Here is a 360173-nt window from a genome sequence, read left to right as displayed (position 1 = left end):
TTCCTGATCCGTCTTTATTAAAATTTGGAGAAATTGGAGGACAAATCGACTTATTTTATAACTTCAAGAAAGGCACTAATTTAGGTGGAAAATACGGAACTAAAATTGCCGTAAATGCCGCATATTGGGCAGGATTAAAAGGAGATTTCAATTTTACTGATAGAGATGCTGAAATTGAATATTTCGGTTTTGGTCAAAAGTATTTTTCTGAATTTAGCTTGGAAGTACGAAAAAAATGGAGTCGTAAGTGGCAAAGTATATTTTACTATGTAAATCAATATTACAACCAACGTTTTATTACAGATCAACGTGGTGTTGTAAACTCAAATATTGCGGTAGCAGAATCAACATACAGAATCAACTCAAAAAGATCAGTACGTGTTGAATTACAACATTTATGGACGCCAGATGATGATAAGAACTGGGCTGGAGGAACGTTAGAATTCAACGTAACACCTAGACTATCTTTCTACGCAACAGACATTTATAATTACGGAAACGACGTTGAAGACGAGCAAATTCACTACTACAACTTTGGAGGTAGTTATGCAAGAGGCGCAACAAGAGTCGCGCTAAACTACGGAAGACAGCGTGGTGGATTGGTATGTGTTGGAGGAGTTTGTCGATTTGTACCACAAAGTACAGGACTTACCGTAAACATTACCACAGCATTTTAAACATATAAAGAATTCTCAATAACCAAACCAACCAACTAACTACGAAAAATCCCTTAAGTATTGTACTTAAGGGATTTTATTTTATGGTTTATATTTTAAAGGTAAATGCACTACTTTTTTGGTTTCAAAAAATGCTTCTTCAAAATAATCTGGAATTGCATACAACGTAGCTTTTGGAAAATCTTTCAATTCTTCTGTTAAATCGCCACCTTTTAAATATAAAATTCCATTTTTCAATTCGTGACGTTGTTTCTTGGCTACTTTCTTTCGAACCCATTTTACAAAATCAGGCATGTTGGTTACGGCGCGACTTACTATAAAATCAAACTCGCCTTTTACCTTTTCTGCACGCATATGATGTGCAGAAACATTCGTTAAACCAATACTTTCAGCGACAGCTTGTACAACTTTTATTTTCTTCCCAATTGCATCAACCAAAACAAATTGAACTTCAGGAAACAATATTGCCAACGGAATTCCGGGAAAACCGCCACCTGTTCCTACATCCAAAATGCGAGATCCTGCCACAAAAGGTTGCACTTTTGCAATCGCCAAACCATGCAATACATGTCGCAAGTATAACTCATCAATATCTTTTCGAGAAATCACATTAATTTGCGCATTCCATTCTTTATATAAAGCTTCTAACTGACCAAACTGTTCGAGTTGTTCGGTTGTTAATTCTGTAAAATATTTTTGTATAATTTCCATATCTTCGACAAAACTACTCTTTATTTGTGATTATGTAAATTTATTATTTTCAAATTACGATTTTTACTATATCTTGCGAAGCAGATTAAAGATTAAAAAGTTCCCTCCATGTCAAATCAAAATATTGATAAAGAGATTGTAGACTCTTTAAAAAATTGGAAGTCAATTATTGCCAAATACAAGAAGAAAAATACCAAAAAGGCAATTGGACAGATGGCTTCTTCATTTTTACCCTTTATAGCCGTATGGGTTTTAATGTATTTTGCGCTCGATTTTTCACTCATACTCACATTTTTATTAGGAATTGTAAACGCATTCTTTTTGGTTCGAATTTTTATCATTCAACATGATTGCGGACATAATTCTTTTATTAAATCGAAAAAAGCAAGTGACATTATTGGATATGCGTGCAGTGTATTCAGTTTTTTACCTTTTAAATATTGGGCAGAAACACACACATTTCATCACGGACACAACGGACAGTTGGAAACGAGACAAATTGGCGACATGCCTACGTTAACGGTTGAAGAATTCCGTGCCAAAAATTGGTGGGGACGCTTTAAATACAAAGTTTTTAGAAGTCCGATCGTAATTTTTGTAATTGCGCCAGTATATTATTTAATCATTACCACAAAATATCCGTTCTTAAAATTTAACAACTGGAAAAAAACGACTTATACTTTATTAAAAGATAATATTGTCATCATCATTCCGTATTTGGCTCTAGGATATTTAACAGGTTGGGGACGCTTTTTCGCGGTTCAGTTTATCATCTTATTCTTCTTTGGAATCATCGCTTTCTGGTTTTTCTACATTCAACATCAACATGAATTCTCATACAAAAAGTGGAAAAAAGATTGGAATTTTGTGCTTTCAGCTATCAAAGGAAGTACATATTTAAAACTTCCACGAGTGATGGAATGGTTTACAGGACATATTGGAATTCACCACATTCATCATTTAAACAGTAGAATTCCAAATTACAACTTAAAAAAGTGTTTCACGGAAAATAAAATCTTATCCAAATACGTAACTACACTTTCTTTTAAAGATGGAGTCAAAATGATGTTTCACAAATTATGGGATGAAGAACAACAACGCATGATTACCTTTAGAGAATATTACAAACTTGAAAAAATGCGTTTTTCAAACTAAACATATAATCACTTACAAAAAGTCTACAAATCGTAGACTTTTTTTTATGCCTGTAATCAACAAAGTAAAAAACGAACACTTTATCTAAAAATTAAAACTCATTCAGTAAAACCAAACAATTAGTATGCACATTGTTTCCACTTAAATGATAAAATAACTAATTTCGCATCATTCAGTTTTTCAAACAAAATAACAACACAACAATGTCACTATTATCTGAAAGAGTTTTAAACATGTCCACTTCTGCTACGCTAGCTATGGCTGCGAAAGCTAGAGAATTGAGGAATGAAGGAAAAAATATCATCGGATTGAGTTTGGGAGAACCAGATTTCAACACACCAGAATTTGTCAAAGAAGCAGCCATTCAAGCAATCAATGACAACTACAACAGTTATACACCTGTAGATGGTTATGCCGATTTGAAAGAAGCCATCATCAACAAATTTAAACGAGACAATAAACTTACGTATACACCAAGTCAAATTGTAGTTTCTACAGGAGCAAAACAATCGCTAGCAAATGTTGCAATGGTGTTATTAAATGATGGCGATGAAGTAATTCTTCCTGCACCTTTTTGGGTAAGTTACAGTGATATTGTAAAACTTGCTGAAGGTGTTCCTGTGCAAGTAGCAACTTCCATTGAAACAGATTTCAAAATGACACCAGAGCAATTGGAAGCTGCCATTACTCCAAAAACCAAAATGATTTGGTTCAGTTCGCCATGCAATCCAAGTGGTTCAGTATATAGTGAAGCTGAGTTGAAAGCATTAGCAGAAGTTTTAGAAAAACATCCAAATATTTATGTAGTTTCTGATGAAATTTACGAGCATATCAATTTTACTAGCGAACACTTTAGCATTGCACGAATTCCATCCATGTACGATCGTACTATTACGGTAAATGGTGTTTCAAAAGCATTTGCTATGACAGGTTGGCGAATTGGATACATTGGCGCTCCTGAAAAGATAGCGAGAGCTTGCAATAAAATTCAGGGACAAATTACCAGTGGTGCAAACTGTATCGCGCAACGTGCTACGATTGCTGCTTTAGAAGCCTCTAAGGATAAAATTCAGTATATGATGGACGAGTTTTTAAAGCGTAGAGACATCGTTTTAGAATTGCTTGGAGAAATTGAAGGATTCAATATCAATGTGCCAGAAGGTGCTTTTTATGTATTTCCAGATATTTCATCATTCTTTGGAAAAACCTTGCGTGGAAAAACGATCAACAATGCTACTGACTTTTCTTTGTACTTATTAGACGAAGCTTTGGTAGCAACCGTAACGGGAGATGCATTTGGAAACCCAAACTGTATTCGTATTTCGTATGCGGCTTCGGAAGAAGAATTGCGCACGGCGATCAAACAAATTAAAGAAGCATTAAAATAAAAGATTATTTTATAAATGATATAAAAGCTGTTTTCTTGGAGAAGCAGCTTTTTTTTGATACCACCGTTTTTTTAGTAGCAGTGAGTAGTGAGATTGTTTCAAACAATTTAAGAAGATCAGCGAAGCGATCCAAAAGCGAAGCGATCCAAAAAATAAGCCAAAAGACATTTGATAAAGACATCTTTTGGCTCGGTTGAGATTAACTATATAATATTAAGTATTAAAAGTGAAATGGTCAATATTGCACCACTAAACATGATAATGGCATTCGGAAATTTTCGTTTGTAACGCCAGAAAAACTCCTTAATTCCGAAGAATAAAAAGGTATTAAAGGCATAAAAGATAACTATACAGTACATGACATCTATTCCGAAAAATGTCCTAGTAGTTGGTGCTACTTGAGTTGTGATGTCTGTACTTGTAAAAATCATCACAAGCGTACTTGTTAGTAATATAATGGTAGCTAACCAACAGAATTCTAGAAAGTTAAATTTCTTAAGCATTTGAGTTTACGCTTTTATTTACTGATGTAAATATCACGAAAACATTTGAGGTTAAAAAACCCTTTCTTAGGGGATTTTTCCCCTTTTTTTCAGATTTGATGAAGATCTAAAAAATAGTTTTCTGTTTTTTTAAATGATGTTTAGTAAAGCTTTTACTCTTACAGAAAAGCTACCAAATAAGCAATGACAAATACAGCAATCTTTAAAATTGTTCCTGCTGCTGGCATAAATTGGTGATGATTCGTTTTTACCGTTTGTTTTAAAGAGTACAAAGAAGTTGATTTTAAATTACGGTAATTTTGTCTAATTTCTTGCTTATAACTTGAAGTTAATAAACCTCTGTTAAAAATGTTTGAAGTGTTTTCTACTGCTCCTATGGGAACTGAAATTGCTTTTAATTGATGTGTTGATTTCATAATGATGTTTTTTGATTGATTTACACCTGTATGACGTTTCAACACAAATAATGTTACAAAATATTTTAAAAAAAATTAATAATTACGATTTTAAACCACTGTAAACTAGCGATTTCTCCAGAAAAATGGCGTAAGTAAGATTAATACAGTAAATAATTCCAATCGTCCAAGAAGCATCAAAAAGGAACACCACCATTTTCCAAAACCTGGTAATTTATTGTAGTTTTCAAGCGGATTCAATTCACCCAACGCCGGACCCACATTTCCTAAGGAAGAAGCTGCACCACCAACGGCTGTCTCAAAATCTAAATCGCCTACAAAACCTAAAACTAATGCTCCAATGATAAACAATAACATATACAAAATGAAGAATCCAAGAATGTTATAGACAATGTGTTCGGAAACAGATTTGTTATTGTATCGCACAGGAATAATTGCACGTGGATGTAAAGTTCGTTTAAATTCCAGCAATCCGTTTTTAATCATCAATAAATGTCGTACTACTTTTACGCCACCAGAAGTAGAGCCTGCCGAGCCACCAAGAAACATTAACCCGAAGAAGAAAATCGTTAAAAATGTAGTCCACGCTGTAAAATCTGCGGTTACAAATCCTGTGGTTGTTACAACTGCAATTACCTGAAATAGTGAATGCCTAAAAGAACTTTCTAATTCTCCCCAAACCATCGGATGATACGCAGATGGAGCAACATCTGCTTGAAAAAAGACAATAAGTGTCGCTACAATTGTAAAAAAACCTACGAGAATTCCATAAATTTTGAACTCCTCATCTTTGATAATTTTCTGAATTTTCCCTTTAAAAGCAAAGTAACTTAATACAAAGTTTGTTCCTGCCAAGAACATAAATAAAATGATAATATATTGTATGATTGGCTGCCCATTCCAATACGCAACGCTAGCATCTTTGGTTGAAAATCCTCCAGTAGATAATGTACACAATGCATGATTGATTGCGTCAAAAAAGGACATTCCTGCCAATTGTAATAAGATCGTTTCTGCAATGGTATATCCTACGTAAATTAGCCACAAACGCTTTGCAGTATCTGTAATTCTTGGATGTAATTTATCCGCACTCGGTCCTGGTGCTTCTGCAGCAAAAAGCTGCATTCCTCCTATTCCTAGTAATGGTAAAATAGCAATGGCAAGCACAATGATTCCCATACCGCCAATCCAATGTGTCATACTTCTCCAAAACAGTACTCCTTCTGGTAAACCTTCAATTTTTTCTAAAATAGTTGCGCCTGTTGTAGTGTAACCAGACATGGTTTCAAAAAAAGCATTGGTAAAGCTTGGAATGGTTTTGGTAAATAAATACGGAAACGTTCCCGAAAGGGACAATAAAATCCACCCGAAAGTTACTACAATATATCCTTCGCGTTTCTTAATTTCTTTTTTGTGATCTCTCGTTGTGAGCATGAATAATGAACCTGCAATAATGGTTACTAAACCTGCTAAAAACATCTTGAACGTTACACCATCTTCATATAGAAAACTGACCAATGTTGCCAACAACATGAAGCCGCCGTTACAAATTAACAGCAGTCCCATTAAGTGAAATATGATTTTATAATTTACCCTCATCGTCAATTGTTAGAGAAACATACGTTCTACTTTGTTAATTGATCTCGGTAAGCTACAAACGACTACTCTATCGCCAGATTTTATGTGGAAATCTCCCAACGCAATTAGACCTTTACCTTCTCTAATTACGCCACCAATAATGGCTGATCGAGGAAAATCTAAGTCTTTTATTTTTTTATTGCATACGCGCGAAGTAGGTTTTACAACAAACTCCAATAATTCTGCATTCATATTGTTTAGGCGCGTCATATCGACCACATCACCTTTTCGAATGTGTCTAAAAATATTATTTGCCGCTAGAAGTTTTTTATTAATCAACGTATCAATTCCGATAGATTGAGACAATTGAAAATAATCCATATTTTCAACCAACGCGATTGTTTTTCGAATACTTTTAGACTTTGCCACCAAACACGACATGATGTTTGTTTCAGAGTTTCCAGTTACAGCAATAAATGCGTCCATTCCGTACACATCTTCTTCTTCAAGCAATTCAACATTTCGTCCGTCACCTTGTATCACCAAAGCATCTGGCAAATCATCTGCCAAATCGAAAGCTTTGTTTTTATCTTTTTCGATCAATTTTACATTGAATCTATTTTTACAAAGGTCTCTTGCAGTTTTTAATCCGATATTACTTCCACCAAGAATCATCACGTTTTTTATATCTTCTTTTACCTTTCCAATAAGTTTGTACAACACTTCCACACCTTCTTTTGATGTGATAAAATACACTTGATCGCCTTCTTTAAACAACGTATCACCACGTGGAATCAGTGTATATTGCGTTCCAAAACGTTGAATAGCGATAGGTACAAAATGTAGTTCTGGAAAGATGTTGGCGGCTTCTTTTACGCTTTTCCCTACAAACGGAGCAGTTCGCTGTAAAGTAGTACCAACCATAGTCAGTGCACCATCTTCAAACTCATAACTGTCGTTAAATGCAGATTGATCGAGCAATAACTTTATTTCAGCGGCAGCTAATTTTTCAGGAGAAATCAACTCATCAATTCCTAAATCTTTAAATTTTAGTTCTTCTTGATTGTATATGAATTCTGTATTTGAAATTCGTGCAATCGTTCGGCGACAGCCCAACTGTTTAGCCAAAACGCAAATAGTAATATTGGTCGTTTCAGAAGAAGTTACTGTAATTACTAAATCTGCTGTAGCTACACGTGCTTCTTTTAATACTTTTATAGAAGTAGCATCACCTTTAATGACACGTATATCTAGGTGTGCATCAGCGTATGCTAAATTTTCCTTGTTACAATCTATCAGCGTAATATCTTGGGATTCGTAAGAAAGGAGTTTTGCTAAATGATATCCAACCTCTCCAGCTCCAGCAATAATAATTTTCATTGAGTTACTTATTGAAAAAGTATACAAATATAAGGCAAAAAGCAATGATCTACTAATACTTTTGGTGTTGAATATCAGATTTGTATATCCTAGACAAATAATAGGCTTTGCAATACCACATTGATAATAGGATTAATTATATTTGCCAAAATTTCCTATATGTCGAAGAATGTAACACCATATAAAGAGTCTAATCTGGGCAAAAAAGAGCAGGTTACAGAGATGTTTGATACGATTTCAGAAAATTACGATGGACTGAATCGTGTGATTTCTTTTGGAATTGATATTAAATGGCGAAAAAGAGTCGTTCGTATGGTGGGTAACACCAATCCGAAAACTATTTTGGATATTGCTACAGGAACTGCCGATTTAGCCATCAATCTAGCAGAAACCAGTGCTGAACGTATTGTAGGACTTGATATTTCACCAGGAATGTTGGAAGTAGGAAAACAAAAAATTAAAAAGAAAGAATTGCATGAAAAGATTGAAATGGTATTGGGCGATGGCGAAAAACTACCATTTGAAGATAATTCTTTTGATGCGATTACGGTGGCTTTTGGAGTACGAAATTTTGAAAACCTTGAACAAGGATTGCAAGAAATTTTACGCGTGTTAAAACCAGGCGGAATTTTCGTAGTCTTAGAAACCTCTGTTCCTACCAAAACACCATTCAAACAGTTCTATCGTTTTTACACAAAAAATATTTTACCATTGATTGGAAAACTGTTTTCTAAAGACAATTCTGCCTACGGATATCTATCAGAATCGGCAGCAGCTTTTCCTTATGGTGAGAACTTCAACAATATTTTACGAAAAATTGGGTTTATAGATGTGAAAGATAAACCACAAACGTTTGGTGTAGCGAGCATTTACACCGCAACAAAATAGATTTTATGAAGAAGATTTTAATAATCATCTGTTGTATTTTTGCATTTCAATCCGCACATTCTCAACTTTTTAGCAAGAAAAAAGTATTAAATGATGCCAGTGGCGGAAATGGACAGATAGACAATAACATTTTAACTTGGGGTTATTTTTTAGGATTCAATAGTTACGATTTTAAATTTACCTACAACACAAATGCAGATGCCATTCAGTTAAAACCTTCTACAGGATTTAATGTAGGATTGGTAGGTGATGTAAAGTTGAACAACTATATGAACATTCGTTTGGAACCGGGAATTTTCTTTACTACACGTAATATTGAATATCCTGAAAGTTACGGATTGACAAGTATTGTAGAACGAAATCGAGAGATAAAATCGAGCTATGTACACATTCCTCTATTATTAAAAATAGGAACTAAGCGCATCAATAACATAAAGCCTTTTATTGTTGGCGGATTTTCTACTTCGTTAAATTTATCGAGCAATCAGGACAATCCTGATGATAACAGCAGCAATCAGTTTCGTATGAAGAAAACGACGTATTATTACGAATTAGGTTTTGGAGTTGATTTCTATTTGTACTACTTTAAATTTACGCCTTCTATTCGTGGTGTTTTTGCTTTGAATGACGAATTGGTTCGCGATGTAGATCCAAACAGTCCGTGGACAAGCAATATACAATCGATGAAATCACGCGGGATTTTTATTAATTTTACGTTTCAATAGCTTCACTGGATATTTTCAATCAAAATATATTTTTGATTTCAAGAATGCTCGATGTGACACATTGCGATAGTTTCTTTGTAAGTTAGAAAATGAACTTAATTCAAGAAAATACTGATAGTATTACTTTTTTTACCAGCTTACGAAATATAGAGCAATGGTTGGAAATTAGCTTAGACGATTTTGATTTTCATTTCACAGATGTTTCCGGAGGTTGGTCAGAAATTAAAAGTCCAATGTGGATAACTGGTGAAGACTTGAATTTGATAATTAAAGAATTTGATTATCAATTTGAATGGGCGGTAATATCTGTATACCCAAAAGGAACAACTCCAAAATTAAGTGACAAACCTTACGCAGATGGGAATCCAAATTTCTGGTCAGGAAGTCCCAAAAAGCAACTTAAAGATTCTATTTTTGAAATTATATGTTGGGATTCAACCGCTACTCTTTTTATTCAATTACCACATGAACTAGCTCAAAAATTATTAAAAAACGCTCCTGGAATATCAGATTTAGATCAACAAAATAAGAAGGTTTCGAAAAAAAGCTAGAATTATCAAAACTCACTTCGCTTAAACTCATTCAATAAAATTCCAGTTGCCATCGCTACATTTAGACTTTCAGTCTGTTGGATTTCTCCAAATCGTGGAATGGCGATTTTTTCAGTAATTAAGGTTGAAATTTTCTCAGAAACACCATTCGCTTCATTCCCCATCACCAAAATTCCATCTTTTGGCAAATTGGTTTTATAGACATTTTTTCCATCCATAAACGCACCAAAAACAGGTAATTTTGTTTCCGACAGATAGTTTTCTAGATTCGCATACACAACATTGACACGCGTCAACGAGCCCATCGTTGCTTGAATTACTTTCGGATTGTAACAATCGACAGTTGCTTCCGAACATACGAGTTGTGTTACACCAAACCAATCGCACAAACGAATGATAGTTCCTAAATTTCCAGGATCACGAACATCATCTAAGGCAACGATCAATCCTTCAGCATTTACAACAGCATTCTCAGCAATCTTAAAAAGTGCCAATGCTTTGTTAGGTGTTTTCAAGAAACTTATCTTTTTTAATTCAGCTTCCGAAATAAGCGTTACTTTTGAGTTATTGGCAAACAAATTTGCATCAACCGAGAATAATGAATCTAATTCAAATTTAGAATTTAAAAACTCTTGAATCACTTTTTTTCCCTCTGCAACAAACAGTCCTGTAGATTTTCGGTACTTTTTTTGATGTAGACTCGTTATTATTTTTATTTGTCTTTTGCTAATCATGCAAATAGTTTAATTTTGGAATTGAAAAACACTTCTTATTGAAATCCTTTTTAGCAAAAATATCATTATTTATTATAATTGGCACATTCATCAGCTCTTGTAATGCCGTTAAGCGTGTAAAAGAAAATGAATTACTGCTTGTAAAAAATGAATTGATGGTAAACGGAGAAAAGTCGAGCGATCCAGACGCGTTGAGTCAAATGTATCAAAAACCAAACAGTCGTCTTTTAAACTTTCCGTTGCGTTTGCATATTTACAATCTTGCTGGAAAAAATCCAGATTCTACCTTCGATGCTTGGTTATACAGAAAACCCAAACGCGCAAAACGTTTGAACAAACTGTATTCGGAAAAGCAAGTGAGAGAAATGAAAAACTATAAAGTTGGATTTAACAATTGGTTAAAAAAAACGGGAGAAGCGCCAGTAATTATCGATTCGAGCAAAGCTAAAAAAACAAGCAAACGCCTAAAAGTATATTACCAAAACAAAGGTTTTTTTAACGCAATTTCCAATTACAAAGTAATTCCTTCCGAAAAAGAACGCAGAGCAGGCATTGAATATACTGTAGAAACAGGAAATCCTTATTTTATTGATAGTTTGCAGATTATTATAAAATCGCCCGATTTAGATTCTATTTACAACATTCATAAAGAAAAATCAATTGTAAAAGAAGGCAAACAATACAATACCAAAGATTTTTTAAACGAACGTGAACGCTTGACCGTTTTATTTAGAAACTCAGGAATTTACAATTTTCAATTAAACTCAATCAAACCCAAAATCGGAATTGATTCTACCAATCGTGATTATGCATTAGGCGCTTTGATAAAAATCAACAATCTCCGCGAACGAAAAAATGATTCCATAATTGAAACAGAATACAAAGTACATCGCATTAAAAAAGTAAATATTTACACCGATTATACTTTTGCCAATTCGCGCTCAAAATATGTAGATTCGGTAACATATGATGATTTTACTATCTATTCAAATGACAAACTTCGTTTTCGCCCAAAAGCCATAACAGATGCTATTTTTATTCATGCAGGCGATGTATACAGAGATATTGACCGATCGCTAACCTACAAACACATTAGCAACCTGCGAACGTTTAAATATCCAACGATTCAGTACGAATATGAAAACGACAGTCTCACAGATTTGGTGACCAATATCTACTTAACGCCACGAAAGAAATTTTCTTTAGGTTTTGATATTGATATTACACACTCTAACATTCAGGATTACGGTTTTTCGTTCAGTACATCACTCATCAGTAGAAACGTTTTTCGTGGTGCGGAAACTTTAGAAATTGCTGCTAGAGGAACTTTAGGTGCTTCAAGAGATGTTGCCGATTCGGAAGATCAATTCTTTAACATTGCAGAAATTGGTGTCGATTTCCGACTCAACTTTCCACGATTCTTCTTTCCGTTTAACACGGAGAAAATCATTCCGAAATACATGTTGCCCACTACAGTTTTATCAATAGGAACTAGCAATCAGCAAAATATTGGTTTGGACAGACAAACGTTTACAGGACTCATTCGTTACAATTGGACACCGAGCAAAAAAAATAGTTTCAACCTAGAATTATTCAATCTGCAATTCATCAGAAACTTAAATACAAGCAACTATTTTAATGTATATACAAGTTCGTACGATCGTTTAAATGCTGTCGCCCAAAGCTCTAATTATATTGCTGATGACGAGTCGCTCAATATTGCTACAGGACAAACCAATCAATTCATAGAAGATGTTGTTTCTAACAATTTTGAAGTAAACCCTAGTGAACTTTCCACAATATTAAGTGTGGCACAACGACAGTTCCGACTCACGCAAGACAACTTAATTGCTTCCTCAAAAATTAACTTTTTACACAACAGCAAGGAAAACATTGCAGACAATAATTTCTTTCAGTTCCGAACAGAACTTGAATTGGCAGGAAACTTTCTATCTGCCATTGCGAGCACAGCAAACTTAGAAAAAGACGCGCGCGGTAAATACAAACTATTTGGCGTTCCCTATTCGCAATACGTAAAAACAGAATTTGACTATATAAAACACTGGGAACTCTCAGGAAAGCAAGATGTATTGGCATTTCGTACTTTCTTCGGAATTGCCATTCCATATGGAAACTCAGACAATATTCCGTTTGCACGAAGTTACTTTGGCGGTGGATCAAATGACAACAGAGCTTGGGCAGCCTATCAATTAGGTCCAGGACGTTCGGCAAGCATTCTCGATTTTAACGAAGCCAATTTAAAACTGACCACCAACCTAGAATATCGTTTTGATCTTTTCGGAAGTTTTAAAGGTGCACTTTTTGCAGACGCAGGAAACATCTGGAATGTTTTTGATGATATTGAAGACGAAAACCGAAAATTTAATGGTTTCGAATCCTTGCAAGACATTGCTTTAGGAACAGGTTTTGGATTGCGTTACGATTTTAGCTTCTTCGTATTGCGTTTTGATATTGGTTTCAAAACCTACGATCCTGCGTATGAATTAGGCAATCGTTGGTTTAGAGATTACAACTTCGGAAACGCGGTTTATAATATTGGGATTAATTATCCTTTTTAGGTGTTGATTGCTAATTTCTATTTGTTTACGCTGCTTGTGGTTTCAAAGCCTAAACTGTTAAACTTATAAACCCATAAACTGCAAACGGATTTTAAATGTTGGATTTTGAATGCTGAATTATTCTTTGAAACTAACTCATCTACAAAACAAACTCCTAAACTGATAAACACATAAACAGCAAACGGATTTTAAATTCAGGATTTACAATATAAAAACCAAAGCGTCTCATCGAGTGATTTTCGCAATAAAATGAAGAAAATTGTATCGAGATGTACTTAGATTTGATTTATATTATTCAAGTACAACCTAAAATCCTAGAAAAGCGAAAACGTTATAGCTTTCAAACTCCTAAAAATCAATACAAAAAAACCATCAACAACAAATCAATAATTCTACAAAAACACCAACATTTTCACAGGAAAAGCAGCTTTAAAACAATGAAAATTATCAAATTCGTAAAAGTAGCTTCACTTCTATCGCTAAAATTGTCAACTACGTAAAAACTCATCACAATTTTATTACTTTTGTAATCCAAACAAAAAAACCAAAGACGATGAGTCACAATATCAAAGCAGGAGTTGCTACTGGAGACGAAGTACAAGAAATATTCAAACTAGCCAAAGAAAAAGGCTTTGCGTTACCAGCAGTAAATGTAGTCGGTTCTAACTCTATCAACGGAGTTTTAGAAACTGCCGCAGAACTCAATGCTCCTGTCATCATTCAATTCTCAAACGGAGGCGCACAATTCAACGCCGGAAAAGGACTAAGCAACGAAGACCAAAAAGCAGCCATTGCAGGTTCTATAGCAGGTGCAAAACATGTACACGAAATGGCAGAAGCCTATGGAGTTCCTGTAATTTTACACACCGATCACTGTGCCAAGAAACTTTTACCTTGGATAGACGGTTTGTTAGAAGCCAGCGAAAAACACTTCGCCGAAACTGGAAAACCATTATACAGCTCACACATGATCGATCTTTCGGAAGAACCACTCGAAGAAAACATCGAAATCTGTAAAGAATACCTAGCGCGCATGAGCAAAATGGGCATGACACTCGAAATCGAATTAGGAATTACTGGTGGCGAAGAAGATGGAGTTGACAACAGCGATGTAGACGATTCCAAACTATACACACAACCAGAAGAAGTTGCCTACGCATACGAAGAATTGATGAAAGTAAGTCCGCGTTTTACTATTGCAGCCGCTTTTGGTAATGTTCACGGAGTATACAAGCCAGGAAACGTAAAGTTGACACCAAAAATCTTGAAAAACTCGCAAGAACACATCTCTCAAAAATACAATGTAGGTCACAATCACATTGACTTTGTATTTCACGGCGGATCAGGTTCTACGCTCGAAGAAATCAGAGAAGCTATCGGCTACGGAGTAATCAAAATGAACATTGATACTGACTTGCAATTTGCATTCATGTCGGGAATTCGTGATTATATGTTAGACAAAAAAGACTATCTAATGACGCAAATTGGAAATCCTGATGGAGACGACATTCCAAACAAAAAAACATACGATCCGAGAAAATGGTTGCGCGAAGGCGAATTGACATTCAAAACGCGTTTAAAGCAAGCATTTGAAGACTTAAACAACGTAAATACTTTATAAAACTTGGGCGTTTCCCTGCGGGTCGGGCTTTCGGCTATATCTTTTTTCAAAAGGATGTCGCCTCAATCCCTAACGCAGAAGTTCTCACGAAAGTAAAAAAACCTCGTTTACACTGAAAAACAATGTGTTAACGAGGTTTTTCACAGAAATAAACATACTATTTGCTAGATAGCGGAATCAAATTTTGAGTTTCATTAATAAAAACTGTAATTTTGTTCTTTAACTAAAAACAAAACTAACTAATTGATCGTACGACACAGATTGTAAAAACAATCCAACATTGTAAATCGTAATCCACAAATCATTATGGCTTGGTTTAAAAGAAAAGAAAAGGGAATTCAAACTTCCACACAAGATAAAAAAGATACGCCCAAAGGACTTTGGTACAAATCTCCAACTGGGAAAATTGTTGATTCTGAAGAATTAGCAAAAAACTTTTACGTAAGTCCCGAAGATGGCTACCATGTTCGTATTGGAAGTAAAGAATACTTCGAAATATTATTTGATGAAGGAAAATTCAAAGAATTAGATAAAAATCTAACTTCCAAAGATCCTTTAAAATTTGAAGACAGCAAAAAATACACTGATCGTTTAAAAGCTGCCAAAGAAAAAACAGGTTTAAAAGACGCCGTAAAAACTGCCGTTGGAAAATCAAAAGGAAAAGACTTAGTTATTGCCTGTATGGATTTCAAATTTATCGGAGGTTCTATGGGAAGTGTTGTTGGAGAAAAAATTGCACGTGCTGCAGATTACTCGTTAAAAAACAACATTCCATTTATGATTATCTCAAAATCTGGTGGAGCACGTATGATGGAAGCTGCATTATCACTCATGCAATTGGCAAAAACCTCAGCAAAGCTAGCACAATTAGCAGATGCTGGAATTCCATACATCTCTTTATGTACCGATCCAACAACTGGTGGAACAACAGCTTCTTTTGCCATGTTGGGAGACATTAATATCGCAGAACCTGGCGCATTAATCGGTTTTGCAGGACCAAGAGTTGTTCGTGATACAACAGGAAAAGATTTACCAGAAGGTTTCCAAACTTCAGAATTCTTACTAGAACACGGATTCTTAGATTTCATTTCACACAGAAAAGAACTTAAAAATAAAATTAACTTGTACATTGACTTGATTCAAAATCAACCAATACGTGCGTAATTTTATTTGAAAAATATATCAAAAAGGCTTCCAAATTGGAAGCCTTTTTAATTGTCTAAAAACTATTTTTAAGATCACTAATCTAAATAAATCGTCGTTGTATTTCCGTTAGGATTGGTCCAAACAGCTTCATTATCACAGCTTCCTTCTCCATAACTCAAAGTTCCTGTGTTATCATTACGAGATAATTCAATCGTTCCACTCACAATAAATGCACACACCATTTCTCTACGCAATGGTGTTGTAATAATTGCTGCGTACGTATTTCCTAAAATTCCTGTAGTTGTTACACTTCCTGTAATAGAAAACACATTATCGCTCCAAACTCCAGAACCAAACCCTTCAATCCACTCACGAATTCTTATTCCTTCACGAGTTGCCGTAGTTCCATCTTGCCAAGTGACTTGCATAGCTACTTGTGCTGTCGACTGTGGATTTCCAGCATCATTTGCCAACACACGTTCTATGCTTCGTGTTCCTTCAATCAATACATCGTTTCGAGTAAAATTGTCAAAAGTTACCGAAATATCACGTCGTGCAGGATTGCTGTCTACGGCATGACTTGTTACAATAATTCCAGCAACTATATTTCCGTTAGGCAATTCGCATCCATCACCAAAATCGAGTGTTCTTTCTATAAAACCAGTACTTATTTCTGTGGTAATCGTAACACATTCAGGCAAAAAAGAAACATACGATTCATCTTCCTGATACGCTTCTTCTACAATAATTCCGATATCATCAGAAATCAAATCAATCTCTGCACTTCGCTGTGCAAGCGCGTCGTCTATAGCTACGTCATCAGTCGTTGCAACAGTATCTTCATTTTGGCAAGCTGTCACACTCAATAGCGTTACTACTAAAAGTAACATTACATTTTTCATTTTGAATTTGGTTTTCATCTGTTTTTGCTTTTAAAGTTTCACTTAGGTCAGATAAAATTTGCCGATAATTATATTAGTTTGGCGCCAACCATCATACTATGGCTCATTTCACAATTAACGTTTTTTAACATTTGTTGCACTTAGGACTTCAAGTATTCAAAAAGGTTTAATTAAACATTTGGATTCTAAAAAATAGTAGTATATTTGCGGCTTGATACGAGAAACGTATTAATACATAAAAATTATTAAAACAATATTGGCATGTACTTAACTAAAGAAGTTAAAGAAGAAATCTTCGCAAAGCACGGAAAGTCTGCAACAGACACAGGTTCGTCAGAAGGTCAAATCGCGTTATTTACGCACAGAATTAATCACTTAACGGAGCACTTAAAGAAAAATCGTAAAGATTATAACACAGAGCGTTCTCTAGTAAAGTTAGTAGGTAAAAGAAGAAGCTTACTTGACTACCTAAAGAAAAAAGATATCAACAGATATCGTGCAATCGTAAAAGAATTAGGATTAAGAAAATAAAACTAAAGAGGCTTCGTGCCTCTTTTTTTAATATATAAAAGTATATTTCTCAGGATATTGAGAAATTATAAAAAGCTATAATTACTGGTTTTTCATTGGGTCACAACAACAACTACACACAACAACACAACGACCTTTGTTTAATTAGAATTAAAAAAAATTTATGATTCCAAAAGTTTTTAGAGAGGTCATAGACCTAGGCGACGGTAGAGAAATTTCTATCGAAACCGGAAAGTTAGCAAAGCAAGCGCATGGTAGCGTTGTGGTGCAGTCAGGAAAATGTATGTTATTATGTACTGTGGTTTCTAACTACAAACAAAGCGATGTTGACTTTTTACCTTTAACAGTTGATTACCGTGAAAAATTTGCAGCAGCAGGTCGTTATCCAGGTGGTTTCTTCAAAAGAGAAGCAAGACCAAGTGATGGTGAAGTATTAACAATGCGTTTGGTAGACCGTGTTTTACGCCCGTTATTCCCTAAAGATTATCACGCAGAAACACAAGTGATGATTCAGTTGATGTCTCACGATCCTGAAGTAATGCCTGATGCTATGGCTGGTTTAGCAGCTTCTGCAGCAATTCAATTGTCTGATTTTCCTTTTGAATGTGCCATCTCTGAAGCTAGAGTTGGACGTATTAATGGAGAATTTATCATTAATCCAACGAGAGCACAACTCGAAGAATCTGACATCGATATGATGATTGGTGCTTCTGCAGATTCTGTAATGATGGTAGAAGGTGAAATGGACGAGATTTCTGAAGAAGAAATGACAGAAGCGATCAAGTTTGCACACGAAGCTATCAAAGTACAATGTGCGGCACAACTTCGCTTGGCAGAAGCTATTGGCAAAAAAGAAACACGTGAGTATGAACCTGAAAGAGCCGATGAGGAATTAGCTCAAAAAATTCACGACATGGCGTATGATAAAGTATATGCTGTGGCAAAAGCAGGTTCTTCAAAGAAAGAACGTGGAATGGCTTTTTCTGAAATTAAAGAAGAAATCATTGCATCGTTTACAGAAGAAGAAATTGAAGATTTTGGTGGATTAATTTCTAAGTATTATAGCAAAGCCGAAAAAGCAGCTGTACGTGATTTAACTTTAAACGAAGGATTGCGTTTGGATGGTCGTAAGACAGATGAAATTAGACCAATTTGGTGTGAGGTAGATTATTTACCATCAACACATGGTTCATCAATCTTTACACGTGGAGAAACTCAGGCTTTAGCTACCGTTACTCTAGGAACGTCAAGAGAAGCAAACCAAATAGACATGCCATCTTATGAAGGCGAAGAACGTTTCTATTTACATTATAACTTCCCTCCTTTTTCAACAGGTGAAGCACGACCAATTCGTGGAACATCGCGCCGTGAAGTAGGACACGGAAACTTAGCACAACGTGCCTTAAAAGGAATGGTACCTGAAGATTGCCCGTATACAGTACGTGTCGTTTCAGAAGTATTAGAATCTAACGGTTCATCTTCTATGGCAACCGTTTGTTCTGGAACCATGGCATTAATGGATGCAGGAGTTCAATTAAAGAAACCAGTTTCTGGAATTGCCATGGGATTAATTTCTGATGCAGACTCTGGAAAGTATGCGGTTTTATCTGATATTTTAGGTGATGAAGATCATTTAGGAGATATGGACTTTAAAGTTACGGGAACTGCTGACGGAATTACTGCTTGTCAAATGGATATAAAAGTAAAAGGATTATCGTATGAAATTCTTGTAAACGCTTTAAAACAAGCACGTGACGGACGTTTACACATTTTAGAAAAATTGACTGATACAATTGCTGCGCCTAACGAAAATGTAAAAGCACATGCGCCAAAAATGATTACCAGAACTATTCCTGGAGATTATATTGGAGCGTTAATTGGACCTGGAGGAAAAGTAATTCAAGAGTTACAGAAGGAAACGAACACAACAATTGTAATTAACGAAGACCCTGTAACGGAAGAAGGAATTGTTGAAATCTTAGGAACAGATCAAGAAGGAATTGACGCTGTTTTAGCTAAGATTGATTCAATCACTTTCAAACCAGAAAAAGGAAGTATTTACGAAGTAAAAGTTGTAAAAATGCTCGATTTTGGAGCCGTAGTAGAATATACAGAAGCGCCAGGAAACGAAGTATTATTACACATTTCAGAATTGGCTTGGGAACGTACTAATAATGTTAGCGACATTGTAAAAATGGGCGACATATTAGATGTAAAGTATTTTGGAATTGACCCAAAAACACGTAAAGAAAAAGTTTCACGTAAAGCTATTTTACCAAAACCAGAAGGTTTTGCGGCAAGACCACCAAGAGATAACAATAAAGGTGGCGGACGTGACAACCGAGGTCGTGATAACCGCGGACGTGATAATCGTAAACCTAGAGAAGATAAGAAAGAAGATTAATCTTTACTATAGTACTATATACTAAAAACGTCTCGAAATTTCGAGACGTTTTTTTATACAATACTTTCAAACTTTGAAAATCTTATATACCCATTGTGTTTTGCCTGTTGGTTTAATTCTTGTAATTTTGTCTCCTACTTTTATGAAGCATCATTTATGACAAAATTGAAAATTGCTAATCTAAACGGAAAGCCTGAAATTTTTCACTCTATACAAGGAGAAGGAAAAAATTTGGGGCAACCAAGCGTGTTTATCCGTACATCGCTTTGCAATTTACATTGTATTTGGTGCGATACCGATTATACGTGGAATTGGGAGAAAACACGTTTTGCGCATGTAAAAGATTCAGATCCGTTGTATGAAAAATACAAGATGGATGAAATGATTATTTCGCTTACGCTGGAAGAAATCTACAATGAAGTTGCCAAAAGTGGTTGTAAAAACATAGTATTAACTGGCGGCGAACCGATGATGCAGTTGCAAGAACTTTCAGCCTTGATGAAATTTTTCAATACGAAAGCTACCGATTATTTTTTTGAGATTGAAACCAATGGAACACTTCTGCCTGATGCAACTTTTGATGCTTTAATAGATCAATACAATGTATCACCCAAATTAGCAAACTCCAACAATCCGAAGAAATTACGCGAAAAACCTGAAGCATATCAGTATTTTTCTAAGAATGAAAAAGCAGTTTTTAAGTTTGTGATTTCCTCTGAGAACGATCTTACGGAAGTGTTAGAAATTTGTAAAAACTACAATATTCCTAAGCAAAAAGTATATTTAATGCCAGAAGGAACCAATCCGGAAGCATTGCAAAAAAAGCAACAATGGCTGATAGAAATCTGTAAAAAGTATCAATTTAATTACACAGATCGTTTACACGTACATATTTATGGCGATAAAAGAGGCGTGTAATTCACTAATTATGAAATAATTACAAACCAATGTGAATTTTATTTTAAATAATTCATAAACTTCTGTAACATTTTAACGACTTCATACGTATAACTATCTGCGTAAGCACAACGATTAAAATCCCAAGTAGATTACATGAGACAACTTAAAATTACCAAGCAGGTTACCAACAGGGAAACTGCATCCTTAGACAAATATCTTCAAGAAATCGGTAAAGTTGACCTTATTACAGCAGACGAAGAAGTAGAATTAGCACAGAGAATCAAAGCTGGCGATCAAATAGCGCTAGAAAAATTAACAAAAGCTAATCTTCGTTTCGTAGTATCGGTTGCAAAGCAGTATCAAAATCAAGGATTAACACTTCCTGATTTGATTAATGAAGGGAATTTGGGTCTTATTAAAGCTGCACAACGTTTTGATGAAACACGTGGTTTTAAATTTATTTCGTATGCTGTATGGTGGATTAGACAATCTATCCTACAAGCATTAGCAGAGCAATCTCGTATTGTTCGATTACCTTTAAATAAAATTGGTTCTATTAACAAGATTAATAAAACCTTTGCCTATTTAGAACAAAGTCATGAACGTATTCCTTCTGCAGAAGAAATTGCGAAAGAATTAGACATGACTGTGAATGATGTAAAAGAGTCGATGAAGAATTCTGGAAGACACGTATCAATGGATGCGCCACTTGTGGAAGGAGAAGATTCGAACTTATATGACGTATTAAATTCTGGTGAATCGCCAAATCCTGATAAAGAATTATTACATGAGTCTTTAAAAACAGAAATTGAGCGCGCCTTAGAAACGTTAACACCAAGAGAAGCAGACGTAATTCGTTTGTATTTCGGATTAGGAAATCAACATCCAATGACTTTAGAAGAAATTGGTGAAACATTCGATTTAACTCGTGAGCGTGTACGTCAAATTAAAGAAAAAGCGATTCGTCGTTTAAAGCACACTTCACGTAGCAAAATATTAAAAACATACTTAGGATAATCTCCTACAAACCGTACAGCAGTTTAGTTTTTATAACATAACTGTTCGTTTTTTGATTGATGAATGACGCTCTCGCATTGCGAGAGCGTTTATTTTATAGTACTTTTGTCGGCAAAACAACACAACACTACAACTTATGTCTACAAAACGAATTGCACCTTCTATCCTGGCAGCAGATTTTGCAAACTTACAACGCGATATTGAAATGGTAAATCAAAGTGAAGCCGATTGGTTTCATATTGATATTATGGATGGCGTTTTTGTACCGAATATTTCCTTTGGAATGCCTGTTTTGAAAGCAATTAACAAACATGCTACCAAAACGATTGATGTCCATTTAATGATCGTTGATCCTGATCGTTATATTCAAACATTTGCTGATTTAGGTGCTGATGTACTAACCGTACATTACGAAGCATGCACACACTTACATAGAACGCTACAAGCTATAAAAGCTGCAGGAATGAAAGCTGGAGTTGCTTTGAATCCGCATACCAATGTAAATCTCTTAGAAGATGTTATAAACGATATAGATTTGGTGTGCATTATGAGTGTGAATCCAGGGTTTGGTGGACAATCGTTTATTGAAAACACCTATCAAAAAGTTAAAAAATTAAAAGCTTTGATTACCGAAAAAGGTGCTGCTACTGAAATTGAAATTGATGGTGGCGTAAATGATAAAAATGCAAAAGCATTGGTGGATGCTGGCGCGGATGTTTTGGTTGCAGGAAGTTTTGTATTTCGTTCTGAAAATCCGACAGCAACTATTCAAAATTTAAAGAAGATTGTTTCTTAAAAAAACGATCATTCATACATATTAAAACACAAAAAGCTATCGTAATGGATAGCTTTTTGTGTTTTGATTTGATATATTAATTTACTGCGGACATTCAATTTCTTTTCCTATCAGCATTCCTTGTTCGTTAGGTTGGTAACGGAAACATCTTCCTGAAGCTGTTTTCATAATAATTCCACGGTTGATGTTACTGATAAACACATCACCATCTTCTACGTGTAGTTTACTCATAGGTGTATTGGTGCTGATTCCTACGAAACCTACATTTGCACCAGCTTGACCTTGGCATACATCGCCAATTCCATCATTATCAGCATCCATTTGGTCGTTATTAGCTACGGAAGGACAGTTATCGCAAGCATCACCAATTCCATCGTTATCGGTATCTGTTTGATCGGGATTGCTTACATCTTGGCAGTTATCGTTGGCAATGACACCATCTTCTCCGCAACCGTCTAGGATATCACGATTGCTATCGCAGTTTGTGTCATTTCCATTAACTACTATAGAGCCGTTAATAACTCCGTTTGTATAGAAATCAGAAAGTGGACAACAATCACTTAAGTTGATATTATTAGTAATTGTTAAATTATCTTGGACTCTTATGATACTCGATAAGTGACTAATATTTGTTAAATTTTGATTTCCATCAATGACAATACCTCCCAAAATTTCGATTCGTTGCCCTAAATTATCCATCGTAGTAATATTTTGGTTATTGAGTATTAGTATATTATTTGATTTGACTAAATTTTGTAAACCATCAATATTTGCTAGTGCTGAGTTATTATCTATGGTTATATTTCCAACTTCTTGCAAATTTTGCAGCGCATCAATGCTTGTCAAGCTTGAATTTGTTTTTATCACAATAGGCTTTTGATAGTTGGTTACATTCTCAAAAAAAGCAAGTGATGTAAGTGCTGGATTATTTTCTATTAAAATACCTCCTGACGATGAAAAACTCTCTTCATTAGCCAAATTCCCGGTTATTTCCGTTAATAGAGGATTTGAAAAAATTTTAAGTGAATTTACAGAAGTTGCACCATCGGTACCTAAAGCAATTGATTGCAAACCAACAGATCCATATATTGAAAGATCGTTAGAAATAGTAGCAAGCGCAGGCATGTCAACATTTTGTAATTGAGGATTGTTATATATTTTAACTTCACCGAGATTTTGAAGCACCATAAGATTTGCATTCGCTAGGACAATATTGTTTGTTATTGACGCATCTTGCAAATTCGCAAGTGAACTGAATCCGTCTAAAGATACTAGATTAGGATTGGTACGAATGGTTAAATTATCGATTGAAGTCAAACCATTTAATCCAGATAATGAGTTCAAAAGCTCATTCCCTTCTATAGTTACATCTGAAGTTGATGAAACATTTTCCAGTCCCGCTAAAGAGGTAATCAAATCATTATTCCTTATACTAATATTCATATCAGGAGTTCCTCCCAAAATTGTCATTCCTGATAAATTTGTTAATGATTGATTACTAACTAAACTGAATGATCTCGCGACACTCGAAAGATGGACTCCATTTAAAGAAGTTATATTAGAATTTGCTAAGTAGAAACTATCTTTTAATAATAAATTATCAAAAACAGCTAAACTTTGTAATTGAGGATTCCCATTCAAGGACAAAAAACTTATAGTTCCAGAAAGATTTTGCAACTGACTTATTGAAGCTAAGTTATCGTTAAAACCTATAGAAACACCTCTAGTGTATCCAACAGAAGTTAGGTTTTGCAAACCATTCAAATCAGTTAATTGAGTATTTAAAATACTCAAAATACCAGTCGTGGTAGTTAAAAAAGATAAACCAGATATATCTGTAATATCAGATCCAGTATTTCTTCCTATATAGAGATTACTTACAGTATCACAGTTACCCGCCGAGCTTGCCACAAAACTATCTACATCAGCTTGTGTGTACAAATAAACTCCAGGAGTAAACTGAGCAGGATAATTACTACAATCTTGCCCGTAACTAACTAATAATGAGAAAGCAAAAATAATTAATAAGTAATGTTTTTTCATATGTAAAATTTTTATTTATTGCGGACAAATAATTTCTTTTCCGACAAGCTTTCCATTAGTATCAGGCTGATAACGGAAACATTTTCCATCTGCTGTTTTCATAATGATTCCCCTGTGAATATTGCTGATAAAAACGTCGCCATCTTCTACGTGTAATTTACTCATAGGCGTATTGGTGCTGATTCCTACAAAACCTACATTTGCACCAGCCAATCCTTGACATGCATTTCCAACTCCATTTCCATCATCGTCCAATTGATCGTTGTTGGCTGTTGTCGGGCAGTTATCGCAAGCATCACCAATTCCATCGTTGTCTGTATCTGTTTGATCTGGATTGCTTACGTCTTGACAGTTGTCGTTGGCAATGACACCATCTTCTCCACAACCGTTCAAAATGTCTAGATTACTATCACAATTTGTATTATTACCACTTATTACGATAGAACCATTGACAACTCCGTTTGTATAGAAATCAGCAAGTACGCAACACTCATCCAAATTTGGATTGTTCGTAATAGTCAAATCTCCTCCAAGTCTTATAATATTATCTAAATATTCGATATCTGTTAAATTTTGATTTCCATCAACAGTTAATGCATATGCATCAATACGCTGTCCTAAATTGTTTAATGAAGTGATATTTTGATTATTTATAATGCTTATAGAACTTGATTTAGTCACAGTTTCAAGACCATCTAAATTCTGTAGATTTGGATTATTTTCTATGCTAAATGTACGTACCCTTTCTAAATTTATCAATGCACTTATACTTGTTAATGATGAATTGTTTTCAATAGTCAAATTTCCCAGTTCTACTACGTTTTCGAAACCGAAAAGGTTTGTAAGTGATGAATTATTTCTAATAATAATAGGTCTTGTAAAAGAATTTATATTCGTTAAAAAATTAAGCATTGTTAGTGACGGATTATTATTAATCAACACTCCATATCCATTAGAACCCACCATTGAACCTGATATTTGTGTCAAAGCTACATTGTTTTCTATTCGAAGTACATCTCCTGAAAAAGGATTAGTAGCACCTAAAAGTACTGTTTGTAAACTATCATTACCACTAATAATAAGTGTTTCTATTGTTTCCAAATTTTGCAAACCATCAACATTGGTTAATGCTTCATTATTTGTGAGAAAGAGATAGTTTGCTTCTCGTAAATTAATAAAACTATCTAAATTCGTAAATCCGCAATTATTTATAGTAATTAATCCTATATAGTCTGTTAAATCTGAAAATAAATTAGAGGTTGTGAGCTGTGGATTATTCAAAAGAGTAACTCCAGCATTAGGACTGTTAGGATCTAATATCGAATAATTTGGAAGTTTAAAACCTGTTATAGTGGTCAAAGCTGGATTATCTTTAATATTTAAATAATCGATTCGTATTGAAGCATTATTTCCAAAATTTATAGTTTGTAAAGAATTATTTTGATAAATATCAAGAGTTTGAATATGTTCTTCTTGAAAACTAGCAAAATCAATCGATTGTAATTGATTACAATCATGAATAAAAATATCTCTTGCATCTGTTAATGCAGTTAAATTAGCTTCAATTAGATTTGGGTTGTTATGAATTCTCAAGTCTGCAAGTGTAGTCGCTGTTGCTACAGTAGTTATATTTTGGAGACCATCTAAGCTGGTCAGACTTGTATTTGTAACTGTAAGGCTTCTTCTCACTTTAGTGACAAAAGCTAATCCAGATATGTCGGTAATGTCCGATCCCGAAATAATTAAATTTTGAAATATTTCACAATCCCCTCCTGCATTAGCTACAAAATTATCTACTTGAGCTTGCGTATTCAAAACAACATTAAGAGGTGAACAAGGTTGCCCGTAAGCAAAATAAGTTAGTAAACCAAAAACAATTAATAAGTAATATTTTTTCATAATAATGTAAGTGTAATCAATGAATATTTTAAAATTGTAAAGTTGCTTACTTTACCTGTATTTTCTTTACTTCGGAAGCGTTTTTACTATATACTTTTACAAGATACATTCCTTTGGAAAGTGAACCCAAGTTGACTTTTTCTGTTTGTGTTGTGAATAGAACTTGCTTTCCAACCAAATCATACACTTCAACTTTGTCTATTTTTTGTAAAGCTCTGATGTAGATGTAATTGTTGGTTGGGTTTGGAAATACTTGTAAGGCTTCTAGCGTAACTTCTTCGGTACTTAACAAACTTTCATGTACCAAACGAATTTGTCCAGGCATGGAATAATCAACCGCAAAATCCGTGAGATTTGCTCCTAAATTCACAGTGTTGAATTGTCCTGATAAATTCCCTGTGTATGTTATAATAGTGAACGAATCGGTTTGTGAAGGCATGAAACCATCAATCGTAGCAATATCAAGTATTCCATTAATGACTAAATCACCATCAACAAACACATGATCGTGTCCGTTTTCCTGACCAATTCCAGAATTTCCTTGAATGTCAAGCATAAAACCTGCAGAAGACGTATTTTCAAGTGAGGAATTAAAGCTCAAATCGCCAATGACAACTCCCGGATTTACGACTGCTAGATTCATAGCGGAAGCAAAATCCATAGTGCCATCGCCTTTAATTTGTCCGTCGTTTCTATTTTCAAAGGATTCTTCGCTGTATACTACAGCAGCTTCTTGCAACATGATACTTGCGCCATCATTGATTAAACTCTGACCGTACATTTGTACTGTAAGCACCAACAGCACTATGGTGTGTAATGTTTTCTTCATAAGTTTTTCTCTAAAAAAAGGAATTTAAAGGTAATGTTTCTATGTCCATTCTATTATAACAGAATGTTAAGAATCTTCAATTTACAGGACTTTCGAGGCAAGACATCCTTTATAAATTTTAAGTAAAGAAAGAAAAAATATTGCACTTTCATAATTTTCATGGCCTTTTTTTTTGTCAAAAAAATCACGTCCAATGTTACTACACTCGCTTTTTTTACAAGAAATTAACACTAAAAAAAGATATTTTACTGACAAAAAATAGCTTTTTTTCTACTTCAATTCCGTGAATTCACTACGCTTTTCAATCTTTTTTACAAATCAAACATAACACACTAAAAAACAAATACTTACTTCAAAAACAAAGGTACTGTTTTCCGTGAATATAGAGTACAAATTCACGAAAACGGACAACATCAAGTTGTGTACTGCTTGTAACAATACTACATTTACATATACCGATTTAATAGTCGATCCCTAAAAAGCCAGCATAACAAATATTAACACTAAAAAACATGCATTGAATGTCATCAAATGAATTATCGTTGCGATACGATCTTTTAAATTCCCAAATGAATCCACATTTTATTAATAATGCAATTCAAAGTATCTGCAACTCCATTACCAAAGGAAATGTGAATCAATCTATAAACTGGCTAAATAGACTTTCACATTTGTATCGATTGGTTCAAAAATCGACTAAATGTAAAATGATCGATTTACAAGAAGAATTAGAAATTTCAACACTGTATATTGAATTACAACGCGATCTTTTTGACAAAGGATTTTCATATGTAATTAAAATTGATGAATCGTTGAAAGAAGATTTAGAACACACAAAAGTGCCTCCATTAATTTTACAACCATTGATTGAAAACGCAATTCTTCATGGTTTAAAAAGAATGAAACAAAACGGAAAAGGTGAATTACAAATTACGGTTACCGTAGAAAAAGAAATGTTGTATATCTGCATTACAGACAACGGAAACGGAATCACCAAAACAGAAAAAGAACTGAACGAATCTTCTGGAATTTCGTTAGAAAATATCAATGAAAGACTAAAAATTATCAATGGCGGAAAATCTGAAAAGAAGCTTCTAGAGGTGCGAACGTTAAAAAATGACACAGGAATAGCACTTGGCACACAAAGTTGTCTTAGAATTCCGCTAATCCAGATTTAAAAGTCTGCCACGTTCATATTTAACATGAGTTTGACTCTGTGATAAATAGTTGGCAGCTTTTCCCTGAATTCTTCTGGAGTTTCAAAAAAATGTTCTACCAAGACAGATAAAAATTCGTATTGATTCTCAAAAGCATATTCGCGCAAATAGTTCATTTTAATTAATCGTTTTTGCGCAGTTTTATCCGTGAGAGAAATTAAAAGTAATTTATAATGCTTTAAAAAAAGTTTTGCACTATAACTCCGTTCTGTTAAAAAGCTAAAATGTACCGCATGTGTGAGTTCGTGAATTCCTAAATTCAAATTATCATCTTCAATTTTGATACCTTCCTGAAAATCTTCCCACGAAAACACAATTGTTTTATAACTCGGATTGGCTTCTCCTTTGTGAAATTGCTGTGTTACGTTAGAAAAATAATGCTGCGGATATACCAAAATAGTTTCAAAGCGCGATAGCAAATAACGACTAAAGCCAAAGGTAATCATAATGGCAGTCGAAGCAATTAATAATTGCATGCGTTCTGTAACAATCAAATTTTCACGACCAACAAAGGTATGATAATCTATAAATCGCAACACTCTATGCTCAAAAACACGTTGCTGTTTTGGCGTCAACTTATTATAAAATGAAATCTCTTTGCTTACAACAGCGCGTTGTTGCTCAGTAAATGTATTAGCAAATAATACAAAACGTTGCAAATTAAAAGATCGATACAAAAAACCTCTGGTAAGATTGAATAACAATAGTAATTTTTTAAAGAATACGCCTAGTAACAAAATAGTCGGTAATCGGTTTACACTTCAACTTGGTTGCTAAAATAGGTATTACTTAGGTAGAAAAAGTCATTTTATATAATTAATTACACCAAACTTTTACACTGTGAATATACGATATTGAAAATTTTAAACGTTAGTAACCAAACCGATTCCATGAAAAAAATTACCAGCCTTTTATTTTTAATGACACTTGTGGGAAGTGTATACACAAGCTTTGCACAACTACCACAACGAGATTATACTTTTTACACATACACAAATTTTGAAGCTGGTTACAGTTATAGTTTTGGCGAACCAAACCAGCGAAATTTCCATCTTCTTTCTGTCGGACTCAACAAAACTTCGTATGGCGGCATGCACGGAGCTGGTTACGCTTACGGAATTGCTTCCGATGTGGCACTAAACACTCCAAATTTTACCATCGGACCAAAAATTAATGGCTTTATCTATTATCAATTTTTTGTCATTGGTTCTGAATTGGCTTTGTACACCGACTTTAAAGAAACGACTTTACGCTACATTCCCATTTTTGGTATTGGTGGCGAAAGAGGAAAACTAACTATCAATCCGCAAGTAATATTAACAAATAAAAATTTTGAACCGATTGATCGTGGAGCCGTTCAACTAACCATCAATTTCTGTCTTGACAAACGACCAAGAAATCGTAAAAAAGAATAATTTTTAACAGAAATATCCAAAAACTAATGTATTTTCTGCAAGAATTTATTCAATAATTATATATTTTTAGCATTAAAATTGACAATGATGAAGTTTACACCAATCTTAAAATATGTAGCACTCATAGTTTTATGTGCTTTTACGAGTTGTGCGGATGATGATTCGAATATCATTACTCCTTCTGGAGAAAATCCAAATCCAGATCCAACACCTGTAACACTTGCGCCAGAAGTTGAAGTGTATAATGCTGATAAAGTTCACAACAACTTAACATTAGCCGTAAATGCTGGAAAAACCTCAGCTGCTTTACTGAGCAAAACCGGTCAGGAAGTACACGAATTTACGTTTGATGAACCGCTAGGAAACGATTTTGAAATTTTACCAAACGGAAAGCTTCTAGGACTTTTCAAAGCGCCAAATGCACAAATTAATTTTGGTGGTTATGGCGGAATTGTAAAAATCATGAACCTTAACGGCGAAGTAGAATGGGAATATACACTAAGCAATGATAACTTTATATTGCATCATGATGTGGAAATGTTGCCAAATGGAAATGTATTATTACTGGTTTGGGAACGAATTTTGGAAGCAGACGCAGCCGCACAAGGATCTGCAAATCCAGGTGACATTTACCCAGAAACTTTAATGGAAATTAACACTACGACAAATTCGGTGGTTTGGCAATGGAGAAGTTACGATCACATCATTCAAGATGACGATCCTACACTTCCAAATTATGGAATTGTCGCTGATAATCCGCATAAAATCAATGTAAATTATAATCCGATTGCCAACGGCGACATCATGCACGCCAACGGTTTGGACTATGACGAAACTAAAGATATCATCTATTTGAGTGTCAACTTTTTTAGTGAAGTTTGGGTCATAGATCATAGTACGACAACAGCAGAAGCGGCTACAGGAACTGGCGGAAACTATGGAAAAGGTGGCGATTTGGTATACCGATTTGGAAATCCGCGTGCGTATGACAATATGATGGGAGAAGTTCGTGGCGATCGCAATCATTATCCAAATTTATTGGAAGATGGCGTACAAGGAGAAGGAAACATTTTATTATATGTAAATGGTTTTGCCGCAGGTTTTTCAACAGTGTACGAATTGGAAATGCCCGCAACTTTTTCATTGTTACCAAATACAGACAACGAACCAACGGTAGTTTGGAGTTATGAAAATATGGACATTTTTTCGAGTAAAATTTCTGGAGCAGAACGTTTAGATAATGGAAACACGTTGATTTGTGAAGGAGATTTTGGTTTTTGGGAAGTTACTCCAGAAAAAGAAATCGTTTGGAAATACAACGGCGGCGAAGGTTCGTTCTTTTGGAGAGCGTATGATTATGAAGTAGACGACCCTAATTTAGCTAGTTTTGGATTATAGTATTTAAAAATAAATATTCAATCATATAAAACTTCCTGTTATTACTTCTGAATTGAAGAATAGTAGGAAGTTTTTTTATCATATATTATTTAATGGAAGAAAAAACGAATTTTGATGAAATAAAAATAGTATTCAAAGGCACACCAACAACAATTGATTTAAGTGATGCTTTTTATAAGTTAAATAATACTATTCGAATAAAATCTATAAAATCTAAAGGATATGAAAATTTTGGTGTCAGTGAACTAAACTTGACAACATACAACGATTTAAAAGAACATATAAAACGTGCTATTCAAATCACTGAAGAAAAAATTGATGATTTCTATGAAGAAGATAAAGAGGAACTTGAACCTTTATATTCGGCAGAATTAGACCATTTTCGAGTTGAATTTGATTTGATGTCTTATGGACTCAACAAAGAGAATCACACGCAACCTAAAGCTACATTTGATATTCTTATTGATTGTATGGATTATGGTGACCAACCTATATTTTTATACGACAGTAGAGGTCTTTTCTATGTGAGTTTTGAATTAACTTCAAACAATGAACTGAACATTATTGAAATTTCATAAAAATCATAAAAAACCTTCCTAATTTAAAGTCAAAAAACAAATGAACAGTAAAGAAAACCGCACGGATTTAATCAATAGTTTAGGAATTGGAATCTTTGCGTATCTCTTAATTCTAAAAATTTGTACGTTAATTGAATTTATAATCCAGAACACATTAATTATTGCTGAAGCAAGCTATGAACTAATTAGTTTAATCCCAAAAACAATCAGTCTCATTACTTATACACTAATACTACTTTGGATGATAACCAAATTCAATCATTTAACAAAATTGAATACTAGAAGAACCTTAATTACATTGATTATAGGTTTCTTCGCAATTACGATACTCTATGGACTTTTAAATGATTTTGTGGAATTGCTACTAATGGATAAGTTTCCATTTGAATTTAGTTTGTATTACGAAAACTTAAGAACGAATATCTTATCAAAAAATTATACATTCTACTTTCCATTGTTAAAGTATGTAATATTAGTACTTGTATTCTTGATAAGAAAGAAATCAATAGTCAAATAACGTTTTCCGCTTAAACTTCTCTAGAAAAATTACTCCGTTACCTTTTCCCACATTCTATCAGCATTCAAGCGGAAGCTTTCTACATAATCAAAATTACAATGATCGGGCGCAATGATTGATAAAAATGGTTGCTGATTTCTGTCGCGATACAAGTGATACACTTCTCCAACTATCGGTTCAAAGTTAAATTTTGCGTTGTAAATCAAGTTGTTATATTCAAACTTTTCCATCAACGCATCATATTCCGCTTTCAACTCATCATATTTTGCTTTGACTTGCTTGTTGACTTTATCAATGTTTACATTTTTCCAAGTTACGGTATCTGGTGTCGTAATTACGGGCGCGCCAACATTGGTAGCATACGGTTTTAACGCCGCATTATAACTGTTGCTTTCTTCATCAAAAACGACATTATCTGGTCTTTTATCTTCTTCTTCTTGCATAACTTCAGTTTCTTCTATTCTTTAATATTTATCTGGATTTGCAATGACAGCTTGCGCTCTGTCTTTCAACGCTTGCAATTTATCCTTGCTCATTTTATTCAACAAACTCATCATCATATTCATTCGCTGATTGTCTTTAAAATGTTCGCGTTTTTCATCTAAAAAATTCCAATATAACGAATTAAACGGACACGCATCTTCGGTTTCTTTTTTAGATACTTTATAGACACAATCTTTGCAATAATTACTCATTTTATTGATATAGCTTCCGCTAGAAACATAGGGTTTTGTAGCAACCAATCCGCCATCAGCAAACTGACTCATGCCACGTGTGTTGGTTATTTCTACCCATTCTATTGCATCAATATAAATTCCTAAATACCAAGCGTCAACTTCATCAGGATGCATTTGTGTGAGTAATGCAAAGTTTCCTGTAATCATCAATCGTTGAATGTGATGTGCATACGCTTTTTCTAAACTCTGCGAAATGGCATGTTTCAAACAATTCATTTTCGTGTTTCCTGTCCAGAAAAAATCAGGCAACGAGTTTGTATTGTTTAGCGTATTCAAAGTGCTATAATTTGGCATTTCTTTCCAATACATTCCACGCATATATTCGCGCCAACCCAAAATTTGTCGCACAAAACCTTCTACTTGCGAAATGTCAATTGCATCTTTATGATCTCGCCAATAAGAAATTACAGTTTCAATCACTTCTTTTGGATGCAACATTTTTGAATTCATCGCAAACGACAAACGACTGTGAAACAAAAAGTGTTCGTCAGTATGCATTGCATCTTGATAATCGCCAAAATGAACTAACAATTCCTCACAAAAATAATCTAATAATTTTAAACTATCAGCACGATTTGTTGGCCAATGAAAGTTTGCTACATCAATATTTCCAATGGTTTCAATTTCGGCATTTTGAATCATTTCGTAAATATCTTCTACAGAATTCTTCAATTGTTTCTCTTGCGGAATTTCTGGCGAACCTTTCCATTTCTTACGATTGCTTTGGTCAAAATTCCACTTTCCTCCTTCCGGATTTTTATCATTTACCATCATAATATCATACTTCTTTCGCATGTCGCGATAAAAATATTCCATCACCATTTGTTTCTTTCCTTCAAAAAACGTTGTAAAATCGGTTCGGGAAGTCAAAAAATGTTCGGTATCAAACGCTTCGGTTTCAATAGATAATTCATCACAAAAATTTTTCAATTGTTCATCCAAACGGTATTCATCAGGCAACTGATATTCAAACTTTTCAATCTTTTGTTCATCCATCAATTGCTTCAAATTCTGCACTAAATCCTGCTGATTCTTCTCATCATCTAAAGAATAATACACAATTGCATGTTTTTCATTTTGCAACCAATCAGCAAACGAACGCATGCTTTTAAAAAACGCCACCACTTTCTGAATATGATGTTTTACATAATCCGTTTCCTGGCGCATTTCTGCCATAAAATACACTACATTTTCATTGGTTTCTTCATACCAAGAATGTTCATGATTTAGCTGATCGCCCAAAATAAGTCGTAGTATTTTCATCTAAAATAAGCTAGTTTGTAACCAAAGATTTTGGAATTTTTTATTCGCATCATAACGTTCTGCCTGCAACTTCACGTTAAAAGTTCTGTTTCGCGGATCGTTACCAACACCAGACACATACAGCCAATTTCCGTAATTGCTGTGCACGTCGTAATCGATCAACAACGATTCAAAATACGCGGCGCCAATACGCCAATCAAGCTCCAGAGTTTTGGCAAAGTAAGAAGCTACGTTTTGGCGACCGCGATTGCTCATCCAACCTGTGTGTTTAAGTTCGAGCATGTTTGCGTTTACAAAAGGTGCTGCCGTTTCGCCATCAATCCATTGCTGAATCAATTTTGAATCGGTATTCCATTCGTAGGCTTTATGCAAAATACCTTCCAATTTAAAAATATTGTTTCCATGTTTTAAGGAAATATATTTAAAAAAGTCGCGCCAAATCAATTCAAAAATCATCCAATACGTCGATTGATTTTTGATGATTTCCGACTCGTATTTTTTTACTTCATGGTAAATCATTCGCGGCGACAAACTCCCATTTGCCAACCAAGCCGAGAATTTAGAACTGTAAGCTGTTCCCACCAATCCGTTGCGTGTTTTTTTATAATAAGACAACTTTTTTGTGTTCCAAGCGTAGTCTTGCAAACGTTGCAACGCTGCTGTTTCTCCACCTTTAAACGGAAAAGCTGTTCGTGTATCTTGTTCAAATGCTGGTAAACCTAAATCGTGTAATGTTGGGACTTTCGTCAGATGCGTCACGCGATTTTTTTCTGGCATTTTAGAAATTGTTTCCAACTCGCGAATCTGTGCATATTTTTCACATTTCTTTCGAAAAACGGTAAACACTTGCGGAATTTTGTCGATTGTCATCGGAATATCCTCAGGATGAAACAAAAACTGATCGTAACTTTCTACCCAATTTACTTCGTTTGAAAGTGCTTTTTTTACTGCGGAAGAAACGGCAACTTCTTCCGAAGTCCATTCTTTTTGAGAATATACAGAAGTTACCTTATGAATTTTTACATATTCGGAAACTACTTTTTCAGGTTTTTCAAAATGCACAAACAACGGAATGTTCAATTCGTTTAATTGATTTTGTAAATCGGAAACCGTTTCAATCAAAAACTGTGCGCGGTATTTGCCCGTTTTTACAAATCCGAAACGATCTTTTTCAAAATGACGTGGATCAAAACAATACACAGCCATCACAAAACTATTTTCTTTCGCAGCTTTTACCAACGAAACTTGATCGTGAATACGCAAATCATTTCTGAACCAGACCAATCCTGTTTTAGTCATTCTTTCTATTTTTATTTCTACGACAACGCTCACTACAATATTGAACTTCGTCCCAAACACGTTCCCACTTTTTACGCCAAGTAAACGGTCGTTCGCAAACTTTACAGACTTTTGTAGGCAAGTGTGTTTTCTTCATATAAATTTTTGTTTAACAAATATACAAAATCATTAAACAACTAATGATAAAATAAAGAATTCTTGTCTAAATTAAATCTATAACAACCTATTTTATTCCCCAACAAAATCCTATATCTTTGAGGAAAGAAGCAATTTCTGTATGAACTTTTCTCGATTAAATTATGTTTTCACTTTCTTACTATGTTGTTATTTCGGAATCTTTTTTTCGTGTAAAAAACAATCGGAAGAAAATTCAAAAAAAGCGCCAAAATTGATTTCCGAAGCTTCGAAAAAAACAGCCGATTCATTGTATGAAGCTGGAAAACAATGGTATTACAAGCGAGAATTTGATAAATCTGTCACTACTTTTCTGATAACAGATAGCCTATACAAACAACAGGAAAACCATAAGCGTGCACTAAAATCTCGAATCAATCTTGCGACTGCTTTACAGGCAAAATATGTTGATAATGATAGCATTCTCAATGTTTTAAAAATAAACATTCCATTGATTGACAAACTTCCGAAAGAAGCCATTGAAGCTTCCGAATATTACAACAAACTATTTGAAGTCTATTATGCGTTAGGAAATTATGAAGATGCGCAAGTGTATGCTATAAAATCACATCAACAACTTGAAAAAATTCAGGAGCGCGATAACGAAAATTTCAAAACAACTTATGTGTATACTTTACGTGCTTTAATCATTAACGCACAAGAATTACACAATTTTCAATATGCAGAAGATATCGCAAAAATTGCCATCAATTTCTCAAAAAAACATCGTTATAAAGAGTTCGGTTTGCAAATGGATTTGTTTACAACCTATGTTTTTGCAGACAAACTTCAAAAAGCAGAAAAACAGTTAAACTATATTGAAAGTAAGAATTTAGTAGACACAAGCGATATTTTTAGCACGTTTGATTATTATCGTTTTAAAATTGAATTCTACACAAAAACAAAAAAGTACAAACTAGCATTTAAAGCTGCGAACGATTTACAAAAAATTATTGACGAATCTGGTTATAAAGAACACTTCTCACAATGGTATCTTACACAAGTAAAAAGTGATATTTTTTTGGAAACTGGCATGAATCAAAAAGCGATTGCTTTTATTGAAGCCTTACAGATTGATCCAACTTATGAAAAAGCAACTATAGAATATCGTTCCGGAGATTTTTTACGCTTGGCAGAAGCACATTATAATTTGATGAAATTTGAGCAAAATCGTGATGCTTTATGGAGACAAAACACACAAAAGGCACTCAATCTTCATCAGCCAAAAGAAGCGCAAACGGATGATTTTTTTAAGGAAGTTTCGTTTCAGAATGCACGAAAAAAAGATAACTTGATGTCTATTTTACTATTTAAAGCGAAAACTTGTTTTGAATATTATAAAAAAACGGACAACCGAGAGTATTTGCAGATTGCTATGCATAGCTTTCAAGAAGCGCATAAAAATTTAAAATTACTTGGCGCACGAAGTGACGAAGATGCATTTATAAAAGCAGAAGAATTCGATCAGTTTTACGACGATTTACTTTCTAGCTTTCACGATGTTTGGACACAAACACAAGACGATTCTACTTTTTATAAAGCCTTAGGAATTAGTGATGAAAGTAAAAATCTATTTATTTTAAATGAGTTGAAACGTGTTTCTGAAAAGAAATTATTCAACAATATTCCAAAAGAAATTCGCGAAAAAGAAGCGCAATTACAAAAAAAATTGACCGAAATTAATTTTCCTGAAACGACATTAAAAAATTCTAACAAAAAAGAGCAAATTCAGCAACAGCTACATACGTTAAAAGAAGAACTAAAAACGAAATACCCAAGATATTACGAATTAAAATATAATGTAGAAACGCCCATTAAAACCTTAATTTCGCGTGATTTACAAAACTATAATATCATTTCGTACACCGTCACAAATGAACATATTTACATTTTTAACGACAATTCAGGCGCACTCACATTTGACAAAATTCTTTTTGATAAAACGTTTCAATCTGAAATTGACAACTATATAAACGCTATTCAAAATTTTGATAACGAATCGTATAAAAAATTCATTCACACTATTTTTGACAAATTATTAAAACCGTATCTCAATACGGAAAAGCCAACCTTGTTAGTTTTGGATGGAATTTTAAACGCAATTCCTTTTGATGTTTTTCGCGAATGCACAAGCTACAACAAACCATTTGTGCGACTGAATAATTTACGCCAAACCATTGAAAGTCCACAGAAAAATAATATAAAAACTGTTGTTTACGCGCCATTTACCAAGAAATTTGAAGACAATCTTAAATGGCTTCCCAACAGTCTAAAAGAAGCAAACGCCGTTGAAAATGTTACACAAGCAACGTTAAAAACAGATGCAAAAGCACGAAAACAAAACTTTATTGAAACGGCGCAAAACTACGATATTATTCACTTGGCAACACATTCTAAAATTGACGAAAATGTTCCGTTACAAAGCGCGATTTACTTTTATGGCAAACCAAACCAGCTACCATCTTCGTATACCTTAAAAACAAAATCCTTGTACGATTTAAGCTTTTCAGCAGATTTAATCACGTTGAGTTCCTGCGAATCTGGTTCAGGAATGTACGTAAGCGGAAAAGGTGTGCAAAGCATTTCCAATGCATTCAACTATGCTGGCGCCAAAAGTACGGTAATGAGTTTATGGGAAGTTCCCGACAAAACGACTTCCGAAATCATGGATTTATTTTATCAAAATCTCAAAGAAGGAAACGATAAAGCAACGGCATTGCAACGTGCCAAAGAAATGTATGTTTCTCAAACACAAGATGCAAACTTTAAACATCCGTATTTTTGGGCAAGTTTTGTAATTTCTGGCGATATCACACCGATGCAACTTCCGCAAAAATCGTATACCAACTATTATATTGTCATTGTGTTACTTATGGCATTGTTCCTTTTTTGGATACTTTACAAACGAAAAAAAACTACCAAATCAACATGAATTTAAAATATACGCTTGGCGCGATTGTTTCCGTTCCGTTGTTGCCACTACTCTATTTTCAAGGAAAAAGGATTCGCAAAACAATTCCAAAACTTCCTGAAGCTACTGGAATTGAAGGAATCAGTAACGTTTCAAGCAATCAAACATTTCAATTAATTACTATTGGCGAAAGTACGATTGCAGGCGTTGGCGCTACTGAACACAAAACTGCTTTTACAGGAACATTGGCAACAGCACTTTCAGCAGAAATTTCGACGAATGTCGCATGGAAAGTGTATGCAAAAAGCGGTTATACAGCAAAACGCGTCACGCACAAAATCATCAAGCATATTAACGAAAAACCTGTAGATTTAATCGTCATTGGACTTGGCGGAAATGATAGTTTTGTATTAAACACACCCAAAAAATGGAATGCTGACATTCGGGAGTTGATTGCAACAATTCGTAAAAAGTATCCTGAAACTCCTATCGTTTTTACCAATATGCCACCAATTAAAGAATTTACAGCGTTTTCAAAAACGATTAAATTCGTGATTGGAAACTTGGTATTGCACCTTGGAAAAGAGCTCGAAAAAATTGTGAAAGATTATGAAAATGTACATTATTATGCTCGAAAAATTGAGTTTGATGACTATGTAAAACGGATGAATCTCAACAATCCAATTACAGATTTTTTTAGTGATGGCGTACATCCATCAGAATTTGCGTATCAAGTTTGGGCAAAAGATGTGGCTAATTATATTTTAGAACAGAAAATTATATAAACAGTGTTATGACAGATAAAAGATTTCAAGAAATTATCAATCATTATAAAGCTGATATCAAAATGTATCCTGATAATTGGATCTCACATTGCGCACAGCAAAACTCTATTGAAGAAGCAATATTTGTTGCGGCAACCGCAAAAAATCAAGAAGGAAAAAAGAATCCGCATCAATATCGGTTAAAGCCAATAATATTAGAAAAATTTGCAGTTCATCTCTCCGATCATGCTTCCAAGTTAAAACAAGCAACATCTTTTGACGACTTACTAAAAAAAATTACAACTTATAAAATTAAAGGAATTGGAACACTTGCACTTTACGATACTGCCGAACGTATTGGAGCTTACTTAGGCATTTTTCCTGATAAAATATATTTTGCATGCAGGTGTAAAAGTAGGCGCTGAAAAGATATTAGGGAAATTACCAAAAAGGAAATTCATTTATAAACACGAACTTCCAAAGGCTTTTCAGCAAGACGATTTGCATTGCAATGCCATTGAAGATATTTTGTGCAGATACAAAGATCGTTTTGACGATGAAAAAGAAATTGCTTTACCACAATTTTTTCCACATGCTGGTAAATCGAAAAAGCAGTATTCTTGTTAATTTTTACGCGCTTATAAAAATTGTGTCTTAGCGTTAAAAAAGTCACAAAACCTTTTGGAAAATATTATTTACAGAAAAAATGGGTAGTTTTAATTTCGAGAGCATAAGAGAAAGTACTTTTATGACTGTTATTTCAAAAAAGAACACATGCATATATTTCAAAAAATAGCGCGAAAAATCATTAAAATATCGTTTAACCTTTCAGTTTTTATAATTGAATTTTTCAGTGATATGCAACCTTATAAAACTAAAGTTGCTACATTGAGAACCTACAAAAATGGAACTTTGGGAAAAGAAATTGCAAATTGTTTAGATCATCATCAGTTAAATTTAGTCCCTAAATATGAAAGTCATGATTTAAAACATGTGCTACTAGATTATAAAATGACCGCAGAAGGTGAGATTAGAATGCAAGCTTTTATGCTTGGAAATGGCAACTACTCTATTCCTTCCTTTGCTATTTTACTTTTTGGGACTTTACTATTACCCGATCTATGGAAAAAATTTTATGCTGATTTTCAGAAAGGACGCAAAACAATTCCAATTTCTAGATGGTCAATTGAAGACTATGCGCATCGAAATTTAAACGAGCTAAGAGTAGAATTAAATACCTCAACTAGAGCTTCAACATCGTTATTCAATCTACAACACATTACTAAAATTGTCGCTTTTACGGCGATCATTGCTGGTATTTTTGGCATGCTTTTTTGCTTGCCATTTTTATTTTCTCCAAATATGACAGATTTGGTCGGTGCAGGATTTCCTTTTGTTGGTGGTGCAATTTTAACTATCGGCGGACTTTTAGCATTGACTAATCTAGCGCAAGCTGAAAAAAAGCAATTTAACAGCTTTAGTTAATGTTACAAATTAAGAAGATGAAAAAAATCATATTTATATTACTACTTTTCACAACCATTTTTTCAGTTATTGCACAAGAGAATCTTATTTTTAAAGAAACAGATTCTCTAAAAACGGATCATGAAAAAAATTCTGCAATTATCAATTACACCTTTAAAGATTTAGATGAAAATGAAATCATAGATTCTTTACGAATAAAAACAAAATTACATCTAAACTCTGCTGCACACTGCATGATACTTTATAGTATGAGTAAAAATATGCGATTATCTAGCAAGGAAAAGAAAGCACTGGAGCTTCGTGTTACAGAAATCGCTGAACGTTTTTACAACTCAAATAAATATGTCTTATTTCGTAAATTTAGACGAAACACAGGAAATGATAGTATGTTTCTTAAAGATACGATCAAAGGAAAAAAAGTTGCCATTATTCTCTTTGGTAGTAATTGTGTCATCACAAGATTTGATATGCTCAGAAGTGAAATTCGTGCTATATTCAACCCCAAAATGGAGACTTTACTAAGTAAATAATTCATCTTTAAAAAATACAATGCATATTATTTAAAAAGAAAATTGTAGGTTTACAAATAACTTAATAATACACATATGAAATTTTCATTAACATTACTTTCTTTATTTTTAATAGGAAGTATACATTTTGTAAATGCACAAAAAGCAGATCCTTCAAAAGAACCAAAAGCAGGAATGGTTGTAACAGTAAATGGAAAGGATTATAAAATTTCCGAAGGAGAAAAAGTTCAGCATGACGGAAATACAATTTCGGTAACGCTTGCCAACTCCAAAACTTTTAACAACGGAACCGTTTCATTTGACTATCCAACAAGTTTTGGATTTGAATACGAAACATCTTTCGGTTATAAAAACTGGACTTTTGACGGAAATAACTTTGTCATCATGTACTTTGAAATCGCAGAAGGAACGGTAGATGGTTTTGTAGAAGAAATTTCAGGACGCTTTGGGAAACAAAATTGTAAAATTGAGAAAACTTCTTTGAAACTTGGTAGCAGAGAGTTGTTTGGAAAAAGAATTAATGTGAATTTAATGGGCGAACGACTCACACTAGATTTGTTAGAAATAAAAATGAAAGACGGAATAACTAGAATTATTGCCTTTCAAGATTCTTGTGATGAATACGGAAACGCCACTGACGAAGGAAAGGAAACCATCAAAATGATTGACAAATCAATTATGTATAAAAAATAATTTTTAAATAAAATATTGATACAAAACGCTAACTTGATAACTTCTTGTTAGCGTTTTTTATTTCTACTTCATTTTCTGTCATACAATAATGTATAATATTTCTTAAATTGAAACACAAAATTTAATGAACCAATCATCCAAATGAAAATCTATTCCTCTCTTTCAAAATTGTGCATATTATTTACAATCGTTTTATTGACAGCTTGCGCTGGAGAAACTAAGAAAGATTCTAAAAAAACAAACAACGAAGCAATTACAGATACTTCAGAAACAACTGAAACAACAAATGAATATGACACGTATTATGTTTGGGTAGACAATATTAACGTGCGCGATATTGCGAGTACAAAAGGAAAAATAGTTGGTACGTACAAAGGAATTGACTTAGAATTCACAGGAAATAAATCTGACGTAAAAAGTGAAATTGTACTTCGCAGTGTCGTGTACAACAATCATTGGCTAGAAGTTACCACGAATGATGGCAAAAAAGGCTGGATTTTTGGTGGTGCAGTCAAAAATGAAGGCGATGATGCAGCAAATGATATTATCACGAGCGAAAAATTCGACTTTCCACATTTTGGAGCCTACGATGTAACATCATGGTCCGATTTAGGAATTACAAGAAGTGAAGGCGGCGATGCTGAAACAGTAACTTCAAGTTACATGAAAAATGGCAACATCATCGAAATCAAAAAAACAGAAGTTGGCGAATATGGTTACAATCATAGATATACGTTAAAAGATACGCAAAAAAACATCTTAAAAGAACGAATCTTCACTTTTACAGTAAACCTTGAAAATGATGATAAAAGAATTATGGAATTGACTGAAACTGTAAACGATTTCACAACCAATATACAATACACGCGAAGTCAACAAATACACAAGCATTTTATGCAGCTAAATGCACGTCCGCTAATGGTAAATGGAACTTGGAAAACCACTCCGCTTAAACAATAATACAACTCATAATTCTGTAAACACAAACGGTAACACGTTTGAAAATTGTGCTTATTAAACTGCTTTCTCAAACTAAAACATTTCAAATTCAAACTTGGGCAATTCTTCAAAACAACATGGAACATAAAAAAATAGAAGAAGCATACAACGAAACCTTTGCAGGATTAACAATGTATTACAGAGATTGCAACTTGGACGTTACACACATTTCAAAATATCAAAAAAATCAAATACTTCTAGAAAAAGGATTTACTGATGTTTCTGGTTTTGCAGAAGGTTTGGCTACAAATTTACGATATGCCATTGCTTCCAACAAAGCGGTAAACATGGCGCAAATAAACCCTGATGTTGCAAAATACCGTTTTCATCTCATTGCAGCGCCATCACATTACAAAGTTTTGGATATCTATAAAATTGGAACACAAACACAAATCTTATTACTTCATTTTGACAAAAAATTTGAAGCTATTTTTAGTGGAACAAACTCAAACATAGAAGAAAATGTCGTTAAAATGGGACGCGCTAGTTTTGACAAAAAAACGCAATTGCAACCTAACGATATTATGAACGAACCAGAATGGAGAAAACGAACGCAATTTCCTATTGGCATGTCTGACAAAGGTGATTTTTTTACTACTTCCGTAGATAAAACGCTGCAACAATCCACCAAGATGACTCCGCCACAAACTCCGCAAACTTCAAAAAACACAAATCAATCGGATAGTAAAACAGTTGAAAAGAAAAGTTTTTGGAAGAAATTATTTGGGAAATAAACAGTTTCTTCATTTCAAAATCACGTAGTTATACGCTACAGGTTTCGGAGAAATTATTATAATTTCATACAAAACAATAAACTATGAATCTCTCCGAATTACCACAACAGCCAGACATGATCTTAATCATCACCGATCAAGAACGTGCTACTCAAAACTTCCCTGAAGGTTGGGAAAGTGAAAACCTAAAAACCATGACATTTTTAAAAGACAATGGATTTACCTTCAACAAAGCATTTTGTAATTCCTGTATGTGTTCGCCAAGTAGAACAACACTTTTCACAGGAATATATCCATCGCAACACGGCGTAACACAAACACTAACTTTTGGCGGACGCTACTCAGACGCAGAAACACAACTAAATCCAGAAATTTACAACATGGCACGCATGCTTTCTAACGAAGGTTATGATGTACAATACCGCGGAAAATGGCATCTTAGTAAGGGAGAATCTGAAAATGGTTTGACAGCTTCTGAAATTGCACTCACAGGTTTCAAAGGTTGGATTGCACCTGATGCAGGAGAAGATGTAAAACCACAAAACTTTGGTGGCGGTTATGCCAATCATGACGAAATGTACATACAACAAGGAATTGAATTTCTACGAAAAGTCCGTACCGAACGCGAAAGTGGTCACAAACGCGTGCCTTTTTGTTTAGTACTTTCATTAGTAAATCCGCATGATGTATTGGCGTATCCAAACGGCGTCAACTATGGATATTCGGAATCTGATTGGTCAGGAAGAAGTGTTGGTTTGCCTTATTCTATCAACGAAGACTTACTGAAGAATAAAAAACCAATGGCACAATTTCAAATTGTTCAATCTGCTAACATATTACTTGGTGATTTGCCAACCAACGAAGAAAAACTCAACTACATCAATTTCTACGCGCATACATTGACAAAAATAGATCATCAAATTGGCGAATTCATTGACGAACTCTATCATGTAAGTGATACAGGAAATCGTATGGCAGATGAAGCATTAGTCATTCGTATTTCCGATCATGGAGAAATGGGCTTAGCTCACGGTGGCATGCGACAAAAAGCCTTCAATGTATATGAAGAAACGCTCAATGTTCCAATGGTTTTCTCCAACCCAATACTTTTTCCAAGCGAAGACGAAAATGGTAAAGCAATTCCGCAACGTTCTTCTAATGAGCTCGCTACTTTAATTGACATCATGCCAACAATGGCAGAAATTGCCAACATAAAACATCCATCGAAAGCATTACAAGGAAATAACTTATTGCCAATTATCACTGATGGAAAAGGCGTTCAAGATGAAGTTCTCTTTACATTTGATGATACCAAAGCGAGTTCTGCAGATCATGCTTCGGCAGTATTGGCAGCAAATCGTATTCGTTGTATTCGTACCAAAGAATGGAAATTTGCTTACTACTTTCATGCGTTAGGAAGTTATCCTACGATGTACGAATTGTACAAATTGACCGACAATGAAGACAATGAAATGGAAAATTTGGCGTACAATCCTGAATACAAAGACATCAGAGACGAATTAGCAGAAAAACTAAAAGAAGCAGAAAACCGCCTATTACGACGCAAAACCGTTTCCGACGGACCAATTGCCTTGAGTAGACAATAATTCACCAATACACAAACGATTCTAAAAAAAGCTATTCACACTGCTGTGGATAGCTTTTCGCTTCAAATAAAAATAATCTCTCAAAAAAATCATGCTACGTTTATTTTACATATCTTTTTGAAATTATTTTATACGCCATGAAACAACTCATTTCAGAAATTTTTCAAATCTTTATCGGAATCGTTTTAGCAAGTCTCGGCTTAAAAATGTTTCTATTACCAAATGGATTTTTAGATGGTGGCGTTACTGGAATTGCCATTTTGCTAAGCGAACTTTTTGATATAAAAATGTCAATACTTTTACTCATTGTTAGTATTCCGTTTTTGATTTTAGCATGGTTTACACTTACGAAAAGAATCTTTATCAAATCAATTCTTTCCATCATCGGATTGGCAACTTTTATCTACTTTGAAAATTTTACAGCAGTTACAGACGACAAACTCCTGATTGCTATTTTTGGCGGATTATTTCTTGGTGCAGGAATCGGAATTACCATAAAAAACGGAGCTGTTCTTGACGGTTCTGAAATTCTCGGCATCTTTATCAATGAACGTTTGGGCATCAGCATTGGAAAAGTAATTCTAGGATTTAATGCCATACTTTTTGGAGCGACAGCTTTGCTCCTTTCTGTTGAAGTTGCTATGTATTCCATTTTGACATTTCTCGTCACAGCGAAAATAATTGATTTGATGATTGAAGGTTTTGAAGATTATGTCGGATTGATGATTGTCTCAGAACATTCTGCAGAAATAGAAGAAAAACTCAATAAAATTATCGGTGCTGGAACTACGTCTTACAAAGGCGCGCGTGGTTATGGAAAACGCGGTATTCAGGAAGAAAAAGATATCATTCACACCGTTATCAACCGAATTGACATTCGCCGAACGTACAATCTCATTGATAAAATTGACAAAAAAGCATTTATCATTGAATTTGATGTCAACAGAATTCAAGGTGGAATTCTTACTAAATATCTTACCAAAGAAGGAATTAAAAAACTGTCGCCTGCTTTGATTAGATCACAAGATTCAAACAAAGAAAAAGTAGTAAAAGGTACTAAAAAAGCAACCTCAAAAAAGTAATAAAATTAGCTTTCATCACGCTAAAGCGATGAAATACACTACATTTGCGCAAAATTAACACAGTTATGTCTACTTTTCAGGATTTTGACTTATCAAAACAATTGCATTATGCGATTGAAGATTTAGGTTTTACAACACCAACACCAATTCAGGAGCAATCATTCTCGGTAATTCGCGGCGGAAAAGATGTTGTAGGAATTGCGCAAACAGGAACAGGAAAAACGTTCGCGTATATGTTGCCGTTATTGCGCGATTTAAAATTCTCAAAACAAGTCAATCCGCGAATCTTAGTCTTAGTCCCAACGCGTGAATTGGTCATTCAAGTCGTAGAACAAATTGAATTATTTGCCAAATATATCAACGTACGCATTGTGGGTGTGTATGGCGGCGTAAACATGAACACACAAGCTCAAAGTTTGCAACAAGGCGCAGACATTGTCGTAGCAACTCCTGGACGTTTATATGATTTGGTATTGAGCAGAGCATTGCAACTCAAATCGATCAAAAAATTAGTGATTGATGAGGTTGATGTCATGTTGGATTTAGGATTCCGTTTTCAGATTACCAATATCTTTGAATTATTGCCTGAACAACGACAAAACATCATGTTTTCAGCAACAATGACCGATGATGTAAATTTATTAATTGACGATTTTTTCATTGCGCCACATAAAATTTCCATTGCGGTCAGCGGAACACCTTTAGATAATATTTCACAAACCTGTTACGCAGTTCAAAACTTTTACACGAAAGTAAACTTACTTACACATCTTTTAAAAGACAAAGAAATCTACAGCAAAGTGTTAGTATTTATCTCCAACAAACGTATTGCCGATCGGTTATTTGACTGTTTACAGAAAGATTTTGGCGAAGAAGTTGCGGTAATTCATTCCAACAAAACTCAAAACTACCGAATTCGTTCTATTGAAAATTTCAACACTGGCGAAAACCGAATTTTAGTCGCAACCGATGTCATGGCGCGCGGTTTGGATCTGGACATGATTACGCATGTATTCAACTTCAATACACCAAACTATCCAGAAAATTACATGCACCGCATTGGTCGTGCAGGTCGTGCAAAAGCCAAAGGAAACGCCGTTTTATTTTACACCAAAAAAGAACTCGAGTACAAAGAAGCAATTGAAAAGTTAATGAATTATGAAATTCCACAACTCGAATTTCCAGAAGAAGTCGAAATTTCTACACAATTGGCTCCCGAAGAACAAACCCGAATTCGCGAAGTCAACAATCCGTTAAAAACGGAAGGTTTGGAAAAAGGATTTCACGAAAAAAAGGAAAAGAACAAAAAAACCAATCAAGGTGGTTCGTATCGACGTGAAATTGCAAAAAAATACAAAAAGCCAAAAACACGGGGCGATAAAAATTTTAACCGTCGTAACAAAAAGAAACGAAAGTAAATCGTATCTTTTTCTCATGAAAAAATTTGTCTGCATCATCGCTCTACTCACTGTTAACTTTTGTTTTAGTCAATCACATCCTATCGATATCAAAAACAGAAAATGTCTAGAAAACACGATGCCTACGACACTTGGCGGTGTAAAATGTGAACATGCTGCAACGGCTTCTTGGAAAAAATTGATGGACAGCACTTTGCTACAATTAAAAGCAAATCCGAAACAATTGTCTGTGACTTTATTAGAAGCTTCTCAAAAAAAATGGCTTGAGTTTCAAAAATTTGATTTGGCATTTCGTGCTTCGTTTTACCATATTCAATATCAAGGCGGCACCATGACAATGGCAGCAACAGCTGCACATGAAAAACGCCAATTTCGTGAGCGTACGTTGTATTTATTGGAGTTATTAGAGCTTTTTCAAGAGGAGTAAGTAAAACGTCACTTGCCTATCAAATCACCATATGTAGCACAAAAACCTGTAGTTTCAGCAAACAGCTTCTATTTGTAGCAATAATTACTTATATTTGTAGTAACGTAGCTAATAAACCCAAACGTTATGCGAAATATACAGAAAAACATAAAACACTTACGATCGCTCAAAAGTTTCTCACAAGAACGCTTTGCCGAAACATTAGGTTGGTCACGTTCTATGGTTGGCTCGTATGAAGAAGGTCGTTCCGAACCGCCAATTGATCGCTTAATTGATTTGTCAGACCATTTTAAATTACCCATTGATATTTTAGTCAAAAACGATCTCACGCAAGCCAAAGACACTTCATTTATGCAAGTTGGAAACCAACGTTTGTTATTTCCGATTACGGTTGATGAAGATGACAACGAACTCATCGAAATCATTCCTACAAAAGCATCTGCGGGTTATTTGGCTGGTTACGCCGATCCTGAATACATTGAACAATTGGAAAAAATAAAGTTACCATTTTTGCCTACAGGAACACATCGTGCATTTCCCATAAAAGGCGATTCCATGTTGCCTGTAAAAGACGGTTCGTACATTGTGGCAAAATTTGTAGACGACATCAATGACGTAAAAGATGGTCGCACATACGTAGTACTCACCAAAAATGATGGTTTGGTGTACAAACGTGTTTCTAAACATTTTACAGGGCAAGGTTTATTACTAAGTAGCGATAATAAAGCATACGCGCCATTTCATGTGCAATTGGAAGATGTTTTGGAACTTTGGGAATTTACTTGTTGCATCAACACGCAAGAATATGATGAAAAAGAGCTAAAACTAAGCAGTATCATGGCAATGTTTCGCGAATTGCAAGTAGAATTGGAAGCTGTAAAAAGAATGTCGTAATCATGGCAAAAAATCCAACCTACACAATTATTGATGTTGAAACGACTGGACGTAGCAACAAAATCACCGAAATTTCTATCTTTAAATTTGATGGCGAAACGATTGTGGACGAATTCACGTCTTTGGTAAATCCGAATGTGCTGATTCCGACACATATTACCGCACTCACAGGAATTGACAACGCCATGGTTGCTGATGCGCCAACGTTTGCCGAAATTGCCAAAGAAGTACTCAGTATTACAAAAGACAGCATCTTTGTCGCGCACAATGTCAACTTTGATTACAACGTGATTCGCAATGAATTTAAAGCAATTGATTTAGACTTTCGTCGGAAGAAACTCTGTACGGTTCGTTTGTCGCGTGCATTAATTCCTGGATTTAAATCGTATAGTTTGGGGAAACTGTGCAAATCGCTAAACATTCATATTTCCGATCGACATCGCGCACGTGGTGATGCTGCCGCAACCGTAATTCTTTTTCAACTTTTATTGACGAAAGACGCTGCCGCAGAAACGTTTCAGAAATTCTTAAAACGAGAATCGAAAGAAGCGACTTTGCCTCCACATTTACCAAGTAAAATTTTTGACGATTTGCCTGCAAAACCTGGAATCTATTACTTTAAAGACAAAAAAGGGAAGATCATTTATGTCGGAAAGGCTAAAAATATTCAAAAACGAGTGTTGGGTCATTTTTACAACAAATCCAAGAAAGAACTCGATTTGTGTCGTGAAACGGCAGATATCGATTACGAATTATCAGGAAGCGAACTCATTGCATTGTTGATGGAAGATGCGGCGATAAAACATCATTATCCGCGCTACAATGTGGCTTCCAAACGCACACCAAAACGCTTTGCCATTTTTGAATATGCAGATCGTCGTGGCGTACGACATTTAGCGATTAATGATGCAAAAATCATTCAAGATCCTTTGATTGTTTTCTACAACATTCGCGATTGCAGAACCTATTTAGAACGTTTGTGCATGCAATTTGATTTGTGTCCAAAATACTGTCATTTGCAGGAAAATGTGAAAGAATGCTCACACTTTATGATTCAGTCCTGTCAAGGAATTTGCAAAAGTGAAGAAGCTATAGAAACCTATAACGAACGTGTACAACAAGCGATTGCACATAGCAAAGAATCTTCTCAGAATGTAGTCATCAAACAAAAAGGACGCAATACCAACGAAGAAGCCTTTGTTATGGTCAAAAACGGATTGTATCTCGGTTACGGTTTTATCGATCACGATTTGCAAATCAGTCATTCAGACAAACTCGAACATCATCTTATCAAACAAAAAGACAATGTAGATGTACAACGAATTTTGCGAAAGGTGTTGTTAGATGTGAATGTGAAGGCTGGTTTGGTTTTTTAAATTTTCTTTCTGAGAGATCATCTCATTCAATAATTACATTTTTGTTATATTTAATTCACTATTAAAAACCCATGTGCAAATTCGAAAACAACTTCTTATTATGTTCCTGTAGCGATGATTTAGAAAAAAGTGACATTGATTGGATTCTAAAAAGACACTCAAAGAAGCAACCAGTACAATCCCATAAAATAATTGGTCAGATTAACATTCCCGAAGAATTCAAACATTTTACCAATGAAGATTATGAAAGAATTTATGAAGAAGGCTTAAAATTAGCAGCACTTCACAAAGTCCGTAAAGCTGAATTGAAAAATACGTTCATCAATATTCAATTTGAACTAAATGATAGAAACTGTTTTGACAAAGATTTTACATTCCATGAAAATGATGTGTTGTCTATCCGACTAGACGCAGAAGCCAAAGTTTGGGCAGATTTTGTCTATAAAAATTCATTTTGGAAAATTTTTGAGATAAAAAGATTCGAATATGATTCAGTCAATAAAGGTAAAATTAAATGCATCTGATAAATGACCATTGTTGGTAAACAATATGATTACATAAAAAACTCCCAAAAACACTAAGTTTTAAGGAGTTTTTCTGAAATATTGTAAAATTGAGCTTAATTCGGTTTCTCAAAAATATGTATGGTATTTTTTAGTGAGATTCTAAATCAAGTTCAGAATGACGTTTTCTACTACAACGCATTATCCATAATATCCTGAACAACTTCCGGATTCAATAGCGTACTAATATCACCTAAGTTATCCGCATCTTTTCCAGCGATTTTTCGTAAAATACGTCGCATGATTTTTCCTGAACGCGTTTTTGGCAAACCTTGTGTAAATTGTACTTTGTCTAACTTTGCAATCGGTCCAATTTGTTCCGTAATAATCTGATTGATCTCTTTGCGAAGATTATCATGATTTCTACTTTCGCCTGTTTCTTTTAACGTTACGTAACCGTACAATGCATTTCCTTTTACATCATGTGGGAAACCTACAATTGCCGATTCCGCCACCGCAGGATGTTCGTTGATCGCATCTTCAATTGGCGCAGTTCCTAAATTATGACCTGAAACGATAATCACATCATCTACTCTACCCGTAATTCGGTAATAACCAACTTCATCGCGCAACGCTCCATCGCCTGTAAAATATTTGTTTTCGTATGCTGAAAAATACGTGTCTTTGTATCGCTGGTGATTTCCCCAAATAGTTCGTGCCATACTTGGCCAAGGAAACTTGATACATAATCGTCCATCTACTTGATTTCCTTTTATTTCCTTACCATTTTCGTCCATCAACGCAGGTTGAATTCCTATAAATGGTAAGGTTGCATACGTCGGTTTTGTTGGTGTTGCAAAAGCAATTGGCGTAATCATAATGCCGCCTGTTTCGGTTTGCCACCACGTATCTACAATTGGCGCTTTTCGCTTCCCAACGTTATCATCATACCAATGCCAAGCTTCTTCGTTGATTGGTTCGCCAACGGTTCCTAATACTTTTAACGATGATAAATCGTGCTTTTCTAAATGTTCTACACCTTCTTTTGCTAAGGCACGAATGGCAGTTGGTGCGGTGTAAAATTGATTCACTTTGTGCTTTTCTACAATTTCCCAGAAACGTCCAAAATCTGGATAACTTGGCACACCTTCAAACATTACCGTAGTTGCGCCATTACATAATGGTCCGTATACGATGTAACTGTGTCCGGTAATCCAACCAATATCTGCCGTACACCAATACACATCTTTTTCACGGTATTGGAAGACATTTTTAAATGTGTACGCACTATACACCATATAACCTGCGGTAGAATGTACCATTCCTTTTGGTTTTCCTGTAGAACCCGAAGTGTAGAGAATGAATAATGGGTCTTCGGCATTCATAATTTCAGGAACACAGTCGTGATAGGCTTCATCAAGCAAAGGTTGCAACCAATGATCGCGTCCTTCTTCCATGTGAATGTCAGAGTTGATTCTTTTGGCAACTAATACATTTTCTACACAATCACAATCTTTCAAAGCTTCGTCTACAATTCCTTTTAAATCGATGGTTTTTGCACCACGATACGATCCATCACTCGTAATTACCATTTTACAAGTTGCATCGTTAATTCGAGTTGATAATGCTGTGGAAGAAAATCCTGCAAAGACTACCGAATGAATTGCTCCAATTCGCGCGCACGCCAATACGGAAATCGCTAATTCGGGAATCATGGGTAAATAAATACATACACGATCGCCTTTTTGAATGCCTTGTTCTTTCAATACATTGGCAAAGCGACATACTTTGTCATGTAAATCACGATAGGAAATATGTTGTGCTTCTTCTTCCGGATTGTTCGGTTCAAAAATAATGGCAGTTTTGTCGCCTCGTGTATATAAATGACGATCAATACAATTTTCAGTGATGTTAAGTTGTGCGCCTTCAAACCATTTGACTTCTGGCTTGGTAAAATCCCAACTCAGTACATTGTCCCACTTTTTTCGCCAAAGGAAATGTTCTTCGGCAATTTCTTCCCAGAATACTTCAGGATTTCGGACAGATTTTCGGTATACTTGGTAATATTCTTCTAAGTGTTTTATATGGTAATTACTCATGGTTGTTTATTTTTTTATTTGTAAATGCCAATACGATGATCTTTGTAAATGGCTTGTATTTCATTAATTATGGTTACATCATCAATAGTTGATGGAATTTTATATTCGTTTTTATCGGCGATATTTCGCAGTAATTTACGTAGAATTTTTCCACTACGGGTTTTTGGCAATCGATTTACAATCAATACATCTTTGAATGATGCTACGGCGCCAATTTCTTGTCGTACTTCTTGTATGATTTCTTGTTGAATGTTGTTTTTTTCAAGGCTTTCTCCAGATTTTAAAATGACCAAACCAAGTGGCTTTTGTCCTTTTATTTCGCAATGCACACCAAATACTGCGCATTCCGCCACCGATTTGTGAGACGAAACAACTTCTTCCATTTCTGCAGTAGATAGTCGATGTCCTGCTACGTTGATGATATCGTCTACACGTCCGGTTATAAATACATATCCATCTTCATCTTTGTATCCGCCATCGCCAGAAAAATAATAGTTAGGAAAACGTTCTAGATATCCTTTTTGAAAGCGTTCTGGATTTCCCCAGAGATTTTGTAATGTTCCAGGAGGCAATGGTAATTTTGCAACGACATATCCTTCGCTATTTGCGGCTACGTTTTCGCCAGCTTCATTTACAATATGAATGTCATATCCGCACACGGGAAAACTTGCCGATCCAGCTTTTATCGGTTGTAATGCTACACCAACCATATTTGCTAACATTGGCCAACCGCTTTCCGTTTGCCACCAATGATCGATGACAGGAACATTGAGTTTTTCTTTTGTCCAATTGAGTGTGGCAACATCACAACGTTCACCTGCTAGGAATTGATATTTTAGACAAGACATGTCAAATTTTGCTAATAATTTTCCTTCTGGATCTTCTTTTTTGATCGCTCTAATAGCTGTTGGTGCCGTAAACATTACTTTTACTTTGTGTTCACTAATAACTCGCCAAAACGTAGAAGCATCAGGTGTTTTGATTGGTTTTCCTTCAAAAAGAATGGTTGTATTTCTATGCAATAAAGGTCCGTATACAATATAGCTGTGTCCTACTACCCAACCAACATCGCTTGCTGCCCAATACGTATCGCCTTCTTCAACGCCATATACATATTTCATTGAAAATTTTAATGCCGTTGCATAACCGCCTGTATCACGAATGATTCCTTTTGGTGTTCCTGTTGTTCCCGAAGTGTATAGTATGTATGATGGATGTGTTGCTTTTAGCGGAATTGCTTCTATAGAAAGTGCATTTTCAACTAGAGAAGTATAATCTACATCATACTTTTTTTGCGGAATTTCTACACCTAATTTTCTATCAAAAACAATGACATTTTCTGGTTTGTGCGTTGCTTTTTCAATTGCTTCATCTACAAAAGGTTTGTACGGAATGATTCGTTTAATTTCAATTCCATTCGATGCTGTAATGACTGCTTTCGGTTTGCAGTCATCAATACGAATAGCGAGTTCATGTGGCGCAAATCCACCAAAAACCACTGAATGGATAACGCCAATTCGCACACATGCCAACATTGCATAAATTGCTTGCGGAATCATGGGCATGTAAATGATACATGTATCGCCTTTTTGAAGTCCGAGTTGTTGCAGTCCGCCAGCTAATTTAGAGACTTCTTCACGCAATTCATAGAAGGTAATGTGCTGTTTTTTTTGAGTGACAGGCGAATCGTAGATGATTGCATTTTGATCGCCAAAACCATCGTGAATATGTTTGTCTATACACAGATAACTCAGATTGAGTTTACCATCTTCAAACCATTGATAATACTTGTTTTGATCTTTGGAAAGTATTGTTTTGGGTTTTGTATGCCAATCGAGTTGATTTGCTTGTTCTTGCCAAAAAACTTCGGGTTGTTCTATACTTTTTTGATAGAATTCTTGGTAGTTCATGACTTCGATTTTTTTGGATTGAATAAACCAAACCAGTTCGGATTGAGTACTTTAAGTTTTATTAAAACCCAAATTATGACTACAAAACATATGCCCATGACCAAAGAATTCATAGTACTTACAGTGGCTTCGGTTTCAAATTTAAACCTAAAAAAGAGTGTTACAATAGCGTAGATAGTTATGATAATATCTGATGCTAATGGGTTGATACGTAATTTCATGTCTTCGAAACTTTAATTAAATATTGTTTGTTTGCACACAAAACCAATACTTTTTTAAAAGACTTAGAAGACTGTTTCTAAGTAACTAATTCCAGAATTTCTGAAATTATTTTTTTTACTGAAAAAGGTTTTGTTAAATATTTATCTGCTCCAAGTTGTAATCCTTTTTCAATATCTGAAGCTTTATTTTTTGCAGTTAAAAACACAACTTTTGTATGTTGTAAACTGTCATTTTTTTTGATGTGTGTCAACGTTTGATATCCATCTACGTTTGGCATCATAATATCTAGTAAAACTACATCTGGTGTTTGATGTTGTAATATCTCTAATGCCTCACTTCCATCTCTGGCAATAAACACCTCAAATTGTTGCTTTTTAAAAGCATATTCGAGCGACATTACGATGTTTGGTTCATCGTCGACAATTAATATTTTCTTCATTGTTTTATAACTGACACCAATTTAGTCAAAAGGTAACGTAAAAACAAGTGTTGCACCATTTTTTACCGCTTTTTTTGCCCATATTTTTCCTCCGTGTTTTTCCACAATTTGTTTGGTGATAGCGAGTCCTAATCCGCTGCCTTGTGGTTTGATGGTATTTTGATGTTTTGATTGATAAAATTTATCAAAAATATAGTTGTGATCTTCTGCTGGAATTCCTTTTCCGTTATCTTTTACTGTTACTTCAACTTCTCCATTTCCTAGTTTAAAATCGATTGTAACTTCGCCTTTTTCTGTAGGACAGAATTTGATAGCGTTTGATAATAAGTTTGTCAATACTTGCAGAATGCGATCTTCATCATATTTTATAGTAATAGCATGTGCCGTTTTGTCGTTGATGGTTATATTTTTCTTGGAAGCAATTTGCTGAATGCTTGCTACTGCTTTTTTTATGGTTTTTTGAAGATCGTTGGTTTGTAAATCTAAATGCAAACGACCTGTTTCTAGTTTTTCAAAATCCAGAATATTATTGATGAGTCGCGCCAAACGATCAGAATCTTGCAGGATATTTTTTAGAAACTGATTTTTCATGTCTTTTGGCATGTCATCTTCATCATCCATCAATAATTCGGTTGCAGCACGAATTCCTGTAATTGGTGTTTTTAATTCGTGTGCGACAGTGTCTAAAAATTCATCTTTTTGTTTGTCTTTTGTAACAAGTTCTTCGTTGACATTTTTTAATTTGGAAGATAGTTGCGAGAGTTCTTCCGATTTTTCACGAAGCATTTTATTACTAACAATATTTTCTTTTGATTCTTCAAGTATTTTCAACACTTCCACCAAACTTATTTGTTCTTCTTTTACCACACTTGCAATGAGTATTTTTGCGGAAGCTCCACCAATACTACCTGTCAATAGTTTTTCTGAAAAGTTGATTAATCGCGCATCTGCCAATTGTGTGTTTGGCGATAAGTTATATTTTGTAAAAAAGATTTTTAACGCACGTGTCGCTTTTTTTTCTCCCAAAAAACGAACTAATACATTTTTAATATCTGCTACATACGCTTCTCCTTTCCATACTAATGCATTGTCTTGTAACGTGGTAAAGTTGCTACTATCTACATACATTTCAGCATAGTTTCGTTCGCGATAGTTTCCTTTAGTGGTTAGTGAAAATGTGAGATAACAAAGGATGTTAAAAGTTATGCTCCAAAAGAACGCGTGTGCTGGCGGACTTAAAAAGTCAATTCCAAACAATGCATGTGGTTTTAACCAAGTGATTCCGTTGAGTCCATATTGAATAAAATCGTTTGTTCCCGTATACGCTTGCAATACAAATGGTAATACTAATGTATATAATGTGATAAATGTTCCAACAATGATTCCAATAATTGCTGCTTTGGAAGCACCGCGATTCCAGAATAATCCGATAAAAAATGATGGTGCCAATTGTGAAATGATGACAAATGAAATTAATCCAATCGCATACAACGATAATTCTTTAGAGAAGGAAACATAAAAGAAATAGGCTCCAATAATGATGAGAAATATAGAAATTCTACGAATGTTTTTGATGTATTTTGAGTTTCGCTCTGGCTGATTTTTGATGAATTTATCTAAGAAACCATACGGAATGATTAGGTTGTTACTTACCATCGTAGATAATGCCAAAGTCGAAACAATCACCATAGAAATTACGGCTGAAAATCCTCCTAAAAATACCAAGGTTGCCAAAAACGAATTGCCATTTTCTAGCGGAAGTAATAAAGTGTAATATTCTGCATTTTGTGTGTTGCCAAAAGTGAGTTTTCCTGCCCAAGCGATAAAAATTACAAAGAAATTAAAGAGTAAAAGGTATAATGGAAATAGCCAAATTGCTTTTTTTAGATGTTTCTCACGATTATTTTCTAAAACGGATACTTGAAATTGTCTAGGCAAGAGAAAAATTGCAATAAACGCTAGTGCAATCATAAAAAACCAATCAAAACCATTTTCTACACTTCCAAGCGTAATTAATTGCTTGAAATTTTCCATATTGCTCATTTGGTTGTAAATATCGGAGGTTCCATCAAATAAGTAGAATGTAATGTACACCCCAATTATGAGGAAGAATACTAGCTTGATGACAGATTCAAAAGCAACAGATGCGATGATTCCTTTATGTTTTTCCGAAGCATCGGTATTTTGAGTCCCAAAAAAAGTGGCAAAAATTGCTAAAAGTAATGCTACATAAAACGTAGAATCGTCAAATACTGTTGTAGATACATAACTGGTTTCATCTGCCATAATTTCAAAGGTTTCCGAAACTGCTTTTAGCTGTAATGAAATGTATGGTAATGTTCCAAAAAGGCAAACAAGTGTGACCAATGCGCCCAAAAATCGGTTGTTTCCGTAACGCAAAGAAATGAAATCGGCAATGGAAGATATTTTATGTTGTTTGGAAATTCGAATGATTTTCCGCAGTACAATTATCCACAACGGTGCCGCAATAACTGGTCCGAGATATATTGGCAAGAAATTGATTCCGGAGTTTGCTGCAATTCCAATACTTCCATAATACGTCCATGCAGAACAATATACTGCTAATGAAAATGTATACACATACGGATTGTTTACCCATTTACTCTGCCGTTTTTTTTCTGCCAAAAACGCCACATAAAAGAGTACCGAAAGGTAACTAATGATGATAAAAACGAGCGTATAATTATTCATAATGACGTTTTAACACGATATATGAAATGATAATAGAAATCAACCAAATAGAAAAAATAGAAAAGTAAAATGTAGGAATTCCTAATAACGCACCTCCTTTGTTGAATGTTAACACAAAAGGAATATTGAATAACAATAACAACGCTATAGCTAATACTACTAATTTTTGCTCGTGCCGTTTTTTCATTTGACTGAATTGTTTACTATTTAAATTTAAGAAAAATCAACACTACCAAAAAGTAATGTTGATTTTTGAACTAACATCATTTAAATTAATGACTTGAAGCTTCTCCTGCTCCAGAAGGTATTCTGATATTTTCTACCATTTCTTGTACATCTTTTGGTGGTGCAGCAGTCATTCTTGAAACGACTACAGATACAATTACATTTACAATCATCGCAATTGTTCCAAAGCCTTCAGGAGATGTTCCAAACCACCATTCGCTTTTTGGTAATGGATCTAATACGCCAATTAATCCTGTTTTGTAACGAATCATATAGAAAAGCATCAATACGATTCCGACAACCATTCCAGCAATAGCACCTTCTTTGTTCATCCGTTTGTCAAAGATTCCCAAAATAATGGCTGGAAAAAATGATGCGGCTGCCAAACCAAATGCCAAGGCGACGACGGCGGCGACAAATCCTGGTGGATAAATTCCGAACAATCCTGCAATGATAATTGCAACTAAGATTGCGATACGCGCTGCTAATAATTCTCCTTTGTCTGAAATGTTTGGTTTTAATTGTTTTTTGATTAAATCGTGAGAGATAGAAGTTGAGATTACTAATAATAATCCTGCTGCGGTTGATAAAGCAGCTGCCAATCCACCTGCGGCAACCAATGCAATGACCCAGTTTGGAAGTTTAGCAATTTCTGGATTTGCCAATACCATAATGTCTCTGTCTACATACAATTCATTTTTTGCTGTACTTGCATTGGAAACTAAACGTTCTCCATGCGCGCCTCTTTCTGCTGTATATTCTGGTTTTTTCTTTGATAATGCATCTCCAGCAACATACTGAATTTTTCCATCGCCATTTTTATCTGCCCACGCAATGAGTCCTGTATTTTCCCAATTTTTAAACCATGCAGGAATTTCTTCGTATTCTTTTTCGCTTACAGTTTCTATCAAATTTGTTCTAGAAAATACTGCAATTGCTGGTGCTGTTGTGTATAGAATGGCAATAAATAATAATGCCAATCCAGCAGATTTACGAGCGTCTTTTACTTTTGGCACTGTGAAGAAACGTACAATTACATGTGGCAATCCTGCTGTTCCAACCATTAATGCTAAGGTAATTGCAAATACGTCCCAAGTAGATTTTGTTCCACTAGTATATTCGTTAAAACCGAGTTCCGTATGCAGTTTATCAAGTTTATCCAAGAGAAAACCGCCGGATTCTACTTCACCGCCCATTCCTATTTGTGGAATGATGTTTCCTGTCATTTGCATAGAGATAAAAAATGCTGGCACCATAAAAGCGAATATCAACACACAGTATTGTGCTACTTGTGTATATGTAATTCCTTTCATTCCGCCTAAAAAAGCAAAGATTAAAACTACTGTCATTCCTATGATGACACCTAAGTTGATATCTACTTGTAAAAATTGAGAAAATACAATTCCCACACCACGCATTTGTCCTGCAACATAGGTAAATGATACAATTAGCGCGCAGATTACAGCGACTGTTCTAGCAGTATTTGAGTAATATCGATCTCCAATAAAATCGGGCACCGTAAATTTTCCAAATTTTCGCAGATACGGTGCTAAGAGCAATGCTAATAATACATATCCGCCTGTCCATCCCATCAAAAATACAGAGCCATCATATCCCATAAAGGAGATCAACCCTGCCATACTGATAAAGGATGCGGCACTCATCCAATCGGCTGCTGTTGCCATTCCGTTTGCTAAAGGAGAAACGCCTCCGCCAGCAACGTAAAATTCTTTTGTTGAGCCTGCTCTAGCCCAAATTGCTATTCCGAAATATAGGGCAAAAGTTATCCCTACTAAGATCCAAGTCCACGTTTGTACACTCATAATAATTTATATTTTTTGTTAGTTAGGGTTACTCGTCGAAACCGTATTTTTTGTCTAATTTGTTCATTAATCGTACGTAAACGAAGATGAGAATTACGAATACGTAAATAGATCCTTGTTGTGCAAACCAGAAACCTAGTTTGAATCCGCCAAGTCTAAATTGATTGAGTTCTTCTCTGAACAGAATTCCGCAACCATAGGAAACCACAAACCATATAGCTAGTAAAATGGCGAGGTATTTTATGTTTTCTTTCCAGTACGCTTTTGCGCGTTTTTGTTTGTCATCGGTCATAATTGGTTGGTTTTATAGGTAAATCATTGCTTGAAGCGTTAAGGTACTTATTGCATCGGTATTACCATATTTTGTGTTGAAATATTCAAGGCTAAGTTTTGAATGATGTCCACTAAGATATGTATTTATCCCTATACCAAAAGAAGTGGCATTGTCATCAATTGCATCTATTTGTCTGCTATCAAATTGTACATACGGTTGAAATTTCGTTGCTTTTTCTGTTGCAAATAAATATCCTAAGTGTCCGTGAAGTAACGAACCTGTTTCATAGGTTCTTCCTAAAGTAAAGTCTTTTCCGTAATCACTGAATTGTGCTAGAGCATATGCAGTAATTGCTGCTCCTTTTCCTCCAATTGGCGCATCGTAAAAAGCATCGACAGCATAAATAGATACATCTTCTCCTGCCAATTCACCTGCAGTGTTTGCGATTACTGAGCCTTTTGGATGAAAGAAGAATCCAGCACCAATATTGAATACTTTTTTACCACCTAAATAGCTTCCTACTTTGTAAGGTAAAAAGTTAGATTCTTGATCTAAAAAGTGATAGTCAAAATATCCAGCGTAGGTTCTACCAGCATCTTTTGAACCTAATAAACGTCTTCCGGCATATACGGCAGCTCCTCCAGGTGATGGTGTTGCTGCTTCTTGTAAGTTGTTTGTTACGGCATCATTGATTGCTAATCGGTATTGGAATTTGTTAAATTTCCCTTTGAGATATACACCCATGTGACGTGCAAATTGATCTGAAAGACCAATCGTAGCCCAAGCTTGACGCTGATTGTCCAGAGTCATCATGTTTAACGTGCTTTGATTATTGGCTCTAGAAATCCCGTTCCAGTAATGCAAACCGCCACCAATGGCGTGATCTTTTGTGAGTGTAAATTGTCCCCAAACATCATGAAAGAACAGTTGTGCGCTGTCTCCTTTCCCTGTTGGTGATAAATTATCTCCGTTAAGACTGTTGAGTCCAAAATGTGTAAGAATTAGGAATCGTTTGTTGATTTGTGCGTACATAAGTACACGAGCTCTACGCAAACTGAAATTTAAATCACTTTGTTCGTTTCCGTTGGCATCCAAAGGTCTGTCTGAATTATGTTGTGCCCAAATTTGCGCCCATGAAATGATTCGGAAGTATTTAGAACCATCTTCGTTGAGTTTTACTTTCATTCCGCCATTGTAATCTGGCGCACCTTGAGCGTTGGTATATTGGAAAGAGACTAGCAATAGTCCGACCAATAAAAGTGTTAGTTTTCTCATTGTTTTTAAAGGGTTAGTTAGTGTTACATTGGTTTTGTGTGCAATGCTAAACTCTAAAAAACAGCGAGATAAATAAAAATAACTATATTTTTTTGTTAATTTACTATACTAATCTTTGAAACGTTCCCACTTTATCAACATAAATTTGTCACCCAATTCTGTAACAATAACTCCTGCACCTTTGACGTTTTCGGCATTTTGGAAGTAGTTACCGAGTTCATCAGCATTGAGTATTTTATAGGTAGGATGATACGTAGAATTGTATGGACGTTTAATGTTGTATTTCTTCACCCAGTTCATAATACTTACATGCGAAATTCCCAAAATACGTTCAATTTCACGATAGGTCAATCCTTCTAAATACAATTGAAGCGACTTATTGACATAATAATCATCAATCTTTTTTCCTATTTTGTTTACCGAGAAAAAGTAGTTGCATTTTTTACATTTGTAACGTTGTCTGTTGTTAACAATTCCGCTTTTTATATAACTATCTGAACCACAATTAGGACACAGTTCTATTTTCATATATACTAATTTAGCATAAATATATCAATTTAGCAACAAAAATAAAGTTTGATGTTTTAAAGTATTTGATTTTTCACATAATTATGTCCATTCGTTTGATTGTCATAAGAACATTTCTTTTTACTAATATGATATGTCCGATTTTGTTTTACTTTTTTAAAATAGTTCGCATTCCTCTTTTTATAATGTATGCCGTTTCTTTGGTTGGAGATTCTTTTTTCCATTTTTCACAAAGGCTTTCTACCCAAATTGGTTGTGATTTGCTAGCATCGTTCAACCAATTACCAACAGCGTCACGTACATATTTAGAAGCATCAGATTTTAAAGGATTTAAAATGGGCAACGCTTTCGCAGGATTTTCTTGAAAAGCAGTTATTTTCTTTGTCCAAACGCCAATTGGCCGCAATGCTTCTACCGCAAAACGCCGAATGTTCTCGTCTTCGTTAGTTGTCCATTTCGTTAGCAATGCTACGGAAGTGTCCAAATCAGCAATCATTCGTTCTTTCGTCGCAAAAATTACGACCTCGCGAACACCAAAATGTGTGTCGGCAGCGTAGGGCTTCATAGTTTTTAGCAATTTAGAAACTGTATTTTGTTGTGTACTTTCTGCCCAACATGCCCAACAACGCACCAAATCGGAAGTATGATTTTTTAGTTTTTCATACACTTTTGCATTAGTCGTTAGCAAACCAAACGTTTCTCCAATTACTTTGGTATTGCTATTTGCCGTTGGTTTTTTCTGCGCATTTACGGCGACTTCAAAATCTGGAAACCAAGCTTGCTTATTGAGTTCTTTCAGTACTAATTTCAATAAGAACAATTGATCGGTTGCGAGCCATTCCATTAAATTTTTAGTTTCAACCAAACCTTGATTTAAATATGCTATCACTTCAGGATTTAAATCTTTCAGGCTTCTCGGTCCTTTTCGATTGGCGATATGTTCAGGAATCATTTGTATAGAATTTTAGACGTTTCTAAAGTACATAATTCTCAAAATATCTTGCCATTTCCACATGGTTTTAATTATAACCTTTTAAACTAGAAGTGGTTTTTTTAAGTGTCATTTTGATTTTGCTAGAGAAACCCGTAGTTTCATCTGATAAAAGAAACTTTATGCAAAAATTGAAACATTACGGAATTACTTGTGTATTTTTTATCACGGTAGCATTGCTCACGTTTTCCTGCAAGTCAAATCAGGCTGTTAGTAACGTAAAAAATAATGCTATTAGCATTGCAAATACAAAATGGTCGGGAACCGATTCTGATGGCGATTTTTACGAGTACCATTTTTTAGCCGACGGACAAGTTGCTTATAAAACTAATACCATGCGAAGTAGCATTGTTTCTTTTAAAGATGAGGAAGATATTTGGAGTCAGAATGGTAAGAAAGTGATGATTGCTTTAGGTAATACATCAATTCAAATTGGTGATATTGCAGGTAATAAAATGAATGGAATTGCTTGGAATAAAGATGGAAAAACTTGGACTTTTAGCCTTCAAAAAATCTCTAAATAGTGCTGAGAATTTGGTAATCATTATATAAATTAACGTCAGTTCGATATAAATCAATCAATTTATATTTATAGTAATTTTAGAGATGATTTTGTTATGTAATTCATTTTCAGTGTTTTATTTTCGTTTTCTTTGCTTACCCAAAGAAAAGAAACAAAAGAAAGGGAACTTTTCCAGAGGTATTTTTAGTTTTTCTTTTAGGGAAAAACTAAAACCGCATGAATTTTTCTAAATTTTCTCCAAGGTTTCGAAAATTTTTAACGAAAAACTCCTGCTATACTGCGGAAAAGAAAAGTTTCAAACTAAAATCCTAACGTCGAACTCACGTTAAATTATTAAAATAATTACGCAATTAAATGCACACTGAAAATAAAATTTCAAAACATAACAACGTTTTAATCGCTTTTACAACTGATAAAGAGCCTTCTGAGGAGTTAAAGTATTTATTAGATCATTTTTGTGGCACTTCCGTAGATGGTTTCGCTGCTATTAAAGATGCTTCTCAAAAAGTCTTTGTCTGTGGTAATCTTTCTTCGCTTGACAACCAGAATAGACCATTTTATATTATTAAAGAAGTTTCTGAAAATTATGAACATTTACAAGATGCTTTGGTTGTTTCGCTTGGAGAAGTTCCTGTCATTATTCATGAAGTTGGCGTGTATTTTAGGAAATTATTTCATGAACATGACGATTATTTTCATCAGATAAGATCGCAACACGAGTTTCAACAATTGACAGAGTCCAATAAACAATCTAACGCATTGCGTACGGGCATTTATTTGAGTGATGTTTCAAAGGAAACGACTAACAAAGGGAATGAGCAATTGCACTTCCACTTGTTACGCTGTTCTAGTAATTTGTCTGGACCAACAGACAATTTCCGCAAGACGGATCGCAGTATTATTAGTACGTTAAATGCCGCTGCAAAAACCGTTTTTGAGGAGGAAACCTCTTTAAATCATGTGTTGGCGCAGATTTATGAGAATCGAAAAGATACCGACGAAAGAGCTAAGGAACGCAAGGCGAAAATTAAAGCACATTCTGACAAGACAAAAGATATGGCAAAAAACGGATTGATCGCTTTTTGTACATTTTATGACAACACACAGCTTGAACATTTAAAACCTTCCAAAACAGATCGCTATGATTGGTGTCATGGAAAAACGAGTGGTTTGACACGACTGCATTTTAAGTTAAAAAAATCGGTCATTGATGATCGTCTCGAAAAAGAATTTAGTGTGACTTTGTATCCGAATTCTGCTTTTATCATTCCACTTTCTACTAATAGATTGTACACGCATGAAATTCGTCCTTCGTTGTTAAATATTGCGCGTATTCCAACAAGAATGGGTTATGTGGTGCGTTGTTCTAATTTGGAAGCTGTTTTTATGAATGATGAAACATATATTAAAGAAAATGGCGAATTGATTAAACTTGAAGAAATGACAAATGAAACCATGTCTGAATTGCGTGATACGTATTATGAAGAAAATGTGTCGGAACGTAAAGTGACGTACGGAAAAGTTCATTTTAGCATGAATGGTGGCGATTACCAAAAACCTATTTATTGATGAATGGTTTTTATCAATTTTCGCTTCCATTAGAAACCAATTTGTTTGATGAATTGGCAACTTCGGTTGCTTTTGAAGCTGTTGGAAAAGGTAGACTTGGGAATCATTTGGTAAAATTGAGTGATTTGGGAATTCCGTTGGTACGAACGACTACGAAATATACGATTCCGCCGCATGATTTTTCGGCAATTCACAATACGATTGTAGAAAGCATACAAAATACGATACAAACTACAGATGAGATTCCGATTGATGAGGTTTCTTTTAATAATGCGTTGATTGAAATTTATGATGCGTCTTATAAAAAAATGAAATATCATTCCGATCAATCTTTGGATTTAGATTCGACATCATATATTGCCTTATTTTCTTGTTATGAACATCCAAATGATGTTTCCAAACATGCATTGCGCAAACTAAAAGTGAGAGATAAAACTACGAACAAAGAATTTGAATTTGTATTGGAAAACAATTCTGTCGTATTGTTTTCATGCGCCACAAACACAAAATTTCAGCATAAAATTGTCTTGGAGCAAGTTTCAGGAAAAAAGCCTGTAGCTATAGAAAATCGTTGGTTGGGAATTACTTTCAGAACTTCAAAAACGTTCATTCAGTTTAAAAACGACAAACCATATTTTCCTAATGGAGAATTGTTGCAATTGGCAGATGAAACACAACGCAGAAGTTTCTACATGACACGCGGAGAAGAAAATAAAAGTATGGATTTTAAATATCCTGAAATTTACTATACGTTGAGTGAAGCTGATTTGATGTTTCCAAAAAGGTAACTTATTACATTGAAAATCAGACATAAAATCTACCTGAATCTTGTTACGTATTCTCGCCTCTTTTACCATTTTTATTTGGATTACAGCGCATTATACTATACATTGAAAGTCCAAACCATTCAAAACATACCGTATGCAAACCTCTAAATCTCACGAAGACGTATTGAAAAACAAAATAAAACATGTAGTTGTAGTCATGTTTGAAAATCGTTCCTTCGATCATATGCTGGGTTTTTTATACAAAGACAATCACAATAAATCACCACTTGGTCATGATTTTGAAGGATTAACGGGCAATGAAACAAATCCTGATAGTACTAAAAATCCAATCAAAGTATTTCCAATTGATCCAAACGACAAATACGCGTATTATATGCCAAAAATGGATCCAGGAGAAGGTTATATGAATACCAATTTTCAGTTATTTGGCGCTTTAAATGAACCGTTTCCTCATAAAATTGCAAACAATCAAGGTTTTGTGCGTGATTTTGAAAACAAGATTGCAAATAAATATTATGGCGATCCACCATATAAACCCCAAAAAACTACTGATAAGTCTACTACAATACCTAAAAAGAAAACATACGATAAGAATTACGATCATTCAAAAGATTATCAAAACGACGATTACAAACATTGGTATAAACATTATTCTCCACCACCATCTGGTTTAGAAATTGTCAGTAAATTTCCAGGTACAGAACCTAAAGATATCATGGGAATATACACACCTGAACTGCTTCCTATTTTATCTGGCTTGGCAAAAGGATATGCTGTTTGCGATCATTATTATTGTTCGGTTCCTTCAGAAACACTTCCCAATAGAGCTTTTATGCATATGGCAACTTCTGAAGGACATTTGTATGACGAAATTAAATCGTACAGTGCTAAAAGTATATTTAAAAACCTGTCCGATCACAAACGTAGTTGGGGGAATTTTTGCTGATAAATTACAAAAACCATACACTTACAACTTTTGTCAAGATGTAGCCGACAATCCAATACCAGAAATTCCTTTATTGGAAGTTTTAATAACTTCAAGACAGTTTTAAAAGGAGATCATTTGCCAGATTATACGTTTTTAGAACCTTCTTGGGGAAGCTATGGAAATAGTCAGCATCCAAATTACGATGTCGCAGCTGGAGAAGCATATATGCTAGAAATTTACAATGCTATACGAAAATCTAAATATTGGGAAGATACGCTGTTAGTTATCAATTATGATGAACATGGAGGTTGTTACGATCATATCACTCCGCCAGAAGGCGCAACACAACCAAGTGCAACAACTGAAAATAAAAACGGATTTAAGTTTGATCGTTTTGGCGTACGTGTTCCTTGTGTGTTAATTTCTCCTTGGATTGAAGCGGGAACAGTGTATCGTACAAAAAGTGAAACTCCACTCGATCATACTTCGTTGTTAAAAACTATTGAAGTTTTATTCGATTTGCCACCACTTACAGCACGTGATAAAGCTGCCGCAGATGTCTTAGATGTGCTTACTTTGTCAAAACCACGAAAAGACAATCCGATGGAAGGAATCAAAGCTCCAAAAACCAATTCAGCAGTTCAAATTCCGAATCATGCTTCACAAATTGTACGAGCACAAGCAGATGCGATAACTGATAAATTGAATAGAGATGCAGGGACACAAAAGAAAACTCCTGAATTTCATTGTGATGAAGCAGCAGCGACATACATTCAACAACATTAAGTATATAATGATTTAAAGAATAACTTCTGTTGCTTTTGTAACCTTTATCTGAACATGTACACTGATATAAGTAAGAACAAAAACCAACTCAAAAAATAATAAATAATATGAAAAAAGTAATAGTAATTGTGTGCGCGCTGTTGTTGATCTCTTGTGATACTTCAGAGCAATATGAAAAAATTGCAGGGGAATGGAATTGCACGACATGGATTACAGAATCAACAGGAGCCGATCTTTGTAATAACAATGTGTATTTTAATTTTAAAGCAGATAAAACGTATCAATCAAAGATTAATAATATGGAAGAAACTGGCGTGTACAAGATTGCAAACGGAATGTTGTATTCTACACCAAAAGGAAAACTAGAAATTGGTGTTGAAATCAGTAAACTCAACACAGATACGTTGCAATTTGTAATGAGTCGTTTTGGAGAAAAAGAAATTCTCACTTTAGTCAAGAAGAAATAAAAATATACTTTTATTAACTCGTTGTGCATTTAGAACTCAAATATTCAATGAAACGTCCGTTCGAGTGATTTTGAGGTACGAAAAATCGTATCGAGAACTTATTTTCGTATTAAAAATTCTATTCTCGATACTAATTTTACTCATTTTCAATCGTAAAATTCACTCGAAGTGACGAATTTTATCTAAATGCGCAACAGGTTTTTATTATGTCATATTTAAAAGTTCAACAATATACTGTTGGACTTTTTTTATGATAAAAAAACAACTACGCAAAATGAATGCGCAGTATCATTTTAGGTTTGTTGAAGATTTAAAAAACAAAAAGATGATAACCTTAAAAGAATTACACAGAACTTTACAACAACGCAAGCGTCCAGAAGATGTTGCAGAAATGATTCTTGAGTTATTGGGAGAACGTCTTTCTTTTGAAGAAAAGAGAATTTTAGAAAAAGCTGCCAAAGGTTCACTGAAAAATACTTTTTTGGGTTACACGTCCATGATGCAAGAATTTGCAACTGCTGTTGGTGCAGAAAAGCAGGTTAAAAAAACGATCGAAATCTTTAAACTTACTCCTAATGAATCTATTGATTATAATAATATTGATGCAATTAAGGAGTTTATCGCAGCAGTTTCTCCAATCATTTTTAAGGAAGTTGGTGCTAATAATTTTCTATCAGATCGATTAAATAAATTACAACGAAAAGAAAAAGGTTTAGATCTTAGCAAACGTAATTATAATAAAAAATGGCGTTTGTTGAAGCGACTCGAAAAGAAGTTGACAAAATTACATCGTGAAATAAAAAAGATTGAATTCCAAAAAATAGGAAAACACGGTTTGTCACACAAAATTGAATTTTCTGAATTTCAAAAAGATTATAATTCGGCATGTTTTATTGCCTATTACAACACAAGATGTAACTTACGAAGTGTATTTACCAATACAAGTCAAGAGCGCGCTTTTGATGAAATTTCAGAAATGTTATTAAATCGTTGTAAAGCAAATTCAGCAAATTGGTGGGCAATTGCACATATCTATTCTGGTCAAAAAGTAATTACAAAACTCTCTGATGAACAGAAAGGAAAATTACTAGGAAAATGGACAGGAACTTTGCAAGAAATTGCGGAATTCTTAGCAGAAATCTGGAACAAAAATGATTTCAATCGTGAAACTATGGTGGTACAAAGAGGAAACGATTCAACAACTTGGAACAATACGGCTGGTGCTTGGAATAAAGCAAGAGACAATTGGATGAATATTATTTATGCTTTAGGAATGGAGTATATTTTGGATGAAATTTGTTTTGGAAAAGTACTACGATTAATGGCAGGCGATGTTGTTGCTTGGCATTATTCAAGTGGTGGACAATTGGATCCGAATACCGAAGTTTGGAATAAAATTCCATTGCCTTGGGAAGTGTTTCAAGGAAAAGAAAAGTGTACTAAAAAATTAGTTGAATGGCATTGTAAACGAGCAAATATAAATCCAACAAAATCTGGATGGATTGCGCCAAGAGTTCAGCGTGTTGCAAAATTTAAACCAACTCCCGAACTTGTACATGGCGTAACTATTTCAAATCCGTATTTGGCAACAGTACTAAAAAAGCATAAATACTTTTCAGGTAAAAAATATAGGTTAGTTCAGTGGTAGAACGGTCGGCTCTCACTCCGATTGGACGCAGGTTCGAGCCCTGCACCTATATATGTCTGATATAGCTCAGTGGTAGAGCGTCCGGCTCGATTACCGGATGGACGTAGGTTCGAGCCCTACTATCAGACCAAAACGAAGCACGGTTACGAAATGTAGCTGTGTTTCTTTTTTTAAAGTCCCGATTTGTGTTTTAAAAATTCCTTCTATATCTTGAAGTTTCTTAAAATTAAGTTTATGAAAACCACTTCTGTGTCATTATTTTTGATATTTGTATTGATTTTTAATTCTTGTTGTGCTACTAAAACAACAACTTCCAATACGAATTCTACTGCTGTAGAAACTCCGATAGTTTCTGAAAATCCGACAATAGAACGTGCTGAAGATTTTGATGGTTGGAGTACTCAAATTGACAATTTAAATACAACTCAAATTAAGATAGTTTGTAAAGAATCGAAACTAGAAATTCGCCAAAAAATTCTAGCATATCTTAGATTGAATCGTATTTTCTTAAATGATATTGAACTTCGAAATGCTATTGTTGAAACGTCTGAAAGTGGTAGAATCATCATTCCACAAAATAATTATCGCCTTGATTTCATTTATAAAAATAATGAAGTAATTGTACAAGGAGATGAAAAAGATGCTATGGGAATTGATCCTGAGTGGGATTTTATAAAGCCTATTAGTTCCAATTGGGGTTTATTGAGTGGATTTTCAGACCAATTAACTGTTGAGAAAATCTTATATAAATAAAATTTCAGTTGTTTCTTAATCTATGTATCAATCTTAAATTCAGCAATAATATTTTTTCCGTTAAAACGACTCAGCAATTGTAAAATAAAAATTGTTGGTATTTTTTCCAAATCCCCAATCGAGTCTAAGATTTAAGTTTTCAGATTTATCAATCATAAATCGTGCGCCCAAACCATAATTAGGTTTTAAGGTTTTAAACTGAAAGCTTTTTACATCGTTGTAAACGTCGCCTGTTCCTACAAATCCTACCATTCCCCAACGAGAATTTTTGAAGTTTTTACGATATTCTACTTGAGTCGCGAGCAAATCACGTTCTACAAAACGGCCTTCTTGATATCCACGCATAATCTCACTACTTCCAAAAAAGGCATATTCTGAAAATGGTAGATTCCCACGTGAAAATTGTCCCACCACATGAAATGCGAGAATATCGTTATTTTTTTTAGATACGTCTAAATAGTGTCTTAAATCAAATCGTGTGAGATTAAATTTATGAGTTCCGCCCAATGCTTTAAAATATTCACCGTGTGTGAATTCAAAATACCAACCATCTTGAGCGTTTAGTATGTTGCTTCTACTGTCAAATAACATCGCAACCTCAGCACCAACTGACGTAGAACCATTGAATCCATCTGGTCTGTTTCTATCAATGAGTCCATCAGCCTCAAAATCTGTATTATAAATATGATTGAGTCTAAATCCTGCTCCAACAAACAAGTATCTATGAAACATTCGCTTTAGAAAAATAGGCTCTAAAAGAAATTGATTATAGTCATACTGTTCTTCTGCACTATCGGGCGTGTCTTTTCCAATACCGTAATATAACCTCGGATAATTTTGAAATAGTAGATTTCCTTCAATTACCCATTTTTCTTGGTTGGTAAATACCTCAAAACCTGAATACACGAAAAATTGATTGTTCAGCGTATATTGAATGGACATTGGCATATTTGAAACTCTTGTTTCTTCACCACTTCCGTTAAATTTGAAAAGGTATTTGGCTCCTGTACCAAAAGAGAAATTCGTTTCTGGAGAATATGAAAAAACGGGCGCTACAATAAACTTTTGCTTGTAAATCGTTGAATCTCTTTCTACCGCTTTTTTATTTGGATAAAACGTAAATATTTCTTTAAGTTTATCAAAAGTTTGAGCATTTACTGAAGTAGAAAATCCGAATAGTATTAATAAAAAAATGAAGGTATGCTTTATTTTTTTAAGGTTGCGTAGCGTTATCACAGTATTGAAGATATTTATATTTAAAAGAGCAAATATATATTTTTGAATTTAGTGGTTTTAACTCATTCAAAGATTTAGTTAACTTAAACTATACCTCTGTCGTTTTTTTAGATTTTTCAAAAATGACCAATTATATTTCACAACAAACTCATATTAAATAAGTTACAATCGAGAATGCAAAAACTACCGAATGGTTAATCGATTAAAAATTGCGGAAACTTCTGCAGCACTTACACGCGTTGTTACGATGTTTGAGTAATACTTACATCTCTAAAATCACTTCTTTATATTCCTTAAAAGGTTTCAATTCTTTTTCTGCCAACGCTTTATCAATCCATTCCAAAGCTTTTTGCTTGTTGCCTTTGTGTTTAAAAATTTGTGCCAAACGGTAATATGCCCACGATAACGGAACACCATCTTTTGACGTGTAATGCGTGATGTACAAATACAAACACTTCTCGCCTTTATCTAACTGTATATTATAATCGGCAGCAACCTTTCCTATTTGATAATGCATTGCATTTCGCTGATGCTTTTTGTGTGACTTTTCAATATTAGCAATCGCTTTCAATGGCTGATCTTGCTTTTCGTACAACTTTGTCAATTTGTCATAACACGTCAACGAACCGCCAACTTCAATCGCTTTTTTGTAGAACTTCTCTGCCAACTCTGGTTCATCATCATATTCATAAATATATCCTTTTGCCAAATAGCCATCAACCTTAGAAAGATTTTCAAGTTCATTGGCATATTTCATCGATTTCTTCACGCTTCCACCCAAAAGTCTAGGCAACTGCATATACAATTCTACCATTGCCCAACGCACATCAATATGATTCGGATCGAGTTCTGCGGCACGATTAAAAGAACGTTTAATATCACCAATAAGTCCTAAAGCTCTGAACTTATTTACAATCAGTGCTTTCATACCCATGGCACCACCATATTTATAATGATAATTTGCATTATGATCGTCCATTTCTACCAGACGTTCGTAGATTTCAATAGCTTCATCCCATTTTTTCTGATATCCGTACGAATCGCCCAAAAGTTCAATAAGTACAGGATCATTTGGAGAATTTTTTACAGCAGTTTTCAAAATATCTTCTGCTTTGCTATACTGTTTTTGTTCAAATAATTGTTCAATATTTTCTTTAGTTGCTTGACTAAATAACAACATCGGAAGGCACAAAAAGACCAAAAAATAATATTTCATTCGTTTTCTATTTTCAATAACATATGCAGTTATCATTCCAAAGATAGTATTTCATCTGTATTAAGCATATTACTTTGGAATACTCTTTGCTAATTCACAAATAATAATGCAGAGATAAACCGTATTTCTTATAAAATCCTTACTTTACATACGTAAAAGTTTATTTTTTAGTTTTATACTAAATGATTCGTGTGCAACGAAAAAGAAGCTGTTACACTGTGATAAAATTTTAAACCGAATGAAAAACATCCTCACTATATTTATGATCGTATTATTTAGCCAATTTTCAAATGCTCAAGATAATTATACAGATCTTTGGAAACAACTCGAAAAGCTTGAAAAACAAGGACTAACTAAGTCTGCTTTTAAAAAAGTTACCGAGATTTATAAACTTGCGAAAACCGATCAGAACAATCCGCAAATTATCAAAGCATTTTTGCACAAGGCAAAATATCAACTTGCACTAGAAGAAGATGCACAATTAACAATCATAAAAGATTTAAAAGCGGAAATAAAAGTACAAAAAGCACCTTCAAAAAACATCTTACAAAGTATTTTAGCGAATTTATATTGGCAATATTTTAAAAACAATCGCTATAAATTTTACAATCGAACAGAAACTGCTCAAAAAGTTGACACCAACGATTTTAGAACGTGGGATTTGGAAACCTTATTCAAGGAAGTTTCTTTTTATTTTGATGCTTCTCTTGAAAACAGCACACAATTACAAAAACTCGATTTAAGTAAATTTGATGCCATTCTTATTACAGAAAAAAATTCTAAAAAGTTTCGCCCAACAGTTTATGACTTTTTAGCGCATGCCGCATTAGACTTTTACAAATCGCCTGAAAATTCCATCAACAGACCTGCAGATACATTTGAAATAGACAATGATGAATATTTATGTAATGCTGAACTTTTTGTCAACTTAAAACTAACAAGCAACGATCCGTTTTCGCTTCAATTTAAAGCACTGAAACTCTATCAAGATTTGGTGCGTTTTCACCTTAAAGATCGTTCGCCAGAAGCACTAATCGACATCAACATCAAACGTTTAGAATACGTAGCACAAAAAGCCACTTTTGATGATGTCAAAAAGAAACTAATTCAGGCATATCAAAATGAGGCAACTACACATATTTCGCATCCGTACACAGCAATGTACTATGTAGAATCGGCTTCAGAGCATCGATTTTTAGGTGCAAAATATGAAGCTAATAAAGAAGAAAAATACCAATGGCATTACCAAAAAGCAATTGCATATTGCGACATGGTCATTTCAAAATATCCAAACAGTTTTGCTGCCAAACAAGCGAAAAACATTAAAATTGAAATCACAAAGAAAACCATTGAAATCACCACGGAAGAAGTCATTCCAGTTGGCAAACATTCGTTGCTTTCTATTCGCTACAGAAACGTAGAAAAACTACATTTTACGGCGTATAAACTAACATATAAACAAAAAGAACAATACGAAAAGTTGTACGATAAAGACCAACGCACAGCGATGTTGAACAAATTACCAAAAGCCAAGGTTTGGAATGCTACTTTACCTACCGAAAACGATTATCAATTTCATAGAACGGAAATTGCAGCACCGCCACTGGAAAACGGCTTTTACATCATTACCGCTTCATTAGACGATAAAATAAACAATGATTTTCTTGCTGTTGATGTGATTCAAGTGACTGATTTTGCACTCATTCACAAAAAAACACCTTCGCATTACATCTTTCAAGTAGTCAACCGAACTGACGGAACACCAATTGTGAATCAAAATGTGCATATAGATTACGACCTTGGTTACGAAAGAAAATCCAGAAGCAAAACACTTACTACAGACAATACGGGAAGCATCACGCTAGAAAGTGAGCGTAGTTATCGTATGAGCGATATCAATGTTACCATTGCCACAAAAAAAGACACCGCACATTTTGGCAACTTCTACATATCCAATCGTAGTTTTGGCGAAGATAAACCTATCAATGTTGGCTTTTTGTTCACTGACAGAAGTATTTACAGACCTGCACAAATTGTACATTTCAAAGGAATTCTATTGCGCAGAGATGGAACAACTTCTACAATTCTCACTAACGAAAAAGTAGACGTATTTTTACGAGATGCCAACTATCAAGAAGTAAAAACAATCACACTTACAACAAATGAATACGGTTCCATAAAAGGAGAATTTGTTTTACCAAATAACGGACTCACAGGAAATTACTCAATTACCATCCGACAAACTGGGCGAAATTTAGGAAGTACAAACTTTTCTGTGGAAGAATACAAACGCCCAAAATTTTCAGCAGAATTCTTACCAATTTCTGAAACATTTGCCATCAACGACAGCGTAATTACCAAAGGAAACGCTAAAGCTTTTGCTGGAAGTGTAATCTCAGATGCCAAAGTAATTTATTCTGTAAAACGTACGCCGCGTTATCCAAGTTGGGTATATTGGAGAAGACCGTATATCAATACAAAATCGCAACAAATTACCAACGGAGAAACGACTACAGACGCTACTGGAAACTTTAAAATTTCCTTTAAAGCCATTCCAGATGCTAGTGTAGATAAAAAATTATTACCTGTATTTGACTATGAAATTTCGGCAGATATCACAGATATCAACGGTGAAACGCGAAGCACCTCAACCATTGTACGTGTTGGGTATCACAGTCTAAAAGCAAGCGTAGTTGTTCCTCAAAAACTAGATGTTTCCGAAAAAAATCAGCAACTTAAAATTATCACGAAAAACTTAAATGGCGAAAAAGTTCCTGCCAAAGGAACCATTACCATTCACAAACTACAAGCGCCCGATCGTGTATTGCGCAAACGTCAGATTCCTGTTCCCGATTATACGTCTATCTCCGAAAAAGATTTTAAAGAACTGTTTCCGCACGAAGCGTATACTAAAGAAGAACAAGATTATAAATTTTGGAAAAAAGGCAAAAATGTCTTTAGTGAGTCTTTTAATACTGGCGCTTCCGCAGAAATGTCTCTGGGAAAAATAAAACGTTGGGAATCCGGAAAGTACATTGTCGAACTTACCACAACCGACGAAAACGGTTATGAAATCAAAGACATAGCATTTACCACTGTTTTTGATAAAAAAGATAAAACTACAACTGACAACAAACTCGTAGAAATTTTAACTGACAAAGATAAATATCTACCAAACGAAGAAGTGGTATTGACCATTCTATCAGGCGTCAAAAACCTACAAGTAACCGTTGATGTTGAAAAAAACAAACGCCTTATAGCATCTTACTTGGTTTCTACAGAAAATGGGAAAAAAGTCATCCGAATTCCTGTAAACAAAGAAGATGAAGGTGGTTTTAAAATTCACTGTACTACCACAATTTTTAACAGTTTCATTGAGCAACAAATTCCGGTTGTGGTAAGTTATCCGCCATCGCAATTAACTATTGAAACACTCACGTTTAGAGACAAACTAAAACCTGCACAAGAAGAAACTTGGAGTTTCCGCATCAAAGGTCCAAAAGGCGAAAAAGTAGCCGCAGAAATGCTTTCGAGCATGTACGATGCGTCTTTGGATGAATTCAGAGAACACAATTGGCAATTTTCTCCATTCAACAGACCACAATATTACAGTTACATCAACATCAACGCCAACCGAAGTTTTGGAACAACAAGATTCAATGCTTACGAAACTATAGACAAAGAATACCACTACCAATCCTACGATCGTTTAAATTGGTTCGGACTCTATTTTTACCAACGTTCACGAGTACGCTTTAAAAAAATGGCTCTTGAAGCAAATAGTGTAAGTGAAAAACGAATGGCTGCACCTGTAATGGATGACGTTGAAGGATCTGGAAGCGTATTGGCTTTCAGCAATGCTGGTCGTGGTTATGTTAACGACGCCGAAGAAGAATCGCTTGGAGATGGTGATGGTGATGATTTTAACACTTACAGAGGAAACGTATATCAAAAAGAAAAAGTGACAAAAAAAGAAATAGAAACTGTAGTTCCTCGAAAAAATCTGCAAGAAACCACATTTTTCTTTCCACAATTACAAACAGATGCCGACGGAAATGTTTCGTTTACATTCACTACTCCAGAAGCCTTAACCAAATGGAATTTACAACTGTTAGCACATACCAAAGACTTGAATAGCGCAACAGAAACGCTCTCAACAGTGACACAAAAAGAGTTGATGATATTGCCAAATGTACCACGTTTTTTGCGTGAAGGTGATGAAATTGTCATTAGTAGTAAAATATCAAATCTTTCTGATAAAAATATAAGTGGAACTGCCATGTTACAACTTATTGATCCTATGACAGGAAACGATATCAATCCCGCATTATTTCCGCGCACAGGAACTCCCAAACAATCATTTTCGGTAACAGCCAACGGAAACACGCAAGTTTCATGGTTATTGTACATTCCAAAAGGAATTCAGGCTGTTCAATATACCATTACAGCAAAAGCTGGCGAATTTAGTGATGGAGAACAAAGTGCACTTCCTGTATTGTCTAACAGAATGTTGGTGACAGAAACGTTGCCAATGTGGATTCGTTCCGACGAAACCAAAACGTTTACGTTAGATAAACTCGCTTCGACTGGATCTGCCAATGCATCATCAAGTTTGGAGCACCACAAACTAAGTTTAGAAATTACGTCCAATCCTGCGTGGTATGCAGTGCAAGCGTTGCCGTATTTAATGGAATATCCGTATGAATGTGCAGAACAAACTTTTGCTCGTTATTACGCGAATTCGCTAGCGAGTCACATTGCGAATAGCAATCCGAGAATTCAAGAAGTATTCAATCAGTGGAAATCTTCTGATGCTTTGTTGAGTAATTTAGAGAAGAATCAGGAATTAAAATCATTGATTATTCAAGAAACGCCTTGGGTTCGCGACGCACTATCTGAAACGGAACAGAAAAAACGAATTGCGTTACTTTTCGATCTCAATCGCATGAAAAATGAGCAATCTAAAAGCATTCAGAAGTTAACTCAAATGCAATTATCTTCTGGTGGATTTCCTTGGTTTAAAGGCGGACGCGCAAACCGATTCGTCACACAACACATCATTACAGGTTTGGGACATTTACAGAAATTAAATGTTTCCGTGAATGACAAAGAAACCACAAAAATCATTCAAAAAGCAATGCGTTATCTTGATGCTGAATTTATAAAAGAATACAAGGATATTCGCAAATACAATAAGAAAGCAGACTTATCTAAAGATCATTTGTCGTATTCACAACTGCATTATTTATACATGCGAAGCTTTTTCCCTGAAATTCCAAAATCAAAAGAAGTTACTACGATTTCTGACTATTATTTAGATCAAATAGATAACTATTGGCTTAGTCGTCGTTTGTATGCAAAAGGTTTGATGGCGATGGTTTCACACCGAATGAATCATCCAAAAACGGCAACGGCAATTTTACGTTCGTTAGAAGAAAATAGTATTACGAGTGACGAATTGGGTATGTATTGGAAAGAAAATACGGCTTCTTGGTATTGGTATCAAGCGCCAATTGAAACGCAGGCATTGATGATTGAAGCTTTTTCTGAAATTTCAAACGATGTCACTACGGTAGATAATTTAAAAATATGGTTGTTAAAGCACAAACAAACCAATCGTTGGTCTACCACAAAATCAACAACGGAAGCGGTGTACGCGTTATTATTACAAGGAAGCGACTGGCTTTCAGTTACGGACATGGTTGAGGTAACTGTATGCGATCAGAAAATTACACCTGCCGATTTGGAAGCTGTAAAAGTAGAAGCTGGCACAGGATATTTTAAGAAATCTTGGAATGGAAACGAAGTGAAACCAGAAATGGCAAAAGTTACACTAACAAAAAAAGGAAAAGGCATTGCTTGGGGCGGATTGTACTGGCAATATTTTGAAGATTTGGATAAAATTACCACTGCGGAAACGTCTTTAAAATTGAGCAAAAAATTGTTCAAACGTACGTATGATGCTACTGGTGAAATTATCACAGAAATTGACGAAAATACTAAACTTGAAGTGGGCGATTTGGTTCGTGTACGCATTGAGTTACGAAACGACCGACCAATGGAATTTGTGCATATGAAAGACATGCGCGCGGCTGGTTTAGAACCAATTAACGTATTGTCGCAATACAAATGGCAAGATGGTTTGGGGTATTATGAAAGTACAAAAGATGCGAGTACAAATTTCTTTTTTGACTATTTACCAAAAGGAGTTTTTGTATTTGAATACGATTTACGTGTCAATAATGCTGGGGATTTCTCCAATGGAATTTCTACGATTCAAAGCATGTACGCACCAGAATTTAGCAGTCATAGTGAAGGTGTTCGTGTGAAAGTGGATTAGGGATTTACGATTTTTGATTCTCTAAATTACATTCTTTTATCAAAAATTGCCTTAGTTCTTTTGTCATATTTTGCTTATCTAAAATGAAGTATATTTTTTTTAAACTATCATCATCTAAATTTAAATCATTTAAAAGGGATAAATCCAAGTTATGATTTTCCTCATACACACTATACATACGAATTTGATAGATGGCTACTAATAATAAATGAAAATAACTATTATCATTTAAATTTTTGAAATTTTCAATAAGATTTTGAAATTTAAAATCTTTTTCTATAAAAAATAATCTTGAAAATACATGATTGACTAAATTTGTCAATTCAATATTGTTTTTCTCACAAAAAAATAAATACTTTTTAAGTAATCGTATATCATCACTAAATAATACCGTTTTTAAAAAAATCACTTGTAAAGGTAAATATCTGAAATTTGCAAACTCAGCCTTCAAAGAATAATCAAGAGTTGTTTTATCAAACTTTTCTAAAATCTTTGAGGCAAATGGAATAGGGTTACTATGTATACTTAATTCATTTGTAATAAACTCTTTCATTACATATATCAATGGAGTCATTTCAAATAGCTCTTCATTGCAAGAACTAATGAAATTACACTTTATCTTTATATCATTGGAATCTATATTACTTTCATCTATTTCCGAAGTTTTTAATTCTAAATACAAGCTTAATAACAGTTTACTTATATTAGTTTTACTTTTCAATAAATCAAAAATAGATTCTGAAATTATTTTTCTAAATGTTTTTTCTAAAAAAAGTTTCTCTGTAATGACAAAATAAGCTCTCATTTCCCTATCATATTTTACTCCATTTTTATAATTTTGAGTACTTTTTTTATCCAAATACACGTGTAAAAACACATCAAACACATTCTTAAAAACCTGTAAACTAACATTTTGAACAGTACTAAATATTTGCAAGAAAAAAACAGAAGATATTTTATTTTTTTCCAATTGGTAATTAATTAAATCATCCATTATCTCATTATCAGCTTGATCTTTATCAATCATATTGAGTAATAATTCTAATACAATATGCCAATATGGGTTTATAATATACTCAGATATTAAATCATTTCTCTCATCTTTCTTATGTTTCTTTTCAATATTTGTGAAAATCCAATAAGCTGTATAATATTCTAGGAAAGTCTTGTGTGTAAAGTTATTATCAAAATATAATGACCGCTTTTGAGCGTAAGTTAAGAAATCTTCCGATTCACTATCAGTCGTAAATTCATCAGATATCTTCAATTTTTCTACCAAAGTTTTTGCTACTGTGTTTTTTGCCCGTTGATAAGTTACTTTTCCATCTTCTGTACTTAATTCTTTATACTGCCAATAAGCTAAGTCAGCAAAAATGGTATCTTTTCTTTTGTAAATTTCTTGACTTAAGTTTATCTCCATTTCTTTACTATGATCCCATTTGTCAACCAAAGTTTTAGTGCATGATTGATAAATTTCTAATTTTGATTCAGGAACTTTTAAATTATTCCTATATAAAATTACTATTAAAGAAAGTAATAATGGATTGGATATCAATTCATCATCTATCAGATTTCGTTTGGATAATAAATCTTCTATTTCTCTTTCACGTATGTCTTGATCTTCTTCTTCAATAGAATACCAATTTTTCACATATTCTTCTATTTGGTCATTATCAAAGTCATTAATTGAAAGTTGAATCATCGAATCTTCTTGAAATGACGCGTCACTATAACCAATAATTCTTGATGTAACAACAACTCTAGAATTTTCGTATTTATCTATAAAATTTTGAATATCATTTCGAATTGAAATCTTATCATTTAAGTCAAAAATCTCATCTAAGCCATCAAATATCATCATTGTTTGTTGATTTAAGAGAATACTTTCAATATTATCATCTGTGATATTGTCAAGACTATATTCAATTTCTAATAGAGATTTTAAATATTTTATCAATCCTTTATTATACTCCTTCTTGAAAGCATGAAACTTTCGTAACTCAACACGAAATGGTATCCTATCAAAAATTGACTCTGTTTCAAAAACTGATTTATCTTTCTTAAAGATTTTAAGCGCAATAAATTTTGTCAATATAGATTTACCACTACCTGGATTTCCAATAATTACAAGGTTTTTATTAAAATTAAATATTTGCCTAAGAGTAACAAACTCATTTTTTTGTATATCAGGAACAGTATTTAAAATAAATTCTTGATTCAATTTATTAATCGCGATAGAAAATGTAGGCTTAACAAATAAGTCTTTCAATTTTTTCCGTTTTCCTTTATTAATATTTGATTCAAGTCCTAATCCGATAAAATTCAATTGAGAAAAATTATTTTCTAGAAATTTTTTATAATTTTTCAGAAAAGTACTTATAGAAAAGGTATCATGAATTTTAGCCCGTAGCAGTTTTTGAATACTTTTAATTTCTTTGTGAGATAATAAAGAGACTGCTTTGATATCTTTAATATCATTAGATATTCCAACTACAATTAAATAAATTTCTTTGTTTGCTAGTAAATCTTTAAAATAGTCATCTAAATAAAGTTCTTCTTTTAGTAATTTCACAAAATCCAATATAAAGTCCTTAGGAAGAGTTTCCATGTCAAACTTCTCTTCTATAAGCTCATAACTAACTTTTGAATTTATAAATAAGAGTTTCATTAACTCATTAAAAACATCCTGATTTTTAAAGAAGTATTCTATATTCCCACCAAGTACTTTTGGATATATTTCCTGTAACTTTTTTGCGGCCGCATCTACTTTCTTATAAAATTTAGCATTGAAACTTTTAGAGGTAACTTTGGAATAGATTTTATCAAAACCTTTGCCTAAAAGTTTATTACCTAACCAAGTCCCTACTGTTATTAATCCTATAGTTTCAATCATGATACTTTTCTGTTTAAACGTAAATTCTTATAAAAATACCAAAATAAACTTACTTTCAAACTGTTTTTGTTTTTAAAGTGCTTCTTGATAGTTATGTTTTTATACTATTTTTGAAAAACAAATTCACAATATGAAAAAACACATTCTTGTATTTTATCTTCTTTTGTTTTTCAGCGTGCTTTCTTGTTTGAATGTGAGAGAAGATTTAATTCTAGGAAAGTGTAAAATTATTGAGGCGACTTCTAACAATGAGGAATTCAAGAAAGCTGTAAATAGCTATGAAGGCAATATTTATATTTTTAAACCCAACGGTAAATTTATTTACAATGATGCTACTGTAAAATATCATTTTAAAGATGGCATTGAAGGAACTTGGACATTGAAAGACAACGAAATCAATGTAGTACACACACTCGATCTTGGCTCACCGCATACGGCTATTACAGATAAAAATCATTTTTTTATCACAAAAATTATAGATGATAAGATGACGTTGGAAATGCATTTTGATAACGGTAACGTATTTACTTTACATGCGTTTCGCAGGGAATAATTGTTCTTTTAAGATTTTAAAAAAAGTTATTTTATCCATATGTAAACCAAACTGTTTGGTTTCCTTTGCTTTTTGCATTTGCTACAAAACGCTGAAAGTTACGCAAATCGTGTCCGAAGTTATTATCAATATAACCTTTTCCTTTATTTATTGTAAAATCTGAAAAATAGTATTTAGAGTTGAGTGTATCAAATTCTGTAGGTAATAACAAATTTGGTAAATTATCAATTTTTGCTAATTTTTCTAATAATTGATGGAGTGTTTGCAATACTAAATCAATATTTCCTTCAATTGCTTTTTTAGCTATTTTCGCTTCCGCGAGAATTTGCTCTTTTTCCGCTTCTGTTTCTGCAAATTCTAAACAATCTTCTATGTAATCTTCATCAGGATAGGTTTCCATCAAGTAAAAACAAGAAATATCTACATTTGTAATTTTGCCTATTTGATCCAATTCAGATTCGTGTTCTACTACATCTTTTCGACACATTAAATTACAAAATTCACGACTTAGACTAAATTTATCGAAATCCTCTAAGCTAAATGCAGTTTCTATTTCTGTTTGTAATAAAATATCTAATCCCATGATTTAGTAGTATTCTATAACTCTCAATTCGGTTTCAATAGTTCCATTTTGACGTTCCAAACTTCTTTCAATCCAATGTCCTTTGCTGTCAAATTTGTAATCAATGTATTTTGAAGTTACTGAAGATTCGCCAGGATAATAAAACGTAGTGACGCGTTTCTTAATGTTTCCGTTTTCTTTAAAAAGTTGCATCATGTTTCGCTTTACACCAGTTTCATCATAAATGATTGTTGCTTCTTGCTCACAACCAACATATGAAAATTCATATTTAACGCCATTGCCACCAACGCCTTCTAACTTTCTCCCTTTGTCATCGTTTTTGGTAATGAATAAGGTATCTACACGAACTTCTGCTTTGATTTCATCAACATCTGACATTGAATTCGTCGCAATCACATATTTCAATTTACCATCTTCATAGATATAGTCAGACTTCATTTTTTGAATGGTATTGACAACTTTGAGCGGTTTTCCTTGTTCGTCATATTCCACAAGCATGTATTTTTCTGTTTTTTCTCCCAACGGATTGTCTTTGTCAAAACTTTTTGCCGTTTTGATGCCTGCTTCCATAAAACAAGGATCTAAAGGTTTGGTTTTAGTGGCACAACTTAATAGACAGCAAAACGCGAACAGGCACAAATATTTCATGATAGTTGAGGTGTATTTTGAGGTTCTAAAGTAATGTTAATATTCTTTAAATTCAACTTTTGAAGTAGGTTCGTTATTGAATTGAATATGCTTAATTTTTGTGAGCTTTTGACCAATATCTTCCAAAGTATCATCTATCTGAAATGTGTATTCCATATCAAATTGACAGTTACACGAACAATGACGCCCAAAAGGTTGATAAATGATGTTTAGCGTAGTTTCTTCTACAATTTCAGCTTCGCACAAAAATGCTGAACAACAGTTTTCTACTACTGAAAATTGAACGGTAAAAGCATCTTTTGTAATTGATAAGCTATTGATACTTTTGTCTTGATCTTCTATTCCAAGATCAACATCAGTGCCTTCACATTCACTTACATTTATTGATCTTAGAATGTAACCGTGTAAAATACTGAGATAGCGAAGTTTGACACTTTCTGAAAACACCTGACTTCCTTTTGGGGCAATGATTTCAGCATCATTTGTTGCTACGGAATCTGTTTGTATTATATTTTCTTGTGATTGAATTGTTGGCGTTTCTTTTTCTGAAACCTTTCCGCTACAGCCAATCAGCAAACTCATTCCAAAAACCCAGAAAATAATTCTTTGTACCATATTAAAAATTATAAGAGTTTCTTCTATTTATTTTTTGCTTACCAGTCTTAAAAAAAATGACTATACAATTTATAAATATAAAAGTGTTGTTTTATTACTCTAATTTTATCTTTGCATTACGCCCAAAATCTTTGTCGGATTATTGGGTGCTTTTGTTTTATCATAAGTAAAAGTGTCCATACTGTAAGGATAATCATAATATCTTAATTCTACTGTGTCAGCCGAATTAAAGTAAATTTGATATTTAATTGTTCGCTTGTATTGTTCTTTCCAATCGACTGTTAAAGTTCGATCTTTACAACTGCAAGATCCAATATTTGCAATTTCACCATACGGTGTATAATAGGTAATTGTATCTTTTATAATGACATATTTCCTAGAAGACATGCCACCGTTAAATACGTTTTCCTCTAAAGAATTTTTATGCAGTCTGCTTATAACATCTAATGTGCCTAATACTTTTTTACAAGCTTCTTTTGAGTTATAGAATGGTTTGCCTTCTGCGGCATTATGATCTCTCCATTCTGAAGATTTTGATGTACTCACTTGTACCTTTTTAGAATTTACACAACCAATTACGATCATGACTCCAATAATAAATACGATTATTTTTCTCATTGCACTTTAGGTTTTAAGACGCCAATACTGTCATATTTAGAATAGATGGTTTCGGTTGTTCCATTTGCGTTTTTTTGTGTCGTTGTGTATGGTCGGAAACCTTTAGTTTTCTCAAACACAAAACGTTCTGGAAATGTATTTTCTTCGATAATTCGGTATGTATCAGCTCCGTAATAGTTTTCAAATTTTAAGAATTCAGTTCCTTGTAATTCGGTTTCATCTGCTACAAATAGTCTGTTTCCTTTTTGTGTGATGAGCAGTTTAGTTACGATAGAAAGTACATCCGTAGAAATGTTCTTTTTGCCTAATCCAACAAATTCTATCGTGTCTTTACTGCTTGTTCCGTTTTCGATCCAAGTTCTTAAGCCATCGTAGGTTTCTACAAAGTTGATACTTTTTTCACCATCCATCATAACTTCTGGCGAGGTTGAAAATTCTGTGGTAAGTTGTACTTTTATATAAAAAGCATCTTCATCTTTTGCATACGAAACAACAGGCGATTTTTGATACATGATAATTCCTTCCTCATTTGATTTTTGCTGCTGAATGTCAGTTACAACCCAAAGCGAATCTTTCTCAAAAACAGTCTGTTTGAAGTTTATTTTTGCAAAGCTTTGTGCAAATCGCTCATCATTTTTTTCAAAGTTGAGTATAAAATGTTTGAACATTTGAGAATCGGTAAGACGTTCTTCTTCTTGGTCACTATTTTTTTTGATGTATTCTACAGTAAAATCACTTTTACATTGCAGCAATAGTAAACTTCCTAAAAATAATAGTATTGATTTTTTGAGCATCTTGCTATGTGTTTTTGCTAGTAATATTCAATCTCAAAAGAGGTTTCTTTGTGCAACATTTTTTCTCCGCCAAGATAATAATAGGAGTTTATATTTTTTGGATTTCCTTTGTCATCATATAAATATTCGTATTCTACGGGCAATGTAACCAAACGTCCTTTTTGATAAAATGTTAGCGTTCCTTCAACAATATGCATGCGATCATTTTTGTCATATATGATTGTATATTCTTCACGATCTTTCCCTTTTGTACGTTGGTAAGCTTCTATTTTTTTGGTTGGTGAGTATGTGAATATTCCTTTTTGAATGCTGTCATTCATTTCTACTGTTGGAAATGTTTTGTAATCTTGTTTGTTAATTGCTATGGAATCTACATAGTAATCAAACAAGTACCGTGTGTAAAGAGTTTCAAACTTTTCCAATCGTTTATCAGGCGTATACGTGAATGTTTTTTTATAAACATCGATGACTTCACCATATTTATAATAGATGATTTTTTTGATAGGCAAATCATTTCTGTAGATGACTTTTTCATATCCACGATCTTCAAAAGAAGAACGCCACATGGTTGTAGATTCGTTTTCTTCATTGAATTCTTCTAAAAGAAGACTTTCTAAAGTTTTGACTTCAACCAATCGGTTTTTGGCGTCATATTGGTATGAAATACTGTCATTATTGTTATAAAATGTAGTCAACAAATCGTTTTCATACACATACACATCATCGCCTTTATCATCATATTCATAACCAACATCTTCATTGAGTTCATTTTTAATGATTTTCAGCGTTCGATTTCCTACTTTTTTAACTTCTGCTTTTGGGTTTTCCAAATGATTGATGACTTCTTTAGTATCTTCAATTCCGTAAACATACGTCCGTGTCTCTGTTCTTTCAAGTTCGCCGTCAGTATTGAGAAACTGCATTGTTTTTTGTGTAGAAGTAAGCTGTGAGCCTTGTTCGTATTCTCTAAGCGTACGCGTTATTTTCTTTACCTTTCCGTTGTATTTTGTCGGATCAGAAATGTTTTCATTGTCTAAATAGGTGTAAAATGTCGCTTCTGGCGAAACAAGTTCAGGTCTTGGAAATTCCTGCGCATGTACATTCGCGAAAGCAAAACAAAAAGAGAGAAGAAATATATAATAGTTTTTCATAAGTTTTAAAGATACAGGAATACAAATGATTCGTTGCTGAATCGTTGATTATTTTTTGAATCACAAATAATAATGATTCATACCCCATAACGTGTTTGTAAGACTTTTAGTTTAAAGAAATTGTTTAAAATCGAGATTGGTACTAAAACTATAAGAATCTCATCTAAAAACAAAACAAGTTCCCTAATTGATAATGCGTGTTGCCTAATTTGATATTGTATCTTTAAGGCTATTAGTAGTTATTTGTCCTATCAACCAATAGAAACAAATCCACAGATGAAAAATTTTTACGTACTGAGCATTTTTGCATTCTTGTGTTTTCAACTAAGTTTTGCCCAATATAACTACGATAAGCGTTGGGAAAAAGTAGAAAAATTGGAAATTAAAGGAAAACCAGCTTCCGCCAATAGAATTGTACAACGCATTTACAAACATGCCAATGAGGAACAAAATACGGTGCAAATTGTAAGAAGTTTGTTGTATCGGGCAAAGTTTTCTTTATTCCTTACGGATGATTCTGAAGTGGAAGTTTTACAAAATTTAAGAACAGAAATTGACAAACATTCGTTTCCCACAAATGCAATTTTAGAAAATATGTACGCGCGATTTTTAGCGCAATATTTTAATAAATATCAATACAAACTCCGACAGCGATCTATTGTGGATTCTGATACGATTCCTACTGACTTTCAATTGTGGGACACCAAAACATTTATTTCTCAAATACACAAACATTTTCAGCATTCTATAGCGCAAGAATCCGAACTGCAACAGTTTCCAATAAAAGATTACATGCTACTTTTAGACGGAAAAGCAAATACCACAAAGTACCGTACAAATTTGTATGATCTTTTAATACACAATGCTTTAGATTTTTACAAAAATCAAGTTCCCTACGGATATCGAAATGATGATGTTTACAAAATTACCGAAAAAGAATTTTCTGCATCATCCATATTTATCAAACAAAAATTGCCAATTGATAGCAAAACAGTTGTCGCCAAAACAAACACATTAGCACTATATAAAAAACTTGAAAAAACCTATAGCAATAAAAAAGAAGCGCTTATAGATGTTGTATTACAACGCTTAAAATATGCCCTTTCAAATTCACAAAAAAATGATAGCAACGAATGGTATGAAAACTCATTGCAAAAATTGGCAAAACAATACGAGAATGATCCAATAGAAGCGTTAATTCAATACGAATTGGCGTCACATTATGTAAATACTTCTCAAAAATACTACACACGTTCGCAAGACAATAAACAAATGTTACGTGTAAATGCGTTGGCAATTGCAGAAAAAGTAATCGCAAACTATCCAAACTCGGAAGGAAGTATTAAATGTCAAATTCTTAAAAAGAAAATTGAACAAAAGAGCTTAGAATTCAAAATTCAAGAATATACTACTGCCAACAAACCGATGCTTTCGCGTATTTCATTGAGAAATGTTGATACGGTATATTTAAAAACGTATCGTATTTCGCATACGTTCTTAGAAGGTGTAAAATATAACAAACGAGATTCGGTAATTGCAGCCTATATCAAAAACAACAAACCCGTTTTAGAAAAAAGTTACAACACCAAAATTCCGAAAGATTATTACGATCATTCGATCGAAATCAGCATTCCAAAGCTGCCTGTTGGAAGATATTTAGTCACACTTTCAGATGGTTCTCATCACCATAAAAAATCGGAAGTATTGGCGTATGACATAATGCAAAAAACAAACTTATCGGAGATTGTTACTGAATTGAACGATGCAGAAATGTATACAATTGTACATCGTGAAACTGGAAAACCGATTTACAATGCAACGATTAAAATTTTTGACGAAAAGAAAATCATCAATCAATTTGTTAGAACCAATCTTCTAGGAAATGCCAAAATTCGCAAACGTAAAAAAAGCAACAGAATTAAAAAATACATCATATACCAAAACGATACATTATACTATCAGAACACTTCCCTAGCTCGTAATTATAAGTCCAAAAAAGGAGAACCTAAAAACTGGGAAGCCAAACCTTTTATTTTTACGGACAGAAGCATTTATCGTCCGGGACAAACCGTGCATTACAAAGTAATTTTTATTCAACAAAAAAACGGAGTTAGTTCTGTAGTACCAAATGTACATTGTGAAGTAAGCATACAATCTGTAGATGATGATTTTGAAACATTACGCCTCAAAACCAACGAATTTGGTACGTTTAGCAACTCGTTCAAAATTCCTAAAAACGCAACTACAGGCAGATTTAGCATTATTGTAGACGAAGATGATGACTACGAAGGCGAACATCCTTTTTGGGATTTTTTGCACGATTTTGAAGAAGGCGAAGCCAATTTTAACGTAGAAGAATACAAACGTCCACGCTTTGAAGTTGTCATGAATCCGTTAACGGAAAACATCACGTTCAACGATTCTGTAAAAATCTCAGGAAAAGCAAAAGCATTGCTCGGAAGTGCCGTTACCAATGCTAAAGTTAGTTATACAATTGAACGCGAAGCAAACATTGATTATAGACATTATCGAATATATCGTGATCTTTCAAAAAAGAAAATCATCAAAGAAGGAACACTAAAAACTGACGAAAAAGGAAACTTTGTGATTCCGTTTTTGGCTGAAACAGCTATAAATATTAAAAAAGAACATATCAAATCGTACCGTTACAGTATTTCTATTGATGTTACAGATATCAATGGCGAAACGCAAACGGCGTGGAAATCTGTTACTGCTGCCAAACAAGGATTCAATCTCCGCGTGATGATTCCTACAAAAAAAGATCGTAACGAAACATTTCAAATTAACATTGCTGCCGAAGATGTAAACTATGTTCCCGTTACCACAAATGGTCGTGTAAAAATATACAAGCGCATCAATACAGAACGAATTCTTAAAAGACGTCCGTGGCGTTTTCCTGACAATCAAATTATTCCGAAAGAAAAATTTATCCAACAATTTCCGCACATTCTATATGACGAAAAAGAAAAACAGGAAAGCAATAAAAAAGGTGCCGAAGTTGCCAACATGACTTTCAATACGGAAACGAATGCCAAACTTAGCATAAACACTTCTACTTGGGAAACTGGCGAATATACTATGGAAACCTATGCTTTTGACGAAAAAACTAAAGATACCGTTCGCAATACAGAAACATTCTGGCTTACTGATCCAAAAGACCTCTATGCTACCGGAAATACACTTTTTGAATACAATGTGCTCAACAGCGAATTCAAAAAAGATGGTTTTATAAAGGTAAAACTTGCTACCGCTTTGCGCGATGATTCTCTGAATGTGATGTTGCACTTATTCCACAAAGAAAAGTTGGTAAAAACACAATCGGTCACTATTGAAAAAGGTTCTAAAATTATAAAAATTCCGCTTGATAAAAAATTTACCGAAGAAATTACACTGCACATGTTGTATACGAAGTTTAATGAATTCTATCAGCAAAAATATTCGTTCAAACTCTACGAAAGAAACAAATTCCTATCGATTGAAACAGCCACATTTCGCAACAAATTGCAACCTGGACAAAAAGAAAAATGGCAGTTTAAAATTTTAGACTTAGACCAAAAAGGAAGCGACGCCGAAGTATTAGCGTCTATGTATGATGAATCGCTAGATCAATTCATACCACATACGTGGGATGCGGATTTTGACTACTTTTTTGACAATCAATATTACGCGCCTAGGGTAAAAAGTAACTTTTTCGGCAACTCAAGTTCGTATGAAATTTACAACTTAGTAACACATTTAACAACGCCAAACTTTAGAAACTATCTTAAATTCAAATGGTTCGGATTAAGCTTTAAAAATATACACAGCGAAAATCACAAATACTTACAAAAACTCAAAAGAGAAAAGTCCATCAAAGAAAAGCCAGTTTTTTCAGGAAACATCACAGGACATGTAGTTGACGATACTGGAATGCCATTACCAGGCGCTTCTATTATTATCAAAGGAACTAAAGAAGGTGTCACGACAGATTTTGATGGTTTGTATACCATCAATGCAACTTCTAATGATATTCTAGCAATCAGTTATATAGGTTATCATACGGAAGAAATTGTTGTCGGAAAGCTAAATAACATCAATACTGTACTAAGACCAGATGAGCAACAACTTGATGAAGTTGTTGTGGTAGCCTATGGTGGCGCAGTAAATAGTGCGAAAGTAGCATCGGCAATTGCAACGGTTGATGGTGACACTATTGAGCAAGTACCGATAACAACGCTAGATCAAATTTTACAAGGAGCTTCCGCAGGAGTTACGGTAAATACAGGAAATGGCGCTCCGGGAGAAAACGGCGTGATCGTTATCAGAGGTCGTAACTCATTAAAAAGCGATATAGAACCTTTATTTGTAATTGATGGTGTTCCTGTAAGTCAAAATGCTTTTAGAAGCATGAATAGCGACAATATCACTTCTTTGAGTGTTTTAAAAGATGCTGCTGCAACTGCTATTTACGGAAGTCGTGGTGCTGGTGGAGTTGTTATTATTACAACCAAATACGGAACACGTAAGGAAAACATCAACGGAATGGAAGTCACAGTTGGCTTAACGGAAGAAGATATTAATACGGTAGAAACCCGAAAAAATCTGAAAGAAACGGCGTTTTTCTATCCACATTTGCGAACAGATGCCGAAGGAAATGTTGCGGTAGAATTTGAAGTTCCAGAATCGTTAACACGTTGGAAGTTTCAACTATTGGCGCATCAAAAAAACGGAATGTACGGAATTATTGAAAAAAATGCCGTTACGCAAAAAGAATTGATGGTTGTCCCAAATATGCCGCGTTTTCTACGTGAAAAAGATACGATTGTCATTTCGACGAAAGTCGTAAACTTACAGCAAAAATCTGTCAAAGGAATTGCGTCGCTTCGTTTGTATGACGCATATACGATGGAATCGATTGACGCAAAAGTTCATTTAGAAGATAAAAACAAAGCCTTTACGATTGATAAAAAAGGAAACACCAATATATCTTGGAAACTCTATATTCCAGAAGGTTTTAATGCAATTCAGTATAAAGTGATCGCTAAAGCGGGAACGTTCTCTGATGGAGAAGAAAGTGCGTTGCCTGTATTAAAAAACAGTGTGCTTATCACGGAAGCAAAACCTTTTTGGGTAAAACCTAATGAAGAAAAAACAGTCACTTTTAGCAAACTCGCCAACAACACAAGTGCAAGTTTGAAGCAACACAAATTGACGCTAGAATATACGTCAAACCCGACATGGAGCGCAATTCAGTCATTGCCGTATTTAATAGAATATCCGTATGAATGTGCTGAGCAAACCTTCTCGCGTTTGTACGCCAATGCGATTGCCATACATATTTTACAAAGTTCGCCAAAAATACAAGAAGTGTTTGAAGCGTGGAAAGCAAACGGACAATTGACGTCTGATTTAGAGAAAAATCCCGAATTAAAATCTTTATTAATTTCGGAAACTCCTTGGGCGCGTGATGCAGTTTCGGAAACGGAGAAAAAACAACAATTGGCGAAACTATTCGACAAAAAAATCATGAGCGATTTGCAGTTTGAAATGTGGCAAAAATTGGACGATTTACAAGGAGAATCTGGCGGATTCCCTTGGTTTTCTGGCGGAAAAGAAAACTTGTATATCACACTTCATATTTTACAAACATATGCTCATTTGGTAAAATTGAATGCAATCTCGTACAAGAAAAATAGTGAACCAAATCAAATTATGGATTTTGCATATCAATACACAGACGATCGTTTTTTAGTGGCACATGCGAACTTGGTACAATCGCCAAGCGACTACAAATTCAAGCAACAAATCCGCTATTTATACACCAGAAGTATGATTCCTGATGTGATGGAAATTCCGAAAAAAGTCAAAAAAGCGATGGAATTTTACTTAACAACATTACAAAAAGATTGGTTGAATTTATCGATTGAAGAAAAAGCTATGGTTGCACTTTCGTTAGCGCGAATGGGACAACGAAAAGAAGCGAAGAAAATTATGGAATCTCTGGAGGAATCTGCTGTAAAGTCGGAAGAAAAAGGCATGTATTGGAAAGAAGTAACGGAGCGTCGTTATTACAACTCGCACGCCGTAGAAACACATGCATTGTTGATGGAAGCTTTTGCAGAAATTACCAACGATGAAAAAATAGTTCAGGAATTGCAATTATGGTTGTTGCGACAAAAACAAACCACAAAATGGGCAACGACAAAAGCGACTACCAAAGCGATTTATGCTTTGCTATTGAATCCGAAGCAATTTGCATCCATCAAAGACAATACTATTCTTACCATAGGAACCGAAAAAATCAAAACCAAAAAACTTGAAGAAACCGTAAAAGAAGCTGGAACAGGATATTTTAAAACCTCTTGGAACAAAGATGAAATTACCAAGGAGAAAGCTACTATAAAAGTGAAAAACAATGGAAAAGTAGCAGGTTATGGCGCTGTGTATTGGCAGTATTTTGAAGAATTAGATCAAGTTTCTCAAAACGATGAAGCTTCTTTACAAATCAGCAAAGAATTATTTCTCAAAGAAAAGAAAGGTGACAAAGAAGTCTTAGTTCCTTTGGCAAAACGTTCCTTAAAAATTGGTGATTTGATTACCGTTCGTTTAACGATTAGGAATAAAAAAGACGTTGAATTTATTCACTTAAAAGACATGCGCGCCGCAGGTTTAGAACCTGTAAATGTACTGTCGCAATACAAATGGCAAGATGGTGTTGGGTATTTTGAAAGTACGCGTGACGCGAGTAGCAATTTCTTTTTTGACAAAATTCCAGCAGGTGTGTTTATGATAACATATGAATTACGCGTAAACAATACTGGAGTATTTTCTAACGGAATCACTACGATTGAAAGTATGTACGCGCCAGAGATTCGAAGTCATACAAAAGGTATTCGGATTACAGTAGATTGATTTTTGTTGTTTGTGAATAGGTAAAATAGTTATTGAAACAACAGATTGCCACAAGTTTTTCTAAAAATTTCGCAATAACGTTTCAAAAAAATCAATTATCCTGTAATATCCCATCTTCTGTCTAAGCTAGTAAATGTTGTTCGATTTAACGTATTTACATGATAAATGAGCTGTGATGAAAGTGCGCTTAAATCTGCCGCTCTATGAATATCATCTGCACCAGAATGGGCGGCTTTATGATCGCCTACTGCTCCAATATACGTATTTGCTTCTGCAAGTGGTTTGAGACCTGGATTAAAATATTTTTCTTTTCCAACAACACTATCGGCAATTGCATGTGCTTCATTTTTCACAAAGTTTCTATGTACTCTTGGGTTTTCTTGCATTGCGCCTGCGTACATCTCTGTTCTAGCTTCGTGTTCTTGTGCATCTCTTGGCACACCACCAAAGGCTTTGTAAGCGCCCATTGCAGATAACGCAGGATTTGCCACTGAAATAATTTTAAAACCATGTCGTGTAGCCAAGTTTGCAAGTTCGAACATTAATAAAGTTCCCAAACCTGCACCAGAAGGATGCGCTTCAAAATGATCCAATACCAATTCTTGATTTGCTTTGTCAATACTATATTTTATGTAACCTCCTAAATGTCCGACTGCTTTATCCGTTTCTGTTTCGTCTATAATAGTAAGTCTTCCACCTCCGTTTACAATTTTTACGCTCATAGTCACTCCTTTTATAGGAGCTTTTCCTCTGTAGCTAAATAATTGCAAGGTTTCTTTTGAAGAACTAGCTGTTGCTTTTTTGGCATAAGTAGTAGTTTTCGCTTTCATCTGCATCGCCTTCGCGCCCATGATATCTGCTTCTTTCTCCAAACCTACATCATCATTGATATTGACTTTTTGTTTGAGTTGTTTGGTAGGTTTTACACGACCTTGTTTTTGTTGTACAACATGCCAAGCTTCATGTGGCAAGTGTTTTTCTTGTCCGGATGCGATGTGAATATTTGTTCCTTGCGCGTATGCATGTGCGTTAAGTTGTGCGGGTTTGCTAGAGTTATAATATACTTTGACATCGTCCATGGAATGCCCAGAAAGATTTTCAATTCCAGATTTTAATTTATTTGGCAATCCTGTGTTGTTTTTCTTTTGCTGAATTGGAGTTGCGGAATTTGTTGCTGCTAGTTTTTCTTTTATTTTTAATTGTACAGCAGTTTCAGGTCGATTGTCCTCAAATTGAAAAACAGCTGAAGTCGCCTGTTGTTGCATGACTTCATTTGCTACAGATTTCTGAGTTTTCTTTGCTGCTTTTTCTTGATAAGAATTCATAATTAAACGCTACATTAACATTATAGTATTCTTATAAAGTTAGGATAAAGATTACAAATTCTCGAATTGTATGTGATAAAAAGGAGCTTTATCGTAAAATTCAAGTAGAAAAACGTAGTCCCTTACATTATTTTATTTTGTGGATGAAAGCTATGACACGTCACTACCAGAACGAACTTTCAATCAATTTATAAATTCCCCAATATGCCACAATATTCCTGATGGATCGTAGATAAAGAATTCATTTCCCCAATCGCAATACACAATTTCTTTGAGTCGTACATTTTTGTATTTTGTGTGTAATTCTAATGATTTTATATGTTCAAAGTGTTTTTGTAAATCTGTAACTTCTAGGAAAACCATCGAATTGTCTATCCAATCTTTTACATACATATCTTGGAGATAGAAGCCAAAATTTCCCATTCGGAAATATGACATTTTTGGTGACGTGACAAGTTCCTCAAAACCTAAATCACGATAGAAGCTTCTAGAAAGTTCATAATCTTTTGCGCCAATAAATGTGCTGATAGATTGTATGTTAAAGTTTTTCATAAGTTATCCTAATTTTACGTTTTCGCCCGATTGAATTTGCGAAATATCTTTGTAATTCACAACCGTTCCAATTTTAATTCCCGGACTTGAGGTTCGTGGTTTTGTGCCATCGCCATAGGTTGTGTTTCCGTACATGAATAAAATGCCGAATTTGGTTTTATCCGTTTCCGATCGCCAATAAACGATATCGCCAACGTCAAAAACTTCTCGCTGTTCTCCGTTAAACGGAATGTCTAATTCGTATTGATAAAAAAATACTTCTCCCTGAATGTGTGTTGCAATTCCTTCTAACGATTTGGTGTTTTTTATCTGATTGATAATTCCGCAAGATTCATCCCAAATAATGATAAGTTTTGTTGTTTCTGAAGATAAAATAGGTTGCATACAAATAATTGTTTGGTCAAATTGAAACTTCACTCATTGAAAAGGAACGTTTACGCATTCGTCATTTTCTATTGAAGAAAGATACAATAGTTTTGATTCAGAATCAAACACATAATTTATGAGAACAAAACTACTTTTTACACTATTATTTTCTATTTCTATTTGCTGCTTTGCACAGAAACGAACCCTCACAGGAACTGTATACGATGAAGAAAAAAACGTATTGGCAAATGCGAATGTACTTGTGAAAAATTCAAAAAAGGGAACGATTACAAACGAAAACGGACAGTTTACAATTGACATTGATGGAATGACCGTTTTAGAGATTTCTTACTTGGGTTTTGAAACGAAAGAAGTTATTATTTCAAAGGAAAAAGAAGTTTCAATAATATTGGAAAACAATTTTGAAGCATTAGACACTACGGTTGTTATTGCATATGGCAATAATCGGAAAATAAGTTGTGGTTTTAGCTGTAAAGTTATTTATACTACAGAAAAGTATGTTCCTGCTCAGACTACACTTTTTCCAAATCCTTCTGCTAGCGGAATATTTCAGCTACAACTAGAGAGCGATTTTACAAACCTTGCTTTAGATGTGTATAACATGAACGGTCAATTGGTACAATCAAAAACATATTCAAAGCTTTCAAAAATTCCGCAGATTGATCTTTCAAAACAACCAAAAGGCATGTATTTGATACGAATTGTCGCTGATGGACTTCCGTTGGAGACTAAGAAAGCTATTCGATTGTAAGTGTACGCTTCAACTCCGCTCAGCATACTTTTATTGGATTTATGAGAACAATTCAGATTCCAAACGTTCTTCAATGAGTTCGTCATCTTTTTTGTAGACATAATACGAATGATTGTCTTCGTCGAGTGACATTGCTTTGATGGGTTTTCCGTTTTCAAATACAATTCCTGATAAATCATCACACGCATAACCATCGGTCAAAATTCCATTGGCAATGTTGCTGTGAAATAACGGACGACGCGACGCTTCCGAATGATAATGCGGACAATGACTGAACGGTAAGAAATTGAAACCTTCCACAAAGGTGAGTTTTTTGGGACGTGAATCTGTAAATCCTCCATTGAACCAACACAACGAACCTGCACTTCCTCCTGCTAAGACAATCCCGTTTTCGTAAGCTTTGTATAATGCTTTGTCGATTTCGTGTGCTTTAAGCAACGTCATCATGTTTAAGGTATTTCCGCCACCAACAATTATGGCGTCCATTTCGAGTAAGTAATCTTCAAATTCCCAATCTTGCGTACTCGAATTGATCCAGACTTTTAATACATGTGGTTCTATTTCCAAATCGTGACACAATTGGTACCAATATTCAATATACCAAAGTGCATCGCCTGTAGCAGTTGGTAAAAAGCAAATGCGTGGTTTCTTTTTTCCAGTGAGTTTTGCGGTATATTTTACAAATCCTTTATTGACTTGTCCGCCGTAGGTGAATAGTGTTTTCATTTTGGGTTTTGGGTTTTGGTCGCTTTGCTCCTGTTGTGGGTTGTGTGAGATATTTTCTAAGTTAATTTTTTTTATTTCACTTATTGTTTTGGTTCATTGCGAATGACTGTTCTTGATTGACTTGGTTTTTGAAAAAATGGAGATCGTGCACGTGTGGTATTTTTTCTTCTTTTGTATTCTTGAATTTGCTTCCAACGTTCTGGATCAAAAGTTGTCCAATAGGTTTCATAAAAATCTCCTTCCTTGTTGCTTTTTTTGATGAAATTTCCAAAAAGCTCGACTAACTGAAAACGGTGTGGTGCATTTTTTGCCAACATGTCTTTTCCTTTTTCGTCTAAAATCATCATGGAGGCATATATTGTTCCTCGACCTTCATAACCTCTAGCAATTACCGTAAATTTTTTGTCTAATTCTTCTAGTAATTTCACGTTTTTCCAAATTAAATTAGGATGGCGAGAACCTTCATACGGAAAGACGACTTTATGCCATTTTCCAAACCGATCATACATTGCTTTTTTTGTATAAAATGCTGTGTAAACACACCTGTATTTCATTTCATTGATGACAATTGTATCTTTTTGTACGATAGACACAAAATGATCGTTTATAATTTGCGAAAAGTCATTCTTTAATATTTTTTCACACTTCGCTCTCGCACTTAACCGTTTGAATTCTTCTAACAATACGGTTGTTGTGATTTCTTTTTTTGATTGAAACATTCCTTCATCATATAGAAATTGCACTAAGTTTGTTTCATCTTCCACAGCTACATCACGAAAAAGTAGATCTTTTTTTATTGGATAAAAGTAGAAGTATAGATCATAATCATAGCGATTGTATCGTTTGTTGTATCTGGATTGAACCTTGACCTTCAGAAGTTTTTCATTCGTTTTTACATCATAAACAAAATACTTTCTTTTAGATTTCTTCTCTATTTTCACATACGGTTTTCCATCAACATAAGCGAGTTCGTCTTCAAAAGTAATTTCCTGACCAAAAGAAAAATACGTACAAAATAAGCATAAAAGTATGGCAAGTTGTTTTTTCACGATTTTGGTTTTCGGTTTCAGAACGTAAGATAGGTATTTTTAGTTTTTTCTGATATAAATTTCCTCAGATTGCTTATTTAATTCAGAAAAAAGGAACAAAAAAAGCGACTGTAAAGTCGCTTCGTATTAGTTGTTTAACATTTCCCAGAGTTTGTCTTTTAATTCCATGATGCCTTCTTGCGCCACGGAAGAAATAAACATGTATGGAACGTTTAGGTCTTTGTCGAGCTCTACGCGCATTTCTGCTTTGAGTTCGTCGTCTAACATGTCCGATTTCGAAATGGCAATGAAACGTTCTTTATCGAGCATTTCAGGATTGTATTTTTTTAACTCGTTGAGTAGAATGTCGTATTCTTTAGAAATATCTGCACTATCCGCAGGAATTAAGAATAGTAAGGTTGAATTTCGTTCAATGTGACGCAAAAAGTAGTGACCCAAGCCTTTTCCTTCGGAAGCACCTTCAATGATTCCAGGGATATCTGCCATGACAAACGATTTGTAGTCACGATATTCTACAATTCCTAAGTTGGGCTTTAAGGTTGTGAATTCGTAATCGCCAATTTTGGGTTTTGCCGAAGTGATGACAGAGAGTAAAGTTGATTTTCCAGCGTTTGGAAATCCTACCAAACCAACATCAGCCAAGACTTTTAGCTCTAAGATTACATCAACTTCTTCTCCAGGAATTCCAGGTTGTGCGTATCGTGGCGTTTGATTTGTAGATGATTTGAAATGCCAGTTTCCACGTCCGCCTTTTCCGCCTTTTGCTACGATTTTTTCTTCACCGTGTTCCGTAATTTCAAAAATGACATTGTTGGTTTCTTTGTCACGCACTACAGTTCCTAATGGTACGTCTAAGTATACATCGGCTCCATCGGCTCCTGTGCTTCTGTTGCTACTTCCATGTCCGCCGTGTTCTGCTTTGTAGTGTCGTTTCAGCTTAAAATGAAATAGTGTCCAAAGGTTTTGGTTTCCACGGACAATGATATGTCCACCACGTCCACCATCTCCTCCATCAGGTCCGCCTTTCGCATTATATTTTTCACGCAGTAAATGCATAGAACCTTTTCCGCCGTTTCCAGAAGTTAGGTGCATTTTTACATAGTCTACAAAATTCCCATCTGTCATTGTATCATTTTTTTAGTTCGTTACGCAAATTCACGTTCCGAAAGTACTTCTATGTGCTGTTCAATTGCTGTCCAAAGTGCAACTCTGTGTTGTAAAGCTTGTTTGCTTACGTGGATACAATCTTCCCATTTTTGAGTGTCTGCACCACAAAGTTCTTGTACCATTTGTAATGCTAATGGTCCGTGTTCGTCACCATCTAATTCAATATGTCTTTCTAGATAATAGATAAACTTGTCCAAATTGGCATCAATATTTTTTTGATCGATTCCTCTGACCATTTCCAAAAACATGTTTGGAATTAAATCTTCTCTACCAAAGGTAAATACCGCCGCAATTTTATGAACTTCATTGGTTTTAATGATTGAAAACGTGAAGTTTACAAAATCTTGTACGGCTTTTGGTGCGTTGACCGCGATTAAACTTTCGGCAACCGATTTACCATTTGAAATTTCTGTGATACATTCCGAAATAAGTTGTGTATTTGCATTAGAAGCATTCATGGCTTCCACGTACATTTCGTAATGACTCAGCGGTTTTCCGTCTTTGTCAATATCACTTTCTTCTCCAAAGACGATTTCGTTGATAAAACGTCTTGTCACAGGATTTCCTTTCGGAATCCAAGGTATTTGCGTTTGCGTTAAATGTATTTGCAATGCTTTTAACAGTGACATAAAATCAAATACCGCAAATACGTGATATTCCATAAATGCGTTTAACGCCGCTACAGAATTCACTTTATTGTATAAAGAATGTGCCACTATTTGTTGTTGTAGTGGCGCTAATTCTTGTGTTAGTTTTTGTATGTATATTTCTTTATTATAATTCATCAATAACGTTGCTTAAACGTACTGTAATTTCGTCAATAGTTCCAATACCATTTACACTGTGAAACTTGTTTTGTTTTTTGTAAAAATCAATTAATGGAGCTGTTTTTTGATTGTATTCATCAAAACGATTTCTAATTTTATCTTCATCTTGATCGTCAGCGCGTCCACTAACTTTTCCACGTTCTAGTAAACGTTGAATTAAAATTTCATCATCAGCTTCTAAAGCAATTGTTGCTGAAATTCCCATGTCTTTTGATGCTAGGAAATTATCTAGTGCTTCTGCTTGTGCGGTGGTTCTTGGGAAACCATCAAAGATGAAACCTTTTGCTTCAGGTTTTTTTTCTACTTCTGCTTGCAACATGTTAATTGTTACTTCATCAGGAACTAAGTCACCTTTGTCAATGTATGACTTGGCTAGTTTTCCTAGTTCAGTATCATTTTTCATGTTGTATCTAAATACGTCTCCCGTAGAAATATGTACCAAATCGTATTTTTCTTTTAAGAAGTTTGCTTGTGTTCCTTTTCCAGCACCTGGCTTTCCGAATAAAATTAAATTAATCATGTTGTGTGTATGTAATTGGTAAACTTCGGGTAAGTTTCTTCCCAATTCATCATAGTCAAGTCCGTAACCGACAATGAATTCGTTAGGAATTTCCATTCCGATATAATCTATTTTGTGTTGTTTTGTATATGCTTCTGGCTTGAAAAATAAGGTTCCAATTTTAAATTGTTTTACTTTTTTTGCCTTGAATATTTTGTGTAATTCGTCTAAGGTATTTCCTGTGTCAATGATATCTTCTAAGACCACAACCGTTCTTCCTTCAATATCTTGCGAAAGTCCGATTAGTTCTTTGATATCACCAGAAGAAGTCGTTCCGTGATAGGAAGCCAATTTTATAAAGCTCATTTCACAGGTATACGGATAGGCTTTCATAAAATCAGAAAAAAACATGAAGACACCATTTAATATTCCAATGAAAATTGGGCGGTCTTCTTTTAAATCTTCTGCCATTTCAGCAGCCATGTTTGCGACAGCTTCCTGAATTTGCGTTTCAGATATAAATTTTTTAAAATATTTGTCGTGTAATTTAATCACGTTTCCTGTAAAAATTTAATGATTTATACCTCTTAAATAGCGATACTTTATCATTTTAAAGGTGCAAAGATACGAATTGATTTATGAATACCATTTAACGAGTTTACTTTTACTAAATAATCGAGATTTATATTGCTCCGATGCTCGTTTTAAAATGCTTTTATAGTTTTTACTGAATGCTTCACGGACTTTTCTCAAAGTAGTTGCCTAAGAAGTAACACAAACTTTTCTTCTGACTGTAAACTTAGATTTGTACTTTTGTGAAAAATGTGAAAACCCATGAATTATTTCTCCTCTAATTTTAAATTAGGAATTCTAGGTGGCGGCCAGTTAGGTAAAATGCTACTTTACACCACACGTAAGTTTGATGTGTACACTTCCGTTTTAGATCCAAGTGCCGAAGCGCCTTGCAAAATAGCTTGTAATGAGTTTCATCAAGGTGATTTGATGGATTTTGAAACGGTGTATAATTTTGGAAAGAATGTTGATGTACTTACGTTTGAGATTGAACACGTAAATGTAGATGCTTTGCAAAAGCTTGAAGATGAAGGCGTACACGTATATCCATCTGCAAAAACATTGCAAACAATTCAAAATAAAGGAATTCAGAAGCTTTTTTACCAGAAACATCATATTCCAACAGCACCATTTTCTATTTATATGTCGTTGGAAGAATTGTTACATAGCGTAGAAAATGACGTGATTTCTATTCCGTTTGTGTGGAAAAGTACGCAGTTTGGTTATGATGGTACAGGCGTAAAGATTGTTCGTTCGTTAGCAGATTTGGAACGTTTGCCAAATGTAGAATGTATGTGCGAAGAATTAGTTGAGTTTAAAAATGAACTCGCGGTAATTGTGTCACGTAATGTTTCAGGCGAAGTAAAAACATATCCTGTGGTAGAAATGGAGTTTCATCCAGAAGCAAATCAGGTGGAATATGTGATTTGTCCGGCGAGAATTCCTGAGAACATTCAAGCGAAAGCGAAAAAAGTAGCTTTGCAAGTTTCAGAAGCTTTACAGCATACAGGAATTTTAGCAGTAGAGTTGTTTCAAACACAAAACGACGAGATTTTAGTAAACGAAGTCGCGCCAAGACCACATAATAGCGGACATTATAGTATTGAAGCGAGTTATACCGATCAGTTTGAACAGCATATTCGTGCTATTTTGAATCTCCCGTTAGGAAATACCGCAAGTAAAGTAGCTGGAATTATGGTAAATTTGGTAGGTGCAGAAGGACATACTGGCGAAGTTGTGTATGAGAATATTGAAAAAATTATGCAGTTGGAAGGCGTAACACCACATATTTACGGTAAGAAACAAACACGTCCGTTTCGTAAGATGGGACATGTTACTATTGTAAATGAAGATGTAGCCGAAGCACGAAAAGTAGCGGCAACTGTAAAACAAACAATCAACGTAATTAGTAAGTAATATGGCAAAAGTTGGAATTATTATGGGAAGTACAAGCGATCTTCCTGTGATGCAAGAAGCAATTGATATTTTGAAAGGTTTTGATATTGAAATTGAAGTTGATATTGTATCTGCACACCGAACTCCAGAGAAGTTATTTGATTATGGAAAAAACGCACACAAACGCGGAATTAATGTCGTAATTGCTGGTGCTGGTGGCGCTGCGCATTTACCTGGAATGGTAGCTTCGTTGTCTCCATTACCTGTGATTGGAGTTCCTGTGAAATCGAGAAATTCTATTGATGGTTGGGATTCTGTATTGTCTATTTTACAAATGCCAGGTGGCGTTCCAGTTGCAACTGTTGCCCTTGATGGCGCGAAGAATGCAGGAATTTTGGCGGCACAGATTATTGGAAGTTCTGATAAATGCGTGTTGGATAAAATTTTAGTGTACAAAGAAGGTTTGAAACAGAAAGTGATTGAAGGCGCGAAGAAAGTGTCTGAATAGAACTTGTTGAATTTTATATTTAAAAAAAACGAGACTGTCTAAAAAAGTACAGATTTCGTCAAACCGAACTTGATTCGGTTTCTCATAAGAGCTGAAAATCAATATGATGAGATTCTGGATCAAGTCCAGAATGACGTTTTAATACACTTTTTTAGACAGTCTCGTTTTTTAGTTTCCGATACTAGGATAAATTATGCTTATTTGACGATATATTCGTCTCTTTTAGCAACTTTATCCATTTCGTCTGCAATTAATGATTCTCCTTTAAGAATTTCAAAAGTCCTGTTGTGCGCTGCATCATCATGTAGAGATCTTACTAAAGTTTGTGCGACATCGTCACGACTGATTTCCCCTGAACGATCTAACTGATCACCCAATTTTATTTTTCCTAATCCGGCTTCATTTGTCAATGTTCCTGGACGTACAATTGCATAATCAAGTGTGCTAATTCTTAGGTAATCGTCAGCATTTGCTTTGGCTTGCATGTAATCTTGTAAATCTCCTGCTTTTTCTGGCTGATCTGCGCCCATGGAGCTCAACATAACAAATTTCTTTACACGTTCTTTTTTTCCGGCGTCAATCAATCTTTTAGCACCTTCTTGATCTACAGCAATCACTTTTTTTCCGTTAGATCCTGCCGCAAAAATAATTTTGTCTACATTTTTGACAGCATTTGAGAGGTCTTCTTCCAAATCGCCCATAACGGTTTCTATGTTTTTATTTTCAAATTGAGCACGTTGTTCTTCTTTACGCACCATTGCAATCGGATTGAAGTATTGAGATTGCTTTAATAAGTTTACAACTTTATTTCCTGTGTTTCCTGTTGCTCCTGCAACTAATATATTTTCTTTATTCTTCTGCATAGTTCTTTTTTTGTTTTTATTATTAATTTTTAATCTGAATGATTTTTAGTGTGTCATCATTTTTTCTTTTCGCTTGCGTAATTGGCGTTCTAAATCATTCACAGATTCTGAGATAGCATCTCTAAAGTTATCGTGACTCGCTTCTGCGAATAATCGTGGACCTGGCAAACTCAAACGAATGTTGCAGATCATTCCTGTTTCGTCTGAAGATGTATTTTCTGTTTTAAAAAACACATCAGCTCGGATGACCATTTGATATTTTTCTGCTAGTTTGTTTATTTTTTCTGTAGCAAATGCTTCTAGAGATTCACTTGCGGTTACATCGTGATATTCAAATATTATATCCATATCTATTTTGTATTTAAAAGGTTCGTATTGTATGCCCTTACAGCATTTATCCAAATATAAAATCTACATGAAAAATGTGTTAGCTCATACGATGTTAAGATGAACTCTTTTGAAATTCGCGGTATTTTTTAACGTCTTTTTAAGAAGAAGACTTGAAGTTTTTAGAAAAGATAGATTTGTAGTGAGAAGCTTTGATATACTACATATAATAATAAAAGCCGCTTCGAAAAGCGGCTTCATTATCTTTACAAACCATTTAAAAATAAAACTAACCTACCATATTATTAATCATTTTTTACCCCAAAAATAAATTTGGATAAAGTAGTTTGTATTGATGATTCAAATGTATTGCTTTGTTTATCTTTTTTACTTTTTGAACTGTTTTAAATATGCTTTCTCGTTTAAGTGCACAAACTTTTCGACGAAAGGTATTTCTTCTTTTATTTTACATCTTTGCACTTCAATATATGTCATAAAAAAACCCTTTAAGTTGTACTTAAAGGGTTTTACATCAACCAATCCATTTTAATTATAATACAGTTATTAGGGCTATTAACACTGTAATTATGTGTTAAGCAGGTTACATATATTGTTAAACCTTGAAAAACATTTTTCTACTAAATCAACAGGACAAAATTCTTAATTATCTGATAATTCGAATCATAGTGAAATACATTTCTATACTAAATCGATGAAATGCACATATAAAAGACAAGACGTTATTTTTTTGAGTTATTTGATGATTTTCTTGATAATTTTACTTCCTGAAGTTGTTGTGTATTGTATAAAATAGATCCCTTTTGGTAGGTTTTTGAAGGTTATTTTCTTTTTAAAATTGCTAGAAGTTATACGTTTTCCTGCTAAATTGTAAAGTACTACCTTTTCTATATCTGTTCTTTTCGTCACAAAATTTATAGTATTTTCTATAAAATATTCAAAAACCTCCTTAGATGATGTTATGTCATCGTTTATACTTAATGTATTGCGATATACTAAATTGAGGTAAAAACGACTATGAGCTTCTCCAATAACACCTGAAAATGTATAGCTTGTTTGACGTAAGTCTGTCAAAATATTTTCTTGAGTATCTTCTAAGATGATATCAAAATTAGGATTTAAAAATTCCGCATCTATTGATATGGTATACATATCATCAGAAGTAAGTTCGTATCCTAATGGTACTTGCGTGTTTACGTTTGTGAGTTCAGGCAAAGCTTGAATGGAAAGTCGCGTTGTTCCTAAGAAAGAATAAAACTCTATAACGGCGCCATCGTTTATAAATGGACCATCATAACCATCGTCAAAATTTACAGTTCCTTCTGGAATAAATCCAAGAAGAATGGTAACAAACGAACCATTTCCTGCCAAACGCAATGAAATACGACCATCTGTAGGGCTGTTTTCAGTAGCTACTTTTTCAAGTTTGTCGTTTTGTTTCTTATAATTGATCCAAGGGTTTCCACATTCTTGTCCGTAAGAAACAAAGAGTATTCCTAGAAAGAAAAGTGCTGGTAGTAATGTTGCTTTCATAATAGAGATTTTTGAGGGCATTTAGTCTCTCTACGGCAATGATACGCAAAATTTATGGTTCTTAATAACTCTAATTTAAGACTTTAGCACTTTTTTTGTGAGCACGATTCCGTTATCAGTAGTATACTTCACTACATATACACCTCTTGCTAATTGTGGCATAGTAACTACATCTGAATATTCACGCTGAATTAACTGCTTTCCTGAAATATCATACAGCGCAATTGTTTCAAAGTCTGAACGCTTTGTAATGGTTTTAAGCGCATTATCATTGAATAATACATTTACTTCGTCTTCAGAAACTACAACATCTTCTACACTTAATGTATTTCTGTATTGCACTTTTAAGAAGAAACGATCATTTTCTTCTGTAGGATTCGCTGTGAATGTATATGAAGTTTGTCTTAAATCAGTAAAAGTGCTTTCGTATCTATCTTCCAAAACGATATCAAAATCATCTGATATGTATTCTGCATCAATCTGAATTGTATATGTTCCACTTGACACAACTTGATATCCTAAAGGAATTTCCATAGATTGATTTGTCAATTCTGGCAATGCCTGAATCGCCATTTTACTATTTGTCACATATGAATAAAATTCAATTCCTGCTCCTTCATTGATAAATGGTCCGTCAAATGTATCATCGTAAGCTTCTGTTCCATCTGGAATAAAGCCTAGTAATTGTGTAGCGTACAATCCGCCACCAGACATGCGTAGTGATAATCTTCCATCTGTTTGACTATTGCTTGATTCTGTAGCAACAGTAGATCCTGGAGTAATCAAACCATCTGTTCCATTATTTGGTCTAAAGAATTGTGTATTATTTGCGACAACTCTGTGTGTATTTTTGAAAGTTACCGTTCCGCCACCTGCTTTTGCTTGTACCGCAAATCCTTGTGCAGTTCCAATGTTTCCATCTGCGGCACCTAAAGGGTTTGAACCTGTATTGTTATATTCAATATAATCGGAAGCTAAATTGTCTCCTATTGGTGCATCTGTTTGCCTCCAATAGTATACAGTTCCTTCAATGACATCGGTATTGTCTTTTTGAAAAGATTGCCAATCGATTGCAGAAGGATATGGATTTCCAATGATATTATATCCTGATTCGCTTGTACCTGGATCAACTGTATAATATACGGTTTCCGTGATATCACCATTATTTACAGTACCATCAAAAACCGCAGTTTCTACATTAAAATGATTTGCTCTAAGAGCATAACCTCTACCCACTTCCATGTCAGTATGATCGTTATTCCAAAAAGCATTGGTCGCAGAAGCGTTCCAATAATAGTCATAACCTCCAACATTTGGAAAAATTGTGGCAATAGTGGCATCAGTTTCAGCTACTGGCGTAGACCAATAAGAATAAAAATATCTGTCAGTATAATTTGGAGAATCACGTTTTATTATAAAATTCCCTGATCCTTTTACATCTCTGTTTTCTCTAGCTAGTAATGCTCCATCATTTTCAACTGTAATTGTTCCATTATTTGTAAGATCATAATACACATCTAATGTTGCGCCAGCATTTACTGTAATAGAAGCTGAAGCATCTACCGTTAGCTCTCCAACAACAGTATGTGCTGTAAGTACAGGATAGTTTGTGGAACTCGGAATAACTACAGATTCTAGTTTTGTAGCATCAGGAGCTGTTCCGCCAACCCAGTTACTTCCTGTAGTCCAACTTGTTGAAGCTGCCGTTGCCGACCAAGTAATGACCGTTTTGTTACTTGCAGAATCTGTTGTAACGGCGTCACTATCGTCTAAATATGTGACAGTATCACCATCCAAAGCTGCTACTAAATTGTCTGTTCCAACAGTAGTGATGAGTACATCTTTATTATTATCAATTTCTGTTGCTGTTCGGACATCATCCCAAATTCTGAATCCCCAAATATTTCCTGCGAAATAATTTCCTGATGAGACCTGCGTGTTGTTATTAAAACAATATTCAGAACTTCCTCCAGAAGTCCAAGTACTGCAATTTGCATAACGCATGTTTGAGTCTGAACGTCCTAAATTTACATCACCTGAATGTCCTCTAATTTGAAAACCAGCTTTAGAGTCCATAAGTGTTCCATCTAAATACCATTTAAATGCTGTGTTACTTGTTGCTGAAATTGTAGAACCTGTTGGCTGTGCTAAATTGTCAAACACGAGGGCTACATGATACCAAGTATCATCAGTAATAGGTTCTCTAAAATAAGTTCCTTCCCATTGCGGTGTATAATCACCACTAGGTCTGTTGTAAGCTCCAACAATAATGTAATTATTTTCTACGTAAATAAGAATTCCTCGTGAGTTTCCACCTTCTTCATAAATAACTTGCTTCGTGGTAGCATCGTCTGCCTTAAAATATCCTTCAATAGTTCTATTGGCAATTATGGTTGTATTTATATTATCGGAATCATTTAATTCAATATAATCATCTGTTCCATCTAGGTAATATCCATCTGACGGTGGTTGTGCCATCATTCCAGATACTGTTAACAATAATATTGCTAGTGTGTATAGTTTCTTCATCATTTGGCTTTTAATTTATATACGTAATTTTTTTATCTTTGGTTTTCAAATTTTGCAATTACAGAATATCAGGTATATAAAGATTCTATAGAATACAAAAATAGTTTTTTCCTACAAAAAAAATAGTATAAAATCGATAAAAGAAACAAATAGATCGATGGGATATTTATTTATCTTATAAAAATTCTACTTTTAAACAAAAGATATTTCGGCAAATAGCCGATCATTAGAAGTAGAGTTATCAACACCCAAACACCTAATTCTTAATAAGTTTCTTAGTAACCAATTTGCCTTTTTCAGAGACATAACTTACCAAATATATTCCTTGAGATAGCTTAGGAAGTTGTAATGCTTGGGTATATTCACTTTCAACTAATTTCTTACCTGAAATATCATATAAAGATATTGTTTTTAGATCTTTGTAATTAGTAACTGTGACCAATACATTATTAGTAAACAGCGCATTTATTTCATCGTCAGGAATTATTAAATCTTCAACACTTAATGTATTTCTGTATTGCACTTTTAAGAAGAAACGATCATTTTCTTCTGTAGGATTCGTTGTGAATGTATATGAAGTTTGTCTTAAATCAGTAAAAGTGCTTTCGTATCTATCCTCCAAAACGATATCAAAATCATCCGATATGTATTCTGCATCAATCTGAATTGTATATGTTCCGCTTGATACAACTTGATATCCTAAAGGAATTTCCATAGATTGATTTGTTAATTCTGGCAATGCTTGGATAGACATTTTACTGTCTATTATGTAAGAATAGAATTCAATGCTTGCGCCTTCATTGATAAATGGCCCGTCATAAGTATTATCATAGGCTTCTGTTCCTTCTGGAATAAAGCCTAGCAATTGTGTTGCGTACAATCCGCCACCAGACATGCGTAGTGATAATCTTCCATCTGTTTGACTATTGCTTGATTCTGTAGCAACAGTTGATTCTGGAGTAATCAAACCATCTGTTCCATTATTGGGTCTAAAGAATTGTGTATTATTTGCGACAACTCTGTGTGTATTTTTGAAAGTTACCGTTCCGCCACCTGCTTTTGCTTGTACGGCAAATCCTTGTGCAGTTCCAATGTTTCCATCTGCGGCACCTAAAGGGTTTGCCCCTGTATTGTTGTATTCTATATAATCGGAAGCTAAGTTGTCTCCTATTGGCGCATCTGTTTGCCTCCAATAATAAACTGTTCCTTCAATTACGTCTGAGTTGTCTTTTTGAAAAGATTGCCAATCGATTGCAGAAGGATATGGGTTTCCTATAATATTATATCCTGATTCCCCTGTATCAGGGTCTACCGTGTAATAAACCGGCTCTGTGATATTTCCATTATTTACCGTACCATCAAAAACCGCAGTTTCTACATCAAGATGATTTGCACGAAGAGCATAACCTCTACCCACTTCCATGTCAGTATGATCGTTATTCCAAAAAGCATTAGTTGCTGAAGCGTTCCAATAATAGTCATAACCTCCAACATTTGGAAAAATTGTGGCAATAGTGGCATCAGTTTCAGCTACTGGCGTAGACCAATAAGAATAAAAATATCTGTCAGCATAATTTGGAGAATCACGTTTTACGATAAAATTCCCTGATCCTTTTACATTTCTGTTTTCTCGTGAAAGTAACGCTCCGTCGTCTTCAATAGTAATAGTTCCATTGTTTGTAAGATCATAATATACATCTAGTGTTGCGCCAGCATTTACGGTAACAGAAGCTGTTGCTGCTACTTGAATTTTACCTACTTTTATGTGTGAAGTAATTACTGGGTAGTTTGTAGAACTCGGAATAATTACTGATTCCAATTCAGAAGCATCTGGCACAATACCGCCATCCCAATTTGCTGCTGTATTCCAATCATTTGAAGCAGCCGTTGCAGACCAGGTAATGGAAGTTATATTGGATGCGTCAGCTTCTACTGGATTATCACTACTGTTTAAATAAGTAAGCGTATCGCCATCTAAAGCTGCTACTAGATCATCTGTACCTACAGATGAAATTAAAACATCTTTGTTGTCATTAATTTCTGTTACAGTACGAACATCATTCCAAATTCTAAAACCCCAAATATTTCCTTGAAAATAATACTCATTTCCTCCACCATCATTTGAAATAGAACCAAAACAATATTCTGATGTTCCTGAAGTAGTCCAAGAACCACATGTAGGAAAACGTAAACTTTCATTTTTATAACCAATTCGGAATGTATTATGTCCTCCCACTTGGTAACCTGACAATTCTGTTTGTAATACACCATCCAAATACCATTTTAAAGCTGTATTTGCTGAAGCATTCATAGGATTTGTTGTGGCATTTCCTGGTTGTGCATTATCAAAAACAAATGCAAAATGATACCATGTATTTGCAGAAATAGGCTTTCTGTAATATGTACCTTGCCACTGTGGAGTATAATCTGCTCTGTTATATGCTCCCATTATCAGGTATCCATTCTCAACATAAGCAATTACAGCTCTAGTTCCAGCACCTTCCTTAAAGATCATTTGTCGGTTACTTGTTGAGGTCACTTTAAAATATGTCTCGTAAGTTCTATTATTTGTAGTCGTGCTATTAATATTAGTAGTATTTGGCACAACTATATAGTCGTCTACTCCATCAAGATAAAAGCCATCAGAAGATGGTTGCGCTATCATTGTTGAAACACCTACTATTAATAAAATAATTGTAAACATTCTTTTCATTGTCAAACTTTCCATTGTTGGGGGCATTTATTGTTTTGAGTAAAATCTTTATCTTTGAATCTCATAAAAAGGGAGATCCTAAATTTGTTTATATAAAATTACAGCTAGTACTTTTATTTAGTTTTTTCCTACATACTTAAATTTTAAATTTCGATTAAATACATATAATTCAGATATAATGAATATTTTAACTTCAAAATTTCTCACAAAATATACCACAGCACCTTTTTCCAAAATAGATGTAAATGATTTTAAATCAGCAATTGAGCTAGAAATTTCACGTACAAAAGAAGAAATTGACACCATTACGGCAAATGAAAATGTACCAACTTTTGAAAATACCATTGAACCGTTGGAATATTCAGGAGCACAATTAGATCGCATCACAAGTATCTTTTTTAATCTGAATTCGGCAGAAACAAACGAAACAATTCAAAAGTTAGCCCAAGAAATTTCTCCGATGTTGACTGAATTATCTAATGATATTGCGCTAAACGAAAAGTTATTTACACGTGTAAAAGCGGTTTATGAGCAAAAAGATACTCTCAATCTGACCACAGAACAACACACATTATTAGATAAAAAGTTCAAATCGTTTTCACGAAATGGAGCTAATTTACCAGCCGATAAAAAAGAAATTCTTCGTGATATTGATAAGAAACTTGCTAAATTAAGCCTGACTTTTGGTGAAAATGTACTTGCTGAAACCAATAAGTTTCAAATGCATTTAACCGACAAAAAAGATGTTGCTGGAATTCCTAGTAGCGCTTTAGAAGCTGCAAGAGCTATCGCGAAAAGCGAAAACAAAGAAGGCTGGATTTTCACTTTGGCATATCCAAGCTATATTCCGTTTATGAAATATGCTGATAATCGCGAATTACGCCAAAAACTTGCAACTGCATTTGGTTCAAAATGTTTTAAAGGTGACGAATTGGACAATCAGGCAAATGTGTTGGAAATTGCAAAACTGCGTCATCAGCGAGCTAATTTATTAGGTTATGAAACGCATGCACATTTTGTGTTGGAAGAACGCATGGCAGAAACACCTAAAAAAGTATTTTCATTTTTGAATGAATTGCTCGAAAAAGCAAAACCTGCTGCGGAGCGCGAATTCAAACAATTGTCAAATTTTGCAAAAAAACTAGACGGAATTGAGCAATTACAAAGTTGGGATAGTTCATATTATTCCGAAAAATTAAAGCAAGAATTATTCAATTTGGATGATGAAAAACTGAAACCGTATTTTAAACTTGAAAATGTAATTGATGGCGCTTTTACGGTAGCTAACAAGTTATTTGATTTACGTTTTGAGCAAGTTTCTGATATTGATGTGTATCATGAAGATGTAAAAACATACGAAGTGTTTGATGGAAACAATAATTTTGTCGCAGTATTTTATGCAGATTTCCATCCACGAAAAGGAAAACGAAACGGAGCTTGGATGACTTCCTACAAATCGCAACTACGCAAAGATGGAGTTGTAGAACGCCCGCATGTATCTATTGTCTGTAATTTTACCAAACCCACACCATCAAAACCTTCCTTATTAACGTTTAATGAAGTTACGACACTTTTCCATGAATTTGGACATGCGTTACACGGAATGTTAGCAGACACAACGTATCCAAGTTTAAGCGGAACTTCCGTATTTTGGGATTTTGTAGAATTGCCAAGTCAAGTAATGGAAAATTGGTGTTATGAAGCAGAAGCGCTCGCTATTTTTGCAAAACACTATGAAACTGGCGAAGTCATTCCGATGGAATATATTGAAAAAATAAAAGCTTCTGCAACCTTCTTAGAAGGAATGGCAACCTTGCGTCAATTGAGTTTTGGATTGCTCGATATGAGTTGGCACGGAATCGATCCGACGTCAATTACAGATTTAAAAGCACACGAAAAAGCCGCTTTTGCCAACACACGTTTGTTTCCTGAAAACCCAAAAACTGCAATGAGCACATCGTTTTCACACATTTTTCAAGGTGGCTATTCTTCTGGATATTACAGTTACAAATGGGCAGAAGTGTTGGATGCTGATGCGTTTGAATATTTTAAAGAAACGGATATTTTTAACAAAGAAGTTGCTTCAAAATTTGCAACACATGTATTATCTAAAGGTGGAACCGAACATCCTATGACTTTATACAAACGTTTCCGCGGAAGCGAACCAAAACCAGATGCATTATTGAAACGTGCAGGATTAGTAGAGAATTAGACTTTTTGTATTCGCTTTGCTCAATTAAAACATTCAAAAATTCAATGATTCAAGGTTGTTTCTGAGATTATTATTGAGTTTTATATTAAATGCTAAATGTTAAGTTTTAAATGTTATATGTGTTTCTAAACCCGTTGTGCATTTTGATAAAATTCGTCAGTTCGAGTGAATTTTACGATTGAAAATGAGTAAAATTTGTATCGAGAATAGAATTTTTCGTACTAAAAATGTTCTCGATACAATTTTTCGTGCCTCAAAATCACTCGAACTGACGTTCATGATATATTTGAATTCAAAATGCACAACGGGTTTTCTAAGACAAATTTGAGTGTTGTTTGGAACCAATTGATACATTTTCAAATTTTCAAATTGCTACATTAATAACGTTTCTAGACTTGTTAGAAAAAATAAAATATAAAACGTCTTTGCGAGAATTTTTAGAAAAAATTCGTGGCAATCTGTTTGTTTTAGATTTAAAAGTAGTATTTGAAACGAACAGATTGCTTCTTCATATTTTATCATTGTGATGCTCTATATATTAACTACATCATTTCCGCTTCTAATTTATCGAATCACTAAAAAAATATTTCCCCAAAAACGCCTAGTAATAACAAGTGTTTTCCTTTAAACTCATCTTCAAAACAAAAATAAATTTTCAATAATTTTTGAAAGTTTAAAAAATATCATACATTTGTACTATGAATTACAAAGATGCAAAAGATAAGTTTATACAAACCTGGGGATCATTAGGTACGTTATGGGGAATTAACAAAGCAATGGCGCAAATTCACGCGTTACTTTTAATTTCTCCTGAACCGTTATCTATGGAAGATATCATGGGAGAATTGCATATTTCAAGAGGAAATACAAGCATGAATTTACGACAGTTGATCGATTGGGGAATAGTATTTAAAACTTCTGTAGTTGGCGAACGAAAAGAATTCTTTTCTTCTGAGAAAGACATACAAGAACTCGCAAAACAGATTGCTCGTGAACGTAGCAGACGAGAAATTCAGCCAACATTGAAAGTACTAAAAGAAGTAAGTAGCATTGAAGATGATGGAACTGATAAAACGAAAGAATTTATCAAACAAACAAAATCACTGCATGAATTGGCAGAAACGGCAGATTCCATTATGAATCGAGTCGTAAATCAAGAGGCAAATTGGATCACAAAAACATTCATTAAACTCTTAAAATAAACTCACAAAAGGAATTCATTTTCCTTTTTTATTTCAATCAAAATTTCAATATTTTTTGAAAGTTTAAAATATATAATAGTTATGAAATTCATTTATTACACCAACAACATTTTTTACTACCTCACTTTGGTATTGTATTTAACCTTCATTTACGGAATGTTCATGCAAGTACTTCTTGGCGGAATTCAAGTCATTCTATTCTTCGTATTACTGTTTAATTACGACAAGTTTTCCGAAAAAATGAAACAACATCTTTCTACCTATGGCATACTTAGTACCATATTTTTATTGTGTTTTTTCTATTGGATTACCATTGGCGAAGGTTCTCCACTATCAGGAATACTTACATTATGTTTAATCATATTGATTCCTATGAGTCTCGGAACATATTTTACCTACATCGTATATCAACTAAAAAAACAAGTATTATGAAAAATCTATGTCTACTCACCTATTTAAAAAAGGAAATTGAAAAACCTTCCAACAACGAAAAAGTCATTGATTTTTACAATGAAACAACAGAAGATTATCGCTTTTGGAGCAATGATTTAAACATGCACTTTGGCTACTATATTCCTTTTCAAACTTCTGTTTTTTCACGAGATACGATGCTCAATCAAATGAACAAGCAAGTTTTTAAACGCTTAAATATTGAAAATAAAAAAAAGCATATTGTCGATTTGGGTTGCGGAATGGGCGCTTCCATTCGTTACGGAATTGAAAATTACCCAAAACTTGCCGTAACAGGTTTGACTATTACGCCGTTTCAAGTGAAAAAAGGAAATGAACTCATAAATTCTGAACGCGGTACCATTCTCAACAGAGATTACACCAATACATTTTTCCCTGAAAATTCTTTTGATGGTGCCATGGCAATTGAAAGTTTATGTCACTCAGGTTGTAGCACAAAAGCGTTGCAAGAAACATATCGCATTATGAAACCAGGAGCAACTTTTGTGATGGCAGATGCTTTTACAAAGAAAGATTTTAAAGACATGAATCCATTGGCAAAATATACTTATAGAAGCTTGTGTGAATCGTGGAGTTTGGAAAGTCTGGCAAACATCAATCGAGTAAAAACTGACTTGAAAAAACTCGGTTTTAAAGACATTAAAGTTGAAAATATTTGGTACAGAGTTGCGCCATCAGTATTACACGTTCCGTTTACCATTAGCGGATTTATCCTGAAAAAACTATTCAAAAAAGAACTGTTGAAACAAGAAAGCTTACAAAACTTAAAAGGATCGTTTGCTGCATTATTATCAAGTTTAAACTTGAACAGTTTTGGATATTACATCATCACAGCAAAAAAATAATTCGGCATGAATTTCAACATCATTAGTTACCTATTGTACATTCCGATTATCTTTTTTATTACCGTAAAAGTCGGTTGGATTCTTTACAAAAATGGAGAAGTTTTCATGTGTACTATTATACAAAATGATCCTGAAATTGTGGCAAGCATCAACAAACTTTTGCTCATTGGCTATTACCTCATCAATTTGGGTGCAGCCACCATTACCATTGCGTATTGGGAAACGGTACAAAATGGTTATGAAATGATGAACGCACTCGCCGATATACTGGGAAAAACAATCTTAGCACTCGCAATTATGCACTATAACAACATCTTTTGGATTAAATTTTTAAACAGAAAAAAACAAACAGAAGTAATTAACTAATATTATTATGGAATCAACAAAAATTGTCATCGCGTATTTTATTTACCTACCAATTGTCATCGGACTCACCATCTTTGTCTCAAAAAAACTTTTTGAAAGTGGAAAAAGCTTTATGGTAGAAATCTTTCGAGGTCAAGAAAACATTGCTATTGCCACCAATAAACTCTTTGAAGTAGGTTTCTATTTAGTAAACATCGGTTGGGCTTTGGTCATCATGAAAATTGCATATTTTGGATATACTGAAGAAGTGTCAAGTCAACGAGTCATTGAAATTTTAAGTAGAAAAATTGGAGGTTTCTCTATCTATCTTGGCGTGATGTTACTCTTAAACTTATTTTTATTCCTTCGCGGAAGAAAAGTGGCAAGACAAAAACAATTGAATCAACAAGTAAACATGCAACAGCAACCAAACTTTGGTTACCAAAAATAAAAATCACTATGAAAAAAATGGTCATTGCAGGCGGAAGCGGATTTTTAGGGCAAGCACTTATTGCATACTTTTTGCCGAAAAATTATGAAATTATCGTTCTCTCCAGAAACGTCAAAGAAACAGGAAATGATGCGTTGCATTATGTGGAATGGGATGCGAAAACAATTGACATTTGGATTACGGAACTAGAAGGCGCAGATGTTTTAATCAATCTTACAGGAAAATCAGTTGATTGTCGTTACAACGAAAAAAACAAAGCTGAAATTCTGAATTCTAGAGTCGATGCTACGGAAGTGTTAGGAAAAGCGGTACAAGCATGTGCCGTACCACCAAAAGTATGGATGAATTCATCTACAGCGACCATTTACCAACATTCTTTACATAAAAAAATGACCGAAGAAAACGGGATTGTTGGAGACGATTTTTCAATGAACGTTGCCAAATCTTGGGAAAAAGCTTTCTATAAAAGTCAAACACCAAAAACCTTTAAAATCGCACTGCGAACTTCAATTGTTTTAGGGAAAAATGGAGGTGCGTTTCTTCCCTTAAAAAATCTAACAAAACTGGGTTTGGGCGGCACACAAGGAAATGGAAAACAAAAAGTAAGCTGGATTCATGAACACGATTTTTGCCGCGCTGTTGAATTTTTATTGGAAGAAAACAAACTTGGAACGTTTAACATAACAGCTCCAAATCCGATTCCGAATAAAGATTTTATGAAAACAATTAGAAAAGTACTAAAAGTTCCTTTTGGACTCTTTCAGCCAAAATGGCTACTCAAATTGGGCGCACGCATTATCAAAACAGAAGCCGAATTGATTCTGAAAAGTAGGTTTGTCATTCCTGAAAAATTAGTAGCTTCAGGCTTTCAATTTAAGTATCCAACTGCGGAAAAAGCAATTCGAGAAATCATAACAAGATAAAAAAAGAAAAAATGAGTTTTTTAACTGCCGAATGGCGAAAATTAGTGTTTTTCAATTATACAGTAGCTCCTGAATTACTAGAAGCGTATGTTCCAAAAGGAACCGTTTTAGATATTTGGGAAGGCAAATGTTTGGTCAGTATTGTAGGTTTTATGTTTAAAAACACCAAAGTATTGGGTTGTAGAATGCCAAGCTTACATACATTTGAAGAAGTCAACTTACGTTTTTATGTGAAAAGAAAAGAAGGCAATACTTGGAAACGTGGAACCGTTTTTATTCAGGAAATTGTTCCGAAACGGATTCTGAGTTTTGTAGCAAATACCGTGTACAATGAACATTATGTAACGTTGCCAATGTCACATATTTGGAAGCTTACGCCAGAAACTTTAGACATTTCATACACTTGGCATAAAAATAATAAAGAACAATCGGTTTCTGTACACGCAAAAAATAATCCTAAAATGCTTCCTGAAAACTCAGAAATTGAATTCATTACCGAACACTATTTCGGCTATACGCAATACAACGATTCTAAAACTTTTGAATATGAAGTCACACATCCAAAATGGTTATATTTTCAGGTTGACAACTATGATGTAAACATTGATTTTGAATTAAATTATGGAAAAAAATTTGCACATTTAACCACACAAAAACCTGATTCTGTCTTTTTAATGGAAGGTTCCGCAATTACGGTTGAGCCAAAAAAAACACTAAAACACATAAAAAAGCTTTAGAATAATAGCTTGTATTTTTACAACATGACCACAATTCGTCTAAAAACATTCATAAAAGCTCCAATTTTGACAGTTTTTGATCTTTCCAGAGATATTTCTGTACACGAAACTTCCACCAAAAACACACGTGAAAAAGCAATTGCAGGAAAAACTTCGGGAAAAATTAATTTAGGAGAAACTGTTACGTGGCGTGCCAAACATTTTGGAATGTATCTCAAGCACACAAGTTTAATTTCTGAGTTTAAATCACCCAATTATTTTGTAGATGAAATGATTGCAGGTGTTTTCAAAAGTTTTCGTCACGAACATATTTTTGAAGAAACGGAAAATGAAACAGAAATGATCGACATTTTAACATATGAAGTCCCGTATGGTATTGTTGGACAACTTTTTAACTATCTCATTCTAAAGCGTTATCTCACAAAATTCCTCCTACAACGTAACAACCACATCAAACAAACGGCAGAAATGTGATATTTAACATATTCAGTCTTTCCTTACGAAATGATAATTTTTTATTTCAACAATTATCATTTACATTTGAAAAAATAATTAGTTCTCAAATGCCAAACCATCAACTGGATCCTAACAAATGGATTACACTCTATGCAGATTATCTGTTCAATTACACTATTGTAAGGGTAAACGATAGAGAAACTGCGCAAGATTTAGTCCAAGAGACCTTCTTTGCAGGATTAAAATCAATGGCAAATTTCAAAGGAGAAGCTTCTGAAAGAACGTGGCTTATCTCTATATTGAAGCGTAAAATCATTGATTATTATCGTAAAATAAATTCTAAAAAAGGGCAAGCCGAAGTTAGAATCAATTACAATGCTGACTCAGAATCTGAAGGAGACTGGCTGGAAGAACGTGTTGCTGATAATTATGATAAAAATGCCGAAGATCAAATTCAAAATGAAGAACTCGGTCTCGCCATTGAAGATTGTATTGACAAGCTTCCTGAAAAGCAAGCGACTATTTTTAAGATGAAAACAATTTTGGGCTACGACACGGAAACCATTTGTAATGAATTAAATATAACTGCGTCTAACCTTTGGGTTATCATTCATAGAGCACGAACAGCGCTTTCTGGATGTTTAGAACAAAATTGGTATTAATAAGAAATTAGATGAGTACAAAAAATAAATTTTTCATATCCTGTGAAGAAGCAAAACATATCTGTGACAAATCACAATATGGAGAAGCGAGTTTCTGGGAAAAAGTGAAATTAAACGTAAGATTGTCTTGGTGTCGCATTACTAGAGCATACTCAAGTAACAATAATAAGTTGACAAAGCTTGTAGAAAAATCAAATATTGACGCGATTGAAAACGATAAGAAGGCAGAAATGCAACGCAAGCTTCAAGAAGAAATGAGCAAGTACTAATTACACAAATACTAAAAGTAAAAACCATACAATCGGAATACTTTCTACCCAAAAAGAAGTAAAGTATTTCGATTTTTTTATGCCTGAATACCAAATACTAGCAAATAATACAATACTAACTCCTACAGTCATATAAAACGCTGTTGAAATTGTACTTCTAATTGCATATTCTAAAACTAAAAATAGTACAATCCAAACATATGCAATTTGTTTGGTTCGCTTAATTCCGATACGTTGTGGCAGTGTACCCAAAGCTTCTTCATCATAGGACAAATCGCTAATTTCAAAAGGAATCATTAAAATTAATATCAATATAAAACGTTGTAAGCAAGTCAACAATACTGTTGTTTCCATCACAAACGCATTTGCATTTACAAGTGGTATTACTACTGTAACGCCTGTCCAACACAATGCAACAATTGAAATTTTAAATCCCGCTAACGTTCTAAAATTCTTTCTATTAGGCAAAAAAGGAATAATATATAAAGATGATAACAAACTCAATCCAACTGCAACAAGCAACGTTTGCAGTTGTAACTGATAGGCATAATATACTGTCAAAACAAAACATACAAAACTCACGTACTGAATGATTTTCATGTATTTCGTTGTCACAAAAAAATATTGTTTAGCCGAACTTCCATATTTTATAAAATTATACGTCACAATTGTACCGTAAAATGTGAAATACAAAACAGCTTCATCATACGGTAAACCAAACAACATCAACGTACAATAGGTAAGCGCATATACGCTCAAACCGATGTGAATACTACTATCTAAATAAAAATTAAAAAGTTTTTTAAAAACATCCATCAAACAAAAATAGCGAAACTGTTCATAACCTATCTTTTTCGTTAAAAACTTTCCATATGTGCAAGCCTGTAAAATTGTAAAGAAGTGATTTTTTAGTTGTACTTTTGCGGAATATACACAACTATAAAAAAGAAAAATTATAGCCGATGAAAACTGATTCTTTTTCATTAAGACATAACGGAACGCGTGCAAAAGACGTTCCGCACATGTTACAAACCATCGGAGTTGATTCATTAGAGCAACTTATTGACGAAACTATTCCTGATGAAATTCGTTTGAAAAACGCACTTGCACTTCCTGAAGGACTCAGCGAAAACGAATTTTTATCGCACATGCAAAACCTTGCGGGACATAATAAAATATTCAAATCATACATTGGTTTAGGATATCACGAAGCGGTAACGCCACCTGTAATTCAACGTAATATCTTTGAAAATCCAGGTTGGTATACTGCCTACACACCATACCAAGCAGAAATAGCACAAGGAAGACTCGAAGCTTTATTAAACTTTCAAACTGTCGTAACAGAATTGACAGGAATGGAACTCGCCAATGCTTCACTACTTGACGAAAGTACCGCAGCAGCAGAAGCTATGGGAATGTTATTTTCCGTTCGATCGAGAGCACAGAAAAAAGATAACGTCGTAAAGTTTTTTGTTTCTAATGAAGTGTTACCACAAACCATTTCATTACTAAAAACACGTGCAACTCCTATTGGCATCGAATTGGTTTTTGGAAATCATGAAGAATTTGACTTTTCATCAGAATACTTTGGAGCATTGCTTCAATATCCTGGAAAATACGGACAAATCTTTGACTACAGAGCATTTACAGAAAAAGCAAATGCAAACGACATAAAAGTTGCGGTTGCTGCTGATATTTTAAGCTTAGTATTACTAGAATCTCCAGGAAACTTTGGTGTCGATGTTGTCGTGGGAACCACACAACGTTTCGGAATTCCATTAGGATATGGCGGTCCACATGCAGGTTTCTTCGCAACAAAAGAAGCGTACAAACGTAACATTCCAGGTCGTATCATCGGAGTAACCAAAGATACTGATGGAAATCGCGCGTTGCGTATGGCATTACAAACACGCGAACAACACATCAAAAGAGACAAAGCAACCTCAAACATCTGTACAGCGCAAGTATTGCTCGCTGTTATGGCAGGAATGTACGCAGTATATCACGGTCCAAACGGATTAAAATACATTGCAAATAATGTCCATTCAAAAGCTGTTGATTTAACAAAAACGCTAGAAACATTAGGTTTCGAGCAAACGAATACAGCATTCTTTGACACTATTGTTGTAAAAGCAAATGCTGCCAAAGTGAAAGAAATTGCAGAACAAAACGAAGTCAACTTTTTCTATATTGATGATGAATCGGTTGCAATTTCAATCAACGAAGCAACTACGAATCGCGATTTGCAAGACATTGCCTTTATTTTTGCCGCTGCTGCGGAAAAAGAAACCGTAGAAATCAAGACGACAAACACCACAAAAATATTACCATCAGTAGCGCGCAAAACTACGTTTATGGAAGAAGCTGTATTCAACAGTTACCATTCAGAAACAGAAATGATGCGTTACATCAAAAAACTAGAACGTAAAGATTTATCACTAAATCATTCTATGATTGCTTTAGGTTCTTGTACGATGAAATTGAACGCTGCAGCAGAAATGTTATCGTTAAGTTCAGCGCAATGGAATAACATTCACCCTTTTGTTCCTGTAGATCAGGCAGAAGGCTACCAAATTCTACTCAAAGAACTAGAACATCAACTAAATGTAGTAACAGGATTCGCAGGAACTTCATTGCAACCAAACTCTGGAGCACAAGGAGAATTTGCAGGTCTCATGGTTATCAGAGCGTTTCATGAAGCCAATGGAGATACACACAGAAACATCTGTTTAATTCCTTCTTCCGCACACGGAACAAATCCGGCAAGTGCTGTCATGGCAGGAATGAAAGTTGTTGTAACTAAAACAACAGAAGACGGAAATATTGATGTAGATGATTTACGCGAAAAAGCATTGTTACACAAAGACAACTTAGCCGCGCTAATGGTAACATATCCTTCAACGCATGGTGTTTTTGAAGCTACTATTAAAGAAATTACCAAAATCATTCATGATAACGGTGGACAAGTTTACATGGATGGTGCCAACATGAATGCACAAGTAGGATTAACAAATCCTGCAACCATTGGTGCAGATGTTTGTCACTTAAACCTACACAAAACATTTGCCATTCCTCACGGTGGTGGCGGACCTGGAGTTGGACCAATTTGTGTGGCAGCTCACTTAGTACCTTTCTTACCAAGCAATCCCGTTATTGAAACTGGAGGCGAAAAAGCAATCACAGCCATTTCGTCCGCACCTTGGGGAAGCGCATTAGTATGTTTAATCTCTTACGGATACATTGCTATGTTAGGTGCTAGAGGATTGACAGAAGCTACAGAATACGCAATTTTAAATGCAAACTATATCAAAGGAAGGCTAGAAAGTCAATTTGACATTCTTTACACTAATGAACGTGGACGTTGTGCACACGAAATGATTATTGATTGCAGACCGTTCAAACAACACGGAATCGAAGTAACAGACATTGCAAAACGTTTAATGGATTATGGATTTCATGCACCAACAGTATCATTCCCTGTAGCTGGAACCATTATGATTGAACCTACAGAAAGTGAAAGTGTTGCTGAACTAGACAGGTTCTGTGATGCAATGTTGGCTATTCACGAAGAAATATCAGAGGCATCTGCAAGTGACACTAACAATGTGATGAAAAATGCTCCACATACATTAAGCATGCTAACAGCTGAAGAATGGAATTTACCATATTCACGTCAAAAAGCAGCTTTTCCTTTACCATATGTTGCCGATAATAAATTTTGGCCATCAGTTCGTAGAGTTGATGACGCATATGGAGATCGAAACTTAATTTGTACCTGTGCGCCAATTGAAGCGTACGCAGAAGCATAAAATTATAAAAAAGGAACGTCTTAAAAAAACGTTCCTTTTTTTTAACGTCTGCTTTTTTAATTAAATAATTATCATTTTTTAAGGTTTTATTTTACGAATTCCTCAAAACATTAACATTTCAATGCATTATCCTCAAAAATTGCAACTTTGAATCGCCTTCAAAGTAATTACAGATGTATAATCATTAATTTAGTTGTCTTAAATCTTAAAAAACTGATATTGGTATGAATGTCAAAATAACTGGGACAGGATGCTATATTCCCTCTGAAGTTGAAACAAATGAAGATTTCCTCCAGCATAAATTCCTAAATGAAGATGGTAGCCCCTTTAAACAGAACACAAGTATTATTATAAAAAAGTTTCAGTCTATTACTGGAATTGATGAACGCAGATATGCTGAAACGAATCAATGTTCTTCGGATTTAGCATTTTTTGCTGCTGAAAAAGCTATAAAAGATGCCAACATAAATCCTGAGGAACTTGACTATATTATTTTTGCTCACAATTTTGGCGATGTACAACACGGAACAATACAAAGTGATATATTGCCGAGTTTGGCAAGTCGAGTCAAACACAAATTACGCATCAAAAACCCTAAATGTGTTGCGTACGATATCCTTTTTGGATGCCCAGGTTGGGTTGAAGGAATGATACAAGGCTATGCATTTATTAAAGCAGGAATTGCAAAAAAATGTTTGGTAATCGGTTCTGAAACACTTTCAAGAGTTGTTGACAAATACGATCGTGATTCTATGATCTATTCTGATGGCGCTGGTGCTTCAATCATTGAAGTTTCTGAAGATGAAACTGGTATTATTGCACACGAAACAGCAACATTTACATACGATGAAGCATACTTTTTATACTATGGAAAATCTAACAATCAAGAATTGTGTAAAGACACACGTTATATAAAAATGTACGGGCGAAAAATCTACGAATTTGCTCTTACAAATGTTCCATTAGCCATGAAAAATTGCTTGGATAAAAGCGGAGTTCCTATTGATAATTTAAAAAAGATTTTCATTCATCAGGCAAATGAAAAAATGGACGAAGCTATTGTAGAACGTTTCTACGGATTGTACGATAAAAAAGCTCCCGAAGGTATTATGCCAATGAGCATTCATGATCTTGGAAACAGCTCGGTAGCTACGATTCCAACGTTATTTGATATGGTCACGAAAGGAAAAGTAGAAAATCAAGATATTCAAAAAGGCGATATTGTGATGTTTGCTAGTGTTGGTGCTGGAATGAACATCAATGCCATTGTTTATAAATACTAAAATGAATCAAGATACAATTGCCATTATTGGTGGCGGAAATTTAGGTAAATCAATTGCGCTAGGATTGTTGAAACAACAGTACAATCCTGAGCAGATTTATGTAACACGAACAAAAGTAGCACTTTTAGACGATTTGAAAGCGCAGAGAGTTCACACTACTTCCGACAATGTTTTGGCGGTACAACAGTCGAAAATCTTAATATTTGCGCTCAAACCGTATCGTATTGAAAGTGTTTTAAAAGAACTTGCGTCGCACATTACTAAAGATCATTTAATCATTTCTGTAATTAGCGATTTTTCTTTAGAACAACTTTCAAATTGTTTGACTTCGGAGATTCAAATTGTACGTGCAATGCCAAATACGGCTGCGGCAATTGGCGAATCGCTTACGTGTATAGCTTCAAAAAATGCTTCCGCAGAAAATATCAAAAAGGCAACTTTTATCTTTGATGCTTTGGGCGAAACTATTGAAATTGACGAAAGTCTTATGGACGCTGCAACCGTACTTGGTGCTTGCGGAATTGCGTATGTATTGCGGTTTATCCGTGCGATGATTCAAGGTGGAATTGAAATTGGATTTGATGCCAAAACCGCCACCAAAATTGCTTCACAAACGGTAAAAGGTGCGAGCGAATTATTGCTCCAAAACGGCAATCATCCCGAAGAAGAAATTGACAAAGTAACAACACCAAAAGGTTGTACAATTGCAGGCTTGAACGAAATGGAACATCAAGGGTTTAGTTCTTCGCTTATTAAAGGAATTAAGACTTCTATTGAAACGATTCAGAAAGATTGATTATTTAGATCGCTTCCGCTGTGAGATGTTAGACCGCTTTGCTGTGAGATCGCTTCGCTTTTAGACTTTCTTCGCTTATGTCACTCCTATGCAGACAGGAATCTTTTAGACAATTGTGAGATCGTGCTTGCGCTCTTTTAGACTTTTTACTCTTGAAATTCTTAGAAACAATAACCGTCACTTCAGAGTAATTATTGTCACATTGAACGTAGTCAAAATAGACAAAGTATGGTATCGAGAAGTACTCTGAAAGAACATCGGTTTTTAATTGATTTCAACACTAATTTATTGCACAAATTTAAATCGATATAATAAAAAGGATTCCTATTTTTGCAAAAAATAATTACATGAAACTTCGACTTTTTAAAGAGTTTAAAGAATTTGCCGTAAAAGGAAATATGATCGACATTGCAATTGGTGTTATTATCGGTACTGCTTTTAATAAAGTGATTGATGTTTTGGTAAAAGAAGTATTTCTACCGCCACTTTCGTTACTTACAGATGGTATTAATTGGTCAAATAAGAAACTTATTTTACGTGAAGCTGTTGACAATGGCACAACTAAAATAGACGAAGTTGCTATTGCTTACGGAAAACTTTTTGAAGTCTTCGTTGATTTTCTAATTATAGGGTTTACCGTTTTTTTGGTGGTGAAATTTATGAATTCTATCAAAACTAAAGCGCAAGATCCTAAAAATAAAACTGTAGTGACACCAAAGGATATTGAGTTGTTGAGTCGTATGACAGAATTACTAGAAAAGCAAGTAGCAATTGCAGAAAAGAATGCTACAAATAATTCAAAACAATAAAACTACTTAAATCTTCTCTTTTCCGAAATCCAATCGTTTAATGCGGGAATCATGCGAAGTTTATAAATTACAAATCCGTTGAGAAGCATAAACGTACCAACTTTCAAAATAATATCTAAAATCACATATGCTGTATTTGGCACATTGTGCAGTACGCTCACACTTGCTAGAAAGCACAGCAATAATAATACGTGCTTTTTGGTAAAAGGCTGAATTTTATATTTTGAATAAATAAAAATCAGTTTCACGCTATTGTATAAAGTCATGGAAATCAACGTTGCGTACGCTGCACCTTCAATTCCCCAATGAAGGTATTTGATAAAATAAATATTCAACGAAATATTCAGTACAACCAAAATAGCAATCGCCACCATATTAAAACGATAGTATTTTGAATAGAGTAAAATATGTGAATTGAACGATGTACTCATATCAATCACAACATTAAAACTCAAAATTAAAATCACGGGAATGGTGTCGATTAAGTTTTCTCTCGTTGGAAGAATGGAAAATAAATCATCTACACCGAGAAAGATACAACACAATAAAAATCCGCCAATAGCAAACAATAATTTAGATACTTCTTGGTACTTTTTCCCTAAAGAAGTTATGTTGTCTTTGGCAATATATTCTGTGATAATCGGACTGTAAATGGTATACAAACCAATCGCAGGAATGGCTAAGGTTGCTGCCAACACAACACCAATACTATAGGTTCCGTTGGCTGTCATGGCAGTTGAATTTGACACAAATTGTGGAAGCATTGCTGTTGGTTCGTTTTCAATTAAATTCGGAATCATAATTCCATCAATTTTAAATGCCAACAACGAACCCAAAATGCTAAAAAATGCAAACAGACTGTACTTTGCATATTCTTTCCGAAAAGCAGTTGTAAATACTTTTTTTGGTTGAAAAGTGAATTGAATATTTGCTACTTTTTTCACATACCACAACGCGATTATCATAATCATCAAAAAACAAATCATATACAAAATAATTCCTGTATGCATCGTGATATAACCTGCTAATAAGAGTAGAAAAATTGCTGGGAAAAACAATTTTATCGAGAAACGCTCCAACACTGTTGGAACAGCTATTTTTTTATAATTTGAGGCTTGCCGTTTGCACACGTCCATAATCGCAAAAGCAAAACCAACTACAATAGAATATTTTATATAATGAAAAGCATAACCGCTGACGACGTTGGATATGATAAGAAATATGATCGAAAAAAACAGCGTATTCAATAATACAATACAAAGTGTTGTTGAAAAAAAGATGTTTCGCTTTTCTGCTGATTCTTTAAATCGTGGAAAATAATTTACTAATGATTGTGACGTTCCAAAAACAAAAAACGCCATGAGAATTTGTGCACCATCAAAGATATAACGAATGATTCCTAAAAATTCTTTGTCGTTTGGGTAAATAAAAAGCGTAGACACAATTCCAATAGCCGCACCAATATAATTGATGATGCTAAATTTTAGTGTTTGTGACGATACTTCTTTTTGGTGTTTTTCCAATCGTAGAAACTATTAGTATCACAAATGTACGCAAATGTATGGAACGTGCTACTTTTAAAAAAAATGATCCTTACTATCTGTCGGTATTTTGACATTGAATTTCTCCGCTTGGACACTCAGGACATTGTGTTGCAAATGATGGACAAACTAAACAAGTAGCACCTCCATGATCGCTACGTTCCGCTCTAGTGCCACCGCCTTTTGATAACGAAAGATTGGAAATTGATTTCTTAGCAAGTCGTAATGATGTTAATTCCTTCTTTTTCATAGTGTAAAGTGATTTTAATATTCATTACAGTAATTTATAAAAAATTGCACAGCTCGGGTTACGGTTTTAACGTATTTCTCAACAGCATCATTTGGAGTTGGGTATAAAAAAAGCGAACCGAAGTCCGCTCTATTCAATATGTTATTCAATTTTTTAGCATGTAGCTGAATAACAAAAACACACTGATGCTTCAAATAATGTTGGCTGATCTGGAATTGGTTCTAGTGGATCGCTCGGATCTGGTTCTATAGGACAAATTTGTCTTGTGTAACACTCAGCAGTTCTAAAAATACCTCCGACCGCTTGTGCGGAAACTCTAGAAATAGTCTTTTTAGCAAGTTTTAAGGTTTTAAGATTTCGTTTTTTCATCTGTCTAAAATTTTATGTTTATATCTTAATGGGATAAAAACGAAGAAACATTACCCAAAATCATGATTTTTTTTTGCAAGACTATTTTTTTGATTCAAAATAAACATACAAGTAACACTTTGTGTACGCAATATTCCTTAAGGTTTATATATATTTGTATTACCAAGACTTTCAACACATGTACAGTAAATTCTATCCGCATAAGCGTTATAAATACACACTCGAATTTTTAAAAGAAGTGATTCCTGATGGATCAAAAGTTTTAGATTTAGGCGTACCAAATCCTTTTTCTGAAATTATGACCAACGAAGGTTATGTTGTAGAAAATACCAAAGGAGAAGATTTGGATGAAGATTTTTCGTCAGTTCAAGAAAGTGATGCTGATGTGGTGACTGCTTTTGAAATTTTTGAACATTTAGTCGCACCTTTTAATATATTGAAAGAAATCAAGGCGAAAAAATTAGTGGTTACCGTTCCGTTGCGTTTGTGGTTTGCTACCGCATATCGTAGTAAAACAGATCCGTGGGACAGACATTATCACGAGTTTGAAGATTGGCAGTTTGATTGGCTTTTGGAAAAATCGGGTTGGGAAATTAAGAAAACAAAAAAGTGGACCAATCCTTCGCGTCCGCCAATTGCACCACGTCCAATACTTCGTCATTTAATTCCGCGCTATTACGCTGTGTACGCAGAACGTAAAGCCTAATGTATGAACTATTATATTGTCATTCCTGCACATAATGAAGCGGCGTTTATACAACAAACGCTTCACTCTATTGTGACACAAACTTTAGCACCAAAAAAAGTGGTAGTTGTGAATGATAATTCTTCAGATGCAACCGAAAGTATCATAGACAAATTTACAAGCCAACATCGTTTTATCTCCAAAGTAAATACCAATTCCAGCGACGAGCATTTGCCAGGAAGCAAAGTCATCAATGCGTTTTATAAAGGTTTTGAAACACTTGATGACGATTTTGACATTATTGTAAAATTGGATGCTGATATTGTGTTACCCAACAATTATTTTGAAACTATTTGCAAACATTTTAGCAACGATGCTACGATTGGAATTGCAGGTGGATTGGCATATATTGAAAAAAGCGGAAATTGGGTTTATGAAACTATTGCTGATAAAAATCACGTTCGCGGACCATTTAAAGCCTATCGAAAAGCTTGTTTTGAACAAATTGGTGGCTTGAAAAAAGAATTGGGTTGGGACACTGCAGATGTGCTTTTGGCACGTTTCCACGGATGGAAAGTTCACGTAGATCAATCTTTACTAGTAAAACATTTAAAACCTACGGGAAATGCTTACAAACAGAACGTTCATCGAAAGCATGGCGCTGTTTTTTATAAGCTTGGTTATGGAAGCTTAATTTCGCTTATTTCTGCTTTCAAAATTGCCCTAAAAAAGAAAAAAATCCGTGTGTTTTTTGCTTATATGGATGGTTTTTTTACTGCTAAAAAGACACGAGTTCCCCAAATGGTCACACCAGCAGAAGCGCGCTTTATTCGCACATACAGACGTACGCAAATGGCGCGAAAACTCAAAAGTTTTTTTGGCATTCAATCGTCAGAAAACTAGCAAGTATAAACTCGTATTTTTTGAAAAAAATTACGTTTTTTCGTAAATTAACCGTAATTTGCTGACAATAGAATCTCTCAAAAAACCCCTAACGCCATAAAAACATACTATTCATGATTAATGCTATTATCATTGAAGATGAAAAATCTTCTATGGAATATCTATTGTCTATTTTAAAAAGAAACCACAAAGATATTAATGTACTTGGTTGGGCTTCTAATGTTGATGATGCTGTAATGCTGATTGTCACAGACAAACCTGATATTGTCTTTTTGGATATTGAATTGAATGACGGAAGTGGTTTTGATGTGTTGGATCACTTGAAAACACAGATGACATTTGAGGTAATTTTTACCACGGGTTTTCTCGATTATAAAGAGAAAGCCATGGATTATTTTGCGTTTTATTATTTGAACAAACCTGTACAGGAAACAGAAATTAAACGCGTACTTGACATGTATTTGCTAAAACATACGGCTTTTAACATGCGAAAGTATGAAGCATTTAAGAATCAGATTGAACGTAAAAATCAAGTGATTACCATTTTTGAAAAAGACGAATATATTCCTGTAAAACTGTCAAATATTATTTATTGTGAAGCTTCAGGAAATTACACGCTGGTACATACTGTAAACGATAAAAGTTTGGTAATTTCTAAGAATTTAAAACGTGTGGAAGACATGATTGAAGTTCAAAATTTTCACAGAGTCCACCGATCGTTTTTAGTTAACATGAATCATGTAAAAAACTACACCAGAAACGGATTGTTGACACTTTCTAATGGTGTGGAGATTTTAATTTCTTTTAGAAATCGCAAAAAAATGATCGATCTTTTAAGAGGTTACGGAATTTCAGAATGCTAATTTTTTAACGCTGCTTCTATCGGATTTCCTGTTGCTGCATTTGGTAAAGAAATTTGCAATAATGCTGAAATGGTGGGTGCGATATCTGTAATTTCTGTACGCTGTAATGTTTCTCCTTGCTGAATTCCATTTCCATAAAAAAGTAACGGAACGTGCGTATCATAGTTAAATCCGGAGCCATGTGTAGAGCCTGTACGCGAATATGAAATCGTGGCAATATCTAACACAAAACAAACATCACCTGAACGTTTTTGGTTGAATCCTTTTTGTAATGCCGAAGCAATTCCGTGCGTAAACTCGCTACTTGTCAATGTTGTGCGTGTGTATACTTTTGCAATTTGATCGTAGGCTAATAATTCTCTTTGCAATGCATTTTCGATGTCAGTAGCAGAAAGTTTCAAGCGTTTTACTTCTGTGTGATTTAAAAAGATCTGTCCGCTAGAAATATTCTCAATTAAATCTTGACTTCCATACGTTGTATTTAGAAAATCAGTTAAATGTGTTTTTAGTGCTCTGTTGTCAAAATATCCTGCTGGAATTTTTAAGTCTTGTAAATAAGAAGGCACATGCACAGCGGCGTGATCGGCGGTTAGGAAAATTGTGTAGTTTCCTTTGCCAACTTCCTGATCTAAAGTAGCAAATAAGCGTTCAAGGTCTTTGTCTAAACGTAAATACGTGTCTTGAATTTCTTTAGAGTTTACTCCAAATTTATGTCCGACATAATCGGTACTTGAATAGCTTAACGCCAAGAAATCTGTTTCGTTGTCGTATCCTAATTGTTCACCTTTGATGGCTGCGATTGCAAAATCTGTCGTAAGACTATTTCCAAAAGCAGTAGATTTTAAAATGTCAAATCCGCCATTTTTATCTTTCAAACTAGGCAAATCGTACGGAAAAACTGCATTTACTTTCCCTTTAAATGTACCTTCATATTTGCTTACATCTTTATCACTTTCGGTATACGTATTTATGTCATACAAAGTATTCCATGTTTTCATATATTTTTCTGCTTCATCTGCTGCATTAAATTCTTTGACCCAAGTTGGCAAGTCGTTTCTGTAATACGTACTTGTAATCCAATTCCCTTTGTCTTTTCCATAAAACCAATACGCACCATTTGCCGCGTGACCTGCTGGTAAAATTGCGCCTCTATCTTTTATAGCAACTCCAATTACTTTTCCGCGTTGTTGCGAATCTAAACGCAATTGGTCTGTTACAGTAGTGGTTTGCATTCTGTGTGGCGACATTTTTCCTGCCCATTTTCCTTCTACTCCAACAGAAGATTGGCGTTCGTCTGATGCGCAATACACAGATTTTTTGATGTATTTATCATACCAATCATTTGCGATGATTCCGTGATTTTCTGGTGTTGTTCCTGTGTATATAGAAGCGTGTCCTGGTCCTGTATATGTTGGAATATAGTTGTAATGATTGTTTTTACAGTTGTAACCATCGTTCAACATTCGCTTAAAACCGCCTTCACTGTACTTGCTTTCAAAACGGGTTAAGTAATCATATCGCATTTGGTCTACCACAATACCGACTACCAATTTTGGCTTTGTCGTTGTGTTGGAAGTTGTATTGGAAACATTTGTGTTTTGAGGTGCTTTCTTTACTTTTTGCTTTACTGAAATACATTGCACAAAAAATACAGATAGTAGACTTAATAGGATTCCTTTTTTCATGATATGATTAAAATTTATTTTGATAAATGACATTCAAAATCATTAAATCGCATCAAAAATAATTGTTTTACATCAAATAACATTTTAACTAATCATTAAATCCGTTAATTATTTTATTAGCTTGCTCGAATGATGTATTTTTAACCCATGATTTACCTAGAAAATATAGGACGCTATTTTTTAATGTTACAAAGCGTATTTAGTAAAATGACCAAATGGTCTATGCTGAGAAAACTTATTTTCAAAGATATCGATGACTTAATCATTGGTTCTATGGGAATTGTATGTTTTATTTCCTTTTTTGTAGGTGGTGTTGTTTCGATACAAACGGCATTGAACATGAACAATCCGTTAATTCCAAAATATTTGGTTGGTTTTGCCACACGACAATCGGTAATTTTGGAGTTTGCACCAACGTTTATTTCTATCATTATGGCTGGAAAAGTAGGTTCGTTCATTACTTCAAGTATTGGAACAATGCGTGTTACTGAGCAAATTGATGCTTTGGAAGTGATGGGTGTAAATTCTTTGAATTATTTGGTGTTTCCTAAAATTATTGCGCTGTCTTTATATCCTTTTGTGATTACGATTGCGATGTTTTTGGGAATTTTTGGCGGATGGTTGGCTTCTATTTACGGAGGTTTTTCAACAAGTGCCGATTTTATTCAAGGATTACAGATCGAATTTATTCCGTTTCACGTTACCTATGCATTTATAAAAACCTTTGTATTTGCGTTTGTATTGGCTACTATTCCTTCATTTTACGGATATTATATGAAAGGTGGCGCCTTAGAAGTTGGAAAAGCGAGTACAACTTCATTCGTTTGGACGAGTGTTGTTATTATTTTGATAAATTACCTCATCACACAATTATTACTGACCTAATGATCGAAGTAAAAAACATAAAAAAATCTTTTGATGGTGTTGAAATTTTAAAAGGGATTTCAACCACTTTTGAGAAAGGAAAAACCAACTTGATTATTGGTCAGAGTGGTTCTGGAAAAACGGTTTTTTTGAAATCTTTGTTAGGATTGTTTACACCAGAAGAAGGCACTATTTTGTTTGATGGAAAAGATTATAAAACTTTTTCAGATGAACAGAGAAGGCAACTGCGTACTGAAATCGGAATGGTTTTTCAGGGAAGTGCTTTGTTTGATTCTATGACCGTGGAAGAAAATGTGATGTTTCCGTTGCGTATGTTTTCAAAACAGTCTAAAAGTGAGATGCAAGATCGTGTCGATTTTGTATTGAAACGTGTAAAATTAGTTGATGCACATCATAAATTTCCCGCAGAAACTTCTGGAGGAATGCAAAAACGTGTTGCAATTGCTAGAGCTATTGTCATGAATCCAAAGTATTTGTTTTGTGATGAACCAAATTCTGGATTGGATCCGAAAACTGCCATCGTTATTGATAATTTAATTCAAGAAATTACCGACGAATACAATATTACGACTGTCATCAATACACATGATATGAACTCTGTGATGGAAATCGGAGAGAAAATTGTTTTCCTAAAAAATGGTGTTAAAGCTTGGGAAGGAACGAATAAACAGATTTTTAAAACGGACAATAAATCTGTGACTGATTTTGTGTATTCTTCCGATTTATTCAAAAAAGTTAGAGAAGTTTATTTAAAGGAGTTAGAAGATTAATTTCTTTAAGCGTACTTCTCTCTTATTCAATGACCTACATTTACTCTTTTCTTGTAAACACAAACTTTTTGCTATTGTAATTATGCTTATCTAAATTCATTTCCAAAACAAGCGTATCTTTAGTTACGTCAACAAGTTTGACCATTTTTTCTTCTTTTTCAAGCAGTAGCGTATTTTCATCTGAAAAATAAGTCCATTTGTTTGTTGATTTGATGAAAGGCATATAAAATATTGTAAACGAATCTTTTGTAATTTGTATTTGATGTAAATTGTTTTTTGAAAACGGACCTAAAAATTGTTCCGTCTCGTCTGTGTCTTCTTCTTTTGAAACTAATTTCCAAGTTCCAACTAATAAATCTGGCTTTTTAGCTGTGTTTGATTGTTCTTCAAAAATGAGCGTTTCCTTTTCTAAACTATGATCTGTCACGTAGACTTTGGTATCTGAAATTGAATCAATTAAAAGTGGTGTGCTTTCGAAAAAAGATTCCAATAATAGAAAGCTATAATTATCAACATTTTCTATTTGCCAATTATTTTTTAATGTACTATTTCCCTCAGTCAAATAAAGATGCATCAAAGAATCGTTTGTATAATGATGATAATACGTTTCTCCTGTTACTTTTGCTTTATAACGTTTTCCCGCGGGATTCCAATCGCTTTTCTTCGATTGCTTAGGAAGTTTTATGTACTTTACATGTATGAGCTCATAATTATTAAAGGTAATAAACATACTATCTTCATAGACTTTCACGTTCGACCAAGTAATCGAATCACCTTCAAAAATAATGAGATCGTTTTTTAGTGTAAAATTAAGCGTGGTATCAATCATCATAGTACGATTCACGTTCCTTTCAAAGTTTTTAATTCGGAGAGCATCTCCTTTTATATGGAGAAAGTGAGCATAATCTGGACGAACTTTTCCTGTATCAATCGTGTTTTCTGGATATATGCGATAGCTTTCAACCCAAACTCCTTCGAGATTCAAACTTGAATTTGAGTTACAAGAAATAAGCACTAAAATGAATAAACAAGATATTATTGTGTTTTTTAACATGGCGCTATTGTTTATCGGTTCTTACAGTATGTGTAATTAATTTTAACAAAGCGTTACATAATATCACCACGGAAGATGACCATAAAAATTATTATTAATGAAAGTATCTGTGGATTTTTTGGGTAACATTTTTCCTTTTATTGAACTTATTAATATTAATCTTAAATTTTATATTATTATGAAAAAAAAGGGTCTAAAGTCATTGAGTCTTAAGAAAACTTCAGTTTCAAATTTGAACGCTTTTACAGTTAAAGGTGGACTTCCAACAACGCAGCAATCTACAGTAGCACCAAGTACAGAAGATGTTCCAACGTCACCTTGGTGGGGATTTACCAATGAAGCTTCTGGTTGTAAACATTGTAATTAATGAACATGTTTTAGATTAGTTTATCTGTCTAAATCAAAAAAAAGAAGCTGACTAAAAGTTAATACAAACCTCATTCTGGGCATGACTTAGTATCTCATTATACTGATTATCAATTTTTATGAGAAACTGAATCAAGCTTGGTTTGACGAGATTGATTCTTTATAGACAGCTTCTTTCGTTATTTTTCTTAGCAAGTAGCTTACCAAACTTGAATGACTTCCGTAAATTCACTTTCTCCTGTAACTTTAATTGTCAGTGCAGAAGGAATAAAACTGCTTCCTTTGTATGCTGGTTCTGCGGAATACGCCAACTCTTTTCCTTCTCTTAATAATTCTTCTACCATGACATCAAAACGTTGTTTGAATTCTTGAGCAAATTCAGGAACATATAAAGTATTTACAGGACTGTCTTCTCCGCCGAATTCCAAAGGCATTAAATATAATTTGACCAATTCTCCTTTTTTGTAAAGATCAATTGCTTTTTCATTGCTATCAATCATACTGTAATCAGGTCCGTTTATGGGAGTTTCGTCAGTATTATTTTTCTTTTTAAAAAAGCCAAACATCGTTTTTTATTTAATACGTTCAATAATTAAGGTATCAAGTGATAATTCTTTTTGCAACCATACTTTCAATTCTGATTCTCGTAGTGTTTGAATACTGTCTGACAATGCAGGATTCCATTTTACTGCGGCAACAGGAATGGTATCGACTGATATAAAATCTTTCGAATTCAACATTTTGGCAAATCCAAATTGACGTAAATCAGCGTATTTTATTTTTGCATCTTTGGAAACTGTACTAAACGCGATAAAGCTTTCATTTTCTAAAGAAGCTTTTGATTTTAATCGTTCCTCTAAAAGCTGCGTTTGCTGTTTCAAGTCTGCAATTTGTTCTTGCATTCCTTGAATAATTAAATCCTTTTGATCTAAATCTTTGTATGCTCTGTCTAAAGCATCAGAAATTTTATCGACACTTCTGTTTTTATTCCCAAAAACTTTAACTTCAAAGTCTTTTATGTTTTCGTAATTTTTAACATCACTTTTGTAACCTGCTTCTAAAGCAGAAGGCACTTCTCCATTGAAATGAAGAAATATTTTTTTGTTTTCTATATCTAAATCTTCTTCGCGTTTCTGCAACCAAACTTCTGGATTTTTTTCTATTTTTTGCACAAACAACTCGTAATCTCTTGTAATATTACTTTTATGTAATACTTTCCAAAATGTCCAAACTGCTGGAATCATCACAGCTAAAGCTACTACAGAAGCCAATTGTGAAATACGTCTTCTTTTTGCAGAGTTTGCGTATTTCAACATTGGGAAACGCAGAATTTTTAAGACTAAAAAAGTCGCAAGAGCAATAAAAATCGTATTGATGATGAATAAATACATAGCACCACCTGCAAATTCCAATCCTTTTGTTCCGCCTCTAGCAAGTCCGAAACCAACTGTACACAATGGTGGCATTAACGCTGTTGCAATGGCAACTCCAAAGATTACAGAAGCAATTGTTCCTTTTTTGGTTCGTGCAATAATTAATGCCAAACCACCAAAGAAAGCAATTAAAACATCACGAATATCTGGTTTTGTTCTTGCTAATAATTCAGAAGAATCCGTTTGTAACGGGAAGAATTTAAAGAATAAAAACGCAGTTAGCACACTTAAAAATACCATCACACCAAAGTTGACCAAAGATTTACGCAACGTGTAAATATCATTGATTGCGATAGACATTCCCATTCCTAAAATTGGACCCATTAGTGGAGAAATTAACATGGCTCCAATCACTACTGCGGTAGAATCTGCATTTAATCCAACCGATGCAATAAATATAGAACATACTAAAATCCAAGCTGTTGCACCTTTAAACGGAATATCTTTTTTGACATCTTCAATTGTTTGGTCTTTGTCAACATCTTGACGTATATCCAATAATTCATACAAAAACGATTTTGTACCTTTCCATAACCCTTTTGCATCTGTTGGTGTTGGAGTGGCTTTTACTTTTTCGTTTTCTTCATTTTCTTCTGAAAAATTAAACTTATTTTCTTCTTCTGTACTCATGAGTCTTATCCGTATTTTTCACCAAAGTTATCTTTGACTTTTTGTAATACTTTTTTAATGTCTTGTTCTTTCTTTTTGGGATAAATTAACAATACATCTTCTTTATCTACAACAATATAATCATTTAATCCATCAATTACCACGACTTTTTTGTCTGTCGTACGAATCATATTTCCGCTAGCATCTTCTAGAATTGTTTGTGCATTTACGACAGCATTTCCGTTTGTTGACTTATCTAATTTGTCATATAAACTTCCCCAAGTTCCCAGATCATTCCAGTCAAATGTAGCTGGCAAAACGTATACATGACTTGCGTGTTCCATAATGGCATAGTCAATAGAGATGTTTTCGGCGCGACCGTAATTGTCACGAATAAAATCGTCTTCAAAGTCTGTATTATACACCGAAAAACCTTCATCAAATAACTCATAAAGTTTTGGTTGAAAGTTTTGAAAAGCGGTTATAATTGTGTTCACGCTCCAAATAAAAATTCCTGCATTCCACAGGTAATTTCCGCTTGCTAGAAATTGTTTTGCCGTTTCATAATCAGGCTTTTCCGTGAATTGATGCACTTTTTTGATCGCGTGTTCACTTTTTTCAAAGTTGATATAACCATATCCTGTATTGGCAAATGTTGGCTGAATTCCTAAAGTCATCAACACATCTTCTTTTTCACATTTGTCAAAAGATGCTTGCAAGTTATTTATAAAGGCAGTTTCGTCTTCAATCCAATGATCGCTTGGCGCAACAACCATCACCGCATTTGGATTTTCCTTCTGAATTTTTAGCGAAGTATATAAAATACACGGTGCTGTATTTCGCATAGCAGGTTCAAGAACGACTTGTTTTTGCGTTACTTCTGGCAATTGTTGCAATACCAAATCGTTGTACTTTTCATTCGTAAGAATGTAAATATTTTCTTTTGGAATGAGTTTTGAAAGTCTACTGAATGTTTTCTGAATAAGCGTTTCTCCCGTTCCTAACATGTCGTGAAATTGCTTCGGAAAGCTCGAAGTACTTACGGGCCAAAAACGTGATCCTACGCCGCCAGCCATGAGAATTGCGTAATAATTCTTGTTCATTTTTGTCATTTTCGTTGGTAGGTTTTAAAGTAAGCAATATAATACAGATTGCCGAAATAAATAATAAAAGTTTAGATTATTAACGGCTTGGTAACGTTGATTATCCATTATGTTGCTACGTTTTGATTGTGAATGAAATGTAAAATTAAATTAACTTCTCATAAAAATAGAAGTCGAACAACTCACTAGCTCCGCAACAACTCTACTTCTGCATTTGGGTTGAAAAGATACATACGACCTGTAGCAATTTCTACACATTCATAGCGTTTGACACGCTTGTTTCCGCGTTTGAAGATTTTTCCATTGTGCATGCGAAATGTGCTTCCATGTGGAATTTCAAAGACGTAATTTTTATCGTTTTCTGGATCGTATTGTTTTAACGCTAAAGCAAATTTGGCATCGGTATCACTACTCGCTTTTGGGTTTTTGAAATGATTGGCAACTACAGGTAAAATTCGAGTTGGAAATACTTGCGGATTGATGAATGGCAACATCAATTGTTGAAACGTTCGCTTCCACTCAATTCCGTGTGGTTTTATAAAACGTCCGTATTTTTCGTACGCTACTAAATGTGCTATTTCGTGAATTAGCGTGACAAAAAAGCGATATTTATTCTCGCCTGCATTTACGGTAATTATATGTCTGCCATCAGGCATTCTACGGTAATCGCCATGACGCGTGACACGTTGATTTACAATTTTCAAGTGTACTTGGTGCGATTTTATAAGTTCAAACGTAGCTTCTACAGCACGTTCGGGAATGTATTTGGCTAGTATTTCTTTCACGGTTCAACAAAAGTACGCATTTGTTTTGAAACGCAATAGCATTCTAATCAACACAAACTGACGATTTCGGGAATGGAAATCATCAGTCTGTACTGAGTTGTTGTATGTAAAATTACTTTCGGTGTTTGTTTAACAATCCATCATCAAAAAGCGTCCACAAACAGGCTTTTATTTTGCTTTCTTTTAAGGCTTGATTTACCCAAGTATTACAGGTTTTAAAACACGAATAACTTCCATTGGCTTTGTAAAAACTATCAAAATTGCCATAACTTTTTTCTAGTAATTTGACACTATTTCTTTTTTTATCTTGTTGAAATGTTTCAGATATAAACAGATTTAAACGTGTAAGTTGTTCTTCTGAAACTTGTATGACAACCCACGAGTTTCTGCGAACTTCGTGTGTTGTCACATGCATTAATGTGTTACTTTTTAAAAACATTGCGCTGAAAGCATTCGAAAAAGTTAAATCTTCCCAAGTTGGCGTATTCAAATAGAAATTTTCGTCTCCCCAGCCAAATGAAATATAGGATACATCATCAAGTTTTTCTTGCAATTGCTTCCTGAGTTTTTCTTGTAAATTATTTTTAGAAATAACAATGTCTAAATGCACACCATTGGTAGAAAGATAGATTGTATGTGGTGTTTCTTGTGGCGTTTCTCCATTTACCGTAATTGCAGTACAGATAAAGGAAATTAAAACATACACAATAGGAATCAGCAAGATACAAACGATCCATTTTATTGTTTTTTTAATGAATTTCATTTATGACTATTTTTTAGCTTTTTGCCATCTTCTAAAAAAGAGCAATCCGATGATAAGTACGATAATGATTGGCCAAACATATAAGATGGCAATAGCAATTCCTTGAACAAATTCCCAACCAGCCGACAAACCTTCTTTTGCTTTTGCACCAAACCCTTTTTTATATGTTACAGGTTTTTCTTTGAAGGTAATCGTTTCATAAATTTCCACTTGAATGGTACTGTACGCAACTCTGCTAGACATGTATTTTATTTTTCCTTGTGCCGCTTCTATTTCTTCCTGAATGACGCGTAATTCATTTTCTGTCGATAAGATATCTTTAACCGTTTTTGCATTTTTTCGTAACACGGCTTCCAAACGTTCTTTTACTTCTAGTTTTGTTTGCAGTCGCGATTGTGCGTCCATGTATTTTTCGGTAACATCTGTGGTAGAGATATTGACAAAATCGGTTTCTTCGGCAAATTTCTGAATACCATCAAGCATCGTATCAAAATTTTCTTTTGGAATTTTTATCGTAAATCGGTTTTGCTTTTCATGATAATTTTTATCATAACGTAATTCCGAAATATAGCCGCCATTTACATACATTACTTGTTTTATTTCAGCCAACGCTTTGTCAATATTTTTTACTTTGTAACGTGTGCTTGCCGTTTTGATAATTTTTAAATTGGCAGGAATGTTTGAAACCCGCATTTGATTGATTTCTTCTGTAGAGAAACCTTGTGTTTCCGCTTTAAATTTTGTGGTCGATTTATCGGAAACACCATCATAATCGTCGCGTAAGTCTACACTTTCTACGACAACTTCTTCATTGTACGATGTAGCATCGTTATGGTTACAAGCGCAAAAAATAGCGACTAAGAATAGTATTAAATATGATTTTAGATTTCGTTTTTGTGTGATTGCATTCATAATTTTATATTTTTAAGGATTACGAATACAAACCTATTGGAGTTTCGCCGAGAAGCTTTGTAAAAGACTTGTAACTGCTTTGTAAATTAATTTACAAAATACAAATTACTGATAATCTGATTTTTACATTTTAATTGAATCCAGAAAACACATATTATTTTTCACGCTTAAAACAGCAAATTGCGACTACTTTTCTCGCTTCGCATGTCGCTTCTAGTGATATTCGTGAGTGGAAAGGAAACACGATTACTGATTTTCAAGAAGATTTACGCAGTAAAACCAAAGGCAGTATTAGCGAAAAATGGTTTTATACGTATGTGAAGAATGATGCCAAAAAGTTGCCGCGTGTAGATATGCTAAATTTGTTGAGCGTGTATGTAGGTTTTGAGAATTGGAATGATTTTATGCAGAAGCATGGTGATGTTGAAGTTGAACTTGAAACTGAACTCGAAAGAGAAACCGAAGTTGAAAAACCTTCTTCTAAGCGTTGGGTGTATTTGCTTTTTATGATTCCGTTGTTGGTATTTGCGATTTACGGTTTGTATCCAAAAGAAAATACATTTTCCTTTTGTTTTGTTGATGCCGATCAGCGCGTTGCGATTACAAAAATTCCGTTGGATATTATTGTCATCAGAACACAAGAATCGCCCTTATATTTTAAAACAGATAGCTTGGGATGTTTCTCGTATACAACTTCTGAAAAACAATTGAAATTTGTTGTAAAATCACCGTATCACAAAACAGATACGATTGTACGTCATGTCAATTCTAACACACATAAAACGGTTCAATTGCAAACAGATGATTATGCGTTAATGTTGATGTATTACGCCAACGGAAATAAAGATGATTGGAAAAAACGGCGTGCACAACTGAACGAATTGATTGCTGAAAATGCTCAAATTTATCGTGCGTTTCAAAAAGATATTGGTATTGAAATGTATACAAAAAAGGAATTTATCAACTTATTGACGATTCCGACAAGTAGCTTGAAAAAGATGCAAATTTTGGATAAAGTGTATCAAAATGACAAGATTGTGAAACTTAAATTTATGATTCAATGATGAAAAAGGTAGTGTACATAATTTGTTTCATAGTCTGTTTTTCGTGCAATAATGCTACTCAAAAGAGTGATAATGCTATTGCTACGGAAGCTGTAGAAGAAGTTTCGATTGACAAAGATGGTTTGCTAGATACTGAAACGAAACTTAAAGATGCTATTGATGATTTTTCTTTGAATGATGTAAACGCGGAGATTGAAGATAAGTTGCAAGCCAATTATGAAGCTGTCGTTTTGGCAACGAAACATCCTGAGTTTCGAGAAGCGATTAAGGAACAATTGGCTGATTCTGATAAATTTAATGTGTTACTTTCAGATTCTATCCAAAGTATTGAAATTAAAGATATTGATTTTTCGAGTTCGGTAACATCTCGAAATGAACGTGTTTCTACTCAAAAAGTATCTTACACTATTTTAATAAATTCAAAATATACTCAGAAAGACAGTGTTTTGGTGGTAATGAAGCGTTCTATGATTAAAATTGACGAAGCTGTGAAAGTGAATACTTCATTTTCTTTTGAGAGGATTGATTAGTTGGGGTTTAGACCGCTTCGCTACTAGATATGAGATCGCTATCGCTGTTAGATCGTGCTTGCGCACTTTTAGATTTTTGCTTACTCCTGTACTATTGTCATTTCACGCTTCTGATTTGCTTTGTTATTTCTGTGAAGGCAGGAATCTACTTTGAAAAGGTCTCTGTGAAAATAGTAATCCATCCATGATGTAGTTCGTTTTATTCAAGGTGTTTTTAAAAGTAGGTGTTCTTGGTTATTTAGAAAACTGTAAAATTATCTGTTTTTATGAATGGATAAATTACTACAAAAAATTTGGGAAATCCATATTTGTCATTCAACTAGAAAATAGACACTTTGCACAAAAAATAGCTTTGATTATTTTTTAGCCTAGTTTTTTTATCTATTTTTAGGATGAATTAAATATTACTATTATGAAAAAAGTATTGCTGCTGTTAATGCTACTAAGTGTTGTGATTCCTTCCTTTGCACAAACAGAGTTGAGTGATGATGACGCTGAGTCAAAATTACTTGTAAATAATGATCGATTGATCGTGTTGGATTTTTATGCCACTTGGTGCGGACCTTGTAAACGTATGGATCCTATTTTGAAACAATTGGATAAAAAGTATGGTGATCGTGTTGATTTTTATAAGATTGATGTCGATAAAAGTCAGGTAGATGATGCTTTGGGAATTTCAGCTATGCCAACGTATTTATTCATTTATAATAGTTCTAATTTGGAACAGATTGAAGGTGCCATGAGCAAAGCGAAGATGGAAGGTTTGATTAAGAAACATATGGGCGGAGATTCTGAGACTGTAATTGAATCAACAGAAACTGATGATTTTGATTTAAATGATTTTAGCCAAAGTAATATTGATAAGATTTGGAATTCTTCTTCTAAATTGAATTCTTTAGCATGGAATGCTTATAAAACACAGAGCGATATTAAAATTTTATTAAGAGCCATCAAAGCCGTTGAGCGTTCTATAGAATTGGAAGCAACGTATTACAATGTTGACACACATGCTGCTTTGCTTTATAAAACAGGGAATTATAATAAGGCTTTGAAAAAGGCAAAACAAGCAATTGATATCGCAAAAAAGGAAGGATTGAGTTACGGCTCGACTTCCGAATTGATTGAAAAGATTATTGACGAAATGTAGTTTTACATATAACTTATAGAAAAAAGGAAGCTGATTGGCTTCCTTTTTCGTTTGTTAGTAGTCTATTTGAATGTAAACTTAATTACTGTTCTTTTTCTAAAGCAGTATATACTGGTTTTTGATATACTATTTCGTCAATTTTCATGTTGATGTAGAGTAATTTTGTAGGAACACTGTCTGATTTGCCATTTACAATTTTATCATAATCAATTCCCCAATCAAATAGATTTACTTGTCCGCTTAAGACTAATGAATTTGTTTTGGTTTCTTTTGAATTTCTAATTCCTGTGATGAAAAATTTTACCTCTTTTTCAATTCCTTTGATGGACATTGTTCCGTTTACTTGATACCAATCGATGCCCATGGTGTAGACATTGGTAGATTTGAACGTGATTTTTTCATTGTTTGCTCCCACAAATAAACCTGGTTTCCTTATTTGCTCCGTTAGTTCTTCTGCTCTACAAACATTGAATGTATTTGGATCTACTTCAAATGAGAGTTTCATGTTTTCTAACGGATTTCCAGCATCATTTCTTGGAGGAATATCTAATTGTAAGTCATTTACAATACCTGCAAATGGCGTACTGCAATGTCCGTGAGTTACAAATAAGTTGATGGTTTGATGTTGTTCGTTTTCTACTGAAGAAATATTTTCTTTTGGTTCCGTATTGGCTTCATTTTTTGCGTAACCGCTTGCCACTATAATAATTGTTATTATAAGTATTGGCAACAGTATATTTTTGATTTTCTTCATGATTTTATTTTTTACATTTCTACGAATGTATGGTTAATTCCTACTCAAACGTGTCAATCAAATGTAAAAAAAGTGTCAAAAAATGCTTTTACAGTCCAAAATTACGGTGTAGAACTCGAAACTTGCATTATTTTACCGTTGTAGTATTTGTTTCCGTTGAGTGAAAAATCGTGAATGTATTGAGCCATTTCTAACGCACTTAGTGGTGCTTTGTATCCTGGAAAAGCTTCTTCCAACATTTCTGTTTGTACTGCACCAAGAGCTAATACATTGAAGGCAATTCCTGCGTCTTTGTGTTCTTCCGCTAGCAATTCTACCAAGGTAATCACAGCGCCTTTTGACGAACTGTATGCTGCCAATCCTGGGAATTTCATACTTCCTTGAATTCCGCCCATAGAACTGATAGTTACCACGTGACTTCCTGAAACCATAAACGGCAATAACACGCGACTTAATTCGGCAACGCCAAACACATTTACTTCATAAATCCACTTAAAATCTTCCATAGTGGTTTCTGCAAAAGGTCGGTTGAGCAACGCACCTGCATTGTGGATAACGATGTCTACTTGCTCCCAGTTTTCTTTTACAAAATTTGTTACTCTGCCATAATCTTCTGGTTTGCTCAAATCGAAAGCAAATGACGTAATGTTATCATAGGTTAGGTTTGAAATTGGTTTTTCGTTTCTAGATAATGCCAAAACATTGTATCCTTGATTTGCAAATAGATGTACTAATTCGAAGCCAATTCCCCTACTTGTTCCTGTGATGATGACGTTTTTCATAATGAATTATACTAAGCTTTTGAGATGCTGAATCAAGTTCAGCATGACGTAATTGTTACATTTTTCAAATTATCAAATTAGATATTATTTTGAAGGATTTAATTTGATTTCTTTTGTTGGCGCATTTACTGCTTTTCTTACTGCGGGAATGAACGTATTTACAAAGTTTGCCATGTGATTGAAATCCATTTTATCAGATTCGTCTCCTACTTTGTGATAGTGATCAAAATTGGTAAAGTCGAAGGTACAAAAGGTTTGACAAGGCACGTTGAATTCTTGAAAAAACGGATAGTTGTCCGAACGCATAAACAATCTGAATTCACCTGCTTTTGGCAAGAATCCTGCGATTTTTTTCCCTGCATATTCGTTCATTTTTTCAGCAAGATTCGTTTTATTAAAACCTGTTACATAGGCTGTATAATCTTTTCCAACTAAAGGTACTCCAACCATTTCATAGTTCAGCATTATGTATAAATCAATTCCTTCATTTTTTAGTGTTTTTGCTAAGTGTTTTGAACCGAGCAATCCTTTTTCTTCCGCAGAGAATAACGTAAATAAGATGCTTCTTTTGTTGCTTTTGGTTTTAGCGAAGTATTTTGCCATTGCCATTACCGTTCCAACACCTGCTGCATTGTCATTGGCTCCATTGGCAATTTTATCATCTCCTACAGGTTCTGCAAATCCAATATGATCGTAATGTGCACCAATGATGACAAATTCATTTTTTAGATTCGGATCGTTTCCTTCTAAGTACCCAATTACGTTAAAAGCTTCTTTTCCTTTTACCGTAAAACTATCACGATACGTGTCAAAATATGGTTTTACGCCATTATCTTTAAAATAGTTTTCAATATATACAGCGGCTTTTTCAATTCCTTCACTTCCTGTATCTCGTCCTTCTAATTCATCTGAAGCTAAATAAGTTACGATGTCATCTACTTCTTGTGCTTGAATGACGATTTCTTTCGTTTTACACGAAAAGATAACGAGTGAGAGTAAACAGATTCTGAAAATATTTTTTAGCTGTTTCATGTTGGATTGATTTTGATTAATTGATTGATGATTGATTTAAACAAAAAATCCCACTCAGCGTGGGATTTTTGATGTGATGTATTGTTATGCTAACATTGTCACAGGATTTTCCACATACTGTTTTACAGTTTGCAGGAATTGTGCTCCTGTTGCGCCATCTACGGTTCTGTGGTCGCACGCTAACGTTACTTTCATTGTATTTCCTACGACAATTTCTCCGTTTTTCACTACTGGCTTTTGCACAATAGTACCTACAGAAAGAATTGCTGAGTTTGGCTGATTGATGATTGAAGTGAATTCTAAGATTCCAAACATTCCTAGGTTAGAAATGGTAAATGTACTTCCTTCCATTTCTGCTGGAGAAATCTTTTTGTTTCTCGCTTTCCCTGCCAAGTCACGTACGTTTGCACCAATGGTTGTTAAACTCATTTGGTCTGCAAATTTCAATACAGGAACTAACAATCCGTCGTCAACTGCTACGGCTACACCAACGTGAATGTGTTTGTGATATGTTGTTGAAGCATCATTCCAAGTGGTGTTTACTTGTGGATGTTTGCGTAATGCCATCGCGCAAGCTTTTACAATCATGTCGTTGAATGAAACTTTGATATCTGGAATTGCGTTGATTGTTTTTCTAGAAGCAATTGCGTTGTCCATATCCAATTCTACCGTAAGGTAATAATGTGGCGCGGAGAATTTTGATTCTCCTAATCGACGTGCAATTGTTTTACGCATTTGCGAGTTTTTCGCTTCTTCACTGCTTTCTTCTCCTGCTGGCACAAATGGTGCTGGAGCTGATGTTGCTTCCGCAGATTTAGAACTCGTTTCTTTTGCTGCTGATGCTTCTTTTGCTGCTGGCGTGAAGTTTTCTACATCGCGCTTTATAATACGTCCATGATCTCCAGTTCCTTTTACTTCTGAAAGATCAATTCCTTTGTCGGCTGCAATTTTCTTTGCTAATGGCGAAGCAATGATTCTACCATTTGAAGAAGCGTTTCCAGAAGCTTTTGGTTCTTCTTTCGTTTCTGTTTCTTTTGTTTCTTCCTTTTTTGCTGCTTTTTCTTCTTTCGGAGCTTCTTCCGTTGTTGTTTCTGCGGAAGCGTTTCCCGAATCATTTGCTTTTAATACAGCATCAACATCCGTTCCTTCTTTTCCAATGACAGCTAGAATACTATCTACAGGAGCGGTTTCTCCTTCTTGAACTCCGATATATAATAGTGTTCCTTCATTGAAAGATTCAAACTCCATCGTAGCTTTGTCGGTTTCAATTTCGGCAAGAATATCACCTTCTTCAACTTTGTCACCAACTTGCTTTAACCATGAAGCGACAGTTCCTTCTTCCATTGTATCGCTTAATCGTGGCATTGTTACTACGATAGCGCCTTCAGGCATTTCAACTTTTTCGGTTTTTTCGGATTTTGATTCCTCAGTCGATTTTTCTTCTGTTTCTGGCTTTTTTTGTTCTTTAGACGTTTCTTCTGTTGCTGGTGCATCTGCTCCTTTTACAAGTGCATCTACATCTTCTCCTTCATCACCAATGATTGCCAATAATGTATCAACAGGTGCGGTTTCTCCTTCTTGAACTCCGATGTATAGTAGTGTCCCTTCATGGAAAGATTCGAATTCCATCGTTGCTTTGTCGGTTTCAATCTCAGCGAGAATATCACCTTCTTCAACTTTATCACCTACTTTTTTTAACCATGATGCCACAACACCTTCTTCCATGGTGTCACTTAGTCGTGGCATGTTTATAATTTCTGCCATGTTTTATTATAGTTTATGAGGTAAAAATGGATAATCTTCTTGTTCGTATACTGCGTCGTACATTAAGCTTTTGTCTGGATATGGAGATTCTTCTGCAAATTTTTCGCATTCTTTTACCAAGTCTTTCACGCGCTTATCCATCTCAGCAATTTCATCTTCGGTAGCATATTTTTTCTCCAATAGTGTTTCTTTTACTTGTGTTATTGGATCAATTTTTTTGTATTCTGCTACTTCATCTTTTGTTCTGTAGTGTTGTGCATCAGACATTGAGTGTCCTCTGTAACGGTACGTTTTCATTTCTAAGAATGTTGGTCCGTCTCCGCGTCTTGCTCGTTCTACAGCTTCGTGTACAGCTTCAGCCACTTTTTCAGGATTCATTCCGTCTACAGGTCCACAAGGCATTTCATATCCTAAACCAAGTTTCCAAATGTCGGTATGGTTTGCGGTTCTTTCTACAGAAGTTCCCATAGCATATCCGTTATTTTCACAGATAAATACTACTGGAAGTTTCCAGTTCATTGCCATGTTGAACGTTTCGTGTAACGATCCTTGACGAACAGCTCCATCTCCCATGTAACATAAGGTTACTGCATTTCTTTTGAAATATTTGTCTGCAAAAGCCAAACCTGCTCCTAAAGGAATTTGCCCACCAACTATTCCATGTCCACCATAAAATCCGTTTTCTGGCGCGAATATGTGCATTGATCCTCCAAGACCTTGCGATGTTCCAGTTGCTTTACCATAGAGTTCTGCCATTACTTTTTTAGGATCAACTCCCATTCCAATTGGCTGAACGTGGTTTCTATATGCTGTAATCATTTTATCTTTCGATAAATCCATTGCGTGTAATGATCCTGCCAAAACAGCTTCTTGACCATTGTATAGGTGAAGAAATCCACGTACTTTTTGCTGGATGTATACAGCAGCTAGTTTGTCTTCAAACTTTCTCCAGAATAACATATCCTCATACCATTTGAGATATATTTCTTTAGTGATCTTTTCCATTTAGTTCTAAATTGGTTGGATTTGCCATTTTTAAGTAAACAACAACTCCATTTAAAGGTTTATAGCTTTAGTGTTTGTTTCGATAAATGAATAACAAAAATACTATTTTAATAAGAAGTGAAAAAATGTAGCGGTAATTTATCTATGTTTTTACATGAAATATTCTTTCGAAAACGTTATCGAAAATGGCAATATCACATACACGCGTTATTTTGTTCTTTTATTTTTATAGTTTTTGTTAATTTTTCGTGTTTTTATAAATATGATTTATCAAAAATTAATGGTAATAAATCTTTTAATGAATCTGATTTCATGATTTTTCCTTCCGCTCCCATAAAATAAATTTCAATCGCTTTCTCTTGACGCATTTCATATTCTGCAATCGATTGTCTACATGCTCCGCATGGTGGAATCGGTGTTTTATTGATATGATTGTCAGAAGTTGCCGTGATAGCAATTTGTTGTATTTTGACATTTGGATATTGCGCACCTGCGTGAAAGATAGCTACGCGCTCTGCACACAATCCAGAAGGATAGGCTGCATTTTCCTGATTACTTCCTGTTACTACTACTCCGTTTTCAAGAAATAACGCTGCACCTACTTTAAATTTAGAATATGGTGCATATGCCTTTTTTCGCGCTTCTACCGCATGTTGCATCAATTCCTGAATGTTTTGAGGAAGTTCCTCTATGTTGTCATAACAAGTGAGTGTTGTTGTGATTTTTATTTCCTGCATGTGAAATTTATTTTCTGTACTGATGATCGTTTTCTTCAGATCAAAACAGCTTAGAAAGATAGTGATTATTTATGGAATAAAGAATTTTTGGTATTGCATCTCGATAGCTTCGCTAGGTATTTTCTATTAATACCCGTTGTGCATTTAAGAAAAAGTTGTGCAAACTGCTAAAAGGCAGTAAATTGTAGTTACCACACAACAATTTAAGATGCACAACTTTCAAGCAAATTACGATAAAATACTAGAAGTTTTAAAAAGTTTAAATACTAAAATGGATTATTTACACCAAATACGTAAACCTAAACTACGTGATTTAGAGCTTGTCTCAATTGACTTAACTTCTGAATATATGAGTATTGATAGTGAATGTCAGCTTTTCAGGATATTACCCAAGAAATTATCTAGTAAAATAGAACGAAGTGTTTATAACAGAAGAAGGCGAAAATTATTTTCTTTTAAAGAATCACTTCGTAAAGAGTTGGTTTTTAGATTAAATGCTTCTCAAGATTGTTTTATTGTTGATAGCATGCCGTTAGAAATTTGCAAGTTATCTAGAAGTTCAAGAAGTAAAATATGTAGAGAACAACAGTATAGTTTACCCGAAAAAGGCTATTGTGCGAGTCAATCAACTCATTACTATGGGTATAAACTTCATGCAGTTTGCTCTTTTCAAGGAGTCATCGAAAGTCTAGATATTAGTTCTGCTTGTGTTCACGATATCAATTACTTAAAAGATATACAGTATCAATTAAAAAACTGTTTATTACTTGGAGATAGAGGTTATTTATCTGCGGAATATCAACTAAACTTATTTGAAACGCAAAATATTAGACTTCAAACACCAATGCGTAAAAATTAAAGAAATTATAAAGAACAGCCTTATGTTTTTAAAAAATCTAGAAAACGAATTGAAACGCTATTTTCTCAGTTATGTGATCAGTTTATGATTCGAAGAAATTATGCCAAATCTTTTAATGGATTTAAAAATAGAATCTTATCAAAAATCACAGCAATGACAGTCATTCAGTACATCAATAAATTTCAATTCAACAGAAACATCAATAATCTAAAAATAAATATTACCTAAATGCACAACGGGTTATTAATATATATTTTAATCTCAATAATGCTCGATGTGACAGATTTTGGGTAAAGTTTTTTATGCTAGTTTAATTTCAAAGTCTAAACTCATAAATTTATCAACTGTTAAACCTTACACTTGTTTATTCGTTTTTTATGGATTTGCGAATTTGTGGATTTGATTCGATATCAAAGTATTCTCGACTGCGCTCGAATTGACATTTGAAACTTCTTAATTCTAAAATCTAAATACTCACTTTGCTAAAACCAAAAAACCTTCCAAGAAAGCTTGAAAGGTTTTTTGATATTTGTCTTTTGTATTTGAATACTATAATTCGTCGTACGTGTCTCCTAAGTTGAACGTGAGTGAGAAACGCAATGTGTTTTCTAATGGATTTTTTACTTGTGATGCTGAGAATAAGTAAGAAACATCAATTTTTACAGCACTGTATTTGAATCCAGCTCCTAAGGTAAAGAATTTTCTAGCTCCTTTTATTTCGCTTTCGTTAAAGTATCCTGCGCGTAATGCAAATGAGTCTTGATACCAATATTCAGCTCCTAATGCCCAAGTGAATTCTTTTAATTCTTCACTGAAACCATCTGGTGCATCACCAAATGATTGAAAGATTCCTGATACGAAACTTACATCGTCATCTTGTCCTGCAACGATGATTGTTGGCTCATTTTCATCAACATCTGGTGTAGATAAATCGTCAGTGTCTTGATTTCCGTTATCATTAGTATCAACAAAACCGAGTTTTGGAGGTGTTGGCACTAATAGTTTGTTTACTTCAAGACTTACTGCTAATGTGTTGTATTCGTCGAAGATAAAGTCAAAACCTCCACCTAGTTTTAATTGTGTTGGTAAGAAGTTTTCTTGTCCTAAATCATCATATTTTAGTTTTGGACCTAAGTTAGAGATATTGAATCCTGCTCTCCAACGTCCGTTGAAGTTGTCATAAGCAGTTTCTTCAGATTGATAGTATCCTGCAATATCAACTGCAAACGTACTAGCAGCATTTGCTTCTGCATCTGGTTGCGATTGTAGTTTTAAATCTGAACGTAAGAAACGACCTGTTACCGACATAGAGAATTGATCGCTTAAGCGCAATGCATACGATGCATCAATTGCTAATTCGTTTGGTCTTTCAATTAATGGTGTAAAGTTTCCGATGTCTGCCTGTTGCTGTGTGATGATTTCAATTTCACCTAAGCTAAAGTATTTGATACTTGCAGACCAAGCACTTCTTTCACTGATTCTGTTGTAAAATGTCAAGTTCCCTAAAAATATATCATTTACTAAGTCACTTAAGTATGGTGTATAACTGATTCCTACACCAATTTGTTCTTTTGCAAATGCATATTTTGCTGGATTCCATTGTTGTGAATAGGTATCTGGTGATGTAGCAACACCAAGTTCTCCCATACCAGCAGCTCTTGCGTCTGGTGTGATTAGTAAGAAAGGAACTCCTGTAGTAATTACTCTTGTATCATTTGGATTTACTACCGTAGTTTGTGCCAACATTCCCAAAGGAATTAAACACAATATGGATAAAAATATCTTCTTCATTCAGTTAAATTTTAACAAATATAGGTTTTATTTATAGTATTACAAGTTTTTCAAATTTTTCGACTTTCTGATTAGTTAACGGAGATTTTACTGTAATCTTATATACATAGACTCCTTTTGCGAGTTTATCTCCAAAATCATCTTTCCCATCCCACACAATGTCTCTAGATAGTGAACTGAAGTCTTTGCTTGTTGCTCCAGCGTTTGTTTTACCTACAAGCGTACGTACAACTTTTCCTGATATGGTAAAAACTTGTACCATAATATCAAGTTCACTTGAACTGTTATGGTTGAACCAAAATTCTGTGTAGCTTACAAAAGGGTTAGGATAATTTAACACATTGGTAATAGTTAAGGAATTGTTTTCGTTGAATACTGTGAATTGTATTTCCGTGGTAGATGAATTGTTGTACACATCCCATGCTTTTAGTGAAAGTGTATGTGTTCCATCTTCCAAATCTCGTAATGGGAATTTTACGATTCCGCGTGTGTAATCGTTTAGTTCTGTTTCGTAATAGTCATTTAGCACAAATGGATTTACTTCGTCTCCATCGAGAATTGCCACAATATCGTGCCCAATTCCACTAGCAGTGTTGATTCCGTTTTCATCAGATAGTTTTGCGAGTAGAAATGGTGATTCGTTCGTGATGCCTCCTGAAACAAAACTTTCGTCATTAAGAAATAGATTTACTACTGGCGGATCGTTATCAACAGGTGCATTTTCATCCAATTCTCCAACTTTAAAACTTTCGTTGAATCCTGTGTGATCTTCTAGTATATCTCCTTTTTCTGCGTAGAAACTTATACGCCCGTTTCCAACAGGAATGGTAATGTCTCTTGGTACTACAAATTCAAATTCAAAGTTTCCATCAACTACTTCTGATTTTCCTCTGAAGATGATTTCTCCAAGCGTTTCAAAGTCTAACACAAATGGAAAGTCGTTCGCAAGTGTTTGGCGTTGAATTTTTTTGTCATATATCGTAGAGAATACTGTTCCGTTGTAGGTATCAAGTAAGTTTCCGAATTCGTCAGTAATGTTTCCTGCCATTTTCACTTTACTCAGTGCTTTTAGTGTATCTGTTGGCTGCGTAATTGGCACATCGTTTATTGCTGTAAGATTTACTCTTGGTCTTGGAATGGCAAGTTTTAACGCTGGATCACCAATGTAAAATACCGTTCTTTTATTAGTTGTTGTTACTAAGGTTTTTGTTTGACGTAATGCTTCCGAAACAGGTTGATATTCGTTGGAACCGTACGAGAATAGATATCTCGCTAGCAATTCGTTGATACTTACACCAACATTCTGAAATATTTGTCGTGTCGTTGTGAGTAAGGCGACTGCACCACCATTTTCATTCCAAAACATGAATTCTCCTGCTGTTTCTCGTAACGGATTGTCGAAACGCGTATATTCACAAGTAATTGTGATAAATAGCGGAAGCCTGCATTCGTTTGTAAGTTCTTGCGAATCTCCTTTTTCAAAGATTCGTTCTCCCGATAATCCATCTTCTCCACCATGACCAAAATAATTCACGACTAAAGAACCTAACGCAATGTTGTCTTTAATAGCTTCATTTACTTCTGGATAGCGTTCTCCTGCTGCGGAAGATTGCTGTACATATGCGTCTGAGTGAATTTTGGTAATATTGATGAATGGTTTTTGTTGTGCAATAGTATTTCCGAGCGCATCCAAATCAACTTCTAAGTCTTTGTCGGAGTTGTTTTCGGCGTCATCTGAAACAATTGTTACCGTATTTCTCCATCTTCCGTAAGATTCTTTGCTGTAATAGGTAAGCGTTTTATCTACCATTTCTTTTGCTTGATTTGCATCTAAAATGAGCATTCTTCCTAAAGCAATATCCAAACGATCAGAAATGGTTAGTAGTCCTTCATCGGGATCCATCATACCGTAAAAATCATCAGTCATAAAACCTCTCGTTAGATTAAAACTATCGAAAGCTTGATAAACAGGAACGATATTGGTATTGCCTTCTATTCGGTCTTTATAATCGTAAGAAGCATCACCAAACATACATACATATTTTACTCTGTTATCTACCGTACTTGCATTGTCGTATACATATTTGATAAAGTTACGAATGGCGCCAATATCAGGATTTCCTGTATTGAATTCGTTATAAATACTTGCAAGTGTGACAACTTTTACGATCATTCCAGAGTTGTTTCTATGGAAATCTGCCAAACGTTCTGCTTGTGATACAAATGCATCTGGAGTAATGATAATGTATTCAACATCGCCTTGAGAAAAGACACTTCCTTTTAAGTCTTGATTTACAAGTAAACTGTTTGGTTCGATACTTGGAATTAAAAATTGTGACGTATCTAAAGCAATATATTCTCTTACTTCGCCCATTGGCGCTTTGAATGAGAAGTTATTTGCCAATGCATCGTTGGTTATTTTTGTTACATTCCAAATATCGGTCACATCCCAAACCTGCTCAATTGAAGCGGCATTTGAGATTACAAACTCTCCCACACCTAATATATTTCTGGCATCATTGTAACGGAATGTAAATTGACTTCCTATTCCTGTTAACATACGTCTGGCTTCTACAGTAATATAGTCTAAATATCCAACAGATCCTGCAACTCCGTTGTTTTGATATGTTAGTGTAATGCTCAAATTTTCTGAACTCAGATTTACCTGATCTACTATTAATCCTTGTCGTAATTGAGTTGCGCCCGATACTACATGTTGTGTTGCAAGTGTTGATGTATTGATGGGAGAAAAGCTAAAGTTAAATGCAGAATTCCCATTGATATCCTGAGCAGGTTGCCCATTAATCGCCGTAGTCATTGTTGTAGTTCCGTTTGAGATGGCTGCTGGCTTAATTCCGATAGTAACAGGTTCGGTGGTAATTAAGTTTGGTATTGTAAAATCGAATGTTTGTTCTGTTTCAATATTGAATACTTCACCAAACCATCTTCTTCCAAGTTTTACAATATTCACATTGTCTTCTTCGTGGAATTGATAATCATCGTATTGATTGATGGTAATATCTGGCGTTGCAGTTGGCTGTACCGCTTCTGGAATTCGTTTTCCATCATCCGAACCATCAGCGGTAATGTAATAATAAGTCTTATCTGTATATGCGTTGATGTGCGTTTGACTGTCTTTATTCCATTTCCTTGATCCTTCTGCGTAGAATAAAATATAATCGTTAGCATTGAATTCTCCATCTTCCTCTCCTACAACAGAGATGGCATTTTCGGTAACATCGTAATATTCATTTTCTGAATTTACATGTGGAATCATGCGACCACCATTTCCATAAATTTTTATTTTTCTTGGATTGATGTTTCCCGTGTTTAATCCTATTTGGTTTAAGAAATCAGCACTAATTCTGTGAATACCCGATTCTTGCACAGAAAATCTATAGAAATTTCCGCTTGCTAGTACAGAGCTCGTAACGGCAGCTGTATTTTTTGCGATACTATTATTCGGTCTTCTTGCAAGAAAACTATAGTTTACATCAAAACTAAGTACTTTTTTAATAACTCCATTATCATTAATTAAAGGAGATACTATTAATATGTGTGCATTTTTCCCTCTTGCACTAGAATTTACAATTTTTGCTTCAATGGAAGTTGGCAATCTGCGTTTGTCAATTCCGCCTAAATTCTGATTAGAGATCGTTCCGTAGGCTACGTTTGTAATTTGAATCGTATTCTTATTCACATAACGATCATCGTCCCATTGCGCAATAAAACTGATGGTTCCGTCATCATTATTGACATAATATTCTTCATTAAACGCAGGCAAAGCGGTGGTTGAATTTTCTTTTAAAAATTCTTTTGGCGAATCCTCCCAAGTTAAATCAAAGTGTTTGTTTTGCGCAGAAGCACTTATAAAAAGGAGACCTATAAGGAAAGTTAGTGTTTTTTTCATTGCATATTTAACGATAAATACATTGAAATATTATTCAATGTTTTAGCTATTTCTTAAAAAAAACAAAATTAAGAATAATAAATAACAACTGTGCCCGTTATATGAAAACTATTAATATTTGTAATGAAGGCGAATTGATATATTAATTTTTGAAATAAATCTTGATATTTTACCTTTAATTGCTATATTGCAAACCAAAATTTCTCTCAATACTCAAGTCTTGACTATGAAAAAGCGAACATTAAGAATTATGCTACTTGTCGCAGTAGTTTCATTAGGATTTTTTAGTTGTAAAAGATCATCATCAAACAATACTTCAAGAGCCACAGGATGGCGTATTGACGGTAAAGATGGAGGATTTACTGCTAACACTAAATATAAGGATCAGGAAACTGCACCTGGATTAGTATTCGTTGAAGGTGGAACTTTCACGATGGGAAAAACACAGGATGATCCTATGCACGATTGGAACAATACTCCAAATCAACAACACGTGCAATCTTTTTACATGGATGAAACAGAGGTTACCAATTTAATGTATACAGAATACTTATATTGGACTAAAACTGTTTTCCCTCCAGAAGAAGAACAATACAGAAACATTTACACAGGTATTTTACCTGACACATTAGTTTGGAGAGATCGTTTAGGATTTAACGAAACGATGACTACAAACTATTTAAGACATCCTGGATATGCAGAATATCCTGTTGTTGGTGTAAACTGGATTCAAGCAGTTCAATTTTGCCAGTGGAGAACTGACAGAGTAAATGAAGCTGTTTTAGAACGTGAAGGTTACATTGCCAAAGGAGTAAAAACGGATAGTATTGAAGGTGGAAGCACTTTTAGTACAGAAGCATATTTGACACGTCCAAAACAAACATATGGAGGTCAAATTGACGACTACAAAGGAAGAATTGCTGAAAAGGCAAGCAAAAAACAAGATTCTACAGAAGAAGATACAAACGTATATGCAAAACGTACTTCTGGAATCATCTTACCAGAATATCGTTTACCAACTGAAGCTGAGTGGGAATATGCCGCTAAAGGTTTGGATGGATTAAGAGAATACAACAACGTACGTGGTAGAAAGAAATATCCTTGGAAAGGTGAGTTTACAAGAAGCGGAAACAGAAAAAGACGTGGAGATCAGTTAGCAAACTTTAAGCAAGGAAAAGGTGATTATGGTGGAATTGCAGGTTGGTCTGACGATGGCGCTGATATTACTGCTCGCGTAAAGTCTTATCCTCCAAATGATTTTGGATTGTATGATATGGCAGGAAACGTTGCAGAATGGGTTGCCGATGTATATCGTCCAATTGTTGATGATGAAGCAAACGACTTTAACTACTATCGTGGAAATGTATACACGAAGAACAAAATTAACAGCGAAGGTACTGTTGAAATCGTAGAAGCTGGAAATATCAAATACGATACGCTAGCAAACGGTAGAATTATCGCTAGAAACTTACCTGGTCAATTAGCACAAGTTGAAATTGACGAAAACGAAACATACTTAAGAACAAACTTCGATAAAGCTGACAACAGAAATTATCGTGATGGAGATGTTGCTTCTTCAAGATACTACGACTTATTTAATGAAGACGAAGAAAATGAAGGTGAGTCTGACGGAAAGCGTATGTACAACGCTCCAAAGCACGTGGTAGGTTCTGATTCTTTAGGAATGGTTAGAAAATATGACAAATCTGATTCAAGAACTACGTTAATTGATGACAACGTAAGAGTCTATAAAGGTGGATCTTGGAAAGATAGAGCCTATTGGATTGACCCTGCACAAAGGAGAGCTTTCCCAGAATATATGGCAACTTCTTACATTGGGTTTAGATGTGCAATGTCTAGAGTTGGTTCTAAATCACAAGGAAAAAAGAGACCAAGAAACTAATACTACACTTTTAGGTGTACCTATTCAAAGCCCTGTTTTGCAGGGCTTTTTTTCGTTTTAACTTTAATTTTATACGTAATGATTCAAGAGTTATATACCATCTTTCAGAAATATCCAAACATAACTACCGATTCAAGGAAAATTACCCCTAATTGTATTTTCTTTGCCTTAAAAGGTGATAATTTCAATGGAAATAAATACGCTAAAGATGCTTTAGAAAAAGGTGCTGCATACGCTATAGTTGACGAAAAAGAATATGTTACATCAGAACAAACTATTCTTGTAAATGATGCCTTAGAAAGCCTTCAAAAACTCGCTAATTATCACAGAAAACAATTAAACATTCCTATCATTTCACTCACAGGAAGTAATGGAAAAACAACAACGAAAGAACTCATCAATGCTGTGTTATCAAAAAAATTTAACACAACCGCTACCAAAGGAAATCTAAATAATCACATTGGCGTACCGCTTACACTACTCTCTATGAATTCTGATACAGAAATTGGAATTGTTGAAATGGGCGCAAACCATAAAAGAGAAATAGCTTTTTTAAGCAGTATTGCCGAACCAGATTACGGATATATTACAAACTTCGGAAAAGCACATTTGGAAGGCTTTGGAGGCATTGAAGGTGTTATTATTGGGAAAAGTGAATTGTATGATTATTTAAAAGCTTCTGACAAATTTATTTTTGTGAATGGAGACGACACGAAACAAGTAGAAAGAACGCAAGATGCCAACACATATGTTTTTGGAGGTTCTGATACTTATGATCTTTCTATAGAATTTCTAACCGCAAATCCAATGGTTTCATGTGCTGTTGATGGCAAAAAAATCCAAAGTCAATTGATCGGTTCCTATAACTTTTCAAACATTGCTGCCGCTATTGCCATAGGAACGTACTTTAAAGTGAACTCAGACGACATTAAAGAAGCTATTGAAGCATATATCCCTTCTAACAACCGATCTCAAATTCTAACTAAGAATACCAATAAAATCATTTTAGACGCTTATAACGCAAACCCTACAAGCATGAAGGCAGCTTTGGATAACTTTTCAGATTTAACAGATACTTCTAAAATTGCTTTTTTGGGCGATATGTTTGAATTGGGAGACAGTGCAAAAGAAGAGCATCAATTTATAAATGACTATGCAGCTTCATTAGAAATCGAAAAAATTTATTTGATCGGAGAAAACTTCGGAATTACTAACAGCACAAACGAAAAAATCGTAATTCATTCCACTTTTGAATCATTAAAAGAAAATTTTCCAGCACTAGAAAATAGCACATTATTGATTAAAGGTTCGCGCGGAATGGCTTTGGAAAGAATTTTGGAATTGTTATAATTAACCAAGCTTTTTAAAAGCAAGACATAAACTAAAAAAAGCTTCTCATATGAGAAGCTTTTTTTGTGGGTAATACTGGATTCGAACCAGTGACCCCCTGCTTGTAAGGCAGGTGCTCTGAACCAGCTGAGCTAATCACCCGAAGTTCATTTTCAATAAGTTTGTGGGCGATACTGGATTCGAACCAGTGACCCCCTGCTTGTAAGGCAGGTGCTCTGAACCAGCTGAGCTAATCGCCCTTATTGCTAATAGCGGATGCAAATATAGAATACATTTTGTATCTGACAAAATTTAAACTTAAAATTTTTAAACTATTTCTGCAACAACAAATGTACTTCCACCAACGTAGATGACATCTTTTGTGGTCGCTTTAGACATTGCTACTGTGTAGGCTTCTGAAACTGAATCGTATACATTACCAATTAGACGACATTCTTTTGCTTGTTGTTGCAACTTATTTGGATCTAAACCACGATTTATTTTTGGACTGCAAAAGTAATAGTGTGCTTTTTTAGGAAATAGTGGAAGTATCTGATCTAAATTTTTATCATTGACAACACCAAAAACAATGTGTAATTTTTGAAACGACTCGCTTTGAAGTTGCTCCATGGTAAGCGTCAAACCTTCCGTGTTGTGTGCCGTATCACAGATTACTTTTGGAAATAGATTGATGATTTGCCATCTTCCTTGTAGCTTTGTATTTATTACTACATTAGACAATCCTTTTTGTATGTGTTTTTCTTCAATCTGAAAACTTTTTAGCAAACGAATAGCCTGCACAGCCGATTTGTAATTTTTTTGCTGATAATTACCTAGTAAATCCGTGGTATAATTTTCCTGAATTGTTTTTTCTGCTAGGTATAATTCTGCGTTCATTTCTGCAGCTTGCTTCACAAATACTGGAAAAGTTTCTTTGTGATATTCGCCAATTACTACAGGAACATTTTTTTTGATGATACCGGCTTTTTCAGAAGCAATTTTCGCCAAAGCATCACCCAGAATTGCAACATGATCGAAGCCAATATTGGTAATTACGCTTACTTCTGGGGTTATGATGTTCGTAGAATCTAAACGTCCGCCCATACCAACCTCAACAACAGCAATAGCTACTTTTTGTTTTGCAAAGTAATCAAACGCCATTCCAACAGTAATTTCAAAGAATGACAATGCATTTTTTTCAATAAAAGCTTTATTATTTTTTACAAAATTGATCGTGGCTTCCTTTGTTATCATTTCGCCATTTACACGAATGCGTTCTCTGTAATCTTTTAAATGTGGAGATGTATACAAACCAACTTTGTAGCCAGCTTCTTGAAGTATGGAAGCGATCATGTGGCTTGTAGAACCTTTTCCATTGGTTCCAGCAACATGAATACTTTTGAATGTGTTTTCGGGTGAATTTAAGTGCTTTGCAAAGTTGGAAATTTTCTTTAAATCCCAAGTTTCGCTATTTTTTGAAGCACCGACTTTTTGATACGAAGATTTGTATTGCATTTCTAGCCAATCAGCAGCTTCTTTACTTGTCATTTATCAAAGCAATTATTGTCCTAATTTGAAGTTTACAACTATAAATCCAACTTGTGTTGTCGGTGCTTTTGAATCTTTATTCCATCGATATTTGTAAGCTGCTCTTTCCGCAGGTTGCAACAGACAACTTGCATTGTTTGTTGTTCCTTTCACTCCTGCTACAGCATCGATTACTTTTCCTGCTCGGTTTACCGTTATTTTGACAACAACTCTTCCCGCTTCATTACATTCTTGCTTATCTACATTTCCGCCACTGATTTTACTTCTACCATTTAATCCAAAGCCACCCGCTCCACCATTTCCAGAACCTGGCGAACCGTAGTAACTTGCTTCATACGGATCTCCGTTAGGATCTCCTTTATCACCTTCACCATCGCCCGAACCTTCTCCGCCTTCTTCTGTTCCATCCGAGTTGTTGACTCCATTCATCATCGCATCTAATTTAGCTCTTTTTTCAGCTTTTTCTCGTTCTAGCTTTTCTTCTGCTTCACGTTTTTCTTTTGCGATTCGATCTGCTTCTGCTTTTGCCGCTTTTGCTTCTTCTTCTGCCTTACGTTTTGCTTCTTCCGCTTTTTTTATGGCGATTGATTCTGTGTTATCTTGCGTTACTACTTCTTCTGAAGCTGTTTCGGTTGGTGTTGTTTCTGGCTGTTCTTCTGGAACTGCTTCCGTTTCTTGCGTCTCTACTTCTTCTTGCTTTTCTGGAGCTGTTTTTGGTTTTAACGCAGCTTTTGGTTGCACATTTCCGCTTCCTGTATTTGTCGTTCCAAAGTTTACAGCAATACCACTTTCTTCTGGCGGATCTAAGTAAGTCATCCCGAAGAATATCATTAAGAATAATAAAGAGAGCATAATAATCGTAGTAATGATCGCAGAGGCTCTTTTATGCTCTGGCTTGGAATTTGATTGCATGATATCTCTTTTCATTTTATTGTGCTTTTAATATAACCTTGTATTGATTCTTATTTGCAATATCCATTACTTTTACAACCTTATCAATTGACACACCTTCTTCAGCTTGCAATTGAATTACTGGATTTGCATGACCTTCAAATTCTTTTTTTAGTATTTCTTCCAATTCGCCATTGTTTATTTCTTGAGAATCAAGATATATAACAGCGTTTTTTGCCAATCGTACTGAAACACTTTTAACTTCTACATTTGTCTCTGAAACTTCTGGCAATTCTAAGTTTCTAAGTCCTGTTGCGTTGTAGCTTTCCAGATATTTCGCAAAATATGCTAATGCCACTAAGAAAATGACACCCGCAATAAAAACGAACGGTATGTTAAATTTTTTATTCCTCGTTTCGAGCAAACTCATTATTGTGGTCGCACTGCCAGAATGATTTTATATTTGTTTCTGTTGGCAATGTCCATGATATTCACTGCTTTTTCAATAGGAACACCTTCTTCTGCTCTAAGTATGATTGTAGGTTCTGTTTGACCTTTCAATTTTGCTTGAAGCTTAGATTCTACTTGACTTGCTCTTACACGATCTGCATCTATATATATTTCAAGGTTTTTCTTGATACTTACTGCTACATTTTGCGTGTTTGTTGATTTTCCTTTTGCTTTTGGCAATAGTAAATCGAGTGCATTTGGCGAATTTGACGTTAGCATAAAAAATACCAACAACAGAAATACGATATCTGTCATGGACGACATGCTAAATTCTGGACTTACTTTATTTCTACCTTTTAATCTCATAAAAAAGTACTATACAGGTTCGTTTAATAAATCTAGAAAGTCTACTGCATTTGCTTCCATTTGATGCACCACTTTGTCTGTTTTTACTACTAAGTGATTGTATCCAATATACGCAATAATTCCCACAATTAAACCAGCAACCGTTGTGGTCATTGCCGTATAAATACCTCCAGCAAGCGAGCCCATTTCGGCTTGACCGCCACTTGTTGCCATTTCATGGAATGCCAAAATCATACCAATTACTGTTCCTAAGAAACCAATCATTGGTGCTGCACCTGCTACGGTTGCTAAGATACTTACGTTTTTTTCAAGTTTGTAAACTTCTAAAGTTCCTGCATTTTCAATGGCTTTGTTGATATCTTCTAATGGTTTTCCAATTCTGGAGATTCCTTTTTCCGTTAATCGTGCTACAGGTGAATCTGTTTGTGCACAGAGCATTTTAGCCGCATCTAATTTTCCACTAGAAACATTATCACGAATTTGATTCATAAAGTTTTTGTCGATTCTTGACGCTGCTTTGATAGCAAATAATCGTTCAAAATAAATATATAAAGCGACGGCTAGCAATACAAACAGTACGCTTATGATAATGATACTTCCAATTCCTCCATTGATGACCAATTCGTAAATAGAAAGTGTTTTTTCTAGAGATTCAGCTGCTTCGTCTGTGTTTGCAGCATCATTAACTGACTGTAATAGTAACATATGTGTTTTTTGATTTAACTATATAACGTGTATTTTTTGATTTAAGTATGCTTAGAACAAGGTTCGCATAACCATGAATGCCGCTGATCCTACAACGAAACCGACAAAAGCCAACCAAGAGATTTTTTTGAGATACCAGAAGAAATCTATTTTTTCCATTCCCATTGCAACAACTCCTGCTGCCGATCCTATGATTAACATACTTCCTCCAGTTCCTGCTGCGAAAGCGATAAAGTGCCACAATTCATGATCTAAAGGTTCAGTAAACATTCCTAAACTAGCTGCTACTAATGGAACATTGTCAATGACTGCCGATCCTACTCCTAATAACATCACTACTAAATCTGAAACGCCACCTGAGTGCATTTCTGTTCCTAATTGTGGTGTTGCTGTTTTTAACCAATCTGCAAATCCGAATAGCAAACCTAGAGATTCTAACGCCGCCACTGCCATTAATATTCCTAAAAAGAATAAGATACTTGGCAATTCAATTTTAGAAAGCGAGTGATGTACGGGACTGTGATGTCCAGGCGCTGTATCTTGCACATAATGCCCTTCATCTGCTCCTACAGAAGCCATACTAAACTTAGAATTGCTGTATATTTCTGCAAATATAGCTACAACCGCCAGTGACAACATCATTCCTACATAAGGTGGCAAGTGTGTTACTACTTTGAAAATTGGCACAAAAATAATTGCTGATAAACCAAGATATAACATGGTTGGACCAAAACGATGTGTTTTTTGATCTTCTGTACTTTCTTCCTCTTGAGGCAAGTCACCTTGAAATGGTTTTAAAAAGGAAGCAATAAGTGTTGGTACTAACATACATAATAGTGATGGAATGAATAGGTACGCTAATAATTTACCTGTAGATACTTTGTTCCCAATCCATAACATTGTAGTAGTTACATCTCCAATTGGCGACCATGCTCCACCTGCGTTTGCTGCAATGATGATTAATCCTGCATACCAGATTCTAATATTTCTATCGCCAATTATTTTTTGTAAGATTGAAATTAATACAATGGTTGCCGTTAGGTTATCAATAATAGCTGATAAGATGAATGCTAGGAATGCAAAAATCCACAAGACACGTTTTCTGCTTTTAGTTTTTATAAAGCCTTTTATTGTGGAAAACCCGTTAAAATAATCAATGATTTCTACAATCGTCATAGCACCAAGTAGGAAGACTAATATTTCGGCAGTTTTCCCAAGATGATGTAGAAGTGTTTCTTCCATCCATCCCATTTTACTTGGTTCTCCGTGATGTCCTTCAAGAGGTAGGTCTTTAAATCCATCGACTAAGTCATGTGCTCCCGAATCGAACCACGTTTGAAAGTCTTCTATTCCAAAAGCGATGAATGCCCAACATATTGCCATCATGGCTAATGCGGGAATAAGCTTATCAATTTTTAAGTTATGTTCTAAGGTTATGGCTAAATATCCTATGACAAATACGGCTATTATTGCTGATTCCATTTAGTAATTTTTATAAGTTGATGGTTATACTAATTCTTTTAATGCGATTTCAAAGGCAGTTTTGCTAACATCTACTTTTGAAGCGTTCTTTTTGAACGTATTTTGCAATGCTTTTTTAATGATTTTTGAGGTATCTTCAAAGATGGCTTCGTCCGTCATTTGCACTCTGCGTTCCATGAAATAGGCAAACACTCTTGCCATTCCACAATTGGAAATAAAGTCTGGAATTAAGCTTACTTTTTGATCGGTGTGTTCCATAATTGGTCCGAAGAAAATTTCCTTGTCTGCAAACGGTACATTTGCTCCGCAAGTAATGACTTCCAAACCAGTATCAATCATTTTATCAATTTGTGCTTGTGTAATTAAGCGTGAAGCGGCACAAGGTGCGAAGATTTCTGTTGGTAATTCCCAGATGCGTTCGTTCATTTCGTCAAAAGAAATCATGTTATCTGCTACCAGCGTGTTTCCGTCTTTTTGAAGAAAATAGTTTTTAATTTCTTCATACGAGAATCCTTCTTCATTAATGACACCACCAACTCTATCAATGATTCCTACAACTTTAGCGCCCATTTGTGCTAAGTAATATGCTGCGGCAGCTCCAACGTTTCCAAAACCTTGTACGATAGCGCGTTTTCCTTTGATGGATCCGCCATAAATATCATAAAAATGGCGTGCTGCTTCCGCAACTCCAAACCCTGTAATCATGTCAGCTACTGTATATTTTCTGGAAACATCTGGGGAATATTCCGTACTTTCAATCACTTTGATAACGCCCAAACGCAACTGACCAATTCTGTTAATTTTATCAGCTTCCGTAGGTTTAAAATGTCCGTTAAAAACACCTTCTTGCGGATGCCAAACACCACTATCTTCTGTGATTGGAATTACTTCGTGAATTTCATCGACATTTAAATCACCACCTGTTCCGTAATAACTTTTTAGCAATGGCGCAACGGCTTTGTACCAGCGTTTTAAGACTCCGTTTTTTCGCGGATCGTGCGGATCAAAGTTGATTCCAGATTTTGCTCCTCCAATGGCTGGTCCCGAAACTGTGAATTTCACTTCCATCGTTTTCGCAAGTGAAAGTACTTCATTCATATCCAATCCTTTACGCATTCGTGTTCCACCACCTGCTGCACCTCCACGAAGTGAATTGATAACTGTCCATCCTTCTGCTTCCGTTTCTGGATCTTTCCAGTTAAAAACGATTTCAGGTGCTTTATTTTCGTATATTTTGAGTAATTCTTTCAATTAAATTGAGTTTTTGGCATGTTGTTTCTATTCAGGCAAATATAAAAATTGTTCGCTTCTTTAAAGAATCCTTTGTCTACTATTTAACCTAATGATAATCGTATATTTTTCCTGAGCTATGGTCTTTTTCCGATCCTGTGACTGTTTTCAGACAATTTACTTCGTTTCGCAAGCGTAATACGCCCAAAAAACCAAAGATTAGCGCTTCTTTGTATTCTATTAATTTATCACTTGGTTTTACAATAGTTACTTTTTTATGATATTGAATTCTTGATATTAAATATTCGTTGTATGCGCCGCCGCCTGTCACCAACACTTTTGTTCGTATGCGGAAACTTCTCGCAATTTGCTTCGCAATATGTTCTGTGAATGTACGTAAAATGTCAATTTCTTTTCGCTTAAAAGCATCTAATCTTGGAAATATTTCTTCCTGAACCCATTCCAACCCTAATGATTTTGGTGGAAGTTGCTGGTAATAGGATAACTGATTGAGTTCAGCTCCTAAAGCTAGCAAATATGCTCCCGACTTTGCCAGTTTTCCTTTATCATCATATTCAAAGCCTAACTGTTTTGCATACTTATTCAGCACAATATTCACTGGGCAAATGTCATAGGCAATTCGTTTTCCTTCTTTGTGGAAAGAAACATTGGCAAATCCGCCTAAATTTAAACAATAATCATATTCAGGAAATAACAATTCGTCACCAATAGGCACTAATGGCGCGCCTTGTCCGCCAAGTTCCACATCTTGTACTCTAAAATCGCATACTACTTTTTGTTGTATGAGTTTGGCAAGTATTTCTTGATTTCCTATTTGATAGGTAATTCCGTTTTCAGGTTGATGCAAAATTGTATGTCCGTGTGAACAAACAGCATCAATATCTGTAATATTATGTTTTTGGATGAATCTCCGAATCGTTTCTGCTAGATATTTGGTGTACAATGTATCAAATGATGCTAATTGATCTTTTTCGTAGTGAATTGCATCGCGAAGTTGATTTTCTAATGAGGTTGAATACGGAATTGTTTCGGCATGAACGATAGAAAATGTCCAAGTTTCTTTTTTTTCGAAATGAATATATGCAAGGTCTATTCCGTCGAGCGAAGTTCCCGACATGACACCAATCACTTTGTACACTACCATTCGGTAAAATTATTTAATTTTTATCATTTTAATTTTACTTTTAAGATAACATTTACAATTATGAATTACAAAAATTAAGAATTCTTAAAAATAAGCGCTTATTATTGAAAATCTGCTATTTTAGAATTATCTTTGTGCGACTTTTTTAAAAATTTACTAATACAATATATAGTTATGGATTTTAATCTTACAGAGGAACATATCATGATTCGTGACGCCGCGAGAGATTTTGCTAGAACAGAATTGCTTCCTGGAGTTATTGAACGAGATAACAAACAAGAGTTTCCACAAGAATTGGTTCGCAAAATGGGCGAATTAGGTTTTATGGGAATAATGGTTGACCCAAAATACGGAGGAAGTGGCATGGACACGATTTCTTATGTATTAATTATGGAAGAACTTTCTAAGATTGATGCTTCTGCTTCTGTAATTGTATCTGTAAATAATTCGTTGGTTTGTTATGGTTTAGAAGCATACGGAACTGAAGAACAAAAGCAGAAATATTTAACAAAATTAGCAACAGGAGAAAATGTTGGTGCATTTTGTTTGAGTGAGCCTGAAGCTGGAAGTGACGCTACTTCACAAAAAACAACAGCAATTGACATGGGCGATCATTATGTAATTAATGGTACAAAAAACTGGATTACAAGCGGTGGACGTGCAGATGTATATTTGGTTATTGCTCAAACAGATAAAGATAAAGGACACCGAGGAATCAACGCTTTTATCGTTGAAAAAGGAACGCCTGGTTTTGATATTGGTCCAAAAGAAGACAAATTGGGAATCCGCGGAAGCGACACACACACATTGCAATTTAACGATGTAAAAGTTCCGAAAGAGAATCGTATTGGAGAAGATGGCTTTGGATTTAAGTTTGCGATGAAAACTCTTTCTGGAGGACGTATTGGAATTGCTGCGCAAGCGTTAGGAATTGCTTCTGGAGCTTATGAATTGGCATTAAAATATTCGAAAGAACGTAAAGCCTTCGGAACTGAAATTTGCAATCATCAAGCAATTGCTTTCAAATTAGCAGATATGTACATAGAAATTACTGCTGCGCGTCATTTGGTTATGGAAGCTGCTTGTAAAAAAGATGCAAAGGAAAATTATGACATGGCAAGTGCTGTAGCAAAATTATTTGCTTCTAAAACAGCCATGGATGTTACTGTAGAAGCTGTACAAGTTCACGGTGGAAATGGATTTGTAAAAGAATACCATGTAGAGCGTTTGATGCGTGATGCAAAAATTACTCAGATTTACGAAGGAACTTCAGAAATTCAGAAGATTGTAATTTCAAGAGGAGTTATCAAAGGATAAATTTCACATTTTATGAAGTGATTTAAACTTTTCGGGTTTAAGCGAAAATTAGAAGTTTTAAGTACTGTTGAAGACTTTTTTGAGTTTCATAGCAGCGCTACGGAACGAAAAAAAGACGAAAACAGAGCTGAAAAACAGTAATTTTTTAGCAAATCAAAAAAGTTTAAATCACTTCGATATACACGAAAGCGCATTGAAAATCTTCATTGCGCTTTTTTTATGTTTTTATTTTAGGAATTTCACTATCTTGTTAAAAACCAAAACGCTAAATACTTATGAATAAAACAGTGAAATTAGTATTGCTTATTGTTGGAATTGCTTTGATAGGTTATGGAATCTTTATGTTTGTAACTCCAGAAACTTCAGTCGATTTAGCAATTGTTGAAATTGAAGAACAAGACAACACCAATGCTTTTATTATGATCGGACTCGGAGTAGTTGCACTGATTGGTAGTCTTGTAGGCGGAAGAAAGTAGTTTCCACATTTAGAAACGATAATCTACACCAAATCCCATTGCATTAATTGACACACTTCCTAACTTATAGTTATGAAAACCTCCATGAAGTGACAATCGTTTCATGTGATAACGTGCTAAAAGTTTAAATTCATCTATTGAGGAATCATTTATCAAACTCTGTTTCCATGATGCACCCAAACTAATTGGCTTGTTTAAATACACATCAACACCTACCTGATAGGCAAATCCTGTATCGTCAACTCCGTTTCCAACATGTGTAATTCCAACGCCCCAATATGCTGTAACGTTTTGCTCACGAACTCGGTAATAGTTTAACATAAATGAACTTACACCTAATTCTACCTTCGGATCTTGTTCAAAAAAATGTAAGTGACTCGCTTCGACTCCAAATATTGGAATAAAACGAAAATTTAATTTTAAATCATTTCCATAGAATTCTTTCCCACTCGCAAAAAATGTATTTGAGATGATAAGCTGGCTTCTTTTTAAAGGAACATCTTCACCTGGAAAAGCATATTCTCCGTGTAAACCGTCAGAATACGGATATTCGAAGAAGTAACGTGGTTGCATTTCTCCAAATAAAATTCCAAGAGTCGCTTGATAGGCGATTTCAACAAACACACTGTCAAAATAACCAATACCATCATTTCCATCAGCATCATCACTCCATGAAGAACGGGAAGAACTATTACTATTTGAACTACTTCCTGAAAGGTCTTCTTTGGCACGATTGAGTTTTCCTTGTGCTTGGCTAAAATTATAGGTAAATAATAAAAAGGCAACTGCGAATGTAATTTTTGACTTCATAATAATTGGTGTTAATGTTGCTTGAGAGCATCAATAAAAGTGCCAAATATTTAACTTTCTATCTTTAAGCTTTTGAAATTAAATTTTTCATACCTAATAATTTTTTGTAAAATTCCATTTTCTTGCTCATGCTTTCACTTTCCATAATAATTATATCTGCTAGAAGTGTTTCATTATTTATATGTCTTAGCTTTCTGTACCCTTTATAATGCTTCCTATTTTTACATTTTGCAAGTTTTTTTCCACTACCGCAAAAGCAGTTATCATTTAATTTTAATCGAAAACCTGTAGCATATTCCTTTATTGTTTTTATAATTATTTTTTCATCTTCCACTCCTAATATTTCCGCATATCCTTCAAATATCCCTTTATCATGAGAATACTCTCCGTATAGATAGTTTTCTTCAATTTCATAGTATGAATTATTTTTTAGGTAAGGAACTAAGATATAACGTATAAAGTCAATCAGTGTTTTTATTTCGGTTGCTAGTAATATTTGTTCTTTAGCAGAAGTTGTAAAGCAAAAATTTCCTTTAGGATAAATATGTCTATCGACGTGTCTTGGAATTCGACACGCGGTTTCAAATACTTTTGGAAAGTTTTTTTTCCAATGTGTCAATACTATTTTTAATTCATAGAAATCATTAGGAAATACTTCTATACATCCTATGAAGGAATTTATGTTTTGAATGTATTTTAATTTTGGATATTTATGTAAAACCTCATCTATTTCATCTTTCATCCGCATAGGGTTTTGGTTTTATACGTTCTTTTTCTAGACTTTCTGAAATTTGGCGTTTTTTTTCTCTTTCACTGATATCATCTCCTTTTGGAAAGCGACCTCCAAATTGATTGTCTCGTAGAAATTCGGATGCTGTTTTAAAGTTGTCTTCTTCATCGGCTCGATCACAATCTTTTAGGAGATTTTTTAATGTTTCTAACGTATTGCTTTTTTTGGTTTCAGAGAAATCTGAAAAAATATCTTCATTTTTGGGAGTTGTAGGCCGTCTGCACTCAAAATTATTGGATAATTTTGTATGAATTGCACGTACTGTTTCGCGAAAAGCAACATCATCTTTATTATCCGCATAATAATTATTAACTACAAGAATTGTAAATGCAAAACCTGAAGGAAGTTTGAGATTGGTATTTTTTTGTTCTCTGAAGTTTTTCCAAGCTTTAATATATTGAACAATACGTGTAATTTGTGGTTTTCCTTCTGCTTGTTCGTTGTACCATTCGGTAAATTTCTTAGGATCACTTTCTATCCAACTTTTTGAACGATGTGCTAATTCTGGCGTTCCATTTTCTGAGATTTGATAATAAATTGGTAGATCAATATGATGTCCGTCTACAAATACCACACGCACACACGTCTTTTTACGAATAGTTTCTTCGGTTGTATGATTATTTACTGCTTTGTACACCCAATCATGCCAAGTATCAATTTTTTCTCGGTTGTCTTCATTTGGCTTTTCAATAAAATAGATTCCATCATCTAAATCGTATTTTACTAATTTTTTATCTTCGTTTTCAACAGGAATTGGAATTGGGTTGATGATAGTATTCATCGTGAATGAACCTTGACTTCCAAATTTGGGCTGTAATCTTTTTGGTTTGTTTTCAGAAAACCAATCTCTAATCGTTCGTCTTAGCTTTCTTCTACTTTTTTTTAGTTTTTTCTTTCTGTTATTGGTAAGTCGTACTTTTTTCAAAAATGCGTTGTATTCTTTATGTAATGTTGCCATGTTTATTTTTTAAAATGGATGAATTGTTTTTTTATTTTCCAGTGTTAAATCAAGAAGTTTTCCGTGTGTTTGTGGCTTTCTATTAGTATAGTAATGCCCTGAAATTTTGAATGTTTTTTTAACTTCTATTAGTTTTAAAACAGTTGTGCCGTAATAACCATTCCAGCGTTCATTACCTTCGTTGAAATAATTGTAGATGATTTCGTAATGTTGTCTGTCTTTGGTTAACCGTACTCCGATGATTTCACTGTTCGATTTTGAAGATTTTTTTTTGGCGGCATCATAGTAAAAAGAATTGATTATGATTTTACTTCCTGTTTGATGAATAATCATCGTAAGGAGTAATTTGGTGTCAAATTCTTTACACTTCCCTTTTTTACCAATAGGTTGCAAACGATATCCTAATTGCTCTCCTTTGTACGTTCCTGAAAAATCTTTGACTGTAAACATCCAGGAAAATGGTGGATATTTCCATAAGTAACGATCAATAATTTCAAGAAGTAATGCGATTGATCCAAAGCCTAAAATAGAATATCCGTAATGATTACTGTATTGATTGGTTAGGTAAATTGCTAAAAGTATAATTGCAACAATAAATATTACTGCTGGATATTTATAATATGTAAAGTAATTTTTAGGCATATTGTTATTTTAAAATGGGTGTCTTACTTCTGAACTCACTTTTTTTAATCCTATAAACATTCCTCTTGCATGAAATTTTCGATTATCGTAATAACCTCCTTCTAGGCAATATCCAGAACCTTGTTTAATATATTTTAATACTACTGTTTCGTGGTGTCCACCATTTTCAAGAATACCAATATCTCCATGTAAACATGTTAGGATATAGTGACATCCATCAGCAGTTTTGGTAACAGACACCTGCGCGTCTTCTGATTTTGAAGATTTACCATCATTAGTATTGTAGTAAAAAAAGTTTGCTTTGATGTCACTTCCCGTTTGATGAATGATAATTTTTAATTGAAGATGCTCTCTGTATTCTCTATATATCTTTTTATTTTCGTCATCTCTTTCGACTTCTTTTAAGATTATATTTTCTTGTGTGCCTTCGTACGTTCCAGAAAAATCTTCAACCGTAAACATCCAAGAAAAAAGTGGTGATTTCCACAGAATTCTATCTACAATTTCCAGATACCCAAACAAGCATGAAGCTATGACAAATGGAATGATGATAATTTCAATTGATAATATCGCTGTAAACGAGGTTAAAATGAGAATTAAAATTACTGCTCTAGCCTTGTAATAGGTAAAATAGTCTTTCTGAATAAGCAATAGCAATGTCACAACAAATGCCATTACTGTTATGATAGATGGATTTTCTTGAGGTTTTGATTTTTCTTTCATCGTTGCTTTTTAGTTAAGATTATTTATCAACCTTTACTAATTGCTTAATCATTTTTAGAAACATATCTCTTTCAGGAGACCATACTAATGGACGTTTTGACTCTAGACCAAATTCTACTTCAAGTGTCTCTTTTAGCAAATCATAATGATTTTCGTTGTCTATTTCAATTCCTTGAAAATGTTTGAATACACCTTTTATTTTTCCTAATTCGAAAGGTGTAATTGCTACCGAGATTTGTTTTTTGGTTTTTATCCACGCTGCTCCCATTTCAATTAAACACATTGGCGAATCGTAAAAGTTATCAGATAACATAAAAATTACCATAACATCTTCATTTAAACGTGTTTCAATCTCATCGATAAAATTACTTCCCAATGGCGTTCCATAACCTGGTAGTGAGGTGCAGAATATGTTTTCGGGAGGAATTCCAATCGCTTTTAGTATGTAAATAAAAGTGGTAACGACTTCCGCATCTTTACTCGAATGACTGATGAAGATTTTTTTGAGATGTTTTTTAGTAGATTTTGCCACAGATTTTCCTTTAATTTTTCCACGAACAACATAGTTTGAAGTGTCTATTTTCAAATCGTCCGCAATTAAGAGTAGTATTTCATCAGAAGCTGTAGCCAATATTTTTTTTATCTCTACTTGTGTGTAATCGTTTACAGTTTTATTCGCAATGCCATATCCGCCTAAAATAGCGACCATTTCTTTCATACTGTGACTTGTTTGTAGTGAGAAAAAAATATCTTGAATTAATCGGTGTTTTGTTACTGGATTCATAAGTTTTGTTGTTTAATAATAGTATTGAATGATGTATGCTGATTTTAGTTTGTATTTGAGTGATTTTGAAATTGGATACGAATCAATTTGCTCTAATATTTGCTTCGTTAATAGCTTATTCTGTTTTCTATCTCGTCGTATTTTACTAGAAAAGCACATAGTAATCAAACGATTAGATATGTTGTAAAAAAGAAGTCCTAGGAATACAAATACACCGACACCTTCTTCCATTCCTAATTCAAAAGAGGCATCTTTTAAGCTAGTTGACACTAAATTCCGCGACTTAGATGTACTTGTCCACTTTATGGTTAAAAAGATCAGTTTTGGAATTGTAAGTGCTATAAAATAATTGAATATTACATCTATCTTTATCATCATATTCTATCATTGATGACTAAATTTTTATAGTAAATTCCGAGTGGCGTAAGTTTACATGATTTACTTTTTTCGGCACATTCATCTAAAGATGTTATATTGTCTTCAGGAAGTAATAAACCGTTGGCATGATAAGCACGTAAATGAGACATTATTGTAGACAATCCGCTTTCTGACCCTACATGCTCAAGATAATTTTCAGAGAGCGGCAACCCATCTTTATCCTCAAAATATTCTGGAAGTTTTCGAAGTATTTTTAATGGAATTTTAGGATTGCAATTACGCAACGGAATCATTTTAGATACATGCGACTTAAATACTGGACGCTGTCTCCACGAGTTTAATACAATATCAACATAATTATATATCCTTGCCACATTTACTTTACCTAAAATATCGGTAGCTCCTCCTTGTAGAGCTTCATAAATTATTGTTGTGAATACTCCATAACCTCCACGCTCCATTGCATATTGAGAATCTTTGCTGGCGGTAAGGATTGAAACACCTTCACGCAATATGGCCTTCCGTACTCCGAGTTCTGAAAAATTACCTCCGCCTCCACTGTAACAACAATCTAATATAATGATGACTTCCATGGCTTTAGAATTGTTTGCCATTGTGATGACTTCACTTAGACTAACACCTTCGTTGAATTTTTCTGCATCTTGGGTAACCAAGTAGCTTCCAAGATTTGTAGATGCTCCATGTCCTGAGAAATAAAATAATGCTACATCAGTTTCATAGTTAAACAAATCGTGAAGCTTACTTTTTAAATTTACCATTGTAATCGTATGACGATCTGAATTAGATATCATCAATTTGCAGTCAAAATTTGGGTCGCCATTTTCATGTTTTGAAATGACTTCCTTCATACGATCAACATCAGGGATTGGACCTTTGAGAGGGTTTTTATCATAGTGATTAATACCAACAAGTAATGCTCTTCTCATATATTGACTCTTTTTAACATTCATACGTTTACAAATTTCTTTAATTTCACTACGTAAGAAAACATCAATATTAAGGAAGAAAAAAACTCCTCAAATTTGAGGAGTTTTGTATGTATTTAAATTTTGAAAAGTTTTAATCAATAATTCTTTTCTTAGATTACTATGTAGAATAACATTATAAGTATCCGTTCTCAACAGCATAACGGACTAGACCTAAAGAGCTTTTAACCCCTGTTTTTTCAATGAGATTTCTTCGATGTGTTTCTACAGTACTATTTGCGATGTTTAGTTTAGCAGAAATTTCAGAAGTTGTATGATCGCCAACGATTAAGCGTAAAACATCTTTCTCTCTTTTTGTGAATTGTATTGTTTTAGATTTGGGTTTTCGTACTGCGTCCAAGAGTACATTCAATACTTTTCCTTTTATGTATTCTTCTCCATTATTAATTGTTTCAAGTGCCTCAACAAATTCTTCTTTCCCTCTATTTTTTAATATATAGCCGTCAGCTCCAATTTCAAATAATTCATGGATAAATTCATCTCCATCGTGCATTGTTAAAATCAGTATTTTGATATATGGGTATTTTTTTTTGATGATTTTTGTAGTCTCTACTCCATTCATTTTTGGCATACTAATATCTAAGACAGCGATATTAACAGTGTTATTTTCAATCAATTTTAATGCTTCCTCTCCATCAGAGGCCTCTCCGACCACTTTAATATGTGGATGTGCAACTAACAAAGATTTCAGACCGTCGATTACAATCTGATGATCGTCAGCAATAATTATATTTAATTTCGTTTTTTGTTTCATACTCTATATTTACGTAGGTATTTCAATAGTTGTAGTAGTTCCATTTCCTTTGCTAGAATCTACTAAATAATATCCTTTCATCTCTCCAACTCGTGCTTTGATACTTTTTAGCCCCATACCTTCAAACTGGTTTTTTTGGGGATCAAAACCAACACCATTATCTGTGACCATGATATTTAAATCCTTTTCTCTTTTCAATATTTGTATCGTGACTTCTGTAGCTTTTGCATGCTTTATGATATTATTTAATAATTCTTGAACGATACGGTATAGGTGGATTTCAGTTGAATTATCCAATCGGTTATCCAAGCCATGAGCGAGGAGTTCTATGTTTAAAATTTTTGTTTCTTCAATTTTCTTTTTTAACTCTTTTAAAGCTGGCAACAACCCAAATTTGGTTAATGTTCCTGAAACCATGTTATGTGCTATTTTACGAACTGTTTCACAGGCTTCATCTAATAATTGATTGGCTTTTTCATATTGTGTTTTAGTTTCATTTTTGATCTTTTCTAGATCATCTTCTACAGATTTATAATGAATTTTCACAACAGACAACATACTTCCCAAACGATCATGAAGGTCTTTTGCTATGCGAGCACGTTCTTCTTCTTGTCCGCTTACCATGGTATTAATAGCTTTTCGTTCTTGCTCTTGTAGCATTTCTTCAAGTTTTTTTTCTTGTTGTTCGCGCTCTAATATTGCTTCTATTTTTTGTTGCTCGTAAGCTAGTTCTGCTATTTCTTTAGCATGTTTTAACTTCTTGTTTCGTAAAATGACAAAAAATAATATGACAATTGTAATCATTGCTATGAATAAAACTTGTAATCGCGCCATACTGGTAACAGCTTTACGTTCTGCAATATTTCTTTCAATTTCAATAGCATTTTTCGCAGCTTCCATTTTTCGTTTATCGTTTAAATAATGCAGCTCAAAACGATCAGTCTTTTTAATTTTTCGATTAATACTAGCCTTAACAAACTCACTTGAATCTCTATATGATAATGCTTTATGATATTCTCCAATATTTCTAAAATAATTAGACATTGATTGATATGTTTTTTGTAATAAAGAAGAATCCTTCAACTGATGTTGCAACACTAAACTTTTAGAAAAATTTTCTAACGCTTTATCTTGGTTACCTTTTGATACATATAAGTTTCCCAAATTATTGTAATTAACTGCAAGTCTCGAATAATCGTTGGCTTTTTTAAAGCTTTTTTGCGCCTTGTAATAATAAAAAAAAGCGCTATCGTACTGAGCATTTTTTTTATACACTGTAGCGAGATTGTGATATAAATCTGAAACATCTTTTATTCCATACTCAGGAGCTTTTTGTAAGGTCATTAAATAAGTCTTGATAGCTTTTTCGTCTTGCTGTAAGTAATCATATGACTGTCCAAGTAAAATCTTTGACCTATATACATCTTTGGATCTTTCTAAATTTTCAAATATGGATTTTGCTCTGAGAGCATTTTTTTGCATATCAATATAATTTCTTCTTTTTTTATCCAACTCCGCTATCTTAAAGTATATTCTGCCTAAACCAAGAGAATCCTTGGCTTTTTCAGCTAATTCGAAACTCTTCAAATAGTGTTTTAATGCTTCTGGATAAACTTCCATATCCTTGTATAAATCGGCCAAATTATAAGTTGGTTTAATAGCTGCCTTAAAATTTCTTTGCTTCTCAAACAATTTTCCGCTACTTAGATACGCATCAATTGCATAAACGTTCTTTTTTTGACCTTCAAAAAATATTCCGAGTTCATTATAAGCTCTTGCAATTCCATGATTATATTTTTCTTTCTCAGCTCTATCCAGTGCTTCTTTTAAATATCTTTCAGCGTCCTTCATATGGTTCTGATAACGTGCCATTTTTCCTAAAAGATTTAACGCCTCAACTTCTCCTATACCGTACTGTAAATCTTTACTCAATTTTAAACCTTGTAAAGCATATAGAATACCCACAGAATCCTTTACTCTTCGTAATTCATATGCTAAATTATATAGAGTTTTAATTTTTTCTATATTATCTTGTAAAGACAGAATATGCTTCATACTGTCTATTCTAGAATTATTTTGAGTAAAAGCATTAAAAGGAATTACACAAATACTGAGTAATAGGATATAGCGGATAAAATTCATACTATTAGTAATTTTTTTAAATGGCACAAACGCACTGAAAGGCTTTACTTCTCTAAAAATAAGTAAAGCCTTTCTAATATTTAAACTTTTTAATTCAAATCTAAAAAGCTTGTGGTCTTACTTCATCTTCATCTTCTTCATTTGGATCTGGCTTTGGTTTTTTAGGATCTACTGTTTCATCACCATCTCCTGGTCTTGGAGTATCTATTGAGAAGGATGCAATAGTTTCTTTATACTCATCTTTAAATTCATTGTTAATTGTTAGTGTTTTCATATAAAATATTAATTGATTTACACAAAATTCAATGAAAATTAGCTTGGAAACAATCGTTAATATTAAGTGTTTTTTACTCCTTAATATTGTGGATGATGAATTCATTCCTGAAAAACAGTTACCTGATCTTTATTAATAGCGATAGTCAATTGAGATTCTTTTATCTCATCATAATAAATCTCTACTTCTTTAAACTCATTACCAATTTGAATGGTAGTTTTTGATGGTTTCATATTTTATGTTTTAGGGTTTTCATAAATATCCATCAAAAATGTACTCCACACAATACTTAATAATACGTATTTTTTCATCGTTAGTATTAATGATTATTCTCTAAAACAATTCTGAAAATCACCTCTCACAACCATAAAAACATCTTGTATCTTTCTTTTTAAAATGTTAATAAAAAGTTAAAATTCACTTATGTAAAAACCTTTTCCTCTCCCACAACGTAAGTATGTTGTATTTGAGTTTTAACCAAAACTGTTGCAAACCAAACAGTTTCTATAAACAAAATTCAAATCAACAAAAACTAATATAAACCAATATCAAATAAAATGAGAGAAAAAACTACCCTTTTCATTGCGCTCATAGGTGCAATATTCACCACTACATTTTCATACGGTCAGCTTGTGACGAGCGGCTTAGACGATGGATCAGACGGAACACTGAGACAAGAAATCGCAGATACTCCTGCTGGAGGAACAATAACATTTGCGCCTTCAGTAACGACTATTAACTTAAATGCTGAATTGGCAATAAATAAAGAATTGACAATAAACGGAACAGTAGGAACAACAGTTACTATTGATGCTGGAAACAACGGAAGAATCTTTAATGTTACTAGCGGACCATTTACAATAAATGATCTAACTCTTACTAACGGATTAGCTGCAGATGGAGGTGCAATTTATATTACAAATGCGACAATCACAATAAACACTTCCATCATTACAAACAATATTGCCAATGGAGCTTCTGGTTCTGGTGGTGGAATTTTTAATGATGTAGGAGGTATATTAATTGTTAATAATTCTGAAATTTCATCAAATGTTGCAAACAGAGCTGGTGGTGGAATTGAAGATAACTCTGGAGCAGGATTAGGAATAACATTAGTAAACGTAACACTAGATAATAACAACGCAGGTGTTGCGCCTGCTACTGCTGCACCTGGAAACGGTGGAGGTTTACACATTACTGGACCTGGCGATATCAACATCACAGGTGGAACAGTAAATGGAAACGTTGCTGCCTCAGAAGGTGGTGGTTTATGGAACGGTACAGGAATCATGACGGTTGATGGAACTACCATTGATGGTAATACTGCAAGCGGAAACACAGCTACCGAAGGTGGTGGTGGAATCTTCGCTTTGCCTAACGGAACAGTAAATGTTACAAATGGAGCGACAATATCGAACAACATCGCAGACGGAACTTCAGGTTCTGGTGGTGGAATCATGATAGATGCAGCTTCATTAAGTGTAATGAATTCTTCAATCACAGGAAACAGAGCAAATAGAGCTGGTGGTGGAATCGAAGTAAATGCAGGTTCAGGAACTATCTCGCTAACAAATACAACATTAAATAATAATAATGCTGGTGTTGCGCCTGCTACTGCTGCACCTGGAAATGGTGGTGGTTTACATATCACAGGGATGCAAGACATTACAATCTCTGGTGGAACTTCCAATGGAAACGTTGCCGCTAATGAAGGTGGTGGACTTTGGAATGGTTCGGGAGTAATGACAATTACAGACCATACGGTAGATGGAAACACTGCTTCAGGAAATGATATGACTACACCAGGAGCTGCTGGTGGAGGTGGAATCTACAACGAAGGCGGAACGGTTGATCTTTCTGGTACAACTGCAATCACAAACAATGTTGCAGACGGAGCACAATCTACAGGTGGTGGAATTTTAAATGCTGCTGGAACGCTAACAGCTAACGGAATTTCTATCATCGACAATACCTCCAACCGTGCAGGTGGTGGAATTGAAACAAATGGCGGTGGCGCTGTTACTTTAACAAACGTTAACTTAAACTCAAATGATACTGGAGTCGTAACTGGAGCTGGAGCACCAGGAAACGGTGGAGGTTTACACGTAAGTGGAAACAGTACAATAAATATCACAGGAGGAACTGTAAACATGAATACTGCTGCTTCTGAAGGTGGTGGATTATGGAACGGTACAGGAATCATGACGGTTGATGGAACTACCATTGATGGAAACACCGCAAGCGGAAACACAGCTACCGAAGGTGGTGGTGGAATCTTCGCTTTGCCTAACGGAACAGTAAATATTACAAACGGAGCGACAATCTCTAACAACATCGCAGACGGAACTTCGGGTTCTGGTGGTGGAATCATGGTAGATGCAGCTTCATTAAGTGTAATGAATTCTTCAATCACAGGAAACAGAGCTAACAGAGCTGGTGGTGGAATCGAAGTAAATGCAGGTTCAGGAACTATCTCTTTAACAAATACAATATTAAACAACAACAACGCAGGTGTTGCGCCTGCTACTGCCGCACCTGGAAATGGTGGCGGTTTACACATCACAGGTATGCAAGACATCAACATCACAGGAGGAACTGTAAACGGAAACGTTGCTGCCTCAGAAGGTGGTGGTTTATGGAACGGTACAGGAATCATGACGGTTGATGGAACTACCATCGATGGAAACACCGCAAGCGGAAACACAGCTACTGAAGGTGGTGGTGGAATCTTCGCTTTGCCTAACGGAACAGTAAATATTACAAACGGAGCGACAATCTCTAACAACATCGCAGACGGAACTTCAGGTTCTGGTGGTGGAATCATGGTCGATGCAGCTTCATTAAGTGTAATGAATTCTTCAATCACAGGAAACAGAGCTAACAGAGCTGGTGGCGGAATCGAAATAAATGCAGGTTCAGGAACTATCTCGCTAACAAATACAACATTAAACAACAACAACGCTGGTGTTGCACCCGCAGTAGCCGCACCTGGAAGCGGTGGTGGTTTGCACATCACAGGTATGCAAGACATCACAATCTCTGGTGGAACTTCCAATGGAAACGTTGCCGCTAACGAAGGTGGTGGACTTTGGAATGGTTCTGGAGTAATGACAGTTACAGACCATACGGTAGATGGAAATACTGCTTCAGGAAATGATATGACTACACCTGGAGCTGCTGGTGGAGGTGGAATCTACAACGAAGGTGGAACGGTTGATCTTTCTGGAACAACTGCAATCACAAACAATGTTGCTGACGGAGCACAATCTACAGGTGGTGGAATTTTAAATGCTGCTGGAACACTAACAGCTAATGGAATTTCTATCATCGACAATACTTCCAACCGTGCAGGTGGTGGAATTGAAACAAATGGCGGTGGCGCTGTTACTTTAACAAACGTTAACTTAAACTCAAATGATACTGGAGTCGTAACTGGAGCTGGAGCACCTGGAAATGGTGGAGGTTTACACGTAAGTGGAAACAGTACAATAAATATCACAGGAGGAACTGTAAACATGAATACTGCTGCTTCAGAAGGTGGAGGATTATGGAATGGTACAGGAATCATGACGGTTGATGGAACTACCATCGATGGAAACACCGCAAGCGGAAACACAGCTACTGAAGGTGGTGGTGGAATCTTTGCTTTGCCTAACGGAACAGTAAACGTTACAAACGGAGCAACAATCTCTAATAACATTGCAGACGGAACTTCAGGTTCTGGTGGTGGAATCATGGTGGATGCAGCTTCATTAAGTGTGATGAATTCTTCAATCACAGGAAACAGAGCTAACAGAGCTGGTGGTGGAATCGAAGTAAATGCAGGTTCAGGAACTATCTCTTTAACAAATACAACATTAAACAATAACAACGCTGGTGTTGCACCCGCAGTAGCCGCACCTGGAAGCGGTGGTGGTTTGCACATCACAGGGATGCAAGACATCACAATCTCTGGTGGAACTTCTAATGGAAATGTTGCCGCTAATGAAGGTGGTGGACTTTGGAATGGTTCTGGAGTAATGACAGTTACAGACCATACGGTAGATGGAAACACTGCATCAGGAAATGATATGACTACACCGGGAGCTGCTGGTGGAGGTGGAATCTACAATGAAGGCGGAACGGTTGATCTTTCTGGAACAACTGCAATCACAAACAATGTTGCTGACGGAGCACAATCTACAGGTGGCGGAATTTTAAATGCTGCTGGAACACTAACAGCAAATGGAATTTCTATCATAGACAATACTTCCAACCGTGCAGGTGGTGGAATTGAAAGTAACGGAGGTGGAACAGTTACCTTAACAAGTGTTAATTTAAACTCAAATGACACAGGAGTTGTTACTGGTGCTGGAGCGCCAGGAAATGGTGGAGGAATGCACATTAGTGGTTCTTCTGGAATTGTAAACATTACAGAAAGTACTGTTTCTTCAAATACAGCCGCTAATGAAGGTGGTGGATTGTGGAATCAGAATGGAGTTACGATGACAGTTACTACTTCTACAGTAGACAATAATACTGCTGCAGAAGGTGCTGGAATTTACAATAATACAGGAAGTATTACCGTAGTAACTAGAAGTACCATTTCTAGTAATATGGCTTCTGTTTCTGGTGGTGGATTAACAAACAATGGTGCAAGTCTTGACCTAAATGCAGTAACCGTAGCAATGAATTCTTCAACTGGAAATGCTGGAGGAATCAATGCGGTAAACAATGTATCTCTAAAAAATACGATTGTAGCAAACAATACTGCTGCTTCTGGAGCTGATGTAGACGGTACATTTACTTCAAACGACTATAACTTAATTGGAAGTGATGACTTAAACGTATTTACGCCGCAAGCAAATGATCTTGAAGGTGTTGATCCTGCATTAGGTCCATTACAAGACAATGGCGGAACTACATTGACGCACGCATTAATGAATCCTTCGCCAGCAGTAAATACAGGTGATCCAGCTGATACTTTTGACGATCAAATTGGACAAGCTGTATTTGGAACAACAAGAGACATTGGAGCTTTTGAAGGACAATTTATATTGTCTGTAGAAGATTTCTTCAACGAAAACAGTTTTACAATGTATCCAAATCCTTCAAGTAACGGAATTTTAAATATCACATTAGATAATTCAGTTTCTGGACAAATAGACATACAAATCGTATCAACGTCTGGACAAACCATACGCAAGCAAACGCTAGTTGCTGGTAATAATAAAATTGCCTTAAACAATATCGCATCAGGAATGTATATTGTAAATATTACTACAGACAACAGTTCAGCTTCTAAAAAATTAATTATCAATTAATACGATAATAGTTTTAGTAATTAGTTAACGATGAAAAGGGAAATTGCTTTACAGTAATTTCCTTTTTTTTATTTTGAAAAAACTACAAATTCACTCAATGCAGGTTATCATACTGTAACATCTGCAATTTTTTATATACAGATACTATATAAATTCTTTATATTTAAAGATTACTTTAAAAAATGATTGTTTCTGCCCAAAACGAAAACTATATTTTAAAGTAATTATTTTAAACAAATACAGATAAAAAACTAACATTCATTAACAATAAACACAGTAGTATATGGCTGACGAATTTGACTTGCTAGAAACTTCAGGAGCACAACAAGAACAAAAATCAAACGATAAAGTAGATTGGGGAAAAGCGATCGACCAAATGAAGTCGAAATTAGCGCAGGAAGACAGTCCAGAAGTACGTCAAAAAATATTAAATGCAACATTAGACAATGTTGTTGATATGGCAGAAAAAGACCGAACTTCTTTACTAGATGCCATTAAAGATTTAACTGATTACCAAGACGAAGTAGGAATTATTTTTGAGCGTTTTTCTACCTTAAATGATGAAGAACAACGCGTTATTGATAATGCCGTAAAAGAATTAGAAAAAGCGCAACGTGAATACCAAGAAGCGTTAGACAAGCCAGATACTTGGTGGAACAATCTTTGGGGACGAAAATCTAGAATAAAAAGAGAAAAGCAAGAACTAGATCAAGCGCAAAAGGACAGAAAGTTTGCAGATTCAAAAGCAAAAGAAATGTTCCAAAAGCGTATTGAAAGTTCGGATACAGAAACGCTATTAAAAGAACTTTCCTTTAAAAGTCAAGCTGCTGTAAAACGATTAAAAGATCGTGAAGTAGAAATCAAAGAAGTAGAAGACAAACTACAGGTTGCCATCGTAGAAGCGAGTAAAAACCATACAAAAGCTCTAGAGAAAAAGAAAGAAACGGAAGAAAAACTAGAAGCCGAAAAAGCATTGCTAAGTCAGGCGCGACAAGAATTGGAAGAAATTGTAGACAAACAATCTACTGACTATTCTGAAACGCTCGCAAAAATCACAAAACTAGAACAAAAAGTAGAAGAATTAGACGGTTTGCGAACTGCCTACATCACTCTTGCGGCAAGTAAAGACAGTTTTGTACACAAACATAACTTAACGATAAAAGTACTGACTTCATTACGTAGTAACTTACAAACACACAGAGCCAAACTAAAATCAGACACGGAAGAACGTATTCGTTATTATGATGGTTATGTAGTTGCTTTAAAAGCTAGAACCGATCAGGAATTTGCTGCAATTTTAGAACATTTAGGGATCAAAACCGATGAAAAAATTGGAGAAACACTAGCAGCAATGTACACCGCAAGCTCAAAAGCACGTCAAGATATGATGGAAAACATTCCGGTGCACGAAAAAGTGATGAAAGGAATTTACAGCAGTTATGCAGAATCATTACAGGAAATTCGTGAAAAAGATGTAGAAATCCGCAAAAACTTCGCTGATCGTTACGGAATTGACATGAAAGAATTATTCGAAGAATACTATAAAAACAACGAAAATCCATCTACAGGTGATCCTAGTGGAGACGACGCTCCTAGTGGAGATCCTACTCCTACAAACGATGGTGGTTCGGATGATTTGTTAGGGTAATTCTTAACACTTCATATTTTTCGATTTCGCATGAAGGATTGAGGCGACATCCTTTTTTATTTTTGAAACGTCATTACGAGGAGTTTGCGACGAAGTAATCTGCTTCTCTAGAAACAGATGGCTTTTATACATCTAAAATTTTCCTCGCAATGACGCAATTCAAAAAAAGATACAGCCGAAAGCCTGACCGCCAATTTGTAATTGGTGGACATGCCCAAAAAATAGTAATCACAAAAACAATATTGTTTTTATGTCCTTAAACGAAATTACAACACCTTTAGATGCTGCTACACTCGATTCGGAAGCACAATATGAACTTTATTACAGCATGGTAAAGCATGTGTTGGACGAATTTGAAATTAATTTAGTCGAATGGAATCACTATCGCATTTGCACTAAAGAAGAACTGAAATCGCTTGAAAACTATTGCAAACGACTCGCGTTTTCGCTAAAAGCGATGCAATTAAAATATCGTTTTGATGAAGAACGTATGAAAGTCGATCTCACGGAATCAGGGTTTCCAAACTATTTAGAACTTCGTTACATTCATAGTGATTTGGACTTAAAGGAAGAATTTAAAACTAAATTTCCAAGCGCTGAGGAATTCAAAGACAAATTCATCAAACAACTCATGGTAAGCAAACAACATGTGAGCAAGCGCGATTTATTTGAAGCTTCTTCTTCGCAGTATTACAATATGATTCAGGAAGAAAAAATCTTTCAAAAATTTGTGCTTGGAGAAATTAAAAAAACCAAAAGTACGTTTGCAACCTATGTGCTCGATTGGGCTTTTTATGACGTAACGCTCAACAGACCGTTTATCTGTTTTATGTATTTCGATTTTAAACCTGACCCGAAGATTGCAGAAGAAATTTATTCGACAATTAAAGACTGTGCCGATCGTTATCAGGATTTAGACAATATGGCGTATATGATTGACAAACGCCTAAAATATGTGCATCCGCGAAAAATAAAACGTGTCGATTTGGGAATTTTACACAGCATATTTTCAAAGGACGATCACGAAATTACACATGCATTACTCAAAGCTATTGCACAAAAAGACGTTACGCTCAATTCGTTTTCGCTGACAACAACCGTAGAAACGATCAATGCCGTAAGTTCATCAAAAGTAAGTAATGATCTACTATCATTCAAAAAACAAGAAATTCAAGTTTGGAGTGAAGTTGTAAAACACAAATACATTTTGGCGCCACACAGAGTCATACAATTACTCTACGGAAAAATTCCTGAAACCATCATTCACTTGCATCATGAACCTTTTGAAGTAGAAGAATTGCCAGAGAATTGAATTTGAAACTGAACTTGAAAAATTGAAACAACCCACAACCCACAACCCACAACCCACAACCCACAACTCACAACCCACAACTCACAACCCACAACTCACAACCCACAACTCATAACTCATAACTCATAACTCATAACTCATAACTCATAACTCATAACTCATAACTCATAACTCATAACTCAAGAAAACATACATGGAGAAACAACCAACTTTTCCTATCAAAAAAACAGAATTACAAATCTTACGCGAAGAAGCTTCCTCATTCATCAAAAGTGTACAATGGGAACAAGGCTACAAAGCGCGAAACAGAGATGGAAGCAAAGAACAAGAAGACATTTTACTATACTTATCAAAAGCAAAAGGAAATGGTGGAAATGCAATTTCAATCTCAAAAACCATCTTAAGTCTCAAAAAACGTTTACTACCCGATTCTGTGGCGTTACCGCTTGCGCTGAATGAAACACTATTCAACTTGCAAGAAGCCTTGGCAATCGGTTTGTGGATTCGTGATAGTTATTACGATGCTTCCGGATTGTCTATTCTGCATGAAAAAAGAGCTGGGCTTTCTACAGAACAACGCAAAGAATATGAATCCAAACAACAAACAGCAACAGCTTTTATGTTGTTCAGTTTGTCGTACTATGTCGTTTCTCGATTAAAAGAAAAGGCAACGGAAGACAATACGGTAATGCAAAACAAATTTGCGGGAATTCCAGAAGTCTCACTCATATCACCAACCAAAGGAATCTCATGTCAGTTATTCTACTACGACAAATACATGAATCACCCAAATTTAATCAACTCTGAACAAGATGTGATTGATTTTTCTGTGATGTATTTTGAAGCCTATCTAAACGAAATCATTCAGCGAAAAGGTGCGCTTGAACATACGGAATCGATTACCGATAGAACCTATCAACTAGAAGATTCAGACTTTTCTATTGCGGGTTGGGAAACCGTTTTCACGGGAAGCGCCACGAGTGTGGAATTCAATCCAATACGATTTGAGCAAATTGTCGGAAACAAAGATGCAAAACACTTCGCCAAGCGTTTGGTAGAACGTATGATGAGTTACGACATGGCAACCAAGCGAAATCCTTTTCAGGAACTTGGTGGTTTTATGCCTGTATTTATGGGCTATGGAATTCCAGGAACAGGAAAAAGTATGCTCATTGCTGCCATTGCAACCATGTTAAAAGAACGCTGCGATCACTTGGAAATTCCGTTTCTATTTCACCCAATGCCAGACACGGTAGTTTCTACATTTCAAGGTGGATCTGCTGAAAAAATGGTACAATGGATGAAACCAATGCAAGATCCTACTCGATTGATCTTCGCTCCTATTGACGATGCCGAAAACAACTTACAAGAACGTACAGAACAAGGTGTTTCTGCTGGTGTAAAAGAAGTCATCGGCGTCTTTTTACGATACACGGAAGGTGCGTACGCAGTAAATCACGGAAATAGTTCGGTTGGTTTATTTACCAATTTGCCTGAAAAACTAGACAAAGCTGTCATTTCTAGAATTCAAGGACGATTCAAAATTGATGGTGCGCGCACAGAACATGATTTCTTAGATCAAGATTACATTTGGTGGTCTAAAATTGAAAAAACATTACCTGGTTTTGTCTCTATGAACGATCATGCAGATTATACATATCTGAGCGATCAAGGATTGGCGGCAAATGCAGGAGAAATTCTTGGGAATATCAATGAACCTGAAGACGATAAAATCAGGCGTATCTTTAACGAATCGCTTTCAAATGCTTCCATAAACGATCATTTATTCTATGCGAATTTATACGGCGCGGTTCAAAAAGAATTTCCATTTTTCTCATCGAGAGACATTCGAAACATACAAAGCGCTATTTCATTGCGTTTGACAGATTTCAACTTAGAAGAAGATTGGTTTGAAAATCCAGAATTATACTTCCAAAAAGATTACGACACCAAATTGGGAATGCTCAAAGAATTGATGACTGCCAATATGAAAGGACTCAACTTCGCAGAAATTCGCAAACAAGAAGTCATTCGTTACTTAGACAATTTCGCTAGCATTGCCGATATGGACTTTGAACGCAAAGTAAAAGGTCATATAGAACGTATTATTGTTCAAGAAGAAGCAATTTTGAGAACTAAACCAAATCAGTGATGAAAAAGTGTATTCTTTTATTTCTTTTATGTATTACATTTGGTTTTGCTCAAAAAGAAGCAATCAATGATGTAAAAAGCATCAAACTAAATCCAAAAGGAGAAGCAATTCTTATTGAAAACATCAACGTAATTGATGTACGTACGGGAAAAGAGAAAACTCGGAGTGTTTTAATTCGTGATAAAAAAATTGTTGATATACGAAAGAAAATCAGGGTTAGCGATGAAACTATCTTAAAGATTGACGGTACAGGAAAATGGTTACTACCAGGAATGATTGATAGTCACGTACACTTATTCCAATCTGGAAGTTTGTATACACGACCAGATGTATTCAACTTAACAAAGTTTAGACCGTATGAAGACGAACGAATATGGCTTAAAAGGAACGCTCCAGATTTATTAAAACGCTATTTACAAAGTGGAATTACTACCATTATTGATGTCGGCGGACCAATGTATAATTACAAAATTCGTGAACAATACAGCGATAATACTTCCTATCCAAACATTTACTTAACAGGTCCGTTGGTTTCTACCTATCAACCAAAAGCTTTTGATATTGAAGACAGTCCAATCATAAAAGTCAACTCGCCAAAAGAAGCAATAGCTTTGGTACAAAAACAAGTGCCTTTTAAGCCTGATTTTATCAAAATTTGGTATATCAACAGAGGTGATCCAGTTCTAAACCATCAAATTGTAAAAGCCACTATTGAAGAAAGTCACAAGCATAATTTGAAAGTTGCCGTTCATGCTACAGAACTAAAAACCGCCAAGCTAGCCATACAAGCAAACGCAGATATCTTAGTGCACAGTGTCCGAGAAATCATTGATGATGAATTCGTTAAAATGATAAAAGCTAGTAATGTAAGTTACATTCCGACTTTAATGGTTAGTGATAAATATACGGAAGCTTTTGCACAAAATATTCAATTTACGAATGAAGAATTACGACTTTCCAATCCGTTTCCTATCAAAAGTTTTGAAGATCATAAGCACTTGGACAATGACGCACAATTTGAACGTTACAGAAAAGGTGGCATCGCTTTTAAGGATAAGCAAATTGAAGAAAACAATATCGAAGCCGCAAACTTGAAACTATTACAAGAAAAAAAGATCAATATTGCTACAGGAACTGACGCAGGAAACATCGGAACTTTGCATGCAACTTCCTATCAAGAAGAATTGAAGCTTATGAAATCTGCTGGATTATCTAACTTAGAAATCATTCAAGCTTCAACCATTAATGCCGCCAAAATATTAGATAAAGATGACCAAATAGGAAGCATTGAAGTTTCCAAATTAGCAGATTTAATCATTCTGGAAGCAAATCCATTACAAAATATTGATGCCTTGCAAAAAATTAGTCATGTCATTAAAGCCGGAAGCATCTATCGTACGGAAGATGTTTTGATAGAATCTCCAGAAAATATCGTACAGAGACAAGTAAATGCTTACAATTTGAGAAACGCAGAAGCTTTCTTAGAAAATTTCAGCGAGGATATAGAAATTTATAATTTTCCTGATAACTTAGTTGCAAAAGGAATTGAAGAATTTAAGAAAGGTTGGGCAGCTTTCTTTAAAAAATATCCAAACTTACACTGCGAAATCTTAAATAGAACTGTAAGAGCAAATACCGTTATTGACCATGAACGTGTCAAATATGCTGAAGGCAATTACAATGATGTCATTGTAATTTATAGAATAAAAGACGAAAAAATACATAAAGTCTATTTTGTAAGAGACTAACCAACTAATTATATCCTTATGAAAAAACTCATCATACTGTTATTTTTAACTGTTTCTGTAGCAACGGCACAACAGCAAAACGAAGCGGCAAAAGTCATTCAAAAACAAGTTGAAGCTTATAATGCACGAGATATTGATGCTTTTTTAGCAAATTATAGTGACGACTTCATTTTCTACGATTTCAATAAAGAAGTACGCTTTAAAGGTATTGAACAAATGCGAGAAGTTTTTGGAAATCTCTTTCAAAACAATCCAGATTTACAATGTACCATTGCAAACAGAATTGCTTCTGGAAACACCGTAGTTGACCATGAAAAAGTACGTTTCAAAAAAGGAACTCCCATTCGTGAATTTGTCATTATGTATATCGTAGAAGACGAAAAAATAAAAGAAGCTTATTTCTTAAAACGCCCACAATAATGAATAAAACACTTAAGGTTACTTCACTTATTTTAGGAGCATTGCTCGTACTTTATATCGTACTAAAATATACTGGAATGTGTTCGCCATATACAATGGCAACTTCGGGAAGTGAACCTAACGTGAAAGCTGGTGATTTTATACTCGCTTCCAACTTGATAACGCCCAAACGCGGAGATTTTATCATATATGAATTTGATCTTCCTGAATTTGGAAAGTCATCATTTGTTCATCGCTTGTGCGGAATGGAAAATGATACCATTCAAATTATAAATGGAACACTATTCGTAAACGGGAAAAACATTGACGAACAGTACAATCTGCAACATTCGTATCTTTTAAGTGAAACGCAGTTTAAAGCTTTGAATGACGAAACTATCGAGCATTTTCTTATTACAACTCCAGAAGGTTCAACAGGCTATCTCACGTTTGTGGATGATGTTGATGCGAGAAGATACAAACTCGCAAAAGACCGCTATCGTACGTTAAAAACGATTCCAGATCCTCAAACTGTAGAAACGTATCAACAACCTTGGAACAAAGATCATTTTGGACCACTTATCATTCCGAAAGGGAAAATATTTGTACTTGGTGACAATCGCGACAATTCACAAGACAGTCGTCATTTTGGACTTATAGATGCTTCTGCTATAAAAGGCGTACGCTGGAAAACCTTATTTACGTTTGACACTAAATAATGAAACTAAACTTTTTCAAGTATTTTATACTGATGTATCTTTTTTGCATGGCACCAACGGCAACAGGAATTATTCCTGATGAAACGGTATCATGGCAGAAAAAAATAGCTATCATCCTCTTAGTTCCGCTTGTCATTAGCATATTTCTTGCACCATTACTTTATTGGCTAACCCCAAAATTGCAATTACGCCATCGTCGTAAAAAAACGAAGAAAAAACTCTTTCAGGAATTTGTAGAAAAAAATGCTTTCAGAATTTCTGATGATGGACATGTGCTTGGAAAAATTGACAATTATATCGTTATCATACATGCAAACTACAATGAATTTCAGTCTACAAAATGGATAGAAACTCAAATACTATTTCATCCAAAGCAAGGTAATCAGTACATTTCACAATCATTTTTTCAGCGGATGATACGCAAATACGAAGGAAAAAATGTAACATGGTTTGCCAATAGTATACTAATAAAGAGCGATTACATTCTAAAACTTCCAAAATATGAAGTTTTATATCCGCTGATAAAGCGATGTATTTCAGAATTAAAAGCACAAAACATCACGCCAATTTCACACAAACAATGGACCGCGTTGATACCCGAAACACAACAATATTTAAATAACATTGAGAAACTATAAATAATTGTATTTTTATAGTAAATTCAAAATACGTTAATGGAAAAATTAAAACGATCTGAATTATTTGGCGCAGCCTTAGTTCCTGTTACAGGCGCTTTGGTCGATCGCTATAATAAATGTCTTTCTTATATAGGAACAGCACCAACTAAATTGCACAGTTTTCATATTGACGCCATGGGTTGGAGTCCAGAAATAGCTGATGAAAAAGATGATTTTCTATATTTAAATTCTGGTGAAGCCAATCCGAATGCCATCATTCTTTCACCAAAACAAAATGAAAAACCAGCGTATTCGCCGTTTCATAGTTTTGATAGGGAAATTATGAACTTGGTGTTTAAGCAACACAAACACGCCATTAAAGACATTACACGTGATGCCGCAATATGTATCGATTTAGATCAATATATTGATGCTTTTTACGAACCTGAAGATTTATTAAAATACAATCAAATTACGGTCGATTTTGCCATTGTAGATGATTTGTATACCGTGCAGCAAAATCAGTTGAAGCTTGTAGAGGAATTTTATAAAGAAGATAATTTTTTAGACGAAAGCTTACATCTCAAAATTTTAGCTTCTGCCAGAAAACATGGCGATTTACGAACGCGAACGCTTCACATGGAAAGCATTGACTACAAAACCAGTTCTTTTTACACAAGAGCTTTTGGTGGAGTATTTGTATTTAGAACTAAAGGAAGCGGAAAAAATATTTTAATCTTTGAATCGAAAGCAGAAGCCGATAAAGTAAAAACATCATCAAGTACGCAAGCTTTTCATATTGAAGATCAACGTTTTTTTAGTGCTTTGGCTGGAGAAAAAATGATTGTTCTCGATCCTGAACACAGCGTATTATCTGGTTATTTTGAACGTGTATTGCAAACCATTTTCTTATCACATGTAAATGAACCAACGCATCCGCTAAGTGATATTTTAGAAAATTCAAACGTATACAAACGCTATTTAAATCGTTTAACGGCTGACACTCGAAAGCAATTAATGATTCTAAATCGTTTAAAAGACAATTCAAAAAAAGCAAATGCTTTAGATATTGAAGGCGGTTTAACACCCGAAGTATTGGCATGTATTCAAATACCAACGCCAGAATTAGCTATGGATTTGCAAGAATTGGTCTGGAAACTTATTGTCAAAACAACTCCGTACAAAGATCCACTATTTTTGTATTGGTATGACAAAGAAACATTTTATGCGGAATATACCGCTTGGGACGCATCGTATCAAGATTGGGTCATCAAATTAATTAAACAAAACACCTGGAACACATGATTACATTTGAAATTATCATCTTCATATCAAGTCTCGTTTTTGGAATTTCTATTTACTGGTTGGAAGCAAAAAGCAACGGACTGTACAGAAGTATCAATAAAATTACCAATTCGAAAGAATTGCAGATGAAGCCTACAAACAGAAAAGGGTTTATTGTGCAGCAAGAATTTATTCCACGCTTTATTTATGTGAATATATTTTTTATCATTGTTTCACTTATCATCTACTTTTTATTACCAATTTTTACGCTCAGCGTTGCATATTACGTAACTGCTTTGGTTGGAACTATGATTGGAATTTACATTGCCAATTTCATCATTGACGTAAAAGATAAATCGGAAGAAATTATAGATAAAGTCGTTGATAAAAGTAAAGACATCATTGACGATATTAAAACCAAAGGACAAGAAGCTGCGGCAAGTTTTTCGGAAGAAGAAACTACGCAAGAAGAAACTTCTAATGAATCTGAAGCACCAAAAAAGAGTGCTAGAGAACGTTTAAAAGATAAAGGATTATTAAAATAAAAACTATGCTAAAAAGATATTGGAACCGCGGAGCGAAACAAAAATTCATCCTCATCATGATAGGATTGATCGTTTTCTGTACGCTTTTTATTTTGAGAGATGATTACCAGCCATTTTTACTCTTTTTAAGAAAGTACTTGTTTATTTTAATCCTTTTTGGAGCTATTCTCTACCTCGGATTGCGGTCGTTTCGAAAAGCAGCGAGTGCCGTAAAAAAGATTTTACGAGGCATCGTTGCATTGGCGTCTATCGCGTTGATTTATGTGCTGTTTTTTAATGTTGGCATGTATGATTATATACAAACCTACAACGTGTTTAACGATATGAATTTGCAAGAAATTGCAAAATTACCGTTGAGTCGTAACGAACGTATTCAGCCATATAATAATATTAAAACAATGGCATACGAGTCAATTTCTGAAACGCAAGAAGTGTCGCCTCCACAATTGGTTCGTGTAGATGATCGCAATCAGTGGACAATGGCGGTGCAACCTTCCAAAGAATATTCTATTCAGCGAATTAACGATAATATTGAAGAATTATTTTCCGTATCAAGTACTTCGCCTTCTCCTCGATTTGCAAACGAAAATCGTATTACAGCAACGTTTTCCATTGGTGAATCGTTAGCATTTAGTAGAAACACGTACAATGCGGTAGTACAACGTTTCAATCCTTGGCAATTGTTTAATTATGAGCCACACGAAGCATATTACATGAAAAATGATGAAGGAAATTGGGTTCAGGTTGTCAGTTTAATTAAGTGGAAAGGATTCTTTTTTCCATATCCAACTTTTGGTGGTGTGATGGTTTTAGAAACAGGCGAACACGATTTTAATGATTATTTAGAGCGTTTGCTTATTGGTAAAGGAACTTTTATTGCTGCTGAAGATGTACAAAAATATCCGTATTTAACACGTCAAAATACCTTATCAGAAAAAGTATCGCGCTTGCAAGCAACTTCTATGATGTTTTTGGGCGGATTTACAGATCCACTTCCGTGGAATAAAAAAACGGCAGTTAAAATTCCTGATTTGATAGAAGATCAGAATCAACAACCATTTGTGACCGATTTTAAATTTTCAGATGCTGTAAATAATGCCTACGACGGATTGTATCATTGGTTTGGCTTAGAACCTATTGGAAACGAGCGTACCAGTTTATCCATTAGTGTCTTTATTCCTGCTGATGGAAGTAAAAAGGTTTACTATTACAATCATGCGAGTAGAAAAGAAGGTTTGGCAGGAGTTTCTGCAATGCCAGCAAAAGTGATGGAATCAAAAAAATCGTACGATTGGAATGTAAATAAACCTGTAGAATTCAGACCTTTTATCAGAGATATTGCTGGAAAACGACGTTTATTTATGTTGAGTACCATTGCGGCAAAACGTGAAAACAGCGATCAATTTGATGGTGGTTCTACGCCCGATTTGGCCTTAGTTGATGTTTCTTATAAAGATGTTGTTTGGATTGATGCGAAACATCCATCACAATGGAATGCACAAATTTTGGAACAATTAGGAGAAACTTGGCAAGCTTCCGAACAATTGTCTGATGAAGATTTATATCCAGACCGATTGAAAATTGATGCGGAACTTGAGGTTGTAAAAGATTCATCGACCGTAAAAAAGGATTCAATGACGATTGTAAAAGATAGTATGAAATAGATTCGCTTTCCTTGATTGAATGATTCAAAAATTCAATGATTCAAGGTTGTTTCTAACACCATGATTTCAATTTTAGGATAAAAAAATACGTCATTACAAAACTAACAGATTGCCACAAGCTTTTCCAAAACTCTCGCAAAGACGTTTCATAATGCTTTAATTATTTAATTCTTTCATCTTTTAATCAAAAAACACGTCATTACGAGGAAGCATGACGAAGTAATCTGTGACATTAAAAAGTACATTCGTTTTCAGATAAACAGATTGCCACAAGTTTTTCCAAAACTCTCGCAAAGACGTTTCATAATGCTTGAATTATTTGATTCTTCAATCTTTTAATCTTTCAATAAATAGATTTTACCGCAACGGAATATTCAACACAACTTCAGTTCCGGTTGGATGCTGATTGATGTCTTTTAAGTCCTTAAAATCTACTGAGAAGGTATTTTTAAAATCTTTTACAAAGTTGGTCAAACGGTTTTTAGTCAAACTAATTCCGATAGATTTTCGCTTTACAATTTTGTTATCTGCGATTTTTTGTGCCGCTTCTCGCCCAATTCCGTTATCGTTGATTGCTATTGTGACAAAATCATCTTTTGTTTTTGTCACTGAGAGTTTGATATTTTTTTCACCTTTTTTTGAAGATAAACCGTGCCATAGTGCATTTTCAAGAAAAGGTTGCAGCACTAAAGATGGAATTTTAATTTGATCGAGATTTATATCTTCATCAACCAAAACCTCAAAGTTAATTTCATTCGAAAAACGAATATTTTCAATACTCATATACAAATCCATTGTTTCGAGTTCGTCACTTAACGAAACCACTTTTACACGTGAAGCATCTAATATTTTACGAATGAGTTTTGCAAATTTATTGAGATAGTGTACGGCATTTTTTTGCTCATTACTGATGATGTATTGTTTGATAGAATTCAACGAATTAAACACAAAGTGCGGATTCATTTGGCTTCGCAACATATCTTGCTCTAGTGTTAAAATCTTTTTTTCATTGTTTAACAAACGTTGTCGGTATAAAATGTAAATCATTATTGCCAAGAAAGCAAACACAATACTACTTGTTATCCAAATACTTTTATTTCGTTTTAGCGTTTGTTTTACGGTTTCGTTCTCCTTTTCAAGATTTTGAATTTGTGCGTTGTATTTTTCTGTTTCATATTGAATCATTAAGTTATTTACGTATTGGAAATTCTTTTCATTACTAATTTCTTCTTCCAAATCGTAAGACAACTTTCTATAATCTAATGCTTTTTTGTATTCTTTTTCTTTTTCAGCTAAAAGTGCCAAATGTTCATACATTTCTGCCGTAGCACTTTTCAATTTATATTCTTTGCAAATTGTTAGTCCTTCATCCCAATATTTTTTAGCAAGCGCATTATTTCCCATTTCAAAATACGCACGTCCAATATTGCTATATACTGCTGAAAGGTGAAACTTATCACGCAATCCTTCCGCATTTTTCAATGTAGATAAAATGATTTCTATAGCTTCTTCATATTTTTTTTGCTTGATGTAAATTCGCCCAATCGTATTGTTACAAATTACACGCCCCAATTCTGAATCGGCTTTTATATTGTAACGCAAAGATTCTTTGTAGTCCACCAAAGCACCTTCCAAATCGCCTTTAGCTTCTTTGGCATATCCAATATTGTGATAATTGATTGCTAAACCGAGATTGTTACCCACACTTTCTTCTATTCGCATAGATTGTTTGAAGCGTTCAACTGCCAAATCGTATTGCTCTAGAGCAAGAAAAATATTTCCTGTACTATTGAGTGATACTGCAATACTTTTTTTTACAGAATCTGTTCGATCTTCAATAGTTTCCGCGAGTGCCAATGCTTCTTGATGATAGTCTAATGCTGTACGAATACCGTCAATTCTTCTGTAAACAACGCCCAACATATTTAAGGCATTTACGCGCAATTCCTTATCGTCAGCTTCAATAGCTTTTTCCAATGCTTTGTTGTGATACACAATGGCTTTGTCGTATTGAGAAGTATTTCGACAATAAATACCTATGGCATTTAACGCATAACTTTCACCGTGTAAATATTTTTTTTCTTTGTAGAGATTTGCTAAATATTGTAGTTGTAATGAGTCTTGCTTGTAAGGTTGAAGCATGTCATCAATTTTGGAGTATGCAGTAGGTTTTGCATCCAAAAGTGCATTTGCTTGCTCCACAAAAGTACTATCGATCGTTTGTGATAAGCTGATGTTGGCTATAAAAAAGGTAAGAATGAATTTTAGTACATTCTTTTGTAGATAGTGCATACACTTCAATTTTCTTATAATTTTTCTAGAAAAGCTGCTTTACGTTGTCTAGAAATGGGGATTTTATGATTTGAAATCAAAATTACATAACCATCAGATTTAATAAATTCTTTTATCTTATCTAAGTTGACAATATATGAATTATGAATTCTAAAAAAACGCTCGTCAGGTAACATAGCGTTCACTTCTTTGAGTTTTTTAGTCAGGACTATTTTTTTTGAATTAGCCAAATACAACGTACTGTAATTTCCATCAGATTCTGCAAATAGCAAATCATCTAAATCAAGGAAAATAAGTTTTCCATCGGTATTAATCGTAATTCTCTTTTTGTTGAATCTACTATTATAATCTGACAAAATGCGTTCAAATTTTTCGGTAGAAACATCATTACGAGAAATATATTTCTTCACTTTAGAAATTGCCACTTTCAAGTCGTCCATATCAATTGGCTTTAGTAAATAATCAATCGCTTCTTCCTTTAATGCTTTAATGGCATATTCGTTATAGGCAGTTGTTATTATTACGGCAAAATCTTTCGTTTTAAGTCTGTTTAAAAACTGAAAACCATCCATGGTAGGCATTTCAATATCTAAAAAAAGACAGTCGCACGATACTTTTTCTATGTATTTTAAAGCTTCTTCTGGATCAGAGAATTTTGCTAAAACTTCAATCTCATCACTAAAATTATCTAACTCCCATGAAAGGCTTTCTAGGGCTTTTGGTTCGTCGTCTATTAAAATTGCTTTTAACATAAGTGTTGGTTTAATAATTTAAAGGTACGCTTTTCGAACTAAATTCTAATGGTGTTCGGTATCATTGGTTCAAAAATATGTATATGCGGTTTGGTTTTATAAATGAATAACATACAAGGGGATTTACACCTTTTTTCACCAAAAACAGACTATACAACATTTGACTCCATTTATACAATATCTAAACTTTTTAACTTTTTCTTCACATATATTTGGATTGTTATTAAGTCGCCCCAAATTTTGATAGCTAAGTAATTTAAGATATGTCATTGGCACACATATTAATGTAAAACTAAAATTCAATTTATCTAAATACTAACAATCAAAATCAAAGTAATGAAAAAAACTACACTAATCTTAATGTTAATTTGTTTTGCTTTTAGCACGAATACAAAGGCAAACAACATTCAAGTGAACAATATATCACTTGAAAATTTAAACGAAGTATCTAACTGGGTTCATGTAGAATTTGACCTTTTTTGGGAAAACTCATGGCGAATTAGTTCTGGTCCATCAAATTGGGATGCTGCATGGGTATTTATTAAATACAGAGTAAACAATGGTAGCTGGACACATGGTATTGTAAGTCAAGCAAGTTCAGTAGCAGCAGCAGGAAGTACATTAGACGTTACTCCAGATGGTATGGGAGCTTTTATTTATCGTTCTGCTGATGGAAGTGGAAATGTTAATTTTCAAAATACGCAATTACGCTGGAATTTCGGTTCAACAGATACCAATGATATTATAGATATTCAAGTATTTGCTATAGAAATGGTATACGTACCACAATCTGCTTTCTATTTAGGAGGAACTACAGGTGATGAGTCTAATAAATTCTATTCAGGTGGTTTTTCTACATCTTCTTCATTCCAAGTAACTTCTGAAGATGCTATTACTATTGCAAACACTTCTGGAAACTTATATTATGTTGGTGACAATGCTAGTGGTGGAGACCAAACAGGAACATTGGGAGTTCAGTACCCTAAAGGATTTAATGCTTTTTATTGTATGAAATATGAAGTTTCAGAGGCGCAATGGTTAGGCTTTTTTAATAGCTTGACAGAAACACAAAAAAACAATAGAGATGTAACGGATGCTACACACAAAAATAGTGATGCAGTAATCAGTAGAAATACAATATCATGGACAGGAGGTTCTGCAAGTGCTACAACTTCTGCACCAGATAGAGCTTGTAGTTATTTAAGCCCTGGAGACATGAATGCATATATGGATTGGACAGGAATGCGTCCAATGACTGAGTTAGAATACGAAAAAGCATGTCGTGGACCAATACTTCCAAAACCAGGAGAATTCGCTTGGGGAAGTGCAAACATTGCTTCCAATGCGTATAACTTAGTAAACTCTGGATTCTCTAGTGAGCGAATCACAAACCCAGAAACAAATACAGGAAACGCAATCTATGCTGATACTAATGGAACTATTAGCGGACCATTACGTAATGGAATTTTTGCTGCAAGTGCTGTAAATAACAATCGTGAAGAAACCGGTGGAAGCTACTACGGAATCATGGAACTTTCTGGTAATTTATATGAAAGATGTGTAACTGTAGGAACTTCACAAGGAAGAAACTTTACAGGAGTGCACGGAAACGGAATTATTAGTTCTACTGGAAATGGTACGGCTATCAACTGGCCAAACAATACAACTGGTGATGGATATAGCTACAGAGGAGGAAGTTGGTTGAATGGAGCTGACTTTATTAGAGTTTCTGATCGATTTGATGGAGCTTCTGTTATCGCTACTGGAAACAATCGTTTAGGATTTAGAGCCGTAAGAACTGCACCATAAGATGAAGGAGATGAAAAAAAGAATTCTTTTCTTAATATCTATTTCTCTCCTATATAGTATGCAAGTTGCTGCTCAATTTGAAGGATCGAATGGTGATGGGTATGACAATACTATAGTGTCGTCTATCACACTCACAAATCTTTCTCTTGAAGTACTGTATGATGGTAGCAATGGTGATGGATTTTCCAATAGAATACTATCTGCCATTACACTTGACAATACGCAGCTAGCAATATTGTACGATGGTAGCAATGGTGACGGATTTTCTAACAGAATATTATCTGCAACTACACTCGACAATACACAACTAACTGTATTATACGACGGTAGCAATGGTGATGGATTTTCTAACAGAATACTATCTGCAACTACACTCGACAATACGCAACTAGCCGTATTATATGACGGAAGTAATGGTGATGGATATAGTGTAAGATCACTTGATGCCACCACTTTAGACAATACACAACTAGCAGTACTATACGAGGGAAGTAATGGTGACGGATTTAGCGTTCGAATACTCGATGCTACTACTTTAGATAACACTTCGTTAACAGTATTGTATGAAGGAAGTAATGGTGACGGGTTTGCCGTAGATCAGGAAAATTTATTCCTTGATCCTAATCAAATAGTAGACCTAAGAATACGAGCAACTGTATTCCTGCAAGGACCACGTTTAGACGCTGTTGATGATGGACTCATGAATGACGACCTACGAGTTGGAAACTTAATACCTAAAGTCACTCCGTACAGTGACGGAGCTACGATACCAGATTCTGATGTATTTAATAGCGGAGGAATCTCTGGAGTAGGTTTAAGTCGAGATGATATCGTTGATTGGATTTGGATTGAAATTAGAAGTAGTTCAGACAATACACTTGTTATTGATGGAACTTCTGCTTTGGTACAACGTGATGGTGATATCGTTGACTTAGACGGTACATCCGATGTCATATTAAGAGGATTAACAGGCTCATATTTCCTAACCATAAAACATCGTAACCACTTAGGAGCTATGACGCAAACCACAAGAGCACTATCTGTAACACCAACAAATGTCGATTTCACAAATAGCAGTACTGCAACCTTTGGAAGCAATGCACAAGTACAACTATCAAATGGAGACATGGCATTATGGGCAGGAAATGTAAACGGTGACACATTTGTTCAGTATTCTGGAACAAATCCTGACTCACCAAGTATACTATCTGAAGTATTAAATGACCCAGGAAACTTTTTAAATTTCCCTACCTATGTAGTGAACGGATACAATGTACATGATGTCAATCTAGATGGAGGCACTCAATATACAGGTACTTCCCCTGATACGCCTACGCTGTTACAAAATGTATTAGCACATCCAGGAAATTTCCTAAACTTTAGTACTTATCAAATTCAAGAACAATTACCAGAAAATTAACCTTATGAAAAATTCAATAAAAATATTAATAACAAGTCTTATATGTTTCTTATCTTTTCAGTTAAATGCTCAAGATGGCTACACATATACATTAATGCACAACGGAGGATACAGCTTTACAATACAAGCTGTTCCCAACCCGAGCGCTAATAACTTTGCGACTGCGGTACAAAGTTACGGATTTACAGTCATCGTTCCAGATGGCGTAACTATTACAACAAATTCATCACTAGGAAATGGTTCAAGTGCAACATTTTTTGATGGAAATAATGTTGGGATGTCAAGCATTGATGGATATCTAATTACAGAAACCTTAGGAAGTCCTGTAAACTTACCAGCTCCTTCTGCAGGAACAAATTCTAATATGTATACATTTACAGTAGATGGTAGTCCTACATCAGGCTCTATATATATATTAGAAAATAATTCTGCATTAGCAAATACGATAACACCTTTAAAATCATTCATGCAAGCTGATATGGTTGATGATGGAATGGCACAATACACAAATGTTGTTGACCCAAATGCAGCAGCTGTAACTGCGCCATCTTCGTTCAACTTAGCTACATTAGCTGTAGAGGAAGATAACATACTATCTGGATTATCATTATATCCAAATCCAGCAAGTGACATTGTAAAAATTCAATTACCGCAAGCTGTAAATGAGATAAAAATTGAAGTATATGATAACGCAGGGAAACAAATTGCCATGCAATTATCACCAGATAACACAATAGATGTAAGTAACATTGCGTCAGGTTTATACCTGATAACAATTTCATCTGATGATATAAAAACTACTAAAAAGCTTATTGTAGAGTAATAAGCTTCTATTTTTTGTTTCACGAACCTCTTGAGTTAATCGCTCAGGAGGTTTTTTTATGAATAATACTAAATTATACATGATAATATCTATTTTGAAAAAACATTAATAGACCTTTTTTCGCAATTGAAATAACTAAAGGATACAACTAATCAATGAGAACAAAATATTCTTCCCTTAATAAAGCTTCCGCTAGATGTGACTCGTTTTCAATAAATACTGACAGCAGATATAAAACGTAGAAATCATACCTTATTTTTCATTAGTTTACATCAGAAGCGAAAATGGGAGTATTCTAACTGGGCATAGCTCCAATCAACTTCAATAAAATCTGTAACTAAATACTAATTCTAGTTAATGTATTAAAAAAATAAAAATTATAGACATAATCACTCTTTAGTTCCGATCAAACCAACAATCATAATATTACTAACTCTTAAAATTCATCTAGACACAAAAAAATATTTATATGCTCTAAAATTACAAACTTTAGATTTTAGTTTCTAGGTTGATTAACCATTAAGTTTTAGTTTTTATATATAAAAAAACCCTTATCATAACTATATGATAAGGGTTTTAAAAAAAGGCGGCGACATACTCTCCCACATTTCTGCAGTACCATCTGCGCTAATGGGCTTAACTTCTCTGTTCGGAATGGTAAGAGGTGAGCCCCATTGCTATAACCACCTTAAGCTTTTAATTCCCAACTTGATTGGGAACCTAATAGTATTGAGATTTGAGTAATTAACATTGAGTGTATTAGATTTCTAAATAATCTAACATCTCACTACTATCTAATAAGATAACATATTGAGATAAATAAGAGTTTTTTTGAGTGTTATATAAATAATAAGAAGCCGTACATAAGCCTACGGGTAATTAGTACTACTCGGCTATGACATTACTGCCTTTACACCTATAGCCTATCAACGTGGTCATCTCCCACGACCCTTTAAAGAAATCTCATCTTGTGGTGGGTTTCGCGCTTATATGCTTTCAGCGCTTATCCCTTCCCAACGTAGCTACTCTGCAATGCTCCTGGCGGAACAACAGATACACCAGAGGTTAGTCCAACTCGGTCCTCTCGTACTAGAGTCAGATCCACGCAAATTTCTAACGCCCACAGCAGATAGAGACCGAACTGTCTCACGACGTTCTGAACCCAGCTCGCGTGCCACTTTAATGGGCGAACAGCCCAACCCTTGGGACCTTCTCCAGCCCCAGGATGTGACGAGCCGACATCGAGGTGCCAAACCCCCCCGTCGATGTGAGCTCTTGGGGGAGATCAGCCTGTTATCCCCGGAGTACCTTTTATCCTTTGAGCGATGGCCCTTCCATGCGGAACCACCGGATCACTATGCTCTACTTTCGTACCTGATCGACCTGTATGTCTCTCAGTCAAGCTCCCTTATGCCATTGCACTCTACGCACGGTTACCAAGCGTGCTGAGGGAACCTTTAGAAGCCTCCGTTACTCTTTTGGAGGCGACCACCCCAGTCAAACTACCCACCACGCACTGTTCCTCGTTAGAGGTTAGGCTTCAGATAAGCAAAGGGTGGTATTTCAACAACGACTCCACAACGCCTAGCGACGCCATTTCATAGTCTCCCACCTATCCTACACATTACTTATCCAAAGTCAATACGAAGCTATAGTAAAGGTTCACGGGGTCTTTTCGTCCCGCTGCGGGTAATCGGCATCTTCACCGATACTACAATTTCACCGAGCTCATGGCTGAGACAGTGTCCAGATCGTTGCACCATTCGTGCAGGTCGGAACTTACCCGACAAGGAATTTCGCTACCTTAGGACCGTTATAGTTACGGCCGCCGTTTACTGGGGCTTCAATTCAGATCGTCGCCGAAGCTAAACCCTCCTCTTAACCTTCCAGCACCGGGCAGGTGTCAGGCCTTATACATCATCTTTCGATTTAGCAAAGCCCTATGTTTTTGATAAACAGTCGCCTGGACCTTTTCACTGCGGCCCATCCGAAGATGGGCGACCTTTCTCCCGAAGTTACAGGTCGATTTTGCCTAGTTCCTTAGCCATGAATCTCTCGAGCACCTTAGAATTCTCATCCCAACTACCTGTGTCGGTTTACGGTACGGGCTGCTTCACTCGGTTTTCTTGGAAGTCGATTTGCTAGATTATCAGCGCGGCCGTAGCCTTACTGTACTATCGAGGTGTTACCACTCTCTTCAACGCACTATTCCGTCAGTGCGCACTAACTTTTCGCCTCCGTCACTTTTAACGTGAGCAGGTAGCAGAATATTAACTGCTTGTCCATCCACTACCCCTTTCGGGTTCGCGTTAGGTCCCGACTAACCCTCAGCTGATTAGCATAGCTGAGGAAACCTTAGTCTTTCGGTGTGCGGGTTTCTCGCCCGCATTATCGTTACTTATGCCTACATTTTCTTTTCTATCCGCTCCAGCAGTCCTCACAGACCACATTCTGCGCAAATAGAATGCTCCCCTACCACTCCTTTGGAGTCCATAGCTTCGGTAATATACTTATGCCCGATTATTATCCATGCTCGACCGCTCGACTAGTGAGCTGTTACGCACTCTTTAAATGAATGGCTGCTTCCAAGCCAACATCCTAGCTGTCTAGGCAGTCAAACCTCGTTTATTCAACTTAGTATATATTTGGGGACCTTAGCTGATGGTCCGGGTTCTTTCCCTCTCGGACATGGACCTTAGCACCCATGCCCTCACTGCATTAAACCATTTTATAGCATTCGGAGTTTGTCAGGAATTGGTAGGCGGTGAAGCCCCCGCATCCAATCAGTAGCTCTACCTCTATAAAACTATTAATACGCTGCACCTAAATGCATTTCGGGGAGTACGAGCTATTTCCGAGTTTGATTGGCCTTTCACCCCTACCCACAGGTCATCCGAAGACTTTTCAACGTCAACCGGTTCGGTCCTCCACTATGTGTTACCACAGCTTCAACCTGCCCATGGGTAGATCACACGGTTTCGCGTCTACCACTACTAACTATAGCGCCCTATTCAGACTCGCTTTCGCTACGGCTCCACACCTGAAGTGTTTAACCTCGCTAGCAACGGTAACTCGTAGGCTCATTATGCAAAAGGCACGCCGTCACTGATAAATCAGCTCCGACCGCTTGTAAGCGTATGGTTTCAGGGTCTATTTCACTCCCTTATTCAGGGTTCTTTTCACCTTTCCCTCACGGTACTAGTTCACTATCGGTCTCTCAGGAGTATTTAGCCTTAGCGGATGGTCCCGCCGAATTCACACAGGGTTACACGTGCCCCGCGCTACTCAGGATACCACTATCTATTATTAATCTTACTTATACGGGACTATCACCCTATATCGTTCCTCTTTCCAAAGGATTCTAATTCAATTAACATAAAATATCGTGGTCCTACAACCCCAATATTGCCGTAACAACATTGGTTTGGGCTATTCCGCGTTCGCTCGCCACTACTAGCGGAATCACTTTTGTTTTCTTCTCCTCCGGGTACTTAGATGTTTCAGTTCTCCGGGTTTGCTTCCTTTCGGATGACATATCTTCAATATGCCGGGTTGCCCCATTCGGATATCTGCGGATCATAGTGTATGTGCCACTAACCACAGCTTTTCGCAGCTTATCACGTCCTTCTTCGCCTCTGAGAGCCTAGGCATTCCCCATACGCCCTTACTTAGCTTATTGTACTTTTTGCTCTTTATTATTTTTGTTCTCTCGATGATTACTTTTAAAATTAATCTCGTTTCTCTTTTTATCTCAATATGTCAATGAACTTTATAATATCCAACTTGATTGGATATCTCATGAAAATTTTTAAAAACCTTCAATGAGATTCCCATTTTCATGGGAACTTGGTGGAGAATATCGGAGTCGAACCGATGACCTCCTGCGTGCAAGGCAGGCGCTCTAGCCAGCTGAGCTAATCCCCCATTCTTTAGTGATGAGTTATTAGTAATGAGTCTTGAGTAAAACTCCTAACAAACCCAACTTCTAAAATTTCCTATTTAATACATATTTTTAATTAACCATTCAAAACTCATAATTCTGAATCCTAAACTCTTAACTAAAATTAGTAGTCTCAGGCAGACTCGAACTGCCGACCTCTACATTATCAGTGTAGCGCTCTAACCAGCTGAGCTATGAGACTCTACTTGTATTTTGTTCAATTTCTTAATTAACAGCTAAGCAAAAACAATCTATCGATCATTTTCAAATTATTCATCGTCGCTCTAGAAAGGAGGTGTTCCAGCCGCACCTTCCGGTACGGCTACCTTGTTACGACTTAGCCCCAGTTACTAGTTTTACCCTAGGCAGCTCCTTACGGTCACCGACTTCAGGTACCCCCAGCTTCCATGGCTTGACGGGCGGTGTGTACAAGGCCCGGGAACGTATTCACCGGATCATGGCTGATATCCGATTACTAGCGATTCCAGCTTCACGGAGTCGAGTTGCAGACTCCGATCCGAACTGAGATAGGTTTTGTAGATTCGCTCCTACTTGCGTAGTGGCTGCTCGCTGTACCTACCATTGTAGCACGTGTGTAGCCCAGGACGTAAGGGCCGTGATGATTTGACGTCATCCCCACCTTCCTCACGGTTTGCACCGGCAGTCTTGTTAGAGTCCCCACCTTTACATGCTGGTAACTAACAACAGGGGTTGCGCTCGTTATAGGACTTAACCTGACACCTCACGGCACGAGCTGACGACAACCATGCAGCACCTTGTAGTATGTCCGAAGAAAAAGGCGTCTCTGCCCCTGTCATACTACATTTAAGCCCTGGTAAGGTTCCTCGCGTATCATCGAATTAAACCACATGCTCCACCGCTTGTGCGGGCCCCCGTCAATTCCTTTGAGTTTCAATCTTGCGATCGTACTCCCCAGGTGGGTTACTTATCACTTTCGCTTAGCCACTCAGACCGAAATCCAAACAGCTAGTAACCATCGTTTACGGCGTGGACTACCAGGGTATCTAATCCTGTTCGCTCCCCACGCTTTCGTCCCTCAGCGTCAGTATATAATTAGTGATCTGCCTTCGCAATCGGTATTCTATGTAATATCTATGCATTTCACCGCTACACTACATATTCTAACCACTTCATTATAACTCAAGTTATTCAGTATCAAAGGCAATTTTACAGTTGAGCTGCAAACTTTCACCTCTGACTTAAACAACCGCCTGCGGACCCTTTAAACCCAATGATTCCGGATAACGCTTGGATCCTCCGTATTACCGCGGCTGCTGGCACGGAGTTAGCCGATCCTTATTCGTAGAGTACCGTCAAATGAATACACGTATTCACGTTTCTTCCTCTATAAAAGAAGTTTACAACCCATAGGGCAGTCTTCCTTCACGCGGCATGGCTGGATCAGAGTTGCCTCCATTGTCCAATATTCCTCACTGCTGCCTCCCGTAGGAGTCTGGTCCGTGTCTCAGTACCAGTGTGGGGGATCCCCCTCTCAGGGCCCCTATCTATCGCTGTCTTGGTAAGCCGTTACCTTACCAACTAACTAATAGAACGCATGACCATCTAATACCGATAAATCTTTAACTATTGAATCATGCAATCCAACAGTACCATGGGGTATTAATCCAAATTTCTCTGGGCTATCCCCTGTATTAGGTAGGTTTCATACGCGTTACGCACCCGTGCGCCGGTCGTCATCTGGCGCAAGCACCAATGTTACCCCTCGACTTGCATGTGTTAAGCCTGCCGCTAGCGTTCATCCTGAGCCAGGATCAAACTCTTCATCGTTGTTTCTTTATAATATAATTTCTTTCAACTCCGAACAATTCTATTACTCTCAAAAGATGTCTTTGCTTATGTTTTTTATCATTATATTGTCTCCAATATAATTGCTGCTAATCAATATGTCAATGAACTATTTATTTCTATTTCTTAAACTTCCTTTCGAAAGCGGGTGCAAATATAAAACCCTTTTTTAATTCTACAAAACTTTTTTTGAGATTTTTTTTGAAGCTCTATCGCAAACTTCTTGCCTCCCAAAATAAAGAATTTATCTCTTAGAACTTAACTAAAAACATTCCCGTTTTTAGCGGATGCAAACATACAACCCTTTTTCCTTTCTAACAAAATCTTTTTAAACCTTTTTTGAAAGTTTTTTTAATCAAAAATTAATCTAGCCTTGTAATGAACTTCACTAACACAAACCATGTCTGTTTTAGCGGATGCAAATATAGAAACCTTTTCTTTACCACCTAGACTTTTTAAAAGTTTTTTTTGCCTTTGTTTTTAGTGCCTTTGTAAGTGCTTATTTGCTAGGGAGTTTGGGGTTGGATTTTTTTTGTTGTGGGTTGTGGGTTGGTTCTTATTATTGTAATGGTCGTTTTGATGTGGCTTAACGATTGAGACTTTGTTGGAGCTCCTCACTTCGACTTCTCACTTCGACTCCGCTCAGTGGACGTACTTTTTGTTTGGTAAGTATTTTTGAGTGTTATATAGTAGGGAGAGCGACTGGCGAAAGCGTGACCGCTTTTTCTTTTTCTTAAAAAAAAGAAATAGTGGGAAGCTCTTACTTCGACTCCTCACTTCGGCTTCGCTCAGTGAGCTAGCTTTGAGTTTTATTGATAATCTTTTTGGGATTTGCTCAGTGAACTGTTTTGAGAGTTAGATTTTATGAGAAGAAGTTCCAAACAACTCCAAAGCGAACTAGGAAATCGCGATACGGCTGGTTTGGCGCAGAGAAAAAGTTGTATCCTGTGAATGACGAATTGAGATGTTCTAACTTGAAATAGATTCGCGTGCGACGAACTTTAGCATTGATAAAGACATCGAAACGCGGAAATCCTCCTATTTTTTGCTGATTTTGACTGTAAAATTCTCCTAAAAGCGGACTGTATGCATTTCCAAAGTATTCTGTAAAGTAACTGAATGTAACTCCCGTTTGAATGAATAGTGCTTTTTTGAACCATTTGTCCGTATAGTAAAGCGTGTTTCTCGTAACTAATTCTGGAACATTGAATACGTCTCCAGATTGCGTTACTTTTTGATACATTACTGTATTGTTGAGCGCAAATTTTCCATAACGAAATTCTTTTCCAACTTTTACTTTTAGATAGGTAATTGCATCTTCATTTTGCTGTGGAGAGACTTGCGCATCAGCAGTTAATCCTGAAAAGTAGGTGTAGTTATCTAAGGAAGTGAAACTCACATCTGCATTTAGCCATTTTTTTGATTTTAGACTGAAGTTCAGACTTTGTGTGCGTTCATTTTCAAAATCACTACGCCAATTGTAGTCTATGTAATCACTTTGATTTACTAGAAAGTTAAAGTTTGGTGCTTTGGAATTGATAACAATAGAAGCACCCAGATTTATATCATCGTTGAGATCATAGTTTGCGCGTCCTTTGAAATAGTTTCCACCAAGTTCTCCAGATACATTTGCTAGCAAGTCTGCTCTCAGATCGATTCCTGCAATTGTATGTCTCCATTCGCCTCCAACCGCAACAACGTCTCCTTCTATTTTGTTAGGAACTACATTTGATCCTATGTATAGTATTTTGTCAAAGAAGTATTCGTATTTCGTGTGATTTGCCTTAAATTTTACATCGCCAAAAGTTTTGGTCATGTAACTTAGGCTTGCTTGATTGTATAGTTTTCGCAATTGAGATCGATCTCTAATAAAAGTTGGCACATAGCTTGTTCCAAATTGTGCATTTTCTCTGTCTTGATTGTAGATGTAATATTTTGTCTCGTAATTGAACGTATGTCCAACGCGTAAATTGTTGTCTCTTAGTGAATCTTTTCGTCTAACAATTTTATAATCATGTTCTAAGTAATATCGTTTTCCAACCAATATGTTTTCCGCATCTTGAAACGCGACAGATAAGCGTGATCGATCTAAAAATTCTTCTACACCATTTTGAAAATCTAGTACAGCTTCATCTGTAATTCCTCCGTTTTCGTTGTTTAACACATCTTGCGAATAGAAATGTGCACGCATTGCATACCGATCATTTTTGGTTCGGTAGTTTGCCGTTAAGCGGAAATTTCCTGTGCTACTTAGGATGTTTTGGTATTTTCCCAACGATCGCATTCCTTTGTATGCTATAGAAAAATTCATGCGTTTTGAAGTATTCATCGTAATGAATGCGTCTAATAATTGCCCTTGTTCCATTGCCGTTTTGAAGAATAATTCTGTTGTTGGCGTTGGCACATTAAAGTATGTTACATCTTCTACCTCATCATAATTGAAGTGTTTGGCGCGCATTCCGATACTTGGAAATGCCGAAGGTCTGTCAAAAGTATACCCTAAACTATTATACGTCTGCCCTAAATTTGAAAAAGGCATTAGTTCAAAATCGTCTTTCCTCAGATAATTGTACTTGTAATCTTTTTCAATGGTAAGCGAAGTATCTATTACCATTGTATCACGATCGTGTGTAATTATTTTATACAGATTGATGTCGTACTCTTTTCGTTTTGCTGTTTTGTCTTTTTCAGAACCATTATTTTGTCTGTCAAGCGGTTCTTCACCTTTCTGACTCATTTTCTGTTTTTTGTCTGGTACTGGCTGAAACTTTTCCTGTGCTTGTGCTACAGAAATAGTCATTATGATACATATAACGAAAAGGATGTGCTTCACTTCTTTTATTTTTTTAGCGTATTCTTTACTCCTAACCTGAACATTGTACGCTTACTAGGAACAAAAGTATACTTTTTGATCGAAATAAAAAGCTAAGATTTGTTATTGAAATCATAAATTGTTGTTTTTACTCGATAATCGAGATTTAAAATGCTCCAACGCTTGCGTCGAAATGTTTTAATGTTCTCAAATGAATGCTTCGCAGGCTTGACCCGAAGTAGCTGACTAAGAAAAGTGTTTTATATTTCTATTTTGATTTGATTGTGAGAAGGAATAGTTTTGTCGCTTAAGATTTTATGAATGTTAGCACTACAATTACTTGACGGATTGGAAGCAGGAACCGACGAAGCCGGACGCGGATGTCTTGCAGGACCTGTAACTGCTGCAGCCGTAATTTTACCCAAAGATTTTTCAAACGAGATTCTCAACGACTCCAAACAATTAAGCGAAAAGAAGCGCGAAATTTTACGCCCTGTAATTGAACTCGAAGCGTTGACTTTTGGTGTCGCACATATTTATCCTGTAGAAATTGACAAAATCAACATATTAAATGCTTCTATTTTAGGAATGCATCAAGCTATTGCGAAACTTTCTACCGTTCCTGAACATATTATTGTAGATGGAAATAAATTTAAACCCTATAAAGATATTCCTTATCAAACCATTATTAAAGGTGACGGAAAGTATCTGAATATTGCCGCAGCTTCCGTATTAGCAAAAACATATCGAGATGCGTATATGGAGAAAATTCACGAAGAATTCCCAATGTATAATTGGAAGAAAAATAAAGGATATCCAACCGTAGAACATCGTGAAGCGATTAAAAAGTACGGAACAACTAAGTATCACCGCATGTCATTCCGTTTACTTCCTGAGCAATATTCGTTGGATTTGTAACTTTACGGACAACCAGAAGTCGCATGTGGTTTTGCAGGAACTTTATTATCATCCGCCGGACAGATTAAAGCAGAAAGTGTGATAATTATTGTTGGCGTTGCTGATGCTGCAAGTCCGCCATTAACTTGCGATTGATTTAAAGCACTAATTTTTCGCTTTGAAAGTGATAAGCTTTTGATATTTTTTTTCATAAGACGTGTTTTTGTGTTTTATATGTATATGGGTTTCTGCGGAAGATTCATTACCCATATTTTCAAAAAAATGTACCTTTAAATCCTTAAACTCTTTATTATGTGGGAAGAACGATTGAAAATTTTTGATGCTATCGTGGCAAAATGTCCGCGCTTTGAACGAAAAGGTAAAAGTATGATTTACACATCGGCAAACGGACATATGTTTGGATTACTCAATAAAGCAGGCGAAATTGGTTTTCGATATTCGAAAGAAGTTCAAGAGAACTATATAAAAGAATTTAATTCAGATTATTACAAATCGTACGGCGCAGTGATGAAAGGATATGTATTGATTCCTTCAAACATGTTGACAGATTTGGACAAACTCGCCGAATATTTAAACGAAAGTTACGATTACGTCATGTCGCTTCCGCCGAAATAATAAGCAAACTCACCCAAAAGACTACTTTACTCATTCACTGTTTCATAATCGATAGCTCAATGCTACATTCGTAGTAAATATGACGATTATGAAAAAACAAACAATCACATTATTGTATTGCTTATTGCTGAGTTTGTACAATTTTGCACAACAACATACACACCAAACCTTTGAAGAAAAAGCCTTTGAAAAAGCATTGTATTTTACTTTTGAAGGAAATACACATATTGCACTACATCATTTTAAACAGTTTGCCATTGATTATCCGAATTCGGAACTCATACCAAAAGTTACTTTTAATACTGCCGTAATTTTACATGATTTAAATCGCACTGAAGAAGCCATTCCGTTGTTTCGAAAAGTATTGTATACAGAATACGATTATGAAACGATCAATGAAGCTGAAAACGAAGAATTACAGAAAGAATATATTGTTTGCAAAAATAAAAGCGCGATGCATTTGGCGGAAATTTATTTGGACAAGCGCGATTTTGACAAAGCTGCCACCTATATTTATTTATTCGATCAAAAGCATAAATTCCAGCATTTTTGCGGCGACGGACATGTTTCTCACGATATATATACCGCAAAAATGTACGCGCGTTTGTACGCCGGACAACAAAAACATGACAAAGCTATTGCAGAACTGATTCCGTTTATGTTTTCTAACGCTTCCGCAGATGATACACAGTTCATTAACTTACTCGATCAATTATTGACCACCAATTATACTAACTTAGAATTACACGCTTTCGCAAAAACGACGCTGAATTCCATCAAAATTAAAAAAGAAGAAATCATTGTTTATTTTTTAAACAAACGCATTAAGTTGGCTAAAAAAGACATTGACACTAAGGATTACATCGCATTCCTAGAAAAAAATCCGCTACTAAAAAAGTATCTATCCCAAGATGTAACACGAGTCTAAAACGTTGTTAATGTGTTAATTTGAAAATTTGAAAATGCGTCAATTAGTTGCAAACTACACGCAAATTTGTCTTAGAAACAACCTTGAATCATTGAATTTTAAATCTTTGAATTGAGCGAAGCGATTCTAATTAATGTGGCAATTTGAAAATTTGAAAATGTATCAATTAGTTTCAAATAACACTCAAATTCATCCTTGAAACGACCTTGAATCATTAAATTTTTGAATGTTTCAATTGAGCAAAGCGAAGATAAACTTAAAGCTAATCCAAAAATTAAGTTCCTTAGTTCAAAACGGAGTTTCTGTTTGCCAACAACTCACAATGGTTATTACTTGTTAATAAGAACTGTAATTCTATTGCCTTAACAATAATTTACACTCCCGTAAGTTTTATATTTTTGTAAACGTATTACAAAAAGGGCAACAACATCGTAAGATGTTTTAAATAGACATTACATGAAAAGAATTCTCATTCTTCTTCTTACCATATTGAGTATTGGCTGTACAACAGAAACTCCTAAAGAATATTCATTGCTAAAATATGCGCCGCAGAACGCTGCCGTAATTTTACAAATTCAGGATTTTGAAAGTTTTCAAAGCGAACTGAAAAACAATCAACTGTTGCAATCGTTCAAAAAACCGAAGTTTAAGCAAGATTTTAATGCGTTTGTAGATTATTTACAATACATAAAACCGAACTCAAAATCGCTACTTTGCTTTAATGAACTCGGAAAAAATAGTTTTGAATATACGTTTATTACCAAAACACATCCTGATTTAATTGTGTTGGATACTTTACAAAAGGCTTCCGCCGAAAATATCACTTATGAAGGAAATACCATTATTAAAACCACACTTGGCGATCGTGTGAATTATACCTTTTTGGCAGACAGTATTTTTGTAAATTCTTCTTCTAAATTATTGATTGAAAACTGCATTCGTTCCTATAAAAAAGTAGAAATTCCAGCTTCGCTCAAAAAAGTATATGCTACAATTGATGAAAGCAAGTCCGCAACTTTATTAGCAACACCAAAACATCTTTCTCCGCTATTAAAACATATTTTCCCAAATGCAGATACCAAATTTGTAGAAACTTTTGGCGAACAAATGGCGCTTGATGTTTCTGTATTACAGGATGAAATTTCTTTTACAGGAATTATTACGGCAAACGATTCGTTGTCGCACAGTTTGAGTTCGTTGAAAAACACAGCTCCGCGAGAACATAAAATGGCAAATATAATTCCACGTCATTTTCAGTATTTTACTTCTATCACCTTTGATGAATATCAAAAGTTTCATCCTGAGACAACTAATGATACTTTTGATGCGTTGGAAGAAGTGTGTACATTTTCGTTTAACGGGCAACGATTTACAGCGCTGCGATTTGTCTCTCCCAATAATGAAGTCGCAAAACAATTGGCAACAAATACAAAATTAAGTACCGTACGAAATATCGATATTTATAAAAATGAAGACGCTGCTTTGTTTCAAAATCATTTTACACCTTTTATTAAAAATTTTGAAAATGACACATTCGTAATTTTAGACGAATATATTGTTTTTGCTGAAACACAAGCAATTCGAAGTCTTGCCATTTTGATTGGAAATTATAAAGACAAACAAACACTTTCGCATCAAAAGAATTACCAACAAGCAATGCAAAATTTGAGTGATGAATCGTCATTGTTGACTTTTGTTAATACGGATACTTTTAAAAGAGAATTCGCAGAAAGCACAAAAAAAGCGTATCAGAAAGAAATTTTAAGTATCAATTTAGATGATTATCCGTATGTTGCGTTGCAATTTACCAACGAAAAAGGCAGTAATTATGCACATGTAAACGGAATGTTGAAGCGAAATACAGCAAAACCGACCGAAAATACCGTTTCACAATTATTGAATGTTGTGTTGGACAATCCTGCTGCGACCGATCCGCAATTTGTCAAAAATCATATTACCAAACGCAGAGAAATTGTCGTTCAGGACGAACAAAACGCACTGTATTTAATTTCTACAAAAGGCAAAATTCTTTGGAAAAAACCGTTAGATGGAAAGATTTTAGGGAAAATTTCACAAGTAGATTTGTATAAAAACGGACGTTTGCAATTGGCAGTAACGACGCCAACATCTTTTTATATTTTTGATCGAAAAGGTAATGAAGTAAAACCGTATCCAACCAAAGCGAAATCAGCTTACACACAACCTGTCGCTATTTTTGATTATGACAAATCGAAAAACTATCGTTTTGTATTTACAGAAGGAAATAAAGTGACAATGCGCGATAAGAAAGGAAAAGTAGTTACTGGATTTAAGTTTTCAGGTGCTGAAAATAAATTCATCAATCCGCCACAACATTTTAGAGTGAAAACGAAAGATTATATTGTGTTGCAAGAAAGCAATGGAAAATTACACATTCTGTCACGAACAGGAACACCAAGAATTACAGTAAAAGAAAATATTCAGTTTTCAGACAATACTGTTTATATTCACAACAATCTATTTACGACTTCAGATCGAAATAGAAATTTGATTCAAGTAGATAGCAAAGGGCAAATTCAGAAAACGAAACTTCCTGTAGAAGAAAATCACGATGTCACAATGACGACAAGAACGTTGGTGAGTTTCTTTGAGAATAAATTACGCATCAAAGACAAAACCGTAGAATTGGACTTCGGTTCGTACAGCAAACCAAAAATCTTCTTGATTAAAAATAAAATTTATGTTGCTATTACCGACAAAGATGCGCAAAAAGTGTATTTGTTTGACAGTAACGCTAAATCAATTCCTGGTTTTCCTGCATTTGGAACTTCCGCAATGGATTTAGAAAATTTTGACAAAGACCAAAAACTAGAGTTTGTTACCAAAGGAGAAAATAATACGATTTTGGTGTATAAGTTGAATTAGTTGCTGTTTTTTGTGGATTCGTTTCTTCGTGACTTCAAAGTGCACTTATTACTGTACTAATGCTTAACACCAAATACCCGATTCAAAATGTCATTACGAACGCAGTGAAGTAATCTGCTTCTTTTTAAACTGTTTCATACTTTGAAACTAATTTAAAATTCAACATTTTAACTTTGTTGTTTGTTGTTCGTTATTCGTTGTTCGTTATTCGTTATTCGTTACAATTGTATCTTAAAATCAAAATGATCTCAGAAACAACCTTGAATTATTGAATTTTTAAATCATTGAATTGATGAGCAAAGCGAATCTAATCAATCTCCAATCTCATCAATTTCATGGAAAACAACCATTTTTTTTCGATGGTTTGCAATTCTCTTTTTTGTGATAAATGTTTCTATAACACCAACTACTGAAAGCAAAATAGCAAATACTAATAAGAAAGCTGAAATCCTATCGAAAGTTGTAACTGAAAACGTTCTTTGCGAAATTACCAAAAGAAAAATACCACTGATAAATATAAAATAGAGATATCCAATAATTGAAAAAATCCATAGTTTCACAGGAAGTTCTTCATTCCTTTTCAACATTGCTGCATCATCAAAATATTTCAGTGTTTTTAAATGATAGGATATTGCCACAAGACAAAATACGATGCCGAGTCCGAAGAATCCAAAAGTGAAAAAGATGGATGCAAAATCTGAATTTTTTATCAGAACTTTAAAAATTCCAACTAAAAAAGCGAGTAATATCAATCCAAGAACAATGAGCAATGTTTTTTTTAATGTCTGCATGTGCGTTTGTAAATTTTAATTTCCGATAAAATCAATTTCTTCTACCGTTTCTTGTTTTAAGCGATGCTTTTTAAGCTGTTTATTCAATATAAAAATTTCTAACATACTAAGCGCGCCAAATAGAAATATTGAAAACATCATCAGTAATGACATAATGCTTTCATCGCTTCCGTCTAACATACTCAGAAAATATCCTAAAAACGAAAGAAAACCAATGCTTGAAAAGTAAAAACCGGAAAGAATTGCGCCAATCCACAACGAAATAGCGACTTTGTAAAGTTTCTTCTGTGATGTATGATTATTGTAAAATCGGAAACTTTTAATGTGATACACCATAGCCATCAATCCTAGAGAAAAACCAAGTCCAATCGTAATTGCTATAAGTCTATCTTCCTGTGTAATGACATTATTGCTGAGAAGGTCTGCAAATCCTAAAGCCATGACAATTAAGAAGACTGCCAAAATGATAATGAGTATAATTTTTAATGCGCGCATGTATTTTTGTAAATTTTAGCTTCCGATGTTTTCAATTTCTTCTTGTGTTTCTACTTCCTGACGAACAGTTTTGATTCGTTTTGTAAGCAACATCATTTCCAAAAATCCCACTACAGAAAAAACGAATACTGTCATGATAATAAAGATATCTTTAGTATCAAAAACAGAACGATATTGAAAGTATAAAATATAATCATAAGCTGCGAGTCCGAAAAGGAATATTAACAAGCAATTAAAAACAATAGCACTTCCCATTAACAACTTTGAAAATTTTCTATGAATAGTTTTATAAGCTGTTTTTTTATAAAAATGATAACTTTTAAAATGATAGATGAGATTTAAGGCTGAAAAAACAAAAATTGCGATCAAATACAGTAAAGCGATGACTGGAGGATTTGAACTTTTTTCTACAATAAATACTAATCCTGAAAAATAGCTAATGACTCCAAAGCTTATAATTCCGATAAGAGTTGCAATTATTTTAAAAAAACGCATATGCTAAAATAGTTTATAGTGTTGAATTACCAATGTCACTAATTTCATCTTTTGAATCATGTTCTATTTTTAGTCTTTTGATTCGCTTCCGCAGAATGGACACTTCTAGAAAACCTAAAAACGCTAAGGAAATTAAAAAACACATTATCAAAATATCGCCACTCTCGTAATTGTTTGACAAATATTTGTCTGCATTATTATATAATGAAAGTCCCACAAGAAACAACATATAAGCGGAAAAGCAAAGTGTTCCAATCCATAGAATTTTAGACAAGTCTTTATGCAGATTTTGTTTTGCTGCACGCCTGTAAAAACGAAAACTCTTAATGTGATATAAAATATTCAGAGTAGAAAGTACAAACACAAGTCCAATGATAATTTTTGCAAATAGCGGAAACTTTAGGAGTTTATCAAAAGAATCTTGTTCCCAAATTGCATATGACATTCCTAAAATTATCAAGGAACAAATCGCAATTAATAGTATTTTTATAAAACGCATGCAGTACTGTTTCTAATTTGTTAGGTTGCCAATGTCTCCAATTTCTTCTTCTAATGCTACTTTTTTGAGACGTTTGATGCGTTTATAAAGCTCATTAATCTCAAATATGTTTAAAAATCCAAATAAAAATACTAGAAACATGATAATCAGTATTTCGCCATCTATCGCCAAATCTTGATACGGATTGCCCACTATTTTTATAATTTCATACCCAGAAACATAAAATGCAAAAAGAGAACAGCAAATAGCGCCAATTCTTAATATAACTGACACCGAACGCCGTGATGGTTTGGTTTTGTAATACTTCAATGTTGTAAAATGATAGATTGCACAGAGGTTTGTTAATGTAATCGTTAACAGTATCATTGTGGTATCATAGAGTGGTCTGCCAAATCCATTATACAAAAAACGCAATCCGCTGTATGAAAAAATAAGCGCAATTCCTGTGATAATTACCAAAAGTGCTATTTTGAGCAGTTTCATATACTTTTTTTGAATTTAGCGCGTTGCTCCTTTAATATCTTCAATTTCTCGTTGTTGTTGGCGACGTTGCTTGTACACTTGCACAAACCTGTTGAGTTTGTACAATTCCCAAAGTGTGACCAATCCGAAAATAATAAAACAAATAGCGACAACAACACTATATATATTTACTTCCAAATTACTAGCATATATGGTTGGTAATAAAATACCAATTCCCAGAAGAAAATTAATCAAGCCAAAAGCAACATGCAAAGCCCAATATTTTTTAGAAAGTTCTTCAATGGTTTTTCCAAAAATAAACAACGGATAATACCGCAACGTTTTTACATGAAAATAAATACTAAATGCGCTTGTACAACCTAAAAAGAATAATGCCGATTCTGCACTTTCAAAGCTTCTGCTCCTAGAAAACAAAAGGTAACTCAACAAAAAAAGCAATATTGTGATGAGTACAGTAAAAATGAGCAATCCTATTTTTACAGCTTTCATCTTATGTATTGAGTTCTAATTCGGCTTCAAACAATGTTTTAAAATGACGCAACAATTTTTCTTTTACTTCTGCTTCATCAACTTTTACTTTCCCTAATTCTACATTCAAAGAAGTAACGGCTTTTCCACGAATCCCACACGGAATAATATTGTCAAAATATCCTAAATCTGCATTTACATTCAACGCAAAACCGTGCATGGTTACCCAACGACTTGCCCGAACGCCCATGGCGCAAATTTTACGTGCAAATGGTGTCCCAACATCCAACCAAACACCTGTTTCGCCTTCGCTTCTTGTAGCTTTCAAACCATATTCCGCCAAGGTTAAAATAATCATTTCTTCGAGTAATCGTAAATATTTATGGATATCGGTAAAGAAATTTTCTAAGTCCAAAATAGGATATCCTACAATTTGTCCAGGTCCGTGATAGGTAATATCGCCACCACGATTTATTTTATAAAAAGTAGCACCTTTTGCCGCAAGTTGTGTTTCATCTAACAATAAATTAGACATGTCGCCACTTTTTCCAAGCGTATATACATGTGGATGTTCTACAAATAAAAAGTGATTTGCGGTTTCCAAACCAGCATCTTCACGCCTATTTTTGATTTTAGTATCTAAAATTTCCTTGAAAAGTTCTTCCTGAAAATCCCACGTTTCCTTATAATCTCTCGTACCTAAATCTTGTACTTGTATTGTTTTGTTCAAAGCAGTTTCTTTTTACGACTACAAAAATACGGTTTTGTCATCACTTAAACTATTTATTCCTGTAACACGCACCGTGTTTTTCCCTAGTCATAATTAGTGAAATCGCTGTTTTATAGGTTTTCACTTTTAAAGATCTTTGTACTGAAACAAAAAACAGAAAAACCATGAAGAAAAAAACACTAAAATCATTGTCACTCAAAAAAAGTAATGTTGCTAACATTTCAGGAGGATTGCAAAATGGACAAGCGGATCAGGCACAAAATGCGATTAGTTTGGCATGCCCGAATCCAACCATTGTACTTACGGTACATTCTATACTTCCTTGGGATTGTAAAACGGTATCTTGCAACAGCATTTGTGAGTGGTGTAAGATGTAACATCTAAAAAATGATTAAAAAAAAGAGGCTGTCTTAAAAGTCAAAATTTCGTCAAATCGAATGCTATTCGGTTTCTCACAACAATTGAAAATCAATTTAATAAGATTCTGAATCAAGTCCAGAATGACGTTTACAATAACTTTTAAAACAGCCTCTTTGCTATTTTTGTAAGTGAGTTTTTATTTCTCCAACTTCACTTCTACATTTAATGTTTCAGGATTTTGCAGATATTCCATAAAATTCAACTCTGCAGTAAAGCTTTTTCCATCTTCGCTAATCACTGCATTTTCTAAAGAAACTGATTTTATTTTTTTCGGAAAATGATACTTTAGTGTGTAACTTGAAGCTGCAAACATCATTTTAGCTTGTCCTAAATTCTGATAAACCGAATCTAATTTTGTCTGATCTAAAATTGCCACATTACGTGAAAACACATTGTTTTTAAACGAATAATTGGTTGTGGTAACTCCATCAGAATTTAAAGATGACATCGGATTCACTCCGCCGCCAGCTGATGATTTTTTATTCTTATCCATGCTTCCAGCCGTATTCATAGCGGCAAACATATCTTGCAATTCATTCACGCTTTCAAAATCTGCATACAAATCCATTTCCATTTTCTTTTCTTTCGGATTCATTAGCATGCGCATCGTAAATGCTTCCAATCGTTTTAACTTTTCTTGTTCTTCTGCTGATAATTTTGAGATACTATCACGTTTTTCCTTAAACAATTCTTTGAAAGATATTGTAGAATCAATGACTTTTTCATCTTCTTTTGCCATTTCTTCGCCCATCATGTCCATTAATTCAGAACCATCCATCGTAAAGGAAACTTTACCTGTTCCGTCGTCATTAATGTAAATGTTTTCAGTAAACTTACAACTGGTAAAAAGCGTTACAAACGCAACTAGCAGTCCTAAATAAATTTTTTTCATGTGTTTTTAATTAAATGTTTATTTATCGTTTCGGGTTATTTACTATTACTAAAGCGGCAATGGTTCCTGGAACCCATCCGCAAAGCCACAAAATAAAGACAATTAAAATTGATCCGCAACCTTTATCTAGCACAGCTAAAGGTGGAAATATAATTGCCAATAATACTCTCCATATACTCATATTGTTTTTTAATTTGATGATTGATGATATGTATATGACTCAAAAAACGTAAAAATGTTACACAAGTCTAGTGTTCACAATCTATAAAAGCTTCAAATATTTCCAAATCAATACATTGGTATACTAATGAAATGTATTTATCTTTGCAAACTTAATTTTACAAATAAAACTATGCAATTATCAGAGCAAGAAATCGTTCGTAGAGAAAAACTTTCAAAGTTACGCGAACTCGGCATTAACCCGTATCCAGCAAATCTTTATCCTGTAAATCACACTTCGAAACAGGTAAAGGAAACGTTTGCAGAAGGAAAACAGGTGATAATTGCAGGTAGATTGATGTCTCGCCGTATTCAAGGATCAGCCTCATTTGCCGAATTACAAGATGCCGACGGAAAAATTCAAGTGTATTTTAACAGAGACGAAATTTGTCCTGGAGAAGATAAATCACATTATAATAATGTGTACAAAAAATTACTTGATATTGGAGATTTTATCGGAATTGAAGGCGAATTATTCACAACAAAAGTTGGTGAAAAAACAGTAATGGTAAAGAATTTTACCTTATTAAGTAAAGCTCTAAAACCGTTGCCACTTCCTAAAGAAAAAGATGGTGTTGTTTATGACAAGTTTGATGATCCTGAGCAACGTTACCGCCAGCGTTATGCTGATTTAGTCGTAAATCCAGAAGTAAAAGAAGTGTTTGTAAAACGCACAAAGTTATTCAACGCGATGCGAAACTTTTTTAATGACGCAGGTTATTTTGAAGTAGAAACACCAATTTTACAACCCATTCCTGGTGGCGCAGCAGCACGTCCGTTTGTAACACATCACAACTCGTTGAACATTCCGTTGTATATGCGAATTGCCAATGAATTGTATTTAAAAAGATTGATTGTTGGTGGATTTGATGGTGTGTATGAATTTTCTAAAAACTTCCGTAATGAAGGAATGGATCGTACGCACAATCCAGAATTTACTGCGATGGAAATTTATGTCGCTTATAAAGATTACAATTGGATGATGGAATTCACAGAAAGTTTATTAGAACACTGTGCAATTGCCGTAAACGGAACGACAGAAGCTACTTTTGGCGAACATAAAATTGATTTTAAAGCGCCGTACAAACGTGTGACCATGACACAATCCATTATTGATTTTACAGGTTTTGATATTACTGGAAAATCTGAAGAAGAACTTCGTGAAGCTGCTAAAAGCATGGGAATTGAAGTGGATGAAACCATGGGGAAAGGAAAATTGATTGATGAAATTTTCGGTGAAAAATGTGAAGGAAATTATATTGAACCAACGTTCATTACCGATTATCCAAAAGAAATGAGTCCGTTGTGTAAAGAACACCGCGAAAACCCTGAATTGACAGAACGTTTTGAATTGATGGTTTGTGGAAAAGAAATCGCAAATGCCTATTCGGAGTTGAATGATCCAATCGATCAGCGCGAACGTTTTGAAGCACAATTGAAACTTTCTGAAAAAGGAGACGACGAAGCAATGTTTATCGACAATGATTTTATTCGCGCGCTAGAATATGGAATGCCTCCAACATCTGGTTTAGGAATTGGAATGGATCGTTTGATTATGTATTTAACCAATAATGCATCTATACAAGAAGTATTGTTCTTCCCACAAATGAAGCCAGAACGCAAGCAAATTCCGTTAACAGATGAAGCCAAAGCAGTGTTGGACATTTTAAAGAAAGCGGAACGAATTGCTTTAGGAGATTTAAAAGTACAATCAGGATTGTCTAATAAAAAATGGGACAAGTCTATTAAAGAATTGACAAAAAATAGCTTGGCGAAAGTAGAGAAAAATGATGACGGACTTTTTGTTGAGATGGTCTAGTACACTTCGACTCCGCTCAGTGTACATTAATATATAGTATCAAAGGAACTGCAAATTGTAGTTCCTTTTTTTGTACTTTTAAAACCGAAAAAACAAATAAGCGTGAAACGTTCCCGACGTTCTGAATATGATAAAAAACGAGATCGTTCGAAAAAAGATTCGAAACGAAAGTTTACCTTTAGTAATAAATCTGAACATAAAAAGTCAGATGCAACTCCTGTTTCCAATTCGCCTGTAAAATCGAACACGAATTCAGAAACAACTTCAGATTCGGCTTCAAGTTCAAATTCAAGTTCAAATTCAAGTTCAGGTTCAACTTCAAGTTCAGGTTCAACTTCAAACTCTAACAAATTCGAACGTTTACAACGATTTGAAATTGATGAACGTCAGGAGAAAAAATATCCACCAACTTACATTCCACCAAAACAGAAATCTGGTTGTGCAAACGGCTTTAAAATTCCAGCATATATTGTAATTGCCATTATCGTGGTGAGACTACTTTTAAGGTTTATCAATTATCAATCTTCTAACAATACGAGTTCCTCAAAAATGGAAGATTTTTTAAGAGATAAGAGATACACCACTGAGAAAAAAAGGAAAAAGCGCGATAAAAGAATTTCGAGCGTAAATGCTGCAAAATTGATTGTTGGAAAGAATAAACCATTGCGAGAAGTGGTACAACTGGAAAAAGATTCTATCACAGATATCATTCCGCATGTGCAAGTACGCTTGTTCCGAAGATATCACATGTATGATACTACTTCGTTTCCAACAACGCCCATGTTAGCAAAATTTTCGAAGTATTATTTTTTCTATGATGAAGTAAAAGTTATGCCAAATATGTCGCTTACAGAACAATGGATTGCGCACCGAAAACAATTCTTAAACGAAGCGAATGACGATTATTTTTATCATGAACGTACGACCAATCGAAATGTAGAAGATTTAATTGTGAAAGAAGAAAAGTTTTCTATTCTCACGGAAGGAATCGCAATTTATGGCGCTGCTACACTTGTGGAATATAAAGGCAAACGTTACTTTTTCCATTTTATCTCTAAAAATAGAATTGACGAAACACCGAATTACGCGTATACTCGAAAGTATTTGGATTATTATTTGAAGATTAGGTAGGTTTGGTTCGCTTCGCTCAATTCAAAGATTTAAAAATTAAAGGATTCAAGGTTGTTTTTGATAGTATTATTGGATTTCAAGAAACTGTAAATACTGTAGAGTGTTCTTTTTTATTTTAAATTTTAAATGTTGAATGGCGACTTATTTTTGGGTATTAATAGATTTGCTTTGCTTTTAGACTTGACTTTGCCTTTTGGAATATTGATATCTTGGTATCACTTCGCTCTTGGTATTTTGAAACAAAGAGGAATTTAGCATAAACTAGCCGATCCCGATACAAAAAATGGTATCCCATTTTCCACTCGATCAGACGTCTAGGAATTTGTAGCATAGTAGTAACGTCACTACGAGGAGTTTACGACGTGGTAGTCTGTCGCTGAATAAACACTGAGTTTTCTTAGGGAAAAGATTGCCGTAAGTTTTTTCAAAACTTTCGCAAAGACGTTTCATAAGTTTTTCAATTCTTGAATCATTTAATCTTTCAATTCACAAAAATCAATTTTTCACCAAATCTAACGTTGTTTGATATAAATCTGTTTTGTTCATTTTTGCTTTCAGCCACGCGTAAAAACTCATCACAAAAATATCTTCTTCTACACGACTTTTCCATTCAAAAGAACTTTCTACGGAAGTTTTAAAAGCTTCACTCGTTACAGTTTCAGGCGCGTGATAGTATTGTTTTACAAATTTTAAAAAGGTAATGACACGTTGTTCGCCAGCTTTTTTCAAAAATGGATAGTATTTTCGTTGGAAACTTGTAAATCGCGAATCAACATACGAAATATTGCCCAATTCGATGTGTAATAATAATTCAATTAAGTTCTTCTTAATCACCCATTCTACACCAGCTTTTTCTTCGTACCACTTGTCTGTATGATAAAATTTTGCAAAGGTTTGCTGTGCTTTTTTGAATTCGCCTTGTTGAAAATAGAATACAATTAAGCTTAAATGGATGTCCAACATCGCTTCCAAATCGTACTTTTTAACCTTTGCAACTTCTTCCAAAAGCTGAATTGCTTCTGCTGAATTTCCTGAATAATTTTGATTTAACGCCAATAATGTTTGATACGTTAACAATGAACTTTTGTAATAGCGCTGTTTTTGTTTTTGCATTTCGGTATTCATCAAACTTAAATATTGTAAGCTTTCTGCGAATTCTTTCTTTCTAAAGAAAATGTTTGCAATCAAATACAATACCTTGATGTGATAAAATAAATGTTTGTCGGTTTGTTTCAATCGGTTGGAAATGTCTTTGTAATTTTCCAACAAAAATGGCGCTACGTTAAAATAATCTTTCGTTACAGAAGCTACTGAGTTTACAATTTGCGCCAATTGATACAACGATTTATAGGACAACCCGATTTCTTGCGAAATTTCAAATCGCTCATAGGTTTGCTGAATTAACTTTTGAAATGATATAATTTCTCCTTGATAAACGACTTTTTGCAGGTTTTCTTTGATAACTGCATACGCCATATTTAACTTTTCTTCCTGTAAAAAATCCTTCTGATTTGCCGTAAATTTTGCAATTATCGTTTCTAATGGTGGTGCAAATGGTGTCGTGTGCGCATATTGTATTTGTGTGTGATAGACTTCATTCAGTAATGAAAAATGCAACGATTCACGTGCTTTCTTTTCTGCTTTGTCCAAAACTTTAAAAGCTGTTTTAAATTGTTTTTGTTGCAATAGGTTTCGAGCGACTAATACACGTTTGGTAATATCGAGTTCCACGGAAACTTCATGCGTCAAACTTTGTGTTGCCATAAAATCGAGTAACGAACTCCACAGACGTTTCCGCAATCCGTGATAGGCCGTTTTATTATCTTTTCCGTATAACTTTTTGGGAATTTCTTTTCCAGGACAATTCGCCAATAACAACTTAAACAATTGCACATTCTTAGTGTCATGTCGTTTGTTCTTATACGTAAGGTATTTTATAAATTCCTGTTGTTCTTCCGTTGAAAACTGAGAAATAATTGTATCAATTGCAATCATTATATCGGCTGTTTTTAAATATTTAAATAACTATTAATCAATTATTTAAATATTATTTATCACTATAAATATAATCCTTTTTTATGAAAAATAGAGTTTTGTAGCTAAAATTCCGATCGCATATTTGTCCTGTAATTAACAAACAAAAAATCAAGTAACATTTAAAAATACCATTATGGAAAACCAAACATTTTTAAGTTCAGAAGAAAAAACAAAGAAAAGTTTACCTTCTAAAAGAGAAGAAAAAAATCCTTTTAAGCCAACACCTGCATTTATCTCTGCATCTTGGGCAGCATTATTTATCGGAATGGTTGCGTATTGTGTCGGATTGTGGAACGCAGGCATGGAGTTGAACGAAAAAGGATATTATTTTACCATTTTACTATTCGGATTGTTCTCCGTCGTTTCCGTTCAAAAATCTGTAAGAGACCGAATGGAAGGAATTCCTGTGACAGATATCTATTATGGAATTAGCTGGTTTACAACAATTGCTTCCGTACTATTATTAGTAGTCGGATTGTGGAAAGCTGAATTGGAATTGAGCGAAAAAGGATTCTACGGAATGTCGTTTGCACTGAGTTTATTCGCATCTGTTGCCGTACAGAAAAATACTAGAGATTTACATGGATTAAAAAATCAAGAAGCTTAAATGTTGGTTGATTACCAAGAACCTCGTAACACAATGATGATTGTATGTTGTTGCGAGGTTTGTTTTTAAATTTTAATCTATTTCTAAATGAGTAAGCAAGTCTATTTACTTTTAGCACACATTATAATATTTATCATTTCCATTTTTGGTCTTATCCATTTACATAGCTTTGAAGGAAATGACATTATAGAGATTATAACCGCCATTTTTCACTTTTTATTAGTGTTAAGTTTTTATCTAGTTAGTGGTTATCTTATCACAAGAAAAACAGAAAAATTTCAATTAAAACAATATTGGATTATAACTTTTATTGGAATTTGTATTTGGCTTGCCGCTTTTATTAACTCACCAACAGATCTAAATTGGAAAAAAGGAAATGATGGTATATTATGGTTCCTTTACAGAATATATGTAGTTCCAACGGAATTACCCTTTTGCTTTTCTGATTACTTTAAAACACATCAACTAAATACGGTTATTCGTCATGTTTTTTTAATATCCTTTTCTATAATTCCATCAGTAATGCAAGCTATTGGAGGCTTTTTAAAGACGCAAACGGTTTCACAAGAATCCAAATTATGAATTTAAAAATTACAATCTTACTTATATTTATTTCATTGACTTGTTTTAGCCAAAATAAAACTATTGTTCCTGGCAAATTTTTCAACGTTATTGAGTTGGGTTATTCCACTCGTCCTGATGTTTTAAAAAATTATCAGGCAGAAATTATCAAAGATACTTTAACGTCCGATTGTCCGCATACAGATCGTTGTGGAGATTATTATGGAAGTTTGAATTCTCTTTATATTGAACGATTGGGAATTTTGTTTCAAACAAATCATGAAACTCAAGAAATTGTTCATAAAGTACATTTGTACAAACCTTTTGCGGGAACAATTAATGATTCCATTTTTATCGCATTGGGAAAAGTAACTGTGGAAGATATTTATAAAAAATATCCGAAAGCAAAACTGACCACGACCAATGCAAAACAGTATTGGATTATAAAAACTCCACATGTTTCATTTTTAGTTAACAGACTTTCAACAGACAACGATTATCCTATAAAACCTACTGAAATTAATGATCGATTGATTTACTGTGTCATCATAGATAAAAAAATCGGATACAATTCAGGATATACTGATGAAGGCAAAATTCCGCTTTATGCACCGAAAACAGAAACACACAGAAATTCGTTTGTTCAAAAACATAAAGGTGGTTTGCATTATATTTTTTGGTCAGATACCTCCAATTACAAAGCAGTGAAAAACGGCTATTGGAAAGAATTTCATCCAAATCATGTATTGAAGGAAGAAGGAAATTATAAAAAAGGAAGAAAGAAAGGTGTTTTTAAATATTATGACTTGAATGGAAAACTTATTAAAACAAAAAAACATCGTCCATTTTTATTCTGGTAAACACACGAACGATATTATAAATTGATATATTTAAACTTATTTCATTGAAATTATGAGTTCAAAAATTACAAGAGCGTTGCCTGAATTGGTCGAAAATGGCATTATTACGGACGAGATTGCTCAAAATATAAAAGCTTATTATGCAACTTCTGAAGAAGCTGGCTCCAACAAATTGTTCACGATTTTCGGAATTTTAGGCGCTACTTTAGTCGGATTGGGAATTATTTTAATCATGGCGCACAATTGGGACAATTTTTCAAAAGTCACCAAACTTGTATGTGCCTTTTTACCAATGATTCTCGGACAAGTAGTATTAGGCTACAGCATTTTTAAAGATAAAAGCATGGCTTGGAAAGAAGCCGCAACTGCATTTCTGTTTTTTGCTGTTGGCGCATGTATCGCATTGGTAAGTCAGGTATATCATGTTTCAGGCGATGTAGAATCGTTTTTATTGGCGTGGATCGTACTTTGTGTTCCGCTTCTGTATGTCACCAAATCGAAAACCGCCGTTATATTACACTTAATTTTTATCACGTATTTTGCTATTGAAGCTGGTTATGGTCGTTCGACCACCATTCCGCATTTATATTTTGTATTGCTAGCATTGAGTTTGCCACGATATTATCAAATGATTCAATCAAAAGTTCCATCGGCAGTCACAAACATATTGCACTGGTTATTTCCGTTGAGTGTAATCATTGCGCTACCAATTTGTATAGATCATAGTGAAGGAGTCGGTTTTCTCATGTACGTTTTGCTATTTTGTGTTTTTTATGGCATTGGACAACTTCCGTATTTTAAAGACAAATCATTAATTCAGAACGGCTATCGTTTTTTAGGCTCATTAGGAACCATTATTTTACTTCTTATTTTGAGTTTTAAATACATTTGGAAACATGAATTTGATGATGTTCAATTTTATTCTCTAGAGTTTTTATCATGTGTCATCTTATTCATAATTGCAAGTATTCTTCTATATTTCAACAGTAAGCACCAAAACTTTAAAATGATGAATCTGTTCAACTTCGTATTTATAGTTTTTGGAATTATTTTTATGATTGGACTTTTTAATGCAATAACGGCAACAATTCTTGTAAACATTTTACTATTTATCTTGGGAATCACAGCAATTAAGCTTGGCGCGGATACATTTCACTTTGGTATTTTAAACTATGGAATGCTGATTATTGCGGCACTTATTACTTGTCGTTTTTTTGATACGAATATTAGCTATGTCATGCGTGGACTTTTATTTGTCCTTATTGGTGCAGGTTTCTTCGCCACAAACTACATCATGTTTAAAAAACAAAAACGTAAAGCACAGAAAAAATGAAAAAAACATATATATACATCCTTTTTGGAATTATGGTTGTGGCACAAATTGCTGCTTCCGCACAAACAATTTTTAAATACGAACAAACCATTGCTTCAGACAATGTATACAAATTCAGAACTGCACCAATTGATCCAAGTGATCCGTTTCGCGGAAAATATGTAACCTTGCGCTTTAACATTAGTTCGTATGAAACAGATGATGAAAGTTTACAGTATAACAATGATGTATACGCGTATTTTTCGAAAGATGAAAATGGATTTGCTGTACTAGAAACCTTATCAAAAGAATTGTTACCTAACAGCGAATTTGATTATGTAAAAGTAGAAACAAGCAGTCATTATGCTGGAAAAGTTTATTTTGATTTGCCTTTTAGCACTTACTATATGGAAGAATCGAAAGCGTATGATGCAGAGCGTTTGTATTGGGACAATAATAGAGACAGCGAAAAACAAAATGCATATGCAATTGTCCATATTAAAGATGGTACACATGTATTGACCGATGTAATTATTGATGGAAAATCACTGAAAGATGCCGTTGAGAAGTAACTTTTTCAAATTATCAGAACTATGAAAGTACTTTTGCAGAAAGATTGGAAATATACCTTTTTCATTAATGATGTTGGCACATATACATTGACTGTCATTTGTGGAATGATTGGTATTTATGAGATTGAACACAAACTAACTCCTGAAGAAGTAGAAAAATATAAAACCGAAGGCGAATCTTTTGTAGATGCTTTGGCAAGTACTATTAGTTATTCGCCTAGTAAATATTTATAAAATAAAAAGGAGTTGCCACAATTCTACAAACTCCCGACAGAGATATATTTATAATCTTCCAATTCGGTAAGTTTTTCAATTCGTTTGGAGCTTCCGTTTTTGATTAAGTAAATCACATCAGAAACTTCGGTAATTTCTCGATATAAATGATCGGTAATAACAATCATTTTGTGTTGCTTTTCTACTTGCATGAGTTGCTTGATTGCTTCTACTTGCACAGGCGAAATGTGCGAAAAAGGTTCGTCGAGCAAAATGATGCGTGAAGGCGTTTTTAACGTCAAAAATACTTCTGCAATTCTGCGTTGTCCGCCAGAAAGGTTTCCAAATTTTTGTGATAAATTAAAATTTTCTTCAACAAAGAAATCATGAAAATCTGTTTCTGAAACGTCATACAATTGCAACGCTTTCCGAATGGATAGAAACTCAGGAATAAAGTTATGTTGTGGCAAATATTTGACAATTCCGGTTGCATACAGCTTCTGCCGAATCACAGTTCCATCAACTTTAATCAATTTGTATTTTGATTTGAGCGAACCAAAAATAATCTTCAACAACGTACTTTTTCCACAACCATTGCTACCTAAGATTCCTGTAATTTCACCTTCTTCCGCCTTCAAATATACACCGTACAATATTTGAACGCTACCGTAATACTTTTCTATGTTGTCAACTTCCAACATATTAACTAAGGATGAATTGCAGCAGAAACACATCTACAGTAGTGAAAAAATAAAGTAACAATAAAATCGTACGATTGCGCATGCCAAGATTGTATAAAAAATATAAGGTGCTATGATCGTTCATTTTTTTAGTGATGAAAAACACCATGGGTAAGATCAATTTTGCAACAATCACAAAAGGCAATATGGAAAGTCCAGATAGATGACACACCACATACATAACGGTTAAAAATATGGAAAGCACTAATAATTCGCGCGCATAAAAAAAGACATATGTAATGTATTTCATAGTTGGTTGTTGATGATTCTCAAAGAAAAGAATTTCAGCAAATAAGAATCGTTAACGAGAACATAAAGACTGTTAAACAATTGCCAAAAAGAAAATTTTATTAAACCTTTTCCAATTACAAAAGTCCTAGAAGCAAATATTTAAAAGAATAAAACACATGAAAAAAATCATTTATGCATTGGCGATATTATGTACTTTAAATGCAGTTGCACAAGAAGGTCACGATCGCAAAGATAGAAAAGAACGAAAGGAAATGAAGAAGGATTTTATGCAAGATTTGACTCCTGAACAACAAGCAACGTTACAGACAAAGAAGTTGACATTAGCTTTAGATTTATCAGATAATCAACAACAACAAATTTTAGCTTTAAATACCGAAGTTGCTAAAACACGCAAAGCGAAAAGAGAAGCACACAAAGCAAAAAAAGAAAAAGGAGAAAAACCTACTGCTGAAGAACGCTACCAAATGCTGAATGAACGCATGGATGCCAAAATTGCATACAAGAAAAGTATGAAGAAGATTCTTTCGACTGAACAATACGAAAGATGGGAGAAAATGCAAGCCCGCAGAGGAAAAGGCAAAAAAGGAAAGAAGGGAAAGCACAAAGGTAGAAAGCAGTAAACACGAAGAAAGAGAAGTTAAAAAGCTTCTCTTTTTTGTTATTTCTAGACAATTTTAGTAATATTGAGTTATTATTTAGCTAACACCAACCAACAGTTATGAAAAAATATATTACACTACTTACTTTTGTATGTATTTTATTTTTAGGAATGAACACTGCTACAGCGCAGGAAACTCCTGAAATTAAAGCAAAAATGAAAACCCTAGAACTAGCGAAAAAAATAGAGCTTTCTGATGCGCAAGTGAAACAAGTTTACACGATTTATTTAGCGTATGTAAAAGAAAATCGCGTTGATACCGAAATTGCTTTAGATAAAGTAAGAAGTCAAATCAGCACTATTTTAGAACCTGGACAACAGAAAAAATTCAAAGCTAGTTTTGTGAAAGACAAAGAACGTCAGCAAAAATTAGAAAGAGGACGAGGTTAAGAATCATAAATCCTCTCCACAAAACATAAAAGAAAAACTCGGCAAATTGCCGAGTTTTTTTATGAGTTTATTTTTTAAATAAAATGTCTAAGCAACATATTTACAATTCTCCAGCAACTTCTTTTACTGCTTGAATTGTTTTGTCTAAATCTTCATACGACAACGCATCTGATAAAAACCAAGTTTCAAAAGCCGATGGCGCAATGTAAATTCCTTTGTCTAACAATCCGTGGAAAAACTTCTTAAACGAATCGTTGTTTCCTTTGGCAGAAGACGCAAAATCAATTACAGGTTCTTCACAGAAATGTACGGAAATCATGGAACCAATTCTATTAATTTGATGCGTTACGTTTGCGGCTGTCAACACCTCAGCAATTCCTTTGTGTAAATATTCAGTTTTCTTTTGCAAGCTTGTAAATATTTCATCTTTCGCATTCAATTCTTCCAACATTGCCAATCCTGCTGCCATTGCGAGCGGATTTCCACTCAAAGTTCCTGCTTGATATACTGGTCCTAACGGCGCCAAATAACTCATAATTTCTTTGCGTGCGGCAAAAGCTCCAACGGGCAATCCGCCACCAATCACTTTTCCAAAGCAAACAATATCTGCGTGTATGCCAAGTAATTCTTGCACGCCACCTTTTGCCAATCGGAAACCAGTCATCACTTCATCAAAAACCAGCAAAATATTATGTTCGTCACACAATGCGCGCAAACCTTCTAAAAATCCTGCGACAGGCGGAATACAACCCATATTTCCTGCAACAGGTTCAATGATAATACAGGCAATTTCGCCTTCATTTTGTAAAATAATTTCTTTTACATTTTCCAAATCATTGTAACGTGCTAGTAAGGTATCTTTTGCAGTTCCTTGGGTGACACCTGGACTGTTTGGACTTCCAAAAGTCACAGCACCGCTTCCTGCTTGAATTAAAAAGGCATCGCTATGTCCGTGATAACAACCTGCAAATTTTATCATTTTATCTTTCCCTGTGTAACCTCTTGCCAAACGAACGGCGCTCATACACGCTTCTGTTCCGCTATTTACAAAGCGAATCATATCGATATTTGGCACCATAGAAACTGCCAATTCAGCAATTTTCGTTTCAATTTCGGTTGGCATTCCAAAGGAAGTTCCTTTCTTGGCTTTCTCCACAACAGCATCAATCACAGGTTTGTGTGCGTGACCCAAAATCATCGGTCCCCAAGAATTAATATATTCTATATATTGCTTATCATCTTCATCAATAATGTAAGCTCCTTTTGCTTCTTTTACAAAAATTGGCGTGCCACCAACGGCTTTAAATGCACGAACAGGTGAATTTACACCGCCAGGAATCACTTTTTGTGCTTCCGCAAATAACGCACTGCTACGTTTATATTCCATGTCTGTATGTTCTATTTTTTTTATTTGACTAAAAATCTTTTGGAAGTGGTTTTACAAACAATACTTGTCCCACAAAAATTTCATTGCTTTCAAGTCCGTTTAAAGATTTTAATTTTGCGACAGTTATCTTGTGTTTTCTAGCAATACTGTACAATGTATCACCTTTTGAAACTGTGTAACGATCGTTATGTGTCGTTACTTTTTTAGCATCTTCAGGTTTTTTCCCTAAAACTTCAGCATCATATTTATACAATTCGTACCGTTCAATCAATGCGATGAGTTTTTTAGGATATTTACGATCGGTTGCGTATCCTGCCTTTTTCAATCCTTTTGCCCAACCTTTATAATCGTCTTTTGGCAATTTAAACAAACTTGCATAACGCGATCTTCCCGTTAAAAACAATGAGTGATCGGTAAAGGAATATGCAGGATTGGCATATTTTCTAAAACATTCCTGATCTTCATCATCATCATGATACACGCGTTGTCCTTTCCAACCTCGGTGACATTTGATACCGAAATGATTGTTAGAACGCATGGTCAACTCACCTTTTCCAGAACCTGATTCCAAAATTCCTTGTGCTAGCGTAATACTTGCAGGAATTCCGTGAAGTTCCATTTCTTTTTTAGCCACTTCGCTATACGTTTCAATATATACGACCGTCGCGCTCTTGTTAGAATTTTTAACTGATTTTGGTGTTTTTTCAGGTACTTCAGGAGTAGTTTCCACCACAACAGGTTCTTTTTTAGGTGTTGTAGTTTTGACAACACGCGTAGTTTTCTTTGTTCGTTTTTTCGTTTTAGAAACACGTTTTTGTGTTCCGCAACTCGATAAAATCAATAAACCCAAAAGTGTATAAATAAGTTGTTTCTTCATTTGCTTATTCGATCGTTTTTTGTCCTTTTCGTTGTAATTTCTGGTTCATCCCTTCAATTCCTTGCAAACCACCAGAATGAATTGCTAAAATACGGTTTTGTTTGGCAAAATGTCCATTTTTAATCAAATCTATGATTCCATAAAGCATTTTTCCTGTGTAAATTGGATCTAGCGGAATGTTTGTTTGTTGTTTAAATTGATTGATAAACGTGACCAATTTGTCTGAAACTTTCCCGTATCCGCCAAAATGATAATCAGTTATCAACTTCCAATTTCGTTTGTTCGTGAGTTTTGAAATTTCTGCTGCTAAAAAATCACCTTTCAATGCTGGAAAACCTAGTATTTGTTGGTGTGAAAACGCGCCATTGCAAATTCCTGCGATTGTTCCGCCAGTTCCTACAGCACAACAAACTGTATCAAATTTTTGTTCGTTTTCCGTGATAATTTCAGCACAACCTTGAACCGCTAATGCATTCGTTCCGCCTTCTGGAATATTATAGAAACGTCCAAACTCGTCCGTTAATTGTGCTAAAAATGTTTCAGCTGTTTTTTCGCGATACACTTCACGTGTCACAAATTTAAACTGCATGCCGTTTTTCTGAGCAAACTTTAAGGTTGGATTGCTGTCAATTTTGTGGATTAATTCTTCTCCTCTAATAATGCCGATAGTGTTGAATCCGTGTAACTTTCCTGCGGCGGCAACTGCTGCAATATGATTGGAAAATGCGCCACCAAAAGTCAATAATGTATTGTGTTTTTCTTTTTTGGCTTTCGCCAGATTGTACTTGAGTTTCCTGAATTTATTCCCAGAAACAAACGGATGAATTACATCTTCTCGCTTTACAAATAAGCGCACATTTGTAGTAAAGTTTAGTGTAACTTCTTGTATGGGTATATTTTCTGTTTCAAACTGCATTCAGCATACAAAAATACCGTAAAATTTGGAAATTACTTTTACTTTTTTCCTGACAAAAAATGTACAATAAAAAATTTCTACCACATATACCGCAAAAATTGAAACAACTTTCGGTTCTTCAAATAATCCAAATCTCTTTCGTTTATATACGCTTCTTGCTCAAAACTTAATGTACGATAGGCAGTGTATCTGTCTCGATAAATACACAGTCGTATCAACCATTCTAACAAATACAAAAAATAAAAAGGTAGTACTAACAATTCTCGTTGTTGTCGCAAATGAATCCGTTCATGATGCATCAAAACATGGTTTTCTTTATCTTTCGCAGATCGCAAAAAGATAAAAGGAAACAAAGTAATTCCACGAAAACCTATTGGCACTAAATATTTTGACACAAAAACCATAACAATAGCCATTCAAAATTTGAGCCAATTTAAGTACCTTTGTAGAAATGAAGAAATTAATTCCCATTGAAGAAGGCGATTTTTATCTTTCGCCCGAAGGTTACAAAGTGTTTACAGCGCAATTTCACCTCAAAAGAGGCTATTGTTGTGAAAGCGGTTGCAGACATTGTCCGTACGGATTTAATAAAAAAAGAAAATAAATTTTCATGGATCTTATCTTTATGAAATATAAAAAAGCTACTGCACAATTTCATCGTGTAGATATTCGCTATCCTTAGTATGTATTGAAACATACATGCTTTTACAATAATGAATAACTATACAATTAATTTAAAAAATGACAGTACAAGAACATATTTTACAAGGAATTCCAACCGAATTACCCAATCCAAAACCATACGATCCAACGATCAATCACGCACCAAAGCGTAAAGAAATATTATCGCCCGAAGAAAAGAAACTTGCATTGCGAAATGCACTACGTTACTTTGACAAAAAACATCACGAAGTTTTATTGCCCGAATTTAAAAACGAACTCGAAACCTATGGAAGAATCTATATGTATCGTTTTCGTCCTGATTATAAAATGTACGCGCGTCCTATAAACGAATATCCAGGAAAATCAACACAAGCAAAAGCAATCATGTTGATGATTCAAAACAATTTGGATTATGCCGTAGCGCAACATCCGCATGAATTGATAACCTACGGCGGAAATGGTGGCGTATTCCAAAACTGGGCACAATACTTATTGGTAATGCAGTATTTGGCTGAAATGAACGAAGAACAAACTTTGGTGATGTATTCTGGTCATCCACTCGGCTTATTTCCTTCGCATAAAGATGCTCCAAGAGTTGTAGTTACCAACGGAATGATGATTCCAAACTACTCACAACCTGATGACTGGGAAAAATTTAATGCACTTGGCGTGACACAATACGGGCAAATGACCGCAGGAAGTTACATGTATATCGGACCGCAAGGAATTGTACACGGAACAACAATTACGGTATTAAACGGCGGACGAAAAATTTCCAAAAATGGTGAAGGTTTGGAAGGAAAACTATTTGTTACCGCTGGATTGGGCGGAATGAGCGGTGCGCAACCAAAAGCAGGAAACATTGCAGGTTGCATCACGGTGTGTGCAGAAGTAAATCCGAAAGCTACCGAAACACGTCATTCACAAGGTTGGGTTGATGAAGTAATCCATGATTTGGATGAATTGGTAACTAGAGTCAATTCCGCAAAGGCAAAAAAAGAAGTAGTTTCCATCGCATACCAAGGAAACATTGTAGATGTTTGGGAAAAATTTGATGCAGAAAATGTGTATGTCGATTTGGGAAGCGATCAAACTTCGCTACACAATCCTTGGGCTGGCGGTTATTATCCTATCGGGCTTTCCTATGAGGAATCTAACGAGATGATGGCGAACAACCCTGAACTTTTTAAAGAAAAAATACAAGAAACGTTGCGCAGACACGCTGCAACTGTAAACAAACATACTGCAAAAGGAACCTACTTTTTTGATTACGGCAATGCATTTTTGCTAGAAGCTTCACGCGCTGGTGCGGATGTCATGGCAGAAAATGGAATCGATTTCAAATACCCAAGTTATGTGCAAGACATTATGGGACCAATGTGTTTCGATTATGGTTTTGGACCTTTCCGTTGGGTTTGTGCATCTGGAAAACCAGAAGATTTAGCCAAAACAGATCAAATTGCTTGTGAAGTCTTGGAAGAAATTATGAAAGTTTCACCAACGGAAATTCAGCAGCAAATGGCAGATAATATTCGTTGGATAAAAGGCGCACAAGAAAATAAATTGGTCGTTGGTTCGCAAGCTAGAATCCTCTATGCTGATTCGGAAGGACGTATGAAAATTGCACAAGCTTTCAATGAAGCTATTGAGCGTGGCGATATTGGACCTGTGATTTTAGGGCGCGATCATCATGACGTTTCAGGAACAGATTCGCCATATCGTGAAACCTCAAACATTTATGATGGCTCAAAATTCACGGCAGATATGGCAATTCATAATGTTATTGGCGATAGCTTCAGAGGTGCCACTTGGGTATCCATTCACAACGGTGGTGGCGTTGGTTGGGGCGAAGTTATTAATGGTGGCTTCGGCATGGTTCTTGATGGTAGTAAAGAAGCATCAAGACGATTACATTCAATGCTTTTTTGGGATGTAAACAACGGAATCGCAAGACGCAGTTGGGCACGAAATGAAGAAGCAATTTTTGCGATAAAACGCGCTATGGAAGTAGAACCAAATTTAAAAGTAACACTTCCCAATATTGTAGATGATGCTTTGTTGAACTAAAAATAAATAGTAACCCAAAAAAAGCAGTGATATGAAAAAAATTAAATTACTTTTTCCGGTAGTTGCATTACTACTTCTCGTTACTTCTTGTGTTTCGGTCAGAGTAGTTGCCGATTACGATCAAGAAGCAGACTTTAATTCTTATAAAACATTTGCGTTTTATAAAACAGGAATTGACCAAGCTGAAATTTCAGACTTAGATAAGAAAAGAATTTTACGTTCTATAGAAAAAGAAATGATTGCACGTGGATTTGTAAAATCTGAAAACCCAGATCTTTTAGTAAACATTATGACCAAAGCTAACAAACGCATCAATGTCAACAACAACGCTTTTGGCGGTTGGGGATTTGGCTGGGGCGGCGGCTGGGGCGGCTGGGGCTGGAGTCCTTGGATGTGGGGCGGCGGTATGAATACCGTAACCACACGTACTGATGGTGTTTTATATATCGATTTGATTGATACAAAACAAAAAGAGTTGGTATGGCAAGGACGCGGTACTGGAAACTTAAACAGCCGTAGTATGGAACGAAAAGATCAGCGTATCCAAGAGTTTGTAGCAGAAATCATGAAGGAATATCCGCCTGTAGCAGACGCAAAATAGACAACATACTTCACATATGAAAAAGAACCTCAAAGGTAAAACTTTGAGGTTTTTTTATGCTTTTACCTTATTTTTTCACCGCAGGAAAAATAATTTGCAGCGGTACTTTTAAGTAAAACCTCCGCTACTTTTATACATTTCCTCCGTTGCTTTCTTCCCAAACCTCCGCTGCTTTTTATAAAAAGTAAAAATGTACTTATTATTGCTGTTTTTTGACTATGAAATCTTACAAAAAGTAAGTTTTATTATTTTCAATTAAGCTCATAAACCTGTCATTTTTCAAAAAATAATAGCTTGTAAACTCAAAAAATTAAGCCATAAGTGAGGCCTAACAATAGGTTTTAAGTTTTTATTATAGCTTTCTTATTTCACATTTTTATATCTTTACTTTTCAAAATTCATGTACTCTTTATGATTCAAAAAGTAATTTTCACATTCGCTATTTTCTTTGTATTTACTAACTTTTCTAGTGCACAAAATGATTTTCACATCAAACTTGATCGGAAGAATCGTGTAAAAGAAATTGGGACGATACAAAATGGAGAGAAAGAAGGACTATTTTTCCGCTTTAAGCGAAACGGAAAACACAAAACGTTTTTTTATGAGAACGGGAAAAAGAAGAAAGTAGCACCATCACAAGTTTCTGTAGAGAAGAAATACGATCCGTTGTCAAAAGGACAAATTCTAGAGGAGAGTTTCGGTATTTTAAAAAATGGGAAGCGTGATGGTTTATGGTTTACTTTTGATCCTGAAAAACAATTTAAAGCAGTTTCTCAATATAAAAACGGCGTGTTGCAAGGCATGAAATATCGCTTTCATGTAGATGGAGAAGTGCTTGGTATTGACCGATTTGTAAATGGAAAAAAACATGGAATTAGTGAGGAATTTCACAGTGGTGGCGCATTGCATTATCGAACAGAGTATAAACGCGGGAAGATTGTAGATGGAGAAAATATTTATTATTACCCAAATGGAAATAAAAAATTCGTTGATAACTATAAAAACGGTTTAAAGTTTGGAAAAAGTACCACGTATTACGAATCAGGAGCCATAGAAATTGAAGGAATTTATCGTGATAAAGGCTTGGCAGAAGGTCCATGGAAAGAATATTATGAAAATGGTACACTAAAAGAAGAATACTATTATAAACACGGACTTTTTCATGGTGAATACACAATTTACGATGAAAATGGAAAGGTTACAGAACAATATATTTATAGGAATGATAAGTTGATTAAGACGATTGTGAATTAGGCTCGCTTCGCTCAATTCAAGGATTTAAAAATTCAATGATTCAACATTGTTTCTAAGACAAATTTGAATGTTGTTTGAAACGAATTGATACATTTCCAAATTTTCAAATTACCACATTAATAACGCTTTTTTGTTTGAATTTCCAATTACTCTTAGAACTTGACTAATACCTAATGTCCAAAAACTAATGCCTATTCTTTTCGCTTCGCTTAATTCAAGGATTTAAAAAATTTAATGATTCAAGGTTGCTTCTAAGACAAATTTGAATGTTGTTTGAAACTAATTGATACATTTTCAAATTGCCACATTAAAATTTAAGTATCGCTTCGCTCCTAGTATGTTCGTATTTTAGTTTGAATTTCCAATTACTCTTAGAACTTGACTAATACCTAATACCTAAAATTTTAGACTCAACTTTGCTTTTTGGTATTTCTCAATTTCAAATTCAATACGTCTTTACGAGGAGCGGTAGCGACGTGGTAATCTGCCTATCATAAAGTATTATTGCTATTTGAAGAAACAGATTATCACTCTCCTATCAAATTGGAAATCACAAAGACGTTTCAAAAGTTAGCCATGAAATAATTCAAATTCAAGTTGAATTTCGACTTCAATCACATTTTCAAATTAGCCAATTTTCAAATCATCAAATCAACTCATTATTACATTAGAAAATTGCTACACTAATTCATTAATATTTCATCAACTCATCAATTTTCGCTTTTACTTTCTTCGTAGATGGAATCATCGTTTGCTCTAAAGTACTATTTAAAGGAATAGCCGGCATATTTTCTGAACCGATGACCATCACTGGCGCATCTAAATATTTGAAACATTTTTCCTGAATCATTCCAGCAATGGAACGTGCAAAAGAATTATTTACAGGTTCTTCTGTTACGACTAAACATTTTCCTGTTTTCTTTACAGATTCAATGATCGTTTCTTCATCCAATGGAAATAAGGTACGCAAATCAATGATTTCTATGTGTTCACGTTGTCCTTCCGAAGCATTCATTGCCCAATGTGTTCCCATTCCGTAGGTAATGACGGTCATGGTCTCTTTTTCGTCTTGCTTCCAGATTTCTTGCAATACGTTTGCTTTTCCAAAAGGCAACATATAATCTTCTGAAGGTTCAATTGAAGTTGCGCCTTTGGTTCCTGGTACTTTTGACCAATACAATCCTTTGTGCTCTAAGATTACGACAGGATTTGGATCGTGATATGCCGCTTTCATCAACCCTTTTAGATCGGCTCCGTTACTTGGATAAGCAATTTTTATTCCTCTAATATTAGTTAAGACAGATTCTACGGAGGAAGAATGATACGGTCCGCCACTTCCATACGCACCAATTGGTACACGAAGAATCATAGAAACTGGCCATTTTCCGTTAGATAAGTAGCACGAACGACTAACTTCTGTAAATAATTGATTAAGTCCTGGCCAAATATAATCGGCAAACTGTACTTCTACAATTGGTTTTAACCCAACTGCGCTCATTCCTACGGTTGAACCAACAATAAAGGCTTCCTGAATTGGTGTATTGAATACACGATCGTCACTAAATTTTTGTGCTAAAGTTGCAGCTTCTCTAAAAACACCTCCCAAACGTCCACCAACATCTTGTCCGTATAACAAACATTCTTTGTGTTCGCGCATGAGTTCTTCAACGGCGAATAAAGCACAATCAACCATCACGACTTTTTCTTCTCGTTCCGGACTGCGCTCTCCTACTTCTGCTGTGACAGGCGTTGGTGCAAAGTCATGAGTAAATAAATCTGCTGGTGTTGGGTCTTCTGCTTTTAAGGCTTCTTGAAAATCTGTTTTTACTTGTGCGATAGCGTCTGCTTCTATTTTATCTACAGCTTCCGCTGAAAAGCCATGATCTAGTAATTGTTGTTTGATGACTGGATACGGATCGCGTGAACGTGCTTCTTCCAAATCGTCACGATACCATTCCATACGCACACCAGAAGTATGATGATTGAGTAATGGAACTTTTGCATGTACTAAGATTGGGCGACGTTCATCACGAATGGTTTTGATAACCTTTTTGAGCGTTTCGTAGCTTTCAATGAAATTTGCTCCATCAATAGAAACGGCATCCAAACCTTTGAAACCTTCTGCATATTCCGCAGCATTTTGCGCTCTAGTTTCTGCGGCATTCGCTGAAATATCCCAGCCATTATCTTGTACTAAGTATAAGATTGGCAATTGCTTTAAAGCTGCCATTTGAAACGCTTCTGCGATTTCTCCTTCGGTAACCGATGCATCACCTAACGAACAAACGGTTATTGGATTTAAATCGCGTGTATCATCAAAAGGAGAATCTTTTGCCGCTTGATCTTCAATTCCTTGAATTTCTTTGTATTTCATTCCCATGGCAACACCTGTCGCTGGAATGGTTTGCATTCCCGTTGCTGAAGATTGATGCGGAATTTTAGGTTTGTCTGTTTCACGTAAACTTGGATGTGAGTAATACGTTCTTCCACCAGAAAATGGATCGTCTTTCTTTGCTAGTAATTGCAACATTAAGTCATACGGACGCATTCCGATAGAGAGTAACATGGCATCGTCACGGTAGTATGGAAATGCATAATCTTGTGGGAGTAATTGCATTCCCACGGCGCATTGAATGGCTTCGTGTCCGCGCGAAGTGGCATGTACATATTTTGAAACTTGCTTGAAGTTATCTTCGTATAGTGTTGCCATTGCTTTGGCTGTGCAAAGTAATGAGAATCCTTTTTGTAGTGTTTCTTTGTTCATGTCTTTATAGTAGTGAGATTTTAGTAGTGAGAATTGAGAGCGTTTCACAACTAATGCCTCTTATTTTTTATACATTTTACTTCAAAGTACTTCTCGATACTAATTTGCTTTGCAAATTAACTCGAAGTGACGTTTTGTTATGCTCCGTTTTATGTAACACTGAGTCAAGCTCGGCATGATGATTTTTGTTTAAAACTTCTCAATACTAACATCTCAATACTCAATACTATATTCCCATTTTCATGGGAACTTTGGCGTTAGCGATTGAGGTGGCATCCTTTTTTTAAAAAAAAGATATAGCCGAAAGCGTGACCTTTAGGAAACGCCCAAAAAAATTTTATGCTACAACCGAAACCATCCAGTTGTGTTTGTCTTCTAGTTTTCCTGCACGAACTCCGTTGATGGTGTCCATAACCATTTGCCCTACAGGACTTTCGTCAGATACGTGAATTTCTTCATCTTTGTGACCAATTGCCTGAATCATTGCGATTCCGACCGCAGTTCCCGTACCAAAAGCTTCTTCGAGTGTTCCGTTTGCCGAAGCTTCTTTGATTTCGTCAAGCTTGATTGGTCGCTGCTCCACTTCGTAACCATTGTCTTCCAAGATCGTAATAACACTTTTACGTGTGATTCCATCTAAGATAGCACCATCTAAACTTGGCGTGATAAATTTTCCGTTGATTTTGAAAAAGATGTTCATGGTTCCAACTTCTTGAATGAAGTTGAATTCATGCGCATCTAGCCACAATACTTGATCGAATCCTTTGGATTTTGCAATTTCTGTGGGACGAATGGCTGCTGCATAGTTTCCTGCTGCTTTTGCTTCTCCTGTTCCACCTTCTGCCGCACGAATGTATTTGGTTTCTGCATATAGTTTGATGCGTTTTGTAAAAAACGGACCTGCTGGCGATGCTATGATGATAAAGTGATAGCTTGTTGCGGCACGCATTCCGATAAAAGGTTCGGTAGCGTACATAAACGGACGTAAGTACAAGGCGCTTCCTTCTTGTGGCGGAATCCAACCGCGTTCCATATCGACTATTTTTTTGAGTCCTTCTACGAATAAGTCTTCTGGAAATTCTGGCATTCCCATACGACGCGCGCTAAAGTTTAAGCGCTTTGCGTTTTGTTCTGGACGAAATAGTAACGGTTCTCCTGCTGCATTTACCGTAGCTTTCATTCCTTCAAAAATAGCTTGTCCGTAGTGCAATGCCATTGCTGCTGGATGCGTTGGAATCATTCCCAAAGGTTGAATTTTGGGAGTTTGCCATGCACCATCTTCGTACGAACAGATAAACATGTGATCTGTAAAAGTTCTTCCGAGTGGTATGTTGTTAAAATCTAGCTTTGAAACGTTTGATTCAGTAGCTTTCGTGATGTGTATGTTGTGTGTCATTTGTGTGTTGTATGTTGTGTGTTGTGTGTTAATTTGTTTACGTTATATTTTAAATCAAAACATAAATATTCAACTTATAAACTCTGAAACTATTTTAGTTGCTTAGATTACTCTTAATTTTGTATTAACTCTAATTTTTCTTGATTTTTAATTTAAAATTCAACATTTAGCGTTTATAATTTTTAATTTCAAAGTACTTCTCGATACAATTTTCTATCTATCTCGACTGCGCTCGATATGACATAAAATCACTCGAAGTGACGTTTTAGTTTCAAATTTGAGTCGAGTTCAAGTGTTATATTTTCCGTTTCGGATCAAATGCTTCTAGGTAGTCTCCTACTTTTCTTAGGAATGATCCACCAAGATAACCATCAACAACTCGGTGATCGAAAGAGAGTGATAGATACATCATACTTCTGATGGCGATTTCATCTCCTTTATCGGTTGTGATAACTTCAGGACGTTTTTTGATGATTCCTAATGCTAAGATTGCGACTTCTGGCTGATTGATGATTGGTGTTCCCATCAAACTTCCAAAGGTTCCTACGTTTGAAATGGTGAATGTACTTCCTTGAATTTCTTCTGGTTTAAGTTTGTTTTCGCGAGAAGCGTTTGCCAAATGGTTTACCTCAGCAGCCAATCCTTTTAGATTTTTTTCGTCTGCATTTTTTACCACAGGAACTATGAGATTTCCACTTGGTAATGCGGTTGCCATTCCGATGTTGATGTCTTTACGTTCTATGATTTTTTTTCCATCTTCTGAAACCGAAGCGTTGATGCCTGGAAAATCGATTACCGCTTTTGCTACCGCTTCTACGAATAATGGTGTAAAAGTTAATCGCTCACCATATTTTTCTTGAAAAGGTGCTTTGTTGGCATTTCTCCAATTGACCATATTTGTTACATCAATTTCAATATACGCAGTTACGTGAGGCGATGTGTGTTTGGAATACACCATGTGATCGGCGATCATTTTACGCATGCGATCCATTTCTACCACAGTGTCATGTCCTTCCACATATTTGATTGGTGGCGGATTGTAACTGCTTTTTGGTTGTTGTGTTTGTGCTTGTATTTGCGGACGACTCGCTAATGGATAGGTTCTATTTTTTAGATAGTTAAATACATCGCTTTTGCGGATACGACCTTCAGCGCCAGTTCCTGGTATGCTTTGTACTTCTTCAATCGTCATGTTTTCTTTTTTCGCAATACTTACGATTAATGGCGATAGGAACGCATCTGGATTTCTGATAAATTCTGAATTCTGAGTTTTGAATTCTAAATTGTTTGAAGAAGATGTATTTGTAACTTGTGGTGATTTTACAGTTTCGTTTTTTACTTCTTCATTCGATATTTCTTGTGCTGTATTCGATGTTTCAGTAGCGTCAATTAGTGCAATTATTTCTCCAATTGGCACAACATCGTTAGCTTGAAAACGAATTTCAGTGATGACTCCTGTGCATGGTGACGGCACTTCAGAATCAACTTTGTCTGTGGCAACTTCTAAAATAGTTTCTTCAATTTCAATGGTATCTCCCACATTTTTTAACCAACTTATGATGGTAGCTTCTGAGATACTTTCTCCCATTTTGGGCAATTTCAAGGGTACTATTGGCATGAGCGTGTATTTTAGTTTTACTTTTTGCTTTGCAACAAAAAACGAACAAAAATACTATTTTTAAGCTTTCTTAACGCAAATACACTACAACTGATTCTTATTAGCAGTGTTTTTTTCTTTATTTTTGATTTTTAATTATATTTTTTTCTTTTAGAAGCTGTTTGATACAGTTTTTATAAAATTTTTATCTGAATACTTATGAAGTTAGATCACATTGACTTAAAGATTTTAAAGTTACTTCAAGAGAATAGCAATCGCACAACCAAAAGTTTGGCGGAGGATTTACAAATGTCCACCACGCCAGTTTTTGAACGGATTAAAAAACTTGAAAAAGAAGGCTATATTGATGATTATGTTGCGCTTTTAAATGCTAAGAAATTAGGTTTGAAACAAACCGTTTTTATTGGAATTACTTTACAAGGACATACACGCAGTTATTTGGAAAAGTTTGTAAAGCAGATTAATGAGTTTCCCGAAGTGGTAGAATGTCATCGTGTGACAGGGAATTTTGATTATTTGTTAAAGTTAGTCGTTGCAGATGTAGAAGCATACGAGAAATTTATTATTACTAAATTAACGCTGCTTCCGTATTTGGGAAGTGTGCAGAGTTATATTGCGCTGTCGAAAGGAAAACAGACGCATGAATTGAATTTGGAAGAATTAGAATGATCTTTTTTCGTAAAAAACGTAATGGATTCCCGCATAGATAGGAATGACAATATATTGTAATTGATATGGTAGATTTTAAATTGGATTTTTTAGATCATGTTGCGATTCGTGTAAATGATATGAACGCTTCTGTGGCTTGGTATGAGCAAGTATTGGGTTTGAAACGCTATCAACTTCCAAAATGGGGCGAATTTCCTATTTTCATGCTATCAGGGAAAACAGGAATTGCTTTGTTTCCTGCAACTTTGAGTGATCCTGAATTAGCACCAACTTCCAAGAATGTAAAGATAGACCATTTTGCATTTCAAGTGAGCAATGAAGCATTCACAAAAGTGCGAAAGCATTATGAGAGTTTAGCATTAGATTATACGTTTCAAGATCATCATTATTTTCATTCTATTTACACCAAAGACTTAGACGGACATACCGTAGAATTAACCACTTTGATGGTGGATGAAGACGATTTTTATCGATAAATTATTGTTGCTTATTAATCTTTAAATTACCTTTATTTTTAAAACCATATTGAATGTCCGCCATTCCCAACAACCAACGAAATTTAGTCCGAATCGTATATGATATTGCAAAAGATCATACTATTGAGATTACTTCTTTTTCTTTTGATTGGATTTTGAAATTGTCTAAAAACGGAATCCATAAACATATTTTCGGGTATAATTTTGAGCTGAATTCTTCTACTTCAAAAATGATTGCAGGCGATAAAAGTGCTGCTTCCGACTTGTTAGAAGCGGCAACTATTGCAACCGTTCAACATAAATTATTTTTAAATCCTGATTTGGAAAAGTATGTTGGTAGTCATGGAAATTGGCAAGATATCTTGAAGTTTTTTCACGAGAACAATCAGCAAATTGTGTGCAAACCTGTGAATGGAACTGGCGGAAATGGTGTATTTATGGTAAATTCTGTAATACAACTTGAACAAGCAATCCACACACTTTTTTCGAAACATAGAAGCATTTGTTTGTCGCCTTTTTATGATATCAAGAAAGAATATCGTGCTGTTATTTTAGATGGCGAAGTTGAATTATTATATCAGAAAAATATTCCTTTTGTGCAAGCTGATGGTTCAAAAACGATATTGGAATTGCTCCAAACTAAGTTTTCAGGCGAAACTTTAAACAATGTCATTACTTCTTTTGCTGAAAAAACAACGCGTAATTTTAGTGACATTCCACCGAAAGGAGAACTTATAGAAGTCAATTGGAAAAGTAATTTGGGTGAAGGCGCTCAGGCAGAAATCATTCAAAATAAAAAAATTTCAACACTTGCTGTAAAAGCTGCAAATGCCATTAACATTCGGTTTTGCTCTGTAGATATCATTGAAACAACTTTGGGAGAATTTTATGTATTGGAAATCAATTCTGGCGTAATGATTGAGCATTTCTTAAATAGCAATCCGCAGGAATACGATCGTGTGAAAATGATTTATGAAAAAGCGGTGTTGCGGATGTTGGACGTTTAACACAACTTTTTATGAAAAATTACTACGCTTTATTTATTGCGGTTTTTTCTTTTTTTCTTTCAAATGCACAGTCCTCCATCACTAAGGAAACTATAACGAACAATAAAGTTAAAACAATTACGGAAAAAGACTTTGATAACAATTCTAACGAAGGTTGTAATACCACCACTACGACGTACGATAGAAATGGTAATACTATCATATGGAATTGGAAGCGAATAGGATCTTTTTTTGAATATGAATATGACAAAAAAGACAGAAAAGTTGCAATGATACGAAAAAGTAAATACGATTCAACGGACGTTCACATCATGAAAACTACGTATGATAAGCATGATAATATCATATCAGATTATGCCAATAAATTTCAAAATTTTTATGATGAAAAGAATCGCCTCATAAAATCTGTAACACTTGATAAAGAAGGTATTTAGAGTGAAACTTATAAAACCTATGAATATGATGCTCTTGATAATTTAATCAAAGAAGTTCATTACAAAGATTATAAAGTCGAAAATACAATTTTGTATGAGTACGATACTTTTTGTAGATTGGTAGAACGTAGAGAATTTGACAAAAGTAGACTTGAATTCTGGAATACAGAATATGCTCAATATAAAAAACCTATCACCTACTTTTTAACAAACATAAGCTACGACGAAAAAGGTAGAATTAATGAAAAGTATGACTATTTCAGTGATCCATGCGAAAGTATGGACGATCATTATTTATTTAAGAATTTTTATAAATCGAATGATTTACTTGAAAAAACAGAAATATTTTTTCGAGGCAGACGTGTTTCAACAACGAGATATTCCTATACTTTTTATTAAAAAACTCCAAACTCAAAACTATTTTTTACCAACATACGGGAAACCGTAATTATATCTTATTTCATTAAAATACTTTTACATGCGAATTAACCAATTGTAAAAATTATGAAAAAAGCATTCTTCTTAGTAGCAATATCTATTATCTTAACTTCTTGCGGATCGTATGTAAGAATTGGAGATTTAACAGGAATCAGTAATCGAAATTTAGATGATAGCGAAAAATACGTTTTATTAAAAAGAGATGTAGAAGCAATCGCAAAGTCCAAAAATGATGATGCATTAGAGCAAGCGGTTGATAATCTTACCAAAGAATATGAAGGAGAGTTTTTAAGAAACGCCAAAATTTATGTAAAAAATAATGGCGCTAAAGTAAAAGTAATTGGTGATGTTTGGGGTATTCAACAAACCAATGTTAACGTTACGACAAATGCCAATGCAAAGATTGAACTTAAAATTGGAGATAACGTTGTTTTTAAGATTAAGAAAGATATCCTTGAAGGAAGAATTATAGGCTTAAATCCAAATTTCGTGATTGTCGAATATCAAAAAAGGAAAAGAAAGAAAATTATCGAATTAAAATATGATGAAGTAACAAAAACTGAGTAACCCTATTTTTTCTCCATAAAATCACGCAACGTATCATAAAACGCTTCCTGCGTAGGGCGCTCTTTTGGAACTTCACGTAACGGTTCAACTTCACGCAACGTGTCATGACAATCTTTTGGCAATTGCTGATACAACTGTGTTCCTTTGGTTTTCCAAGCAATCATTTCGTCACTAACTTGCTTAATGACTTTCGCAGGATTTCCAACCACCAAACTACGTTTTGGAATCACGGTTTTTGCTTTTACAAACGCCATGGCACCAATAATACTTTCGTCTCCAATTTCTGCATCATCCATGATTACGGTGTTCATTCCGACTAAGACATTTCTGCCAATATTGGCTCCGTGAATAATCGCGCCGTGACCAATATGCGCACTTTCTTTTAATACAATCGATTTCCCTGGAAACATGTGAACGGTACAATTTTCCTGCACATTTACACCATCTTCCAAGATAATTTCGCCCCAATCGCCACGAATCGCCGCACCTGGACCAATGTAACAGTCTTTTCCAATTATCACATTTCCTGTCACTGCCGCTAACGGATGCACAAAACTACTTTCGTGCACCACTGGTATGTATCCTTTGAATTTGTAAATCATATTCATTTCCCGTGAAAGCGGGAATCTTTTAAATTATTATTTTTAGTTTTGAGAGGTTAGTATTGAGAATTGAGAAAAATAGATTCTGCATCAAGTGCGGAATGACAGTCAATATTTTATCTCAATCCGCACTACTAAATACTAATATCTTATTACGCAAATCGTTTCAACGTTTCCTTTGTAAAGTCAGAAAGCACTAATCTTCCTGAAATTGCTGCACGTTCTGCTAATAAATTGTCCCAATCTTCCGTTCCTGCCCAAAATGCTTTTTTCATTTCTGCCATTGCTTCTGGATTGTAGGTACACAAATGATTTGCAAAAGCGGCAACAGCTTCATCAAGTTCTTCATTTGAATCGTAAACTTTCATGTACAAACCTTTGCTTCTCGCCCATTCTGCATCGTAAAAACTATTCGCGTCAATGGCAATTTGCGACATTCCGCTTAAACCAAGTTTACGTTCTACGGCTGGTCCAACCACAAAAGGTCCGATTCCCACGTTGAGTTCACTTAGTTTGATGGAAGCAAATTTGGAAGCCATGCAATAATCTACCGCAGACGCCAATCCGACGCCGCCGCCAACAGTTTTTCCTTGTACACGTCCGATGATAAACTTTGGACATTTACGCATGGCGTTGATGACGTTGGCAAATCCTGAAAAGAAGATTCTTCCTGTTTCTGCGTCATTGATGTTGATGAGTTCTTTAAAACTTGCGCCTGCACAGAACGTTCGATCGCGTCCACTTTTTAGAACGATTACTTTGATGTCGTCATTCGTTCCTGCATCGGTAATAGTTTGTGCCAATTTGGCTAATATGTCTCCTGGCAACGAGTTGTGTGCTGGATGAAAAAATTCGATGGTTGCTACACCGTTTTCTATGTTTTGTTTTACGTATGGATCAGTCATATTCATTTCCCGCGAAAGCGGGAATCTTTTTAATGGTTATACTTAATTCTATTTTATTTTACCTACTAAATCTTCCCAAGTAGGGTTTTCTTTTTCTATCAGTTCAACTTTCCGATCACGATTCCATTTCTTCATTCGCTTTTCTCTTAAAAGTGCTTCGTCTTTACTATTATATTTTTCAAAATACACTAATTTATTCAAATTGTATCTTGCTGAAAATGTAGTTGGATGTACTTTGTTTTTATGTTGCCTAATTCTTCTTTTTAAATCTTTGGTCACTCCTATATACAAAACACCGTTCGGTTTGTTGGTGATGATGTATACCTAGTGAGTTTCCAATTTCTTGATTTATTTTTTAGTTTTTTCGCTTTCGTAAAAATGTTTCTCTTACTTTTTAGATTCTCGATTTCTTGGAATAATTCTCTTTTCATTTTTAGACTCCCGATTTCTCGGGAGCTTTGAACAATTCGGCTATAATAAGCCGAATTGTTCAAAGTGATGATTAAAGTGCTTCGTATTCATCAAATTCCACTCAAATTTATCCAAATGTCCAAAAACTGCATTTTTAGTGGTTGCTTCTGGGTTTTCTTTGAAGTACAATTCGAATGCATCATACGCTTCTAATAATTTCGCTTTGGCTTCTGCTAGATTTTCGTAACGCGATTCCGTTATTAATTTTTCTAATAGTTTTGGTGCGTCAAAGTTTCTTGGCATTTTATCATGCGTATACAAACTATCGTGTACTTTTTCTAAATATTTTTCAGGCGTTTCAATTTCAAAATCTTGAATTTCTCCAGAAGCAACTTTCAACGTGTATTCCAAATGTTCTACCATTTGTTGTGGTGACATTGTTCCCCAAGCTGGTTTAGTATCTTCTGTTAGTTTTCCTAGATAATTTTGGATGGTAGTTTTGTTAATCGTTTTAAACGGATTTTTCTTTTGAACCATCGTCAAAATTGTCGCAATTGCTACCAATTCATCTTCTTGGTCGAAAACTTCCACAAACCATTTTACAATTCCGCTAGGTAATTCTTTTCCGCGTGAATCTCTGTCTACTTTTTCTTTACACGTCAATCGTACGTATACGGTATCGTTGTGATAGATTGGGCGTAAGAAACGACATTCTTCTAAACCATAATTTGCCGCTACTGGACCTTTGTTTGGATAGACGAATAATCCCGCTGCCGCAGAAATGATAAAGTAACCATGCGCCGTACGTTTTTCAAAAATACTTCCGTCAAGCGAAGTAATATCGGTATGCGCATAGAAATGATCCCAAGTTAAGTTTCCAAAGTTGATGATATCCGTATCTGTAATCGTGCGTTTGTGAGTTTTCAAAGACATTCCCGCTTCGATGTCTTCCCAATGGTATGCAAATGGATGTTTTGGTGTTTCCTTGTATTTAGCATTCGCCTGATAGATTCCTGTAACTTCCGTTAGTGTAGTTGGCGAACCTTGAATGGCACAACGCTGCATGTAATGTTTGATGCCACGCATTCCGCCCATTTCTTCTCCACCACCAGCACGTCCTGGACCACCATGCACTAATAATGGCAATGGTGAACCGTGACCTGTACTTTGTTTTGCCATATCACGATTTCCGACTAAGATTCTTCCGTGATGTGATGCTGCTCCTACAACATATTCTCTTGCTTTTGTATCGTCATTTGTAAAGATTGATGATACTAATGAACCTTTCCCCATTTGTGCCAATTCAATAGCTTCGTCCATGTTTTTGTATGGCATGATGGTACTTACGGGTCCGAAAGCTTCTATTTCGTGAACGTTTGTATTTTTGAATGGATTGTTTTCTCTGAGTAATATTGGACTTAGAAATGCTCCTTTTTCACCATCAGCACCAACAGCATCGATGTTATCCAATGTTCCGTAAACGATATCAGCAGTTTTTGCCAATTTAGAAACTTGATCTTTTACTGATTGTACTTGCGTTTTGTTGATGAGTGCGCCCATGCGAACTTCTTTTAATCTAGGATCACCAATCGTAACTTTACTGAGTTGTTTCCCAAGAGCTATTTGTACATCTTCAACTAAGTTTTCTGGAACAATGATTCTTCGGATTGCAGTACATTTTTGACCTGTTTTTACGGTCATTTCTTTTCGAACTTCTTTGATGAATAAATCAAATTCTGGTGTTCCTGGTACGGCATCTTCTCCTAAAACAGAACAGTTTAGTGAATCAGCTTCCATCGTAAAAGGAACTGCTTCTTGCGTTAATCGCGGATGTGCTTTTAGGATTCTTCCTGTATGCGCAGAACCTGTAAACGTAACTACATCTTGTGATTCTACGGTATCTAGGATTGATTTTGTCATTCCGCTTAATAATTGCAAAGCACCTTCTGGCAAGATTCCTGAATCTACAATAACTCTTACAACCGCTTCTGTAAGATATGCCGTTTGTGGAGCTGGCAATACGACTGCTGCCATTCCTGCCATCCAGTTTACGGCACATTTTTCTAACATTCCCCAAACTGGGAAGTTAAATGCATTGATGTGTACAGCTACTCCACGTTTTGGTACGAGAATGTGATGTGCCATGAAACGTCCGCCACGAGATAAATCGATTGGATCGCCTTCTACGTGAAATGGTTGGTTTGGAAAGAGTTTACGAAGTGAAGCATTTGCGAATAGGTTTCCGAATCCACCTTCGATATCAATCCAACTGTCTACACGTGTTGCACCTGTTTTGTAACTGATATCGTAGAATTGTTCTTTCCGTTTGTTGAGATACAAGGCTAATTTTTTGAGCATGTTTCCACGCTCTTGAAAGGTCATTTTTCGAAGTTTTTCGCCTCCTTTGGTTCTTCCGTATTGCAATGCTGCAGGAATATCGAGTCCTTCTGTGGTTGCAAATCCGATGGTTTCTCCTGTGACGGCATCAAACATTGGAGAACCTTCTCCTGTTCCTTGCGTCCATTGTCCGTTGATGTAGCTTTGTAAGGTCATATTTTATTTTGTTGTGTGTTGTTGGTTATGTGTTGGTCGCTATCCTTTGTTTTTTGTTTTTTGGCTTTTGGCTTTTGGCTTTTGGCTTTTGGCTTTTGGCTTTTGGCTAAGTTGTTTTTTCTATATTTTGTTTCAAAGTATAAACTCTTAAACTTAATAAACGTCTAAACTTTTCTTGATTATTTTTTATTTTGAATTGATTCAAATTTTACTTTGAAACTTCTCAATACTCAATACTAACATCGAATACCTTTAGTTTTTTTTGAGTTTCCCGTTTTCCTTTGAAATTTGCGTTAGCGCTGGAGCAATTGTTGGAGCTCTTTTGTGAGATGCTGAATCAAGTTCAGCATGACGAACAAAAAGCGACTTGCGACATAGCGACCGCAAATGTTCACTTCGAGAACCTTAGTGAACATTTGTGGGAACGCCCAAATTATTTTAACTATTTACATTTTCAATGATTGCCGCATAGCCTTGTCCGACACCGATACACATGGTAATGAGTGCGTAACGTTTGCCCGTTTCTTGCAATTGTAACGCCGCAGAATAGGCAATGCGTGTTCCCGTAACTCCGAGCGGATGACCGATTGCGATTGCTCCACCATTTGGATTGATTCGTGCATCATCGTCTGCCAATCCCCATTCGCGAATACAGGCTAAACTTTGTGCTGCAAAGGCTTCGTTGAGTTCTATGACGTCCATATCGTCCATGGTTAATCCTGCTTTTTCGAGTGCTTTGTTGGAAGCATTTACAGGACCGATTCCCATGATTCTTGGCTCCACACCCACTACTGCCGAACTTACGATTCTTGCCATTGGTTTGAGATTGTATTTTTTGACAGCCGCTTCGGAAGCTATGATGGTTGCTGCTGCACCGTCGTTTAAACCTGAAGCGTTTCCTGCGGTGACACTTCCGCCTTCTTTTTTGAATGCTGCTCTTAGTTTTGCTAAGATTTCTGGCGTTGTGGTTGGTTTGATGAATTCATCTTGATTGAAGATGATTGGATCTTTTTTACGTTGCGGAATTTCGACAGCAACGATTTCTTTCGCTAATCGTCCAGATTCTTGTGCTTTGGTTGCTTTCATTTGACTTCTGTAGGCGAATGCATCTTGATCTTCACGTGAGATGTTGTATTTTTCTACGAGATTTTCTGCCGTTACGCCCATTCCGTCCGTTCCGTAAGCTTCGTGCATTTTCGGATTGATGAATCGCCATCCGAAACTGGTATCGTACATTTTGGCATCTGTACCAAAAGCGCTTGAAGGTTTTGCAATGGCGTACGGTCCGCGTGTCATGTTTTCTACTCCGCCAGCAATGAATAGGTCGCCATCGCCTGCTTTGATGGCACGATTGGCGTGAATAATCGCTGATAATCCAGAACTACAGAGTCTGTTTACGGTTTCTCCAGGAACTGTGTATGGCAATCCTGCCAATAATCCAGACATGCGCGCAACGTTACGATTGTCTTCTCCTGCTTGATTGGCACAACCGATGATGACATCGTCGTAGGCATCTTTTGGAATGTTTGGATTTCGATCTGTTACTTCTTTGATGACTAATGCCCCTAAATCGTCTACACGTTTGGTCGCTAGTGATCCTTTGAATTTTCCTATGGGAGTTCTGACTCCGTCTATGATGTATGATTCCATGTCTTTTATATTTAAGATTATTGATTGACGATTGTTGATTTTGAAGTTTCTATCTAAAATCTACAATCAAATATCGTAAATCGTACTTATTCTTCCCAGTCTTTTTGCATTCGATATACGACACCTTTGAATAATGCAATGAGTTCGTCTCCACGTTTAACTTCTACAATGTTAAATCCAAGTTTGTTTTTTACTTTTTCGATGACAGATTCTGCTGTAATGAAATCGCCTTCTTCTAGTGCTTCAATGTGATTGATAGATGTTTCAATAGAAACTGCGTATTTACCATGCGTATTTGCGGCAAATCCGAATGCGGTATCTGCCAACGAATAACTAATACCTCCATGCGCTTTTCCCATACTGTTGAGCATGTCTTTTTTGATTGTTAATCCAACTTTACATCTTCCTATTTCACATTCAAGTATTTCGATGCCTAGCCATGTACTGAATGGATCTTGACTTAGCATTTTGGTTGGTATTTTTTCTCCGCTTATAGGCATTGGTTTTTGGGGATTAGGGATTAGTGTTTCTTTCTTTGATCCTTTTTCGTAAAGACGACATCATTTTGGTTAATTCAGAAAGTAATCTTCTGTTTTCTTCGTCTTCTTCAAAATTTATGTAGTTTCTCTTTCTTGCTTTTGTACTACAACTTACGCATTCATTAGCGCTGTAAATAGCGTGATTTAAATGTTTTACAAATTGCGCATCAGAACCAAGATAACCTTTAGCTATATTTAATGCAATAGAATCGGCAGCTCTTCTGAATTGAGATGATAGAGCATATAATTCGTGATTTGGAAATTTTCTAACAATAGTATTTATCAATTCACCAAAATCCATCGCTTTTTGATAAACCTGTAGGTTTTCAAACTTAAAATTGTATTTACTTACTTGACTCATACCTAATCCCTAATACCAAATCCCTAGTTAAAAAACTTTGTTTTTTGACGATTCATTTTTCGTAATAACGGTGAACAACGATATCGATCTTCGTGGTATTCATCGTATAAATCGTCTAAGGTTTTTACGCACCAATCAATTCCTTTTTCATCTGCCCAAGCCAATAATCCTTTTGGATAGTTGACACCTTTAGTCATGGCATTGTCGATATCTTCTGCGGAAGCGATGTTTAGGAATAACGCATCAGCTGCTTCGTTGATGAGCATGACTAAGACGCGGTTGAAGATTTGTTGTGATAATTCGCTGTTATGAGAATCTGTATTTTGACTTCGCTCAATGTCAGCGCTCAACGTGACACGTTTTCCATTTTCATCATAATCATAGTAGCCTTTTCCTGTTTTTCTACCTAAGTAGCCTGCTTCTGATAAACGCTTTTGTGTAAATGATGGTTTGTATCTTGAATCGAAATAGAACGCTGTAAATACAGTTTCTGTTACGGTGTAGTTGACATCGTTTCCAATAAAATCCATTAGCTCAAATGGTCCCATACGGAATTTACCCAATGTTTTTAGCGCATTGTCTATCGTTTCAAAGTCTGCTAAACCTTCTTCATAGATTCGTAAGGATTCTCCATAGAAAGGTCGCGCCACTCGGTTTACGATAAAACCTGGTGTGTCTTTTGCGACTGCGACTACTTTTTTCCAATCAGCAATAGTTTGCGTTGCTTTTTCTAATACTTCTTTTGAAGTTTGAATTGCAGGAATTACCTCAACCAACTTCATTAATGGCGCTGGATTGAAGAAGTGAATTCCAATACAACGTTCTGGCTTTTGCAGTGATGAAGCGATAGAAGCGATAGAGAGTGATGACGTGTTTGAAGCGATAATTGCATCATCACTTACGTATGTTTCTAGTTCTGAAAATACTTTTTGCTTGATGTCTAAGTTTTCAATGATGGCTTCGATCGTTAAGTCAGAATCTCTTAAGTCTTTAAGCGTATTTACATAGGAAATATTTCCTTGAATGCGTTCTTTTTCAGCTTCGTCAATACGTCCTTTTTGAATGAGACGATTTAGTATTTTTTCTAAAGCAGCTTTACTTTTGTCTAAAGCAGCTTGTTTGGTGTCGTATAGTTTTACCATGCATCCTGCAGTTGCTGCAACTTGCGCAATTCCGCTTCCCATGGTTCCTGAACCTATTATTCCTACGTTTTTAATCATAAATTATAAATGTTAAATTATAAATGTTAAATGCTGACGTATTAAACTTTTATAATTCCGAATTCATGTTTTTTTATTAATCTTAATCTAATTCCAAATTTTTTGAATATTGAATGTCGAATATGAAATATTGAATGATGAAGTTGAGCTTCTAATTCACTTTATTGATTCGATATTTATACTTTATTATTTTTACTTTTTGATGTTCTAATACTAGAAACAAAGATTGCTATGAGTTCATTATTTTCTTTTATCAATCGCTCTAATGCTAGTGTGTCAGAAATATTTTGTATTACTTTTTGAATTTTTAAATTTACTGATGTTTCTCTTAATTCTTTCAGACATATTTTCATCTTATGTTGAAAGTCTCTTGTAGATTCAGCACTTTGTGCTTCTCCATAGTTTAAAGCCGAAGATGTTGAAGGTCGAATAATTTGTTTTATTAAATGTTCTGATGCAAAGTTTTTATTTGTTTTTTGACATAGCTTTATAATATCAATAGAAAATTGAATTAAACGATGTTCTATATCATACTTTATATTTTTCACTTTTACATTCAGTATTAATTATTCAATATTTGACATTCAAAAATTATTTCCCTTTAAAATTTGGTGTTCGTTTTTCAACAAATGAAGCTACACCTTCACGATAATCTTCTGATTCACTTGCTTCTATTTGGTGTTTTGATTCTAGAGCTAATTGTGATTCTAAATCGTTTGTGAGTGATTGGTTTAATACTTTTTTGGTTAATCCCAATGCTTTTGTTGGCATTTTTGCTAATTTTTCAGCTAAAGCTGTCACTTCTTCTTTGAAGGTTTCTAATGGTAATACTTTGTAAAGCATTCCTAAACGCTCTGCTTCTACAGCACTTATTCTATCACCCAACATCATCAAAGCAGATGCTTTTTGGAAGCCGATGAGTCGTGGTAAGAAGAACGTTCCTGCGCTGTCTGGAATTAATCCGATTTTACTAAATGCTTGAATGAAACTTACTTTTTCGTGCGCTACTACAATGTCACAGGCTAGAGCGATGTTTGCTCCTGCTCCTGCGGCAACTCCATTTATTGCTCCAACAATTGGTTTTTCAATGTTTCGAATTCGCTGAATGATTGGATTGTAATGTTCTTCAAGTATTTTTTTGAATCCAGGATTGAGTTCTGGATGTGTCACTTCTTTTAAGTCTTGTCCGGCACAGAATGCTTTTCCTTCTCCAGTTAGGACGATCGCACGGATTTCGTCATTTTGTTCACATTGATCTAATGTGTCTTGTAAGCGCAAAGCCATTTCACGATTGAAACTGTTGAATACTTCAGGACGATTGAGCGTTACGTACGCTACATTGTTTTGAATGGTTATTTTGATTGATTGGTTACTCATATGTAATGTAAAATATAAAATAATAAAGTCTAAATGTAAAAGTTTAGGTCATAACAAATTATCAGGTTTACATTTATTATTTAAAATTTTGTGGTTTATTATTTATTTAAGGCATTTGAAGTAATCAAACGGTTCTAAACAGTCTTCACACTTGAATAGTGCTTTACACGCTGTAGAACCAAACTGACTGACTAATTTTGTGTTGGTTGAACCGCAATTGGTGCATTTTACAATTCGTTTATCGCCCAATAACGCATCTTTGTCTGCATCAGGAGTTAACGGTGGTGCAATTCCGTATTCGCGTAACGCTTTTCGTCCGCGCTCCGTAATCCAATCGGTTGTCCATGCAGGAACTAAGATTAATTTTACTTTGGATTCATACCCGTGTTCTTTTAATGCTTTTGCAATGTCATCACCAATAACATCCATTGCAGGACAGCCTGAATATGTTGGTGTAATGCTTACCTCAACGATTCCATTGACAATTATTGCTGAACGCACAACGCCCATATCCATGATAGAAAGTACCGGAATTTCAGGATCTGATACTTTTTCAAGAATCGGGATTAATTCTTCCTCTATGTGTTGATTTGTTGCGATCATTTACTGGTGTCGGATTTTTGGGAGATCCTGAAACGAGTTCAGGATGAAATGGTAATATTTCTGAGAAATCAGAAATATTACCATTTCATATTTGGATAAGCTCTTTGCATGTATTGCATGTCTGCTAGTAAATATCCCATATGTTCTGTGTGAATTCCAGATTTCCCTCCTTTTTGGAAGTATTTGTTTTCAGGAACTGTTAAAGTTGCTTCCGTTAGCAACGCTGAAACTTTTTCATAATACAAGTCTTTTAAAGTAGAAACGTTAACCGCAATTCCTTCTTCAGCTAATATTTTTGCTTCTTCTGTAACTTCAAATAATTCGTTGGTGTATGTCCAAAGTCCGTCAATAGCTTCTTGCATTTTTGCATGACTTTCCTCAGTTCCATCCCCTAGACGTTTGATCCAATCTCCCGTAAAACGAACGTGATATGATGCTTCTTTGATAGACTTTTTTGCAATAGCACTTAAAATCATATCTTGACTGAATTGTAATTTTTCTAGCAATAACAAGTGAAATACATCAAATAGATATTGTCTTGCAATTGTGTATGCAAAGTCACGATTTGGCTGTTCTACTAATAATACATTTTTGTATTGACGTTCGTAACGCAGGAATGCAATGCTATCTTCTGAAGCATCACCACCTTTGATGTCTGCTGCGTATTGAAAGTAACTACGTGTTTGTCCAAATAAATCCAAAGAAATATTTGTACATGCAATGTCTGTTTCCAAACTTGGTCCGTGACCACATAATTCTCCTAATCGCTGACCTGCAATTAAGCAATTGTCTGCTAGTTCGAGTATGTAGTTGTATAGGTTTGTTTTCATATTTATTTCCCGTGAAAACGGGAATCTTTTTGTTGTTAAACTTCAAAGTACACTTCGACTCCGCTCAGTGTACGAATGTTGATTCTTGCCTACGCAGGAATGACACTACGTATCACATATGCTTTATTTCATCAGGTAAGGTATAAAACGTTGGATGACGATATATTTTGTCTTGTGCTGGTTCAAATAATTCTCCGTTGTTCTCAGGATTGGATGCTGTGATGTTTTTAGATTCTACCACCCAAATGCTTACACCTTCACTTCTGCGCGTGTATACATCTCTTGCATTTTCCAATGCCATTTCTGCATCTGCTGCGTGTAGACTTCCGAAGTGTCTGTGTTCTAATCCGTTTTTACTTCTTACGAATATTTCCCAAAGAGGCCAGTTTTTTTCCATATTTATTGCCCACGAAAGTGGGTAACTTTTAGTTAGTATTCAAATTTTTAACATCTGTTTGTGTCTCGACTGCGCTCGACATGACAGATTTTATTATTGTTAAACCGCTTTCGCTGAATTTACTTTTTTATCCTGTTGCTTTTCGGCGTATGCCATTGCTGCATCACGAACCCACGTTCCGCGTTCCCATGCTCCAACTCGTGCATTCATACGTTCTTTGTTACATGGTCCGTGACCTTTGACAACTTGCCAAAATTCTTCCCAATCAATTTCTCCAAAGTCGTAATGACCTGTTTCTTCATTCCATTTTAAGTCTGGATCTGGAATGGTAAGTCCTAAGATATCTGCTTGTGGAACTGTTTGATCGATAAACTGCTGACGTAATTCGTCGTTGGTTTTACGTTTTAGTTTCCATTTCATAGACTGTTCTGTGTGTACAGATTCTGAGTCTGTTGGACCTAGCATCATGAGTGATGGCCACCACCAACGGTTTAATGCATCTTGCGCCATTTGTTTTTGTACTTCCGTTCCGTTACAAAGTGACATCATAATTTCGAATCCTTGTCGTTGGTGAAAGCTTTCTTCTTTACATACACGAATCATCGCTCTTGCATACGGTCCGTACGAAGTGTTACATAATGGTACTTGGTTGATGATTGCTGCGCCATCTACCAACCAACCAATAGCACCCATGTCTGCCCAAGTTACCGTTGGATAGTTGAAAATACTTGAGTATTTTGCTTTTCCAGAGTGTAATTGGTCATACAATTCATCGCGAGAGATTCCTAAGGTTTCACATGCGCTGTAAAGGTATAATCCGTGACCAGCTTCGTCTTGTACTTTGGCTAGTAATGCTACTTTTCTACGTAATGAAGGTGCTCTGGTAATCCAGTTTCCTTCTGGTAACATTCCAACGATTTCAGAGTGTGCGTGCTGTGATATTTGACGAATGTGTGTTTTCCTGTATTTTTCAGGCATCCAATCTTTTGGTTCTATTTTTTCGTCGTTTGCGATGCGTTGTTCAAAAATTTCTTCTAAACTTCGACTACGTTCGGTTCCAGTATTTTTTAATTGTGCTTCACTCATAGTTATGAATTTTTAATTGCATTTGTAATCTGAAGTATATCTCGACTGCGCTCGATATAACATTTTGGATTACTTTTTCTTTTTCTTTTTCTTTTTTTGTTAAGTTCCCGATTTCTTTAGATTCCCGATTTCTCGGGAAGTTCTGCGTTAGGGATTGAGCAATTTGTTTAAGCTCCTCACTTCGACTCCGCTCAGTGAGCTCATTATTTTCAGAGTTGTGAGAGCGAGTTGCGAAAGCCTGACCCTTGGGTAACGCCCAAAATATTTCTACACATCAAAGTCTACCACGACTTTTTCTGTGGTTGGAACGGCTTGACATGACAGTACTAATCCGCTCGCGAGTTCTTCTTCAACTAATGCATAGTTGATTTTCATTTCTACAGAACCTTCTATGACTCTGCATTTGCACGTGCTACAAACGCCACCTTTACAAGCAAATGGCAAATCGGCTCCTGCGGCTAATGCGCCATCGAGAATGTTATCATATTCGTCTTCCATGATGAAGTGAAATTCTTTTCCTCCATCGACAATGGTTACGTCTGTTCCGTCTACTTTTTGTTCTAATATTTCGGCAATTTGTGTACTTGATGCTTTGTTATCACCTGAGAAAAACAATTCGTAGTGAATGTTTTCTTTTGGTAATCCTGCGGCTTCGAGTTCGTCTCTGATGAGAAAAATCATTTCTTCAGGTCCACAAATAAAACAGTCTGCCGTATCGTTTATATCAATAAACGTTTTTGTGAGTGTTTGAATTTTTTCTGGAGTAAAACGTCCATTTAAAAATTCAATGTCACGTTGTTCTTTTGTCAAGAAATAGAAGATATTGAAACGCTGTAAGTATTTGTTTTTCAATTGTTCTATCTCCTCTTTAAAGATAATAGATTTTACCGTGCGATTCAAGTAAAAGAGTTTGAATGTACTTTTTGGTTCTAGCTCTAAATGTGTTTTGATGATGGAAAGCATTGGTGTGATTCCACTTCCTGCGGCAAAAGCAATATAGTTTTTCTTGCCGTTTGGATCCACTTCTACATAAAAACGACCTTGCGGCACCATAAGCTCCAATTTGTCTCCTGCTTTGAGTTCTGCATTTGCGTAGGTTGAAAATATGCCGCCTGGAATTTGCTTTACGGCGACTTTCCATTGGTTGTCTACAGGACTTGAACATAGCGAATATGATCGGCGAATATCTTCACCATTAATTATTTTTCGTAATGTAAGATATTGCCCTTGTATGTATTTGAATTCTTCCTGAAGATTTTCAGGAATGTTGAATGTGATAACTGTACAATCTGAAGTTTCTTTGTATACTTCAGCGACTTCGATTTCATGAAACTTTGCCATGTAATTTTTTAGTTGTTTTTACAAAACTAACAATTGTTAGTTTGACTTACAACTAATTTTTTGTTAAATATTATCAGTCAACTGTTTACATATAAAAAAAGAGCGCAAATTGCGCTCTTTTTGATATTTGACAGTGATTATTTCACTCAATTACATGCTAGGTCTTTACACGTTACACATGTTTGCTCTTGCACACAGGAATTGCTTCCTGGTGGTGGTGGCGGTCCACCCGCTTTTACTTCATTTAGATTTGAGACTATATTTTTTTTAAATCTCAAATCTCTGGTAGGCTTTCTCTTCATTATGGTAGATTTAAAAAATTATATTGGACAAATATAAGTAAGATTACGCTTGTTAAATTATGGTTTCTCACTATTTTTTCGGATGTTAAATTGTAATGTTTATTTTATTTTACAATTCCTTTGAGCAATACTTTGCTCAGCGTTTGAAGTAAATCTTCTTGATTTATGTCTTCTTTTTTTGGAATCCACAGATAGAGTGAACGCAATGTGGAAAGTATGGAAAATAAGATGATTTCTGGGTTTACAGCTTTTAATTCCTGTTTTTCAATACCTTCTTTTAAGATTTGGCGGAAGCTTTCTTCGTAGTTTCTTCGCAACTGCAAATAGTAGTCTATTTTTTCTTCTAGATGCATCCAATCGTTATTCATTGTTGCCATTCTGGAAGGGTTTTTCATGGTAATTTTAACATGTAAACCGATAATTTTTTCTAATTTTTGAATGCTGGTAAGTTCTGCAGCCACAATTTCTGCCATTCCTTCGGTGAAATCCTCTCCAATTTTGATGATAATTTCGGAAAGAATTTGTTGTTTGGATTGAATGTGATTGTACAAACTTGCCGCTTTAATTCCCATTGCCTGAGCAATGTCGCGCATTGTTACCGCACTATATCCTTTTTTTTTGAAAAGCATTTCTGCAGTACGTACAATTTCTTCTTTGCGAGTTTCAGGTTTTTGTGCCATGATGTTGCCCTTATGAGTTTGTGAAGATACATATTTTATGAAATACGTTGAATTTTTACATTTTATTGCGTTGCTATTTTATGTTTTAATAGCTTTGTGAAAATTTGCCAGATGAACGAGAATATTGAGACAAATCCGTTGTTGGACAGACTTCCTCCACATTTACAACAATATATAAAACCACAGAATTACGACGATTACACTGCTATTAATCAAGCTGTTTGGCGTTATGTGATGCGTAAAAGTGTTTCATATTTGAGTACGGTGGCACATAATTCTTATTTAAATGGTCTGCAAAAGACAGGAATTTCTATTGATAATATTCCGAGCATGTACGGCATGAACCGCATTCTAAAAGAGATTGGTTGGGCTGCTGTTGCCGTGGACGGATTTATTCCACCGAATGCTTTTATGGAGTTTCAAGCTTATAAAGTTTTGGTCATTGCCAGCGATATTCGTCAGTTGGAACATATTTCATATACGCCAGCTCCCGATATTATTCATGAAGCCGCAGGACATGCGCCCATTATTGCTAATCCTGATTATGCAGAGTATTTACGCCGTTTTGGAGAGATTGGTGCCAAAGCTATTTTGTCCGCACACGACAATGATATGTACGAAGCCGTACGCAAACTTTCTATTGTGAAAGAAGCGCCTGGAAGTAGCGAGGCTGAGATTGAAGCTGCCGAAATTCGTGTGAATAAGTTGCAAGCAAAGAAAGTAGAATTGTCTGAGATGGCAATGATTCGAAATTTACACTGGTGGACCGTTGAATATGGCTTGATTGGCACTGTAGAAAACCCAAAGATTTATGGCGCAGGTTTACTGTCTTCTATTGGCGAAAGCAAATGGTGTATGACAGACGAAGTGAAAAAACTCCCGTATTCTGTTGATGCTGCGTATCAAGAGTTTGATATTACCAAACCGCAACCACAATTGTACGTAACACCCGATTTTTCATATTTGATGCAAGTGTTAGAGGAATTTGCCTCTACAATGGCATTGCGAAAAGGCGGATTTAGAGGTTTGCGAAAGCTGATTGAATCTAAAAAGATTGGAACGATTGAACTCAGTACAGGTTTGCAAGTTTCTGGCGTTTTTACAGAAATGATTACAAATGAAGATAATGAAGTTGTGTTTTTTAGAACGGAAGGACCAACTGCGCTATCGAATCGGGAGAAAGAGTTGATTGGTCATGGTGTAACGATGCATCCACATGGGTTTAGTTCGCCGTTAGGCAAATTGAAAGGCATTAATTTAGCGATTGAAGATATGAGTCCGCGCGATTTGAAAGCCTATAATTTTTATGATGGCGAACGGATTGCCTTTGAATATGAAAGTGGCATTAAAGTAGAAGGATTGAATGTAACAGGAATTCGTAATATTTTTGGGAAGCTGATTTTAATTCAGTTTACTGATTGTACCGTAACCTACAAAGATCGCGTGTTGTTTAAACCAGAATATGGTACGTTTGATTTGGCTTTAGGGAAAAAGATTGTTTCAGCCTATGCTGGCGCTGCCGATTATAATTCGTTTGATACGATGCATTTTAAATCGGAAACATTGACGGTAAAAGTTGAAAAGTCTAAAGCCGATGAAGATTTGGAAGCCTTGTATGCAAAAGTTCGCGAGTTTAGAACCCAAAAAGATGCTTCAATTTCTTTAGAAACTATTTTTGAAACACTGAAAAGTCAGCATCCAAAAGATTGGCTATTGTTGGTAGAGTTGTTTGAATTGACCAGAAATCAGCCTGATTTACAGGAGCAAATTTTACAACATTTACAAACCATCCAAACTGAACGACAAGAAATTGCACATTTAATTCAGGATGGAATTGATTTGGTGAAGCATTAACTATTCAAAAAATCTTTAAATTTTTTAGTTGAGAGTAACTTCCAGATGCCAAGCAGAATTGCCAAACCTTCTGTAAATGAGCCAACGGTTAAAATCATAGATCCATACGGCCAATGTTGTATTTTGAATAAAGCACCAATAATGGTCATAAAAATTCCTAGTAGAAATAGTGCAATGATGTGTTTTACTTTCATAGATATCGTTTTTTAAGTACCTGTATTTGTGTAAATTTAAACTTAAAAGTTACACTTTTTATGCTACACGCTTAAAATTTTATTTCTGGAAATTGCGTTTGTAGTTCTTGTATTTTAGCTTGAAGATTTGCTAAAAATCTTTGATGCTGTTCCGATTTAGGATTGAATGGTTTGTGCGCCAATCCTTTTTGAATGTTTTCAACAGCAGTCATCGTTTGTTCACTTTCGTGAGAAATCCAAGCGAGCTGAAATTTTTCCCAAATGTAATGTATGGCTAATAAATTTGGGTGTATCATGTCGTCTGCGTAAAAACGATAATCGCGTAATTCGTCCATCATCAATTCATACGAAGGAAAGTAATGTATTTGATGGCGTTTGGATACGATTTGATGAATTCCTGCCAATAAATGCGCTTTGCTTTGTTGATTTTCTACAAAACCATCTTTTACATGTCGCACAGGTGAAACTGTAAACAGAGTTGTAATTTTTGGATTGATACTTTTGAGTAAAGCAACCGTATTTTCTATACTTGCCGCAACTTCATCAACCGATAAGATTTCTTTTAAAAATTGCTTCTGCGGTACTTTATGGCAGTTGGCAACAATAGTATCGGTTTCAATATGTCGGTACGTCCAAGCTGTTCCTAAGGTAATAATTACGTGTGAAGCATCTCTTAGAAACATGTACGTTTCCGCCACAGCGAAATTTAAATTTTCTAGTAACACATTTTTATCCGCGTGACTCAACTCAGAATGTGCTTCAAAACAGTGCCAACGTTCGTTTGCATAAAAAATATCAGCTTCGGTATACGTATTTTGATTGATTGCTTTGAGTAGGAGATTTTCAATCGCTTTTGGATGAAATAATATTCCAAACGGATTTTGAAAGATTTTAAATTTATAATACGCCAACTTTCCGCTCATGTGTTCCGAAAAACAAGAACCCAATAAACCTACTTTTGAGTCGTAAGTTATTGGGTTATATGCTTCCTTTGCAAAAGGAATGTTGGTCTGTAAAATCATGCAGTTATTGCTTTTTCTTTGCTTTTTCAGCTCTTATTGCTTTTGCGTACATGACAAGCAATCTGTTTTTCATTCCTTGCGTAAATCCTACCAATTCTTTGCTTTCGTAGGTAACACCTTTTCGTGCTTCCATTTTTAAAATGGCATCACTTGTTGCTCTGTCTAGTTTTCCTTTTTCAACAATGTCATACTCGTTTAAAAGTTTAAGATAGATCAATTTTTCTTGAAAATCTGAAACTACTTTTGGTGTTGGAGGCGTTAGTTTTAACCATTCTCCTTTTTTATTTGGCATGACACACCAAACGTATACGTCTTCTTTTTTGTCTTCTTTTTTTGTTTCTTTTTGAGCAAACATTGGTAAGGCAAACAACAATGCTACTGCTATTAATACTGCTTTTTTCATTTGGCTATTATAAGGATTATTACTTACTATTTAATTATTTTACATATTCTTTTACGCGTTCGATAGCTTTTGGAATTCCACCTGGATTTTTTCCTCCTGCTGTTGCAAAGAAAGGTTGTCCGCCTCCGCCGCCGTGAATTAGTTTCCCTAATTCTCTTACTACTTTTCCTGCGTCAAAACCACGTTCGGAAACCAATTCTTTTGAGATGTAGCAAGTTAACATTACTTTATTTTCTGTCGCTGTTGCGAAGAATAAAAATAAGTTTTTGATTTCGCCACCAAGTTCAAATGCTAGGTTTTTGATTCCGTTTTGGTCTAAATCTACTTGCTTCGCTAGAAACTGAACGCCATTAATGTCTTTCAATTCGTTTTTAAGCTCACCTTTTAGGTTTTTCGCTTTATCTTTTAGTAAATTTTCAATTTGCTTACGCAATTTAGCATTTTCATCTTTTAAATCCGTTACAGCTTTTACAGCATCTTTCGGATTGTTTAATACATCTTTTATTTCGTAATATGCGCGGTTGTTTTCAAAGTAGAACTCTTTGGTTGCATCATAGGTAATTGCTTCAATACGACGAATTCCTGCTGCAACAGCGCCTTCAGATTTGATTTTAAAGTGCCAAATATCTGCGGTATTCTGCACGTGCGTTCCACCACACAATTCAATCGATTTTCCAAAACGGATCGAACGCACTGTGTCACCATATTTTTCTCCAAAAAGTGCTAAAGCTCCATCTGCGAGAGCTTCTTCTACAGGGCGATTTCGTTTTTCTTCAAGCGGAAGCTTTCCTTCTATTCGCGAATTCACAAAGTTTTCTACGTCACGCAATTCTTCTACGGTTAATTTAGAAAAGTGAGAAAAGTCAAATCGTAAATATTTAGAATGTACCGCAGAACCTTTTTGTTCTACATGCGTTCCTAATATTTCGCGTAATGCTTGATGCAGTAAATGTGTTGCGGTATGATTTGCCGCTGTACGTTCACGCTGTTTTTTATCGACAACGGCACGCAACGGTTCGTTTAATTTTTTGGGTAAATTTTTAGTGATGTGAATGATGAGATTGTTTTCCTTTTTGGTGTCTAACACATAAATGACATCTCCGTTTGAAGTTTCAACATATCCTTTATCGCCAACTTGTCCACCGCCTTCTGGGTAAAATGGAGTCATGTTGAATACCAATTGATATTGAACGCCTTCTTTTTTGGTTTCAATTTTACGATAGCGCGTCAATCTTACATCAACTTCTAGCAAGTCGTAGCCTACAAATTCTTCTTCTTCATCTTCGAGTAACACCACCCAATCATCTGCTTGAATTGCAGTTGCTTTTCGTCCACCTTCTTGTTGTATTTTGAGTGCCGCATCAAATTCTTCCTCGTTGTAGGTTAATCCGCGTTCACGCAAAATCAATTCCGTTAAATCTTCTGGAAAACCGTACGTATCTTTTAATTCAAACACTTTTTTTCCTGAAACAACTTTTCCATTTACGTTTTCTATGACACGATCGAGCAATACCAAACCTTGATCTAAAGTTCGTAAAAACGACTGTTCTTCTTCTTTAATTACATTCTGAATCAATTGCTTTTGCTCTTTGAGTTCAGGAAATGCTTTCCCCATTTTATTGTCCAAAACATCTACCAAACGATAAATAAATGGTTCTTTTTTGTTTAAAAATGTAAATCCGTAACGAACCGCTCTACGTAAAATTCGACGAATTACGTAACCTCTTGTGTTATTGCTTGGCAATTGTCCGTCTGCAATAGAGAAGGAAACTGCACGTACATGATCGGCAATCACACGAATAGCGACATCTACTTTTTCATTAGTACCATATTTTACATTGGTAATGGTTTCTATTTCTCTGATAAGTGGTGTAAAAACATCTGTATCATAGTTCGATTTTACGTCTTGCAATACCATACACAAACGCTCAAATCCCATTCCTGTATCAACATGTTGTGCCGGTAATTTTTCTAGAGATTTATCTGCTTTACGATTGTATTGCATAAAAACTAAGTTCCAAATTTCCACTACTTGCGGATGATCCATATTTACCAAATCGGCACCAGGTATTTTTGCTTTTTCTTCCTCAGAACGAATATCAACGTGAATTTCCGAACATGGACCACACGGACCTTGTTCGCCCATTTCCCAGAAATTATCTGCTTTATTCCCCATCAAAATGCGTTCTTCTGGAACAATTTCTTTCCACAAGTCGTATGCTTCTTGGTCGAGTTTCAGTCCATCTTCATCACTTCCTTCAAAAACGGTTACGTATAGAATGTCTTTATCTATTCCGTACACTTCCGTAAGCAATTCCCAAGCCCAAGTAATGGCTTCTTTTTTAAAGTAATCTCCAAAACTCCAATTTCCTAACATTTCAAACATGGTATGATGATAGGTGTCGTACCCAACTTCTTCCAAGTCATTGTGCTTTCCGCTTACACGAAGACATTTTTGTGTGTCTGCAATACGATTGCTTTTTGGCGTTCCGTTTCCTAAGAAATATTCTTTAAAAGGTGCCATTCCAGAGTTGACAAACATCAAAGTAGGATCATTCTTTGTCACCATTGGCGCAGAAGGTACAATTTGATGTGTTTTAGATTTAAAAAACTCTAAAAACTTCGCTCTAATATCCTGAGATTTCATGTGTAATTTTATATTTTCACTCAATGGCGCCTGTTATTCGTTATTTTTATATTTGATAAAATAATAACATTTTGCACGCCTATTTCGTGTCGTTTATTTTTATACAATATTCGCCAGATAACCTTTTTTTGATTATTAAAATTATCTTAACCTGCTCTAAAATTTCTAAAAACTGTAAAACAATAGTTATATTTGTTCGTTTTACAAGCTGCTCGTGAAATAATTTCACGAAAAATCTGTACAAAAATAGTATAATTTAAGGAATGAGTAAGGTAAAATATTATTACGATTCAGAAACACTGTCTTATCGAAAGATTGAAAGCAAGCGTGGACGCAAAATTGGGTTCATTTTTTTGTTTTTTGCTGCCTCGGCCTTATTTGCAGTTTTGTTTGTTACAATCATCTTTAATACTGCGCTAGAAACGCCAAAAGAAAAGGTTTTGAAGCGAGAAGTAACACAATTAAAGTTTCAATATGATGTGTTGAATAAAAAAATAAAACAAGCTCAAGATGTTCTAAAAAATATTGAAGAACGAGATAATAATATTTATCGTTTGTATTTTGAGGCCAATCCGATTCCTGAAGAACAGCGAAAAGCAGGTTTTGGTGGTGTAAATCGCTATGAAGATTTGTATAAATTAGAAAATGGTGAATTGCTAGTGGCAACTACAAAAGAAATTGAAAAACTGCAAAAACGACTCATTGTTCAATCGAAATCATTAGATGAAATTGCAAAACTTGCTGAAGATCGGGAAGAATTTTTAGCTTCAATTCCTGCCATACAACCTGTCAATAATGAAGATTTGACACGAATGGCTTCTGGATATGGATGGCGAAATGATCCGTTTACAAAAGCACGAAAAATGCATTGGGGAATGGATTTTACCGCACCAAGAGGAACGCCCGTTTATGCTTCTGGTGATGGTGTTGTAGTGCGTGCCGACAATTCATCTTCAGGATTTGGAAAACACATTCGTATCGATCATGGATATGGTTATGTTTCGTTGTATGCACATTTAAGCAAATACAATGTGCGCAAAGGAAGAAAAGTAAAACGTGGTGATTTAATTGGTTTTGTGGGAAGTACAGGACGATCACAAGCACCACATTTGCATTATGAAATTCGAAAAAACGGCGAAAAAATAAATCCGATAAACTTTTACTACGGAAACTTATCTGCGGTAGAATTTGAAGAATTACTTAAAAACGCTGCAAAGCAAAATCAATCGCTTGACTAATGCATATTGATTTACCAGAAAAATTATATTACAGTATTGGCGAAGTTGCCAAAGCCTTTGGCGTAAATGCCTCTTTGATTCGTTTTTGGGAAAAAGAATTTGACGAAATTCAACCTAAAAAAAACGCAAAGGGAAATCGCAAATTTACTCCAGAAGACATCAAACATATTCAACTTATCTACCATTTGGTCAAAGAGCGTGGCTTTACGCTCGGCGGGGCAAAAGTTCACTTAAAAGAGGAAAAGAAAAAAACGCTATCCAATTTTGAGATTATTCGTAAATTACAACATATTCGAGCTGAACTTGTAAAAATCAAGGACAACTTGTAACATTTCAACCAATATCAACACTATACTAATACATAAACCCGAATAATTATGAGTAAAAAATCGTTAATTATCCTTGTCGTTCTCGCGATTATTGCAATTTTCGCTTACACTAGATACAACTCAATGGTTGTTTTAAGAGAAGATGCCAAAACCGCATGGTCTAACGTAGAAAGTGAATACCAACGAAGAAGCGATCTTATTAAAAATTTAGTCAAAACTGTAAAAGGTGCCGCCGATTTTGAGCGTACAACCCTAGAAGCTGTAATCAACGCACGAGCAAAAGCAACGCAAACGCAGATTAATGTAGATGACTTAACACCAGAAAATATAGCAAAATTTCAACAAGCACAAGATGGATTATCTGGCGCACTCTCGCGATTATTAGTTACTGTTGAGCGTTATCCTGACTTAAAAGCCAATGAAAATTTCTTGAAACTCCAAGATGAATTGGCAAGTACTGAAAACTCTGTACGCACCGCAAGAAATCGTTACAATAGCGCTGTAAACGACTATAATATCTCTACAAAAACATTTCCAAATAACATATTTGCAGGATTATTCGGATTTAAAGAAATGGCGCGTTTTAAAGCTGCTGCTGGTACAGAAAATGCTCCAGAAGTTGAGCTTGATTTTAGTAGTTAATCCATAAAAAAACACAAAGTATGTCTAAAGTAGAAGATTTCCTTTCCGCTGAGGAAGAACAAGAAATCGTAGCTGCCATTAGAACGGCAGAACGAAGTACTTCTGGTGAAATCAGAATTCACATTGAAGATCATTGTGATGTAGATACGTTTGATCGTACACTAGAAGTATTTCATCTACTGAAGATGGACAATACACGACTCCGTAATGGTGTGCTCATTTATGTCGCTGTGCGCGATAAAAAATTTGTCATTTATGGCGATAAAGGCATTAACGATGTGGTTCCCTGTGATTTTTGGGACACTACCCGCGATGTCATGCGCAATTATTTTCAAGAAGGGAATTTCACTAAAGGCTTGATTGAAGGTGTCCTAAAAGCCGGATTGGAACTGCAAGCACATTTCCCATGGGATGCACACACACACGAAGACGAACTACCAAACGAAATTTCCAGAGGCTAATGCTGCAACACTTACATACTACATATTTACGAACTTTTCTTTGTATTCTTGGACTGTTTTTCTTGAACGTTTCGTTCGCTCAGTTTAACATTCCACCAAAACCAACAAAAGCAAATCCTGATGCTGTTTACGATTATGCAAAGTTACTTTCTCGTACTGAAAAAGCTTCTTTAGAAAATAAACTGATTAAGTATTCAGATACGACTTCTACACAAATTGTGATTGCAATTATTGAATCTACAAATGGAGAAAGTATTGGCATGCTTACGCCAGAATGGGGACAAAAATGGGGCGTTGGACAAAAAGGAAAAGACAATGGTGTCATGGTGGTTTTGGCTGTGAAAGATCGTAAAATATGGATTTCGCCTGGATATGGTGCAGAAAATAAATTGACCGCAGGAATTGTGGGGCAAATTACACGAAATCGCATCATTCCATACTTTAAAAAAGGGGATTATTATGGCGGACTTGATGAAGGTATAAATAGTATTATTGAAGTTTTACAAGGTGAATTTACTGGTGAACGGCGACGTTCAAGCAAAGGAATCGCCATTGGTGTCGTTTTCTTTTTGGTAATTTTCTTTATCGTACTCGTTTCTATTTTAGCCAATAACAAACGAAATGGCGGTAATAATCACGGTGGCGGCAGACATAGTACAGGAAGTGACTTACTCGATATTATTATTTTAAGTAATATGGGAAAAGGATCTTTTGGAAGCGGAAGCAGCGGTGGCGGCGGTTTCGGCGGCGGTGGCGGATTTGGTGGCGGCTTCGGCGGCGGCGGATTCAGTGGTGGTGGTGCTGGAGGAAGTTGGTAGCTTCGACAAGCTCAACTACCTTGTAGTTACTTCAAAAATAGATTGCCAAAAGTTTTTCATTTCGACTCCGCTCAATGTGAAAACTTTCGAAAAAATGTTTCAGTTTCAGAGCACTTCTCGATACAATTTTTCTTCGTTTCACTCCAAAAAACCACTCGAAGAGACGTTTTTAGTTATTTAAGAAGATCAGCGAAGCGACCCAAAAGCGAAGCGACCCAAAAGCGAAGCGACCCAAAAGCGAAGCGACCCAAAAGCGAAGCGACCCAAAAGCGAAGCGACCCAAAAGCGAAGCGACCCAAAAGCGAAGCGACCCAAAAGCGAAGCGACCCAAAAGCGAAGCGACCCAAAAGCGAAGCGACCCAAAAGCGAAGCGACCCAAAAGCGAAGCGACCCAAAAGCGAAGCGACCCAAAAGCGAAGCGACCCAATTACCTTTTCAACGTAAAATGTCCTGTAAAAGTACGTCCGTCTTCAAGCTGTACCGAAAACCAATAATCATTGGAAGGCATTTTTGATCCGTTAATATTACCATTCCAAGCATCTTCTGAATTGATGAGGATTCTGAGAAGTTTTCCATAACGATCGTAGATAAAAACTTGTGTTCCTGACTGAAATACTTCTGAGATTCCTTTGAGTTGCCACGTGTCATTTATGCCATCATTGTTTGGAGTAAAAAATCTTGGATAACCAATTACAGCAATATCTTCACTAACAATTCCACAATTGTTCTTTATATCTTTGATAAATACGGTATGAAACCCTGCGCCAACATTTTGAAAGCTATTTGATTCTTGATAAACAGCATTCGGATTGTCTAAAGCATACACATATTCGCCTTCTCCAGAAACCACTACAGTAACTATATTATTTTCTGAAATGTCATCAATTTGAATGTTTTGAATTGTCGCAATGTTGGAAGGTTGTACCAAAATTGTTTTTGTTTTGGAACAACCGCCATTTTGCGTGACTTCAACCGTGTAGTTTCCTATTTCATTTACTTGAATTTCGGGTGTAGTTTCTCCAGTTGACCATAAAAATGTATAATCATTAAAGTTATTGATAATGCCGCTTTCAAGCATAATCAATTGTGGCGAAAAGTTCACACAATAGTATACTTCTTCTGTAGTAGCAATTGTTGGCAAATTGAGCACATTGAGTGTTACTTCTCCTATTCCGTAGCATTCGCCATTTTGTGTAACTCTCGCATAAATTGTCTGCGAATACGGTGTTGTATTGGTAAATTGATTCCCTAGCGGATTTGACACTAATAAAGCATCTTCAATAGTTTCAAAATATGTAACTGCTACATCGGCGGGCAAACCATCAGTTATTTGAGCATCTGCTAACGAAAGGTCAAATTGCGTCAAACCAGCTTCTTCAATCGCATCACAAGCATTGATAACCGCATTATTGACCGCATTTGAACTTACCTGCAATGTTACTTCCGCAGTATTTTCACAACCTGAAATTAAGTCCGTAACTTTTGCATACACTATTTGCGGATTGGACGTATTCGTGTATGCGCCCGTTGTGATTTCTTGCGTAAGCGCACTGTCTTCATAATAGCGAACTTGTCGATCTGTCAAGATTCCATTTGCGACCTCAGCATTGTAATCAAAGAGATCAAAGATTGTTGTTCCGCTAGTTGAACCACATTGTACGATTGAAATGTCTTGCGTTTCTGGCAGTCCAAATATAGTTGCCGTAATTGGTATTCGTGTGCCATTTGTACATCCTGAAAATGCTGGAAAAACCCAGAATATTGTTGTTTCTGTCACTGAAACTGTATAATTGTTTCCTGAATGAATTGGTGTTGTTGCTGTTTCAGAATCGTACCATAACACACTGTCTGTATTTGTGGTAACACTTAGCGTAAGTTCACTTGGTCCGCAAGCGGCATCTTCTGTAATTGTTGATTTTGGTGTCTCAATTCGTGTACTTGCCGATAAATTGATGGTTGGTTCGCCAGGCATTCCGCCAAATTCTACGATATATCCTTGCGGATGATATGGATTGTTTGGATCGGTAGAACCTTCGTTTGGCAGATCGTTCCAAGAACCTAACAAACCTATACTCGGATCGGTAATGTGTGCATAGTGTTCTTCGCCGAAGTTGTTGGGTTCGCCTGAATTCCAAAAGGTATACGCGCCGTTTTGCGGTGTTCCATTTACTTCTCCTATCCAAAATACGGTTCCTGCTTCTGGTCCAGTAACCCATTCCCAAGTTCCTTCTTGTGCCACGTCTGTGGCTCCAATCCAACCTGTTCCTTGACTTTGTGAACCTGCCAAGTCTGCTTCTTCTTCCGTTGTTAATGTTGCTAAATAACCTTCCAATCCGAAGTACGTTTGTGCAGCTGCTGCATCTCGTGCTTGCGTCCATGTAATTCCTGCGTTTGGCACGTAGAAATAGTAATGCCCTGTAGATGGCAAATAGTTAGCATCACCTAGATTGATGGAAAAGAATTTGTCTTCTGTGAAATTAGTTTGCGTAGTTTCGTAGACAACGGCAGAAATGGCTGCTTCGTATTCTGCAAAAGTTGCTGGACCAACTAAAGCGAGTCTTCCCAAATCTGGTGTCCAAAAAGCATTGATATTTGGATGTGTTCCTGTTAGCGTGAGTATATCTAATCCGTTTTCGTAGCCTTCTGATATTTGAATGTATACGATTGGCAAACTTGTATCTTGCGGATCAGGATCTGTGATGGAAACACTCGTTACGATATTTATTGGTACGTCTCCACAATATTTTTGATCGCCTTGCGCTGTAATTGTTGGTGGTGTTTGCGCATGTAATATTGTTGCTGTAAAAGACAACAAACACAAATAGATTAACAGAGAAAAGCAACGCATATTTTTGAGTATTCTTCTAAAATAAACATTTTTTTAAAGCCGTTTGAACCTAGATTGTTTTTTTAAGAACTACAACGTTGTAGTTTTGATAACTTATTTTATTTCACTCTTTTCATTTCCCAATTCCACTCTCCATACTCACTTTTTGCCGAACCAACTATTAGATTGAAAGTTTTGATTTCACCATCATATTTTGAATATCCATCGTTAAATTCAAAGTGAATTAGTGTGCCAGATTGCTTCCAAAAGTCATTATTGGGAGTTTTGTCATTAGGATGTGTAGTCTTTATTTTTCCATTGTCGCTAAATGTGATTTCGTATGTTAAATCTTCATCGGAGTATTCCCAAGTAGAACCGAGTAATGATTGATTGAGTTTTGATATTTTTTTAGATGAGCCACAACCAATTAGTAATATTGTTGCGAATATGATTAGATAGATTTTTTTCATGAGTTGATCTTTATATGGTTATGCGCTTGCTTCTTTTATGAAAGATAGATTGTTTTTTGACGAAAGTCAGATATACAGTTTATTGCTTTTTGTTAGCTGTGTTGTATTTATCGATGAGTGAAAAGGTAAGATATTTGTAGAAATCATGTTTGAAATCTTTTGCTTCGAGTATTTTTAACATTTTATCGGTTAGTTCTGTGATTTTAGGATTATTCCCGGAAGTAGATAACGCAATAATTTGTCCAATTTTAGAATTTTCAAAATTTTTATCGGTTAAGATCCCATTCATACACGCAGCGTATTTTTTGATGTTTTCAGTTCCGCTAAGTGCTTTTATGACATAATCACTTACCCCAAAATTTGCCATTCTGCCATCAATTGCCATTCGTATGTTGTTGTGCAATGTTATGTAACTTTTGCCACTTGTATCTGGAAGTAATTCGGCACTGCGTAAACTTTGCTCTGCTTTTTTGAGTAAGGTTTTAAATTCAACACCATTGTCGTCAAATAGATTGCACATACATTCCATATACTTGGTTTCTAGTTTATAGTTGTCGTTTTGCGCAAAAACTGCCATAGTATTTCCTAATAACAGGATGCAAAGCAAGAATTTTAAAATATATTTCATGTATTTTTTCAGTTTGAAAATTGATTACGTGAATTGATTACATTTTGCATTCAAAATACAAAATTATAGATATAAAAAAAGCTTTTGAGAAGATTCAAAAGCTTTTTTCTGTATGCTTGTGTTGCCGTTAGAATGTCTGGAAGCGATTCTTGTTTCCGCCAACTTTGCTAATTTTATAAGTAAACCCTAACATGAAATAGCGTTGCAATACGGTACTTTGCGAATCTTGAATGTAATCGGCAGTAACCGTTCTACGCGTATTGATATTTTGATCGAGCAAATCGTAAGCCGTAAGTTTGATCGTTCCTTTTTCTTTGAGAATTTTCACACCCAAACTCATGTTCCAAAATAGCGAACTTCGTTCAAATCCGGGCGCAACGTTGGTTCGGTACGTATATCGTAAGTCGTTCCCAAAGACAATATTTTTTGGCCAAAATGTCGTCGTTTTTAAACCTACATTGTGACTTTGAAATGTTTCATTGTTTAAGTTATCTAAACTGTAGCGCGTGTTACTGAATGAAACTGAATAACGAGGCTCTATTTCTAATAATTCTCTGTAATTGTAAGTCATTCGTACACTTGGTGTTATTGCATTTCGTTTGGTGGAGAATTTTACACCGTTGGTAAAGTTAAATTCTTTGTTATAGTTTGAATATAAACCTACTCTAAAACGAAGTGAAGTGCTGTCTCGCTTAATGGTTTTACTGTATGAAACGCCTCCGCTTCCTCTAATAATTCCATCAACATTTGTATATGTTGTGGTTCTAATTCTGTTTTCGTCTGTAACGGATAATGGAACGATTTTATCATTTGTTAATCCTGCGGAAAGCCAAAAGAAGAATCCGCTTTTTGATTTGAAATCATAGTTGTTAAAGTTTGCATATACGTCATGCACAAATTCCCTGTTCAAGTTTGGATTACCAACTGTAATATTTAATGGATTACTTACGTTTGCTACAGGTTGTAACTGTTGAGCTTGTGGCGCTTGCGTACGTGTGTTATAGTTGAAATATACACTCATTCCTTGCTTGATGCGATAACGCATGTAACTATTAATGTTAACGTCTGAGAAGTTTGATTTGACAGAAGTGTTTTGAATGAATTCTTCATTTTTAAGTTCTGACAATAGCAATCCTGTCGTAACTCCTAAGTAGAGTTTTTCCGTTTCGTAATTAACGCCAATACTTGGCAAATGCGTTCGGAAGTTTACTTTTAAGTCTGAGCTTAAAGTTTCATTAAAATCGTCGTATTGATTGGTTGTGTTATCAAAATCAAAAACACGTCTGTCATTACGTTCACGTCTGTTGGTAAAGCGATATCCTAAGTCTATAAATAGTTTTTCTTTGACTGGAATTCGATATTCGATATCAGTAGAAATATTGTTTTGTCTAGATTCGGTATCTGTCAATTGATCTCGTGAAGTGCTAGAAGGTGTAGCTCCAAATATCTCATTGGTTGTGTTCAGAAAGTTTTCAGAGGTATTGTTGATGAAGTTTCCGTTGGTTCCAATACGCAAGTATGCTCCTTTGCTTCCAAACTTTTTAATGATACTGATGTCACTTGTAAAATTGCGACGTTCCGAATCGGTGCTGTTTTGCGAGTTACCTCGGTTTAATAGTGTGTCATCTTCGTCTAAAGATTCTTCATTTCGAGAAGAAAAGCTTTCTCCTTCTGTAAATTGAAAGTTTGGCGCTACAATAATTTTGAAGGTAGAATCGATTTCAAATTGTAGTTCAGCACTTGCTCTGTGATTCTGGTTTGTACTTAAAAATCTGCTTGAGGAGTTGGTAAAGAAATTTCCATCTGGTAAAATGTTTTCACGTTCTACTCTACTGTCATTTTCCGAATCAACACCAGAATAAAAGTAATCCGCTAGAATTTCTGTTTTGTTTTCATATTCGTCTACAAAACTTGCGCCTGCGTTTGTAGATGTTCGAATTCCTTGTCCGCCACCAAAATTTTGACCGTTTATAGAAAAAGCTCCGTTTCCATTCCAAGAAACACTTCCTGCATTTCCCATCATATCGTAAATTTCGTCAAAACTAAATCCGGAAGTATTGATGTTATTTCGTCCTGCCAATACACTGACTCGCTGTTTGTCATTAAAATAGTTTCCTATTCCACTCATCGCATAGCGATCATCGGTTCCTCCACTTACGGTGGCTCGCCCAAAGAAACCTTTGTTTTGATCTTCTTTGAGTTCAATATTGATAGTTTGCGCTTCCGAAGTTCCTTTTTTTCCTGTGAATTCTTCCGATTCACTTTTGGTCGTTGTCACCTGAATTTTGTCTACGATTTCCTTTGTTAAGTTTTTCGTAGCAATATTTGGATCGTTTCCAAAAAATGGTTTTCCATTTACCAAAATTTTGTTGACTTCTTTTCCGTTTACCTTTATTTTTCCATCACTATCAACCTCAACACCTGGCAACTTTTTGATTAAGTCTTCTACCGTTGCATCTGGTCGTGCTTTAAAAGAATCTGCATTGAATTCTAAGGTATCTTTTTTCACTGTGATTGGCGCGCGAATTGCTGTAATTTGAACCGCATCGAGTTCGTCCGTAGCCAATTCCATCTCAATGGTTGGCATGGTAATGACAGATTTATCAATTTTAAGTTTTTGTTGATAGCTTTTAAATCCGTTGAACGTAACAAATAGGTTTACTTCTTTTAGTTTGGTGCGTCCTGCTAGTTCAAAACCTCCATCTTTGTCACTAATTGTGTAAGTAATTAAGGTTGAATCCTTGAGCGTTTGTACGTATACTGTTGCAGATTCTAGTGGTGTTTTGTCAATTTTGTCTACAATTTTTCCTTTGACTTCAAATTCTTGTGCAAATAGTGAAGAAGTAAATACACTGATAAAAAGTATCAGTAAGGTAATAAGTGGTTTATTCATTTTTGTTTTTAATTGCTGATGATCGGTTTCGTCACACAAACAAACAGAAAAAATGTTCATTTATTATTAAAATAATCTTAAAAACCTGTTTTTATTTCTTAAAATAGAAGAACGCTTTAGATTTGAAAACGAATTTTAGAGTGTTTGTAAGTAATTTAGCTTACTTCATATGCCCGCTGTATTGGCCATTTATCATTACATTCTTTTTTCCATTGTTCATTTTCTAGTTCTTCATCTGTTGCCAAGCAAGCATTGAGGTCAGCTATAATTTGCTCTTGTTCCATATCTTGCCCAATGAAAACTAATTCATTTTTTCGATCTCCAAATGTGATGTCCCAATCTGCCTCAATTTGTTGTTGATTTTCAATAAAAGACACATATTGAATACGTTTTTCAAAAGGCATACTACTCCACCAAACTCCAGCACTATCTGTTTTTAAAGAACCGCCAGCTTGTCCCCAAATTAATGCTTGTCCAGGTCTTGATGTGAGCCAAAATAGTCCTTTACTACGAATAATATTGTACGGAAATTTTTGTTGTATGTATGTTAAAAATCGATCTGAGTTAAAAGGTTTTTTAGACCTGTATACGAATGAAGTTATGCCGTATTCTTCCGTTTCTGGTGTGTGTTCTTCTTTATTGAGTTCTTCTATCCAACCTGCGCTTTGCTCAGCTTCTTCAAAGTTGAAAAGTCCTGTATTGAGAATTTCTTCTGGTTCAATTTTACTGTAAGACGATTCAAGAATACGCGCTGATGGATTTAGTTTGTGAATTGCAGCTTTTAAAACGCCTAAATGATCTACAGATACCAAGTCTGTTTTGTTTAGGATAATGACATTAGCAAATTCAATTTGATCTGTTAATAAATTTACAATGGTTCTGTAATCACCTTCAATATTGGTTAAGTCACGATCTAGTAAAGTTTCTGGGCTTCCAAAATCCTTGAAAAAGTTAAATGCATCAACTACAGTAACCATTGTATCAACATAGCTAAAACGCGATAGATCGATTCCATTATTTTCATCTACAAAAGAAAAAGTTTGTGCCACAGGAATTGGTTCACTAATGCCCGTACTTTCTATTAATAAATAGTCAAATCGGTCTTCTTTAGCGAGTCGTTCTACTTCCTCCATTAAGTCTTCTCGCAAGGTACAGCAGATACAACCATTGCTCATTTCTACTAATTTTTCTTCTGTACGAGAAAGTATGTTTTCGTTTTTAACTAATTCAGCATCTACATTTACTTCACTCATGTCATTTACAATCACGGCAACTTTTAAACCTTGTTTGTTGTGCAAAATATGATTGAGTAGTGTTGTTTTTCCCGCTCCTAGAAATCCGCTTAAAACTGTAACTGGTAATTTTTTTGAAATCTGCATCGTAGTATCCTAAAATTGTTTCGTATTTGTTTTGACAGCAAATTTAAAGGAAAAATATTAAAGCAACACAGTTGCATTAGTGGTTATTTTTAGAATACTGTATAAAAAAAGTGCTCTTATAGTAATATATACTAGCGAGCACTTTTTGCAATGTATGTAGATTGGTTATTTACTTATTCATTTTCATAGATAGAAACTGTTCCGCTGTCTTCATATGAAATAATTAATAGTGCGTTTCCTGTTGGACTGTCTGCTGCGCTTACAGCTACGATTCCTTCTGGAGCATAATCTGTTCCGCGTTGTAAGATTTGTAGAAATTGTGGTGCTGTCGGATTTGTAATGTCATAAACCATTACTTGACTGTTTCTTTCCAATCCAACAAAAAGAATGTAACGCTGATTGGCAATGTTTAAAACTTCTACCATTTCTGGTTCTGCACCTTTGTCGTCACTTCTTTTGTCGGTTTCGTTATCTTCCCAATCCCAATTGAAACGATCTGGAGTTTCTGATAATACACGTGTTGCAATTTCATTTCCGCTATCATACACAAGATTTCCATCGCCTGACCAAATACTGAACGAACGCGCTCCGTAGTTGTAAAGTTTGTCATAATCGCCATCGTTGTCTGTATCGCCCAAGTCTAACGCAACTTTTAGTCGACCAATGTTTTCATCGTCTTGATAGTTTTCAGAAGCTGGAAAAGCTGTTGCGTCTAGAGTTAAGTCTTTTACACGATCTTCTCCAACATATCCTGGCGTTCCTTCGTATTCTCTTGAATCTCCTTCGTTTGCAGAAATTACATATTCAGTTCCGTTGATGTTTACTGATGTTATTGCATCTGGTTGATAGATTCCATAAACAGGCCAATTTTTCAATTCATTTACATTGTCTTTGTCACTTGCATCAATTGAATTTCCAGCAATGTTGTAATCTTTGAAACCTAATGGATAAATAGCTTCAATTGTTTTTGTCAGTAAGTTTATTTTGGCTATTCCGTTATTTTCTTGAAGCGAAACCCATGCATATTGTGAATCTTCAGAAATGGTAATATATTCTGGCTCCACATCAGCAGCTAAGTCTGCATTTGGTCCAAATACTCTGAATCCTTGACTTTCTAAGGTTGCTTCTTGCGAATTGAACGCTGAGAAATCTAAAGTTGTTACATTGTTATTAGCCACATCAATGATGCTTACTGTTCCATCAGGGTCAATGGTATAATCATCATTTGGCTCACCTTCATTTGCTGATAGTATAAAGTTTCCATCTTTTGTAAACGTAACCATATCTGGTAATGAACCAACCGTGTATTCGTTTGCTAATGAATTATCAGAAGTATTGTACACATATATTTTCCCTGCGGCTTGTTTGTTTGATGCTTCAACGGCAACGGCAAGTTTTCCGTTGTTAACAGCCACGCTGTTTGGCGTTCCAAAAGCACTTACGTCTATTGGAGTTTCCATGATTGGCCCGTCAATGTCTGAAATATTGTAGATCGAAATTTGATCTAATTCTGTGTTTACCGTAAATAGTTTGTTTGAGATAGGGTCAAAAGCAGAGATTTCTGCGGAACCTGCACCGCCCACATTGATGGTTGTTTTAAATTGAAAGTTTACCGAAGTGTCAACTGGAGTTGTTGGATTTTGATTGTCATCATCATTTTTACAACTGTATAACAGAATAAATGCTGCTACAAGTAATAATGATTGTTTTAGGGTTTTCATTGTGTTGATTGTTTATTTCAACAAAAATGACCCTGATATTTTATTTGAATGTTATTGAAGTATGATTGAATTGTGTCGTTTTTGAAAAGAAATTGTTATGAGTTTTCATTTTTTTAACACAGCCATAAAGATAGCTTCTCGTTTGCTTTTTATGTTATTTGTAAGTGTTTTTAGTTTTACATAAGATGCTATTGCAGGAAAATCTTTAAAATTATAATCTAACCAAGAAAGTCCTTTTGTGTATTGGTCACGAACTGTTGCTTCTACAGTTTTAACTTCAGGAAATAGTTGTATTAATACACGAATGTTGTTTTCAAAGGCATCCAGTTTTGCTGTGAATTCTGTAGCAATTTTGGTTGGTTCGCCATTTTCTTTGAAAAAAAGTGTATTGTTTTCTTTTATTCTATCAGATTCTCCAAGATCATGCGCTTCAATTCCGCCAGGAAATAGTTGTTCTTGTAGCTGTTTTATGTTTGCTAATGCATCTTCCGTAAGAATGTTGAACTTTTCTAATTCTTGAGATTGCGCGATGTTTTGAGATTTTAGTGTTGCTGTGATCGAATCTGTATTGATTTTCGCAGTTTCTTCCGAATTGATTTTCTCAAATTCATTTTCTATCGTTGTAAAATCATCCGCAATAGGATTATTTCTAACATCTACAATAAGAAACATCATTCCGATAAGCACTAGACTGATGATAAAGAATGTGATGATAATACCTTTTGGATTCATGCTATTTTTTACGGAAATAGACTTGTACAGGAACTCCGTTAAAGTCAAATTGTTCGCGAAGTTTGTTTTCTATAAATCGTTTGTACGGATCGCGCACATATTGTGGCAAGTTGGCAAAGAATGCAAATTGCGGATATGGTGTTGGCAACTGCGTACAGAATTTTATTTTGACATATTTTCCTTTGTGCGCAGGCGGCGGCGTACGTTCTATGATTGGTAACATGGTATCATTCAGTTTGCTTGTTGGTACTCTGTTTGAACGATTTTTGTATACTTGTACCGCAGTTTCAATCGCTTTGAAAATACGTTGTTTTGTCAATACGGATATAAAAACGATTGGCACGTCTGTAAAAGGTTCGATTTGCTGGCGAATGTGCTTTTCAAATTCTTTTACCGTAGAAGTATCTTTTTCTACTAAATCCCATTTGTTTACAAGAATCACAATTCCTTTGTGATTTTTTTCAGCCAACCAAAAGATATTTTGCACTTGCGAGTCAAATCCTCTAGTTGCATCTACAACCAATAAACATACATCACTGTGTTCAATAGCACGAATGGAACGCATTACCGAGTAAAATTCGAGGTCTTCTTTTACTTTGGCTTTTCGGCGAATTCCGGCAGTATCTACCAAGTTGAATTCAAATCCGAAACGGTTGTATTTTGTATCAATCGCATCACGCGTAGTTCCTGCAATGTCTGTTACAATGTAACGATCTTCCCCAATTAAAGCGTTTATTAGAGACGATTTTCCTGCGTTTGGTCTTCCCACAACGGCAAAACGCGGCAAGTTTTCTTCTTCAGTTTCTTCTACATCTGGCAACGCTTCAACCAAAGCGTCTAACATTTCTCCTGTTCCGCTTCCGTTGATACTTGCAATTGGATAGTATTCTCCCAAACCTAACGAGTAGAATTCGGTAGCATCGTGCAAGCGATTGGCAGCATCAACTTTGTTTACGACTAATAAGACAGGTTTGTTTACGCGACGAAGCAAGTTTGCCACTTCTTCGTCCATTCCAGTTACACCAGATTCTACATCTACTACAAAAAGAATCGCATCTGCTTCATCGATTGCCAATTCTACTTGTTTGTCAATTTCCTGTTCAAAAATATCATCGCTTCCTACGACATATCCACCTGTATCGATGAGTGAAAATTCTTTTCCATTCCAATCAGATTTCCCGTAATGTCTATCTCTTGTCACGCCACTTACTGAATCAACAATCGCTTCTCTACGTTTAATCATACGATTAAATAAAGTCGATTTTCCAACATTTGGACGTCCTACGATGGCTACTATATTACTCATTTCGTTCTTTTTGTGCCTGCAAAGGTACGTTTTCTGTTGATGCGTAAAAAGTAAATTGAAGTAAGTTTTTTGTGTTTTATACTTAAAGTAAGTCTTTTTATTAATTTTTTTTGATTTTTATATGATTATGGATCGTGTTCTGTATGATATTTATCAGTTTATAATTTGAAAGAATCCTCTATTTTGGAATCATTAAATTGACTATCATGAGTTTAGGAGAAGAAATTGTATTACGACCGCGCTTTCAGATTGAGATTCCGCAACCGAGTGAAGTGGTATTGAAACGCTTGGAAGCTAGTAAAAATACACAAGATGATTTTGTGATTTCACGTATTGACAATCATGTGTTTATTCGTATTCCTAAAGACAAACAACATTTTTGGTCGCCGCAGTTACATGTTGAAGTTGATGAAATAGACAAACAGCATTGTTTGTTATATGGTTTGTTTGGTCCGAGTCCAACCGTATGGACATTTTTTATGTTTTTGCACTTTTTGGTAGCTTGTTTGTTTATTGGATTTGGCGTTTGGGCATATACGAATGCTTCTTTAGATACTTCGTATGCTATTCAAGTGGCACTGATGTTTTTCATGGTAATTATTTGGGTAGTTTTGTATGTTGCGGGTCGCTGGGGAAAAGCTACAGGAAAACCTGAAATGATTCAGTTGCGCAATTTTTTGTATTTAACAGCTAAACTGTAGTTTTTAAAATATCGGATAAAATCGACAACTTTATAGCGTAAATGTGGTAAACCATAATTTTACTCGAATAATGTACTGTATTTTCGAATAGAAAAATTAGTATGAATTATAAATTATTAAAAATAGGATATGTTTCGCTGGGAATTATCGTTTTGATTTCTTCTATAGTAGGATTTATATTTTTTGACAAAATCCTACAAAAAATTTCTATAAACACACTCATTGTGATTTCTGCGTGTTTGTGTTTTCCTATGTTTATTTTGAAAATTCTCCATGAACAAAATATCCACCGACCAAAAGAGATAAGATAATTGGCGTAGTTGTTTTTATTCTGACAATGATCTTAATTTTTACCGTATAGTTTTAAGGGAAGCAATCATATTTAGTAATAAATTATTGGCGACTATTTGTTGTTGTAACCAAAACGCTTAAGTTGCTTCGCATTACTTCGCCAATTTTTATTGACTTTTACATATAATTCAATGTGAATTTGTTTCCCAAAAAACTTCTCTAAGTCTTTTCGCGCTTGAATTCCTACCGTTTTTAATGCATTTCCTTTGTGACCAATAATAATTCCTTTTTGCGTTTCACGCTCAACCATGATGACTGAACGAATTCGGATGATATTTTCTTCTTCAAAAAATTCTTCCGTTTCTACTTCAACCGCATACGGAATTTCTTTTTTGTAGTTCATTAAGATTTTCTCGCGAATGGTCTCGTTGACAAAGAAACGTTCTGGTTTGTCTGTCAATTGATCTTTTGGATAGAACGCTGGAGATTCAGGTAATAATTCAATAATTCTTGAAAATACTTGTGGCACATTAAAATTTTCTAAAGCAGAAATAGGATAGATTTCAGCAGTTGGCACTTTTTCTTTCCACAACTCCATTTGTTCTTCCAATTGTTCTTGTGAAGATTTGTCAATTTTATTCAGTAATAAAATCACAGGAATTTTACTGTTGATGATTTTTTTGAAAAATGCTTCGTCTTTTAAGCTTTTTTCACCAATTTCTACCATATAAATTAATACATCGGCATCTTCAAAAGCAGATTTTACAAAATCCATCATAGACGATTGCAATTCGTACGCAGGCTTGATGATTCCTGGCGTATCGGAAAGAATCATCTGAAAATCCTCTCCGTTTACAATTCCTAATATTCTGTGACGTGTCGTTTGTGCTTTCGAAGTAATGATGGAAAGTTTTTCGCCAACAAAGGCATTCATCAAAGTTGATTTTCCAACGTTTGGGTTTCCGATAATGTTAACAAATCCTGCTTTGTGTGCCATAAAAAATGTAAGTCGTCATGTGAATTGGTTTTATGAAAATTTCCATAAAAGCGATCACTTTAATAGATATAAAGTGCAAAAGTACACATATTTCTGTATAAAACTGGACTTATTCTACATTCAATCTACAAAACACATGTTGTACAACATCCTATTCTCTCTATACTTTTTATAAGACTGATTGTTATATTATTAAAAAATATAGTTAAACTTTTAGTTTTTGATAGTATTACTATTATATTTGTAATAAGCCATATGGAATATTTACAAATACATATTGTCATTAGCGAGGAGCTGTATACGAAAAATCCCGAGTCTTCTGAATTGGGAAAAAAGATCGTATCACGCAGTATTGAAATGATTGATGAATTGGGTTTTGAAGCGTTTACGTTTAAAAAATTAGGAAAATCTATTGGTTCTAACGAAAGCTCTATTTACCGTTATTTTGAAAGCAAACACATGCTTTTGGTGTATTTGTTATGTTGGTATTGGAGTTGGATTGAATATAAGTTAGTTTTTGCGACAACCAATATTCAATCAAAAGAAGAAAAACTCTCGGCTGCTGTTGATATTTTGACACGAAAGGTTGATGTTGACAATTCATTTTCATACATTGACGAAGTAATTCTAAACCGAATTATCATTGCAGAATCATCAAAAGCATATCATACAAAAGATATTGATACGGAAAATGAAAAAGGATATTATACAGTTTACAAACGTGTTGTACAACGCGTAAGTAATATGGTTACGGAGCTTAATCCTGATTTCGAATTTCCGCACATGCTTGTTTCTACAGTGATTGAAGGCGCGCATCAACAACGCTATTTTTCAGAACATTTACCATCTTTAACCAACGTAAAAAAAGGAAAAGATACTATTGTAAAGTTTTATACGGACTTAGTTTTTAAGGTAATTAAATAAATGGTAGGCAAACAACGACATATTACCCAACTGTTAAAACAACTTCCTTTTTTGTTGGTACTTTGTGCATTGCTAGCACAGCCTATTGTAAAAACATATTCACTTCTTTCTGCTGATACTTCGTATGAATTTGTTGATTACGATGTTGAAGACGACACAGAGGAAGAAGCAGAAGATACTTTGGAAGAAGACGAAAAAGTAACACCGTATTCTATTAATTTTTTATTTGCAGAAACAGACATTGCTTTGTATAATGCTCACTTTTATGTACAAAAATCGTGTATTCCATATAATACAGAAATATTTATTCCGCCACCAGAATTGGTGTAACAATACCTTGAATTTTTCTCTACAACATTCTCACAAATTTAGTTACCTAGAGATCAATTCACTAATCATATAATCAAAATAAAATTTAGCTAACTTAAAGAATTGAAACAAGCAAATTTGTCCTTGTGTTTTAGTTCAAAAACATTTACTTACTATCATGAATAGTTCAAACCCATTCAAAAATTTAAAAGCGGATTTCCCCGCTAGTATTGTCGTTTTCTTCGTTGCACTTCCACTCTGTTTAGGAATTGCACTTGCCAGTGGTGCTCCACCGCTCGCTGGTATCATTGCGGGTATCATTGGTGGTATCGTTGTAGGTGCCGTGAGTGGTTCACAAGTTGGTGTGAGTGGTCCTGCAGCAGGACTTGCCGTCATTGTATTTGCAGCAATCGCATCATTTGGCGGTATTGAAAATGGCTATGAAAAATTCTTAGTCGCTGTCGTAATTGGTGGTGTGATCCAAATTATTTTTGGTGTTCTAAAATTTGGAATTATTGGATATTTTTTCCCTTCTTCTGTAATTAAAGGAATGCTTACAGGAATTGGAATCATCATTATTTTAAAGCAAATTCCTCACTTTTTTGGCTATGATGCCGATCCAGAAGGAGATTTTGCATTTTTTCAAGTTGATGGAGAAAATACATTCTCAGAGATTTTAAATACTGTAAATTACATTAGTCCTGGAGCAACTATTATTGCTATTATAGGATTAGCAATTTTAATTTTATGGAATGCTGTTTTATCTAAAAAAGGAAAAATATTTCAATTAATTCAAGGTCCGTTGGTTGCTGTAGTTTTAGGAATCATATACTTTTTAGTCACTAAAGGAGACGAAACATTTGGAATTTCTCCAGAACACTTAGTTTCCGTACCTGTTCCTGACAATTTTGACGCCTTTTTAGGACAATTCAGCTTTCCAGATTTTTCCACCATTGGAGATAAAGATGTATGGATTACAGGAGCTGTAATTGCTGTAGTAGCAAGTTTGGAAACACTTCTTTGTGTGGAAGCAACAGATAAGTTAGATCCACAAAAGCGTGTAACACCAACCAACCGAGAATTATTAGCACAAGGAACAGGAAATGTACTTTCTGGTTTAATTGGTGGATTGCCAATTACACAAGTAATCGTACGTAGTTCTGCAAACATTCAATCTGGTGGAAAAACAAAAATGTCTGCTATCATTCACGGTTTCTTCTTATTGATTGCTGTAGTTGCAATTCCTACGATTATCAACATGATTCCTTTATCTGTATTGGCTTCTGTTCTTCTGATTGTTGGATATAAATTGGCAAAACCTACGTTATTCAAAACAATGTATGAATCAGGCTGGAAACAATTTGTTCCGTTTATGGTAACGATTTTAGGAATCGTTTTTATCGACCTTTTATGGGGAATCGGACTCGGATTGGCTGTTGGTATCATCGTAATATTAATTAAAAGTTTCCAAAACTCTCACTTTTTACACATTGAAGATGTTAGTGACGGAAAAAATAAAATTAAGATGACTCTCGCAGAAGAAGTAACTTTCTTTAACAAAGGAGCTATCTTAAAAGAATTAGACAGGCTGCCAGAAAATACATACTTAGAATTAGACGTACGCAAAACACGTTTCTTAGACAATGATATTATTGAAATTTTAGAAGATTTTTCAGAAAAAGCACGCAACAGAAATATTGATATCAAATTGATCTCAGAACGTGGCATCGTGGAAAATCCTCCAAGTTTTATAGAGTTTTTTAAACTAAGACCAAAAACTACTTAGACACTGTAATCACAAAATTTAATAGCAAAGAAGCGATTCAAAAAAGTAACATGCCGATTGTAATCGCATATAACAAATCATCAATTCAACTATAATAGTACAAATTAATATATTTATGAAAGCACATACTAAAGAAACACAGGCAACTCTAACCCCTGAAAAAGCACTTCAGTTTTTAAAAGAAGGAAATGAAAGGTTTCAACAAAACTTAAAAGCAAACAGAAATCTTTTAGAACAAGTAAACGATACTAGAAATGGTCAATTTCCCTTCGCAACTATTTTAAGTTGTATTGATTCTAGAGTTTCTGCTGAGTTGGTTTTCGATCAAGGACTAGGCGACATTTTTAGCGTTCGTATCGCTGGAAACTTTGTCAATGTAGACATTTTAGGAAGTATGGAATTTGCATGTAAACTAGCAGGAACAAAATTAATAGTTGTACTTGGGCATACTTCATGCGGTGCTATTAAAGGCGCTTGCGATCATGCAAGACTTGGAAACCTAACTGCTTTAATCAACAAAATTGAACCTGCTGTTGAAGCTGTAAAAGAACCAACTGACGAAAACTTACGCAACTCTAAAAACATTGATTTTGTAAATAATGTTGCCGTAAAAAATGTAGAAATGACTATCGAAAACATTCGTAAGCAAAGTCCAGTATTGGCAGAATTAGAAAATGATGGAGACATCAAAATTGTTGGTGGAATGTACGACATCAACAATGGGAAAGTAACATTTCTATAAGAATGAAACATCACATCATTAAAAAACTTATTGTTTTGATGTTGTTTCTTGTTCCACTGATGAGTTGGAGTCAAGACGAAACAGGAAATTGGTTGATGTATTTCGGAACGAATAAAATCAGTGAAAAATTTAGTATTCACTCAGAAGTTCAATTTCGAAACCACACGATCATTCCAAACAATACAGAACAATGGTTATTACGAACTGGACTAAATTATCACTTTACCAAAAATGCTTTCGCCACAGCAGGATATGCTTATATTGGAAGTTTTGTGTACGAAAGTGAACGTGACAGTCCAGAAACGGAAGAACATCGTATTTGGCAACAATTAATTACGAATAACTATCTTGGTCGTGTAAAATTTGAACATCGTTACAGAGCCGAACAACGTTGGGTTGAAGACGATTTTAAAACGCGTTTTCGTTACCGATTGATGCTTTTTATTCCTGTAAACAAACCAAAAATGGAAACAGGCGCGTTTTTCTTCGGAGTGTATAATGAAATCTTTATCAATGGTGAAGAAGAATTGTTTGATAGAAACCGTTTGTATGGCGGCATTGGCTATCAACTGAACAAAAACGTAAACTTACAAACAGGAATGTTATACCAACGCTTGCGAACTACGGGAAAAGGATATTTACAATTTGCCGTTGTTTTCAACACAGATTTGCGTAAAAAACAAAAAGAAATACAAGATTAAATTCTTTATCCTGTAAAACATAAAAAAGCCAGAAAGCCTACACTAGATTTCCTGGCTTTTCTAGTTTCAAAAAACTAGCAATAACCTCTTTTAAGTCGTATCTTTACAAGGCTATAAAAAAAGAAAAATTATGTTCGGATTATTTAAAAAGAAATCAGAAAAAGAAAAACTCTACGAGAAGTATAACAAGCTTACGCAAGAAGCGTTTAACTTATCCACTTCCAACAGGAAACTAAGCGATCAGAAAACGGCAGAAGCAGAAGCAATTATGAAAAAAATTGAGGCTTTGTAGATATCTGTAACCTTTGTTACTGTTGATTGCACCAAAAAACAATAATTTTACCTTCTATTTAGTTTTATTACTTTTAAATATCACAATCATTGAAGTCCAAAAACGCAATCCATGATTCAAGAACTCAAAGACAATTACGATCATCTTTTTGAAGATGATTTACTCAACGAAATTGCCCAAGTAGGAACTTTTAAAGAAATTCCCGCAGGCTTTACCATGATGTCTATTGGCGATTATGTCCGTGGAATGCCTCTTTTAATTTCTGGAGCCATCAAAGTGATGCGTGAAGACAAAGAAGGCGACGAATTACTGTTATATTATCTGGAAAGTGGTGAAACTTGCTCAATGACGATGAATTGTTGTGTCGGACAAACCAAAAGCGAAATCAAAGCCGTTGCCGAACAAGACACCAAACTTATCATGGTTCCTGTTCAAAAAATGGAAGAATGGACTGCGAAGTATAAAACTTGGAGAAATTTTGTGTTTGAAAGTTACCACACACGACTCAACGAAGTATTGCATATTCTAGACAGCGTTGCATTTGAAAAGATGGATCAGCGATTACTCAATTACCTCAAGGAGAAAATTCGTATAAACAAAACAAATACAATTCACAACACACATCAAGAAATTGCTTACGACTTACACAGCTCTAGAGTTGTCATATCAAGACTTTTAAAAAAATTAGAACAAATGGGGCGCATAGAATTGCATAGAAATCATATTAAAATCATAAATTTAGCCTGAATATGTAACTTAAGTTACTGCGAGATCATTGCATGCGCTGTACATTGCACTGACAAACATTAAAAACAATTATGGAAATACTTGGCTATGTTAGTGCCTTGATTATTGGAATTTCACTAGGTCTTATTGGCGGTGGCGGCTCTATACTTGCTGTTCCCGTACTCGCATATCTATTTTCAGTAAACGAAAAAGTTGCTACTGCATATTCGCTATTTATCGTCGGAACGAGCGCTTTAGTTGGCGGACTTAAACAGCACTTAAAAGGTTTTGTCGACTGGCGTACCGCAATCGTTTTCGGAATTCCTGCCATCATCGGAGTTTCGCTCGTTCGTTACTATGTAGTTCCCGCATTGCCAGACGTATTATTTACTATTGGAAATTTCGAATTTACGCGCAGAATGGGCATGTTTGGACTTTTTGCCATATTGATGTTTCCAGCGGCACTATCTATGCTCAAAGAACGTAAAGAAAAAATAAGCTCTGGAGAAGTATCGTATAACTATCCTTTGATTCTGATTGAAGGTTTGGTCGTCGGAGCCATTACTGGAATGATTGGCGCAGGCGGTGGATTCTTAATCATTCCTGCATTGGTATTATTGGCAAATGTAGAAATGAAAGTCGCAGTTGGAACTTCACTCATTATCATTGCGTTTAAATCGTTATTAGGCTTCCTTTTGGGAGATGCTCTCACTATGGAAATTGATTGGGAATTCCTGACAATATTTACCGCTATTTCTCTAGTTGGTATTTTCATCGGAAGCTACTTAGGAAACTTTGTCGACGGAAAAAAACTCAAAAAAGGTTTTGGCTATTTCATCTTTGTCATGGCAATCTTTATCTTCTATATGGAGTTTTTTGTAAACCAATAAATCACATTCAAAAAAATAACACTTTGTAACACAAGTTACTGTATACATAATTCTATCTTCTTAATTTTATATCATCTTAAAATTAGTACTTATGAAAATAGAACAAATATATACAGGTTGCCTTGCACAAGGCGCATATTACATAGAAAGTAATGGCGAAGTTGCTATCATTGATCCATTACGTGAAGTACAACCGTATGTGGACAAAGCACAACAACAAAACGCACAAATTAAATATATTTTTGAAACGCATTTCCATGCAGATTTCGTCAGTGGACATGTGACGCTTTCTAAAAAAACAGGCGCACCAATTATTTATGGACCAAATGCCCAACCTTCGTTTGAAGCTACCATTGCCAAAGACAATGAGGAATTTTGCTTAGGAAACATTACCATTATTGCCTTGCATACGCCAGGTCATACTATGGAAAGTACTTCGTATTTATTACGTGATGAAAACGGAAAAGATCATGCGTTATTTAGTGGCGACACATTGTTTTTAGGCGATGTTGGAAGACCAGATTTAGCTCAAAAAACTGGTGAAATTACAGTAGAAGATTTAGCAAGTCATTTATATGATAGTTTACGCAACAAAATTATGCCTTTAGCAGATGATGTGATTGTATATCCTGCACATGGTGCTGGTTCGGCTTGTGGTAAAAACATGATGAAAGAAACGGTTGATACACTCGGAAACCAAAAGAAGGTAAATTACGCGTTGCGCGCCGATATGACGAGAGCTGAATTTATCAAAGAAGTTACGGATGGTTTGTTGCCGCCACCAAGTTATTTTCCAGAAAATGTGAAACTCAATAAAGAAGGATATGACGATGTTTCGGAAATCATCAAACGTGGTGCAACAGCTTATTTACCTACAGAATTTGAAGTGATTGCCAACGAAACAAATGCAGTTGTATTAGACGTACGTCATCAAAATGAATTTGTGCAGGGACACATTCCGCGATCTATATTTATAGGTTTGGACGGAAGTTTTGCACCTTGGGTTGGCGCGCTGATTGCCGATATTGAACAACCCATTTTATTAGTAACGCCCGAAGGTCGTGAAGAAGAAACCATCACGCGATTATCAAGAGTTGGTTTCGATAATACAATTGGTTACTTAAAAGGCGGATTTGACGCATGGAAAAAAGCTTCCAAAGAATATGACACCATTAGTTCTATTACAACGGAAACATTCAAAAATACATTTACTCAAGAACTTCCCGTTTATGATGTAAGACGTGAAAACGAATTTAAATCTGAACATGTTTTAAAAGCAAAAAATACACCGTTGGATTATCTTAACAATCATTTAGCCGAATTTCCAAAAGATGATACATTTTATGTGCATTGTGCTGGCGGATATCGAAGCGTGATTGCAGCTTCCATCTTAAAAAGCAGAGGAATTCACAACCTCATCAATGTAGAAGGTGGTTTTAAAGCGATTAAAGAAACAGATATTCCAGTATCGGAATTTGTGTGCCCAACGAGTTTATAAATATATAAATCGAGCGCAATTGTAAATGAAGATGTTTTAAAGTTTGGTACGATAAAAAACCGATCAATTGTGCTCGATATTATTTATTAAAAAACAACTTTGTAACCAAAGTTACTGTATATCAACAATTAACGAGTTACATTTGTTAAATTAACGTCAGTTCGATATAAATCGTTCAATTTATATTTACAGTGATTTTAGAAATAATTCTGCTATATAATTCATTTTTAGTGTTTTATTTTCGTTTTCTTTGCTTACCCAAAGAAAAGAAACAAAAGAAAGGGAACTTTTCCAGAGGTATTTTTAGTTTTTCTTTTATGGAAAAACTAAAACCGCATGAGTTTTTCTAAATTTTCTCCAAGGTTTCGAAAATTTTTAACGAAAAACTCCTGCTATACTTCGGAAAAGAAAAGTTTCAAACTAAAATTCTTACGTCGAACTCACGTTAAATTAAAAATCCCCTAAATCTCAAAACATGTCTTTTTTAAATTCTCTATTCGGTGATAAATCAAAACTTTCTGATGAAATTGAAATTTTAGATGTTGCAACATTTAAAGAAGCAATTTCTAAGAAAGATGTACAGTTGGTAGATGTCCGCACAAAATTTGAATATACATCTGGACATATTGAAAAAGCAATAAATATCGATTTTTTTGATCGTGCTAATTTCAACGAAAATTTCGCTAGTTTCGATCGTGAAAAACCAATCTACTTATATTGTCGCTCAGGAAATAGAAGTCAGCGAGCAGCCAAAAAATTAGTAGCTAATGGTTTTCAAAAAATCTATGATTTAAAAGGCGGTTATAAAGCTTGGAAGTAGTTTTATTTCGTCAACACCAAAGTAGTCATACTTCGTAAGTCACTCACAATAGTACTTTTTACATGTTCTGATAACGACAATTGATGCGTTGTCAACATTTCTTGCAACAAGTTTCTTGTGAGCAGAAAACGTTCCGATGCATCGGGTAAAAAATACACACCGTTTTGTAAATGCGTAGTTTTTCCTTCCATACCAATATCCGAAGTCATTCGTACAAACAAACTTCCTCCTTTTTTCAGTACGCGTACCAATTCGGCAAACATTTTTTTAAAATGTGCTTCACTTTTTGCAAAATGTAATACCGCATTACATAAAATATGATCGAAAGTCTCGTCTGCAAAAGGATTTTTTTCTAGTGCAGCAACTTTAAAATTTTCCGCTAGTTTTGGATATTTTTCTTGAAGGTTTTTGATGTGTTCTTCATTGGAATCAATTGCAAAAAAAGTAACATCACTTTCGTGGAAATAGTGCAAATTTCGTCCGCTTCCGCAACCTGCATCCAAGATCAAATCATTTTTTTGATAACGTCCTTTTAAAATTTGATCGATCAAATAAATGTCTGCATTTCCTAGAATTTCTGTTAATAATTGCTGCTTCATTCCTCTAAAATAAAAAAACAGATACACATTTGGCTACTTTGTAACTAAAGTTACTTTGTACTTACTATAATTTTCTTTTTTTTGTTAAAAATTATTTGTGAATGAGTTGGATTTATGAACCTTGGCCTTGGTATGTTTCAGGCGTGATGATTGCTTTGATTCTATTCTTACTAATTATGGTAGGAAAGAATTTTGGAATGTCTGGAAATTTACGCACTATTTGCAGCATTTGTGGTGCAGGAAATAAAGCTCGTTTTTTTCAGTTTGACTGGAAAGCACAACGCTGGAATTTGATTGTCGTTCTTGGAGCCATTATTGGCGGATTTATCGCGCATCAATTTTTAACAGTAGAAACTTCAGTTGCCTTGAATCCAAATACTGTTGCCGATTTGCAATCTTTAGGATTTGAAAATGCAGGAGAAACCTATTTGCCTGAAAAATTATTTTCTACCGCAGTTTTTACAGATTTTAAAAATATATTATTACTAATTGTTGGCGGATTTTTTATTGGTTTTGGCGCACGTTATGCTGGCGGATGTACTTCCGGACATGCCATTTCTGGATTGAGTAATTTACAGTTGCCTTCACTAATTGCCGTGATCGGATTTTTTATTGGCGGACTAATTATGATTCACTTAATTTTCCCTTTACTTTTTTAAATTATGAGAACACTTGCTTATTTATTGATCGGAATTGTATTTGGAATTACCATGTTTAAGTCGGAAGCTGCTTCTTGGTATCGTATTTATGAAATGTTCAAATTTGAATCCTTTCATATGTACGGAATTATTGGTGTTTCGGTGGTTTTGGGAATGATTATGATTCAAGTTATCAAACGATTTCAAATAAAGTCATTTTATGGTGAAAAGATATCATTTCCACCAAAACAAAAGAGTTTTGCACGTTATGCTTTTGGCGGAATTTTATTTGGATTCGGTTGGGCATTAGCAGGCGCATGTCCTGGACCAATGTTTACACTTCTTGGTGCAGGTTTCTTCCCAATCATTATTGTGATTCTGGCTTCGTTACTAGGAACTTTTGTATATGGTTTGCTGAAAGACAAGTTGCCGCATTAGGGTTTTCATCTCGATAGCTTTGCTAGGTATCTTCAATTAAAATATATTTTAATTTCGATAATGCTCGATGTGATAGGTTTTGGTTCGCTTCGCTTTGGGTTGTTCCCTAAATTATATTGTTGTTTCTTTGTTTTCACTCACAACTTATAAAAAAATAACACTATGAAACCAGAAATTAAATACGTTGAGCTGAAAAGTGACAGTAACGGTAATGGTTCGGCGTGGATTGGGTTGGTTTCTTTTTCAAAAAGTGGAAAGACAATTTACTTCAATAATAAAGCGTATCGAAGTTTGAACGGAAGTGGAATTTCAGGAAATTATATGGACGTAGAAACTGGTGACGAATATTGGATTTCTAGTCCGAAGAAAAATTTAAAAGACAGACATTATACTGGTGGCGGAATTATTTTTGTAGAAAGACGAATTTTAGCTGATTATTTGAGAATAATTAATCGAACGGAACTTCCAAAAAAAAGATATGTATTGGTAGATGTTGATACTACGATTCCGAAAGAACGCATCAATCAGTTAGAAAATGAAATATTTGAAACTTCTGAATTCGACGCAGATCTTCATTATAAAAAACCCAACGAACTTTCTACGAAGGAACTGGAATTTTTGATTGCCGAATTGATCGAAAGTGAAGAAAATGCGATGCACAATAAAGGTAGAAGAACTATAAAAAGGAAACGTATTGTACTTGAAACTGAATTGGAAAAACGATTGCTGTAGCGTTGGTGTTATTTTGTTTCTTGTTTCTTGTTGATTTGTGACTTCTCAATACTCAACACCAATGACTCAATACTCTTTTAAATAAGCTTCTGCGACTTCGCTTTTTGTACAGCTTCCATCTTGTTATGGACTTGTAATTTTCGGTAAATATTTTCCACATGTTTGCGAATGGTTCCTGAAGAAATAAAGAGATTTTCTGCAATTTCGTTATAGTTTAATCCTTTGCTTAATTGCAATAAAACGTCCGTTTCGCGTTTGGTGAGTTTTACTTTTTCAATGGCTTCATCTTCGGTAATTGTCAACGGATTTCGAAGTAATTTTAATGTTTTTAATGCTATACTTGGCGACATTGGAGCACCATCATTTATAACTTCTAGAATAGATTTGTGAATGTTTTCCGCATTAATTTCTTTCAACAAATAACCATCAGCGCCTGCTTGAATTGCTCTAAAGATATTTTCTTCATCATCAAAAACAGTCAACATGATAATTTTGATTTGCGGATATTTTTCTTTGATAATTTCCGTTGCTTTAATTCCGTCCATTTCTGGCATTTGGATGTCCATCAAAATTACATCTATATTGTGATTTGCTTCTAGTTTCCCAACCATTTCTGCGCCGTTTGCCGCTTTGAATTTGAATACAAAATCGTCAAAGAAAGATAGTTTTTCGATCACAGCTTTTGCTAAAAAATGATTGTCTTCCGCGATGGCGATTTTTAGTTTCATGGTTTTTTGGTTTTGTTGTTATTTCTACGTTTTGTTTCAAAGTCTAAACTCATAAACTTATAAACTTATCAACTCATGAACTTCATTTTTTTGTTTTTTTTTTCGAAGTTTCAAAATATACTTAGAAACTACTCAATACTCAGTACTCAATACTCAATACTCAGTACTAACATCTAAATACTATTTCAAATCAAACATGATATTTCACAATAATTTCGGTTCCTTCTGATGGTGTTGAATTGATGTCTATATGCGCATTGATTTCGTCCATTCGTTTTTGCATATTATACAATCCGTTGCCAAGTTGTACCGCTTCTTTTTCAAAACCAATTCCGTCATCTTTGATATGTATGACAAGTTGATCGCTCACTTCTGAAAAATGTATCGTAACAGTGTTTGCATTTGCGTATTTCAACGAGTTATTTATTGCTTCTTGAATGACTCTAAATAAATGCATTCCTTCAATTGCCGTAAATTGAATGGTTGTTTCTACTTCATTGTTGAACTTAAATTTTATGTGTTGCTTTGCCACTTTTGCTTTTTCAATAAACGCCAATGTTCTGCTTTGTAAATCGGTCAGTGAAATTTCATCTTTGTTCATTGCCCAAATGGTATCACGCAATTGGTCAATGGTTGACATGGTAAATTCACTGATATAACTGAGCTTGTCTTTAAATGCATCCGAAGAATCTTTGGAAGCGTATTTCAGGTTGTCAATTGATGAAATGATAAACGATAATTGTGCGCCAATGTTGTCATGCAAATCACGTGAAATTCGCAAACGCTGTTCTTGCAATTTATTTTGTGTTTCTATTTCTTTTAGCGCAACTTTTAGTTTGTTTTCCTTTACCAATTGCCTATTTTTTAATTTCTGCTGATTGTAAAATAGATATCCTAGCACGCAGAATAGTAATGCCAACGCCAATGCGCCATAAAATTGGTATTGCCGTTCTTGTAGCTTTAATCCTTTTTCTGCAATTTCTGTACGTTGTTCTAAGATTTGGCGTTCTTTATCAGCAGTTTTGTATTTTACTTCCATTTCTGAAATTCCATCGGCAAAGCGTTTGTCATAACTTACTACTGCTAAATCAAAGATGGAATCGCCCATTAAACTTGCCGCTTTGTAATCTTTTTTACTTGTGTATAGAATCTTTTTTTCAAGGTAAGCGTATAGCAAAGAAGGATTGTCTGCTGCCATATCATAGGTTTTTATGGCTTCATTTAACATTTTTTCAGCTTTGTCATACTGTTTATTTTCCGTAAGTATGTGTGCTTTTTTTATCAGAGCAAATCCTTTTTGCCCTAAGTTTTTATCTTTTCGAGCGTAATAAATTGCACTGTCTAGATATTGGAGTGCCGTTTCTCGTTCTGCAAGTTGATTGTAACTTTCCGCTAGGAGACTAAAGTTAGAAGCAACTCTTGTATAGTTTTGATTTTTTTTGTTGATTTTAATCGTTTTTTCAAAGATGCCAATTGCATTATTAAGTAGCGAATCGTTTCGAGGATGCATCCCATTTTCTACATCGACCGCACCATAATTTGCCAAAGCTCTTGTAGACATATCTTCTCCTACATATTGCTTGTTTTTATAGACTTCCATCATTAGCTTTTGTGCTTTATCACGACGACTTGCATAGTAATAACAAATACCAATTTTGAAGCGTGCGCGATAGTAGTTGGAATAGTCTTCTTGAAGTTTGAAAAACTCTGCTGCTTTTAACAAAATCTTCATCGCTTCGTCAGATTTTGTCTTGCGCGTTAATACTGATCCTCGAATTAAGTCTGCTCTGTAGTTGTATGATGAATCATTGATCTTTGGAAGTAATTTATCTAGTTTTTCTAAATATAATTCTGTTGAATCTAATTTTCTTTTGTCGTTAAAATATTCACTTTTTTTCTCGTATTTTTCGAATAGTTCTATCGCTTCCGCAGATGATACATTGGTATTTTGTGCCATCAGAAATGCTGTGTATAGCAAGAAGTATATGAGTATGTTTTTTTTCATCTTCATAAAGATAGAAAATGTTTTGGTTGATTCTGTTTTGAGTGATGATTCTCTATAACAATATTCTTTATTTTCTACCAAATTTCCTATACGTAGAGTTGCGTATTTTTTTTGAATTGAAAGATTGAAGGATTGAATGATTATGACTTTTTTCCGTGTATTTTTTTGAAGATAAAATCTACTATAATGGAAAATAGCACGTAAATTCCAAGATACTTCGGAAGGTAGAGAAATTGAAAGAACGCACCATAACTTTCTCGTCCACTTGCGTAAGGTTCTCCAATAGCAGCATCTATCCATAATGTTGTTAAGATTAACATGAAAATAAATAGAAACGGAATCAGAACTGCGCCGATGAATGCAGGTGAAGAAAATTTCTTTTTTGGGTATTTTTTTCGATAAAGGTACATTCTCCACACATGGAAAATAACGATAAGACTCATGAGAATTATTGCCAACCAAAAAGATTCTAGATTGAGTAGAAATTTAGTGTAACTACTCAACTTTGGCATGCGTGTTATTTGAATGATTTCTAACGGCATTTTGTCAAAATGATAGTTGGCAATACCATTGATTTCTCCGCTTTTTGGAGTTCCTAAATTGATCGCAATATTGTCTTGTACTTTTGTCGCATCAATGGTAACGTCAAGTGTTCCAAAGGATTTCCAATATTTTGCTGGTGCTAGTGCATAGCGAAAACTGTCTTCATTGAGTCGGTTGTGTTTAAAGCGCCAGTTGCTTGCTCTGTAGCTTACTTTTATGCTGTGTTTTCCTGTAGAAATGTCCGTTTCGAAGTATAGAAAATCATTGAGTGAAATTCGGTCGCTTCTACCGTATTGAAAGTTATTTTCTATTTCACCAACTTCTTTTCGATCTGCATTGTATAAGTAGTGAAAGTTGGTCAGTTTTTCTTTGTCGTCACCATATAAATCCCAGAAATCTTCTTGTTTTTGAAGTGTTATTTTTTTTCCATCAATGTAAACTTCAAAGTTTTCGTAATAGTCAGAAGCGTAGAATAGTAACGGAATTTGGTTTCCGTCTTTTTCTGCGTTGATAATGTATTCGATATCAAAATCTGCATATTGAAAGTTTTTATCAATAGTAATGCGAAGATTTTCATGAAGAATGTGTACATATTGACTTAGGAAAGGACGTGTTCCTAACGTACCTTCTTGTACAGGAGAAGCCATATTTGCATTGAGAATGAATGCATTTAATAGACATATTAAAAAGATTCTAAATTTCATTATGACATTGTTTTTAAGAGTATTCTTTTAAGAAAAGTTACTCAATGGTTTAATTCAAAAATGGCAATTCAACAGTATTTTAAAGGTACTAAAAAGGAAGACTTACTTCAAATCAAGCAAGCCTTCCACAACAATTAAACGGATTATTTTAAGTATGTAAAGGATTGCCAAACTTTGGAAATCGTTAATTTATCTTTGAAATCTTCGTAGTTTGAAAGTTGATCGTCTTTTGCTGCCATAAGCATGATAATGTGCGTATCTGAATGCGGATTTGGCTTTGCGATGACATTGAAGAAATACCTTCCAACAAACTCATTACTGAGTCCTTCTTTCATGGTTCCGATAGCTTGAAGCGATAAGTATTTTTTTCCATCAAATTCTTGAATACCAATTTTGTCTTCTTCAATTTCGTATCCGCCACTTTTAAGCATATCGCGAATTTGTGTGATGAATGTTTTTCCATCTTTTTCAAGTGACATTCCATTCATTGTAATGTAACCAAACGAATACATTTCTGTAACAATACTGTCTTTTCCAACTTCTTGAATCATTCCGTAAGAATAGGTTTTTTTTCCTTCTACAGGTTTATCAAATTTTAGACTTTTTGGAATATCTACTGTAAAATGTACTTCTGGTTTGTCAATTTTTTTTGCGAATTCTGGCGTTACTTCATAGGTTAGCACTTCTTCTTTGGTTTGGCATTGTACGAAGCTAATTTGAACGCAGATAAGTAGTATGATAAATTTAATTTTATACATGATTTTTATTTATTGGTTTTAGTAATCTTTTACTTTTGAGCCTTTGTTATTAAAAACACCTTGCACAACATTTCCTGATGAGTTGTATTTCATTACGCCAAGTCCGTCAATACGATCATTGACAAACATTCCTTTGAATACGGAGCGATCAACATAGGTATACATTCCGTAACCGTTGCGTTTTCCATCGGCAGTATATGCGCCTGTGTAGACACTTTTGTTTTTCCATAAATAGGTTCCAACGCCGAAGCGTTTTCCTCCTTTAAAAAATCCCAAATACACATCGCCGTTGCTGTAGTTATATTTTCCAAATCCGTCAACACAGTCACCTGTACAGTTTCCTGTTTTTTTCCCTGATTTGTAGTTTACTCCTGCTTCTTGAATAAGTTTGCCATTTTCATATAATCCTGCCGTTATGATTTTATTTTCTTTATTCATTGTGTAGCCTAAACCGTGTTGTTTTCCATCTTTCCAACCACCAACATAGCTATTTCCACTACTCCATTGGTAATATCCAATACCGTGACGACGGTTATTTTTGTATTGTCCGTGAAAGTATGAATCCTCAGGATAGGTAATGTATGCAACGCCTTCAATAGCACCATTTTTAAAGGTTGCATCTGTGACGATTTCTCCAATTTTCACGCGTCCCCAACCTTCTTTACAATCTCCTTTTACACAGTTGTAACCGCTAGAGTCATTCGTAGTTGTTGTAGTTGTGTCTGTATTTGTTGATGTTGTTTGGTTGTTGTCCAATTCGCCACTGTAGTGCTTTCCTTTTAAGACTTCATTGTTTTTTGCCATACGAAATCCTAATAAAACATAGGTTGGTTTTTCATTGACAAAAATCACGGGATCACCATTATCTAAGTATTCAAAACGTGCATTTTTGTAATCGATATGCTTGCCCTTATCAACAATAAAGAAGTTTTCTTTGTCTAATTCTCTAATGTAAAAGATCGAAGTAGCATCTGGTGAAAGCAATTCCATTCGCTTCAATTTTTGATCTTTGATATTTTTATAATTGTAAATGATATAAGTTCTTCCTAAAGATTTATCAACGCGGTAATCAATCATGTGCGGACCTAAAAAGGAGAAGTCGCGCGATTTTACACGATTGTACCCATGTACGTAGTTGATAAATTTACCATCGTGTACATAATTCATATACGGTTGTCCTTTCATCAGTACGTTCGTCACAGGAATTCGCGTGTCTATTGTATGATTCTCTGGAATAATATTTTTTACAGCATAATACGTTTGTGTAAGTCCGTCATAAACAACTTTTTCATTGGGTTTCACACCTTTACTAATAGCAATATCTGTAGCGCGCTTTCCGTTTATATATACTGCTCCTCCTTTTTTAGAACTTGAGGTAAGTTTGTGATATCCATATTCTATTTTTTGAGGTTTATTTATGTCACTATAATAACGATTGAAGGTTTCAAAATGTTTTGCATCCGCTCGATCAGCATCGTAAAAATCAATTTTATTTCTTTTGTCATCAACCTCAACTATATAGCGATATGTTCCTGAAGAAACTTCTTCTTTAACTAAGAAACCATTGAGATAGTATGATTTTCCTTTGAAACCTTTACGCCCGTTGGCATATATATAACTCATATCAACAACTAAAGAATCTCCTTTTTTTACATAAGAGAAAAAACGTTCTTGATCTTTTTTACCTTTCTTTTTGATGACCGCTTTTATGACTCTGTCATTAGAGTCGTACGTATATGTTTTTTCATCACCGTACGAGGTTTTTTCATAAACCAATAGGTCTTTGTTATTGAAAGTATAATTGGACGTACTTCCACTTTTGTATTGAAACTTTGTTATGTTTCCACGCGAGTCATATTCAAACTTATCATCGTAGTTGTTGCCCGTTATTCTTCCGTTACTATTGTAATAATAGCGTGTTCCATAATTGTAAACGAGGTTTCCTTTTTTATCAAAAATCTTTCCTGAAGAAGCATAAATATCACCGCGCAAAAAGAAATGTTCTTTTTTATGCTTGAAGCCAATTGGATTTCGTGGCGCATTATCCATATCAATTTTTTGCGCTAATGTCCATTGACATATAAAGCAAAAAAGTAGTGGTAGTACTAAGTTTTTCATCTGTGTTATTTGTGTTATTTGTGTTTTGTTTTTTTAGTTTTAAATTTCTTTTATTGTGTTCATCAATTCGTCACACATATGTACTTTTACAGGCTGATTATTGAAAGCTGTTTTTGATAATTGCCCTTTGAAGAATGTTAGCAAGCTTACCGTAGCTTTATCGTCAACTTTACTTTTATCGATGACCATTTTAAAAATATATGTTCCTCCTTTTTTGTCTAATTCAACTGTTTTTTCTTTTTCATCTGTTGAAAAACCATATTCAATTAAGAAGTCTTTTAGTTTTTTTGCGTCTTGAAGTGTGACATTGCTAGTATAGCGAATTTCTGTAGCTTTGGCTTTGATTGTTTTGCGAGCGTCTGCTAGTTTATGAACTTGTAAGGTGTTAAAACTTGCGTCACAAAGATGTAAATCTACAGGCAAATCCATGTAATCTGAAAGTTCTTTTGGAAAAAAGTTAAACACGCTTTGCATGGCTTCGTTTTCTAGAAATTCTTTTTTGATTACCATTTTAAAAACATATACATCACCATCTTTGGTAAATTGTACTGATTTTGGATTGCCATCTGCAAATCCTGAGTCTACCAAACTTTCCCCTAATTTATCGGCTTGTGCTTCTGTTACACCGTCTTTGTAATAGACTTCAGTTCCGTTAAAAACTTTTTTTTCACCGTAATTTGCACAGGAGATAAATAATACAATTACGGGCAGTAGTGTTAGTATTTTTTTCATTGCATTTATTGTTATTAGTTGTTATACTGTTTTCAAACAGTAACAAAACTCTACTTTTTAATAGTCTATTTCAATACGAAGAATTGCGTATTTTTATAATTATTTTTACTGAAAACATTTTGCTTCGTAGCGACGTTTGTTTCCCGAATAACCAAGTTTTAGTGCCTTTTTCCAGTTTTTACAAGCATTTTTTAGATCGCGTTGCATATCATACACATTTCCTAGATTAGAATATGCTTTCCCGTAAGATTCATCATAAAAAACCGCTTTTTTAAAGTAGTTCATTGCTGCATCAATGTTTCCTTTTTTGGCATAACAAACGCCTAAACTGTTGTAGACTTCTGGTTGATTTTCCTCAATTTCAAGAGCCTTTGTATAGTCAATCATTGCATTATCTATAAAACCTATTGCATCATGTGCGCCACCACGATAAAAAAACGCTTGTGCATGTGTTGGTTGCAACTCGATTACTTTAGTGTAGTTTGCAATTGCCGCTTTGTAGTTTTTATAATCTTCTTTTGCGTTTTGTTTGTTGATTAATGCAACATGAAATCCTGCCTTATAGAAATATGCATCAGTTAATGTGCTATCTAACAAAATTGCTTCTTTACAGAGTTTGATTCCTTCTTGAAATTTTAGCTGTTCTTTTTTTACCAAAGCACTGTCTAATAGTTCTGTTGCCGATTGTGCATTTGAGCATAAGAAAATTCCCAAAAGAAAAATTGTGCATGTATATTTCATCAATTGTAAAAATTAGAATTTAAAATTCCACTTTTAAAAGACTTGAAACAATACGAATAATTGCGTATTTACATGTTTAACACGCTTCATTTTAAGAAAAAAATGTACATTGAAGGAACTTTGTTAAAACTATTATCATGTCAACACAATCTATAACATGTCCAAATTGCGGAAAAGGAACTATCAATTTTACTGTTGAAGATTTGCTTCAAGGAAAATCATTTAAATGTAATATTTGCGATGTTTCTATAGCTTTAGGAAGTCACAAGGACAAAGTTGGTGAAACTTTGAAAAAATTTGAACGTCTTAAATAACTATTTATGAAAACAAAGATTTTTTATTTTTTTATGTGTTTGAGCTTTCTGTTATTGCTGAATTGTTCTGATAAGAAAAAAACATCCGAAACTTCTGAAACCGAAACAACAGCTACCGTAAAAGATTCGATACCAACGAAAGATGCTGTTAAAGAAATTGACGCAGTTGTTTCACATTATATTTGTTATACGAATGATAAAAAACCTTCGTTGGAATTGTCGATTGCGTTCAATGCCGCAGGAAATGCGCTGTTTGCAAAGTATAAAGGACAACAAGATTCCATTCCGTTGCAAAACGTAAAAGAAGATTTTAAAAATGATGGCGCATATCCAACGATTACGCAGTTGTATGAGGAAATCTATAACGGAAAGAAAAACGGAACATACGAATTGACACATGCTGGAAATTGGGATTACGCAAAATACACACGCCAAAAAGATGGAAAAGTGTTTCTGTTTACGATAAATCACGATTTGACCGTGACTGGAAATGGCTATCGTGAAACGCCTTGTTTTTGATGACTCTCAGATGTCGAAAAGTCATTTTATTGGTATAATTCTTGGTAAGTAAAGTGTCTAGAAAAACCGTGCAATATCATGAATTTCAAAACTTTTATATTTTTTATTTTCACGGCTTGTAGTGTAAGTTTACAAGCGCAACATTGTGGATACGATATGCTTCAAATTATTGGTATGTTTCCGCATGCAGAAGATTCTCAGGAAATTATTCATGGTTTAAAAATTACGTTGGTCGATGAAAATGGACAAACCGTTTTGCTTCCGCAAGAACCTTATGTTGATGAAATGAACAAATTTCCACGAAAACTAACTTCTTTTGTTGCATGGCGAAATCAAACAGTTGATCCAGACATTAGACATAAAAAAAGAAACATCAAGAGACGTTTTTTTGGTTTTGTAGACAATCATTATATTATGATCGCTAGTTTTTGGAAAAAAGAAGTTTTTATCAAAGTAGAAGATGTTGACAACGAACATAATGGCGGAAATTTTGAAACAAAAATCGTTGCAGTTCCTAGAGAATATATGCTAGGTTTATGTGGTTACAGAGTTCCTTCTTCATTACATCAAAAAGCTTATAAAGTTTTTAATATAGCACTTAGTAAAATTCAAAAAGAGACCATAAATACGAATAAACAGACGGGTGATTATAATTTTGATGGTTTGGAAGATTACAGGATTTCAACCCAAAAAACACCTTATACACAATGGGATTATTATTTGTATGACAGTCGTTCCAACTCGTATGTAAAAGATAATTTTTTAAGCAGTATGTATTATGCCACTTTCGATTGGGTTCATACTGCATTTTCTGGAACACGTAGTTTTTCTGAAAGTAATTTGTCACGCACCAATGCGCAATATGATTTTTTTGAAGGAACTTTTAGAGTGGTTTCTAAGCGAACATGCGTTCAGAAAAGTGAAAATTCTGAACGTAGTGATTGTAGCTTTTACAAATTGAAAGATGGAACCTTAGTTTTTGACAAATTTGTACAAGGCGCTGAGTAAAAACACAAGCTTACCCTTATTTTTTACCTGTTGAAATCGTGTGTTGTATATGGATGTTTTCTAAAGTAATCGCTGATATTAAACTTACGATCTTCAAATTTTTCTTCCAGTATTTTGAAACTTTGAATTCTGTCTACTCGAAATGCTCTGAGTTCGTTTCGCAAGTGACACCACGCAATTAGAATCCATTTATTATCTGTAGAATACATGGCACAAGGTTCTATTTTTCGAATGGAAATTTGGTAATCGTTCGCTTTTTTATAGTGAATTTCCACACAATTAAAATTGGTAATCGCTATTTGAATTTCAGATAAAGCGTTGCTAGCAGTTTCTTCCAATTTCCAATTAAACACATGAATTTTATCGCTTAATATTTCACTTTTTTCTTGTACCGATGTTTTAAAAACAGATTTTATTTTGATGAGTGCTTCTTTAAAATCATTTACAAATGAAGCATCTTTTGACTGATTGATGATGTGTTCTGCAGTAATCAGCGCGTTGGCTTGCTTTTCAGTAAATTGTACAGGTGCAATCGTGTAATTTTCTATCAAACTATAACCTCTGCCTTCAATGGTATACACAGGCACGCCGGCTTCTTCCAACTTACGAATGTCTCTGTAAATTGTTCGGACACTGACATTGTATTTTTCTGCCAATTCGGTTGCCGTTAACAAACGTTTTGACCGTAATAAAGTTAATATTGAAATGAGTCTTGCAAGTTGTGTCATTACATACGTATAAAGTTTAAAGTCAGCACAAATATCAAATGAGCGCAGTTGAAATACCATTAAAAGCGACATACTTTCTGAATTTCTCCGCAACGCTCAATTTGACAAGCATTAATTTTGATTGTTTTTCATATGTTAATTCATAGAATGCAACGCCACACGATTTCCTTCGGTATCAATAAATTGCGCTATAAATCCGTTTTCATTGATGTCTGTTTTTGGCATTACAATTTTTCCTCCTGCGGCTTCTACTTTCCCTAAGGAATCACTTAAATCTTCTCCTGCATATAAATATACTGTCGATCCGTCTTTAGAAGGATTCATACCTTCCATTTGCATTAGTGCGCCACCAACTTTATGATTTTCCATATCGTACGGGAAAATTCCATATTTCATATTTTGATCTTCCATATGATGATCTTTTATTTCTCCTCCTAATATTTCCGAGTAGAATCGTTTAGCTCTTTCGTAATTTGTTACAGGAATTTCAAACCAAGTAATTGCGTTTTTCATGTTGTTGTATTTTTAAGAATTAATAATACCACAAATGTATTTGCATCTTTGACAGATGATGTCAGAGGTATTTTTATTTTTTAAAAATTAACGTTCCTCGTTGGTATTTACAGACATCTTCTACGGTAGAAAGTTTATTGTATTTTTTGATGACATCTTCGTGAATTTCCTTTGCTGACAACGGATTGTGCGTTCTGTAATTTTCTCCTTGAAAATCAATTACTGTCAAATTTGTTGCTTCACAAAGTTCTAAATAGAATAGATATGACAAGCGATTTGTATAGGCAATATCGTTTCCTGCCCAAAATTCCCAAGTCTCATCGGAGAATTTTAAAAAGTTGAATTCGGAGATATTTTTATCTTGAAAAAATCCTGGATTGGCAAAATGATCGATGAAATTAATGGTGTGTACCGCGCAACCATCTTTTGTAAGCCAACACTTCATTTTTGCAAATAATTCTTTGAGAAATGCTGGCGAAATGTGTTCAAAAACTACTTGTGAACAAATGTAATCATAGGAATTACTCACGGCTTCAATATCTGCTAAAGTGTATTTTGGAATATAACAAATCTTGCAATATGCCAACAGCTTTTCGAGTGTTTGAAACGACTGTATTTGCTGTAATCTTTCTGTGATTTCTGATAATGAATAATTACTATTTTCTGTAATTTTTTGAAGTACTTCGTGGTTGTTTAAATATTGAATTTGTTTTTGAAATGTCTTGATAGAAACATCTTTGGAAATATCCACCGTAACAACTTTATCAAAACCTAGCAAACTCAAAATTACAGGTGCAATGAGCGAATATCCTGTTCCGATTTCTAGTGCTGTTTTTTTAGGTTCAGATTTTACTATAATGTTTGAAGCTTCAAATTTGCGAATGCATTCGTAAAACTGATACAAGCACACATTTTTATGATAGTCTTTTTTGAGCGTAGCTGGAATGTGATTGAGCCGATCGCCAATCTTTGTAAAATGCAATAGTTTTTGCAAACTTGCTTTTATCTTCCAGTTCATCCGTGTATTATTCTCTGTTTTGCAAATTCTAAAATTTATTACGAAATCCCAATAAACTTTAAAAAATCATTTTTTTAAAACACTAAAAATATAGTTTCCTAGCAATAATTCTTGGAAATGATTTGTAAATTTTAAGATTTTTTTAACTAATTTTAAATAATTAAAAAACCGAGTTGCCAAATTGAAAGAAATTCATAAAAACCTCCATTTAACTTTGTCATCTGCCGCTATTTTGGTTGTTGGCGTTACCTACGGATTATATCCTGATACTTTTTTGCCGTTATTTTTTGATTTCGATGTAAAAACCACAGATCTCAATCACGTATTTCGTGCTATCATGGGTTCATATTTTGCATTGGGCATTTATTGGGGATACGCCGCGTATTTTCAGAAATATTGGCGTGGAGCTACATATTCCGTTATATTTTTTATGGGCGGATTGGCAACAGGACGTTTGCTCAGTATTTTTATAGACGGAATTCCTTCAACAGCATTTACCGTAGGAACTATTTTAGAAACTGTCTTCGTAATTTGGGGTTGTTATAATTTGAAGATTTATAAAGACCGTTAACAATTTACTTTGCTAAAAAAAATGTAAAGTCACTTCCTTTTCCTTCTTTAGCAACACAAGACTTTTTGACGTTGCCATTCGTTTTTAGGGTATTTTGGAGTAATCACACAATTATTAGGAGCTTTTTAATTGTAGCATCAAAAATATTAATATACAACATGATACGCAGAGATTTTATTTTTTAATCTTAATGAGGCATTAGCCACATAAAATCATTTATAAATACAATATTTTTCTGTTTTATCGTATTTTTACGTTGATTTTTAGATCACATTGCAATGGAAAAAGAAGCGTATAAAATTTATATTATTGGAGCAGGAGTTAGCGGATTGGTTGCCGCCAAAACCTTAGAAAAGTATGGTTATCATCCTGTAATTATAGAAGCAACCGATCGTGCTGGCGGACGTTTAAAAACAGATATCGTTAACGGATATCAGCTAGATCACGGTTTTCAAGTGTTGCTTACCGCATATCCTTCCGCTAAAGAAAATTTAGATTATGATGCGCTCGATTTGCAAACATTTTTGCCTGGAGCTACCATTTTTACCAATGGAAATCAAAAGACGCTTGGCGATCCGTTACGAAATTTATCATTATTGTTGCCCACATTATTTTCTGGAATTGGAAATTTTTCTGATAAGCTAAAAATTTTACGTTTGAATAAAAGATTAAAGCAACAATCACTTGCAGAAATATTCGATCAACCAGAAACGACTACATTGACATATTTGCGACAACTAGGTTTTTCGGAAGACATGATTGCTAAGTTTTTTAGACCATTTTTTAGTGGAATTTTTCTGGAACCAAATTTGGAAACTTCTAGCAGAATGTTTGATTTTGTGTACAAGATGTTTGGAGAAGGATTTGCCGCGCTTCCAAAAGCTGGAATTGAAGCGATTCCAAAACAACTTGCCACACAATTGAAACAGACAAAATTTTACTTTAACACACGTGTTGACAAAGTTGAAGATGGAAAAATTACGTTGAATAATGGTGATGTATTAGAAAGTCATTTTACTATTGTTGCCACAGAAGCGAGTCCGTTGATTTCAAATTTGAAATCGCAAGAAACTTCTTGGAAATCGTGTGACACATTGTATTTTGAGACTCCAAAACGTACGATTTCAAAGCCTTTAATCGGATTGGTTGCTGATGAAAGTTTGTTAGTGAATAATATTTTTTATCATCATAGTTTAGCCATAGCTTCGAAAGGCACTCAAGAATTACTGTCAGTTACAGTTGTAAAAGATCACAATTTGTCTGAAGAATTTTTAATCAAAAAAGTACAAGAGGAATTGAAAACGTATTGCGACATTGAGTCGTGTACGTTTTTAAAACGATATCAAATTCCGAAAGCATTGCCTAATTTACAAAACCTGCAATATGCGGTATCGCTTACGGAAACACGCTTGACGAATCAGGTGTTTTTAGCAGGTGATGTACAATTAAACGGTTCGCTCAATGCTGCCATGTCAGTTGGAAGTACTGCGGCTCACGGTGTCGTTGAAGCTCTAGGTGATACCGTAAATATGCAAGCTTTTAAATTTTAATATGATGAAAATATCTACACAGTTAGCCAAACATTTTAGAGAAGTTCATTTTGGAGGAAATTGGACAGGAACGAGTTTTCAACAGATTTTAGATGGTGTCACTTATGAACAAGCGATTACCAAAGTTGGTGATTTAAACACAATTTTAACGTTAACTTATCATGTACATTATTATGTTGCTGCGGTTTTGAAAGTGTTTCAAGGTGACGCTTTGAATGCTAAAGATGCGTATAGTTTCGATCATCCGCCAATTTCTTCTCAAGCAGAATGGGAAACATTTGTTGCAAAGGTTTTTAATGATGCTGAAGCATTTGCTGATTGTGTTGAAAAATTATCTGAAAATTGTTTCGATCAAGATTTTACAGATAAGAAATACGGAAGTTATTACCGGAATATCGCCGGAATTATTGAACACACACATTACCATATTGGACAGATTTCTTTGTTGAAGAAGTTGGTTTGATGGTTTTTTGTTGTTTGTTATTTCATCTCGATAGCTTTGCTAGGTATCTTCAATTAAAATATATTTTAATTTCGATAATGCTCGATGAAACTGGTTTTGGGCGTTGGTTTTCTGGTCACTTCGCATTTGGGTAATAGATAGATGTTTACGCAACTTTTTTAAATCATAGTATATCTGCTAAACTTATAAACTTATAAACTGTTAAATTTGTTTTTTGAAATTTTAAAGTGTACTTGGAACTTGACTAATACTAAATACTTAAGAGCATGGTGTTTCAAAACCTAGCACTCAATCTAAAGCCATTTTTTTCTTCGGAAGAATATAAGAAGTGCAAGAAATAAAATAATCATGATTCCCCAAAGCGCAAAATATCCGTATTTGTATTGCAATTCTGGTATATAATTGAAGTTCATTCCGTAAACTCCTACAATGAATGTTAATGGTATGAAAATCGTAGAAATGATGGTTAAAACTTTCATGATTCCGTTCATTTTGTTGCTGATTGTTGTCATGTGCATATCCATTAATCCCCAAACCATTTCACGATAGAGATCAATGTTGTCGTTAATTTGTAAGATATGATCTTGTAAATCTTTGAGGTATTCGTATGTTTTGACAGTGATGAGTTCGGATTCTGACTTTACAATTCTACTAATTACTTCACGAGAAGGCAGTATGCTTCTGCGCAAGCGTAATAAATCTTGTTTTAGGTATTGAATGTCTCTTGAGATGTCTTCGCGCGGACTTTCTAAAAATAATTCATCTTCTATAAGTTCTACTTTAGTCCCAAAAGTTTCTATTACCACTGCATAGTTGTCAATTATGGCATCCATTAGAGAGAATGCTAAATAATCAGAGCCCATACTACGCAATCGACTTTTTTGATTGAGGAAACGTTTACGAATTGGATTAAAGATGTCTTCGTCAGTTTCCTGAAACGTCAACACATAATCAGTACCAATAATGAAAGAGATGTGTTCTGTGAGTAGTTCGTTTTCTTTGTTGTGATATAACATCTTGAGCACTACAAAAATATAATTGTCAAACTCATCAATTTTAGGTCTTTGATTTGTGTTTACAATATCTTCTAATATTAGCGGATGAATTTTGAAGTATTCGCCAATTTTGGTAATATCTTCCGCATTGTTTAAACCATTGACATTGATCCATGTTACACGATTATTTCCTTTTACATCAAATACTTTTTTGATCTGCTTAGTTTCATACGTTTGATGCTCATCTATTGTATATTCATGGACTTCTAGTAATGTTTCTAAATTTTCTTTGTCACCTGTGTAGACCAATTCGCCTGGAGCTTTTCCTAAACTTTTGGAAGCTGTTGCTTTTTTACTTTTTTTATCTTTTTTAGATGGTATGCGCAAGGTTCTTGGTTTTTATCGTTCGTTTTTTAAAGATACAGAATAATTTAAAACCGTTGGTTATGAGCCATCTTCAATGGTTTCTATAGTTTCTGTAGCTTCTGTAGATGTATCGTTACTTTTTAACGCTTCCCCAGGTTCTAAAATTTGCAATCCTTTTTGCATTACTAAGGAGTTTGGCAAAGAGATATTTTCACCATCATCAGTTTTTATAAAAAAGTAAAATGCGGTAATATTTTTTACCTCGCCTATCCAATTGTAATCTTTGTCAATGATTTTGATACGATGTCCAATTCGAATCGGATGATAAAAAAACAAGATGAAACTTGCGGTAAGATTTGATAGTATAGACCATTGTGCAAAAAAACCAACTCCCAAAACGGCTAATACTGAAGAAATGAAAATGGTAAATTCTTGAAACTTTACGCCCCAAATAATCGCTAGAAAAAACCCAGAGATTAGATAAATTATAAAGAAACAGATGTTAAATATTACTTTTCTTCGGTTGATTTCAATAGCTTGTACAAAACTAAATTTTCGAATTGCTTTTTTGATAATCACAATTACGATCATCATAATGATGATGAGTATGAGTGTTAAGAATAATTGTTCTTTCGGAATAACCATGATCTTATTTTTAGTTATTTTGTATATCAAATGTATATAAAAAAAGTATAGCTAGAACGAATTCTAACTATACTTTTAAAGGTTTTTTAGTGTTATTTTATGCTTCTACGAGTTCTTCCTCAGCTTTAGATACTTTTAGAGTTTGGTCATCAAATTGTAACGTACGTATTGGGAATGGAATATTGATATTTTCCTTATCGAACGCTTGTTTTATTTTAATGATCGCTTTACTTTTTGCTTTTAGTTTTTCAAGAGAATTTTCGGCATCAATCCAAAATCTACATAAGAAATTGATAGAACTTCCGCCATATTCAGTATAGTAAAACTCTACATTTTCTGCACCATTGATTTGTTCAAATGAATCGGCGATCGCTTTTTTGGTAAGACTTTCTACTTTTTCCAAATCAGATTCATAGCCAACTCCACATTCAACCATAACACGCATTCGTGTGGTTAGCGAGTAATTTTTTATCGGGTTTTCTAAAATGGTTTTGTTAGGAATTACCACAATATTATTATCAGCTTCTTTTAAAACTAAGTAGTTTAAGGCAATGTCAATAACTTCACCTGCATATCCTGTGGTTTCAACCCAATTTCCAAGACGAATATTTTTTCTGAATGATAATACGACACCTGAAATTGTATTGGAAAGTGTTCCTTGCAATGCCAAACCAATTACAATACCTGAGATTCCTGCACCTGTAAGTAATCCTGAGATCGATTCGCCAAGATTCATTACACTTAAGGCTAAAAATAATCCAAATAATACAACCAATACAGCTACAACTCTAGAAATTAACTTAGCAACTGCTTTTTGCTTTACGCGTCCGTCAATGAGTTTTAGAGTCGTTTTAAACACCAAACGCGATAAGAAGTAACTGATGATTAAAACTAATAGAGCAACTCCAATGTTTGGTAAATTTTTAACTAATAAAACCCACCAACCTTCTAGTTTGTCGATGAGAATTCCTGTTGTTGATTTTATATCTTCCTGCATGTTCTTTTCTTTTTATTGTATTTAGTTGATTTGTGTTATTTAAATTCAAACTAACCTCATCAATTGACAAGGTTAGTGAGTTATTCTTTATTGTTGTTATTTATGTTTGTTTAGAATTTTAAATCTTCAAACATCATAATTTTTGTATCATTTTCTGTTGGAGAATAATATTCAATTACAAAGTCATTATCTTTTGTAAAGTATCCAACTCCATTCATCTTTTTTGATGAAATTACATAGTAATTGTTAAATTTTGAGCGTACAGCTTTTCCAACATTTACTTCTTTATCATTTTCAAAGTAGCTTATGTTTAAAGCATTTCCTTCAGCTGAAAAAGCGTATTTTTTATTGTCCATATTATAATATTTCACTTTCGTTACTTTATCATAAAAAGGATCTTTATCATTATCAATCATATAGACTTTTGTTACCGCAATTGGTGCTGGCACACGGTCTTGATTTAATTGATGCTTTTGATCTTTGTCAAATTTCACCTCTTGTGTTTTTGTAGTAATTACTTTTACTTTTTTGTCAACTTTCTCCCCGTTTTTAACTACGGTTTGCTTTTTAACTTTTGTGGTGACTATTTTATCGTTCTGCGCAAATACTATCATTCCTGATAGTAAAAATGCTGCTGCTATTAATTTCTTCATTTCAATTGTTGTTTTGTTATTATTGATTATTGGTTTGTTTTAATCGTATTAGACGCGTCTTCTTCCCGTAATTAAAGAGATGACAAATAGTACTAAGAATACAAAGAATAAAATTTTTGCAATTCCAGCAGATGCTCCTGCGATTCCACCGAATCCTAATACTCCAGCGATTAATGCGATAACTATAAATGTGATTGTCCAACGTAACATAATGTATATTTTTTAATGGTTAATAATTATTTGATTTTGTTTGATACAAATGTACGTTAACATCATTTCGCCGCTTTGCTGCATCAATTTTAATCTTTGCTCATTTGGAAATTTACTTCATTATTTCTAGCTGATTTTCAACTAAAAAGCCCTCTTTTTTAGAGGTTTTTTGTGCTTTTTTAGGCATATGTGTCAACATCAATAGTATATGAGTTAAATAGAATAAAAGGATAATTTTATTTTTGATCGAAAGAAAAAATGAACACAAGTATGTAGTTTACAAACCTGTAAATTATTTAAAAAATGCTTAAAATATGAATTATAAATTATCAAATACCGCTTCAAAGACTTCGATGGAATTAGCTTTTCGCTTACCATTGAAATATCCTAATATTTACAAACCAAAAAGAATTATTGATGGACACAAAGAACAATCTGTCCCAATCATCACTATGGATGAAACACATTGCATTTCGGAAGGAATCTGGGGAATTCTTCCACAAGATTTTCAAGGAGATTGGAAAAAGTTTCAGAAATTAAAAATTACACTTCATACCAATAAAGAAGACATTCAGAAAAACATTTTATACAAGGAAGCTTTGAAAGAAAGACGTTGCCTTATTTTAGTAACTGGTTTTTATATGCATCATTTGATCGACAATGAAGTAGAAACGTTTTTGGTGGAGAAAAAACCATTAGAACCATTTTCTTTAGCTGGAATTTATAATGTATTAGAAGATGGTTTTGTTACCTGTACCGTAATTAATACAGAGGTCAATGATACTTTATCTTCCGAAAGAAACTTATACAATCAGATGCCGTTGGAAATTCCTGCGCTATTTAAAAATATGTGGTTGAATCCGAAAACAAGTATTTCAGACATTGAAAGTATTGTTGATAAACCGTATAAGACAAAATTTAAAATTCAGAGAATCGCATCGTAAACTATTACGCAGAAATTTGAGCTTTTTGTTTATTCTTTAAAAATTCACTCGGACTAATTCCGTATTTACGTTTAAATATTTTTGAAAAATAACTTCTACTACTCAATCCGATAGAATACACAATCTGAGAAATGTTTAGATTTTGTTCTTTATCAATAATTAAATCTCTTGCTTTTTCCAAACGTACATGACGAATGTATTCCGTAACCGTTCGTGCGTACAAATGCTTAAATCCTTGTTGAAGTTTTGTTTGTGTAAGCATGGTTTTTTCAGCTAAATATTCTAAGGTGTAATCTTTAGATACATTTTCAGAAATTTCTTCCGCAACTATTCGCACTGCTTCCAATTCATCAATAGCCAATGGTGCTTTGTTCTTGCGTGCTTTGACATCTTTAGTATGTTGAATCATGTGTAAAGATAAAATTTGATACACAATACCTTCAATCAACATAATACGAATCATTCCTTTTTGTTTGATATGATTTAAAGAATCAATCAATTCTGCCAATTTCAAATTGTACGTTCCTAAGTACACAAATCGATTTTCATGATACGAATCGTGAAAAACTTCATATAACTTTTTATTCAAAATAGAAGCATCATTCAGACGTTTCCTAATAAATTTTACTCTGTTTATCTGTACAATATTGATGTGTAAATATTCGTCTTTTGGAAAGAACTCGTGATTAAATCCGCCACTTTTCGATGTAATGATTGAAGGCTGCAACTCTTGCAAGGTCCTGCGTTCTTTTTCGTCATGAAAACGATGTTCGCAATGTCCTTTTAAACAATATGTAAAGTGAATCGGATTGTACTCAGTGGCGTCCATTATCAATTCAATGTCTTCAAAAAACGTAATATTATATTCCAAAATACTTCCGCCCCATTCAAACATAATAAAGTGTATGGCACCTTTGGCAAAAGCATTGTCAATTTTCAAAATATGCTCGCCCCATCTTTCAATAATTTCTCCTCCAATTGCCTCTTGGATTTGTCGAACAGTTCCTGCAGTATCTTCGGCAGTAATTTGGATAGTTTTCATGTGCTTACAAAATTGATTTATAATAGTCGTCGCTTTAAACCAAACTTAAAGTTTATAAAATTACTGCTTTTCTAATGATATTCTGTAAAAATAATATGAGTTAATTATAAAACGAAATGAGCAAAGCCACTTTTTATTAAAAAACTACTTTTGAAGTATCAATTATAATAAAAGACAACATGAAAAATTTAAAAACACTATTAACACTTGCATTTTTAATAATTGCAACCACACTGAGTGCGCAACAAATTTCAAAAAATGCTATCGGATTGCGTATTGGTGATAACGATGGTTTGGGTGGAGAAATTTCATATCAAAGGCATTTAAACGCCAACAATCGTTTGGAATTTGACTTAGGCTTTAGAGACCGTGATGATGTTGAAGCTTTTAAATTAGTTGGATTGTACCAATGGGTTCGTCCAATAGATGGAAACTTTAACTGGTATCTTGGTGCTGGTGGAGGAATTGGATCATATGATACACCTGTAGGCGACGGAACTTTCGCTTTAGTAGCTGGAAACGTAGGAATTGAATATAATTTCGGAATTCCATTATTATTGTCACTAGACATGCGACCAGAGTTATCTTTTGATGATACCTACAGTGACGATCTCGATTTTGATATCGCACTTGGAATACGTTATCAGTTTTAACAACCGCCAATAAGTGACTGAATAACAAATATTTAAAAAAACACAAACGAAAAAGAAAAATGAAAACATACACAAAAGAAGTTGCTGATAAATTAAATGTAATTTTAGAAAAAAACTATGATGCCAAAGAAGGTTACAAAACTGCGGCAGGCAATGTAGAGAGTCCTATTTTGACAAGTTTTTTTAATAGAAAAGCAACACAACGTAAGGAGTTTGCAGATCAATTGAAAAGCGAATTAAAAAAATTAGCGCAAGAACCAGAAGAAAGTGGAAGTATTGCAGGAGCACTACATAGAACATGGATGAATACCAAAGCATTATTTTCTTCCAACAACGAAGAAGCAATGTTAGAAGAAGCCATGCGTGGAGAAAAAGCATCGTTAGAAGATTACGATGATGTATTGAATTCAGAACTTTACATTCCTGAATCTCTTTACAAACTTTTAGCAGATCAAAAAAGCGCTATTGCATATGATACTGTAACAATTAAAAGACTAGAAGATATACAGTCATAATTCAAATTGCTATGAAAAATGACTATTTCAAAAGCGATATTTGATATAAATATCGCTTTTGATCTTTTTAAAACTACCAATATTTCTTAAGCTTTCAGAAAAGTACCTCTAAAAAAGGAATTGTAACACTGAAACTTTTATCTTACACCAATTAAAACCGTAAATTAAGTAAATGCCAAATTTTGCTCGAATACTCATATGTTTATTCTTTTTATCCGCAACAACAGCGTATGCGCAGTTGGGCGATTTAGCTCGTATTGATTATACGTACATTCCAAATGCAAAATCGGATGTTGAGTATACGCGATTTCGCGCTTTGTTTAATTATCCGATAAAGTTAAAAGACAACGATACCTATTTATTTTTAGGATTGGATTACAGCAATATTCATTTACGATCTGAGATTGAATTTCCTTTTGACACACGTGATTTGAATGATTTTCAATTGCTTGATTTTAATTTCGGGTATACAACTCCACTAAAAAATGATTGGCGTTTAGGAATTCAATTTCGACCAGGTTTTAGCACTAACTTAGTCGCAGACGCGCTCAGCATTAAAGATGTTGTATTGTCTGGAACAGTACTTTTTATTAGAAAAGGAGCCGAATATAATGGCAAACGCACCAAACTGATTCTTGGAGTTTCCTACGCTGGAAATTCAGGATTTAACTTTCCGTTGCCTTTGGTTAGTTATTATAAAAAATTTCATCCTGATTGGTCGTACAGCATCGGAATTCCCAAAACAAATTTACAATATCATTTTACTGAAAAACATCGGTTAAAAGCGTATGCGCAACTAGATGGTTTTACGTCTAATTTGCAACGTGATGTTCCGATAATTGAAGGAAAAGCTGCGAGAAGCATTAATATGTCGTTAATTCTTTCAGGATTGCAATATGAATATTATTTTACAAAGAATCTTCAATTTTACGCACGTGCGGCATATATTTTTGCGCTTAATAATGAATTGAGAGACGAGAGTAGAGAAACTCTTTTTTCTTTAGATAATGAAGCTAAAATCTACTTAAGAACTGGCGTAAAGTTTAAAATTTAATATTTATAAATATTGGTTGCTTCAAAAAATGGCTTCTAGTGATAATATATTGCATCTTAAAACTTTAATCATAAAAAAGCGAACCAAATTAGTCCGCTTTTTTATCGTTTTTTAACCTGGATTGCAACCCGAAGTTCCATTCATTCCGCCGCAAGGTGAGTAACAAGAAGCATATTCGCTGTATTTACACCAATCACCAACGGATTCTTTCATGTACGTGTAGCATTTTTCAGCTGTTGAAACCATTCCACCAGAAACACGGCTTCTTTCAAATTGAGAAATTTTTTGCTTATTTAAGCGCAATGCATTGAGATTTTGTTTTTTCATTTTTTAGAATTTTAGTTATATCTATTAGGGATGAAATCCGAAATACATTACCCAATTAGTTTAAAAAAACAAAAAATTGTTGCTTACAGCATTTGAGTTAAGACTTATATCATATCGGTTAAGCTACGTCCTGTTGGTGTTTTATCTTTGTAATAAAGATTTAATAAACACATAAACCCACTATAAAATGAAACAAGGAAAAGAAGATTTTAAATTAGTAAAGGATTCCGATAACGAATCAAAACGTAATTATATATTTCAAAATAACACAAAAACAAAAGCTGCATTTTATTTTGTCGCTTTCGTATTAGTTATATTAATTGTTGCTGTTACTGCAACTGCGTATGTGTTATAATTTTCAACACAATACTCATTAAAAAGGTTGTTTCTCGCTTAAATATTTCCAATAACGTTTTGGAACATGACGAACGTGAAGCAACATATTTTTTCTAGATTCAATATTGGTACTTTTAAAATAATTTTGCCATAATTCTTGAAATTCTAGTTCTGCATCTGCAAAAAAATCTTCTGAAGTTTTCGTGAAATCAAACTCTTTTGGAAAATCCATCACAATCGTTTCTACATTTTCCAAATTATAATACAAACCAAAATTTCGTTTAATATCATAAATAACCCATTTTTGGTCTGCATAGCGCGATTTAAAATGCTTTGCGATTAAAGGCAACACATTAAAATCAGGTTCAATATTGGCAAAATACAAATTATCTTTAGTCAATTTGAAACGTACAAAAGCTTCCATACGGTGTTTTTCTCGCCCGACACTTTTGGTAATTTTAGATAATTTTAAAACGGTCACATTCGAAAAGTCTTTTTCAATATTTTCTTTAGATTTGAATACTTGTTGAATGTAATCTAACAATGTATTTTCAACCGAACTTATTTCGCTTAAGAACGAATAATAGATTTGATTTCGTCCAAACGAAGTCAATTTTTTTTTGAGTCCATTCCACACTCTATCCGCATGTGCTTTATCAGTAATTACTTCTTCACTATCACCAAAAAACGAAGCCTGAACGTTTCCTGTTTTTTGAATATCAACCTGCAAAAGTTTTTCTTCGTATACTTTAAAAACGACACTTAAAAACCCTTCAAACGAACCATCATACACCAATACTTTTTGCATTATCCAAAGAGATTTAGTTGTGAACTTGTGGCTTTCCTGAACTTACTTTTAGAGTTTTGAAGAATGAGTCCTTTAATTTTTGTCGGTTCTAAATCGCGGCGTTCGTATACATTTGAATTACACACTATGAAATATTGTGCACGATTGAGCGCAACACCCAAACGTTTGAGATGTTCCCAATTTAGCTGACGAAATTTTCGAGCGTGTAATATTTTGTATACCGATTTCATTCCCAAACCTGGCACACGCGCCAACATACGCTTGTCTGCACGATTGACATCAACAGGGAATTCATGAATGTTTCGCAATGCCCAAGATAGTTTTGGATCAATATCTAAGTCTAAATGTTGGTGTGTTTCGTTGACAATTTCGTTGACATGAAAGCCGTAAAAGCGCATCAACCAATCGGTTTGATACAATCTATTTTCGCGCAACATTGGTACTTCGGTTCCTATTTGCGGCAAACGGCTGTCGTAACTTATAGGCACATAACCTGAGTAATACACACGTTTCAGATTGAACTTTTTGTAGAAAAAATTGGAAGCTGTCATAATTTGATAATCATTTTCGCCACTTGCACCAATGATCATTTGTGTGCTTTGTCCGGCTGGCGCATATTTTGGCGTACTTCGAATGATTTTTTTCTCCGCTTTGTATTGAATGATTTCATTTTTTACCTTTTTCATCGGTTTGATGAAATCTTCTCTGTTTTTATCGGGAGCCAAACGTTTTAATCCTTCTTTTGTAGGAATTTCGATGTTGACACTTAATCGATCTGCATACAAACCAGCTTCACGCATCAATTCATCTGAAGCTCCAGGAATTGATTTTAGATGAATGTATCCGTTAAAGTTTTCTTCTAAGCGCAGTTTTTTTGCTACGGAAACCAAACGTTCCATCGTGTAATCTGCATTTTTAAAGATTCCTGAACTTAAGAATAAACCTTCAATATAGTTTCTACGGTAAAAATTAATTGTCAAATCGACTACTTCTTGTACTTTGAATGCGGCACGCTTGATGTCGTTACTTTTACGCGTCACGCAATACGCACAATCAAAAATACAGTGATTTGTTAAGAGTATTTTCAGCAAAGACACACAACGTCCATCTTCGGTGTATGTATGACAAATGCCCATTCCTGTGGCATCGCCCAAACCTTTGTTTTTATTGGCTCGGTTGCTTCCGCTAGACGAGCAAGAAACATCGTATTTTGCGGCATCTGCTAGGATGTTTAGTTTTTCTTTTATTCGTTCAAAAGACATGAAAGATTTTCTCCTTGTATTAAAAAGTTATCGTGTTGTGAATTTTTATACAAATATAACATTTTACAGATATTTTTTAAACATATGTTTAATTTTATTCTGTTAAATGTTTTAAAGAAGTTATTGAAGCTTTTTTACAGCGCTAGTGATTTGTTAAAGTTTGGCGTATAGGTTTCTAGCAATGCTTTGAGTGCTTTTTCGTTGGGTTGCAGTTCAGTTTCAACCGATTTAGGCAAGTTGTCTACCATATCAAAATACGGTTGTAATTTTTCGTCTAAAAAACGTTCTGCAATTACAGGATGTACATAGTATTTACGACATACAGTGCGCGTGTTGTTTAGTGCTTCTGCAGCAGCGTCAATTCCATGTAATATTTGTTTCTCTTTCACTTTAGCATCATCACTTTTAGGAGCATTTTTTAGCGTATCAAAAAAGATGAGTGAAGCTGCCCAAGTACGGAAATCTTTTGCAGAAAATATATCGCCACACAGACTGTGAATGTATTCGTTGACCATAGTACTATCAATTGCGTGTTTTCCGCCATATTCGTCATAATATTGAAATAATTCCCAACCTGGAATTTCTTCGCATTTGTTGAGCAATCGCGTGAGTTTTTTGTTTTTGATAGTTACTTTGTGTTCTTTGCCACGTTTGCCAACATATTGTAGCGTAAATTTTTCTTTATAGATGTTAATGTGACGCGTTCGCATCGTAGACAAACCGTAGGTACTATTTTTTTTGGCATAATACGCATTTCCGATACGAATGTGTGATTCTTCTAACAAACGGATTACAATTGCCAACACTTTGGTACGTGTCCATTTCTTTTGTTCAAGGTCTTTTTGTACACGCATGCGCAGTTTTGGTAATGCTTCGGCGAAAGCAATCATTTTAAAGAATTTTGTTTGATTTTTTATTTTTTGCCATTTGGGATGATACCGATATTGTTTTCTATTTTTTTCATCTCTACCTGTTGCTTGCAAATGTGCATTTTCTAAACAGGCAATTCGTACTTTTTGCCATGCAGGTGGAATGACTAAACTTTCCAATCGTTTTAAATCGGATGCTTTTGTAATAGGTTTTCCATTGTGTTCATAGACGAAGTTTTCTTGTACACGTTTTCGTTTTATATTTAGAATTTCGGGCGTTGTATATGTAAGATTATAAATATCAATTACTTGTTCTGGCTGTGTTCGCAGTGCCTTTATGAATTCTTTATTTAACGTGTGTATCTTCATCTTACTCGTAGTTATTTATAAGAATACTCTCTTTATTACTACAAAAATTGTTAAAAAAATTTAAAAAATGAGCATCTAATTTCTTTTGAGTCAAGATAAAAACCTTTTACGGCAATGGCTACGCTTTACATTAAATACATTTGTATCAACAAGTCAGCGCTAGACTAAATAAATAACTAAAAATAAAAAAACCAATAGATATGAAGAAGTTACTATTATCAATGACAGCATTGTCATTATTGTTTGCCACAAGTTGTGATGTTAAACAAACTAAAGAAACAGAATTACCAGATGTAGATGTCTCAGTTGAAGAAGGACAATTACCTGAATTTGACGTAGAATGGGCTGATATTGATGTAGGAACCAGAACGAAAACTGTCGAAGTCCCAAAGGTAGTTGTAGTGATGGAAGAAGTTGAAGTAGAAGTACCTTATGTAGATGTAGATATGCCAGATGAATTTGGAGATAAGGAAGAACGTACTATTATGGTAGAAGCTGAGATTGATGGAACAGAACATGAACTTGAAATCAAGAAAGTATATGCTAGTAAAAATAACTTAATTGTAGTATCGGAACTTGAAAAAGGAGAAACTACTTTAGGAGATAAGAAATTAAGAATTTCAGATCAAATTACGTTGAACGCGCCAGATTTGAATGTAAAACATTACATCGTTGGAGAACGTCCAAACAGAGTTTTTAATAATGCTTATAAGTACTTTAAGAACGAAGATGATATGAAAGCTAAATTAGAAGGCTACACTGAAATTTATTCAGATTAATTCTGAAAATATTACAAAAAAAAGAGAAAAAGAAAAGAAAATAAATTCGATAGCTTCTGCCTTTAGAGAAGTTATCTAAAGTAAAAATTGCTATGAAAATTTTTGAAGCTATTAGAAAAGATCACGATATACAACGTAAATTGCTAGATGAGTTAATTGATACTTCTGGCGATAGCAAACGGAGAGATCAAGTGTTTGAAGCATTAAAACACGAATTAAAAATTCATGAAGATGCTGAAGAACGACACTTTTACAAACCACTTATTAGTGATGACATGATGCAAGAACATGCACGTCATGGAATTGCGGAACATCACGAAATTGATGAGTTGGTTGAAAAATTAGAAGAAACAGAACGCGATTCTTCTGCTTGGCTTAAATATGCCAAAGATCTACAATATAAAGTTGAACATCACTTAGAGGATGAAGAACATACTTTTTTCCAGTTAGCAGGTAAAGTTTTATCTGAAGAACAGAAAAATAGTTTAGCCACCAAATATGTAGATTTTATGGAAGATTGTCGCAACGGAGTGGCAAAATAAAAATTATTTATTAACATTAAAAAAGAAAAAATTATGTACAATTATAATGAAGAATTAGGAAACAAATTAAACGGATTATTAGAGAAAACGTATGACGCTGAAAAGGGTTATAAGAAAGCTGCTGAAAACGCAAAATCTACTGAATTGAAAAACTTTTTTGAGCGTAGAGCACAAGAGCGTTACAATTTTGGACACGAGATTAAAGCAGAGTTATCTAAAATTGATCAGAAGCCAGAAAAAGGTGGAAGCGTTACAGGATCTGCACACAGAACTTGGATGGATGTAAAATCATGGTTCTCATCAGACAATGATGAAGCAATGTTAGAAGCTGCCATTACAGGAGAAAAAGCTGCTTTAGAAGAATATAATGAAGTATTGAGCAAAGAAAATGAGCCTCATATTCCACAAGGAATGCAGACTGTGTTAAATAAGCAAAGATCTGTAATTAATCACGAATTAAAGAATATTCAAGTATTAGAAGACTTATCATAATACTGTAAATATCATATCTAAAAAAACCGAAGCATGACGCTTCGGTTTTTTTTGTTCTGAGCCTTTTTAATCGTCTATAAAATCTTTCAAAATTTCTTTTAAGACGACGATGTCATTTTCTGTATTTCGAATTAATTTCTCGTTTTCATCACATTCAAATTGAGCGTAATTGATTTTCATATACCGAAATCTTTTATTGATAACCGCTTCTTTTTTGAGTCTGTCGTAATATTTTATTTGTGTGATACGCGCTTGTTCTTTTTCGTCTAAGTCTTCGAAATCTTTTTCTTTCTGAAAGAACTCAATTACCAATTTTAAATCCTGATAATACGCATCTAACGGCAGTTTTGTGCGTCCTTTTCCTCTTTTATGAAGATTTCCTACCAACGTGTCAAATGTATGCTTGCGTGATGCTTTTTTGTTTAATAATTCATCACTTAAATCCAAAAGGTAATTTTCGTCGCTATTTTTGATATCTAGTAAACGTTGTTCTTTTTTTGAAATTTCAGGAATTTCCTCTTTTGGCGAATATTCTTTTCCAGCTCTTACCAAATACCAATACGTATTTTCCTTTTTTCGTTCTGCATGAACGGAAGGTATTTTGTCAAGTTGCGATGCTGCATCTAACTTTCGAAGTACTTTTCGTAAAGGCAAACCTTTTTTCACATCTTTTGTAAAAACACCAGCTTCTACCAACGCAGGCATTATTTTCTTTACAGGAATCCAATCAGTTGTAGTATTTCTTTCAAAATACTGCGTTATTACTTCATTTATCTTTGTTATATTTTCCTCAGTCATGCTTTACTGTATGTTACTTTTTACGCTAAAATTTATAAACGAAAGGTTTTAAACAATTCCTTTCCATTCTAGTTTTACGGCTGCAAATGTACTCTAATTTGGCTTCTTACGACTCATATATAACCGTAAATTATAGGAGTTAATTTTTAATACCTGTCATTTCTTTTTTCATAAATCAACTTCATAAATTTATTTTTTGAGAGAACGAATTTTAAAAGTTCTAATTACCAAACACAGCTGATTTAAAACTAAATAAGGTTTTTTCATACGAATTCGTTACTTTTAAAGGCAAGTACTTTTTCTAATTCTAACATACTACTACTTTGAAGATTAAAAAATTATGGAAACGAATTTTACTAGGACTAATTTTAGTTCCAATTTTGGTATTAGGAGGTTTAATACTATACATTCAAAGTAATCAATCTGACATCATAAAAGGCGAAATTGAAAAATTAAACAAAGAACACAAAGGTCGTGTAACTATTGGCGACAGCGAATTGTCTCTTTTTGGCAACTTCCCCTATATTTCTGTAAAGGTATATGATTTTCAAATTTTTGAAACAAAAGAAGACAATGCGCCTGTTATTATGGATGTAGAAGATATTTATGTCGGTTTTAACTTTTGGGACATTGTAGAAGGAAAATATGATATTCAATCATTAATCGTTGAAGATGGTGTTTTTAATATTGTTATTCACGAAAATAATACTACAAATATTCAAAATTCCTTAGCGAGTACTTCCGATACAGAAACTCCTACGACGAATATTCATCTGAAAAAGATCAAACTAAAAAATCTAGACATTCACACCTTAGATGAAGCCACCAATACAGATGTCGAAAAGTTTATATATACTGGTACAGGTGGCTTTAGTCAGAAAGACAGTATCATTGCGGGACATATTGACACCGATTTTGAATTAAACGTAATCTCTGAAGCTATTGTTCCTGATTTTATGAAAAAAAAGCATTTTGAGATTCATACAGATGTTGAATTTAATCAACACACAGGAATTCTTGAGATACAACCTTCAGGTGTTAAAATGCGAAATGCTGATTTTGAGCTAAAAGGTACTATCGACACAAAGAACGATGTAGATCTTAATCTTTTTATACAAGGAACAAAGCCTAATTTTGACATGCTAATTGCTTTTGCTCCGTCTGACGTAATTCCCTATTTAGAAAAATATAACAACTCTGGTGACATCTATTTTAATGCAACCATAAAAGGACCTTCAAATAAAGGAAATAGACCTGCTATTAATGCTGAATTTGGAGCTACAGAAGCCTTTTTAGAAAATCCTGCAAGAAGAAAAAAGATTGATAATATGGGCTTTAAAGGGCATTTTAGCAACGGAGCCAACAGAGATACCGATACCATGGAGTTATCACTTACCGATATGACCGCCTCTTTGGAGAAAGGAAAGTTTAAAGGTTCACTATTTGTCAAGAATTTTAAGTCTCCAGAAGTTGAAATGGAAGTAACCTCTGATTTCAATCTGGATTTTATTGTAGATTTTTTTGAACTAAAACAGGTACAAGGTGTTTCTGGAGAAGTATCATTAAAAATGAATTTTCATGATATTGTTGATATTGATAAGCCCGAAAAGGCACTGCAAAAACTCAATCAGGCATATTATGCAGAGTTGAGAGTAAGAGACTTGAGTTTAGATGCTAAAAATCTTCCTGCGCCTTTAGACACCTTAAATGTAGATTTGGTAATGAATGGTAAGGAAGCAACACTGAAACGATTTGATTTATCTATGGGAAATACAGATCTGTCCATAACTGGTTTTCTATCAGATTTACCTGCCATTGTACATCATACTGATGTTCCTGTAGATGTACATTTGGATATTTCTTCTAATAATTTAGACATTGCACAACTGACCAATTTTTCAACACAAGACACGATTCAGACTGGTTTTGACGAAGAAATAAAAGCACTGAGTTTGGGACTTTCCTTTAAAGCTTCAGCAAAAGATTTTACAGAGTCTAAATATTTACCGAAAGGAGAATTTTTCATTGATAGTTTATCCGCTGATTTAAAACATTATCCGCACAAACTCCATGATTTTCATGCTGATGTGTTGATTGATAGTTTAGATTTGCAACTTGTCGATTTTACAGGATTTATAGATGATAGTGATTTTCATGTTAACGGACACATACATGATTATGCTTTTTGGATGCAACCCGAGTTGAATGGTGATGTAGATTTAGACATCAATCTTACTTCTAAAAAACTAAAATTGGAAGATATTTTTTCATACAAAGGCGAAAATTATGTTCCAGAAGAATACAGACATGAAGAATTTGACAATTTGGCGCTACATTTCACTTCTAGCATGTATTACAAAGATTCATCTTTGCATTCCATCGATTTAGCTTTAGATAAGTTGAACACAAAGATGAAGTTGCATCCGCTTCGTTTTCATGATTTTAAAGGAAAGATTCATTACGAAGACGAACATGTAGTAATAAAAGATTTTCACGGGGAAATAGGAACTACCAATTTCAATTTTGATTTAAATTATTATGTTGGCGACAATCCACAAATAAAGAAACGAGATAATTATTTGGCAGTAAAAGCAAATTATATCGACTTTGATGCGCTGTTCAATTTTGATTTAAATCCGCCAAAACCAGCAACAATTGCAACTTCAAAAACTGCCGATGTCACAGAACACGCAGAAGCTTTTAACATATATGAATTGCCATTTACGGATATGCGATTTAAAGCAGAAATTGACCATTTTATATATCATAGAATAGATCTGCAAAAGATAAAAGCAGATTTAAGAACGACACCTGAACATTATATTTATGTTGATACGTTACAGATGAATGCGGCTGGAGGAAATATTCGACTCAGCGGATATTTTAATGGGAGCGATCCAAAGCATATTTATATGCAACCCGATTTGGTAATGGAAAAAGTTGATTTGGATAAATTGCTTTTTAAGTTCGAGAATTTTGGACAAGATCATTTGGTTTCAGAAAATTTACAGGGAAAACTCACTTCGAGAATTAAGGGAAAAATTAGAGTATATCCCGATTTGGTGCCTGATTTAGATCAATCGACCATAGAAATGGACGTAAAAGTATTGAATGGACGCTTGAAAAATTACGATCCGATGCTCGCACTTTCGGATTATATGGGAAACAAAAATCTTCGAAACATTCGGTTTGACACATTACAAAATAGTTTGGATATAAAGAAAGGGAAAATTCATATTCCTGCTATGACAATTGAATCTACATTAGGACATATGGAATTATCGGGCACGCATGATAAAGATCAAAATATCGATTATTATTTACGCATTCCTTGGAAGACCGTTAGAAAAGCTGGTTGGTATAAATTATTTGGACGTAAAAAAGATAGCATCACTGCTAAAGATCAAGAAGATGAGATTGTAGAAGCAGATCCTAACAAAAGAATTTGGTATGTAAACCTAAAAGTTAAAGGAAACATCAATAATTATAAAATTTCATTGGGCAAGAAGAAGAAAAAAAGAAAAAGGAAATAACTTTCGTAGCTGGAATAGAAACTCCTTGACTTTGTGAGAAAATTTGTATTTTTAAAAAATAACAGAAATAGAAGTGTTTTTAATCTATGTCAGAAAAAAATATCACAGCACTTATAGGTAAAGCTATTCGAGAAGGTAAATACCTAAGCATAAGTTACAAAAATAAGAATGGTGATAAAAAACGATTTTGGATTGCTATTTTAGACATAAATGCAAAGGGTGAACTTTTTGTAAATATGTTTAATGTTACAAAAGACGAACCGATTCTAGATGCAAAGATTTTTATTTCAGGCATTCTTTCTGCAGAGATTTTGAAATTCTCTCATTATAATGTTTCCGATGAACTTATAATAAAGCTCGATGAAGATAGTAGCTTAGAAAAGTATGAGTTTGACAAATTTGACAATAACGTCCTTAATTATTATTTGGAATGTTACAAAGCAAATTCCGATCCTTTTTTATTTAAAAAATACCTCATCCAAGAGCTTGAAGTAAAGGAACTTATTGAAGAAAACCCATATCAGCTATCAGACATACAGCATGAACAAATTCTAAAGAAAATTTATAATAAAAAAAGTAAAAGTGGAGATGAAGACGAAAAGGAAAAAGAATTTAGTCATTTTCATAATTATAAACTCGCTATTTGTGAATTTTCTATAGACTTACAATCTAGAGGTAAATTTGTTGTTGCGTATAGAAAACTCACATTTGATCCTGTAGAAAAGACGCTACAAATTGGAAACAAATTACACTTCAATACAAATTTCTATATCGAAAATATCAAACATTCATTGTCTTATTATACAGATATGATTCCTGCTGATTTTGAAGCTTTGTATCTTGAAGATAAGAATGCTGCAATAGAATTGTTAAGAAGCAACTTCAAATCGGGAGAATTGCCCAATACTCGTCCAGAAATTGTTGTTTTAGGATATGCACAAATTGACATTTCTAGCATTTATGAAGAAATCAACACGCAGTACTCAAGAGGAGAAATGAATCCACCTTTAAGAGCATTTTTTCAAAACTTTTCCTTACTTGACAGAAAAAACAGAAAAGAACCTCATATCGTTCTTTATGACAATAATATCAATATCGATCAACTCCGAACAATTTATAATTCATTAAAGTTTCCTATAACTTATGTACAAGGTCCGCCAGGCACTGGTAAAACTCAAACCATCTTAAATATTGTAGTGAATTGTTTGACTAATAACAAAACTTTACTGATTTCCTCAAATAATAATATTCCAATTGATGGAATCAAAGACAAGTTATTTTTAGGTAAATACAAAAATAAAGAGATTTTATTTCCTATTATCAGACTTGGAAATAATAAATTGGTGGCCAAGGCTTTAAGAAAGATAAAAGAACTTTATGAATTTGAAACGAGAGACGTTCCTAAAGAAAAACTACTGTTTAATTTAAAAGAAAAATCAAGAATAAAGAATAAAATACTTCTTGAAAAACTGAAAAATTATGAGGAAAAAATTGATTTGGAACAAAACCTAGATTTTGTTAATAGTTTATTGTCAAAAGGTAGTTATTACTTACTGGAGCAAGAAAAGAATAAACTTGAAAATCGATTAAAAGAAATTCCTGAAACAACAGATGATAATGTAAAAGGGATATTTGAGGTTATAAAAGATAACTATCAACTATTGCAATTCTTTTATTTTGAATGTTTAAGATACATTAAGCGTTTAAAAACCAAAAAATACAGTGATCTGATTGAAATACTGTATTTAGAAAATGAAGAAGAACAAATTAAAAGTTTCAATAATTGGATCGCAGACGATGAAAACCTTGAACGGTTTACAAAAATATTTCCTATTATTCTAACAACCAACATCTCATGCCGTAGGTTGGGAAGAAAATTTAAATTTGACTTACTAGCAATTGATGAAGCTGGGCAATGTGATATTGCCACAAGTTTAATTCCTATTTCAAAATGTACTAATATGGTTTTAATTGGTGACACCAATCAGCTAAAACCTATTGTGATTTTTGAAGAAACACGCAATGAGCAGTTGATGAGAAAATTTCGAGTTGACAAGCATCATGATTACTTTAATAATTCAATTCTTTCTGCCTACAAGAGCATAGATAATATTTCAAGAAATATACTACTGAGTTATCATTATAGATGCGGTAAAAAGATCATCAATTATTCCAATATGAGGTTTTATGAGAGCAGACTGAATCTCGAAGCCATTAAAACACAAGGAGAGATTAAATTAATAGATGTAAACAACGTAAATCATAAAGATAAAAACTCGCAAATAGAAGAAGCCAAAGCAATTGTAGCTTATATAAAAGAAAATAATTTAAAAGATGTATTCATTATTACACCATTTAGAAATCAAGAAGAAACAATAAACTATTATTTAAAGGTTGCAAAAAGTGAAGGGAAAATAGATGCTTCTGTTCATTGCGGAACGATTCACAAAGTGCAAGGTCAAGAAAATAATACGATCATCATATCTACTGCGATTTCAAGAAATACATCTTCTAAAACATACGATTGGATAAAGAATAATAGTCAATTGATAAATGTTGGAGTTACAAGAGCAAAAGAAAATCTGATTGTTGTAACAGACAAAAAAGCAATTGATATACTATCAAAAAAGGATGACGATTTATATGCTTTGATCGATTATGTGGCAAAGAACGGTTCTACAAGTGTTTCACAGAGTATCGTAAATAAATTTACCATTGGTTTCTCAAATGATTCAAGGTTTGAGAATGAATTTTACCAAACTATGAATCACTATTGTACTGTAAGAGGTAGTAAATTTAAAAGAAATGTTAAGATTATTGATTTATTTTCAGAAGAAAAGAACAACAGATTGGTAAATAAAAAGGAATTTGACGGAGTACTTTATGAAGGCAATGTTCCTAAAATTGTATTTGAATTAAATGGTAGTGAACATTATTCAAGAAAAAGTACTATCAAATCTGACCAAATAAAAATGGAGCTTTTAAAAGCTAAAGGAATCAAATTACTATTTATCCCGAATCAATATGTGAAACATTATGAATTTATCAGAGAATTGATAAATAAATTTAAAGGAGATATTTATCAAAAAACATTATTCGATAATTACGATTCAACAAGGTAAAAAATGCGTATTAATCAATGAACTCATCTTGACTTTTTATCATACAGTCTAATAAAGGAAAGGAATAAGTGAGTTGAGTCAGAAAATAATTGGACTTCGCTTAGTCTTGATTTTTCCAAAAACCTAAAATCTGTATCAATTGAAACAAAAAAAGCTCCACATTTCTGTGAAGCTTTGCTTAGTAGCGGGAACTGGACTCGAACCAGTGACACTTCAGGCATAAAAATCAATACATTATAATCTTTACTAAAAAATGTATGCCTATTTATATGCCTTTTACAGCATATCTCTCCAAATTTTATCCTGATTATAGGTTAGTTGAATTAGTCCAGATTCAGGCAATTTAACTGCTCCTATAGATAGTCCATTTTCTACTTCATGAAATTCTACAAAAGGTAAATCACCTTGCTCCATAAAAAGCTCTACTTGAAATAATACATCAAAACTAAAATACAGGAAAATATCTGTTACTTCATAATTTTTAAATGTGACTATATCTCCTTTTACATATCTATACAGTTCATATTGACTGCATAATTCTTCTACAATTAAGTCTAACTCCCAATTTTCATAATGCATCCCAATTTTAAATGGCAATTTGTTTATTTCCATAAGATTGTGCATTAAAAAACCACTTATTAAAAATAAGTGGCTAATTTAAAATTAATGTTTGTAGTTATTGAATAGTATAGCTATCATCAGATATATCATAAGTGAAAGTTTGATTATCTTCAATACTCAAAGAACTAATAGTAAAAATTACTGTATTAGATTCTACATCTTTAATTTCTACAAAATCTACAACAGTGTCTTCATATCCTGACACATCATATTTAAATCCAATTTTATCTACACTTTCTAAATTAATAGACTGAATTACATCTGTATTTGTTTGTGAATTTACTATTTCAGTAGAAGTTTGACCATTTTCATCATCACTATAATACTCAATATTTATAGGGTATTGTTGGCTAGATGAGCTTTGACCTGTAAATCTTAGTTGATATTCTTTTAAAGTAGGAATAGTATTATAATCACTTGCTCCATCTCTAAAATAATCTCCTTCATATGCATTTTCTCCAGATACTCCTGTAGATTGAAACTCTACTACATTTTCCCCAAGAAATACTACCTTTTGTACATATGTTAAATTAACATTCTCTGGAAAATCCATTGTCATAACATCTCCATTAAAACTATAAGTTCCTGTTTCATTATCATAATTATTCCCAGAACCAGTCCAATACGAATAAGTTACACTTCCACTAGAAGTAAATGTAAAAGAGTTGTTTACAGTTGGATTATTATTAGGGTTTTCAAAAAGCCATTTCCCTAATAACTCTGTTTGTATTTCATTTTGGTTGTTATCACTATCATCAGAACTACATGAACTAACTAGAGCTATTGATAATATTAAAAGACTAAATTTTAAAATTGATTTCATAAATTATTGTTGATTAAGTTGTTTTTTAATTCGTGGTAAACTAGGCATATTTGAAACTCTTAATAAAAAGAAATTCCTGTCTAGGTTGATAATATGTATGGCTACACCATCTTGAAAAACATAGTATTGGTACTCCTTTACAAAAGGGTCTTTATCTAATGGATTGTTTTTGGGAAGCTCTTCATTTATTGAGTTTATAAATAATTGCATATGCTTCTTATGAAACCTATACTCTATATTTACTAGCTTATTATCCATAAACCATAAATAACAAACTGACTCAAATGTTTTACCAAATAGATGTATTTCAGAATATCTATAACTACTATATAGTTTGGTAGCATTAAACTCCTTTCGAAGCTCTAGGTCTATGTTATTTTCTTCAAAAAAAGAACCTAGCTTGTATGGGATATTGTTTATAAAGTTCATTATATCATACTATAAAAATTTGACAGGCTGGAAACTTTTACCATATATCCTGAATCGTATTTCTTATTGATTTCAATTAATGAATTTATATCCTTTAAAATACACTTATCATCATTATTAGTAAGAACTTCTGCATCTGGAAAATAAACAAGTAGACGTGCAAATACATCATTGATATTAAACTCATCAAAATTAATAAGGTATCTTACTAATTTATCTTCTCGAGTAAATATTTCAAAGTGATTAACCTGTAATCCATCAATAAAAATTTTCTCAAATGTTCCAAGAATTAGATGGTATAGATTGAACTCTCTTCCTTCAAAATCTATCTTCCCCATATCTTTTATTTTACTTAAGGACAAAGGCTGAAATTCATCTATTATTAATTCATTAATACAAATATCCATATGATTAAATTGAATTATGCCACTTATGGCATAAACTAAAGCAAATATAATCAGTCTCTTTGAATATATTCATATATGGCATATTGAAAGATTCTGAAATAAATAAATTAAGAAAAAAAACTCGTCACAATCTAGGTGTTAAAATCAAAGAAATAAGAGAAAGTAAAAACTTAACTCAAGTTGATTTAGCTAGTAGAATTGATGGTAGATTTGACACTTCTAATGTGTCAAGGATAGAAAGTGGACGCATAAATACCACAGTCTTTACTTTATTCAGAATTGCAAAAGCTCTTGATGTCAATATTGCTGACTTACTAGATATAGAGGTATTTGAAAACTAATTTTAGCTATTAGTTAGTTAGAGCAGTTTTTTGTCTCATTTTGCTAGAATAATTGAATATTCAACAAATGCAGTCTTACAGAACATAAATATTTACTCAATACATTTACATTTTGGCTATAATATTATATCTGCATTAACTAGCTAAACTATAAAATGAGCCTATTTTAACTGCATTCTTACACTTACACACACAGCAATATTTACAAGATATTGTTGTCATTAAAACTGTAAAAAGAGTTCTTTGTAATGATTAAATGGTCTAATAATACCAAATCTAAGTAACTACAAGCTTTCTTTAGTTTTTTAGTTATAATCTTATCATTATTACTTGGTTCTAACTTCCCTGATGGGTGATTATGAAGTAACACAATAGAAGATGCATGACCTTTTAAAGCAATACTCAATATGATTTTTAAATCAACACTGCAACTAGCCACTCCACCTTTAGATAAATCATAAATACCCAATATTACATTAGCTCTATTGAGTAGCATTAACTTCACTTCTTCTTGATATTCTATGATATTCTTATCCCAATGAGCTAAAGCAACTTCAAACACAGTCTCACTATTTTTTACAGTAACCTTCTTATTTCCTTGATTGGAATAAGACACTTCTATTTCTCGTACTTTCATAAGATTGGATTTTAAAAACTCGTAATCTGGTATAATACCTATATGGTAGAATTACCAAATCACGAAAAATTAAAATCTGTCCCAAAATGACCTGACACCTATATAGTGAGAAGTCAAAATGGGACAGATATAAAAATTAAATAGCTTGTTCAGCTAATTGTGAAACTCCATTTTGAGAGAATGCAGAAGTATCTGCCATAAGTTGGTCTATAACTTCATTTTGTTTACTTTCCTCTTTAGATTCTGGCACAAATACCCATCTATGAGTTAACACCAATTCCTCTCCTGTTTCCCTTACAATATAAGTGTAAGGCTCAACTTCTTTCTTTACAATAGTACCTGGCATTTCAGTTCCTATTAAAGCTTTGCAAGTAGGCTCATCAAATGTGCTAGTCACAAATGCTTTTTTTGCTGTAGCATAGTATTGATTGGTCTCTTTTGACATCAACATCTCTACACCACCTTGTAATTCTAAAATAAAGAATGGATTTCCATCTTCTTTTTCTCTTTGTTTGTAACCTATGATTCTAACCATAATAAATAAATTTTTGAGTTGTGAAATAACCTAACTAACTATTCTAATAGAATATCATTACAACTATCACCTTGAATGAAATACTATTAAAATACTATCAGGTACAAATGGGATTCATCTGCACAAATTGGTGAGGGTATTTAGTCTGTGTTGTGCAGAGCTTGAGTGAGGGGGTGGTTTACATTCTAAACTCAATAAATATCTTAAATGTTCTAGTTAGAAATGCAGTCTACAGATTAGTATGATGATTTGTTGATGCTAACAAAGTGTAACAAAGAAAAAAGTCCTTACAAATCAACTTTATATATACTGCCTCGAAAAAATAACTCTGTGTCAGATTGGGGTGGGGAGTCTGTTAAACCTAGATAAGCTATGGGTATTTCTCAAGGTATGCAGCACACACAGAATAATTGTTAATTTTTTTCTTTTCAAAAATTTTTTTTGTCAGAAAATTAGATTAGTTTTAGACATCTTTTGACAAGTTGTAATTTGACTACTAATGATACTATCAGAATTATTAAAATCTAAAAGAGAGACTAAAGGTTTACTACTTAGAGAAGTGGCTTATAAGGTAGATGTAGATACTGCTTTAATAAGTAAAATTGAAAAAGGTGACAGGAAACCTACTAGAGAGCAAATTGAAAAATTAGCAGTTGCTTTAGATATAGATTATAATAAGTTACTAACCCTATGGCTTAGTGAAAAAGTATATGAAGATGTACAGGGAGAAAATGTTGCTATTGATGCCATTAAACTAGCTTTAAAAAGAATTAAAACAGAAGTAAAGAAATAATGACTAGTAGAAATAATCCATATCAGCAACTTGCAATAGATACTACTGAAGGTCCTGTTTTAATTATAGCAGGTCCAGGTGCAGGTAAAACTAGAACATTAGTAGAAAGAACAGTTAATCTTATACAAAAAGGGACTAAACCAGAAGAAATTTTGGTAGCAACATTTACTGAAAAAGCTGCTAAAGAATTAGTTACTCGTATTTCTAATAGACTGCTAGAATTAGAGATTAAGGTAAATCTTAATGAAATGTATATTGGTACATTGCATTCAATATTCTTAAGGTTTTTAGAAGAATATAGAGAGTTTACTAGATTAAAAAGAAGTTATAGATTACTAGACCAATTTGACCAGAAGTTTTTCTTGTATCAAAATATGAGGGATTTTGTGGCAATTGAAAATTCAGAAGAAATTTTAGGAGGGCATAATTTATCTAGTTGGTATAAAGCAGATAAATTAATTAACTATATTAATAAAGTTGGAGAGGAAAATTTAGACTTTGAAGAACTAATTAGTGCTGAAGATGCTAATATTTCAGTTATTGGTGAGTTCTATAAACTATACATAGAAAAACTAAATGAAGAAAATGCGTTAGATTTTTCTTCAATCCAAAGTGAAACCTATAGCCTATTAAAAGATAATCAAAATGTATTAGATGAGATACAGTCAAAAATAAAGTACTTTATGATTGATGAGTATCAAGATACTAATACTATTCAAGAGAAAATTATCTTACTTATAGCTTCAAAAAATAATAATATTTGTGTTGTAGGTGATGATGACCAAGGGTTATATAGGTTTAGAGGTGCTACTATTAGAAATATCCTAGAATTTCCAGATAACTTTCAGAAAGGAGCTTGTAAGGAAATTAAAATAACTACAAATTATAGGTCTCATCCAGAGATAATAGATTTTTATAATAATTGGATGGATGAGTTGGATTGGACTAAAGAGGGTAAGACATTTAGGTTTGACAAAACAATTATACCTCGTGAAGATAATTTTATTAAAGCACCTACAGTAATTAAAGTATCTAGTGAAGCATCATTACACCATTATTTTGAAGAAGTATATCAATTTATAATAGAACTTGAAAACAAAGGTGTTTTAAAAGATAGAAATCAAATTGCATTTTTATTTAAGTCTGTAAAAGGTGAAAGGGTTAATGCTCTAGCAGAATATTTAGAAGAAAGAGGAATTAAGGTGTTTAGTCCACGTTCTGCACTATTTTTTGAAAGAGAAGAAATTAGATTATTAATTGGTGCTATAGTTTTCATTTTCCCAGATTTATTTGATGTTTTAGCTTGGAGTGATACTGCTAAACTAGATATCTGGAAATATTATGACTCTTGTAAAAGGCAATTTGGTAATGCAATAAGACAAGACTTAGAAAAACATAAGGCTTTATTGCAATGGTGTCAAGATAAAGCAAAAAGACATCTTACTTTAACTGAAAGCACAAATTATAGTCTAGCTGCTTTGGTATATCAGCTATTAGAATTTTCAATGTTTTCAGATTGCCTTAATGTAGATTTAAAAGCTAACAAAACAGACCTAAGAGCTTCTTATAATATAGCTTTATTCACAAAGCTACTTTGGAAGTTTGAGTACTTGTACAATGTAACTGTAATAACTCCTGAAAATAAGGAGAAAGTTCTTCAAAATCTATTCAATAGATTTTTCAGATTTTTAAATGATGGTGGTTTAGAGGAGTTTGAAGATTTTGATGAATATGCTCCATCAGGTTGTGTATCTTTTATGACTATTCATCAATCTAAAGGTTTAGAGTTTCCTATTGTATTTGTTGGTATGCCTACTAATAGACAAGGTCCAAGAAAACAATATGATGATGTAGATGAGTTGCTACAAGAAGAATATTACCACAAACCACCTTTTGAACCTTTAGAAGAAGTAAAATATTATGATTTTTGGAGGTTGTATTATACTGCATTTTCTAGACCTCAAAATGTATTGGTACTAGGTAATTATGAAACAAGGAATGCTAAAGGAATAGTTAATTCACCTCATAAATTACTACAGGATAGTTATGCAAAAGCACCTCATTGGAGAAATGAAAATGTAGATATTACAAAGTATGATTTGGCAGAAATTAAGCCTACCAATATAAAACACGAATATTCTTTTACTTCTCATATTCTACTTTATGAAAACTGTCCTTTACAATATAAGTTCTATAAGGAATTAGAGTTTACAGAAGTAAGAACTGGAGGTGTTTTAGGTGGACAATTGCTACATCAAACTATAGAAGACATTCATAAAGCTGTACTTAAAGATGAAGTACATACATTAACTAATGAAAATATTGAGGCTTGGTTTAATACTAATTACCATCTACTAACTAAACAGCAAAAATCTTATTTACATTTACCACAGAGAAAAGCACTGCTGAAACAAATTTTAAACTATAGAGACAAGAATAGTAATGATTGGGACAAGATTGTTGAAGCTGAAGTTGATGTTTCACTTGTTAAAGAAGATTATATACTAAAAGGTACAATAGACCTCATTAGAGGAGAAAATAACACAGTAGAACTCATAGACTTTAAATCTGGAAGCAAACCAGATGTAAATGCTACAGATGAACTCACAAGGGGTTTATTAGACAGGTACAGAAGACAACTAGAGGTTTATGCACATTTAGTTGAAGAAAGAACAGGACACAAGGTAAGTAAGATGCATTTGCATTACCCTAAAGAGGAAAATAGTAGTCCTTATATCACATTTAATAAAAATGAACATACTATTAGTAAGACTGTAGAATCTTTTGATGAAATAGTTGAAAAAATAGAAAGTAAAAACTTTGACAACTCTCATATTGTTAAAAATGACAAACAATGTGGTGAATGTGATATGAGGTTTTACTGCAACCCAAAACATAATAGAAATTAAGATTATTAACCATTTGTAATATGGCACAAGATAAATTAGACCTAGATATTCAAAAGAAATTGGATACAGTAGAAGAATACAAGTTTGAACCTATTAAAGGTTACCCAATGTTACATTGGAAAGGTAAAAGACCTTTTACATCTACACAGTACTATCCTGCACAGCAAAAAGAAAATTATGGTGAAGAAGTAAATGGCTGGATGAACAAGATTTTTTGGGGAGATAACCTTCAAGTAATGAGTCACCTCTTAAAAGAATATCGAGGAAAAGTAGATTTAATTTATATAGACCCACCATTTGATTCTAAAGCAGATTATAAAAGAAAAATAGAATTAAAAGGAAAAAAAATAGAGAATAATAGGACTTCATTTGAAGAAAAACAATATACTGATATCTGGACAAATGATAGTTATTTACAATTTATATATGAGCGTGTAATATTATTAAAAGAACTTCTTTCTGATAAAGGTACTATCTATGTTCATGCTGATTATAGAAAAATTCATTATTTACAATTAATAATGGATGAAATATTTGGTGCAAGTAATTTTAGAAATGAAATAATTTGGTGCTATACAGGTGCTTCAAATGTGGGGAGTGATTTTCCTAAAAAACACGATAATATTTTGAGGTATTCCAAAACAGGTAACTATGTGTTCTTTAAAGATTCTATTAGAATACCATATGCTGAAGGTAGTCTAGATAGAGCAAATAGAAATGTAATAGGCACTGGAGGCATGAATTTTGAAAGTATTGAGTTAAATGCAAATGGTAAAGTACCTGAAGATTTTTGGGTAGATATCCAAAGAGCTGCAAGATACCCAGGTGAAAAAACTGGATATCCAACACAAAAATCTAAAAAACTACTTGAAAGAATTTTAAAAGCATCTTCAAAACCTGGTGATATTGTATTTGATTGTTTTATGGGTTCTGGTACTACACAAGCTGTAGCCATGGAACTTGGTAGAAAATTCATAGGTGCAGATATAAATTTAGGAGCCATAGAAACCACAACTAAAAGGCTAAACATTAGCAGAGAGAAAATAACATCTAAAGTACCTGATGTGGATTTTACAAATGAAGATGGAGAAACAGAAAAAATAAAAGATTTCTACACAGGTTTTTCTGTTTATAATGTAAATAACTACGATGTCTTTAGAAACCCTGTACAAGCTAAGGAAATATTAAAACAAGCATTAGAGATACAACCATTGCCAAACAATACAATTTATGATGGTGAAAAAGATGGTAGAATGGTTAAAATTATGCCTGTAAATAGAATAGCTACTCGTGCAGATTTAAACGAACTAATTTCAGGGTTCAACTATAAATCTTTCCAAAAGAAATTTGAGAAACAACCCAATAAACCAGTAGAGAATTTACTATTAGTATGTATGGGACATGAACCAGATTTAGCTGCAACACTTCAAAAAGAAATACACCCATACAAAATTGATGTAGAGGTTGTAGATATACTAAGAGACAAGTCTAACCTAGAGTTTAAAAGAGATTCTGAAGCTGAAATAGTAGTAGAAGATAACAAGCTAGTAATTAAACAATTCTATCCAATGAATTTATTACAGAAGCTCTCTATTATGAAAGAAAATGTTGAAGATTGGAAAGAGCTTGTAGAATCTATAAAAGTTGATTTTAATTATGATGATGCTGTATTTGAGCCTAGTGTAGTTGATATACCTGAAAAAGAAGAAATGGTAATTGGTGAATATGATATACCTGAAAATGCTGGCACTATCAGAGTAAAAATAACAGACCTATTAAGTGAATCATTAGAAATTTCAATAGATAATTAAGCTATGGCTAAAAAAAGAAAACAATCAGAAATTGAGTTTCCTTTTTATACTTATCTAAAGTTATTTCATGATGAGAATAAAAAGAAAATATACAAGGCATATAGCCCATTAACAAGAAAGTTTTTAAACTTCAATAATTCTGAAAATGCAAATTCTTGGTTAAGAAAACCACAATTTGAAGCTTTAGAAATTTATGTGTTCTTAAAAGAATTTTTAGACAACAGATATTTATACGAGATTTTTGAAGATTGGTATAATAAATCCAGCCAATTTGAGGGCAGACAAGATATTGGTGTATCTCAATCAAAAGGTACTCTAGGTACTTTTGAACTTTTTGGACCATCAGAATTTCAAAATGATGATAAAATAGCTTTTGAAGAAATTTTTAAGCAAATAGAAGCATTTAAACAATCTTACCCAAACTATATTTTTGCTTTAGCTATGGGTATAGGTAAAACAGTCTTAATGGCTACTACCATTTTTTATGAGTTCTTACTAGCAAATAAATACCCCAAAAACACCAACTATTGTCATAATGCCTTAGTGTTTGCACCAGATAAAACTGTTTTAATGTCTTTAAAAGAAATTGAAACTTTTGACAAAGCTAAAGTTGTACCTCCAGAATATATTAATTGGTTAGATTCTCATCTAAAATTTCACTTTTTAGATGACACAGGTATTTCATTGAATGCAATAGACAACTCAAAATACAACATCATTATATCTAACACTCAAAAGATTATTCTAAAGCAAAAAAGAAAAGAAGATTCTGCTTCTGAAAAGCTATTTAATGAGAGTGATGTTCTATACAAAGCAAAGTCCCTAAATAAAGATTTTGAGGACTTATATGGTTTTGAGATAAATACAGACCAAGAGTTAATTTCTAACCAAAGGTTTGCTAAACTAATTAGACTAAAACAGCTAGGAATCTATTTAGATGAAGCACACCATGCTTTTGGAAGTACTTTAGAAAAAGATTTTGGTATTAGAAAAACAGCAACAAGTTTAAGAGTAACTATTAATGAATTAGCTGAAGCTCTTTCACAAGCTGGTTCTAAAGTAGTTGGTTGTTATAATTACACAGGTACTCCATATGTTGGTAAAAGGCTATTGCCAGAAGTAGTCTATGCTTATGGATTAAAAGATGCTATAGATAATAAATACCTTAAAAAGGTGAAAATACATGGCTTTGAGAATGTTAGAAGTAATGCTAAAGTATTTGTTAGAACTGCAATCACAGAATTTTGGAATGAACATAAAGATAAGAGGTACGAAGAAATGCTTCCTAAAATGGCATTTTTTGCAGCTTCAATAGATGAACTACAAAATGAATTAAAGCCTCTAGTGGAAGAAGTGCTGTCTGAATTAGAAATACCATTAAATAAAATATTGGTTAATGTAGGTGACCCTAAAATAACTACAAATGATGATTTAAGGGAGTTTAAAAACCTAGACACACCTAATTCTGAAAAGCAGTTTATTCTATTAGTTAATAAAGGAAAAGAGGGGTGGAATTGTAGGTCTTTATTTGGAGTAAGTTTATTAAGGTCTCCAAAATCTAAAGTTTTTGTTTTACAAGCAACAATGCGTTGTCTAAGAGCTATATCAGATGTACAACAAAAAGGTATGGTGTATTTATCTAAAGAAAATGTAGATATACTAGAAAAAGAACTTGAACAAAACTTTAGGCTTACTATAGAAGATTTAACATCTGCTGGAGATGAAAAAGAGTTGGTAGAAGTTAGATTGGTTCCACCACCAGTAAAAATAAAACTCAAAAAGATAAAGACGCTTCATCAGTTAAAAGAAAAAAAGTTAATAAATGGGGTTGATTTGGAATTTGACACTTTCAATTTTGAGAAATACAGAATTAAAAGAACTGAACGTGATATAACAGATATAACTTCTTCTAGAAAATTACAAGATATTGAGCTTACAGAACAAAGAGTATTTTCTGAATTAACAATAGTATCAGAGATAGCAAGGTATTTGTACCATCCTGAAGGAGTTGATAATTTAAGAAAAATAAGCTGTCTAGAGATTAAGAAAGTACTTGAAAATTCAAAACAAGGCTTACCTACTGTATTAGAAAAAGTCAACCTTTACAATGATTTTCTTTATGATTGGGTAATTCCTAAACTCTTTGAATCTTTTTATGACATTGATACTTTTACAAAAGAAGAAGAAGAAGAAATAGAGCTTGTAAAAGAACCAAAAGATGGATATTACACATTAAGAGCTAAACCTGAATTAATTGCTAACATAGAAGATGATTTATACTCTAGTTACAAAAACAAATCTTTTCATTTAGACAACTATTGCTTTGATTCTATACCTGAATCTCAAATGTTTTATAACTTAATTAAAACAGGTGAAATTGAAAAAGTTTGGTTCACAGGAATGTTAACTCATGGACAATCAGATTTTTTAATTAGATATATAGACCCAGAATCTCATACTGTAAGAAGTTACTATCCAGACTTCCTTGTAAAATTAAATTCTGAAAAAGAAGAATACTTAATTATTGAAGTTAAGGGAGATAATAAAATTGATGATTCTATCGTAAAGGCTAAAGCTGAATATGCATCACAAATTGCTGGTGCTAGTGGTATGAAGTATTTAATGATAAAAGGAACTGATGCACAAAAAAAAATAGCTACCCTACAATAATGTAAGGTAGCTTCACTTAACTCAAAAACCAAGAATAGCTAGAATCACCATTCAGGGTATTTTTAAGTCCATTTGTAAATTCAAATGCATTTACATTTCTATCACTAAAAGTGTCAATATAACTGCTCTTATTAGCTGATGTGAATAGATTATATACATTCCATAGATTAATATTTCCATCTTCATTTTTGCAGAACCTTTCATCTTGATAATAATCTTTAGCTATAGTAGAAACTTGCCCATCATTTAAAAGCAATTGTGGAATCTGCATCTTTTCATTCTTTGGTTGATAATTGTATAGTCTAGACCTACCTATTAGCTGTGCAAATTGTTTTTCTGTGAGGCTATAATCAGTTAAAGCTAACATCTCTTTTAAATGCTTTTCTGCATCATAATTGGCAATTAACTCTTGTACTTTTAATGCTAACTCATTCACACTACCTACACGCATTTCTGACTGCATACCATCTGTACTAATACATAAGTTACAACATACCATATTCTGAAAGCCTATAAACACTTGAAACTTCTCTACTGACTTTTTGGAATAGAGGTTCTCCTTGTTGTATGCGCGCACTCCACCAATAGTTAAGGCTAATTCATTTCCATTAATAGTTTCAGTAATACTAGGTACACGAATTATGAATGCCATTCTTTCATAATAGATAGTCTTTTCGTGGTCTAACAAATCTTTAGCAGACTTATGTATTGCACTAGGTGTTCTACCTTTAATTTGATGACTTATGCGCACTTCTGGAACATCTATATTATGATGAGAAAATGCTTTACTTACAGAATCCTGAACTACTTCAATAAACTCTTGATGTGCAATAGTTTTCTCATTGTCCTTTGAAAAGACTGGTATTATACAATCCTTTTGTAAATGAGAGAGGCTAACACTTTTTGTATTAGCCTCTATAAATGGGTTCTGTTTGTACTTCTTTGTAACTAGTGTTATTGTGCTAACCTCTTTTTGAATAACAGGTGTAACAGGAACTAATGAAAGACTAGGCTTGTGTATGACTTGTGTGTCCATTTTGACTAAAGTTTTTAGGGTTTAACAATTGAGCTTTAGATTGGATAGTTTCCTTTTGTAATCTAAAGTCATCTTCCAAATCTTTAATGTTATAATGTTGCTTGTAGAGTAATCTTAATTGCTCCAAATCCTTACAGTTTTTGATTTGAGCTTTCACATCATCTATAGTTAAGCCATTATTACACCAATCTAATATCTTCTTACCTGTAGCAGAATTTATTTTAAATTCAGGTTTAGATGAAAATAGGTTTGTTCTATCCTTGCTAGCAGTAGCAAAGTGTTTGGAATCTATATCAAACACTAATGTAAATTCATAGTCTACACCATCTCTTTGTACAGCTTTTAAGCCTACCTTTTCAGGTACATACTTACCATCCTTTTGATTTAACACATAGTCTTGTTTAGTACGCATAGTTGCTATTATATGAGCATCTGCTTGAAGTATTTTATCTACAAAAGCTTTTTGACGTGGAGTTATTTTGCTCCAATTTGCAAAGGAATTTCCAGGTAGTTTACTGTGAAAATCAATAAGTTCATCCCAGCACTGGCTAATACCATCAATAATAATAACTCTCATTTCAGCCTTAAGGCATACCTCAATAGCTTCAATGTATTTCTCTGGTGTAAAAGGAGGAGCTAATGATAGTACATTATATTGCCCTAAATGAGCATATAAATCTGCACTTCCATTTTCTGTATCAATAATAGCAACTTTTGAAAAGTCTCCATTAGTTAATCCTTTTGCTAGAAGTAAACTAGAATATGTTTTACCACTTCCTGCACTTCCTTGTAATGCCATTTTAATCTTGGCACGTTTCCTTTCTGATTGTCTTAAGTTCATCATTTAAATTTTTAAAGATTAATATTTATATAAATGTGTATTCATTTTAAACTGAAAAAGCATCTTACTGTAGTAGTAAAATGCTTTTTTTTGATGTAATTTTAAGAAATGGCTATTAGCTTTAAATTAACCTGTAATCCCTTGATTTACTTGATAATGTCAGATTTTTTTAGTAATTTTGCATGTATAAATACAAACAAAATCACTACTTAAAAGTAGTCCTCGTCCAGAGTTCCTGCGTTGCCAAAATAACTAGAATTTTGAAGGGGAAGGAGTATTATTAAAGAGGAGGGGAAACTTTTGTGAGATAATAGTAAACTTGTCACATTTTGACTTTTACCCTATATAGTAAAATATCATTTTGGGACATCTACCTTTTTATCAATCTACCATCAATAACATCATAAGTATTACTTTCCCAAAATGCATCTGAAAAGTTGTAATCTGCATGACTAACTAGGTCAATTGTATTACTTGGATTAGGTAATGGGATAATTTGTATGATTCTTTTTATTCTAGGTCTAGGTCTTCCTGTGGGTAACCTATCATCTTCCACTTCAAGAAAATCTTCCATCATTTTAGTGTAGACAGACTTTACTTTTTGACTGAATGTAAAAGTAGTTTTAAACCTCTGTTTAAACTCAAAAATATTTCTAGAAATGAAGTAGTCCCTGTTGATTAAGTAATCAATCATTTCATTAAATCTAGCTTGTTCTTGTTCAGTTATAAAGTCTTCATTTGGCTTGTTTAAAATATAATCAAACTGCCTAGAGTCACCTGTAAAGCTTTGAATAGAGTCAATTAATTTTCTTCTAAAATAACCTAAATTTTTAAAGGCTTTTATACGCCTAGTTAGTTCTTCATCTTCTGAAATTGTTTCTAAATCAATATTTTCTGCTTTAGCTACACAACTCAAGAAATAGTTACTTCTCGTATATTTATAATCAATCAAATCTTCATTATTTAAGAAATGACTATTGAAGGATGGGTGTAATTTTCTATGCATGAAGCCTAATAGCTGAATTTCAAAATCTCTACACTTATCTTCTTTAATGATAATACGTGTATTATCAGGTTTTAAAATAAATAATCTATAGTTGTTAAATAGGTCATTCTTTAACTCTAAGTATCTATACATGTCTGAACCATAGTTATAAACTAAGTACTTGTCTTCATTTAAATAATGATTTTCAAAAAAGAAATCTAATGTTATTTGAAACTCTCCACTTCTAAAACCTAAAGGATACTTCCCTGTATATCCTTTAAAATTACAATTTAAAAATTGATTTGTAATAGCTGAATAAGTAATGAATGAAGATAAATCTCTTCCAAAAAACTTATATGTTGATGCTAAATATTTTTCTCCTTTTAATAGTAAATAGCTTTTAAAGTCTGGCATCTTAAGGCTTAATCTATTTTCTCTATCTAGACTGTTTACCTCTTGTATTTGCAGATTAATATTGTCAATTAATGTATTTTCATAAAAATCTCTTACAAGTTCCCTTTGAGTATTATATGGAATATATTCAACTTTTGTTTTAACCTTTTTTTGACTACAAATTAAGTCATAGAACTGTATGAATTTTTCTTTTTTTATTCCATCAAATGGTAGGCTATCATAATTGAACTTCTCTGGTGGTGGCAAAATTAAATGTATTTCTCCACCTTTTTTTCTTTGTCTAGCTAGTGACTGTATTACAGAATTAATACCATCCATAAATATATTACTAGCTGAACTAAAAGGTAGTTTAGAACTTTCTGGTGGTAAAATAATTATAAAGGCATGATTTCTTTTAGTGATACTGATACCTGTTTTAAAATTAGTTCCAACATTACACTTTGTGTTATCAAACCTATTCGTATTTTCTTCTTCCTCTTCAACCTCTAATCTGCCAATTCTGTTGTTTTGAATAAGTTTTGTAGTACATAACTTAATATCTTCAGCTTCATATTTAGAGTACAATACTTCCCCAACACCTATATCCTTATCATTGACTATAGATTCTGCTAATTTTCTTGAGTAGCATAATATATCAATTTCTTTATCCCTAGAAATTATATCACTAACTACTGAAACAATGTTCTCATTTACTGTATTGTAGTAATTTGCTGGATTAAAATGAAGAAATAAGTCACTTTGATTTTCTGGTATTACCTTTCTTTCTGATTCAATAATTTTAATCTTATTATCAGTAAGTTCAGCTAAATACTCTATTACCACTTTTGAAGCTTCATTATACGTTGCACTTAGTATAATATTTTTATGAAGTACACTTTTCCACTTCCATAAGTTAAAAATGTATTCTTGCTTGAAATTATGTATTGCATCATGGATTTCATCCATAATTAACACAACCTTCTTATTTTGAGCTTTACAGTAGTTAGATAACCTATTTAAGTAAGTCCTCTTTACTTCAGAATTTATAAAAGCATTTTCCCCTGGATTTCCTAGTATACCATTGACTGTTATTATATGAACCTTTTTGTCTAAATAAGTAATACTTGGTTGTTCTCCTATGTATTCATATCTATATATGTCATCTTGAGCAATCCCTATATTAACTATTTCTTTAAAGTACTGCTCAACTAAACTAACAAATGGTGATGCTACTATAATTACATAATCTTCATTAGTATCATTATAAAACTCGTTTAATATTCTAATAATTGCAGTTGTTTTACCTTGACCTACACCTGCATTTATAACTACAGTATTCTTTTCTGACCTATCTACACACTCTAACAACTGTTTACTTATATATCCCTTATCATTAGGAGTTATTATTATTTTCTGCCCATTATTTGCTATAGTATAATTTGGAAAATCTGATGGATTGATTTCTTTAAATTCAATAGGAAAATCTTGGAAGTGATTATTTGGTGTATTCATTAAGGCTTGGTTTTAATTTGAGTAAGTCTTTTATCTACTGCAATAAATAATTCTTTAAAAAACAATTCTGCCCAAGAAATTAAATTATTCAAATAAATAACATCATAAATAATGATTTCATCATTTTTTAATTTAATACCATCAACCCCTGTAAATTTTCTTGAATCTATTATGTGTGAATGATTATGAGCTAAAGAATTTCTTACTATACTTTGTTTATGAATATTCCTAAATTCCTTTTTAAACACTTTTCCATCTACTTTACAAGAATCAACAATATATCTTTTCAATGATGATAATATATCCATCTTTGCTCTTTTGTACTTTAATTTAAACTCTGTTTCCATCATTTTAACTAAAATCATTAGTTTACCTTCTATATAAGAAAAGAATGAGAGACATATAGCATTTCTTTGAGTTGTTTTTAATTCATTAAATGTTCTATCTGCATCTTCAAAAAAATGTTGTTCATAGGAATCTCTGTATTCTAATGGGACAGTTGGTAAAACCTCATTTCTTTTACTAATAAATTCATCTAGTTTTACTCTAAAAGTTTCTTCTTGATTATTAATCAAATTTGATAATGCTGAAAACCCAATTGAAACTTCATATTCAAACCACCATAAATTTCCCCATTCATAGTGATGTATATCATTAAGATTAAAAGTGAATTTTGACATATTAAACATTTAAATTTTTCAATATAAAATTTATTTTTTAAAAAAAGAGGTGCAAATCATTTTACACCTCTAAGTTTATTTTCTAATTTTTGAATATGCTCACTTACTTTCTTCTGTACTACTTTAGCGTAGTGCCTTTGAGTAATATCTAATTTTGAATGACCTAACAACTCTGAAACTATTTCCATAGGTACGTCATTATAAAGTAAAACTGTAGTAGCAAAAGTCTTTCTTGCTATGTGGTGTGTCAGCCTTTTATCAATATCAACAATTGCTGCAATTTCCTTTAAGTAAGAATTGAATTTCTGATTTGATATAACTGGTAATAATTTATTTTCAGATATATCTTTATACCTAGTCAAAATTGCTTTAGCAGTTGGAAGTAATGGTACAGACACTTTTGCATTAGTCTTCTTTCTATACATATGAATCCATTCATTACCATCAAAGCCTTTAATTATATGCTTATCTGATAGTACTGACATTTCTGCATAAGCTAATCCTGTATAACAACAGAATACAAACATATCCCTTACTTGGCTTAATCTTGTTTGAGCAAAGCTATATTCTTCAAGTCTAGTTAGTTCTTTAGTATCAAGATAAACTACTTTGCGCTCATATCTTTTGGGTTTATACATAAGAAATGGGTCCTTTTGTAAATATCCTTCTGCTATAGCTAGTTTGATAATCTTTCGTACTCTTTGAATACTTTTATTAATGGTAATTTGCTTATGCCCCTTTTCAGACTTCAAATAAAAATCAAAATCTTCAATAAACTTCGTACTTAATGATTCTAGCAACAAATCACTACGCTTGTATTTACTTCGAATAAAATCTTGAGTGTGTGATTTAGCTTCAATAAACTTATTCATTGTAGATTGTGTGTACTCAATCCCAACTAACTTATTCATTTTACTATTATGCATAGTAAATACCTCAAGAAGTGTCTTTTTTGACTTGATATTTTCACCCTTAAATTGAAGTACTATATCTTCAACATCAAATGCACTCTTATTAACTTGAAGAAATAAAAAAGCCTGATTAATTTGTTGCTTAATCAGGCTTAACTGTGTATTTATAAACTCATTTTCCTTATTAGGAGGTTTTACCAATTGTAGTTTACTATTCCAGTTCTTTGGACTAATAAAGATTCCTGTAGAAAATGGTTTTCTTTTTTTATTAAAAGTTAGCCTACAAATAATTGGTGCTAACCCCTTTTTGTTAATTCTGCTTTTAGAAATGACAAAAAGTATTTTGACTGTATTTGTCATAACTCTCTAATTTTAAATTGTTCAGTAATATTAATGATAAGAAATTGTTGCAACCCAGATAATAAAATATGCAACCCTTTTTGTTAGCCTATATTTTGATAAATAAGCCATGATGAAGTAATCGAGAAGTTCTCCAAATATGTTGTAGTGCTTAGTTTTATATACTTAAAAAGCCAGTTCTTTTTTGAACTGGCTTCCTTTTAGTAGCGGGAACTGGACTCGAACCAGTGACCTTCGGGTTATGAGCCCGACGAGCTACCTACTGCTCTATCCCGCGATATTGGACTGCAAATATACAACGATTTTTTATTCTGGCAACAAAAAGATAAACTTTTTTATTGCTCTATGTTTCGCGCTTGGAATCCTATGATTTCACCATCTTCACTAACTACCTCTAATTCAATTGGGTTGCAGCAAACCTCACAGTCTTCTATGTACTTTTGTGTTCGTACAGAAGTATCAATTAACATAGAAATTTCTTCCCAACAATAGGGACATTGAAAGAAATGTTCGTTCATTTTACAAAAATACAACTTTATGATTGTGATTCCAACGTGTCCATTTCTTCTTGCAACGTTTCCCAATCTTCCATCAAGGTTTCTAACTGCTGTTTCTTCCCTTGATACATGTCAAAGAAATTTGGTTGCGCAATGGTTGCTTCATAATTCACCGCCAATTCTATGTCAATGTCTTTGATTTCTTTTTCTAAGTCAGCAATGGTACGTTCCACCTTGTTGAGTTTGTTATTGAGCGATTTTAGCTTTTTCTGCGATTCGTAAGACTGTTTGGTGTCTTCCGACTTCACAATTTCTTGCTTGACAACCGTACGCTTTTCTACTTCACGTAAATCGGCTACTTTTCGTTCTTCCAAGTAATAGTTGATGTCTCCAAGATATTCTTTGATTCGCTGATCTTTGAATTCGTAAACTTTATTTGTTAAATCTTGTAAAAAGTCACGGTCATGCGAAACTAATATGAGCGTTCCTTCAAAGTTTTGCAATGCTTTTTTGAGTACGTTTTTCGATTTGATATCCAAGTGATTTGTCGGTTCATCCATCACCAAAACATTGAACGGTTGCAAGAGCATTTTACACAACGCCAAACGATTTCGTTCTCCACCAGAGAGTACTTTTACTTTTTTGTCTACTTCTTCGCCTCGAAATAAGAAAGCTCCGAGCATGTCGCGTACTTTCGGACGTGTTTTTTCATCAGCAGCTTCAATCATAGTATCTTCTACCGTAAGGTTTCCATCTAAATATTCTGCCTGATTTTGCGCAAAATATCCTATTTGAACGTTGTGACCGAGCTCCAATTTTCCGTCATGCGGAATTTCATTTACAATAATTTTAGCTAAGGTAGATTTCCCTTGTCCGTTTTGACCAACAAATGCAATTTTACTGCTTCGTTCTACAAATAAATCTACATTAGAAAGTACTTGTTTTTCGCCATAGTTCTTAGAGATTTGTTCGCCTTTAATCACTACTTTTCCGGGTTGAATTGACACTGGAAACTGAATCGCCATCACAGCATTGTCATCTTCATCGACTTCAATACGATCTATACGTTCCAACTTTTTTATGAGCGATTGCGCCATGGTAGCTTTAGAAGCTTTTGCACGAAATTTTTCGATGAGTTTTTCCGTATGCTGAATGTGTTTTTCTTGATTTTTCTGCGTTGCTAATTGCTGTTCTCGAATTTCCTGACGCTGAATTAGGTATTTTGAATACGGTTTGTTGTAATCGTAGATTCTTCCCAAGGAGATTTCAATGGTACGATTTGTTACGTTATCTAAAAACATTTTATCGTGCGAAACAATGATGACAACGCCTGCAAACGTTTTTAAGAACTGTTCTAACCAAATGATAGATTCTATATCTAAATGGTTTGTCGGTTCATCTAAGAGCAAGATGTCGTTTTTTTGAAGCAATAGTTTTGCCAATTCAATTCGCATACGCCAACCACCTGAGAATGTATCCGTTTTTTTGTCGAAATCTTCTCGTTTAAAACCCAATCCTTGCAAGACTCTTTCGGTATCACCTTTGTAATTGTATCCACCTAATATTTCGTAACGCGTGGTAAGTTCGCTTAAATCAACTATGAGCTGATTGTACGATTCGCTATCATAATCGGTACGTTCAGAGAGTTGATGATTAATATGATCGATTTTGAGTTCAATTTCACGAATTTTTTCAAAAGCTTCGTAGCTTTCTTCTAAAACCGTGCGTCCTTGCGTAAATTCAATATCTTGTTTTAGGAAACCAATTTCGATGTCTTTATCAGTAGCAATAGCTCCTTCATCAGGTTCGTTTTCTTTGGCAAGAATTTTTAGCAAGGTAGATTTTCCTGCACCATTTTTTCCAATCAGTCCTACGCGATCACCAGCATTGAGTCGAAATGCAATGTCTTTGAAAAGATACGTTCCGCCAAAAGCGACAGCAATGTTATGAATATTTATCATGTGTGTGACAAAAGTTACAGTTTTTATGAAATAGTTGCCGTACTTTTGTATTTTCAGTAAGACAGCGTATTTATAATATATTTTACAAATGTTAAAAAAAGGATCGAAATTATATAGTATTTTAACGGGAACTTGTCCTAAATGTCATAATGAACGTATGTACGTAGAGAAAAACCCTTATAAATTGAATGCTACGTTGAAAATGCACGAAACTTGTTCACATTGCGGAACACGCTACAAGATTGAACCTTCATTTTTTTATGGCGCCATGTACGTAAGTTATGGTGTCGGAATTGCGTTTGCTGTTGCCGCTTTTATTATTTCGAGATATTTTATTGGAACTGAGTTACTCACTTCCTTTTTTGCAATTATGGGAACGTTGATTTTCTTTATGCCAATTATTATGCGCTTATCGCGGAATATTTGGATCAATCTTTTTATGTCGTATGATGCAAGTTTGGATAAGAAGAAAAAGTAATTATGTTACTAAGGTTTTAATACATTTTCAAAACGTTTGATATTGATGTCTTCTGGCAATTCTGCCTTATTTTCTAAGTGATTGTAGAGTTGCTTGGCTACTGTT

General features: G+C 34.4%; 333 protein-coding genes, 7 tRNA genes, 3 rRNA genes and 2 pseudogenes (1 of these 345 only partly in view). 161 read left to right on the top strand and 184 right to left on the bottom strand.

Features of this window, described 5'->3' with window-relative positions; all coding sequences use genetic code 11:
• Positions 1-677: DUF6029 family protein (locus tag KAOT1_RS23615; RefSeq protein ID WP_007096874.1), on the top strand; the 677-nt coding region annotated here is incomplete at its 5' end.
• Positions 678-758: 81 nt separating this feature from the next.
• On the opposite strand, the gene rsmG is transcribed toward KAOT1_RS23615, so the two are convergent.
• Positions 759-1388 (bottom strand): 16S rRNA (guanine(527)-N(7))-methyltransferase RsmG, encoded by a 630-nt coding sequence (gene rsmG, locus KAOT1_RS20740; RefSeq protein ID WP_007096873.1) that lies wholly within the window; start codon positions 1386-1388, stop codon positions 759-761.
• A gap of 108 nt (positions 1389-1496) precedes the next feature.
• Between rsmG and KAOT1_RS20735 the strand changes: the two genes are divergently transcribed.
• Positions 1497-2543, top strand: a complete 1047-nt coding sequence (locus KAOT1_RS20735; RefSeq protein ID WP_007096872.1) for a fatty acid desaturase — start codon at positions 1497-1499, stop codon at positions 2541-2543.
• Positions 2544-2746: 203 nt separating this feature from the next.
• A complete protein-coding gene (locus KAOT1_RS20730; protein WP_007096871.1) occupies positions 2747-3931 on the top strand; it encodes a pyridoxal phosphate-dependent aminotransferase in 1185 nt (394 codons plus the stop codon).
• Positions 3932-4134: 203 nt separating this feature from the next.
• On the opposite strand, the gene KAOT1_RS20725 is transcribed toward KAOT1_RS20730, so the two are convergent.
• The 4 genes from KAOT1_RS20725 to trkA all read right to left on the bottom strand — a co-directional run bounded on the left by KAOT1_RS20725 (position 4135) and on the right by trkA (position 7808).
• Entirely contained in the window at positions 4135-4434 is a 300-nt protein-coding gene (locus tag KAOT1_RS20725) for a hypothetical protein (protein ID WP_007096870.1), read from the bottom strand.
• 158 nt (positions 4435-4592) lie between these two features.
• Positions 4593-4850: a hypothetical protein gene (locus KAOT1_RS20720; RefSeq protein WP_157560230.1), complete on the bottom strand. Its 258-nt coding sequence runs from the start codon at positions 4848-4850 to the stop codon at positions 4593-4595.
• Positions 4851-4955: 105 nt separating this feature from the next.
• Positions 4956-6449 carry a TrkH family potassium uptake protein gene (locus KAOT1_RS20715; protein ID WP_040559754.1) on the bottom strand — a complete coding sequence of 498 codons (1494 nt, stop codon included), beginning with the start codon at positions 6447-6449 and terminating at the stop codon, positions 4956-4958.
• Between the two features lie 9 nt (positions 6450-6458).
• Positions 6459-7808, bottom strand: a complete 1350-nt coding sequence (gene trkA, locus KAOT1_RS20710; protein WP_007096867.1) for a Trk system potassium transporter TrkA — start codon at positions 7806-7808, stop codon at positions 6459-6461.
• A 159-nt stretch (positions 7809-7967) separates the two neighbouring features.
• Between trkA and ubiE the strand changes: the two genes are divergently transcribed.
• From ubiE to KAOT1_RS22200, 3 genes are all read left to right on the top strand, one after another.
• Positions 7968-8696, top strand: a complete 729-nt coding sequence (gene ubiE, locus KAOT1_RS20705) for a bifunctional demethylmenaquinone methyltransferase/2-methoxy-6-polyprenyl-1,4-benzoquinol methylase UbiE (protein ID WP_040559753.1) — start codon at positions 7968-7970, stop codon at positions 8694-8696.
• Between the two features lie 5 nt (positions 8697-8701).
• On the top strand, positions 8702-9421 hold the full coding sequence (gene porT / locus KAOT1_RS20700) for a type IX secretion/gliding motility protein PorT/SprT (protein ID WP_007096865.1): 720 nt from the start codon (positions 8702-8704) through the stop codon (positions 9419-9421).
• Positions 9422-9510: 89 nt separating this feature from the next.
• Positions 9511-9972, top strand: a complete 462-nt coding sequence (locus tag KAOT1_RS22200) for a hypothetical protein (protein WP_007096864.1) — start codon at positions 9511-9513, stop codon at positions 9970-9972.
• Positions 9973-9977: 5 nt separating this feature from the next.
• Here the strand turns inward: KAOT1_RS22200 and KAOT1_RS20690 are convergent, their stop codons facing one another.
• Entirely contained in the window at positions 9978-10706 is a 729-nt protein-coding gene (locus KAOT1_RS20690) for a TrmH family RNA methyltransferase (RefSeq protein ID WP_007096863.1), read from the bottom strand.
• Positions 10707-10744: 38 nt separating this feature from the next.
• Here KAOT1_RS20690 and tamL point away from each other — a divergent pair, with 38 nt between their 5' ends.
• The 3 genes from tamL (at position 10745) to accD (ending at position 16070) form a co-directional block, all read left to right on the top strand.
• Complete coding sequence (gene tamL, locus KAOT1_RS20685) at positions 10745-13285, top strand: translocation and assembly module lipoprotein TamL (protein ID WP_007096862.1); 2541 nt, start codon at positions 10745-10747, stop codon at positions 13283-13285.
• A 553-nt stretch (positions 13286-13838) separates the two neighbouring features.
• Complete coding sequence (fbaA, locus tag KAOT1_RS20675) at positions 13839-14906, top strand: class II fructose-bisphosphate aldolase (RefSeq protein ID WP_007096860.1); 1068 nt, start codon at positions 13839-13841, stop codon at positions 14904-14906.
• 306 nt (positions 14907-15212) lie between these two features.
• Complete coding sequence (accD, locus tag KAOT1_RS20670) at positions 15213-16070, top strand: acetyl-CoA carboxylase, carboxyltransferase subunit beta (RefSeq protein WP_007096859.1); 858 nt, start codon at positions 15213-15215, stop codon at positions 16068-16070.
• Positions 16071-16147: 77 nt separating this feature from the next.
• On the opposite strand, the gene KAOT1_RS20665 is transcribed toward accD, so the two are convergent.
• The gene (locus KAOT1_RS20665; protein WP_007096858.1) at positions 16148-16972 is read right to left on the bottom strand and encodes a hypothetical protein; all 825 of its coding nucleotides are present in this window, start codon (positions 16970-16972) and stop codon (positions 16148-16150) included.
• Between the two features lie 243 nt (positions 16973-17215).
• On the opposite strand from KAOT1_RS20665, the gene rpsO reads away from it, so the two are divergent.
• The 5 genes from rpsO (at position 17216) to rpe (ending at position 22602) form a co-directional block, all read left to right on the top strand.
• A complete protein-coding gene (gene rpsO, locus KAOT1_RS20660) occupies positions 17216-17485 on the top strand; it encodes a 30S ribosomal protein S15 (RefSeq protein WP_007096857.1) in 270 nt (89 codons plus the stop codon).
• 163 nt (positions 17486-17648) lie between these two features.
• Complete coding sequence (locus tag KAOT1_RS20655) at positions 17649-19889, top strand: polyribonucleotide nucleotidyltransferase (RefSeq protein WP_007096856.1); 2241 nt, start codon at positions 17649-17651, stop codon at positions 19887-19889.
• Positions 19890-20045: 156 nt separating this feature from the next.
• The gene (locus KAOT1_RS20650; RefSeq protein WP_007096855.1) at positions 20046-20807 is read left to right on the top strand and encodes a 7-carboxy-7-deazaguanine synthase QueE; all 762 of its coding nucleotides are present in this window, start codon (positions 20046-20048) and stop codon (positions 20805-20807) included.
• A 135-nt stretch (positions 20808-20942) separates the two neighbouring features.
• The gene (locus tag KAOT1_RS20645; protein ID WP_007096854.1) at positions 20943-21806 is read left to right on the top strand and encodes a sigma-70 family RNA polymerase sigma factor; all 864 of its coding nucleotides are present in this window, start codon (positions 20943-20945) and stop codon (positions 21804-21806) included.
• 136 nt (positions 21807-21942) lie between these two features.
• Positions 21943-22602, top strand: a complete 660-nt coding sequence (gene rpe, locus KAOT1_RS20640) for a ribulose-phosphate 3-epimerase (protein WP_007096853.1) — start codon at positions 21943-21945, stop codon at positions 22600-22602.
• A gap of 81 nt (positions 22603-22683) precedes the next feature.
• Here rpe and KAOT1_RS23795 read toward each other — a convergent pair whose 3' ends face one another.
• Genes KAOT1_RS23795 through KAOT1_RS20625 form a run of 3 tightly spaced genes read right to left on the bottom strand, consistent with a single transcriptional unit; the run spans position 22684 to position 27373 of the window.
• Positions 22684-24645, bottom strand: coding sequence for a thrombospondin type 3 repeat-containing protein (locus KAOT1_RS23795; RefSeq protein WP_007096852.1), 1962 nt, complete (start codon positions 24643-24645; stop codon positions 22684-22686).
• A gap of 15 nt (positions 24646-24660) precedes the next feature.
• Positions 24661-26544 (bottom strand): hypothetical protein, encoded by a 1884-nt coding sequence (locus KAOT1_RS20630; RefSeq protein ID WP_007096851.1) that lies wholly within the window; start codon positions 26542-26544, stop codon positions 24661-24663.
• A gap of 46 nt (positions 26545-26590) precedes the next feature.
• The gene (locus KAOT1_RS20625; protein WP_007096850.1) at positions 26591-27373 is read right to left on the bottom strand and encodes a T9SS type A sorting domain-containing protein; all 783 of its coding nucleotides are present in this window, start codon (positions 27371-27373) and stop codon (positions 26591-26593) included.
• 521 nt (positions 27374-27894) lie between these two features.
• Between KAOT1_RS20625 and KAOT1_RS20620 the strand changes: the two genes are divergently transcribed.
• Positions 27895-28551: a sensor histidine kinase gene (locus tag KAOT1_RS20620; protein WP_007096849.1), complete on the top strand. Its 657-nt coding sequence runs from the start codon at positions 27895-27897 to the stop codon at positions 28549-28551.
• On the opposite strand, the gene KAOT1_RS20615 is transcribed toward KAOT1_RS20620, so the two are convergent.
• A complete protein-coding gene (locus KAOT1_RS20615; protein ID WP_162014353.1) occupies positions 28548-29327 on the bottom strand; it encodes a zinc-dependent peptidase in 780 nt (259 codons plus the stop codon). The genes KAOT1_RS20620 and KAOT1_RS20615 overlap by 4 nt on opposite strands.
• A gap of 153 nt (positions 29328-29480) precedes the next feature.
• Between KAOT1_RS20615 and KAOT1_RS20610 the strand changes: the two genes are divergently transcribed.
• The 4 genes from KAOT1_RS20610 (at position 29481) to KAOT1_RS20595 (ending at position 32498) form a co-directional block, all read left to right on the top strand.
• On the top strand, positions 29481-30005 hold the full coding sequence (locus KAOT1_RS20610) for a hypothetical protein (protein ID WP_157560229.1): 525 nt from the start codon (positions 29481-29483) through the stop codon (positions 30003-30005).
• An 84-nt stretch (positions 30006-30089) separates the two neighbouring features.
• The gene (locus KAOT1_RS20605; protein WP_157560227.1) at positions 30090-31403 is read left to right on the top strand and encodes an aryl-sulfate sulfotransferase; all 1314 of its coding nucleotides are present in this window, start codon (positions 30090-30092) and stop codon (positions 31401-31403) included.
• Between the two features lie 92 nt (positions 31404-31495).
• Positions 31496-31981: a hypothetical protein gene (locus KAOT1_RS20600; protein WP_007096845.1), complete on the top strand. Its 486-nt coding sequence runs from the start codon at positions 31496-31498 to the stop codon at positions 31979-31981.
• A 40-nt stretch (positions 31982-32021) separates the two neighbouring features.
• Entirely contained in the window at positions 32022-32498 is a 477-nt protein-coding gene (locus KAOT1_RS20595; RefSeq protein ID WP_007096844.1) for a hypothetical protein, read from the top strand.
• Between the two features lie 29 nt (positions 32499-32527).
• Here KAOT1_RS20595 and KAOT1_RS20590 read toward each other — a convergent pair whose 3' ends face one another.
• Genes KAOT1_RS20590 through KAOT1_RS22465 form a run of 4 tightly spaced genes read right to left on the bottom strand, consistent with a single transcriptional unit; the run spans position 32528 to position 35933 of the window.
• Complete coding sequence (locus tag KAOT1_RS20590) at positions 32528-32941, bottom strand: DUF2452 domain-containing protein (protein WP_007096843.1); 414 nt, start codon at positions 32939-32941, stop codon at positions 32528-32530.
• Between the two features lie 21 nt (positions 32942-32962).
• Positions 32963-34498 (bottom strand): cryptochrome/photolyase family protein, encoded by a 1536-nt coding sequence (locus KAOT1_RS20585; protein WP_007096842.1) that lies wholly within the window; start codon positions 34496-34498, stop codon positions 32963-32965.
• Complete coding sequence (locus KAOT1_RS20580) at positions 34499-35797, bottom strand: DASH family cryptochrome (RefSeq protein ID WP_007096841.1); 1299 nt, start codon at positions 35795-35797, stop codon at positions 34499-34501.
• The gene (locus KAOT1_RS22465) at positions 35790-35933 is read right to left on the bottom strand and encodes a DUF2256 domain-containing protein (RefSeq protein WP_007096840.1); all 144 of its coding nucleotides are present in this window, start codon (positions 35931-35933) and stop codon (positions 35790-35792) included. The genes KAOT1_RS20580 and KAOT1_RS22465 overlap by 8 nt, the downstream gene beginning before the upstream one ends.
• A gap of 141 nt (positions 35934-36074) precedes the next feature.
• Here KAOT1_RS22465 and KAOT1_RS20575 point away from each other — a divergent pair, with 141 nt between their 5' ends.
• From KAOT1_RS20575 to KAOT1_RS20500, 16 genes are all read left to right on the top strand, one after another.
• Complete coding sequence (locus KAOT1_RS20575; RefSeq protein ID WP_007096839.1) at positions 36075-38903, top strand: CHAT domain-containing protein; 2829 nt, start codon at positions 36075-36077, stop codon at positions 38901-38903.
• Positions 38900-39667: an SGNH/GDSL hydrolase family protein gene (locus tag KAOT1_RS20570; RefSeq protein ID WP_007096838.1), complete on the top strand. Its 768-nt coding sequence runs from the start codon at positions 38900-38902 to the stop codon at positions 39665-39667. The genes KAOT1_RS20575 and KAOT1_RS20570 overlap by 4 nt, the downstream gene beginning before the upstream one ends.
• An 8-nt stretch (positions 39668-39675) precedes the next feature.
• Entirely contained in the window at positions 39676-40071 is a 396-nt protein-coding gene (locus KAOT1_RS20565) for a hypothetical protein (protein WP_007096837.1), read from the top strand.
• On the top strand, positions 40043-40273 hold the full coding sequence (locus KAOT1_RS20560; protein ID WP_007096836.1) for a hypothetical protein: 231 nt from the start codon (positions 40043-40045) through the stop codon (positions 40271-40273). Before KAOT1_RS20565 ends, KAOT1_RS20560 begins: the two co-directional genes overlap by 29 nt.
• A gap of 285 nt (positions 40274-40558) precedes the next feature.
• Positions 40559-41131: a hypothetical protein gene (locus tag KAOT1_RS22195; protein WP_157560225.1), complete on the top strand. Its 573-nt coding sequence runs from the start codon at positions 40559-40561 to the stop codon at positions 41129-41131.
• Between the two features lie 17 nt (positions 41132-41148).
• On the top strand, positions 41149-41661 hold the full coding sequence (locus KAOT1_RS20550) for a hypothetical protein (RefSeq protein WP_157560223.1): 513 nt from the start codon (positions 41149-41151) through the stop codon (positions 41659-41661).
• A gap of 75 nt (positions 41662-41736) precedes the next feature.
• Entirely contained in the window at positions 41737-42354 is a 618-nt protein-coding gene (locus KAOT1_RS20545; RefSeq protein WP_007096833.1) for a hypothetical protein, read from the top strand.
• 141 nt (positions 42355-42495) lie between these two features.
• Positions 42496-43314, top strand: coding sequence for an SH3 domain-containing protein (locus tag KAOT1_RS20540; RefSeq protein WP_007096832.1), 819 nt, complete (start codon positions 42496-42498; stop codon positions 43312-43314).
• A gap of 116 nt (positions 43315-43430) precedes the next feature.
• Complete coding sequence (locus KAOT1_RS20535) at positions 43431-44087, top strand: hypothetical protein (RefSeq protein WP_193363743.1); 657 nt, start codon at positions 43431-43433, stop codon at positions 44085-44087.
• 83 nt (positions 44088-44170) lie between these two features.
• A complete protein-coding gene (locus tag KAOT1_RS20530) occupies positions 44171-45694 on the top strand; it encodes a sulfatase-like hydrolase/transferase (protein ID WP_007096830.1) in 1524 nt (507 codons plus the stop codon).
• A 137-nt stretch (positions 45695-45831) separates the two neighbouring features.
• Complete coding sequence (locus KAOT1_RS20525) at positions 45832-46776, top strand: YitT family protein (RefSeq protein ID WP_007096829.1); 945 nt, start codon at positions 45832-45834, stop codon at positions 46774-46776.
• 65 nt (positions 46777-46841) lie between these two features.
• Complete coding sequence (locus tag KAOT1_RS20520) at positions 46842-48194, top strand: DEAD/DEAH box helicase (RefSeq protein ID WP_007096828.1); 1353 nt, start codon at positions 46842-46844, stop codon at positions 48192-48194.
• 16 nt (positions 48195-48210) lie between these two features.
• Positions 48211-48621: a lysozyme inhibitor LprI family protein gene (locus KAOT1_RS20515; RefSeq protein WP_040559748.1), complete on the top strand. Its 411-nt coding sequence runs from the start codon at positions 48211-48213 to the stop codon at positions 48619-48621.
• Positions 48622-48747: 126 nt separating this feature from the next.
• A complete protein-coding gene (locus KAOT1_RS20510; RefSeq protein WP_007096826.1) occupies positions 48748-49515 on the top strand; it encodes an XRE family transcriptional regulator in 768 nt (255 codons plus the stop codon).
• A gap of 2 nt (positions 49516-49517) precedes the next feature.
• The gene (locus tag KAOT1_RS20505) at positions 49518-50891 is read left to right on the top strand and encodes an exonuclease domain-containing protein (protein ID WP_007096825.1); all 1374 of its coding nucleotides are present in this window, start codon (positions 49518-49520) and stop codon (positions 50889-50891) included.
• 71 nt (positions 50892-50962) lie between these two features.
• Positions 50963-51415, top strand: coding sequence for a hypothetical protein (locus KAOT1_RS20500; RefSeq protein ID WP_007096824.1), 453 nt, complete (start codon positions 50963-50965; stop codon positions 51413-51415).
• A 170-nt stretch (positions 51416-51585) separates the two neighbouring features.
• On the opposite strand, the gene acs is transcribed toward KAOT1_RS20500, so the two are convergent.
• The 11 genes from acs to KAOT1_RS20445 all read right to left on the bottom strand — a co-directional run bounded on the left by acs (position 51586) and on the right by KAOT1_RS20445 (position 63853).
• The gene (acs, locus tag KAOT1_RS20495) at positions 51586-53493 is read right to left on the bottom strand and encodes an acetate--CoA ligase (RefSeq protein ID WP_007096823.1); all 1908 of its coding nucleotides are present in this window, start codon (positions 53491-53493) and stop codon (positions 51586-51588) included.
• A 14-nt stretch (positions 53494-53507) separates the two neighbouring features.
• Positions 53508-55403 carry an acetate--CoA ligase gene (locus tag KAOT1_RS20490; RefSeq protein WP_007096822.1) on the bottom strand — a complete coding sequence of 632 codons (1896 nt, stop codon included), beginning with the start codon at positions 55401-55403 and terminating at the stop codon, positions 53508-53510.
• Complete coding sequence (locus KAOT1_RS20485) at positions 55400-55624, bottom strand: hypothetical protein (protein WP_007096821.1); 225 nt, start codon at positions 55622-55624, stop codon at positions 55400-55402. The genes KAOT1_RS20490 and KAOT1_RS20485 overlap by 4 nt, the downstream gene beginning before the upstream one ends.
• Before the next feature lie 77 nt (positions 55625-55701).
• A complete protein-coding gene (locus KAOT1_RS20480) occupies positions 55702-56064 on the bottom strand; it encodes a response regulator transcription factor (RefSeq protein WP_007096820.1) in 363 nt (120 codons plus the stop codon).
• A 21-nt stretch (positions 56065-56085) separates the two neighbouring features.
• Positions 56086-58776: an ATP-binding protein gene (locus tag KAOT1_RS20475; protein WP_007096819.1), complete on the bottom strand. Its 2691-nt coding sequence runs from the start codon at positions 58774-58776 to the stop codon at positions 56086-56088.
• The gene (locus tag KAOT1_RS20470; protein ID WP_007096818.1) at positions 58769-58963 is read right to left on the bottom strand and encodes a hypothetical protein; all 195 of its coding nucleotides are present in this window, start codon (positions 58961-58963) and stop codon (positions 58769-58771) included. Before KAOT1_RS20470 ends, KAOT1_RS20475 begins: the two co-directional genes overlap by 8 nt.
• 85 nt (positions 58964-59048) lie before the next feature.
• Entirely contained in the window at positions 59049-60824 is a 1776-nt protein-coding gene (locus KAOT1_RS20465) for a sodium:solute symporter family protein (RefSeq protein ID WP_007096817.1), read from the bottom strand.
• Between the two features lie 28 nt (positions 60825-60852).
• Positions 60853-61116, bottom strand: coding sequence for a DUF4212 domain-containing protein (locus tag KAOT1_RS20460; RefSeq protein WP_007096816.1), 264 nt, complete (start codon positions 61114-61116; stop codon positions 60853-60855).
• 12 nt (positions 61117-61128) lie between these two features.
• On the bottom strand, positions 61129-62373 hold the full coding sequence (locus KAOT1_RS20455) for a hypothetical protein (RefSeq protein ID WP_007096815.1): 1245 nt from the start codon (positions 62371-62373) through the stop codon (positions 61129-61131).
• Between the two features lie 108 nt (positions 62374-62481).
• Complete coding sequence (locus KAOT1_RS20450; protein WP_007096814.1) at positions 62482-62901, bottom strand: transposase-like zinc-binding domain-containing protein; 420 nt, start codon at positions 62899-62901, stop codon at positions 62482-62484.
• 148 nt (positions 62902-63049) lie between these two features.
• Positions 63050-63853 (bottom strand): DNA alkylation repair protein, encoded by an 804-nt coding sequence (locus KAOT1_RS20445; RefSeq protein ID WP_007096813.1) that lies wholly within the window; start codon positions 63851-63853, stop codon positions 63050-63052.
• A 161-nt stretch (positions 63854-64014) separates the two neighbouring features.
• Here KAOT1_RS20445 and KAOT1_RS20440 point away from each other — a divergent pair, with 161 nt between their 5' ends.
• From KAOT1_RS20440 to KAOT1_RS20405, 9 genes and pseudogenes are all read left to right on the top strand, one after another.
• Entirely contained in the window at positions 64015-64416 is a 402-nt protein-coding gene (locus KAOT1_RS20440) for a hypothetical protein (RefSeq protein WP_007096812.1), read from the top strand.
• 353 nt (positions 64417-64769) lie between these two features.
• Entirely contained in the window at positions 64770-65984 is a 1215-nt protein-coding gene (locus tag KAOT1_RS20435; RefSeq protein WP_007096811.1) for a hypothetical protein, read from the top strand.
• On the top strand, positions 65984-66772 hold the full coding sequence (locus KAOT1_RS20430) for an alpha-ketoglutarate-dependent dioxygenase AlkB (protein WP_007096810.1): 789 nt from the start codon (positions 65984-65986) through the stop codon (positions 66770-66772). Before KAOT1_RS20435 ends, KAOT1_RS20430 begins: the two co-directional genes overlap by 1 nt.
• A gap of 133 nt (positions 66773-66905) precedes the next feature.
• Positions 66906-68486, top strand: a pseudogene (locus KAOT1_RS23605) (alkaline phosphatase family protein).
• A gap of 107 nt (positions 68487-68593) precedes the next feature.
• Positions 68594-68953, top strand: coding sequence for a lipocalin-like domain-containing protein (locus KAOT1_RS20420; protein ID WP_007096806.1), 360 nt, complete (start codon positions 68594-68596; stop codon positions 68951-68953).
• Between the two features lie 325 nt (positions 68954-69278).
• Positions 69279-70601: a hypothetical protein gene (locus KAOT1_RS22180; RefSeq protein WP_050765329.1), complete on the top strand. Its 1323-nt coding sequence runs from the start codon at positions 69279-69281 to the stop codon at positions 70599-70601.
• A tRNA-Glu gene (locus tag KAOT1_RS20415) sits at positions 70581-70653 on the top strand. The genes KAOT1_RS22180 and KAOT1_RS20415 overlap by 21 nt, the downstream gene beginning before the upstream one ends.
• Positions 70654-70656: 3 nt before the next feature.
• Positions 70657-70729: transfer RNA gene (locus KAOT1_RS20410), tRNA-Ser, on the top strand.
• A 106-nt stretch (positions 70730-70835) separates the two neighbouring features.
• The gene (locus KAOT1_RS20405; RefSeq protein ID WP_007096804.1) at positions 70836-71354 is read left to right on the top strand and encodes a hypothetical protein; all 519 of its coding nucleotides are present in this window, start codon (positions 70836-70838) and stop codon (positions 71352-71354) included.
• A 60-nt stretch (positions 71355-71414) separates the two neighbouring features.
• Here the strand turns inward: KAOT1_RS20405 and KAOT1_RS20400 are convergent, their stop codons facing one another.
• Positions 71415-72590 (bottom strand): BamA/TamA family outer membrane protein, encoded by a 1176-nt coding sequence (locus KAOT1_RS20400; protein ID WP_007096803.1) that lies wholly within the window; start codon positions 72588-72590, stop codon positions 71415-71417.
• A 262-nt stretch (positions 72591-72852) separates the two neighbouring features.
• Entirely contained in the window at positions 72853-73806 is a 954-nt protein-coding gene (locus tag KAOT1_RS20395) for a tetratricopeptide repeat protein (RefSeq protein ID WP_040560195.1), read from the bottom strand.
• Between the two features lie 238 nt (positions 73807-74044).
• Between KAOT1_RS20395 and KAOT1_RS20390 the strand changes: the two genes are divergently transcribed.
• Positions 74045-80146, top strand: a complete 6102-nt coding sequence (locus KAOT1_RS20390) for an alpha-2-macroglobulin family protein (protein ID WP_040559744.1) — start codon at positions 74045-74047, stop codon at positions 80144-80146.
• Positions 80147-80150: 4 nt separating this feature from the next.
• Here KAOT1_RS20390 and KAOT1_RS20385 read toward each other — a convergent pair whose 3' ends face one another.
• On the bottom strand, positions 80151-83039 hold the full coding sequence (locus KAOT1_RS20385) for an NACHT domain-containing protein (RefSeq protein WP_007096800.1): 2889 nt from the start codon (positions 83037-83039) through the stop codon (positions 80151-80153).
• A gap of 130 nt (positions 83040-83169) precedes the next feature.
• On the opposite strand from KAOT1_RS20385, the gene KAOT1_RS20380 reads away from it, so the two are divergent.
• Positions 83170-83592: a hypothetical protein gene (locus KAOT1_RS20380; protein WP_007096799.1), complete on the top strand. Its 423-nt coding sequence runs from the start codon at positions 83170-83172 to the stop codon at positions 83590-83592.
• Between the two features lie 31 nt (positions 83593-83623).
• On the opposite strand, the gene KAOT1_RS20375 is transcribed toward KAOT1_RS20380, so the two are convergent.
• From KAOT1_RS20375 to KAOT1_RS20350, 6 genes are all read right to left on the bottom strand, one after another.
• Positions 83624-84175, bottom strand: coding sequence for a hypothetical protein (locus KAOT1_RS20375; protein ID WP_007096798.1), 552 nt, complete (start codon positions 84173-84175; stop codon positions 83624-83626).
• A gap of 3 nt (positions 84176-84178) precedes the next feature.
• Complete coding sequence (locus tag KAOT1_RS20370) at positions 84179-84823, bottom strand: hypothetical protein (RefSeq protein ID WP_238528721.1); 645 nt, start codon at positions 84821-84823, stop codon at positions 84179-84181.
• Positions 84824-84859: 36 nt separating this feature from the next.
• Positions 84860-85438 (bottom strand): hypothetical protein, encoded by a 579-nt coding sequence (locus KAOT1_RS20365; RefSeq protein ID WP_007096796.1) that lies wholly within the window; start codon positions 85436-85438, stop codon positions 84860-84862.
• A 105-nt stretch (positions 85439-85543) separates the two neighbouring features.
• A complete protein-coding gene (locus KAOT1_RS20360) occupies positions 85544-86056 on the bottom strand; it encodes a hypothetical protein (RefSeq protein ID WP_007096795.1) in 513 nt (170 codons plus the stop codon).
• Entirely contained in the window at positions 86053-86850 is a 798-nt protein-coding gene (locus tag KAOT1_RS20355; RefSeq protein WP_007096794.1) for a hypothetical protein, read from the bottom strand. Before KAOT1_RS20355 ends, KAOT1_RS20360 begins: the two co-directional genes overlap by 4 nt.
• A 17-nt stretch (positions 86851-86867) precedes the next feature.
• Positions 86868-88001 carry a hypothetical protein gene (locus KAOT1_RS20350; RefSeq protein WP_007096793.1) on the bottom strand — a complete coding sequence of 378 codons (1134 nt, stop codon included), beginning with the start codon at positions 87999-88001 and terminating at the stop codon, positions 86868-86870.
• Between the two features lie 276 nt (positions 88002-88277).
• On the opposite strand from KAOT1_RS20350, the gene KAOT1_RS22175 reads away from it, so the two are divergent.
• The gene (locus KAOT1_RS22175; protein WP_007096792.1) at positions 88278-94913 is read left to right on the top strand and encodes an alpha-2-macroglobulin family protein; all 6636 of its coding nucleotides are present in this window, start codon (positions 88278-88280) and stop codon (positions 94911-94913) included.
• A gap of 95 nt (positions 94914-95008) precedes the next feature.
• Here the strand turns inward: KAOT1_RS22175 and KAOT1_RS22460 are convergent, their stop codons facing one another.
• From KAOT1_RS22460 to KAOT1_RS20330, 3 genes are all read right to left on the bottom strand, one after another.
• A complete protein-coding gene (locus KAOT1_RS22460) occupies positions 95009-96238 on the bottom strand; it encodes an eCIS core domain-containing protein (protein ID WP_007096791.1) in 1230 nt (409 codons plus the stop codon).
• A gap of 183 nt (positions 96239-96421) precedes the next feature.
• Positions 96422-96790, bottom strand: a complete 369-nt coding sequence (locus tag KAOT1_RS20335) for a VOC family protein (RefSeq protein WP_007096790.1) — start codon at positions 96788-96790, stop codon at positions 96422-96424.
• A gap of 3 nt (positions 96791-96793) precedes the next feature.
• On the bottom strand, positions 96794-97174 hold the full coding sequence (locus tag KAOT1_RS20330; RefSeq protein ID WP_007096789.1) for a cyclophilin-like family protein: 381 nt from the start codon (positions 97172-97174) through the stop codon (positions 96794-96796).
• A 118-nt stretch (positions 97175-97292) separates the two neighbouring features.
• Between KAOT1_RS20330 and KAOT1_RS20325 the strand changes: the two genes are divergently transcribed.
• Entirely contained in the window at positions 97293-97928 is a 636-nt protein-coding gene (locus KAOT1_RS20325) for a carboxypeptidase-like regulatory domain-containing protein (RefSeq protein WP_007096788.1), read from the top strand.
• 39 nt (positions 97929-97967) lie between these two features.
• Here the strand turns inward: KAOT1_RS20325 and KAOT1_RS20320 are convergent, their stop codons facing one another.
• The 5 genes from KAOT1_RS20320 to KAOT1_RS22455 all read right to left on the bottom strand — a co-directional run bounded on the left by KAOT1_RS20320 (position 97968) and on the right by KAOT1_RS22455 (position 102751).
• Positions 97968-98654 (bottom strand): Type 1 glutamine amidotransferase-like domain-containing protein, encoded by a 687-nt coding sequence (locus KAOT1_RS20320; protein WP_007096787.1) that lies wholly within the window; start codon positions 98652-98654, stop codon positions 97968-97970.
• An 80-nt stretch (positions 98655-98734) separates the two neighbouring features.
• Positions 98735-99703, bottom strand: a complete 969-nt coding sequence (locus KAOT1_RS20315) for a hypothetical protein (RefSeq protein WP_007096786.1) — start codon at positions 99701-99703, stop codon at positions 98735-98737.
• A 126-nt stretch (positions 99704-99829) separates the two neighbouring features.
• Positions 99830-100828: a GTPase ObgE gene (obgE, locus tag KAOT1_RS20310; RefSeq protein WP_007096785.1), complete on the bottom strand. Its 999-nt coding sequence runs from the start codon at positions 100826-100828 to the stop codon at positions 99830-99832.
• A 20-nt stretch (positions 100829-100848) separates the two neighbouring features.
• Positions 100849-101655 (bottom strand): DUF3050 domain-containing protein, encoded by an 807-nt coding sequence (locus KAOT1_RS20305; RefSeq protein WP_007096784.1) that lies wholly within the window; start codon positions 101653-101655, stop codon positions 100849-100851.
• Positions 101645-102751 (bottom strand): adenylate kinase, encoded by a 1107-nt coding sequence (locus KAOT1_RS22455; protein ID WP_007096783.1) that lies wholly within the window; start codon positions 102749-102751, stop codon positions 101645-101647. Before KAOT1_RS22455 ends, KAOT1_RS20305 begins: the two co-directional genes overlap by 11 nt.
• A gap of 279 nt (positions 102752-103030) precedes the next feature.
• Here KAOT1_RS22455 and KAOT1_RS20295 point away from each other — a divergent pair, with 279 nt between their 5' ends.
• Together KAOT1_RS20295 and purE are read left to right on the top strand one after the other, a co-directional pair.
• Positions 103031-104185, top strand: coding sequence for a 5-(carboxyamino)imidazole ribonucleotide synthase (locus KAOT1_RS20295; protein ID WP_007096782.1), 1155 nt, complete (start codon positions 103031-103033; stop codon positions 104183-104185).
• 1 nt (position 104186) lies between these two features.
• Positions 104187-104672 (top strand): 5-(carboxyamino)imidazole ribonucleotide mutase, encoded by a 486-nt coding sequence (gene purE / locus KAOT1_RS20290; protein ID WP_007096781.1) that lies wholly within the window; start codon positions 104187-104189, stop codon positions 104670-104672.
• Positions 104673-104869: 197 nt separating this feature from the next.
• Here the strand turns inward: purE and KAOT1_RS20285 are convergent, their stop codons facing one another.
• From KAOT1_RS20285 to KAOT1_RS20265, 5 genes are all read right to left on the bottom strand, one after another.
• Positions 104870-105535, bottom strand: a complete 666-nt coding sequence (locus tag KAOT1_RS20285) for an SDR family oxidoreductase (protein WP_007096780.1) — start codon at positions 105533-105535, stop codon at positions 104870-104872.
• 45 nt (positions 105536-105580) lie between these two features.
• The gene (gene hpf / locus KAOT1_RS20280; protein WP_007096779.1) at positions 105581-105883 is read right to left on the bottom strand and encodes a ribosome hibernation-promoting factor, HPF/YfiA family; all 303 of its coding nucleotides are present in this window, start codon (positions 105881-105883) and stop codon (positions 105581-105583) included.
• A 732-nt stretch (positions 105884-106615) separates the two neighbouring features.
• Positions 106616-107413 carry a T9SS type A sorting domain-containing protein gene (locus tag KAOT1_RS20275; protein WP_007096778.1) on the bottom strand — a complete coding sequence of 266 codons (798 nt, stop codon included), beginning with the start codon at positions 107411-107413 and terminating at the stop codon, positions 106616-106618.
• Between the two features lie 75 nt (positions 107414-107488).
• Positions 107489-109945: a LamG-like jellyroll fold domain-containing protein gene (locus KAOT1_RS20270; protein ID WP_238528720.1), complete on the bottom strand. Its 2457-nt coding sequence runs from the start codon at positions 109943-109945 to the stop codon at positions 107489-107491.
• 253 nt (positions 109946-110198) lie between these two features.
• Positions 110199-112646: a T9SS type A sorting domain-containing protein gene (locus tag KAOT1_RS20265; RefSeq protein WP_238528719.1), complete on the bottom strand. Its 2448-nt coding sequence runs from the start codon at positions 112644-112646 to the stop codon at positions 110199-110201.
• Positions 112647-112833: 187 nt separating this feature from the next.
• Between KAOT1_RS20265 and KAOT1_RS20260 the strand changes: the two genes are divergently transcribed.
• The 11 genes from KAOT1_RS20260 (at position 112834) to KAOT1_RS20205 (ending at position 121228) form a co-directional block, all read left to right on the top strand.
• Positions 112834-114867 carry a M3 family metallopeptidase gene (locus KAOT1_RS20260; RefSeq protein WP_007096775.1) on the top strand — a complete coding sequence of 678 codons (2034 nt, stop codon included), beginning with the start codon at positions 112834-112836 and terminating at the stop codon, positions 114865-114867.
• 698 nt (positions 114868-115565) lie between these two features.
• A complete protein-coding gene (locus KAOT1_RS20250; protein WP_007096773.1) occupies positions 115566-116069 on the top strand; it encodes a GbsR/MarR family transcriptional regulator in 504 nt (167 codons plus the stop codon).
• 81 nt (positions 116070-116150) lie between these two features.
• Positions 116151-116501 (top strand): hypothetical protein, encoded by a 351-nt coding sequence (locus KAOT1_RS20245; protein WP_007096771.1) that lies wholly within the window; start codon positions 116151-116153, stop codon positions 116499-116501.
• Positions 116498-117385 (top strand): SAM-dependent methyltransferase, encoded by an 888-nt coding sequence (locus tag KAOT1_RS20240; RefSeq protein WP_007096770.1) that lies wholly within the window; start codon positions 116498-116500, stop codon positions 117383-117385. Before KAOT1_RS20245 ends, KAOT1_RS20240 begins: the two co-directional genes overlap by 4 nt.
• Before the next feature lie 6 nt (positions 117386-117391).
• Complete coding sequence (locus tag KAOT1_RS20235; protein WP_007096769.1) at positions 117392-117751, top strand: hypothetical protein; 360 nt, start codon at positions 117392-117394, stop codon at positions 117749-117751.
• 7 nt (positions 117752-117758) lie between these two features.
• Positions 117759-118181, top strand: a complete 423-nt coding sequence (locus KAOT1_RS20230) for a hypothetical protein (RefSeq protein ID WP_007096768.1) — start codon at positions 117759-117761, stop codon at positions 118179-118181.
• 8 nt (positions 118182-118189) lie between these two features.
• On the top strand, positions 118190-119104 hold the full coding sequence (locus tag KAOT1_RS20225) for a TIGR01777 family oxidoreductase (protein WP_007096767.1): 915 nt from the start codon (positions 118190-118192) through the stop codon (positions 119102-119104).
• An 11-nt stretch (positions 119105-119115) separates the two neighbouring features.
• Complete coding sequence (locus KAOT1_RS20220; protein WP_007096766.1) at positions 119116-119841, top strand: YqjF family protein; 726 nt, start codon at positions 119116-119118, stop codon at positions 119839-119841.
• A 24-nt stretch (positions 119842-119865) separates the two neighbouring features.
• Positions 119866-120315 (top strand): SRPBCC family protein, encoded by a 450-nt coding sequence (locus KAOT1_RS20215; protein WP_007096765.1) that lies wholly within the window; start codon positions 119866-119868, stop codon positions 120313-120315.
• A gap of 89 nt (positions 120316-120404) precedes the next feature.
• A complete protein-coding gene (locus KAOT1_RS20210) occupies positions 120405-120959 on the top strand; it encodes a sigma-70 family RNA polymerase sigma factor (RefSeq protein WP_007096764.1) in 555 nt (184 codons plus the stop codon).
• Positions 120960-120970: 11 nt separating this feature from the next.
• Entirely contained in the window at positions 120971-121228 is a 258-nt protein-coding gene (locus KAOT1_RS20205) for a hypothetical protein (RefSeq protein WP_007096763.1), read from the top strand.
• Here KAOT1_RS20205 and KAOT1_RS20200 read toward each other — a convergent pair whose 3' ends face one another.
• Entirely contained in the window at positions 121229-122044 is an 816-nt protein-coding gene (locus KAOT1_RS20200; protein ID WP_007096762.1) for a UbiA prenyltransferase family protein, read from the bottom strand. It abuts the gene before it with no gap.
• 146 nt (positions 122045-122190) lie between these two features.
• On the opposite strand from KAOT1_RS20200, the gene gcvP reads away from it, so the two are divergent.
• The 4 genes from gcvP (at position 122191) to mscL (ending at position 127925) form a co-directional block, all read left to right on the top strand.
• On the top strand, positions 122191-125037 hold the full coding sequence (gene gcvP, locus KAOT1_RS20195; protein WP_007096761.1) for an aminomethyl-transferring glycine dehydrogenase: 2847 nt from the start codon (positions 122191-122193) through the stop codon (positions 125035-125037).
• Positions 125038-125261: 224 nt separating this feature from the next.
• Complete coding sequence (locus tag KAOT1_RS20190) at positions 125262-126320, top strand: 3-oxoacyl-ACP synthase III family protein (RefSeq protein WP_007096760.1); 1059 nt, start codon at positions 125262-125264, stop codon at positions 126318-126320.
• A gap of 1 nt (position 126321) precedes the next feature.
• On the top strand, positions 126322-127116 hold the full coding sequence (gene proC, locus KAOT1_RS20185) for a pyrroline-5-carboxylate reductase (RefSeq protein ID WP_040560190.1): 795 nt from the start codon (positions 126322-126324) through the stop codon (positions 127114-127116).
• A gap of 347 nt (positions 127117-127463) precedes the next feature.
• Complete coding sequence (mscL, locus tag KAOT1_RS20180; protein ID WP_007096758.1) at positions 127464-127925, top strand: large conductance mechanosensitive channel protein MscL; 462 nt, start codon at positions 127464-127466, stop codon at positions 127923-127925.
• Between the two features lie 2 nt (positions 127926-127927).
• Here the strand turns inward: mscL and KAOT1_RS20175 are convergent, their stop codons facing one another.
• The 3 genes from KAOT1_RS20175 to KAOT1_RS20165 form a co-directional block, all read right to left on the bottom strand.
• Positions 127928-129448 carry an MATE family efflux transporter gene (locus KAOT1_RS20175; protein ID WP_007096757.1) on the bottom strand — a complete coding sequence of 507 codons (1521 nt, stop codon included), beginning with the start codon at positions 129446-129448 and terminating at the stop codon, positions 127928-127930.
• Between the two features lie 73 nt (positions 129449-129521).
• Positions 129522-129716: a hypothetical protein gene (locus KAOT1_RS20170; protein WP_007096756.1), complete on the bottom strand. Its 195-nt coding sequence runs from the start codon at positions 129714-129716 to the stop codon at positions 129522-129524.
• A 153-nt stretch (positions 129717-129869) separates the two neighbouring features.
• Positions 129870-130085 carry a hypothetical protein gene (locus KAOT1_RS20165; protein ID WP_007096755.1) on the bottom strand — a complete coding sequence of 72 codons (216 nt, stop codon included), beginning with the start codon at positions 130083-130085 and terminating at the stop codon, positions 129870-129872.
• A gap of 178 nt (positions 130086-130263) precedes the next feature.
• On the opposite strand from KAOT1_RS20165, the gene KAOT1_RS20160 reads away from it, so the two are divergent.
• The 3 genes from KAOT1_RS20160 to KAOT1_RS20150 all read left to right on the top strand — a co-directional run bounded on the left by KAOT1_RS20160 (position 130264) and on the right by KAOT1_RS20150 (position 132536).
• Positions 130264-130791, top strand: coding sequence for a methyltransferase domain-containing protein (locus KAOT1_RS20160; RefSeq protein WP_007096754.1), 528 nt, complete (start codon positions 130264-130266; stop codon positions 130789-130791).
• Positions 130792-130794: 3 nt separating this feature from the next.
• Positions 130795-131673, top strand: coding sequence for a glycosyltransferase (locus KAOT1_RS20155; protein WP_007096753.1), 879 nt, complete (start codon positions 130795-130797; stop codon positions 131671-131673).
• Between the two features lie 113 nt (positions 131674-131786).
• Positions 131787-132536 carry a LytR/AlgR family response regulator transcription factor gene (locus KAOT1_RS20150; protein ID WP_007096752.1) on the top strand — a complete coding sequence of 250 codons (750 nt, stop codon included), beginning with the start codon at positions 131787-131789 and terminating at the stop codon, positions 132534-132536.
• On the opposite strand, the gene pafA is transcribed toward KAOT1_RS20150, so the two are convergent.
• A complete protein-coding gene (pafA, locus tag KAOT1_RS20145; protein ID WP_007096751.1) occupies positions 132533-134221 on the bottom strand; it encodes an alkaline phosphatase PafA in 1689 nt (562 codons plus the stop codon). The genes KAOT1_RS20150 and pafA overlap by 4 nt on opposite strands.
• Positions 134222-134368: 147 nt before the next feature.
• On the opposite strand from pafA, the gene KAOT1_RS20140 reads away from it, so the two are divergent.
• Positions 134369-135106, top strand: a complete 738-nt coding sequence (locus tag KAOT1_RS20140) for an MlaE family ABC transporter permease (protein ID WP_040559740.1) — start codon at positions 134369-134371, stop codon at positions 135104-135106.
• Positions 135106-135876 (top strand): ABC transporter ATP-binding protein, encoded by a 771-nt coding sequence (locus KAOT1_RS20135; protein WP_007096749.1) that lies wholly within the window; start codon positions 135106-135108, stop codon positions 135874-135876. Before KAOT1_RS20140 ends, KAOT1_RS20135 begins: the two co-directional genes overlap by 1 nt.
• Before the next feature lie 40 nt (positions 135877-135916).
• Here the strand turns inward: KAOT1_RS20135 and KAOT1_RS20130 are convergent, their stop codons facing one another.
• Positions 135917-136861 carry a hypothetical protein gene (locus KAOT1_RS20130; RefSeq protein ID WP_040559738.1) on the bottom strand — a complete coding sequence of 315 codons (945 nt, stop codon included), beginning with the start codon at positions 136859-136861 and terminating at the stop codon, positions 135917-135919.
• Positions 136862-137108: 247 nt separating this feature from the next.
• Between KAOT1_RS20130 and KAOT1_RS20125 the strand changes: the two genes are divergently transcribed.
• Positions 137109-137297: a hypothetical protein gene (locus tag KAOT1_RS20125; protein ID WP_157560215.1), complete on the top strand. Its 189-nt coding sequence runs from the start codon at positions 137109-137111 to the stop codon at positions 137295-137297.
• Between the two features lie 199 nt (positions 137298-137496).
• Here the strand turns inward: KAOT1_RS20125 and KAOT1_RS20120 are convergent, their stop codons facing one another.
• From KAOT1_RS20120 to KAOT1_RS20095, 6 genes are all read right to left on the bottom strand, one after another.
• Positions 137497-137862: a hypothetical protein gene (locus tag KAOT1_RS20120; RefSeq protein ID WP_007096746.1), complete on the bottom strand. Its 366-nt coding sequence runs from the start codon at positions 137860-137862 to the stop codon at positions 137497-137499.
• A gap of 6 nt (positions 137863-137868) precedes the next feature.
• Positions 137869-139359 carry a DUF389 domain-containing protein gene (locus KAOT1_RS20115; protein WP_007096745.1) on the bottom strand — a complete coding sequence of 497 codons (1491 nt, stop codon included), beginning with the start codon at positions 139357-139359 and terminating at the stop codon, positions 137869-137871.
• Positions 139360-139364: 5 nt separating this feature from the next.
• Complete coding sequence (locus KAOT1_RS20110; protein ID WP_040560189.1) at positions 139365-140441, bottom strand: mannose-1-phosphate guanylyltransferase; 1077 nt, start codon at positions 140439-140441, stop codon at positions 139365-139367.
• 185 nt (positions 140442-140626) lie between these two features.
• Positions 140627-141226 carry a SprT-like domain-containing protein gene (locus tag KAOT1_RS20105; RefSeq protein ID WP_007096743.1) on the bottom strand — a complete coding sequence of 200 codons (600 nt, stop codon included), beginning with the start codon at positions 141224-141226 and terminating at the stop codon, positions 140627-140629.
• Positions 141227-141338: 112 nt separating this feature from the next.
• A complete protein-coding gene (locus tag KAOT1_RS20100; protein WP_007096742.1) occupies positions 141339-141989 on the bottom strand; it encodes a DUF2459 domain-containing protein in 651 nt (216 codons plus the stop codon).
• A gap of 6 nt (positions 141990-141995) precedes the next feature.
• Positions 141996-142901 (bottom strand): DUF4349 domain-containing protein, encoded by a 906-nt coding sequence (locus tag KAOT1_RS20095; RefSeq protein ID WP_007096741.1) that lies wholly within the window; start codon positions 142899-142901, stop codon positions 141996-141998.
• A 134-nt stretch (positions 142902-143035) separates the two neighbouring features.
• Between KAOT1_RS20095 and KAOT1_RS20090 the strand changes: the two genes are divergently transcribed.
• The 3 genes from KAOT1_RS20090 (at position 143036) to KAOT1_RS20080 (ending at position 145642) form a co-directional block, all read left to right on the top strand.
• Complete coding sequence (locus KAOT1_RS20090; RefSeq protein WP_007096740.1) at positions 143036-143965, top strand: hypothetical protein; 930 nt, start codon at positions 143036-143038, stop codon at positions 143963-143965.
• The gene (locus tag KAOT1_RS20085; RefSeq protein WP_007096739.1) at positions 143962-144495 is read left to right on the top strand and encodes a hypothetical protein; all 534 of its coding nucleotides are present in this window, start codon (positions 143962-143964) and stop codon (positions 144493-144495) included. The genes KAOT1_RS20090 and KAOT1_RS20085 overlap by 4 nt, the downstream gene beginning before the upstream one ends.
• A 412-nt stretch (positions 144496-144907) precedes the next feature.
• A complete protein-coding gene (locus tag KAOT1_RS20080; RefSeq protein WP_157560213.1) occupies positions 144908-145642 on the top strand; it encodes a thioredoxin family protein in 735 nt (244 codons plus the stop codon).
• Between the two features lie 82 nt (positions 145643-145724).
• Here the strand turns inward: KAOT1_RS20080 and KAOT1_RS20075 are convergent, their stop codons facing one another.
• The 6 genes from KAOT1_RS20075 to cdd form a co-directional block, all read right to left on the bottom strand.
• A complete protein-coding gene (locus KAOT1_RS20075) occupies positions 145725-146396 on the bottom strand; it encodes a YceI family protein (RefSeq protein ID WP_007096737.1) in 672 nt (223 codons plus the stop codon).
• Between the two features lie 101 nt (positions 146397-146497).
• Positions 146498-147178: an SDR family NAD(P)-dependent oxidoreductase gene (locus KAOT1_RS20070; protein WP_007096736.1), complete on the bottom strand. Its 681-nt coding sequence runs from the start codon at positions 147176-147178 to the stop codon at positions 146498-146500.
• 84 nt (positions 147179-147262) lie between these two features.
• The gene (locus KAOT1_RS20065; protein ID WP_007096735.1) at positions 147263-148210 is read right to left on the bottom strand and encodes a M28 family metallopeptidase; all 948 of its coding nucleotides are present in this window, start codon (positions 148208-148210) and stop codon (positions 147263-147265) included.
• Positions 148211-148294: 84 nt separating this feature from the next.
• Positions 148295-149974: a pyruvate dehydrogenase complex dihydrolipoamide acetyltransferase gene (locus tag KAOT1_RS20060; protein WP_007096734.1), complete on the bottom strand. Its 1680-nt coding sequence runs from the start codon at positions 149972-149974 to the stop codon at positions 148295-148297.
• Positions 149975-149980: 6 nt separating this feature from the next.
• Entirely contained in the window at positions 149981-150979 is a 999-nt protein-coding gene (gene pdhA, locus KAOT1_RS20055) for a pyruvate dehydrogenase (acetyl-transferring) E1 component subunit alpha (protein ID WP_007096733.1), read from the bottom strand.
• A 254-nt stretch (positions 150980-151233) separates the two neighbouring features.
• A complete protein-coding gene (gene cdd, locus KAOT1_RS20050) occupies positions 151234-151716 on the bottom strand; it encodes a cytidine deaminase (RefSeq protein ID WP_007096732.1) in 483 nt (160 codons plus the stop codon).
• A 208-nt stretch (positions 151717-151924) separates the two neighbouring features.
• On the opposite strand from cdd, the pseudogene KAOT1_RS20045 reads away from it, so the two are divergent.
• Positions 151925-152803 (top strand): annotated as a pseudogene (locus tag KAOT1_RS20045) (IS982 family transposase).
• Between the two features lie 321 nt (positions 152804-153124).
• Here KAOT1_RS20045 and porV read toward each other — a convergent pair.
• Together porV and porU are read right to left on the bottom strand one after the other, a co-directional pair.
• The gene (gene porV, locus KAOT1_RS20040) at positions 153125-154366 is read right to left on the bottom strand and encodes a type IX secretion system outer membrane channel protein PorV (RefSeq protein ID WP_007096730.1); all 1242 of its coding nucleotides are present in this window, start codon (positions 154364-154366) and stop codon (positions 153125-153127) included.
• 31 nt (positions 154367-154397) lie between these two features.
• Positions 154398-158276, bottom strand: coding sequence for a type IX secretion system sortase PorU (gene porU / locus KAOT1_RS20035; protein WP_007096729.1), 3879 nt, complete (start codon positions 158274-158276; stop codon positions 154398-154400).
• Between the two features lie 226 nt (positions 158277-158502).
• Between porU and gldJ the strand changes: the two genes are divergently transcribed.
• Complete coding sequence (gldJ, locus tag KAOT1_RS20030; protein ID WP_040559735.1) at positions 158503-160179, top strand: gliding motility lipoprotein GldJ; 1677 nt, start codon at positions 158503-158505, stop codon at positions 160177-160179.
• Positions 160180-160257: 78 nt separating this feature from the next.
• A complete protein-coding gene (locus KAOT1_RS20025) occupies positions 160258-161529 on the top strand; it encodes a UDP-N-acetylmuramoyl-tripeptide--D-alanyl-D-alanine ligase (RefSeq protein WP_007096727.1) in 1272 nt (423 codons plus the stop codon).
• A 66-nt stretch (positions 161530-161595) separates the two neighbouring features.
• Here the strand turns inward: KAOT1_RS20025 and KAOT1_RS20020 are convergent.
• From KAOT1_RS20020 to KAOT1_RS19975, 10 genes are all read right to left on the bottom strand, one after another.
• Positions 161596-161670 (bottom strand) — tRNA-Val (locus KAOT1_RS20020).
• A gap of 23 nt (positions 161671-161693) precedes the next feature.
• Positions 161694-161768 (bottom strand) — tRNA-Val (locus KAOT1_RS20015).
• A 67-nt stretch (positions 161769-161835) separates the two neighbouring features.
• Positions 161836-163056, bottom strand: coding sequence for a bifunctional folylpolyglutamate synthase/dihydrofolate synthase (locus KAOT1_RS20010; protein ID WP_007096726.1), 1221 nt, complete (start codon positions 163054-163056; stop codon positions 161836-161838).
• Positions 163057-163068: 12 nt separating this feature from the next.
• A complete protein-coding gene (locus KAOT1_RS20005; RefSeq protein ID WP_007096725.1) occupies positions 163069-163983 on the bottom strand; it encodes a hypothetical protein in 915 nt (304 codons plus the stop codon).
• A gap of 1 nt (position 163984) precedes the next feature.
• Positions 163985-164377, bottom strand: a complete 393-nt coding sequence (locus KAOT1_RS20000) for an ExbD/TolR family protein (protein WP_007096724.1) — start codon at positions 164375-164377, stop codon at positions 163985-163987.
• Positions 164377-164763, bottom strand: coding sequence for an ExbD/TolR family protein (locus KAOT1_RS19995; protein ID WP_007096723.1), 387 nt, complete (start codon positions 164761-164763; stop codon positions 164377-164379). The genes KAOT1_RS20000 and KAOT1_RS19995 overlap by 1 nt, the downstream gene beginning before the upstream one ends.
• A gap of 9 nt (positions 164764-164772) precedes the next feature.
• Positions 164773-165468 carry a MotA/TolQ/ExbB proton channel family protein gene (locus tag KAOT1_RS19990; protein WP_007096722.1) on the bottom strand — a complete coding sequence of 232 codons (696 nt, stop codon included), beginning with the start codon at positions 165466-165468 and terminating at the stop codon, positions 164773-164775.
• 51 nt (positions 165469-165519) lie between these two features.
• Entirely contained in the window at positions 165520-166950 is a 1431-nt protein-coding gene (gene nhaD / locus KAOT1_RS19985; RefSeq protein ID WP_007096721.1) for a sodium:proton antiporter NhaD, read from the bottom strand.
• Positions 166951-166974: 24 nt separating this feature from the next.
• Positions 166975-168201 (bottom strand): Glu/Leu/Phe/Val dehydrogenase dimerization domain-containing protein, encoded by a 1227-nt coding sequence (locus tag KAOT1_RS19980; RefSeq protein ID WP_007096720.1) that lies wholly within the window; start codon positions 168199-168201, stop codon positions 166975-166977.
• A gap of 88 nt (positions 168202-168289) precedes the next feature.
• Positions 168290-169345 (bottom strand): anhydro-N-acetylmuramic acid kinase, encoded by a 1056-nt coding sequence (locus KAOT1_RS19975; RefSeq protein WP_007096719.1) that lies wholly within the window; start codon positions 169343-169345, stop codon positions 168290-168292.
• 174 nt (positions 169346-169519) lie between these two features.
• Here KAOT1_RS19975 and KAOT1_RS19970 point away from each other — a divergent pair, with 174 nt between their 5' ends.
• Positions 169520-170662, top strand: a complete 1143-nt coding sequence (locus KAOT1_RS19970; RefSeq protein WP_007096718.1) for an acyl-CoA dehydrogenase — start codon at positions 169520-169522, stop codon at positions 170660-170662.
• A gap of 275 nt (positions 170663-170937) precedes the next feature.
• Positions 170938-171138 carry a hypothetical protein gene (locus KAOT1_RS19960; RefSeq protein ID WP_007096716.1) on the top strand — a complete coding sequence of 67 codons (201 nt, stop codon included), beginning with the start codon at positions 170938-170940 and terminating at the stop codon, positions 171136-171138.
• Positions 171139-171147: 9 nt separating this feature from the next.
• Here KAOT1_RS19960 and KAOT1_RS19955 read toward each other — a convergent pair whose 3' ends face one another.
• The 12 genes from KAOT1_RS19955 to KAOT1_RS23700 form a co-directional block, all read right to left on the bottom strand.
• The gene (locus tag KAOT1_RS19955) at positions 171148-171948 is read right to left on the bottom strand and encodes a hypothetical protein (protein ID WP_007096715.1); all 801 of its coding nucleotides are present in this window, start codon (positions 171946-171948) and stop codon (positions 171148-171150) included.
• 64 nt (positions 171949-172012) lie between these two features.
• The gene (locus tag KAOT1_RS19950; RefSeq protein ID WP_007096714.1) at positions 172013-172690 is read right to left on the bottom strand and encodes an SEC-C domain-containing protein; all 678 of its coding nucleotides are present in this window, start codon (positions 172688-172690) and stop codon (positions 172013-172015) included.
• The gene (locus tag KAOT1_RS19945; RefSeq protein WP_007096713.1) at positions 172680-173696 is read right to left on the bottom strand and encodes a CBASS cGAMP synthase; all 1017 of its coding nucleotides are present in this window, start codon (positions 173694-173696) and stop codon (positions 172680-172682) included. Before KAOT1_RS19945 ends, KAOT1_RS19950 begins: the two co-directional genes overlap by 11 nt.
• Before the next feature lie 9 nt (positions 173697-173705).
• Positions 173706-174338 (bottom strand): Cap15 family cyclic dinucleotide receptor domain-containing protein, encoded by a 633-nt coding sequence (locus tag KAOT1_RS19940; protein WP_007096712.1) that lies wholly within the window; start codon positions 174336-174338, stop codon positions 173706-173708.
• Positions 174339-174347: 9 nt separating this feature from the next.
• Positions 174348-175061 carry a hypothetical protein gene (locus KAOT1_RS19935; protein ID WP_007096711.1) on the bottom strand — a complete coding sequence of 238 codons (714 nt, stop codon included), beginning with the start codon at positions 175059-175061 and terminating at the stop codon, positions 174348-174350.
• 19 nt (positions 175062-175080) lie between these two features.
• On the bottom strand, positions 175081-175845 hold the full coding sequence (locus KAOT1_RS22170) for a toll/interleukin-1 receptor domain-containing protein (protein ID WP_007096710.1): 765 nt from the start codon (positions 175843-175845) through the stop codon (positions 175081-175083).
• Positions 175846-175857: 12 nt separating this feature from the next.
• Entirely contained in the window at positions 175858-176223 is a 366-nt protein-coding gene (locus KAOT1_RS19925; protein WP_007096709.1) for a hypothetical protein, read from the bottom strand.
• Positions 176220-177170 (bottom strand): caspase family protein, encoded by a 951-nt coding sequence (locus KAOT1_RS19920; protein WP_007096708.1) that lies wholly within the window; start codon positions 177168-177170, stop codon positions 176220-176222. The genes KAOT1_RS19925 and KAOT1_RS19920 overlap by 4 nt, the downstream gene beginning before the upstream one ends.
• 175 nt (positions 177171-177345) lie before the next feature.
• Positions 177346-177984, bottom strand: a complete 639-nt coding sequence (locus KAOT1_RS19915) for a response regulator transcription factor (protein WP_007096707.1) — start codon at positions 177982-177984, stop codon at positions 177346-177348.
• Positions 177985-177993: 9 nt separating this feature from the next.
• Complete coding sequence (locus KAOT1_RS19910; protein WP_083777330.1) at positions 177994-180126, bottom strand: tetratricopeptide repeat-containing sensor histidine kinase; 2133 nt, start codon at positions 180124-180126, stop codon at positions 177994-177996.
• A 100-nt stretch (positions 180127-180226) separates the two neighbouring features.
• A complete protein-coding gene (locus tag KAOT1_RS23125) occupies positions 180227-180400 on the bottom strand; it encodes a hypothetical protein (protein WP_007096705.1) in 174 nt (57 codons plus the stop codon).
• Between the two features lie 101 nt (positions 180401-180501).
• Complete coding sequence (locus tag KAOT1_RS23700; RefSeq protein WP_007096704.1) at positions 180502-180633, bottom strand: hypothetical protein; 132 nt, start codon at positions 180631-180633, stop codon at positions 180502-180504.
• A gap of 324 nt (positions 180634-180957) precedes the next feature.
• Here KAOT1_RS23700 and KAOT1_RS19905 point away from each other — a divergent pair, with 324 nt between their 5' ends.
• From KAOT1_RS19905 to KAOT1_RS19855, 11 genes are all read left to right on the top strand, one after another.
• Complete coding sequence (locus KAOT1_RS19905) at positions 180958-185703, top strand: beta strand repeat-containing protein (RefSeq protein WP_007096703.1); 4746 nt, start codon at positions 180958-180960, stop codon at positions 185701-185703.
• Positions 185704-185986: 283 nt separating this feature from the next.
• Positions 185987-187351 (top strand): coiled-coil domain-containing protein, encoded by a 1365-nt coding sequence (locus tag KAOT1_RS19900; RefSeq protein WP_007096702.1) that lies wholly within the window; start codon positions 185987-185989, stop codon positions 187349-187351.
• Positions 187352-187601: 250 nt separating this feature from the next.
• Complete coding sequence (locus tag KAOT1_RS19895) at positions 187602-188663, top strand: hypothetical protein (protein WP_007096701.1); 1062 nt, start codon at positions 187602-187604, stop codon at positions 188661-188663.
• A 193-nt stretch (positions 188664-188856) separates the two neighbouring features.
• On the top strand, positions 188857-190815 hold the full coding sequence (locus tag KAOT1_RS19890) for an AAA family ATPase (RefSeq protein ID WP_007096700.1): 1959 nt from the start codon (positions 188857-188859) through the stop codon (positions 190813-190815).
• A complete protein-coding gene (locus KAOT1_RS19885) occupies positions 190815-192563 on the top strand; it encodes an amidohydrolase family protein (protein WP_007096699.1) in 1749 nt (582 codons plus the stop codon). Before KAOT1_RS19890 ends, KAOT1_RS19885 begins: the two co-directional genes overlap by 1 nt.
• Positions 192564-192581: 18 nt before the next feature.
• Positions 192582-192983 (top strand): nuclear transport factor 2 family protein, encoded by a 402-nt coding sequence (locus KAOT1_RS19880; protein WP_007096698.1) that lies wholly within the window; start codon positions 192582-192584, stop codon positions 192981-192983.
• The gene (gene lepB, locus KAOT1_RS19875; protein WP_007096697.1) at positions 192983-193681 is read left to right on the top strand and encodes a signal peptidase I; all 699 of its coding nucleotides are present in this window, start codon (positions 192983-192985) and stop codon (positions 193679-193681) included. The genes KAOT1_RS19880 and lepB overlap by 1 nt, the downstream gene beginning before the upstream one ends.
• A gap of 47 nt (positions 193682-193728) precedes the next feature.
• The gene (locus tag KAOT1_RS19870) at positions 193729-194319 is read left to right on the top strand and encodes a hypothetical protein (RefSeq protein ID WP_040559733.1); all 591 of its coding nucleotides are present in this window, start codon (positions 193729-193731) and stop codon (positions 194317-194319) included.
• A 36-nt stretch (positions 194320-194355) separates the two neighbouring features.
• Positions 194356-195603 (top strand): DUF6638 family protein, encoded by a 1248-nt coding sequence (locus KAOT1_RS19865; RefSeq protein WP_007096695.1) that lies wholly within the window; start codon positions 194356-194358, stop codon positions 195601-195603.
• Positions 195600-196127 carry a hypothetical protein gene (locus tag KAOT1_RS19860; RefSeq protein WP_007096694.1) on the top strand — a complete coding sequence of 176 codons (528 nt, stop codon included), beginning with the start codon at positions 195600-195602 and terminating at the stop codon, positions 196125-196127. Before KAOT1_RS19865 ends, KAOT1_RS19860 begins: the two co-directional genes overlap by 4 nt.
• 5 nt (positions 196128-196132) lie before the next feature.
• On the top strand, positions 196133-197791 hold the full coding sequence (locus KAOT1_RS19855; protein WP_007096693.1) for a hypothetical protein: 1659 nt from the start codon (positions 196133-196135) through the stop codon (positions 197789-197791).
• Between the two features lie 357 nt (positions 197792-198148).
• Here KAOT1_RS19855 and KAOT1_RS19850 read toward each other — a convergent pair whose 3' ends face one another.
• Both KAOT1_RS19850 and KAOT1_RS19845 read right to left on the bottom strand, forming a co-directional pair.
• Positions 198149-200083: a tetratricopeptide repeat-containing sensor histidine kinase gene (locus KAOT1_RS19850; RefSeq protein ID WP_007096692.1), complete on the bottom strand. Its 1935-nt coding sequence runs from the start codon at positions 200081-200083 to the stop codon at positions 198149-198151.
• Between the two features lie 14 nt (positions 200084-200097).
• The gene (locus KAOT1_RS19845; protein ID WP_007096691.1) at positions 200098-200835 is read right to left on the bottom strand and encodes a LytR/AlgR family response regulator transcription factor; all 738 of its coding nucleotides are present in this window, start codon (positions 200833-200835) and stop codon (positions 200098-200100) included.
• A gap of 336 nt (positions 200836-201171) precedes the next feature.
• Here KAOT1_RS19845 and KAOT1_RS19840 point away from each other — a divergent pair, with 336 nt between their 5' ends.
• Genes KAOT1_RS19840 through KAOT1_RS19830 form a run of 3 tightly spaced genes read left to right on the top strand, consistent with a single transcriptional unit; the run spans position 201172 to position 204887 of the window.
• Positions 201172-202644, top strand: a complete 1473-nt coding sequence (locus KAOT1_RS19840; RefSeq protein ID WP_007096690.1) for an SUMF1/EgtB/PvdO family nonheme iron enzyme — start codon at positions 201172-201174, stop codon at positions 202642-202644.
• 10 nt (positions 202645-202654) lie between these two features.
• The gene (locus KAOT1_RS22165) at positions 202655-204064 is read left to right on the top strand and encodes a hypothetical protein (protein ID WP_157560211.1); all 1410 of its coding nucleotides are present in this window, start codon (positions 202655-202657) and stop codon (positions 204062-204064) included.
• 4 nt (positions 204065-204068) lie between these two features.
• Positions 204069-204887, top strand: a complete 819-nt coding sequence (locus KAOT1_RS19830) for a T9SS type A sorting domain-containing protein (protein WP_238528718.1) — start codon at positions 204069-204071, stop codon at positions 204885-204887.
• A 581-nt stretch (positions 204888-205468) separates the two neighbouring features.
• Here the strand turns inward: KAOT1_RS19830 and rrf are convergent.
• The 6 genes from rrf to KAOT1_RS19800 all read right to left on the bottom strand — a co-directional run bounded on the left by rrf (position 205469) and on the right by KAOT1_RS19800 (position 213454).
• Positions 205469-205578: ribosomal RNA gene (rrf, locus tag KAOT1_RS19825) — 5S ribosomal RNA — on the bottom strand.
• Between the two features lie 168 nt (positions 205579-205746).
• A 23S ribosomal RNA gene (locus tag KAOT1_RS19820) occupies positions 205747-208566 on the bottom strand.
• Positions 208567-208734: 168 nt separating this feature from the next.
• Positions 208735-208811: transfer RNA gene (locus KAOT1_RS19815), tRNA-Ala, on the bottom strand.
• Positions 208812-208955: 144 nt separating this feature from the next.
• Positions 208956-209029 (bottom strand) — tRNA-Ile (locus tag KAOT1_RS19810).
• 86 nt (positions 209030-209115) lie between these two features.
• Positions 209116-210636: ribosomal RNA gene (locus KAOT1_RS19805) — 16S ribosomal RNA — on the bottom strand.
• Together the 16S, 23S and 5S rRNA genes with 2 tRNA genes alongside form the textbook arrangement of a ribosomal RNA operon.
• A gap of 880 nt (positions 210637-211516) precedes the next feature.
• A complete protein-coding gene (locus tag KAOT1_RS19800; RefSeq protein ID WP_007096687.1) occupies positions 211517-213454 on the bottom strand; it encodes a putative porin in 1938 nt (645 codons plus the stop codon).
• A gap of 333 nt (positions 213455-213787) precedes the next feature.
• Between KAOT1_RS19800 and KAOT1_RS19795 the strand changes: the two genes are divergently transcribed.
• Positions 213788-214384 carry a ribonuclease HII gene (locus KAOT1_RS19795; protein WP_007096686.1) on the top strand — a complete coding sequence of 199 codons (597 nt, stop codon included), beginning with the start codon at positions 213788-213790 and terminating at the stop codon, positions 214382-214384.
• Positions 214385-214386: 2 nt separating this feature from the next.
• Here KAOT1_RS19795 and KAOT1_RS19790 read toward each other — a convergent pair whose 3' ends face one another.
• Entirely contained in the window at positions 214387-214575 is a 189-nt protein-coding gene (locus tag KAOT1_RS19790) for a hypothetical protein (protein WP_007096685.1), read from the bottom strand.
• A gap of 100 nt (positions 214576-214675) precedes the next feature.
• Between KAOT1_RS19790 and KAOT1_RS19785 the strand changes: the two genes are divergently transcribed.
• From KAOT1_RS19785 to KAOT1_RS19775, 3 genes are all read left to right on the top strand, one after another.
• The gene (locus KAOT1_RS19785) at positions 214676-214999 is read left to right on the top strand and encodes a hypothetical protein (protein WP_007096684.1); all 324 of its coding nucleotides are present in this window, start codon (positions 214676-214678) and stop codon (positions 214997-214999) included.
• A gap of 88 nt (positions 215000-215087) precedes the next feature.
• Positions 215088-215927, top strand: coding sequence for a tetratricopeptide repeat protein (locus tag KAOT1_RS19780; protein WP_007096683.1), 840 nt, complete (start codon positions 215088-215090; stop codon positions 215925-215927).
• 456 nt (positions 215928-216383) lie between these two features.
• Positions 216384-218831: a hypothetical protein gene (locus KAOT1_RS19775; protein ID WP_007096681.1), complete on the top strand. Its 2448-nt coding sequence runs from the start codon at positions 216384-216386 to the stop codon at positions 218829-218831.
• A 311-nt stretch (positions 218832-219142) separates the two neighbouring features.
• On the opposite strand, the gene KAOT1_RS19770 is transcribed toward KAOT1_RS19775, so the two are convergent.
• The 7 genes from KAOT1_RS19770 to lipB are packed head-to-tail and all read right to left on the bottom strand — an operon-like array spanning position 219143 to position 222792.
• A complete protein-coding gene (locus tag KAOT1_RS19770; protein ID WP_007096680.1) occupies positions 219143-219622 on the bottom strand; it encodes a hypothetical protein in 480 nt (159 codons plus the stop codon).
• A gap of 15 nt (positions 219623-219637) precedes the next feature.
• Entirely contained in the window at positions 219638-220117 is a 480-nt protein-coding gene (locus KAOT1_RS19765; protein WP_007096679.1) for a hypothetical protein, read from the bottom strand.
• 15 nt (positions 220118-220132) lie between these two features.
• On the bottom strand, positions 220133-220612 hold the full coding sequence (locus KAOT1_RS19760; RefSeq protein ID WP_007096678.1) for a hypothetical protein: 480 nt from the start codon (positions 220610-220612) through the stop codon (positions 220133-220135).
• A 13-nt stretch (positions 220613-220625) separates the two neighbouring features.
• Complete coding sequence (locus KAOT1_RS19755; RefSeq protein ID WP_007096677.1) at positions 220626-221111, bottom strand: hypothetical protein; 486 nt, start codon at positions 221109-221111, stop codon at positions 220626-220628.
• A gap of 12 nt (positions 221112-221123) precedes the next feature.
• The gene (locus KAOT1_RS19750; protein ID WP_007096676.1) at positions 221124-221594 is read right to left on the bottom strand and encodes a hypothetical protein; all 471 of its coding nucleotides are present in this window, start codon (positions 221592-221594) and stop codon (positions 221124-221126) included.
• Between the two features lie 15 nt (positions 221595-221609).
• Positions 221610-222083, bottom strand: a complete 474-nt coding sequence (locus KAOT1_RS19745; protein WP_007096675.1) for a hypothetical protein — start codon at positions 222081-222083, stop codon at positions 221610-221612.
• Position 222084: 1 nt separating this feature from the next.
• A complete protein-coding gene (gene lipB, locus KAOT1_RS19740) occupies positions 222085-222792 on the bottom strand; it encodes a lipoyl(octanoyl) transferase LipB (RefSeq protein WP_007096674.1) in 708 nt (235 codons plus the stop codon).
• A gap of 164 nt (positions 222793-222956) precedes the next feature.
• Here lipB and KAOT1_RS19735 point away from each other — a divergent pair, with 164 nt between their 5' ends.
• Positions 222957-223169, top strand: coding sequence for a hypothetical protein (locus KAOT1_RS19735; RefSeq protein WP_007096673.1), 213 nt, complete (start codon positions 222957-222959; stop codon positions 223167-223169).
• A gap of 179 nt (positions 223170-223348) precedes the next feature.
• Here KAOT1_RS19735 and KAOT1_RS19730 read toward each other — a convergent pair whose 3' ends face one another.
• Both KAOT1_RS19730 and KAOT1_RS22450 read right to left on the bottom strand, forming a co-directional pair.
• Positions 223349-224104, bottom strand: coding sequence for a hypothetical protein (locus KAOT1_RS19730; protein WP_007096672.1), 756 nt, complete (start codon positions 224102-224104; stop codon positions 223349-223351).
• 22 nt (positions 224105-224126) lie between these two features.
• On the bottom strand, positions 224127-224285 hold the full coding sequence (locus tag KAOT1_RS22450; protein ID WP_083777329.1) for a YqaE/Pmp3 family membrane protein: 159 nt from the start codon (positions 224283-224285) through the stop codon (positions 224127-224129).
• Between the two features lie 171 nt (positions 224286-224456).
• Here KAOT1_RS22450 and lysS point away from each other — a divergent pair, with 171 nt between their 5' ends.
• Together lysS and KAOT1_RS22160 are read left to right on the top strand one after the other, a co-directional pair.
• Positions 224457-226142 carry a lysine--tRNA ligase gene (gene lysS, locus KAOT1_RS19720; RefSeq protein WP_007096670.1) on the top strand — a complete coding sequence of 562 codons (1686 nt, stop codon included), beginning with the start codon at positions 224457-224459 and terminating at the stop codon, positions 226140-226142.
• Positions 226143-226244: 102 nt separating this feature from the next.
• Complete coding sequence (locus tag KAOT1_RS22160; RefSeq protein WP_007096669.1) at positions 226245-227273, top strand: hypothetical protein; 1029 nt, start codon at positions 226245-226247, stop codon at positions 227271-227273.
• A 495-nt stretch (positions 227274-227768) separates the two neighbouring features.
• Here KAOT1_RS22160 and KAOT1_RS19710 read toward each other — a convergent pair whose 3' ends face one another.
• The gene (locus KAOT1_RS19710; RefSeq protein ID WP_007096668.1) at positions 227769-229268 is read right to left on the bottom strand and encodes a tetratricopeptide repeat protein; all 1500 of its coding nucleotides are present in this window, start codon (positions 229266-229268) and stop codon (positions 227769-227771) included.
• Positions 229269-229443: 175 nt separating this feature from the next.
• On the opposite strand from KAOT1_RS19710, the gene yiaA reads away from it, so the two are divergent.
• The 6 genes from yiaA to KAOT1_RS19680 all read left to right on the top strand — a co-directional run bounded on the left by yiaA (position 229444) and on the right by KAOT1_RS19680 (position 233456).
• Entirely contained in the window at positions 229444-229917 is a 474-nt protein-coding gene (gene yiaA / locus KAOT1_RS19705) for an inner membrane protein YiaA (protein ID WP_007096667.1), read from the top strand.
• 87 nt (positions 229918-230004) lie between these two features.
• Positions 230005-230499: a hypothetical protein gene (locus tag KAOT1_RS19700; RefSeq protein ID WP_007096666.1), complete on the top strand. Its 495-nt coding sequence runs from the start codon at positions 230005-230007 to the stop codon at positions 230497-230499.
• Positions 230500-230594: 95 nt separating this feature from the next.
• Positions 230595-231338, top strand: coding sequence for a toxin-antitoxin system YwqK family antitoxin (locus KAOT1_RS19695; protein WP_238528717.1), 744 nt, complete (start codon positions 230595-230597; stop codon positions 231336-231338).
• Between the two features lie 52 nt (positions 231339-231390).
• On the top strand, positions 231391-232671 hold the full coding sequence (locus KAOT1_RS19690) for a DUF2157 domain-containing protein (protein ID WP_007096664.1): 1281 nt from the start codon (positions 231391-231393) through the stop codon (positions 232669-232671).
• Complete coding sequence (locus KAOT1_RS19685) at positions 232668-233222, top strand: GDYXXLXY domain-containing protein (protein WP_007096663.1); 555 nt, start codon at positions 232668-232670, stop codon at positions 233220-233222. The genes KAOT1_RS19690 and KAOT1_RS19685 overlap by 4 nt, the downstream gene beginning before the upstream one ends.
• 21 nt (positions 233223-233243) lie before the next feature.
• The gene (locus KAOT1_RS19680; RefSeq protein ID WP_007096662.1) at positions 233244-233456 is read left to right on the top strand and encodes a hypothetical protein; all 213 of its coding nucleotides are present in this window, start codon (positions 233244-233246) and stop codon (positions 233454-233456) included.
• Between the two features lie 23 nt (positions 233457-233479).
• Here KAOT1_RS19680 and KAOT1_RS19675 read toward each other — a convergent pair whose 3' ends face one another.
• Together KAOT1_RS19675 and KAOT1_RS23120 are read right to left on the bottom strand one after the other, a co-directional pair.
• On the bottom strand, positions 233480-234136 hold the full coding sequence (locus KAOT1_RS19675; RefSeq protein ID WP_007096661.1) for an ATP-binding cassette domain-containing protein: 657 nt from the start codon (positions 234134-234136) through the stop codon (positions 233480-233482).
• 1 nt (position 234137) lies between these two features.
• Complete coding sequence (locus KAOT1_RS23120; RefSeq protein WP_157560207.1) at positions 234138-234425, bottom strand: hypothetical protein; 288 nt, start codon at positions 234423-234425, stop codon at positions 234138-234140.
• A gap of 157 nt (positions 234426-234582) precedes the next feature.
• Here KAOT1_RS23120 and KAOT1_RS19670 point away from each other — a divergent pair, with 157 nt between their 5' ends.
• Positions 234583-235047: a hypothetical protein gene (locus tag KAOT1_RS19670; RefSeq protein WP_007096660.1), complete on the top strand. Its 465-nt coding sequence runs from the start codon at positions 234583-234585 to the stop codon at positions 235045-235047.
• 98 nt (positions 235048-235145) lie between these two features.
• Positions 235146-235475: a hypothetical protein gene (locus KAOT1_RS19665; protein WP_007096659.1), complete on the top strand. Its 330-nt coding sequence runs from the start codon at positions 235146-235148 to the stop codon at positions 235473-235475.
• 100 nt (positions 235476-235575) lie between these two features.
• Here KAOT1_RS19665 and hemL read toward each other — a convergent pair whose 3' ends face one another.
• Genes hemL through KAOT1_RS19650 form a run of 3 tightly spaced genes read right to left on the bottom strand, consistent with a single transcriptional unit; the run spans position 235576 to position 238655 of the window.
• Positions 235576-236862 carry a glutamate-1-semialdehyde 2,1-aminomutase gene (gene hemL / locus KAOT1_RS19660; RefSeq protein ID WP_007096658.1) on the bottom strand — a complete coding sequence of 429 codons (1287 nt, stop codon included), beginning with the start codon at positions 236860-236862 and terminating at the stop codon, positions 235576-235578.
• Between the two features lie 28 nt (positions 236863-236890).
• Positions 236891-237739 carry a glucosaminidase domain-containing protein gene (locus tag KAOT1_RS19655; RefSeq protein WP_007096657.1) on the bottom strand — a complete coding sequence of 283 codons (849 nt, stop codon included), beginning with the start codon at positions 237737-237739 and terminating at the stop codon, positions 236891-236893.
• Between the two features lie 4 nt (positions 237740-237743).
• A complete protein-coding gene (locus KAOT1_RS19650) occupies positions 237744-238655 on the bottom strand; it encodes a 1-aminocyclopropane-1-carboxylate deaminase/D-cysteine desulfhydrase (protein ID WP_007096656.1) in 912 nt (303 codons plus the stop codon).
• A gap of 451 nt (positions 238656-239106) precedes the next feature.
• Between KAOT1_RS19650 and KAOT1_RS23245 the strand changes: the two genes are divergently transcribed.
• From KAOT1_RS23245 to KAOT1_RS19630, 4 genes are all read left to right on the top strand, one after another.
• On the top strand, positions 239107-239259 hold the full coding sequence (locus KAOT1_RS23245) for a DUF5522 domain-containing protein (protein WP_007096654.1): 153 nt from the start codon (positions 239107-239109) through the stop codon (positions 239257-239259).
• Positions 239260-239396: 137 nt separating this feature from the next.
• Complete coding sequence (locus KAOT1_RS19640; protein ID WP_007096653.1) at positions 239397-241385, top strand: urocanate hydratase; 1989 nt, start codon at positions 239397-239399, stop codon at positions 241383-241385.
• A gap of 31 nt (positions 241386-241416) precedes the next feature.
• The gene (locus KAOT1_RS19635; RefSeq protein ID WP_007096652.1) at positions 241417-241986 is read left to right on the top strand and encodes a DUF4136 domain-containing protein; all 570 of its coding nucleotides are present in this window, start codon (positions 241417-241419) and stop codon (positions 241984-241986) included.
• Positions 241987-242397: 411 nt separating this feature from the next.
• Positions 242398-243240, top strand: coding sequence for a toxin-antitoxin system YwqK family antitoxin (locus KAOT1_RS19630; RefSeq protein ID WP_007096651.1), 843 nt, complete (start codon positions 242398-242400; stop codon positions 243238-243240).
• Between the two features lie 691 nt (positions 243241-243931).
• Here the strand turns inward: KAOT1_RS19630 and KAOT1_RS19625 are convergent.
• From KAOT1_RS19625 to KAOT1_RS19615, 3 genes are all read right to left on the bottom strand, one after another.
• Positions 243932-246004: an alpha-ketoacid dehydrogenase subunit alpha/beta gene (locus KAOT1_RS19625; RefSeq protein ID WP_007096650.1), complete on the bottom strand. Its 2073-nt coding sequence runs from the start codon at positions 246002-246004 to the stop codon at positions 243932-243934.
• A gap of 337 nt (positions 246005-246341) precedes the next feature.
• Positions 246342-247400, bottom strand: a complete 1059-nt coding sequence (locus tag KAOT1_RS19620; protein ID WP_007096649.1) for a branched-chain amino acid aminotransferase — start codon at positions 247398-247400, stop codon at positions 246342-246344.
• A gap of 295 nt (positions 247401-247695) precedes the next feature.
• The gene (locus KAOT1_RS19615; RefSeq protein ID WP_007096648.1) at positions 247696-249018 is read right to left on the bottom strand and encodes a dihydrolipoamide acetyltransferase family protein; all 1323 of its coding nucleotides are present in this window, start codon (positions 249016-249018) and stop codon (positions 247696-247698) included.
• A 198-nt stretch (positions 249019-249216) separates the two neighbouring features.
• Here KAOT1_RS19615 and KAOT1_RS19610 point away from each other — a divergent pair, with 198 nt between their 5' ends.
• From KAOT1_RS19610 to KAOT1_RS19585, 6 genes are all read left to right on the top strand, one after another.
• Positions 249217-249687, top strand: a complete 471-nt coding sequence (locus tag KAOT1_RS19610; protein WP_007096647.1) for an Lrp/AsnC family transcriptional regulator — start codon at positions 249217-249219, stop codon at positions 249685-249687.
• Between the two features lie 65 nt (positions 249688-249752).
• On the top strand, positions 249753-250163 hold the full coding sequence (locus KAOT1_RS19605) for a VOC family protein (RefSeq protein WP_007096646.1): 411 nt from the start codon (positions 249753-249755) through the stop codon (positions 250161-250163).
• Positions 250164-250216: 53 nt separating this feature from the next.
• The gene (locus KAOT1_RS19600; RefSeq protein WP_007096645.1) at positions 250217-251170 is read left to right on the top strand and encodes an ATP-grasp domain-containing protein; all 954 of its coding nucleotides are present in this window, start codon (positions 250217-250219) and stop codon (positions 251168-251170) included.
• Between the two features lie 11 nt (positions 251171-251181).
• Complete coding sequence (locus KAOT1_RS19595; protein ID WP_007096644.1) at positions 251182-251604, top strand: hypothetical protein; 423 nt, start codon at positions 251182-251184, stop codon at positions 251602-251604.
• Between the two features lie 90 nt (positions 251605-251694).
• Positions 251695-252003 carry a hypothetical protein gene (locus KAOT1_RS19590; protein WP_007096643.1) on the top strand — a complete coding sequence of 103 codons (309 nt, stop codon included), beginning with the start codon at positions 251695-251697 and terminating at the stop codon, positions 252001-252003.
• 105 nt (positions 252004-252108) lie between these two features.
• Positions 252109-252609, top strand: a complete 501-nt coding sequence (locus tag KAOT1_RS19585) for a hypothetical protein (RefSeq protein WP_007096642.1) — start codon at positions 252109-252111, stop codon at positions 252607-252609.
• 2 nt (positions 252610-252611) lie between these two features.
• Here the strand turns inward: KAOT1_RS19585 and KAOT1_RS19580 are convergent, their stop codons facing one another.
• The 17 genes from KAOT1_RS19580 to KAOT1_RS19505 form a co-directional block, all read right to left on the bottom strand.
• Positions 252612-253211 (bottom strand): acyltransferase, encoded by a 600-nt coding sequence (locus KAOT1_RS19580; RefSeq protein WP_040559727.1) that lies wholly within the window; start codon positions 253209-253211, stop codon positions 252612-252614.
• Between the two features lie 152 nt (positions 253212-253363).
• Complete coding sequence (locus tag KAOT1_RS19575; RefSeq protein WP_040559725.1) at positions 253364-254116, bottom strand: enoyl-CoA hydratase/isomerase family protein; 753 nt, start codon at positions 254114-254116, stop codon at positions 253364-253366.
• A gap of 48 nt (positions 254117-254164) precedes the next feature.
• Complete coding sequence (locus tag KAOT1_RS19570; RefSeq protein ID WP_040559723.1) at positions 254165-254431, bottom strand: GIY-YIG nuclease family protein; 267 nt, start codon at positions 254429-254431, stop codon at positions 254165-254167.
• Positions 254432-254587: 156 nt separating this feature from the next.
• Positions 254588-257080: a phenylacetic acid degradation bifunctional protein PaaZ gene (gene paaZ / locus KAOT1_RS19565; RefSeq protein WP_007096638.1), complete on the bottom strand. Its 2493-nt coding sequence runs from the start codon at positions 257078-257080 to the stop codon at positions 254588-254590.
• A 438-nt stretch (positions 257081-257518) separates the two neighbouring features.
• Positions 257519-258730: a 3-oxoadipyl-CoA thiolase gene (gene pcaF, locus KAOT1_RS19560; protein WP_007096637.1), complete on the bottom strand. Its 1212-nt coding sequence runs from the start codon at positions 258728-258730 to the stop codon at positions 257519-257521.
• Between the two features lie 86 nt (positions 258731-258816).
• On the bottom strand, positions 258817-259230 hold the full coding sequence (locus KAOT1_RS19555; protein WP_007096636.1) for a PaaI family thioesterase: 414 nt from the start codon (positions 259228-259230) through the stop codon (positions 258817-258819).
• Between the two features lie 13 nt (positions 259231-259243).
• The gene (locus KAOT1_RS19550) at positions 259244-259630 is read right to left on the bottom strand and encodes a four helix bundle protein (protein ID WP_040559721.1); all 387 of its coding nucleotides are present in this window, start codon (positions 259628-259630) and stop codon (positions 259244-259246) included.
• A gap of 23 nt (positions 259631-259653) precedes the next feature.
• On the bottom strand, positions 259654-260850 hold the full coding sequence (locus KAOT1_RS19545; RefSeq protein WP_007096634.1) for a 3-hydroxyacyl-CoA dehydrogenase NAD-binding domain-containing protein: 1197 nt from the start codon (positions 260848-260850) through the stop codon (positions 259654-259656).
• A 176-nt stretch (positions 260851-261026) separates the two neighbouring features.
• The gene (locus KAOT1_RS19540) at positions 261027-261398 is read right to left on the bottom strand and encodes a four helix bundle protein (RefSeq protein ID WP_007096633.1); all 372 of its coding nucleotides are present in this window, start codon (positions 261396-261398) and stop codon (positions 261027-261029) included.
• A 43-nt stretch (positions 261399-261441) separates the two neighbouring features.
• Positions 261442-262227, bottom strand: a complete 786-nt coding sequence (locus KAOT1_RS19535) for an enoyl-CoA hydratase-related protein (RefSeq protein WP_007096632.1) — start codon at positions 262225-262227, stop codon at positions 261442-261444.
• Positions 262228-262329: 102 nt separating this feature from the next.
• A complete protein-coding gene (paaD, locus tag KAOT1_RS19530; RefSeq protein ID WP_007096631.1) occupies positions 262330-262830 on the bottom strand; it encodes a 1,2-phenylacetyl-CoA epoxidase subunit PaaD in 501 nt (166 codons plus the stop codon).
• Between the two features lie 77 nt (positions 262831-262907).
• Positions 262908-263660 (bottom strand): 1,2-phenylacetyl-CoA epoxidase subunit PaaC, encoded by a 753-nt coding sequence (gene paaC, locus KAOT1_RS19525; RefSeq protein WP_007096630.1) that lies wholly within the window; start codon positions 263658-263660, stop codon positions 262908-262910.
• A 112-nt stretch (positions 263661-263772) separates the two neighbouring features.
• Positions 263773-264057 carry a 1,2-phenylacetyl-CoA epoxidase subunit PaaB gene (gene paaB, locus KAOT1_RS19520; RefSeq protein ID WP_007096629.1) on the bottom strand — a complete coding sequence of 95 codons (285 nt, stop codon included), beginning with the start codon at positions 264055-264057 and terminating at the stop codon, positions 263773-263775.
• 99 nt (positions 264058-264156) lie between these two features.
• Positions 264157-265143, bottom strand: coding sequence for a 1,2-phenylacetyl-CoA epoxidase subunit PaaA (gene paaA, locus KAOT1_RS19515; RefSeq protein WP_007096628.1), 987 nt, complete (start codon positions 265141-265143; stop codon positions 264157-264159).
• A gap of 267 nt (positions 265144-265410) precedes the next feature.
• A complete protein-coding gene (gene paaE, locus KAOT1_RS19510; RefSeq protein ID WP_007096627.1) occupies positions 265411-266484 on the bottom strand; it encodes a 1,2-phenylacetyl-CoA epoxidase subunit PaaE in 1074 nt (357 codons plus the stop codon).
• 146 nt (positions 266485-266630) lie between these two features.
• Positions 266631-266786, bottom strand: coding sequence for a hypothetical protein (locus KAOT1_RS23115; protein ID WP_157560204.1), 156 nt, complete (start codon positions 266784-266786; stop codon positions 266631-266633).
• Between the two features lie 104 nt (positions 266787-266890).
• Positions 266891-267466 (bottom strand): TetR/AcrR family transcriptional regulator, encoded by a 576-nt coding sequence (locus KAOT1_RS19505; RefSeq protein ID WP_007096625.1) that lies wholly within the window; start codon positions 267464-267466, stop codon positions 266891-266893.
• Between the two features lie 111 nt (positions 267467-267577).
• Between KAOT1_RS19505 and KAOT1_RS19500 the strand changes: the two genes are divergently transcribed.
• On the top strand, positions 267578-269320 hold the full coding sequence (locus tag KAOT1_RS19500) for an aromatic amino acid hydroxylase (RefSeq protein ID WP_007096624.1): 1743 nt from the start codon (positions 267578-267580) through the stop codon (positions 269318-269320).
• Here KAOT1_RS19500 and KAOT1_RS19495 read toward each other — a convergent pair.
• The 4 genes from KAOT1_RS19495 to alaS all read right to left on the bottom strand — a co-directional run bounded on the left by KAOT1_RS19495 (position 269317) and on the right by alaS (position 273586).
• The gene (locus KAOT1_RS19495) at positions 269317-269514 is read right to left on the bottom strand and encodes a GldL-related protein (protein WP_007096623.1); all 198 of its coding nucleotides are present in this window, start codon (positions 269512-269514) and stop codon (positions 269317-269319) included. The two genes, KAOT1_RS19500 and KAOT1_RS19495, sit on opposite strands and share 4 nt — an antisense overlap.
• A 71-nt stretch (positions 269515-269585) precedes the next feature.
• Positions 269586-270536: a GSCFA domain-containing protein gene (locus KAOT1_RS19490; RefSeq protein ID WP_007096622.1), complete on the bottom strand. Its 951-nt coding sequence runs from the start codon at positions 270534-270536 to the stop codon at positions 269586-269588.
• 4 nt (positions 270537-270540) lie between these two features.
• The gene (locus KAOT1_RS19485; protein ID WP_007096621.1) at positions 270541-270939 is read right to left on the bottom strand and encodes a hypothetical protein; all 399 of its coding nucleotides are present in this window, start codon (positions 270937-270939) and stop codon (positions 270541-270543) included.
• A gap of 34 nt (positions 270940-270973) precedes the next feature.
• Positions 270974-273586, bottom strand: a complete 2613-nt coding sequence (gene alaS, locus KAOT1_RS19480) for an alanine--tRNA ligase (protein WP_007096620.1) — start codon at positions 273584-273586, stop codon at positions 270974-270976.
• A gap of 263 nt (positions 273587-273849) precedes the next feature.
• On the opposite strand from alaS, the gene KAOT1_RS19475 reads away from it, so the two are divergent.
• Genes KAOT1_RS19475 through KAOT1_RS23110 form a run of 6 tightly spaced genes read left to right on the top strand, consistent with a single transcriptional unit; the run spans position 273850 to position 277255 of the window.
• Entirely contained in the window at positions 273850-274824 is a 975-nt protein-coding gene (locus KAOT1_RS19475; RefSeq protein WP_007096619.1) for a M23 family metallopeptidase, read from the top strand.
• On the top strand, positions 274824-275153 hold the full coding sequence (locus KAOT1_RS19470; RefSeq protein WP_007096618.1) for a MerR family transcriptional regulator: 330 nt from the start codon (positions 274824-274826) through the stop codon (positions 275151-275153). Before KAOT1_RS19475 ends, KAOT1_RS19470 begins: the two co-directional genes overlap by 1 nt.
• A gap of 48 nt (positions 275154-275201) precedes the next feature.
• Positions 275202-275795: a LemA family protein gene (locus KAOT1_RS19465; RefSeq protein ID WP_007096617.1), complete on the top strand. Its 594-nt coding sequence runs from the start codon at positions 275202-275204 to the stop codon at positions 275793-275795.
• 20 nt (positions 275796-275815) lie between these two features.
• On the top strand, positions 275816-276256 hold the full coding sequence (locus KAOT1_RS19460) for a TPM domain-containing protein (protein ID WP_007096616.1): 441 nt from the start codon (positions 275816-275818) through the stop codon (positions 276254-276256).
• On the top strand, positions 276256-277074 hold the full coding sequence (locus tag KAOT1_RS19455; RefSeq protein WP_007096615.1) for a TPM domain-containing protein: 819 nt from the start codon (positions 276256-276258) through the stop codon (positions 277072-277074). Before KAOT1_RS19460 ends, KAOT1_RS19455 begins: the two co-directional genes overlap by 1 nt.
• On the top strand, positions 276968-277255 hold the full coding sequence (locus tag KAOT1_RS23110) for a hypothetical protein (protein WP_157560202.1): 288 nt from the start codon (positions 276968-276970) through the stop codon (positions 277253-277255). Before KAOT1_RS19455 ends, KAOT1_RS23110 begins: the two co-directional genes overlap by 107 nt.
• Positions 277256-277501: 246 nt before the next feature.
• On the opposite strand, the gene KAOT1_RS19445 is transcribed toward KAOT1_RS23110, so the two are convergent.
• From KAOT1_RS19445 to der, 8 genes are all read right to left on the bottom strand, one after another.
• Complete coding sequence (locus tag KAOT1_RS19445) at positions 277502-279922, bottom strand: T9SS type B sorting domain-containing protein (RefSeq protein WP_007096613.1); 2421 nt, start codon at positions 279920-279922, stop codon at positions 277502-277504.
• A 98-nt stretch (positions 279923-280020) separates the two neighbouring features.
• Positions 280021-280371 (bottom strand): hypothetical protein, encoded by a 351-nt coding sequence (locus KAOT1_RS19440; RefSeq protein ID WP_007096612.1) that lies wholly within the window; start codon positions 280369-280371, stop codon positions 280021-280023.
• A gap of 79 nt (positions 280372-280450) precedes the next feature.
• Positions 280451-280999, bottom strand: a complete 549-nt coding sequence (locus KAOT1_RS19435) for a hypothetical protein (protein ID WP_007096611.1) — start codon at positions 280997-280999, stop codon at positions 280451-280453.
• A 127-nt stretch (positions 281000-281126) separates the two neighbouring features.
• Complete coding sequence (locus KAOT1_RS19430) at positions 281127-283892, bottom strand: outer membrane beta-barrel protein (protein ID WP_040560179.1); 2766 nt, start codon at positions 283890-283892, stop codon at positions 281127-281129.
• Positions 283893-284047: 155 nt separating this feature from the next.
• The gene (locus KAOT1_RS19425; RefSeq protein WP_007096609.1) at positions 284048-285271 is read right to left on the bottom strand and encodes a GTP-binding protein; all 1224 of its coding nucleotides are present in this window, start codon (positions 285269-285271) and stop codon (positions 284048-284050) included.
• 173 nt (positions 285272-285444) lie between these two features.
• On the bottom strand, positions 285445-286992 hold the full coding sequence (locus KAOT1_RS19420; RefSeq protein ID WP_007096608.1) for a choice-of-anchor I family protein: 1548 nt from the start codon (positions 286990-286992) through the stop codon (positions 285445-285447).
• Between the two features lie 105 nt (positions 286993-287097).
• Positions 287098-287724 (bottom strand): hypothetical protein, encoded by a 627-nt coding sequence (locus tag KAOT1_RS19415; RefSeq protein WP_007096607.1) that lies wholly within the window; start codon positions 287722-287724, stop codon positions 287098-287100.
• A gap of 1 nt (position 287725) precedes the next feature.
• Positions 287726-289030: a ribosome biogenesis GTPase Der gene (gene der, locus KAOT1_RS19410; protein ID WP_007096606.1), complete on the bottom strand. Its 1305-nt coding sequence runs from the start codon at positions 289028-289030 to the stop codon at positions 287726-287728.
• A 206-nt stretch (positions 289031-289236) separates the two neighbouring features.
• Here der and KAOT1_RS19405 point away from each other — a divergent pair, with 206 nt between their 5' ends.
• Positions 289237-289731 (top strand): hypothetical protein, encoded by a 495-nt coding sequence (locus KAOT1_RS19405; RefSeq protein ID WP_007096605.1) that lies wholly within the window; start codon positions 289237-289239, stop codon positions 289729-289731.
• Between the two features lie 403 nt (positions 289732-290134).
• Here the strand turns inward: KAOT1_RS19405 and era are convergent, their stop codons facing one another.
• Positions 290135-291019 carry a GTPase Era gene (gene era / locus KAOT1_RS19400; RefSeq protein ID WP_007096604.1) on the bottom strand — a complete coding sequence of 295 codons (885 nt, stop codon included), beginning with the start codon at positions 291017-291019 and terminating at the stop codon, positions 290135-290137.
• A 324-nt stretch (positions 291020-291343) separates the two neighbouring features.
• On the opposite strand from era, the gene KAOT1_RS19395 reads away from it, so the two are divergent.
• The 10 genes from KAOT1_RS19395 (at position 291344) to KAOT1_RS19350 (ending at position 299707) form a co-directional block, all read left to right on the top strand.
• Positions 291344-291943 (top strand): TetR/AcrR family transcriptional regulator, encoded by a 600-nt coding sequence (locus tag KAOT1_RS19395; RefSeq protein ID WP_238528716.1) that lies wholly within the window; start codon positions 291344-291346, stop codon positions 291941-291943.
• Positions 291944-292273: a hypothetical protein gene (locus tag KAOT1_RS19390; protein ID WP_007096602.1), complete on the top strand. Its 330-nt coding sequence runs from the start codon at positions 291944-291946 to the stop codon at positions 292271-292273.
• A 157-nt stretch (positions 292274-292430) separates the two neighbouring features.
• A complete protein-coding gene (locus KAOT1_RS19385; RefSeq protein ID WP_007096601.1) occupies positions 292431-294038 on the top strand; it encodes a SulP family inorganic anion transporter in 1608 nt (535 codons plus the stop codon).
• A 115-nt stretch (positions 294039-294153) separates the two neighbouring features.
• Entirely contained in the window at positions 294154-294780 is a 627-nt protein-coding gene (locus tag KAOT1_RS19380) for a carbonic anhydrase family protein (RefSeq protein WP_007096600.1), read from the top strand.
• Positions 294781-294782: 2 nt separating this feature from the next.
• A complete protein-coding gene (locus tag KAOT1_RS19375) occupies positions 294783-295481 on the top strand; it encodes a DUF2490 domain-containing protein (protein WP_040559718.1) in 699 nt (232 codons plus the stop codon).
• A 130-nt stretch (positions 295482-295611) separates the two neighbouring features.
• A complete protein-coding gene (locus KAOT1_RS23105; RefSeq protein WP_007096598.1) occupies positions 295612-295773 on the top strand; it encodes a Lacal_2735 family protein in 162 nt (53 codons plus the stop codon).
• A 111-nt stretch (positions 295774-295884) separates the two neighbouring features.
• A complete protein-coding gene (locus KAOT1_RS19365; RefSeq protein ID WP_007096597.1) occupies positions 295885-296520 on the top strand; it encodes a Crp/Fnr family transcriptional regulator in 636 nt (211 codons plus the stop codon).
• A 71-nt stretch (positions 296521-296591) separates the two neighbouring features.
• Entirely contained in the window at positions 296592-297389 is a 798-nt protein-coding gene (locus KAOT1_RS19360) for a sulfite exporter TauE/SafE family protein (protein ID WP_007096596.1), read from the top strand.
• 91 nt (positions 297390-297480) lie between these two features.
• The gene (locus tag KAOT1_RS19355) at positions 297481-298887 is read left to right on the top strand and encodes an MBL fold metallo-hydrolase (protein WP_007096595.1); all 1407 of its coding nucleotides are present in this window, start codon (positions 297481-297483) and stop codon (positions 298885-298887) included.
• A 475-nt stretch (positions 298888-299362) separates the two neighbouring features.
• Complete coding sequence (locus KAOT1_RS19350) at positions 299363-299707, top strand: rhodanese-like domain-containing protein (protein WP_007096594.1); 345 nt, start codon at positions 299363-299365, stop codon at positions 299705-299707.
• A 2-nt stretch (positions 299708-299709) separates the two neighbouring features.
• On the opposite strand, the gene KAOT1_RS19345 is transcribed toward KAOT1_RS19350, so the two are convergent.
• Positions 299710-300306 (bottom strand): class I SAM-dependent methyltransferase, encoded by a 597-nt coding sequence (locus tag KAOT1_RS19345; protein ID WP_040559716.1) that lies wholly within the window; start codon positions 300304-300306, stop codon positions 299710-299712.
• Between the two features lie 101 nt (positions 300307-300407).
• On the opposite strand from KAOT1_RS19345, the gene KAOT1_RS19340 reads away from it, so the two are divergent.
• The 3 genes from KAOT1_RS19340 (at position 300408) to KAOT1_RS19330 (ending at position 302114) form a co-directional block, all read left to right on the top strand.
• Positions 300408-300965, top strand: coding sequence for a YeeE/YedE family protein (locus KAOT1_RS19340; RefSeq protein ID WP_007096592.1), 558 nt, complete (start codon positions 300408-300410; stop codon positions 300963-300965).
• A 3-nt stretch (positions 300966-300968) separates the two neighbouring features.
• A complete protein-coding gene (locus KAOT1_RS19335) occupies positions 300969-301382 on the top strand; it encodes a DUF6691 family protein (protein WP_007096591.1) in 414 nt (137 codons plus the stop codon).
• Between the two features lie 162 nt (positions 301383-301544).
• Positions 301545-302114 (top strand): hypothetical protein, encoded by a 570-nt coding sequence (locus KAOT1_RS19330; protein WP_007096590.1) that lies wholly within the window; start codon positions 301545-301547, stop codon positions 302112-302114.
• Positions 302115-302191: 77 nt separating this feature from the next.
• On the opposite strand, the gene KAOT1_RS19325 is transcribed toward KAOT1_RS19330, so the two are convergent.
• The 7 genes from KAOT1_RS19325 to KAOT1_RS19295 form a co-directional block, all read right to left on the bottom strand.
• On the bottom strand, positions 302192-302842 hold the full coding sequence (locus KAOT1_RS19325; protein WP_007096589.1) for a response regulator transcription factor: 651 nt from the start codon (positions 302840-302842) through the stop codon (positions 302192-302194).
• Positions 302843-303032: 190 nt separating this feature from the next.
• Complete coding sequence (locus KAOT1_RS19320; protein WP_007096588.1) at positions 303033-304847, bottom strand: tetratricopeptide repeat-containing sensor histidine kinase; 1815 nt, start codon at positions 304845-304847, stop codon at positions 303033-303035.
• 140 nt (positions 304848-304987) lie between these two features.
• Positions 304988-306094, bottom strand: a complete 1107-nt coding sequence (locus tag KAOT1_RS23240) for a hypothetical protein (protein WP_007096587.1) — start codon at positions 306092-306094, stop codon at positions 304988-304990.
• Between the two features lie 143 nt (positions 306095-306237).
• Complete coding sequence (locus KAOT1_RS19310; RefSeq protein WP_007096586.1) at positions 306238-306852, bottom strand: hypothetical protein; 615 nt, start codon at positions 306850-306852, stop codon at positions 306238-306240.
• Between the two features lie 18 nt (positions 306853-306870).
• Positions 306871-308970: an MORN repeat-containing protein gene (locus tag KAOT1_RS19305; RefSeq protein ID WP_007096585.1), complete on the bottom strand. Its 2100-nt coding sequence runs from the start codon at positions 308968-308970 to the stop codon at positions 306871-306873.
• A gap of 39 nt (positions 308971-309009) precedes the next feature.
• Positions 309010-309702: a hypothetical protein gene (locus KAOT1_RS19300; RefSeq protein WP_007096584.1), complete on the bottom strand. Its 693-nt coding sequence runs from the start codon at positions 309700-309702 to the stop codon at positions 309010-309012.
• A gap of 105 nt (positions 309703-309807) precedes the next feature.
• The gene (locus tag KAOT1_RS19295) at positions 309808-310443 is read right to left on the bottom strand and encodes a tetratricopeptide repeat protein (protein WP_007096583.1); all 636 of its coding nucleotides are present in this window, start codon (positions 310441-310443) and stop codon (positions 309808-309810) included.
• Positions 310444-310580: 137 nt separating this feature from the next.
• Between KAOT1_RS19295 and KAOT1_RS23100 the strand changes: the two genes are divergently transcribed.
• From KAOT1_RS23100 to KAOT1_RS19285, 3 genes are all read left to right on the top strand, one after another.
• Positions 310581-310757 carry a hypothetical protein gene (locus tag KAOT1_RS23100; RefSeq protein WP_007096582.1) on the top strand — a complete coding sequence of 59 codons (177 nt, stop codon included), beginning with the start codon at positions 310581-310583 and terminating at the stop codon, positions 310755-310757.
• A gap of 6 nt (positions 310758-310763) precedes the next feature.
• The gene (locus KAOT1_RS19290; RefSeq protein ID WP_040559714.1) at positions 310764-311276 is read left to right on the top strand and encodes a hypothetical protein; all 513 of its coding nucleotides are present in this window, start codon (positions 310764-310766) and stop codon (positions 311274-311276) included.
• Between the two features lie 78 nt (positions 311277-311354).
• Positions 311355-312284, top strand: coding sequence for a hypothetical protein (locus KAOT1_RS19285; protein ID WP_007096580.1), 930 nt, complete (start codon positions 311355-311357; stop codon positions 312282-312284).
• Positions 312285-312307: 23 nt separating this feature from the next.
• Here KAOT1_RS19285 and KAOT1_RS19280 read toward each other — a convergent pair whose 3' ends face one another.
• The 3 genes from KAOT1_RS19280 to KAOT1_RS19270 form a co-directional block, all read right to left on the bottom strand.
• Positions 312308-313012 carry a helix-turn-helix transcriptional regulator gene (locus KAOT1_RS19280; protein WP_040560176.1) on the bottom strand — a complete coding sequence of 235 codons (705 nt, stop codon included), beginning with the start codon at positions 313010-313012 and terminating at the stop codon, positions 312308-312310.
• A gap of 135 nt (positions 313013-313147) precedes the next feature.
• Positions 313148-313525 (bottom strand): VOC family protein, encoded by a 378-nt coding sequence (locus tag KAOT1_RS19275; protein ID WP_007096578.1) that lies wholly within the window; start codon positions 313523-313525, stop codon positions 313148-313150.
• 73 nt (positions 313526-313598) lie between these two features.
• A complete protein-coding gene (locus tag KAOT1_RS19270; protein ID WP_007096577.1) occupies positions 313599-314543 on the bottom strand; it encodes a glutathione S-transferase family protein in 945 nt (314 codons plus the stop codon).
• Between the two features lie 181 nt (positions 314544-314724).
• On the opposite strand from KAOT1_RS19270, the gene KAOT1_RS19265 reads away from it, so the two are divergent.
• The 3 genes from KAOT1_RS19265 to KAOT1_RS19255 all read left to right on the top strand — a co-directional run bounded on the left by KAOT1_RS19265 (position 314725) and on the right by KAOT1_RS19255 (position 317127).
• Positions 314725-315114 (top strand): DUF4345 domain-containing protein, encoded by a 390-nt coding sequence (locus KAOT1_RS19265; protein ID WP_007096576.1) that lies wholly within the window; start codon positions 314725-314727, stop codon positions 315112-315114.
• Positions 315115-315392: 278 nt separating this feature from the next.
• Positions 315393-316664: an FAD-dependent oxidoreductase gene (locus KAOT1_RS19260; RefSeq protein ID WP_007096575.1), complete on the top strand. Its 1272-nt coding sequence runs from the start codon at positions 315393-315395 to the stop codon at positions 316662-316664.
• Between the two features lie 4 nt (positions 316665-316668).
• Positions 316669-317127: a hypothetical protein gene (locus KAOT1_RS19255; RefSeq protein ID WP_040560174.1), complete on the top strand. Its 459-nt coding sequence runs from the start codon at positions 316669-316671 to the stop codon at positions 317125-317127.
• A gap of 293 nt (positions 317128-317420) precedes the next feature.
• On the opposite strand, the gene corA is transcribed toward KAOT1_RS19255, so the two are convergent.
• The 5 genes from corA to KAOT1_RS22445 all read right to left on the bottom strand — a co-directional run bounded on the left by corA (position 317421) and on the right by KAOT1_RS22445 (position 320993).
• On the bottom strand, positions 317421-318509 hold the full coding sequence (corA, locus tag KAOT1_RS19250; RefSeq protein ID WP_007096573.1) for a magnesium/cobalt transporter CorA: 1089 nt from the start codon (positions 318507-318509) through the stop codon (positions 317421-317423).
• 57 nt (positions 318510-318566) lie between these two features.
• Positions 318567-319133, bottom strand: coding sequence for a mechanosensitive ion channel domain-containing protein (locus KAOT1_RS19245; RefSeq protein ID WP_007096572.1), 567 nt, complete (start codon positions 319131-319133; stop codon positions 318567-318569).
• Between the two features lie 97 nt (positions 319134-319230).
• Positions 319231-320130, bottom strand: a complete 900-nt coding sequence (locus KAOT1_RS19240) for a mechanosensitive ion channel family protein (protein WP_007096571.1) — start codon at positions 320128-320130, stop codon at positions 319231-319233.
• Positions 320131-320240: 110 nt separating this feature from the next.
• Positions 320241-320783 carry a hypothetical protein gene (locus tag KAOT1_RS19235; RefSeq protein WP_007096570.1) on the bottom strand — a complete coding sequence of 181 codons (543 nt, stop codon included), beginning with the start codon at positions 320781-320783 and terminating at the stop codon, positions 320241-320243.
• Between the two features lie 48 nt (positions 320784-320831).
• On the bottom strand, positions 320832-320993 hold the full coding sequence (locus KAOT1_RS22445) for a DUF1328 domain-containing protein (RefSeq protein WP_007096569.1): 162 nt from the start codon (positions 320991-320993) through the stop codon (positions 320832-320834).
• Positions 320994-321307: 314 nt separating this feature from the next.
• Here KAOT1_RS22445 and KAOT1_RS19225 point away from each other — a divergent pair, with 314 nt between their 5' ends.
• Entirely contained in the window at positions 321308-321937 is a 630-nt protein-coding gene (locus KAOT1_RS19225; RefSeq protein ID WP_007096568.1) for an SOS response-associated peptidase family protein, read from the top strand.
• A gap of 4 nt (positions 321938-321941) precedes the next feature.
• Here the strand turns inward: KAOT1_RS19225 and KAOT1_RS19220 are convergent, their stop codons facing one another.
• Positions 321942-322979 (bottom strand): helix-turn-helix transcriptional regulator, encoded by a 1038-nt coding sequence (locus KAOT1_RS19220; protein ID WP_007096567.1) that lies wholly within the window; start codon positions 322977-322979, stop codon positions 321942-321944.
• Positions 322980-323158: 179 nt separating this feature from the next.
• Here KAOT1_RS19220 and KAOT1_RS19215 point away from each other — a divergent pair, with 179 nt between their 5' ends.
• The 3 genes from KAOT1_RS19215 to KAOT1_RS19205 all read left to right on the top strand — a co-directional run bounded on the left by KAOT1_RS19215 (position 323159) and on the right by KAOT1_RS19205 (position 325201).
• On the top strand, positions 323159-323632 hold the full coding sequence (locus tag KAOT1_RS19215) for a hypothetical protein (RefSeq protein WP_007096566.1): 474 nt from the start codon (positions 323159-323161) through the stop codon (positions 323630-323632).
• A 59-nt stretch (positions 323633-323691) separates the two neighbouring features.
• Complete coding sequence (locus tag KAOT1_RS19210; RefSeq protein ID WP_007096565.1) at positions 323692-324147, top strand: ferritin-like domain-containing protein; 456 nt, start codon at positions 323692-323694, stop codon at positions 324145-324147.
• Positions 324148-324319: 172 nt separating this feature from the next.
• Entirely contained in the window at positions 324320-325201 is an 882-nt protein-coding gene (locus KAOT1_RS19205) for a DUF6268 family outer membrane beta-barrel protein (RefSeq protein WP_007096564.1), read from the top strand.
• A gap of 111 nt (positions 325202-325312) precedes the next feature.
• Here KAOT1_RS19205 and KAOT1_RS19200 read toward each other — a convergent pair whose 3' ends face one another.
• Entirely contained in the window at positions 325313-325528 is a 216-nt protein-coding gene (locus KAOT1_RS19200; RefSeq protein ID WP_007096563.1) for a hypothetical protein, read from the bottom strand.
• 187 nt (positions 325529-325715) lie between these two features.
• Here KAOT1_RS19200 and KAOT1_RS23095 point away from each other — a divergent pair, with 187 nt between their 5' ends.
• Complete coding sequence (locus tag KAOT1_RS23095; RefSeq protein WP_007096562.1) at positions 325716-325883, top strand: hypothetical protein; 168 nt, start codon at positions 325716-325718, stop codon at positions 325881-325883.
• 18 nt (positions 325884-325901) lie between these two features.
• Here KAOT1_RS23095 and KAOT1_RS19195 read toward each other — a convergent pair whose 3' ends face one another.
• The 3 genes from KAOT1_RS19195 to KAOT1_RS19185 form a co-directional block, all read right to left on the bottom strand.
• Positions 325902-326672: a TIGR03915 family putative DNA repair protein gene (locus KAOT1_RS19195; RefSeq protein WP_007096561.1), complete on the bottom strand. Its 771-nt coding sequence runs from the start codon at positions 326670-326672 to the stop codon at positions 325902-325904.
• A complete protein-coding gene (locus tag KAOT1_RS19190; protein WP_007096560.1) occupies positions 326672-327934 on the bottom strand; it encodes a putative DNA modification/repair radical SAM protein in 1263 nt (420 codons plus the stop codon). The genes KAOT1_RS19195 and KAOT1_RS19190 overlap by 1 nt, the downstream gene beginning before the upstream one ends.
• A gap of 134 nt (positions 327935-328068) precedes the next feature.
• Positions 328069-329172: a DNA topoisomerase IB gene (locus tag KAOT1_RS19185; protein ID WP_007096559.1), complete on the bottom strand. Its 1104-nt coding sequence runs from the start codon at positions 329170-329172 to the stop codon at positions 328069-328071.
• A 200-nt stretch (positions 329173-329372) separates the two neighbouring features.
• Here KAOT1_RS19185 and KAOT1_RS19180 point away from each other — a divergent pair, with 200 nt between their 5' ends.
• The 3 genes from KAOT1_RS19180 to KAOT1_RS19170 all read left to right on the top strand — a co-directional run bounded on the left by KAOT1_RS19180 (position 329373) and on the right by KAOT1_RS19170 (position 330985).
• The gene (locus KAOT1_RS19180) at positions 329373-329951 is read left to right on the top strand and encodes a hypothetical protein (protein WP_007096558.1); all 579 of its coding nucleotides are present in this window, start codon (positions 329373-329375) and stop codon (positions 329949-329951) included.
• 92 nt (positions 329952-330043) lie between these two features.
• The gene (locus KAOT1_RS19175; protein WP_007096557.1) at positions 330044-330493 is read left to right on the top strand and encodes a hemerythrin domain-containing protein; all 450 of its coding nucleotides are present in this window, start codon (positions 330044-330046) and stop codon (positions 330491-330493) included.
• A gap of 33 nt (positions 330494-330526) precedes the next feature.
• Positions 330527-330985: a ferritin-like domain-containing protein gene (locus tag KAOT1_RS19170; protein WP_007096556.1), complete on the top strand. Its 459-nt coding sequence runs from the start codon at positions 330527-330529 to the stop codon at positions 330983-330985.
• A gap of 66 nt (positions 330986-331051) precedes the next feature.
• Here the strand turns inward: KAOT1_RS19170 and KAOT1_RS22155 are convergent, their stop codons facing one another.
• Positions 331052-331783 (bottom strand): hypothetical protein, encoded by a 732-nt coding sequence (locus KAOT1_RS22155; protein ID WP_007096555.1) that lies wholly within the window; start codon positions 331781-331783, stop codon positions 331052-331054.
• A 323-nt stretch (positions 331784-332106) separates the two neighbouring features.
• Between KAOT1_RS22155 and KAOT1_RS19160 the strand changes: the two genes are divergently transcribed.
• Both KAOT1_RS19160 and KAOT1_RS19155 read left to right on the top strand, forming a co-directional pair.
• Positions 332107-335316 (top strand): AsmA-like C-terminal region-containing protein, encoded by a 3210-nt coding sequence (locus KAOT1_RS19160; protein ID WP_007096554.1) that lies wholly within the window; start codon positions 332107-332109, stop codon positions 335314-335316.
• Between the two features lie 86 nt (positions 335317-335402).
• Positions 335403-338438, top strand: a complete 3036-nt coding sequence (locus tag KAOT1_RS19155) for a DEAD/DEAH box helicase (RefSeq protein WP_007096553.1) — start codon at positions 335403-335405, stop codon at positions 338436-338438.
• 276 nt (positions 338439-338714) lie between these two features.
• Here the strand turns inward: KAOT1_RS19155 and KAOT1_RS19150 are convergent, their stop codons facing one another.
• Genes KAOT1_RS19150 through KAOT1_RS19135 form a run of 4 tightly spaced genes read right to left on the bottom strand, consistent with a single transcriptional unit; the run spans position 338715 to position 340718 of the window.
• Positions 338715-339062 carry a hypothetical protein gene (locus tag KAOT1_RS19150; protein ID WP_040559711.1) on the bottom strand — a complete coding sequence of 116 codons (348 nt, stop codon included), beginning with the start codon at positions 339060-339062 and terminating at the stop codon, positions 338715-338717.
• Positions 339063-339114: 52 nt separating this feature from the next.
• On the bottom strand, positions 339115-339882 hold the full coding sequence (locus KAOT1_RS19145; protein WP_007096551.1) for a hypothetical protein: 768 nt from the start codon (positions 339880-339882) through the stop codon (positions 339115-339117).
• Between the two features lie 3 nt (positions 339883-339885).
• Positions 339886-340311: a hypothetical protein gene (locus KAOT1_RS19140; RefSeq protein WP_007096550.1), complete on the bottom strand. Its 426-nt coding sequence runs from the start codon at positions 340309-340311 to the stop codon at positions 339886-339888.
• The gene (locus KAOT1_RS19135; RefSeq protein WP_007096549.1) at positions 340311-340718 is read right to left on the bottom strand and encodes a hypothetical protein; all 408 of its coding nucleotides are present in this window, start codon (positions 340716-340718) and stop codon (positions 340311-340313) included. The genes KAOT1_RS19140 and KAOT1_RS19135 overlap by 1 nt, the downstream gene beginning before the upstream one ends.
• A gap of 83 nt (positions 340719-340801) precedes the next feature.
• Here KAOT1_RS19135 and KAOT1_RS19130 point away from each other — a divergent pair, with 83 nt between their 5' ends.
• Positions 340802-341059, top strand: a complete 258-nt coding sequence (locus KAOT1_RS19130) for a helix-turn-helix domain-containing protein (protein WP_238528715.1) — start codon at positions 340802-340804, stop codon at positions 341057-341059.
• 202 nt (positions 341060-341261) lie between these two features.
• On the opposite strand, the gene KAOT1_RS19125 is transcribed toward KAOT1_RS19130, so the two are convergent.
• Both KAOT1_RS19125 and KAOT1_RS19120 read right to left on the bottom strand, forming a co-directional pair.
• Complete coding sequence (locus KAOT1_RS19125; protein WP_007096547.1) at positions 341262-341696, bottom strand: JAB domain-containing protein; 435 nt, start codon at positions 341694-341696, stop codon at positions 341262-341264.
• 136 nt (positions 341697-341832) lie between these two features.
• Positions 341833-342231, bottom strand: coding sequence for a hypothetical protein (locus tag KAOT1_RS19120; RefSeq protein ID WP_007096546.1), 399 nt, complete (start codon positions 342229-342231; stop codon positions 341833-341835).
• Between the two features lie 499 nt (positions 342232-342730).
• On the opposite strand from KAOT1_RS19120, the gene KAOT1_RS19115 reads away from it, so the two are divergent.
• From KAOT1_RS19115 to KAOT1_RS19100, 4 genes are read left to right on the top strand one after another with little or no spacing between them, the layout of a single operon-like run.
• On the top strand, positions 342731-343024 hold the full coding sequence (locus KAOT1_RS19115; RefSeq protein WP_007096545.1) for a helix-turn-helix domain-containing protein: 294 nt from the start codon (positions 342731-342733) through the stop codon (positions 343022-343024).
• On the top strand, positions 343024-345933 hold the full coding sequence (locus KAOT1_RS19110) for an ATP-dependent helicase (RefSeq protein ID WP_007096544.1): 2910 nt from the start codon (positions 343024-343026) through the stop codon (positions 345931-345933). Before KAOT1_RS19115 ends, KAOT1_RS19110 begins: the two co-directional genes overlap by 1 nt.
• Positions 345934-345953: 20 nt before the next feature.
• On the top strand, positions 345954-347744 hold the full coding sequence (locus KAOT1_RS19105) for a site-specific DNA-methyltransferase (protein WP_007096543.1): 1791 nt from the start codon (positions 345954-345956) through the stop codon (positions 347742-347744).
• 3 nt (positions 347745-347747) lie between these two features.
• Positions 347748-350414, top strand: coding sequence for a TnsA endonuclease N-terminal domain-containing protein (locus KAOT1_RS19100; protein WP_007096542.1), 2667 nt, complete (start codon positions 347748-347750; stop codon positions 350412-350414).
• Positions 350415-350430: 16 nt separating this feature from the next.
• Here KAOT1_RS19100 and KAOT1_RS19095 read toward each other — a convergent pair whose 3' ends face one another.
• The 8 genes from KAOT1_RS19095 to KAOT1_RS19060 form a co-directional block, all read right to left on the bottom strand.
• A complete protein-coding gene (locus tag KAOT1_RS19095; RefSeq protein WP_007096541.1) occupies positions 350431-351450 on the bottom strand; it encodes a DUF3871 family protein in 1020 nt (339 codons plus the stop codon).
• On the bottom strand, positions 351422-352291 hold the full coding sequence (locus KAOT1_RS19090) for an AAA family ATPase (protein WP_007096540.1): 870 nt from the start codon (positions 352289-352291) through the stop codon (positions 351422-351424). The genes KAOT1_RS19095 and KAOT1_RS19090 overlap by 29 nt, the downstream gene beginning before the upstream one ends.
• A 370-nt stretch (positions 352292-352661) precedes the next feature.
• A complete protein-coding gene (locus KAOT1_RS19085; protein ID WP_007096539.1) occupies positions 352662-355181 on the bottom strand; it encodes a DEAD/DEAH box helicase family protein in 2520 nt (839 codons plus the stop codon).
• The gene (locus KAOT1_RS19080) at positions 355181-355861 is read right to left on the bottom strand and encodes a hypothetical protein (RefSeq protein WP_157560199.1); all 681 of its coding nucleotides are present in this window, start codon (positions 355859-355861) and stop codon (positions 355181-355183) included. Before KAOT1_RS19080 ends, KAOT1_RS19085 begins: the two co-directional genes overlap by 1 nt.
• 56 nt (positions 355862-355917) lie before the next feature.
• On the bottom strand, positions 355918-357132 hold the full coding sequence (locus KAOT1_RS19075) for a site-specific integrase (RefSeq protein ID WP_007096537.1): 1215 nt from the start codon (positions 357130-357132) through the stop codon (positions 355918-355920).
• Between the two features lie 204 nt (positions 357133-357336).
• Positions 357337-357409: transfer RNA gene (locus KAOT1_RS19070), tRNA-Met, on the bottom strand.
• A 58-nt stretch (positions 357410-357467) separates the two neighbouring features.
• Positions 357468-357650 carry a CPXCG motif-containing cysteine-rich protein gene (locus KAOT1_RS19065; protein WP_007096536.1) on the bottom strand — a complete coding sequence of 61 codons (183 nt, stop codon included), beginning with the start codon at positions 357648-357650 and terminating at the stop codon, positions 357468-357470.
• 17 nt (positions 357651-357667) lie between these two features.
• Positions 357668-359590: an ABC-F family ATP-binding cassette domain-containing protein gene (locus KAOT1_RS19060; protein WP_007096535.1), complete on the bottom strand. Its 1923-nt coding sequence runs from the start codon at positions 359588-359590 to the stop codon at positions 357668-357670.
• 88 nt (positions 359591-359678) lie between these two features.
• Here KAOT1_RS19060 and KAOT1_RS19055 point away from each other — a divergent pair, with 88 nt between their 5' ends.
• Entirely contained in the window at positions 359679-360068 is a 390-nt protein-coding gene (locus KAOT1_RS19055) for a DUF983 domain-containing protein (RefSeq protein ID WP_007096534.1), read from the top strand.
• An 8-nt stretch (positions 360069-360076) separates the two neighbouring features.
• On the opposite strand, the gene KAOT1_RS19050 is transcribed toward KAOT1_RS19055, so the two are convergent.
• Positions 360077-360173 carry the 3' portion of an NAD(P)/FAD-dependent oxidoreductase gene (locus tag KAOT1_RS19050; protein WP_007096533.1) on the bottom strand. It continues 956 nt past the right edge of the window, so the window shows 97 of its 1053 coding nt (coding positions 957-1053); its start codon lies off the right edge, out of view — the gene reads right to left on this strand; its stop codon occupies positions 360077-360079.

The organism is Kordia algicida OT-1, from assembly GCF_000154725.1.
In the GTDB taxonomy this organism is placed as follows: domain Bacteria; phylum Bacteroidota; class Bacteroidia; order Flavobacteriales; family Flavobacteriaceae; genus Kordia; species Kordia algicida.
This window is presented reverse-complemented; position numbering and strand designations above follow the sequence as displayed.

Excerpts from the sequence above, each read along its gene's own strand:
- rsmG (WP_007096873.1), bottom strand. The coding sequence starts at position 1,388 with ATGGAAATTATACAAAAATATTTTACAGAATTAACAACCGAACAACTC.
- KAOT1_RS20735 (WP_007096872.1), top strand. The coding sequence starts at position 1,497 with ATGTCAAATCAAAATATTGATAAAGAGATTGTAGACTCTTTAAAAAAT.
- KAOT1_RS20730 (WP_007096871.1), top strand. The coding sequence starts at position 2,747 with ATGTCACTATTATCTGAAAGAGTTTTAAACATGTCCACTTCTGCTACG.
- KAOT1_RS20725 (WP_007096870.1), bottom strand. The coding sequence starts at position 4,434 with ATGCTTAAGAAATTTAACTTTCTAGAATTCTGTTGGTTAGCTACCATT.
- KAOT1_RS20720 (WP_157560230.1), bottom strand. The coding sequence starts at position 4,850 with ATGAAATCAACACATCAATTAAAAGCAATTTCAGTTCCCATAGGAGCA.
- KAOT1_RS20715 (WP_040559754.1), bottom strand. The coding sequence starts at position 6,449 with ATGAGGGTAAATTATAAAATCATATTTCACTTAATGGGACTGCTGTTA.
- trkA (WP_007096867.1), bottom strand. The coding sequence starts at position 7,808 with ATGAAAATTATTATTGCTGGAGCTGGAGAGGTTGGATATCATTTAGCA.
- ubiE (WP_040559753.1), top strand. The coding sequence starts at position 7,968 with ATGTCGAAGAATGTAACACCATATAAAGAGTCTAATCTGGGCAAAAAA.
- porT (WP_007096865.1), top strand. The coding sequence starts at position 8,702 with ATGAAGAAGATTTTAATAATCATCTGTTGTATTTTTGCATTTCAATCC.
- KAOT1_RS22200 (WP_007096864.1), top strand. The coding sequence starts at position 9,511 with ATGAACTTAATTCAAGAAAATACTGATAGTATTACTTTTTTTACCAGC.
- KAOT1_RS20690 (WP_007096863.1), bottom strand. The coding sequence starts at position 10,706 with ATGATTAGCAAAAGACAAATAAAAATAATAACGAGTCTACATCAAAAA.
- fbaA (WP_007096860.1), top strand. The coding sequence starts at position 13,839 with ATGAGTCACAATATCAAAGCAGGAGTTGCTACTGGAGACGAAGTACAA.
- accD (WP_007096859.1), top strand. The coding sequence starts at position 15,213 with ATGGCTTGGTTTAAAAGAAAAGAAAAGGGAATTCAAACTTCCACACAA.
- KAOT1_RS20665 (WP_007096858.1), bottom strand. The coding sequence starts at position 16,972 with ATGAAAACCAAATTCAAAATGAAAAATGTAATGTTACTTTTAGTAGTA.
- rpsO (WP_007096857.1), top strand. The coding sequence starts at position 17,216 with ATGTACTTAACTAAAGAAGTTAAAGAAGAAATCTTCGCAAAGCACGGA.
- KAOT1_RS20655 (WP_007096856.1), top strand. The coding sequence starts at position 17,649 with ATGATTCCAAAAGTTTTTAGAGAGGTCATAGACCTAGGCGACGGTAGA.
- KAOT1_RS20650 (WP_007096855.1), top strand. The coding sequence starts at position 20,046 with ATGACAAAATTGAAAATTGCTAATCTAAACGGAAAGCCTGAAATTTTT.
- KAOT1_RS20645 (WP_007096854.1), top strand. The coding sequence starts at position 20,943 with ATGAGACAACTTAAAATTACCAAGCAGGTTACCAACAGGGAAACTGCA.
- rpe (WP_007096853.1), top strand. The coding sequence starts at position 21,943 with ATGTCTACAAAACGAATTGCACCTTCTATCCTGGCAGCAGATTTTGCA.
- KAOT1_RS23795 (WP_007096852.1), bottom strand. The coding sequence starts at position 24,645 with ATGAAAAAACATTACTTATTAATTATTTTTGCTTTCTCATTATTAGTT.
- KAOT1_RS20630 (WP_007096851.1), bottom strand. The coding sequence starts at position 26,544 with ATGAAAAAATATTACTTATTAATTGTTTTTGGTTTACTAACTTATTTT.
- KAOT1_RS20625 (WP_007096850.1), bottom strand. The coding sequence starts at position 27,373 with ATGAAGAAAACATTACACACCATAGTGCTGTTGGTGCTTACAGTACAA.
- KAOT1_RS20620 (WP_007096849.1), top strand. The coding sequence starts at position 27,895 with ATGTCATCAAATGAATTATCGTTGCGATACGATCTTTTAAATTCCCAA.
- KAOT1_RS20610 (WP_157560229.1), top strand. The coding sequence starts at position 29,481 with ATGAAAAAAATTACCAGCCTTTTATTTTTAATGACACTTGTGGGAAGT.
- KAOT1_RS20605 (WP_157560227.1), top strand. The coding sequence starts at position 30,090 with ATGATGAAGTTTACACCAATCTTAAAATATGTAGCACTCATAGTTTTA.
- KAOT1_RS20600 (WP_007096845.1), top strand. The coding sequence starts at position 31,496 with ATGGAAGAAAAAACGAATTTTGATGAAATAAAAATAGTATTCAAAGGC.
- KAOT1_RS20595 (WP_007096844.1), top strand. The coding sequence starts at position 32,022 with ATGAACAGTAAAGAAAACCGCACGGATTTAATCAATAGTTTAGGAATT.
- KAOT1_RS20590 (WP_007096843.1), bottom strand. The coding sequence starts at position 32,941 with ATGCAAGAAGAAGAAGATAAAAGACCAGATAATGTCGTTTTTGATGAA.
- KAOT1_RS20585 (WP_007096842.1), bottom strand. The coding sequence starts at position 34,498 with ATGAAAATACTACGACTTATTTTGGGCGATCAGCTAAATCATGAACAT.
- KAOT1_RS20580 (WP_007096841.1), bottom strand. The coding sequence starts at position 35,797 with ATGACTAAAACAGGATTGGTCTGGTTCAGAAATGATTTGCGTATTCAC.
- KAOT1_RS22465 (WP_007096840.1), bottom strand. The coding sequence starts at position 35,933 with ATGAAGAAAACACACTTGCCTACAAAAGTCTGTAAAGTTTGCGAACGA.
- KAOT1_RS20575 (WP_007096839.1), top strand. The coding sequence starts at position 36,075 with ATGAACTTTTCTCGATTAAATTATGTTTTCACTTTCTTACTATGTTGT.
- KAOT1_RS20570 (WP_007096838.1), top strand. The coding sequence starts at position 38,900 with ATGAATTTAAAATATACGCTTGGCGCGATTGTTTCCGTTCCGTTGTTG.
- KAOT1_RS20565 (WP_007096837.1), top strand. The coding sequence starts at position 39,676 with ATGACAGATAAAAGATTTCAAGAAATTATCAATCATTATAAAGCTGAT.
- KAOT1_RS20550 (WP_157560223.1), top strand. The coding sequence starts at position 41,149 with ATGAAAAAAATCATATTTATATTACTACTTTTCACAACCATTTTTTCA.
- KAOT1_RS20545 (WP_007096833.1), top strand. The coding sequence starts at position 41,737 with ATGAAATTTTCATTAACATTACTTTCTTTATTTTTAATAGGAAGTATA.
- KAOT1_RS20540 (WP_007096832.1), top strand. The coding sequence starts at position 42,496 with ATGAAAATCTATTCCTCTCTTTCAAAATTGTGCATATTATTTACAATC.
- KAOT1_RS20535 (WP_193363743.1), top strand. The coding sequence starts at position 43,431 with ATGGAACATAAAAAAATAGAAGAAGCATACAACGAAACCTTTGCAGGA.
- KAOT1_RS20530 (WP_007096830.1), top strand. The coding sequence starts at position 44,171 with ATGAATCTCTCCGAATTACCACAACAGCCAGACATGATCTTAATCATC.
- KAOT1_RS20525 (WP_007096829.1), top strand. The coding sequence starts at position 45,832 with ATGAAACAACTCATTTCAGAAATTTTTCAAATCTTTATCGGAATCGTT.
- KAOT1_RS20520 (WP_007096828.1), top strand. The coding sequence starts at position 46,842 with ATGTCTACTTTTCAGGATTTTGACTTATCAAAACAATTGCATTATGCG.
- KAOT1_RS20515 (WP_040559748.1), top strand. The coding sequence starts at position 48,211 with ATGAAAAAATTTGTCTGCATCATCGCTCTACTCACTGTTAACTTTTGT.
- KAOT1_RS20510 (WP_007096826.1), top strand. The coding sequence starts at position 48,748 with ATGCGAAATATACAGAAAAACATAAAACACTTACGATCGCTCAAAAGT.
- KAOT1_RS20505 (WP_007096825.1), top strand. The coding sequence starts at position 49,518 with ATGGCAAAAAATCCAACCTACACAATTATTGATGTTGAAACGACTGGA.
- KAOT1_RS20500 (WP_007096824.1), top strand. The coding sequence starts at position 50,963 with ATGTGCAAATTCGAAAACAACTTCTTATTATGTTCCTGTAGCGATGAT.
- acs (WP_007096823.1), bottom strand. The coding sequence starts at position 53,493 with ATGAGTAATTACCATATAAAACACTTAGAAGAATATTACCAAGTATAC.
- KAOT1_RS20490 (WP_007096822.1), bottom strand. The coding sequence starts at position 55,403 with ATGAACTACCAAGAATTCTATCAAAAAAGTATAGAACAACCCGAAGTT.
- KAOT1_RS20485 (WP_007096821.1), bottom strand. The coding sequence starts at position 55,624 with ATGAAATTACGTATCAACCCATTAGCATCAGATATTATCATAACTATC.
- KAOT1_RS20480 (WP_007096820.1), bottom strand. The coding sequence starts at position 56,064 with ATGAAGAAAATATTAATTGTCGACGATGAACCAAACATCGTAATGTCG.
- KAOT1_RS20475 (WP_007096819.1), bottom strand. The coding sequence starts at position 58,776 with ATGAATAATTATACGCTCGTTTTTATCATCATTAGTTACCTTTCGGTA.
- KAOT1_RS20470 (WP_007096818.1), bottom strand. The coding sequence starts at position 58,963 with ATGAAAAAACGGCACGAGCAAAAATTAGTAGTATTAGCTATAGCGTTG.
- KAOT1_RS20465 (WP_007096817.1), bottom strand. The coding sequence starts at position 60,824 with ATGAGTGTACAAACGTGGACTTGGATCTTAGTAGGGATAACTTTTGCC.
- KAOT1_RS20460 (WP_007096816.1), bottom strand. The coding sequence starts at position 61,116 with ATGACCGATGACAAACAAAAACGCGCAAAAGCGTACTGGAAAGAAAAC.
- KAOT1_RS20455 (WP_007096815.1), bottom strand. The coding sequence starts at position 62,373 with ATGAGAAAACTAACACTTTTATTGGTCGGACTATTGCTAGTCTCTTTC.
- KAOT1_RS20450 (WP_007096814.1), bottom strand. The coding sequence starts at position 62,901 with ATGAAAATAGAACTGTGTCCTAATTGTGGTTCAGATAGTTATATAAAA.
- KAOT1_RS20445 (WP_007096813.1), bottom strand. The coding sequence starts at position 63,853 with ATGATTCCTGAACATATCGCCAATCGAAAAGGACCGAGAAGCCTGAAA.
- KAOT1_RS20440 (WP_007096812.1), top strand. The coding sequence starts at position 64,015 with ATGCAAAAATTGAAACATTACGGAATTACTTGTGTATTTTTTATCACG.
- KAOT1_RS20435 (WP_007096811.1), top strand. The coding sequence starts at position 64,770 with ATGCACACTGAAAATAAAATTTCAAAACATAACAACGTTTTAATCGCT.
- KAOT1_RS20430 (WP_007096810.1), top strand. The coding sequence starts at position 65,984 with ATGAATGGTTTTTATCAATTTTCGCTTCCATTAGAAACCAATTTGTTT.
- KAOT1_RS20420 (WP_007096806.1), top strand. The coding sequence starts at position 68,594 with ATGAAAAAAGTAATAGTAATTGTGTGCGCGCTGTTGTTGATCTCTTGT.
- KAOT1_RS22180 (WP_050765329.1), top strand. The coding sequence starts at position 69,279 with ATGATAACCTTAAAAGAATTACACAGAACTTTACAACAACGCAAGCGT.
- KAOT1_RS20405 (WP_007096804.1), top strand. The coding sequence starts at position 70,836 with ATGAAAACCACTTCTGTGTCATTATTTTTGATATTTGTATTGATTTTT.
- KAOT1_RS20395 (WP_040560195.1), bottom strand. The coding sequence starts at position 73,806 with ATGAAATATTATTTTTTGGTCTTTTTGTGCCTTCCGATGTTGTTATTT.
- KAOT1_RS20390 (WP_040559744.1), top strand. The coding sequence starts at position 74,045 with ATGAAAAACATCCTCACTATATTTATGATCGTATTATTTAGCCAATTT.
- KAOT1_RS20385 (WP_007096800.1), bottom strand. The coding sequence starts at position 83,039 with ATGATTGAAACTATAGGATTAATAACAGTAGGGACTTGGTTAGGTAAT.
- KAOT1_RS20380 (WP_007096799.1), top strand. The coding sequence starts at position 83,170 with ATGAAAAAACACATTCTTGTATTTTATCTTCTTTTGTTTTTCAGCGTG.
- KAOT1_RS20375 (WP_007096798.1), bottom strand. The coding sequence starts at position 84,175 with ATGGGATTAGATATTTTATTACAAACAGAAATAGAAACTGCATTTAGC.
- KAOT1_RS20370 (WP_238528721.1), bottom strand. The coding sequence starts at position 84,823 with ATGAAATATTTGTGCCTGTTCGCGTTTTGCTGTCTATTAAGTTGTGCC.
- KAOT1_RS20365 (WP_007096796.1), bottom strand. The coding sequence starts at position 85,438 with ATGGTACAAAGAATTATTTTCTGGGTTTTTGGAATGAGTTTGCTGATT.
- KAOT1_RS20360 (WP_007096795.1), bottom strand. The coding sequence starts at position 86,056 with ATGAGAAAAATAATCGTATTTATTATTGGAGTCATGATCGTAATTGGT.
- KAOT1_RS20355 (WP_007096794.1), bottom strand. The coding sequence starts at position 86,850 with ATGCTCAAAAAATCAATACTATTATTTTTAGGAAGTTTACTATTGCTG.
- KAOT1_RS20350 (WP_007096793.1), bottom strand. The coding sequence starts at position 88,001 with ATGAAAAACTATTATATATTTCTTCTCTCTTTTTGTTTTGCTTTCGCG.
- KAOT1_RS22175 (WP_007096792.1), top strand. The coding sequence starts at position 88,278 with ATGAAAAATTTTTACGTACTGAGCATTTTTGCATTCTTGTGTTTTCAA.
- KAOT1_RS22460 (WP_007096791.1), bottom strand. The coding sequence starts at position 96,238 with ATGAATTCTTATCAAGAAAAAGCAGCAAAGAAAACTCAGAAATCTGTA.
- KAOT1_RS20335 (WP_007096790.1), bottom strand. The coding sequence starts at position 96,790 with ATGAAAAACTTTAACATACAATCTATCAGCACATTTATTGGCGCAAAA.
- KAOT1_RS20330 (WP_007096789.1), bottom strand. The coding sequence starts at position 97,174 with ATGCAACCTATTTTATCTTCAGAAACAACAAAACTTATCATTATTTGG.
- KAOT1_RS20325 (WP_007096788.1), top strand. The coding sequence starts at position 97,293 with ATGAGAACAAAACTACTTTTTACACTATTATTTTCTATTTCTATTTGC.
- KAOT1_RS20320 (WP_007096787.1), bottom strand. The coding sequence starts at position 98,654 with ATGAAAACACTATTCACCTACGGCGGACAAGTCAATAAAGGATTTGTA.
- obgE (WP_007096785.1), bottom strand. The coding sequence starts at position 100,828 with ATGACAGATGGGAATTTTGTAGACTATGTAAAAATGCACCTAACTTCT.
- KAOT1_RS20305 (WP_007096784.1), bottom strand. The coding sequence starts at position 101,655 with ATGAATTATAATAAAGAAATATACATACAAAAACTAACACAAGAATTA.
- KAOT1_RS20295 (WP_007096782.1), top strand. The coding sequence starts at position 103,031 with ATGAATTATTTCTCCTCTAATTTTAAATTAGGAATTCTAGGTGGCGGC.
- purE (WP_007096781.1), top strand. The coding sequence starts at position 104,187 with ATGGCAAAAGTTGGAATTATTATGGGAAGTACAAGCGATCTTCCTGTG.
- KAOT1_RS20285 (WP_007096780.1), bottom strand. The coding sequence starts at position 105,535 with ATGCAGAAGAATAAAGAAAATATATTAGTTGCAGGAGCAACAGGAAAC.
- hpf (WP_007096779.1), bottom strand. The coding sequence starts at position 105,883 with ATGGATATAATATTTGAATATCACGATGTAACCGCAAGTGAATCTCTA.
- KAOT1_RS20275 (WP_007096778.1), bottom strand. The coding sequence starts at position 107,413 with ATGAAAGCAACATTACTACCAGCACTTTTCTTTCTAGGAATACTCTTT.
- KAOT1_RS20270 (WP_238528720.1), bottom strand. The coding sequence starts at position 109,945 with ATGATGAAGAAACTATACACACTAGCAATATTATTGTTAACAGTATCT.
- KAOT1_RS20265 (WP_238528719.1), bottom strand. The coding sequence starts at position 112,646 with ATGTTTACAATTATTTTATTAATAGTAGGTGTTTCAACAATGATAGCG.
- KAOT1_RS20260 (WP_007096775.1), top strand. The coding sequence starts at position 112,834 with ATGAATATTTTAACTTCAAAATTTCTCACAAAATATACCACAGCACCT.
- KAOT1_RS20250 (WP_007096773.1), top strand. The coding sequence starts at position 115,566 with ATGAATTACAAAGATGCAAAAGATAAGTTTATACAAACCTGGGGATCA.
- KAOT1_RS20245 (WP_007096771.1), top strand. The coding sequence starts at position 116,151 with ATGAAATTCATTTATTACACCAACAACATTTTTTACTACCTCACTTTG.
- KAOT1_RS20240 (WP_007096770.1), top strand. The coding sequence starts at position 116,498 with ATGAAAAATCTATGTCTACTCACCTATTTAAAAAAGGAAATTGAAAAA.
- KAOT1_RS20235 (WP_007096769.1), top strand. The coding sequence starts at position 117,392 with ATGAATTTCAACATCATTAGTTACCTATTGTACATTCCGATTATCTTT.
- KAOT1_RS20230 (WP_007096768.1), top strand. The coding sequence starts at position 117,759 with ATGGAATCAACAAAAATTGTCATCGCGTATTTTATTTACCTACCAATT.
- KAOT1_RS20225 (WP_007096767.1), top strand. The coding sequence starts at position 118,190 with ATGAAAAAAATGGTCATTGCAGGCGGAAGCGGATTTTTAGGGCAAGCA.
- KAOT1_RS20220 (WP_007096766.1), top strand. The coding sequence starts at position 119,116 with ATGAGTTTTTTAACTGCCGAATGGCGAAAATTAGTGTTTTTCAATTAT.
- KAOT1_RS20215 (WP_007096765.1), top strand. The coding sequence starts at position 119,866 with ATGACCACAATTCGTCTAAAAACATTCATAAAAGCTCCAATTTTGACA.
- KAOT1_RS20210 (WP_007096764.1), top strand. The coding sequence starts at position 120,405 with ATGCCAAACCATCAACTGGATCCTAACAAATGGATTACACTCTATGCA.
- KAOT1_RS20205 (WP_007096763.1), top strand. The coding sequence starts at position 120,971 with ATGAGTACAAAAAATAAATTTTTCATATCCTGTGAAGAAGCAAAACAT.
- KAOT1_RS20200 (WP_007096762.1), bottom strand. The coding sequence starts at position 122,044 with ATGGATGTTTTTAAAAAACTTTTTAATTTTTATTTAGATAGTAGTATT.
- gcvP (WP_007096761.1), top strand. The coding sequence starts at position 122,191 with ATGAAAACTGATTCTTTTTCATTAAGACATAACGGAACGCGTGCAAAA.
- KAOT1_RS20190 (WP_007096760.1), top strand. The coding sequence starts at position 125,262 with ATGAATGTCAAAATAACTGGGACAGGATGCTATATTCCCTCTGAAGTT.
- proC (WP_040560190.1), top strand. The coding sequence starts at position 126,322 with ATGAATCAAGATACAATTGCCATTATTGGTGGCGGAAATTTAGGTAAA.
- mscL (WP_007096758.1), top strand. The coding sequence starts at position 127,464 with ATGAAACTTCGACTTTTTAAAGAGTTTAAAGAATTTGCCGTAAAAGGA.
- KAOT1_RS20170 (WP_007096756.1), bottom strand. The coding sequence starts at position 129,716 with ATGAAAAAGAAGGAATTAACATCATTACGACTTGCTAAGAAATCAATT.
- KAOT1_RS20165 (WP_007096755.1), bottom strand. The coding sequence starts at position 130,085 with ATGAAAAAACGAAATCTTAAAACCTTAAAACTTGCTAAAAAGACTATT.
- KAOT1_RS20160 (WP_007096754.1), top strand. The coding sequence starts at position 130,264 with ATGTACAGTAAATTCTATCCGCATAAGCGTTATAAATACACACTCGAA.
- KAOT1_RS20155 (WP_007096753.1), top strand. The coding sequence starts at position 130,795 with ATGAACTATTATATTGTCATTCCTGCACATAATGAAGCGGCGTTTATA.
- KAOT1_RS20150 (WP_007096752.1), top strand. The coding sequence starts at position 131,787 with ATGATTAATGCTATTATCATTGAAGATGAAAAATCTTCTATGGAATAT.
- pafA (WP_007096751.1), bottom strand. The coding sequence starts at position 134,221 with ATGAAAAAAGGAATCCTATTAAGTCTACTATCTGTATTTTTTGTGCAA.
- KAOT1_RS20140 (WP_040559740.1), top strand. The coding sequence starts at position 134,369 with ATGATTTACCTAGAAAATATAGGACGCTATTTTTTAATGTTACAAAGC.
- KAOT1_RS20135 (WP_007096749.1), top strand. The coding sequence starts at position 135,106 with ATGATCGAAGTAAAAAACATAAAAAAATCTTTTGATGGTGTTGAAATT.
- KAOT1_RS20125 (WP_157560215.1), top strand. The coding sequence starts at position 137,109 with ATGAAAAAAAAGGGTCTAAAGTCATTGAGTCTTAAGAAAACTTCAGTT.
- KAOT1_RS20120 (WP_007096746.1), bottom strand. The coding sequence starts at position 137,862 with ATGTTTGGCTTTTTTAAAAAGAAAAATAATACTGACGAAACTCCCATA.
- KAOT1_RS20115 (WP_007096745.1), bottom strand. The coding sequence starts at position 139,359 with ATGAGTACAGAAGAAGAAAATAAGTTTAATTTTTCAGAAGAAAATGAA.
- KAOT1_RS20110 (WP_040560189.1), bottom strand. The coding sequence starts at position 140,441 with ATGAACAAGAATTATTACGCAATTCTCATGGCTGGCGGCGTAGGATCA.
- KAOT1_RS20100 (WP_007096742.1), bottom strand. The coding sequence starts at position 141,989 with ATGAAATTCATTAAAAAAACAATAAAATGGATCGTTTGTATCTTGCTG.
- KAOT1_RS20095 (WP_007096741.1), bottom strand. The coding sequence starts at position 142,901 with ATGAATGCAATCACACAAAAACGAAATCTAAAATCATATTTAATACTA.
- KAOT1_RS20085 (WP_007096739.1), top strand. The coding sequence starts at position 143,962 with ATGATGAAAAAGGTAGTGTACATAATTTGTTTCATAGTCTGTTTTTCG.
- KAOT1_RS20080 (WP_157560213.1), top strand. The coding sequence starts at position 144,908 with ATGAAAAAAGTATTGCTGCTGTTAATGCTACTAAGTGTTGTGATTCCT.
- KAOT1_RS20075 (WP_007096737.1), bottom strand. The coding sequence starts at position 146,396 with ATGAAGAAAATCAAAAATATACTGTTGCCAATACTTATAATAACAATT.
- KAOT1_RS20070 (WP_007096736.1), bottom strand. The coding sequence starts at position 147,178 with ATGAAAAACGTCATCATCACAGGAACAAGTAGGGGAATTGGCTTCGAA.
- KAOT1_RS20065 (WP_007096735.1), bottom strand. The coding sequence starts at position 148,210 with ATGAAACAGCTAAAAAATATTTTCAGAATCTGTTTACTCTCACTCGTT.
- KAOT1_RS20060 (WP_007096734.1), bottom strand. The coding sequence starts at position 149,974 with ATGGCAGAAATTATAAACATGCCACGACTAAGTGACACCATGGAAGAA.
- pdhA (WP_007096733.1), bottom strand. The coding sequence starts at position 150,979 with ATGGAAAAGATCACTAAAGAAATATATCTCAAATGGTATGAGGATATG.
- cdd (WP_007096732.1), bottom strand. The coding sequence starts at position 151,716 with ATGCAGGAAATAAAAATCACAACAACACTCACTTGTTATGACAACATA.
- porV (WP_007096730.1), bottom strand. The coding sequence starts at position 154,366 with ATGAAGAAGATATTTTTATCCATATTGTGTTTAATTCCTTTGGGAATG.
- porU (WP_007096729.1), bottom strand. The coding sequence starts at position 158,276 with ATGAAAAAAACACTAACTTTCCTTATAGGTCTCCTTTTTATAAGTGCT.
- gldJ (WP_040559735.1), top strand. The coding sequence starts at position 158,503 with ATGAAAAAGCGAACATTAAGAATTATGCTACTTGTCGCAGTAGTTTCA.
- KAOT1_RS20025 (WP_007096727.1), top strand. The coding sequence starts at position 160,258 with ATGATTCAAGAGTTATATACCATCTTTCAGAAATATCCAAACATAACT.
- KAOT1_RS20010 (WP_007096726.1), bottom strand. The coding sequence starts at position 163,056 with ATGACAAGTAAAGAAGCTGCTGATTGGCTAGAAATGCAATACAAATCT.
- KAOT1_RS20005 (WP_007096725.1), bottom strand. The coding sequence starts at position 163,983 with ATGAAAAGAGATATCATGCAATCAAATTCCAAGCCAGAGCATAAAAGA.
- KAOT1_RS20000 (WP_007096724.1), bottom strand. The coding sequence starts at position 164,377 with ATGAGTTTGCTCGAAACGAGGAATAAAAAATTTAACATACCGTTCGTT.
- KAOT1_RS19995 (WP_007096723.1), bottom strand. The coding sequence starts at position 164,763 with ATGAGATTAAAAGGTAGAAATAAAGTAAGTCCAGAATTTAGCATGTCG.
- KAOT1_RS19990 (WP_007096722.1), bottom strand. The coding sequence starts at position 165,468 with ATGTTACTATTACAGTCAGTTAATGATGCTGCAAACACAGACGAAGCA.
- nhaD (WP_007096721.1), bottom strand. The coding sequence starts at position 166,950 with ATGGAATCAGCAATAATAGCCGTATTTGTCATAGGATATTTAGCCATA.
- KAOT1_RS19975 (WP_007096719.1), bottom strand. The coding sequence starts at position 169,345 with ATGGTAGTGTACAAAGTGATTGGTGTCATGTCGGGAACTTCGCTCGAC.
- KAOT1_RS19970 (WP_007096718.1), top strand. The coding sequence starts at position 169,520 with ATGGATTTTAATCTTACAGAGGAACATATCATGATTCGTGACGCCGCG.
- KAOT1_RS19960 (WP_007096716.1), top strand. The coding sequence starts at position 170,938 with ATGAATAAAACAGTGAAATTAGTATTGCTTATTGTTGGAATTGCTTTG.
- KAOT1_RS19955 (WP_007096715.1), bottom strand. The coding sequence starts at position 171,948 with ATGAAGTCAAAAATTACATTCGCAGTTGCCTTTTTATTATTTACCTAT.
- KAOT1_RS19950 (WP_007096714.1), bottom strand. The coding sequence starts at position 172,690 with ATGAAAGATGAAATAGATGAGGTTTTACATAAATATCCAAAATTAAAA.
- KAOT1_RS19945 (WP_007096713.1), bottom strand. The coding sequence starts at position 173,696 with ATGGCAACATTACATAAAGAATACAACGCATTTTTGAAAAAAGTACGA.
- KAOT1_RS19940 (WP_007096712.1), bottom strand. The coding sequence starts at position 174,338 with ATGCCTAAAAATTACTTTACATATTATAAATATCCAGCAGTAATATTT.
- KAOT1_RS19935 (WP_007096711.1), bottom strand. The coding sequence starts at position 175,061 with ATGAAAGAAAAATCAAAACCTCAAGAAAATCCATCTATCATAACAGTA.
- KAOT1_RS22170 (WP_007096710.1), bottom strand. The coding sequence starts at position 175,845 with ATGAATCCAGTAACAAAACACCGATTAATTCAAGATATTTTTTTCTCA.
- KAOT1_RS19925 (WP_007096709.1), bottom strand. The coding sequence starts at position 176,223 with ATGATGATAAAGATAGATGTAATATTCAATTATTTTATAGCACTTACA.
- KAOT1_RS19920 (WP_007096708.1), bottom strand. The coding sequence starts at position 177,170 with ATGAGAAGAGCATTACTTGTTGGTATTAATCACTATGATAAAAACCCT.
- KAOT1_RS19915 (WP_007096707.1), bottom strand. The coding sequence starts at position 177,984 with ATGAAACAAAAAACGAAATTAAATATAATTATTGCTGACGATCATCAG.
- KAOT1_RS19910 (WP_083777330.1), bottom strand. The coding sequence starts at position 180,126 with ATGAATTTTATCCGCTATATCCTATTACTCAGTATTTGTGTAATTCCT.
- KAOT1_RS23125 (WP_007096705.1), bottom strand. The coding sequence starts at position 180,400 with ATGAAAACACTAACAATTAACAATGAATTTAAAGATGAGTATAAAGAA.
- KAOT1_RS23700 (WP_007096704.1), bottom strand. The coding sequence starts at position 180,633 with ATGAAACCATCAAAAACTACCATTCAAATTGGTAATGAGTTTAAAGAA.
- KAOT1_RS19905 (WP_007096703.1), top strand. The coding sequence starts at position 180,958 with ATGAGAGAAAAAACTACCCTTTTCATTGCGCTCATAGGTGCAATATTC.
- KAOT1_RS19900 (WP_007096702.1), top strand. The coding sequence starts at position 185,987 with ATGGCTGACGAATTTGACTTGCTAGAAACTTCAGGAGCACAACAAGAA.
- KAOT1_RS19895 (WP_007096701.1), top strand. The coding sequence starts at position 187,602 with ATGTCCTTAAACGAAATTACAACACCTTTAGATGCTGCTACACTCGAT.
- KAOT1_RS19890 (WP_007096700.1), top strand. The coding sequence starts at position 188,857 with ATGGAGAAACAACCAACTTTTCCTATCAAAAAAACAGAATTACAAATC.
- KAOT1_RS19885 (WP_007096699.1), top strand. The coding sequence starts at position 190,815 with ATGAAAAAGTGTATTCTTTTATTTCTTTTATGTATTACATTTGGTTTT.
- KAOT1_RS19880 (WP_007096698.1), top strand. The coding sequence starts at position 192,582 with ATGAAAAAACTCATCATACTGTTATTTTTAACTGTTTCTGTAGCAACG.
- lepB (WP_007096697.1), top strand. The coding sequence starts at position 192,983 with ATGAATAAAACACTTAAGGTTACTTCACTTATTTTAGGAGCATTGCTC.
- KAOT1_RS19870 (WP_040559733.1), top strand. The coding sequence starts at position 193,729 with ATGGCACCAACGGCAACAGGAATTATTCCTGATGAAACGGTATCATGG.
- KAOT1_RS19865 (WP_007096695.1), top strand. The coding sequence starts at position 194,356 with ATGGAAAAATTAAAACGATCTGAATTATTTGGCGCAGCCTTAGTTCCT.
- KAOT1_RS19860 (WP_007096694.1), top strand. The coding sequence starts at position 195,600 with ATGATTACATTTGAAATTATCATCTTCATATCAAGTCTCGTTTTTGGA.
- KAOT1_RS19855 (WP_007096693.1), top strand. The coding sequence starts at position 196,133 with ATGCTAAAAAGATATTGGAACCGCGGAGCGAAACAAAAATTCATCCTC.
- KAOT1_RS19850 (WP_007096692.1), bottom strand. The coding sequence starts at position 200,083 with ATGCACTATCTACAAAAGAATGTACTAAAATTCATTCTTACCTTTTTT.
- KAOT1_RS19845 (WP_007096691.1), bottom strand. The coding sequence starts at position 200,835 with ATGTTAAAAGCAATTTTAATAGACGACGAACCAAAAGCCCTAGAAAGC.
- KAOT1_RS19840 (WP_007096690.1), top strand. The coding sequence starts at position 201,172 with ATGAAAAAAACTACACTAATCTTAATGTTAATTTGTTTTGCTTTTAGC.
- KAOT1_RS22165 (WP_157560211.1), top strand. The coding sequence starts at position 202,655 with ATGAAAAAAAGAATTCTTTTCTTAATATCTATTTCTCTCCTATATAGT.
- KAOT1_RS19830 (WP_238528718.1), top strand. The coding sequence starts at position 204,069 with ATGAAAAATTCAATAAAAATATTAATAACAAGTCTTATATGTTTCTTA.
- KAOT1_RS19800 (WP_007096687.1), bottom strand. The coding sequence starts at position 213,454 with ATGACTATTTCTGTAGCACAAGCACAGGAAAAGTTTCAGCCAGTACCA.
- KAOT1_RS19795 (WP_007096686.1), top strand. The coding sequence starts at position 213,788 with ATGTTAGCACTACAATTACTTGACGGATTGGAAGCAGGAACCGACGAA.
- KAOT1_RS19790 (WP_007096685.1), bottom strand. The coding sequence starts at position 214,575 with ATGAAAAAAAATATCAAAAGCTTATCACTTTCAAAGCGAAAAATTAGT.
- KAOT1_RS19785 (WP_007096684.1), top strand. The coding sequence starts at position 214,676 with ATGTGGGAAGAACGATTGAAAATTTTTGATGCTATCGTGGCAAAATGT.
- KAOT1_RS19780 (WP_007096683.1), top strand. The coding sequence starts at position 215,088 with ATGAAAAAACAAACAATCACATTATTGTATTGCTTATTGCTGAGTTTG.
- KAOT1_RS19775 (WP_007096681.1), top strand. The coding sequence starts at position 216,384 with ATGAAAAGAATTCTCATTCTTCTTCTTACCATATTGAGTATTGGCTGT.
- KAOT1_RS19770 (WP_007096680.1), bottom strand. The coding sequence starts at position 219,622 with ATGCAGACATTAAAAAAAACATTGCTCATTGTTCTTGGATTGATATTA.
- KAOT1_RS19765 (WP_007096679.1), bottom strand. The coding sequence starts at position 220,117 with ATGCGCGCATTAAAAATTATACTCATTATCATTTTGGCAGTCTTCTTA.
- KAOT1_RS19760 (WP_007096678.1), bottom strand. The coding sequence starts at position 220,612 with ATGCGTTTTTTTAAAATAATTGCAACTCTTATCGGAATTATAAGCTTT.
- KAOT1_RS19755 (WP_007096677.1), bottom strand. The coding sequence starts at position 221,111 with ATGCGTTTTATAAAAATACTATTAATTGCGATTTGTTCCTTGATAATT.
- KAOT1_RS19750 (WP_007096676.1), bottom strand. The coding sequence starts at position 221,594 with ATGAAACTGCTCAAAATAGCACTTTTGGTAATTATCACAGGAATTGCG.
- KAOT1_RS19745 (WP_007096675.1), bottom strand. The coding sequence starts at position 222,083 with ATGAAAGCTGTAAAAATAGGATTGCTCATTTTTACTGTACTCATCACA.
- KAOT1_RS19735 (WP_007096673.1), top strand. The coding sequence starts at position 222,957 with ATGAAGAAAAAAACACTAAAATCATTGTCACTCAAAAAAAGTAATGTT.
- KAOT1_RS19730 (WP_007096672.1), bottom strand. The coding sequence starts at position 224,104 with ATGAAAAAAATTTATTTAGGACTGCTAGTTGCGTTTGTAACGCTTTTT.
- KAOT1_RS22450 (WP_083777329.1), bottom strand. The coding sequence starts at position 224,285 with ATGAGTATATGGAGAGTATTATTGGCAATTATATTTCCACCTTTAGCT.
- lysS (WP_007096670.1), top strand. The coding sequence starts at position 224,457 with ATGCAATTATCAGAGCAAGAAATCGTTCGTAGAGAAAAACTTTCAAAG.
- KAOT1_RS19710 (WP_007096668.1), bottom strand. The coding sequence starts at position 229,268 with ATGATTGCAATTGATACAATTATTTCTCAGTTTTCAACGGAAGAACAA.
- yiaA (WP_007096667.1), top strand. The coding sequence starts at position 229,444 with ATGGAAAACCAAACATTTTTAAGTTCAGAAGAAAAAACAAAGAAAAGT.
- KAOT1_RS19700 (WP_007096666.1), top strand. The coding sequence starts at position 230,005 with ATGAGTAAGCAAGTCTATTTACTTTTAGCACACATTATAATATTTATC.
- KAOT1_RS19690 (WP_007096664.1), top strand. The coding sequence starts at position 231,391 with ATGAGTTCAAAAATTACAAGAGCGTTGCCTGAATTGGTCGAAAATGGC.
- KAOT1_RS19685 (WP_007096663.1), top strand. The coding sequence starts at position 232,668 with ATGAAAAAAACATATATATACATCCTTTTTGGAATTATGGTTGTGGCA.
- KAOT1_RS19680 (WP_007096662.1), top strand. The coding sequence starts at position 233,244 with ATGAAAGTACTTTTGCAGAAAGATTGGAAATATACCTTTTTCATTAAT.
- KAOT1_RS19675 (WP_007096661.1), bottom strand. The coding sequence starts at position 234,136 with ATGTTGGAAGTTGACAACATAGAAAAGTATTACGGTAGCGTTCAAATA.
- KAOT1_RS23120 (WP_157560207.1), bottom strand. The coding sequence starts at position 234,425 with ATGAAATACATTACATATGTCTTTTTTTATGCGCGCGAATTATTAGTG.
- KAOT1_RS19670 (WP_007096660.1), top strand. The coding sequence starts at position 234,583 with ATGAAAAAAATCATTTATGCATTGGCGATATTATGTACTTTAAATGCA.
- KAOT1_RS19665 (WP_007096659.1), top strand. The coding sequence starts at position 235,146 with ATGAAAAAATATATTACACTACTTACTTTTGTATGTATTTTATTTTTA.
- hemL (WP_007096658.1), bottom strand. The coding sequence starts at position 236,862 with ATGGAATATAAACGTAGCAGTGCGTTATTTGCGGAAGCACAAAAAGTG.
- KAOT1_RS19655 (WP_007096657.1), bottom strand. The coding sequence starts at position 237,739 with ATGAAGAAACAACTTATTTATACACTTTTGGGTTTATTGATTTTATCG.
- KAOT1_RS19650 (WP_007096656.1), bottom strand. The coding sequence starts at position 238,655 with ATGCAGTTTGAAACAGAAAATATACCCATACAAGAAGTTACACTAAAC.
- KAOT1_RS23245 (WP_007096654.1), top strand. The coding sequence starts at position 239,107 with ATGAAGAAATTAATTCCCATTGAAGAAGGCGATTTTTATCTTTCGCCC.
- KAOT1_RS19640 (WP_007096653.1), top strand. The coding sequence starts at position 239,397 with ATGACAGTACAAGAACATATTTTACAAGGAATTCCAACCGAATTACCC.
- KAOT1_RS19635 (WP_007096652.1), top strand. The coding sequence starts at position 241,417 with ATGAAAAAAATTAAATTACTTTTTCCGGTAGTTGCATTACTACTTCTC.
- KAOT1_RS19630 (WP_007096651.1), top strand. The coding sequence starts at position 242,398 with ATGATTCAAAAAGTAATTTTCACATTCGCTATTTTCTTTGTATTTACT.
- KAOT1_RS19625 (WP_007096650.1), bottom strand. The coding sequence starts at position 246,004 with ATGAACAAAGAAACACTACAAAAAGGATTCTCATTACTTTGCACAGCC.
- KAOT1_RS19620 (WP_007096649.1), bottom strand. The coding sequence starts at position 247,400 with ATGACACACAACATACACATCACGAAAGCTACTGAATCAAACGTTTCA.
- KAOT1_RS19615 (WP_007096648.1), bottom strand. The coding sequence starts at position 249,018 with ATGCCAATAGTACCCTTGAAATTGCCCAAAATGGGAGAAAGTATCTCA.
- KAOT1_RS19610 (WP_007096647.1), top strand. The coding sequence starts at position 249,217 with ATGAAGTTAGATCACATTGACTTAAAGATTTTAAAGTTACTTCAAGAG.
- KAOT1_RS19605 (WP_007096646.1), top strand. The coding sequence starts at position 249,753 with ATGGTAGATTTTAAATTGGATTTTTTAGATCATGTTGCGATTCGTGTA.
- KAOT1_RS19600 (WP_007096645.1), top strand. The coding sequence starts at position 250,217 with ATGTCCGCCATTCCCAACAACCAACGAAATTTAGTCCGAATCGTATAT.
- KAOT1_RS19595 (WP_007096644.1), top strand. The coding sequence starts at position 251,182 with ATGAAAAATTACTACGCTTTATTTATTGCGGTTTTTTCTTTTTTTCTT.
- KAOT1_RS19585 (WP_007096642.1), top strand. The coding sequence starts at position 252,109 with ATGAAAAAAGCATTCTTCTTAGTAGCAATATCTATTATCTTAACTTCT.
- KAOT1_RS19580 (WP_040559727.1), bottom strand. The coding sequence starts at position 253,211 with ATGATTTACAAATTCAAAGGATACATACCAGTGGTGCACGAAAGTAGT.
- KAOT1_RS19575 (WP_040559725.1), bottom strand. The coding sequence starts at position 254,116 with ATGACTGATCCATACGTAAAACAAAACATAGAAAACGGTGTAGCAACC.
- paaZ (WP_007096638.1), bottom strand. The coding sequence starts at position 257,080 with ATGACCTTACAAAGCTACATCAACGGACAATGGACGCAAGGAACAGGA.
- pcaF (WP_007096637.1), bottom strand. The coding sequence starts at position 258,730 with ATGGAATCATACATCATAGACGGAGTCAGAACTCCCATAGGAAAATTC.
- KAOT1_RS19555 (WP_007096636.1), bottom strand. The coding sequence starts at position 259,230 with ATGCCTATAAGCGGAGAAAAAATACCAACCAAAATGCTAAGTCAAGAT.
- KAOT1_RS19550 (WP_040559721.1), bottom strand. The coding sequence starts at position 259,630 with ATGAGTCAAGTAAGTAAATACAATTTTAAGTTTGAAAACCTACAGGTT.
- KAOT1_RS19545 (WP_007096634.1), bottom strand. The coding sequence starts at position 260,850 with ATGATTAAAAACGTAGGAATAATAGGTTCAGGAACCATGGGAAGCGGA.
- KAOT1_RS19535 (WP_007096632.1), bottom strand. The coding sequence starts at position 262,227 with ATGAGTAACCAATCAATCAAAATAACCATTCAAAACAATGTAGCGTAC.
- paaD (WP_007096631.1), bottom strand. The coding sequence starts at position 262,830 with ATGATCGCAACAAATCAACACATAGAGGAAGAATTAATCCCGATTCTT.
- paaC (WP_007096630.1), bottom strand. The coding sequence starts at position 263,660 with ATGAAAACAAACCTATACAACTACATACTCGAACTAGCAGACAATTGC.
- paaB (WP_007096629.1), bottom strand. The coding sequence starts at position 264,057 with ATGGAAAAAAACTGGCCTCTTTGGGAAATATTCGTAAGAAGTAAAAAC.
- paaA (WP_007096628.1), bottom strand. The coding sequence starts at position 265,143 with ATGAGTGAAGCACAATTAAAAAATACTGGAACCGAACGTAGTCGAAGT.
- paaE (WP_007096627.1), bottom strand. The coding sequence starts at position 266,484 with ATGGCAAAGTTTCATGAAATCGAAGTCGCTGAAGTATACAAAGAAACT.
- KAOT1_RS23115 (WP_157560204.1), bottom strand. The coding sequence starts at position 266,786 with ATGAAGAGAAAGCCTACCAGAGATTTGAGATTTAAAAAAAATATAGTC.
- KAOT1_RS19505 (WP_007096625.1), bottom strand. The coding sequence starts at position 267,466 with ATGGCACAAAAACCTGAAACTCGCAAAGAAGAAATTGTACGTACTGCA.
- KAOT1_RS19500 (WP_007096624.1), top strand. The coding sequence starts at position 267,578 with ATGAACGAGAATATTGAGACAAATCCGTTGTTGGACAGACTTCCTCCA.
- KAOT1_RS19495 (WP_007096623.1), bottom strand. The coding sequence starts at position 269,514 with ATGAAAGTAAAACACATCATTGCACTATTTCTACTAGGAATTTTTATG.
- KAOT1_RS19490 (WP_007096622.1), bottom strand. The coding sequence starts at position 270,536 with ATGATTTTACAGACCAACATTCCTTTTGCAAAGGAAGCATATAACCCA.
- KAOT1_RS19485 (WP_007096621.1), bottom strand. The coding sequence starts at position 270,939 with ATGAAAAAAGCAGTATTAATAGCAGTAGCATTGTTGTTTGCCTTACCA.
- alaS (WP_007096620.1), bottom strand. The coding sequence starts at position 273,586 with ATGAAATCTCAGGATATTAGAGCGAAGTTTTTAGAGTTTTTTAAATCT.
- KAOT1_RS19475 (WP_007096619.1), top strand. The coding sequence starts at position 273,850 with ATGAGTAAGGTAAAATATTATTACGATTCAGAAACACTGTCTTATCGA.
- KAOT1_RS19470 (WP_007096618.1), top strand. The coding sequence starts at position 274,824 with ATGCATATTGATTTACCAGAAAAATTATATTACAGTATTGGCGAAGTT.
- KAOT1_RS19465 (WP_007096617.1), top strand. The coding sequence starts at position 275,202 with ATGAGTAAAAAATCGTTAATTATCCTTGTCGTTCTCGCGATTATTGCA.
- KAOT1_RS19460 (WP_007096616.1), top strand. The coding sequence starts at position 275,816 with ATGTCTAAAGTAGAAGATTTCCTTTCCGCTGAGGAAGAACAAGAAATC.
- KAOT1_RS19455 (WP_007096615.1), top strand. The coding sequence starts at position 276,256 with ATGCTGCAACACTTACATACTACATATTTACGAACTTTTCTTTGTATT.
- KAOT1_RS19445 (WP_007096613.1), bottom strand. The coding sequence starts at position 279,922 with ATGCGTTGCTTTTCTCTGTTAATCTATTTGTGTTTGTTGTCTTTTACA.
- KAOT1_RS19440 (WP_007096612.1), bottom strand. The coding sequence starts at position 280,371 with ATGAAAAAAATCTATCTAATCATATTCGCAACAATATTACTAATTGGT.
- KAOT1_RS19435 (WP_007096611.1), bottom strand. The coding sequence starts at position 280,999 with ATGAAATATATTTTAAAATTCTTGCTTTGCATCCTGTTATTAGGAAAT.
- KAOT1_RS19430 (WP_040560179.1), bottom strand. The coding sequence starts at position 283,892 with ATGAATAAACCACTTATTACCTTACTGATACTTTTTATCAGTGTATTT.
- KAOT1_RS19425 (WP_007096609.1), bottom strand. The coding sequence starts at position 285,271 with ATGCAGATTTCAAAAAAATTACCAGTTACAGTTTTAAGCGGATTTCTA.
- KAOT1_RS19420 (WP_007096608.1), bottom strand. The coding sequence starts at position 286,992 with ATGAAAACCCTAAAACAATCATTATTACTTGTAGCAGCATTTATTCTG.
- KAOT1_RS19415 (WP_007096607.1), bottom strand. The coding sequence starts at position 287,724 with ATGAATCCAAAAGGTATTATCATCACATTCTTTATCATCAGTCTAGTG.
- der (WP_007096606.1), bottom strand. The coding sequence starts at position 289,030 with ATGAGTAATATAGTAGCCATCGTAGGACGTCCAAATGTTGGAAAATCG.
- KAOT1_RS19405 (WP_007096605.1), top strand. The coding sequence starts at position 289,237 with ATGAGTTTAGGAGAAGAAATTGTATTACGACCGCGCTTTCAGATTGAG.
- era (WP_007096604.1), bottom strand. The coding sequence starts at position 291,019 with ATGGCACACAAAGCAGGATTTGTTAACATTATCGGAAACCCAAACGTT.
- KAOT1_RS19390 (WP_007096602.1), top strand. The coding sequence starts at position 291,944 with ATGGTAGGCAAACAACGACATATTACCCAACTGTTAAAACAACTTCCT.
- KAOT1_RS19385 (WP_007096601.1), top strand. The coding sequence starts at position 292,431 with ATGAATAGTTCAAACCCATTCAAAAATTTAAAAGCGGATTTCCCCGCT.
- KAOT1_RS19380 (WP_007096600.1), top strand. The coding sequence starts at position 294,154 with ATGAAAGCACATACTAAAGAAACACAGGCAACTCTAACCCCTGAAAAA.
- KAOT1_RS19375 (WP_040559718.1), top strand. The coding sequence starts at position 294,783 with ATGAAACATCACATCATTAAAAAACTTATTGTTTTGATGTTGTTTCTT.
- KAOT1_RS23105 (WP_007096598.1), top strand. The coding sequence starts at position 295,612 with ATGTTCGGATTATTTAAAAAGAAATCAGAAAAAGAAAAACTCTACGAG.
- KAOT1_RS19365 (WP_007096597.1), top strand. The coding sequence starts at position 295,885 with ATGATTCAAGAACTCAAAGACAATTACGATCATCTTTTTGAAGATGAT.
- KAOT1_RS19360 (WP_007096596.1), top strand. The coding sequence starts at position 296,592 with ATGGAAATACTTGGCTATGTTAGTGCCTTGATTATTGGAATTTCACTA.
- KAOT1_RS19355 (WP_007096595.1), top strand. The coding sequence starts at position 297,481 with ATGAAAATAGAACAAATATATACAGGTTGCCTTGCACAAGGCGCATAT.
- KAOT1_RS19350 (WP_007096594.1), top strand. The coding sequence starts at position 299,363 with ATGTCTTTTTTAAATTCTCTATTCGGTGATAAATCAAAACTTTCTGAT.
- KAOT1_RS19345 (WP_040559716.1), bottom strand. The coding sequence starts at position 300,306 with ATGAAGCAGCAATTATTAACAGAAATTCTAGGAAATGCAGACATTTAT.
- KAOT1_RS19340 (WP_007096592.1), top strand. The coding sequence starts at position 300,408 with ATGAGTTGGATTTATGAACCTTGGCCTTGGTATGTTTCAGGCGTGATG.
- KAOT1_RS19335 (WP_007096591.1), top strand. The coding sequence starts at position 300,969 with ATGAGAACACTTGCTTATTTATTGATCGGAATTGTATTTGGAATTACC.
- KAOT1_RS19330 (WP_007096590.1), top strand. The coding sequence starts at position 301,545 with ATGAAACCAGAAATTAAATACGTTGAGCTGAAAAGTGACAGTAACGGT.
- KAOT1_RS19325 (WP_007096589.1), bottom strand. The coding sequence starts at position 302,842 with ATGAAACTAAAAATCGCCATCGCGGAAGACAATCATTTTTTAGCAAAA.
- KAOT1_RS19320 (WP_007096588.1), bottom strand. The coding sequence starts at position 304,847 with ATGAAAAAAAACATACTCATATACTTCTTGCTATACACAGCATTTCTG.
- KAOT1_RS23240 (WP_007096587.1), bottom strand. The coding sequence starts at position 306,094 with ATGAAATTTAGAATCTTTTTAATATGTCTATTAAATGCATTCATTCTC.
- KAOT1_RS19310 (WP_007096586.1), bottom strand. The coding sequence starts at position 306,852 with ATGTATAAAATTAAATTTATCATACTACTTATCTGCGTTCAAATTAGC.
- KAOT1_RS19305 (WP_007096585.1), bottom strand. The coding sequence starts at position 308,970 with ATGAAAAACTTAGTACTACCACTACTTTTTTGCTTTATATGTCAATGG.
- KAOT1_RS19300 (WP_007096584.1), bottom strand. The coding sequence starts at position 309,702 with ATGAAAAAAATACTAACACTACTGCCCGTAATTGTATTATTTATCTCC.
- KAOT1_RS19295 (WP_007096583.1), bottom strand. The coding sequence starts at position 310,443 with ATGAAATATACATGCACAATTTTTCTTTTGGGAATTTTCTTATGCTCA.
- KAOT1_RS23100 (WP_007096582.1), top strand. The coding sequence starts at position 310,581 with ATGTCAACACAATCTATAACATGTCCAAATTGCGGAAAAGGAACTATC.
- KAOT1_RS19290 (WP_040559714.1), top strand. The coding sequence starts at position 310,764 with ATGAAAACAAAGATTTTTTATTTTTTTATGTGTTTGAGCTTTCTGTTA.
- KAOT1_RS19285 (WP_007096580.1), top strand. The coding sequence starts at position 311,355 with ATGAATTTCAAAACTTTTATATTTTTTATTTTCACGGCTTGTAGTGTA.
- KAOT1_RS19280 (WP_040560176.1), bottom strand. The coding sequence starts at position 313,012 with ATGACACAACTTGCAAGACTCATTTCAATATTAACTTTATTACGGTCA.
- KAOT1_RS19275 (WP_007096578.1), bottom strand. The coding sequence starts at position 313,525 with ATGAAAAACGCAATTACTTGGTTTGAAATTCCTGTAACAAATTACGAA.
- KAOT1_RS19270 (WP_007096577.1), bottom strand. The coding sequence starts at position 314,543 with ATGAACTGGAAGATAAAAGCAAGTTTGCAAAAACTATTGCATTTTACA.
- KAOT1_RS19260 (WP_007096575.1), top strand. The coding sequence starts at position 315,393 with ATGGAAAAAGAAGCGTATAAAATTTATATTATTGGAGCAGGAGTTAGC.
- KAOT1_RS19255 (WP_040560174.1), top strand. The coding sequence starts at position 316,669 with ATGAAAATATCTACACAGTTAGCCAAACATTTTAGAGAAGTTCATTTT.
- KAOT1_RS19245 (WP_007096572.1), bottom strand. The coding sequence starts at position 319,133 with ATGGTTATTCCGAAAGAACAATTATTCTTAACACTCATACTCATCATC.
- KAOT1_RS19240 (WP_007096571.1), bottom strand. The coding sequence starts at position 320,130 with ATGCAGGAAGATATAAAATCAACAACAGGAATTCTCATCGACAAACTA.
- KAOT1_RS19235 (WP_007096570.1), bottom strand. The coding sequence starts at position 320,783 with ATGAAGAAATTAATAGCAGCAGCATTTTTACTATCAGGAATGATAGTA.
- KAOT1_RS22445 (WP_007096569.1), bottom strand. The coding sequence starts at position 320,993 with ATGTTACGTTGGACAATCACATTTATAGTTATCGCATTAATCGCTGGA.
- KAOT1_RS19225 (WP_007096568.1), top strand. The coding sequence starts at position 321,308 with ATGAATTATAAATTATCAAATACCGCTTCAAAGACTTCGATGGAATTA.
- KAOT1_RS19220 (WP_007096567.1), bottom strand. The coding sequence starts at position 322,979 with ATGAAAACTATCCAAATTACTGCCGAAGATACTGCAGGAACTGTTCGA.
- KAOT1_RS19215 (WP_007096566.1), top strand. The coding sequence starts at position 323,159 with ATGAAAAATTTAAAAACACTATTAACACTTGCATTTTTAATAATTGCA.
- KAOT1_RS19210 (WP_007096565.1), top strand. The coding sequence starts at position 323,692 with ATGAAAACATACACAAAAGAAGTTGCTGATAAATTAAATGTAATTTTA.
- KAOT1_RS19205 (WP_007096564.1), top strand. The coding sequence starts at position 324,320 with ATGCCAAATTTTGCTCGAATACTCATATGTTTATTCTTTTTATCCGCA.
- KAOT1_RS19200 (WP_007096563.1), bottom strand. The coding sequence starts at position 325,528 with ATGAAAAAACAAAATCTCAATGCATTGCGCTTAAATAAGCAAAAAATT.
- KAOT1_RS23095 (WP_007096562.1), top strand. The coding sequence starts at position 325,716 with ATGAAACAAGGAAAAGAAGATTTTAAATTAGTAAAGGATTCCGATAAC.
- KAOT1_RS19195 (WP_007096561.1), bottom strand. The coding sequence starts at position 326,672 with ATGCAAAAAGTATTGGTGTATGATGGTTCGTTTGAAGGGTTTTTAAGT.
- KAOT1_RS19190 (WP_007096560.1), bottom strand. The coding sequence starts at position 327,934 with ATGTCTTTTGAACGAATAAAAGAAAAACTAAACATCCTAGCAGATGCC.
- KAOT1_RS19185 (WP_007096559.1), bottom strand. The coding sequence starts at position 329,172 with ATGAAGATACACACGTTAAATAAAGAATTCATAAAGGCACTGCGAACA.
- KAOT1_RS19180 (WP_007096558.1), top strand. The coding sequence starts at position 329,373 with ATGAAGAAGTTACTATTATCAATGACAGCATTGTCATTATTGTTTGCC.
- KAOT1_RS19175 (WP_007096557.1), top strand. The coding sequence starts at position 330,044 with ATGAAAATTTTTGAAGCTATTAGAAAAGATCACGATATACAACGTAAA.
- KAOT1_RS19170 (WP_007096556.1), top strand. The coding sequence starts at position 330,527 with ATGTACAATTATAATGAAGAATTAGGAAACAAATTAAACGGATTATTA.
- KAOT1_RS22155 (WP_007096555.1), bottom strand. The coding sequence starts at position 331,783 with ATGACTGAGGAAAATATAACAAAGATAAATGAAGTAATAACGCAGTAT.
- KAOT1_RS19155 (WP_007096553.1), top strand. The coding sequence starts at position 335,403 with ATGTCAGAAAAAAATATCACAGCACTTATAGGTAAAGCTATTCGAGAA.
- KAOT1_RS19150 (WP_040559711.1), bottom strand. The coding sequence starts at position 339,062 with ATGCACAATCTTATGGAAATAAACAAATTGCCATTTAAAATTGGGATG.
- KAOT1_RS19145 (WP_007096551.1), bottom strand. The coding sequence starts at position 339,882 with ATGAAATCAATTTTAAAATTTAGTCTTTTAATATTATCAATAGCTCTA.
- KAOT1_RS19140 (WP_007096550.1), bottom strand. The coding sequence starts at position 340,311 with ATGAACTTTATAAACAATATCCCATACAAGCTAGGTTCTTTTTTTGAA.
- KAOT1_RS19135 (WP_007096549.1), bottom strand. The coding sequence starts at position 340,718 with ATGGATATTTGTATTAATGAATTAATAATAGATGAATTTCAGCCTTTG.
- KAOT1_RS19125 (WP_007096547.1), bottom strand. The coding sequence starts at position 341,696 with ATGAAAGTACGAGAAATAGAAGTGTCTTATTCCAATCAAGGAAATAAG.
- KAOT1_RS19120 (WP_007096546.1), bottom strand. The coding sequence starts at position 342,231 with ATGGTTAGAATCATAGGTTACAAACAAAGAGAAAAAGAAGATGGAAAT.
- KAOT1_RS19115 (WP_007096545.1), top strand. The coding sequence starts at position 342,731 with ATGATACTATCAGAATTATTAAAATCTAAAAGAGAGACTAAAGGTTTA.
- KAOT1_RS19110 (WP_007096544.1), top strand. The coding sequence starts at position 343,024 with ATGACTAGTAGAAATAATCCATATCAGCAACTTGCAATAGATACTACT.
- KAOT1_RS19105 (WP_007096543.1), top strand. The coding sequence starts at position 345,954 with ATGGCACAAGATAAATTAGACCTAGATATTCAAAAGAAATTGGATACA.
- KAOT1_RS19100 (WP_007096542.1), top strand. The coding sequence starts at position 347,748 with ATGGCTAAAAAAAGAAAACAATCAGAAATTGAGTTTCCTTTTTATACT.
- KAOT1_RS19095 (WP_007096541.1), bottom strand. The coding sequence starts at position 351,450 with ATGGACACACAAGTCATACACAAGCCTAGTCTTTCATTAGTTCCTGTT.
- KAOT1_RS19090 (WP_007096540.1), bottom strand. The coding sequence starts at position 352,291 with ATGAACTTAAGACAATCAGAAAGGAAACGTGCCAAGATTAAAATGGCA.
- KAOT1_RS19085 (WP_007096539.1), bottom strand. The coding sequence starts at position 355,181 with ATGAATACACCAAATAATCACTTCCAAGATTTTCCTATTGAATTTAAA.
- KAOT1_RS19080 (WP_157560199.1), bottom strand. The coding sequence starts at position 355,861 with ATGTCAAAATTCACTTTTAATCTTAATGATATACATCACTATGAATGG.
- KAOT1_RS19075 (WP_007096537.1), bottom strand. The coding sequence starts at position 357,132 with ATGACAAATACAGTCAAAATACTTTTTGTCATTTCTAAAAGCAGAATT.
- KAOT1_RS19065 (WP_007096536.1), bottom strand. The coding sequence starts at position 357,650 with ATGAACGAACATTTCTTTCAATGTCCCTATTGTTGGGAAGAAATTTCT.
- KAOT1_RS19060 (WP_007096535.1), bottom strand. The coding sequence starts at position 359,590 with ATGATAAATATTCATAACATTGCTGTCGCTTTTGGCGGAACGTATCTT.
- KAOT1_RS19055 (WP_007096534.1), top strand. The coding sequence starts at position 359,679 with ATGTTAAAAAAAGGATCGAAATTATATAGTATTTTAACGGGAACTTGT.